438 protein-coding genes, 1 tRNA gene and 5 pseudogenes (1 of these 444 running past the window's edge) are annotated in these 461373 nt (G+C 43.4%); 279 read left to right on the forward strand and 165 right to left on the reverse strand.

All coding sequences use genetic code 11. From position 1 onward, the window contains the following. Positions 1 to 53: 53 nt before the first annotated feature. The gene (locus tag JCM16456_RS16990; RefSeq protein ID WP_068716723.1) at positions 54 to 767 is read left to right on the forward strand and encodes a glutamine amidotransferase; all 714 of its coding nucleotides are present in this window, start codon (positions 54 to 56) and stop codon (positions 765 to 767) included. 112 nt (positions 768 to 879) lie between these two features. Further along, positions 880 to 1716 carry a polysaccharide lyase gene (locus tag JCM16456_RS16995; protein WP_082712353.1) on the forward strand — a complete coding sequence of 279 codons (837 nt, stop codon included), beginning with the start codon at positions 880 to 882 and terminating at the stop codon, positions 1714 to 1716. A gap of 166 nt (positions 1717 to 1882) precedes the next feature. On the opposite strand, the gene JCM16456_RS17000 is transcribed toward JCM16456_RS16995, so the two are convergent. Both JCM16456_RS17000 and JCM16456_RS17005 read right to left on the reverse strand, forming a co-directional pair. Next, a complete protein-coding gene (locus tag JCM16456_RS17000) occupies positions 1883 to 2791 on the reverse strand; it encodes a LysR family transcriptional regulator (RefSeq protein WP_068716727.1) in 909 nt (302 codons plus the stop codon). 138 nt (positions 2792 to 2929) lie between these two features. Further along, complete coding sequence (locus JCM16456_RS17005; protein WP_082712354.1) at positions 2930 to 4693, reverse strand: tannase/feruloyl esterase family alpha/beta hydrolase; 1764 nt, start codon at positions 4691 to 4693, stop codon at positions 2930 to 2932. Positions 4694 to 4833: 140 nt separating this feature from the next. Between JCM16456_RS17005 and JCM16456_RS17010 the strand changes: the two genes are divergently transcribed. Further along, a complete protein-coding gene (locus tag JCM16456_RS17010) occupies positions 4834 to 5634 on the forward strand; it encodes a MerR family transcriptional regulator (protein WP_068716729.1) in 801 nt (266 codons plus the stop codon). A 27-nt stretch (positions 5635 to 5661) separates the two neighbouring features. On the opposite strand, the gene JCM16456_RS17015 is transcribed toward JCM16456_RS17010, so the two are convergent. Next, positions 5662 to 6570: a LysR family transcriptional regulator gene (locus JCM16456_RS17015; RefSeq protein ID WP_068716731.1), complete on the reverse strand. Its 909-nt coding sequence runs from the start codon at positions 6568 to 6570 to the stop codon at positions 5662 to 5664. A gap of 137 nt (positions 6571 to 6707) precedes the next feature. On the opposite strand from JCM16456_RS17015, the gene JCM16456_RS17020 reads away from it, so the two are divergent. Beyond that, positions 6708 to 8663 (forward strand): TonB-dependent receptor domain-containing protein, encoded by a 1956-nt coding sequence (locus JCM16456_RS17020; RefSeq protein WP_068716733.1) that lies wholly within the window; start codon positions 6708 to 6710, stop codon positions 8661 to 8663. 90 nt (positions 8664 to 8753) lie between these two features. After that, positions 8754 to 8921 carry a hypothetical protein gene (locus tag JCM16456_RS23815; protein ID WP_156430581.1) on the forward strand — a complete coding sequence of 56 codons (168 nt, stop codon included), beginning with the start codon at positions 8754 to 8756 and terminating at the stop codon, positions 8919 to 8921. 88 nt (positions 8922 to 9009) lie between these two features. On the opposite strand, the gene JCM16456_RS17025 is transcribed toward JCM16456_RS23815, so the two are convergent. Then, positions 9010 to 9465 carry a GNAT family N-acetyltransferase gene (locus JCM16456_RS17025; protein ID WP_068716735.1) on the reverse strand — a complete coding sequence of 152 codons (456 nt, stop codon included), beginning with the start codon at positions 9463 to 9465 and terminating at the stop codon, positions 9010 to 9012. Between the two features lie 444 nt (positions 9466 to 9909). Between JCM16456_RS17025 and JCM16456_RS17030 the strand changes: the two genes are divergently transcribed. The 3 genes from JCM16456_RS17030 (at position 9910) to JCM16456_RS17040 (ending at position 13480) form a co-directional block, all read left to right on the forward strand. Continuing rightward, positions 9910 to 10269, forward strand: coding sequence for a hypothetical protein (locus tag JCM16456_RS17030; RefSeq protein WP_068716737.1), 360 nt, complete (start codon positions 9910 to 9912; stop codon positions 10267 to 10269). Between the two features lie 197 nt (positions 10270 to 10466). After that, positions 10467 to 12470: a methyl-accepting chemotaxis protein gene (locus JCM16456_RS17035; RefSeq protein WP_162266554.1), complete on the forward strand. Its 2004-nt coding sequence runs from the start codon at positions 10467 to 10469 to the stop codon at positions 12468 to 12470. 236 nt (positions 12471 to 12706) lie between these two features. Next, positions 12707 to 13480 carry an ABC transporter substrate-binding protein gene (locus JCM16456_RS17040; protein WP_068716741.1) on the forward strand — a complete coding sequence of 258 codons (774 nt, stop codon included), beginning with the start codon at positions 12707 to 12709 and terminating at the stop codon, positions 13478 to 13480. 132 nt (positions 13481 to 13612) lie between these two features. Here JCM16456_RS17040 and JCM16456_RS17045 read toward each other — a convergent pair whose 3' ends face one another. After that, complete coding sequence (locus JCM16456_RS17045; RefSeq protein WP_068716744.1) at positions 13613 to 14038, reverse strand: MarR family winged helix-turn-helix transcriptional regulator; 426 nt, start codon at positions 14036 to 14038, stop codon at positions 13613 to 13615. Between the two features lie 67 nt (positions 14039 to 14105). On the opposite strand from JCM16456_RS17045, the gene JCM16456_RS17050 reads away from it, so the two are divergent. The 8 genes from JCM16456_RS17050 to JCM16456_RS23390 all read left to right on the forward strand — a co-directional run bounded on the left by JCM16456_RS17050 (position 14106) and on the right by JCM16456_RS23390 (position 21896). Next, on the forward strand, positions 14106 to 14552 hold the full coding sequence (locus tag JCM16456_RS17050; RefSeq protein WP_068716746.1) for a DUF2798 domain-containing protein: 447 nt from the start codon (positions 14106 to 14108) through the stop codon (positions 14550 to 14552). Between the two features lie 377 nt (positions 14553 to 14929). Next, positions 14930 to 16084 carry an FAD-dependent urate hydroxylase HpxO gene (gene hpxO, locus JCM16456_RS17055; protein WP_068716748.1) on the forward strand — a complete coding sequence of 385 codons (1155 nt, stop codon included), beginning with the start codon at positions 14930 to 14932 and terminating at the stop codon, positions 16082 to 16084. A 225-nt stretch (positions 16085 to 16309) separates the two neighbouring features. After that, complete coding sequence (locus tag JCM16456_RS17060; protein ID WP_068716750.1) at positions 16310 to 17272, forward strand: transposase; 963 nt, start codon at positions 16310 to 16312, stop codon at positions 17270 to 17272. Positions 17273 to 17504: 232 nt separating this feature from the next. After that, positions 17505 to 18209: an RHS repeat-associated core domain-containing protein gene (locus JCM16456_RS24235; protein WP_068716752.1), complete on the forward strand. Its 705-nt coding sequence runs from the start codon at positions 17505 to 17507 to the stop codon at positions 18207 to 18209. 5 nt (positions 18210 to 18214) lie between these two features. Beyond that, complete coding sequence (locus tag JCM16456_RS17070; RefSeq protein ID WP_068716754.1) at positions 18215 to 18889, forward strand: hypothetical protein; 675 nt, start codon at positions 18215 to 18217, stop codon at positions 18887 to 18889. A gap of 380 nt (positions 18890 to 19269) precedes the next feature. Continuing rightward, on the forward strand, positions 19270 to 20061 hold the full coding sequence (locus JCM16456_RS24240; protein ID WP_068716756.1) for an RHS repeat-associated core domain-containing protein: 792 nt from the start codon (positions 19270 to 19272) through the stop codon (positions 20059 to 20061). 11 nt (positions 20062 to 20072) lie between these two features. Then, positions 20073 to 20441, forward strand: coding sequence for a hypothetical protein (locus tag JCM16456_RS17080; RefSeq protein WP_068716758.1), 369 nt, complete (start codon positions 20073 to 20075; stop codon positions 20439 to 20441). A 298-nt stretch (positions 20442 to 20739) separates the two neighbouring features. After that, positions 20740 to 21896, forward strand: a protein-coding gene (locus JCM16456_RS23390; RefSeq protein WP_156430586.1) for an IS3 family transposase whose coding sequence is annotated in 2 segments (ribosomal slippage) — positions 20740 to 20995 and positions 20995 to 21896 — 1158 coding nt in all. Because the reading frame shifts where the segments join, the coding sequence is not laid out codon by codon here. Positions 21897 to 21899: 3 nt separating this feature from the next. Here JCM16456_RS23390 and JCM16456_RS24505 read toward each other — a convergent pair. Next, entirely contained in the window at positions 21900 to 22109 is a 210-nt protein-coding gene (locus JCM16456_RS24505) for a helix-turn-helix domain-containing protein (RefSeq protein ID WP_197655236.1), read from the reverse strand. 556 nt (positions 22110 to 22665) lie between these two features. Between JCM16456_RS24505 and JCM16456_RS17095 the strand changes: the two genes are divergently transcribed. Continuing rightward, on the forward strand, positions 22666 to 23463 hold the full coding sequence (locus JCM16456_RS17095; protein ID WP_068716764.1) for a PhzF family phenazine biosynthesis protein: 798 nt from the start codon (positions 22666 to 22668) through the stop codon (positions 23461 to 23463). A 24-nt stretch (positions 23464 to 23487) separates the two neighbouring features. After that, positions 23488 to 23934: a GNAT family N-acetyltransferase gene (locus tag JCM16456_RS17100; RefSeq protein ID WP_068716766.1), complete on the forward strand. Its 447-nt coding sequence runs from the start codon at positions 23488 to 23490 to the stop codon at positions 23932 to 23934. A gap of 5 nt (positions 23935 to 23939) precedes the next feature. Here JCM16456_RS17100 and JCM16456_RS17105 read toward each other — a convergent pair whose 3' ends face one another. Continuing rightward, entirely contained in the window at positions 23940 to 24623 is a 684-nt protein-coding gene (locus JCM16456_RS17105) for a response regulator (protein WP_068716769.1), read from the reverse strand. Further along, on the reverse strand, positions 24617 to 26029 hold the full coding sequence (locus tag JCM16456_RS17110) for an ATP-binding protein (RefSeq protein ID WP_408068392.1): 1413 nt from the start codon (positions 26027 to 26029) through the stop codon (positions 24617 to 24619). Before JCM16456_RS17110 ends, JCM16456_RS17105 begins: the two co-directional genes overlap by 7 nt. A gap of 128 nt (positions 26030 to 26157) precedes the next feature. Between JCM16456_RS17110 and JCM16456_RS17115 the strand changes: the two genes are divergently transcribed. The 15 genes from JCM16456_RS17115 to JCM16456_RS17185 all read left to right on the forward strand — a co-directional run bounded on the left by JCM16456_RS17115 (position 26158) and on the right by JCM16456_RS17185 (position 44456). Further along, a complete protein-coding gene (locus JCM16456_RS17115) occupies positions 26158 to 27372 on the forward strand; it encodes an efflux RND transporter periplasmic adaptor subunit (protein WP_068716772.1) in 1215 nt (404 codons plus the stop codon). Between the two features lie 9 nt (positions 27373 to 27381). Continuing rightward, a complete protein-coding gene (locus JCM16456_RS17120; protein ID WP_068716774.1) occupies positions 27382 to 30531 on the forward strand; it encodes an efflux RND transporter permease subunit in 3150 nt (1049 codons plus the stop codon). After that, positions 30528 to 31940, forward strand: coding sequence for an efflux transporter outer membrane subunit (locus JCM16456_RS17125; RefSeq protein WP_068716776.1), 1413 nt, complete (start codon positions 30528 to 30530; stop codon positions 31938 to 31940). The genes JCM16456_RS17120 and JCM16456_RS17125 overlap by 4 nt, the downstream gene beginning before the upstream one ends. 375 nt (positions 31941 to 32315) lie before the next feature. Next, complete coding sequence (locus JCM16456_RS17130; protein WP_068716778.1) at positions 32316 to 32786, forward strand: hypothetical protein; 471 nt, start codon at positions 32316 to 32318, stop codon at positions 32784 to 32786. 374 nt (positions 32787 to 33160) lie between these two features. Further along, positions 33161 to 33559 carry a SpoIIAA family protein gene (locus JCM16456_RS17135; RefSeq protein WP_068716780.1) on the forward strand — a complete coding sequence of 133 codons (399 nt, stop codon included), beginning with the start codon at positions 33161 to 33163 and terminating at the stop codon, positions 33557 to 33559. A 78-nt stretch (positions 33560 to 33637) separates the two neighbouring features. Further along, positions 33638 to 34150, forward strand: a complete 513-nt coding sequence (locus JCM16456_RS17140; RefSeq protein WP_068716782.1) for a GNAT family N-acetyltransferase — start codon at positions 33638 to 33640, stop codon at positions 34148 to 34150. 102 nt (positions 34151 to 34252) lie between these two features. Further along, the gene (locus tag JCM16456_RS17145) at positions 34253 to 35197 is read left to right on the forward strand and encodes a sugar-binding transcriptional regulator (protein ID WP_068716784.1); all 945 of its coding nucleotides are present in this window, start codon (positions 34253 to 34255) and stop codon (positions 35195 to 35197) included. Between the two features lie 237 nt (positions 35198 to 35434). Next, the gene (locus JCM16456_RS17150; protein ID WP_068716786.1) at positions 35435 to 36370 is read left to right on the forward strand and encodes a D-ribose ABC transporter substrate-binding protein; all 936 of its coding nucleotides are present in this window, start codon (positions 35435 to 35437) and stop codon (positions 36368 to 36370) included. Between the two features lie 75 nt (positions 36371 to 36445). Next, complete coding sequence (locus JCM16456_RS17155) at positions 36446 to 37036, forward strand: DUF2291 family protein (RefSeq protein ID WP_068716789.1); 591 nt, start codon at positions 36446 to 36448, stop codon at positions 37034 to 37036. Positions 37037 to 37038: 2 nt separating this feature from the next. Beyond that, positions 37039 to 38562, forward strand: a complete 1524-nt coding sequence (locus JCM16456_RS17160; protein ID WP_197655237.1) for a sugar ABC transporter ATP-binding protein — start codon at positions 37039 to 37041, stop codon at positions 38560 to 38562. Between the two features lie 2 nt (positions 38563 to 38564). Then, entirely contained in the window at positions 38565 to 39641 is a 1077-nt protein-coding gene (locus JCM16456_RS17165) for an ABC transporter permease (protein ID WP_068716792.1), read from the forward strand. A 128-nt stretch (positions 39642 to 39769) separates the two neighbouring features. After that, complete coding sequence (locus JCM16456_RS17170) at positions 39770 to 40600, forward strand: transketolase (protein ID WP_068716794.1); 831 nt, start codon at positions 39770 to 39772, stop codon at positions 40598 to 40600. Beyond that, on the forward strand, positions 40593 to 41537 hold the full coding sequence (locus JCM16456_RS17175; protein ID WP_068716797.1) for a transketolase family protein: 945 nt from the start codon (positions 40593 to 40595) through the stop codon (positions 41535 to 41537). Before JCM16456_RS17170 ends, JCM16456_RS17175 begins: the two co-directional genes overlap by 8 nt. A 1-nt stretch (position 41538) precedes the next feature. After that, positions 41539 to 43038, forward strand: coding sequence for an FGGY family carbohydrate kinase (locus JCM16456_RS17180; RefSeq protein ID WP_068716799.1), 1500 nt, complete (start codon positions 41539 to 41541; stop codon positions 43036 to 43038). Continuing rightward, a complete protein-coding gene (locus JCM16456_RS17185) occupies positions 43038 to 44456 on the forward strand; it encodes an L-fucose/L-arabinose isomerase family protein (RefSeq protein WP_068716801.1) in 1419 nt (472 codons plus the stop codon). The genes JCM16456_RS17180 and JCM16456_RS17185 overlap by 1 nt, the downstream gene beginning before the upstream one ends. Before the next feature lie 72 nt (positions 44457 to 44528). Here the strand turns inward: JCM16456_RS17185 and JCM16456_RS17190 are convergent, their stop codons facing one another. Further along, positions 44529 to 45422: a LysR family transcriptional regulator gene (locus JCM16456_RS17190; RefSeq protein WP_068716803.1), complete on the reverse strand. Its 894-nt coding sequence runs from the start codon at positions 45420 to 45422 to the stop codon at positions 44529 to 44531. A 125-nt stretch (positions 45423 to 45547) separates the two neighbouring features. On the opposite strand from JCM16456_RS17190, the gene JCM16456_RS17195 reads away from it, so the two are divergent. After that, positions 45548 to 46948 (forward strand): M20 family metallopeptidase, encoded by a 1401-nt coding sequence (locus JCM16456_RS17195; RefSeq protein WP_068716805.1) that lies wholly within the window; start codon positions 45548 to 45550, stop codon positions 46946 to 46948. 126 nt (positions 46949 to 47074) lie between these two features. Here the strand turns inward: JCM16456_RS17195 and JCM16456_RS17200 are convergent, their stop codons facing one another. The 4 genes from JCM16456_RS17200 to cspE (JCM16456_RS17210) all read right to left on the reverse strand — a co-directional run bounded on the left by JCM16456_RS17200 (position 47075) and on the right by cspE (JCM16456_RS17210) (position 51925). Then, on the reverse strand, positions 47075 to 48373 hold the full coding sequence (locus JCM16456_RS17200; RefSeq protein WP_068716807.1) for an MFS transporter: 1299 nt from the start codon (positions 48371 to 48373) through the stop codon (positions 47075 to 47077). A gap of 173 nt (positions 48374 to 48546) precedes the next feature. Further along, a complete protein-coding gene (locus JCM16456_RS17205; protein ID WP_068716809.1) occupies positions 48547 to 50961 on the reverse strand; it encodes a putative bifunctional diguanylate cyclase/phosphodiesterase in 2415 nt (804 codons plus the stop codon). 208 nt (positions 50962 to 51169) lie between these two features. Next, complete coding sequence (locus JCM16456_RS24060; protein WP_169795774.1) at positions 51170 to 51313, reverse strand: hypothetical protein; 144 nt, start codon at positions 51311 to 51313, stop codon at positions 51170 to 51172. A 399-nt stretch (positions 51314 to 51712) separates the two neighbouring features. Continuing rightward, entirely contained in the window at positions 51713 to 51925 is a 213-nt protein-coding gene (gene cspE / locus JCM16456_RS17210; protein ID WP_068719007.1) for a transcription antiterminator/RNA stability regulator CspE, read from the reverse strand. A 495-nt stretch (positions 51926 to 52420) separates the two neighbouring features. Between cspE (JCM16456_RS17210) and corA the strand changes: the two genes are divergently transcribed. Both corA and JCM16456_RS17220 read left to right on the forward strand, forming a co-directional pair. Next, positions 52421 to 53377, forward strand: coding sequence for a magnesium/cobalt transporter CorA (corA, locus tag JCM16456_RS17215; RefSeq protein WP_068716811.1), 957 nt, complete (start codon positions 52421 to 52423; stop codon positions 53375 to 53377). A gap of 274 nt (positions 53378 to 53651) precedes the next feature. Beyond that, the gene (locus tag JCM16456_RS17220; protein WP_068716813.1) at positions 53652 to 54320 is read left to right on the forward strand and encodes an OmpA family protein; all 669 of its coding nucleotides are present in this window, start codon (positions 53652 to 53654) and stop codon (positions 54318 to 54320) included. 50 nt (positions 54321 to 54370) lie between these two features. On the opposite strand, the gene JCM16456_RS17225 is transcribed toward JCM16456_RS17220, so the two are convergent. Beyond that, a complete protein-coding gene (locus JCM16456_RS17225; protein WP_068716816.1) occupies positions 54371 to 55270 on the reverse strand; it encodes a LysR family transcriptional regulator ArgP in 900 nt (299 codons plus the stop codon). 159 nt (positions 55271 to 55429) lie between these two features. Between JCM16456_RS17225 and JCM16456_RS17230 the strand changes: the two genes are divergently transcribed. From JCM16456_RS17230 to alsE, 7 genes are all read left to right on the forward strand, one after another. Continuing rightward, positions 55430 to 56056, forward strand: coding sequence for a LysE/ArgO family amino acid transporter (locus JCM16456_RS17230; RefSeq protein WP_068716818.1), 627 nt, complete (start codon positions 55430 to 55432; stop codon positions 56054 to 56056). Positions 56057 to 56396: 340 nt separating this feature from the next. Beyond that, entirely contained in the window at positions 56397 to 58151 is a 1755-nt protein-coding gene (locus tag JCM16456_RS17235; RefSeq protein ID WP_068716820.1) for an ABC-F family ATP-binding cassette domain-containing protein, read from the forward strand. Positions 58152 to 58571: 420 nt separating this feature from the next. Continuing rightward, a complete protein-coding gene (locus JCM16456_RS17240; RefSeq protein WP_068716823.1) occupies positions 58572 to 60137 on the forward strand; it encodes a BglG family transcription antiterminator in 1566 nt (521 codons plus the stop codon). A 23-nt stretch (positions 60138 to 60160) separates the two neighbouring features. Then, a complete protein-coding gene (locus JCM16456_RS17245; RefSeq protein ID WP_068716825.1) occupies positions 60161 to 60628 on the forward strand; it encodes a PTS sugar transporter subunit IIA in 468 nt (155 codons plus the stop codon). A gap of 72 nt (positions 60629 to 60700) precedes the next feature. Next, positions 60701 to 61012, forward strand: coding sequence for a PTS fructose transporter subunit IIB (locus tag JCM16456_RS17250; protein WP_068719009.1), 312 nt, complete (start codon positions 60701 to 60703; stop codon positions 61010 to 61012). A gap of 43 nt (positions 61013 to 61055) precedes the next feature. Further along, on the forward strand, positions 61056 to 62162 hold the full coding sequence (locus JCM16456_RS17255) for a PTS fructose transporter subunit IIC (protein ID WP_068716827.1): 1107 nt from the start codon (positions 61056 to 61058) through the stop codon (positions 62160 to 62162). A 168-nt stretch (positions 62163 to 62330) separates the two neighbouring features. Continuing rightward, the gene (gene alsE / locus JCM16456_RS17260) at positions 62331 to 63023 is read left to right on the forward strand and encodes a D-allulose 6-phosphate 3-epimerase (protein ID WP_068716829.1); all 693 of its coding nucleotides are present in this window, start codon (positions 62331 to 62333) and stop codon (positions 63021 to 63023) included. 98 nt (positions 63024 to 63121) lie between these two features. On the opposite strand, the gene JCM16456_RS17265 is transcribed toward alsE, so the two are convergent. The 3 genes from JCM16456_RS17265 to JCM16456_RS17275 are packed head-to-tail and all read right to left on the reverse strand — an operon-like array spanning position 63122 to position 66143. Continuing rightward, complete coding sequence (locus tag JCM16456_RS17265) at positions 63122 to 63877, reverse strand: DeoR/GlpR family DNA-binding transcription regulator (protein ID WP_068716831.1); 756 nt, start codon at positions 63875 to 63877, stop codon at positions 63122 to 63124. After that, positions 63874 to 64860 carry a 4-hydroxythreonine-4-phosphate dehydrogenase PdxA gene (gene pdxA / locus JCM16456_RS17270; protein WP_068716833.1) on the reverse strand — a complete coding sequence of 329 codons (987 nt, stop codon included), beginning with the start codon at positions 64858 to 64860 and terminating at the stop codon, positions 63874 to 63876. The genes JCM16456_RS17265 and pdxA overlap by 4 nt, the downstream gene beginning before the upstream one ends. Beyond that, positions 64857 to 66143: a four-carbon acid sugar kinase family protein gene (locus JCM16456_RS17275; protein ID WP_068716834.1), complete on the reverse strand. Its 1287-nt coding sequence runs from the start codon at positions 66141 to 66143 to the stop codon at positions 64857 to 64859. Before JCM16456_RS17275 ends, pdxA begins: the two co-directional genes overlap by 4 nt. 209 nt (positions 66144 to 66352) lie before the next feature. Between JCM16456_RS17275 and JCM16456_RS17280 the strand changes: the two genes are divergently transcribed. From JCM16456_RS17280 to JCM16456_RS17315, 8 genes are all read left to right on the forward strand, one after another. Continuing rightward, positions 66353 to 67489, forward strand: a complete 1137-nt coding sequence (locus tag JCM16456_RS17280) for an iron-containing alcohol dehydrogenase (RefSeq protein WP_068716837.1) — start codon at positions 66353 to 66355, stop codon at positions 67487 to 67489. 9 nt (positions 67490 to 67498) lie between these two features. Next, the gene (locus tag JCM16456_RS17285; protein ID WP_068716839.1) at positions 67499 to 68374 is read left to right on the forward strand and encodes a dihydrodipicolinate synthase family protein; all 876 of its coding nucleotides are present in this window, start codon (positions 67499 to 67501) and stop codon (positions 68372 to 68374) included. A 37-nt stretch (positions 68375 to 68411) separates the two neighbouring features. Further along, positions 68412 to 69410 carry a TAXI family TRAP transporter solute-binding subunit gene (locus tag JCM16456_RS17290; RefSeq protein WP_068716841.1) on the forward strand — a complete coding sequence of 333 codons (999 nt, stop codon included), beginning with the start codon at positions 68412 to 68414 and terminating at the stop codon, positions 69408 to 69410. Between the two features lie 107 nt (positions 69411 to 69517). Further along, positions 69518 to 71398: a TRAP transporter permease gene (locus JCM16456_RS17295; RefSeq protein ID WP_068716843.1), complete on the forward strand. Its 1881-nt coding sequence runs from the start codon at positions 69518 to 69520 to the stop codon at positions 71396 to 71398. 77 nt (positions 71399 to 71475) lie between these two features. After that, on the forward strand, positions 71476 to 72627 hold the full coding sequence (locus JCM16456_RS17300) for a sialidase family protein (RefSeq protein WP_068716845.1): 1152 nt from the start codon (positions 71476 to 71478) through the stop codon (positions 72625 to 72627). A 60-nt stretch (positions 72628 to 72687) separates the two neighbouring features. Then, the gene (locus JCM16456_RS17305; RefSeq protein ID WP_068716847.1) at positions 72688 to 73158 is read left to right on the forward strand and encodes a YhcH/YjgK/YiaL family protein; all 471 of its coding nucleotides are present in this window, start codon (positions 72688 to 72690) and stop codon (positions 73156 to 73158) included. A gap of 2 nt (positions 73159 to 73160) precedes the next feature. Next, complete coding sequence (locus JCM16456_RS17310; protein WP_068716850.1) at positions 73161 to 73838, forward strand: SDR family NAD(P)-dependent oxidoreductase; 678 nt, start codon at positions 73161 to 73163, stop codon at positions 73836 to 73838. A gap of 138 nt (positions 73839 to 73976) precedes the next feature. Beyond that, complete coding sequence (locus tag JCM16456_RS17315) at positions 73977 to 74636, forward strand: SGNH/GDSL hydrolase family protein (RefSeq protein ID WP_068716852.1); 660 nt, start codon at positions 73977 to 73979, stop codon at positions 74634 to 74636. Positions 74637 to 74799: 163 nt separating this feature from the next. Here JCM16456_RS17315 and JCM16456_RS17320 read toward each other — a convergent pair whose 3' ends face one another. Continuing rightward, positions 74800 to 76203 carry an aminotransferase-like domain-containing protein gene (locus JCM16456_RS17320; RefSeq protein ID WP_068719011.1) on the reverse strand — a complete coding sequence of 468 codons (1404 nt, stop codon included), beginning with the start codon at positions 76201 to 76203 and terminating at the stop codon, positions 74800 to 74802. A gap of 101 nt (positions 76204 to 76304) precedes the next feature. Here JCM16456_RS17320 and JCM16456_RS17325 point away from each other — a divergent pair, with 101 nt between their 5' ends. After that, positions 76305 to 77201: an EamA family transporter gene (locus JCM16456_RS17325; RefSeq protein WP_068716854.1), complete on the forward strand. Its 897-nt coding sequence runs from the start codon at positions 76305 to 76307 to the stop codon at positions 77199 to 77201. Here the strand turns inward: JCM16456_RS17325 and JCM16456_RS23820 are convergent. Beyond that, positions 77140 to 77685 carry a hypothetical protein gene (locus JCM16456_RS23820; RefSeq protein ID WP_156430587.1) on the reverse strand — a complete coding sequence of 182 codons (546 nt, stop codon included), beginning with the start codon at positions 77683 to 77685 and terminating at the stop codon, positions 77140 to 77142. The two genes, JCM16456_RS17325 and JCM16456_RS23820, sit on opposite strands and share 62 nt — an antisense overlap. A gap of 24 nt (positions 77686 to 77709) precedes the next feature. On the opposite strand from JCM16456_RS23820, the gene JCM16456_RS17330 reads away from it, so the two are divergent. Further along, entirely contained in the window at positions 77710 to 77988 is a 279-nt protein-coding gene (locus JCM16456_RS17330) for a hypothetical protein (protein ID WP_068716856.1), read from the forward strand. A 14-nt stretch (positions 77989 to 78002) separates the two neighbouring features. On the opposite strand, the gene JCM16456_RS17335 is transcribed toward JCM16456_RS17330, so the two are convergent. Next, positions 78003 to 78404, reverse strand: a complete 402-nt coding sequence (locus JCM16456_RS17335; protein ID WP_068716858.1) for an NUDIX hydrolase — start codon at positions 78402 to 78404, stop codon at positions 78003 to 78005. A gap of 349 nt (positions 78405 to 78753) precedes the next feature. On the opposite strand from JCM16456_RS17335, the gene JCM16456_RS17340 reads away from it, so the two are divergent. Then, positions 78754 to 80436: a rhamnogalacturonan lyase B N-terminal domain-containing protein gene (locus tag JCM16456_RS17340; RefSeq protein WP_082712434.1), complete on the forward strand. Its 1683-nt coding sequence runs from the start codon at positions 78754 to 78756 to the stop codon at positions 80434 to 80436. Between the two features lie 106 nt (positions 80437 to 80542). On the opposite strand, the gene JCM16456_RS17345 is transcribed toward JCM16456_RS17340, so the two are convergent. After that, a complete protein-coding gene (locus tag JCM16456_RS17345; protein ID WP_068716860.1) occupies positions 80543 to 81121 on the reverse strand; it encodes a hypothetical protein in 579 nt (192 codons plus the stop codon). 366 nt (positions 81122 to 81487) lie between these two features. Here JCM16456_RS17345 and JCM16456_RS24370 point away from each other — a divergent pair, with 366 nt between their 5' ends. Then, on the forward strand, positions 81488 to 82786 hold the full coding sequence (locus tag JCM16456_RS24370) for a methyl-accepting chemotaxis protein (protein ID WP_068716862.1): 1299 nt from the start codon (positions 81488 to 81490) through the stop codon (positions 82784 to 82786). 559 nt (positions 82787 to 83345) lie between these two features. Then, positions 83346 to 84722 (forward strand): MFS transporter, encoded by a 1377-nt coding sequence (locus JCM16456_RS17355; RefSeq protein WP_068716864.1) that lies wholly within the window; start codon positions 83346 to 83348, stop codon positions 84720 to 84722. A gap of 31 nt (positions 84723 to 84753) precedes the next feature. On the opposite strand, the gene JCM16456_RS17360 is transcribed toward JCM16456_RS17355, so the two are convergent. Both JCM16456_RS17360 and JCM16456_RS17365 read right to left on the reverse strand, forming a co-directional pair. Next, positions 84754 to 85317 (reverse strand): response regulator transcription factor, encoded by a 564-nt coding sequence (locus tag JCM16456_RS17360; protein WP_082712359.1) that lies wholly within the window; start codon positions 85315 to 85317, stop codon positions 84754 to 84756. Between the two features lie 5 nt (positions 85318 to 85322). Next, positions 85323 to 86918 (reverse strand): ATP-binding protein, encoded by a 1596-nt coding sequence (locus tag JCM16456_RS17365; protein WP_068716868.1) that lies wholly within the window; start codon positions 86916 to 86918, stop codon positions 85323 to 85325. A 177-nt stretch (positions 86919 to 87095) separates the two neighbouring features. Between JCM16456_RS17365 and JCM16456_RS17370 the strand changes: the two genes are divergently transcribed. Continuing rightward, on the forward strand, positions 87096 to 88475 hold the full coding sequence (locus JCM16456_RS17370; protein ID WP_068716870.1) for a hypothetical protein: 1380 nt from the start codon (positions 87096 to 87098) through the stop codon (positions 88473 to 88475). An 82-nt stretch (positions 88476 to 88557) separates the two neighbouring features. Here JCM16456_RS17370 and JCM16456_RS17375 read toward each other — a convergent pair whose 3' ends face one another. Both JCM16456_RS17375 and JCM16456_RS17380 read right to left on the reverse strand, forming a co-directional pair. After that, a complete protein-coding gene (locus tag JCM16456_RS17375; RefSeq protein WP_068716872.1) occupies positions 88558 to 89565 on the reverse strand; it encodes a LacI family DNA-binding transcriptional regulator in 1008 nt (335 codons plus the stop codon). Beyond that, positions 89558 to 90328, reverse strand: coding sequence for an MBL fold metallo-hydrolase (locus JCM16456_RS17380; RefSeq protein ID WP_068716874.1), 771 nt, complete (start codon positions 90326 to 90328; stop codon positions 89558 to 89560). Before JCM16456_RS17380 ends, JCM16456_RS17375 begins: the two co-directional genes overlap by 8 nt. A gap of 150 nt (positions 90329 to 90478) precedes the next feature. Between JCM16456_RS17380 and JCM16456_RS17385 the strand changes: the two genes are divergently transcribed. The 7 genes from JCM16456_RS17385 (at position 90479) to tnpC (ending at position 97056) form a co-directional block, all read left to right on the forward strand. Then, positions 90479 to 91522: an ABC transporter ATP-binding protein gene (locus JCM16456_RS17385; protein ID WP_068716876.1), complete on the forward strand. Its 1044-nt coding sequence runs from the start codon at positions 90479 to 90481 to the stop codon at positions 91520 to 91522. 36 nt (positions 91523 to 91558) lie between these two features. Further along, positions 91559 to 92707 carry an extracellular solute-binding protein gene (locus JCM16456_RS17390; protein ID WP_082712362.1) on the forward strand — a complete coding sequence of 383 codons (1149 nt, stop codon included), beginning with the start codon at positions 91559 to 91561 and terminating at the stop codon, positions 92705 to 92707. A gap of 74 nt (positions 92708 to 92781) precedes the next feature. Beyond that, a complete protein-coding gene (locus JCM16456_RS17395) occupies positions 92782 to 93612 on the forward strand; it encodes an ABC transporter permease (RefSeq protein WP_068716878.1) in 831 nt (276 codons plus the stop codon). Next, the gene (locus JCM16456_RS17400; RefSeq protein WP_197655238.1) at positions 93612 to 94478 is read left to right on the forward strand and encodes an ABC transporter permease; all 867 of its coding nucleotides are present in this window, start codon (positions 93612 to 93614) and stop codon (positions 94476 to 94478) included. Before JCM16456_RS17395 ends, JCM16456_RS17400 begins: the two co-directional genes overlap by 1 nt. A 294-nt stretch (positions 94479 to 94772) precedes the next feature. Beyond that, entirely contained in the window at positions 94773 to 95093 is a 321-nt protein-coding gene (tnpA, locus tag JCM16456_RS17405; protein ID WP_068712900.1) for an IS66 family insertion sequence element accessory protein TnpA, read from the forward strand. Beyond that, positions 95090 to 95443, forward strand: a complete 354-nt coding sequence (tnpB, locus tag JCM16456_RS17410; protein ID WP_068716880.1) for an IS66 family insertion sequence element accessory protein TnpB — start codon at positions 95090 to 95092, stop codon at positions 95441 to 95443. The genes tnpA and tnpB overlap by 4 nt, the downstream gene beginning before the upstream one ends. Before the next feature lie 59 nt (positions 95444 to 95502). Then, positions 95503 to 97056, forward strand: coding sequence for an IS66 family transposase (gene tnpC, locus JCM16456_RS17415; RefSeq protein WP_068716883.1), 1554 nt, complete (start codon positions 95503 to 95505; stop codon positions 97054 to 97056). 25 nt (positions 97057 to 97081) lie between these two features. Here tnpC and JCM16456_RS17420 read toward each other — a convergent pair whose 3' ends face one another. Further along, on the reverse strand, positions 97082 to 97537 hold the full coding sequence (locus tag JCM16456_RS17420) for an AAA family ATPase (protein WP_068716885.1): 456 nt from the start codon (positions 97535 to 97537) through the stop codon (positions 97082 to 97084). A gap of 172 nt (positions 97538 to 97709) precedes the next feature. Here JCM16456_RS17420 and JCM16456_RS17425 point away from each other — a divergent pair, with 172 nt between their 5' ends. Continuing rightward, entirely contained in the window at positions 97710 to 99464 is a 1755-nt protein-coding gene (locus JCM16456_RS17425; protein ID WP_068716887.1) for an alkaline phosphatase D family protein, read from the forward strand. Positions 99465 to 99513: 49 nt separating this feature from the next. Here the strand turns inward: JCM16456_RS17425 and JCM16456_RS17430 are convergent, their stop codons facing one another. Then, on the reverse strand, positions 99514 to 100131 hold the full coding sequence (locus JCM16456_RS17430) for an HAD family hydrolase (protein ID WP_068716889.1): 618 nt from the start codon (positions 100129 to 100131) through the stop codon (positions 99514 to 99516). A 608-nt stretch (positions 100132 to 100739) separates the two neighbouring features. Here JCM16456_RS17430 and JCM16456_RS17435 point away from each other — a divergent pair. From JCM16456_RS17435 to JCM16456_RS17470, 8 genes are all read left to right on the forward strand, one after another. After that, positions 100740 to 102440: a glycoside hydrolase family 3 protein gene (locus JCM16456_RS17435; protein WP_068716891.1), complete on the forward strand. Its 1701-nt coding sequence runs from the start codon at positions 100740 to 100742 to the stop codon at positions 102438 to 102440. A 2-nt stretch (positions 102441 to 102442) separates the two neighbouring features. Continuing rightward, positions 102443 to 103069: a beta-phosphoglucomutase gene (pgmB, locus tag JCM16456_RS17440; protein ID WP_068716893.1), complete on the forward strand. Its 627-nt coding sequence runs from the start codon at positions 102443 to 102445 to the stop codon at positions 103067 to 103069. Positions 103070 to 103107: 38 nt separating this feature from the next. Next, positions 103108 to 104406 (forward strand): hypothetical protein, encoded by a 1299-nt coding sequence (locus JCM16456_RS17445; RefSeq protein WP_156430588.1) that lies wholly within the window; start codon positions 103108 to 103110, stop codon positions 104404 to 104406. Between the two features lie 17 nt (positions 104407 to 104423). Beyond that, positions 104424 to 105659: a family 1 glycosylhydrolase gene (locus tag JCM16456_RS17450; RefSeq protein ID WP_068716896.1), complete on the forward strand. Its 1236-nt coding sequence runs from the start codon at positions 104424 to 104426 to the stop codon at positions 105657 to 105659. 174 nt (positions 105660 to 105833) lie between these two features. Next, complete coding sequence (locus JCM16456_RS17455; RefSeq protein WP_068716898.1) at positions 105834 to 106895, forward strand: helix-turn-helix domain-containing protein; 1062 nt, start codon at positions 105834 to 105836, stop codon at positions 106893 to 106895. A 172-nt stretch (positions 106896 to 107067) separates the two neighbouring features. Next, entirely contained in the window at positions 107068 to 108423 is a 1356-nt protein-coding gene (locus JCM16456_RS17460) for an MFS transporter (protein ID WP_068716900.1), read from the forward strand. A gap of 13 nt (positions 108424 to 108436) precedes the next feature. Then, complete coding sequence (locus tag JCM16456_RS17465) at positions 108437 to 111277, forward strand: alpha-L-rhamnosidase (protein WP_068716902.1); 2841 nt, start codon at positions 108437 to 108439, stop codon at positions 111275 to 111277. Between the two features lie 15 nt (positions 111278 to 111292). Then, positions 111293 to 111694: an ATP-binding protein gene (locus tag JCM16456_RS17470; RefSeq protein WP_068716904.1), complete on the forward strand. Its 402-nt coding sequence runs from the start codon at positions 111293 to 111295 to the stop codon at positions 111692 to 111694. Positions 111695 to 111774: 80 nt separating this feature from the next. Here JCM16456_RS17470 and JCM16456_RS17475 read toward each other — a convergent pair whose 3' ends face one another. After that, positions 111775 to 112719, reverse strand: a complete 945-nt coding sequence (locus tag JCM16456_RS17475; protein WP_068716906.1) for a nucleoside hydrolase — start codon at positions 112717 to 112719, stop codon at positions 111775 to 111777. Between the two features lie 234 nt (positions 112720 to 112953). Next, a complete protein-coding gene (locus JCM16456_RS17480; RefSeq protein ID WP_068719019.1) occupies positions 112954 to 113439 on the reverse strand; it encodes a peptide-methionine (S)-S-oxide reductase in 486 nt (161 codons plus the stop codon). A 251-nt stretch (positions 113440 to 113690) separates the two neighbouring features. Here JCM16456_RS17480 and JCM16456_RS17485 point away from each other — a divergent pair, with 251 nt between their 5' ends. Together JCM16456_RS17485 and JCM16456_RS17490 are read left to right on the forward strand one after the other, a co-directional pair. Beyond that, on the forward strand, positions 113691 to 116060 hold the full coding sequence (locus JCM16456_RS17485) for a glycyl radical protein (RefSeq protein WP_068716908.1): 2370 nt from the start codon (positions 113691 to 113693) through the stop codon (positions 116058 to 116060). Next, on the forward strand, positions 116060 to 116971 hold the full coding sequence (locus tag JCM16456_RS17490) for a glycyl-radical enzyme activating protein (RefSeq protein WP_068716910.1): 912 nt from the start codon (positions 116060 to 116062) through the stop codon (positions 116969 to 116971). The genes JCM16456_RS17485 and JCM16456_RS17490 overlap by 1 nt, the downstream gene beginning before the upstream one ends. Here the strand turns inward: JCM16456_RS17490 and JCM16456_RS17495 are convergent. Next, the gene (locus JCM16456_RS17495) at positions 116968 to 117840 is read right to left on the reverse strand and encodes a LysR family transcriptional regulator (RefSeq protein ID WP_068716912.1); all 873 of its coding nucleotides are present in this window, start codon (positions 117838 to 117840) and stop codon (positions 116968 to 116970) included. The genes JCM16456_RS17490 and JCM16456_RS17495 overlap by 4 nt on opposite strands. Positions 117841 to 117939: 99 nt before the next feature. Between JCM16456_RS17495 and JCM16456_RS17500 the strand changes: the two genes are divergently transcribed. Further along, a complete protein-coding gene (locus tag JCM16456_RS17500) occupies positions 117940 to 118563 on the forward strand; it encodes a LysE family translocator (RefSeq protein WP_068716913.1) in 624 nt (207 codons plus the stop codon). Positions 118564 to 118630: 67 nt separating this feature from the next. Here JCM16456_RS17500 and JCM16456_RS17505 read toward each other — a convergent pair whose 3' ends face one another. Then, positions 118631 to 119722 carry a hypothetical protein gene (locus tag JCM16456_RS17505; RefSeq protein ID WP_068716915.1) on the reverse strand — a complete coding sequence of 364 codons (1092 nt, stop codon included), beginning with the start codon at positions 119720 to 119722 and terminating at the stop codon, positions 118631 to 118633. 341 nt (positions 119723 to 120063) lie between these two features. Here JCM16456_RS17505 and JCM16456_RS17510 point away from each other — a divergent pair, with 341 nt between their 5' ends. The 3 genes from JCM16456_RS17510 (at position 120064) to JCM16456_RS17520 (ending at position 123641) form a co-directional block, all read left to right on the forward strand. Further along, positions 120064 to 120411, forward strand: coding sequence for a hypothetical protein (locus JCM16456_RS17510; protein ID WP_068716918.1), 348 nt, complete (start codon positions 120064 to 120066; stop codon positions 120409 to 120411). A gap of 214 nt (positions 120412 to 120625) precedes the next feature. Next, positions 120626 to 122488: a sensor domain-containing diguanylate cyclase gene (locus JCM16456_RS17515; RefSeq protein ID WP_068716920.1), complete on the forward strand. Its 1863-nt coding sequence runs from the start codon at positions 120626 to 120628 to the stop codon at positions 122486 to 122488. Between the two features lie 226 nt (positions 122489 to 122714). Further along, positions 122715 to 123641 (forward strand): DMT family transporter, encoded by a 927-nt coding sequence (locus JCM16456_RS17520; RefSeq protein WP_068716922.1) that lies wholly within the window; start codon positions 122715 to 122717, stop codon positions 123639 to 123641. Here JCM16456_RS17520 and JCM16456_RS17525 read toward each other — a convergent pair. After that, positions 123613 to 124191 (reverse strand): TetR/AcrR family transcriptional regulator, encoded by a 579-nt coding sequence (locus tag JCM16456_RS17525; RefSeq protein WP_068716924.1) that lies wholly within the window; start codon positions 124189 to 124191, stop codon positions 123613 to 123615. The genes JCM16456_RS17520 and JCM16456_RS17525 overlap by 29 nt on opposite strands. A gap of 114 nt (positions 124192 to 124305) precedes the next feature. Continuing rightward, a complete protein-coding gene (locus tag JCM16456_RS17530; RefSeq protein ID WP_068716926.1) occupies positions 124306 to 124851 on the reverse strand; it encodes a helix-turn-helix domain-containing protein in 546 nt (181 codons plus the stop codon). 545 nt (positions 124852 to 125396) lie between these two features. On the opposite strand from JCM16456_RS17530, the pseudogene JCM16456_RS17535 reads away from it, so the two are divergent. Further along, positions 125397 to 125684 (forward strand): annotated as a pseudogene (locus JCM16456_RS17535) (transposase); the annotation flags it as partial. Between the two features lie 37 nt (positions 125685 to 125721). Here JCM16456_RS17535 and JCM16456_RS17540 read toward each other — a convergent pair. Both JCM16456_RS17540 and JCM16456_RS17545 read right to left on the reverse strand, forming a co-directional pair. After that, complete coding sequence (locus JCM16456_RS17540) at positions 125722 to 126009, reverse strand: type II toxin-antitoxin system RelE/ParE family toxin (RefSeq protein WP_068716928.1); 288 nt, start codon at positions 126007 to 126009, stop codon at positions 125722 to 125724. After that, positions 126006 to 126287, reverse strand: coding sequence for a type II toxin-antitoxin system Phd/YefM family antitoxin (locus tag JCM16456_RS17545; protein WP_068716929.1), 282 nt, complete (start codon positions 126285 to 126287; stop codon positions 126006 to 126008). Before JCM16456_RS17545 ends, JCM16456_RS17540 begins: the two co-directional genes overlap by 4 nt. Positions 126288 to 126700: 413 nt before the next feature. On the opposite strand from JCM16456_RS17545, the gene JCM16456_RS17550 reads away from it, so the two are divergent. Together JCM16456_RS17550 and JCM16456_RS17555 are read left to right on the forward strand one after the other, a co-directional pair. Continuing rightward, complete coding sequence (locus JCM16456_RS17550) at positions 126701 to 127711, forward strand: S66 family peptidase (protein ID WP_068716930.1); 1011 nt, start codon at positions 126701 to 126703, stop codon at positions 127709 to 127711. Positions 127712 to 127774: 63 nt separating this feature from the next. Further along, on the forward strand, positions 127775 to 128932 hold the full coding sequence (locus tag JCM16456_RS17555) for an iron-containing alcohol dehydrogenase (protein WP_068716932.1): 1158 nt from the start codon (positions 127775 to 127777) through the stop codon (positions 128930 to 128932). A gap of 123 nt (positions 128933 to 129055) precedes the next feature. Here the strand turns inward: JCM16456_RS17555 and JCM16456_RS17560 are convergent, their stop codons facing one another. From JCM16456_RS17560 to JCM16456_RS17570, 3 genes are all read right to left on the reverse strand, one after another. Further along, positions 129056 to 130030 carry an MBL fold metallo-hydrolase gene (locus JCM16456_RS17560; RefSeq protein WP_068716934.1) on the reverse strand — a complete coding sequence of 325 codons (975 nt, stop codon included), beginning with the start codon at positions 130028 to 130030 and terminating at the stop codon, positions 129056 to 129058. Between the two features lie 149 nt (positions 130031 to 130179). Beyond that, positions 130180 to 131205 (reverse strand): Gfo/Idh/MocA family oxidoreductase, encoded by a 1026-nt coding sequence (locus tag JCM16456_RS17565; protein WP_068716937.1) that lies wholly within the window; start codon positions 131203 to 131205, stop codon positions 130180 to 130182. A 178-nt stretch (positions 131206 to 131383) separates the two neighbouring features. Continuing rightward, on the reverse strand, positions 131384 to 131902 hold the full coding sequence (locus JCM16456_RS17570; protein ID WP_068716938.1) for a cysteine hydrolase family protein: 519 nt from the start codon (positions 131900 to 131902) through the stop codon (positions 131384 to 131386). A 113-nt stretch (positions 131903 to 132015) separates the two neighbouring features. Here JCM16456_RS17570 and JCM16456_RS17575 point away from each other — a divergent pair, with 113 nt between their 5' ends. Further along, positions 132016 to 132930 (forward strand): GlxA family transcriptional regulator, encoded by a 915-nt coding sequence (locus JCM16456_RS17575; RefSeq protein WP_068716940.1) that lies wholly within the window; start codon positions 132016 to 132018, stop codon positions 132928 to 132930. A gap of 240 nt (positions 132931 to 133170) precedes the next feature. On the opposite strand, the gene groL is transcribed toward JCM16456_RS17575, so the two are convergent. Further along, positions 133171 to 134757 (reverse strand): chaperonin GroEL, encoded by a 1587-nt coding sequence (groL, locus tag JCM16456_RS17580; protein ID WP_068716942.1) that lies wholly within the window; start codon positions 134755 to 134757, stop codon positions 133171 to 133173. A gap of 46 nt (positions 134758 to 134803) precedes the next feature. After that, positions 134804 to 135094, reverse strand: a complete 291-nt coding sequence (locus JCM16456_RS17585; RefSeq protein WP_068716944.1) for a co-chaperone GroES — start codon at positions 135092 to 135094, stop codon at positions 134804 to 134806. A 404-nt stretch (positions 135095 to 135498) separates the two neighbouring features. Here JCM16456_RS17585 and JCM16456_RS17590 point away from each other — a divergent pair, with 404 nt between their 5' ends. The 9 genes from JCM16456_RS17590 (at position 135499) to JCM16456_RS17625 (ending at position 142497) form a co-directional block, all read left to right on the forward strand. Continuing rightward, entirely contained in the window at positions 135499 to 136518 is a 1020-nt protein-coding gene (locus tag JCM16456_RS17590) for a DMT family transporter (protein ID WP_082712365.1), read from the forward strand. Between the two features lie 373 nt (positions 136519 to 136891). Then, positions 136892 to 138262: an MFS transporter gene (locus JCM16456_RS17595; protein ID WP_068716946.1), complete on the forward strand. Its 1371-nt coding sequence runs from the start codon at positions 136892 to 136894 to the stop codon at positions 138260 to 138262. A 32-nt stretch (positions 138263 to 138294) separates the two neighbouring features. After that, the gene (locus JCM16456_RS17600; RefSeq protein ID WP_068716948.1) at positions 138295 to 139182 is read left to right on the forward strand and encodes an MBL fold metallo-hydrolase; all 888 of its coding nucleotides are present in this window, start codon (positions 138295 to 138297) and stop codon (positions 139180 to 139182) included. Between the two features lie 22 nt (positions 139183 to 139204). Next, entirely contained in the window at positions 139205 to 140146 is a 942-nt protein-coding gene (locus tag JCM16456_RS17605; protein ID WP_068716949.1) for an alpha/beta hydrolase, read from the forward strand. A 9-nt stretch (positions 140147 to 140155) separates the two neighbouring features. Beyond that, complete coding sequence (locus JCM16456_RS17610) at positions 140156 to 140614, forward strand: DUF3237 domain-containing protein (RefSeq protein WP_068716951.1); 459 nt, start codon at positions 140156 to 140158, stop codon at positions 140612 to 140614. A gap of 72 nt (positions 140615 to 140686) precedes the next feature. After that, the gene (locus JCM16456_RS17615; RefSeq protein WP_231894472.1) at positions 140687 to 141154 is read left to right on the forward strand and encodes a ribosome recycling factor family protein; all 468 of its coding nucleotides are present in this window, start codon (positions 140687 to 140689) and stop codon (positions 141152 to 141154) included. 351 nt (positions 141155 to 141505) lie between these two features. Beyond that, positions 141506 to 141718 (forward strand): transcription antiterminator/RNA stability regulator CspE, encoded by a 213-nt coding sequence (cspE, locus tag JCM16456_RS17620; protein WP_068716955.1) that lies wholly within the window; start codon positions 141506 to 141508, stop codon positions 141716 to 141718. A 417-nt stretch (positions 141719 to 142135) separates the two neighbouring features. Then, the gene (locus JCM16456_RS23825) at positions 142136 to 142285 is read left to right on the forward strand and encodes a hypothetical protein (protein ID WP_156430589.1); all 150 of its coding nucleotides are present in this window, start codon (positions 142136 to 142138) and stop codon (positions 142283 to 142285) included. Positions 142286 to 142296: 11 nt separating this feature from the next. Further along, the gene (locus JCM16456_RS17625) at positions 142297 to 142497 is read left to right on the forward strand and encodes a hypothetical protein (RefSeq protein WP_068716958.1); all 201 of its coding nucleotides are present in this window, start codon (positions 142297 to 142299) and stop codon (positions 142495 to 142497) included. Positions 142498 to 142729: 232 nt separating this feature from the next. On the opposite strand, the gene JCM16456_RS23830 is transcribed toward JCM16456_RS17625, so the two are convergent. After that, positions 142730 to 142897, reverse strand: coding sequence for a hypothetical protein (locus JCM16456_RS23830; protein WP_156430590.1), 168 nt, complete (start codon positions 142895 to 142897; stop codon positions 142730 to 142732). A 245-nt stretch (positions 142898 to 143142) separates the two neighbouring features. Here JCM16456_RS23830 and JCM16456_RS17630 point away from each other — a divergent pair, with 245 nt between their 5' ends. Then, the gene (locus JCM16456_RS17630) at positions 143143 to 143940 is read left to right on the forward strand and encodes a UDP-2,3-diacylglucosamine diphosphatase (protein ID WP_068716960.1); all 798 of its coding nucleotides are present in this window, start codon (positions 143143 to 143145) and stop codon (positions 143938 to 143940) included. 62 nt (positions 143941 to 144002) lie between these two features. Here the strand turns inward: JCM16456_RS17630 and JCM16456_RS17635 are convergent, their stop codons facing one another. Further along, positions 144003 to 144887, reverse strand: a complete 885-nt coding sequence (locus JCM16456_RS17635; RefSeq protein ID WP_068716962.1) for a DMT family transporter — start codon at positions 144885 to 144887, stop codon at positions 144003 to 144005. A 480-nt stretch (positions 144888 to 145367) separates the two neighbouring features. On the opposite strand from JCM16456_RS17635, the gene JCM16456_RS17640 reads away from it, so the two are divergent. The 3 genes from JCM16456_RS17640 to JCM16456_RS17650 all read left to right on the forward strand — a co-directional run bounded on the left by JCM16456_RS17640 (position 145368) and on the right by JCM16456_RS17650 (position 148714). Beyond that, positions 145368 to 145443: transfer RNA gene (locus JCM16456_RS17640), tRNA-Lys, on the forward strand. A gap of 407 nt (positions 145444 to 145850) precedes the next feature. After that, positions 145851 to 146897: an NAD(P)-dependent alcohol dehydrogenase gene (locus tag JCM16456_RS17645; RefSeq protein WP_068716964.1), complete on the forward strand. Its 1047-nt coding sequence runs from the start codon at positions 145851 to 145853 to the stop codon at positions 146895 to 146897. 302 nt (positions 146898 to 147199) lie between these two features. Further along, positions 147200 to 148714 carry a nucleoside hydrolase-like domain-containing protein gene (locus tag JCM16456_RS17650; RefSeq protein WP_068719021.1) on the forward strand — a complete coding sequence of 505 codons (1515 nt, stop codon included), beginning with the start codon at positions 147200 to 147202 and terminating at the stop codon, positions 148712 to 148714. Between the two features lie 165 nt (positions 148715 to 148879). Here the strand turns inward: JCM16456_RS17650 and JCM16456_RS17655 are convergent, their stop codons facing one another. The 9 genes from JCM16456_RS17655 to JCM16456_RS17695 form a co-directional block, all read right to left on the reverse strand. Beyond that, positions 148880 to 150049 (reverse strand): ROK family protein, encoded by a 1170-nt coding sequence (locus JCM16456_RS17655; protein ID WP_068716966.1) that lies wholly within the window; start codon positions 150047 to 150049, stop codon positions 148880 to 148882. A 331-nt stretch (positions 150050 to 150380) separates the two neighbouring features. Further along, on the reverse strand, positions 150381 to 151541 hold the full coding sequence (locus JCM16456_RS17660) for a pectate lyase family protein (RefSeq protein ID WP_068716968.1): 1161 nt from the start codon (positions 151539 to 151541) through the stop codon (positions 150381 to 150383). A gap of 17 nt (positions 151542 to 151558) precedes the next feature. After that, entirely contained in the window at positions 151559 to 152650 is a 1092-nt protein-coding gene (locus tag JCM16456_RS17665; RefSeq protein WP_068716970.1) for a pectinesterase family protein, read from the reverse strand. A 9-nt stretch (positions 152651 to 152659) separates the two neighbouring features. Continuing rightward, positions 152660 to 153409 (reverse strand): oligogalacturonate-specific porin KdgM family protein, encoded by a 750-nt coding sequence (locus tag JCM16456_RS17670; protein ID WP_068716972.1) that lies wholly within the window; start codon positions 153407 to 153409, stop codon positions 152660 to 152662. A gap of 13 nt (positions 153410 to 153422) precedes the next feature. After that, positions 153423 to 154259: a hypothetical protein gene (locus JCM16456_RS17675; protein ID WP_068716974.1), complete on the reverse strand. Its 837-nt coding sequence runs from the start codon at positions 154257 to 154259 to the stop codon at positions 153423 to 153425. A gap of 765 nt (positions 154260 to 155024) precedes the next feature. Beyond that, positions 155025 to 155987 (reverse strand): transposase, encoded by a 963-nt coding sequence (locus JCM16456_RS17680; protein ID WP_068716976.1) that lies wholly within the window; start codon positions 155985 to 155987, stop codon positions 155025 to 155027. A gap of 357 nt (positions 155988 to 156344) precedes the next feature. Then, on the reverse strand, positions 156345 to 157094 hold the full coding sequence (locus JCM16456_RS17685) for an oligogalacturonate-specific porin KdgM family protein (protein WP_068716978.1): 750 nt from the start codon (positions 157092 to 157094) through the stop codon (positions 156345 to 156347). A gap of 13 nt (positions 157095 to 157107) precedes the next feature. Further along, entirely contained in the window at positions 157108 to 157932 is an 825-nt protein-coding gene (locus tag JCM16456_RS17690; protein ID WP_068716980.1) for an oligogalacturonate-specific porin KdgM family protein, read from the reverse strand. Positions 157933 to 158451: 519 nt separating this feature from the next. After that, positions 158452 to 159399 (reverse strand): AEC family transporter, encoded by a 948-nt coding sequence (locus JCM16456_RS17695; RefSeq protein WP_068716982.1) that lies wholly within the window; start codon positions 159397 to 159399, stop codon positions 158452 to 158454. A gap of 315 nt (positions 159400 to 159714) precedes the next feature. Here JCM16456_RS17695 and nifH point away from each other — a divergent pair, with 315 nt between their 5' ends. The 16 genes from nifH to JCM16456_RS17775 all read left to right on the forward strand — a co-directional run bounded on the left by nifH (position 159715) and on the right by JCM16456_RS17775 (position 174229). After that, the gene (gene nifH / locus JCM16456_RS17700) at positions 159715 to 160593 is read left to right on the forward strand and encodes a nitrogenase iron protein (RefSeq protein ID WP_068716984.1); all 879 of its coding nucleotides are present in this window, start codon (positions 159715 to 159717) and stop codon (positions 160591 to 160593) included. 41 nt (positions 160594 to 160634) lie between these two features. Then, a complete protein-coding gene (nifD, locus tag JCM16456_RS17705) occupies positions 160635 to 162113 on the forward strand; it encodes a nitrogenase molybdenum-iron protein alpha chain (protein WP_068716986.1) in 1479 nt (492 codons plus the stop codon). A 77-nt stretch (positions 162114 to 162190) separates the two neighbouring features. Further along, positions 162191 to 163759, forward strand: a complete 1569-nt coding sequence (gene nifK, locus JCM16456_RS17710; RefSeq protein WP_068716988.1) for a nitrogenase molybdenum-iron protein subunit beta — start codon at positions 162191 to 162193, stop codon at positions 163757 to 163759. 86 nt (positions 163760 to 163845) lie between these two features. Continuing rightward, on the forward strand, positions 163846 to 164064 hold the full coding sequence (gene nifT / locus JCM16456_RS17715) for a putative nitrogen fixation protein NifT (protein ID WP_068716990.1): 219 nt from the start codon (positions 163846 to 163848) through the stop codon (positions 164062 to 164064). 13 nt (positions 164065 to 164077) lie between these two features. Continuing rightward, entirely contained in the window at positions 164078 to 164761 is a 684-nt protein-coding gene (locus JCM16456_RS17720) for a NifB/NifX family molybdenum-iron cluster-binding protein (RefSeq protein ID WP_068716992.1), read from the forward strand. Further along, positions 164761 to 165054, forward strand: a complete 294-nt coding sequence (locus tag JCM16456_RS17725; RefSeq protein ID WP_068716994.1) for a hypothetical protein — start codon at positions 164761 to 164763, stop codon at positions 165052 to 165054. The genes JCM16456_RS17720 and JCM16456_RS17725 overlap by 1 nt, the downstream gene beginning before the upstream one ends. Before the next feature lie 153 nt (positions 165055 to 165207). Further along, positions 165208 to 166638 carry a nitrogenase iron-molybdenum cofactor biosynthesis protein NifE gene (nifE, locus tag JCM16456_RS17730; protein WP_068716996.1) on the forward strand — a complete coding sequence of 477 codons (1431 nt, stop codon included), beginning with the start codon at positions 165208 to 165210 and terminating at the stop codon, positions 166636 to 166638. A gap of 10 nt (positions 166639 to 166648) precedes the next feature. After that, entirely contained in the window at positions 166649 to 168019 is a 1371-nt protein-coding gene (nifN, locus tag JCM16456_RS17735; protein ID WP_068716998.1) for a nitrogenase iron-molybdenum cofactor biosynthesis protein NifN, read from the forward strand. Further along, positions 168016 to 168507, forward strand: a complete 492-nt coding sequence (locus JCM16456_RS17740) for a NifB/NifX family molybdenum-iron cluster-binding protein (protein ID WP_068717000.1) — start codon at positions 168016 to 168018, stop codon at positions 168505 to 168507. The genes nifN and JCM16456_RS17740 overlap by 4 nt, the downstream gene beginning before the upstream one ends. A gap of 19 nt (positions 168508 to 168526) precedes the next feature. Then, positions 168527 to 168817: a ferredoxin III, nif-specific gene (gene fdxB, locus JCM16456_RS17745; RefSeq protein WP_197655239.1), complete on the forward strand. Its 291-nt coding sequence runs from the start codon at positions 168527 to 168529 to the stop codon at positions 168815 to 168817. Positions 168818 to 169239: 422 nt separating this feature from the next. Then, complete coding sequence (gene nifU, locus JCM16456_RS17750) at positions 169240 to 170169, forward strand: Fe-S cluster assembly protein NifU (protein ID WP_068717002.1); 930 nt, start codon at positions 169240 to 169242, stop codon at positions 170167 to 170169. Next, positions 170159 to 171388 carry a cysteine desulfurase NifS gene (gene nifS / locus JCM16456_RS17755; protein ID WP_068717004.1) on the forward strand — a complete coding sequence of 410 codons (1230 nt, stop codon included), beginning with the start codon at positions 170159 to 170161 and terminating at the stop codon, positions 171386 to 171388. The genes nifU and nifS overlap by 11 nt, the downstream gene beginning before the upstream one ends. Before the next feature lie 21 nt (positions 171389 to 171409). Then, positions 171410 to 172546, forward strand: a complete 1137-nt coding sequence (nifV, locus tag JCM16456_RS17760; protein WP_068719025.1) for a homocitrate synthase — start codon at positions 171410 to 171412, stop codon at positions 172544 to 172546. A gap of 9 nt (positions 172547 to 172555) precedes the next feature. Then, positions 172556 to 172873 (forward strand): nitrogenase-stabilizing/protective protein NifW, encoded by a 318-nt coding sequence (locus tag JCM16456_RS17765; RefSeq protein ID WP_068717006.1) that lies wholly within the window; start codon positions 172556 to 172558, stop codon positions 172871 to 172873. Then, on the forward strand, positions 172873 to 173322 hold the full coding sequence (locus JCM16456_RS17770) for a nitrogen fixation protein NifZ (RefSeq protein WP_068717008.1): 450 nt from the start codon (positions 172873 to 172875) through the stop codon (positions 173320 to 173322). The genes JCM16456_RS17765 and JCM16456_RS17770 overlap by 1 nt, the downstream gene beginning before the upstream one ends. A gap of 61 nt (positions 173323 to 173383) precedes the next feature. Next, complete coding sequence (locus tag JCM16456_RS17775) at positions 173384 to 174229, forward strand: peptidylprolyl isomerase (RefSeq protein ID WP_068717010.1); 846 nt, start codon at positions 173384 to 173386, stop codon at positions 174227 to 174229. Positions 174230 to 174352: 123 nt separating this feature from the next. Here JCM16456_RS17775 and JCM16456_RS17780 read toward each other — a convergent pair whose 3' ends face one another. After that, complete coding sequence (locus JCM16456_RS17780; RefSeq protein WP_068717011.1) at positions 174353 to 174811, reverse strand: Lrp/AsnC family transcriptional regulator; 459 nt, start codon at positions 174809 to 174811, stop codon at positions 174353 to 174355. A 127-nt stretch (positions 174812 to 174938) separates the two neighbouring features. Here JCM16456_RS17780 and JCM16456_RS17785 point away from each other — a divergent pair, with 127 nt between their 5' ends. Beyond that, positions 174939 to 175670: an AzlC family ABC transporter permease gene (locus JCM16456_RS17785; protein ID WP_068717013.1), complete on the forward strand. Its 732-nt coding sequence runs from the start codon at positions 174939 to 174941 to the stop codon at positions 175668 to 175670. After that, entirely contained in the window at positions 175663 to 175974 is a 312-nt protein-coding gene (locus JCM16456_RS17790; protein ID WP_068717015.1) for an AzlD family protein, read from the forward strand. Before JCM16456_RS17785 ends, JCM16456_RS17790 begins: the two co-directional genes overlap by 8 nt. 156 nt (positions 175975 to 176130) lie before the next feature. On the opposite strand, the gene JCM16456_RS17795 is transcribed toward JCM16456_RS17790, so the two are convergent. Next, a complete protein-coding gene (locus JCM16456_RS17795) occupies positions 176131 to 177024 on the reverse strand; it encodes a LysR family transcriptional regulator (protein ID WP_068717017.1) in 894 nt (297 codons plus the stop codon). Between the two features lie 194 nt (positions 177025 to 177218). Between JCM16456_RS17795 and JCM16456_RS17800 the strand changes: the two genes are divergently transcribed. Both JCM16456_RS17800 and panB read left to right on the forward strand, forming a co-directional pair. Continuing rightward, complete coding sequence (locus tag JCM16456_RS17800) at positions 177219 to 177602, forward strand: cupin domain-containing protein (protein ID WP_068717019.1); 384 nt, start codon at positions 177219 to 177221, stop codon at positions 177600 to 177602. 128 nt (positions 177603 to 177730) lie between these two features. Beyond that, positions 177731 to 178525: a 3-methyl-2-oxobutanoate hydroxymethyltransferase gene (gene panB, locus JCM16456_RS17805; protein ID WP_068717021.1), complete on the forward strand. Its 795-nt coding sequence runs from the start codon at positions 177731 to 177733 to the stop codon at positions 178523 to 178525. Between the two features lie 143 nt (positions 178526 to 178668). Here panB and JCM16456_RS17810 read toward each other — a convergent pair whose 3' ends face one another. The 5 genes from JCM16456_RS17810 to JCM16456_RS17830 all read right to left on the reverse strand — a co-directional run bounded on the left by JCM16456_RS17810 (position 178669) and on the right by JCM16456_RS17830 (position 183280). After that, positions 178669 to 179634, reverse strand: coding sequence for a LacI family DNA-binding transcriptional regulator (locus JCM16456_RS17810; protein ID WP_068717023.1), 966 nt, complete (start codon positions 179632 to 179634; stop codon positions 178669 to 178671). Between the two features lie 170 nt (positions 179635 to 179804). Continuing rightward, a complete protein-coding gene (gene chbA / locus JCM16456_RS17815; RefSeq protein WP_068717025.1) occupies positions 179805 to 180134 on the reverse strand; it encodes a PTS N,N'-diacetylchitobiose transporter subunit IIA in 330 nt (109 codons plus the stop codon). After that, positions 180125 to 181537, reverse strand: coding sequence for a glycoside hydrolase family 1 protein (locus tag JCM16456_RS17820; RefSeq protein ID WP_068717027.1), 1413 nt, complete (start codon positions 181535 to 181537; stop codon positions 180125 to 180127). Before JCM16456_RS17820 ends, chbA begins: the two co-directional genes overlap by 10 nt. Positions 181538 to 181596: 59 nt before the next feature. Then, the gene (locus tag JCM16456_RS17825) at positions 181597 to 182937 is read right to left on the reverse strand and encodes a PTS sugar transporter subunit IIC (RefSeq protein WP_068717029.1); all 1341 of its coding nucleotides are present in this window, start codon (positions 182935 to 182937) and stop codon (positions 181597 to 181599) included. Between the two features lie 28 nt (positions 182938 to 182965). Beyond that, positions 182966 to 183280 carry a PTS sugar transporter subunit IIB gene (locus JCM16456_RS17830; protein WP_068717031.1) on the reverse strand — a complete coding sequence of 105 codons (315 nt, stop codon included), beginning with the start codon at positions 183278 to 183280 and terminating at the stop codon, positions 182966 to 182968. A 302-nt stretch (positions 183281 to 183582) separates the two neighbouring features. On the opposite strand from JCM16456_RS17830, the gene JCM16456_RS17835 reads away from it, so the two are divergent. Next, positions 183583 to 184887 (forward strand): PTS sugar transporter subunit IIC, encoded by a 1305-nt coding sequence (locus tag JCM16456_RS17835; protein WP_068717033.1) that lies wholly within the window; start codon positions 183583 to 183585, stop codon positions 184885 to 184887. 116 nt (positions 184888 to 185003) lie between these two features. On the opposite strand, the gene JCM16456_RS17840 is transcribed toward JCM16456_RS17835, so the two are convergent. Next, positions 185004 to 186161, reverse strand: coding sequence for a hypothetical protein (locus tag JCM16456_RS17840; protein ID WP_068717035.1), 1158 nt, complete (start codon positions 186159 to 186161; stop codon positions 185004 to 185006). A gap of 353 nt (positions 186162 to 186514) precedes the next feature. Between JCM16456_RS17840 and JCM16456_RS17845 the strand changes: the two genes are divergently transcribed. Further along, positions 186515 to 186934 (forward strand): GNAT family acetyltransferase, encoded by a 420-nt coding sequence (locus tag JCM16456_RS17845; protein ID WP_068717037.1) that lies wholly within the window; start codon positions 186515 to 186517, stop codon positions 186932 to 186934. Positions 186935 to 186990: 56 nt separating this feature from the next. Here the strand turns inward: JCM16456_RS17845 and sufE are convergent, their stop codons facing one another. From sufE to JCM16456_RS17875, 6 genes are read right to left on the reverse strand one after another with little or no spacing between them, the layout of a single operon-like run. Further along, positions 186991 to 187404 carry a cysteine desulfuration protein SufE gene (sufE, locus tag JCM16456_RS17850; RefSeq protein ID WP_068717039.1) on the reverse strand — a complete coding sequence of 138 codons (414 nt, stop codon included), beginning with the start codon at positions 187402 to 187404 and terminating at the stop codon, positions 186991 to 186993. Then, positions 187401 to 188642: a SufS family cysteine desulfurase gene (locus JCM16456_RS17855; protein WP_068717041.1), complete on the reverse strand. Its 1242-nt coding sequence runs from the start codon at positions 188640 to 188642 to the stop codon at positions 187401 to 187403. The genes sufE and JCM16456_RS17855 overlap by 4 nt, the downstream gene beginning before the upstream one ends. Continuing rightward, positions 188635 to 189906, reverse strand: coding sequence for a SufD family Fe-S cluster assembly protein (locus JCM16456_RS17860; RefSeq protein ID WP_068717042.1), 1272 nt, complete (start codon positions 189904 to 189906; stop codon positions 188635 to 188637). The genes JCM16456_RS17855 and JCM16456_RS17860 overlap by 8 nt, the downstream gene beginning before the upstream one ends. Further along, positions 189881 to 190627, reverse strand: coding sequence for a Fe-S cluster assembly ATPase SufC (gene sufC, locus JCM16456_RS17865; protein WP_068717044.1), 747 nt, complete (start codon positions 190625 to 190627; stop codon positions 189881 to 189883). The genes JCM16456_RS17860 and sufC overlap by 26 nt, the downstream gene beginning before the upstream one ends. 5 nt (positions 190628 to 190632) lie before the next feature. After that, positions 190633 to 192096, reverse strand: a complete 1464-nt coding sequence (gene sufB / locus JCM16456_RS17870; protein WP_068717046.1) for a Fe-S cluster assembly protein SufB — start codon at positions 192094 to 192096, stop codon at positions 190633 to 190635. A gap of 2 nt (positions 192097 to 192098) precedes the next feature. Further along, positions 192099 to 192467 (reverse strand): iron-sulfur cluster assembly accessory protein, encoded by a 369-nt coding sequence (locus tag JCM16456_RS17875; RefSeq protein WP_068717048.1) that lies wholly within the window; start codon positions 192465 to 192467, stop codon positions 192099 to 192101. 169 nt (positions 192468 to 192636) lie between these two features. Here JCM16456_RS17875 and nrdH point away from each other — a divergent pair, with 169 nt between their 5' ends. From nrdH to nrdF, 4 genes are read left to right on the forward strand one after another with little or no spacing between them, the layout of a single operon-like run. Next, positions 192637 to 192861 carry a glutaredoxin-like protein NrdH gene (nrdH, locus tag JCM16456_RS17880; RefSeq protein ID WP_068717050.1) on the forward strand — a complete coding sequence of 75 codons (225 nt, stop codon included), beginning with the start codon at positions 192637 to 192639 and terminating at the stop codon, positions 192859 to 192861. A 13-nt stretch (positions 192862 to 192874) separates the two neighbouring features. Further along, positions 192875 to 193288: a class Ib ribonucleoside-diphosphate reductase assembly flavoprotein NrdI gene (gene nrdI, locus JCM16456_RS17885; protein ID WP_068717053.1), complete on the forward strand. Its 414-nt coding sequence runs from the start codon at positions 192875 to 192877 to the stop codon at positions 193286 to 193288. After that, positions 193266 to 195398, forward strand: coding sequence for a class 1b ribonucleoside-diphosphate reductase subunit alpha (gene nrdE, locus JCM16456_RS17890; protein ID WP_082712367.1), 2133 nt, complete (start codon positions 193266 to 193268; stop codon positions 195396 to 195398). Before nrdI ends, nrdE begins: the two co-directional genes overlap by 23 nt. Before the next feature lie 15 nt (positions 195399 to 195413). Further along, positions 195414 to 196388 carry a class 1b ribonucleoside-diphosphate reductase subunit beta gene (gene nrdF, locus JCM16456_RS17895; RefSeq protein WP_068717058.1) on the forward strand — a complete coding sequence of 325 codons (975 nt, stop codon included), beginning with the start codon at positions 195414 to 195416 and terminating at the stop codon, positions 196386 to 196388. Here nrdF and JCM16456_RS17900 read toward each other — a convergent pair. After that, positions 196385 to 196900: a DUF3299 domain-containing protein gene (locus JCM16456_RS17900; RefSeq protein WP_231894473.1), complete on the reverse strand. Its 516-nt coding sequence runs from the start codon at positions 196898 to 196900 to the stop codon at positions 196385 to 196387. The two genes, nrdF and JCM16456_RS17900, sit on opposite strands and share 4 nt — an antisense overlap. 150 nt (positions 196901 to 197050) lie before the next feature. Here JCM16456_RS17900 and JCM16456_RS17905 point away from each other — a divergent pair, with 150 nt between their 5' ends. Continuing rightward, positions 197051 to 198541, forward strand: coding sequence for an alkaline phosphatase (locus JCM16456_RS17905; RefSeq protein WP_225250417.1), 1491 nt, complete (start codon positions 197051 to 197053; stop codon positions 198539 to 198541). A 90-nt stretch (positions 198542 to 198631) separates the two neighbouring features. On the opposite strand, the gene JCM16456_RS17910 is transcribed toward JCM16456_RS17905, so the two are convergent. Further along, on the reverse strand, positions 198632 to 199483 hold the full coding sequence (locus tag JCM16456_RS17910) for an SDR family oxidoreductase (protein ID WP_068717060.1): 852 nt from the start codon (positions 199481 to 199483) through the stop codon (positions 198632 to 198634). A 456-nt stretch (positions 199484 to 199939) separates the two neighbouring features. Between JCM16456_RS17910 and JCM16456_RS17915 the strand changes: the two genes are divergently transcribed. The 6 genes from JCM16456_RS17915 to JCM16456_RS17940 all read left to right on the forward strand — a co-directional run bounded on the left by JCM16456_RS17915 (position 199940) and on the right by JCM16456_RS17940 (position 206713). Next, on the forward strand, positions 199940 to 200905 hold the full coding sequence (locus tag JCM16456_RS17915; RefSeq protein WP_068717062.1) for a hydroxyacid dehydrogenase: 966 nt from the start codon (positions 199940 to 199942) through the stop codon (positions 200903 to 200905). Beyond that, a complete protein-coding gene (locus tag JCM16456_RS17920; protein ID WP_068717064.1) occupies positions 200905 to 201603 on the forward strand; it encodes an RraA family protein in 699 nt (232 codons plus the stop codon). The genes JCM16456_RS17915 and JCM16456_RS17920 overlap by 1 nt, the downstream gene beginning before the upstream one ends. Before the next feature lie 65 nt (positions 201604 to 201668). Further along, positions 201669 to 203066, forward strand: coding sequence for a DASS family sodium-coupled anion symporter (locus tag JCM16456_RS17925; RefSeq protein ID WP_068717066.1), 1398 nt, complete (start codon positions 201669 to 201671; stop codon positions 203064 to 203066). An 8-nt stretch (positions 203067 to 203074) separates the two neighbouring features. After that, on the forward strand, positions 203075 to 204232 hold the full coding sequence (locus JCM16456_RS17930) for a metallo-dependent hydrolase (RefSeq protein ID WP_068717068.1): 1158 nt from the start codon (positions 203075 to 203077) through the stop codon (positions 204230 to 204232). A 145-nt stretch (positions 204233 to 204377) separates the two neighbouring features. Continuing rightward, positions 204378 to 206234 carry a sigma 54-interacting transcriptional regulator gene (locus tag JCM16456_RS17935; RefSeq protein WP_068717070.1) on the forward strand — a complete coding sequence of 619 codons (1857 nt, stop codon included), beginning with the start codon at positions 204378 to 204380 and terminating at the stop codon, positions 206232 to 206234. A gap of 152 nt (positions 206235 to 206386) precedes the next feature. After that, positions 206387 to 206713: a hypothetical protein gene (locus JCM16456_RS17940; RefSeq protein WP_068717072.1), complete on the forward strand. Its 327-nt coding sequence runs from the start codon at positions 206387 to 206389 to the stop codon at positions 206711 to 206713. Between the two features lie 86 nt (positions 206714 to 206799). On the opposite strand, the gene JCM16456_RS17945 is transcribed toward JCM16456_RS17940, so the two are convergent. Next, entirely contained in the window at positions 206800 to 208500 is a 1701-nt protein-coding gene (locus JCM16456_RS17945) for a sensor histidine kinase (protein ID WP_068717074.1), read from the reverse strand. A 69-nt stretch (positions 208501 to 208569) separates the two neighbouring features. On the opposite strand from JCM16456_RS17945, the gene JCM16456_RS17950 reads away from it, so the two are divergent. Beyond that, positions 208570 to 208986, forward strand: a complete 417-nt coding sequence (locus tag JCM16456_RS17950; protein WP_068717076.1) for a BLUF domain-containing protein — start codon at positions 208570 to 208572, stop codon at positions 208984 to 208986. A gap of 63 nt (positions 208987 to 209049) precedes the next feature. Here the strand turns inward: JCM16456_RS17950 and JCM16456_RS17955 are convergent, their stop codons facing one another. Next, positions 209050 to 209535: a GNAT family N-acetyltransferase gene (locus JCM16456_RS17955; RefSeq protein WP_068717078.1), complete on the reverse strand. Its 486-nt coding sequence runs from the start codon at positions 209533 to 209535 to the stop codon at positions 209050 to 209052. Between the two features lie 161 nt (positions 209536 to 209696). Here JCM16456_RS17955 and JCM16456_RS17960 point away from each other — a divergent pair, with 161 nt between their 5' ends. Continuing rightward, entirely contained in the window at positions 209697 to 210311 is a 615-nt protein-coding gene (locus JCM16456_RS17960; protein ID WP_068717080.1) for a class I SAM-dependent DNA methyltransferase, read from the forward strand. A gap of 103 nt (positions 210312 to 210414) precedes the next feature. On the opposite strand, the gene JCM16456_RS17965 is transcribed toward JCM16456_RS17960, so the two are convergent. The 3 genes from JCM16456_RS17965 to JCM16456_RS17975 all read right to left on the reverse strand — a co-directional run bounded on the left by JCM16456_RS17965 (position 210415) and on the right by JCM16456_RS17975 (position 215712). After that, entirely contained in the window at positions 210415 to 211386 is a 972-nt protein-coding gene (locus JCM16456_RS17965) for an alpha/beta hydrolase (RefSeq protein ID WP_082712368.1), read from the reverse strand. A 930-nt stretch (positions 211387 to 212316) separates the two neighbouring features. After that, on the reverse strand, positions 212317 to 214113 hold the full coding sequence (locus tag JCM16456_RS17970; RefSeq protein WP_068717084.1) for a M3 family oligoendopeptidase: 1797 nt from the start codon (positions 214111 to 214113) through the stop codon (positions 212317 to 212319). A gap of 348 nt (positions 214114 to 214461) precedes the next feature. Then, the gene (locus JCM16456_RS17975; protein WP_082712369.1) at positions 214462 to 215712 is read right to left on the reverse strand and encodes an MFS transporter; all 1251 of its coding nucleotides are present in this window, start codon (positions 215710 to 215712) and stop codon (positions 214462 to 214464) included. Positions 215713 to 216109: 397 nt separating this feature from the next. Here JCM16456_RS17975 and JCM16456_RS24075 point away from each other — a divergent pair, with 397 nt between their 5' ends. Beyond that, positions 216110 to 216490, forward strand: a complete 381-nt coding sequence (locus JCM16456_RS24075) for a hypothetical protein (RefSeq protein ID WP_068717089.1) — start codon at positions 216110 to 216112, stop codon at positions 216488 to 216490. Between the two features lie 65 nt (positions 216491 to 216555). Here the strand turns inward: JCM16456_RS24075 and JCM16456_RS17985 are convergent, their stop codons facing one another. Next, positions 216556 to 216882 (reverse strand): DUF6693 family protein, encoded by a 327-nt coding sequence (locus tag JCM16456_RS17985; protein WP_068717091.1) that lies wholly within the window; start codon positions 216880 to 216882, stop codon positions 216556 to 216558. Positions 216883 to 217788: 906 nt separating this feature from the next. Between JCM16456_RS17985 and kduI the strand changes: the two genes are divergently transcribed. The 7 genes from kduI to JCM16456_RS18020 all read left to right on the forward strand — a co-directional run bounded on the left by kduI (position 217789) and on the right by JCM16456_RS18020 (position 226132). Beyond that, positions 217789 to 218628, forward strand: a complete 840-nt coding sequence (gene kduI / locus JCM16456_RS17990) for a 5-dehydro-4-deoxy-D-glucuronate isomerase (RefSeq protein ID WP_068717093.1) — start codon at positions 217789 to 217791, stop codon at positions 218626 to 218628. A gap of 41 nt (positions 218629 to 218669) precedes the next feature. Next, positions 218670 to 219659 (forward strand): TRAP transporter substrate-binding protein, encoded by a 990-nt coding sequence (locus JCM16456_RS17995; protein WP_068717094.1) that lies wholly within the window; start codon positions 218670 to 218672, stop codon positions 219657 to 219659. A gap of 58 nt (positions 219660 to 219717) precedes the next feature. Next, positions 219718 to 220245 carry a TRAP transporter small permease gene (locus JCM16456_RS18000; RefSeq protein WP_068717096.1) on the forward strand — a complete coding sequence of 176 codons (528 nt, stop codon included), beginning with the start codon at positions 219718 to 219720 and terminating at the stop codon, positions 220243 to 220245. A gap of 9 nt (positions 220246 to 220254) precedes the next feature. Beyond that, positions 220255 to 221562 (forward strand): TRAP transporter large permease, encoded by a 1308-nt coding sequence (locus JCM16456_RS18005; RefSeq protein WP_068717098.1) that lies wholly within the window; start codon positions 220255 to 220257, stop codon positions 221560 to 221562. A 121-nt stretch (positions 221563 to 221683) separates the two neighbouring features. Next, positions 221684 to 222454, forward strand: coding sequence for an IclR family transcriptional regulator (locus JCM16456_RS18010; protein ID WP_068717100.1), 771 nt, complete (start codon positions 221684 to 221686; stop codon positions 222452 to 222454). Between the two features lie 502 nt (positions 222455 to 222956). Then, positions 222957 to 223841, forward strand: a complete 885-nt coding sequence (locus JCM16456_RS18015; protein ID WP_068717102.1) for an AraC family transcriptional regulator — start codon at positions 222957 to 222959, stop codon at positions 223839 to 223841. 188 nt (positions 223842 to 224029) lie between these two features. Next, the gene (locus tag JCM16456_RS18020; RefSeq protein ID WP_231894474.1) at positions 224030 to 226132 is read left to right on the forward strand and encodes a TonB-dependent siderophore receptor; all 2103 of its coding nucleotides are present in this window, start codon (positions 224030 to 224032) and stop codon (positions 226130 to 226132) included. A gap of 752 nt (positions 226133 to 226884) precedes the next feature. Here JCM16456_RS18020 and JCM16456_RS18025 read toward each other — a convergent pair. The 6 genes from JCM16456_RS18025 to JCM16456_RS18055 form a co-directional block, all read right to left on the reverse strand. Further along, positions 226885 to 227478, reverse strand: a complete 594-nt coding sequence (locus tag JCM16456_RS18025) for a class I SAM-dependent methyltransferase (RefSeq protein ID WP_068717106.1) — start codon at positions 227476 to 227478, stop codon at positions 226885 to 226887. A gap of 49 nt (positions 227479 to 227527) precedes the next feature. Next, positions 227528 to 228250 carry a hypothetical protein gene (locus tag JCM16456_RS18030; protein ID WP_068717108.1) on the reverse strand — a complete coding sequence of 241 codons (723 nt, stop codon included), beginning with the start codon at positions 228248 to 228250 and terminating at the stop codon, positions 227528 to 227530. Positions 228251 to 229198: 948 nt separating this feature from the next. Beyond that, positions 229199 to 230947 (reverse strand): ABC transporter permease subunit, encoded by a 1749-nt coding sequence (locus JCM16456_RS18040; protein ID WP_068717112.1) that lies wholly within the window; start codon positions 230945 to 230947, stop codon positions 229199 to 229201. A gap of 33 nt (positions 230948 to 230980) precedes the next feature. Continuing rightward, entirely contained in the window at positions 230981 to 232513 is a 1533-nt protein-coding gene (locus tag JCM16456_RS18045) for an ABC transporter substrate-binding protein (protein ID WP_068717114.1), read from the reverse strand. A gap of 33 nt (positions 232514 to 232546) precedes the next feature. Continuing rightward, entirely contained in the window at positions 232547 to 233332 is a 786-nt protein-coding gene (locus JCM16456_RS18050; protein WP_068717116.1) for an ABC transporter ATP-binding protein, read from the reverse strand. Then, positions 233329 to 234216, reverse strand: coding sequence for an ATP-binding cassette domain-containing protein (locus tag JCM16456_RS18055; RefSeq protein WP_156430591.1), 888 nt, complete (start codon positions 234214 to 234216; stop codon positions 233329 to 233331). The genes JCM16456_RS18050 and JCM16456_RS18055 overlap by 4 nt, the downstream gene beginning before the upstream one ends. A 343-nt stretch (positions 234217 to 234559) precedes the next feature. Here JCM16456_RS18055 and JCM16456_RS18060 point away from each other — a divergent pair, with 343 nt between their 5' ends. Next, entirely contained in the window at positions 234560 to 235174 is a 615-nt protein-coding gene (locus JCM16456_RS18060; protein WP_068719033.1) for a YagU family protein, read from the forward strand. Positions 235175 to 235448: 274 nt separating this feature from the next. On the opposite strand, the gene JCM16456_RS18065 is transcribed toward JCM16456_RS18060, so the two are convergent. The 5 genes from JCM16456_RS18065 to nifL all read right to left on the reverse strand — a co-directional run bounded on the left by JCM16456_RS18065 (position 235449) and on the right by nifL (position 240960). Next, on the reverse strand, positions 235449 to 235979 hold the full coding sequence (locus tag JCM16456_RS18065) for a nitrogen fixation protein NifQ (RefSeq protein WP_068717118.1): 531 nt from the start codon (positions 235977 to 235979) through the stop codon (positions 235449 to 235451). Then, complete coding sequence (locus tag JCM16456_RS18070; RefSeq protein WP_068717120.1) at positions 235976 to 236233, reverse strand: 4Fe-4S dicluster domain-containing protein; 258 nt, start codon at positions 236231 to 236233, stop codon at positions 235976 to 235978. Before JCM16456_RS18070 ends, JCM16456_RS18065 begins: the two co-directional genes overlap by 4 nt. Beyond that, a complete protein-coding gene (gene nifB / locus JCM16456_RS18075) occupies positions 236230 to 237630 on the reverse strand; it encodes a nitrogenase cofactor biosynthesis protein NifB (RefSeq protein ID WP_082712370.1) in 1401 nt (466 codons plus the stop codon). Before nifB ends, JCM16456_RS18070 begins: the two co-directional genes overlap by 4 nt. A gap of 195 nt (positions 237631 to 237825) precedes the next feature. After that, positions 237826 to 239424, reverse strand: coding sequence for a nif-specific transcriptional activator NifA (nifA, locus tag JCM16456_RS18080; RefSeq protein ID WP_068717121.1), 1599 nt, complete (start codon positions 239422 to 239424; stop codon positions 237826 to 237828). 6 nt (positions 239425 to 239430) lie between these two features. Continuing rightward, positions 239431 to 240960 (reverse strand): nitrogen fixation negative regulator NifL, encoded by a 1530-nt coding sequence (gene nifL / locus JCM16456_RS18085; RefSeq protein WP_068717123.1) that lies wholly within the window; start codon positions 240958 to 240960, stop codon positions 239431 to 239433. A gap of 313 nt (positions 240961 to 241273) precedes the next feature. Here nifL and rsxA point away from each other — a divergent pair, with 313 nt between their 5' ends. The 8 genes from rsxA to JCM16456_RS18125 all read left to right on the forward strand — a co-directional run bounded on the left by rsxA (position 241274) and on the right by JCM16456_RS18125 (position 247482). After that, on the forward strand, positions 241274 to 241849 hold the full coding sequence (gene rsxA / locus JCM16456_RS18090; RefSeq protein WP_068717125.1) for an electron transport complex subunit RsxA: 576 nt from the start codon (positions 241274 to 241276) through the stop codon (positions 241847 to 241849). 9 nt (positions 241850 to 241858) lie between these two features. Beyond that, a complete protein-coding gene (locus tag JCM16456_RS18095; RefSeq protein WP_068717127.1) occupies positions 241859 to 242392 on the forward strand; it encodes an RnfABCDGE type electron transport complex subunit B in 534 nt (177 codons plus the stop codon). A gap of 9 nt (positions 242393 to 242401) precedes the next feature. Beyond that, positions 242402 to 244180, forward strand: a complete 1779-nt coding sequence (gene rsxC, locus JCM16456_RS18100) for an electron transport complex subunit RsxC (RefSeq protein ID WP_082712371.1) — start codon at positions 242402 to 242404, stop codon at positions 244178 to 244180. Beyond that, positions 244177 to 245178: an RnfABCDGE type electron transport complex subunit D gene (locus JCM16456_RS18105; protein WP_068717129.1), complete on the forward strand. Its 1002-nt coding sequence runs from the start codon at positions 244177 to 244179 to the stop codon at positions 245176 to 245178. The genes rsxC and JCM16456_RS18105 overlap by 4 nt, the downstream gene beginning before the upstream one ends. Beyond that, positions 245175 to 245813 (forward strand): RnfABCDGE type electron transport complex subunit G, encoded by a 639-nt coding sequence (locus tag JCM16456_RS18110; RefSeq protein WP_068717131.1) that lies wholly within the window; start codon positions 245175 to 245177, stop codon positions 245811 to 245813. Before JCM16456_RS18105 ends, JCM16456_RS18110 begins: the two co-directional genes overlap by 4 nt. After that, the gene (locus tag JCM16456_RS18115) at positions 245806 to 246489 is read left to right on the forward strand and encodes an electron transport complex subunit E (RefSeq protein WP_068717133.1); all 684 of its coding nucleotides are present in this window, start codon (positions 245806 to 245808) and stop codon (positions 246487 to 246489) included. Before JCM16456_RS18110 ends, JCM16456_RS18115 begins: the two co-directional genes overlap by 8 nt. Further along, entirely contained in the window at positions 246489 to 246752 is a 264-nt protein-coding gene (locus JCM16456_RS18120) for an RnfH family protein (RefSeq protein ID WP_068717135.1), read from the forward strand. Before JCM16456_RS18115 ends, JCM16456_RS18120 begins: the two co-directional genes overlap by 1 nt. A 196-nt stretch (positions 246753 to 246948) precedes the next feature. Next, positions 246949 to 247482, forward strand: coding sequence for a flavodoxin (locus JCM16456_RS18125; protein ID WP_068717137.1), 534 nt, complete (start codon positions 246949 to 246951; stop codon positions 247480 to 247482). A 174-nt stretch (positions 247483 to 247656) separates the two neighbouring features. Here the strand turns inward: JCM16456_RS18125 and JCM16456_RS18130 are convergent, their stop codons facing one another. Further along, positions 247657 to 248433, reverse strand: coding sequence for a class I SAM-dependent methyltransferase (locus tag JCM16456_RS18130; RefSeq protein ID WP_068717139.1), 777 nt, complete (start codon positions 248431 to 248433; stop codon positions 247657 to 247659). 635 nt (positions 248434 to 249068) lie between these two features. On the opposite strand from JCM16456_RS18130, the gene JCM16456_RS23835 reads away from it, so the two are divergent. Continuing rightward, positions 249069 to 249236 (forward strand): hypothetical protein, encoded by a 168-nt coding sequence (locus JCM16456_RS23835; RefSeq protein ID WP_156430592.1) that lies wholly within the window; start codon positions 249069 to 249071, stop codon positions 249234 to 249236. Further along, positions 249199 to 249780, forward strand: a complete 582-nt coding sequence (locus tag JCM16456_RS18135) for a hypothetical protein (RefSeq protein WP_068717141.1) — start codon at positions 249199 to 249201, stop codon at positions 249778 to 249780. The genes JCM16456_RS23835 and JCM16456_RS18135 overlap by 38 nt, the downstream gene beginning before the upstream one ends. Before the next feature lie 286 nt (positions 249781 to 250066). Here JCM16456_RS18135 and JCM16456_RS18140 read toward each other — a convergent pair. Both JCM16456_RS18140 and JCM16456_RS18145 read right to left on the reverse strand, forming a co-directional pair. Then, positions 250067 to 251119 (reverse strand): annotated as a pseudogene (locus tag JCM16456_RS18140) (IS91 family transposase). Further along, positions 251116 to 252003 (reverse strand): tyrosine-type recombinase/integrase, encoded by an 888-nt coding sequence (locus JCM16456_RS18145; protein ID WP_068717143.1) that lies wholly within the window; start codon positions 252001 to 252003, stop codon positions 251116 to 251118. The pseudogene JCM16456_RS18140 and the gene JCM16456_RS18145 overlap by 4 nt, the downstream one beginning before the upstream one ends. A gap of 288 nt (positions 252004 to 252291) precedes the next feature. On the opposite strand from JCM16456_RS18145, the gene JCM16456_RS18150 reads away from it, so the two are divergent. The 4 genes from JCM16456_RS18150 (at position 252292) to JCM16456_RS18165 (ending at position 255751) form a co-directional block, all read left to right on the forward strand. After that, complete coding sequence (locus JCM16456_RS18150; protein ID WP_068717146.1) at positions 252292 to 252585, forward strand: hypothetical protein; 294 nt, start codon at positions 252292 to 252294, stop codon at positions 252583 to 252585. Positions 252586 to 252861: 276 nt separating this feature from the next. Beyond that, positions 252862 to 253422, forward strand: coding sequence for a DUF4145 domain-containing protein (locus JCM16456_RS18155; RefSeq protein WP_197655240.1), 561 nt, complete (start codon positions 252862 to 252864; stop codon positions 253420 to 253422). A gap of 534 nt (positions 253423 to 253956) precedes the next feature. Then, the gene (locus tag JCM16456_RS18160) at positions 253957 to 254874 is read left to right on the forward strand and encodes a DUF2971 domain-containing protein (protein ID WP_068717150.1); all 918 of its coding nucleotides are present in this window, start codon (positions 253957 to 253959) and stop codon (positions 254872 to 254874) included. A 127-nt stretch (positions 254875 to 255001) separates the two neighbouring features. Next, positions 255002 to 255751, forward strand: coding sequence for a hypothetical protein (locus JCM16456_RS18165; RefSeq protein ID WP_068717152.1), 750 nt, complete (start codon positions 255002 to 255004; stop codon positions 255749 to 255751). Positions 255752 to 255779: 28 nt separating this feature from the next. Here the strand turns inward: JCM16456_RS18165 and JCM16456_RS18170 are convergent, their stop codons facing one another. Then, a complete protein-coding gene (locus JCM16456_RS18170; RefSeq protein WP_068717154.1) occupies positions 255780 to 256730 on the reverse strand; it encodes an IS110 family RNA-guided transposase in 951 nt (316 codons plus the stop codon). Positions 256731 to 257073: 343 nt separating this feature from the next. Here JCM16456_RS18170 and JCM16456_RS18175 point away from each other — a divergent pair, with 343 nt between their 5' ends. After that, positions 257074 to 257568, forward strand: a complete 495-nt coding sequence (locus tag JCM16456_RS18175; RefSeq protein ID WP_068717156.1) for a hypothetical protein — start codon at positions 257074 to 257076, stop codon at positions 257566 to 257568. Between the two features lie 27 nt (positions 257569 to 257595). Here the strand turns inward: JCM16456_RS18175 and JCM16456_RS18180 are convergent. Further along, a pseudogene (locus tag JCM16456_RS18180) lies at positions 257596 to 257830 on the reverse strand (IS110 family transposase); the annotation flags it as partial. A gap of 192 nt (positions 257831 to 258022) precedes the next feature. On the opposite strand from JCM16456_RS18180, the gene JCM16456_RS18185 reads away from it, so the two are divergent. The 3 genes from JCM16456_RS18185 to JCM16456_RS23840 are packed head-to-tail and all read left to right on the forward strand — an operon-like array spanning position 258023 to position 259494. Then, positions 258023 to 258340 (forward strand): hypothetical protein, encoded by a 318-nt coding sequence (locus JCM16456_RS18185; protein ID WP_068717160.1) that lies wholly within the window; start codon positions 258023 to 258025, stop codon positions 258338 to 258340. A gap of 20 nt (positions 258341 to 258360) precedes the next feature. Then, positions 258361 to 259338 carry a hypothetical protein gene (locus JCM16456_RS18190; RefSeq protein WP_068717162.1) on the forward strand — a complete coding sequence of 326 codons (978 nt, stop codon included), beginning with the start codon at positions 258361 to 258363 and terminating at the stop codon, positions 259336 to 259338. Next, positions 259339 to 259494, forward strand: coding sequence for a hypothetical protein (locus JCM16456_RS23840; protein ID WP_156430593.1), 156 nt, complete (start codon positions 259339 to 259341; stop codon positions 259492 to 259494). It begins immediately after the preceding gene. Positions 259495 to 259721: 227 nt separating this feature from the next. Here the strand turns inward: JCM16456_RS23840 and JCM16456_RS18195 are convergent, their stop codons facing one another. After that, on the reverse strand, positions 259722 to 260240 hold the full coding sequence (locus JCM16456_RS18195; RefSeq protein WP_068717164.1) for a CueP family metal-binding protein: 519 nt from the start codon (positions 260238 to 260240) through the stop codon (positions 259722 to 259724). A gap of 335 nt (positions 260241 to 260575) precedes the next feature. On the opposite strand from JCM16456_RS18195, the gene JCM16456_RS23845 reads away from it, so the two are divergent. Beyond that, positions 260576 to 260746 carry a hypothetical protein gene (locus JCM16456_RS23845; RefSeq protein WP_156430594.1) on the forward strand — a complete coding sequence of 57 codons (171 nt, stop codon included), beginning with the start codon at positions 260576 to 260578 and terminating at the stop codon, positions 260744 to 260746. A 95-nt stretch (positions 260747 to 260841) separates the two neighbouring features. Here the strand turns inward: JCM16456_RS23845 and JCM16456_RS18200 are convergent, their stop codons facing one another. The 3 genes from JCM16456_RS18200 to yjeH form a co-directional block, all read right to left on the reverse strand. Beyond that, on the reverse strand, positions 260842 to 261486 hold the full coding sequence (locus tag JCM16456_RS18200) for a DVUA0089 family protein (RefSeq protein WP_231894489.1): 645 nt from the start codon (positions 261484 to 261486) through the stop codon (positions 260842 to 260844). A 346-nt stretch (positions 261487 to 261832) separates the two neighbouring features. Then, the gene (locus tag JCM16456_RS18205) at positions 261833 to 262471 is read right to left on the reverse strand and encodes a glutathione S-transferase family protein (protein WP_068717168.1); all 639 of its coding nucleotides are present in this window, start codon (positions 262469 to 262471) and stop codon (positions 261833 to 261835) included. After that, entirely contained in the window at positions 262471 to 263745 is a 1275-nt protein-coding gene (yjeH, locus tag JCM16456_RS18210; protein WP_068717170.1) for an L-methionine/branched-chain amino acid transporter, read from the reverse strand. Before yjeH ends, JCM16456_RS18205 begins: the two co-directional genes overlap by 1 nt. Before the next feature lie 549 nt (positions 263746 to 264294). On the opposite strand from yjeH, the gene JCM16456_RS18215 reads away from it, so the two are divergent. The 4 genes from JCM16456_RS18215 (at position 264295) to JCM16456_RS18230 (ending at position 267893) form a co-directional block, all read left to right on the forward strand. Next, positions 264295 to 265641 (forward strand): P-loop NTPase family protein, encoded by a 1347-nt coding sequence (locus JCM16456_RS18215; RefSeq protein ID WP_068717172.1) that lies wholly within the window; start codon positions 264295 to 264297, stop codon positions 265639 to 265641. A gap of 165 nt (positions 265642 to 265806) precedes the next feature. Next, on the forward strand, positions 265807 to 266154 hold the full coding sequence (locus tag JCM16456_RS18220) for a DUF3024 domain-containing protein (protein WP_068717174.1): 348 nt from the start codon (positions 265807 to 265809) through the stop codon (positions 266152 to 266154). A 300-nt stretch (positions 266155 to 266454) separates the two neighbouring features. Next, complete coding sequence (locus tag JCM16456_RS18225; RefSeq protein WP_068717176.1) at positions 266455 to 267120, forward strand: HAD-IA family hydrolase; 666 nt, start codon at positions 266455 to 266457, stop codon at positions 267118 to 267120. A gap of 158 nt (positions 267121 to 267278) precedes the next feature. After that, entirely contained in the window at positions 267279 to 267893 is a 615-nt protein-coding gene (locus JCM16456_RS18230; RefSeq protein ID WP_068717178.1) for a LysE family translocator, read from the forward strand. 171 nt (positions 267894 to 268064) lie between these two features. Here JCM16456_RS18230 and JCM16456_RS18235 read toward each other — a convergent pair whose 3' ends face one another. Further along, positions 268065 to 268286, reverse strand: coding sequence for a hypothetical protein (locus JCM16456_RS18235; protein WP_068717180.1), 222 nt, complete (start codon positions 268284 to 268286; stop codon positions 268065 to 268067). A gap of 419 nt (positions 268287 to 268705) precedes the next feature. Between JCM16456_RS18235 and hcp the strand changes: the two genes are divergently transcribed. From hcp to JCM16456_RS18255, 4 genes are all read left to right on the forward strand, one after another. Beyond that, complete coding sequence (gene hcp / locus JCM16456_RS18240; protein ID WP_068717182.1) at positions 268706 to 270367, forward strand: hydroxylamine reductase; 1662 nt, start codon at positions 268706 to 268708, stop codon at positions 270365 to 270367. A gap of 160 nt (positions 270368 to 270527) precedes the next feature. Continuing rightward, positions 270528 to 272162 carry a LytS/YhcK type 5TM receptor domain-containing protein gene (locus JCM16456_RS18245; protein ID WP_068717184.1) on the forward strand — a complete coding sequence of 545 codons (1635 nt, stop codon included), beginning with the start codon at positions 270528 to 270530 and terminating at the stop codon, positions 272160 to 272162. A gap of 3 nt (positions 272163 to 272165) precedes the next feature. Next, on the forward strand, positions 272166 to 272900 hold the full coding sequence (locus tag JCM16456_RS18250; RefSeq protein ID WP_068717186.1) for a LytR/AlgR family response regulator transcription factor: 735 nt from the start codon (positions 272166 to 272168) through the stop codon (positions 272898 to 272900). Between the two features lie 152 nt (positions 272901 to 273052). Then, positions 273053 to 274294 carry an L-lactate MFS transporter gene (locus JCM16456_RS18255; protein ID WP_068717188.1) on the forward strand — a complete coding sequence of 414 codons (1242 nt, stop codon included), beginning with the start codon at positions 273053 to 273055 and terminating at the stop codon, positions 274292 to 274294. 77 nt (positions 274295 to 274371) lie between these two features. Here the strand turns inward: JCM16456_RS18255 and JCM16456_RS18260 are convergent, their stop codons facing one another. Next, a complete protein-coding gene (locus JCM16456_RS18260; RefSeq protein ID WP_068717191.1) occupies positions 274372 to 275961 on the reverse strand; it encodes an EAL domain-containing protein in 1590 nt (529 codons plus the stop codon). A 315-nt stretch (positions 275962 to 276276) separates the two neighbouring features. Here JCM16456_RS18260 and JCM16456_RS24375 point away from each other — a divergent pair, with 315 nt between their 5' ends. Then, the gene (locus JCM16456_RS24375) at positions 276277 to 276405 is read left to right on the forward strand and encodes a hypothetical protein (protein WP_269450986.1); all 129 of its coding nucleotides are present in this window, start codon (positions 276277 to 276279) and stop codon (positions 276403 to 276405) included. Between the two features lie 184 nt (positions 276406 to 276589). Next, positions 276590 to 279280, forward strand: a complete 2691-nt coding sequence (locus JCM16456_RS18265) for a hybrid sensor histidine kinase/response regulator (protein ID WP_068717193.1) — start codon at positions 276590 to 276592, stop codon at positions 279278 to 279280. A 25-nt stretch (positions 279281 to 279305) separates the two neighbouring features. Here the strand turns inward: JCM16456_RS18265 and JCM16456_RS18270 are convergent, their stop codons facing one another. Both JCM16456_RS18270 and JCM16456_RS18275 read right to left on the reverse strand, forming a co-directional pair. Beyond that, on the reverse strand, positions 279306 to 281141 hold the full coding sequence (locus JCM16456_RS18270) for a putative bifunctional diguanylate cyclase/phosphodiesterase (RefSeq protein ID WP_068717194.1): 1836 nt from the start codon (positions 281139 to 281141) through the stop codon (positions 279306 to 279308). A 148-nt stretch (positions 281142 to 281289) separates the two neighbouring features. Beyond that, positions 281290 to 281763, reverse strand: a complete 474-nt coding sequence (locus tag JCM16456_RS18275; RefSeq protein ID WP_068717196.1) for a dCMP deaminase family protein — start codon at positions 281761 to 281763, stop codon at positions 281290 to 281292. 689 nt (positions 281764 to 282452) lie between these two features. Between JCM16456_RS18275 and JCM16456_RS23850 the strand changes: the two genes are divergently transcribed. The 5 genes from JCM16456_RS23850 (at position 282453) to yddG (ending at position 285715) form a co-directional block, all read left to right on the forward strand. After that, positions 282453 to 282620, forward strand: a complete 168-nt coding sequence (locus JCM16456_RS23850) for a hypothetical protein (protein ID WP_156430596.1) — start codon at positions 282453 to 282455, stop codon at positions 282618 to 282620. A 303-nt stretch (positions 282621 to 282923) separates the two neighbouring features. Further along, on the forward strand, positions 282924 to 283502 hold the full coding sequence (locus JCM16456_RS18280; RefSeq protein WP_225249668.1) for an exopolysaccharide biosynthesis protein: 579 nt from the start codon (positions 282924 to 282926) through the stop codon (positions 283500 to 283502). A gap of 29 nt (positions 283503 to 283531) precedes the next feature. Further along, positions 283532 to 283933: an OsmC family protein gene (locus JCM16456_RS18285; RefSeq protein ID WP_068717200.1), complete on the forward strand. Its 402-nt coding sequence runs from the start codon at positions 283532 to 283534 to the stop codon at positions 283931 to 283933. Between the two features lie 236 nt (positions 283934 to 284169). Beyond that, entirely contained in the window at positions 284170 to 284721 is a 552-nt protein-coding gene (locus JCM16456_RS18290; protein ID WP_068717202.1) for a sugar O-acetyltransferase, read from the forward strand. 73 nt (positions 284722 to 284794) lie between these two features. Then, a complete protein-coding gene (gene yddG / locus JCM16456_RS18295; protein WP_197655241.1) occupies positions 284795 to 285715 on the forward strand; it encodes an aromatic amino acid DMT transporter YddG in 921 nt (306 codons plus the stop codon). A gap of 74 nt (positions 285716 to 285789) precedes the next feature. Here the strand turns inward: yddG and JCM16456_RS18300 are convergent, their stop codons facing one another. Next, entirely contained in the window at positions 285790 to 286683 is an 894-nt protein-coding gene (locus JCM16456_RS18300) for a cation diffusion facilitator family transporter (RefSeq protein ID WP_068717206.1), read from the reverse strand. A gap of 177 nt (positions 286684 to 286860) precedes the next feature. Continuing rightward, the gene (locus tag JCM16456_RS18305) at positions 286861 to 287739 is read right to left on the reverse strand and encodes a LysR family transcriptional regulator (protein WP_068717208.1); all 879 of its coding nucleotides are present in this window, start codon (positions 287737 to 287739) and stop codon (positions 286861 to 286863) included. A gap of 196 nt (positions 287740 to 287935) precedes the next feature. On the opposite strand from JCM16456_RS18305, the gene JCM16456_RS18310 reads away from it, so the two are divergent. Continuing rightward, complete coding sequence (locus tag JCM16456_RS18310) at positions 287936 to 288517, forward strand: class I SAM-dependent DNA methyltransferase (protein ID WP_068717211.1); 582 nt, start codon at positions 287936 to 287938, stop codon at positions 288515 to 288517. A gap of 261 nt (positions 288518 to 288778) precedes the next feature. Here JCM16456_RS18310 and JCM16456_RS18315 read toward each other — a convergent pair whose 3' ends face one another. Both JCM16456_RS18315 and JCM16456_RS18320 read right to left on the reverse strand, forming a co-directional pair. Further along, positions 288779 to 289705 carry a LysR family transcriptional regulator gene (locus JCM16456_RS18315; protein ID WP_068717213.1) on the reverse strand — a complete coding sequence of 309 codons (927 nt, stop codon included), beginning with the start codon at positions 289703 to 289705 and terminating at the stop codon, positions 288779 to 288781. Positions 289706 to 289792: 87 nt separating this feature from the next. Then, a complete protein-coding gene (locus JCM16456_RS18320; RefSeq protein ID WP_068717216.1) occupies positions 289793 to 291778 on the reverse strand; it encodes an acetoacetate--CoA ligase in 1986 nt (661 codons plus the stop codon). Positions 291779 to 291990: 212 nt separating this feature from the next. Here JCM16456_RS18320 and phhA point away from each other — a divergent pair, with 212 nt between their 5' ends. The 6 genes from phhA to JCM16456_RS18350 all read left to right on the forward strand — a co-directional run bounded on the left by phhA (position 291991) and on the right by JCM16456_RS18350 (position 297528). Continuing rightward, positions 291991 to 292785, forward strand: coding sequence for a phenylalanine 4-monooxygenase (gene phhA, locus JCM16456_RS18325; protein WP_068717218.1), 795 nt, complete (start codon positions 291991 to 291993; stop codon positions 292783 to 292785). Next, entirely contained in the window at positions 292775 to 293119 is a 345-nt protein-coding gene (locus tag JCM16456_RS18330; RefSeq protein WP_068717220.1) for a 4a-hydroxytetrahydrobiopterin dehydratase, read from the forward strand. Before phhA ends, JCM16456_RS18330 begins: the two co-directional genes overlap by 11 nt. A 600-nt stretch (positions 293120 to 293719) precedes the next feature. Next, positions 293720 to 294265, forward strand: a complete 546-nt coding sequence (gene ectA / locus JCM16456_RS18335; RefSeq protein ID WP_179946813.1) for a diaminobutyrate acetyltransferase — start codon at positions 293720 to 293722, stop codon at positions 294263 to 294265. Positions 294266 to 294297: 32 nt separating this feature from the next. Further along, positions 294298 to 295563: a diaminobutyrate--2-oxoglutarate transaminase gene (gene ectB, locus JCM16456_RS18340; RefSeq protein WP_068717224.1), complete on the forward strand. Its 1266-nt coding sequence runs from the start codon at positions 294298 to 294300 to the stop codon at positions 295561 to 295563. 38 nt (positions 295564 to 295601) lie between these two features. After that, on the forward strand, positions 295602 to 295988 hold the full coding sequence (locus tag JCM16456_RS18345) for an ectoine synthase (protein WP_068717226.1): 387 nt from the start codon (positions 295602 to 295604) through the stop codon (positions 295986 to 295988). 118 nt (positions 295989 to 296106) lie between these two features. Beyond that, on the forward strand, positions 296107 to 297528 hold the full coding sequence (locus JCM16456_RS18350) for an aspartate kinase (protein WP_068717228.1): 1422 nt from the start codon (positions 296107 to 296109) through the stop codon (positions 297526 to 297528). A gap of 108 nt (positions 297529 to 297636) precedes the next feature. Here the strand turns inward: JCM16456_RS18350 and JCM16456_RS18355 are convergent, their stop codons facing one another. Then, on the reverse strand, positions 297637 to 298128 hold the full coding sequence (locus tag JCM16456_RS18355; protein ID WP_068717230.1) for a hypothetical protein: 492 nt from the start codon (positions 298126 to 298128) through the stop codon (positions 297637 to 297639). A 354-nt stretch (positions 298129 to 298482) separates the two neighbouring features. On the opposite strand from JCM16456_RS18355, the gene JCM16456_RS18360 reads away from it, so the two are divergent. Both JCM16456_RS18360 and JCM16456_RS18365 read left to right on the forward strand, forming a co-directional pair. Next, on the forward strand, positions 298483 to 299088 hold the full coding sequence (locus JCM16456_RS18360) for a GntR family transcriptional regulator (RefSeq protein ID WP_082712372.1): 606 nt from the start codon (positions 298483 to 298485) through the stop codon (positions 299086 to 299088). Further along, the gene (locus JCM16456_RS18365; protein WP_156430597.1) at positions 299085 to 299735 is read left to right on the forward strand and encodes a GntR family transcriptional regulator; all 651 of its coding nucleotides are present in this window, start codon (positions 299085 to 299087) and stop codon (positions 299733 to 299735) included. The genes JCM16456_RS18360 and JCM16456_RS18365 overlap by 4 nt, the downstream gene beginning before the upstream one ends. Before the next feature lie 109 nt (positions 299736 to 299844). Here JCM16456_RS18365 and JCM16456_RS18370 read toward each other — a convergent pair whose 3' ends face one another. Genes JCM16456_RS18370 through JCM16456_RS18395 form a run of 6 tightly spaced genes read right to left on the reverse strand, consistent with a single transcriptional unit; the run spans position 299845 to position 306107 of the window. Further along, positions 299845 to 301131, reverse strand: a complete 1287-nt coding sequence (locus JCM16456_RS18370; protein ID WP_408068380.1) for a sodium ion-translocating decarboxylase subunit beta — start codon at positions 301129 to 301131, stop codon at positions 299845 to 299847. 38 nt (positions 301132 to 301169) lie between these two features. Next, the gene (gene oadA / locus JCM16456_RS18375; protein ID WP_068717236.1) at positions 301170 to 302972 is read right to left on the reverse strand and encodes a sodium-extruding oxaloacetate decarboxylase subunit alpha; all 1803 of its coding nucleotides are present in this window, start codon (positions 302970 to 302972) and stop codon (positions 301170 to 301172) included. Positions 302973 to 302995: 23 nt separating this feature from the next. Continuing rightward, positions 302996 to 303277, reverse strand: a complete 282-nt coding sequence (locus tag JCM16456_RS18380) for an OadG family protein (protein ID WP_231894490.1) — start codon at positions 303275 to 303277, stop codon at positions 302996 to 302998. Positions 303278 to 303308: 31 nt separating this feature from the next. Continuing rightward, positions 303309 to 303923 (reverse strand): L(+)-tartrate dehydratase subunit beta, encoded by a 615-nt coding sequence (ttdB, locus tag JCM16456_RS18385; protein ID WP_068717240.1) that lies wholly within the window; start codon positions 303921 to 303923, stop codon positions 303309 to 303311. After that, positions 303920 to 304819 (reverse strand): L(+)-tartrate dehydratase subunit alpha, encoded by a 900-nt coding sequence (gene ttdA / locus JCM16456_RS18390; RefSeq protein WP_068717242.1) that lies wholly within the window; start codon positions 304817 to 304819, stop codon positions 303920 to 303922. The genes ttdB and ttdA overlap by 4 nt, the downstream gene beginning before the upstream one ends. A 22-nt stretch (positions 304820 to 304841) precedes the next feature. Further along, positions 304842 to 306107, reverse strand: coding sequence for an SLC13 family permease (locus tag JCM16456_RS18395; protein WP_197655242.1), 1266 nt, complete (start codon positions 306105 to 306107; stop codon positions 304842 to 304844). A gap of 519 nt (positions 306108 to 306626) precedes the next feature. On the opposite strand from JCM16456_RS18395, the gene JCM16456_RS18400 reads away from it, so the two are divergent. Beyond that, a complete protein-coding gene (locus JCM16456_RS18400; protein WP_068717246.1) occupies positions 306627 to 307058 on the forward strand; it encodes an SH3 domain-containing protein in 432 nt (143 codons plus the stop codon). Positions 307059 to 307396: 338 nt separating this feature from the next. Beyond that, entirely contained in the window at positions 307397 to 308587 is a 1191-nt protein-coding gene (locus JCM16456_RS18405; protein WP_068717248.1) for a GGDEF domain-containing protein, read from the forward strand. 90 nt (positions 308588 to 308677) lie between these two features. Here the strand turns inward: JCM16456_RS18405 and JCM16456_RS18410 are convergent, their stop codons facing one another. The 7 genes from JCM16456_RS18410 to proX (JCM16456_RS18440) all read right to left on the reverse strand — a co-directional run bounded on the left by JCM16456_RS18410 (position 308678) and on the right by proX (JCM16456_RS18440) (position 315940). Further along, the gene (locus JCM16456_RS18410; RefSeq protein WP_068717250.1) at positions 308678 to 308896 is read right to left on the reverse strand and encodes a hypothetical protein; all 219 of its coding nucleotides are present in this window, start codon (positions 308894 to 308896) and stop codon (positions 308678 to 308680) included. Between the two features lie 287 nt (positions 308897 to 309183). Next, complete coding sequence (locus tag JCM16456_RS18415) at positions 309184 to 310530, reverse strand: magnesium transporter (protein WP_068717252.1); 1347 nt, start codon at positions 310528 to 310530, stop codon at positions 309184 to 309186. A gap of 279 nt (positions 310531 to 310809) precedes the next feature. Further along, on the reverse strand, positions 310810 to 311262 hold the full coding sequence (locus tag JCM16456_RS18420) for a MarR family winged helix-turn-helix transcriptional regulator (RefSeq protein WP_068719035.1): 453 nt from the start codon (positions 311260 to 311262) through the stop codon (positions 310810 to 310812). A gap of 72 nt (positions 311263 to 311334) precedes the next feature. Continuing rightward, positions 311335 to 312336 carry a glycine betaine/L-proline ABC transporter substrate-binding protein ProX gene (gene proX, locus JCM16456_RS18425; RefSeq protein ID WP_068717254.1) on the reverse strand — a complete coding sequence of 334 codons (1002 nt, stop codon included), beginning with the start codon at positions 312334 to 312336 and terminating at the stop codon, positions 311335 to 311337. Continuing rightward, a complete protein-coding gene (gene proW / locus JCM16456_RS18430; RefSeq protein ID WP_068717257.1) occupies positions 312336 to 313460 on the reverse strand; it encodes a glycine betaine/L-proline ABC transporter permease ProW in 1125 nt (374 codons plus the stop codon). The genes proX (JCM16456_RS18425) and proW overlap by 1 nt, the downstream gene beginning before the upstream one ends. Continuing rightward, positions 313457 to 314650, reverse strand: coding sequence for a glycine betaine/L-proline ABC transporter ATP-binding protein ProV (gene proV / locus JCM16456_RS18435; protein ID WP_068717259.1), 1194 nt, complete (start codon positions 314648 to 314650; stop codon positions 313457 to 313459). The genes proW and proV overlap by 4 nt, the downstream gene beginning before the upstream one ends. A 276-nt stretch (positions 314651 to 314926) precedes the next feature. Continuing rightward, positions 314927 to 315940 carry a glycine betaine/L-proline ABC transporter substrate-binding protein ProX gene (gene proX, locus JCM16456_RS18440; protein WP_068717261.1) on the reverse strand — a complete coding sequence of 338 codons (1014 nt, stop codon included), beginning with the start codon at positions 315938 to 315940 and terminating at the stop codon, positions 314927 to 314929. Between the two features lie 434 nt (positions 315941 to 316374). Between proX (JCM16456_RS18440) and JCM16456_RS18445 the strand changes: the two genes are divergently transcribed. The 4 genes from JCM16456_RS18445 to JCM16456_RS18460 all read left to right on the forward strand — a co-directional run bounded on the left by JCM16456_RS18445 (position 316375) and on the right by JCM16456_RS18460 (position 320639). Then, positions 316375 to 317265 (forward strand): tetratricopeptide repeat protein, encoded by an 891-nt coding sequence (locus tag JCM16456_RS18445; protein ID WP_404819204.1) that lies wholly within the window; start codon positions 316375 to 316377, stop codon positions 317263 to 317265. A gap of 177 nt (positions 317266 to 317442) precedes the next feature. Continuing rightward, the gene (gene speA / locus JCM16456_RS18450; protein WP_068717263.1) at positions 317443 to 319353 is read left to right on the forward strand and encodes an arginine decarboxylase; all 1911 of its coding nucleotides are present in this window, start codon (positions 317443 to 317445) and stop codon (positions 319351 to 319353) included. Then, entirely contained in the window at positions 319354 to 320298 is a 945-nt protein-coding gene (speB, locus tag JCM16456_RS18455; RefSeq protein ID WP_068717265.1) for an agmatinase, read from the forward strand. A 95-nt stretch (positions 320299 to 320393) separates the two neighbouring features. Beyond that, entirely contained in the window at positions 320394 to 320639 is a 246-nt protein-coding gene (locus JCM16456_RS18460) for a hypothetical protein (RefSeq protein WP_068717267.1), read from the forward strand. A 2220-nt stretch (positions 320640 to 322859) separates the two neighbouring features. Here the strand turns inward: JCM16456_RS18460 and JCM16456_RS18465 are convergent. Continuing rightward, complete coding sequence (locus JCM16456_RS18465; RefSeq protein ID WP_068717268.1) at positions 322860 to 323327, reverse strand: Lrp/AsnC family transcriptional regulator; 468 nt, start codon at positions 323325 to 323327, stop codon at positions 322860 to 322862. 232 nt (positions 323328 to 323559) lie between these two features. Here JCM16456_RS18465 and JCM16456_RS18470 point away from each other — a divergent pair, with 232 nt between their 5' ends. The 5 genes from JCM16456_RS18470 (at position 323560) to JCM16456_RS18490 (ending at position 328068) form a co-directional block, all read left to right on the forward strand. After that, positions 323560 to 324771: a trans-sulfuration enzyme family protein gene (locus JCM16456_RS18470; protein ID WP_068717270.1), complete on the forward strand. Its 1212-nt coding sequence runs from the start codon at positions 323560 to 323562 to the stop codon at positions 324769 to 324771. A 200-nt stretch (positions 324772 to 324971) separates the two neighbouring features. Then, the gene (locus JCM16456_RS18475; protein ID WP_068717272.1) at positions 324972 to 325781 is read left to right on the forward strand and encodes a transporter substrate-binding domain-containing protein; all 810 of its coding nucleotides are present in this window, start codon (positions 324972 to 324974) and stop codon (positions 325779 to 325781) included. Between the two features lie 71 nt (positions 325782 to 325852). Next, positions 325853 to 326797 carry an amino acid ABC transporter permease gene (locus tag JCM16456_RS18480; RefSeq protein ID WP_068717274.1) on the forward strand — a complete coding sequence of 315 codons (945 nt, stop codon included), beginning with the start codon at positions 325853 to 325855 and terminating at the stop codon, positions 326795 to 326797. 19 nt (positions 326798 to 326816) lie between these two features. Next, positions 326817 to 327542: an amino acid ABC transporter ATP-binding protein gene (locus tag JCM16456_RS18485; RefSeq protein ID WP_068719039.1), complete on the forward strand. Its 726-nt coding sequence runs from the start codon at positions 326817 to 326819 to the stop codon at positions 327540 to 327542. Positions 327543 to 327720: 178 nt separating this feature from the next. Continuing rightward, a complete protein-coding gene (locus JCM16456_RS18490; RefSeq protein WP_068717276.1) occupies positions 327721 to 328068 on the forward strand; it encodes a helix-turn-helix domain-containing protein in 348 nt (115 codons plus the stop codon). A 95-nt stretch (positions 328069 to 328163) separates the two neighbouring features. Here JCM16456_RS18490 and JCM16456_RS18495 read toward each other — a convergent pair whose 3' ends face one another. Beyond that, on the reverse strand, positions 328164 to 328619 hold the full coding sequence (locus JCM16456_RS18495; protein WP_068717278.1) for an exoribonuclease R: 456 nt from the start codon (positions 328617 to 328619) through the stop codon (positions 328164 to 328166). A gap of 328 nt (positions 328620 to 328947) precedes the next feature. Here JCM16456_RS18495 and JCM16456_RS18500 point away from each other — a divergent pair, with 328 nt between their 5' ends. From JCM16456_RS18500 to JCM16456_RS18545, 10 genes are all read left to right on the forward strand, one after another. After that, a complete protein-coding gene (locus JCM16456_RS18500) occupies positions 328948 to 329667 on the forward strand; it encodes a carbonic anhydrase (RefSeq protein WP_068717280.1) in 720 nt (239 codons plus the stop codon). A gap of 538 nt (positions 329668 to 330205) precedes the next feature. After that, a complete protein-coding gene (locus tag JCM16456_RS18505; protein WP_068717283.1) occupies positions 330206 to 330604 on the forward strand; it encodes an ATP synthase subunit I in 399 nt (132 codons plus the stop codon). Beyond that, positions 330605 to 331375 carry a F0F1 ATP synthase subunit A gene (atpB, locus tag JCM16456_RS18510; RefSeq protein WP_068717285.1) on the forward strand — a complete coding sequence of 257 codons (771 nt, stop codon included), beginning with the start codon at positions 330605 to 330607 and terminating at the stop codon, positions 331373 to 331375. It abuts the gene before it with no gap. Between the two features lie 54 nt (positions 331376 to 331429). Continuing rightward, positions 331430 to 331666: a F0F1 ATP synthase subunit C gene (atpE, locus tag JCM16456_RS18515; RefSeq protein ID WP_068717287.1), complete on the forward strand. Its 237-nt coding sequence runs from the start codon at positions 331430 to 331432 to the stop codon at positions 331664 to 331666. 44 nt (positions 331667 to 331710) lie between these two features. Beyond that, positions 331711 to 332181, forward strand: coding sequence for a F0F1 ATP synthase subunit B (locus JCM16456_RS18520; RefSeq protein WP_068717289.1), 471 nt, complete (start codon positions 331711 to 331713; stop codon positions 332179 to 332181). Positions 332182 to 332190: 9 nt separating this feature from the next. Continuing rightward, on the forward strand, positions 332191 to 332733 hold the full coding sequence (locus tag JCM16456_RS18525) for a F0F1 ATP synthase subunit delta (protein ID WP_068717291.1): 543 nt from the start codon (positions 332191 to 332193) through the stop codon (positions 332731 to 332733). Positions 332734 to 332745: 12 nt separating this feature from the next. Further along, complete coding sequence (gene atpA / locus JCM16456_RS18530; protein WP_068717293.1) at positions 332746 to 334281, forward strand: F0F1 ATP synthase subunit alpha; 1536 nt, start codon at positions 332746 to 332748, stop codon at positions 334279 to 334281. Positions 334282 to 334311: 30 nt separating this feature from the next. Continuing rightward, complete coding sequence (atpG, locus tag JCM16456_RS18535; protein ID WP_068717295.1) at positions 334312 to 335172, forward strand: F0F1 ATP synthase subunit gamma; 861 nt, start codon at positions 334312 to 334314, stop codon at positions 335170 to 335172. Positions 335173 to 335194: 22 nt separating this feature from the next. Continuing rightward, positions 335195 to 336580 carry a F0F1 ATP synthase subunit beta gene (gene atpD / locus JCM16456_RS18540; RefSeq protein ID WP_068717297.1) on the forward strand — a complete coding sequence of 462 codons (1386 nt, stop codon included), beginning with the start codon at positions 335195 to 335197 and terminating at the stop codon, positions 336578 to 336580. Positions 336581 to 336598: 18 nt separating this feature from the next. Beyond that, entirely contained in the window at positions 336599 to 337048 is a 450-nt protein-coding gene (locus JCM16456_RS18545) for a F0F1 ATP synthase subunit epsilon (protein ID WP_068717299.1), read from the forward strand. A 142-nt stretch (positions 337049 to 337190) separates the two neighbouring features. Here the strand turns inward: JCM16456_RS18545 and JCM16456_RS18550 are convergent, their stop codons facing one another. Continuing rightward, the gene (locus tag JCM16456_RS18550) at positions 337191 to 339185 is read right to left on the reverse strand and encodes a methyl-accepting chemotaxis protein (protein WP_068717301.1); all 1995 of its coding nucleotides are present in this window, start codon (positions 339183 to 339185) and stop codon (positions 337191 to 337193) included. A 395-nt stretch (positions 339186 to 339580) separates the two neighbouring features. On the opposite strand from JCM16456_RS18550, the gene JCM16456_RS18555 reads away from it, so the two are divergent. Beyond that, positions 339581 to 339925 (forward strand): HopJ type III effector protein, encoded by a 345-nt coding sequence (locus tag JCM16456_RS18555; protein WP_068717303.1) that lies wholly within the window; start codon positions 339581 to 339583, stop codon positions 339923 to 339925. A gap of 120 nt (positions 339926 to 340045) precedes the next feature. On the opposite strand, the gene JCM16456_RS23410 is transcribed toward JCM16456_RS18555, so the two are convergent. Next, positions 340046 to 340351 (reverse strand): cysteine-rich CWC family protein, encoded by a 306-nt coding sequence (locus tag JCM16456_RS23410; protein WP_082712373.1) that lies wholly within the window; start codon positions 340349 to 340351, stop codon positions 340046 to 340048. A gap of 299 nt (positions 340352 to 340650) precedes the next feature. On the opposite strand from JCM16456_RS23410, the gene JCM16456_RS18565 reads away from it, so the two are divergent. From JCM16456_RS18565 to JCM16456_RS18600, 8 genes are all read left to right on the forward strand, one after another. Further along, positions 340651 to 340920: a hypothetical protein gene (locus JCM16456_RS18565; RefSeq protein WP_068717306.1), complete on the forward strand. Its 270-nt coding sequence runs from the start codon at positions 340651 to 340653 to the stop codon at positions 340918 to 340920. A gap of 280 nt (positions 340921 to 341200) precedes the next feature. Beyond that, positions 341201 to 342847, forward strand: coding sequence for a methyl-accepting chemotaxis protein (locus tag JCM16456_RS18570; protein ID WP_068717308.1), 1647 nt, complete (start codon positions 341201 to 341203; stop codon positions 342845 to 342847). A 263-nt stretch (positions 342848 to 343110) separates the two neighbouring features. Then, complete coding sequence (locus JCM16456_RS18575) at positions 343111 to 343887, forward strand: class II glutamine amidotransferase (RefSeq protein WP_068717310.1); 777 nt, start codon at positions 343111 to 343113, stop codon at positions 343885 to 343887. A gap of 367 nt (positions 343888 to 344254) precedes the next feature. After that, positions 344255 to 345166 (forward strand): siderophore ABC transporter substrate-binding protein, encoded by a 912-nt coding sequence (locus JCM16456_RS18580; RefSeq protein WP_068717312.1) that lies wholly within the window; start codon positions 344255 to 344257, stop codon positions 345164 to 345166. A gap of 76 nt (positions 345167 to 345242) precedes the next feature. Further along, complete coding sequence (gene vctD / locus JCM16456_RS18585; protein WP_068717313.1) at positions 345243 to 346181, forward strand: iron chelate uptake ABC transporter permease subunit VctD; 939 nt, start codon at positions 345243 to 345245, stop codon at positions 346179 to 346181. Continuing rightward, on the forward strand, positions 346171 to 347121 hold the full coding sequence (gene vctG, locus JCM16456_RS18590) for an iron chelate uptake ABC transporter permease subunit VctG (protein WP_068717316.1): 951 nt from the start codon (positions 346171 to 346173) through the stop codon (positions 347119 to 347121). The genes vctD and vctG overlap by 11 nt, the downstream gene beginning before the upstream one ends. A gap of 2 nt (positions 347122 to 347123) precedes the next feature. After that, on the forward strand, positions 347124 to 347882 hold the full coding sequence (vctC, locus tag JCM16456_RS18595; protein WP_068717318.1) for an iron chelate ABC transporter ATP-binding protein VctC: 759 nt from the start codon (positions 347124 to 347126) through the stop codon (positions 347880 to 347882). Between the two features lie 398 nt (positions 347883 to 348280). After that, positions 348281 to 349477 carry an acetate/propionate family kinase gene (locus tag JCM16456_RS18600; RefSeq protein ID WP_068717319.1) on the forward strand — a complete coding sequence of 399 codons (1197 nt, stop codon included), beginning with the start codon at positions 348281 to 348283 and terminating at the stop codon, positions 349475 to 349477. Positions 349478 to 349583: 106 nt separating this feature from the next. Here JCM16456_RS18600 and JCM16456_RS18605 read toward each other — a convergent pair whose 3' ends face one another. Next, entirely contained in the window at positions 349584 to 350270 is a 687-nt protein-coding gene (locus tag JCM16456_RS18605; protein ID WP_068717322.1) for a DNA-3-methyladenine glycosylase I, read from the reverse strand. A 277-nt stretch (positions 350271 to 350547) separates the two neighbouring features. Between JCM16456_RS18605 and JCM16456_RS18610 the strand changes: the two genes are divergently transcribed. Continuing rightward, positions 350548 to 352254, forward strand: a complete 1707-nt coding sequence (locus JCM16456_RS18610; protein ID WP_068717324.1) for a methyl-accepting chemotaxis protein — start codon at positions 350548 to 350550, stop codon at positions 352252 to 352254. Positions 352255 to 352442: 188 nt separating this feature from the next. Here the strand turns inward: JCM16456_RS18610 and JCM16456_RS18615 are convergent, their stop codons facing one another. Next, positions 352443 to 353174, reverse strand: a complete 732-nt coding sequence (locus JCM16456_RS18615; RefSeq protein ID WP_068717325.1) for an MBL fold metallo-hydrolase — start codon at positions 353172 to 353174, stop codon at positions 352443 to 352445. Between the two features lie 162 nt (positions 353175 to 353336). Between JCM16456_RS18615 and JCM16456_RS18620 the strand changes: the two genes are divergently transcribed. Next, a complete protein-coding gene (locus tag JCM16456_RS18620) occupies positions 353337 to 353828 on the forward strand; it encodes a GNAT family N-acetyltransferase (RefSeq protein ID WP_068717326.1) in 492 nt (163 codons plus the stop codon). 72 nt (positions 353829 to 353900) lie between these two features. On the opposite strand, the gene JCM16456_RS18625 is transcribed toward JCM16456_RS18620, so the two are convergent. Further along, entirely contained in the window at positions 353901 to 355337 is a 1437-nt protein-coding gene (locus JCM16456_RS18625; RefSeq protein ID WP_068717327.1) for an MFS transporter, read from the reverse strand. Positions 355338 to 355450: 113 nt separating this feature from the next. Here JCM16456_RS18625 and JCM16456_RS18630 point away from each other — a divergent pair, with 113 nt between their 5' ends. From JCM16456_RS18630 to JCM16456_RS18640, 3 genes are all read left to right on the forward strand, one after another. Then, positions 355451 to 356311 (forward strand): helix-turn-helix transcriptional regulator, encoded by an 861-nt coding sequence (locus JCM16456_RS18630; RefSeq protein WP_068717328.1) that lies wholly within the window; start codon positions 355451 to 355453, stop codon positions 356309 to 356311. 252 nt (positions 356312 to 356563) lie between these two features. After that, positions 356564 to 358690, forward strand: coding sequence for a methyl-accepting chemotaxis protein (locus JCM16456_RS18635; protein WP_068717329.1), 2127 nt, complete (start codon positions 356564 to 356566; stop codon positions 358688 to 358690). 483 nt (positions 358691 to 359173) lie between these two features. Further along, complete coding sequence (locus JCM16456_RS18640) at positions 359174 to 360592, forward strand: hypothetical protein (RefSeq protein WP_068717331.1); 1419 nt, start codon at positions 359174 to 359176, stop codon at positions 360590 to 360592. Positions 360593 to 360647: 55 nt separating this feature from the next. On the opposite strand, the gene JCM16456_RS18645 is transcribed toward JCM16456_RS18640, so the two are convergent. Continuing rightward, positions 360648 to 361598 carry an IS110 family RNA-guided transposase gene (locus JCM16456_RS18645; protein WP_068717334.1) on the reverse strand — a complete coding sequence of 317 codons (951 nt, stop codon included), beginning with the start codon at positions 361596 to 361598 and terminating at the stop codon, positions 360648 to 360650. Between the two features lie 309 nt (positions 361599 to 361907). On the opposite strand from JCM16456_RS18645, the gene JCM16456_RS18650 reads away from it, so the two are divergent. Beyond that, the gene (locus JCM16456_RS18650; protein WP_068717336.1) at positions 361908 to 362720 is read left to right on the forward strand and encodes a hypothetical protein; all 813 of its coding nucleotides are present in this window, start codon (positions 361908 to 361910) and stop codon (positions 362718 to 362720) included. 116 nt (positions 362721 to 362836) lie between these two features. Then, positions 362837 to 363397: a hypothetical protein gene (locus JCM16456_RS18655; protein WP_068717338.1), complete on the forward strand. Its 561-nt coding sequence runs from the start codon at positions 362837 to 362839 to the stop codon at positions 363395 to 363397. Here JCM16456_RS18655 and JCM16456_RS18660 read toward each other — a convergent pair. Further along, positions 363394 to 364928, reverse strand: a protein-coding gene (locus JCM16456_RS18660) for an IS3 family transposase (protein ID WP_408068385.1) whose coding sequence is annotated in 2 segments (ribosomal slippage) — positions 363394 to 364475 and positions 364475 to 364928 — 1536 coding nt in all. Because the reading frame shifts where the segments join, the coding sequence is not laid out codon by codon here. The two genes, JCM16456_RS18655 and JCM16456_RS18660, sit on opposite strands and share 4 nt — an antisense overlap. Positions 364929 to 364967: 39 nt before the next feature. Between JCM16456_RS18660 and JCM16456_RS18670 the strand changes: the two genes are divergently transcribed. The 9 genes from JCM16456_RS18670 to ltrA (JCM16456_RS18705) all read left to right on the forward strand — a co-directional run bounded on the left by JCM16456_RS18670 (position 364968) and on the right by ltrA (JCM16456_RS18705) (position 372339). Then, positions 364968 to 365258 carry a hypothetical protein gene (locus JCM16456_RS18670; RefSeq protein WP_068717344.1) on the forward strand — a complete coding sequence of 97 codons (291 nt, stop codon included), beginning with the start codon at positions 364968 to 364970 and terminating at the stop codon, positions 365256 to 365258. Positions 365259 to 365889: 631 nt separating this feature from the next. Then, complete coding sequence (gene ltrA, locus JCM16456_RS18675) at positions 365890 to 367209, forward strand: group II intron reverse transcriptase/maturase (protein WP_068717346.1); 1320 nt, start codon at positions 365890 to 365892, stop codon at positions 367207 to 367209. A 147-nt stretch (positions 367210 to 367356) separates the two neighbouring features. After that, a complete protein-coding gene (locus JCM16456_RS18680; protein ID WP_068717348.1) occupies positions 367357 to 367650 on the forward strand; it encodes a hypothetical protein in 294 nt (97 codons plus the stop codon). 1 nt (position 367651) lies between these two features. Further along, a complete protein-coding gene (locus JCM16456_RS18685) occupies positions 367652 to 367906 on the forward strand; it encodes a hypothetical protein (RefSeq protein WP_068717350.1) in 255 nt (84 codons plus the stop codon). Between the two features lies 1 nt (position 367907). Beyond that, a complete protein-coding gene (locus JCM16456_RS18690) occupies positions 367908 to 368342 on the forward strand; it encodes a hypothetical protein (protein ID WP_068717351.1) in 435 nt (144 codons plus the stop codon). A gap of 144 nt (positions 368343 to 368486) precedes the next feature. Further along, entirely contained in the window at positions 368487 to 369329 is an 843-nt protein-coding gene (locus JCM16456_RS18695; RefSeq protein WP_068717353.1) for a serine protease family protein, read from the forward strand. A gap of 601 nt (positions 369330 to 369930) precedes the next feature. After that, positions 369931 to 370398, forward strand: coding sequence for a hypothetical protein (locus JCM16456_RS18700; RefSeq protein WP_068717355.1), 468 nt, complete (start codon positions 369931 to 369933; stop codon positions 370396 to 370398). Beyond that, on the forward strand, positions 370382 to 370549 hold the full coding sequence (locus tag JCM16456_RS23855; protein ID WP_156430600.1) for a hypothetical protein: 168 nt from the start codon (positions 370382 to 370384) through the stop codon (positions 370547 to 370549). Before JCM16456_RS18700 ends, JCM16456_RS23855 begins: the two co-directional genes overlap by 17 nt. A gap of 470 nt (positions 370550 to 371019) precedes the next feature. Continuing rightward, the gene (gene ltrA / locus JCM16456_RS18705) at positions 371020 to 372339 is read left to right on the forward strand and encodes a group II intron reverse transcriptase/maturase (RefSeq protein ID WP_068717357.1); all 1320 of its coding nucleotides are present in this window, start codon (positions 371020 to 371022) and stop codon (positions 372337 to 372339) included. Positions 372340 to 372425: 86 nt separating this feature from the next. On the opposite strand, the gene JCM16456_RS18710 is transcribed toward ltrA (JCM16456_RS18705), so the two are convergent. The 6 genes from JCM16456_RS18710 to JCM16456_RS18735 all read right to left on the reverse strand — a co-directional run bounded on the left by JCM16456_RS18710 (position 372426) and on the right by JCM16456_RS18735 (position 374335). Beyond that, positions 372426 to 372716, reverse strand: a complete 291-nt coding sequence (locus JCM16456_RS18710) for a type II toxin-antitoxin system RelE family toxin (protein ID WP_068717358.1) — start codon at positions 372714 to 372716, stop codon at positions 372426 to 372428. Continuing rightward, on the reverse strand, positions 372706 to 372954 hold the full coding sequence (locus JCM16456_RS18715) for a type II toxin-antitoxin system Phd/YefM family antitoxin (protein ID WP_068717359.1): 249 nt from the start codon (positions 372952 to 372954) through the stop codon (positions 372706 to 372708). The genes JCM16456_RS18710 and JCM16456_RS18715 overlap by 11 nt, the downstream gene beginning before the upstream one ends. Positions 372955 to 373107: 153 nt before the next feature. Beyond that, positions 373108 to 373407, reverse strand: a complete 300-nt coding sequence (locus tag JCM16456_RS18720) for a type II toxin-antitoxin system RelE/ParE family toxin (protein ID WP_068717361.1) — start codon at positions 373405 to 373407, stop codon at positions 373108 to 373110. Next, on the reverse strand, positions 373404 to 373646 hold the full coding sequence (locus tag JCM16456_RS18725) for a type II toxin-antitoxin system ParD family antitoxin (RefSeq protein WP_068717363.1): 243 nt from the start codon (positions 373644 to 373646) through the stop codon (positions 373404 to 373406). The genes JCM16456_RS18720 and JCM16456_RS18725 overlap by 4 nt, the downstream gene beginning before the upstream one ends. Positions 373647 to 373806: 160 nt before the next feature. Beyond that, the gene (locus JCM16456_RS18730; protein WP_068717366.1) at positions 373807 to 374097 is read right to left on the reverse strand and encodes a type II toxin-antitoxin system RelE family toxin; all 291 of its coding nucleotides are present in this window, start codon (positions 374095 to 374097) and stop codon (positions 373807 to 373809) included. Next, complete coding sequence (locus tag JCM16456_RS18735; RefSeq protein ID WP_068717367.1) at positions 374087 to 374335, reverse strand: type II toxin-antitoxin system Phd/YefM family antitoxin; 249 nt, start codon at positions 374333 to 374335, stop codon at positions 374087 to 374089. Before JCM16456_RS18735 ends, JCM16456_RS18730 begins: the two co-directional genes overlap by 11 nt. Before the next feature lie 201 nt (positions 374336 to 374536). Here JCM16456_RS18735 and JCM16456_RS24255 point away from each other — a divergent pair, with 201 nt between their 5' ends. Beyond that, positions 374537 to 374755: a hypothetical protein gene (locus JCM16456_RS24255; protein WP_231894475.1), complete on the forward strand. Its 219-nt coding sequence runs from the start codon at positions 374537 to 374539 to the stop codon at positions 374753 to 374755. Further along, positions 374755 to 375045, forward strand: coding sequence for a hypothetical protein (locus JCM16456_RS24260; protein WP_231894492.1), 291 nt, complete (start codon positions 374755 to 374757; stop codon positions 375043 to 375045). The genes JCM16456_RS24255 and JCM16456_RS24260 overlap by 1 nt, the downstream gene beginning before the upstream one ends. A 110-nt stretch (positions 375046 to 375155) precedes the next feature. On the opposite strand, the gene JCM16456_RS18745 is transcribed toward JCM16456_RS24260, so the two are convergent. Both JCM16456_RS18745 and JCM16456_RS18750 read right to left on the reverse strand, forming a co-directional pair. After that, positions 375156 to 375446 carry a type II toxin-antitoxin system RelE/ParE family toxin gene (locus JCM16456_RS18745; RefSeq protein ID WP_068717369.1) on the reverse strand — a complete coding sequence of 97 codons (291 nt, stop codon included), beginning with the start codon at positions 375444 to 375446 and terminating at the stop codon, positions 375156 to 375158. Further along, positions 375439 to 375660, reverse strand: coding sequence for a TA system antitoxin ParD family protein (locus tag JCM16456_RS18750; RefSeq protein WP_068717371.1), 222 nt, complete (start codon positions 375658 to 375660; stop codon positions 375439 to 375441). Before JCM16456_RS18750 ends, JCM16456_RS18745 begins: the two co-directional genes overlap by 8 nt. Before the next feature lie 169 nt (positions 375661 to 375829). Between JCM16456_RS18750 and JCM16456_RS18755 the strand changes: the two genes are divergently transcribed. Then, on the forward strand, positions 375830 to 376342 hold the full coding sequence (locus JCM16456_RS18755; protein WP_231894476.1) for a GNAT family N-acetyltransferase: 513 nt from the start codon (positions 375830 to 375832) through the stop codon (positions 376340 to 376342). Positions 376343 to 376427: 85 nt separating this feature from the next. Next, entirely contained in the window at positions 376428 to 377090 is a 663-nt protein-coding gene (locus JCM16456_RS18760; protein ID WP_231894477.1) for a class I SAM-dependent methyltransferase, read from the forward strand. Between the two features lie 103 nt (positions 377091 to 377193). Here the strand turns inward: JCM16456_RS18760 and JCM16456_RS24265 are convergent. Further along, a pseudogene (locus tag JCM16456_RS24265) lies at positions 377194 to 377310 on the reverse strand (type II toxin-antitoxin system RelE/ParE family toxin); the annotation flags it as partial. Here JCM16456_RS24265 and JCM16456_RS24510 point away from each other — a divergent pair. From JCM16456_RS24510 to JCM16456_RS18785, 5 genes and pseudogenes are all read left to right on the forward strand, one after another. Beyond that, positions 377307 to 377429, forward strand: a pseudogene (locus tag JCM16456_RS24510) (aspartate racemase); the annotation flags it as partial. The pseudogenes JCM16456_RS24265 and JCM16456_RS24510 overlap by 4 nt on opposite strands. 617 nt (positions 377430 to 378046) lie before the next feature. Further along, a complete protein-coding gene (locus tag JCM16456_RS18770; RefSeq protein ID WP_068719045.1) occupies positions 378047 to 378397 on the forward strand; it encodes a hypothetical protein in 351 nt (116 codons plus the stop codon). A 143-nt stretch (positions 378398 to 378540) separates the two neighbouring features. Beyond that, a complete protein-coding gene (locus tag JCM16456_RS18775) occupies positions 378541 to 378879 on the forward strand; it encodes a cupin domain-containing protein (RefSeq protein WP_068717375.1) in 339 nt (112 codons plus the stop codon). Between the two features lie 78 nt (positions 378880 to 378957). Beyond that, positions 378958 to 379314, forward strand: a complete 357-nt coding sequence (locus JCM16456_RS18780) for an Mpo1-like protein (protein WP_068717377.1) — start codon at positions 378958 to 378960, stop codon at positions 379312 to 379314. Between the two features lie 47 nt (positions 379315 to 379361). Next, complete coding sequence (locus JCM16456_RS18785) at positions 379362 to 380246, forward strand: transglutaminase domain-containing protein (RefSeq protein WP_068717379.1); 885 nt, start codon at positions 379362 to 379364, stop codon at positions 380244 to 380246. Positions 380247 to 380400: 154 nt separating this feature from the next. Here JCM16456_RS18785 and JCM16456_RS18790 read toward each other — a convergent pair whose 3' ends face one another. From JCM16456_RS18790 to JCM16456_RS18810, 5 genes are read right to left on the reverse strand one after another with little or no spacing between them, the layout of a single operon-like run. Beyond that, entirely contained in the window at positions 380401 to 381225 is an 825-nt protein-coding gene (locus tag JCM16456_RS18790) for an ABC transporter ATP-binding protein (protein ID WP_082712376.1), read from the reverse strand. A 6-nt stretch (positions 381226 to 381231) separates the two neighbouring features. Continuing rightward, positions 381232 to 382095: an ABC transporter ATP-binding protein gene (locus JCM16456_RS18795; RefSeq protein ID WP_068717381.1), complete on the reverse strand. Its 864-nt coding sequence runs from the start codon at positions 382093 to 382095 to the stop codon at positions 381232 to 381234. After that, the gene (locus JCM16456_RS18800; RefSeq protein WP_156430601.1) at positions 382085 to 383965 is read right to left on the reverse strand and encodes an extracellular solute-binding protein; all 1881 of its coding nucleotides are present in this window, start codon (positions 383963 to 383965) and stop codon (positions 382085 to 382087) included. Before JCM16456_RS18800 ends, JCM16456_RS18795 begins: the two co-directional genes overlap by 11 nt. Positions 383966 to 383975: 10 nt before the next feature. Then, on the reverse strand, positions 383976 to 385016 hold the full coding sequence (locus JCM16456_RS18805) for an ABC transporter permease subunit (protein WP_068717386.1): 1041 nt from the start codon (positions 385014 to 385016) through the stop codon (positions 383976 to 383978). A 5-nt stretch (positions 385017 to 385021) separates the two neighbouring features. Then, on the reverse strand, positions 385022 to 386044 hold the full coding sequence (locus tag JCM16456_RS18810; protein ID WP_082712377.1) for an ABC transporter permease subunit: 1023 nt from the start codon (positions 386042 to 386044) through the stop codon (positions 385022 to 385024). 809 nt (positions 386045 to 386853) lie between these two features. On the opposite strand from JCM16456_RS18810, the gene JCM16456_RS18815 reads away from it, so the two are divergent. From JCM16456_RS18815 to JCM16456_RS18855, 9 genes are all read left to right on the forward strand, one after another. Then, on the forward strand, positions 386854 to 389334 hold the full coding sequence (locus JCM16456_RS18815; protein ID WP_068717390.1) for a TonB-dependent receptor: 2481 nt from the start codon (positions 386854 to 386856) through the stop codon (positions 389332 to 389334). A gap of 65 nt (positions 389335 to 389399) precedes the next feature. Then, positions 389400 to 390170 (forward strand): DUF3450 domain-containing protein, encoded by a 771-nt coding sequence (locus JCM16456_RS18820; RefSeq protein ID WP_068719046.1) that lies wholly within the window; start codon positions 389400 to 389402, stop codon positions 390168 to 390170. Then, positions 390167 to 391549, forward strand: a complete 1383-nt coding sequence (locus tag JCM16456_RS18825; protein WP_068717392.1) for a MotA/TolQ/ExbB proton channel family protein — start codon at positions 390167 to 390169, stop codon at positions 391547 to 391549. The genes JCM16456_RS18820 and JCM16456_RS18825 overlap by 4 nt, the downstream gene beginning before the upstream one ends. A gap of 9 nt (positions 391550 to 391558) precedes the next feature. Then, entirely contained in the window at positions 391559 to 392086 is a 528-nt protein-coding gene (locus JCM16456_RS18830; protein WP_068717394.1) for a MotA/TolQ/ExbB proton channel family protein, read from the forward strand. Positions 392087 to 392111: 25 nt separating this feature from the next. Continuing rightward, entirely contained in the window at positions 392112 to 392519 is a 408-nt protein-coding gene (locus tag JCM16456_RS18835; RefSeq protein ID WP_068717396.1) for an ExbD/TolR family protein, read from the forward strand. Positions 392520 to 392522: 3 nt separating this feature from the next. After that, complete coding sequence (locus tag JCM16456_RS18840) at positions 392523 to 393155, forward strand: energy transducer TonB (protein ID WP_068717398.1); 633 nt, start codon at positions 392523 to 392525, stop codon at positions 393153 to 393155. Between the two features lie 9 nt (positions 393156 to 393164). Beyond that, on the forward strand, positions 393165 to 394382 hold the full coding sequence (locus tag JCM16456_RS18845; RefSeq protein WP_068717400.1) for a tetratricopeptide repeat protein: 1218 nt from the start codon (positions 393165 to 393167) through the stop codon (positions 394380 to 394382). Between the two features lie 284 nt (positions 394383 to 394666). Continuing rightward, positions 394667 to 396913, forward strand: coding sequence for an EAL domain-containing protein (locus tag JCM16456_RS18850; RefSeq protein ID WP_068717402.1), 2247 nt, complete (start codon positions 394667 to 394669; stop codon positions 396911 to 396913). Between the two features lies 1 nt (position 396914). After that, positions 396915 to 398840 carry a sensor histidine kinase gene (locus JCM16456_RS18855; protein WP_068717404.1) on the forward strand — a complete coding sequence of 642 codons (1926 nt, stop codon included), beginning with the start codon at positions 396915 to 396917 and terminating at the stop codon, positions 398838 to 398840. Positions 398841 to 398941: 101 nt separating this feature from the next. Here the strand turns inward: JCM16456_RS18855 and JCM16456_RS18860 are convergent, their stop codons facing one another. The 8 genes from JCM16456_RS18860 to JCM16456_RS18890 all read right to left on the reverse strand — a co-directional run bounded on the left by JCM16456_RS18860 (position 398942) and on the right by JCM16456_RS18890 (position 406227). Beyond that, a complete protein-coding gene (locus tag JCM16456_RS18860) occupies positions 398942 to 399625 on the reverse strand; it encodes an ABC transporter ATP-binding protein (RefSeq protein WP_068717406.1) in 684 nt (227 codons plus the stop codon). Further along, positions 399612 to 400457, reverse strand: a complete 846-nt coding sequence (locus JCM16456_RS18865; RefSeq protein ID WP_068717408.1) for an ABC transporter ATP-binding protein — start codon at positions 400455 to 400457, stop codon at positions 399612 to 399614. The genes JCM16456_RS18860 and JCM16456_RS18865 overlap by 14 nt, the downstream gene beginning before the upstream one ends. Continuing rightward, positions 400447 to 401286, reverse strand: a complete 840-nt coding sequence (locus JCM16456_RS18870; RefSeq protein WP_068717410.1) for an ABC transporter permease — start codon at positions 401284 to 401286, stop codon at positions 400447 to 400449. Before JCM16456_RS18870 ends, JCM16456_RS18865 begins: the two co-directional genes overlap by 11 nt. Next, positions 401286 to 402251 (reverse strand): ABC transporter permease, encoded by a 966-nt coding sequence (locus JCM16456_RS18875; protein ID WP_197655243.1) that lies wholly within the window; start codon positions 402249 to 402251, stop codon positions 401286 to 401288. The genes JCM16456_RS18870 and JCM16456_RS18875 overlap by 1 nt, the downstream gene beginning before the upstream one ends. An 89-nt stretch (positions 402252 to 402340) precedes the next feature. Then, a complete protein-coding gene (locus JCM16456_RS18880) occupies positions 402341 to 403924 on the reverse strand; it encodes an ABC transporter substrate-binding protein (RefSeq protein ID WP_082712378.1) in 1584 nt (527 codons plus the stop codon). A 331-nt stretch (positions 403925 to 404255) separates the two neighbouring features. Then, complete coding sequence (locus tag JCM16456_RS18885) at positions 404256 to 404675, reverse strand: hypothetical protein (RefSeq protein ID WP_068717414.1); 420 nt, start codon at positions 404673 to 404675, stop codon at positions 404256 to 404258. A gap of 327 nt (positions 404676 to 405002) precedes the next feature. Further along, positions 405003 to 405152, reverse strand: a complete 150-nt coding sequence (locus JCM16456_RS23865; protein ID WP_156430602.1) for a ribosome modulation factor — start codon at positions 405150 to 405152, stop codon at positions 405003 to 405005. A 145-nt stretch (positions 405153 to 405297) separates the two neighbouring features. Next, on the reverse strand, positions 405298 to 406227 hold the full coding sequence (locus JCM16456_RS18890) for a LysR substrate-binding domain-containing protein (RefSeq protein ID WP_068717416.1): 930 nt from the start codon (positions 406225 to 406227) through the stop codon (positions 405298 to 405300). A gap of 214 nt (positions 406228 to 406441) precedes the next feature. On the opposite strand from JCM16456_RS18890, the gene JCM16456_RS18895 reads away from it, so the two are divergent. From JCM16456_RS18895 to JCM16456_RS18930, 8 genes are all read left to right on the forward strand, one after another. Beyond that, positions 406442 to 407980: an AbgT family transporter gene (locus JCM16456_RS18895; protein ID WP_197655244.1), complete on the forward strand. Its 1539-nt coding sequence runs from the start codon at positions 406442 to 406444 to the stop codon at positions 407978 to 407980. A 177-nt stretch (positions 407981 to 408157) separates the two neighbouring features. Beyond that, positions 408158 to 409474: an amidohydrolase gene (locus JCM16456_RS18900; protein ID WP_068717419.1), complete on the forward strand. Its 1317-nt coding sequence runs from the start codon at positions 408158 to 408160 to the stop codon at positions 409472 to 409474. 403 nt (positions 409475 to 409877) lie between these two features. After that, a complete protein-coding gene (locus tag JCM16456_RS18905; protein ID WP_082712379.1) occupies positions 409878 to 411011 on the forward strand; it encodes an HDOD domain-containing protein in 1134 nt (377 codons plus the stop codon). 25 nt (positions 411012 to 411036) lie between these two features. Next, entirely contained in the window at positions 411037 to 411402 is a 366-nt protein-coding gene (locus JCM16456_RS18910) for a response regulator (RefSeq protein WP_068717423.1), read from the forward strand. Further along, the gene (locus JCM16456_RS18915; RefSeq protein WP_068717425.1) at positions 411399 to 411980 is read left to right on the forward strand and encodes a chemotaxis protein CheC; all 582 of its coding nucleotides are present in this window, start codon (positions 411399 to 411401) and stop codon (positions 411978 to 411980) included. The genes JCM16456_RS18910 and JCM16456_RS18915 overlap by 4 nt, the downstream gene beginning before the upstream one ends. Positions 411981 to 411997: 17 nt before the next feature. Beyond that, positions 411998 to 413305: an ATP-binding protein gene (locus JCM16456_RS18920; protein ID WP_068717427.1), complete on the forward strand. Its 1308-nt coding sequence runs from the start codon at positions 411998 to 412000 to the stop codon at positions 413303 to 413305. Positions 413306 to 413322: 17 nt separating this feature from the next. Beyond that, positions 413323 to 414957, forward strand: coding sequence for an EAL domain-containing response regulator (locus tag JCM16456_RS18925; protein WP_068717429.1), 1635 nt, complete (start codon positions 413323 to 413325; stop codon positions 414955 to 414957). Next, a complete protein-coding gene (locus JCM16456_RS18930; RefSeq protein WP_068717431.1) occupies positions 414947 to 416263 on the forward strand; it encodes an HD domain-containing phosphohydrolase in 1317 nt (438 codons plus the stop codon). Before JCM16456_RS18925 ends, JCM16456_RS18930 begins: the two co-directional genes overlap by 11 nt. Before the next feature lie 126 nt (positions 416264 to 416389). Here the strand turns inward: JCM16456_RS18930 and JCM16456_RS18935 are convergent, their stop codons facing one another. The 7 genes from JCM16456_RS18935 to JCM16456_RS18965 all read right to left on the reverse strand — a co-directional run bounded on the left by JCM16456_RS18935 (position 416390) and on the right by JCM16456_RS18965 (position 424247). Continuing rightward, positions 416390 to 418003, reverse strand: a complete 1614-nt coding sequence (locus tag JCM16456_RS18935; protein WP_068717433.1) for a sensor histidine kinase — start codon at positions 418001 to 418003, stop codon at positions 416390 to 416392. A gap of 18 nt (positions 418004 to 418021) precedes the next feature. After that, positions 418022 to 418825, reverse strand: a complete 804-nt coding sequence (locus tag JCM16456_RS18940) for a phosphate/phosphite/phosphonate ABC transporter substrate-binding protein (RefSeq protein ID WP_068717435.1) — start codon at positions 418823 to 418825, stop codon at positions 418022 to 418024. Between the two features lie 353 nt (positions 418826 to 419178). Next, positions 419179 to 420549, reverse strand: a complete 1371-nt coding sequence (locus tag JCM16456_RS18945) for an ammonium transporter (protein ID WP_197655245.1) — start codon at positions 420547 to 420549, stop codon at positions 419179 to 419181. 500 nt (positions 420550 to 421049) lie between these two features. Next, positions 421050 to 421769 carry a DUF554 domain-containing protein gene (locus tag JCM16456_RS18950; RefSeq protein WP_068717439.1) on the reverse strand — a complete coding sequence of 240 codons (720 nt, stop codon included), beginning with the start codon at positions 421767 to 421769 and terminating at the stop codon, positions 421050 to 421052. Positions 421770 to 421784: 15 nt separating this feature from the next. Further along, positions 421785 to 423284: a UbiD family decarboxylase gene (locus JCM16456_RS18955; protein WP_068717441.1), complete on the reverse strand. Its 1500-nt coding sequence runs from the start codon at positions 423282 to 423284 to the stop codon at positions 421785 to 421787. A 10-nt stretch (positions 423285 to 423294) separates the two neighbouring features. Next, positions 423295 to 423678, reverse strand: coding sequence for a prenylated flavin chaperone LpdD (gene lpdD / locus JCM16456_RS18960; protein WP_068717443.1), 384 nt, complete (start codon positions 423676 to 423678; stop codon positions 423295 to 423297). After that, entirely contained in the window at positions 423675 to 424247 is a 573-nt protein-coding gene (locus JCM16456_RS18965; RefSeq protein WP_068717445.1) for a UbiX family flavin prenyltransferase, read from the reverse strand. Before JCM16456_RS18965 ends, lpdD begins: the two co-directional genes overlap by 4 nt. A gap of 98 nt (positions 424248 to 424345) precedes the next feature. On the opposite strand from JCM16456_RS18965, the gene JCM16456_RS18970 reads away from it, so the two are divergent. The 4 genes from JCM16456_RS18970 to JCM16456_RS18985 all read left to right on the forward strand — a co-directional run bounded on the left by JCM16456_RS18970 (position 424346) and on the right by JCM16456_RS18985 (position 428245). Continuing rightward, positions 424346 to 425284 (forward strand): LysR family transcriptional regulator, encoded by a 939-nt coding sequence (locus JCM16456_RS18970; protein ID WP_068717447.1) that lies wholly within the window; start codon positions 424346 to 424348, stop codon positions 425282 to 425284. A 115-nt stretch (positions 425285 to 425399) separates the two neighbouring features. After that, a complete protein-coding gene (locus JCM16456_RS18975; protein ID WP_068717449.1) occupies positions 425400 to 426215 on the forward strand; it encodes a Cof-type HAD-IIB family hydrolase in 816 nt (271 codons plus the stop codon). Positions 426216 to 427132: 917 nt separating this feature from the next. Continuing rightward, positions 427133 to 427684, forward strand: coding sequence for a phosphatase PAP2 family protein (locus tag JCM16456_RS18980; RefSeq protein WP_156430603.1), 552 nt, complete (start codon positions 427133 to 427135; stop codon positions 427682 to 427684). 72 nt (positions 427685 to 427756) lie between these two features. Beyond that, the gene (locus JCM16456_RS18985; RefSeq protein ID WP_068717451.1) at positions 427757 to 428245 is read left to right on the forward strand and encodes a porin; all 489 of its coding nucleotides are present in this window, start codon (positions 427757 to 427759) and stop codon (positions 428243 to 428245) included. Between the two features lie 77 nt (positions 428246 to 428322). On the opposite strand, the gene JCM16456_RS18990 is transcribed toward JCM16456_RS18985, so the two are convergent. Further along, positions 428323 to 429378, reverse strand: coding sequence for a nickel/cobalt transporter (locus tag JCM16456_RS18990; protein WP_068717453.1), 1056 nt, complete (start codon positions 429376 to 429378; stop codon positions 428323 to 428325). Positions 429379 to 429390: 12 nt separating this feature from the next. Then, complete coding sequence (locus tag JCM16456_RS18995) at positions 429391 to 430074, reverse strand: DUF1007 family protein (RefSeq protein WP_082712381.1); 684 nt, start codon at positions 430072 to 430074, stop codon at positions 429391 to 429393. A gap of 174 nt (positions 430075 to 430248) precedes the next feature. On the opposite strand from JCM16456_RS18995, the gene JCM16456_RS19000 reads away from it, so the two are divergent. Next, positions 430249 to 430674 carry a GNAT family N-acetyltransferase gene (locus tag JCM16456_RS19000; RefSeq protein ID WP_068717456.1) on the forward strand — a complete coding sequence of 142 codons (426 nt, stop codon included), beginning with the start codon at positions 430249 to 430251 and terminating at the stop codon, positions 430672 to 430674. Positions 430675 to 430742: 68 nt separating this feature from the next. Here the strand turns inward: JCM16456_RS19000 and JCM16456_RS19005 are convergent, their stop codons facing one another. Beyond that, complete coding sequence (locus JCM16456_RS19005; protein ID WP_068717457.1) at positions 430743 to 430982, reverse strand: RNA recognition motif domain-containing protein; 240 nt, start codon at positions 430980 to 430982, stop codon at positions 430743 to 430745. A 138-nt stretch (positions 430983 to 431120) separates the two neighbouring features. Between JCM16456_RS19005 and JCM16456_RS19010 the strand changes: the two genes are divergently transcribed. Further along, entirely contained in the window at positions 431121 to 431612 is a 492-nt protein-coding gene (locus tag JCM16456_RS19010) for a nucleotidyltransferase family protein (protein ID WP_068719054.1), read from the forward strand. A gap of 158 nt (positions 431613 to 431770) precedes the next feature. Here JCM16456_RS19010 and JCM16456_RS19015 read toward each other — a convergent pair whose 3' ends face one another. Beyond that, complete coding sequence (locus tag JCM16456_RS19015; RefSeq protein ID WP_068717459.1) at positions 431771 to 433099, reverse strand: enolase C-terminal domain-like protein; 1329 nt, start codon at positions 433097 to 433099, stop codon at positions 431771 to 431773. Positions 433100 to 433117: 18 nt separating this feature from the next. After that, on the reverse strand, positions 433118 to 434494 hold the full coding sequence (locus JCM16456_RS19020) for an MFS transporter (protein WP_068717461.1): 1377 nt from the start codon (positions 434492 to 434494) through the stop codon (positions 433118 to 433120). Positions 434495 to 435228: 734 nt separating this feature from the next. Here JCM16456_RS19020 and JCM16456_RS19025 point away from each other — a divergent pair. From JCM16456_RS19025 to def, 3 genes are all read left to right on the forward strand, one after another. Further along, complete coding sequence (locus tag JCM16456_RS19025) at positions 435229 to 435777, forward strand: DinB family protein (RefSeq protein WP_068717463.1); 549 nt, start codon at positions 435229 to 435231, stop codon at positions 435775 to 435777. A 171-nt stretch (positions 435778 to 435948) separates the two neighbouring features. Then, a complete protein-coding gene (locus JCM16456_RS19030; protein WP_068717465.1) occupies positions 435949 to 436413 on the forward strand; it encodes a GNAT family N-acetyltransferase in 465 nt (154 codons plus the stop codon). Between the two features lie 51 nt (positions 436414 to 436464). Further along, positions 436465 to 436980 carry a peptide deformylase gene (gene def, locus JCM16456_RS19035; RefSeq protein ID WP_068717467.1) on the forward strand — a complete coding sequence of 172 codons (516 nt, stop codon included), beginning with the start codon at positions 436465 to 436467 and terminating at the stop codon, positions 436978 to 436980. A 60-nt stretch (positions 436981 to 437040) separates the two neighbouring features. On the opposite strand, the gene JCM16456_RS19040 is transcribed toward def, so the two are convergent. Then, positions 437041 to 438807, reverse strand: coding sequence for a choline/carnitine O-acyltransferase (locus JCM16456_RS19040; RefSeq protein WP_068717468.1), 1767 nt, complete (start codon positions 438805 to 438807; stop codon positions 437041 to 437043). 296 nt (positions 438808 to 439103) lie between these two features. On the opposite strand from JCM16456_RS19040, the gene JCM16456_RS19045 reads away from it, so the two are divergent. From JCM16456_RS19045 to JCM16456_RS19075, 7 genes are all read left to right on the forward strand, one after another. Next, entirely contained in the window at positions 439104 to 439502 is a 399-nt protein-coding gene (locus tag JCM16456_RS19045) for a hypothetical protein (RefSeq protein WP_068717470.1), read from the forward strand. 26 nt (positions 439503 to 439528) lie between these two features. Next, the gene (locus JCM16456_RS19050; protein WP_408068393.1) at positions 439529 to 440098 is read left to right on the forward strand and encodes a hypothetical protein; all 570 of its coding nucleotides are present in this window, start codon (positions 439529 to 439531) and stop codon (positions 440096 to 440098) included. A gap of 162 nt (positions 440099 to 440260) precedes the next feature. Continuing rightward, the gene (locus tag JCM16456_RS19055; RefSeq protein ID WP_231894478.1) at positions 440261 to 440791 is read left to right on the forward strand and encodes a GNAT family N-acetyltransferase; all 531 of its coding nucleotides are present in this window, start codon (positions 440261 to 440263) and stop codon (positions 440789 to 440791) included. 71 nt (positions 440792 to 440862) lie between these two features. Continuing rightward, positions 440863 to 441378, forward strand: coding sequence for a DUF523 domain-containing protein (locus tag JCM16456_RS19060; RefSeq protein WP_068717474.1), 516 nt, complete (start codon positions 440863 to 440865; stop codon positions 441376 to 441378). A 103-nt stretch (positions 441379 to 441481) separates the two neighbouring features. Next, complete coding sequence (locus JCM16456_RS19065; RefSeq protein WP_331710538.1) at positions 441482 to 442072, forward strand: GNAT family N-acetyltransferase; 591 nt, start codon at positions 441482 to 441484, stop codon at positions 442070 to 442072. A gap of 259 nt (positions 442073 to 442331) precedes the next feature. Then, positions 442332 to 445943, forward strand: coding sequence for a family 78 glycoside hydrolase catalytic domain (locus JCM16456_RS19070; RefSeq protein ID WP_068717476.1), 3612 nt, complete (start codon positions 442332 to 442334; stop codon positions 445941 to 445943). A 151-nt stretch (positions 445944 to 446094) separates the two neighbouring features. After that, positions 446095 to 446589 carry a GNAT family N-acetyltransferase gene (locus tag JCM16456_RS19075; RefSeq protein ID WP_068717478.1) on the forward strand — a complete coding sequence of 165 codons (495 nt, stop codon included), beginning with the start codon at positions 446095 to 446097 and terminating at the stop codon, positions 446587 to 446589. Positions 446590 to 446715: 126 nt separating this feature from the next. Here the strand turns inward: JCM16456_RS19075 and JCM16456_RS19080 are convergent, their stop codons facing one another. Together JCM16456_RS19080 and JCM16456_RS19085 are read right to left on the reverse strand one after the other, a co-directional pair. Further along, entirely contained in the window at positions 446716 to 447678 is a 963-nt protein-coding gene (locus JCM16456_RS19080) for a LysR family transcriptional regulator (RefSeq protein WP_068717481.1), read from the reverse strand. 180 nt (positions 447679 to 447858) lie between these two features. Further along, complete coding sequence (locus tag JCM16456_RS19085; protein ID WP_068717483.1) at positions 447859 to 449814, reverse strand: TonB-dependent receptor domain-containing protein; 1956 nt, start codon at positions 449812 to 449814, stop codon at positions 447859 to 447861. A 255-nt stretch (positions 449815 to 450069) separates the two neighbouring features. Between JCM16456_RS19085 and JCM16456_RS19090 the strand changes: the two genes are divergently transcribed. Beyond that, a complete protein-coding gene (locus tag JCM16456_RS19090) occupies positions 450070 to 450711 on the forward strand; it encodes an adenosylcobinamide amidohydrolase (RefSeq protein ID WP_068717485.1) in 642 nt (213 codons plus the stop codon). A gap of 128 nt (positions 450712 to 450839) precedes the next feature. On the opposite strand, the gene JCM16456_RS19095 is transcribed toward JCM16456_RS19090, so the two are convergent. Then, the gene (locus JCM16456_RS19095) at positions 450840 to 451598 is read right to left on the reverse strand and encodes a class I SAM-dependent DNA methyltransferase (RefSeq protein WP_068717488.1); all 759 of its coding nucleotides are present in this window, start codon (positions 451596 to 451598) and stop codon (positions 450840 to 450842) included. Positions 451599 to 452100: 502 nt separating this feature from the next. Here JCM16456_RS19095 and JCM16456_RS19100 point away from each other — a divergent pair. Genes JCM16456_RS19100 through JCM16456_RS19110 form a run of 3 tightly spaced genes read left to right on the forward strand, consistent with a single transcriptional unit; the run spans position 452101 to position 453297 of the window. After that, complete coding sequence (locus JCM16456_RS19100) at positions 452101 to 452415, forward strand: ArsR/SmtB family transcription factor (protein ID WP_408068399.1); 315 nt, start codon at positions 452101 to 452103, stop codon at positions 452413 to 452415. Positions 452416 to 452422: 7 nt separating this feature from the next. Beyond that, positions 452423 to 452851, forward strand: a complete 429-nt coding sequence (locus JCM16456_RS19105) for a YeeE/YedE family protein (protein ID WP_068717492.1) — start codon at positions 452423 to 452425, stop codon at positions 452849 to 452851. After that, on the forward strand, positions 452848 to 453297 hold the full coding sequence (locus tag JCM16456_RS19110; protein WP_068717494.1) for a YeeE/YedE family protein: 450 nt from the start codon (positions 452848 to 452850) through the stop codon (positions 453295 to 453297). The genes JCM16456_RS19105 and JCM16456_RS19110 overlap by 4 nt, the downstream gene beginning before the upstream one ends. Here JCM16456_RS19110 and JCM16456_RS19115 read toward each other — a convergent pair. After that, a complete protein-coding gene (locus JCM16456_RS19115) occupies positions 453288 to 454127 on the reverse strand; it encodes an endonuclease/exonuclease/phosphatase family protein (RefSeq protein WP_162266556.1) in 840 nt (279 codons plus the stop codon). The genes JCM16456_RS19110 and JCM16456_RS19115 overlap by 10 nt on opposite strands. A 399-nt stretch (positions 454128 to 454526) precedes the next feature. On the opposite strand from JCM16456_RS19115, the gene nrdD reads away from it, so the two are divergent. The 4 genes from nrdD (at position 454527) to JCM16456_RS19135 (ending at position 459033) form a co-directional block, all read left to right on the forward strand. After that, the gene (gene nrdD / locus JCM16456_RS19120) at positions 454527 to 456647 is read left to right on the forward strand and encodes an anaerobic ribonucleoside-triphosphate reductase (protein WP_068717498.1); all 2121 of its coding nucleotides are present in this window, start codon (positions 454527 to 454529) and stop codon (positions 456645 to 456647) included. A 4-nt stretch (positions 456648 to 456651) separates the two neighbouring features. Beyond that, positions 456652 to 457119 carry an anaerobic ribonucleoside-triphosphate reductase-activating protein gene (gene nrdG, locus JCM16456_RS19125; RefSeq protein WP_068717500.1) on the forward strand — a complete coding sequence of 156 codons (468 nt, stop codon included), beginning with the start codon at positions 456652 to 456654 and terminating at the stop codon, positions 457117 to 457119. Between the two features lie 74 nt (positions 457120 to 457193). After that, a complete protein-coding gene (locus tag JCM16456_RS19130) occupies positions 457194 to 458375 on the forward strand; it encodes an amino acid aminotransferase (protein WP_068717502.1) in 1182 nt (393 codons plus the stop codon). A gap of 28 nt (positions 458376 to 458403) precedes the next feature. After that, positions 458404 to 459033 (forward strand): ATP-dependent zinc protease family protein, encoded by a 630-nt coding sequence (locus JCM16456_RS19135; protein WP_068717504.1) that lies wholly within the window; start codon positions 458404 to 458406, stop codon positions 459031 to 459033. 155 nt (positions 459034 to 459188) lie between these two features. Here JCM16456_RS19135 and fruA read toward each other — a convergent pair whose 3' ends face one another. Together fruA and pfkB are read right to left on the reverse strand one after the other, a co-directional pair. Further along, entirely contained in the window at positions 459189 to 460922 is a 1734-nt protein-coding gene (gene fruA / locus JCM16456_RS19140; RefSeq protein ID WP_068717506.1) for a PTS fructose transporter subunit IIBC, read from the reverse strand. Between the two features lie 17 nt (positions 460923 to 460939). After that, on the reverse strand, positions 460940 to 461373 hold the 3' end of the coding sequence (pfkB, locus tag JCM16456_RS19145; protein WP_068717508.1) for a 1-phosphofructokinase. The gene runs 520 nt beyond the window's last position; the window shows 434 of its 954 coding nt (coding positions 521-954); the start codon falls outside the window, past its right edge; it ends in the stop codon at positions 460940 to 460942.

Raw genomic sequence — 461373 nt, forward strand, 5'->3', positions numbered from 1 at the left:
TCGCTCGTGACAGCGAGTCATTGTTTTCGCCTTATGTTGAGAAGGATTTCGCAGTGAGTTATAAACCTCTAATTATTGAAACAGGGACCGCCCCAGAGGCAATAAGAGAACGGTTCTTAGATTTAGCCGATTGGTTTTATTTGGCATTGGATAAATTGGCATCGGAGGTTGAAATAGTTCGTCCTTATTTAAATGAACCATTACCAGCCCCAGATCCTCATCGTGTTACCATCATTACCGGTTCATGGGCAATGGTGACAGACCATGAACCTTGGAGTGAGCGTACTGCAGAGTGGATTCGTCAAGCCGTTGCTTGTGAGGCTTCAGTGTTGGGCGTGTGCTATGGGCACCAATTAATGGCTTATGCATTGGGTGGTGAAGTGGATTATTTTTCCGATCGTAAAGAGATCGGTTGTTTGCCCGTCACTTTAGTCAAAGAGGCACAGAGCGATTCTTTATTGCAAGGATTGCCGACCCAGTTTGATGCCTATTTAACTCACGCACAGCGCGTGACAAAAGTGCCTGATGGTGCGCAGGTGTTAGCAACGTCGGAGCGCGATGGACACCAGATTATTCGTTATTCATCGACTGCGATTTCTACCCAATTTCATCCTGAATTTACCGCGCCGTTGCTAAAGGCTGTTATTGATCTTAACTACGATAAACTCGTCGCGGAAGGTCAACCCGTCGAAGCGTTATTGGCTGGGTTAAAAAACGCGGCGGTTTCACGTTCAATATTGTGTAAATTTGTTGAACTATATCAATAGATTAGTTTTTATTTAGCTCGGTAGGCTGTGGTCTATTCCCCTTGCCTGCCGAGGTGAATACCTTAACGTCAAATCTCGCGCTAGCGCACTCTTTGCCAGATGATAGTTGCTTATGATAGCGCCATTATCAGAGCATAAGGGAGAGTTCACCGTGACACCACTGGCCGCCAAGCTGACCTTACTCAGCGGTTTACTATTGACCAGCGCGAGCACTAATGCACAAGAGTTGCTGCAATGTCCGGCGCGTACTTTCCCGGGGAAAACGAGCACTTCAATTTCGTTTGACCCCAGCCAATGGCCATTAAAAGGTTGGCTTATTCAGTCACCTAATCCGCGTGCCTTGCATTTATCCCGCGATCCGACCGATGCAGACAATTCGGTAGTGCGTTTTGAATTGCGCCAAGGTGAAACGCTTCAGACACGCACGGTAAATCGCCCCAGAGCCGAACTTTATGAGCAATATCGCGCGCCATTTCATCGTCCAATTGAATACCAATTTCGGGTTTTTATTCCTAACGAATGGCATAACGATAATGTTCGAGCGTTGATTGCTCAATGGCATGCAACACCTGATTTGCATCTAAATGAGGTTAGTCGCAGTCCTAATCTAGCGTTGGATATGCGTGGCGACCAACTATTGGTTAAATTGCAAACCTCATCAGTGGCGGTCCATCATGATAATCGCACCGCGATGGTACATGATGTGCTGTACCGCAGCGATCCTATAAAGAAAAATCAGTGGTACCAATTTAAGGTGCAAGTGAACTGGAGTTGGTCGGCAGATGGATATGTAAAACTGTGGATTCAAAATAAGCAGGTAGTCGATTACATTGGTCCTACCGCTTATCAAGATTGTTACGGACCCTACTTTAAGATGGGGATTTATCGGCAAGATTCGCCCAATACCTTCGTTATGTATGCCGATGATTACCAACGTAAATTGCTTTAATAACCATTCCTCAATGTGAGTCAATTAGGCGATTGTTGAACGTAGACTTACAACCCATCCATGAGGCTTAATTTTGACATCCTTGGCGAAGGGGGCCTGCTTATCAGCATCTGCCAGATTAGCACAAGAGCAGTATCAGCATCTTGAAGTGACTTGGCTATAAGAGCTAAATACGAGACTCACCATTATTTAAAATACCTTCAATCAGCGTGGCTATCACTTCATAACGAGCGGCCAGAGGACGATGACGTTTTTTGACCAAATAAAGAGGTTCAGTAACAGGCGACTTGGTTTTATATTCCACAAGCTTATCGCGTAAAGGGAATAATGTTAATGCTCGTTTAGGTAGCACGGTACATCCAATACCATTAGCAACCGGAAGTAAAATTTGATGAATTTGATTGATATAGCCGCGCGAAGGAATTTGATCTAAGCGGATATATTGCGATTCTTGCGTAGTTACATTCGTGACAAATTGAGCAAGATAATGTTTTAAGTCAGGATGATGGATCAACCCTAATTCGTTAAGTACCTCATTTAATGGGAGATGTTCCATTTTTGCTTCACGAGGTAAAATAAGTACGAGTGGCTCAGGTGTCAGGGGAATCGATTCAAATTGAATAGGGTTAGGCTCTTCGACAACAATCCCCAATTCCACGTCACTAGAAGTAATTTGCTCCAAGATGCGTTGGCTTGGTGCTGCTTCTAAATGAACAGATAGCTTTGGATGCTCTTTTTGAAATTGCAGAAGTTCTGGATAGATCTGCAGTGCTAGTGTCCCCGAGCAGGCCACACGACACTCTCCCTGATCCGCCTTGTCATTACTTAGATGATCCAACAGGCGTTTTTCACTCTCGGCTTGTTCTAATGCGTATTGATACAATAAGCGTCCTTGAGGTGTCGTTTCAAAGCGCTTTTTGTCACGCACTAACAAAGGGTGGCCACAGGCTTCTTCAAGCTTTTTGATGTGCTGACTAACCCCCGGTTGAGTCATATTCAATCGTTCAGCCGTTTGCGTAAAATGCCCAGTTTCAATCAAGGTGATGAAGGTGCGCATCCAAATTGGGTTTAACATGGTAATAATTCTTATTTATCGAAGTTGTGTATATTTATAATTTTTTGTTTGTTTTTGCAAGAGTGGTGTTTAACCCAGCGAAATATCATGGCTGATTAAGCTGTAACGGGACCGCTACATTGCGGCCCCTTATCGACGTTATAGCCCAGTTTCTTTCCTTGGTTGACATTGCAGTTGGTTGTTGACCGCTTGGCAAGTGAGCTGTTTGCCAGGTTGATAATATTCCTGACCCGCCCACGAGTAATTTGCCGTACCTTCTTCCCCTTTAACCGCATGGTAGTTGCTTGCCTGATTTTCATCGCCATTACCGTTGTATTGAGCAACATATGGGAATGGATAGACAGGACGAGAGCGCACGATACTCACGTTTTGTGGCTTGATAGGCATTTTCTTACTTTGCGATTTTTGTGGTGCTCCTGCTCCGTCAGCTTGAATGTTGTTCATCTGATTAGCCACAATCGCATTAGGTTTTTGACCTTGTTCAACCCAGCCCATCAGCGGAGTGAGCAGATCAAATGAACTTGGACCATCGCCGCCAAAGCAGTGATACATGCCCGGAATGAGGTAGAAGTTCATGAATTGATCCATTTGTGCTTCACCCATTTCCGCTTTCACTGCTTCAAAGTAAGCGATGCTGTTGATAGGAGAGATATGTTGATCAGACCAACCATGCCACAGAATCAATTTACCGCCATGTTGTTTGAACGCACGCAAGTTAGGATCAACCGCGCTATATAGACCATACAATGGACGCAGCTGGTCGAAAGTGGCCGAGTCAAAATGCAGATCAGATAAAGTAAAGTGGTCTGGGTTATGAGTAAACAGCACTTTTTGCAGAGCGCCTTCAGCAATCATTGTGCTGAAAATTTGGTTTGAGCCATCTTGTGGTACGAAAACGCCAATCCATGCTAATTCAGAGCCGGGAAGAGGTGCTCCGAGAGCAAGTGCTTCTCCTGTTTTTGCATCATGTGGGCCTGCATAAATTTTCTTCGCCGCATCGATTTGTGCTTGGCTCAAACACCCTTGGCTTTGGCCGGCTTTGCACAGGAGAACTTGTGGATTGAAGTGGCATTGACGAGGGTCGCGTAGCAAACCATCGGTTTGACCATCAAGCGCATCACATTGATCGAGCACCGCTTGATGCAAAATAGGCATCTGTGCTGCACGCAAAATAGGTTGACCGTTTTTGTCGGAGTTTGCCAAGGCTAACCAACCGTGATGCATTGAGTTTTGTACCGAAAAGTTCATCGCAGGTGCGCCAGCGATAATGCCGTTAAAGTCGGTAGGGTAGCGCTGTGCTTCCATCAAAGCTTCACGTCCGCCGTCTGAACAACCATTAAAATAGGCAAATTTTTCGGCTTGTCCGTAATAGGCTTTTATCAGTGCTTTTGTTGCAAGGGCGGTGACGTGTACCGAACGATACGCAAAGTCGATACGTTTTTGCGCGATGTCGCCAAAATCACTGGTGGGTCCTTGGTGGCCCATATCGGAGGCTGCCAGTACCATTGACGAATTTTGTACCATAGGGCATTGATCGGCTGCGCCTACGCGTAGGTCAATACGGCCACATAAGCCACCACAGCCAAGTTGCATGAAGCGTTGTCCCCAATTCTGGGTGGGCATTTGTACGGTAAAACCTATGGTTGGAGCAAGCATGCCGTGCACTTCACAGACGGTGGCTCCTTGTTGATTAACCATTTCGTTAGCCGATTTAATTTGGCTGCCTTTACCGCCGATAGCCGTCAGATCCACTTGGGTTAACGCTTGGCAATTGGTCACTGGGTTCACCAAAGCTAATGAGCTTGGATGGGATTCTACTGGGGCTGATTTTACAATAAGGTCACTGCAGCCTGCTAATAAAGCGATAGAACAGGAGAGCAGGACAAGGATCGATCTCTTCATTACGATGTCTCTCGTTTATAACATTGCTACCCAACTACTGGGTTTGCATGAAAATGGGTTTGCATAAAAGAACAGATGCATAGCGTAAAGGTTAGAGATACTCTAAGGTAAAGCGGTTTTTACCATAAGGTTAGTTGAGCGTGGCCAATCATTTCACCATTAAAGAGTTTGAGAAAATCACTGGGATTTCATCGCATACGTTGCGTTTTTTCGACAAGATTGATCTTCTCGTCCCGATACGTAGTGAGAATGGCTATCGGCAGTACTCTTTAGCGCAAGTTGCTCAGGCGCAGGTGATTATCTTGTTGCAAAAAGCGCGTTTTACCAATGCTGAAATTGCGGTGATGTTGCAAGAACATCTCTCGGAAAATACGGTCGCTAAGCTTAAAGTGAATCGCGCGGCACTGCGTAAAGAGATTACCCAACTCAACCGGGTTTATGACCGCTTGGGTGAAAGCATTGTGCGGCTAGAGGAGCTAGCGCAGGTGCGTAACAATCTCAATCAGCCATTTTGTGAATTACGTGAGGTGGTTAAGGTTGGGCTAGTTGAGCAATCAGAAGGAAATATTGTTGACCTATTTAGTACCATTCACCACAAAGTCGGCGATTACTCTTGGTCACATCTCAACATTCACGGTTTACGAGTGCCAACAGCGCAAGTTCAGCAAACGGACTATCCGGTGGTGGCGATGTACGCCTGTCAGCCCAAATTGCAATTGATGCATCCTTATCAGATTGAAGCGGGAGCGTATTTGTCTATGTACTGTGCGGGCAGTATGGAGAACAACCCCCATGTTGCTTATCTTATTGAATTAGCGAACCAATGGAATTATCACATTGGAGAGTATGTGTATATTCAGCAAGTGAGCGGTCCAAACATGGAACAGGAAAAGCAGGATTTTCTGGTGCAAATCCTGCTGCCTATTCATTGGAACAAATAATAACTCACCGTGGAGTGATTAGCTGGGTTAGGAAAGACGCTGATGCCAGTGTTTCGGTCTTGTCTCTCGCATACGGTTGACTAACGTTTGTACTTTGATTTGCTGCTTGTCGCGAGGTGTATAGCAGATGATCGGGCGTGGATCGCTATGCCAATCAGGTAAACAAGGCACTAGCTTACCATGGTGCATTTCATTAAATTTATGATAGACCCCCACAGGTAGTAGGCCAATACCACGTCCGGTTGTAATACCATCAAGCTGTAATGAAATATTGTCGCTATGAAAACGGCTTGGTAAGTGTTTGACCTGAAAAGTTTCCCCATCGGAGTTCGAAAGTTCAATGTTGTCGAGTTCTGCTGCAGCGTAATGTAACCAGCGATGTTCTTGAATATCATTCGGATGATGTAAAGAAGAGTGTTTTTCCATATAGGCTTTCGAAGCAAACACAGAATAGCACCAGTAGCCAATAATATCTTGGCGCCAGTTAATGTCTGGTAACTCTCCGAGCCAAATGATCAAATCGGGCTCTGCCTGTTGGTAGGCAGCTTGGTATTGACTAATGATATTTATATTGAGATTCGGGTTGTCATCCAAGTATTGATTAATCAGTTTATTAAACCAACCGCGAACTAAATTGGTGTGCACTATGATGGTTAATTCGCCACTAATTTCATTGGTGACTTTCTGCATCGCATCAATGCTTTGCTCGGTTAAAGCCAACATTTTTTTACAGTACTGATGGAAGACTTCTCCGGCTTGGGTAATCGCAAGACGATTGCCTTTGCGAATCATCAAGGATTGACCGACTTCATTCTCTAATGCGACTAAACGACGGCTCACCGTCGACTTTGGCTGCTTTAAGTGTTTGGCTGCCGCCGTCAGACTTTTCTTTTCACAAAGTGCATAAAAAGCCTTTATGGATGCTAGATCTTGCACTCATTTCCCCTTGCAAAATTGGATACGTTCCAACAATGGAACGCAGATTCCATGAAATGGACTCTATGCAAAACATTGTAAATCTAGATAATTTTAATGCAACTAATAACTATTATCATTTAAGGGAAAGGAATTTTATGTTTGCTTCTTCTAAGCCCGTTATTTCAGCAGTGGCGTTAGCTGTTCTAGGCGCGATACCAAGTGCTTACGCACAAGATTCAACGAATAGTGATGACAACACGGAAACCATGGTCGTGACAGCTGCGGGTTATGACCAAAAAGTGCAAAACGCGTCGGCCAGTGTGACAGTGATTACTCGAGAGGAGTTGGAATCGCGATACTATCGTGACATCGCCGATGCACTGTCTAGTGTTCCGGGCGTTGTAGTGACCGGTGGTGGCGACGCCAAAGATATTTCTATTCGCGGTATGGGTTCTGCTTACACGCTGATACTGGTCGATGGTAAACGAGTGTCAACTCGTCAAACTCGTCCTAACAGTGATGGCCCAGGGGTTGAAGATGGCTGGCTACCACCGCTGGAAGCGATTGAACGTATCGAAGTCATTAAAGGCCCAATGTCGACACTCTATGGTTCTGACGCGATTGGTGGGGTGATCAACGTGATTACCCGCAAAGACCAACAACGTTGGACGGGGAAAGTCTCATTGAGTTCTGTTTTGCAAGAAGACCGCGATTCTGGGGATGAGCAAAATGGCAATTTCTTCGTCACGGGGCCTTTGACAGACTCTCTTTCTCTGCAAGTTTATGGTCAAAATCAGCATCGTGATGAAGACAATATTATTAACGGCTACGCTGAAAATGACATGCGCAGTATTAATACTAAGCTGACTTATCAACTGAGTGATAATCATCAATTCAGTTTGGATGCCGGTATCAACGAGCAAGATAGTCGTGCCAATGCGGATAAATCTTATGAATCTACCAGCTATTATGCATTGTCATCCGATTACACCGAAGCAAAATACAGCCGTAAGACCGCAGCGATTTCTCACCAAGGAACCTGGGGAGGAAATACGAAGGAAAACTCATACGTACAATATGAGCGCTCTTATAGCTATTCTCGAGACATCACATTAAATAACACCGAGTACAAAACCACCGTCGTCATGCCATTTATGACCAACACCCTCTCTATGGGGCTGCAAGCTCAACACGAAAGCATGGACGATACCAGCACCAATACTGGTGGAACGATAACGCATTTGTCCAATACTGACTTTGCTCTATTTGTTGAAGATGAGTGGCGCGTGCTTGACCCACTGGCTTTAACTGGTGGTGTTCGTTACCAACATGACCAACGTTACGGTTCACACTTTAGCCCACGTGTTTACTCGGTGTGGAACATTGATGATGCATGGACATTAAAAGGTGGCGTTTCTACCGGATTCCGTGCACCAGATCTTCGTCAATCTAGCCCAGGCTGGGTGCAGGCAAGTCGCGGTGGTAACCGTTATGGTAATGCGGACTTGAAGCCTGAGAAATCGGTAACCGAAGAGATTAACCTAGCTTATCGTAGTGAGCAGGGGCTGCATGCAGAATTAGGGCTGTTTAATAACGATTTTAAAGATATGATCACCACCACAAGTTGTATGGCATCGACCTGTGACACCTTGACCAACTCATGGGGGAATACCAATAAACGTAACGTCAACGTTGATAAAGCGGTGACTCGTGGTGTTGAAGCGTCTATTGATACCCCAGTAACCGACACAATCGACTTTAAAACCAGCTATACCTACACCTACTCACGTCAGAAAACCGGGGATAACAAGGGTAATCCTTTAGAAAACTTGCCTAAACACTTGGTCTCTTCTGACTTGACTTGGCGTGCGACAGAAAAGCTGAATAGCTGGTTGAAATACACCTACCACGGAGTAGAACGAGCAGACAGCGGCGCTACTCCCGTGCCTTCTTATACCTTCTTTGATGCAGGTATCACTTATCAATTGGCTGATAACGTGAAAGTGAAGGGTGCTGTGTACAACCTATTTGACAAAACCGTGGACTACGACACCTATGGCTACACCGAAGATGGTCGTCGCTACTGGTTAGGTATGGATGTTGCCTTTTAATTAACTTTAGCTTGAGTATTGTTTTATTTAAGATTCACGTCTTTTGGGCCAAGATTTCTTGGCCCTTTTTTATACCCAAATGACCTCAAGATGCAGACTTCAGAGCTTCATCAACGAGCACAGGTCAAGCTCAATGACGGAAGGAATGGTTATTCCCTTTCAACGTCATTGGGCGCGGAAATGGGCTTGTTGATGAGCTCCCAAGGGGCGAGTTGTATTCGCTCCTATGCTGCGTTACTGATTTTCTACGTAGAATAACTATGTATTCAAATCAGTGCCTTGCCTATGAGCGAATACATTCTCGCTGAAACCGCATCTTGAGGTTACTTGGGTATATACGGATTTGTTACATAATGTCTGAACTATAGCAAAGCAGTTCGCTATTGGGTTGATAGTCTAACTTCGAGCAGAGTTGATGAACCCCTTCTTCTTCGCACTTATTGGAGAGTAAGACAACACGTTGTGCGTGAATGTCAGCAGCATGGTCTTTAACTCGCTGAAGCAGCGCCGTAGCGACACCTTGGCGTCTTGCATTAGGGCTTACATAAAGGTCACTTAACAAAAGGATTCGCCCTGCAGTAACGGAGGAATAAGTTGGGTAAAGTTGTACAAATCCTAATGGTTCTTTTGCCGGACTGGTCGCAAGAAACATAATGGACTCCTGTTTCATCAAGCGAGCCGTAAGATATTGCTCTGCTTGAGAAAGATCACTTTTTTGTTGGTGAAAAATACGATAGTCATTAAACAATGGTGCGACAGAGCTTGCCTGTGAAGGAACTACTTGAACAACAGAAAAAGTCATAAAATACCTATACTCCTTTGATTTCGGTATTCACGATATAAGTAAAGTGCTTAGGACACTTTGCTAACTTGCGAAGGAAGCAGAGAGTTGACTAATCACATCCCTAATGTATTCACGTTTTAAGTTTTATTTTTTGACAGAAACACTCACTAAAAACGACAGAGACAGATATTTAATCTTTGCATTAAAAAAACATTTTAATGCCTTTTAGTTATAAATGGTGTTTGCCAACCATGCAAGATTTATTTAGCCGTTTAGTTTGGCGTGTTTTATCCCTTATTAAAATGCTATATGTGCAAATGATAGCATATGGTGGGGATTTATCATTTTTTACGAATCATTGGGGAGCAAAGGTTCTAGCCACTAAGCATAGTCAGATAATTCGCTTTTGGGTATAGTGCGCGCTGACATTGACAAAGATTTGCATTAAAGAGGTGGTTTAGAGTGAAGTTCGCAAAAATACTGCAATGGGTGGTGACTTACAACATCATCGGGCTTGTGTTGTTGTTTGCCGAAGAAAAATGGCTTGATGTTTTTCATTTGGTGCATTGGGTTGATTATGCGTTCTTTGTAATGGTTGCGCTTTGGTGTTGTGCTGCTCTTATGGCGATGACTCGCGTTAGTGATCAAGGTAAGAAAGGCAAAATCAATTGGCTGCGTCGCGATCAAGTTATGGTGGCAAAAAAGACAGCAATAGAAAAAAGCAAGCAAAACAGCGCCATACACAAAAAGCCAGAATGGATGCTTTTTTTTGCTGGCTTACCCAGTGCTTTTTTTGTATTAACCTATCACTTTCTTTTTTAATCATTTTTCTGTAACCACAGAGTCATAGTTCTCTGGCAGTCTGCGTTAGTTATACCCTCCTTTTTATACTGTTTGGCTAAAAAGTAGCCATCACGTACACATAACCTTCATAACCGAATGGTATACAGGTGACATACATTGTTGTAGCGAGCCGTTTCATGCTCGTATCAGCATTATGCTCCCTAGTTCCGAGGTTAATGATGTATTTATCTCTTATACACCGGGTGATTGCAGGTTTTGCTGTAGTGATCCTTTTGGTTTTGGGTATTAGCGTTTCAGCTTATGTTTCCCAAGTGAAAATGGCGGACCAGTTAAAGTTGACTTCTTCAACCTTAACGGAATTGCTTGATGGGTCAAACACCTTGCTGCTTGATTTAGAAAACATTAATCGCATTACGTTGTTCCATGCGAATGAAAACGACCAAGCACAGCGCCAAAAGCTCGCAGAAGAATTTCGTGCCGCAGTCAATCAGTACCGCTCTAACCGAGATAAGCTTGCAAAGCGTTTGCAAGGCTATCCTGAGCTTAGTCAGCAGCTAGCTAAAGTTGATCAAGAGGCTGGAACCTTGATAAAAGGCGCAGAGCAACACTTAGACATTCAAGAACAACGGATTGCGGCTAAGAATGCCTCCACCGTCGAATTAGCTCAATTTGAATCAGGCTGGAAAAACCTCGAGCAAGACTTAACCGCGCTCAATTCAGAAGCGGAATGGAATAATTTGGAGCTGGTGGTGATTGATTTGGATATTGCCGAAGCTAAAGGAAAGAGCGTTGAAAACCTACTGCAAAAGGCACTCTTGGTTGAAAACGACCAAGCAATTCAGTCATTGACTAAACAAGTTAAAGAACATTTAGCGATATTTAGTGAGAAGCTGACCGCGGTAATTAAGGAGATGCCTGACAGTAAAAAGACATTGCAACGCTATGTTGATTTACTAACACGCACCGTTGTGCTACCCGAGGGCTTAATGAGCCAGCACTTGCAGGCCCTAGCTCTACAACGTCAAAGCAGTGCTAAACTCGCCAGACTAAGTCAGCAAGTTGATAAGATTATTAAGGATGCTGGTGAAATCACGAGCCAAGTCCGCCAAATGTCGAGTGATGCTCGCGCGGAAGCAGAGCAGCAAGCCTCTTACTCTATGATCACTAACGTCGTTCTTTCTCTTGTATCGATTATCGTGGCTGTCGTGGTTGCGGGTACGGTGGTGTATGCGATTAAGCGACCACTAAACGTGATTACCAAGGCGTTAAGTGAACTGGCAAATGGCAACCTTGCTTGGACCATTAAAGAAGAATTTCGTTCAGAAATGGGGATTGTGGTAAAAGATATCAATAAGTTAGGTAAGCAATTGCACCATTTAATTGGCAGTGTAAAGCAATCTGCCAATACGCTAACACAAGTTGCTGGCGATAGTTATTCCATGAGCGATAAGACGCACCGTGATTTAGCATTGCAACGTAAACAGACGGACTCTATTGCAACCGCGATTACTGAGATGGAAAGTGCTGTCGATGAAGTTGCTCACCATGCGAGCGATGCGAGTAACGAAGTTGAGAAAGTGACCGAGTTAGCAAACAGTAATATTGCCAATATGCAAAATAATTTGGCTTTTATTAGCTCACTTAAAACCTCGTTAGATGACGCTTCAGGGCTTATCCATCAGTTATCGAGTGAGACGCAAGAGATTGGTCACTTTATTGAGGTGATCCAAAACATCTCGGAGCAGACCAATTTATTGGCATTGAATGCTGCAATTGAAGCGGCACGCGCTGGTGAGAATGGTCGCGGGTTTGCTGTTGTTGCTGATGAAGTTCGCTCACTTGCTACCAATTCACGCCGTTCTGCCGATGAAATCAGTCAGAAAATCGATGGTCTACAGAAAATGGCTCAGCAAGCAGTCGGCATTATGGAAAGCAATTTATCAAATGCAGATAAGTCTGTTAGTCAGACAGAGAAAACCCATACTTCATTACGTGCCATGATCGCCCGTCTTAGTACCATTAATGAAATGAGCCGTTCAATTGCAACTGCTTGTGAGCAACAAAGTGTTGTGGCTAAAGAAGTTGCGGTGAATATCGTGACCATTTCTGACATGGCCTCCAGTATTACAGAAGATTCGGAAACCCTCGCGCACAACAGCGAATCGTTAAACACCTTGGCAGCAGAACAAAGCCAGCTTGTTGCAAGGTTTGCGCTATAACGGTGAGATTGTTTATTTGCCGGATACCAACGGAAGACCAGCCATAGGCTGGTCTTTTTTATGGAGTGTTTTTTGAATTTAAAACCATCCCGCTTGTATTTTAATGAATATTAAATCATTAAAATGGCTTGATTATTCATTTTGGATGTTGTAAAAATAGCACCACGCACTCAGGGTGCAACCAAACAACATTTGTAGACACAGCATAACAATAAACAACAAAAATAAGAGCCAGTATGAAAAAGACTATCGTTACCGTATTACTCACAGGAATCGCACTATCAACGTCAAGCTTTGCAGCAAACAAAGTGCGTCTAGGGGTTGAACCAGGCTATGCACCGTTCGAATTCAAAAAGCCAGATGGTTCACTGGCTGGATTCGATATCGATTTGGGTAAAGAGATCTGCCAACGTATTAAAGCAGACTGTACTTGGGTTGAAAGCGATTTTGATGGTCTTATCCCAGCTTTAAAAGCGAAAAAAATTGATGCAATTTTATCTTCCATGTCAATTACCCCTGCACGTGAGAAGCAGATCAGTTTTTCTGACAAACTGTATGGAACACCAGCTCGCCTTGTTACGGCTAACTCTGTGACTTTTCAGCCAACACCAGAATCGCTTAAAGGTAAGCGAGTCGGGGTTTATCAAGGTACTACGGCAGAGACTTATGCTAAGGAACAATGGGTACGCAAAGGGGTTGATGTCGTGACTTACCAAAGTCAAGATATCATCTATGCAGATATGGTTAATGGTCGTCTAGACGCCGCATTCCAAGATGCAGTAGCAGCAAATGATGGCTTCTTAAAGCGTCCTGTTGGTAAAGGTTTCCACTTCAGTGGCCCTGAAGTAAACGATGTGAAATATTTTGGCGTGGGAGCTGGTATTGGTATCCGTAAAGCAGATGTTGAGTTGAAAAACAGCATTAACAAAGCGTTAGCAGAGATGCACGCTGATGGCACTTACGACAAGATTGCAAAACAGTACTTCGATTTCGACATATACGGTAAATAAGGCTAATTAGCCAAGGAAGCCTGAGTTCTTCCTTTGCGATATTAGTGTTACTGTTTCCCGACAGCATACCGTATGTTTCCCCAAAGCAGCGCATTTTGCGCTGCTTTTTTTCGCCTTCATCTCTTTGTTAAATCAGCCTGCTAGATTATTTTCCATCAATTGAATCCAACGCAGCATTTCTTGCTGCTGATTTTGCGGGATTCCGCGAGTCATTTTTTCTGAGATTTTCTCGCGAACCGCTCTAATTTCCTCGAAGCATTCTTGTCCTGTCGCCGTCAAAGTAAGAAGCAGTTGACGTTTGTCTTTAGGGTTAGGAGCGCGGTCCAAGTAGCCTATTGCAATCAGATCATTAACCAAGCGAGTGATTTGTGCTTTATCTTTTTTAGTACTAACCACCACATCGTGTGCAGTACAGGGCGTTTTTTCTGCAATACGAAACAGCACTAGGCTCTGATAAAAAGTCAGTGTTATCTCTTTTTTTATCAACTCCTTAGATATTTTTTCTCTTAGGCTTTGCGTTAAGTTGGCAATTTGTTGTTCTAAACTATTACGATTCATATGGTTGATATAGTCAACTATTTTATATTATAGTTGACTATATCAACTAATTAAGCAAGATATCCTAATGAAGATCAAAAAAATGGCAATTACTCTGCCAGCCCCTCTATGCATTGTCGCTACGATCACACTTTTTATGACGTATCTGAATCATGGATTTAGTCATGATTTTATAAGCCAATGGTTGTGTGCATTTGCTTTCTCTGTGATCATTGTGCTGCCACTTGCAGGTGTATTGATTGTTAACGTGTCTAAGTGGGTCGAAACTAGCCTATTGCCAAATGCGAAACCGCTGTATCAAAAGCTAGTGCAGTGTGTTTTTATCGCTGTAGGCATTGAAAGTGTGATTAGCGTTGTAACAACATTAACGACAGTGCATGTCGCCAATGCTCAGGAATTTCTTTCTGTGTGGGCGATGACTTTAGTTCGTGCGTTACCGTTAGGTTATGTGATTGGCATGATGATGGTATTTGTTGTTAAACCTCGTATTTCACGTGCGTTAGCTCGTGCTTAGTTGCTCAATAGCTTTGCTACTGAATAGCGACCAACTTTGATGTTGGTCGCTTACTAGGGCCGTTTCGTAACGATCGATGCAAATAAAATTCGGTATGAAACGGTTGCACCTTTATTAATCATTTCTCTATATCGTGCACAATTTTAGGTCGAACTAGGAATCAATTGTTTTTCTTTCAACTCAATCGATGTGATTTTGTTTCTTTTTATCTAATTGATAATTAGAGACTTAACTGAGCTAAACGTTTGCTAAATTTGCCACGAAAAATTGGCATGGGATATGCCTAGATTGTATACAATGTTCAATATTGGAGTGTGCCTAACTCAACACTCGTAAAGTGAGTTATTGCGCAGTCCGGTCACTTAAGGAAGAGAGAGATGAAAGGAATCGTCATTGGCGCAGGTATGGGCGGCATGTCTGCTGCTGCCGCTCTTAAGAAACAAGGCATAGATTGTGAGGTTTTCGAAGCCGTTAAAGAGAACAAACCGGTCGGTGCCGCCATTTCGGTGTGGTCAAACGGCGTGAAATGCATGAACTACCTAGGAATGGGGGAGATCATGGATAAGCTGGGTGGGCCAATGCATTACATGGCCTACATGGAGGGGGCGACTGGACAAGTTATGACTCAATTCAGTTTGCAGCCATTAGTGGACGCCGTTGGTGAGCGCCCTTGTCCTGTTTCTCGCGCTGATCTTCAAGCGAGTATGATCGATTGGTGGGGCCGAGAATCGGTCCATTTTGGAAAAGTGATTGAAAGGGTAGAGCAGGATAAAGTAGGTATCACTGCCTTTTTTACTGATGGTTCGACCGAACAAGCTGACTTTTTGATTGCAGCAGACGGTACGCACTCTGTCATTCGTCCTTACGTACTCGGTTATCAACCAGAGCGTCGTTATGCGGGTTATGTGAACTGGAATGGCCTTGTAGATATTGATACCGATATTGCCCCTGACAATCAATGGACCACATTTGTTGGTGAGGGCAAACGAGTTTCTTTGATGCCCATTGCTGGCGGTCAATTTTACTACTTCTTTGATGTACCTTTAGCCAAAGGTTTGGCAGAAGACCGAAGCACCGCCAAGGCGGATTTAGCTCGCTATTTCGCGGGATGGTGTGAACCAGTGCAAAAGCTGATTGCTGCACTGGACGACAGCAAGATCAATCGAATAGAGGTGCATGATATTGAGCCGTTCCCCACCTTAGTGAAAGGGCGGGTCGCTTTATTGGGGGATGCTGGCCACAGCACCACTCCAGACATTGGTCAGGGTGGTTGCGCTGCATTTGAAGATGCCGTCGTACTTTCTACCGTACTGCAGCATTACGATGATATTGATTACGCACTACAAGAGTACCAACGCTTACGGGCTGAACGCGTAAAAGATTTAGTGCTCAAGGCGCGTAAGCGTTGTGATGTAACACATGGCAAGCATATGACAACCACAGAGCAGTGGTATAACGAATTAAAGCAGGAAAGCGGAGAACACATTATGGAAGGCTTAAAAGTCACCATCGCAGGTGGACCGCTCGGTTAATTTACTCGCACAACCATAACAACATCAGCTGGCAGCCCAAAGCACCTGTACATCAGGTGCTTTTTTAGAGGACACACACCTTTATTCAGTTCACATTTTGGTTTTAGCCATACAAAACATCCCCAGCCATTCTTTGAAGTATCTCGAGTAATTACTGGCTCATTCTTTTACTCTCTTCAGTTAATCGCCACGCTAAGGCTCTCTATTTTCTCGGAATCGCAATTTATGACGACCGCACGCTCACAGCTGATTTGCCCCGACATCACGCCTTATTATCACTGCGTGTCTCGCTGTGTGCGTCGGACCTATTTATGTGGTTTTGATAGTCTCACTGGAAAATCTTATGAGCATCGCCGCGATTGGATTGAGCAGCGCATTCTTAGCCTTGCCAATGTTTATCTGATTCAAATCTGCTCTTATGCGGTGATGAGCAATCATTACCATTTGGTTGTTCGTATTGATAAAGAGAGCGCTCTTGCTTTATCGGACTTAGAAGTAGTTGAACGCTGGCACGCGGAACATCAACTGCCACCAATTATTCAACGTTGGTTAGCAGGAGAGATTAAATCGGACGCAGAAAAAGAAGCGTGCAATCAATTCATTAAAGAGTGGCGAGAGCGACTTTATTCCCTCAGCTGGTTTATGAGAGAACTTAATTATGGCATTGCCGTTCAAGCCAACAAAGAGGACCAATGCACTGGTCGTTTTTGGGAAGGGCGATTTAAATCACAAGCGCTACTTGATGAAAAAGCCTTGCTGGCAGCGATGGCGTATGTCGATTTAAACCCAATTCGAGCAAAAATGGCCGACACGCCTGAGCAATCCGACTTTACCTCAATAAAAGCGAGACTCACGAGTTTAGAGAAAGGAAAAACTACCACACCATCGCTTGCCAATTTCATGGGCTACGAGCATCAAGATAAGACTCTAGGCATTCCTTTTAAGCTCAGCGACTACCTTGAGCTAGTAGATTGGGTTGGTCGACAAATAAGGCCAGATAAACCCGGCTATATCGCTGAGTCACAACCCCATATACTCGCAAGACTCTCGTTAACCCAATCTGACTGTTTAGCACTTTGTACTGAACTAGAGAAAAAGCCTCGAGTTTGGGTTGGTACCGCAGCACGTTTACACCATGCCAAAACAGCACTAAATAAGAAGCGGATGGTTGCACTGCATATCGCCTAAATCTTCAATCGGTATTATTTAAATTTAACCCACCAATACTTCCATTTCGATTAGACAACACTAACGAGCTGCCACCTATACAAAATCAGGCAGTTAGTGATTATTTCGATCCTGATTAGTTATTAAAAAACAGAACAACGACTGTTCAATCTCTGCTTTGACTTTGCTTTTTTGCAGGACACACGCTTTAAGTTTGTCTTTGTTCATGTTTTGGGATGGTGACTGTCCCTCTATGGACCATTCGCCGTACGGTGCGATATCCGGTGATGATTTATCCGTTCAGCCGTTTGGTATGTCGACTAAACGTGGTGATTTTGAAAGTGGTTTGGTGTACTTTGGGTTTCGCTTTTATGTGCCTCATTTAGGCCGTTGGCTAAACCGTGATCCATTGCAAGAGCAAGGTGGCATCAACCTTTATGGTTATGTGAATGGTGATCCGTTAGGGTATGTGGACCCGGATGGACGGTATGCTATTTGGGTTGCCAGAGGAGTTGCTGCAGCTGTCAGTGCTGGAAGTGATTATTTAATCCAAGCTGGGTTTTATTATGCCGCACATGGTTCCTGGATCCCTTGGGACTGTGTCGATGGCTATAGTATGCTTGAAAGTGCTGGATTGGGGGCTTTGGGAGTTACAAAGAGTGCAGGTAAATTACCTCTTTATGACGCTAGAACTTTAAAAAGAATGGGCGAGGATACCTTCCACAATTTCCCTGCATCTTTTGAAAAAATTATTCTTTCTCAGAAGCCTATAGTCAGGGCAAATGGTCGCTCTGAATATCTAAAACAGGGAACAATTAATGGAAAAGAAGGTGTTTTCCATATTACTACAGACAAAGGTGGAAAAATAATGCGACACAGAGCATTTATTCCAAAGAGTGATTGGGCGCGCTACTCAGACAGGTGGGAGCTTCCAAGTATTGAAAATGTAGCGAATTAAAAAACATGAATGATAATTTAAATTATAGCTTTTCCGGCGATGATTACGATCAGACACTGGATTTACAATCTTTCGGATTGAATGTGTTTAATGGTGTTGCAGACGATTTGGTTACGAGTGTTAATGGAGAGTTGCAAGTTCGACTTAATTTTAACGGCGATATTGGCTATTTGCATAACCTGAGAATTGCTAACGACGTCGTTGTATTCGTACCAGTAATTTCTGATATCGAAATTGAAGGATATCTTAGCAGTTCAAACTCTTTCATTCTGATTTGCTCTTTAAAAGAGTTGAAGGAATTTTGGTCAGCTTTAAGATACGAGCCTAGTGAGCTCGAAGAACTTCAACAAGCGACTCAGAATGACTTGTTTTTATTGTGGCTGATATCTAGTGGAACTAAGTCGTTAATGTCGCTTAGGATGGAATCGTTAGTGGATTCTTTATTAAAGAATATTATCGCTGAAAGTGCAGATGGCTCGCCATCTGTTCAAGAAGTCATACAAAGCATTTATACGGGGGATAAGACTCTTGAGCTCATTGATACTAGTAACTTTAGTTTTAAAGAAACGATAACCGTATTTATTGATGAAGATAACGGTGAAATTATCGAGTGGAACGCTTTAGATACTAAAAGAGTCCACTGTTTGCTAAACAGCAATTATTTGCTCAAGCTTACATAGATATTCCAAAGCCCTTCGGGGCTTTTTCTTTGCTCTCAAATCATTAATAAAACCGATATTTATTAGAAAGGTTAATAACCTGCCTGTTTTTTCGACTAAAAAATTGCGTTTGCTGTATTAGGATTTTTATAATCGCTTTTTTAAAGGAATTTTAAAAAATGACTAAAATTGAAGTTTTTTCTGGGCGGAAATTGAACGATTGTACGCTGGTCTTTTGTGTTCAAATCACTGTAGATGTTGTGAGTCCTGGGCTGTAGTAGTAATTGGTAATTATAATGAATAACAATAATATCAATAATTTGACTGTAACTATTTAGTAATCTAACTGGGACACACACCTTAAAAAAGCACGAAAAAGCGGTGATAATAAATATACCTACATGACCAATCATCTGGGGCATGTTTATGGGGTATTTGATCAAACCGGCACTCGGGTTGAAAGCCATGCGTATTCGCCATACGGTGCGATATCTGGTGATGATTTATCCGTTCAGCCGTTCGGAATGTCGACCAAGCGCAGTGATTTTGCCAGTGGTTTGGTGTACTTTGGTTATCGCTTTTATGTGCCTCATTTAGGTCGTTGGCTGAATCGTGACCCACTGCAAGAGCAAGGTGGCATCAACCTTTATGGCTATGTGCACGGTGATCCGTTAGGTTATGTGGATCCGGATGGGCGGTATGCTATTTGGGTTGCCAGAGGAGTTGCTGCAGCTGTTGGTGCTGGAAGTAATTATTTAATCCAAGCTGGGTTTTATTATGCCGCACATGGTTTCTGGAGCCCTTGGGACTGTGTCGATGGCTATAGTATGCTTGAAAGTGCCGGATTAGGGGCTTTGGGTGTAGGAAAAAGTGCTAAGGTTCCAAAGGGAGGGCGTGGGCAGCAAGTTGGAAGCATGATAAAAACTGATGGTTCAACCACGGCCAGCGCCATAAAAGCAAAAGCGGAGTCGGTAGGTTTTAAATCCACCCAAACAGCAAACGGTCCTTTGAAAATGGTTGATGAAAATGGAGTGGCTCGGGTAACGATTAAAGGCGGAAGTCAACGTGCACCGGGTAATGCTGGTCCTCATGTTGAGCTTAAAACTTCTAGTGGTCAAAGAGTAAATCCTGCTGGTAATCCAGTAACACGTAAGAGCCCTGAAAATCACACACCAATTGACTTTGATTTATAGGAGAATGTGTGATGAGTAGTTACTATGATTGGGAAGGGTTTGCTGATATTTATTTGGAAGATAGTTTTGTATTGGGTATTTGTGAATCTCCCAATGAAATTTCTTTTATTGTTGAAGCGGTCTTGACGGAAAATCACCCTTTGTATACGCCGCCTGAAAGTGATGAGCAATATTGTTATAAGAAAGGAAAGATTGTTTTTCAAGGCTTGAAGTGCGTTAGATGGATAAATAGAAACGAGGCTCCATTTACTGATGCTTCTGGTGAAGAAGACTATGGTAATATTGATGTTTTTGAATTATCGAATGATAAGTATGTTCTGTCAGGAGATTGGGGTGAGCTAGAAGTCACGTCAATACCTGTAAAGTGGATTTGTATTTAAGGTCAGAGCCATTCAAATTAAATGGGCTTTGGTTGAAATTAAAGAGGGAGGACACACACTATAATCAAAGATACAAAAGTAGCAGATTAGGATGCGTATCCTTTTATTTTAATTTATCATGAAAAGAACCTCACTATTTAGTGAGGTTCTTTGCTTTTTAAACCAGTCTCGTTAATTAAAGCATGCTTTCATCAATGTCCTTTTTAAATCATTAGCCAAATAACACATCTTTATAGTGGTTTAATGATCCCGGACACCTAATTAGGTGGTAAAATCTCCACCATAAATGAGGTGTTCAATGACAAAACAACGACGTACATTTTCTGCTGAGTTCAAAATGGAAGCAGCAAGTTTGGTTCTTGACGATGGCTATTCAGTACCTGCAGCTGCACGCTCCATTGGCGTGGGTGAAACTGCTTTACGGCGCTGGGTTGACCAACTCAAAATTGAACGCGGTGGGATAACGCCAACAACCAAAGCTCTCACTCCTGAGCAGCAAAAAATTCAGGAATTAGAAGCCAGAATCAATCGATTGGAACGAGAAAAGTCCATTCTAAAAAAGGCTACAGCTCTCTTAATGTCGGACGAACTCGAACATTCTCGTTAGTTGACCAGTTAAGAGAGCATGAATCAGTCAAGTGTCTTTGCAAGCTATTCGATGTTGCTCTTTCTAGTTATTACGAGTTCAAACAGAGAAAGCCTGACGTCAAACGTATTGAGCTGACAAGTCGAGTAAGAGAATTTTTCAATCTCAGTAGAGGTTCTGCTGGCAGTCGAACGATTGTTTCGATGCTTCGCGCAGAACATATAAACATTGGCCGTTTCAAGGTGCGCAAGATCATGCAAGAGTCTGGTTTAATGAGTAACCAGCCAGGTTCCCATCGATATAAACCCACTGCATCTGAACGACCTGATATCCCGAATTTGTTGAAACGTGAATTCTCCGTAGCGACTCCAAATCGAGTATGGTGCGGTGATATCACTTATATTTGGACTGGTTCGAAATGGAGTTACTTAGCTGTTGTCCTAGATTTGTTTAGTCGGAGAGTAGTTGGATGGGCACTATCAGACAAACCTGATGCAGAACTTGCAACCAAAGCTTTAGATATGGCTTGGGAACAACGAGGTCGCCCTAAAAACGTGACGTTTCATTCTGATCAAGGAAGTCAGTACGGTAGTCGCAAATTTCGTCAAAAGCTTTGGCGATATCGCATAACTCAAAGCATGGGCCGTCGAGGAAATTGCTGGGATAATGCACCAATGGAAAGGCTATTTAGAAGTTTGAAAACTGAATGGATACCCGCAACAGGCTATTCGACATTAGTTCAAGCAAAGAAAGATATCAGTTATTACTTGATGGAATACTACAATCGGCAACGGCCTCATCAGGCAAATGATGGGCTGTCGCCAGTAAATGCCGAAAATCGGCTTAAATATATGTCCGGAATTAGTTGACCACTATACTTTTAACTTGGTGGGGCGGTATGGGAATGCGCCTAAGTTGGAGGAGGCTGATCGCCAATCTTGATTGGACATGAATTTTTTTCGGTATTCCGATGGAGTGACGCCGCAATACGTTCTAAATGCTGCGATCATTCGGCGATGTTCATTGAATCCAACAGCGTGACTGATGTCAGTTATCGGGAGGTGGACTGTAGTGGTCGACAAATAAGGCCAGATAAGTCCGGCTATATAGCTGATTCACAACCGAATATACTCGCAAGACTCTCGCTAACCCAATCTGACTGTTTAGCACTTTGTACTGAACTATAGAAAAAGCCTCGAGTTTGGGTTGGTACCACAGCACGTTTACACCATGCCAAAACAGAACAACGACTGTTCAATCTCTGCTTTGACTGTGTATTGGAATGGTGACTGTCCCCCTATGTTAGTGAGTGTCCCCCTAAGGATGATGTTCTTGGAGGGTGAGTGTCCCCCCTATGGTCGATGACCTCTATGCTCAATAGACCATTCATCTCGAACAATGACAATATTCTGTCAAATAGCGTAAAAATACGTCGCCTAGACTCGAATTTCTTGTCATGTTTACGCACACTGATTACCGGATAACCCCAAATGACCTCAAGATGCAGAATTTAAAGCTTCATCACCGAGTAAGGTGCAAGCTTAATGAAAGCTTATAGCTAGTTTATGCGGGTCAAAGTAAGTGCTGCGATGGCAAGGCTAAGCGAACAACACTCTACCTTAGGAATAAGGACTAGTTATGGAATTAGATATCTATCAGGTAGATGCATTTACTACCGAAGCGTTTAAAGGGAACCCTGCTGGAGTGTGCATTTCTGATGAGGAGCTACGCGAAGGTCAGATGTTGTCAATTGCTCGAGAAATGGCTCTGTCAGAAACGGCTTTTTATGTCCGTAATACGCATAAGTTGCGCTGGTTTACCCCAGAAGTGGAAGTGGCGCTGTGTGGCCACGGAACCTTAGCGCTTGCCCATATTTTGCAAGAGAGCGGTGAAGCATCATTTGGGGATACCTTATGTTTTGAGACGATGTCAGGACCACTTAGCGCCACGATTGAAGAGAATTATATTGCCCTCAATTTCCCAGTGGCTGAATTGCAGGGAGCGGAGGTGGCTCGGGAAAAATTGGACTTATTGGGGATCGATGAAGACAGTGTTGTGAGCTATCTACAGTTTGATAGTAAAGAGCTTATTGAAATAGATAGTGAGCAGTTACTTATCTCACTCACCCCAAGTTTCGAGCGATTAAAGCAACTACCTGGACGAGGCATAGTGGTGACCTCGAAAGCTGGGTGCAATAAACTCGATTTCATTTCCCGTTATTTTGCTCCTTGGGTCGGTGTCAATGAAGACCCGGTAACAGGATCAGCCCATTGCGCTCTCGCTGCTTATTGGGGAGAAAAACTCAAGAAACATCAGCTTAATGGCTATCAAGCATCGCAACGTGGTGGTAACGTAGGTTGCACATTGCTCCCTAACCACCGAGTGGAACTTCGGGGGAAGGCAAAAACAATAGTGAAAGGTAAGTTATATTTATAGTATTCATTAGATAAGGGAAACGAGATGGATTTTACCTTAAGAAAAGCCTCTGCAACGGATATTCCATACCTGTTGGATTTGCGAGATATCACCATGCGCCGTTACTTAGAAGAAACCGGCTCTCCAACCAGTAAAAAAGCCTATTTGGAACGCATTATGCTGCATTTTGATGAGGCGAACATCATTGAAGTCGATGGGGAAAAAGCTGGTTTATTTAAGGCTAAGTTTTTGGCGGACACCCAGCAATGGTTTGTGGTGCAGATCCAAGTGCATCCCGATTATCAAAACCAACATATTGGAAGCCGACTATTAAGCGAGCTTATTGTGCGGGCAAAGCAGGAGCATGTTGCGGTGACATTAGGTGTGCTAAAAACCAATCCAGCGCGTGCTTTGTATGAACGCCTCGGTTTTCGTTCGGTTGGTGAAACGGAGTTTGAATACACCATGTTGCTGCCAGCAGAAGCCGCATAGTGTAATTAACTGTTGTCTTCAAAGCGATAACCCACTCCATAAATGGATTGAATCCAATCTTCACCTTGTTCACCAAGTTTTTTTCTTAAATTCTTGATATGGCTATCGATGGTGCGGTCAGTGACAATCCGATGGTCTGAGTACACCGCATCCATTAATTGATTCCGTGAAAAGACTCTTCCTGGTGCAAGAGAAAGTGTTTCGAGTAAACGAAATTCCACTTGAGTTAATTTGATGGGTACGCCATGCATGGTGACCTGAAAAGACTCATGGTCGATTTTTAAGCCGGTCAATAGTGGTGTTGTGAGCCGCATTTGCCGGCGCAGTGATGCTTTTACTCGCGCGACCACTTCTCTGGGGCTAAAGGGTTTACACACATAATCATCTGCCCCCACTTCAAGTCCCAAAATCCGGTCTATTTCATCCACCTTTGCGGTGACTATCATGATGGGGGCATCGGTTTCTTTGCGTAGTGCGCGGCAAAGTGTCAGGCCATCAACATTAGGTAACATGAGGTCGAGCAATATTAGGTCGGGCTGGACTAAACGAAACGTGTCCATAACTTTGGCACCATCGGCTACATGAGTGCATTGATAACCCGATGCGACAAGGTAGTCGTGCATGATAGACGCTAAGGACATTTCATCTTCAACAATAAGAATATGAGCAGGTTGTGGCTGATTTAACATGTGCTTACCGGTAGTGTTATGGTGATTTTTAACCCACCTAAAGAGGAGGTCGCTGCACTGATTTTGCCATGGTGGGCAGACACAATATTGCGACAAATGGCAAGTCCTAAACCGCTGCCACCACTTTTACGACTGCGAGAGGCGTCGCAACGATAAAAACGTTCGAAAAGATGCGGTATATGATGTGTATCCACGGCAGGAGCGCTGTCTTCAATCGTGATGTGGGCATGTTGTTCTACGTAGTTGCAGCGAATGACCAGCTTGCCGCCAGCATTGGTGTATTTTACTGAGTTACTTAATAAATTCGCAAAAAGTTGAATCAGTCTGACTTCGTCACCTTGCATCAATAGTGGGTGTGGGTAAGGGACGAAATCAAGTTTGAGCTCTGCCTTTATGGCCTGAGTAGCAATACCTTCGACCGTGGACTGCAATAGTGTGGTTAAGTCAACACAGTGGCTGCGCGAGGGGTTAATGCCATTATCGGTAACGGAGAGTTCATGTAGGTCATCGACTAACTTATTTAACTGTGCCATCTGTTGCGATAACGAGTTGAGAGAATGGGTATTCATCGGACGAATGCCATCTTCCATCGCTTCGATTTCAGCGCGCATTACTGCCAAAGGCGTCCGTAGCTCGTGTGAAATGTCGGTCATAAACTGACGCCGCTTTTGTTCGGTGTCGTCTAGTTCTTTGGCAAGTAAATTAAAATGACTGGCGAGCTGGTCCACTTCGTCACGGTCATTTTCCACTAATCGAACCGAGTAGTCGCCTTGGGCTAATTGTTGTGTTGCGTTTTTAACACGATGAACGCGACGCAATACCGTGCCGGAAATAAGCCAAGCAATTAAGGCCGCGAACACGATAGACGCTAACCCGATCATCCACCAATTTTTTAATTGCTGTTGGTAAAAATGGATCGCGCCGTAGGTCACCGCCTTTTGAAATGGAACCAAGGCAAACCACCCCACCACTTGGCTATTGACCCGAATAGGCAGCAATATTGAATGGGCGTCCGCCGATGAATTGCCAACAATCACTTGGTATTGCGTGTCTAACAGTGCCATACGAGGTACAGCGCCAATTTGGTCGGCGACCAATGGAGCACCGTGTTCTGACATGTAATTGTGGCGAGAAACACGCAGCAAATCGTACCAAGTGCGTTTGTTATGCTCTAGAAATTTCCAAGTGAATTGATTCTCTTGATAAGCAGACACCAATTCAGGCATTGCCATTTCCATACGATTCACCCCTTGTTGATTTAGGTAACCGAGGAAATTAGTTTTGAAAGCGAGACGCGAGGCAATACTGCTGACCAACAATACCGTGGTGCAGGAGGTAAGAATCACAATAAATAGCTTGCAGGTAATGCCAAGTTTGATGTTCAAACAGCGGTCCGATAGATCCATGATAATTGAGCGCACTGTATAGCAGACCTTATTAAAAATCTATGTTACTGCTAATAACTCCATAATATCTGCACATTTGTCGTTTAATTTGGACTGTGAATTTCATTTTTTCGTATTGGAGTCGATCGGTGTTTTTTATCAATCGCAAGAAAAGAGTGGTAACTACGAGCCTCGTCGCGTGTTTGACCACTGTGTTAATGACCGGTTGTTCTGAAGAAAAGCCCACAACGCCTAAAGCACCTTTTGATGTTGGCGTTTGGCAAGTGACAACGCAACCTTTCACTCTGCAACAAACGTTAGTTGGGCGCACTGTCGCTCATATGACTTCAGATGTTCGTCCTCAGGTAAGTGGTATTATCAAAAAACGTCTCTTTACAGAAGGCGAGATGGTGCAAGAAGGGCAGATTCTGTATCAAATCGATGATGCGGCATACATAGCCGCTTTCGATAATGCCAAGGGATCGCTTGCTGAAGCTCAGGCATCGGTGTTGTCTGCTAAGCCGAAAGTTGAACGGTATGAAAAGCTAATTAAAATTGATGCTATCAGTCAGCAAGAATTAGATGAAGCCGTGGCCACTTTGCGCCAAGACGAGGCGTCGGTGCTGATTGCTAAAGCAGCCCTTGAAACCGCCAAAATCAATTTAGGCTATACCCAGATTAAAGCGCCCATTTCAGGTCGCATAGGTCTTTCAGATTACACGCCTGGCGCTTTGGTTACCGCTAGCCAAAGTGATGCGTTAACCACCATTCAACAATACGACCCAATATATGTGGACCTAACACAAAGTAGTGCCCAGATGTTACAACTGCAGCGCATGCTAAAAAGTGGCGTATTAACCGCGCAAAAGGGCAATATTCCAGTGTATATCGAATTGGAAGACGGCTCTCTTTACCCACACATGGGCACGCTAAAATTTGTTGGCACATCGGTCGATACCACCACTGGTAATATCAAGTTGCGTGCGCTGATTCCAAACCATGAACAAATGCTGCTGCCGGGCATGTATGTTAAAGCCATTTTGCCAGTGGCAGTGAATAAAAACGCAATACTGGTCCCCCAAGAGTCGGTCACTTACAACACGAAAGGTGAAGCGACAGTCAAAGTGCTGGATGGTGAACATAAGGTACATCAACGTGTGGTGAAAATTAGTGATGCACGCGATAACCAATGGATTGTGACCTCGGGTTTGACTGTCGGAGAGCAATTGATCATTGAAGGAAATACTAAGGTAAACGATGGGCAAACCGTCACTTCTCATCTTGCTGCCAATCCTATTTCAACGACAGAAGAAGGCGACCAACTTTTGTCAGAAGCGCTGCCACTACCAAGTATAAAACAGTAAGGATACGGGATGTCACGATTTTTTATTGACCGCCCCGTATTCGCGTGGGTGATTGCGATTATGATCGCATTTGCTGGAGCTTTATCGATTATTCGTCTTTCAGTGGAACAATACCCCGATATTGCGCCGCCAACCATATCAATTAGGGCAACGTATACAGGGGCTTCTGCGCAAACCGTCGAAAATTCAGTCACTCAAGTCATTGAGCAAAAAATGACCGGGTTAGATAATTTGGTCTATATGGAATCTTCGAGTCAATCGAATGGTTCTGCTCGGATAAAGCTGACGTTTACTGCCGATACCGACCCTGATGTCGCGCAAATGCAAGTAGAAAATAAACTCCAAGAAGCAGAATCAAAATTGCCTGATTCGGTGCAAAGTTCTGGTTTACGGGTTTCTAAATCCAGTGCTGGAAGCTTTTTTATGATGCTGGCGTTTAGTTCAGAGGATGAATCGTTAAACCGAACCGACCTAGCTGACTTTATGGTGTCGATGATTCAAGACCCGGTCAGTCGCATTTCTGGGGTTGGTGATGTACGCATTATGGGATCTGAGTATGCGATGCGGATCTGGCTAGATCCCGCAAAATTGCGTCACTATTCCTTAATGCCTTCTGATATTACCGCCGCGATTAAAGCACAGAATACCGATGTGTCGGCAGGGCAAGTCGGGGCATTACCAGCAGTTAATAATCAAGCGCTTAATGCCACCATTACCAGTCGAAGCCGTTTAAAAAACCCCGATCAATTTCGTAATATCATTGTTAAATCTGATGCCAGTGGGGCTGTTGTGCGATTAACCGATGTTGCAACGGTTGAGTTGGGAAGCGAGGATTACACCAGTACCAGTATGTACAACGGTAAACCTGCAGCAAGTATGGGGGTGGAACTAGCCAGTGGCGCGAATGCCATGACGGTGGCGAAGGCGGTGGAACAAAAACTCAACGAGTTATCTCCTTATTTCCCACCGGGTGTCAAATTTTATACAGCATCGTCTACGACGCCTTTTGTGAAAGTATCCATCGAAGAGGTAGTGCAAACCATATTTGAAGCCGTGGTATTGGTCATTGCCATCATGTTCTTGTTTCTACAAAACTGGCGCGTAACGTTAATTCCTGCTATCGCAGTACCTGTCGTGTTGTTAGGTACATTCGGCGTGTTATCAATGATGGGATATTCCATTAACACCTTGACCATGTTCGCGATGGTGTTAGCGATTGGTTTGCTGGTGGATGATGCCATTGTGGTGGTCGAAAACGTAGAGCGGGTGATGTCGGAAGAGGGGTTATCACCAGCAGAAGCGACCAAAAAATCGATGGGGCAGATTTTTGGAGCCTTAATTGGGATTACTCTGGTGCTGTGTGCGGTGCTACTGCCGATGGCATTTTTTGCTGGATCAACTGGGGTAATTTATCGCCAGTTCTCGGTCACTATCATCTCTTCAATCATGTTATCGGTTCTTGTGGCGCTTACTCTAACTCCCGCGTTGTGTGCCACGATTCTCAAACCGATTGGAATTGGTGAGGCAACCTCTTCACCAGGCTTATTAAAAAGAGCATTTCGCAGTTTTAACACCGGTTTAAGCCTTGGTACGTTACGTTATCAACATGGGGTTAAGGTGTTTCTTAACCATCGCTGGTGGTTTATTGGCGTCTATGTATTGGTACTGGTTGGTATCGGAGTATTGTTCCGCTCTTTGCCTACCGCCTTTATGCCCGAAGAAGACCAAGGTTCATTAATGGTGTCGGTGAAATTGCCGATTGGTAGCACGTCGAATAAAACCGAGGCTGTGATGCAGCAGGTTTCTGCTTATGTTGAGCAGCAGCCCGAAGTGGCGAGTGTGCTGTCGATTCTCGGTTACAGTATGGGGTCGAGTGGGCAAAGTGCCGGTATGGCTTTTGTGCGCCTCACCAATTGGGACGATAGAGAAGCCAGTGCGACCGAAGTTGGAGACCGTATAACCAAAGCAATGAAAAAGAAATTTCCCTATGCCCAGATTTTTGCGTTTGGTCGTTCAGGTATTCCCGGAATGGGCGATGCAACTGGCTTTGAAATGCAACTAGAAGATCTCGGTGGGGCTGGGCATGAAGCGTTAGTCAATGCGCGTAAGCAGCTTATCGCGATGGCGGCACAAAGTCCGTTATTGACCAATGTTCGCTATTCTAGCCTTGATGATGCTCCGACCTTAAACGTCAATATCGATGATGCTAAAGCGGGTGCAATGGAATTAACCAGTAGCGACATTAACTCGACCTTGTCCACTGCGTTCGGTGGTAGCTATGTCAATGATTTTATAGATAAAGGTCGAATTAAGAAAGTGTATGTACAAGGTGAAGCGCAAGCGCGTATGTTACCGAGTGATGTTTATCGCTGGAGCGTAAAAAACAGTGATGGAGAGATGGTGCCATTTTCTGCTTTCGCAACCAGTTCTTGGAGCTATTCTCCTAGCTCACTATCGCGTTTTAACGGTACAGCAGCGATGGAAATCAAGGGCCAACCTGCCCCTGGAGTAAGTTCTGGGGTGGCGATGAAAGAGATGGAAAGGCTTATCACGCAGTTACCCCATGGGTTCGGCTACAGTTGGTCTGGGGTCTCTTATCAGGAACGACAAGCGGGAACGCAAGCGCCCATACTCTACCTGATCTCTGTGATCTTTGTGTTCTTGTGTTTAGCCGCTCTCTACGAAAGTTGGACTGTGCCACTTTCTGTCATGCTCTCAGTGCCGATTGGCGTGATTGGCGCACTGCTGTTTACTTACCTGCGTGGTTTTAACAATGACATTTATTTCCAAGTGGGCTTATTAGCCACGATGGGGCTTGCGGCGAAAAACGGTATTTTGATAGTCGAATTTGCTAAAGAGCTGGAAGAGCAGGGGATGGAATTAGTTGAAGCGACACTGGAAGCGGCAAAATTACGGTTACGACCGATTTTAATGACGTCGCTAGCGTTTTTACTGGGGGTATTCCCGTTAGTGATCAGTACCGGCGCTGGTGCTGGTGGTCGTACTTCAGTGGGAACCGGGGTATTTGGTGGGACGTTAATCTCAACCATGTTTGGTATTTTCTTTGTTCCACTGTTTTATGTCATTGTGCGTTCCTTATTTGGACGCAAGCTAAAAGTGAAAGGCGCAAAACAAGGTCAAGAAGAGGTGGGTCAATGAAGGTACAAAAGTTAACGAGTGTCCCGCTTATTACCTTGGCTGTTATGTTATCGGGCTGCTCATTAGTGCCTGAGTATCAGCGGCCGCAAGCACCAGTGCCCGCTCAGTTTGCAAACGCCAGTACCAACGCAAGCCAAAGTGGCAGTGCAGTGCTTGATTGGCAGGGCATTTTACGTGATCACCGTTTACAGCAAGTGGTGGCGATGGCTCTCAATAATAATCGTGATTTGCGTGTTGCTTTACTCAATATTGAAAAGGCGCGGGCGCAGTATCGAATTGAAGATTCTGCGCTCTATCCTTCTGTCACGGCTGGGGTAACCCACACAGCGAGTAAAACTAGTGGTTCTATTACTCGTACCGATGCCTTAAAGGTCGGCATCAGTAGTTGGGAAGTCGACCTGTTTGGTCGACTGGATAGTCTAAGCCAAGAAGCGATGGAAACCTATTTGGCCACACAAGAGACTCAACGCAGCACGCGTATGGCGCTGGTTTCAGAAGTGGCAGTCGATTGGCTGAATGTTTGGGCTTATCAGCAGCAATTAGCCTTGGCACAACAAACCTATCAAAGTCAGCTTAATACATTGCGTTTAACCCAAGAGATGCATCGTTTAGGTGCTGCTTCTGGTGTAGACTTGGCGTCAGTTCAGTCCAGTGTCTACAGTGCGCGTGGTGATGTGGCGTTATATCAAACTAACTTGGAACAAGCACGTAATGCACTCGAACTGGTGGTTGGCAAGGGCGTTCCTGAGGCGTTATTGCCAATTGAAGACAATATTGATCAAGCGATAGCGCTTGCGCCATTAACCGACAATTTATCATCAGACGTACTCTTACAACGCCCTGATGTTCTGTATGCAGAGCACAGCCTAAAAGCGGCTAATGCCAATATTGGGGCAGCGCGTGCGGCGTTCTTCCCTACCATTTCATTAACCGCTAACGCAGGGCGAAGCAGTGACCAACTCTCAGATCTGTTCTCCGCTGGGCATGGTACTTGGTCGTTTATTCCTTCGATTTCGATTCCCATTTTTAATGCTGGTGAACTGCGCGCGTCGTTAGATGTGGCGAAGATCGAAGAGAAAGTAGAAGTGGCGCAATATGAACAGGCAATTCAAACCGCCTTTTCTGAGGTGGCAAATGCTTTTGCAGTTCGTCGACGTATTGATGAGCGATTAGTTGCGAAAGAGGGGGAAGTGGCTGCTAACCGTAAAACCTATCAATTAACTGATGCGCTCTATCGCAACGGTGCTGAGAGTTACTTGAATACACTTACAGCGCAGCGTAGCTATTACAGTACTGAACAACAGTTGATCTCGCTGAAATTAGCCGAGTTAGGTAATCGTGTCACCCTCTATCAAGTGCTCGGTGGGGGAGCTGACGCGACGGTGGAATCCGTCACTCACACGCCATAATTCCACAAGCTCGGTCATTTTCTTGTGGCATTTTACTAGAACGCCTCTGGCTCTAAGCTGGGGGCGTTTGTCTTGCTAAAGTCAGAAAAAAATGAGGATTGTATTAGGTTTACTTAAATTTGTGATATTGATCACGCAAATAATTGAGTGCTAAGTAATTGATATTACTATTTTTTGCTCGACCTAACCGATTGAAAATACAGATAAGTTTCAAATATTATGCAAGATATTGCCTGTTGGGCAAATTTTTACCCAGTTATACACACCGCTATACTGAATCCAACAAAAAAACAAAATTGAAACAGTCGGTTACGGAATAAAAAGCTTGGTTAACCGAACCAGTTCTCAAATCCATGGTTCAGGAGTTTGACTCACATGCTTACAGCGTCGAAGGCTTATACGTATCTACCTCACAGCAAAGTGCTTATTGTTGCCTCAATGGTTAGCGTTTTATCTGGGTGTTTTAGCGACAGTAAAGCGGACCATATTCGAGATTATTTGCAACACAATATCGAGTTCACCCAAAACGGTTGGAAGATTACCGATGTGCATGAAGGCCGCCAAGGGTATTACGTATCGATTACCATGGGGCATAACGATGAGAACAGTTATAAGTTCCTATACAACATGGCGAAAAATCGACGCAATAAGAATAAATTTGTCGATAACTTAGATACAACATACCAGAGCCGACTCAAAGCTTTGTGCCCCAATTCACAATCAGAGCGTGGTGCTGATTTTTGGCAAGATATGGGGGAACAGAAGTTCTTTGATATGAGTATTACGATTAAAGATTTCGGTAAAGGCGTCGTCGCAGAATCGTATTGCCATCGTCCCGAAGCGTAAACAAAGAGAACTAAATTGCGTGGCTTCGACTGAGAAAGGGTAACTAGGTGCCCTTTTTCGTTAAGTTGTGATCTCATGTCTTTCTTTACCGCGATAACGCTAGCGCTTTCACATCCTTATGATTTCGACATTTCTATACTTGAAACATGGTGATACATGAGTGCAACACGCTGTTCACTTTCTCAATGCTTTGCCAAGAGCGAATACATTCGCGCTAAAAAAGCATCTTGAGGTAACTTGGGTATAGAGCTAGCGTTGTTGGTCAATCAACAGTTTTATTTGCCAAGACGGTCATGGAGGACGATGTTTACGATATTCATCAAGCGATAAGACTGCGCCTCAGTCCACCAAAGGTATGATTCCCGGAGGTAATTATGGGCTATTACAAACATGGTGTATCAATTGGGTTGCTGCAAATTAACAGCGAGTTTGTGTTGTCGGTTAAAGCGGTTGGCACGTTAACTCATGAAGATTATCAGCACCTTGTTCCGATGCTAGAAGCCGCTATCAATAAAATTGATGAACCCCAAGTGAAAGTGCTGTTTGATGCCACTGAGTTTACGGGGTGGGAAATGCGCGCTGCATGGGATGACTTACGTCTTGCTGTAAAATACGGTTCAGGTGATAAAAAAGTCGCGGTCTACGGTAATCATGATTGGGTCGGTTGGACGATGAGAGTCGGTCAATGGTTTATGGCAGAAGGTGAAGTCGAGTCGTTTGATACTTATGAACAGGCTGTAGATTGGTTATGCGAGCCGGAAATGGCGCTGTAAAATTCATAGCTAATCAAGAAGATATCTGCTAAACAGAGTACCATGTTGCCGCGCAGGTAAAAAGGCGTGGCTTAGAATATGCCTAAGCGCTTAACGCGCAAGGCGAACATGGACATCATGATGATCGACTTACTCACGGAAATGACCGCAGCAGAGTTTCTGCATTTTAAAGCAGAAACCACACAAGAATACGCAGAAGAAAATGTCACCTCGGGTCGCTGGCCAGCAGAAGGCGCATTGGCACGCTCAGAATCCGAAATGGAAATCATCCTCCCTGAAGGCCAACAGACACCGCATCACTATTTTTTCAATTTAACCCCCGACGAAATCGGCCAGCCTGTCGGTCACTTATGGCTTAACGTCACGCCGCTATTTCAAAGCGCCTTTGTCTACAGCATCAAAGTCGATGAAGCCTATCGCCGCCGCGGCTACGCCAAAAAAGCGCTGCAAGAAGCGGAGTACTACGTGCAAAAACTCGGTATTAAACAACTCGGGCTGCACGTATTTACGTATAACGAAGGCGCCGTCGCGCTTTACCAATCCCTCGGTTATCAAACCACCAGCATCAATATGACCAAGAAGTTGGGTTGATTGTTACTAGAGACAGCTTGAAGTCAATGCTGAAAAAATCGACTGTGAATAAAAATTCGCTTACGATACAATATGACACCACGATGTATTGAGAGGGATCATATGTCAAAGCAAGATGAACAACGATTGCTGGTTAAAATAGCAACTCTATACTATGTAGATGGTAAGAAACAGTCTGATATTGCGGGACTTTTGTCTTTATCTCAGTCTTTTGTTTCACGAGCTATCAACCGCTGTTTAAAAGAAGGGGTTGTTAAAATATCGGTTGTACAACCCGACAATATATTTCTTGGCCTTGAGAAAGGCATCGAAACTCAGTTTGGTATTAAACAGGCCATCATTGTTGATGTGGCTCCTGATGCGTCGGACAGCGAGCTGAAACGCGCCATCGGTTCTGCTGCTGCTCATTTTCTCGAAACTCGCATTCGTAAAACGGATCTTATAGGGATCTCTTCATGGAGTAGCACTATCCGCGCTATGGTGGATGAATTGCATACCCAAACGCTGAAGGCTCAAGGTGTAATTCAGTTGCTCGGTGGTGTGGGAGCCAATGGTAACGTTCAAGCCACAATATTGACGCAAAAGCTAGCAGAGTTGCTTGATTGTCAGGCTTGGTTGCTTCCATCACAAAGTATCGAACGTTCAGTTGAAGAACGAGACCGTTTACTCGCGACGCAAGATGTCTCTCAGGTTGTAAGCCAATTTGACGCTGTCGATTACGCCATCGTTGGCGTTGGTCAACTTGCTCCCTCTCAGCTTTTGATGAATTCCGGAAACTATTACGACGAAGCGACACTAAAGACGTTGGCCGATCGAGGCGCCGTTGGTGATCTCTGTCTGCACTATTTTGATGATCAAGGGAATGCTGTACTTAAAGAGAATGAAGATCCTGTCATTGGTATGGAGCTAGACAAATTACGTAACTGTCCCAATGTGGTTGCTTTGGCGGGAGGCGATAAAAAAGTATCTGCGATCAAAGGTGCCTTGCTGGGTGGTTATATAGATGTGTTGATCACAGATTATGAAACTGCTCGCTCATTGCTTTAGTTTTTGCTCATTATTTTTCTAAGTGGAATATTGGATATGTTAACTAACCATCTGATATTCCATTTCTTTTTTAGAAATTCCTCTTCTCATTTTCTCATTCCTTTTCAGATAGCTTAATGTTTACTCTGTGATGATGTTCAGAATTTGACCATTCTAAAGTGGTAGATTTGTGCTAACTTTATTACGATTGTCTTGAATAAATACCATAACGTGAATATATATTCAGAGGTAAAACCCATGAATAACAAACTAATAAGAAAAACACTCCTTGCTTTATCTGTCATGGTTTCTGGGATCGCGTACGCTGATAATGGTTTAATCGCCATTATTACGCCTTCCCATGACAATCCATTTTTCAAATCTGAAGCTCTCGGCGCAAAAGAGAGAGCAGAGGAATTGGGCTACACCACATTGGTTGCATCTCACGATGATGACGCCAACAAACAAGATCAGCTAGTTACCACTGCGATTGCCAGAAAAGCCAAAGCTATCATTCTTGATAATGCTGGCTCTGATGTAACGATCGGAGCGGTAGAAAAAGCCAAAAAAGCCGGTGTGCCGACTTTTCTGATTGATCGAGAAATTAATAAATCTGGCATAGCGATTTCACAAATCGTATCCAACAACTACCAAGGTGCTCAATTAGGGGCCGAAAAGTTTGTCGCCCTAATGGGGGAAAAGGGCAAATATGTTGAGCTATTAGGTCGAGAGTCTGACACCAATGCGCATGTTCGCTCACAAGGTTTTCATGATGTAATTGATGATTACAGCGAAATGGAAATGGTTGCGCAGCAAACGGCTAACTGGAGTCAAACAGAAGCCTTTACTCGCATGGAGTCTATTCTCCAAGCTAATCCTGACATCAAAGGTGTGTTGTCTGGCAACGATACTATGGCCTTAGGTGCTGAAGCCGCATTGAAAGCCGCCGGACGCACAGATATTTTTGTGGTCGGTTTTGATGGCAGTGATTATGTGCGTGATTCCATTTTGGCAAACAGCAACATCAAAGCGACTGTCCTACAACCGGCTTGGGTTCAAGCCCAAATGGCGGTCGACCAAGCTGATAGATACATCAAAACAGGCAGTACGGGCGTACAAGAGAAACAATTAGTGGATTGCATCCTTATTGATGGTACCAATGCGAAACGTTTAAACACGTTTGCTATGCATTAACGGTGAGAAGGTTCTGGGCAAGTGAGATGGTTTTTTGCTTGCTCAGAAAGGAAACAATAAATAAGGAAGAGCGATATGCTGAAAACTCATTCTCATTTAGGTTGGCTTGTTGGAATGATAGCGTGTGTCCTGTTATCTGCTTGCGATGTTGTTAAATTGGACAGTAACGGCAAGCCCATTATTCCAATGTCTGCTGCGGATGCCGCTTCAATTAAGAATATGTCACCAGAAGCTCTGGCTGATAAATTCTGGCCAGACATAGTACAAGAAGCCAATCAAAAAGCACTGACGTTAGATTCTCTGACGCAGCTGTCTGGTAAAGCGAACCGCTTTATTAAACTGTCCGGCACGGTAAAAGGCATCGATAGCGAGACCAAGACTGCCACTATGGTGGTGAGAGCCTCCTCGAGTGAAGTGACATTACAAATTGGACCTATCATTCGCGGTAATTCGATTCGTGATGCCGCGTCATTTATCGAGTTCGATCAATTTAAAAATCAAGTGCAGTTTGCCCGCCTTTCTAAACAACTAAATAAAAAGGCGATGGCAAGTTTTCCATATCCCGACACCAGTTGGACTGGCAAAAAAGTAGAAGTGATTGCGGCTGTTACCGTTAGTAATCACAAAATTACCGAAGCCATTCCCATTGAGATTACTCAGAGGTAAGCATGATGGAAGAGAAACTAAAACCAGAAGTGATCATGCGTGCTGAGAATATTTCTATGGTATTTCCGGGTACCAAAGCATTGGATAATGTTTCTTACAATGTTTATCGCGGTGCTGTTAATGTCATCATTGGTGAAAACGGAGCCGGTAAATCGACGTTAATGAAAATTCTCGCGGGTATTCAGCAGCCAACAGAAGGTGAGTTGTTACTCAATGGCCGGTCGGTGGTGATCGATAGTACTCGCAGTGCTGCTAAATTGGGGATTGGCATGGTTCATCAGGAGTTAAACCTCTCTGATAACTTGAGTATTGCCGAAAACATTTTTCTTGGGCGAGAGCTACAACACGGAGTTTCTCCCATTGATAACGCTCATCAAGCTCAATTGGCTCAAGAAGTTATGGAACGGCTTAAACAGACGTTAGATCCTAACGAATTAGTCGCCAATCTTAAAGTGGGCCAAAAGCAACTGGTAGAAATTGGGAAAGCCTTGGCTGGTGACATCGATATTTTGATTCTCGATGAACCGACTTCAGCGTTAAGTAAGGCAGAGGTTGAGATTCTATTTTCCGTGATTCGCGACCTCACGTCACAAGGGGTTTCCATCATTTATATTTCACACCGTTTAGAAGAACTGATGGAAATAGGCAACTACATTACGATTTTGCGCGATGGCAAATTTCAAGCTGAAGCAGCGGTGACGGAGATCGATGTTGGATGGATTGTACGGGAAATGCTGGGAAGTGATCCTGTCACTGACTTTTTACCCGACCAGCGTCAGTTTGGTATCAAGCTGCTTGAAGCGGAAGACATTACCTATGTGAACGAGTCGGAAACAGCAGTTGTTGACCATGTCTCCTTTGATGTTCGAGAAGGGGAGATTGTGGGCATCTATGGTTTGATGGGGGCGGGACGTACTGAGCTATTTGAATGCCTTGTTGGACAATCAAATTATACTGGTCGATTTTCTCTAAACGGTAAGATAATTCGCCCCAATACTTCTACGCCTGACCGGATAAAAATGGGGATTGGTTTAGTACCCGAAGATCGTAAAAAGTCAGGTATTTTCCCTGTCAGTTCTGTGGCAACTAACTTAACGATTTCAAGTTTATGGAAGCGTTTAAAAGGGCTGGCTATCTCCCCTAAAGCAGAGCAGGAGGCCGTTAATTCTGCAATCGATTCTTTATCGATTAAGGTCTCGACACCAGAAGTGGAAATTCAAGCTCTCAGCGGTGGTAACCAACAAAAGGTTGTGATTGGCCGCTCGCTGTTAACTGAACCTAAGGTGCTGCTCCTAGATGAGCCAACGCGAGGGATTGATATCGGTGCGAAAGCAGACGTGTTTGAAATGATGGTTAAGCTTTCGCAACAGGGTATTGGGATTCTTTTCTCTACTTCAGATCTTAAAGAGATTATGGCGGTTTCTGATCGAATCTTGGTGATGTCCAACGGTAAGTTGACCGCTGATGTAAGGCGAAAAGAGACCAATGAAGAACAGTTAGTGTTAGCCAGCGCGCAAGGATTTTAAATATGAAAACTCAAACATTATCAAGCGCCGAACTGCATGCGCATAAGTTCAACTCTGCCAATTTAGGTTTGTTATTGCTAAAGCTAAGAACCTTCATTGCGCTGTTTATTATCTTGGGATTTTTCTCATTTATGGTTGATGGGTTCCTCGAACCCGCCAGTTTGATCATCATGATTAAACACATTTCTATTAACGCTTTTCTTGCTCTAGGGATCACCTTTGTCATCATTACTGCAGGTATTGACCTTTCAGTCGGCGCGACTTTGGGCTTTTGTGGCATGGTGGCTGGCTACATGATTGCGAAAGGGATTGTCCTTCCTATGTTTGGTATCGCCATTTTCCCCAGCGTCTGGATCATTGTCCCTGTCGTGTTGGTGATTGGTGGTTTGATCGGTGCCGTGAATGGTTTAATTATTACGCGCTATAACGTTGCGCCATTTATCTGCACATTGGGCACCATGTACGTGATTCGCGGTGCGGCGATGTTACTTTCTGCAGGTGAAACTTTCCCTGGTTTGCAAGGTAATCCTCAGCTAGGCAATACCGGTTTTGACCTCATTGGTTCCGGTGATTTTCTGGCAATTCCCTACGCTATATGGCTGATGTTTATTGTCGCCGCAATTATTGCCTACATAGCGAAAAAGCTGCCTTTTGGACGCCATGTGTATGCCATTGGGGATAACGAACGGGCCGCTGAACTTTCTGGGGTGAAAGTCAATCGCGTTAAAATTTGGGTTTACACCATCTCAGGATTATGTGCCGCACTGGCCGGAATCGTTGTGACATCCCAATTGGTAGCAAGTCACCCTGCCACAGGTACCGCGTTTGAAATGAATGCGATTGCGGCTGTTGTTCTTGGTGGTACATCGTTGGCCGGAGGGCGGGGTACGATCAGTGGCACACTTATCGGTGCATTTGTTATCGGCATTTTGGCAGATGGCTTAGTCATGATGGGCGTGAGCGAATTTTGGCAAATGGTAATCAAAGGCTTAGTGATTATTATCGCTGTGATTATCGACCAAATGCAGAGCAAAATGCAGTATAAAGCGGCTATTACTTCCCAAAAATCAGTAAGTTAATAAAGGCCTGGTAAGCGAGGGAAGGTGGTGTGAGTGAATTTTATCTACTTTCGCCAAGTATCGTTAGGCCTGTATTTTTTATACATAGTGAATATATATTCCAATATGAATATATAAGGAGATTTAAAATGAATCCTTATCATTTATCTGTTGAAGAGTTAAAACGCAAAGCGACTAGTATTCGTAAACGTATTGTGGTTCTCAACTCAGAAAGTCCCGCTGGTGGTCACACTGGTGCAGATCTATCGCAAGTTGAAATTGTAACAGCGCTCTATTTTCGCATCTTGAATTGTGGCCCAGATCGACTTAACGACCCTGAACGCGATATCTATATCCAATCGAAAGGTCACGCTGCTGGTGGCTATTACTGCTGTTTGGCTGAGGCAGGCTATATTCCAACGGATTGGTTGCCTACTTATCAGCATCCTGATTCCAAGCTTCCTGGGCATCCGGTAAAACAGAAAACCCCAGGTGTTGAACTGAATACTGGAGCGCTAGGGCATGGTTTGCCTGTAGCGGTTGGCTTGGCTATTGCGGCCAAAAAGAGCGGTAGCCAGCGCAAAATCTATGTATTGACTGGTGATGGTGAATTAGCCGAAGGAAGTAACTGGGAAGCCGCATTAGTTGCTGCTCATTACAAGCTGGATAACTTAATTATCATCAATGATAAGAATAAGTTACAGCTCGCAGGCTTTACCAAAGACATCATGAATACCGACCCGCTCGATCAAAAGTGGCAAGCTTTTGGCCTCGATGTCACTCAGTGTGAAGGTAATGATATGGCATCAGTTGTGAGTGCTTTGGAAGGTCTTGTTGATGCAGGTAAACCACATGTCGTGATCGCCAACACAATTAAAGGGGCTGGCATATCGTTTATCGAAGGAAGACCCGAATGGCATCACAGAGTACCAAAAGGAGAAGAAGTAACATCAGCACTTGAGGAATTAGACAATGAATAACACAGAACATTTTGCAAACATTATGGTTGAGCGTTTCATTGCTGCAGTCAATCGTGGTATCGATTTAGTCCCAGTGGTTGCTGACTCAACATCTACCGCTAAGATTGCTCCTTTTATCAAAGAGTTTCCTGACAGATTAGTTAATGTGGGCATTGCTGAACAAGCTATGGTTGGCACGGCTGCTGGGTTGGCTCTTGGTGGTAAAGTTGCGGTGACTTGTAATGCCGCTCCTTTTCTTATTTCCCGCTCCAATGAGCAAGTAAAAGTCGATGTCTGTTACAACAACACAAATGTGAAGCTGTTTGGACTTAATTCTGGAGCAAGTTATGGGCCTTTGGGCAGCACTCACCACAGTATTGATGATATTAGTGTGATGCGCGGTTTTGGTCACATCGAAATCTATGCCCCAGCAACCCCTTGTCAATGTCGTCAAATCATCGATTATGCGCTCGAAAAACAAGGACCTGTTTATATCCGATTAGACGGCAAAGAGTTACCTGAACTTCTAAACGAAGATTATCACTTTGAACCGGGCAAGATTGACCTTGTTGCATCAGGCAACGATATCGCCATTGTCGGTTTGGGATCCGCTTTGTACGAAGCAGTGGAAGCGGCCAATCGTCTGACCTTACAGGGCATTTCAGCGAAAGTGCTTTCTGTTCCCTCTATTCGTCCCTGCAATACGCAACAGTTGGCGAACGAGCTGGCTCAAGTGAAATCGGTTATCACCGTGGAAGAGCATAATGTGAATGGTGGTCTTGGTGATTTGGTCTCAGAAGTCATTGCAGAACAAGGTCTTGCTGTGCGTTTAAAACGATTAGGTATTCCTGATGGGGAATATGCGCTTGCTGGAGACCGAAAGTCTTTGCGTGCTGCTCATGGGTTTGATGCAAAAGGTATTGAGGCGCAAGCCATCACTATGATAAGGGGGCATTAGTATGAAACAGCCCTTTATTCTAGCCATAGATGAAGGCACGACTAATGCGAAAGCCATTGCTGTTTCTAACCAAGGACAGGTATTGGCCAAAGGCAGTGTCTCTTTATCTATTCACTACCCAGAACCTGGATGGGTTGAACAAGATCCTGAGGAGATCTGGTCTGCTACGCTTGAGGCGATGGATCACTGTTTAGCAACATTGGATCGTCAGTTACTTCAAGGGGTTGCCATCAGCAATCAACGGGAATCGGTGCTGGCATGGGATAGAACTACAGGGCGAGCACTCTCTCCATTGATCAGTTGGCAATGCCGTCGCTCTGAAGCGATTTGCCAGCAAATTGCGCAAAAATCATTGGCGGCTGAAATACAAAGTCGCACCGGTGCGGTGATAGATCCTCTCTATCCCGCTTCCAAAATTAAGTGGTTATTGGCACATATCGATAATGGTCTTGAACGCGCTTCTTTGGGTGAAATTTGCGTTGGCACTGTGGATAGCTGGCTTGTCTGGAAACTCACCGGCGGCAAACAATTTGTGACAGATCATTCCAATGCTTCACGCTATCAACTGTTCAATATTAATGAGTTTCGCTGGGACCCGTTATTGCTGGATTTGTATGAAATCCCACAACAGTGTTTACCTCAAGTGCTGCCATCCAGTGATATTCGAGGTGTGACGATTGACCTGAAAAGAGTGGCGGCTGGAGTGCCGATTGTGGCTCAAGTTGGCGATTCTCATGCCGCACTGTTTGGGCAAGGGGGATTTGAATCTGGCGTGGTCAAGGCGACTTATGGCACAGGAAGTTCGTTGATGGTACGTGTTGAGCGTCGCCCCTTGCAAGATTTTGGGGTTTGCTCAACGGTTGCTTGGCACGATGGAAAGCCACGGCTTGCTCTAGAGGGAAATATCACTCATACAGGAGCGGCGCTGAAATTTGTCGCCAACCTGTTGGGAGTTAAAGATATTGAAACTCTAAGCCAGATGGCTTGGTCGGTAAACGATACGCAAGGTGTCTACTTCGTTCCTGCGCTAGCGGGATTGGGGGCGCCACACTGGGACCCAAATGCTCGTGGTCTTATTTGTGGTTTAACCGATGCAGCAACGCCTGCGCATATCGCCCGTGCTGCTTTTGAATCTGTCGCTTACCAAATTGCTGACTTATTGTTCGCGATGGAAAATGCGAGCGGTATGACACTGACGGCAATTTCAGTCGATGGTGGACCAACACGTAATCGTGATCTTATGCAGTTTCAAGCCGATGTATTACAGAAAAAAATTGTAAAACGCGATGTCGCTGAAGTGTCGGCGCTCGGTGCAGCGTTTCTTGGTGGTCGCGCATTAGGTTGGTGGCAAGACAATCAGAGCATATTGGCATTATTGCCGGCCTGCGAAGAAATTTTACCTACAGAACAAAGTGAAACAATAAAAACAACATATCAACACTGGAAACAAGCCATTCAAAGAGCCCGTTTCCAACCCTACAATGTCGAGGAAATACAATAATGAAACCTACAACAGAACAGACAACTCTAGCGGTCCTCTTTGGTAATCGAAATTTCTTTCCTAGCTATCTGTTGGACGAAGCTAGGCAAGCTGTCCAAAATCTTTTGGAACGCTTGGGAATTCGCTCAATTATGCTAAGCAGTACACAAACACCTTACGGTGGTGTCCAAACTTATCAAGATGCAAAAGTCGCTGCTGAACTGCTCAAATCACATCGAGATGAAATCGATGGGATCATTGTAGTACTGCCTAACTTTGGTGATGAGAAAGCCGTTGCCGACTCCATTCGACTCTCAGGTCTCTCTGTCCCTGTATTGATCCAAGCAGAAGCGGACTCTTTAGATAAAATGGGCCTAGAAACTCGCCGTGACAGTTTTTGTGGCAAAATTTCTCTGTGCAATAACTTACGTCAATACGGCATTCCTTTTTCTCTGACCAAACACCATGTTTGCCAAGTCAAAGGCGACGTGTTCGCTAATGATGTGATGAAATTTGAAAGTGTTTGTCGTGTTGTCAACAGTATTAAAGGCTGCCGTGTAGGCGCGATTGGTGCTCGTCCAGCGAGCTTTAATACGGTGCGCTATAGTGAAAAATTGTTGGAAAGGATGGGCGTTACAGTAGAAACCATCGACTTATCAGAAATTTTGAGTTCAGTTGAACGGCTAAAAGATGAAGATATCCGTATTAGCGAAAAACTGGCACTACTGAAAGATAACGCTAGTACTGATGGGATTCCTACTGAGAAGTTAGTTACCATGGCGAAACTGTTTGTTGTGATCAGTCAATGGATTACTGAGAACGACATTCAAACCACGGCTTTCCAATGTTGGACATCTTTACAGCAGTCACTGGGTGTCAACGTCTGCTCAATCATGAGTGTCATGTCGGGGCAATTAGTGCCAAGTGCTTGTGAAGTTGATGTGATGGGGGCTTTATCGATGTACGCGCTCTCAATGGCATCACAAAAACCAGCATCCATCGCCGACTGGAATAACAACTTTGGGGATGATGGTGATAAATGTGTTCTATTCCATTGCGGTAACTTCGCGACTAGTGAACTGATTGATCCTTTTATGAGTACAGCCGACATCATTGGTACTACCGTTGGTTGTGAAAATACCTGTGGTGCAATCAATGGGCGCATGAAAGCTGGTCCATTGAGTTATTTTCGAATATCTACCGATGAGTTTACGGGTGAAGTCAAAGCGTATGTCGGAGAAGGTAAATTTGTCGATGATGAACTAAACACCGTTGGTTGCCGCGCAGTCGTTGAGGTGAAACAACTCGAGTCGTTACTGAGCTATATCTGCAAAAACGGTTTTGAACATCATGTGGCGATGAACCATTCCAATTGCGCGGAAGCGTTATATGAAGCTTGTACGACCTATTTGGGCGTGCAGTGTTACCGTCACTCTTAGTATCGTTTGCTTATTGTTACTAATAAAACACCATTCTGGTCAGGGGGCTGGTCGGAATGGTGTTTTTGTTGATTATGCCACCAACTGCTCCATCAAATACTGCACAAACACTTGTACGCTTTCTGGATGTTGGCGGCCGGCCATCACTTGCAGCTGCAGGCTGCGTTGCACAAAGGTGGATTCAGTCATTGGGCGCAAAATAAGGCCATCTTTAGGGGCTTGGCGCTGGATGGATTGAGCGCCGAACAGTGCGACGGCTTGCGGCGTATCTTTGGTGAACGTGTAGATTGCGCCCATGGCATTACTGGTGAGGGCGGGGTAGACCTTAATTCCGGCTAAGTGGCAGGTAATTTCAAACAAATAGTTCAGCGTGGTGCCTGATTCCGACAATGCCAGTGGGTAAGCAGCGATATCCGATACGGTTAATTTCTCTTTGTTTGCCAATGGATGGTCCTGACTGAGCAGCGCAAATACGGGGGAAGGGACTTGCAGTGCCACTTGCACACCTTGCTCAGGTTGCAGGCTGAACGTTAGGGCGGCATCGACAACACCTTCTTTGACTAACTGAGTGGCCTTTGCAGAATCCACGACTTGCAGAGAAAACAGGGTTTGCGGATGGGTTTGGCGAAACTGAGTAATAATATGCGGCAGAAAGTCCCAAGCCATCCCTTCCGGGCAAGCCAGTGAGATCGATTGCTGCTGGCGATTGGTGACCCCTTGCATTTCGGTAATCACATTAGTCAGTTCTACATCGTTACGTAATGCGTAGGTATAAAGCAGCTCACCCGCAGGGGTTAGGGTCATACCACGGGCTTTGCGTTCAAAGAGAGTTAATTGCAACTGCTCTTCTAATTGACTGATTTGGCGACTGACGGCAGATACGGCAATATGCAGCTCTTCAGACGCAGCGGAAAGCGAGCCGGTTTTCGCTACCGAGTGAAAATACTTAAGATTGATGTCGTGCATTGTTTAGCTTTCTATTTAAGGCAAAACTTAGTTGCCTATTTAATAATTGTTGCAAACCTAAGCTCATCATAAGCTAAACCCTGTAACTAAATCGAGCCTTTGCGAGAGAAAAATAGGGAGATTAGATGAGTGAGTCACAAGCCTTTGGGCGTTCACATGCCATTACGTTGGCAACTCAGACCATGGAAAATGGGGAATTTATTCAAACATTAACCCGCCGGGTTGCGTTAATGACCGAGAGTCAAAATCCAGAGGCAACTGAGCATTTGTCCGCTTATCTTAGCGAAGAGATGACGCCATATTTGGCAGCGCTTGGTTTTCGCTGCGAGCAATTTGACAATCCCGTTGCTGGTAAGCCGCCACTGTTGGTCGCACAACGTATCGAAAGCTCTGATCTACCGACGTTATTGCTGTATGGGCATGGCGATGTGACCAACGGCCAAGAAGAGCTTTGGCAAGCGGGCACCCATCCTTGGCAGCTTAGCCAAATTGACGACAAAATTTTTGGTCGCGGCACAGCCGATAACAAAGGTCAGCACACGGTTAACTTTATCGCGTTAGAAGCCGCGCTTAAAGCGCGCGAAGGTCAGCTAGGCTATAACGTAAAAATCTTGTTTGAGATGAGCGAAGAGGTTGGTTCTACTGGCCTGGAAGCCTTCTGCCGTGAACACGCTCAAGAACTCGAATCGGATCTGTTTCTGGCATCTGATGGTCCGCGCCTTAATGCGCAAAGTCCAACCATCTTCTTGGGTTCTCGTGGGGTGTGTCAGTTCCGTTTGCGTTGTGAAACCGGCAATGGTGCAAGGCACTCTGGTAACTGGGGCGGCGTGATGACCAACCCGGCGATTCGTTTGCAGCATGCTCTGGCGACCTTAGTATCGGCTAATGGTAAGTTATTGGCTGAGTGTTTAAAAGCGCCCGCGCCGCAAGGTTTAACCGCCGAGATGATGCGAGAGCTGCCCGTTGGCGGCAATGCTGGCGACCCTGAACTCAATCCGAATTGGGGCGAGGCGCATCTCTCTGTGGGTGAACGTTTGTTTGGCTCTAACACCCTTGAAGTGATTGCCCTTGGTGCGGGGAATATCACCAAACCGATTGGCGCTATTCCCAATTCTGCCGAGGCAGTGTGTCACTTACGCCTTGTGCCAGGTACGGATCTAGATAACTTGGTGAGTAACCTGCTGGAGCATTTTGCGGCGCACGATTTTCTTGATATCGAAGTGATCTATGAAGGGGGATACAACGCAACTCGCCTTGATCCGACCCATCCATGGGTGGATTTTGTCAAAACATCGATGGAGCACTCGCTCAATCAACCGATTACCGTATTGCCAAACTTAGGTGGCACGATTCCTAATCACTGTTTTGCCGATGTATTAGGTTTGCCAACCGTATGGATGCCTCATTCGTACCCATCTTGTCAGCAGCATGCTCCAGATGAACACTTGCTGGCGAGTGTTGCCAAACAAGGCTTAGCCGCCGCAGCGGGTTTGTTTTGGGATTTAGGGGAACATTTTCCGCGCTAACACTGCGTTTCTTATCAACCCATTGACATGAACAGTTAAAGAGCACTTTGGTGCTCTTTTTGCGTTTGTGAGCAGAAATAAAAAAGGCTACCGAAGTAGCCTTATCTGATAACCGTTGGGGATGGTTTAGCGAATCTTAAAGTGCTTACGAATTGCAATCATCGAAACTAGGCTCACACAACAAGAGAAGATGAGGTAGTAACTTGGTGCCATTAAATCGCCCGTTGCACTGATAGACCAAACCAGTAGCGCCGGAGTGAAGCTACCAAATACCGTGGTGGCGATGTTGTAACTGAGCGCCATGCCGGTGGCGCGAACTTCGGTTGGGAAGAGTTCCGACATCAATGCCGGTAAGCCACCAAAGTACATCGCTTTTAGAATACTCAGCCAGAACAATACTGCAGCGAGCATCAGCAGCGTCGCATTGTGCGAGAGCAAGACAAACGCCGGGTAGACTGAACACAAGAACAAGCCACCGGCACTCATCATGAGGCGAGTTCGGCCAATTTTATCTGATAAGTTACCAATAAACGGTGTCAGTACCGTCAACACGGCGTAGCTAATAAGCGTGCCACCGTAACCAATCGAGCCGCTTAAGCCAAGAAACTTGGTCGCATAGGTTGGCATAAAGATGATTGAATAGGTCACTGAGGTAGAAAGCACCATGGCGCCAATGTTGTAGAAGATGCCTCGTTTGTGGTTTGCAAACAGTTCCACTAAGGGTACTTTGGTCTCTTTTTTCTCAGCAAATTCCTCGGGTTCTTCAATATGTCGGCGGATGTACAAACCGATTGGACCGATTAACAAGCCAAAAATAAACGGCACGCGCCAGCCCCAGTCGGAAAGCTGTTCAGGCGTTAACGTTGCACTGAGTACCAAGCCAAATCCTGCCCCCAGTAAGCCGCTAATACCTTGACTCGCAAACATAAAGCTAGAGATAAACCCTTTGCGATCTGGATATTGTTCTACCAACATAGCGGTCGCGCTGCCAAATTCGCCGCCAGCAGAGAAGCCTTGCAGTAAACGAGCAAGCAAAATACCAATGGGAGCCAGTAGCCCTATTGTTTCGTAAGTTGGCATGATAGCGATAAGTAGTGTTCCGGCCATCATCAACCAGATGGTCAGTAGCATGGCAGATTTTCGACCGGCTTTATCCGCATAGCTACCAATAACCACTGCGCCGAGTGGTCGAATTAGATAGGATAAGGCAAACGTGACCAGTGTCATCAATAATGACAACGTCTCGCTATCCGTTGGGAAAAAGAGTGTTGAAATGGTACGTGCAAAAAAGGCGTAAGCGATTAAGTCAAACCACTCCAGCGCGTTACCGATGGAAGAGGCTACGATCAATTTGTACAGTTTCTTGTCGCTCGGTTTACTTACCGCAAGCGACTCACTGCTTTGTGCCGCATAACTGTTATTCATACTGATTCCCTGTAAATAATACGTTCCTGTATTTATCTCGATACTAGGGAGTCGATCACAATTAAACAATTATCCATTTCTTAATCCTGCTTTGCCTTTTTTAGAAAGACGAATCGCTAGATAGGTATCTAAGTGCAAGCTATTCAATGAACGACGAGCACTTAGTGGCGCAATCACTGGCTGCTTTGCTCTTTCCTGATTCGTGTAATCAATGCCTCTGCGGCTAAGGGTGGAGCGTAGTAATAGCCTTGAATTAATTGACTATTACGCTGAGCAACAAAGGCGAGTTGTTCACGTGTTTCAACCCCTTCAACAACGATATCCAAATTGAGGTCATGGGCCATTTTGATGATGGTCGCCGTCAGTTTGCACTGCTCCTGATCATCAGGAAGGCCGATAATAAAGCTGCGATCGATTTTCAGCGTGTCCCACGGCATTTTGGATAAGTAGGAAAGTGATGAATAACCAGTACCAAAATCGTCGATGGCTAAACGAACGCCGAGCTGTTTCAATTGATGCAGTAACGGAAGAACTTCATTTTCTCGTTCGATATAAGCCGATTCTGTCAGTTCCAATTCCAGTAAACGGACGGGAAATTCGGTTTGCTTGAGCACATTGTTTAGCGTTGTTATAAACTGGCCAAAGCGCAGTTGATAAGCGGACACGTTAACCGACATTTTCAATTCGCATAAGCCCTGTGCAATCCATTTTGCTCCGTCTTCGCAGGCACGTTTAAGAACGAATTCGCCTAAAGGTTCGATTAATCCTGTCTCTTCTGCAATCGGGATAAACTCAGCGGGTGACACCCAGCCAAGTTCATCATCGTGCCAGCGTGCAAGGGCTTCAACCCCGACCAAACGTTCGGTTTTGGCACAGTATTGAGGCTGGTAATAGACCTGCACCTTGCCCTCTTGCAAGGTTTGCTTGAGCTTATTGCTTACGGTCAATTTGCGTTGACTTTCTAGAGTCAGCCGCTCTTCATATAGTCCATAACTGCCGCGGCGATTACGTTTTGCTTCATAAAGCCCAGCATCAGCCTCTTGTAGCAAATCCCGATTTTCTCCTTGCGCCTGGAAACTAGCCCCAATCGTAGCGGAAATGTACACCTCTACTTGATTATTAAGCGGTATCACTTGGGCAAGACGGTGTTGAATCGCATTGATCAATTGCGTCACTTTCAATAGCGGCAAATTGGCAATCAAAATCGCAAATTCATCTCCACCAGTTCGCGACAGACCGAGTACATCATCGGGAAATTCATCATTCAGTAAGCGCAGTCTATCTGCCTGAGTACGCAATACCGTATCGCCCGCTGCATGCCCATAACTATCGTTTACGTCTTTAAAATGATCCAAATCGACGACCAATAGCCCAAACGCCTTACCCTGTAGGCTCTCAATTACATCATCTAGGACACGACGGTTAGGTAACTGGGTAAGTTGATCATGGCGAGCGAGATGGTTAAGTTTGGCCTGAATCCTCTTTTGTTCGTCGATATTGACCAATGACAGTACAAAAGTTACAGGCTTGCTTGACTCGGACTCAACTTTGGTAACGGAGAGTAGCCCATGATGTTTATCGCCAAAGGTAATTTCACCACGCCAAGGAAGAGTGCGTAGTACCTGTAGCTCTAGGGAGCGCTGAGGATAAGTGAAGAGTGAAAAGATCGAATCTGTACGCGTTAATAGTGTGGATATCGGTAATGCTAATAATTCGCATAAGGCATGGTTTGCTCTTAGAACCTTACCTTGATTGTCCACAATCGCTAAGCCCTCGTCTGTGTGTTTAAATACCGTATCAGCTTGTTCACGATAAGTCTCTTGTTCCGACATTTCTTCTGTTAATTGAGTGCTGGTTTTAAGGAGCAATGTCCAACGAAAATCGTCCGTGCTTAAGTAACTAATGAACGACTTACGACGAATAAGGGTAAAGAGAATCAGCGGAAATGCGTATCCGCTAGCAGTTAGGATTTTGCCATCCAACGACCCAAATACAATATTGATGATCTCTTGGGAAAAGCCAAAGGCTAATAGTGGGAAGATAATACCATCAATACAGAGAACCGTTATGAACAGCAGAATATAACAAAAGCCGGTTACCACAGGGTTGAAATGGCATTTTTTCAGTTTTTCAAAACTATAGAGCAGCGTAAGCAACTCAAGAATAATCAGTACGCCACCCAAAATAATAAAAGGAGTGGAGATATCAAACAGCGCTGGCGAAGTATTATGGGGATTCATTATCCCTTGGTGTGACAAACTGCGCGCGGCCAAATCAGAAAATAGCGCATTAAATAAATCGACAAACAGCACTAAGCGCACCAAGTGGCGCAGAATGAATAGGTCACGCTCAACTAAAACAAATAATACCGACGACATCATAAAAGCGCCGTAGCAAATATTGCCACCGGATACAGTAATATCCGCGGTGACGGGGAGTGAATAAACGTTTCCAAAGAATCCACCGATCAATAGTACCAACGCAATGTAGATGTAATAAGAGACGCGACGCAGTGGTCCATCAAGTACAGTGAAATAGAGTGGGAATATCGAAAACAGAGCTATTTGCAGCAAAAAGAGTTCAAGCATAAATGAGGATCGTACGATTAATAGACGGAGTGAATTCTATACGAAGTTTTCTATATTAGTAGTGATTACTTTGCAAAAAGCGGCTGAAATGTTGGAAGTCTTAAATTTGAGGTGATTTAAGAAGCAGGTTCAAGAAGCATAAGAAAAGAATAACCTCTCTTTAGTTGGATGGGTGAGGGCCATCCAAAGAGTAACGGGTGAGGTAGAATTACAGTTCGAACAAACGGTCAAACTCACGCTGCGCCAAAATTTCTTCAATCTTTTTGCGAGTTTCATGTTCGCTCAGAGATTTTTTATTGAGGCTATCGTCTTGCTGCGGTTTGGCTTTCGTCGTTTTGGTCTTTTTTGACATAGAGTTTCATTCCTTTAAAAACCACAAGAGCATAATCATTAACAATAAAATGAAAAGTAATGTCTATGTATTATGAGATCTTGTGTGAATAAATAATAAAGTTTTATTGTGCATTATAATAATGAACATGCATTTACAGGTTAACCCAATTCAATATTGAAATGGATAATGTGTGCGAGATAGATAGGAATTAAATTTGATATTCTGATTGAGGAGTGTTTTGTTCTTTCAATTTTTTATCACGTAATAATTGATACCAATGACGCTGACGCGTAGTTCTTCGAGCCATATATTTCCTTCATGTAAATAGAGAAAAAAGAGGAGATTGTATCTAGTAGAGCGAGGGTAATAAAAGGGAGGGAATTGGCGCGATGGATAGCCATCACGCCAATAAATTCATTACAGCGCTGTAACGTTTGCTGCTTGAGGGCCTTTTTTACCCTGTTCAACGTCAAAGCTTACACGTTGACCTTCAGCAAGAGTTTTGAAACCTTCAGATACGATAGCGTTGAAGTGTACAAACACATCTTGACCACCGTTGTCTTGGCTGATGAAACCGAAACCTTTAGTTTCGTTGAACCATTTTACTGAACCAGTCGCTTTGTTAGACATAGATATTTCTTCTTTTTTACGATTAAAATTTAATGTTGAGCTTTTAACAAATTGGATTAAATGGATTTTCAGGAAGAGTTGTCGCAGGGCTAAACGAAATAGTTCGAAAGATGACTGAGAGGTAACTTGTACTAAAGGTTTCACTTAAAACTCATTTTGTTAGAGCTAGGCAGAGTATACACGTTGCTCAAATAATCACTAGCGTTATTTTTGATAAATTTACTTATCACAGAAATTTGCGAGGAGAATCAACCATCCTAGCAGAGAACGATTTATCGTGAGTTATTCTAATGCGGGATTCAACTGGTCAAACCGCCAGATTTTGAGTGTTTCCCTATTCTTCCTGTATACTCCGGCGACCGCAGGATGCGGCGCTCTACTTTTAGGATGGGTATATACCCAAGTAACCTCAAGATTCCGTTTCAGTGATTAAGAAACTGAAACATAAAAAAGATAGATTACGGGTCAACTCGTAACGATGGAGAGGAGTGTGCAATGCTGCGTTTTTTTAGAATAATAAATGGCGTAATTACAGCCATGCCAACCGACGAGAGCAGCGATCTTAGACAATGTGTTCAGCAGGCCGAATGGATTGATGCACATGAACCTACAGATGAAGAGCGTCAATTAATTAGTTCGTTATGGCGCATTGAACTGCCCGAATCAACCGATGTAGAGGAAATTGAAACATCGGCACGTTGCTTTATTGACTGTTCAGGGATTCACGTTCACTCACTATTTCTTTCTCCCACAGAAGGACGCCACAATTCGGTGACTGTCGCTTGTATTTTACAAAACGAACGATTGATCACCATTCGTGAAGGGGATGTGGCCGATTTTCGTTTATTACGATTACGTGCGCGACGTGGCCAGGTACATTGCAATAATGTAGACAGCCTATTGGTGACTTTGCTTGAGCAGAAAGTAGAAAATCATGCGGATATTCTGGAAGATATCCATCGCCAATTGGAAAAAGTGAGTCACGACGTACTTGAAAATGAAGACTCAGATTTGGAAGAGTGTATTAGCCGTTTAGCGCGTCTTGAAGACAGTAACGGTAAAGTTCGTTTGTGCCTAATGGATACTCAGCGCACGATTTCGTTTCTGCTTCGAAACTTAAAATCACGTAATGATCATCGAGAAACCTTAACTGAAGTTGGACACGACATTGAAGCGTTGATGTCTCACACCACGTTTTTGTTCGACAAAATCAACTTCTTAATGGATTCAACTCAAGGTTTTATTAATATCGAACAGAACCAGATCATTAAAATTTTCTCGATTGCTTCTGTGGTATTTTTACCGCCAACCGTTATCGCAAGTATTTATGGGATGAACTTTGATTTCATGCCAGAACTGCATTGGTTCGGTGGTTATCCGTTTGCGCTCGGATTGATGTTAGCCTCTGGCTTTGCCCCGTATGTGTACTTTAAACGCAAAGGGTGGCTCTAAAGGACAATTGTGATCCTAGCCCCAAATGAAGTCCTCACTGTTTACGCCGTGGGGACTTTTTTTACGCTAGCTTTTTCACAACTTAACGCCGAAATGAGTAACAGCGCTTTATTTGAGCGCCAAGTGTCACGCTGCTGATAAAATTCACACAAGGCTTACCTGTTCCCTTTCTTCTCTTTACATTCCTTTACGTTTTCTCTTTATCATCGCCAGCATTTATCAGTTAACCCATTGAGTTATCTGTTGAACACTTACCATGATAGTAGGAAATACAATGAAAAAAATATCGTGTTTATTGGCTGTGGTACTGGTACTTACGGGGTGTGAAGCAACACAAAGACAAAATGCGACAACCGGAGAACAGGAAACCAATTCTGCGACCAAAGGGGCCATGATTGGTGCTGTAGCCGGGGTATTAACCGGACTCGCAACTGGAAAGAGTGCTAAAGATCGCCGTAAACGCGCGTTGATTGGCGTCACGGGTGGGGCAGCTATCGGTGCTGGCGTTGGGTATTATTTTGACCGACAAGAAGCGGCGTTACGTAAAGAGCTGGTGGATTCGGGCGTTCAGGTCAAGCGTATTGGAGATGGTCAGTTGGTTCTTGTGATGCAAAATGGTATCGGTTTTCAATCTAACTCTTACAACCTTGATGCCAGCATTTATAAATCGCTCAATGGGGTGGCTCGTATCCTAGTGGAGTACCCTAAAACGCAACTTTTGATCACAGGACACACCGATAGCTCTGGTAGCGCCAGTTATAACCAGCAGCTTTCAGAGCAACGTGCCAGCTCGGTTCGTACTTATTTGATCGGTCAAAAGGTGGCATCAAATCGCATTCAAGTGCAAGGAGCGGGAGAGAGCCAACCTATTTGTTCCAACAATACTCAGTCAGGCCGTAAGTGTAACCGCCGCGTTGAAATTTCGATTTTGCCGCTCGAGTAAGACTTTTTAAGCCCCTGCGTTGCAGGGGCATTACTTCCGGACGAAATCCTCTACCTTACCAAAATCCCCTTTGAAGCTTGGAAAAAACCGTTGGTGATTTGTGTGAGTCCTTTCGAGTTAACTGCCGCATGCTGCCAATAGTGTGGTTCATTTAGCCACACCTCTGGGGCCAAATTGACCAATGAATTTGCCGCAATCGCCTCTTCAAACAGCCCATCCGCACTAACGCACCAACCCATATGGCGTTTGGCCGCTTCTACTAAACTCACTGAATCCGGTAGGTAGTGAATGTGATGTGGTGTGATGTGTGAACCAGTAATCTTTTGCATAAAACGCATTTGCAGCGGGTCTTTACGGTTATAAATCATCACTGGGGCGTTGAGAAAAGCCTCTTCAGTCAACCCTTGAGCAAAATAGCGCGCGGCAAATTGTGGCGAGGCGATGGCGCAGTAACGCATGTTACCTAAAAAATGCACCGCACATCCTTGTAAAGGAGTCTTCTCGCTGGTAATTGCCCCTAGAACATCGCCATTTTTCAGATGTTCGAGCGTGTATTCTTGGTCATCAACGCGAATATCAAATTTGTGACCATATTCTTGATGCAAATCGGTCAAGGCATTTAATAGCCAAGTGGAGAGCGAGTCTTCATTGACTGCAATAGGAAAGGGCTTGGCGTGCAATTGGCTATGCTGTTCGGGCAATAAGTCCGCCATCACTTCTGCTTCGAGTAGAGCCATTGATTTCACGCGACTCAGGAGCTGTTCTCCTGCTCGTGTTGGGCGACATGGGGTTTGCCTCACCACTAATAATTGCCCAATTCTATCTTCCAAAGTCCGCAGCCGCTGTGAGATAGCAGAAGGTGTCACGTTTAGCTTTTTGGCGGCTTTATCAAAACTCGCCTCTTCAATCACCGCAATAAACGCATCCACTTGGGGAGAGAGCAAACTCATGGCAATTCCATCATTAGAAATTCTTAATAAGCGTAAGATTATATCGATTTTCTAAACAACGCCAGCTCGGCATACTGACAGCAAATGAATTTTCTCCCTATTTATCTTTGTTAAAAGCTGGGGGAAATAACGACATAAATAACACGAAAAAGGTGATGTATGCTGGTCTCCTCACTTGCCACTGGTTTTACAACTGGAGCGGGTTTAATTGTTTGTATTGGCTCACAAAACGCGTTTGTGCTGCGCCAGGGGTTATTACGTAGTTATACCGCGATGGTGGCAACGGTCTGTATTGTAAGCGACGTATTTTTGATTTTTTGTGGGCTGTCTGGCTTGGGATTTATTGTCAAGCAGTGGCCAGGTGTCATTGATGTAGTACGTTACGCTGGAGCGGCTTTCTTGATGTTTAATGCTTATGGTGCAGCAAAACGAGCATGGCAGGGAAGTGGTGTGCTCGATCCAAGTGCCACTCAAGGTGGCTCTCTCAAACAAGTGCTGCTTACTTGCTTGGGGTACACTTGGCTGAATCCTCATGTCTATTTGGATACGGTGGTGATGCTCGGTAGTCTATCGTTGCATTACGACGGGGATGAAAAATGGCATTTCGGCGCCGGTGCAATGTTAGCCAGCGCGGTATGGTTTATCGCCATCACCTATGGCGCGAGGCTACTGCTGCCTTTGTTTCATAACCCCAATGCGTGGCGTATTTTAGATGGTTTGATTGCGCTGATGATGGCCTACCTTAGCGTGACGTTGTTGATGATGCCGTTGGCTGTAATAGCGTAAGATCAGATAAGAAAAATGATAGAGAATGGAAAGTAAAAGTTAAGTTATATATTGCTTTCCATTTCATTGAACTGGTTTTATGCAAAGGATTTGATAGAATACTTGAATAATTTCATCAGTTAGAACAAGGAGGTATTTATGATTTTGTGTGCATTGTTTTTTGCATACGTTTTTGCTTACCTAGCTCGCTCAAGTTTTCCAGCATCGTGCTGCGATAACCTAGCTTGAGCGAAGTCATCAAATTTATAGACTAACTAGAGTCTCTTCTCTCTAGCTTACACGGTTATTGTCAGCGATTTACTGACAAGGGCGTTGTTATGCCTAAAACTTGAGTAAGCCAATGAGCACTTTATTATCTGCACAATCTATTCATTTTCAAACGTCTTCGACAATTTTGTTTGAAGCACTTTCATTCACCCTCAGAAAAGGCGATCGCATCGGTCTTGTAGGCCATAATGGTTGCGGAAAAAGTACATTATTACAGTTACTCTACGGCAGTAAGATTCCCAGTTCTGGTGAGATCACGGTTGCTAAACAATGTTTGATGGAACGAGTCGAACAATCTCTGCCACAAGAATTAGAGAACGTCACCCTAATGAATGCTCTATTAGCGAAGCTACCGGAAGATGACCGAGAGCAAGAGCAATGGCGTGTTGAATTGCTTCTCGCTGAAATAGGGTTTTCAGAGCAAGATTGGGGGTTAAATGTTGGGAGTCTAAGTGGCGGTCAACACACGCGGCTGTTGTTATCGCGAGCGCTTATTTCACAACCTGATTTATTACTGCTTGATGAACCGAGCAACCATCTTGATCTACCGACCTTACTTTGGTTAGAGCATTTCCTTTTGCATTGGCAAGGCAGTTTTGTACTTGTATCTCATGACCGACGGTTATTGGACAAGGTGACGAACTGTACTTGGATACTGAGAGATAAAACCCTCAACTATTTTCAGTTGCCGTGTTCTGCTGCCTTAACGGAGCAGGAAAGAGTAGACGAAGCCGCGAGGTTGAGAAATCTTTCCGAACAAAAGGAAATTAACCGAGTAGAACAAAGTGCCAAGCGATTAGCAAACTGGGGGAGGGTTTATGATAACGAAGACTTGGCAAGAAAAGCCAAGACGATGGAGAGGCGGGTTGAACGACTAAAAGAATCACAAACCGAATTAACCAGTGGTACGCCATGGCAACTTAGCTTAAAAGGCGAGCGGCTAAACGCGAACCAATTAGTAACGATGAGTGATTTAGGTGTTGTACCTGCACGCCATGGACCACAACTGTTTTCTATTGAAGAACAAATGGTAAAAAGTGGTGATCGAATCGCCATCATTGGTCGCAATGGTTGTGGTAAATCGTCATTGCTGAAAATGTTATGGCAGCACTGCATTAAGGTAGTGGAATCTGAAGGCAACATAAGGTTTCATCCTCGTTGTCGCGTCGGTTTCTATGATCAGAGCCTGAAACAGTTGCACGATGATGACACCCTAATTGATGCACTCGATACGTTCACTAATGTCGGTGAGGAAGCCCGCAAAATAGCGTTAATCAGTGCTGGGTTTGAATACAGTAGACATTCGCAATTCGTCGGTGATTTGAGTGGTGGAGAACGTTCTAGATTACTTATGCTTGCTCTATCTCTCGCTCAGTATCACCTACTGATGTTGGATGAGCCGACAAACCATTTGGATCTCAATGATAAGGAGCAACTTGCCGCTACACTTAATCAATTTGATGGGGGGATACTAGTCGTTACCCATGATCGCGAACTGATTGAAAAAAGTTGTAACCGTTTCTGGCTTATCCAAGATGGGCTGTTAACGGAGTGGCACGATCTTGAAAAGCTCTATTCCGTTATAGATGGCAACTCGACCACTCGAACAGTTCGGATTGGTGATTCAAAAAGCCAATCGGTGGATGAACTTACCCAACAGAAAAGTGAGCAGATTTGTGAGGAAACCTTGTTAGAACAGCTTTGTCATTTGGAGACATTACTTGAGGAGGATTTGAAGCGAAAACCGAAGCATCAAAAGCCCAATCTACAACACCAGTGGCGCGAAGAGATTACGCGTATTTCACAGTTGCTGAGTCTTGAATTGTAAAAGAGTTCTTCATTTCTAATGTCATACTGCGCCAGTGGTTATACACTGGCGCATTTTGTTGAAGCTCTGAATTTTGCCTCTTGAGCTTATTTGGGTATATCTATAAAATAAAGTGTGATTTTTATCACGTAATTTTTATTTATTCACTTTATGTACTAATTATTTTTAGTTGTCGCGAACAACTTAGCAGTTTAAGAATTTCTTTTTCCATATAATAGAAAGTTTGTGCAGTTCTTAAAAATTGAATTAATGTCTCAGTGTTTGTTAGTTGTCCATAGTTAAGGACATAAAATAGTATTGTGACCTCATCAAATCCTCCCTATATTCATCATCATAGAATGTGCAATTAAATGGCCTATTAAATAGAAATATTAAGTGGCTAATCATATTTATTAATTTAATCTAAAAATAAAGATAACAATGAAAATGATTACCTCAAGACAGCATAAATTATTGCGTATATTATTACAGCAGCGTGAATATTCAACATTATTCTGTTTGGCTGAGCGGCTTGGTGTATCGAAGAAAACGATACAACGTGATTTAAATATAATTAATGAATATTTATCGGAGTCAAATATTCATGTCGACACTAAAGCTGGGGCGGGTGTATTACTAGTGGCGGGAAGCACTACCGACCTTTTGCAATTAGAACAACAGATCAACGGTGAAACAGACGAAGCGGATGGCGTAATGGGCCATACTCGACGGATAAAAATTGCATCTTGGCTACTCAGTGAAACGCCCAAAGAAACGTCGATCAACAAGCTTTCTGAACGTTATTTTATCAGTAATGCCTCTATTGTTAATGACTTAAGAATTATTGAGGATTGGATCACGCCGCTTGGATTACAGTTGATACGTAGCCAAAGTGGTACGCGCATCAAGGGCAATGAAAACAATGTCCGGCAAGCGATGGCGGCCTTAATTAATGGTCTGATGAACCATCAAGACCCTGGCACGGTCAACCATTCACGCTTAGATCAGGGTAGCTATAAAGGTTTGGTACAATATTTTGGTGTCGATGATGTGGCTTTCGTGCAAGTGTTATTGCAGGAGATGGAACAGGAATTATCCTACCCATTAGGCGAACCATACTACATTAATATATTTACTCATATTTTGATCATGATGCACCGTCGTACTCGGGGCAACTTATTGAGTAATCCAGACCACGTAGCTGCACAATCGCCTGAAGATTCAGCATTTATAGTTGCGAATAAAATGGTGGAGAAAATAGAACAGCATATTCATTTGTCGTTACCAGAAGATGAAGTATGGTTCATCTACCAATATATTATTTCCTCAGGTGTGCTGGTGGTAGAAAATCAAAGCCACAGTTTGCTCCATACGGAATTATTAAGTGATCAGGCAAGAGATATTACATTGCTGTTAGTAACTCGATTTTCGCAATTAATTAATATTGACCTTGTTAGTGATACCCAGTTATATGAAGGTTTGGTCGTACATATTAGGCCGCTTATAAATCGCCTCCACTATAAAATTGTGATTCGCAATCCGCTATTGGATGATATTAAAAATGAAATAGCCGATGTTTATCAATTAACACGAATTGCAGTGGAGAATATTTTTATTACCAATGCTCAACAGTCTGTTTCAGACGATGAGGTTGGTTATCTTGCTGTGCATTTTCAGGCAGCGATAGAACGGCAAATTACACATAAGCGCGTGTTGCTGGTGTGTTCTACCGGAGTTGGCACATCTCACTTACTGAAAAGTCGGATTTTACGTGCGTTTCCTGACTGGGAAATTGTAGCGGCTGTGCCATCTGATAGTTTGCCAAGTGTGAGCCAGCAACTGGCTCCAGACCTGGTGATTTCGACGGTTCATGTTCCTGAAATCGAAACGCCAGTGGTGTATGTCACGGCATTTCTTAATGATGCCGATCTCCAAAGGGTTACCGATAAACTGATAACAGAAAAGCTGCACCAAGCGTGCGATGCCTATGCTGTTACTCGATCTTAATTTTATGTAAGCGAAGGTTGTTTATGGACATCACGAAAATTCTCACAGTGAAACATGTAAAACTGAATATGGTTGCGACGACCAAAGCGGAAGCGATTGAAGAGCTAACCGATTTACTTTGGAAAGAGGGGGCGATTAGCAGTCGTGAAGATTTTATTAGCGACGTATGGAAGCGCGAAGAGCAAGGTTCCACCGGCTTTGAAAATCACATTGCTATTCCTCATGGTAAATCTTCAGCGGTGAATCATACCGCGCTTGTGATTGGACGCACTGACAACGACATTCCCTGGGAGAGCCTCGATGGCAGCGATATTCGTTGCATCATTTTGTTCGCCGTTCGTCTTGAAGATCAAAATACCACTCATATTCGCCTATTAACTCAAGTGGCCAGTGCTCTTGCGGATGAAGAGATTGTAGACCAGTTACTCAAAGAAAAAGATCCACAAAATATCGTTAATCTCTTTAGCCAATATGCTGAAGCAGAATGCTAATACCAACCTTTCATTATTTCTGTTTGCCAATATCGGCTGCAGAGATAATGGACCTAACTTTCGAGAATGATTATGAATATTGTAGGTGTTTCAGCGTGCACAGTCGGAATTGCACACACATATATCGCACAAAAGAAAATCGTCGATGCGGCTAAAAAAGCGGGGGACAATGTAAAAATTGAAACTCAAGGCACGATTGGTATCGAAAACACATTGACCGATGAAGACATTAGAAATGCAGACATTGTTATCTTAGCTTGTGACGTCAATATCTCCGGAGAACAACGCTTCGAAGGTAAGAAAGTCGTTAAAGTTCCCACCCAAACAGCGATTAAGTCTCCCAATAAACTGATTGAGAAATTGCACGAGCTGATTAATCAATAACCGATTAATAACCAAATAAGCAATAACAAATAGGGGTTTATTCATGACTATTAAAGAAATATGGAAAGCAGCAAATCCGAAAGGGCATTTGCTGACCGCTATCTCGTTTTTGATTCCAATTGTTTGTGGTGCAGGTTTTATTATTGCTATCGGTATGGCAATGGGTGGTACGGCGCAAGATTCCTTAGTGTCTGGGCAGTTTGACTTATGGCAGTCACTCGCCACTATGGGGGCAAAAGCACTCGGACTATTACCCGTCGTCATAGCCTGTGGGATCGCTGGTTCAATTGCAGGTAAGCCCGGTATTGCACCTGGATTTGTGGTGGGACTTGCGGCTAACGCTATCAGCGCTGGCTTTATCGGTGGCATGATCGGCGGTTATCTAGCAGGGTATATCGCACTTGGCATCATCAAAAATGTTAAAGTGCCCGACTGGGCGAAAGGTTTAATGCCAACCTTGATTGTGCCATTTTTTGCCTCACTCGCCAGCGGTCTTATCATGATTTACATCATTGGTACGCCAATTGGTATTTTCACCGATGGTTTGACCTCTTTCTTAAGAAGCATGGGGACATCTTCTAATTTAATTGTGGGTGCAGTGATCGGCGCGCTGTGTATTGTCGATTTTGGTGGCCCAATTAATAAAACGTGTTTTGCTTTTGTATTAACACTACAAGCGCAAGGTATTAATGAACCAATTACCGCATTACAATTAGTCAATACGGCAACCCCAATTGGTTTTGGTTTAGCGTATTGGATCAGTAGCTTAATGCGCAAAAATATTTATAACCATGAAGAAATTGAAACTTTAAAATCAGCAGTGCCAATGGGCGTAGTAAATATTGTTGAAGGTTCAATTCCGATTGTTATGAATGACATTATTCGCGGTATTGTAGCCGCTGCGATTGGTGGTGCTTGTGGCGGTGCAGTTACCATGGTGTATGGCGCGGATGCAACTGTCCCATTTGGCGGTGTGCTGATGATTCCTACCATGTCAAACCCAATGGCGGGTGTGATGGCATTAGTGGTTAACATCTTGGTTACCGGTATTGTCTATGCGATTATCAAAAAAGAAGTTCCTCGTGATGTGGTCATTAATAATGACGACCAAGAGGAAGAGATCGATCTAGACGATATTAAAATTAGTTAAGCGACTAATCAAATATTCAAAACTATTTTCTCATCAATAGGCATTACTATTAAATTATCGCCAGATAATGAAGTTGATGGGAACCGTCATATCACAAGTATATTAGTTGAAAGAGTGAAATAGCCTTTCAACTAATATCTATTTATCTTTGATAATGGATTTTAAAATATGAGTGAACATATTCATATATCTCCATCGCTAATGACGATGGATCTGGACCAATTTAAAGAGCAAATCACTTTCCTTAATGATCATGTCGATTCATTTCACATCGATATTATGGATGGGCATTTTGTACCGAATCTAAGTTTGTCACCTTGGTTTATTGAACAAACGCGTAAGCTCACTAATAAAGAGATGTCTGCGCATCTTATGGTCACCGACCCAACATTTTGGGTACAACAACTGATTGATATCAAATGTGAAGTTATCTGCATGCCTGCTGAAAACATTAACGGCATCGCGTTTCGTCTTATCGACCAAATCCATGCCGCTGGCTTAAAGGCAGGTGTGGTTCTTAACCCAGAAACCCCCGTGCGCGATATTCTGCCTTATATCGATATGCTCGATAAAATCACTATTATGACAGTGGATCCTGGCTTTGCTGGGCAGCGCTTCTTAGTGCGGATGTTAGATAAAATCACGGAACTTCGCGCACTACGTGAGGAGCATGGCTATCACTATCTGATTGAAATGGATGGTTCAACCAACAAAGCACACTGGAAAGTGATTCATGATTCTAAACCTGACATTTACGTGATTGGCCGCAGCGGATTGTTCAACTTGGCTAACAATATTCATAGCTCATGGGAAATGATGGTCACTGAATTTGAATCGGCAACCGGGCAGAAATTCGCATAGCTTTTGGTCGTGTTTAGCTGATGTTTAAATAACGAAGAGGCTTGGTGCCTCTTCGTTGTGTAAATTAATCGGGTTGTGTGCGGCTAACTTTACGAAGTCTACACTGCCTGCAAATCGATATTTTTTGCACGGATAAGTTCTTGGATCTCTTTATCCAAATGTGAATCGGTGATGATGCTAGTGGTTTCGCTTAAATCACACGCTTTGTAAAGAGAATAGGCACCGTATTTTGAACTGTCGGCGATGAGTATTTTTCTGTTCGCGTTTTGTATGATGTCTCGTTTAAGAAATGCTTTTTCTTCTGTTGGGGTGGTTATGCCTTTTTCAAGACTCCAACTGTTACAGGTCAAAAACGCGATATCGGGGTTGATGGAACGTAATAATTGGCGTCCGTGCTCTCCGATCGTTGATTGGCTGCTGTAGTCTACCGTACCACCAGTGACAATCACTTCAATTTGTTTAAATTCAGATAAAAATAGAGCAATGTGCAGATCAACGGTGATGACTTGAAGTGGTAGGTCGATAAGATTTTTTACCAGAGCCATTGATGTCGTTCCTGCATCAAGAACGATGGAATCTCCAGCCTTGACCATCGTCGCTGCACATTCTGCAATACGCTGTTTTTCGCGCATTGCACGCAGCATTTTCTCATTGGTTGTTGGTTGATTTGCGACGAAGCGGTTAAGCGATACACCACCATGAGTTCGAGTAATGACACCTTGTTCATCCAGTTTGATTAAATCTCGTCTGATCGTGGCAGGCGAGGCTGCCACAATTTTGACTAGATCATCAACGGTCACCAAATTATGGTGTTTTAAGTACTCAACTATCTGCTCAACTCGCTGATTCTTCATATTTTGCTCAATTTAACGGCTAACTCTACCGATTTAACCATGCTTTCGGGATTGGCTTTACCCGTCCAAGCGATGTCAAATGCGGTCCCATGGTCTGCTGAGGTGCGGAAAAATGGCAAACCCGCTGTGATGTTAACACCATCGTAAAAGCCCATCAATTTCAGAGGGATGTGTCCTTGGTCATGGTACATTGCAACCACAATATCGTATTGACCTTGAGAGGCTTGTAAGAAGACCGTGTCTGGGGGGCAAGGACCATAGACATCTACACCCTGTTCACGCATTTCAGAAATGCTTGGATTGAGAATTTCAAGTTCTTCATGACCAAACAATCCATTTTCACCTGCGTGGGGATTAACACCAGCGACTGCAATTCTAGGATTGGCAAATCCGGCTTTTCTCATGAACTTATCAGCAATGTCAATGACAGTATTAACGCGAGTTTTATTCAATGTTTGTAGAAACTTCAATAGCGCTATATGGGTTGTTACATGAATAACACGAAGAGTGTCAGTGTAGAGCACCATAGCGTAATCTTTTGTATCCGTTAACTTTGCCAGCAATTCGGTATGACCCGGATAATGATGCCCTGCTAAATGAAGTGCTTCTTTATTCAGTGGGGCAGTAGCGATGGCATTGATTTCGCCCTTCAAAGCCAATTCGGTAGCTTGTTTGATACAACGATAGGCAAGATCGCCAGCCTGAGCTTGTACTTTACCAATTTCAAAGTGCTCCATATCCTCAAGAGGAACGTCAATGACATTCACGATCCCCGGAGCAAATATAGCGTCGCTGATAGATGTAATGATTTTCAACTCTTGTGGAGAAGCGAGCTTTTTGTCGATAATCGATTTCAGTATTTCAACGCTACCAAAAACAACACAATTCGTACCCGAAAGTGAATCGGTATTAAGCGCTTTTAGGATGATTTCTGGACCAATACCCGCAGGATCGCCCATTGTGATACCAATGACACCTTTCATTGTCTGACCTCTTTATGTAATTGTTGAATAACTTGAGAAAACGTCGTCGGATCGCCAAATCCGCCAGCTTTAGTAAATGTTGGAAACGGTGTGTATTGGCTTTCAAGTTGCCCCCATGGTACACAACCTGCCACAATGCCCTTGATTTGATATTGTGTTGCGTTTAACCGTTTAGCTGTCGCCATGGCAACATCTCCGCCACATAGAATCAGCCCACCAATATGTTCATGAGCAGCTCTCACAATTTGGTAAGTCAGCTCAGCTAAACATTCACGGACATGTTCAGCTAATTGCATTTGAGTTAAACCATATTGAGTCGCTAAGTTTTTTAACTCATATCTAAGCTCTGGATTTTTGCAGCTTCGCACTACACAGTTGGCTCCTGACTTTAATCGGCTTATCGCATCAGCAGTTTGCTTGTTGATGTAAAGCCCGCTGTTATCAGAGAGAATATTATCTATTTCTAGATCAATAACTTCCGCAATTTTCTCGTCGACTAAATATTGTGATTGAGTCAAGGTCATTTCACTCATTGACCCAATCATGGCGAGTACAGGCTGTTTACTCTTTTTCAATGGCAGGTCAGCTGTTGCTTGTTGTTCGACGATAGCGTGCGTTAGTTCTCCAGTCGTCACGAAAACGGTAGGTATTTTTAGTTGGGTTGCTGCCTGGTAAAGCTGGTAAAGGTCATCATGAGTTTCGGTATCACATACGATAATTTCGCTACCAGTTTCATAAAAATGATCAAAACTTTGTCGTTGCAGCACATTATTTACTTCGTGAGAAAGATATTCCACGGTGACTCGCGTAGTTTGAGACTGAATAATCTCAGCAATGCGTGATGAGTGAATGGGGGACTTCGGGTCTGATGCAAACTCTGTCTCAGCAAGTGGTATGTCATTGACATAGCATAACCCGTTAACAGTTTTTCTACCGGCCGAAGGGGCGGCTATCGCAACAATAGCTAGGGAATAACCCGAAGAGAGTAAGGCGTCAATCTCACTACCGATGTTTCCTCTTAGTGTTGAATCGACTTTCTTAATCAGTAGAGGTTGTTGTTGTGCTAAATGGTAGTTTTGCGCGACCTTCTGTAGCGCTGATTTTGCATCTTGTTTATCTAGATCTCGTGAGTCAGTACAAATAACGCCGGTATCGATGACGCTGCTTTGCTTGTTTTGTGATGAGAGTAATACATGTGTTGCAATACCTGCTGAAGCGAGGGCAACGCCAACATCATTTGCGCCAGTAAAGTCATCAGCGAGGATATACCGGGGTCTACTCATTCCTTCCTTCATTTGATTTCTGAACTCCAAGATTTATCGATTGGTTTCATTGTAATCAAAAAATCATATTAATAAAGACATTTTTGATTAAATTTAATCATTATGATTATTTGTGAGCTAAATCTCGCAAAGTGAATCCATTTTTATTTATAAATATGACTAATTTGTAAACGATGTGATTGAAAATAATCAAACGGCCGAGGGAAGGTATGAACATATTTACAACAGTAATAAGTGGTGGGCTTGAGCAGTCATTGCAGATCTTATCGAAGGATGCTCATCTGCTGGTGATGACCGACGGCAATGTAATCAATTTGGATAAAGTTCAATCGCTAATATCCTCACTGGATAATCACGGTTATCACTACACTCTCATTAGCGATCTTCCTGCAGAACCAAATAATCATGATGTTGAACGTCTAATTGACGTTTTGCCTACTGATGTTGACGTTGTACTTGGTATTGGTGGCGGCAGTGTACTGGATATTTCTAAATTGATTTCTGTTCTTTACAGCGGTTCGTCTCCTTCTGTGGACTTTTTTAATCAATTATTGGCTGGTACAAAGCCAACGGCAAGAATTCCTCTAGTACTTATTCCTACCACGGCTGGAACTGGTGCAGAAGCAACGCCTAATTCGATTATCGCTTTACCCGAGAAGTCAACGAAAGTCGGCATTATTTCCCCACTCATGCTGCCTGATTATGTGGTTTTAGCTCCAGAACTGACGACATCAATGCCATCGCATATTACTGCGTCAACGGGCATTGATGCGCTTTGTCATCTGATTGAATGTTATACAGCAAGCGTTTCAAATCCAGTTGGCGACAATTACGCCATGATTGGGATGCAAAAGTTCTTTGCCAATATAGAGAAAGTGATTGAATCACCGAGTGATCTCACTGTTCGCCTTAATTTGTTGTGGGCGTCTTATTATGGTGGTGCTGCCATATCTCATTCAGGGACACATCTTGTCCATGCTCTTTCCTATCCTTTGGGGGGCAAATATAAGATTCCTCATGGATTAGCCAATTCCTTATTACTTGTTCCTGTGATGAAGCACATTTATCCGCACTGCGAAGAAAAGCTTGCCAACGTTTATCGCTTACTTCCACAAGCAGATATGTCTCTGTCTGACTCCGACATGGCATCTAAGTTAGTCGTTTATCTAGAGCACTTGGTCAAAATGCTCGGCTTGCCAACGACGCTAAATGAAATAGGTATTGAACGAGAACAACTCACCGAACTCGCAGCGGCAGCGATGCAAGTGACTCGTTTACTCAATCACTCACCGGTAAAAGTCACAGAACAAGAAGTTCTGAAACTTTATCAAAGTATCACCAATTAAGGATCTATTATGACTAGCCTGATTACTGGTCCACATGTTGCCATTGTTACACCTTTTAATGAACAAGGCGCCCTAGACGAAAAGGCACTGAGAGCGCAAGTTCGTCGGCAACTCACAAATGGCAATAAGATTTTTTGTAACGGAACGAACGGCGAATTCTTCGTATTAAGTGACGCAGAGAAACGTCGTGTGGCTGAAATTTGTCTTAACGAAGCCAATGATAATGATTTGGTGGTGACGCACATTGGTGAAACGTCACTTGCTCAGACTATTGCTCACGGTAAAGATGTTGCTGCGATGGGAATCAAAGCGGTCTCGGTTATTACTCCATGGTTTTCTGCTTTACGTCCCCATGAGTTGGTTCATTATTATCAACAAGTTGCGGATGCTGTACCCGTGCCGATTTACCTCTATAACATTCCCGCTCGTACTGGTAATACCATTACCCCTGATGTTGCTGCTGAACTGGCTAAACATCCCAATATTTATGGGATAAAGGACAGCGCTGGTTCGTTAGAAAGCCTGCAAGGTTTTCTTGCGGTAAGCCAAAATGCGGAAAACTTCGATGTGCTAACCGGACCTGACTCATTAATTTTGACTGGTTATCAACTCGGCTGTGTTGGTTGCATTTCTGGAATAGCCAATATTGTACCTGAACTAGTCAATCAAGTTTATCGTGGCTTCTTACAAGACAACATGGCCTTGGCTAACGAAGCCCAAAATAGGATTAATTATTTACGTTCAACACTTTATCCGATGGCTTTCGCTCCTGCTGTTGTGAAGAAAATGGTGAACTTATTGGGAGAAAACGTGGGTGAGAGTCGCTATCCCGTATATTTCTCGAAAGAAGAAAGAGAGAGAATGCTAGAGATTTTTAACGGATAAATAAAATTAGAAAATATAAAAATAAGGATACCCTACAATGTTTAATAAGCACATTCGATATGCTCTTAAGACAGCAGCATTATGTTCCATAGTTATAGCTGGAGTTGCACAAGCAACTGACACGGCGAGTATTATATCTCAACCACCAGGTAATGGCTGGTATACCTACGGTACAACCTTTTCTCAATTAATACCGAAAGCAACCCACGATGAATATAAAATTAAACTGATTCCTCGTGGAGGCGGTATGACTAACCCTGTTGTGGTGAATAATGGTAAAGCCGATTTTGGTTTCGCGACATCTAATGCTGCTGTTTGGGCACGTGATGGTCTAACTGATATCTATAAAGGTCGAACAAATAAAGACTTACGTATGGTTCTTGATGACGTGCAGCAAGCCTACACCATAACGGTTGCTCGTAAAGGTTGGGTTGAGCAAACCGGTAATGATACTTGGGAAAAAATCATCCATGCAGACAAAGTGATTATTGCGATGAAGCCAACTGGCTCTCAAGTGCCAATTATTGCTAACTATATTTTTGAATCTCTAGGTACCGATTTTGAGACACTCAAAAAAGAAGGGAAAATAGTCCAAATGGGGAGCGGTCAGGCTAGCCAAATGATGCGTGATAATGCAATCGATGTGTATATTGATAATGTTCCGGCAATGCATCCCAATCTCACTGAAATGACCCTGACGAGTGATGTTACTTATATTCCTTATTCTAAGAAAACACTAGAAGCCTTAGCAAAAGTTGGTCTGCCAACGGGTACTATGCCAGCAGGTACTTACAATGAACAAACTAAGGATTATGTCAATCCAGTTAGTGCTACGGTATTCCTAACTAACTCAAAAGTCAGTGACGATATTGTTTATAACGTCACCAAATCTCTAGTCGAAAATCAATCTGAAATCAAAAAGGTGCATTCACCATTAAAATTTTGGCATCCAGAAACCATTGGCTCACACCAAGAACTGGTTAAATTACATCCGGGAGCTCTAAAGTATTATCGCGAGCAAGGTTGGATTAAATAAGCGGATGTTTTGCTAGAGCTAGAGAGTGGTGTATCGATGCTTTGATACACCGTTCTTATCAAAGATCTTTAGGTCGTTCCTGTTGGTTCGATAAGTAGGATATCGTTATGAAATATCGTCATTTTATGAATGCCATAACCGCTGTTATTAGTATGGCCTATTTGGTGTTTCTATTACGCCAGTTCTTTTCCCCTGTGTCTCCACTGACTGCTGCAAGTATTCATGTGTACATGGCAACAACGCTAGTTTTGTGTTTTAAACCTTTGGAATTTAAAAATTCTTCTTTTCTATATTTATCAAGAATAGTAAATCTTATTTTTATTGGTTTAACACTGTCGGTTGTATTCCACTATTATACTGCTATTCCACGTTTGGAAACTCGTCTAGAAATGATCGATGACATTCTATTTTCCGATAAATACGCATTTTGTGTTGGCTTATTAATGCTGTTTGAAGCGGTTAGACGCTCAGTCGGTTTTTCATTGCTATCGGTTGTTATTGTATTTGTTCTCTATGGTTTTTTCGGTCCTCACTTCCCAGGGTGGACTGCATTCGATGGTTTTAGTCTCGATACCATGACAGAGCTAATCAGTATGCAAGCCGATGGCCTATTTGGTATTACGGCAAGTACAGCAATTAACTTTGTGTTTTTCTTTGTTATGTTCGGTTGTGTCTTTACCATGACTGGTGGCGGCAGTGTCTTTATTGACTTAGCGATGAAAGCGACAGCTTCCTTGACTGGCGGTGCAGCGAAAATGTCTCTTTTAGGATCGGCATTGTTTGGTATGGTCAGTGGTTCTGCGGTGGCGAATACCACATCTACAGGTGTGTTGACTATTCCAATTATGAAACGCTCAGGTTACACCAAAGAACAAGCTGCAGCGACAGAAGCCATTGCATCTACCGGTGGTCAGCTAATGCCTCCTATCATGGGCATAGCAGCCTTCGTTATGTCTGATATGTTGGGTATTCCATATGCCGACATTGCGGCTGCAGGGATCATTCCCGCGACGGCTTTTTACTTTGCTTTATTCGTTATTATTGATTTGAGAGCTCGTAAAACAGGGATTGGTAATATTGCCAAAGAAGATCTGCAATTTGAGCCAATTATGCCTCGTGTTCATTTACTCATTTCTCCAGTATTTCTTGTTATCGCACTAATTTCAGGCTATTCAGCGCCTTATGCAGCATTTGTTGGGACGGTATTTGCCCTTTTAGCACCACTATTACGTAAAAACACACGTTACACCTATAAAGTTGTCTACCCGATGATCATGGATATTGCGAAGCAGATGTCTTGGGTATCAGTACCATTAGCTTCAGTCGGTATTATTATGGTTCTTGCGACTCAATCTAACTTGGCCTTCAAGTTCGTCGAAATTTTGAGTTCAGTGGGGCAAGATAATCTGTATTTATCTCTTATTATGGTGATCTTGGGTTGCGTTATTATGGGGATGGGGCTGCCAACGGTAGCGGCTTATATTATTGGTTCAATTATCTTTGCTCCAGCACTTATTTCTATGGGGGTAGATACGCTCGCGGCCAATATGTTCATTATGTATTACTGCGTATTGTCAATGGTGACACCACCCGTCGCTTTGTGTGCTTATGCAGCTTCAGCGATAGGACATGCCGATTCATCTAAAACGGGCTTCATCGCTTTCTCGTATGCGTTGGTTATTTTCCTCGTTCCATTTAGCTTTATTACTGACCCTGTTGTTTTATGGAAAGGCAGTTGGTACCTAATTCTTATCGCTTTTCTGGGCATGTTAATGGCCACCTTCTGTTGGGCAGTATTTTTACAAGGATGGTTGAAAAAGAACCTCAATATTGTTGAAAGAATATTGTTTTTAGTGGCAAGTCTCGGAATTGTTCTGGATAACTCAGCGACAACGCTTTGGTTTTTCTTCATAGGACTATCGGCAGTGCTAATTGTGTGGTGTTGGAAGTCAACTCCTAGAACAGTGCCTAATGCAACGCTAGTGTAATCGTTCATTTTAATTAGCCCTCTGATCGAGGGCTAATCACCCAATTTAATGAAATACCCAAACATGGAGTAGATTCAATGAATCAAGAAGTTGTCACAGTCATTCGAGATGGAAAATTAACGAGTAACGATGATCGATTTTCCACAGCAATGTTGCCTTCTAATTATCCCCAAAATCATGCCTCAAATTTATTAGTCTTACCGAACGGTGACATCCTATGTACTTGGTTTGCGGGTACTCAAGAAGGGGTTTCTGATATTTCCATTTTGTGTTCTCGTCTGCGTAAAGGCAGTGATGTGTGGGAACTTGCGGTTAAACTATCAAATGATCCAGAGCGGTCGGAACAGAACCCTGTTTTATTTTTGGACCCAGATAATATTCTGTGGTTGCTTTGGACTGCACAACTTGCAGGCAATCAAGATACGGCAATTGTTCGCTGTCGAAAGTCTCAGGATTTTGGTGAAACTTGGTTAGATATTAATGTGCTGATCGATAAACCGGGCACCTTTATTCGTCAACCTATCGTGGTTCTAGAAAATGGTAATTGGTTGCTACCCATATTTAATTGCACGGTAAAACCAGGTGAAAAATGGGTCGGTAACTATGACACAAGTAGCGTTAAAATTTCTGAAGATAAAGGAAAAACGTGGCGTGATGTGAATGTTCCGAATAGCCTCGGTTGCGTGCATATGTCGATTGCACCGTTAAAAAATGGCTCTTTAATTGCGGTTTATCGCAGTCGTTGGGCAGACCATATTTATCAAAGCTATTCACATGATCATGGTGAAACATGGAGTGAACCTAAAGCAACCGAATTACCGAATAACAATTCATCGATTCAAATCACTGCACTTAATAACGGCGATTTAGCCATGGTATTCAATAACATGAGCGCGGCAGGTGCAATCTCACGTCGCAGTTCTTTGTATGATGAGATTGAGGATGACAGTGGAGCCAAAGAGCCGGAAATTATTGATGGCAAGAGTGCATTTTGGGGCGCTCCACGAGCACCAATGTCGTTGGCGATTTCAAAAAATAATGGGGAAACATGGTCGGTTATTGGCAACCTTGATGAAGGAGATGGCTTTTGTATGACCAATAACTCCCAAGAGAAGCTTAATCGAGAGTTTTCTTACCCAACCATTACTCAATCTCCGGATGGAGTAGTACACATCGCTTATACCTATTTCCGTCAAGCGATTAAATATGTGCGTATAAATCATTTGTAATCGAAATGTAGGTAACCCTATCCCTTCATTGGGTTACCTAATATTTAGGAGAGTATTGTCATGATATCTGGCAGTTTATTTTCGTTATCCACTGCAGGACTACTTGATCCATTTAAACAGATTCTATCGTACTCACAGTGTTCCTTTGCCGCATTATCTGAAGCAGATGACCAAAAAATGCAACTCTCAGATGCATCGTGGTTTTGCAATATTGGACCAACGGCAACCCAAGAACCTGAACTTCGTCATACAGAATTTCATAAACTTTATGCGGATATTCATGTGGTATTGGAAGGTGAAGAACGCATTAATTTTGGAGTGATCAATTGCATGGATGAGGTGTTTACTGAGAAAAAGCCGGATTTGTTGATTTTGCAGACGCCAAAACTTACACAATCTATGACGCTCAGGGTGGGAGACTTCGCTATATTTTTCCCCGGAGAACCTCATCAGGCTCTGTGTATGGTCTCTGAACCAAAACCCATTCGTAAAGCGGTTTTCAAGGTGCCGTTATCGATGATTGAGGAGTAATTATGAGTCGTATTGCGTTAGTGACAGGAGTGAGCTCTGGGATCGGTCAAGCTATCGCGGAGACACTGCTAAAAAATGACTGGCATGTTATAGGATTAAGCCGCACACAAGTGAGCCATGAACATCCTAATTTTGTTAGCTATTCTGTTGACCTCATGGATACTCAGAAATTGCTAAATTGTCTAGAACAATTGCCTAAGATTGATGCTGTTATCCATGCGGCAGGAAAAATGGTCGCAGCACCTTTAGGGAGCCTCAACCTTGAGGAAAGTCAGGCGATATGGCAACTGCATGTTGGGGTTGCTGAAATTTTGGCGAACTATTTTGCTGATAAGCTCAGTGAAGGAGGGCGTATCGTTATTATCGGAAGTCGAACATCAAAAGGTGTGGCTGGTCGTTCGCAATATGTTTCGACTAAATCTGCGTTATTTGGGATGGTACGTAGCTGGGCCGCAGAGCTTGCTCCAAAAGGCATTACCGCCAATATTATCGCTCCAGGAGCAACAGAAACGCCAATGCTAATGAATCCAAATAGAAAAGCGTCACCTCCTAAATTGCCCCCTATCGGTCGTTTCATTTCCCCTTATGAAGTTGCTCAATATGTCAATTTCATTGTATCTCCTCATGCTGGAGCTATTACTGGGCAAGAGCTAGTCATCTGTGGGGGCGCTTCGCTTTAGTATTGATTACCTGGTTCTTCTCAGAGTTAGCCACAAACGTTCTAACCCAACCGATACTTAGGCAAAGTGTGACTATCGCATTCGTGAATCGGTGGTTATAGTGGTTTATCGATGTGTTGAGAACAGGGCAGTAACTGGATGAGCAATATAAAGAACGTTTTATGTTTTGGTGACTCGTTAACATGGGGATGGATTCCGCAGCCGCACAGTGTGCCTTCGCAGCGTTATGCGCCTGATGTACGTTGGACAGGCGTGATGGCGAAGGTGCTGGGGGATGAGTTTCATGTGATAGAAGAAGGGCTGAATGCTCGTACTGTCAATGTTGATGACCCGCTTGATCCGCGTCTTAATGGTTCCGCTTATTTTCCGACAGCACTTGCCAGCCATTTGCCCTTGGATTTAGTCATCATCATGCTAGGGTCAAACAATACCAAAGCGGCGTTTAATCAGAGCGCACAAGAGATTGCTGAAGGAATGTCGTTGTTGGTTACTCAGGCGTACCGCTGTGCAGGTGGGGTGGGGGCTGCGTATTCGGCGCCGAAAATCTTGGTGGTGTCGCCACCGCCCTTAGGTGAGATGCCCGACCCATGGTTTCAAGTGATGTACGAAGGTGGTCATGAGAAAACCCTAGAGCTTCCTAAGTATTACCAGATGATGGCGAACTTTTTAAAAGTGAATTTCTTTGATGCGGGCTCAGTTATCAAAACCGATGGCTGCGATGGTTTGCATTTAACGCCTGAAAGTAATGGTATGCTTGGGCGAGCCTTGGCAGAGCATGTGCTAAAGATACTTAGTTAACAAAGCTACTCAGTTAATGAAGCCACGTAGTTAATTAAAGCTATTCGGTTAATGATGCGTTGAGCGTTAACCAAGAATAGATCATCTAAAGACTAAAAGGCAGAGCCGAGATAACCCGATTCTGCATTTGTGTTTTTGCAACAGCTTATCTTTAAGCTGTAACTTAGATATTAGACTCGTCCTGATGAGACGCGTTGGATCGACATCGGTCGATTAAGGTGAGTAACTGTTCGAGCAGTTGCGCTGTTTGGTGGTTGAGTGCATATCCCATATTGATGCGCAGACAGTCGTTATAGCGCTCAGATTCTGTGAAGATATCGCCGGTGCGAATATCCAAATTGGCATCGGCGGCCACTTTTTTAAGAAGAGCCGCTTGCAGATGAGGAACTTGAATCCACAGTACCAATCCGCCATCGGGTTGGGTGATGCGGCTACCTTGAGGTAAGCGCTGCGCAAGATAATACGTGTAGTCGCGACGATTATCTGCTAACTGATATTGCGCCCGTTTAAGGTGTTTGGCATAACCGCCATTGCGAATAAAGTCAGCAATCGCGGTTTGAATCAGCACTGGCACACCCTGATAGTGGCGCTGAAATTCCGCCAAATAACGACCGGGGCGACACCAACCCAAGCGATAACTGGGCGACAGCGTTTTGGAAATAGAGCTACACCAAATCACATAACCACTCACATCGTAGTAAGCGGTCGGCAAATGCAGAGTATCGGAGTGGTTGAGTTCAAAATAGACATCGTCTTCAATGATAGGCACCTGATACTCTCCGGCCAAATTGGTTAGACGCTGCTTTTGCGCAGGTGAGAGCGTGATGCCTTGCGGATTCATGTGCGTGGTGCAAAAGAGCCCCGCTTGAATCTGTGTCTGCTGCAGTAACGCTTCTAAGGTCTCTAAATCAATACCATCTTCGCGCGAAGGAATTTCAATCACATTCAATTCAAGTTGCGAAAGTAGGTCGAGCAGGCCATTAAAGCAGGGTGAACTCACCGCGACTGTGTCGCCTTTTTGGGTACACACCGTGAGTGCGGTTTTCACGCTGTCCATGCAGCCATGGGTAATTACCAATTCTTGACTGTTGAGCGCAAATCCCTGATCTCCGAAATGATCCGCCAGAGCTTGGCGCAGCATTGGTTCTCCCTGTTTATCGGGGTAGCGAGAAAACTGCCGCTGGCTACTGCTGATGGCTTTGCGCAGGCTTTTTTCGACCCCTTTTTGTGTTTGCACATCAAGGTCTAAACATGCCATACCCAGCGGCCCCTGAGCGACGACTTTAGGCTTCAGTGTCCGTATAGGTGTGGTGCGCTCGGTATCAAAGCGTGGCCAAGTAGGCGAAGGCAGAGATAGGGTATGAGCGTTAATGAAAAATCCCGCTTGCGGTCTAGCGCTGATCCAACCTTGCTTTTCCAGTTCTTCATAACAGCTAACCGCCGTAGACACACTAATACTGTGCTGCTGGGCAAATTGGCGTAGCGATAGCATTCGGTCGCCATCTTTGAGTCGCTGCGCTTGAATATCTTGGGCAACTTTATCGGCTAACTGTTTGTATTTCAGCATAATGAGAAAATTGTACTGGTTAAATTTTAAAAAATTGTATCTGTACTGTTTTCTCGACGCAAGGGATACTGCTGACATAATAAATTCACAAGGAATATCCAATGCAGGGACGAGATCTATTACTCATCATCACCGTGATGGTGATTTGGGGCATCAATTTTACCGCGATAAAAATGGGCGCTAGCGAGTTTGATCCCTTTGTCATTACCGCTATCCGCTTTTTTCTCGCGTCCTTTCCTTTGGTGTTCTTTATCAAACGTCCTCCCGTATCAGTGCGCTATTTTATTGCCTATGGCACGGTATTTGGTACTGGCGTATGGGGAATGGGCGCTTGTGCTATCGCGTTTGGACTCTCGGCTGGGATGGAAGCAATATTGATTCAGTTGGATGTGTTAACCAGCGTGTTAGTTGGCGCGTTGGTCTATAAAGAGACCATTACCAAACGTATGGGGGCAGGGATGATGATCGCCATGTTGGGGCTAACGGTTTCGATCATCTACACCAACGGCAATATTACTGCTGCAGGGCTGTTCTTTATTGCGATTTGTGCGATTTGCTGGCCGCTGGCAAGCATCCTTATTCGCCAATCGGGCACGACAACGCCCTTTGCGTTTACCGTGTGGGGAATGGCATTTGCTCCCATTCCCTTAATTGGGCTTAGCTTGCTGATGCACGGCACCCAAGGTTTGGTCTCTACTTTTACCCATTGGAATGGCAATGCGTGGTTCTCGGTTCTCTTTCAAGCTTATCCCACCACCATTTTCGGTTACTGGATCTGGAATAAGATGACCTTGAAATACCCGATGTCCATCTTAGCGCCTACTACTTTGATGACCACTGTATTCGCTTTGATTAGTGGTTATATTATCTATGGCGAGCAACTTTCATCGGTGCAGTGGGTTTCTTGTGCGCTGTTTCTCCTCGGGATTATCGTGGTTATCTATCCGAAAAAGCGCGCGACAGACCCCTTAACGTTGAAGCCAGAACAAGCGGTTTAATCTCACGAAGGTGACCTTTGATTTTGCTCGCGCCAGCGACCAGTGCTGCTTTTCTCGCACCTTCCCATTCGCCTAAGGCAATGTTTTCCCAATCTTCGCGACTGCGCCGTATTAGCGCGATTGCGTATGCAACATAAAGTAAGGTAATCCACTCATCTAGTGGTGCCGACCAAAAAGGCTGGACCAGCAAAGCAAGCACGACCACGCTTGGGCCAAGCCAATGCAGGCTGAGCACCTTGCGCCAGTTGTTCCTCTTGATAAAAAAGCAGCTCCATGCAGCAGCGGGAATGGTTGCCGCTAAGACGGGCTGTAAAAATCGGAGCCATGACCAATCAAGCGTCCATCTAAGGCCCACTGTGCCGGTAGTCAGCGAGCATAGCAGCAGAAAAGCACACGCCGCTTTTGCCTGCTGTGGGAGTCGAACATACAAGGTCACAGCCAGTAACAGCAGTAACAGAGACACCACAAAAGGAACCGCAATCACCAGCAGTGTGAGCTGCTAATTCCGGTGGCGGTGGGTAGTCGAGATGGCAACTCGATAGGTATCAGTGACACCGAGGGACTTAGCATTGCCGTGACCAGCGACAAGCTCAATCAAGCGTTGCAAAGTGGAGAGCGAGTGCTGAGTTCGAACTGGCAATTTGCCTACGGTGCACAGTCTCACCAAGTTGATGGTGTGGTACTTAATGGCGTGAACAAGAGTGAAACTTTTGTTCTTAATTCACGCCAACGTTGGGTGTCGTGGTTACTCGATGGTTCTGTGCAAGTACGTTGTCTAACTAAGTAGCCGATTTTAATGAGTTACTTGAGCAAAGGGAGCAGTTGATCTCGGGTGAGTGGTGCGATTGTCACGGTAGAAGCAAGCGCAGGGTCAAGCCAAATGACCTCTTCAATTTCTGCTGCGGGAGTCAATTCGCAGTGAGGAAGAGAGACTCGAAAAACCTCAGCAATCAATTCACACCCAGGTTCGTTAATCGCTCTATCGATAAAAGTGCCTACCGGAGTGAGACTTTGCTCGTCTAACGCTATATTAAGCTCTTCTTGTAATTCACGAATCAAAGCCTGAGCGGGCGTTTCTCCTGTTTCAGGCTTTCCTCCGGGTTGCATAAAGTAGGCGGAATTTCTCTTTCTAACTAACAAAGCGTGGTCACGTTGATCGGTGATCAGAGCGGCAGCGATACGAATGGTTTTTGATGGAGACATAGCAAATTAGCGGTATTAACAGGACATTCCCGTAGGATAGCGGTTTTGTTTGAACAAGAAAACCAAGTCGCCCATTTTCAATCTAATAAGCTGTTCTTACTGATTTTACTGCCAAGAATATCAAGACCACCTGTATAGCAAAAGTTGACTTGCCCCATGGGAATGTTGGACGGTGCGTAAACGTTTTCACAAATTTGGGAGTCAAGGTAACACTATGACACCTCAATGTTATGCATTTTGTGGCTTATTGTTCACAATGTCATCGCTTTTACGTAAATCTACCGTGCAGCTTTTTACGTTGTTTGACAAATGGCTTTGGCTGCCGGAGCGCATACAAAGAGAGGGAATTATGAACCTAAAAAGAAGGTTGCGGCCACTGCTTTTATCAGCAGCTGGTGCAATACTTACCTGCGTCGGCTTACCTGCCTATGCCAGTTTTTCATTAACATCTACCACTAATTACTACACTGTCGACACCAACGCCGGCGTCGTGTTTAGCATTCGCCGCACAGATAATGGCGTAAGCACACAATCGGCTGGGGATTTGGCTTCATTGAAAATTAATGGGACTGAATATCAAGATCAAAGCCGAGGTTCTCAGCTCAACTCTGGCTTTGATTGGTTATACAAAGATACCTCTTCTGTGACGGTTAGTGCACAAAAAATCAACAGCAATTACATTAAAATCACTGTAAAAGCAGGCGATCTTACTCACTACTATATGGCGCGTAATGGTTATCCGTATATTTATATGGCTACCTATTTCACTTCAGAGCCGAGCCAGCATGGACATGTTCGATATATCGCCCGCATCAAGCGAGCTCTATTGGATAATGGGCCTGAAGCGTCGGATATCTCTGATACCGTTTCCACCGTTGAATCGAGCGATATTTTTGCGCTGTCAAATGGCGAAACTCGTTCTAAACACTATTCGAATCAACGTGCTATCGATTGGAGTGCCATTGGTGCCACCGGTGACAATGTTGGTATTTGGATTGTCCGTGATAACCAAGAAGGCAGCTCTGGCGGGCCTTTCTACCGCAGTTTGCTGAATCAAGGTGGTTCGACTGACCAAGAAATCACTTACATTGTAAACTACGCAGAAGCGCAAACCGAAGATTACCGTACCGGCATTCTTAACCATTACACGCTGGTGGTTAATGATGGAGAAACTCCACCATCTGATAGTGATATTGATACCTCATGGTTTGCCAATATGGGGCTGACTGGATACGTTGCTGATAGCAATCGCGGTCGTGTTGCTGGGGTCGCTATCAACAATATGAATAGCGATTACACCTATACAGTCGGTTTTGCCAATAGCTCTGCTCAATATTGGGCAAGTGCGGATGCTTCAAGTGGTTATTTCAGTAGCGATAATATGTTACCTGGCACTTACACCATGACCATTTACAAAAATGAGTTAGCGGTTGAGAGCCAAAGCGTGACGGTATCTGCAGGCGATACGACCATTTTGAACACCATTACCATCAATGATGATCCTGGTAACGACAGCGTGATTTGGCGTATCGGCAAATGGGATGGTTCACCACAAGAGTTTCTTAATGGTGACCTATTGACCACGATGCATCCATCGGATCCAAGAATGGCGGAATGGGATACTGGCAACTTTATTGTTGGTACATCGAATACCAAATCTTTCCCAGCCTATATCTGGAAAGACATTAATAACAGTCACATCATTTACTTTAAACTAAGTGATGCGCAGCGCGCGTCTGCACATACCCTACGCATCGGTATCACTATTGCTTATGCGAATGGGCGTCCTAAAGTGTCGGTTAACGATTGGACATCATCCAATCCATCACCGTCGACTCAACCAAGTACGCGTTCGTTAACCGTTGGTACTTATCGTGGTAATAACACGACCTTTGAATACACGATTCCAGCCAGCGCTTGGGCGGATTCAGGGGAATGGAATACGCTAAAAGTCACTGTAATCAGTGGTTCAGGATTGAGTGATTACTTATCTGCAGGTGTTAGTATTGATAGTATTGATTTACTCAAGTAATCAGCACATCAATAAGTAAAATTCAGGGAGCACTAGGCTCCCTGCTAATCTCAGGTATGTTTGGTTAAAAAGGTGAGTTTAAAGGTAACCAACTCATGCCATAAGGTTATTTAAACGCACGAATAACTAAACCAATTTGACGAATCATGCCTCCTATTTTCACCATCATTTTTGCTTTTGGTGAAAGTAGCTGCGGTTGATAGTCATTAATCAATCGGTAAAGGTGGTAAATTGATACCTTACGTGCAATGCGCCAAACTGGACTCCAAGCATGGCGACATAAGGTCACACGCTCGAAGTCAACCAACCCCAAATTTCCATGGTTATCGACCACAATATCTCTGATCGGCAATGAATGACGTGCAACGCCCGCTGCCAACATTTGATACACAATCTTTGAGAGAATAACCACGTTATCCGCAGAGAGACTGCTTGCGGTTTTTCCCGGTAAGCGAGACATTCGAATCGTATGTTGATCGTCATTGGTATCAATCAATGTTGGTACCCCTTCAATATCGAGCATACGTTGTAACGACTCTTTTTCTCTGCCATAACGACGAGGACTACTTTTCTTCGGTTTGAATATTTTTACGACTTCACTGTCACCGATTCTCAGTAGCATTTTATTGGTTTCGTAAACACCATTAATGACGCGTTTTGTAAATTGATTTTCTTTGTTTTTCATTGTCATGGATTTCCATACTCGTAAAAAAAACGTTCCCCAACCAAGGGCGAGTAGATGACCATTCGGTCACTTAGTGAATAGACACCATGATGACTGACTGTTTCACAATTGAGCTTTACTCGATGTTGTACAGTGTTTTATTGTAACGATATGTTACTGCAAAATGTGACCTATATCCAATCAATAGATAGGATTCTTTGTGCTATCAATGCCATAGTTCGCATATGTTAATGATGTAGAACACATTATTGAGTGGTTCCAAGTGAAAATGTTCTGCTATAGTTATTTAACTCGTTAGTGGTAGTTATTGATTGGATGAATATTATCCAGCGACTCAAACGAAGTCGTATTTAGGGAGAAAGGGACGTGTTTTTTAAAAAGCCTGTAGATAATTCAACAGTCAACGATTCGTATCGACAAGCCTTTTGTGCATTAGAGTCAATGCGTAAGTTTGTTGCAATGATCGAGTTTGACCCGAAGGGGAACATTCTTGATGCCAATGAACTGTTTCTTTCTACTGTGGGTTACACGCTTGCTGAGTTAAAAGGGCTGCATCATAAGATCTTTTGTAGCCCCGAGGTGTTTAATAGTCCTGCTTATGCTAAGCACTGGCAAGATTTGGCGAATGGTAAAGAAATCGCTGGTGATTTCTTTCGTGTAAGAAAAGATGGAAGCCCACTGATAATGGAAGCGACCTATTTCCCTGTGATAGATAATGGGAAAGTGGTTCGTGTGATGAAGGTGGGGACTGATGTGACTAAAAAATTCACTTCAGCGATGAGTAAAGCGGATATGTATATCGCATTAAATAAAACTTATGCGGTTATAGAATTCGAACCCGATGGCACCATCATTAATGCCAATGATAATTTCCTGCAAGTGTTACGCTATCAACGAGAACAAGTGATTGGTAAACATCACCGAATATTCTGTTTTGATGACTACATCAAGGAAAACCCTAACTTTTGGCGAGATTTAAGCCAAGGTAAAGCCAACTCGGGTCGTTTTAAACGTCGTACCAGTTATGATGAAGAAGTTTGGATCGAAGCCTCTTATTGTCCAATTGTCGATGATAAAGGTAAGGTTTACAAAGTGGTTAAGTTTGCCGTTGATATTACAAGCCATGTGCAAAAAGGAGTTCAACTTCGCAAAGCGGCTCATGTCGCTCAGGATACATCGGTGGAAACAGCATCCGTTGCCGAAACAGGTAAAGCGGATTTGCGTGAATGTGTCGCCCTATCGGATAAGATGAACGATACCGTGAACTCTGCCATTAACCAGCTTAATCAGTTAGTGACACTCTCTTCTGATGTTTCCAATATCGTGAAAACCATAACCTCAATCGCTGATCAAACCAATTTGCTCGCACTCAATGCGGCGATAGAAGCTGCACGAGCGGGCGAGCATGGGCGCGGTTTTGCTGTTGTTGCTGACGAAGTTCGTCAGTTGGCGACTCGGACCTCTTCTTCAACGAATGAAATCAATGATGTGGTACAAAAAAACATCCATTTAACAAATGAGGTGGTAGAAACCATTAAAAGTACTTCAGTAGTTGCCGAGCAGACGAACGAACGCATTGAGGAAGTGTCGATGATCATGGATAAAATCCATGCTGGCGCGAATGAGGTGTCGGAGGCGATTGAAAATCTGGATTTAAATGATTAGTCGTTCACGTTATACCCAAGTAACTTCAAGATTATAAAAAATAAATGGCGCTACATGGGCGCCATTTATTTTATGAGGTTACTTGGGTATATAACATTCAAATATGGATAATCAGGCAATAAATTAAGAATATCGGACACGATATTTTTCCGTAAAAGTCTAAACTATCTCCTGTCTACTGGAATGAAAAAATACACTGTTTGGAATCGAATAATTCTTCAACATAGTGTTTTTCATCGCACTGACTTCTTAATCCACAATAGGATGGTGTTCTCTCTGTGAGGATTGGAACTCTACTGTGGTTGTGTCTCTGTTTGTTATTCTGTGTTTTAACCACACCTTAAGCAATCAGCCATGGATGTAAGTCTTGGCTTTTTAACCTACCGCTACTGCTTTAGTAGCGGATTTTTTTCTCGTCTTTTTACATTAAAAATCACCGACACCACTCTATCTCGTTCAATCTGAATTAAATTCATGTTGAAGATTAAAAATCCTCAGTTGTTCTCAAGTATTGGATATAAGAATATTTGGCCATCTAGATGGATGAAGGTAATATTTGATGACAACTCGAGTAACAGATCCTCGTGAAATGCTGGAAAATTCAGCAATGACATGGTTACAAAAAATCATTGTGGCTATCACAGTCGCTTTTAGTGCTGTTGATGGTTTTGATGTACTAGCTATCGCGGTTTCTGGTGCTGGGATCATGAATGAATTTGGTCTTAACCGTGCAGATTTAGGCGTAGTACTCTCTATGGAGCTACTGGGCATGGCGCTGGGATCCGTGCTGCTTGGCGGTGTCGCCGATAAAGTAGGGCGTCGGAAAATGTTATTAGGATGCTTAGTGGTAATGGCGCTAGGGATGGCAATGGTGGCACAAGTGACCAGCGTGAGTGCATTATGTGCATGGCGTGTCTTTACTGGCATAGGGATTGGTGGCTTACTTTCTACTAACAATGCTGTTGTTGCAGAGTTTACTAATCAACGTTCACGTGGCCTAAGTATTTCACTTATGGTGATTGGCTATCCGATGGGAGGAATCATTTGTGGTGCTGTGGGTCATGCTATTTTAGATGCCGGCGCTGCAAACTGGCGCGATATGTTTTTTGCTGGCGCAGTGATGTCGGCAGTGATGATTCCTATTACCTACTTTTTCGTCCCAGAATCAGTGCATTGGCTAAGCCGTATCCAGCCTAAGGATGCACTAGAGCGAATCAATGCAGCGCTTATAAAACTAGGTCACCGTAGTGTTCAGACATTACCGTTACCAACGCAACAGGAAAGTCGTACATCCATCTTTGATATCTTTTCGATGGGGGCAAAAGGGTTATTAGTATCAACCCTATTAATGACATTGGCCTATTTGTTCCAGATGATTACCTTCTATTACGTATTGAAATGGACACCGACCATTGTCGTGCAAATGGGGATTGGTGCTGCATCTGCCGCTGGTGTGTTGTTTTGGGTTAACGTCGGTGGCGTGTTGGGTGGCGCTTTGTTTGGTCTGCTTAGTAGCAAAGTCGGCTTAAAGCGTTTGACCGTTGGTGTGCTTGTCTTAACGTGTGGTGCCGTGACTCTCTTTGGTCAATCCCAAGCTGATCTAGCTCAGCTCAGTTTATTAGCGGCGGGCGCTGGATTTTTCGCTAACGCAGGCGTTTCTGGGATCTATACCCTAATTGCATATGTATTCCCAACTCACGTTCGCGCCACTGGTACTGGCTTTGTCATTGGTGTCGGCCGCGCTGGTGCGGTGATTGCTCCTTGGCTTTCCGGACTCTTAATGCAACAGGGATTAGACAAAGGCGACCCACTTTTAGATGTGCTTGCCTATGTGGCACTGCTCATGGGGTTGTGCTCGCTTGTTGCCGCGCTGGCGTTGTTTTTTCTGCGCGATGAAACCGAAACAGTGAAGCAAGTACAAACAGTAGAAAGTTAACTAACAAGGCGAGGGGAAACACTCGCCTTTGTTAAGCTTGCAGCATCAGATATTTGTATTCTTTTAAACTCATTTTTTGACGAATATTAGCACGATGAAATTCTACGGTTTTAATTGAGATATCAATGTGGCTCGATATCTCCTTAGTTGAAAACCCAAGGGTCAGATATTTAAGTACTTGCTGCTCACGATCAGTCAATTGTGCTGTCATGTTTTTTAACTGGGTCTTCAATTCGCTGTTTTTCATAGCGTTGTGAACAACCGAAAGTAATGCGTCAATATCAACCGGTTTTTGAAGAAATTCAAATGCTCCTTTTTTGATCATTTCGACAGCAGTATGCACTTCACCATGCCCCGTTAAGAATATGGTCGACCAATGTTCAACTTCATGCTGGATTTGAAGGTACAGCTCAACGCCTGAGACTTTTGGCATTCGTAAGTCAAGTACTAGGCAGGCTGGTTTGAGCTCAAAAGTCACTTCTGCCAAGAAAGTTTCGGTATCAAGATAACTGTTAACTCGATAACCTTCGTCTTCCATTAGAAGGGTAAGTGACCTAAGTAGAATCGGGTCATCGTCGATTATATAAACATCCATCGTTTTTAACTTGTTGCTGGTAAAGTGAATTGAAAATGTGTTCCATTGGAGGTGTTCTGCAAACGAATGTATCCACCACAGGATTCAACAATATTACGACAAATAGAAAGCCCTAAGCCCAGTCCATCTTGTTTGCCAGAAACAAAACTATTAAAAATAGATGGCTTCATTTCGGGATTGATTCCTCGACCATTATCTATGACATCGAAGTAAACGCTGTTTCCTTGCTTTGAGATGTTAATCGTAATTGCTGGATTGGATTTCTGTTCGTCACGTAACGCCTGATAGGCGTTTTTTATCAAGTTAATGTACACCTGAACTAAACAGGTATGATCCGCTTTAACTTTAATAGCGGAATATTCGGGCAAAGCAAAGGCGATATTGAGGTGTCCAATTTCATGTTTAAGTAAGGAGAGTGCTTCGTGTAGGCAAGCAAAGGGACAAATATCGGTAATCTCTTTCACTGACGAAGCTTTCACTAAAGAGCGTATTCGGGTTTGTATCGCTCCCATACGTTGTAAGGCTAGCTCTGCGTCTTGGTTATGAAGAGAAATCCGTTCGATATTAAGTGATTCTCCCGTTTTCATGCATCTTAGTGCCATTTGGACATTGAGCATTGCCGATTGGAGCGGTGTCGCGAGTTCATGAGTGATGGTACTACTTAATTCACCAAGTGATGCAAGATGTGACATTTTGTGAATGTTTTCTGATTGCTGCTTATTTTGCTTTTCCAAACGAACTCGTTCATCCCGTGATAACCCCATCATGAGAGCCAAAATCGAGGATACGGTGAACCCCATTTGCAACTGTGTTGGTGTATAAAGCGAAATGTGCGCCAAAGTATATGTTCCTGCCGCGAGCACATTGGTTACTAATGCATTTAATGCCCCTTTAAATGCGCCAAATTGAACAGAAAACCAACAAATTGGAATTAAGAATAAATAGGAGTAATACGAAATATCTTGGTAAAAACTAATGAATGCAAATATCAGCGTGCCGCATAATACGCTGCCGATAAAAAGAAGTTTTTCGTTCTTTCCAATATCACGTAATAGGTGTGAGAATTCTTTTGCAGAATTATTCATGAACCAAAAACTAAATGGTGCAACCATCATAATGCCGGCAAGATCGCCAGACATAAATGAAAAGAAAGCATCTCTTAGTGCAAACTTGGGGATAACATCGTATTCATTATATAGCGTGATAGCGGCGCATGCAGAAATGAAGGTCGTAATCAATGAACCCAAAATGAACTTTGAAAATAACGTGCTAGCCGAAAACGGGCTTTGCATCTTAAACCAGCGACGAAGCACCAGAGCAAAGCTACCGTATACCGCCACTTGCCTTAGGTTATTTATCCATACGTATTCTGCAAATTCCCAAGGTGTTTTCCCTGGAGATGAGGCGAGTACAGCTGCAATAAACACCAATGGTAAATAGCGCCATCCTTTGTAATAGATTAGAGCAATAGTCAGAGCTGGTGCAGGGTAAAAACAAGCGATGGCGGTATTGTTTGGATAAACCCTAAAAAGCGTTCCGGTTTGATAACATGCCCAGAACCAAAAAATAAAAATTAGAGAAGACTTTATTAATGATTTCATAATATACAAAAATTAGATAGCCGTTGATATTATACGTATTTACATTCTTTGAGCTAGTTTAAATTTATGTTAAAGGTATGGCATTAATAAATATTATTAGTCCAACCTAGGGTTTTACCCCAGTTAATAAAAATCATGATTAGATTATCATTAAATAAAAAACGAAAGGTAGTCTAAATGTTTTATAAAAATGTTATTGTGGCGAGTATGTTTCTTGCACTCGCTGGCTGTAATGGTTCTTCAAACGATTCATCAGATAATACTTCTACTGTTACAACAAAACAGTTCACGATTATTGACGGCTATTTAAAAGATGCCCAAGTCTACGTTGATCGAAACGCCAACCAAGTAGCAGATGAAAATGAACTGGTCGGCAGTACTGATGACAATGGTCAAATAACCATTAACAATGTGAGTGATGGACAAACGATTATCGCGGTTATTGATGCTGGCACAACAACGGATCAGGATTTTGGCAGCGTGGTGGGACACAGCTACCAGATGGCATCAAACAGTAGTTCTTCCGTAATAACGCCTTTTACTACACTAGCGGTAAAGCAGAACATCTCTTTGGCGGACGTTGCTTCGCTAGTGAATCTTCCTGAAAGTGTTGTCAGTGGTGACTATGTTAATGCGCAAAGTGAAGATGCTGATAGAGCACATCTTATTGCACGTAGTGCAACTCGGACGTTGTCTGATTTGAGCAGTAGTGACGATGATATGTTGGATAATTTTGCTGATTTTCGTGATAGCGCAGCAGAAGTGCCAGCTAGCCAACTTAATAGCGTCAATTTGGAAATTAACGATGGTAAAGTCACTCAGATAGCGGCTAAACCGACCCTAAAAGAATTTTTGCAATCTGGCTCGTTGACCTCATTTAGCCTAAATGAGTTTTGGCGTCATCTATGTGAAGACGAAGATATCGACAGTACCGCAGGAGAAAACTGCACTGGACTTGGTGATGGTTCAACACGATGGACATTTGACCTAAGTGATGCAACGAACCCAACGGTTATCGTTACCGATGCGAATCATTCTGAAACGAATCCATATCAGGTCAAATTCGATATTAATTTTGCCAAGGGTTTGAATGCCTTTTCTTTAGCTTGGGTTGAGAACGGACAGACCCAAAATTCAGAGATGAAAGATAACTTTATCTATACTGAAAACGGCTTAGCGATTGCCGTGTCTGTGGACAGCGACTTGCAACTCTACACAACGGCTAAGACGAACCAATCATTGACCGGTTTTTCCGCTATTACCTTGGATGAATCACAGTGGCAAGGCATAACATTGTATCATTTGAATGATACTAAACAGATTTCTCAGGATTATCCTTGGAAAGCTGAACCCCAAATGACGGCAGTGAAACCGACTGTTATTTCGACCAGTGGCTCTATTCATTTTGGTGACACTGAATACACCGTATTACAAGAAACGCCAGATTTGTATCTCATCAAAGATGCTAATAATCATCCTTCATTGCTAATTAAAGACAAAGCGATGGCAGAACGCTTGATGAGCGATTGGCAGAAGATGCCAACAGAACAAAATTAAATAATAACAACGTTAGGCTGGCTAGGCCTTTAGTGATACTAGATAAAAGGCGAGGGGAAACTCTCGCCTTTTTATCAGTGTATTAATACGTTCCGGTAGTTTTTCTCGCAACCAATGAGGTTGATATGAGCAGATCACACCTTTTCGCTTCGTGATTCGCGCCTCTGGTCAATAGGCACTGGATTGAGAGCTTAGCGATTTGCTCAACATTCTGATGAATAACGCTAAGAGAATAAGAGTCTTGTTGCGTCACGAAGGTATCATCAAAGCCAATTAATAAATAATCATCTGGTGCGATTAATCCCTGATGTTTCAACCCATCCAGTACCCCGCAGGCTAACTGAGAGTTTGCAGCGTAAATCAACTCACCTTTGCTAAGCGAATAGGTCAGGCCCCAGCGATAACCACACTCATAGTTGGCATCGGGAACAAGTGAGGTAGAAAACTTAAGTTCTGTATTATGGTTTTTATGGACATATGCCAACTGAATTCCTCTATCTAGCCCCGCCCATGTTGAAGAGTGGCCGTTAATCCAAGTAATGCCGCGTGACTGTTTCTTTAGTGCCATGTTAAGTACCAGTTCAGCTGCCATTTTATTGTCTGAGCAAACACTATCGATAGTGGGTAAGTTCACGCGGCGGTTGATGGTGACCACGGGAATATCGACTTCTGAACACTTTCTCGCAAGTTCGGTTGGTGGTTGTCCTGAGGTAATAACGACTCCTGAAACACGGTATTGAATGAACTGGGTAATGGTATTTTCCAATTGCTCCTTATCATGTACTTCCATAACCAAAGCTTGAAAGCCACATTGCTGAACTTCTAAAAGTAGGCCCTGCAATAACGCGGCTCGAAAAGGATCATCTAAGCGCGTCACTACAATGCCAATCAGTTGGGTGCGTTTACGGTTCAAACCTTGCGCAAGAAAGTTAACTTGATAACCCAGCTGCTCGGCAGCCTGCTGAACCTTGGTGCGTGTTTTAGGTGCAATGCTACCACTGTTACTTAATGCTCGAGATACCACAGCTCGAGAAACACCTGCTAGATCAGCAACATCTTGTGCTGTGATGGTTTTGTTTTGTTTAGTCAAGAAAACGCTCCAATTGAGGAGTGGTAGGCAGCGAGAGATCAATCATCAAACCATCTTGACTCACATAAACGCCATCTGTTTCAGCGCAAGTACGTTTGATCTGTGGGAGGTATTCATCCCAACAGTGGTAAACCAAGAGATTAGGGAGGTTTAACGCCTGTTTAAGCTCAATGCATTGTGGCAAATCGCCATGGGAATTATCGGAGGATAAAGCGGCAAAAGAGGCACATTCTTGAAACGCAATATCGACGTTGTGCATCAAAGCGGTTGTTGCTGCCGTTGGGCGTCCGTCGCCACTATAAAATACACTATGCGTACCATTGCTGATGCGCAGAGCGCGATTAGGGACTTCATGCTGCGTATCTGCTGTATCTACATTCCAATTGCCAATCGACATATGCTCTTGGGTTGTCATCCAGTGGATTGCAAAGCAAATATTCTTTTCTGGCCAGATAGATAAAGCCACTAAGTTTTCCAGAACCGTTTGTTGTTCTTGTTGGCAGATAATGATCAGGGGTTTGGTACGTCCAAAGCTTTTCCATTGATTGAGCAAAGCAGCCAATCCCGAACAGTGGTCGGGATGAATGTGGGTGAAGTAGATGACATCAACTGTGTTGATGTCGAGGTTTCTTTGCCACAATGCTCTGGGAATGGTTGGCCCACAGTCAATTAGCCAATTCTGATGTTCATCAGAAATAATGACTGCCGATGTATTGCGTTGTGTCGAAAATGCACTGCCTGATCCAATTACTTCAACTTTCATCCATAGCCTCAAATTTATTCTCAGTTTCATTAATCTGTCATAACGCTACGTCAGATTAAAAACATCAATTGATGATGATACACCGAGTTGTCATTTTTTTTACACCAAAATGAACACGTGTTCATTTTTTGCAGAAAGAGATTATATTTCATGGATAGGGCGCAGATGAGCCACCTAGTGATTAACGATTTATCGGTTTGTTACGGCAGCCAAACGGTATTAAAGGACATAAACATTGCTGTTGAGCATGGTGAAATGCTTGCGCTTCTTGGTCCTTCAGGTTGTGGTAAAACCACGTTATTGAATACGTTATGTGGCTTTACTGCCGCCAACTCAGGGAAAATTAGTGTCGCAGGTCGCGATATCACGCACTTGTCACCGGAAGCGCGAAATATCACCATGGTTTTTCAAAGCTATGCGTTATGGCCACATATGACCGTTGAGCAAAACATTGCTTTTGGTTTGTCGCTGCGTGGTTATGACAAAACACAATCGCGTAAACAAGTCATGAAAATGCTCGAAGCGGTCAATTTAAAAGAAGTTGAGCGCAAAAAAGTCACTGAATTATCTGGAGGGCAACGTCAACGTGTTGCACTTGCTCGTGCTCTAGCGGTTGAGCCGGATATATTGCTGTTAGATGAACCTCTTTCCAACTTAGACGCCAAAGTGCGCTTATCTGTCCGTGATGAAATAAAGCAGTTGCAACAACACCTTGGTTTTACATCGATCATCGTCACCCACGATCAGGAAGAAGCTCAGGTGATGGCAGATAGAATTGCTGTTCTTCACCAAGGGCATATTGAGCAAGTCGGTACGCCAGAAGAGATCTACTATCACCCTAATACCGCGTTTGTGGCCGATTTTATGGGGGCCGACAACCATCTTGATCCGGTTTCATTATCAAATATATCTGTCGATGTCAGAAAGGACGGACGTTCAATTCAGTTGCCAGTGCATTTACAACAGCTTTACTTTCGTAGCGAACACGCCGTGGTGATGCCATTGACCTCTGAGTTACCGGAACACGGTTTAGTGCTTAGTGGGGAAGTGACAAGAAGTGTCTTCCTCACCGGGCAGTATCAAACAGTAGTGAATGTAAACGGTTTCCTTTGCCATGCACGCTGTAAGGAAGAACTTAATTTAAACGAGAAGGTTCAAGTTCATGTTGAGCCTCGGTATCTTTTTTCATTTTAGTAAATTACAAACCCCAATCATATAGGGAGACAGGGTATGTCTTTAAAAAAACAGTGTCTTATCGCGTTAGCGTTAGGAAGTATCGCATTGCCGACATTGGCTGCTTCTGAGACGGTCTTAAACGTAGTGACCGCAGGCAGTCAAAATATGGTGGATTACGTAAAAACCTTTCTGGCGCCTAAATTTGAAGCAACTCATCCGGGTGTCACTATACATGTTGTAGGAACCGGTCCCGGTGATGCTGGCTCAAACAAGATCAATGAGAAATTAGAAGCGCAGCAACAAGCTGGATCAAAACAGTGGGACATTGATGTTGCTGTTGTACATGAAAAAGCAGGTGGGCAAATGGTGCAAAAAGGTTTGCTCGCGCGCTATACCGACGATGTTGAAACCAGCAAATTGGCAACTCGAGACAGTGCCAAATATGCCTTGGGTGCTAATGTTCAAGGTTACGTTATTCCGATGTTCCATAGCCAAACCGCGATTGCCTATAACAGCGACCTAATTGATACCCCACCATCGTCTTATGATGGCTTGATCAAATGGACCAAAGAACACCCAAAAGCTTTTGGATATAACGGGATTAAAAACGGCATGTCCGGCCTCGCATTTGTTACTGGATGGGTGTATGCCTACGGTGGTGGTTCCGATGCTCTTACTCAAGGTGAATACAACAAAGCCCAAGAAAAGTCGTGGTCACAAGCGTTCGAAAAGCTTAAACAATTCAACTCAAATGTAACCTTTACTCCGGGTAATGCTGGCACGTTAGATATGCTCAACCGCGGTGAAATTGCCATGGGACCTGTATGGGTTGATATGTTTTATAGCTGGAAAGCGGATGGCAAGCTGTCTCCAGCAATGAAACTGAAATTGATTGCTCCGGGCATGCCGGGTCAGCCAATGTATTATGTCGTTCCGGAAAAAGCAGCCAACAAAAAGCTTGCAGAAGAGTTTATTGCGTTGGCGACCAGCCCCGAAATCCAAGCGAATGGGATTGTGAAACAATTTAATTGGTATCCAGGTATTGATGCCAATTTTGTGCAGAGTCAGTTGGATAAAGCAACGTGGGCTAAATTGTTTAAAGAAATTACGCCAACGGATCTTAAAAACTATGGCAAAAGTTTCCCTACCGCCGCCTATTTTGATGACATCAAAGAAGGTTACGAGCGCCAAGTAGAAAATTAATCAAACTTACGTTTGATATGACGAGACATTGATGTCTTTGAGGCATCAATGTCTCTGATTGAATTGGATTTATCATGAATGAAAACAATCGTACACTGGCCTTATTAATCTTACCTGCATTGGTTGTTATTGGGTGCTTTTTTGTCTACCCATTGGGGTATTCAATTTATTCTGGATTAACCGATGTTAACGGCATGCTTACTGGGCAGCATCTTGTCAAGGCTATTGATTTTTATGGCAAAGATATGCTGTTTACCGCAATTATTGTTATCGTTTCAATCGCATGCATTTTAGTGCTGTCAGTCGGGATTAGCGCTTTAGTAACATTGTCACCTTTTCAAGGAATTACTAAATTGCTGGGGGCGTTATATCGCATTCCTTTATTTATTCCATTCATAGTCACCGCGCAAATGATGAGAACCTTCTTGGCAAAAAATGGATTAATGAATAATGGGCTCGTTGAGTTAGGTATATTAACTCCGTTTGAAACCGTTTCATTTTTGGGTTGGAAGGGCATCATTATTACGTTCATTTGGAAGCAACTTGCTTTTGCCACGTTACTTATTGCAGGAGCGATGGCAGCAATTGAAGCCGACCAGACTCGCGCAGCGCGTAATCTCGGGGCAAATCGGTGGCGTATTTTATGGCAGATATTATTGCCCCAAATCAAAACGACAATAGCGGTAGCTATGGTGCTGTCGTTGGTTTCTATTATGTCGGTTCTTTCGGTTCCCATGATGATTGGGACGGGAACGCCCACAATGTTGAGTGCTGATATGGCATTTCGGATCAATTCATACAGCGATTATCCAGTAGCTAATGCACTTGGTATTATCTCTTATTGTATGACAGGGCTTTTTAGCTGGTTTTATCTTCGACAAAGCACCAAGCAGGAGTCACGTTAATGAGCTCTTTTGTATTATCCTTGCCTCAACAATGTATGGCGCTTTCATCTCACTGCGTTAGACGTATCAAAGCTCACTTTTGGCTACAAGTTTTTTTCTTGGTGTTCTTTATGCTGGCTATCTTTGGCCCGCTTTGTAACCTCTTAATTTGGAGTGTCACCGAAAGTTGGTTTTTCCCTCACACCTTACCGAGCGAATGGGGATTGAAATATTGGCATAAAGTATTTAGTCCGTACAGTGATGTGTCGGGTTCGCTATTAACCAGCCTTTTCATTGCTGTGTCAGCGACCGCATTGGCCTTATTGATCTCCATACCTGCCGGCTACGCACTTTCAAAACCAAGTATGCCACTACGCTTACCGCTGATGATGCTGTTTCTCTTACCGCAAGCTTTCCCTAACCTTACGGTGTATATGAATATTGCTAAGTTGTTTTATCAGGTGGGGCTAAATGGCACTGTGATTGGCGTTATCTTAGTGCATACGGTTCATGGGCTGATGTATTCCGTTTGGATCACGGTTGCGGCTTTTTCTGCTCAAGATCCATTACTGATTCGTGCTGCTCGTAATATTGGTGCCGGTCCAGTCAAAGCCTTTTTTTCGGTGACATTACCTTTGGCTGCTCCCGGTATTGTGGCCAGTGGCATATTCGTTTTTTTAGAATCGATGGACGAATTTACTGGGACATTTTTTGTTGGCGCCCCCGAGGTCAATACGCTACCGCTATTGCTGTATACCGCCAGTATGGAAGGGAACTATCAGATTTCGTCGATCACGGCTCTCATATTACTCGTACCTTCGATTCTTTTTATGTTGATTATTCAGAAGTTCATGAAGCCAGAAATGATGTCGAAATTGGGTAAATAGTTTTTCTGATAATAGTAATAATTGAGTATTTATTATTGTATGAACCTTCTTATTCCTATTATCCCTGTCATTATCTGGAATCTAACTATAAAAATTATCCTTTAAGAGAAGATAATTGATTAATTACTTTATTAACCCGGTGTTCAATATCTAAACGATCTAATGTGATATATCTTAGTTTCCACGTTTGGAGTAGGTCTTGAATTTTATGATCGTAAGCGCACCACAAACCCCACATTCTAAACAGGCTTTGCCCACTCTATGATCACATCTCCAATCCAAAGGAGATGTGACATGAATAAACGACGCACCGACCAAGAATGGCTTTCGCTGATTGAGCAATGCCAAGCCAGTTCGCTCACACAACAAGCTTTTTGCCAAAAACACGACATTAGCGTATCGACGTTTTACGCTAAGCGGCAGCAGTTGAGTGTTAACCCATCCCCAACTCAGAGTGGCTTCGTTAAGGCCGAAATTATTGAAAAAACCACCTGTCGCAAGGTGACCCAGACGTCGGTAGCCAACATGACTTTGATGGTAAATAACGTCGAATTGAGTATTCCTCAAGGCACGCCACCACACTATCTTGCAGAGTTGATTGGAGCCTTGTCATGAAACGCATGATGACCGCGCCAGTGGTGTATTTATACCGTGAGTTTGTTGATTTCAGAAAGTCTATTAATGGTCTGGCGCTGTTGATTGAATCCGAAACCGACCTCGAACTGGGCTCAGGGGCATTGTTCCTCTTCACCAATAAACAACGCGATAAAATCAAAGCGTTGTATTGGGACCAAACGGGTTATGCGCTCTGGTATAAACGCCTCGAAAAAGCCAAGTTTAAATGGCCCACACAAGAGAAAAATGCCGTGTTTACCTTAACGCAATTTGACCTCGACAGACTGCTTTCTGGCTTCACAATAATCGGCCATAAACCAGTGAAAATCGACAGTTTTACAATGGGTTAATGGCAATAAAAGTCAAATAAACCAAGCCTTTTTTATCGGTATTAAGTACAATAACTACCATGAAAAAGACGACCCCCGACATCAATCCAGACAGCCAAAACATCGCGGAACTTCAAGCGATGGTGAAGGCGTTGATGTCTGAGCAAGCCGCTTGGCAGCAAAAAGAATCGCAGTGGCAACAAGAGCGCCAATCCTTAATTGAGCAGTTCAAACTGGCACTTGACCGTCAGTTCGCCAAACGCTCTGAAGCGTTAAAACCGTATAACGAAGCTCAGGGCGACTTCTTTAATGAAGTGGAATGCGAAGCGGAGAACGTCGAGGAAGAAGTGGTGACCACGACGACCACAACAAAGCGCCGTGGTAAACGCAAGCCATTACCGAAAGACTTACCTCGCGAAACCGTGGTGCTTGACCTGGATGAGCACGATAAAAATTGTCCTTGCTGCCAGCATTCTCTGCATCAAATCGGGGAAGACCGTAGCGAGAAACTGGAGTTCACGCCTGCAGTCCTCAAAGTTATCGAATACGTTCGTCCTAAATACGCGTGCCGTCATTGTGAGCAACACAGTGAGACTAACCCAGTTCACCAACAGCCAGCACCCGAGAGCATTATCCCGAAAAGCTTCGCCACAGAAAGCTTGCTGGCCAATATCATCTTGGGTAAATACCAGTACGCCTTGCCGCTTTATCGACAAGAAACCTTGTTCACGCAATCGGGCATCGACTTATCAAGAACCACCATGGCTCGCTGGGTTATCCAAGTCAGTGAGAAGTTCCAACCCTTGTACCAAGCCTTAAAAACGCACTTACTTGAACAAGTGGTGGTTCATGCCGATGAAACCCCATTGAATGTGCTGCAAGAAGAGAAGCGCAGTTACATGTGGCTTTACTGCTCAGGAGCTGACTCTCCGCAAGCTTGTTTACCGGAGATGAAAAACATCGTCTTGTACGACTATCAAAACAGTCGCGCGAGAGCGTGCCCAATGGACTTCTTGGGAGATTACTCGGGTTACCTGCAAACCGATGGTTATGCGGCGTACGATGGTCTCACTCAAGTGACAAACGTCGGTTGCTTCGCTCATGCTCGCCGTAAGTTCATGGAGGCAAAAAAGCTCCAGGGAAAAGGCAAGACTGGGAAAGTGGATATCGCGCTGGCGAAAATCCAAAAACTCTATGCGCTCGAAGCTCGCTTAAAACCGTCATCAGCTGAAGAGCGTTGGTCAGAAAGACAAACACACGCCAAACCAATATTGGACGACCTGTATCAATGGCTCACGACACAGAAAGTGTTCGAATCCAGCCCACTGGGTAAAGCGATTAAATACACCTTGGGTCAATGGCCAAAGTTGGTGCGTTATGTGGATGATGGGCACTTATCCATCGACAACAATCGAGCAGAACGTGCGATAAAATCAATGGTCATTGGCCGAAAAAATTGGCTCTTCGCCAACACATCAAAAGGTGCTGATGCTAGCGCATTACTCTATAGCATCATCGAGACGGCTAAAGCCAATGGGCTCATTCTCTACGATTACATGGTCAAGTGCATGAAAGAGCTGGCGAAAGCAGAGCCCGACATTGACTCACTTCTTCCGTGGAACTTCTCACATTAAAACGCCCCGTGTGTTCATGGGGTGCTTACTTATGATCCACTTTATAGTGGAACTCTATATCCTCGGAACGATACCCGTCCGACTGAAAAGGAACAATACCAAAAGGAAGGTAGATATGTAAGTCGTACTTTTGTGCGTGATAATAACATTTCTCGGTCAATTTGTTTTGCATAGAAGGGGGCATATCAAATGTATCTCTAACTCTCCAAAAAGCTTCTACATCGATAAAAGAACGTTCGGTCAGAAAGTTATACTGGTTATGCTCAATTTGTTGTTTGCGCTTGAAATAGGCTATCTGAAACTCTCTTAAACTGTCGCGTGACATGACATCAGTATGTCCATGTCCCATCTTATCAAGAATTGAACGAGCATCAGGTGTAATGAAATGACTAATGTAAGATCTGAATTTTTTGTTTTTCATTAGATGATTTGATAAAAATGTTTTACCGACGGAACTTGATCCTGTTAATGCAATTCTCAATTTAACAACCTTACTTTTAATCTTTACTCAGATAATAAATATATAGAAATCTGATTTCCACAATTATTTATGTGCCTAACTATTGAAATTAAACCTACTGTCATATTTTAATCACCTTTCTCATGGAAATTATAGGGAGATTAATTTACTGCAAGCAATATGAGAGGAATATATGTCAGAGGGATTGAGCCGCAGACGCTTTTTGGAATTGGCTGCAAAAGGATTTGGTGCAGTTGTTATATCTTATGGATTAATGGGATGTAATGATGAATCTCTAATTAGTGGGACTTTTGAGCATGGGGTAGCCAGTGGCGATCCGTTAAATGATTCAGTGATTTTATGGACCCGAGTGACGCCCGAAAAAGATGGTGATGTCACAGTCAACTGGGTAGTAGCTACAGACAGCAGTTTTACTAACATCGTCACTAACGGTAACTATGTAACAACTGCAGAGCGAGATTATACCGTTAAAGTTGATGCAATAGGGTTGAGTTCGAATACCACCTATTACTATCGTTTCTTTGTCGGTAATGAACAATCTACCGTTGGGGTAACAAAAACACTGCCCACTGGCGATGTGAGTGCAGTGAAGCTGGCTGTGGTGTCTTGCTCTAACTATCCTGCTGGCTTTTTTAACGTCTACGATATGATTGCTCAGAATTCAGACCTTGATGCGGTTTTACATCTTGGTGATTATATTTACGAGTATGGTCGTGGTGAATATGCCAGTGATAATGCTGAAGCGATCGGTCGTGAAGTTCTTCCGAGTAACGAGTTATTGACCTTATCTGATTACCGAACTCGTTATGCTCAATATCGAACTGACGAAAGACTACAAAAAATTCATGCACAGGTGCCGTTTATCACCATTTGGGATGACCACGAAGTAGCAAACGATGCCTGGAAAGACGGTGCTGAAAATCATAATGATGGCGAGGGTGACTACGACTCTCGTAAAGATTATGCCACTCAAGCTTACTTTGAATGGATTCCTATTCGACCTTGGTCATTAGGTGATCATGTTGATATCTATCGCAGCTTTAGTTTTGGCAATTTACTTGATTTGCATATGCTGGATACCAGACTTCTGGCGCGAGATGTACAACTCGACTATTCAGATTACATGAATGCCGACGGCAGTTTTGATGAAACCGCACTTGAAGCAGCACTCACTGATGATACTCGAACCATGATGGGTGAAACTCAGTTTGCGTGGCTGACTCAGCAGTTAACTGCCAGTTCGGCAACTTGGCAGGTGATCGGCCAACAAGTGCTAATGGGAAGAATGACACTGCCTGCAGCAGTGGCGTTACAAGAGATGTCGATTGGTGATTATGCGACTCTGGGGCCTTTAGCTTTATTGGCACAACGTGTGACTGCTGGTGACGAAACCTTAACCGCTGATGAAATTAGCTATGTTTCTGAAAATCAATCTCTCTTAACAGAAGAGGTGCTTGCATTGCTGGCGCTTCCTTCTGTGCCCTACAACTTAGATGCTTGGGATGGTTACGCTTATGAACGAGAAAGGCTATTTAGTCTTCTGAGTTCATTAGGTAAGAATACAGTAGTGGTGGCAGGGGATACCCACAATTCTTGGGCAAATAATTTACGTGATGAGGATGGTAATGCTGTTGCGGTGGAGTTTGCGACTAGCTCTGTAACATCACCAGGAATGGAATACTACCTTGATATTTCAGAGGATTTGGCGTCAACGTATGAGGCCGCAGTGACCGATCTTGTGGATGATTTACAATATACGAATTTGATCGATAGAGGATACTTGTTGCTTGAGATAACGGCTGAACGTGCAACCAGTACATGGTATTTTGTGGATACCATTTTATCTACAGACTACTCTGAAAAATCAGCTCGTAGAACAATCGGTTACATGGTGGCAGGCACTCCTGAAGTCATTATGGAAAGTTAGTTTTTCTTAGTGAATGCCACGAAATAGTGGCATTCACTGTATTAAGTGACTAGAAATCTAGGCCTAGTGCTTTTAACGCTTGTTCACCTTGGGCTGCATTTTTAAATTCTATTGCGGTAATGCCGACATCTTGCGCGCCTTTTACATTGTGCGGCATATCGTCGAGGAAAATGGTCTCTTCTGCTTTAATTTCAAACTGGTTAAGCAGGTGCTGGTAGATTTCTGCTTGAGGTTTAAGTATGCACACGTCAGCAGAAACAACAGTGCCTTCGAAGAGCTCCCAAAACGTGTAAGTGGACTTCAAATGAGCCACGATTTCATGGACATTGTCGGTCAAGGCAAACACACGGTAGCCTGCTTTTTTAACACGTTTGACGAGATCGACAGAGCCATAGATAAGGATCTGAGTTTGTCTTACATAGTAAAACAGACGTTCACATTCGACTTCAGACAACCCAAATAAAATTTGATGCTGCAACTTTGCTTCGTTCTCGGAAATCAATCCTTTGTTGAGGTTATACCAAATTTCTGAACGAAAAATGGATTCAGCCAAGCTCTCAATGTCATACGAATCGTCGAAGGTAAGTCGTGTTATCTCCACAGGATTCCAACGCACTAGTACATTACCGATATCGAATACAACATTTTTGAACGAGCTAGATGCCATGTTAATTTCCTCCATAGGACTAATATGAGCTGCGTTAAGACACAAAACTAAGCAGTGAATAGTTGACGAGCAGGGATGGGATAAGTGCTCTCAAGAATAATCAATTATGCCTGTAACGCTGGGGATTCTTTGTGCAGGGCTAGACGCTTTTACATTGCCTTATTATTAATTTTATAAAATAAAATGCAGATAAATTGGTGGTTGGAAATAAATAAGCTTTCACTGACGAGAGAAACAGCAATGTAGGCAATTTTCTACAATAGGCTTTGAAAAATATATTTAGCCGAATTCTATATCGAACTATGGCGAGGATTATTTGATACTAGCTGGTGGGGGTAAATTATTTGTTTTAAAGAAATATTAATAATATTTCCCTATGACTAAACTATCGATATCTATTGGTGTGTGTAGCTATCATGCTGATTTTAAACACTTATTAACGTTTTGTTGCATCGCTTGTGATTGGATTCACATAAAAGTCAACTGCGTTAAAAAAACAAAAATCTGAGCGAAAAAAAGAAAACAGCATCAACCTCTACGGATAAAGTAATAAACGTATTAACAATGAAGTAAGAATTAATTGTATATAGTTTTTTATTGGAGTCCTTATGGTTGATCTACGATCTTCACCATTTTATTTGTCTGATAATGACATTGCTTGGGTGACTGATAAGCTAGCTTGCATGTCACTTGATGAGAAAATCGGCCAATTATTTATGCCAGTAGGTTTAAGCTCAGATGAAGATGAGCTACGAAATACGATCGAGTCATTTAAACCCGCAGGAATGATGTTTCGCCCTGGCTTAGGCAAAGAGGTACAAAGTACTCACCGCTTTTTGCAATCCTGTAGTGATATACCATTACTGATTGCCTCAAATTTGGAAAGTGGAGGCACTGGCTCTGCGATCGATGGTACTGAATTTGGTTGCCAGATGCAGACTGCAGCCACTGACGACGTAGAAATGGTACGCGGCCTAGCGCGAATCAGTGCTATCGAAGGCAAAGCTCTTGGAGTGAATTGGACGTTCGGGCCGGTAGTTGATTTGGATATTAACCCCAATAACCCTATTACTAATGTTAGAACGTTTGGTAGCGATAAGAATAAGGTGAAATATTATTCAAGCGAATATATTAAAGAGGTACGTAAACAAGGGATGGCAACGGCGGCTAAACATTTCCCTGGTGACGGTATAGATGATCGCGACCAGCACATTGTGCCAACCTATAATTCGTTAACAAAAGAAGAGTGGGATACCAGTTATGGTGAAATATATCAGGAAGTTATCGCTGCTGATTCGCTATCAATTATGGTTGGACACATCTCTTTACCGAGTTATAGCCAATATCTAAAGCCTACTCTTGATTTTGAAGATGTCCTTCCTGCCAGTCTATCACCAGAGATTCTTCAAGGGTTGCTAAGAGGCAAACTTGGATTTAATGGTTTGATTGTTACTGATGCCAGTGCAATGGTCGGTTTTACGAGCGTAATGCTACGAAAATATTCGGTGCCAGCAGCGATTGCCGCTGGGTGCGACATTTTCTTGTTTAATAAGGATCTTGCAGAAGATTTTCAATACATGAAGCAAGGCATTGCTGAGGGGCGATTGAGTATGGAGCGCGTTGACGAAGCCATCACTCGAACTCTAGCAATGAAGGCAGCTCTAAAACTCCATCAAATAGATAAGGATGAATTGGTGCCCCAAGAGCAGGCGCTAGAACTAATTGGTAACCAAGCTCATAAAAATCTAGCAAATATGTGTGCGGAAAAATCGATTACTTTAGTTAAAGACCGTGATGATTTTCTTCCTATTGATCCGCATAAGCAGCCAAATGTATTGCTCTTTACATTGACTGATGATGGAGATTTTTTTGGCAATAAAACCAATGTATTTGCACCAGCTATTGAGCTGCTTGAAAGCAAAGGGTTTAAAGTAGATTTATTCGACCCATCTAACTTTAAGATGCGAGACGTTAAATTATCCGTTGAAGATATGCGGAAGAAATATGACTTCGCACTCTATTTTTCCAATATAAAACCAGCAAGTAATAAAACATCGCTGCGACTGAACTGGACAAGACCTATGGGAATTGATGCTCCATGGTTTTGTGCTGAACTATCAACTGTGTTTGTTTCATTTGGTAATCCATACCATCTCTACGATGTTCCTCGGGTCCAAACATACATAAATGCTTATACCGCGAATGTGGAAACCATCAGAGCAACAATTAACTGCTTATTGGGTAATAAGTCGTTCAGCGGAAAAAGCCCAGTAGACCCTTTCATGGGACGAATTGACATGCAGGTATAATCATGAAAGCATTTATTTTTGACCTAGATGGTGTATTGGTTGATACCGCAAAATACCATTATCTTGCTTGGAAAGAAGTCGCCGACTCATTAAATTTGAATTTTGATGAGTTGATGAATGAAAAATTAAAAGGAGTGAGTAGAGATAAATCTCTTAAAATAATAATAGAGGAGAATGGAAGGGATTTATCTGAGTTTGATTTGAGTAATATTTTAAAAATTAAAAATGAAATATACTTAAGTTACATCAATAAAATCGATAGAAATGAATTGCTTCCAGGAGCCGAGTCTTTATTGAAACAAAGTAAAGAAAACGGAATATATGTCTGTCTTGGTTCAGCTAGTAAAAACGCTAAATTGATATTACATAAAACAAAAATATATGATTTATTTGATTGCATTATAGATGGTAATGACGTTAGTAATGCAAAACCTAATCCAGAGGTATTCATTAAATCAAGTCGAATACTCGGTATAGAACATAATTTATGTACAGTATTTGAGGATTCACAAGCTGGTATTGATGCTGCAATAACAGCTGGAATGAATACAGTTGGAATTGGTGACAATAATGCGCTGAAAGGTGCGAATATAATTATAAAAAATCTAGCAGAATTTAATATAAATTAACTTGTATCATTTATTCCAATAAAATAAAAAGGTCTAATATGAAAAGAGCATTACTATTGCTTGCTGCGTGCCCTACACTCGCACATGCAAATTTTGATAGATTTATAGACGATTCAAAGATCACTACTACGTTTCGAATGGATTACATCGATCTTCACTCTGATGGCTTTGGTACAGAAGCATCTGGTTTCCCTGACTATGATATGGGAACCTGGGCGCAATCAGCTAAAGTAAGCTATCAGTCGGGCTACTTCAGTGAGCATTTTGGCATTGATGTTGAGGCCTATGCTGTAGATCCAATTGGTAATCAAGGTGAAGGATTTGCTACACGTGAAATTGTTCGGGCCAATAATGATGGAGATCCGGTTGGGTTTGTTAAACTACCTCAGTATTATTTAAAGCAGAAATTTTCAATAGGAGACACTTCAATTGAATTATTTCAAGGGCGCCGCGTTCTATTTGAATATGGTGGTACGAGCGTTGAAAATAATGCTGCTATGAGTTCTTATAACAGTCTTTCTTCAGAAATTAAAAATGACAATTGGTTTGTCAAATTGGCATATATTAAAGAGTATTCGGATAGTGATGAAATTGATAACGCCAAACTTACAACGGCTGAGGGAGATACAATAGATTATATCCTTACAGCTGATTTTAATTACACCAAAGGTAACAATGAATATCGCTATTATATAACTGAAAGTGAAGGTTATATGATCAAGCATCAAGTTCGATTGGCTAGAAAATTTGGCCCCAATTCTTACTTGCCTCCGAGCAAGATCACCGCTACAGCGACTTACGAGAAAGGCTATTCAAATTATAAAAACATGACGGCTAATAGTCGATATTTTGATGATTACGCCGCAATTTATGAAATTGGAGCTGAGTTTTTTCTTGATAAAGGGTATATGAAATTTGCCTATAACTATTCAGATTCCGATAAAGAAGAGGGATTAGGAAAATTTTCGCTGAATATGGCGAATAATGTACAAGGTAGCCAAGATTCTTTGACCAGTGGTAATGCATGGGATTATGCTAATAACAAAGAGCATGCGTTTATGATTGCCTATTTCAAAGATATCGGAGAGGATTTTACATTAGGAGTGGATGCGAGAGGCGGATTCTTCAAATACCAAGGAGACACTATAACTGAAGGAGAAGTATCTCTAGTATCACTTTGGCATCCGAAGAAAATGCCAAATCTATCCGTTTCTTTTGTCGTTGCGCGAGACCAATCTTTTAAACGTGACTATTTTAATACTCCTTATATGGTTGACGGCAAATTCAAAAGAAGTAATGGGCACGCTTATGTTTCAACTATTAAATATTCATTCTAAATGAGGGAGATACGATAATGCAGTTGCCTACAATTAGTTTACCCTTTCTTTGGGGGGCTGCGAGCGCGGGGCACCAGATTGAGGGGAATAATATCAATTCTGATATTTGGTTGATGGAGAATTTATCAACTACCGTTTTCAAAGAGCCATCAGGGGATGCCTGTAACAGCTTTGAACTCTGGGAACACGATTTGGACATCGCAAAAGAGATTGGACTAAATTGCTATCGGTTTTCATTGGAATGGGCAAGAATTGAGCCGACAGCAGGTACGTTTTCTAAGGCGATGATCGATCACTATCTGCGCATCGTTAAAGGTTGCGTTGATCGGGGACTAGAACCGATAGTCACAATAAATCATTTTTCAAACCCTGTTTGGTTTGCCGCGTTGGGTGGATGGACTAACCCTCAAGCTCCGGAGATATTTACAAGATATTGTGATGAAATAGGTAAGTATTTTGCTGACAAACTCTCCTATGTTTTGACGTTCAATGAGCCAAATATTCTGCGTACGCTCAACGTACTGGGTATGCCAGAACAGGTTTGGAATTTACAGAGTGAAATGCTCGAATTGGCCGCAAAAACAATGCATTGTAAGAAGTTCTCAGGGCTTAATGCATGCTTAAGATCTGATTTTGATACCATTCAGGAAAATTTGATCATTGGTCATCGACTGGCAAGAAACGTGCTAAAACAATACAACTCTGATCTGCAAGTCGGCTTTTCTCTTGCCTTGTTAGACGATTGCGCTTTGGGTGGTGATAGCGTACGAGATGCAAAACGTGAGGACAATTACGGCGGGTGGTTACGGGCCGCGTCTGAGGCAGATTTTGTTGGTGTGCAAAACTATGAGCGTGTGGTTTGGAATAGTGAGGGAGTGGCGCCAATTCCAGACGATGCCACAACAAACAAAATGGGAAGTTGGATTGATCCCACGTCTTTGGCCAATTGTGTCAAGTACATCAATAACGTAACAGGTAAACCGGTAATGGTCACGGAACATGGCATTGCAACAGATGATGATGGATTGAGATGCTGGTTTATTGAGTCGTCCTTAAAAGAGTTGGATATTCTCAGAACTCAGGGTATGCCATTATTAGGCTACATACACTGGACGCTCATCGATAACTATGAGTGGGTTCATGGCTATGACATTCATTTTGGTTTATGTGAAGTTGATCGTTCAACATTTAAGCGTACATATAAGCCGAGCGCCTATAAATACAAGAGTTTGATTGAAAGTCGCAGTCAATAGTGTATTAGTATGGCTGATATACTATTTGGAATTATAAAAATAAGAAATGATGGTTATTATTTAACCATCATTTTTCTCGTGTAATAGTAAGTCATTTTTGGGATGCGTATCACTAACAATTGATAGGCTTTATCAGTATATTGCTAGCTGGATGTAAGAGCTAGGCTAGCTAATATGGAAGATATAAATAAAAAATCTGTCTGCGCATCGTTAACTAATCAAATAATAAATAATTTATTAGAGATGGGTTACTCGTGGAAAGAAATTACAAAAACATCAGGAGTTTACCCAGAAGAAATAACTCAACCCAGTACTCGGATACCAGCTACTAAGCATTACCATTTGCTTAAAATGCTAGATGAAGGTGGCGGGGAAGGTTGGTTTTTAAAAAGAAAGAACTTTCGAGAAGAGTTCTTTTTTAATAGACAAAATATATCTTATCTATTTTCAGACCACGCGCCACATTTTGCGTTACTGTGTTTGAATTCTAGTTCGCTGAAAAATGCATTGGATAATTATATTCAATATCGTTCAATAATTGGTAATGTAGATACTATTGAAATAAGATATGCGGGAAACAAGGTTGAGATAGAATATTTTTATGAGTTTTCTGAATTGGATTACCAGTTCGTATCGATGATCAATTTCATTTTTATCTCCTTTTTAGTTAGTCACTACTTAGGCGAGAAAATAACATTCAAAGTACAGAGTAAAAGCCAAAGCAATAATATATTCCTCAATATTTTTAACTATTGGGATTGTGATGTTGAGTGGGAGTCATCCAGAAATATCATCTCATTTAGTACCGATAATCTGAATACTTATTACGCAAAATTTAATGATGCTATTTTTTTTATTTTGAAAAAAATAGTCGATTCAGAATACTCAGACCTTATCAATGTAGACAATGCAAAGAAAATACTTGAAACATCGATAAGGGAAATGATTAATAGCTGTGACTTCGATTTTAAAAGCAGCAAAGCATTAAATGAAATTTGTTTAAGATTAAATATCAGTAAAACGACATTGTCTCGTAGATTAAAAAGTTTAGATACATCATATAAAATTATAGAAAAGCAAGTAAAATTAGAAGAAGCGATAAAAATGCTAAATAATTCCGATCTTAGCATCGGAGATATATCTTATAAACTGGGCTTTGCAAGCCAGAGTGCTTTTAATAAATTTTTTAGCGATGCGACAAAGTCGACACCATTAAAATTTCGAAGAACAAATTAATTCCCAAAGGAAGATTTTTACGTAAATCTCATTGTGATTCTAATCACACTATATACCTATAGTTAACATTAATAAAAATGTGGCAAAAAATAGGAAAAAATAAAAACCAATATTGATAAATTTAAGTGGTCTGAAATTCAGCAATTGAATTTGTTAAAGAAGGTCACATATTATGAAAAAAACACCTTATAAACGCCTTGTACCTGCAGCAATGATTGGTGTCGGAACCTCTGTCGCACCACTTGTACTACTCATGTTTGGAATTATTCAATTTAATATCATTCGTCTTGTCGGCGAAAGTGAAGTTACAGCTATGTTTGGCATTTGTGCTGGCATTTCCAGTTTTGCTCTAGTTGTGTTGAGTCCACTAGGTGGATTTATTGCTGACCGTACGTATGTAAAATTTGGTCGCCGTCGCTTTTGGATTCTACTAGGAAGTTTAGGTGGCTGTATTTGCATGTATTTTTTTGCTAATGCAACGTCAATCTTCATGCTGGCGTGTACGTGGATATTCGCTCAGTTCTTTTATGGGATGGTCACTAACTCAAGCTATTCAATCGTGCCAGAACAAGTCGATCAGGAAAAATTCGGTCGAGTTTCTGGTTTTATTGGGGCATCTGCTCCAGCGTTTGTTATGCTCGGTAGTATGATTGTAATGGGGTATTTTTCGGCCGTTTCTGTGCAAGATAAGATATTGATGATCGCTTTCGGACAGCTAGTTGGGGGGCTAATAGCAACATTATTAATTATTGAACCAGCCAGTGTTAAGCCTGAAGTGGAAGTTTCCAATAAAGATGAAGTAAAGGGAAAAAATTACTTTTATCCGAGTTTTAAATTGTACCCTGAGTATACATGGGCACTCCTAACTAAGCTGCTTATCAACTTTACTAATGCCGGGTTGTCAATGACAACGCTGTTTTATATTGCTCGATTTGCTATGGACGAAAAGAGCATTTTTGAATTGAATGCGTTTACCTCTATGGGGATAGCGTTAATGGTGGGTTCCGGGTTATTAGGTGGATTTTTATCCGATAAGGTTCGTAAACAAAAACCGTTCGTTATTATGGCTGCAATGATTACAGGCGTTTGCATGATTGCCTTTGCCTTTTCCCATAATATAACACTAGTGATTATTTCAAATTTTATATTCAATTTGGGATTTGGAATGTATAACGCAGTAGATAACGCGTTGGTAAATAGAATATTACCTTCTAAAGATAATTATACTAAAGACATTTCCATAATGAATGTTACTACTCAACTAGCATCTTCGTTAGTGACTTTTGTTGCCCCAGTTATTATCGCGTTTGGTGCTGCAACATTTGGCGATGATGGGTATACCTTTTTCTTTTTGCTTCTTGCTGGCTTTTCAATTCTTTCTGCTGTTGTCGTCTTCCCCATTCCTGAAGTTGGTAAACCGTTGAAAAAAGATTTGATGGCTTCGTTAGAAAGCGGCGCTACAGAAGCAATATCTAGTGAATCACCACAACAAACCGATGCCAATTCAATGACAAAAGCACATAGCTAAAGGTTGTAATCTAATGAAAATTAATGAATTAAAGATCAATCATATTGAAAACCCCTTGGGATATGATTTTTCGACAGTCATTGCGACATTTGTGGCTGTGGATGATACGTATAGTGCTTTATCGCAAGAGGTGGCTCGTATAGAAGTTGCTTCTGATGACATGTTCAAATCGTGCATTTTTGACAGCGGTTGGAGTCCTGAAATTTCATCAACTGGTTATGAATTGAATTTATCTCTATCACCACGTACTCGGTATTTTTGGCGAGTATCTGTTGAAGCAAATAATGGTGATATTGCAACCAGTGGCGTGGCATGGTTTGAAACCGGCAAAATGGATGAAGCTTGGCAAGCAAAGTGGATCACATCACACGATGTCGAGATGTTATCGTCACTATTGAGAAAAAACTTCGATCTGGAAGATAAGCCAATAACTGAAGCAAGGCTTTACGTATCTGGTGTAGGGCTATATGAACTGTATTTAAATGCAGAAAAAGTGGGAACGGAATATCTCACCCCAGGATGCACGGTATACGATACTTGGATTCAGTATCAAACCTATGATGTCACCAATGCACTTCAGCAAGGGCATAATGAACTTGATGTTTGTTTGGGTAACGGATGGTACAAAGGACGATTTGGTTTTAATCATGGTGGAATGGAAAACCACTATGGACAAACTAACGAGATGATTTGCGAACTGGTGGTCACCTACCAAGACGGGTCTCATACGATTATTGGTAGCGATCAAACCTGGCAATCATCTAAGAGTCGGGTGCAAAAAAATGGTATCTATGATGGTGAGCATATTGATGCCCGCATAACGTATGATTTTCATTCGGCACTGTTAACCGATCAATCGCTCCACTCCCGCTTAGCCCCAAGATTGGGATTACCTATCATCATTCATGATCGTATTGCTCCTGTTAATACGATTTATTTAGAAAACGGTGATGTTATCCTTGATTTTGGTGCAAATATTGTTGGTTGGATAGAATTTGATAGCCATCTAAAGCAGGGTGAGTCTATTACATTACATTACTCAGAAGTAATGCAGGAGGGGGATATCTATACAGAAAATCTCCGTACTGCGGAGGCGACATTCTCGTATATTTCCAATGGAGAAGACTCGCATGTAAGACCACATTTTACCTATTTTGGTTTTCGTTATGTAAAATTGATTGGTAATGTTGATTCTATTTCTGATATTGAAGCCTGTTTCGTTTACTCAAAAATTGATCAGATATCATATTTAAAAACGGGATTACCTATTGTAAATCGTTTTATCGACAATGTATTACGCAGCCATAAAGATAATTTTTTAGATATTCCAACCGACTGTCCTCAACGAGACGAACGCATGGGGTGGACTGGTGATTTACAAGTTTTTTCATCCCCAGCCTGTATGAATATGGATGTGTATGCATTTTTGGTGAAATATCTGAAGGATTTGGCCATTGAACAAAAGAAATTAAATGGTGCAGTGCCATTTGTAGTTCCTATGTTCGATGTCAAAGAAGGCGGGAGCTGTGCTTGGGGTGATGCGGCGACAGTAGTTCCGTGGAATATGTGGCTACATTACGGTGATAATTCCGTTTTAAAACGTCAATATACCAGTATGAAAAACTGGGTTAATTATATTTATCATGAGGTGTCTAAGCAGACAAGTAACCATATTCTATGGGACAGTGGGTTTCACTTCGGTGATTGGTTAGCGCTTGATAATGAGCCTCATATTAAAACCTTTAAAGGTAAGACAGAAGACAAGTTTGTCGCCTCCATCTATTATTATTACTCTGCGCTAATTGTTGGGAAAATCGCTAAAATATTGGGCTTTCTAGAAGACTCTGAACGCTTTTTAAATATTGCTGAACAAGTTATAAATGAGTTAAGAAATGAGTACATTACGCATAACGGTAAGCTGGCTTTAGATACGCAAACGGCGTATATATTGGCCATACTATTTGACGTTTACCCCCAAGAGAGTTTACCTAGAGCTGCGAAAGACCTCTATGCAAAATTGTCTCGGGATCAGTTTAAAATAACGTCTGGTTTCGTTGGCACTCCATACTTTTGTCGAGCTTTAATGAAAGTAGGATTGAACGATGTTGCCTATCGTATGTTTCTTAGCGAAGAAAAACCAAGTTGGTTATACGCGGTAAAACAAGGAGCGACGACCATTTGGGAGCGCTGGGACTCAATGGATGAGCAAGGCAAGATGAATCCCGATAATAGTATGAATTCATTGAACCATTATGCATTTGGATCTGTGATTGACTGGCTCTATAAAGATGTATGTGGATTAGCACCGAGTGAAATGTCACCAGGGTTCAAATTGGCTTTCCTATCGCCTAAGCCCAATTACCGTTTGCGCCATGTTGATTTGGTGTCAAGAACTTCAGCTGGTATCTATCGAGTTTATTGGGAAGTTGAGCAAACAACCGGAGATTTGCTGTTTGAATTAGAAATCCCATTTGATGCTCGTGCGCATGTAGTGTTACCTGATATCTCAGATTTTGCGGAGATCAATTATCATGGTCGACACCCTAAAACGATTGAGCAAAGCAATGATGACTTGGTAATGATATTGGAATCCGGTAAATACAGTTTAAGTTATAAACCGAATAAAGAATACATACCAAGATACAATATTGATATGCCATTGAGAGAACTTTTAAATAATGAAAAAACGAAATCAGTTTTGAATAAGTTTGTTCCAGGATTAATATCATTGCCATTCATTTCTATGGTTGAAAATGAAACATTAATTGAATTGTCTGAAAAGCCGTTTTTCAATTACGATAATGATGTGTTAAATGATATTGAGAAAGAAATTTCTTGCCATGTGGTATGTTAGATTGTAGAGGTGAACATGAAGTGTTTATATATTATTCGTGGGCCATTTGGAACCGGGAAAACAGAGTTTGCTCGTACGCTATGCGATAATGTGGTTTCTTGCTGGGATTACTACGCACAGTATGGGGAAAATAAATGGAATGAAAAGTTAAAACCACATGCCGACGAATACTGCCGTACTCGCACTAAGAGATTAATTGAAGATGGGATAAATAAGATTGTTGTAACCAACTCATTTTCGAAAAATGAAGATCTTGATGAATACTATGAAATGGCTAAACAATATGAATACAAAGTATTTTGTATGATCATGGATAATAGAAATATTGAGGAATATAAAAGAGATGTTCCGAAAGATATAGTTGAACAACAAGTAATGCAACTGAAAAATAGTCTGCGCTTTTATCCTATATTATAGATATTAGGTTTTTCGGTTTGGCGCAATATGTATAGATTATCGGCGGCGTCTATTCATATTGCGCATTTTATTTGCGTGATTTATAACCCATAATGATATTTAATTTTACAGAATAGGTCTTCAAGTATTACACGACTATCAATACTATGATGAACACGAATCATCCTATTGTTAATCAGGTCGCCATACGTACCGTCTTTATTAATCGTACGAGCGTTGATTATTTCACTATTTTTTAATTGAGGGGTTATTAAGACTCCAACGGCTGGGTTATCTCCTAATGACCAACCTTCACCAGAGCGAATCAACATGGTTTTCGCGGCATGGCTGTAATTTTTGGCAAAAGGCATATCGTCAAAATTCAATTTGCACTCTATTTCGTTAACTCTTAATAAATTATTAAACAAGTAATCACCAATTTCTCCATGGGATTTTACGCGTTCAAATAGTTCATAAAAGCTTACTTCCATCATTGTGTAAGCAGATAGAGGTATTTGCCATAACTCGGTTGTGGAATGGAGTACAACGTTGGCCGCATTGATATCATTAGCAAGATTAAAATCTAGATGCCCATTTGGGTATGGGCCACCACCAATCCAGATGGCAAGCAGTCTATCTTGTATTTCTGGGTTGATCAGAATGGCTGATGCTAGGTTTGTAATTGCGCCAATATTTAGAACAAACAAAGGCCTATGATCTTGTTTTAGTGACTCTGCAACTATGCAGTGAACACCTTCTGAATCAATACCATTCTGTGTGTCATTTAAAGCTTGTTCAGCGCCGCGATACACTGGAATTGTTCCATCTAACCCCATGATTTTTAATATTTTGATTATTTCATCATAACTCGCATTCATGCTGTCTGGTTGACCGTAATGCTCCGCTATAATGCCGACAACATCAAATTTGGGTGTTAATAGTGCGTGGACGATAGCAAATTGGTCATCTCCCTCTGCGTTAGCATCGGTATCAATAATTACTCTTATTTTCTTGTTTTCAGGTACTTGATATACGTGTTTTTTCATTTTTAACTCATCTTCAACTTGCGATTAATCAAATGTAAATCACTATTACACACTGAGATTGAGTTGTGATTTTTCGAAATTAGGTCAGAAATTTATGATTTTTATCTTTTTGTTCCAAGTGTGATTGGTCCTACATCAATTGGAGAATGCACCTGGTATTTATCGCGTCGTTAGATAAATGTCTATTTATGCTTAAATTTAGTGTGCCGAGATAATATTGGTATGCTGGTATATTCAAGCTTTGGCTTTATAACGATGCAAAATATCCCATGGAATATGGCATAAGTGATGATCTTCAGGGTGATGCGTCAAGTGGTGCTGATGCTCATCATCGCTCGGTACAAAGTTAGTCAGTGGCAGTACTTCTACTGCGATTTTCGCCGCATCATCTCTTGCGGCGATGTACTGTTTGGCAATGGTTAAATGGTTAGGATTAGTGCTGTAAATGCCCGTGCGATATTTTAAGCCAATATCAACGCCTTGCTGATTAATGCTATAAGGATCAATGATCTCAAAAAGATGGTCGATGAGCGTCGCCACGCTGATTTGTTGCGGGTCAAACTCAATACGCACGCACTCGGCATAGCCATCATAGTCACTTTGTGTTGAATGCGTGGTGCCGTTAGCGCGCCCAGCCTCGGTACTGATTACCCCTGGTACGTATTTGATGAATTCTTGGACGCCCCACAGGCAACCGCCGGCTAATACAATCTCTTCCACGTATTTTCTCTTGAAGTTCAAAATCATTGATACGCCACCTTAGCAGCCTTAACTGGCGAAAGGTAGCTTATCGTGAACAATGATTCTGATTGTGACCAGTTAGGTTATCAACTTGTTCAATTATTTCGGCGCTTTATTGAGCTAGAACAAAATTTGACCTTTTTCATTCGTGTTAGATTAAATTTTGTTGTGCGTTATAGCATACAAGGAACATGAACCCCAAAAGGGGTAGGGAACAAGGAGCTGTTGCCATGTCAGTGAATGAAAGAATCGAACGATTAAGACAAAACTATGTTAATTCAAAACCTTCCATTTGTTACGAGCGTGCTCGTATTTACACCGAGTCACATAAGCGTACGGAAGGTCAGCCAGTAATAGTACGTCGCGCACAGGCGTTTTATGATTTTTGCGATCAATTTGATATTCAAATTTTTGCCGATGAATTGGTGGTAGGAACGGCAGGTAAATTTCGTCGTACAGGTATTTTAACGCCGGAGTTTTCTTGGCAATGGGTCGATAAGGAGATGGACAACTTTGATAAACGTCCACAAGACCCTTATCAAATGACTGACGAGCAACGTGATTTTGTTCGTACTCATGTTTTCCCATATTGGAAAGGACAATCCTTAGAAGAGCACTTTTTGGCGGCATTACCTGTTCGAACTGCTCAAATTGCCGTGGATACTGGCGTGGTCGATAACGACTCTAAATGGCGTCAGGCGGTGGGGGAAATTACACCGGATTATCAAGATGTGTTGTTTAAATACGGCTTTAAAGGCGTGATTGAAAAGCTGGAAGCTAAGATGGCGAGTTTGGATTATGCCAACAGTGCGGATATTGAAAAAATTCAGTTTTGCCAAGCGAGCATTTTAACCTCGCAAGGGATTATTCGTTTTGCGCAGCGCTATGCCGCATTAGCTGAAAGGTTGGCGCAGCAAGAAGCCGATCCGGCTCGACAAACAGAGTTACACAAGATTGCTAAAGTGTGTGTCCGCGTACCTGAGCTGCCACCACAATCTTTTCATGAAGCGATTCAGTTTGTCTGGTTTACCCAACTAGGCGGGATCATTTCTGAAAACCCATTGGCGCTGAATCCTGGTCGATTCGACCAATATATGTATCCGTATTATCAACAAGATATGGAAAATGGCATTATGACCAAAGATGATGCTAGAGAGCTTATTCAAGCGTTATGGCTTAAATTCTCAGAATGGGTGTGGACTATCTCAGCCAATACAGCGGGCTATTTTGCCGGTTATAACCAATTCCAAAACCTCACTGTGGGCGGCAAAAATCGCGATGGTTCCGATGCCACCAACGAACTGACTTACCTGTGCTTAGAAGCGACCGACGCGGTGAAAACTCACCAGCCGGGTTTAAGTGTGCGTATCCATTCCGATTGTCCGCCTGAATTTATGCAAGCTGTGACCGATTTGGTCAGTACCGGCACTGGATTCCCCGCGATTCATAATGACCAAGCGGGAACGCAAATGCTGCTGCAAGCGGGTTATGATGCGGAAGATGCTCGAGATTGGAGCAACTGTGGCTGTGTTGTTCCGCATTTTCGCAAAACAGGTCAATGGACGTCTGCGGTGAATGTGAACTTTGCAGCGGCGATGGAATACGCACTCAATAATGGTAAAAGCCGCTTAACTGGCGAGCAGTTGGGTGACGATGTGGTCAGTGAGTTTGCCAGCTACCAAGCGGTGGAAGATGGCACGTTGTCACAAATCGGCCATCTGATTCGTCACTCCGTGATTTCCACACTGGTAGCTCAGCGTCTGCATGAAGAGATGGTGCCACGTCCGTTCTTATCCGCTTGTATTGAAGATTGTATTGAAACCGCAACTGACCTTTCCAAAGGCGGTGCGAAATACAATATTGGACCTGTGTTAACTGGGATTGGTTTGGCGATTGTTGCTAACTCATTAGCTGTGATTAAGAAGCTGGTATTTGAAGATAAAGTCACCACGATGGTAGAGCTTAATGAAGCGTTAGATTCTAACTGGGAAGGCTTTGAAGCACTAAGAGCCAAAGCGTTGGATGTGCCAAAATACGGCAACGATGACGATTATGTGGATGGTATCGCACGCACTATTGCTAACTATTACTATCGTACCACCCGCGAATATCACGATATTTTGGGCTCGCGTTTTAACAGTGCCTTTATGGGGATTTCTAACTACATTCCAACCGGTCGAGTGGTGGGGGCAACTCCCTGTGGACGTTTGGCTCGTCAACCGATCACCGAAGGGGTTTCGCCATTTGCTGGCAGTGATGTGTGCAGCCCACTGGCCGCCATGCGCTCAAGTGCGAAGATGAACCACGATGTTCACACTGGTGGCACCTTGCTCAACTTACGTTTAAGCGAAGATGTGGTAAAAACAGCGAAAGGCCGCCGCGATTTAGGCAATATCATCCGTGCTTATTTCGCTTTAGGTGCTTTCCATGTGCAGTTCAATACGCTTTCTACTGAAACATTGCGTAAAGCGCAAAAAGACCCGGATCAATATCGCGACCTGTTGGTACGCGTGGCTGGGTACAGTACGCAGTTTGTGAACTTGTCACCTGAGATGCAAGAAGCGATTATTGCCCGTTCTGCACACGAAAGTTGTTGTTAATGAATGTGGACAACACAGCACCAGCCACACAAGGAATCGTCCTGCAGATGCAGGATTATTCCATCCATGATGGTGACGGTGTGCGTACCACTGTTTTCTTGGCGGGTTGCGCACTGCGTTGTCAGTGGTGTGCTAACCCGGAAACATGGACAGCTAAGCCTAAGCTGGCGTATTACGCACACAAATGCAAAGGCTGCCAAACCTGCGTTGGGCAATGTCCGCAACAGCTTGATCCCCGAGCGGTCACTCAGGTAACCAAAGCCTGTGATCACTGCGGCTTGTGTGTCAAAGCCTGCCCCTCAAAGGCACTTTCACTGGCATGTACACCTGCGTCGGTCGATGAGGTGGTGGCGAAAATCAAACGGGATGAACTCTTCTTTCGCTATACCGATGGCGGTGTGACGTTTTCGGGCGGCGAACCCTTTATGCAGCCCGATTTTATCCGTGCTGTTATTGAAAAGTGCGAACCATTAGGCATCAGTTTCTGGGCAGAGACCTGCGGCCATTTTAATTGGCGCAGCGCCGCTGATCTGTTTCCTCATTTTGAACATCTCTTCTTTGATCTCAAGGTAATGGATTCCGCCAAACATAAAGCGGTCACGGGGCTTGGCAACGAGCAAATCTTAAAGAACGTCAAACGTATTTACGCTCTCGGCGTGCCCATGACGATCCGTATTCCGTTTATCCCCGAAGTGAACGGTGATGAAGCCAACCTGCGTGCCACCGCGGAATTTATGCAGCAAAATTTAGCAGGGTGCGCCATCGAACTCTTGCCTTATCACGAACTCGGCAAAGCCAAATATACCGCTTTCAAAATGCTCGATGAGTTTCATTCTTACACCGTACCAAGCAGTGCAATGCTGGAATGGGCATATGGGATTTTTAGCTCCTATGGCATCAGCGTACGCTAATCTTCAATAGGGGTTGGTTTTAGTTGGGCTAACTCGAGCTGTAACCAATTCGCAAATGCTTGTTCATGTTGGTTCCAACTATCATGTTGACTTATCAACACATAATTATGTCCAGATTCGATAAAACCAAACGGGGCAATTAGGCGGCCACGTTTTATATCGTCGACCACCAAGGGATAGGATCCCATCGCGATTCCCAATCCGTCTGACGCAGCTTGCAAACAAAAATAAAAGTGCTCAAACGATTTTTCATTAGGTTTGGACCGGTGAGTTTTGGTCGCGGCGAGCCAATCAGACCAAGCGGTTGGACGAGTATTAGAATGAAGCAGAGTACAGCTTTCTAGAGTGTCTTTTATTTTGCTCCAATACTCTGGTGAGGTGACAGGGCCAACATACTCAGTGGTTAAAAGATGAGGCACGTAATCAGGGTTAAGCTCGAAGTCATCACGACGAATTGCCAGTGATATTCCATCTTTACTCAGTGTGACAGGACCACCTGCGGTGGAAAGGCGCACATCAATACCAGTTTGTTGATAAAAGCTAGCCAGTCTTGGCATAAGCCAGCGCATCGTTAACGTTGGTTCACAGGAGACATCTAAATGTACATTATCCTTTTTCGTTAGCGCAGTAACGCCGTTACGCAAAGCGCCAAAGGCTTTATCGGTATATTGCTTAAGTAACTGACCTTCTGTTGTAAGCAACATGTTCCGGCCTTTTTTATAAAACAGCGTTTGCGAGAGGTGCTGCTCTAGCAGTTTGATCTGCTTACTCACCGCCCCATGGGTGATGTGCAATTTCTCTGCAGCTTCACTATACGTCAGAGATTCAGCGGTAATGTGAAATACATAAAAGGCTTTTAAATGTCTCATCCGTGAATTTTTCTCACAGTTAGTGTCCGTTCTTTTCGATTATAACTCACTAAAAAATAGATACAATTTATCCAATGATTCTTGAAGGACAGTGAAAAAATGGAATGGTTTAGTTTTATGATTTTCGGGCTATTAATTGTGATTAGCCCTGGTGCAGATTTCGTTTTAGTATTCAAAAACAGTGTTCTTTTTGGCCGCAAGGCTGGGGCACTTACAGCCAGCGGCATTGGGATTGGTGTTTGTATCCATGTTACTTATTCAATCGTTGGGATTAGCCAGCTAGTGCTGCACAACGTTTGGTTGTTTTCCATGATCAAGTACGCTGGAGCGGGCTATCTCGTTTATTTAGGTATTAATGGATTACTTCATTCACAGTTTACGTTGCGGCAGCCAGAACCAAACTCTGTGGTGGACAAGCCAGATAGACATTCCAAATATTTGGTGCAAGGGTTCTTTTGCAACTTACTGAATCCTAAAACGATGCTGTTTTTCCTAAGTGTTTTTAGCCAATTAATCTCAATGGATCAGGGCAATCACTCACTTTTTGTGCTTGGGTATGGAGTGTATATTGCGTCATTACATGTGGTTTGGTTCGCTCTGGTAGCTTACATCATGACATCTAAGAGAGCATCGACAGTCATGAACAGATTTGGTCAGCGTATTAATCAATTGTGCGGTATGGGGTTAATCACTTTTGGTGCAGTGCTTTCGACCAATTCTTAATCACAACCAACAAAAAGACACGAACCACGCAGCCAGTGGCTTGTGTCTTTTTTCTAAATAGCTGACGCTACAGTGCGTCTGCGGTTTCAAATAGGTTGTCTTGTGGGTCTTTCGTGCTTCCACCATCGTATTGGACGAGATGATCGGTTGTTGCCATCCACAGTTTGACTTCATCGTTTGTTGTCGCAGCAGAAAGCCCCGCGAGGGTATTATCGGAAACGGTAGGGGTGGAATATGCTATCGACCAAAGGTAGAGCCAAATCGCAGCACTGTGTTTTTGTGACTGCTGTGTTTGATTAAAGAAACTGGTTTTTTCTTCCGCAAACGCTACAGAGTTTTGCAGCTCTTTATTTTCATCGCCAACAAAAATAGAAGAGGTCACAATAGAGGTACGATAAGAATCGATGGCGATATCTGCTGCTTTAAGGCGAGCGACAATTTCCCGCGCTTTTTCGCCAACCCAGGCTCCGTCTAAGTAGCTTTTGGCATAGTTGGAATAAAAGGGGTCGAGCAGAGAAACACGCTGTGGCACTTCATTGTTATTGATCGCACCATTTGCCGCGAGTGTTACTAGCTCATCGGTTAAACGCAGAGCCAATTGGTTACCCAAACTGTGCCCAGCCAGACGAATATCACTGCCTTGATAACCAGACATCGCGTCTTCATAGGCGGCAAGCAGAAGTTCAGTGACGGTTTGGTCTGGTCCATCATGGTAATTGCCGTCACTGTCTAGCCAACGCATCCCTTTATTGCCCTCAGTCGACCAAATTTTTGCTTCCGCATTTTTCACTTCGGATTCGTCGGCGAATTGGTCCCAATACAAAATACCAATATTGTAGCCTTCACTTATCCATAAGTTGGCAAAGTCCATATCTGGCCAACCGTTAGAATCATCTTCATAAAATGTTTGACGTTCTAGATCGACAATATGATCTTTTTGCCAGCCATGAATAAAGATTAATGTAGGTTTACTAGGGTCATAATAGGTGCTGCCATCTTTAGTGTCGGAAGAGGCTTTTTCATATTGGTTATTTGCGCCAAACCAATATAATCCATCGCTTAATTCATCAAAGTCACTTTGCGGGAAAACGTCGGTTCGTGCTTGTACACTAAAGCAGAGTGCAAAGCTCATCATTAATAAAACAATTCTTTTTACCATTCTTCATAATCCTTCAAATAATTAAGTGGTGAGTCTGGCTGCAAATAAATGAAATCTTATGCATATAGAGAGAAGTTTAACCAGTGTTCGTTAAGTGTTATGGAATGGGGATCGCCAGCAAAATACGTCGATAATTCGCTGAGAGATGAGACTTACACTGAGCCATAACCGTAATACTTTTGAAAGCTGGTTAGCCTGATTAGAAAGCGATCACACATTAGTGTAAAGGTGAGTATTGCTTGTTGGCATTGTGACGAAGGTTATGAAGCGAATAATTTAAATTATCTACAGTGAAGTTGGCAATGCGGTTTAGACGTTACACCTGACAAGAGGGCGTAAATATGATTAACCAAACCAATCAAAATCTACAAGTAAGTTATGAAAAAATAGAGGAATATTCAAAACTATTGAGTCGTTCCTCTTTTATTGCTTTTCTGGCAACTTATGCGTACATGGAATTTTTTTTGAACATGCGCAATAGCTTAGTAGACAGTCTACTGTTTGTCATCATGGGTACCATCCTGAATAACTTTTGTTTACTGCCTGCATTTGTCAATTTGCGCACTAAATGGCCACACCTTTCTGTGCTTTGGTCCATTTGTGATATTTCCATTACCGTGGTTGTTACTGCGGCGGTTTATTACTTGTGTTTTTCGGAAGAACTTAGCTTAATTAAATTGCTGATGTAGCCAAGCGGCTAAACAACCACAGCTCACGAAGGAAATAGTAATAGCCTTACTGAAAAATCTCGAAGTTAAGGGGGCGATTTTGCCGATCAACCCCTTAATTTTTATTCATTTTGCGTATATTTTTCGATGAGATAGTGTTCTTGTGCCAAAATTAAGCTAATTCGATTGGGTAATATAAATATCCAGTAAGACTTTTGGCTTGGTGAAGCGATAAATGGTGAAACAATCTGATTATTCAGCAATGTACGATAGAGCCCTTGAGCAATTAAAGCGTTCAACGGTTGATCGTATTCCAGAGCTGAATGCTTTGATAACGCTTACTTCGGAAACATTCCGTTGTCCCATGGTCGTGTTATCGCTCAACGATGACACCCAGAACAAGTCGCCACAATTGTTTATCTCATCCGTTGGTGTAGAAGAGACCTTTATTGATAGTCCAGACTCTTTTTGTCGCTATGTATACTCCAGTCAGTCAATACAAGTGATAGAGGACCCGCAAACGGATCCGCGCTCATGTAATAGTCCTATTATTATTGAAAAAAAGACCCAATTTTGTGCCGGTTGCCCAATCACTCTGGATGATAAAGAAGTGATTGGTTCGTTAAGTATTTTTGACGATAAGCACCGGAAATTTAGTGAGGGCGAAAAAAAACAGCTACAGGCATTTGCCCAAATTGTCGGCGGCTTGCTGCGTTCGAACTTAAATTGGCTACAAGCAAAGTTGGCTTTAGAAGAAGTGGAAGCTGCACGATTATTGTTAGAACGTAAGAGCGCTTTGTTTGATGAGCTTGCAAAAGCCTCAGGAGTTGGTGGGTGGGAATACGACATTGAAAATGATGACTTGGTCTGGACTCAGCAAACTCGTGAAATTGTGGGCGTGGATTCGGACTTTGTTCCCACTATGGAGAGTGGCTTTGCCTATTTTGCGCCAGAAGCGCGACATATTATTGAAGACACTGTGAATAAGGCGCTTGTTAGCGACGGTATTTGGGCGAGTGAATTACCTTTTATTAATGCACAAGGTAAGCACATGTGGGTAAAAACCACCGGTCAGGGGATGTACAAAGATGGCAAACTGTATCGTTTAATCGGTTCGTTCCAAGACGTTTCAGAACGTAAATTGCTCGAACAAAAAATGAGTGAAAATGAACGTTTAATGCAAGCGAAAAACGATGAATTGAGTGCGATTGTTAACCATATTCCTCAGGGGGTTGCAGTGTATGACGTTCGTGGTTTGCTTAAATATTGGAATAGTCAATATATTGATGTGTATAAGAAAAATACATCACAAGTGCGGATGAGGAATTCTTTTCGTGAGTTTTTGCGTACTCGATTTGAGCGTAAAGAAACCACAGAACAACCAGATGATGTACTCGAACAGATGTATGATGCGTTTGATGCTGGTTTGCCATTACGTAAAGTCTATCACTTAAATTCTGGTCAAATTGTGGAGGCTCTGTACAACCAGTTACCTGACCATGGATGGATTTGTACTTCAGAAGACATCACTGAACGAGAAAAAAGTCGTGAGAAAATCCAACATGCCGCTCACCATGACATTCTTACTGGGTTAGCTAATCGAACTCAATTTAATCATTATGTCGAAAAACTTCCTAAGCTTACTCAAGAGGCCGATGAGCACCATATGTTGATGCTGATCGACCTTGATTACTTTAAAGATGTAAATGACCACTACGGTCATGGCGCTGGTGATACGGTATTAAAAAACGTTGCTCTGCGACTAAAAAGCTCCGTGAGGGAAACCGATTTAGTGTGCCGTTTTGGTGGTGATGAATTTGCAATTTTGCTTATCAGTGGTCACAACCTTTATCAGGTTGCACAAGAAATGGCAGAGCGGATTGTCAATTCAATCAGTCAGCCGTTTGATATTGGCGGTAAAGAGGTTCACATCGGGGTCAGCATTGGTGTGAGTTGGATTGATGAAGAGGACAAAGAGTTGAATGAAGCGTTGAAACGAGCTGACCTTGCTCTGTATCAAACCAAAACGCACGGACGCAATGGGTTTAGGTTTTATCAAGACCACATGACAGAGGACAATTCATTTAAGGATGAGTAGGGTGCCACGCATGTGCTTTATATACCACTAAACAATCGTCAATATAATAATAGTCTGTTTTTATAGATATGTTTGATAGTGATACTATCTAGTACAGTTTTCTATATCAACGTGAAGGTATTTTCTCATGTTTTCCTTTACTGGCTATTAATTCATAGTTGATCACAAAACTCATTCGATACTAAGTAGTACAGTTTTGACATTGTCTTACTGATGTTGAATACCGATGCCTTATCTTTTACTTACTCTTGCGGCCATGTTCTGGGGCGGTAATTATGTTGTGGGCCATGTGCTCGTTGCTCATGCCGACCCTATTGTGATGACCCAAGCTCGCTGGTTGCTCACAGCACTCTTGCTCTCTTTGTTCTACTTTCAACAAGTAAAACAGCATTGGCGAGCGATTAAAGGTTCATTGAGTTCTATCTTCTTTCTCGCCATCTTTGGTCAAGTGCTCTTTCCATTGACCTTGTATATTGGGTTACAAACCACATCTTCCCTGAACGCTGCAATTTACATGTCCGCGACACCTGGCGTAGTGCTGTTGATTAACTTCCTGATTTTTCGCGATCATATTACAAGGAATAATGTCATTGGTGTGGTATTGAGCTCCTTTGGTGTGTTATTTCTCATAATGAAAGGGGATATAGGTAATGTGCAGTCACTTACACATCTTAATCATGGTGATGTATGGGCAATGGGGTCGGCTTTAAGTTGGGCGTTTTACTGTTCGTTTTTGCGGATTAAGGATAAAAGCATTTCGAGTAATGCGTTTGTTACCACGAGCTCGCTGATTGGTGCTACCGTGTTAATCCCAATTGTCACTTATTATGTATTAATACACCCACAGGTCGATTTGAGCTCATATGGGCAAATCTCGTTTTGGACAGGGCTAATATATCTTGTTGTATTCCCATCTTGGTTATCCTACGTATTTTGGAATAAGGGAATTGGTGAAATCGGTGCGACGCGAGGAGAAATTTATACTCACATCATACCGTTATCTGGCGGTGTTTTCAGTATCACTTTTCTTGATGTAGCAATTGAAAATTACCACTGGGTGAGCGCGCTTTTGATCGCATTGGGCATTTGGTTATGTTCAAAAAAAAGTAAGCAGTCTAGTGGGGTTAGAGTTGCCCACCCTCAGCATAAATAAGTGCTTTAACGGCTTGCCATGCGGTGGTTATTGGGGGGTATTCTTGCAATTCATGGTTATTAGACGCTTGCGCAATAATAGCACCGTCGATAAGCATTAAAATCGCGGTTGAGATTCGCTCTGCAGCTTCAGGTTTTAATACTGCTCGTAAAATTGCTTGTAGCTCACTAAGCATCTCAGTACGGAAAGCGCTATTCAACTGTTGGATTTTTGGATTGGTATTACCCGTTTCAAATAAGGCACGACTGAACATACAACCATTAAAGGTCTCTTGTTCAAACCACGCCTGATAATACTGAAAGATGCCCCACAGTTGCTCTTTGGCTGTAGGAGATGTTTTGGTTATCGCTTGAATGGCATCAATAAATTGTTGATGCTTTTTCGTTAACACTGCATCAATTAACTTATCCTTATCTTCGAAGTGACGATAAAAGGTCATTTTCGACACCTTTGCTGTTTCACAAATCTTATCAATGCTCGGAGAGTTATAACCATAGGCTGTGAACACCGTTGTGGCTGCATCAATAATTATGTCTGCTTTGGTAGTCAATGTGAGATTCCTTTTATCTTTGTGGAATATTGATTTTCAAGTCTATTTATCTGCAGTTAGCTTATGTCTTCAATCATTATTAATACAAACGAGCAGAGATTATTGTGTGAGAGTTTAAGTGTAATGCACCAAATTCTGAAACCTCACTTGCTCGGTTTTGGCTCGGTAGACATGGGGCTGATCGGCAAAAAAACGGGCGGTGTCATTGGGATTAAGTGTGTGCCATTCGTTATCGAAAAACAGCTCTAAGCTGCCTTCAATCACCCATACTGTTTCCATCACTCCAAGGGCGTGGGCAGTCGAGTGTTGCTCATGGTGAGCGAATAGGGAAATGTCGAACATTTCGAATTTTACTCGGGGATCGTAAGGCATTAACGTGGTCATTTGCATATTAGGATCCTCTGGAAACTCTGTTTCTTCCCGTTCATGCTCTTGCGATATCTGCCCAAGGAAAGCGGAAAAAGAGGTATCTAGACCACTGGCGATTTGCCATAACTTAGCAATGGTAGGGCTAGACTCTTCACGCTCGATTTGACCCAACATGGCTTTGGAAACGCCAGTCAATTTTGCCACCGCATCGAGGCTTAATTGACGTTCACTGCGAATCGCTTTTAGGTGCTGAGCAATATGCTGTTTCAAATGAGATTCTGCGTTGGTCATGACAATCCTTAATGCTTAACACGCCAAAGATTAAACATATCATAGAGTTAATGTAGTTGAAATTTACGAGGACACACGCCCTTATTCAACACATACTTTTGTCCATTCGTGGTGAACAAAGGCTATTGCTTCAAGACCGGTTTTTCATGGTATTAAAGGTGTGTGTCCTGCTTATTCTTTCAAGGTAAAACTCCAAAATGCACTCCAAGGAAATATTGTGATTAGCGGCATGCTTTGGAAGCCATTCACGATAATGAAATATCGATCTTCTAATTCTGGGGTGAGCTGAAACACTTCCTCTGTGCGAACTGGAACCTAAGAAATCTGAACAGGCTTACCTTTGTTTAGCCGAGCTAACGTATATAGTTCTTCGAATACAAATGCCCCATCAATACAGTTGCATCCACCAACAAACGAGTGGACAAAGTTGTGAGCCATTGATTTTATTAACTTATACTTCATGTTAACCCTGAGTTATAACGTGTAGCTCAATTGCAGACTGCTGGCGCTAATTTGGGGAACCAAAACTTGTGACAGTAGAAGGTCAATTGGAACGTTTGATTGGCGTCGCCCCCATGAATCGAGAAAGTGGTCGCTATAAAGGCAAACGGATTATTCAAGGCGGACGTGCTCAAGTACGCACAGTTCTGTATATGGCCATGATGTCTGCAATGCAATCTAACCCTGTTTTTAAGGCGACTTACCAACGGCTACTTGATGCAGGAAAACCAAAAAAAGTGGCGATAATTGCCTGCGTTAGAAAGATGGTAGTGATCCTTAATTCAATGCTCAGAGATGGTGCTATGTGGGACGAAAATATGGCGAAAAATTAGTTATTGACGCCATACTCGTTTGTTATAACACAACTGCTCAGACGTCATCTTTTGTTAAAATCTGCCGACAATTTCTTATTGTAAGTATTTGTATTTCAAGACCAATACTATAAATTATACGATAGTTACCAAAAATAATTTCCCGATAATTGGAATTATGCAATTCTGGAACTAACCGCCCCATTTCAGGCATTGTTCCTAATAATTCTGTTTTATCAAAAACGTCATTAACCCAATTTTCTGCTGCGACAGGATCGTCAAGTGAAATAAATTCAGCTGCATCCCCTAATTTTTCAAGTGCTAATGGAGACCAAACAACATTCATTTCTTAATGCGCCCCAGTACACTAGCTCGAGCGTCTTCATTTGAAATCCCCAGACCTGAAGCTAGTTGGGCTTCTGCTGTTCGCATTTCTTCAAGTAATTCAATCTTCTCTTGCATTGCTTCGTATTCTTCTACATCTAGAACAACAGCAACACCTTTTCCCCGTTGGGTAATGACTAATGGACGTCTAGTCTCATTGATTTGTTTGATAAATGAAGCCACACCTGAACGAAATTCAGATAACGGTCTGATATCTTGATCAAAACGGATACGGTTCATAGTAGAGCTCCTGTTGTACTAAATTACGTACAAATAATAGTTCAACTTAACGTAACAAGCAAGGTGGCTGATTTTGAGTTAGAACAAGTGCCTTTTCAGCAGACATTGTCTTTATAAAATGTTCAGAAAGTAAAGATACCATAGCAACAACATACTGCTACATCGGTCTTATCGTTCGTGAAAAATTTACTAAATTTACGAGGACACACGCCCTTATTCAACTCAAACTTTTGCCCATTCGTGGCGACCAAAGGCTATTGCTTCAAGACCGGTTTTTTTATGGTATTAAAGGTGAGTGTCCTGTTTATTCTGTTTATCGCTGTTTATTGATCGTTGTGATGCTGATCTTGTTTATCTTATTGTTTTTTATGGTATACGGTTAGGTATCTTCAAATAAAAGAGTCAATTCTGTTATGACAATTCGTTTAGCACCACGCCTTAAAGTGGGTGATACCATCGGCTTCTTTTCTCCCTCTTCTCCTGCGACCGTATTTGCCCCGAATCGTTTTGCTCGAGCCAAAACGTATTTGGAACAACAAGGTTTTAAACTCAAAGCGGGTTTGCTAACGGGTAAAGAGGATAACTATCGTTCTGGGTCAATACAGCAAAGGGCTGAAGAGCTTAACCAATTGATTCGCGACCCTGCAGTTCGCTGCATCATTTCAACCATTGGTGGCAGTAACAGTAACTCCATATTGCCTTACATTGATTACGCGGCACTGAAAAACGATCCGAAAATCATCATCGGTTATTCCGATGTCACAGCGCTGTTACTGGGTATTTACGCGCAAACGGGGTTAGTCACTTACTATGGTCCCGCCTTGGTTGCCTCTTTTGGTGAATTGCCGCCGCTGGTGGATCAAACCTTTGCTTCGTTTAAGGATTTGCTGTGTGATGTGCCTGCACTGCCATACGCTTATACCATGCCCAGGTACTGGACGGATGTTCGAGTTGGTTGGGAGAACCAAGTTGAAGAGAAGCCTGTCAGTGCTAACCATTGGGAATTTCGTGGCGAAGGTAAAATCTCGGGGCGATTGATTGGTGGCAACCTTAATACCATGGCGGGGATCTGGGGATCGCCTTACATGCCTGAGATTGAGCAGGGCGACATCTTGCTTATTGAAGACAGCCTCAAAGGCATTGAAACCGTCGAACGGTCGTTCGCTCACCTTAAATTGTGTGGCGTATTTGATAAGGTTGCCGCGGTTATTTTGGGTAAACACGAAGGGTTCGATCACCGAGAAACCTATCGTTCACCTTATGATGTGCTGCTTGAAGTGCTTAATGGGCAGCAAGTCCCTATCGTCAATGGTTTCGATAGCTGCCATACCCACCCGATGTTAACCACACCGATTGGCGCGCATGTCACGATTGATTTTGAAAAGCGTCAGGTACTCTTGGATAGGCCATGGATAGAAGGTTGAAATCGTTAGCGTAATTGGTAGCCTTACTCCAAAGACAACATGAAACCGAATAGGAACCCACACATGCTCAATTTCACCTATTTCAACCCGACCAAAGCGCATTTTGGTAAGGGACAAATTGCGGCGTTGAAACATGAAATTCCGCTCAATAGTCGCGTTCTCGTCACTTATGGTGGTGGCAGCATTAAGAAAAATGGCGTTTATGACCAAGTGATGACGGCATTGGCTGGCATGACTGTGATTGAATTTTGCGGTATTGAGCCGAATCCGCATTTCGAAACCTTGGTGAAAGCCGTTGACCTTGTTAGAGAACACCATATCGATTTGATCCTTGCCGTCGGGGGTGGTTCGGTGATTGATGGCAGTAAATTTATTGCAGCCGCCGCCTGTTATCAGGGCGATTATTGGGACATCATTACCACTGGCGGTAACTGTGTGACAAAAGCTCTTCCGTTGGGTTGTGTGGTGACATTACCGGCAACGGGGTCAGAAATGAACCGTAATAGCGTAGTTACACGCGCTGCAACGCAAGATAAATTGTCTTTTGGTTCGGATTATGTACGTCCGCAATTTGCGATTCTCGATCCTCAAACCACCTATACATTGCCTCCACGTCAAATCGCTAATGGTGTGGTCGATAGTTTCGTGCATATCATGGAACAGTACATGACCTATCCAGTGAACATGAAAGTCTCAGACCGTTTTGCCGAAAGCTTATTGCAAAACCTGTTTGAAGATGGCCCAACGGCACTCGAAATGCCAGAAGATTACGATGTGCGAGCCAACCTGATGTGGACAGCGACCATGGCGCTGAACGGAACTCTAAGAAATGGTGTACCAACCGATTGGGCAACTCACGCCATTGGTCATGAACTTACGGGGCTTTATGGGTTAGATCACGCGCAAACACTGGCTATTGTGATGCCTGCGCTATGGCGCTACAAAAAGGAACAAAAAAAAGGAAAGCTTCTGCAATACGCAGAGCGTGTGTTGGGTATCACTCAAGGCTGTGATGATGAAAAAGTAGAGCAGGCGATTGTGCAAACTGAGCGCTTTTTTGAAACGATGGGTAACCCAACTCGGCTTTCGTCTTATGAACTAAACGCTAGTGATATTGAGGCGGTAGCGGCTAAGCTCAAAGAGCATGGTCAAGTGGCGTTAGGTGAACACAAAGACATTACGCCAGATGATGCAGTAGCAATTTTAACGTTGGCGCTGTAGTCATTTTGTAGAGTAAAGAGCAAACCAATAACAAAGGGGCGAATCAATCGCCCCTTGCTGAATTAGATAGGTCAGAGCATCAAATTAAGATGTACTAAAACCACCTATCATAGTGCTCACTTGCTATTTATTTGCAGGAGTACGATTAACATAATCGACAGGCACCCAATCGTATCCTTTACCGTCAGCACGAATGTGTCCAATGCCCGGAAACGACAAATGGGGTGCTGCAATTAACTCTTTTTGCTTGGCAAAATCAGCAAAGGCATTCTTACGTACAGTTTTGGCTTTTGATTGATCTTGGTCGTAAATAATCGTCACGTTTGGATTAGCAAACTGAACGGCAGCAATATGAATGATATCTCCAACAAAGGTAATGCTTTCTCCTTTGCTGTCTAAGCGATAAAAGGCGGCACCAGGAGTGTGTCCCGGATGTACGGTCGCTGTGATTCCAGGCAGAATTTCTTGGCTACCGCTAAAGGTCTTCACTTTGTGCTCATCCAAATAGGGTTTAAGCGTAGAACGAGCTCCATCAAAGTAGCCTTGCCCATAAGGGGATTTTTTCATTTCTTCATCGCTAAAGAAGAAATCGATATCAGGCTTACCGACATACACGGTAGCATTGGTAAAGACAGGCTTACCATCTTTAATCAGACCTCCAGTGTGATCAGAGTGGGAGTGGGTGATCAAAATTTCTGTGATATCAGCCGGTTTGATACCTAATGCGTCTAAGTCTGCGACTACTTTGCCGCCAACATTTGGTCCATATACTTGACCCAAGCCAGTATCAACCAATACGTTATGCTGGGGTAATTGAATCAGAAATGCATTAATTGAACCTTCTACGGGGTTTGTCTGAAAATGGTGCGCGAGATCTTGGTCAATCTCTTTTTGGCTCACATTACGCAGCAATTTTTTGGCATCTTGAGGCACAGTGCCATCATTAAGAGCGGTGACACGAACTTGCCCCACTTGAACCGCATAGCCACCTGCTTGTTGAGTGACCAAATGGGATTCGGTGTTAGCGTAACTCAATGGTGCTTGGAATAACGTTGCTGCAACTAATGCAGTTATCAGTTTGCGCGACATCATTGACATAAAATAGCTCCTGAGAAAATAATTTTGTCACCATTGTGCTCTTAGTTGCATTTACATCAAAGTCACATCCGTTACTATCTAGAATACAAAAGCATAAGTGAGGTAGGCACATACAATAGCGCCTGCCTTTAATCTATTGAAAATTTCGACTAAGAAATTGTCTTAATCCCTTTTTCAAGCAAACGGATCTGCAGCAAGGTTTGCTGTGGTGTGACTTCCGGAACTTGACCATGGATAAGCGTGTCATATAGGGCCTGATAGTAGCGAGAGTAGTCACCAGCGACGGAAGGCACTTTCTCTTCATGATAGATACCTTGCTCGTCTATGTAAGTCAAAACACCGTAGTGCTCAGGCTTATCCAGACCAAAGTCAGCGTTATCGGGCATATAAAACTGTTTTAAATGCTCTTCTTGGCGATCTTTTGTCTCTTTGACAAACATACCTTTTTTACCATAAACGACAAAACTTGGCCGAGATTTAAGACGGAAGAAGCTCGATTTTACCGACACCTTGAACACGCCATAGTATAAGTCGATATCAAAGTAATCGTTCATTCGCCCCTTACCGAGCAGCTGTCGAACGTCGTAATGCACGCTATCAGGTTCACCAAACAGTGAGATCACTTGGTCCAACGTATGACAAGCATGACCATAGAGATAAGAGTTGATGCGGCTAAACGACGTCGTGTTTTCCGGAACTTCTGGGCGGAAATAGTCAAAATGCATTTCCAACTCGAGCAAGTCGCCCAGTTTGTCACTTTTAATCACCTCTTGAACGGTGAGAAAATCACTATCAAAACGACGGTTTTGATAACACTGCAACATCAAGCCCATTTCTTTGGCTAAGGCAAATAGCTCCTCGGCCTGAGCTGAGGTTTCGGTAAACGGTTTTTCTACTACACAGTTTTTACCCGCAATCAGCACCTGTTTCGCTAATTCATAGTGGTATTGGGATGGAGTCGTGATGACTACCACTTGAATGTCAGGATCGTTAAGTAATTCATAGAGATCCGTAGTGTAGTGAACTCCCTCTATCTGAGCCCAATCCATTTTGCCGCTCGGGGTGAAGATGGTCTTGACCTTGATTTTGTCACCCAATTTCAAAGCAAAGGGCAGATGATAACGGTTGGTACTTTTGCCATTACCGATGTAACCAATCGTTAGTTGTTTCGCCATGATTCCTATCCTTTTATGATCCTTAACGGTGTGATGGGTAAAGTGCGGACACATCTATCACGAACTTTCCGTTTATCTCTTTGACTACCATATCAAATTTTTAGCGCAGCGACATTTTCGAAAAGTCACAATTGTTAGCTTTATGGCGAGTTGGATAAGGAGTTACAGCGTTTTGTGTTTATAACAGTTCAGCTAAATCGACCAGTGGGATATGAACGCCTACTGCGTTTAATGCAATATTATGAATCATTTGATCTGTCGTGGTACAACAATCTTGAATGACCGTAACTTTGTAGTTTTCTGCCTGTTTAGACATTGCTGTGTGAGTGACACAATTTTGAGTCATCATTCCGCATATCAGTAATTCATCAATGGCAAGTTCAGATAGAACGCTACTCAAATTTGTTTCATGAAAACTATCAGCAAATTTCTTCTGAATAATTTTTGCATTAGTACAAATAGCTAATATGTCTGAATGTATATCAACCCCCTCACTTCCTTGTTCGAAAAATGGAGCCTTACCTTTTGGGGCTGAGGAAATATGTTGAACAAGCAAGATGGGCATTTGTTGCTTGTTAGCGTGATTAATTAGTGTTTTGACGTTATTCAATACTAATTCTGTATTCCATAATGGAAATTTACCATTGGGGAAGTAGTCGTTTTGCAAGTCTATGACGAGTAGAGCGGTTTGGCTCATATGTCGTTCCTTTTAAGTAATGAGTATGGAAGAATTATGAATGACTTGCTGCTTGATAGTTAGAGGGTAAAATGACATAAAAAAGGCAATAAACGACAAATGAGGGAAGAAAAGTGACCAAGATAAAAATAGGAATTTGTGAATATCCCTCAGTACTGAAATCTGCCGTGTATGGCTTTGAGGAGATGTTTTTACTGACAAATAGGTTGTGTCGAGAACTAAAGATAGATGTGGTGTTTGAGCCAAACATTGTTTCGCATCTTGAACAACCTAACGAAGATTACACAGTTATCCTTTTACCGCCAGCTTCGGTTGATGAGTATTATTCATCTCCTAATATGCAATTCATCCAATGGCTACAACAGAGATATTCAAGAGGAAATATTTTAGCTGCCGCTTGTGCTGGCGTATTCATTCTTGCTAGTACAGGATGTGTCAAAGAAAGAGAAATAACAACGCACTGGGCATTAGCAGACAAACTAACGAATCATTTCCCTGAGCTATCTGTGACCAGTGATAAAATTCTCATTGATCACGGTGATATGATTACCGCTGGTGGAATGATGTCATGGTTAGATCTTGGTTTTGAATTGGTTAACAAATATTCATCCAAGAGAGTGGTGCAGCGACTCGGGAAAACTTTAGTCATTGATACGGCCCATAGAGAACAAAGCTACTATCAACAGTTTAACCCCTCGTTTTCTCATGGTGATATTGCCATTACGGCTGCACAGCAATTTATGCATCAGAATTTTTTTAAAGCTATTTCCATTAAAGGGTTGGCTAAGCAAGTGAACTTGACAGAAAGAACACTTCAAAGACGTTTTTTGAAAGCAACTGGTCAAAACCCAAATCACTATTTACAGCGCTTAAGAATCCAAAAAGTGTGTGATTATTTAGAAAGCACACACCAGTCGTTTGAATGGATAGCGAATCAAGTTGGGTATGAAGACGTCAGTGCTTGCAGAAAAGTGTTTATCAACATTATAGGATTAACGCCTCGTGAGTTTAAGAAACGGTTTTGTTAAAGAAATAACATCATGCCTAAAGTGAAATCTGAAGAAACGACAGTTGAAAAGCGCGGCGCCATATTGATAGCCTGATAACACTGATTGGCAGTTTGGGTAAGTAAAATCAGCGAGATAAACACTTTAGCGGGCAAAAAATACTTCTAGTTACTGAATAAAGAAAGGCCACCTTCACCAAGAGTGTGAAAGTGGCCTTTAACCTAAGTAAGATAAGCTTTAACGAGTCATTAAGCCTTTAGGTTATTTCTCTGCAATGTGGTCAGTCACCATGGCTTCGGTGGTGATCATCAGGCCTGCGACAGAGGCTGCAAATTGCAGAGCAGAACGCGTCACTTTAGCTGGGTCGATGATGCCAAGTTCAATCATGTCACCATATTCGCCAGTAGCGGCGTTATACCCGTATTGCGCGTTGCCTTCTTTGACTTTGTTGGCGACAACAGAGCCTTCGTCACCAGCGTTAATCGCGATTTGGCGCAAAGGTTCTTCCATCGCGCGCAAAGCCACTCGAATACCAACGTTTTGTTCTTGGTTATCGCCAGTGAGGTCGCTTAGCTCTTGAGCGATTTTCGCCAATGCCACGCCGCCGCCAGGGATGATACCTTCTTCTACCGCAGCGCGAGTCGCGTTGAGCGCATCGTCAACACGGTCTTTTTTCTCTTTCATTTCCACTTCGGTCGCCGCACCGATTTTGATGACCGCAACGCCGCCGGAAAGTTTGGCAATACGTTGTTGTAACTTCTCTTTATCGTAACTTGAGGTGGTGTTTTCCAACTGGTTACGAATAGTGGCGACGCGATCGGCAATCGCTGATTGTGCTGCCGCACCATCGACAATCAAAGTGGTGTCTTTGCTGATGGTGACTTTCTTCGCACTACCTAAGTGTTCGAGAGTAGCTTTTTCCAGTTCAAGACCGATTTGCTCGTTAATCACAGTCGCATCGGTTATAACGGCGATGTCTTGCAGCATCTCTTTACGGTTGTCACCAAAGCCCGGGGCTTTAACAGCGGCCACTTTGACAATGCCTCGCATGTTGTTCACCACCAATGTTGCCAAGGCTTCGCCTTCGACATCTTCAGCAATGATCAAAAGTGGGCGACCAGCCTTCGCGACCGATTCAAGTACGGGTAGCAATTCACGGATATTGCTGACTTTTTTATCGACCAATAGCAGATAAGGGTTATCCAATTCCACCACACCAGAATCTGGGTTAGTGATGAAATAAGGGGAGAGATAACCACGGTCGAACTGCATACCTTCAACCACGGAAAGCTCGTTTTCTAGGCCTTGGCCTTCTTCGACGGTGATGACACCATCACGACCCACTTTTTCCATTGCTTCGGCGATGATTTCACCAATGGCTTGATCACTGTTGGCAGAAATGGTCGCAACTTGGGTGATGGACTGTTTATCGTTGCAAGGTTTTGCCAGTTCACGCAATTTAGCGACAGCTTCAGTCACGGCTTTATCGATACCGCGTTTAAGATCCATTGGATTTAAACCAGAGGCAACCGATTTAAGTCCTTCATTGATAAACGCTTGTGCAAGTACTGTCGCCGTTGTGGTACCGTCACCAGCTTCATCATTGGCTTTGGATGCGACTTGTTTCACCATTTGCGCACCCATGTTTTCAAATTTGTCTTCTAATTCAATTTCTTTGGCAACGGATACACCGTCTTTGGTGATAGTGGGTGCGCCATAGCTTTTATCCAAAACCACATTACGGCCTTTTGGCCCCAATGTGACCTTGACGGCATTAGCTAATACGTTGACACCAGTGAGCATTTTTTGACGTGCGTCGTTAGCAAATAGAACTTCTTTTGCTGCCATGATGATTTATCTCCTTACTTAAATACACGTAACACTTCAGTGAGTCTTATTCAGCAATCGCTAACACATCGGATTCAGAGAGGATGACGTATTCTTTACCGTCGATTTTCTCTTCTTTCACGCCGTAACCGTCGTTGAAGAGAATGGTATCGCCGACAGCGACATCCATCGGGACACGTTCACCGTTATTGAGAACTCGGCCTTTACCTACCGCGAGCACTTTGCCGAGGTTGGATTTTTTGACCGATTTTGAAGTTAGGACTATTCCGCCCTCTGATTTGTTTTCGACTTCTTGTCTTTCCACAATCAGCTTGTCATTTAAAGGACGAATGTTCATTGAAGTTGCCTCCTAAATAAAACGTTAGATAAAAGACATCGTCATTGATGCTGCGCTTTCTTGCGCTGACACCCCTTATATAAGAACGACCCCAACCGTCTTCAAGGTTTTTTTTGATAAAAAAAACTAATCAATACGTAAAACTATTTTTATGGTTTTTATGACATTTATAGCGTAAATGCCATAAGCAGCGAACTCTTATAGCTGACAGTTATGTTGTAATTTAGCCAACATCGATTAGATCAATGTTTATGTGATCTCCTTCATATATGCCTAGAGAAATCAGGATCACAGGGGTATGCTTTAACGGCTGAATAAGCAAAGCTGTCGCCCCGATAGATGGCTGAAATTTTGTCTGTGTATTGTTCGATCTATCCGTAAGAGGGGGCCGTAAAGGTTTAATAATGAACAAAGGTTATTTCTATATACTGTTTGCGACACTGTTCTTTAGTTCTATGGAGGTGGCATTAAAAATAGTGGCAGCAGACTTCAATCCGTTGGAGTTAAACTTTCTACGTTTCGTCATCGGCACCATAGTGTTGTGGCCAATGGCAGTGAAGAGTTTGAAAGAAAAAAACTTACAGGTGACAAAACAGCATTGGCCATTTTTTCTTTTGACTGGTTTTTTGTGTGTGGTTGTCAGCATGACATTTTTTCAACTTGCCATCATGTACGCGCACGCATCCATCGTTGCGATTTTGTTTAGCTGCAATGCGATTTTCGTGATTCCATTAGCGCATATCTTCCTTAATCAGAAAATGACTTGGGTAAGTGTTGGATCATTGGTATTAAGCGTGATTGGTATGCTGTTTATCGTGAATCCACAACATCTACCTAATATGGTTGGGGTAACACTCTCTTTGCTTGCAGCTGTGACCTTTGCCTTGTATGGAATTGTGGGGCAAATGGGGAATAGAAAATACGGTTTTACCGGTATCTCATTAACTTTCTTTAGCTTTATTGCTGGCTGTATCGAAATGTTTGTGTTGATGGCGTTAACTCATGTCCCAGCGATAGCTGATCTCTTTACGGGTATGGGGTTGAGCAACTTTGCATACATTCCATTTGTACAAGGCGTTAGCCTGCACACGTTGCCATCGTTGATTTACTTGGGAATTTTTGTCACAGGGTTTGGCTATGCCTTTTACTTTATGGCAATGGAAGAGACTTCGGCTGCTACAGCGTCGGTGATCTTCTATATCAAACCGGCCCTAGCTCCGATACTGGCTATGTTTATTCTCGGTGAAGTCATTCATGAAAATACGGTGATTGGTATTGTGTTTATCATTGCTGGCTCAGCCTTAACCTTTGCTGCCGCGGGTGTGGATCGCCGCATTATTCGCAATACTCGAGCCTATATGCGTCATTTGCGATTTCAACGCTATTTAAAACATCAGCATCATCACCAGCATTTATATCAATAAATTGGAAGTGATTCATTTAAAAAGTCTTTGCTTTTGCAAAGGCTTTTTATTTTTCTGTGAATTTAAAAATAAATTTTTTCAATTTAAATATTTAATAATCTCTGTTCTTATCTCTTAATTTTTTCCTTGTCTTTTAAATTTGTGATTTTATTCAAATTGCGTTGTGCATAGGAACAAAAATAATTTCGGTTTGCACAAGTTAAGAAATAACCATTTTAATTCAATTGGTTACCTTTGTTATTTTGGGTTTTTATTAACGGGGTGCTTTAAGAAAACATCAAATGTGACTTCGCTAAAATACTGCTATTTATTCGCTCGTTATAAATAAAATGCTTTTCAGCCATTAATTATTTATTTTATGTGGAGCTTATATATGGACCAAAAAAAACCTACAAGAGGTCGATTAGGGGTAGCCTTTGTTGTTTTAATGGTTTCGATCGTCATGTTCGCCGACCGAAACCTATTCCCTGTAATTGCCAGCCCTTTAATGAAAACGATGGATATATCACCTGCGATGATAGGGTGGCTATTTAGTACCTTCTCTATTGTGTATGTCGTGTGTCAGATCCCTGGGGGGCTATTACTCGACAAACTTGGGTCACGTGTCACCATTACTTCCTGTTTCGTGGGACTTGGTGTGATCAACCTTTTTCAGGGCCTTGCAACCACGTTCGACGGCGTGTTGGTGGTGATTGGGCTATTCATTTTTAGAGCACTCGTCGCTTTTATGGAAACACCCGCCATCCCATCCTTCACTCGCGTTATTACCACATGGTTCCCATTACGTGAAAAAGGGTTAGCTATTACAGCAACTGGGTCATCTCAGTATATTGCAGCTGTTGGTTTTGTACCGTTTTTCGCTTGGTATGCTGGAGCGATTAATTACCAGTCGCTATTTGTTCTGGTTGGTATCTTGGAAATCATCGCGGCATTTGTTTTTTACCGTGTGAGCCTGCCACCTGCACAGCACCCTTGGGTTAATAATGCGGAGTTGGACTATATCCGTGAAGGTGGCGCATTAGTTGATATTGATAAAAAACAACCGGAAAGCAAAAAGAAAAAAACGAGCGGTAATTCGAAACAAGTGAAAGCGTTTTTAACGCACCGTATTACTATCGGCGTCTTTTTAAGCCAATACTGTTTTAACTGTTTGTCGTTCTTCTTCCTATCATGGTTTCCAATGTATTTGATGACGGAACGCGGTATCGACATTAAAGCCACCGGGTTATTGGTAGCAATTCCTGCTTTTTGTGCGTTTTTAGGCAGTATTCTAGCGGGGGCATCTTCCGACTTTTTGATGCGTAAAACAAACTCACTCAATATTGCGCGTAAAATGCCGATTATTGTTGGCATGATTTGTTCGTTCTCCATCATATTTTGTAATTATGTCGACTCCATCTATTTAGTTATTGCGTTTATGTCGTTGTCTTATTTTGGCAAAGGCTGCTCAACGTTAGGCTGGGTGATTTTAAGTGATGTCGCCCCTAAAGAAATCATTGGTTCTGCTGGTGGCATCTTTAATGCCTTGGGTAATGTTTCTACGATCGTGACTCCTATTGTTATTGGTTACATTGTCACGTTAACGGGGAGTTTTACTTGGGCGCTGATTTTTGTTTCCGCTCATGCCGTGTTAGCCCTATTTAGCTACATCGTCATTGTTGGTCCTCTGAAACGTATTGAAGCCGCTTCCTCTGAGGAAGAGGAGCAAGCATTGGTGGAACAACCAGCCGTAAGTTCTAAATAACGTCACTCACCAGATTGTAGAGGAATTCAATTATGACGGTAAAATCCGATTACGAGCAGTTTGTCGCAACCCAACAAACACTTAAAGACAACCCAATGGGGCACTTCTTCTTTGAACAAGAACGACGCTACGTTAAGCCATTTACTCTCTATGGCAATCTTCATTATGTTGGGGATAACTGGGTGTGTGCCCATTTGCTTGATACAGGGGAAGGATTGGTTCTATTTGATGCCGGTAATATTGGCGCCACAGCCATGTTGGTTCAAGCCATTTGGGAGGCTGGCTTTAATCCAGCCGACGTTCGGTGGATGGTGTTATCTCATGCTCACGTCGACCATATTGGCGCGGCCCCGTTTTTCCAGACCATGTTTGGCACCCAAGTTTATTTAGGTGCTCCAGATGCAGATATGCTTGCAACGCGACCAGAATGGACGTTTTTGCATGATGCCCATGATGCCCATGATGTGCAGTACCAAGGTTTTGATGTTGATGTAGCGATTAATGATGGCGATGTCTTTACCTTCGGAAATACAGAAATTCAATTCTATTTAGTGCCTGGACATACCGAAGGCTGTATTGCTTGTTTCTTTGACGTACATGATGGCAATGAGACCAAACGAGTCGGCTATTACGGCGGCTTTGGTTTTAACACGTTGCAAAAAGGGCATCTCTGTGAATACGGGGATCTAGACTTCGCTATGCGTGAACGCTATTTGGCATCGTTAGAAAAAGTACGTCAGCAGCCGGTTGATATCTTCATGCCTAACCATACGAATAATGTCAATTTGTTAGAAAAACGCGACTTGTTGTTAGCAAATCCCAACCGTAATCCATTTGTTGACTCCGATGCGTGGGGTCGTTATCTCGATGAAAAACGCACTGCGTTACTGGCATTAATGAACGACCCAAAACAACACTAGTTTGAGAAAGGACATACGAGTAATGAAACATTATATTGACCCAGGTCGGGCGCGGCCGAGCATTAACTTTATCGACAACATTGTTTATTCACATTCTCACGATCTCGCAGGTCAGCCTTTAGAACTCAAGCTTTCTATCATGCTGCAAAATGGCAACAGTGAAATGAAATTGGCTGCCGGTAAAGACGACACACAACGCAATATAGAGAGAAAACCTGCCATCTTATGGATTCCGGGGGGCGGTTATCGTGGCGTTGATAAAAACCTGATGGTAGCGGAAGTGATGTATCTAGTTGAAGCGGGGTTTGTGGTTGCTTCTATGTATTATCGTGGTAGTCACCAAGCCCATTTTCCGGCGCAACTCATTGATGTTAAGACTGCAATTCGCTTTTTACGTGCTAATGCGGATCGTTATGAAATCGACCCAGATCGAATAGGTGTCATGGGGCGCTCTGCCGGTGGTCACTTGAGTGCGTTAGCGGCAATGAATATTGATGGATACGATAGTCAAGAGTGGGCCGGTGTCAGTTCAAATGTTCAAGCGGCATACGATCTTTTTGGCCCGGTGGACATGGTCGCGATGATAGATAAAGAAGCGCACGATGTACAGCAGCCTGGCTATCGTTGGGACAAACTTGAAGATACTCACCCTGGCGCGTTATTGGGGGGCGACCCTAATACGATGCGCGAACGGGCTAGGGAATCTTCCGTGGAATATTACATATCTTCGAACATGGCGCCGATTTTGATCATGCATGGTGATGCTGATCCTTTGGTTCCGCTGGCCGTGAGCGAGCGCTTTTATCAGCAGCTTTGTGCGGTGGGATTGGACGATAGAGCAGACTTATATGTGTTAAAAAATGGCGGCCATGGAACACCAGAGTTTTTCCAAGATACCACCAAAAAAATCGCGTTAGAGTTTTTCTGTAATCGCCTCAATCACACCGATATCACCAGCAAATAGGAGCAAAAAATGAGTTCAGAATTAACCAAATTAGACGCTCAGCATGTGATGCACTTGCAGGTGGCGTGTGCCGAACGTCCTGTAGTGGGCGGGAATGATTTTGGTTACCTCAAAGTTATTCAAATCAGTGGCGGTGAATTTCATGGTGAGCTGCTTTCTGGGGAAGTTGTCCCCGGCGGAGCCGATTGGAATATGGGCTATGGCGGTTTAACCGAAGAGGAAGTCACTTCCCGTTTTGTGTTCGCCAAATATCTTTTGAAAACCGACGACGATGTGTACATCGCCATCGAAAACGCCGGTTATAAATTGGCGACAGGGGATCGTCCACAAATCGCGACAACTCCGCGTTTCCATGCTCCAAAAGGCAAATATGATTGGTTGAACTATGGCGTGTTTGTCGGCAGCCTTGAACCCGCAGAGGTAAATGGTGTGCGCGGGGTGAATATCCATATCTATAAACTGCTGTGATCAAAAAGGCCCTAAGACAATTTTGCATTTCTTAGGGCTTATTGTTTCTTTAGTCTGTGATAGAGTGGCGTCTTGTTATGTTTTAGAAACGTTATTTTTCACGCCGTTATGCCAACTCGTTCGTCAGTTCCTTCATTATTACTCAATACGATGCCAATGCTTGTCATTGCGTTGCCCTCTTTAATCCACCGTATTGGTGGTGATAAGGCGCGTGAGTTAAAAACCGTGGCTAGTGAATATCAATGTGAACTAAAACGGATTAGGCGCTCGCGCAATTGGCAATTAACTGGCTCGCCTGAACAACTAGCGAAGGTGCAGGCGTGGTGTCAACACCATGGCGATGATGCTTTTGGGTTTGTGCTTAAAAAGCTCGTCCCCACGCTTAACCAACATCAACACTGGTTAGAACCATTATCGGAACGACTGTGCAAAGTCCTCCGTGCCAACCCACAAATGACATTAGCCGAGTTGATGTCATTAACCGATTGTTCATTAGTGGAAGCGCGTGAGGCGCGGGCCGCTGTAGAAGAGGAAGAGTGATATTCTAAGGTTTCACCTTTGCTAAAGGCATCGGGTATTGTGAGGTATTTTTGCGCACTATGCTCTGTATTACCTTGGTTTGATTGATAAGTGACGATTTAGTGACTGGGATTTTGAACAGTAACCATATGATTTATATATAATTAAAAATAAAAACAGAAAGTTATATCAATTATGAATAGATGGTGTATAGTGTCTCCAGCTCTTATAGCGAGCTATTGATAAATATTTAGTTCAAGATCTTCACAGTTTTTTTTCGATTCATTTCGTCATATCTATCCTGCGATACCTTTTTCTTCATTTCTTATTTAGTAGCTTCATTACAAATTTAACTAATCTATCGAGATAAATATGTCTAATAAAACAACTGGTTCAGTAAAATGGTTTAACGAAACTAAAGGTTTTGGCTTCATCACCCCAGACAACGGTGGTTCTGACCTATTCGTTCACTTCCGTTCAATCGAAAGCGACGGTTTCAAAACTTTAGCTGAAGGCCAAAAAGTATCTTTCGTTACTGAGCAAGGCGCTAAAGGCCCACAAGCAAGTAACGTTACTGTACTGTAATTTTATAGAATAAGATCTCTCATTATGAGGGATCTTATTTTTTGAGCGTATATACCCAAGTAACCTCAAGATGCGGTTTCAGCAAGAATGTATTCGCTCATAGTCAAGGCACCGATTTGAATACCTAGTTATTCTACGTAGAAAATCGGTTATAATAAGTAGTTAAACGAATTGGCACGCCAAGCGATGATGTCTTGGTGCTATATCTTGCTGGAAAAATAAATAATAAATTGGCAACGTGAGTTGCTCTGAGTTGAAAGTTCCTCGTTATAGTCAGGCCCGTAGGGTAGCTACGAAATTGTAAAATATTGATGTAAGCATTCATGTTATATAAAGATGCATTCGGGCATTTTATTTTTAAAATGTCATTTTATTAATGCCACTTTATAAATGTTCATCAACGAGAGAAATTTTAATTTGAATAAACAATTTGATTTTATTGATCCATGTTCTTATGACGAACCAAGTCAAGATAAAGAGAAAAACCAAGAGAAAGTTAGCGATACCAAGAAGAAAATGGAACATATCCTATCAGGCTATGATCAACAATTGCTATGGGATCTATAAGGTAAAACAATATGAGAAGACCGTATAAAAAATCGACTAATAGAGCAAGCAAAAACAACTTTGAAGAGCGTTTTTCTGCGATGGTAGCTGAATACCAACAAGCTAAAGATGTGTTGGATTCTATGGAAACTGGTACTCCAGAACACGCAAGCCAGAAAAAACTATGCGACAAGCTGTTTGCTAACGCTGAACGCTACATTAATAGAAATTAATAAAATCTTCCTACGTAATCTGATTTTTATCGCTACTCATAGCGATTATCGCACTCAGAAATCCCAGAGTTCCTTTTACTATCACAAGTAAAAAGCGTATTCAGTGACTGTCTAGCATAAATGAAAGATGCTCCAATGTTATGCTTGTTGTTCTTATACCCAAGTAACCTCAAGATGCGGTTTCAGCGAGAATGTATTCGCTCATAGGCAAGGCACTGATTTGAATACATAGTTATTCTACGTAGAAAATCGGTAACGCAGCATAGGAGCGAATACAACTCGCCCTTTGGGAGCTCATCAACAAGCCCATTTCAGCGCCCAATGACGTTGAAAGGGAATGACCATTCCTTCCGTCATTGAGCTTGACCTGTGCTTGTTGATGAAGCTCTGAAGTCTGCATCTTGAGGTCATTTGGGTATATGATGTTGAGAATCGTAGTGGTCAATTCAATTTGACCACGGGGTTCACCATTCTTCTTCTGCCATTAATCGAATCAAGCATGGCTGGATTGCTAGCCATTATTCCCCATTCTTCTCATGGTGTGTTCACCGCCTAAATGCTGTCACTGAATCATCAATGATACGTCACTTAAGTGTCAAACCAGCGAGCTAGCCTAACAAGGTTAATGTTTCACGAGGAGAGAACATGACCTCAGCTGATCGTCACTGCCGAGCTATCTGGTTATCGGATTTACATCTGGGTGAAAAGCACTGTCGTGCTAGATACTTACTCCATTTCTTACGTTACCACCACAGTGAATATCTGTTTTTGGTTGGGGATATTGTTGATATGCAAGCGCTTAAACGCCGCTGGCATTGGCCAGAAGAGCATCAACAGATCCTGCAACTGCTGCGGCGCAAAGCCAAGCAGGGCACAAAAGTTATCTACATCCCCGGCAATCACGATGATGCGCTACGTGATTGGGCTGGAAGTACCTTCGAACAGGTTGAAATTCATCGTGAATATGTCTATCACAGTCCAAGTCATGGCAAACTTTTAATGGTGCATGGTGATGAATTTGATCGCCAAATGTGCACCAGCCGTCTTGAAGGTGTGATGGGCGATTACGCCTATGATGTGGTATTGATGATTAACTCGCTGTGGAATGGCGTACGTCGTCTATTTGGCAAGCCATATCAATCGGTTGCGCGTACTCTAAAGCAGTGGTCTCCCGCGGCAGAGGCTGCGATGAGTCGTTACCGTTCTTTAGCCGTTGGTAAAATCAAAAACACCGATTTTGATGGCATTGTGTGTGGTCATATCCACAATCCTGAACTGTTGCCTGTGGAAGGTAAACTCTATATCAATACCGGCGATTGGTTAGAAAATTGCACCGCCGTTCTTGAGCACCATGATGGACGTTTGGAGTTAAGCCACTACTCAGAACAAACCCAAGAATTAAGTGCCGTGGCTGCGCCAGTCAATCAGCCACGTACGGCTTAATGGCTGATTTCGTGGTTTGTTGAATTTCCCAATCATCGCTATAACGCGATCTTAAGCGCTGGCTAAGCTTGGCTGGCTTTGCGCTTAAGTTGGCGACTTAGGGTAAAACGGTAGAAGAGTTGTGCCAATAAAATCAGGCCACAGCCGGCAAGTTTCGTTGCTGAGAGCTGCTCGCTATACCAAAACGCCGAAATCAATAGGGTAAATACCGGTTCCATAATCATGATAACGGCGGCGTTGGCAGGCGTTGTAGCCTTTTGTCCAACCAGCTGTAACCAAAAGCGCAAACTGGTCGCAATTACGACGCTGGCAACAAACCAACTCCAAGTTGCGGTTGAAAATGGCGTTGACCATGTTTCCCAAATTCCTGAAATAGTGAGCGAAATAAGGCCGGTCACGCCCAATTGCACGGTCGTCAGGGGTAATAGAGGCACTCGAGTCGAGAAATCACTATTGAAGCGGAAATAGATAGCTTGAGTGAATGCTGTTAACAGAAACCAACCTTGTGATGAGGTTGAACTGGAATGATTACCTAATGTCAGTAAAGCTAGCCCCAACACTGCGATAGGCAGCGATCGCCAGTAAGCACTGGATGGCGCTTTTCTTACCCAGAAAAGATCAAGTAGGGGCACCACCAACATCGATAAACTCATAATGAATGCACCATCACCGAGGGTAGGTGCGGTCACCACAGAGTACATCCATAAGTTGATCATAACCGCTAGTAATACACCGCTGGCAATCATGTCGCGCCATTGACTTTTGGTTACATGGCGGAAGGCACGGAAACACAGACATAAGATGATCAGGGCTGCGGCGCTGAATCGTAGTCCTATAAAGCCAAAAGTCGGCATCTCTGTTGTGGCTTCTTTGGAGAAGATCCAGCCCCATCCGGCAATCCAAGTCGTTAATAATAAAATCACTTCCGCGAAAAAAGGTCGGGCCATTTTGTTTTCTCAAAAAGACAAGCGTGCCTTCAACAAGGATCGCTCTAAGTACAGGTAAGGACGCCGATAATACACAGTTACTTGATACAATGCATCGGATAGAGTGACTATCACGAGAATTAACCCATTGTGCTCACGAAAGTTGTAAGTGAATATAGGTATCCTATTTGCGTTAAGCTATGTGTTGAGGTCAAACTGAATGCTTTCATTAGCGGCGGAAGAGGTAGGATAGGAATTAGACCGTTAGTCTTTTTAAAAATGTCATTAACAGCCCATCTATACGTGTTGTTTATTAATTTTCTCGTAAATTATTTTGCTCATAAATTAAGTAAATTAATATTAAGAAACAATTGGTTATTTTTTATTTTTGTTGTTGACACTGGCGTTGGTTAGATCTATTTTGTTGTCACAGCGTTAGGGGGTTCAGTGCAAGTAATTGTTATTGAAAGCTTTTAAAGTTGAATGGTGAAAAATAACAGTAGGTCGTTAACTCAGCTGGTAGAGTAGTTGACTCTTAATCAATCGGTCGCGGGTTCGAGCCCCGCACGGCCTACCATTTCACTCTCTTTATATTATTCTATCCAATTCTCTCAGTTCTATTCTTATCTTTTAGTTGCCTTTTATTTTCCTTCTATTTACGTTGTGTTTATTTCTTTATTCGTTTTTCAATATATAACGTTATTAGATAATATTTTGTAATTCATAATACAGCCAAAACAGCGATGTTTTCATCGGGCATTTAGTGAGACTCGCGGGCAAATTGGTCAATAGATCAAGATGGAATGAGAGCATTGTCTGATGGTTGTTTAGTTTGTGACGTTCTGTCCGCAAACAACATCGCGATAATTTTGTGCAGTCATCTTGGAAGATTAGGCAAGTTTTCTTGTGCCAAGATCGGTAGGATAGGTGGGTAAGTATCACTCGATACTTATCAATCAGGTTAACCAGTAAGGATATCCAAACATGAAAACAGTTGGTTACGCGGCACATTCAGCCGATTCAGAGCTTGTTCCTTATCACTTCGAACGTCGTGATTTACGTGCTAATGATGTTGCTATTGAAATCACCTACTGTGGCGTGTGCCACTCCGATTTGCACACAGTGAATGGTGACTGGGGTCCGCAGCCTTATCCATTGATTCCTGGTCATGAAATTGTGGGTGTGGTCACCGCGATTGGGGGTGATGTTCAACACTATAAAGTGGGCGATAAAGTTGCTGTTGGTTGTATGGTTGATAGTTGCCAAGAGTGTGACCAATGCCATAATCATGAAGAGCAATATTGTCGCAATGGGATGACACCCACATACGGTTCTCCAGATCGTATTAACGGGGTAATCACTCAAGGTGGTTATTCAAAACATATCGTGGTTCGCGAAGAGTTTGTCTTACGTATCCCTGAAGGAATGGATATGTCTCGTGCTGCGCCGATTCTATGTGCTGGTATTACGACTTTCTCTCCGCTGCGCACTTGGAATGTACAGAAAGGTTCGCGCGTTGGTGTGATTGGGCTTGGTGGTTTAGGCCACATGGCGGTGAAATTGGCGGTTGCGATGGGGGCTGAAGTAACGGCCATCAGTCGTTCTAACAAGAAAGAGGAAGAAGCCAAAGCACTAGGCGCGAAATCACTACTTGCTTCAAGCGATGCGGAAGCGATGGCAGAAGCCGCAAATTCATTCGATCTCATCATCGATACAGTACCGACTAAGCATGACTTAAATGTCTATACACCACTATTGGATATTGATGGTTCTTTAGTGATGGTTGGTCAGATAGGTCCTCTAGAGGAGCTCATGTCTATTCCACTAGTAATGGGTCGCCGCCGTGTTGCGGGCTCGCTTATCGGTGGTATCAAAGAAACGCAAGAAGTTCTTGATTTCTGTGCTGAGCACGATGTGTACCCAGAATGTGAAATGATCAAAATGGATCAGATTAACGATGCGTTTGCCCGCCTTGCACAAGGGGATTTGGCGCACCGTTTCGTGATTGATATGTCGTCATTAACGGCGTAATGTTTGTTTTCCAAAGGCACTTTTTAGTGCCTTTTTTCTTTCCCGCCTTAAGTTATACCAAGTAGCCCAGAATAAAATTACCCCATTATTTCACTTTGCCAAAGTTAGCAGCAGACTTTTATTAGTGTGAGCTAATTCTCTGATTTCTCATTTTATTTTTATATAATTCAAATGGTGAACTAAGTGGTCATATTATTTTAATAGCCAAATTTCTTCATTTATCACTATTTCTAATCTAAATCATAACGGGAATCTCTATGTTAAAGAGCGGACTTACGACGTCTGATGGTTGGCGTACAGGCATGAAAAAGACAGCAATCGCTGTCGCTAGCAGTTTCATTTTAGGTTTAGCAGTGCCGCAAGCAATGGCAGAAAATTACCAGCCTAATCAGATTGATAACTATGCTGGTCATGCACGTATCTTTGTGCTGACAGATATGGGAAATGAACCAGATGATCAAATGTCGATGGTTCGTCTGTTAACCTATTCAAATGAACTGAATATCGAAGGACTCGTTGCCACAACATCGGTTTGGCAACGAGCGAAACGGGAAAAAGACACCATCAACCACATTATTGATGCCTACGAGAAGGTTCGTCCTAACCTGCTATTGCACGCAAAAGGTTGGCCAACAGCGTCCTATTTAAAATCTGTAGTCAATACTGGGCAGCCGGGTTATGGAATGGAGGATGTAGGCCAAGGCAAAGCCTCACCTGGTGCTCAGGCGTTGATCGCTGCGGTGGATAAACCCGATAGCCGTCCTATTTGGATAACGGTGTGGGGGGGGGCGAACACCTTAGCGCAGGCGCTGTATGATGTAAAAGCCACACGTAGTGAGCAAGAAGTGGAGAAATTCGTTGCTAAATTACGGGTGTATTCTATTTCGGATCAAGATGATGCGGGTCCTTGGATTCGCCGTAATTTCCCATCGCTTTTTTATGTTGTGAAACCTTCTTCTCAAGATGGAGCTGAGTATGGATCAGCAACGTGGACTGGGATTGCCGGAGACGAATACTACAAAAATGGTGCCGGTGCTGATTTTAGTCATATCACCAATGAATGGTTGGAAAAAAACATTCGGAGTAAAGGACCACTGGGTAAACACTATCTTAAATACATGTTCATCATGGAAGGGGATACACCTGCCTTTTTGGGGTTGACCGATAATGGTTTAAATAGTTTCCGCAACCCAAGTTGGGGCGGCTGGGGTGGGCGATACATTTATCGTCAGCCTTATGGCGAAACGCATCCTATTTGGTCACAAGGTGGCGATTGGTTTGGTCGTATTACTTCTGCAGATACCGTGAAAGGGGTGGATGGTAAAGAATACACATCGGATCAAGCTACGATTTGGCGCTGGCGTAATGAGTTTCAAAATGACTTTGCAGCACGTATGGATTGGACGATTAAGCCTTATGCTAAGGCAAACCATCAACCGATTGCCGTGGTCAACGGTGATGAGTCACGGCAGGTGGTTTACATCAAAGCAGCACCGGGCGATCGCATTACTTTAGACGCATCACACAGCTCTGATCCCGATAACAATACGTTAAGTTATGAATGGATTCATTATAAAGAAGCGGGGTTTAGTGGCGTTGCTAATCAGCCGGGAATCGCGGATGTGACTGTCGCTCAGGCTGACCAGAGTAAAGCGGTTATTACGGTCAATAAAGCGTGTGCCGATGGCTGGATAGCCCTACCAGATGCACAATGTCCAAATGGTGGTGAGGCTCATATCATTTTGAAAGTGAAAGATAATGGTCAACCTCAACTGACATCTTATCGCCGAGTGATCATTCAGGTCGACGCTAAGTAAGTAGATAAGTAGATAAGTAGATAAGTAAGCGATTGCTTACCCAAGTGGCTTTGATGTCGCTGTGGTGACAACCAATAAAGGTCATCTTGTAGGATGACCTTTTTTCGTATCGATTGGCTTGGGAAGGGGAAACAAACGTTGTGTGTAATACCACACTGTGACGCGTTAGACTTGGTAAGCGCGGTTGGTTAGCTCGATCAAACCATAGTATGCGATGTTGTAGTCCCGTTCATGCCAAAATGAGATATTGGTGGAGCCAAAATTTAAGTCACTATTGTGCTGTAAATAATGTTCAATTTGCGGTTTAAGATAGTCGAATAAGATACTGACTTCGCCACTTAGAATCACATCGTGAATGTCCCATACCGTTATAAAATGAGAGATGATAAATCCCATTACTTTAGCGGCTTCATTTACCACTTCGATATAATCTGGCTGCTTTTTTTCAAGACAACTAACAATATGGTGCAGCTGCTCTTTGGCATCTTTGCCGGGCAGCGTATGTCCCACGCGTTTTTCGATTTCGGCGATGATAGCTCGATAGGTGATGTAGGTTTCACAGCAACCTTTCGCGCCACAATAGCAATCTCGGCCATTGAGATCGTAGGTCATGTGGCTAATTTCAGGTGAAGTGCCAGCAGGGCCGAGTGCGATTTTTTTATCTATCATGATCCCAAAACCGGCGCCATAGCCTAGCAGCAGCGTCATAAAGCTGTTGAGTTGACTGTGGGTAACGCGTAACTGGGCACTGCAACAGTGCGCAATGTTGAAAATTTTAGCAGTATGACCCGTGTGTTGTTCTATGCACTCAGCCAAGTTGAAATGACGTTCTTTTAGGATTTGGCTACAGTGAATAAGGCCACTATGTTGGGCTATCTTACCTTGTGTGGCGACCGTAATGACTTTGAGTTCAGAAAAGGTGATCCCTTCAATTCGACAAAGCTCATGGCCATGGTGTTGAATCATTTCAACAATTTGAGCTGCGCTAAAAATACGCTTCTCTTTCGGAAGATCCCAGCGAATCACTTGATGGCACAGAATCTTGTTCGTTTGATCAATTAAAATGGCTACGAAACTTTCAATTGAAATGTAACAGCACAGCGAAAAGTTTTTATGAGGAACAAGACGTAATGCTGTTTTAGGACGACCTTTTGTGCATTCTTGAGTTTGTTCAGAAGACGCCATCTCTTCAATGATGCCGTCATTTAAGAGTTGCTGAGTTATTTTTGTCAGAGAAGATTTTACCAAACCAGTTTGTTTTGCTAGATCGACGCGCGAAAGCGGTTTTCGCCTTAGCAAATTCACTACTTGGTTTTTCCCATTTAGTTCTATCATGACATCTATGCTTCTAACAATATGAAAATTATAAGTATTATGGGTAGTTACTATATCAGTTTTTGCTGCTATACACTATTTGATAAGTATACATTAGCAATGGATACACAAAGATGAGAGATAGATCGGTTCTTGTTTGTTGGGGGAGGGAAGTGACGAAATAAAAAAAAGGTGTAAAGAATAACGTAGCGTGACGACGTATATGCTTTACACCTTATGGCTTGGAGACAGTTTAACGATGCATTAAATAGATGTGCCATGACCCAAAACTGCCACAATACATTGGCAATTGGGTTTCACCCTTGTACCCAACGTTGTTGGCACATAGAGTCTAATTTAAAGCCAACTTACCCGCGCCAGCACTGTTTTTCAGTGTGATGAGTGAGTCGGTAGGTTGTAACTGATATTTGTATGGAACGCTGATGTTCTTAGCCTGCAACCCACAAGCTGTAAGGTTAAGCGGTTCTCCATTGACTTTCGAGCCATTATCGACCAATACACCGGGCTTGCCTTTACTCATTGCTTTAAATACACCACATTGAGTGTTTAGATGGTCAATATTAAACACGTTGTTTTCTGAGAGAACGGTGCCTTCTGTTCCAAGTCCAAATGAGTAGCCGTAGCGGTACTCTTCGTCATTGGCCTTGCTCCCGATAAACAGGTTGTTATACGCATGAATTTGGCCAAAACGAACGCGAGGCGTGCGCTGTACTAATTGGTTAAACACATTGTCGTTCAATGTGATACGCAATTTCCCTCGGTCTTGTGCTCCATTTTTATCGCTATGACCAATCAACATCACTTTGTCGTGTTTTTCGAACAGCGAGTTTGATATTGAGATATAGTCGCTGCCACGTTTTATGTCTAACTCTCCATCATGTTGAACGTATTTCCATCCGTCTTTCTGGCCATACATGTGATCAGTAAAAGAACCGTCGGTTAAGGTGACATGGTCGATCCATATATGTTCGGAACCAATGATGTTCATTCCATCCCACTCAGCATTCCAGCCGTCACCTTGTTCAAAATGGGGTGCAACGTCAATCGGTGTTTCAATATTGACGTTGCGAATGATGACATTCTTGACCTTCTTCAAGATAAGCGAACCATTAAAGAACCCCGCATCCGCTCCAACACCCAAAAGTGTCGTGTTAGAGGAGATGTGAATCTGCGAGCGTTTCTTCTGATCTGCAAAACTTTTAAAAGGAATGCCACCACTTAAATCAATTCGCTTTTCTACTAAAATTATTTTGGCCTGTTGACCACTTTTATGCAGTGCTGACTGTAGCTCATCTACGGTTGATACCCGATAGATATGTTGGGTACTGGCGCTGGCCCCGCCTTGTGTTCCCCCGGCCATTGCAGCCCAGCCATTGGCTGGTGCGACTTGGCGAACAATATCCATGTTGACATCTTGTGCGGCAACAGTAGCACTAAAAAGTAAACCGGTTAAAGCAGCGGCCAGTGACCGCTGTAAATACACTTTATTCACTGCTTTGACTCCTAAGATTAAGAACGATACCAATCGCCGCCAAGTACGTTTTCAACGGTCAGCTCTTTGGCTTGCTTGGTCGTCAACACATGTTTAGCTCCGGCCTTATTGGCACCTGGCCCTTGACTGTTGAATTCAAAGAAGCGAGCGTCTTCATCTGGGCTAAACCAAATGCGTTCTTTATCTTTACTCCATCCAGACATCTTATCCCAACCGTACAAATGGTCGTCTAGATAGCAGTTATAGTAGATTGTTGACCCAATTGCGTTTGGATCTGCGTAGCGTCCATCACTAAAGTTTCGGGTTGGGTGCCATGGACGCCCTAGGCCAAAACTATTTGCTGGAACATCTGCTTCCTTAGTAATTCGACTGTTGATAAACACAAGACCATAGTCTTTATGTATGTCGGTGCTAGGAGCGGTAATATATCCCATAGGAGTCGTGTGTTTACTTCTTGCTCTGGCCACAATATTACATTCATCAAATACCGCAGTACCACCACCAAAAATGAAATCGACGTTTCCTTTTACGGTGCAATTATGGAAGTAACTGCTGGAATCGTGACGCGCAAGCAGAGTGTCTTGATAGCCTTCGATAGTGACATCCAGTACTTTGGCACGTTCTGAGCCAGAGCCGATAGATAAGGCAACCGCTTGTGATGAGTTGATGCGGGTTGGATCATCTTTCGCCTTTACATCATTACTTGGGTAATCAAAACTATTACGCACGGTGAAATTGCGTAGAGTGACATCATCGGCTTTCACACGGATAACAAAGCTTTTCGATGTTCCCCAGTTTTTCCCTTGTGGGTTTTTCATTCCAGAAGCTGCGTTATATTCGATAATCGTTTTATCCCGACTTTCGCCTTCCAAAATCACTTTATCGACATTCACGTCGAATTTTTCATTATAAGTACCATTAGTGATGTAGATAACGTAATTGTCTTTGTGACTGGCTTTTGCCGCAGCAAGTGCTTGAGTTATCTTGCTAAATTGGTGCTCACCAGATGGATTCTCAGTGACCATTGCATCGTAAGTTGCAGGGGCCGCGAAGGCGAGTGAGCTTGCTACGCTCAATAGCGCAGCTGCATAGGTAGTTAGTTTCATCATTTTCTCTCGTTAGAAATAGAAATTAAATCCCGCGGTGACTTTGGCTTCGCGATGATCGCTGTCCGTTGCTACTGCGGTGTCATCAACCCCTAAATAAGGTTGCCAATCACGATTGACGCGGTAGTAAATAAAGGCGCTTTGTTCGTAATTGGATTGTTTGTTATCGAACAAGGTGTAGTCAGCATCTTGATATTGCGCGGTGTAGGCCAGTGTGATCGATTTGGATAGCTGGTAATTGGCGCCGACTTTGTACACTTGTCGACGATTGTTATCAGGTGAGGTATATCCTTTTTTGTGGGAGTATTTACGCCATTCGTATTGATAGCCAGTCCATAGATAAAGGTCGTCATTGAGGTCGTATCGCAGAGCTAAGCCAGGTATATAACGTGAGCCACTATCACCGTTATCTCCAATTTCGCCACTAAAGTCGTAGCTATCGCCTGCGCCAGTGTAAAATTTCAGGCGGATACTTGGGATAAGAGAAAGTGAATCGTTAATTTGATAGCGATAGCTGGTATCAAAATATTCACTGTAGTTGGTTGGGTCGTCAAAACTGTCGCGCTTTTTATTGATAAGGTTGGCTGCAATTTCAAAGCGTAAGCCATTATCGAATTGATAAGCTAAAGACACTTTGTCGCTATTAAAACGATTTTCTGTACGATAGTTATGCTCAAATGAGATATAACTGGTGTCTGCCATTGAGGTGATGGGTAATAATGCAGCAGCCGCAACTGGCAAAAGATATAGATAAGATTTCATATTTGATTCCTCGTTAGAAATACCAGTTAAAGCCTAACTTAAGACAAGCCTGTTCCTTATTTGATGTGCCAGAAACAGATTTTTGGTCGATTTCAAAATAAGGTATGGCGGCTTTGAACCCTGTATATTGAATTTTAAACTCATTATACAAATAGCCTTTTTTATTATCGAAAGATGCGTATTCTAAGGATGTGCAACTATGACTATCACAAGATTTTGGATTGTTTGTGTAATCGGCATAATCGTAGAGAAGAATATATTGGAAACGCCAGTTTTCAACACCGCGGTAGTCTATACCCGTTTCAAAACGGTGTGTGCCAATATTACCTTTTGCAAGATAGGTGACGGATTCTGTCCCATTTGCTGAATCTCCGTCAATATACATATTCCTTGTTTTATAACTATCGGTACTTGCATAATCACGGAATTGATACCGGTAACGAACATAACCGCCCCAGTTATCACTGAGTTTATGATATAACGTTGCTCCACTTAGATATTGCAAACTACCGCTTTGAAAATCGATTTCAAATTGAGGTGTTACATAGGTTTTCTTATCAAGAATGTAGCTTTTGGACAGAACAAAGCCAGCGCTACCACCATAGTAATTTTCGTAGGCAGTATCAATGGAATTAGGATAGATACCGAACTTAACTTCAAAGCCCCAACGGTCCGGGGTTTTGTGCACTAACTTAATAGAGTCGCCGTGCGCACGTTTCTCTGTTTGATAGTTATGTTCGTATTGCAGATAGGTTTTGCCTTTTACGGTATCATCGATGTCTTCAGCGGCATAGGCTTGGACCGAAGCTATTACCAATAAACTGGCAGCACTAATGGTTTTAAGATTCATATAATCACCAATTAAATATTTAAAATAAACTTAAAGATAAAGATTTATTTATGCATTCACACAAAGTGCAAATAATGGTTCCGATAAATATTTAAGGTAATAGAGCCCCATGAGTTTTAAACTCACCATAACAAAGCCAAAACAAGTTTTGTTGTGATTTTGCTAATATTTTAATCTATCCCTTGGAGTGGAATTGCCACTGTGAAATAGTATTCATTTAATTATGAAATGACGTTTTGTTTTATTTTGATTCTAGGTTTATGAATTGGTTTTACAATCGTAATGATGAGATATTGTGAAGTTAGATACGTTATTGATATTGATTGGATAAAAAATAAGATCTTAATCACTGGAGTAGCGGGTAATTTGTTTTTTGTAAAGTAATGTCAATGATTTTTTGTGACAAGTCTGTCTATTTTAATTAACGGAAATAACTTGATAGTGTAGTGTGAAGCTAATTCAAGTTAATTTTAACTAAATAAGATAACTGCGCAGTACATTACCATAAAATCAAGATAACTGAGCTTTACATCTAGCATTATCCTTTCGTGGTTAAGGTTAGGTTAAATTTCTTATTTAACAAGGATGGCATTTAACGAGGACACTCACTCTTCAAAGAACGGATCAAGTAATCATTAGAGACGGGTAGATTTGCTTATACTTTGCCCGATTTGGTTTGTTCTAACCAATCAACGGAGAGCAAATTCGATTTGTTTTTTGTGGTGAATTGTGAGGGAGTTGAGCTATATAAGATTAGTTCGAGACTTACGCAATATGCAGACCAACCATCCGCTTCTTATTTAGCTCGGTTTTAGCGTGGTGTAAACGTGCTGTAGTTCCAATCCAAACTCGAGGCTTTTTCTCTAGCTTTGTACAAAGTGCCAAACAGTCAGTTTGGTCTAACGAGAGCCTGGTCAGTATACTCGGTTGAGCATTGTTGATATAGCCAGGCTTATCTGGCCTTATTTGTCGGCCAAGCCAATCAACTAGTTCAAGGTAATCACTGAGTCTAAAGGGGATCCCTTGAGTCTTATCTTGATGCTCGTAGCCCATGAAATTGGCGAGCGATGGTGTGGTGATTTTTCCTTTCTCTAAACTCGTGAGTCTCGCTTTAATTGAGGTAAAGTCTGACTGCTCTGGTGTGTCGGCTATTTTGGCTCGAATTGGGTTTAAATCGACATACGCCATCGCTGCCAGCAAGGCTTTGTCATCGAGTAGTGCTTGTGATTTGAATCGTCCTTCCCAAAAACGTCCAGTACATTGATCCTCTTTATTGGCTTGAACGGCAATGCCATAATTAAGTTCTCTCATAAACCAACTGAGCGAATAAAGTCGCTCTCGCCACTCGTTAATAAATTGATTGCACGCTTCTTTTTCTGTGTCCGATTTTATCTCTCCCGCTAACCAACGTTGAATAATCAGTGGCAACTGGTGCTCCGCGTGCCAGCGTTCAACCACTTCCAAGTCAGATAAAGCAAGAGCGCTCTCTTTATCAATACGAACAACGAGATGGTAGTGATTACTCATCACTGCATAAGAGCAGATTTGAATTAGATAAACAGAGGCGAGAGAAAGAATGCGTTGCTCAATCCAATCTCGGCGATGCTCGTAAGATTTTCCGGTAAGACTATCAACACCACATAAATAGGTCCGACGCACACAGCGAGACACGCAGTGATAATAAGGCGTGATGTCTGGGCAAATCAGCTGTGAGCGAGCAGTGGTCATGCGTTGTGAGTCCAAGAAAATAGAGAGCCTTAGCGTGACGATTAACTGAAATGAGTAAAAGAGAGAGCAAGTGATTACTGGAGACACTTCAAAGAATGATTGAGGATGTTTTGCATGGCTTAAACCAAAATGTGAATTGAATAACGGTGTGTGTCCCCGTTGTGATTTCTTACTAAAAACAGCAAACAAAAGAGTGAGTACGAAATTTTTGTAACCACTCCTTTGCGTTCACTGCACAACATCTCCGTTATTTTGCTCTTGTTGAGCAACATTTGGAAAGAGGAATTGGGGTGTGTGTCCTCGTTATTAAGCGTGTGTCCTCGTTATTAGGGTGTGTGTCCTCGTTATTACTCGTTATTAAAAATAGAAATTAAATCCTGCGGTGACTTTGGCTTCGCGATGATCGCTGTCCGTTGCTACTGCGGTGTCATCAACCCCTAAATAAGGTTGCCAATCGCGATTGACGCGGTAGTAAATAAAGGCGCTTTGTTCGTAATTGGATTGTTTGTTATCGAACAAGGTGTAGTCGGCATCTTGATATTGCGCGGTGTAGGCCAGTGTGATCGATTTAGATAGCTGGTAATTGGCGCCGATTTTGTACACTTGTCGACGATTGTTATCGGCAGAGGTATATCCTTTTTTGTGAGAGTATTTACGCCATTCGTATTGATAGCCAGTCCATAGATAAAGGTCGTCATTGAGGTCGTATCGCAGAGCTAAGCCAGGTATATAACGTGAGCCACTATCGCCGTTGTCCCCGATTTCACCACTGAAATCGTAGTCATCGCCTGCGCCAGTGTAAAATTTCAAGCGGATACTTGGGATAAGAGAGAGTGAATCGTTGATTTGATAGCGATAACTGGTATCAAAATATTCACTGTAGTTGGTTGGGTCGTCCAAACTGTCGCGCTTTTTATTGATAAGGTTGGCTGCAATTTCAAAGCGTAAGCCATTATCGAATTGATAAGCTAAAGACACTTTGTCGCTATTAAAACGATTTTCTGTACGATAGTTATGTTCATATGAGATATAACTGGTGTCTGCCATTGAGGTGATGGGTAATAATGCAACTGCCGCAACTGGCAAAAGATATAGATAAGATTTCATATTTGATTCCTCGTTAGAAATACCAGTTAAAGCCTAATTTAAGGGCCGCTTGTTCCTTGTTGGATGTACTAGAAACAGATTTCTGATCGATTTCAAAATAGGGGATTACGGTCTTTATACCCTGATATTGTATTTTGAACTTGCTATACAAATACCCTTTTTTATTATTGAACTGAGCGTAATCAAGAGATGTGCATCCGTCTGAGTTACAAGATTTCGGGCTGTTGGTATAATCTGAGTAGTCGTAAAGAAGGATATACTGCAGTGTCCAGTTTTCGATGCCTCGATAAGATATTCCCGATTCCAGTCGGTGAGTGCCAATATTACCTTTTGCTAGATAGGTAACCGGTGTTGATGTTCCACCTATATCTACATTGGTTGTTTTATAACTATCGGTGCTCGCATAATCTCTAAATTGGTACCGGTAACGAAAATAAGTATTCCATTCTGGAGTCAGCTTGTAAGAGATCTTTGCGCCACCTAAATATTGAAGGCTATCGCTTTGAAAATCGATTTCAAACTGTGGTGTTAAACTGGCTTTCTTATTCAATTTGTAGGTTTTAGACAAAACGAAGCCCGCACTACCGCCATAATAGTTTTGGTATGCAGAATCAATGGCTTTTGGGTACATGCCAAATTTCACTTCAAAGCCCCACCGGTCTGGCGTTTTGTGTACTAATTTGATCGAATCGCCGTGGGAGCGCTTTTCTGTTTTATAGTTGTGTTCATACTGCAAGTAAGTTTTACCTTTTACGGTATCATCGACAACGTCTGTAGCGTACGCTTGGACTGATGTTAAGACCAATAAACTGGCAGCACTCATAATTTTGAATTTCATATAATCTCCAGTTGAATGTTATGTTTTCGATATGGTGACTGGGTGAGCTTATCTTTCTAACTTCCTAATTTTTAAATAAGTTACTTTATTTATCTGACCTTTCAGTTGGTTTTGTTATTGGTTGTTTAAATATAAAACAACAAATCGTTATAATTAAAATAATGTTTTAATTTTATTTTATGTTTCATTGTTCAGCTTTCAATTATGTTTTTTTTGTAGTGTGATGTTTGGGGTGTTATTGTGCCTAATAGGGGGTAAAACAAGATCGAAATCACTTGAATTAGATTGATTTTGATCTTTGAAAAAAGAAACTATTTTTGTGACAAACATACCTGTTTCGATGATAGGAAGTAATTTGATTGTATGGTGTGAAGTTAATTCAAGTTAATTTTAATTAAATAGGTTAGTAGTGACTTGATTTTTACATTCCAAATAATGCCAAGACTATAAAAGCGAGGTTAATCTTGCTATTTGCTGAGTTAAGAAATAGTTAACCCATAACTAAAACCAACAGCAATATCAAAATACCATTTGTGCGATGGTTATCATTACTGGAATTGTCACAACCGATAGCCCATTTGTTACTAATTGTGCTGTGGTACAAAAGGTTTGTCGCCCGTAAATGTCACCGATTACTGAATAGATGCTAAACATCGGCATCGCTGTGATGATAACTAAGGCCAATTTTAAATCATGAGCTTGATCTGGGAGCAACAGCGTTAACATCGCAATCGCCATTAGTGGGTGGATAATCAATTTACCTAAGGTCACCACTGTTAATTGGTCGCGGCGAGTATTGCGAATTTCAATAGCGGCAAGCGAGCCTCCGATCGCAAATAATGCTACGGCAACGGCTGAAGGGGCAAATAGGGCGAGGGTTTGATCAATAGCCTTTGGCAAAGTAATGTGCAGTACATTGCCCATGACTCCGATTAATATGGCAATCAATAATGGGTTTTTTACCACTTTAATTAACAGGGCTTTTAATTTTGTTTTCAGTGCATGCTGACTCTCTAACGCACCGTAGTCCATCAAGATAAAACAAATAGGCAGCACACACAGGTTTTCTACCAACAGTGCCATGGCGAACGCATTCACGGGTGGGTTATCCATCAATTGCAGAATAATCGGATAGCCAATAAAAGAGCTGTTAGGGACGACCATGCCAGTGACTGCGACAGCCGCATCCAAACCTCTAAGTTTTAACCATTGACGTAGCCCTATCATTGCCACCACGGTAATCGCCACCGAACTGACCGCATAAGCGAGTAGATAACGCACATTAAGAATCGCCTGAATATCAATATGTAGTACGGTTTTGATAATGACAGCGGGCAACGCAATGTAGATAACATAACGTCCCATCTCTGACATTGAACGCTGCGACAGTAAGTTGACCTTGGCTGCGATATAGCCGACAAGCATGACCAGAAATATAGGCAAAATCACTGAAAAGACAGTCAACATAGCAATCCTTAGCTGATAGGCGTTATGAAATAAAGCCAATGAAAAAGCATCAGCTTTAGTAAAGAAAGGGGAGCTGACGCACAGTATACCGCGCAATGTGTCAAGTTGCTTATTTTTGATGCTGCGAAATCTATAGGTGTTTTTGCGGCTAAAAACAAACGAACAATACCTTGTTACAAAACGGACATTGTTAGCTTATGACAATAACAAGGAGATTGGGTTTTTGTTCAACGTATTGAAAAATATAGAATAAATAATCTGGTACGAATTTCGCCATACAAAGCCTGAGTCTAAACAAATTAAGGAGATAGACCCATGGCAATTCGTCAATGTGCAATCTACGGTAAAGGTGGTATCGGTAAATCAACCACAACACAAAACCTTGTTGCAGCCCTCGCCGAACTCGGCAAAAAAGTCATGATCATAGGATGTGACCCCAAAGCAGACTCCACTCGTTTGATTCTGCACTCTAAAGCGCAAAACACCATCATGGAAATGGCCGCTCAAGCCGGCACGGTTGAAGACATCGAATTAGAAGATGTATTGAAAGTCGGTTTTGGCGATGTTCGCTGCGTTGAATCAGGCGGTCCAGAGCCTGGTGTGGGTTGTGCTGGTCGTGGTGTTATCACCGCCATCAACTTCCTTGAAGAAGAAGGTGCCTACGAAGACGATTTGGACTTCGTATTTTATGACGTACTAGGTGACGTTGTGTGTGGTGGTTTCGCCATGCCAATTCGTGAAAACAAAGCACAAGAAATCTACATCGTATGTTCTGGTGAAATGATGGCGATGTACGCGGCCAACAACATTTCTAAAGGGATTTGTAAATACGCAACCACCGGTAGTGTGCGTTTAGCTGGCCTTATCTGTAACTCTCGTAACACCGATCGTGAAGATGAATTGATCGAAGCGTTAGCCGCTAAGATCGGTACACAAATGATTCACTTTGTTCCCCGTGACAACATCGTACAACGCGCTGAAATCCGTCGTATGACAGTGATCGAATACGACACCAAATGCAAACAAGCGGATGAATACCGTACGTTGGCACAAAAGATCATTGATAACCAACTTTTCGTCGTGCCTAAGCCTGTCACGATGGATGAACTGGAAGAGCTGCTAATGGAATTCGGCATTATCGACGAGGAAGACGAATCCATCATCGGTAAGAAAGCGGACGAAGTCGCTGCCTAAATATGGAGCGTGGTAGTGCATTCAATAACAAGGAATTCATTATGGATATGAATAAAGAGCAAATGCAGTCGTTAGTCGATGAAGTGTTGGAAGTTTATCCTGAGGTTGCCAAGGCGGAACGTGCCAAACACATTGTCGTCAACGATGCTAGCCAAGACAGCAGTAAATGCATCAGCTCCAACCGCAAAGCGACACCTGGGGTAATGACTATTCGTGGTTGTGCTTATGCGGGCTCAAAAGGGGTGGTGTGGGGACCTGTGAAAGATATGATTCACATCTCCCATGGCCCTGTCGGTTGTGGTCAATATTCACGAGCTGGACGTCGTAACTACTACGTCGGGACCACAGGGGTTGATAGCTTTGGTACGATCGATTTTACCACTGACTTTCAAGAACGCGACATCGTGTTTGGTGGGGATAAAAAACTCTCTGCTGCGATTGATGAAATTGAAGCGTTATTTCCTTTATCTAAAGGGATTTCAGTCCAATCGGAATGTCCGGTGGGTTTGATTGGGGATGACATCGAAGCGGTAGCGAAAACTAAAAGTGCGGAGCTAGGCAAAAAAATTGTCCCGGTGCGCTGTGAAGGTTTCCGTGGGGTTTCTCAATCATTAGGCCACCACATTGCCAACGATACCATTCGTGATTACGTGCTTAATGATTCCGACGAAAAAGAGTTTGAAACCACAGATTATGATGTCGCCATCATTGGTGACTACAACATCGGTGGTGATGCTTGGTCTTCTCGTATCATTCTTGAAGATATGGGATTACGTGTTGTGGCTCAGTGGTCTGGTGACGGTACGCTGCCTGAAATGGAAAACACACCAAAAGTGAAATTGAATCTGGTGCATTGCTACCGTTCAATGAACTACATCGTGCGTTATATGGAAGAAAAACACGGTATTCCATGGGTGGAGTACAACCTGTTTGGTCCAACCAAAATTGCAGAGTCTATGCGCAAAATTGCAGCGTTCTTCGATGAAAAGATCCAAAAGCAGACCGAAGAAGTGATTGCTCGTTATACCGAACAATGGAACACGGTAATTGAAAAATACCGTCCACGTTTGGAAGGTAAAAAAGTGATGCTGTATGTCGGTGGTTTACGTCCTCGTCACGTCATTGGCGCATATGAAGATCTGGGTATGGATATTGTGGGTGCCGGTTATGAATTCGCGCACAACGATGACTATGTCAAAACCACACCCGTGATGAAAGACGCGGCGCTTATCTTCGATGATGCAGCTACTTACGAGCTGGAAGAGTTTGTCAAAGCCCTCAAACCAGACTTGATTGGTTCTGGGGTGAAAGAGAAATACGTGTTCCACAAGATGGGCTACCCCTTCCGCCAAATGCACAGTTGGGACTATTCCGGTCCTTATCATGGTGTGGATGGCTTCGCTATTTTTGCTCGCGACATGGATATGACGTTGAACAACCCTTGCTGGGCAAAAATGAAGGCACCTTGGGAAGAGCCTTCAGAGGTGAAAAGTGAAGAGAGCTTGGCTAAGTCTGCATAACGCCCGATTGGAAAGGAATTTCAATCGTTTAACCGAACCGGAGTCCACAGATTAGTGGCACGGTAGGAGAGAATTTTATGACTCAAAATGTTGAAGATATCAAAACAGGTTACCAGTTGTTTCAACAACCTGAATATCAGGACTTGATACACAGCAAACGCGGCGAATTTGAGCAGGCAGTTGATGCAGCCAAAGTGAAAGAAGTGTTTGAGTGGACCACAACGGAAGAATATCAAGAGATTAACTTCAATCGTAAACACATTACGATTGATCCGGCCAAAGCGTGTCAGCCTTTAGGTGCCGTGCTTTGTGCGCTTGGGTTTGAAAAAACCCTACCTTATGTCCACGGCTCACAGGGATGTGTTGCCTATTTCCGTACTTACTTTAACCGCCATTTCAAAGAGCCTGTTGCTTGCGTATCCGACTCTATGACGGAAGATGCAGCGGTGTTTGGTGGGCAAGAGAACATGTCACAAGGGTTGGAAAACGCCTTTGCTCTGTATAAACCAGAAGCGATTGCCGTCTCTACCACCTGTATGGCAGAAGTTATTGGTGATGACCTAAACGCGTTTATTAATAACGCCAAAGCAGGTGGTCATTTACCTGACTCAGTGCCAACCCCGAATGCGCATACGCCAAGTTTTGTTGGTAGTCACACTACAGGTTGGGACAACATGTTTGAAGGAATTTTGCGCTACTTCACCATCAACAAAGAGGGTTATGAACCCGGTAGCAGCAATAAGATCAACATTGTCCCCGGTTTTGAAACTTACTTGGGTAACTATCGCGTTATTCAGCGCATGCTCGATGAGATGGGCGTGGAATACAACTATCTGTGCGACCCATCCGAAGTGCTTGATACCCCTGCCGACGGTGAGTTTCGGATGTATGCAGGGGGAACTTCGTATGACAAAGTTCGCGAGGCGCCTAATGCAAAAGCGACGCTGTTATTGCAGGAAACACAACTGGCGAAAACCAAGAAATTTATTGATACGACATGGCATCAAGATGTACCGAAATTGTCGATACCAATGGGTCTTGAATGGACCGATAACTTCCTGATGAAAGTCTCTGAGTTAAGCGGTAAACCTATTCCACAATCACTCTCCACTGAGCGCGGGCGTTTGGTCGATATGATGACCGACTCCCACACATGGCTCCATGGTGTGACGGTGTCACTTTATGGCGATCCAGATTATCTATTGGGTATGTGTAAATTCCTCACTGAATTAGGCTGTGAAATTAAGCACGTTCTGTGTAACAACGGCGCTAAACGTTGGCGTAAACAGATGGAAGCGCAATTGGCTGAAACGCCTTACGGTGAAAAAGCCAAAGTGTATACCGGCAATGACCTATGGCATCTGCGCTCGCTGATGTTTACCGATAAGCCTGACCTGCTGATTGGTAACTCTTATGGCAAATTTATTCAACGCGATACCAAAGCCAAAGGTGAAGAATTTGAAGTGCCATTAGTGCGCATCGGCTTCCCAATCTTTGACCGTCACCATCTACATCGTCACACCACTTTGGGTTATGAAGGGGCGATGTACATTTTAACTACGTTAGTGAATGCGGTATTGGAGCAAATTGATAAAGAAACCATGGTATTAGGCAAAACTGACCTTGGCTTTGATTTGGTACGTTAACCCCTAAAAGGTCGGCCTTGTGCTGACCTTATTTTGGGCTTGCCCAAAGTAAGAATCACCCAGAAAGTACGACAAGGAAGAGCACTATGGCGAATGTGATGATTCAATACAACGAAGGCAATGAACTGTGCCTTTATATTGCAAAAAAAGATTTGGAAGTGGCGATCACTACAATGGAATTTGATACCGATGAAAAGTGGGGCGGTGAGATCCACTTAGCGAGCGGTGCCATCTATCATATTGATCCGGTGGCGAAACCCAAGTTACCTATTTCGGTGCGGGCCAAGCGGCTACAAGCAGCGTAGCAAGGAGGAAAGAATGGATTCTCTAACCGAACCGGCTGCCATTAGGGTAGCCATGGCAGTCAAAGCGCTGCCGAATGTCCCAGTGAGGGCCTTATTGGGATTACTGGTGCAACATTTAGGTGAGCCGCTAAGTGAGGACAAATTGCTTGGGTTATCACCGCAAGCGTTTCATTTGATGGTCAATTCATTAGGTGTTGAAACCACCAAAAAAGAGATTAAGAATGCGTTAGATGTACTAACTGAACCTATGGCGGGCAATGAGGTTCCCCACGTCACAACTCATACTCCTTTAGCTGGGCCAAAGTTGCGTGTGGCGCTCACTTCCAATCAAGGAGAAATGATTAACGGTCACTATGGTTCTTGCCTACGTGTGTTGATTTATGAAGTGAACAGTACCGAACATCAGCTGGTGGATGTGCGCGCTATCGATGCCGGATTAAAAGGGGAAGAGCGTGCGCTCTATCTATTGAGCAAAATTCGTGACTGCCAAATCCTTTTTACGCTCTCTATCGGTGGGCCCGCCGCCGCGCGCGTGACTCGTGCCAATGTACATCCGATCAAACGTGCCGTTCCTACGTCAGCTGAGGATACGTTAAACGAACTGTCCAACGTGATCCGCCAATCACCACCACCTTGGTTGCAAAAGTTCATGGGAATCTATCAACCCAAAGAGTGCTTTGATGAGGACGCCGCCTAATGGAATGTGTCAATTTGGCGACTTTGAGTGGGCAGGAGATTGAAGCCATCGGGGCGTCTCTTGCCGCTCAACCCACCATGAGTGATGCGGTAGTTGCCCGTTTTAAACAGCAATACCCAGGGGTGAGTTTCACGCTCTGCTTTGAATCCGATATGGGTAGCCATGACCCGTATGTTGAGTATAAGCAGTTCGACTTACATTTAGTGGCTCATTCTGCGCAAGGTGGTTGCAGTCGTGTCACCACTGACCTCAATGCCTGCTCTGGGCTGGTTATTGCGCTTCACGAAGAGTGAAGCGCTTTGTCATCTTTCCGACAATGTCTCTTTTAACTTCGAACAACTCCCTTTTTACCTCTATAAAATTCAACAGCTTACCTATGGTTCGTTTATTGCACCTTCCTTTTGAGTGATCAGGAAAGATCGACGTTTGTCAGGTCGGAGGGGCCAATGAAACAATCAGAAATCAAATTACTACAGGATGAGCCCGCTTGTGAGCATAACAAGGGGGAGAAAAGTGGTTGTAGTCGGCCAAAACCGGGAGCGACTGCGGGTGGCTGCTGCTTTGATGGGGCACAAATTAGCTTACTGCCGATTGCCGATGTTGGGCACATCATCCACGGTCCGATCGCCTGTGCGGGCAACAGTTGGGATAACCGCGGTACCAGAGCGGTGGGCAGTGACCTGTTTCGCTATGGTTTTACCACTGATCTAAACGAACAAGATGTGATCATGGGGCGGGCTGAAAAACGCTTACTGCATGCCATCAAGCAGTTGATCAGAGAACACAATCCACCCGCAGTGTTTGTCTACATGACCTGTGTTCCCTCTTTGGAAGGCAATGATATTCAAGCTATTTGCGATGTCGCCCAAGAACGTTGGGGCATTCCTGTGATTGCGGTGGATGCGGCGGGATTTTATGGCAACAAAAACCTAGGTAACCGCATCGCCGGGCACGTGATGGTCGAAAAAGTGGTGGGTACGGCAGAGCCACCAGCGAAACCCTTAATGAAACACGACCCAACTCGTCATGTGCATGACATTGTTCTTATCGGCGAATACAACATCGCGGGCGAATTTTGGTGTGTGTCCCGCTTATTTGAAGAGCTTGGTATTCGCATTTTGTGTTGTTTGGCGGGTGACACCTTATTTCATCAAATCCAAACTATGCATCGCGCCGACGCTTCTATGGTGGTTTGCGCACGGGCGCAGGTGAATGTGGCGCGTAGTTTAGAAGAAAAATGGGGCATTCCTTGGTTTGAGGGGAGTTTCTATGGCATTGAAGATACCTCTATCGCACTGCGCACCTTCGCTAAACTGCTTAACGACCCTAAGCTCACCGAAGAAACAGAGGCCTTAATTGCCCGTGAAGAAAAACGGCTTAGAGAGGCGTTAGCTCCGTATAAAGCACGTTTGGAAGGCAAGCGAGCATTGCTCTATACCGGCGGAGTGAAATCGTGGTCGGTTATTTCTGCGCTGAAAGATCTCGGTATTGAGTGTATTGCGACTGGGACGCGTAAATCGACTCAGTCGGACAAAAAACGCATCATCGACATTATGGGGCAAGATGCACTTATGCTCGATGAAGGTGGCGCAAGGCTGTTAATTGATACCTATCACCAGTTTCATGCTGATGTGATGATCGCGGGTGGACGTAATATGTACACCTCGTTGAAAGCGCGTTTACCTTTCTTGCATATCAACCAAGAGCGCGAACATGCCTATGCCGGATACGAGGGGATGATTCGCCTCGCGATCGAACTGTGCCGCACCTTGGAAGCGCCTATTTGGGATGTCGCACGTAGCAGTGCGCCGTGGTTGAGTGAAAGCGTGGCAGAAGAAGCGCCCGCGACTCATCTTGTTGTGAATCATCGTGGCTAAGGAGTAGCGCATGCCAAAAATCATCAAACAAAATACCCCTTTGGTTACCCAACCGCTGCGCACTAGCTCAGCAACGGGCGCGATTTTAGCAAGTTTCGGGATTCGCCGCACCGTGCCGCTGTTGCATGGCGCACAAGGGTGCAGTGCCTTTGCCAAAGTGTTCCTTATTGGTCATTTACGTGAGCCGATTCCATTACAAAACACCGCGATAGACCAAGTGTCGGCAGTGATGGGCGGTGACGACAATTTGTTCGAAGCGCTTTGTACGTTATGCGACAAAAACGCACCAGAGCTGATTACCGTGATGACCACAGGGCTGACCGAATTGCAAGGTACCGACCTGTTTCGCGTCGTCAGTCAGTTTCGCCGCGATAAACCGCAATACAACGCCACGCGGGTCGTCACCATGCACACCCCCGATTTTACCGGTTCAATGCAAAGTGGTTTTGCTTATGCGGTCAATTGCTTGGTTAAACAGCTAGTGAAAGAGCCCACTCGCCGACAAAAACAGCGCGTGCAAGTCAATGTGCTGAGCAGCGTCGGTATGACTGCCGCCGACATCGATACCATTAAGCAGTACCTAAGTGCGTTTGATATTGAAGGGATTTTTGTGCCGGATCTGTCGCTCTCCCTCGATGGTCATTTAGGTGACGACGATTTCTCACCGACCAGCATGGGGGGCACTTCGGTACTGGAAATTGAAATGATGTCGGAAAGCGATGCCACTTTGGTGTTTGGCGACTCGTTAACCGACACTGGGGTATGGTTGGAAAAACGCTTTGGGATACCTGCATTCAATTTTGGTATGGGCATGACCATCGAACAGGTAGACCGCTTTGTGATGAGCCTAGCTAAGCTCAGTGGTAAAGAAGTTCCTAGTTGGATCACTCGCGCCCGTCAGCGGCTGCAGGATGCAATGCTCGATAGCCATTTTGTGCTCACTCATGAAACCTATGCCATTGCCCTTGAGCCTGATCTGGCGAAAGGTTATGCCGGTTTAATTGCTGCGATGGGCGGACGTATCCATCAGGTGATCACCACCAGTCAAGATGCTGGGCTAGACAATCTTGCCTGTGACGAAGTGATCATTGGCGATCTCGCTCAGCTCGATAAATCCTATCCCGATTTGCGTTTGGTGGTGAGTAACAGCCATGCGGCGGTACTGTGTGAACCCACTATTCCAGTATTGCGCGCTGGTTATCCCGTGTCGGATCGCTACGGCAATATGGACGTACGCCAATTTGGTTATGAAGGAATGCGCGAGCGCTTATTTGCAATGGCCAACAGCATGATCATCACTGCAAAAGAGGAAGTGGAACCTCACATCAGCGCCTATCGTTTTACCGCGCAAGAGGTCAAACAAAACCGAGGTGCTGCATGAAAATTAGCGAACGTAAGTTAACTGTGGAGCCAAGTCGCAACTGGGAAGAGTTCTATTTGAAAGTCGCTTTTGCCACGCAAAGTCGGCAAAAAGTTGACCAGCACTTTGGCAGTGCGCGCGGTATGTTGATCTATGGTCTGCATCAAGAGGGGTGGAATTTGCTCGAAGCGATTGAATACACCGAATCATCAACCACTACGCACGACAAATTGCCCAAGCGCATCGGCGATTTAGAAGATTGCGCTGCAGTGTATTGCAACGCGTGTGGCGCTGCGGCCATTCGCCAATTGCTCGATAACCACATCCATCCAGTGAAAGTGATGGCGGGCACCGATATTCATGATTTGTTGTCGGGTCTGAAACAGGAACTCGATGGCGATCCGAAAGGGTGGTTGGCTCGGGCAATCAAACAGAATCAATTGCTGGTGGCACAAGCGAGCAGTTCAGAAGCTCAGCGCTATGAACAGTTAATGGATGAAGAATGGTAAATCAATAAGGAAAATAAGTGTGAGCAATATCGTGAGTTATACCCGTGGAGGCGCGCCTTGGGAGCCTCAATTTATATCAAGCATCAATCAAAATAGCTGCATCGGTTGTGGACGTTGTTATAAGGTCTGTTCGCGAGATGTATTTGATTTGGTTGAGAAAGAGGACGTAGATGAGGACGATGATTATTATGATGAAGATGAGGTCATGATGGTCATGAGTATCAAAAATGCTGAAGATTGCATTGGCTGTACCTCTTGCAACAAGGTTTGCCCGAAAAACTGTCAAACTTTTGCGCCAGCGGCTGCGTAATCTTGTGCCGTTGCATGAAGACCTTTGTGCTGGGGGATTATGCCAATGGCATAAATAATGGGACAGATATTCTGTCCCATTTTTCATCAATGATGGAATTTTATCTCATTGATTTTATGTGAATTGTTTTAATAATGACATGCTAATATTGTCGCGTTTGTTACCTTCATGCCATTCATTTGTCGTGTTTTTTGTCTTATAGCCAACAAATGTCGCTATTGGGTGACGCGCAAATAATAATAAAACATGACTCACTTCAAAAAAATAACTTTCGAATATTCAATCTCTTATCTCAATTATGTGGCATTAGATCGTGTCTGGGTCACACATTGCCATGCAACTTGCACCTTATAAGAAAGTTTCACAACAACAAACACACACGCAGGATGCGTAGGAAGCAAAGCAAACAGTAAGGAGCAGTTATGTGGGATTACTCTGAGAAAGTGAAAGAACATTTCTTCCATCCGAGAAATGCCAAGTTGGTAGACAATGCAAACGCTCGAGGCGATGTCGGCTCCATCAGTTGTGGTGATGCCTTAAGTTTAACGTTAAAAATCGATCCACAAACCGAGACCATCGAAGACGCTGGATTTCAAACCTTTGGTTGTGGCAGTGCCATCGCTTCATCTTCAGCGCTGACAGAAATGATCATTGGTAAATCTCTAAATGATGCGTTAGCGATTACCAATAAAGACATTGCCGATTTCCTTGACGGCCTACCACCAGAAAAGATGCACTGCTCTGTGATGGGAATGGAGGCATTACATGCTGCGGCGGCCAATTATCGTGGGGAAGAAGTGGATGATGACCACGAAGAAGGCGAACTGATTTGTAAATGCTTTGCGATTGACGATGTGATGATCAAACGAGTGGTCAAAGCCAATAACCTCTCAACGCTGGAAGAGGTGATCAACTACACCAAAGCGGGCGGTGCATGTGCGTCTTGCCATGAAAAGATCGAATGGGTATTGGAAGATTGTTTGGCGGAAATGCGCGTAGAAAACCCTGAGTTCGGTATGCGTATTGCCGTTAATAATATTGATAGCGATGGCTTAAGTTCGAATGCCAAATCCGTTCAGCAACAACAAATTTGGGATACCGTGAGTCAAATCATCGACGATGTGCGGCCTGGCGTGCAAATGGATGGCGGCGATATTCACTTGGTGGATATTGAAGAACACGTGGTGTTTGTCTCTATGGTGGGGGCGTGCAGTGGTTGTGGTTTGTCTGGTCTGACGCTTGCCAATGTTGAACATCAAATCAGCCAAACCTTGGGTGAAATGTACACCGTTTTTCCAGTGCAAGAACAAGCAGAGATGAACACGGCAAAGGAGGGGACTTATGATCACTAATCGCAGCAATGACGTACCTATGGTGTACCTCGACAACAGCGCAACCACTTGCATAGACCCGCGCGTGTTGGATACCATGATTCCTTATCTTGACCAGTTTTACGGTAATCCTTCTTCGATTCACCGCCTTGGCGCCCGAGTGGGACAAGCGATGGAAATTGCACGCGAACAAGTTCAACAGCTTGTTGGAGCACAGTACTCGAGTGAAATTGTGTTTACCTCTTGTGCGACCGAAGCCACCACCACCGCGATTTTGTCGGCCGTGGAAGCCTATCCGGATAAAAAAGAGATCATCACTACCCGTGTTGAACACCCAGCGACGCTCACTTTGTGTCAGAACCTCGAACGTAAAGGCTACACAGTGCATTGGATTGGTGTGGATAAGAAAGGGCGTTTGGATTTCAAAGCCTTTGAAGCGGCGCTCAATCGAAATGTTTGCCTAGTCACTATGATGTGGGCAAATAATGAAACCGGAACCATTTTCCCCATCGAACGCGTGGCTCATTTAGCCAAGTCGTATGGCGCTTTAGTTCATGTGGATGCGGTGCAGGCCGCTGGCAAAATTCCGATGGATGTCAAAACCTTGCATATCGATATGCTGTCGATTTCTGGGCATAAGTTTCATGCTCCGAAAGGGATTGGCGCGCTCTATCTGCGTCGCGGCACGCGTTTTCGTCCGCTGTTGCGTGGCGGTCACCAAGAACGTGGTCGTCGTGCAGGCACGGAAAACTCTGCCTCGATCATTGCGATGGGGATGGCAGCGCAACTGGCCTATAACGCGTTAGAAACCGAGGTTCCACGCATTGAACTGATGCGTGATCGCCTGGAACAAGGTTTACTTGCCCGTATTCCTAATAGCTTTGTCACTGGTAACCGTGCCCATCGCGTCCCCAATACCTGCAATATCGCGATTGAATACGTAGAAGGGGAAGCGCTCTTGCTGATGATGAACCAAGTGGGTATTGCGGCCTCATCTGGCTCTGCATGTACGTCAGGATCTTTAGAACCTTCTCACGTGATGAAGGCGATGCAGATCCCATTCACAGCAGCGCATGGCACGTTACGTTTTTCGCTGTCTCGCTTTAACAAAGAAGAGGATATTGATTACATCTTGGAGCAGTTACCTCCTATCGTATCTCGGTTACGTGAGCTGTCGCCTTACTGGAATAATGAAACCAATCAAGGGTCTGTAGACGCATTTGCGCCGGTGTATGCTTAGGAGGCCGCTATGGTGTATAGCATGAATATTCCCAGTAAAATCGTCATTAATGACACCACGTTGCGTGATGGTGAGCAGAGCCCAGGCGTTGCCTTTACCACTGAAGAGAAAATCCACATTGCTCTCCTGCTTGAAGGTGCAGGAGTCAATGAGCTGGAGATCGGCATTCCCGCCATGGGTAAAGCTGAGCGCAACACTATTGCTGCGGTCAATCAGGCGGTGACTCGCGCTCAGACGATGGCATGGTGTCGCATGTTGGAAGAGGATGTGCGTAATGCCTCTGGCTTAGGGCTAGATTGGCTCGATCTCTCTATTCCGGTGTCGGCTCAGCAGCTCAAAAGTAAGCTTAATATTCCCGTTAGTAATCTGTTTGCTCGTTGTGAAAAGGTCATTCGTATGGCGGTGGATATGGGGTTTAACGTTTGTGTGGGGATGGAAGATGCGTCACGCGCCGACCCCGATTTTCTGCTGCGTGTTGCCGAAGTGGCTGAACGCTGCGGCGCTCAACGTCTGCGCTTTGCCGATACCAATGGGATTTTGGACCCGTTTGTCACTTTTCAACGCATTGTGCAGTTGCGCACCAATACTCAACTGGATATCGAAATGCACGCCCATAATGATTTAGGTCTGGCGACAGCCAATACGCTTGCGGCAATTCAAGCGGGCGCTACCTCGGTGAATACCACCATTAATGGTTTGGGGGAAAGGGCAGGCAACGCTGCGCTAGAAGAGGTTGCTGTAGCGATCAGTGTGTTAAAGCAGTCGAGTTGTGACATCGACTTAACCCAACTTCAGGCATTGTGCCGTTATGTGTATGTTGCTTCCGGTCGCGTGTTATCACCGCAAAAAGCGATTACTGGCGATGTGGTGTTTACCCACGAATCTGGTGTTCACGTCGATGGATTACTCAAAGATATCAATAACTACCAAGGCTTTTCCCCTGCCTTGGTAGGACGTGAACATCAGCTTGTTTTAGGCAAGCACTCTGGCGTTAAAGCGATCAGTGAAGTGTATCGTCGCATGGGTATTGTGCTCGATGCGGGGCAGTGTGAAGCGCTGCGCGATGAATTGCGATGTTGGTCAGAACGTGAAAAATGCGTGCCATCGAATGATGATTTACTCGGCATTGCCATACATGTCATAACCCCTGCAGCATGAGGAAATTACATGGATGTGACTCAAGAAAACGACTTTTTGGATGAGTTGGAAGAGCTCAGCAGCGCGCAAGAGTTTTTGGCTTATTTTCATATTGACTATGATGCGGGCTTTGTGGAAAAAAAACATATCCAACTGCTGCGCCTTTATCAAAAACTGCTCTCAGCACAGCCTAACCGGCACGGTGATTTTGTCTTTTATCAGAGCACATTACGAATGGCATACAAGCAGTTGCTACTGGGGCGAGAGCTGGCTTTGAACACCCATGGCGGCTGCGATACGTGCCAAAGCGGTGATTGCCCAAGCTCGATGGTTGAGGAGGTGCGCTGATGGAAACGCTAAATGGCATTCGTTTTAAGATGGGCGACCGAGTCAGAGTGGTGCGTAATGTGCGTAACGACGGGACATTCGCGGGTTTTGATAAGGGCGAGCTGTTAGTGGAAGCAGGGCAGTACGGCGAAGTGCGCAGCTATGGTTACTTTTTGCAAACCCAAGTGATCTTTCAGGTTTTTTTCCCTGAAGTGAACCGCGTGATTGGTGTGCGCGATAACGAGGTCATCGATGCTGCACTTCCTTGGATTCCCTGTCAGTTTCATAGTCTGGACAAAGCGCGCCTTACCCGAAGCCTCTCGATGCAAGGTGAGCTGGTGGCCAGTAAAGGAGATGTCATCGAAGTGCAGCGTGCGCTGCGTAATTTGGATAATGGCCAAATGCAGTATGAAGTGGCCATTGGAGCGCATACGGTGCGCTTAGACTCTACAGTGCTCGAAACGGTTTAAACCAATTGAGTCAAGGAATTAGAGCAAGGCAGATGGGCTGTAACAGGATAAGGAGTACGACATGGAAGCCTACAAACGTCACTACCTGACCGCCAAAGTGGCGACAGAACTGTTCAAGATGAACCCGCAATACTTATCCAGTATGCAACGGGCCAAAGTGGATGCTCAAGTCGAGCAGCTCTATCGCATCCAAGATGCCATTTTGCATTCTCCCGAAGTGCAGTGGGTAAACTTAAGTGAAACCGAAGTTGATAGTGCCATGCAAACCTGCATAGAAGGTTATGAATCGTACTCGCTATTTCTTGCAGCGCTGGATAATCAACAGCTCGATGAGGTTGCGCTACGTAAGGCATTGAGCGAAGAACTCAAATGCGACAAAGTGTTAGAGATGGTCAGTAACAGTGTGCCACCGCTTAATCAAACGGATGCCAAAATTTATTACGAACAGCATTTGCTGGAGTTCTATCGCCCACAAACGTGGGAGATGAGCCAAATTTTAATCACCATTAACGACGCCTATCCAGAAAACCGCCGAGACCAAGTGTTGCAACGGATTTGGGCGCTTTATCATCAGTGTGACAATGGCCAATTTGATACGCTTGCTTTGCAACATTCCGAATGCCCAAGTGCGATGCAAAATGGGTATTTAGGTTGGTGTGATGCTGAAACACTCTATCCGCAAATCACCGAGCGTTTAGCGCTTACTGCTCCTAATCAGGTCAGCACGCCCATTGAAACCGAACTTGGGTTTCATCTAGTCAAATATCACCAAACCCGCCCAGCAGGCCAAGCCACTTTTGAACAAGCCTATCCTTTCCTGCGCGAAAAACACGAACAGCGCGCCCGCCAATATCTGCAACGCCAATGGATTGCGCAGTTGTTAAGTGCTTATGCGACTTTTAATTAAACATTAAGGTTTTTTATAGAACGAAAGATAAAAAGTGCAGCTTTATTTTTGTACCATACCTGATGTGCAAAGAGTCACCACCATATTAGTGTCGGTGGTGCGACTGTTTTAGCCATAGTTTACTTAAATCGGAAGTTCAGAAGTTAGTTTTATTTTCTGCATAGGGATTTCTGTTTTTACACTCTGAACACCTTTGATTCTGGTTAAATAATTGATTTGAAACTGTCGATATTCATCTAAATCTGCTGCTACGATTCTCAATAAAAAGTCACAATCACCAGCCATCAGGTGACATTCAACAACTTCCGGCAAATCTTTTATGATATCGGTGAAGTGATCTACTGTTTCGACGTCTTGTCCGGTTAACCATACTCGCGCAAATATAGTAAGTCCCTTGTTTACCTTGGCTGGATTTAGTACAGCAACATAGCGTTCAATTACACCTTCCTCTTCCAAAATTCGAACTCGTCTAAGACACGGTGAAGGCGAGAGATTAACAATATCGGCCAGCTCTACATTTTGCAGTTTGCCATTTCTTTGTAGTGCTTTAAGAATTTTAATATCAATCGAGTCGAGTTTCATTGGATTTCCCTATCATAAAATTGATTAATGTTGGCAGTCTATTGCAAAAAATAATCAAAAGTAAGCAATTTAGCAATCCGATTCTAATCAGTTTCATTGATAATATGTTTTTCGAATTGGAGGCGATATGAGTGATGTGATGACAGAGGTTTCTGTTTTATCTAGACAACAGTCTAAAACAGAATTTGGTCGGGGATTAAGAGCATCTTTACCTGTTATGTTTGGCTTTATTCCTTTTGCTCTGGTCCTTGGCGCACAGGCAAATCAAAAAGGTTTAAGTGTTATTGAGGTGCCATTATTGACGGGATTAAATTTTGCTGGTGGTTCGGAATTTACGGCTATTAGCTTATGGACGTCACCTCCGCATATCCTGTTAATTGTGGCCATGTCCATTTTGGTTAATAGCAGGCATTTATTAATGGGCGCTGCATTGACGCCTTACATTGCACATTTATCGAAAAAGAAAGCATTAGGAATGTTGTTTTTCATGTGTGATGAATGTTGGGCTATGGGGCTTGCTGATGCAAAGACCCGTCAATCTAAAAATCTCATTCTGCCATATTTTTTCGGCGTCTCTTTTGGCCTGTATTCTACTTGGGTTATTTTCACTACGATTGGTGCGATGTTGGGACCCATCATTGGCGATGTGGAAGTGTATGGTTTCGATATGGCGTTTACCGCCGTATTTCTAGTTTTGCTCAAAGGTATGTGGAAAGGGGCGGTGGCATGTCGACCTTGGTTTGTTAGCCTGATTGTTGCGTGTGTAACTTATTTGCTGATTCCTGGGGCGTGGTATGTCGCTGCTGGCGCAATTGCCGGTGTGTTGTCGTCGATTCTTTGGAGTAAGCGTTGTGATTGATTCGTTAACATTAGTGACTATCGTACTCATGGCAAGCAGTACATATTTGACCCGAATTACCGGGTATCTTGTTTTGAGAAACAGAACGTTAAATCCCAAAATGTTAGAGGTATTGGAAAATGTTCCCGGCTGTGTGTTGATCTCGGTGATAGCTCCTGCATTTGTATCGGATAAAGTGTCTGATCTGATAGCACTAGCTCTTACATTGTTCTTAGCTACTCGATTCTCTATTTTGCCTACGGTCGTTATCGGTGTTATAGCAACGGCTTTACTCAGACATTTTGTTGCCTTTTCGTTGATTTGATAGGCCTTTGATGTGCGATGCGTACTGGTGTTACTCATTTCTTAATTGAGCTTTACCAGTGCGCGTTAATGAAGCGCTGAATTTTGTACTTTGAGGTCATTTTCGGACAGTTAGAAATAGATATAGAGAAGGCCAAATACAGTATTCTCTATATTTTCAACGTGTTATTGGTCCAAATGTGTCCACGCAGTAGTCGATAAAGCTTCGCAGTTTGGGGGGCATACGGCGATCTTGTGCGTACATAATATGCATTGGGCGTGTAGGTACAGCATAGTCCGGGAGAATTTCGATAAGCGTTCCCTCGGTAAGGTGTTGAGCAACTGATTCGTAAGGTTGCAGAATAATACCGCCATCACATAGTGCTAGTTCAAGTAATGCTTCGCCATTGTCGATGGTAATTTGACTTGTGATAGGAACGGCGATCAACTTGCCATTTTCATTAAAGCTCCAAGTATTACGTAACTCTGTGTGGGCAAAACTAAGACATTGGTGGTGTATAAGCTCCATTGGATGACTAATTTTGGGATTGTGTTTTAGGTAGTTTGGGGATGCACATAACACCAAACGATAAGGTTGTAATGGGCGTGCGACCAATCCACTATCGGCAAGCTTTCCTACTCGAAAAACGGCATCATAACCTTCTTCTATCATGTCTATAAATCGGTTTGAAATGGTGAGTTCAATCGCCACTTTCGGATATTGTTCGGCATACGCTTTTAACGCTGGTGTTAATGCTTTTATCCCAAAGGTGACGGGGGCATTTATTTTTAGTGTCCCCATCGGTTCGATGCGTGTTTCCGCCGCTAATCCTTCCGCTTCTTCCATTTCTGCCAGTATAAACTTGGAACGTTCGTAAAAAAGCTCACCAATATCCGTTAAATGCTGGCTACGTGTTGTTTTATGAAGCAGCTTAACGCCGAGATGCTGCTCTAAAGCTCGCACATATTTTCCAACCAACTGCGGAGACATATTAAGTAAATCGGCTGCAGATGTTAAAGAACCTGCTTCTACGGTTTTTACAAACGCTTGCATACTAAGCAATCGATCCATTTGAAGTCCTGATTATGTAAGAGTTAATTCACTTATAGCATTGAAAAAATTCAGTTTCAAATCCTTTATTAGTCTTTACTATTAAAAACATTTTGTTGTTAATGTTTATACGTAGTCGCTCTTAATTAGGCAAGCTCAGAGACTTATTATGCTGATTGAGCAATGTCGTTAATACAATATAAAGAGGAAACCTAATGGCAAATTATTCTTTAGCAAACCTAGGCAAAATTTTAGAAATTCAGCGTGAAGTTTTACATGACAAATTGTCACTATCTGGTAGCGAATTATCAATAAATAACCTTCCAGCTGGAGTTGGTGTTCCTTTTGTTCACGCTCATAAGCTAAACGAAGAAGTTTACGTGATATTAAGTGGAGAGGGAGTATTTTATTTAGACGGTGATGAGATTGCGATAAAAGAAGGCGATGCACTAAAAGTAGCACCTCAAGCGGCTCGTTGTATTAAAGCCTCAGATTTCTGCGCGTTGTCGTTTATTTGCATTCAGACAAAAGCAGATAGCTTAGAAGGATTTACTGAAAATGATGGTTATCCAGTTGAAGTAAAAACAAGCTGGATGTAAACAGATTCGATACGAATTCGTTTTTTGTCGCTCAGACAAGGGAGACTCTGTTGAGTCTCCTTTTAGTATTTGTATAAAAATTAATTAAGATAAATCAGAATATTAGTTAAAGATTAAAAGGTTTTATAATGAAAAGAATCACCATTAATGATTTGATGAAGTGGAAACGCGAAGGCAAAAAATTTGCGAGTATCGCCACTTATGATGCCAGTTTTGCGCAGGTATTCGAGAGTCAGGAAATGCCGGTTTTGTTGGTTGGTGATTCGCTTGGTATGGTTCTTCAGGGAGAAAACGACACGTTAGCAGTGACCGTGGACGATATTGTTTATCATACACGCTGCGTGCGTAAAGGTAGTCCGAATTCATTACTAATGGCAGATATGCCTTTTATGAGTTATGTCACACCAGAAGAGGCTTGTGAGAATGCTGCACGTATCATGCGGTCCGGAGCAAACATGGTGAAAATAGAGGGAGGTGAATGGCTGGTCGATACAGTTAAGAAATTAACGGAACGATCTGTCCCAGTTTGTGTTCATTTAGGTTTGACTCCTCAAGCAGTCAACGTTTTGGGTGGGTATAAGATTCAAGGGCGAGAGCAGGACCAAGCGGAACAGTTACTTCGTACATCATTAGCTTTACAGTCGGCAGGAGCACAGTTGATTGTTCTGGAATGTGTTCCGGCAGCTTTAGCTGCAAAAATTACTGAATCAGTTGATATTCCAGTGATTGGTATTGGTGCTGGTAATCAAACCGATGGGCAAATTTTAGTTATGCACGATATATTCGGTATTTCTGCTAATTATATGCCTAAGTTTTCGAAAAACTTTTTAGAGGAAACTGGGAATATTCATAAAGCCGCTGCAAAATATATCGCAGATGTTTGTTCAGGTCATTTCCCTGATGAAAAGCACACGATAGCGTAAGCTAGTTAACGATCATAAATCAGCAGTATAAGCAATGAACGAAATACTGCTGATTTTTTATTTATTAAAGTATTGGGGGAATCTGAAAAACTATAGTGGCTAAGTTTCCATTAATGATTGTCATTTAAGTTCTTACACACCCCCTATTTACGATTAACCACCGAATCACGAGTGACTAAGTTACCTTGAATCAAAAGCGGTTCTTCGCTTGGTTGGTAGCTCATGAGGTGATCCAACTCTTGCATCGCGGCATTGACTAACTTTTCTGAGGGATAGCTGATGCAGGTGAGGGCTGGGCTGAGTTGGTTGGCAAGAAAGGAGTCTTCTAGGGACATGATAGAGACTTCTTGTGGTGTCGATAGATTAAAATCTTTAAGCATTTTCATCGCAATGGCGGCATGGCTATCACGCATAACGATAAGCGCAGTAAAAGGCGAATAGCTATTAAGCAGATTCATCGCAGCCAGCTCAGGACTTTCGGTCGCGTTGACGATCAGTTGGCGATTGATTGGCATGGCCAAGTTCTGCATGGCGGTTTTGTAGCCCTCTAATACTTGATCGGCGGCGTAACCACTGCCATCCAAGAGAATCGCGATAGAGGAGTGTCCTTTACTGGATAAATAACGGCAGGCGCTTTCACATGCAAACCGGTAATCATAGGAAATAGAACGATTTTTACCGTCAACACCACCATCAATGGTAATAATGTTATCCACATTGTGGGTCAGCGTGGCAGCTGTACCGCCCACCGCGATGATGGCATCACATAGGCCACTATCGAAGTCAGCGATGGTTCGGGCGAACTCAGCTTCGTTGTCAGCAAAACTCACTAGCATCTGTTTTTTTCGTTTTTTCAGAGCCTTAGATAGCATAGGAAGGTAAGTGGAAACTTGGCCTGCATCGGTAGAGGAAAGCACTACGCCGATATAATCGGAACGCTGTGTGGCTAAGCTTTGTGCCATGACATTGGGACGATAGTTCAGCGCTTCAGCGGCCTTTAATACCGCTTCTCTGCTCTCTTCTTTTACGCCCCGAGTGCCGCTAAGTACTCGAGATACGGTAGCTTTTGATACATTAGCAAGGCGGGAAACATCGTTGATAGTGGCCATGGCAATCCTATGTGGCGCTTTGCGCATTCAATCATAAACACGGTGGGAAAACGGTTCCCAACCGTTTCATTTTACCCCTAAACTGCCATTACACAAGCTGATAGATGGTCAAATATCGCGTGGCCCAGCAAACCTCACCTCCCCGAATTGGTCTGCTGGGGTGTTACACATTAAGCCGCTGATAGCTGTTTGTTTTTATCCAGCTCTCGATGAACTTCGACCAGCTCAGTAATCAGTTCTTTAGCCAACATTGAGGTCATGAGGTGATCTTGGGCGTGTACCATAATGAGTGTCATTGGCGTTTTCCCTTCGCCCTGATCTTCCTCAATCAGTTGGGTTTGCACTAGGTGTGCTTGGTTGGCAAAAGTGGTGGACTCTTTGAGTAATGTATCCGCTTTGGCAAAGTCCCCCTCTTTTGCGGCGCGCAGTGCTTCAAAACAGAGGCTGCGAGCTTGCCCTGCGTTTATGATGATGCCCATGACTTGATCTTCTAATTCCATGATTGTTCTCCTGTTTTTACATCAGTAAAACCATTGTGTTTGGCGATTTGTGCAAACCATTCGCCACTTTTTTTAAGTGAACGCTGTTGAGTAGCCAAATCGAGTCGATAAAAGCCATAACGATTTTTATAGGCATTACACCACGACCAGTTATCGATAAAGGTCCACATGTGGTAACCAAAACAGGTTGACCCTTCATCAATGGCTCGATGGATCCATTTCAAATGCTCGCGTACAAAATCAATACGGTAGTCATCTTGAATTTGTCCGTTGTGCATAAACTTCTCTTCACCTTCTACGCCCATGCCGTTTTCGGAAATGTAACAGGGGAGGTTATCGTAGTTATCACGCAGGTTGATCAAAATGTCGTACACGCCTTTTTCGTAGATTTCCCAGCCACGGTGAGGGTTCATCTTGCACCCGGGCATACGATATTCATCAAATAACCACTCTGGCATAAATGGGTTGGTACGATCGACTGAGTGTAATTTGGCTTGAACACGGCGGGGCTGATAGTAGTTGATGCCAAGCATATCCACTTTGCCTTGTTCGATGAGCCGGCAATCACCAATCTCAATTTCAGGTAGTTGATGATAGTGTTCCAGCAGTTCAATCAACTCACTTGGATAGGCTCCTTTAACCACGGGATCCAAAAAGCTTCGGTTGAACAAAAGGTCACAATGAAAAGAGGCGAGACGGTCGGCATCATTGTCTGAACGTGGATAAGAGGGGGTTAAATTCAGAATAATGCCGATGTTGCCATTGAGTGCCAGTTTTCGATATCGCTTAACGGCTTCGGCATGAGCCAGTACCGTATGATAAGCAACGGTCGCAGCGCGACGAAAGTCCACCACATTCGGATAGTGAAAATTATAGAGATAACCGCCTTCAACGGTCACAATGGGTTCATTAAAAGTAAACCAATGCTTAACTCGGTCACCAAAAAGCTTAAAGCAGGTTTCAGCGTAATTGGCGTAGGCCGCCACGACTTTTCGATTTTCAAATCCGCCCATGTTTTGCATTGCCAGAGGCATATCAAAGTGGAATAGACACAAAAATGGTTCAATATTGTGTTCAATCAGCTCATCAATGACCTTGTTGTAGAATTCCACTGCCTGCTGGTTGACTTCACCTATGCCGTTGGGAATCAAGCGCGACCAGGAAATTGAGGTTCGAAAGCTATTGAAATTTATCGCTTTCATCAGGCCAATATCGTCTTGATAGTGTTGGTAAAAGGTGGAGGCGTCTTGGGGAGAAACGCCTTGATAGAATCGATTCGGCTCGTGTTGATACCAATGATCCCAAATGTTGTCACCTTTGCCGAACATAGCGGCGGCGCCTTCTGTTTGTGTGGCGGAGGCGGCGCTGCCCCAATAAAAGTCGGGTGGAAATTGATAAAGCATAATCTGGTTCCTTACAGCGGATTATGCGCTCATAATCCGCTAGATTAAGTGTGAAACAATTAGTGACTTGATGCTGGGGTTCCGTGCATTTTGTGCTCTTTTTTCTCTTTTTCTTCTGCCGCCTCTTTTGCAAGTAATTGCTTTTCATAGGCTTTTAGGAATGGCAAATACATTAACGCCGCAGAACACATACAAAACAGTGACAGTACTACTGGACTCACGGCCCAATTTGCTGCCCAAGATGCCCCAATAGGACCTGGGGTGGTCCATGGTGTGAGAGAGACCACGCGAGCGACCAAGCCTAAGTCGACCGCAAACCATGCAAAGACTGCGTTGACCATAGGGACAAGAATAAATGGCAGGAAGAAGACCGGGTTCATGATAATGGGCGCACCAAACAAGATGGGTTCATTGATATTAAATAGCCCAGGGACGATGCCCATTTTGCCTATGGTTCTTAAGTGAACCGCTTTTGAGCGCATGAGTAGAATGGCAAGAGGTAAGGTTGAACCCACACCACCAATTAACAGGTAGTGATCCCAAAAGCCTTGTAAGAAAATATGAGGCATAGTGGTGGCGCCTGCGGCCATCGCCATTTGGTTGGCGGATAAGTTTGCCATCCAGAATGGATTCATGATCCCGGTGACGATAAGTGAACCGTGGATCCCTGCAAACCACAAAATCTGACAGATAAACACCGCAAGCAACACAGCGGGTAATGAATCTGATGCAGAAACAAGCGGTTGAATCAATGCCATGATCGCTTGCGGAATGATCATGCCCGTTTCCGCTTCAATAAAGAGGTTAAGCGGATGGAGTGTGAGAATGATGGCCAGCACAGGAATCAAGATTTCAAATGAACGAGCGACACCGGTTGGCACTTCTGGTGGCAGTTTTATGGTGATGTTTTTGCGTTTGAGTAAACCGTATACTTCCGTGGAATAAATCGCGGTAATGATGGCGGTGAAGATCCCTTGTCCTGATAGGTATTGCATTGAAATGGTGCCATCTTTTAGCGGCGCAGCAACCAACAAAAACGACATCAAAGACAATAAGCCAGTGGTAAGTGGGTCAAGGTTATGGTGACGAGCCAAACTTGCCGCTATCCCAACAGAGATGAACAGGGTCATAACCCCCATGCTCAAATTGAACGGTAACATCAACTGATCACGATACTTGGCTGATAGGTCAAGCCAACCACGGGCGAATGACCAAGTCGTATCCGCAGAAAATGGTGGAAAGACGAACACCAAGATAAATGAACCAACGATCATAAATGGCAAGGCAGCAATGAAACCATCACGAATTGCCATTACGTATTTTTGTTGTCCCATTTTGGCGGCAACGGGTGACACTTTCTGTTCGATAATGTCGACCATGTGATTGTATAGGGTACTCATATTATTATCCTGAAGTTAATGGATTCTGTTATGCATGTTCGTTTATCAGGTCGAGTGCAAAATGCAGAACTTTCTCTCCGTTTTGCATGCCGTAATCCATCATGTCGATGGGTTCTACGCTGATGCCGTAAGGGTCTGCAATCTTTTGTAAGTCAGGTTTCATGTACTTAACTTGAGGACCTATGAGTACCACTTCGTAATCGGCAACATGATTACTAAACTCCGAAGCACCAAAGGCATCAATTTGTACTTCTATCCCTTCTTGTTTCGCGGCGGCTTCCATTTTCTTTACCAGCATTGAAGTCGACATCCCTGCAGAGCAACACAGCATAATTTTGTTCATAATTCGTACTCCTTATCGATTTAACAATGTCACTATGCGCCTTTAGAAACCATTTGGAAACCGGTTTCCAAATGGTTTCTAAAAGAGTGTGAAAAGGATCATTAAATTGAGAACAGGGAAGAAACAAAATTTGATCTGATTAACAAATAACCGCTGCGCATCTGATTTTTTGGGAAAAATGTCCGCCTATTTGTTCTTATGAATGTGTGATCGGTTAATTATCAATTCCTTAATTAATGTGAAAAGATAGTCTAGTTGGATAAACGGTTTCCGAAAGTGAAAACCTTCAACAGGAGGTTGCTATGAAACATATTATCACTCGGCTATTAACGATTAATTTAGACCATTATGTCGCGCCAACGGCTCGTATGATCAGTTCTAGCGTTCATATCAGTGCACTTCGTGATGGATTTCAATTATCTATGCCGTTTATTTTTATCGGCTGTTTGTTTGTGCCATTTATGTTTCCATTGATGAATGTCCCAGACCAGATCATGAGTAGTTCTTTGTGGTGGGAAGATTTTTTGATCACGATTCGACCTATTATATTACCGACTTACAAATTAACGTTAGGTATGGTTGCGTTAATTGTCGCATTTGGTGTTGCCACGAGTTTAGCTAAGCAGTATCACCTTCCCGAGCGGTTATCGGGATTAACGGGCAGCATGGCATTTTTATTGTTATCTGGGGTTGCCGATAGTCAGAGTATTGATATTCGGTATTTAGGTGGTTCGGGGATATTTACAGCGCTGGTGGCCAGTTTATATGCAGTTGAAATCATTCATTTATGTATTCTTAAGGGCTGGTATATTCGTATGCCAGAAGATGTCCCGCGAATTACAGTACAAACCTTTAAGTTGCTTATTCCTATATTTATCGTATTTGTAAGTGTATCAGTATTTAATAGCTTACTAGAAAGCAAAGTCGGTATGCATTTACCCCAGGTAATCGAACAGCTATTTCGACCCTTGGTATTGGCTTCTGATAGTTTAATCGCAGTACTCATTTCCGTATTAGTTTGCCAACTACTTTGGTTTGTTGGTATACATGGTTCTATTGTGGTTACCGGTATAATGAATCCTTTTTGGATGACCAATTTATTGATAAATCAACAGGCTATGGAAAGTGGGAGTACATTACTACCACATATTTACACTGCGTCTTTTTGGGATTTTTTCTTGTTGATAGGTGGGGTCGGTTCAACGCTGCCATTGGTGTATCTCGCGATTAAAAGTCGATCGAATCAAATAAAATCAATCGGTAAAGTGGCGCTTATCCCTTCAATTTTTAATATCAACGAGCCAATTTTATTTGGTTTTCCCATTATTATGAATCCAGTATTTATTATTCCGTTTATCGGTGTGCCTCTGATTAATGCTACCTTAGTTTGGTACCTTACTTCAGTTGATATTCTTGATCGTGTGGTAATGATGTTGCCTTGGACACTACCCGCACCGATTGGTGCCGCATGGGCGGCTAATGGCAGCATTAACAACGCATTGATGACGATTATTGCCATCTTGATTTCTTACTTTTGTTACGTGCCGTTTTTTCGCACGCATGAACGGATGGTGCTTGAGCAGCAAGAGAAATTACATACAAAGTAATGTGAAGAGGCCGTTGCTATAGGTCAAATTACCGCAACCCCATTTAGTCAACGGTTTTGGCTAGGCTAAATGGGGTGCGTTTATGTAAGTAACTAACTATGTAAGTAACCAACGTCCTAAAAATGGAAATCGATTTGGGTTCGGAATAGATCGCGATAATGCGCTTCAGTTGCACGATTACGCTGTTGAACCGAGTAGAAGGTTTCCCAAATGACATTACGCATCAAGACATACTTCGCACCAAATATCCAACCTTTTGCATCACCTGGTAATGAACCCCATTCATCATCATGGGAGTAATCACCATAAGCCTCAAAATCAATATATCGTGTATATAAGCTATAACTTCCCACTTTTTCTAAATCGGTCTGTTTATAGTCAATCCGGTATTCTTGGCTGGTGTTGTAGTCATCTGCATCGGTCATAACAAAGGCGCCGCGCAGCAAAATATCGGAAGTTGCCTGCATTTGCAGTTCGAATGCCCCCATATTTTCCATCTTTTGGTCGTCATTATGATTGTCATTCGTGGCGTAGGTTAAGCTGGTTTGCAAATTGTCGAGAATGCTACCGGTAATATTAAGCCCGGCTATTTGCGTTTCTTGCCCATTAGGCATGGTGACCAAATCACCTTGACGTGGACGCAGCCAAAACACCTTCGCATTCCAATCGTCTACCACGTCATAATCAAGTTGAATACCATCGGCGGCGTGGCCAAATGGGACAGCTTGGAAACCATATCCCCACCATTTTGTACCGAGGGCTACCCCAATATTGGCAGGGCGTCCTTCCACCCAGATTCTTTGTAATGTCCCATCTTGGTCGCTACTGCCTTTATCTCCGTCACGCCAAGATTGATCAACGGTATATCCTTTGCGTGTTTCGATTTGAAAACGAGCATCCCAAATATCGGAGACTTTCATTTTTCCTTCCAAATCCATATAAAAATGTTTGTTATTGGCGCCTGAACCGGTTGGTTCTGGATCATCGTGATCATATTTGGCACGGAAAAAACCAAAGATAGAAATTCGGTCCATCAGTTCTTTTAGCGATTGATAGGTTGCACCATTTTCAGCTTGATCATTATTTTTATATTGTGCTTTTAGTGCTTCGAGCTCTTGAAGTTGAACTTCATATTGATTTTGTAACTGTTCTATTTTTTGGATCTGTTCATTGGTTATTGCAGTTGAGGAAGTTTCAGCCGCTAAGGCATTGAATGATATGCAACTTAGCACTGCAAAATAGATTGTGGTCAGTTTAGGTAGAGTATTTTTCATTATATTTGCCCTTTGTTTGATGTTATTGAATCAAGATTACCCTTTTGATTCTCGGGTACCTCGTTGCGGCAGTATATAAACCCCACCATACTTATTTTGTGTTTGGTACCACGTATTTTCCCAAAATAAGGAAAATCTGGAAACCGGTTTCCATTTTTTTAGGGTTGATCACTATTATTGAGCTAAAAAGTGATCTTGCGTATTTATTGCGAGATAAACGCCAATTAGCAAAAACGGCGTGATACGTAACGCAATATGTGAGCGTTTTATTCAAGATTGCTATTGCTTTGTCAGCAATGATCAAGTTAATTTGGTTCGTATTATCAGATGGTTAATCTAAGGAGAGATAAGCTGTGATCATTACGCCCTATCAGTCTGAACATCAGGCGGCTGTCATTGAACTATGGAACGCATGTGGATTAGTTAAGCCTTGGAATGACCCTTCAAAAGATATTGAGCGTAAGGTGGCGCACAGCCCTGAGCTCTTTCTGGTTGGTTTAGTTGATGGCAAAGTAGTGGGGACGGTGATGGGGGGATACGATGGTCATCGAGGTTGGATTAATTACCTTGCTGTTAACCCTGATGCGCAGCAAACAGGGTTAGGACGAGCGTTGATGCAGGCTGTTGAAAGGCTTCTCCTTGCGCAAGGGTGCCCTAAAATTAACTTGCAGGTGCGCAGCACTAATACGCAAGTTATCACTTTCTATGAGAAGTTAGGCTACCAAGATGACCAGGTGTTAGGTTTAGGTAAGCGACTGATTGACGATGAATAAAGAGCCTTTAGTCGCACCTTTGAATAGTCTGAAAATTTGAATAAGTGGCATAAAATCTACGATGTTATATGCAATGCCCTTGAAGCAAATCTTTGTATTTTATTCACCATGGCATAAAGGCCCTGTTGTCGACTGGGCGTGAGGTGACTAGTCAAACCAAGCTGTTCAAACCAGTTATCTATATCAAAATCAATGATCTGCAAAGGAGTTTTTTCGTTAAATGCAATGCGGATTAATGCAATAAGCCCTTTGACGATCAATGTATCGCTGGTTGCATCAAATACGATCTGATAGTCGTTTTCCTCAATCGCTAACCAGACTTTGCTTTGGCAACCTTCAACTAGGTGGCGTTCACTCATTTTATCGCTTGGGTAAGGGGGTAAACGTTGTCCTAGCTCGATGAGATACAAATAACGTTCTTCCCAGTCATTACATCGTGCAAAGTTTTTGACGAGTCGCTCTGGTGTCATGTGGGTTGTCCTAATAATTGATTAATACGTTTTAATCCTTGTACCAAAGCATCAATATCCGACGATTGAGTGTACAAACCTATCGATGCGCGACACACAGCATTTTGTCCCAAACGTTTAATAAGCGGCATAGCACAATGGTGTCCGGTTCGTATCGCAATACCGTACTGGTCTAAAAATGCGCCGACATCGAACGCATGCACGCCTTTTAAGTTAAACGCCACGACACTGCTATCTCTTTGCCGGTCACCGTAAATTTCAATGTTAGGTACCAGATTAAGCTCTTCCATCAAATAGGCCATGATTTGTCTTTCGTGGTTGGTGATATTTTCAAAGCCAATCGATTCAAGGTAATCTATGGCTGCTGAGAGACCTAAAATGCCAGCAATGTTGGGGGTGCCAGCTTCAAAACACCAAGGCGCTTTTGCGTAGGAGGTTCCCATCGGCAGTGTCACCTGATTTATCATCGAGCCGCCGCCTTCCCATGGTTTCATGTATTCGAGTCGAGTATTGGCAACGTACAAAGCCCCGATGCCCGTTGGGCCATAAAGCTTATGTCCGGAAAAGGCGTAAAAATCACACCCCAAGTCCTGAACGTCGACCTTTTGATGTAATACCGCCTGCGCTCCATCGACGAGCACCGGTATACGTTGTTTGCGGGCAAGCTGTGTGATCTCTTTTATGTGGTTAACGGTGCCCAAAACATTGGAAACATGGCAAACCGCAATAAGTCGGGTTTTGTTAGTGGTCAAGCTTTTTAGTTCGTTTAAGTCTAATGTCTGGTCTTGACTCAAAGGCCACACCTTAATGACTGCGCCACACATTTCAGCCAATAATTGCCAAGGCACTAAGTTAGCGTGATGCTCCATTTCCGTAACAATGATTTCATCGCCTTCAGCTAGCAACGCACGTAAATAACTGTTGGCTACTAGGTTAATTGCTTCTGTTGTACCTTTAGTAAAAATGATGTTGCGATCTGCTTCGGCATTTAAAAATGTCGCCACATTATGCCGAGCGTGCTCCATATCCTTAGTCGCTTTATTGCTCAGATAATAAGCACCACGGTGAACACTGGCGTAGTCTTGGCAATAGTATTGTGTGATGCGATCGATTACACAGGTTGGTGTGTGGGCCGTTGCCGCCGTATCCAAATACCGCAACGTTTTTTGATGAACTTGTGTTTTTAACGCAGGAAAATCTTCAACCCAAGGGCTTTCAATTGCCGTCAGTTCAATCATTTTGTTTCTCTCTCGCTAAGCGGTTTTCCAACGTGTCGCAAACATATTGCCGAACAAGCGGGTGTCGAATCTTAAGTGCCACATCTGAGGCAAATGCCAAAGTCAGCATCTGTATCGCTTTTGATTTAGAAATCCCCCTAGCTCGCATATAGTCAATTTGTAGCGGGTCGATTTGTCCCGTTGTCGCACCATGGCTGCATTTAACATCATCGGCATAGATTTCTAATTGCGGTTTACTGTTTATCTGAGCCTGCTTACTTAACAGCAGTCCATGACAATCCATTTGTCCATCCGTTTTGATGGCATCAGGAGTAACGTAAATCATGCCTTCAAAAACCCCGTTTGACTGCTCTGTTGCCAAGGTTTTATGTTGCTGTTCACTTCGGCAGTGAGAGGCTTGATGACAGGTGTAGGTCCTAGTATCAAAGGTTTGCTTATGCTCTGGAGTGGATAGGCTATTTATTTCGACCTGGCCATTTTCCCCCATCAGATGGCTACTTGTTTGATGGCGACACAATAAGCCTGAGAGCAAAAATGTATTGGAAAACGCACAAGCATCACGAGATATCGCCAAGTCGTTATGGGAAAAGTGATGCTGTGTTGAAGACTCTTCAATCAATTTAGTATGATAAAAGCGTGCGCCATCACCCACATCGCAGGTTAGCCGAGAAAACGTTACTCCTCCGCCTTGCTCAAGAGAAATATGATGCTCAATCACTTCACATTCTGAGAGGTGACCAAGATTCACATGATGACGATAACTGCACACTTCTCCTCTAATACCGCTACTAATGTGCAATAAATAGATAGGTTTATTAATGACGTTGTTTGGCTCCACATCTAACCAAACGCCTGAAGTGGCTGTGGCATCACTCAAATAAGTAAAAGCATCTGGTTTTATTCCTTTTCTTAAACCGTGACGTTCAATATCACTGAGCTTTGACAAGGGGGTTACATCCACTTTAGGAATCCAGTCTGAGCAGCGAATCAGTAAGCGACCATCCAAAAAGACTAATCGATAACTATCGAGATTGAGGCTCAGGCTTTCATACGAAATGGTATCGTCTGAACGACAAGCGGCTGTTTGAAGGGGTAACTGCTCAAACTCTACTAATGATGTGTACTTCCATGCATCATCTTTAGGTCCAGGCAACCCTAATTGCACCATCTTTTGCCATTGCTTTTGCTGCCAGAGTTCAGATTGAACTAGGGAATGTAAGCGTTGAAGTGATGGAGTATCAGCATTCGTTAGTAAGCCAACCATAGCCACGTTCCTCTAGTTGTTTTGCTAACGTATGATCGCCAGATTTGATGATCTTGCCTTGGTATAACACATGAACAAAGTCGGGCTTGATGTAGTCCAAAATGCGTTGATAGTGCGTAACCATAATAAACGAACGCTGTCCGTCTCGTAGGGCATTAACGCCAGCAGAGACCGCTTTTAATGCGTCAATATCTAAGCCTGAATCGGTTTCATCCAAAATACACAGTTGTGGAGAAAGGACCGCCATTTGTAGGATGTCATTACGTTTTTTTTCACCACCTGAGAAACCTTCATTGACGGCGCGTTGTAATAAATCCATCGGCATCTTGAGAAGTTCGGCCTTTTCTTCGAGCAAATCTTCAAAATCAAAGCGGTCGATATTCTCTTGACCTCGATATTGACGAATCCCATTCAGGGCCGTGTTTAAAAACAGTTTGTTACTTACGCCGGGGATTTCAACCGGGTATTGAAACGCTAAGAAAATACCTTCTCCTGCACGTTCTTCTGGGGCTAATTCGGCGAGGTCTTTACCATTAAAAAGACATTGCCCCTGTGTAACTTGATACTCATCTCTGCCCGCTAATGCGGAAGATAGGGTACTTTTGCCCGAGCCATTTGGACCCATGATGGCATGCACTTCTCCGGGCTTTACGCTTAAGTTAATGCCTTGAAGGATGTGTTTATCCTCGACACTGACATGTAAATCTTTAATTTCCAGCATTTGGTTTATCCCACACTATGTTCAAGGCTGATAGAAAGAAGTTTTTGCGCTTCAACTGCAAACTCCAGAGGTAATTCAGAAAAAACGTCTTTACAAAATCCGTTTACAATCATGGAGATGGCGTCGTCTTCACTAATGCCCCTTTGTACACAATAAAACAATTGGTCTTCACCAATTCTTGATGTGGTCGCTTCATGTTCCACTTGGGCGGTTGGATTTTTCACTTCAACATAAGGAAAAGTATGCGCACCACACTGTGTCCCTATGAGCATGGAATCACACTGTGTAAAGTTTCGCGCTCCGGTGGCGCTAGGTAGAATTTTAACTAACCCGCGGTAACTGTTTTGACTTTTACCTGCGGAAATCCCTTTGGAAATAATCGTCGAGCGCGTGTTTTTACCAATATGGATCATTTTGGTGCCCGTATCCGCTTGCTGAGCACCACTTGTCAGCGCCACAGAAAAGAACTCTCCAACTGAGTTATCGCCTTTTAAAATAACACTTGGGTATTTCCATGTTATTGCTGAACCAGTCTCTGACTGAGTCCAAGACATTTTGCTAAAATCGCCTTCACATACCGCGCGTTTGGTTACAAAGTTTAAAATGCCTGCTTGCGATGTTTCTTCACCTGAGAACCAGTTTTGAACTGTCGAATACTTCACTTCTGCATGCTTGTGTATCACCACTTCTACCACGGCGGCGTGCAATTGATAGCTATCTCGCGTTGGCGCAGAGCAACCTTCGATATAGCTAACATAAGCTCCTTCATCCGCCACTAAAATGGTGCGCTCAAATTGTCCGGTCTTCGCTTGGTTGATCCGAAAATAGGTCGATAGTTCTCTTGGGCAGCGAACCCCTTTGGGAATATAAACAAAGGTACCGTCAGAGGCGACAGCGGCATTCAAAGCCGCAAAAAAATTGTCATCGGCAGGAACGACGGTACCAAGGTATTGTTTGACTAACTCTGGGTAGGCTTGAATGGCCTCACTAAAAGAGCAAAAAATAATACCCAGCTTTTTCAATTCGTTTTGATAGGTTGTGGCAACAGATACAGAATCAAAAATAGCATCAACAGCAATTTCAGCCCCTTCACGGACGGGCACGCCAAGTTGTTTGAACGCTTCTTCTACATCCTGTGTTAAGAATTCGTTTGATCCATCGTCTTGAGCTAGTGGATCACACTGGTCACAAGAGGGCGCTGAGTAATAGCTGAACTGTTGATAATCAAGGTTAGGGTATTGCGCTTTTAGCCAATGAGGTTCGTGCATTTTTTGCCATTTTCGAAAAGCATCAAGTCGGAATTCCAACATCCATTCAGGCTCATTACGCTTGGCGGAAATCGCCCTAACTACCTGCTCATTCAAGCCGACGGACAAAGTATCCGTCGACATATCTGTATAAAAACCTTCTTTGTATTGCGAGCGGGTGAGCATCGCTTCGACTTCTGATTGCGTTTCAACTGCGGGCATCATTAAACTCCGAAACTTTCGCCACAACCGCAGACGTTTTTCACGTTCGGGTTGTTGTACACAAAGCTGCTATTGAGACCTTGACGGACATAATCAATTTCGGTTCCGTCGACCATTGGCATGGCATTTAGTGCCACTAGAAACTCAACATTTTGCGAACAAAATTTAAGATCCGTCGACGCTGGTGAGTCTATTAGTGTTATTTCATACGCAAATCCGGTGCAGCCAGAAGGTCGTACACTCAAATGAAACCACTGTCCTTGCTCTGAAAGTTGCGCGATACGCTGTGCTGCAGGCTGACTTAACTCTAGGCCTTTCCAATCCATATCATGAATGGATATTTGATTTGACTCTGAACTATGAACGCTCATCTGGCATTCCTTATTCTGCATAAAACATGATAATGATATTTATTATCAACAAAATATCAACCATGGATTTTTTGCGGATTTAAATGTGATTCACTACATGTTGACATTGATAAGCCTATGGCTACTATATATAGATATCAAATGATAATCATTAACATTAAGGATAGGCATGGAAATCATCGTTTACTCAAAGTCTCAATGTGTTCAGTGCGCGGCAACGGTTAAATCCCTTGAAGCAAAAGGCATAAAACATCAGGTTATCGATTTAACTGAAAATCATGAGGCAATGAAAACTGTACAAGCAATGGGCTATAGGCAAGTACCGGTTGTTGTAGCGGGGAGTGAGCATTGGTGTGGCTTTCGCCCTGACATGATTAGCCGTATTTTTTCGTGAGTGTCACTGACGGATGATCGTTTATTACTCAAGTGCTTCCGGTAATACCGAGCGGTTTGTTGAAAAGCTAAACATGCCCGCTATTCGCTTACCGCAGACACGAACCCAAGACATACCGACTATTACACAGCCGTTTGTGTTGATATGCCCAACCTACGCCGATGGAGAAGGAAAGGGGGCCGTTCCTAAGCCTGTTATTCATCTCCTTAATCAAACTGCTATCCGCACATTATTGGTCGGTGTTATTGCATCGGGAAATCGCAACTTTGGAGAGTTTTTTGCTTTTGCGGGTTCAATTATCTCTCGCAAATGCAACGTTCCTTTGTTGTATCAATTTGAATTGGCTGGAACCCCACAAGACGTAAAAAACGTACGTCACGGACTGGAAAAATTTTGGAATCATCATGGACAAAACGTTCAACCATGAGCACTTGGATTACCATGCGCTCAACGCAATGCTTAACCTGCTAGACGAGCACGGCCACATTCAATTTAACGCCGATAAAGAAGCTACCCGGCAGTTTTTCTTACAGCACGTTAATCAAAATACCGTCTTTTTCCACCACCTAAGTGAGAAGCTCGACTATTTGATAAGTGAAGGGTATTACGAAGCAGAAATACTGACTCAATACCGCAATGAATTTATTGAACATATTTGGCAGCGTGCTTACCAAGTGAAATTTCGCTTTCGTACGTTTCTTGGTGCTTACAAATTCTTCACGTCTTATGCCTTAAAAACCCGTGATGGTAAGCGCTACCTTGAACGGTTTGAAGATCGCGTAGTGATGACCGCTCTAACTTTGGCGCGCGGAGACGAAGATTTCGCTATTTCTTTGATGGATGAAATCATTCATCAACGTTTCCAACCTGCAACCCCAACCTTTATCAACGCAGGGAAAGCCAGCCGCGGTGAGTTAATTTCCTGCTTTTTACTGCGAATAGAAGACAATATGGAGAGTATAGGTCGAGCGATCAACTCCTCATTACAACTCTCTCGACGCGGCGGAGGCGTGGCGCTATTACTCAGTAATTTGCGTGAACAGGGAGCCCCCATTAAAGGGATATTAAATCAAAGTTCTGGGGTTATCCCAGTGATGAAGCTACTTGAAGATAGTTTCTCTTATGCAAATCAATTGGGAGCAAGACAAGGTGCGGGCGCAGTTTATCTTAATGTTCATCATCCTGATATTCTGCAATTTTTAGATACTAAACGAGAAAATGCAGATGAAAAAATACGTATTAAGACATTGAGTCTTGGTGTGGTTATTCCCGATATTACCTTAGAGCTGGCCAAGCAGAATAAAGATATGTATTTGTTTTCGCCATACGATGTTGAACGAGTGTATGGTCTGCCTTTTTCTGAAATCAGTGTGAGCGAAAAATATTATGAAATGGTCGACGACTCGCGAATTCAAAAACGTAAGATAAGCGCGCGTGGATTGTTTCAAACACTGGCGGAAATACAGTTTGAATCGGGCTATCCCTATATTATGTTTGAAGATACTGTGAATCGCGCCAATCCGATTGAAGGTCGGATCAATATGTCGAATTTGTGTTCCGAAATTCTGCAAGTGAATGAAGCATCGAACTTTAATGATGATTTAAGTTACCAGAAACTGGGGCGTGATATTTCCTGTAATTTAGGGTCGATCAACATTGCGAAAGCCCTTGATGGCGGTAACCTTGAACGTACCGTGGATGTAGCTATTCAAGCGCTGACAGCGGTATCAGAAATGAGTGCCATCGACAGCGTTCCATCGATTCGTAAAGGAAACGATGAGAGTCACGCTATTGGGCTTGGGCAAATGAATCTTCATGGCTTTTTGGCGCGAGAGAAAATTCATTATGATAGTCAAGAAGCTATCGATTTTACGCAGGCCTATTTTGCCACCATTTTGTATTACTGTCTTACCGCGTCCAGTCGACTTGCACAGCAAAAAAAGACCACGTTTGATGGGTTTGCACAATCGACGTATGCCAGTGGCGCTTTTTTTGACAAGTACATAAAGGAAGATTTTCAGCCTCGCACGAGTACAGTCTGTGAGCTGTTTGAAAAGCTTGGCGTATCATCACCTAGCCGATCGGATTGGGCTGCACTCAAAGATCAAGTCATGAAACATGGCCTGTACAACTGTAATCTTCAAGCCATTCCACCCACAGGATCAATCAGTTACATCAATGATGCAACGGCTTCTATTCATCCAGTTACCGCCAAAATTGAAATTCGTAAAGAGGGTAAGATTGGACGAGTGTATTTCCCTGCGCCTTATCTTGATAACAATAACCTCGAATTTTATCGTGATGCTTATGATACTGGTCCAAAAGCGATTATCGATGTGTATGCCGCTGCCACACAGCATGTGGATCAAGGCTTATCCTTGACTCTATTTTTCAACGATAACGTGACAACGCGTGACATTAATAAAGCCCAAATTTACGCATGGAAAAACAACATCAAAACGTTGTATTACATTCGAATGCGTCAAAAAGCGATCGAAGGTACTCAGGTTGACGGTTGCGTCTCTTGCTCGCTCTAATTAAAGGACATTACTATGACTACAACGACAGACGTCAAAAGCATAAAAGCCATCAACTGGAATCGCGTGCAAGATGACAAAGACTTAGAGATTTGGAACCGTTTAACGGTTAATTTCTGGTTGCCAGAAAAAGTGCCTTTGTCCAACGATATTCAGACATGGAAACAACTCACCGAGCAAGAGCAAACCTTAACGATTCGCGTATTTACCGGGTTAACATTGCTCGACACAATACAAAATAGTGTGGGGGCACCGGCATTAATGGCTGATGCTCAAACCCCACATGAAGAAGCGGTGCTATCAAATATCGCTTTTATGGAAGCGGTGCATGCGCGCAGTTACTCTTCTGTATTTTCGACTTTGTGTACCACACCGCAAATTGATGAGGCATTTCGTTGGGCTGAAGAGAACACGCTGTTGCAGCGTAAAGCCAGTATGATTCTCGAAGATTACCAAGCTGAACAGAATCCTTTGAAAAAGAAAGTGGCTAGTGTCTTTTTAGAGAGCTTTTTATTTTACTCCGGCTTCTATTTGCCAATGCATTGGTCTAGTCGAGCCAAACTGACCAATACCGCCGATTTAATCCGCCTAATCATTCGCGATGAAGCCATTCACGGTTATTATATTGGATATAAATTTCAGCAAGCGTTCAAAAAACTCAGTCTAGAAGAACAAGCAAAGATGAAAGATGATGCTTTCGCACTTATGTTCTCCCTATATGAGTTAGAAAATCAGTATACCGAATCGCTTTATGATGAAGTTGGTTTGACTGAAGATGTAAAACACTTTCTCCATTACAATGCCAACAAAGCGCTAATGAACCTTGGCTTTGAATCGCTATTCCCTGATGAGGTATGTCAGGTTAACCCAGCTATCATGGCGGCGCTGTCGCCTAATGCAGACGAAAATCATGACTTCTTCTCAGGGTCAGGCTCCTCATATGTGATAGGTAAAGCGGTGGCAACCGAAGATGAAGACTGGGATTTTTAAGGCGCTTCTGTATAAGCGGTGACTTTTATCCCATCTAGCAGATAACCCGCTTGAGCAAACTCCGATTCAGTGGTTTGTACCGATAGCGTACCTTCAATATAAACGGTGTCCCACAAACCTTGCAGCGGTGCACCTTGTTTAAACTTCACATAAACAATTTGGTTAGCTGGTGGTGGCGGAACATGAATACAAGCGCCGTAGTAGGGCACTAATAACAGCTCTGTCACCACTTTATCATCCCCCTCTAAAGGAATAACAAAACCGGGAATCTTTACCCGTTTCCCATCGAGATCTGTTCGGTATGCCACATCTGTTTTTTGTGGTGCACGTTCGCCATTATGATTCACAATAGCTGAGTTAGTTGGTGTTGAAAGAGCCGTTTGCTTAGGAATTAATGCATCCCAATCGATCGTTTGTGCGTTGGTTTTTGCCTGAGCAGAAACGCAAAATAGGCATGTGAGTAGGTAAGTGAATGACAGTAATTTGTGCTGCATATTTGTTGGCTTAATCATTTAAGAGATGATTCATCCTAATGTCGTTGCAACAGCAAATACAAGTGGGGCAATAGAAGCTTCATCAAGATGTCACGAATCCGTAATGTAAATCATCGTTTAATAACAGCTACTTGTTAGTCTAATTAAATCTAGAAAACGGAGTATTTCGTGATTAATACAAAAATAATTGCCCTTAGCAGTCTATTCGCAACGTTAGTTGGCTGTAGCGCAACGCAAAGCCATGTTCAAGTAACCAATCCACAGCAAAACGACGTGTGGTATCAACAGGCTCAAAGCGATATTGCTAAGGCTAAAGCAAATCGACCTATCGACAAGAAAGCAAAAAATGTGATTCTTTTCGTGGGTGATGGTATGAGTATCGGTACTATTACCGCAGCGCGTATTTACGCGGGTCAATTGCAAGGTCTACAAGGTGAAGAGTACCGTTTGGCAATGGAAAAAATGCCGAACATGGCGCTTTCGAAAACCTATAATACCGATGCACAAACTCCAGATTCTGCCGGTACAGCATCGGCAATGGTTACTGGCGTAAAAACCAAACAAGGTGTTATCAGCATTGATGATAACGTTCAACGCGGTTTTTGTAGCACCGCACGTGGTCACGAAGCAAAAAGTGCTTGGGAAATGGCGGCAGAAAAAGGGTTAGCTGTGGGGGTGGTGTCGACTGCTCGTATTACCCATGCAACACCTTCTACGACGTATGCACACTCTGCTGACCGCGATTGGGAAAACGATGCCGCAATGCCAAATATAGCCAAAAACCAAGGTTGTAAAGACATTGCTCAGCAACTGTTAACCTTTAACGGTGGCAAAGGCATGGACGTGGTATTTGGTGGTGGTCGTCGTGAATTCTTACCTAACACTGTCGTAGATGAAGAGGGCAGTAAAGGTAAGCGTAAAGATGGTCGTAACTTGATCACTGAGTGGGAAGCGTCTCATCCGCAAGGCCAATATGTCTATGACAAGAAAGGTTTTGACCAAATCGCAGCAAATGGTCAACCGGTATTTGGTTTGTTTGAGCCAAGCCATATGAAATACGATATTGAGCGTAAGGATGAAGAGCCTTCACTTGCCGATATGACCACAAAAGCGATTGACTTACTTTCGCAAAAGAAACAGGGTTATATCCTCATGGTTGAAGCAGGCCGTATTGACCACGCGCATCACGATGGTAATGCCGCGCGCGCTCTCTCTGAAACCGTGGCTTATGATAATGCGATTAAAGCGGCTTTAGCCAAAACTAATCCTGAAGACACTTTAGTGATTGTCACGGCTGACCACGCACATACATTGATTTCAAATGGTTATGCTGACCGTGGTAACCCAATTTTAGGTTTGTCTAAGAAAAATGGTCGTTATAATCTCGATGATTACGGTAAACGTTATACCACATTGATGTACGGTAATGGCCCTGGTGCGGTTGCGACGGCAGGGGCTAAGCGTCCAAATCCAACCGAAAAAGAAGTGTTAGACGTTAACTACCATCAACAATCACTGCTGAAACTGGCATCCGAAACTCACTCTGGTGAAGATGTAGCGATTTTTGCTCGTGGCCCACAAGCATACTTGTTCCAAGGCGCCGTAGAACAAAACTACATTTTCCATGTGATGAACGAAGCATTACAACTGACTGAATAATCGAGTTCATTACGTTCTTAGAAGAAAGCCAGACTCTGAGTCTGGCTTTTGTCTTTTCATCAACGTTGCTAGGACAATAACCGACTGAAATTACAATGCTGCTTTTACGAGTGGGCGTAATGCTGTGGTTGGTCGACCAATCAATTTACTCAGTACATGGCTATCATCAAAAAGTGCACCCTGTGAGGCACCAGCATCAGAGTCTGCCAGAATTGCAGCAAATGGAGCTGGTATCCCTGCGCTTTCTAATGCTTTCGCATAGTCCTCTTCAGGCATGTTAACGTAAGGAATCGCATTACCAGATTCTTCGCTCAAAATCGCACAGAGATCCGCCAGGGTGTAACTCTCATCCCCCGATAGTTCATAAACCTTACCGACTTGTGGTTCGCTACTTGTTAGTACTACTGCGGCAGCTTGAGCGAAGTCGTTACGAGTCGCGGAGCTTATTCTTCCGTTACCAGCGGCACCAATGAATGCCTGATTTTCAAGAGCTGGAGCAACGCTTGCTAGGTAATTTTCAGTATACCAACCATTTCGCAGTACGACGTAAGGTACATCTGCTTCGCGTAAATAAGTTTCGGTTGCGACGTGTTCTTTCGCTAGAGCTAAAGGCGATGTATCGGCATGTAAAATACTGGTGTAAGCCAGCAGTTGTACGCCCGCGGCTTTTGCTGCATCAATAACATTTTGATGCTGAGTCGCACGTTGACCTACTTCGCTAGAAGAGACTAACAGCAGCTTATCTAATCCAGAAAAAGCACTAGGGAGTGTGTCTGGTTTTGCATAATCAGCTTCACGAACCTCTACCCCTAATTCTTTTAATGCATTGGCTTTTTGTGGGTTGCGCACCAGTGCCACAATTTGATTTGCCGCAGTGGTTTTTAGAAGATGTTCAATCACTAAATGGCCTAATTGACCTGTTGCACCTGTTACACCAATCATAATGTCCTCCAAGGAACGGTTATCGTTAATTCGTTGGAATCTAGCTTGCCACTAACGCTTACAAAATGTAAGTACGTACTTTTTTGTTAGTGTTGTTTGGTCAGTATTGGGGAACGAAATGTTGTCACAGTAACATCTGGTTATTCATTGATATGGCGTAGTTGTCACCCCAGATAGTACGAGTCAAAAAAATCATTTGATGAACAGTTAGTTTGAATATATGAAGGTATTTTGTGATATTTATTTATTTTCTCTTTCATATTGAAATTCTGCATTTCATTATGAAATTTGTTTTAGAAGTATAAAAAATCATTTGCGATCTTTATCACTTATGTGCTTTATGCTGATTTTTTAAAAAAGTATTAAAATCATAATCTTATATTTTTTTACTCATGATTTTTTTCTTTGGCACATTAGCTGCTCCTATATACATGTCTGAAAAATAAGGAGCAAAAAATGAGTTATAAAATTCTTCTTCCTCAAGAAATTATGAAAGAAGGTCGTGAATATCTTGAAAGTCGTGGCTATGAGCTAATTAATGGCTCTGGTATGGAAGAGCAAGATATTATTCGTGATATTCCTGATTGTGATGGAATTATCGTAAGACTTTCCAAAATGACCGATGCAGTCTTCACTGCAGCCAAAAACCTAAAAGTAGTAGCTCGTCACGGTGCTGGGTATGACACCGTGGATTTGGAATCAGCCAAACGTCATGGTGTGGTTGTCCTGAATGCTCCGGTGGCTAACAGTATGTCGGTTGCTGAACTCGCAATGTTCTACATGCTGTACTGCTCACGTAACTTTAAACGTGTAGAAAACTACATGTTGGAAGATTACTACTACGCCAAACTGAAAACCCCCAAAGTGGAACTCGATGGCAAAACCTTAGGCATTATTGGGGTTGGTAATATCGGCTCTCGTGTTGCCAAAAAAGCGCTTCATGGCTTTAACATGAAAGTTATCGCTTACGATCCTTATAAAACTCAAGCAGATATGCCTGAAGGTGTGGAACTCACTTCCGATTTTGATCATATCTTTGAAGCCAGTGACTTTGTCACACTGCACTGCCCTGCAACACCTGAAACCATGGACTTTGTTGGCAAACGCCAATTCTCTCTTATGAAAAAAAACGCGTATTTCATTAATACGGCCCGTGGCAAAGTGGTGGATGAACCTGCCTTATATGAAGCGCTCTCTGACCATTTAATCGCTGGTGCTGGAGTGGATGTGCTTAAAGAAGAACCGTTCAATTCGAAAAATCCTATCTTCGCTTTAGACAATATTGTGATTGGTCCACACATTGGGGCCGCCACTAAAGAAGCGACCGATCGTGCTTCGCTACATTCTGCTATCGGGATTGATGAAGTGCTGTCAGGCAAAAAACCAAGCTGGCCAGTTCCTGGATTTGAAGGAGAAGAATAATGTCAATTGGAAACCGAATTTTCAAGAGTCGTCAAGAACTTAAACTGAATTTGTTGCCTGAGTATGAACAACTGCCTGTGGCGAACGTGGCTGACAAAATGAACCGCATCGCGGTACTTGGACAAGATATTCGTCTTATCTCCAAACCGTCTAAACCAATCATGGCAGGTTTCGCCATTACCGTTAAAGTGCGCGCAGGGGATAACCTCATGCTGCATGCAGCACTGGAAATGGCAGGACCTAATGATGTGATTGTGGTGTCCAATGAAGGCGATCGTTCACGCGCCATCATGGGTGAAATTATGGTTACTTACGCCAAATACGACCGCAAAATCGCTGGCATTGTGTTGGATGCCCCTATTCGTGATATTGACGCTCTATCGCAAATGGATTTTCCTCTTTTTACCACTGGCTCAAATCCTGCTGGTCCGTTTAAAGAAGGCCCTGGTGAAGTGAATACACCGATTGCTGTTGGTGGGGTCGCGGTTTGTCCCGGTGATCTCATTTTGGGTGACGCGGACGGTGTAATAGCGATTCCTCTAAAAGATGCGGAAACCTTACTGAGTGCGGCCAAAGAGTATTCCAAATTTGACGCAAGCAAAGTCGAAGCTGCTCGTTTAGGAAAAGCCGATAAGAGCTGGGTTATGCGTTCGTTAGAGTCTAAAGGTACCGAGTTTATCGACGGTTCCTATCAATAATTATTCCAATAATAGCAGCCTGAGGCGAATGACGACCTCAGGCTCGACGTGAAACTAGGTGAACTATGAATATTCATAAATTATTACCTGTGGTGATCATCGCAGGGCTATTTTGGGTAATACCCAATCCTGAGGCGTTACAAGTCAGTACTTGGCATATGGTTGGTATCTATTTGGCTATGTTATATGGCTTGGTATTCCGACCCTATACCGATTCCGTAATGATGTTGATCATTGCGGGTTTTGCCTCATTGTTCGTTGATTCCAATGTTCTATTTGCTGGTTTTGGTCACCCTTTGGTGTGGTTCATTATCAGTGCCTTTATTATCTGCCGAGCGTTTGTGATTACCGGTTTGGGGAAACGTATTGCTTATTTGTTGTTACGTCGTTTTGGTAATAATACGCTTACGTTGGGTTATATGATGATGTTTACCGATACATTGTTAGCCCCTGCGACTGGGTCCAACATGTCTCGTTCTGGTGGTATAACCTATCCCATCTTTAGAAATATTGCGGAAAGTTTAGGTTCTTCTCCTGACCATAACCCAAGAAAATTAGGGGCTTACCTTACTATTTTGATGTACGTTGTATCGATGGGGACCTCCTCTTTGTTCATGACGGGTATGGCAACGAACTCCATTATCGTCTCTTTAGCTAATGAAATTCTGCATATCCATCTGGAATGGATGCAGTGGCTTAAAGCATCGATTGTACCGGCCGGTATTGTCCTACTTGGTGCACCATACATCATGTATAAAATTTACGCGCCAGAGTTAAAAGCAATTGATAATGTGAAAGAAATTGCTCAAAAAGGTCTGGAAGAGTTGGGCGTGATTAGCCGTGAAGAAAAACTATTGATTGTCTTTTTCGTCCTAGGTGTTTTGGGATGGATGACCGGGTCAATCACTGGCGTAAAATACGTCTCTGTCGGTTTGGCATTTTTGGCGTGTTTGTTGCTCTTTAAAGTACTGACTTGGGAAGATGTCGTGAGTGAAAAATCGGCATGGCAAACTTTCGTTTGGTACGGTGCGTTTTATGGTGTTGCTACAGCGCTGTCGAAAGGGGGATTTTACACCTATTTAGTTGATGTCATTCAAAGTTACGTCGACTTATCGGGCTACAGCCAATTTACTGCGATTTTTGTCTTGGTGATCTTTAGCTTAGCTGTACGTTACTTCTTTGTTTCAAACAGTGCTTTCGTCGTCTCGTTCTATCCAGTGCTCTTTACCTTGGGATTAACCACCAACGCTGATCCGCTATATATCGGTTTGTCTCTAGCGTTTTCAGCAGGTTACGGTGCACTGTTAACCCACTATGGTAATGGTGCGGGGGTGATTACTTTCTCAAGCGGTTATGTACCTCAGAAAACATTCTGGAAAATAGGTACTTTCTTCGTGCTGATTAACATCATTGCATATGTCTTTATTGGTATTCCTTACTGGAATCTTATTGGTATGCATTAGGAGATGATATGAAAATTGATATTCTGATCAAAAATGGAACCACCTACGATTCCGATAGAAATGATTTTACTCAGACTGATATTGGTATCGTTGGCGATAAGATTGTCGATATTAAAGATAAGTTCGTCGATGCAGATACCGTCATTGATGCGCAAGGTTGTTACGTTGTTCCGGGTCTTATCGATTTCCACGCCCATATTTATGAAGATGGTACTGCGATTGGTGTGAACCCTGATGTCATCTGTTTACCCAATGGGGTGACGAGTGTGGTCGATGCCGGTAGCTGTGGATGGGTGAATTTCCCTGCATTTTATAAACATGTCGTCACACCAGCGATGGTGAAAATTCGTAGTTATCTTAATGTTGTTAATGTCGGATTATCGACATTAGGTGGTGGGCCTACTGGTTATTTGGAAAATACCAATCCAGCTAATTACAATATTGATAAAATTAGCGCATTAGTGAAGAGTAATGACAATATTCTTGGCTTGAAGTTGCGTTATAGTAAGGATATTACGATTAATAAAGGTTTTGAAAAAGATCCTTTAGAAGTGACGGCTCACTTGGCCAAAGAATTGAATACTCATTTCTGTGTTCATGTGACTGATTCAACTCGACCACTCTATGAAGCTATTGAGTATTTTGGTCAAGATGACGTACTAGCACATTGTTATCATGGTGTGGGTAATACGATTATTGATGATAATGGTAAGGTTTATCCTGAAATAAAAGATGCGCAAAAACGTGGAGTCATATTTGATTGTTCCAATGGCGTCGCTCATTTTGATTTTAAGGTTGCCAAAGCAGCAATTGATGATGGTTTCTATCCTGACATTATCAGTACTGATTTGACGCAGAAAAACTCACTAAGAACGGAAAAAGTATTTAGCTTATTGTATGTTATGTCGAAATATCTTAATTTGGGCGTTCCACTCAATAATGTGATTAAGGCGGTGACAAGTACACCCGCAAGATTAATGCACATGCAAGGGGAAATAGGTACGTTGTCGCCGGGTGCATTTGCTGATATTTCTCTATTAAAGAAAGAAATGTCCTCGGTTGAATTTGAAGATACAAATGGAGTTAAAATTCATGGTGATCATTATTTAGACAATGTGGCAACGGTGTGTGATGGGAAGCTTGTATATCGGCGAGTCAGTTTTTAAATATTAAATTACGTGGTTATAAATATAACACATGAGAGTTAGATCTATATCTCATGTGTTTTTTTAAAAGTATTACCTAACTCAAGTTTATTTAATTTTGAGTTGGGTATACTTATTTAAACACATCGAAGTATGATTGGTATCTATGTTGGATTATCACGAAATTGCTATATTTTCTGTATCTAGAGTTATATCTGAACGGATATCAACATTATTGATAGAGAAAGATATTGATATCCTTATTTATGAGCTTGAGCATTATGATGCAATTGATAAAGCCCGTGAATTAATCAATGAAGGGGTAAAGGTTATCATAAGTCGTGGTGGGACGGCAAATGTATTAAGACGAAATCTTGATATTCCAGTTATTGAAATTCCACACGATTTTTTTGGTATTTATAAAACAGTTGAAGAAGCTAAGTTGCGTGGTAAGAAGCTTGCTGCAGTAGGTTTTCCTCAATATTGTAATATGCTAAATCATTTCCAGACAATGACCAATGAGCAGTTCCAAGTTTGTCGAGTTTATAATCATAAAGATATTGAGCATGTGATGATTAAACTGAAACAGGACGGGTATGATGTGGTCATTGGAGGTTTATCTGTATCGAAATATGCGAAGATAAATAATCTAGAAGTAGTCATGGGGGATACCGATAATTTATCTATAGAAATGGCGATAAATCAATCTATCAATATTTTAAAATATATAAAAGATCAGTTTTTTAGGTATGATATCGTTGATTCATTATGTAATAATGTGAGAGATTCGATTCTAGCATTTAATAATAAAGGTGTTATTCTTGAATTAAATAGTGAAGCTAAACGACAATTTTCATGTAAGAAAGGTGATAATATTCTTAGATTGCAAGTATTCAAAGAACTCTACGAATATATCATCAGCGAGCAAGAGGTTAAGTCTTATTACTTGTCATGTCAGCAAAAGTATTTTGATGTTTCAATTACTAATGTTCATGTTAAAGAAACACCATTTACGATATTAAGAGCAATTTCTATTACCAATAAAATGATAGAGAGGGAAAGTTTTAGAAAAAGTAAGTTTCCCGCTAAATATACATTTTCAGATATTATTGGCGAGTCAGCTGAAGTCTTAGCGTGTATAGAGTTTGCTCAACGTTACGCAACTAACGATCTCCCCGTATATATTGAAGGTCCAACCGGTACAGGGAAAGAATTATTTGCTCAAAGTATTCACAATGCGAGCATGAGAAAAAACCAACCATTTATTGCGGTTAACTGCTCTGCAATACCAGAAACTTTATTAGAAAGTGAATTATTTGGTTACGAAGAAGGGGTATTTACTGGGGCGAAAAAAGGCGGAAAACTTGGTATTTTTGACATGGTAGATGGCGGTACATTATTTCTTGATGAAGTCAGCGAAATATCGTCTCTCGTCCAGTTAAAGCTTCTGCGCGTATTACAAGAAAAAAACTTTTCCCGAGTGGGGGGCTCGTCATTAATCTCGACGAACTTTCGACTTATTACCGCCAGTAATAAATCGTTGAAGCGATTAGTTGAACAAAATAAATTTAGAATTGATTTTTATTACCGCCTCAATATTTTGAAATTGTCGATTCCGAGTTTACAAGATCGTGGACACGATATTTTGTTGTTAGCCAATAACATATTGGCAATGAATGATATAAAGCTGAATTTTACGGATGAGGCAATAGACTATATGCTGCAATATCAGTGGCCGGGGAATATAAGGGAGTTACAAGCATTGATCTATCGCCTGATGGTGCTGTGTGATTCTAATCAAATTTCGGTCAGAGATATCATCACCAATAGCGAAGAAGCGAATTTTTCTCCCTCAATCGACAGCGATAACGATGTTGAAATGTCTTTGGAAAAAAGCGAGAGGGAACTGATCAGTCAGGTGCTTGCGAAAACCAACGGCGATCGCACGAAAGCGTCTACGATACTCGGGATGAGTTCAACCACATTATGGCGGCGGATCAAAAAGTATCAATTGGAATGCTAGTGATATAACCAGCAAAGTGATCGTTGGTTTCAAGGATGATTAATTTGAAAAGGAAGATTTGTGTAAAAAATTTACCTTATGAAAAAAAACGTTTCTGTACTTAACAATTCGTAGGAAAAATACTTTATCGTCTTACCAAATGGAGTGTAAATATGACTTTTACAATTATTCAAGAAGGTAATGCCCATATTGCACCTGAGGTGCATGATGCTGTCTTAGGTACCCCGTGCTGGTCTGGTATGAATGATGTTTGCTTTGATGAACCCATGAAGGAAGCTCTGCGTAAGTTTATTTCCAATCAGGCCGCTAACATTGCTTATATGGATGCGATTTGTGGACGCGATATGTTACCATTACCTTTGTTTGATGTTTCATTTTTAGATGGATGGCCCCATTTATTCTGGAATGCGGTTTATGAAAACACATTCAATAATGCTAAAGAGTCACATGATTCGGTGTGCATTACTCAAATTGAGTAATGATCATCACGTTGCAGACTGTGATTTTGAGAGCGAATCTATCATAGCTTAGAACCAAACTATATATAATGTTGTTACTTACATAATCAATTCTGTTCAACTTTAGTAAAAACAAGCGTAACCGTTGTACCCATATTCACCTCACTTTTTATCGATATCTTCGCGTTTAACTTTTCAAGTAGATGATAGGTAACAGATAGGCCCAAACCACGCCCTTCTTTAAGGCCTTTGGTTGAATAGAAAGGATCAAACACATGCTTCAGGGTGTCTTGTGGTATTCCCGGTCCGTTATCGTGGATTGTTAGATGTAATCCTTGCGTATCTTGAGTTCCATTTATCTCAATGTGGCCATCATCTCGTTCTGCTAATGCTTCAATTGCGTTTTCTACCACATGGTTAATGGCTTGAGAAACTTGATTTCTTTCACTCGTCAATTGAATGTCTTTAGGAACAAAGTTGTCGATCTTGAGCTTATGTCCATTTGAATAATGGTACAGTTTTATGACATCTTGGCATGCGTCGAACAGGCTGAATGATGCCAAATCGTCGCTGTTTTGAGTAGTAAATGAACTAAGGTCTGCAACAATATTTTTAACTCGTACTAAACTGGCTTTTGAATCTTCGATCACTGCAGAAAGGTCATCACAAATAAACTGAACATCGTTATCTTGCTTAAATTGAGACAGCTTGCCGGTATCAGGCAGAGCGTCTTGTTGATTCAGTGAGCCGATAATATCATCGTGCATTTTTATCAGTGAAAGCATTGAATCGACGTAATGATTGAGCGGTGTAAAGTTACCTAGAGCAATACTTAAAGGGTTATTAATTTCATGGGCAATACCGGCAGCTAGGCGTCCGACAGAGGCCATTTTTTCTGAGTGAACAAGGTGTTCTTTGGTTTTTTGTAACTCTGACAGCGTGGTTTTTAGGCGTGAATAGTGAAACTTCATGCGCCGTTGAGCTTCCAGACTTTCTAAGCTGATACGCAGTTGCGATGCAGCTTCTTCAATGATTTTCACTCGTGATACCGAAAGGTGGTCGGCATGGTTGCTGTCAACAAGACAAATCACAGTACAAAAGCGCTCGCCAAAAATCATGATTGGGAAAACTAGCGCAGTTTGATTTTGCGTTTCGTCTGGAAAGACAATATTGGGTAGGTCACTGTTTTGTATTTTATCGAGCATTGCTTTTAATGCTGGTGGGTTTGGGATAATGGCCAGCTTTTCTTTGCTTTCTGTTAATGAATATACCTTGGGTTCATCTTGATTCTTTGTTGGTTTGACGACGTACGTTTGAGTTGACTGACAAAATACGTCTAAGGATTCGACGAATTCGGTGAGTGAAGCTTGTACCACCAAATCTCGGCGATTAAATTGGTTTACCTTGGAGATTAACGCAACATTAAGCTGTTGCTCTTGAAGTAACTGCTGACTTGAGAACTGGCGGTTAAGTTCGTTTTGAATCGCGGCACTAAATGAAGGATGCGAGATTTCGTTGATACGAACGATCCGGTCTGGCCATAGTGTGTCGTCATCCACTTCAAACACATCACTTTGATCGCAAACTAGCCACAGACCAATACGAGGGTTTCTAAGCATGGTGCGTGTATAACGAATGATATCGGATGTCATTTTATGACCACAGGTGGCAAAATCAATCAGCACCAACCCGTAGGCATTATCCCGTATCCATTTTTTGATCTTGGCGAGTTTAACTTCTTTATGAGGTTGAAAATGCGCCAAGGGTTGCAAATCTTCTTGAGTACTGATTAATAAAAAATTGATCACAAACTTTCCCCTTTAGGATTTACTCGGCTACTTTTTAAAATAGTGCATAACTGGTCAAAAGGTGGAGTAATGAAACTGATTCGTTTGCTTTATTACAGCCAAGCAACTCGTGAAATGTCGCTAGCAGACATGAAAGCCATTTTGGAAAAAGCGCGCGCTAATAATCACGCGCAAGACATTTGTGGGATGCTTTGCTATGACAACAACTATTTCCTTCAGATCTTAGAAGGGGATGCTGCTGAAGTTACTGAGTTATTTTTAACGATTGCTGCGGATGAGCGTCATCACTCTGTGGTGATCGTTGGAGTACAAGGTATTGAAAGTAAAGTCTTTCCTCAGTGGGACATGGGCTATGCCGGTAGTAGTGACACGTTAGCCAAATTGATGAAAGAGATCGGGTGTGATGAATTTGACCCAGAAGCTCTTAACTTTAAACAGGCAGCGACTTTACTGTATGAGTTATCTAAAGAACAAACCCAAGTGTAGTGGGGAGAAGTCTCGCTTATTGCCTGAAAGGAGTGCACGTTGCACTCCTTTCTCGTTCGTTGTTTACTTAATTTCCTTTTGCCAAAACTCAGCCTTACCCATTTTCGGGTCAAGCTCGTAACCAGCGAATCCGAATTTGCGGTAGCTGCGTTGAGCGGGTTCGTTTCCAGACAAGACTTCTAAGGTGATTTTGCAACAGCCCATTTGACGCGCTTGCTCTTCTACCTTTTCCAACAAACCTTGGCTTAAATTCAATCCACGATAGTTTCTTGAAACCATAAAATCATGGATATTGAGCAGCGGTTTACACTTAAAGGTAGAAAAGCCGGGTATGCAGTTAGCGAGCGCCGCTGCATTGCCATCCACATAGCACAGGATGCTCATGGCGTTTGGTAACTCTGCCAAAGCCGCTACTAAATGGCTTTTGACATAATCTGATAATGGCTCAGCCCCGCCCATTGGATCTTGGGCGTATTCATCCATTAATGCACAAATATCTTTACCGTGTTGAGCGTTGGCATAATCTGCCACGACAAATTCTATTTCCACAATACTTTCTCCTTTATTGTTGTAGTTCTCTCACGTGGTATCGTGATTTCGCTTTGGTCGTGATTTTAGGTAATCACTGCGATACATTATGCATATAGGTGGTTCTTTATAACGGAGATGAATCATTGCGTCTACTAAAGGAATGGAAAAGGAGCTATTAGATGAGTAATTACTTTGATTCAGTGGCGGAGTCGTGGGATAACAACCCTGCCAAAATAGAGCGAGCCACTGCAACGGCTCAGCAAATTAAACAATTGCGCTTAGCAAGTTATGAAAGCGTGATTGATTTTGGCGCGGGTACCGGTTTATTAGGCGTGCAACTGCGTGATCTTTTTGAGCACGTTCATCTCGCCGATGCATCAAATAACATGCTCGAGATCGCTCATCATAAAATAACGCAAGCTCAATTTACGAATGTGCATACTCATTTTGTTGAAAGTTTGACGGATATTTCTGGTAGTCATTCAGCGATTGTGACCTTGATGGCCCTTCACCATATTCACAATGTTGGCGAGTTCTTTGCCGCTGCTTATCAAAAATTGCAAGCGCAAGGTATGCTAGTGATAGCCGATCTCTATGCCGAAGATGGTTCATTCCATAAACACAATCCTGACTTTGATGGTCATAACGGTTTCGATCTAGATGAACTGTGCCAAAAGGCGAAACAAGCCGGATTCACCATAACCAAAGCGGAACCATTCTATGAAATCCGCCAAGAGAGTGGCGATGGAATCGAGCTTGTCTACCCACTGTTTTTATTAGCAGTGATGAAATAGGTAATGGCATCAGAATGGAGAAAGAATAACGCAATCATTATCTTGTTGATGGCGTTATACGCCCCTGATATGTGATGAAGAAATAATCAGGGGCTGTCTCTACTTATCCAGCAAACTGGTTTTGTTCTAGCCATTGGGTAAATAGTGGTAGCCACTCTTTTGCGGTGCCTTTGGCGTTACGAATACCAAAACCGTGGCCACTTTTTTGGAAGATATGCATTTCTACGGGAACATTATTTTCATGTAATGCTTCGTAAAAGCGGATGCTGTTCATCTGGTTGACCGATTTATCATCATTGGCTAAACCAATAAAGGCAGGTGGCGTATTTTCGGTTACCCACTTTTCAGCTGAGTGCTGCTGAATTTGTTGTTTACTGGGGGATTCACCCAATAATACTTTGCGAGTGCCATTGTGGGTATATTTCTTTTCCATAGTGATAACTGGATACATTAAGCCGACAAAATCGGGTCGGGCTGAAAGAGTGTCTGCACTATCAATAGGTGTATATACCGAGCGGTCAAATTGAGAGGCTAAACTTGAGGCTAATTGACCACCGGCTGAAAAACCTAAAATACCGACACACTGGTTGTTTATTTGCCATTCTTTTGCATGAGCACGAATAAAACGGACAGCACGCTGTGCATCTTCCAGCGGTTGCCATTCTCGGTCGGACGCTTGAGCGTTTGGAAGACGATATTTTAGGATAAATACATTCAACCCATGTTCGTTTAGAGCTGGGACAATATCAAGCCCCTCTTTATCGAACACCACGCGCTGGTAGCCACCACCTGGAGCTAGAACAATACTGCAGTTACTGGGCTTATTTGTTGGGAAGGTAAGCAATTCACTCTGTGTAATGTTAATCCAAGCTCTATCGCGTATAGCTGCGACTTTACTGCGTTCGATCACCGTTTCCTTTGGTGATGGATTGTTATTTTCGACAGTATTTGGCCAAATAGGGAAGCTTTGCTCTGCGGTTAACGGTGCGGCTGATACTGGCGCTAAGCTTGCAAATAATACAAACGCCACGCTTAATCCCAAACCGCGAATTCTTTGGTTGGTTATCATGCTCATTTACCTAGGTCATTATAAAAATAATACGTTAACAAAGCGCTAAAATTTTATGTGTTATATGTGCTTACTTTTTAAGACGATATAGAGCATGGAGTGTGATGAAGTTCTCCTTAATTCTCTTAATAATATTATTTTGATGCAAATATAAATATTCTTTAAGTAAATAGCATCGCAGAATAACATTTAACGTTTAATTAAGCCTTATGGTGAGTCCGGGCTTAACTACACGGTCATATTACCCTTTCTTAATTTTGGAATATACAATAATCTAAAGGGGTAATTGATTAAATTATATTTATTTCAATGTGTTATGTCGGATTTTTTGACTCCTGCGCATGATCCCCCCTCTAACTCCCCCCTTAAAACCAAGGGGGGAGGACCAGATCGAGAACGTTGTAATATATTAGTTTTATTTATTTTTTCTGTTCTGGCTTTAGTAACAGTTCAATTGCGTTTTGGTGCAACGATCTGGAACGGGTTAATGCTTCTTTAGTCGGACGACTGGGGCGAGCTGGTGTAATTTCTTCGCTTTATATCAGCATTCACTAGTGTTGGCTTGATCGTGTTTTTGATAGCGATCTCGATCTGGCTCCCTCCTTCTTTAGAGGGAGGGCTGGGGAGGGAGTATCACGCGCTCGAAAGTTAATGTAATATTCTGTTTTTATTGGTTTTTATTCTTTATTTTTTTTAATTCATTAATAATAACTCTGTTACTACTAACTTGTTTACTCGCGGCTTTTCTGAATCTCATTTCTTAATTTCTTACGAGGACACACACCGTTAAAAGCACCATTCACCATGACATAAAGGTGTGTGTCCTCGTTAATTTGCTCGTTAATTTGAGACTTGTCATCTATTCGTATATCCGTTGCGGGCTATAAAAAATGCCAAGTGAAATCACTTGGCATTGGAATAAACGTAAAGTCGAGCTTAATTTTGGTTAAGTAACTGCTCAAACAAATCGATTTTTTGTTTAACTCGATCGATACTCTGTTGCCAGAAATCTGCTTGGCTCAAATCCATACCAAGGTGTTTTTGCACCACCTCTTCGGCCATCATCGAACCGGTATCACGCAGCAAGCTGATATAACCTGGGTAGAAATCCGCGCCTTTTTCTTCGCGCTGAGCATAGACTCCTAAGCTAAACAAATAGCCAAACAAATATGGGTAGTTGTAGAAACTCACTTCAGAAATACTAAAGTGCAGTTTGCTGGCCCAGAAATACGGGTCAGCTCTGTCCATCGATTCGCCATACCAAGTTTTCCAAGCACTGCTCATCAATTCGCAAAGCTCGGTTGCCGATAGTTCGCCATTTTGACGCTGCTCATAAAACGTTTTTTCGAACTCAAAACGTACCGGAATATTCACCATCAGTGCGTAGCACGACGATAACTCTTCCCACAGCATTTCAAGCTTTTCTTCGCGAGTTTGCGCTTTGTTGAGCAAGTAGTCGCGAACGATGGTTTCAGCGAAAATTGAGGCGGTTTCGGCCAATGTCATTGGATAGCGAGTTGCACACAGCGGCATGTCGCGCATCACCCAGTTATGGAATGCGTGACCAAGTTCGTGTGCCAAGGTCATAAGATCGGAACGACTGCCACCCCAAGTCATAAACACCAGCGGTGAGCGCGTAGCCGCAAATTTGGTGCAGTAAGCGCCAAGGCGGCGGTTGCTACTTGGTGCAGCGTCAATCCAGCCATTTTCGATCATGGTATCGACAAACCCCGCCATTTCGGGCGAGACATCGACAAAGGCGGCTTTAATGAGCGCTATGGCATCGTCAAAGCTGTAAAGCTCTGGCGCTTGGTCGGTTAAGCTCGGCATGCCGGCCAGGTGATTCCAAGGTTTCATAGAGTCTAAACCGTGCACTTTGGCCATCAATTGTCCTGCTTTATGACCAACTTCTCGGTTGGCTTTGGCGCAATCCATCATGGCGTCCAGTGTTGATAATTGAATGCGGCTTTGATGCAAACTTGGGTCAAGGAAATGCACTTTCTGCTTAGTTGAACGTTTCTGGTATTCAGTCAAACGCCAACCCGATAACGCGTTCAAAATGGCAGCAAAACTTTCTTGATGGGTTTTCATCGACGCTTGGATTGCACGCCATGCCAGCGGCTGGCGTTTAAAATCCGTGCCGTACAAAATACTGGCCGCTTGAGAAAACCCCATCACTTCTTGAGTGCCATCCTCGTGTTGCAGTGTCACTTGAAGTGAACCAGTCAAATTATCGTAAAGGCGTCCCCACCCATCGCGGCCATCGACCTGCATGGCAGAAAGCAGCTGCTCTTGTTCAACACTTAGCTGGGTTTGCGCCTGCTTGCGAAGGCAGGCGATCAAAAAGCCTTGTCCCGCTACATCGCCACTTTCATGATCTAACACTTGCTCGATAAAGCTTTGATCTGCAGTGGCAAGCACGTCTTGATACGGTGTATAAGCCTGAGCCAATTCAGAGCTGAGTTTGGCGATGCGACCAGATAGTGCTTTGGCGCGAGTGTGGGTCGCATCCACTGACGAGTGGCATGACGCAAACGTGCTGATGGTTGATAATAGCGTGCTTGCCGCTTCGCGCGTCTGAATCGCATTTTGCATCACTTTGAATGACTGGCGCTCAGCAACATGCTGATTTAGCACGTCAATGCATTGGCTGATGAGGGTGATGTCTTGTTCAATTTTGCCATCATCCAGTCCTTGATAAGCGACAGAGAGATTCCAACTCGGTGCGTTCATCCTTAATCCTTTTGTGTTAGCTGTGTATTGGTTTGATTATATTACGAATATCGATAATTTCACTTAGCGAATTACCATTTCTTACAGGGACACACACCGCTAAAGGCACCAATTACCATGACATAAGGGTGAGTGTCCTCGTTAATTTCTCAGGTATAGTGGTGTAATTTCTTCGCTTTATATCAGCATTCACTAGTGTTGGCTCGATCGTGTTTTTGATAGCGATCTCGATCTGGCTCCCTCCTTCTTTAGAGGGAGGGCTGGGGAGGGAGCATCACGCGCTCGAAACTTCAAGTAATTTGTTTATTTTACAATTAGTTAAAAGTGTATGTCATTGTTGATTTTCGTCTACAAAAACGCCCTTGGATAGCGCGTGGTGTAATAGTTTTCAAGCTGTGTATCTTGAGCCGTTAACGCTTCAATGCAATCTCTAGTTTGGGTAATAAACGCCAGCGAGAGAATGATCAAACCGCCCATGGTCATGATGAGTGTATCAATGTTAAAGAGATTGATATCAATCGCATAGCTAAATGCCATGCTACCAAGCGGGATGGTTAACACGCAAAGGGCAAAAATCGCAGATTCAATCCGCGCTTTATGGCTAACCGGAACGGCATGACCGCGTAGCGAACTAAACTGAATCCCTTTGATCGTTAACCCCATTCCTGAGAGAAAAAGTGCGATAGCTTTGATAGCGGCGGTATGAGTGTACGCAAAGGCCATCACGCCTAAACCAATCAATAAACCGCCGAGCAATACTTGCTGATAACGGTTGAACCAACGATTCATCTTCACCGAGAGCGTACCGCCAACCAGCATACCAATGGCGATAGAAGATTCGAACAGCACCACATAACTGATGTCGTTATTGAGGGTTCGCTGCACGTAAATTGGAACGACAACGGAAATGAGGGGAGTGAGAATAAAGTTACCGACCATGGCGGAGTAGCAGAACATCAGCTCCGGTTTAAGCTGTTTTAGGCTGCGAAAACCTTGGGTGATTTGCAGCGCTTTGCTCTCAGCTGAAGGAGCGGGCTTTACACCAGAAGGCAAACGCACAAAGTTGAACAAGAGCAATGAAATCAGGTACAAAACAAAGGTGGCCAGCAGAGAATTAACTATCCCTACGGCATAAATTACTCCGCCACCAACCACCACACCAATGATCACTTGCAGTGAGTTTAAGGTCGAGGAGATACCAATGGCATTCGTGAGGTTCTCTTTACTCACCAGCAGTGGAATTAGGGTGTTAGGGGCCGTAGAAATGGCGCTGTTTAAAATCGACAAAAGCGAAATAAGGATCAAGCAGCTGATAAAACTTTGGTAAGAAAATAATAAGATAAACGCCAATAACACCGAGGCAATACTGCAAAATAGCACCACGGTTTTCTTTGCATAGCGATCGAGCAAATAGCCTGATATCGGTAAAAACAGAATATTGGCAACCCACATTACCGCGACTAACACACCTACACTTTCAGCGTGACCAAATAGTTGCACTAATGCCCAAATAATTACCACCGATGCACTGCGAAATGCCACGATGGAACAGAGATGAGAGAAAATGTATCCATAATAGCTCATTGAATTTCTGCTCATTTTTTCTCTGTCCTTATGAATTTAATGGCGAACCTCAGTCCTTGAGGTGGAGATAATAAAGGGAATTTATGTAATAAAATTGTTGCATAAAGGTACCGTACCGACAAATCACAGTAACCGCAACTTATTTGTCTTTTTTAGTACAAGTGATTATTTCTATGAATATGTGTATTCGGTTGCATACAAATTACTAAGTCATCACGAAGTCGTATTTTGGTGAAGCTGTCTTTGCTCTAATCACCAATGTTAGCCGGGATTGGTACTAGACTAACTGCATAAAAGGTGATGTCGTTTGACCTAATAATTAGAAAGTTAAGCGTGTTTCTTGCACCGCAATAGTGAGGAATGTGGATGGATTGGTGCGAAGAACATAACGATGTTATGAAAGGAGACAAAAATGTATCCATGGCTAAATTCCAATTTTAACTTTCCCTTAAGCGGGAGCGTAAACCAAGATATCTCACCAGAGTTCTTCTTCAATTCAATAAAAAGAGGAAATGGTGATATCGAGAAGGCAATATTTACCAGTGGCGCTTCGTACGGTCGCCAACTTGGCATGATTAGCGGTATTTTGCTGGAAGTTATTGAGGCTTTGAATTTGTCTGATGATGTTGCAGAAGTGAAGAAGTTTAAAGAGCTACAGAAAACAATCCACCAAATCAAAGAACTTGAACACCACAGCTTAGAAACGCATGCTGTTGAAACATTAACGAATTTACAAAGCCAAGATAAAAGGTCATTTGAAAGAGTGATGAGGCAGTTTAGTACCGAAAAATAGATTGGTTACCCACCTTGTCAAAAGCTGCTCTTTTAAAAAGAGCAGCTTTTTTAATGGGTTAAGAGTCATTCTGACTCTAACTCTATAGTAGAGTTATTTAGCGCATAGTTCCAAATTCGGTAGACATAGAAAATGTAGCCGATGCCAAATGTCACTAGCGAAATTAAGAACCAAATAAACACATGAAGGAGATTGCCAAAAAGGTTGATCTCACAACTCATTTTACGTTCACGCTGCTGTTCATCGATCAAAGAAGTTCTATTGATAATGAACTTCGAAAATGAGTAGGGGAAGAACATCAGGGCAATACCAAACGTAATTAGGCTTAATACCGCCCAAATTACGAGGTGAAGAATAATGTCCAAAATGCCAACGTCTGCTTTTAATCTCAAGAGAGTTACCTTTTATTATGGTTAATTTTCTAAGTGACATTCATTTTGGCGATTTATTCGCCTTGCCACCGAACTACATCAAATAACCAGCGTCATTTGTTGAAGCTAATCATAATGTTAGTTCTGATAGTTGTGGTTTTTGTAAGCTTATAAAAATCGCAGATGAACGAACTCGTCTCTCTTGTTATCAGTAGTGTTATTAGCAGGACACACACCGTTAAAGGAGATTGTTTTTCTTACGGGGATACACACAGCTAAACGGTAAATCATGTTTTAAAAACGACGCTTTCATACTGCGGAATAAACAAATAACCCAAAGGGATGATTGATTAAATGTTGTTTTATTTCAATGGGTTATGGAAATTAACTTGACTCCTGCGCATGATCCCCCCTCTAACTCCCCCCTTAAAACCAAGGGGGGAGGACCGGATCGAGTACGCTGTAATATATTCATTTCTTGCGGGGACACACACCGCTAAACGCACCACTTACCATGACATAAAGATGTGTGTCCTCGTTAATTTTGCAAACCATCCTTGAAGGTTATTTGCTTGCCAAGTCTCAAGATTTTTGAGATGTGATCAAGAGACTGCTCTAACTCCCCCCTTAAAACCAAGGGGGGAGGACCGGATCGAGCACGTTGTAATATATTCATTTCTTACGGGGACACACACCGCTAGACGCACCACTTACCATGACATAAAGGTGAGTGTCCTCGTTAATTTCGATGACATAAAGATGTGTGTCCTCGTAATTTTTTCCTCGTAATTTTTGTATCTGATCAAAAAACTAAACGGTGTTTCATAAAAATTAACACCATTGATCACAAAATTGTTTATGCATATATAAATGATATTGCTCAAATATGAATGAGTGTTAGGCTAGCTCCAAAATTAGGAGGTGCCTATGCACACGAATTACAACAGCAATCCATTGGATGCTAAAGCGTACGATACTGATCGCTTGCGCTCTGAATTCCTTACCGAAGACTTATTTAAAAGTGACGAAATTACCTTGGTTTATAGTCATATCGACCGGATCGTTGTCATGGGCGTGAGTCCGGTTACTTCAACACTTAAACTCAATGAATTTGTCGATACCAAAGCGTTTGGCGTGGAGTATTTTCTTCAGCGTCGAGAGCTAGGAGTGGTCAATCTGGGTGGCTCTGCCAAGGTGAAAACGGCGGTTCAGGAATACACTTTGAACCATTTAGATGCGTTGTATCTGGGCTTGGGTGAGCAGGACGTTGAGTTTACGTCACTCGATCAATCAGACCCTGCGCTTCTTTATTGTTTAAGTGCGCCAGCTCATCACTGTTATCCATCACGGATTATAACTCGCGAACAATCTCGTCATATTGAGCTGGGCAGCACTGAAAATGCCAATGCACGAACCATCACCCAATATCTTCATCCTGAAGTGTTGCCAACTTGTCAGCTTTGCCTTGGGGTGACACATCTCAAACCGGGCAGTGTGTGGAATACCATGCCAGCCCATACCCATGAACGTCGCATGGAAGCTTATCTCTATTTTAACGTTGCACCTAATCAGGTGGTGTTCCATTTCATGGGTGAACCACAGGAAACTCGCCATATTGTGGTGCGCGACAAACAGTTAGTTTTGTCGCCAAGTTGGTCTATTCACTCGGGGTGTGGCACGCAAAACTACAGTTTTGTGTGGGGCATGCTGGGAGAAAATCAAACCTTTGATGATATGGATTTTGTGGATATGCAAGCGATTCGCTAACTCAAGATAACAATAACTGTACCTTACATGGAGTCACTAATATGTTGCTGAATAAACCGCTAAAAATGTTAACCGTTGCCGCTCTCGTCGGCAGCAGCCTAAGTTTTTCAACCTTTGCTCTTGGGACCACAGAAATTAAGGCCGCGTTTAATCAATCGGATAAACATCCTCAATATGAAGCGCTAAAAGAGTTTGGGGAGAAGTTAACCAAAGAAACTGAGGGTCGATATAAATTAACGATTTATCCGAACGAACTATTAGGTGACCAACGTGCAGCATTGGAGTTAGTGCAAAACGGTGCCATTCAAATGGCCGTTGTCGCCAACCCACTGGTGGAAAACTACGACAAGACCTTTCGTATGATCGGTATGCCTTATGTTTATAGTGGCCCTGAACATCAAGAAAAAGTGTTTACATCTGGTGTGTTAAACGATTTGTTCAAATCGACTCAACGTTATGGATTTGAAGTATTAACGGCATATACCGCTGGTGCTCGAAGCATGTATACCAAGGATGCTCCGACTGAAACCATTTCTGATATGAAAGGTAAAAAAATCCGTGTGATGCAGTCAGACACCATGATCAAAATGCTCTCTTGCATGGGTGGAACTGGTGTACCGATGAGCCAAGGTGAAGTGTATACCGCAGTGCAGCAGGGCGTTCTGGATGGTGCAGAAAACAATGAAATTACCTATGCGGATCTAAAACAGTATGAAGTGGCGCCTTATTTCACGGAAACTCGCCATTTAATGGTGCCGGATTTGGTGGTCATCAGCAGTTACTTTATCAACGGCATGTCAAAAGAAGACCAAGCGACCATTCGTCGTTTAGCCAAAGAAAGCACGCCAAATGAGTTCAAATTGTGGAATGCACAGATTGAGCGCGCTAAAGCTCTGGTTATCGCCAAAGGCGCCACTTTTACGGAAGTCGACACCAAGCCATTTCAAGATAACTGTAAGCCTTTGCAAAATGCGCTGGCTGAAACTCCAGCACAGCAAACGCTGCTGAAAAAAATTGCAGCACTTCAGTAAAAAGTCTCCATTTAAATCAGGGTCGACCATGGTGTCGACCCTTTCAAGGTAAATGATTATGTCAGATCCGCAACAACTCGGCGTAGTAGCGAAAGTCGATACCTTAAAACGATGGGTAGACAAACTGCTGTCGGGGATTTGTATCGCTATTGTCGCATCAATGACTCTATTGGTGACGTATCAAGTGGTGGTTCGTTATCTTTTTAATAGCCCCAGTGCGGTCAGTGAGGTGTTATCGCGCTACCTATTTATTTGGCTGGTGCTTTTTGGCTCAGCTTATGTTTTTGGTTTAAAAGAACATATGGCCATCAATTTCTTAAAGCAGAAGTTTTCTGAAAAGACACAGCTCGTGCTTGATATGTTTATTGAGTTTGTCACCGTTGTATTTGCTCTGTCGATTATGATCATTGGCGGTTATAGCAGCTCGGTTCGTCAAATGTGGCAAATGGATTCGGCTTTGCAAATTCCGATGGGAACCATCTATGCCGCCATTCCCATTAGTGGTGCATTGATGGTGTTTTATTTCTTCTATAACGAAATGCACCTTTCAATCCGATTCAAACAACTTGTTGGTAATCAGCAGTAGGAGCAGACAATGGATTTAGCACTTACCGCCTCGCTCATTATGTTTTGTGGGGTGATCTTCTTTTTGGTGATTGGGGCGCCTATCGCAATTAGCGTCGGAATATCATCATTTGCTGCCATGTTAACCATTCTACCGGGACAAGGTGCAATGGTAACGTCTGCACAGCGCATGTTTGTTGGTTTAGATTCCTTTGCTTTATTGGCGATCCCGTTTTTTATTCTGGCTGGGAACATCATGAACAATGGTGGGATAGCAATACGGCTGATTAATTTCTCCAAAATTGCCAGTGGCTTCTTTCCCGGTTCTTTAGCGCAAACGAACGTAGTTTCGAACATGTTGTTTGGTTCGATTAGCGGCTCCGGTGTTGCGTCCGCTGCGGCGGTAGGCGGAATCATGTCACCTATCGAAAAGAAAGAAGGGTACGACACGGCATTTAGTACCGCTGTGAACATCGCATCAGCACCGACAGGCATGTTAATTCCACCAAGCAACACATTGATTGTGTACGCAACGGTGGCGGGTAGTGTCTCGGTGTCGGCCTTGTTTATGGGGGGCTATATCCCAGGTATTTTGTGGGGTGTAGGGGTCATGATTGTGGCTGGTTTCATGGCAAAACGTCGTGGTTATATCGTTAAAAATAGTATGACATTGAAAGATTGTGTCAAAGTAACCTTAGATGCCATACCAAGTCTTTCTCTGATTATTGTTGTTATCGGTGGCATCCTCGGTGGAGTTTTTACCGCAACTGAAGCATCGGCCATCGCGGTGGTCTATTCACTGATATTGAGTTTTTGCTATCGGGCATTGGATATTCGTAAGCTTCCCGAGATCTTTCTTAACACGGCTAAAATGTCGGCCATTGTGATTTTCATGCTGGCGACCTCGTCTATCATGTCATGGGTAATGGCGTTTACACAGATCCCAAGCATGATTGCTGAAGTGCTAATGTCGCTGACCTCTAATCCGGTGATCATTTTGTTGATTATCAATTTGGTTTTATTGTTTGTGGGAACATTTATGGACCCAACGCCAGCCGTATTGATATTTACACCTATTTTCCTGCCGATTTGCACCAGTTTAGGCATGGACCCAGTACAGTTTGGGATTTTGTTAGTGTTTAACCTTTCATTAGGAACCATCACTCCGCCTGTTGGCCCAATTCTATTTACTGGATGTAAGGTGAGTGGCATTAGTATCGATGGCGTCATTAAAACGTTACTGCCATTCTTCTTCGTGATTGTATTGGTATTAGGCTTAGTCACTTATGTTCCTGCTGTTTCAATGACATTACCGCAATTGATGGGGTTAATTAAATAATTCAATGTAGATTATTGAACACTTATTTCTCTTTACTCACTGTGTAAACAAGCGCGGCATGAATAGATGCCGCGTTTGCCTTGTAGTACTCTTAGGCGGTTCGTGTTAAGTAAGAAACTCTATGGAAAGTAATAAAAAAACAGAATATCGCGCACCGGCGTTAGAGAAAGGGCTAGAAATCCTCGAATTGTTGGCAGAACAGTCAGAACCTTTATCGAAAAAGCAGATCGCTGAAAAGCTCAATCGCAGCATTAATGAAATATTTCGTATGCTCTCTGTGTTGATGGAAAAACAATACATTGAGTGTGATAGTGAAACCTCATGCTACTCACTGACGTTAAAAATGTTCGCGCTTTCAAACCAGCATCCACCCATTGCTCAGTTGCTTAAACGGGCTAATCCGTTAATGGAAGAGCTGTGCCATAAAGTGAATCAGTCGTGCCATTTATGCAGTTATAAAAATGGTGAGCTTTTGGTGATTGCACGCCAAGAGAGTCCTTACAAAATGGGATTTAGCTTACGTCTAGGCTCTAAAATCGATATCTGTTCATCTGGCTCTGGCATTGTGCTGTTGAGCTTTAGTGAGGAGAAACAACGCAAAGAGATCTTGAAAAAATCTCGCTCTACCGTCGAAGAAGTTGCTCATGCCACAAGTCATATAGCCAAAACGATTGAGCAGGGCTACTACATTGGTGAAAGTCCACAAATATCAGGTGTAACCAATATTACCGCCCCAATATTTGGCGTGCTAGGAGATGTGATGGCGGTAATTACTGTCCCATATATGACCTTGAATTCGAATACGGTGCATCACCATATTGCCGATATCGAACACACCAAGACGCAGCTTTTGCAAGTCGCCAAACAGCTCAGTCAAAATTTAGCGCTCTAACGCCTAGTCACGATTTGAGCGAGCGGTAATTTATTGGCTTTATTTGATTTTTCAGTGAGCTTTAATATCGGCTTGGGCGTAATGGTCGTAGCGCTCTCGATCTGGCCCCTTTGTTCTTTAGAGGGACGACCGGATTGAGCGCGGTAATTTATTGGCTTTATTTGATTTTTCAGTGAGCTTTAATATCGGCTTGGGCGTAATGGTCGTAGCGATCTCGGTCTGGCCCCCTCCTTCTTTAGAGGGAGGGCTGGGAGGGAGCTAGCGCGCACGGTGTCTATTTAATATATTGTTTTTAATGGTTTTTATTTAGGTTTTGAACATTTAGCTGGCTACACTAATTGTAATGACACAAAGGCGTGACACAAAGGCGTGTGTCCTCGTTAAATCTGTTAAGTGAGTCGTCACATTACGGCGTGATAAATTTATATTATTAATGATAACACTTCTCGTTTACTTATGTTTTGTGCGAAAATACCCACTGTTAATCGTTAAGAATTTACCAATGCCATCACTTACTCGAATCTGTCAATTACTGGAATATATTCATCGCAATATTCAAGAGCCTTTATCTCTTGAGCTTTTGGCTGAGAAAAGTTGTTGGTCACGTTGGCAATTACAACGAGTATTTCAACACGAAACCGGATTTACTGTTGCGAGTTATATTCGCCAACTTAAGCTTAGTCAGGCGGCTCAATTGCTGCTTAATAGTCGAGAGCGGATAATCGATATAGCTTTAGCCACAGGTTTTAATTCTGAGATTTCTTTTACACGTGCATTTAAGCAGCACTTTTCCGTGACGCCTAAGGTATATCGACAGAAAGGAGCACTTACCGGAGTGCTCCAACCTCTGGTGTTGGTGCAGTCTAACCATACTATTTCCAAACGCTTCAAACTAAAGGATGTTCGAATTGAAACACTGCCCACCTTTAACGCGTTTGGCGTGCAAGGCGAGATCAATGGGTTGCTATCAGAACAGCCCGATTTTGCTCATGTTGTTCCTAGTTTGTGGCAAACGTTAGATGACCTCGGAGGTTTTGATAAATCTTGCAACAATATGGGGCTTATTGATGTTAGGGCAAGTGGTGGCGAAGGAAATAATCTGCATTACTGGGCAATGGCAAGTGGGCAGAGGCATGAAGAGGATGAAATTTTTGATTTCCCTGAAGGCTTTAGTCATATTCAAGTGCCTAAGCAAACTTATGCTGTTTTGAAACACGAAGGACCGATTTCTGATTTATCACTGAGTGTTGAGTGGTTTATTTTCGATTGGCTGCCGCAATCGGGGTATCGGGGAGTGGATGGGATCGAACTGGAGCGTTATCCAGCAGATTTTGAACCGACAGCAGGTGATGCGGTAATGGAATATTGGTTACCGATTCAATGGTAACTTTTTGTTGGAAATAGAATACCTAGCCGTAGCGTTGAAGGAACCAGGGCTGTTTAACAGGGAAAGATGCACCAAATTGTTAGTTTTGCCTTTCGATAACTCGATAAAATTAAATGAGATTCGTTCTCATTATTAAAAGGGCAATAATGTTACACTCATATCAATTCAGAATGTTACCTAGAGTTTGTATGGTTACTGCTTTTGCTGGCTTACCATTTTTTACTGTACAAGCATCAGAGCAACCACAAGAGACAATGACCGTTCTTGGTCAGAATTACCGTAACACAGCAACAAAAACATCGTTAGCTCCGGATGAAACACCACAAGCTATCTCGGTTCTTACGGGAAAGTCTATTGAAGCAAGGGGTGCAACGTCTCTTGGTCAAGCGCTTCGTTACGCACCTGGGGTCGTTACTGAAACGAAAGGTGGCTCGGTAACTATGTATGATAACTTCTACATTAGAGGTTTTCAGGTTGACCAAAGTTATTATGATGGCTTGGTGCTGCAATATCTAAAAGGCTGGAATTTACAGCCTCAGATTGACCCTATTATGATACAACAGGTGGAAGTGTTTAAAGGCCCAACTTCTGTCTTATATGGGGCGATGCCTCCTGGTGGTATGGTTAATATCATCGCGAAAAAACCACAAAAAGATCATCATACACAGGTTAAGGTGAGTGGAGGTTCGCGCAATTTGCGTCAAGCGTCGATAGACACAACAGGACAGTGGGCAGATAGCCCTGTTGATTATCGCGTCATTGCTTTAGCTCGTAAGCAAGATGGTCAGGTCGATAATACAGAAGAAGAACGTTATTTAATCGCTCCTTCTATCGATTGGCATTTAGGTGAGGCAACCAATCTCAACTTGAATCTCTATTATCAACGTGACCCTAACATGGGAATGAACTCTGCCATGCCCGCATCAGGCACGGTTTATCACTCCTCGGCTGGTGGAACCTCTCCATCAACGTCGGTCGGCGACAAAAATTGGAGTCAGTTTAAGCGCAATGTGTTTATGGCGGGTTACCAATTTGACCACGATTTTGGTAATGATTGGCAATTTTTACAGAACTTCCGTTTTATGAAGGCGAGCTTAAATCAAAAGAACACTTACCATACCGCTAGTGGCTTTGATGCATCGACAGGTACTCTAAATCGTAACGTTTACAGTACAGATGAGGATTCAAAAGGGTATACGGTCGACAACCAACTTTCATTGGTTACTAATTGGGGCAAAGCAGAACACAATGTTTTATTTGGCTTGGACTACCAGCATCTTTCTGGCGAGTCGGATTATCGTGAATACAGCGGTATGAGTTCAGCCTTTTCTGCCTTTAACCTATTTAGCCCCAACAATAACTTATTGAACACAAGTGACCTAGCAGTTGCTTCTGAGTATGACTATCAGATAAAAGTTAAGCAGTTAGGCGGATACTGGCAAGACCAAATGCTGTGGAATGACTGGGTGTTTATTGCCGGCTTACGCTGGGACCATTATCAAAGTAGCAGTGAAGTGAGTGGTTATGAGACCGAAGCTGATAGTCATGCTATTTCTTACCGTATAGGAGCTTTATATCAATTTGATAATGGGATTTCGCCATTCGTTAACTACGCGACCAGTTTTTCTCCTGTCGCTGGGGTGGATTCGAAATTTGGTGAGCCTTTTGATCCAGAAAAGGGCAACCAAGTAGAAGTAGGCGTTAAATATCAGTCGGTTTCTGGTGAGTTTAGCGGAACGGTATCTGGGTATCGCATCATTAAAAGTAACGTCGTGGTCACGGACCCTTCTTCTGCTAATTATCAAGATGATATTCAAGTGGGCGAAGTTCGCTCTCAAGGGATTGAGACACAAGCTAATTGGAACGTAACACCTGAATTGCAACTTGATGGTAGTTATACCTACTCTGATGTTGAGGTAACAAAAGACAGCGACAATGGGCTGAAAGGGACAACGCCGATTTACGTACCAAAGCACAGCGCAACCTTGTGGGCTCATTTTCAGCTCAACCAACTGGGATTATCAGGTGCGCAAGTCGGATTGGGTGGGCGTTATGTCGGCTCGATGTTCATGAATGCTAACAACGATCAAGGTAAAGTACCAAGTTACACCTTGATGGATATGATGGCTCGTTACGAGTTAGGTGAACTGAGTAGCAACTGGAAAGGCATGTCGGTAGAGGTTAGTGCCACTAACTTAACTAACGAGGAATACTATTCCTGTTACGATAATGCCAACTGCTGGTATGGCGCAGAGCGTACTATGCGTATTCAATTCGGTTACGATTTTTAAAGGTTAAAGCCGCTGTACAAGCGGCTTTGTATAAGCCCGTGTTCTTCCAAAAGTAGAATAAAGTAATTAAATTCAATTGGTTATGTGTGAATTTTGACTTCAGCGCAGTGATCCCCCCTCTAACTCCCCCCTTAAAGCCAAGGGGGGAGGACCGTATCGAGCGCGCAGCAATTTATAGGCTCTATTTGATTTTTCAGTTAGCTTTAATATCGGCTTGGGCGTAATGGTCGTAGCGATCTCGATCTAGCCCCCTTGGTTTTTTAGAGGGAGGACTGGATCGAGCGCGCAGCAATTTATTGGCTTTATTTCATTTTTCAGTGAGCTTTAATATCGGCTCGGGCGCAATGGTCGTAGCGATCTCGATCTGGCCCCCTTGTTCTTTAGAGGGAGGACCGTATCGAGCGCGCGGCAATTTATTGGCTTTATTTTATTTTTCAGTGAGCTTTATTCTCGGCTTGGGCGTAATGGTCGTAGCGATCTCGAGCTGGCTCCCTTGTTCTTTAGAGGGAGGACCGTATCGAGTGCGCAGTAATTTATTGGCTTTATTTGCTTTTTCAGTGAGCTTTATTCTCGGCTCGGGCGTAATGGTCGTAGCGATCTCGATCTGGCCCCCTCCTTCTTTAGAGGGAGGGCTGGGGAGGGAGCTCGCGCGCACGGAAGTTATTTAATATATTGTTTTTATTGATTTTTATTTTAATCTTAAAAAATCTGGCGAACTACGTTATTTGTAATATCAACAAGCTCTTTGTCATTTATGATTTTACCGCCACGACGGAAAAAGTATGCCAGTGTTTATTGTTCCCTAGCGCAGTCACACCCGGTTCATCACGCTCGACAAAACGAATGATGTCAAAATCGACAAACAGTGCTCTTACTTGCGCTTCGCTGAGTGGAGTTGTGGGGCAGTGATGACCGTTCGCCCAACTGTCTTTGCTTCCCATAAAATCTCCAACGAATACACCGCCAACATCCAGTGCTGCAACGATTTTTTGCCATGTTTGGGAAAATTCCTCGGGATTGGTAAAATAGAGCGAGCTATTCGCCATCAAGATTCCGCATCGTGGATAATCGTAGTTTTCGAAAGTGTCCTGCGAAACTTCTACCAACGAACAATTTTCAAAACGTTGGCGACATATCTCTACCGCGTCTGGGTGAGTGTCAAATCCATAGACTTGATAGGCTTGCTGGTGTAAATAGTCCATATCACTTCCCGTGCCACAACCACAATCAATCGCCACTTTGGTTGGTGATTGATTGAGTTTCACCGCAAACTCGGTGCGCTTTAGGTGCGGGGTGGCTAACGCTTTCGCGTAATACTGTTGCCAGATGTCAGTATTGTTTGCCATAGGGTTGATTATTCCTTTAATCAAAGAACGGTATACGCTAGAGATTGATTCAAAACCGATTTAACGTGAACTGATAGTCACTGCCAAGTTTTAGACGTTTGACCATATGTTGTTGAGCAGGGCTATATCGTCGCCAATCCCATTCTTTATCGAGTAATACGATGTTGGTTAGCCCAAAGCGCTGCATGTCTGCCAAAGAATAGTCGTATCCTTGGAGTTGATTATCGGTGAAATCCTTTGGGTGTTTCTGCCGCTCAAGTTGGCCATAAACCGTGATGAGGTTATCGACTTTAATACGAGCAAAGAAGGCGGATTCCTTTTTTCGCAACGCGCTAATGGACTGGTTGAATGATTCTTGTAAGTCATCGTCCACCTCCCAATGCTGCTGCCATGCACTGCCGTGCCATAGAAGGATGGAATCTTTGTGAAGATATTTGTGATTGCCAGTGGTCAGAACATAATCAGCGCAAGAAGAAGCACAGAGACGCAGCACTTCTACATCCATCTTGTTTTTTTGAATCCAATTCCCAAGCTCCAGACCGGCTTCAACATCACCACCAAGGCTTGAAACAACCAGTCTGTTGGGCTTATCGCTAACATTATTAAATGCTTCAAATAAAGCCTTGTTATGTTTTTGAGAAATATTTCCAAGGTAAAGCAGTTGGCCGTTTTCCATTCCGACAAAATCACGTGACCATGGTTCATTACTATGATTGGACAAATGACTGCACCCTGCTAGCAGACCTAGGGAAATTATCGAGAATAACTTCATGGTACCTCCTTGACAATGAGCATAAACGAAATGAATACATTAACTGAATTTATACCAAATGTAGAATAGAATAGCGATACCAAAGCCTTTTTAAGTTATTGATTATTAAGTTAGTTATGGTGAATGGGTACACACGATTAAATGCTGTTTTTACAACAAAATAAAAACGTGTGTCCTTTTTAAAATTCTCTCTCTTAAATTAGAATAAAGTAATTAAATTCAATTGGTTATGTGTGAATTTTGACTTCAGCGCAGTGATCCCCCCTCTAACTCCCCCCTTAAAACCAAGGGGGGAGGACCGGCTCGAGCGCGCAGTAATTTATTGGCTCTATTTCATTTTTTAGTGAGCTTTAATATCGGTTTGGGCGTAATGGTCGTAGCGATCTCGATCTGGCCCCCTCCTTCTTTAGAGGGAGGGCTGGGGAGGGAGCTAGCGCGCGCGTAAGTTAATGTATTCGCTGTGTTTTTCTCAATTTTACTTGGCAATTTTTACATTTTTAGGCTTGGACGCTAAACCACTATAAAAAACACCGGAAAGTTATTTGGTGAGACTGGAAATAGACCAAAGTGATTTAGATAAATTTCCTTTAATTCAGTTGGTTATGGTGGGAATGCGGGCTCCTGCGCATGATCCCCCCTCTAACTCCCCCCTTAAAACCAAGGGGGGAGGACCGGATCGAGCGCGCGGAAATTTATTGGCTCTATTTCATTTTTCAGTGAGCTTTAATATCGGCTCGGGCGCAATGGTCGTAGCGATCTCGATCTGGCCCCCTTGTTCTTTAGAGGGAGGACCGGCTCGAGCGCGCAGTAATTTATTGGCTTTATTTGATTTTTCAGTGAGCTTTATTCTCGGCTCGGGCGTAATGGTCGTAGCGATCTCGATCTGGCCCCCTTGTTCTTTAGAGGGAGGACCGGATCGAGCGTGAAAAACTGGATCGAGTATTTCACTTACCGCTCGCTGCTCCAAACGCTGCTGGCGCTGACGGCGAGAATCGATAGCAGGATCAATGATGATGCCGGTGCTAGCACTACCCAATAGCTGCGTTCTATGTAGGGCATACCTTCGGAAAGGATGCGGCCCCATTCTGGGCTAGGTGGCATGGCTCCTAAACCAAGGAAACCGAGTGAAGCGAGGGCAAGGGCAATGCCCGGTACACGTAACATGGCGTGGCGTAGTAGTGGCTTAAATACCGCTGGAAGTAAGTAGAACAGATTACGTCTCACTGGGCCGACCCCAATCAGCGGGAGCATCTGCATGTAAGTGCGTGCTTTTACTTCTGTGGTTAGAGAGGCAGCGTGCGCGGCGATGGGCGCCCAACTCACCAAAACCACCGCCAAACTTGCGCCCCAGATTCCGGCACCATAAATTGCCACAATCAATAACCCAGTGATCACCGGCGGCAGCGCATTGGCAATCTCAATTGGTCCCGCCATAAGGCGAGGGAACTGGCCGACAACAAAACCAATCACCAAACAAATTAGAGCGATTAATATAGCGAGAAAACAGGTATAAAAACTGCCATGAGCGACACGCGCGAGAATGTCGCGTCCCATAGAATCGGCACCAAACGGCAGTGCAAATGAGGGAGGGGCCAGGCGCATATGTTCGATGGCAAAAGGGTCGCGCGGTAAACCAAACACAATTATCACCACCAGTAACCCAAGACAAAACCAAGGAATGTATCGTGCTGCGCCGGTCACTTGGATGCTACTTTCCTTCGGTTGCGGCAATGCCCCTTGGCGCAGTGCACGACCTAGAATCAGCGCTTTAATGATGTTAACTAGAATACCGACGCCAAAGGCGAGTGACAAAATCAGCAAAATACCCAATTGTAATGTCGGTACATCTTTAGCAATGGCGGCGCCAAGGGTGGCTCGGCCAATGCCAGGAATAGCAAACACTTTTTCTACCGCAATCGCGCCACCAGTAAGTGACACCACCACTAAACCAACCAAAGGAAGAATGGTGGCGAGTGCTCGTTTAAGCACGGCAAAAGTAATGTGGCGGCGACTAATACCAGCCACGCTCCAAGTCGCAACCCAAGATTCAGTGAACACTTGCGCAATGGTATCGGAGAGTAAGCGACCTAAATAACCACCAGCCGGAATCGCCATCGACAGCGCAGGTAACACCGCATAGTGAAATCCTTTCCAACCAAATGGCGGAAACCAACGTAACCATACTGCACCGATAAGCAGCAATACCGAAGCAAGCAAAAACTCGGGTAGTGCTGTGAACATGACCGCAACTACCCCTTGGCTACGGTGTGCTTGACCGCGCAGCCCATAACGAATGGTCGGAAGTGCAAGTGTTAGTGCAATAATCACCGCGCCACAAAAAGCAAGTCCCATCAGTGTCAGAGAGACACTGGCAGCATTGAGCATGCCGTCCAAAACGGGGCGACCAGACACCCAAGAAATGCCGGGGTCTCCGTGCAGTAAACCGTGTAACCACTGCGTCATTAACGCCCAAGGCCCTTGATCCAATCCTAATGAGGCACGAATGGCATTGAGTGTCTCTTCACTTGGGTTTTGCTCCGCTGAGCGAGCACGGAGCAAAGCAAGCGCGGGATCTTGTCCTGATAGCCAAGGTAGAAGGGCAACTAACATGACCACTCCAACCATGGTCGCGATGCGCGACCCGAGTGAAATTAGGCTAGACCAAGCGGCGATTGGGCGTATAAAAAGTCGTTTCATGGTTACACGGTTCTTACTGCTGTTTATTGGCGGTTATAGCGATGGCTCGCCGCTTTTGATATAGGTATGGCTATCAATCAAGGTACGTTCACGAGGGTCGCGAATTGCGCCAACGACTCGTTTTGATTCACCTTGGATAACACGCTCGTGCAACATTGGAATCGCTGCATCGCTCGCCAAAATTAGGTTCTCTGCAGCCATGATCGCTTTTTGACGTTCAAGCCCAGCAGGTAAACTGCCTGCCACTTGCAGCGCTTGGTCAATTTCAGGTTGGCAAAGCTGAGCAATATTAAACGAACCTTTACAGCTAAAGTCGCTGTACATGTACGCGACTGGGTCACCAGAATCCAACACGGTTGCACGAGACAAAATAAACGCATCGAATTTGCCTGCTAACGCATCAGATTCGATTTGTGAATATTCACGTACATCTTGTTTTACGGTAAAGCCCGCTTTGGTTAACTGCTGCGCGAGGTAAACGGCCACTTCTGGCAGTTCAGTGCGGTCGGTAAAGGTCGCAAGTGTAATCGTGATGCCTTTTGGATCAGCTGGTGCGATGGTGTGCTCAACCGGTTGGCGCAACTTCGCCGCCCAAGGTAGTGCTGGACCTAATAGACCTTGCGCAATATCCGCACGTTTCTCATAGACGTTATTAACGATTTGTTCACGATTAATTGCTTGGCGGACGGCGGCACGCACGGCCGGATCTTTCATTACACCGTAACGAGTGTTGAGATAAAGCGTATTGGTACGTGGCATTGGCACTTCATGCACCAAAGAAGGATCAAGCAGCGGTGCTTGTGATACTGGGATTGCTTCGACAATGTCGGCGCTATCGGTACGCAGTGCTGCTGCGCGAGCAATACCATCCGGTACAAAGCTCACATCAATACCAGAGGCTTGCGCTTTTTCACCCCAGTAATCGTTAAAGCGGTTTAACGTTGCAGAGCTGGTGCCGTTCACTGCGGTTAACACAAACGGACCGGTACCCGCTGTGATTGGGTTAATCACGCCGTTCTCTTGGTAGGCGTTTGGCGACAAAATCGATAATTGTGGGCTAGTTAAACGCTGCGCTAACAGAGGATCGGGTTTTGAGCTGGTCACGATAACCGCGTATTCGCCATCGGCTTTGATGGTCAGGTTCATGCCATCAAGAATACGTGGTTTTGGGGTCGCTTTTGAGGCCACTTGCAGTGAGTTCACCACAGCTTGGGCATTAAATGGGCTGTGATCATGAAATTGCACATTCGAGCGCAGTTCAAAACGCCATTCAGTTGGTGACAGCTGTTCCCATTTTGTAGCAAGTGCAGGGGCCAGATTACCTGCTTGGTCTAAGATCACCAAGGTTTCGGCTGTGCTCCAACGTGATAACTTGAATGCATCATCGCTGAGCGGCGTTAACCCCGAGCGCGGTGGCAATAGCATCGCCAGTTTAATGCGATCTTGCGTCGCTTCTACTGTGCTTGCTTGAGTGGCTGGTTTGTCACTGCTTGAGTCAAAACAGCCCGACAATAAAGAGGCAGAGATGGCTACGCTGAGCAATGGCCACTGCTTGAATCGTTTCATTGATACTTCATCCTATAAGGTTACAAATTACGCTTAGCGCTTCCAGAAATGAGAGGGTTCCAGCTCAATGCTGGGCACCGCCTCTAATAATTGTTGAGTGTATGGATGCTGGGGGGAGGCCAGCACTTCTTGGGTTGGGCGATCTTCAACAATCTCGCCCTCGTTCATTACCAAAAGACGCTCACATAACCCTGATACAATCGACATGTCATGGGTGACGAGCAAAAGTCCCATGTGATTTTGTTGGCACACATCGAGTAGCAGGGTTTTAATCTGCTCTCGCAGGGGCAAATCCAAACCACTGGTTGGTTCATCGGCCAGCAAAAATGCGGGTTTCACCATTAAGGCGCGAGCTAGCGCAACTCGTTGGGCTTGACCGCCAGATAGTTCACCCGCTTTTTTATGTAGAGTCTCTTCTGTTAGCCCCACCTGCTTTAGGGCATGACTGAGTTCGGCTAATGTAACGTCACGTTTTTTTAGGCGTTTTACCGGTTCAGCTAACACCATTGCCACGCTTTGGCTCGGCGGTAGGGCATTGTGCGGATCTTGCGGTATGTATTGCACCTGCTCACGATACCAATTTAACGAGCGCCAAAAGCGTTTTCGAATGGGTTCGCCTTGGCAGGTGAGTTGCCCGCCGTTGGGGTGATTAACACCCAGAATCAATTTAAGCAACGTTGATTTACCACTACCCGAGGCGCCAACAAGTCCAACACGTTCATGTTGCGTCAATGCCAGCGTAAGGTCGCTAATAATGGCTTGTTGGTTAGGTGTAAAACTGACGTTTTGTAATGCTAAAAAAGGCGCGCTTGTGCTCATGCTTGCGCCCTCATGGCTGCAGTGGTCACTGTCGTATCCAATGTTTGATTTTCTACTGTGTGTTGAGCGTTCTTCAGTGTCGTCAAACGACTGCTCTTGACCGCTTGAACCAAGCTTTGGGTGTAGGGGTGCTGAGGTTGTTGAAGCAGTTGTTGCATTGGTGCCTGTTCAACAATTTTGCCCTGATAAATGACGATAGCGCGATCGCACAGTTCTGCGGCCACGTTGATATCGTGGGTAATAAACAGCAAAGAGAGTGGGCTGCCGTGCAAATGCTCATCGTGAGCGCAAAGATGCTGTAGACCGCAACACTGCTTTAGCAGATCAATCACCTGTTTTTGACTCAAAACATCAAGCGCCGTGGTCGGCTCATCCGCCACCAATACATTGGCACCACTTAACAAGGCTAAAGCGATACAAAGGCGTTGACGCTGCCCGCCAGACAATTCAGAAGGCAATCTTGCTAATAAATCCGATGTGGGATCAATGTGCATTTGGGTCAGTACGTCATGTAGCTCGTGACTGGAGCGGTTATGCGTACTGAGAGCGAGCTGTTTTCCAACACTCATTAATGGGTTTAGAGCACTGAACGTGTCTTGAAAAATGGTCGCGACTCGGCCGTCTGCTGGGCGAGCCAACACGGGCTGACCTGCCACATCTAAGCCATTCACTTTAATCGAGCCAGAAACCTTGCAGTAAGGGGGAAGAGTGCCGTTAATGGCCTGCGCGGTTATTGATTTCCCCGACCCAGATGCTCCAAGAAGACACACTCGTTCGCCTTGGGATAACGAAAGGTGAATGCTGTCAACGAGGGTTTGTCCTTGAATGGATATGGATAGGTTATCAAGGGTCAGTATTGAACGGCTTGAATCAATTGGCTGCACAGGGATTCATACTTCTTAATTATGTTAAAGATGTTATAACATAACAAAAAAAGAGGATCGAATAAATATGGTGTAGCATTCTGTTACAATTAGAATGCAGTATGATTTAGATATGTGACAATGCTAAAAAAGTATTTGCTTATACAAGCTGCTAAGTTCAGTAATAAAGTTAGTCTTTTTAACTAAAATCAGAAACTTGTTTACTTTTTGCTCAATGTTTATATTTATTATCATCCATTAATAATTTATACACATCTGTTTTGATCTAAATCGTATTTTATGCAACTGAATGTGTTAGGATTCTCATTACCGTTTTTATAAACACTTTTTAATGGGTATAACCATGAATCTTTTTGAACAATCTAACCCAGCGCGTCGTCGCTACGGTTTAGCAGCGTTTATTGGTTTAATCGCTGGTATCGTTTCTGCTTTCGTTAAATGGGGTGGCGAAGTTCCACTACCACCACGTAGCCCAGTTGACATGTTCAACGCAGCATGTGGTCCTGAAACTCTAATTCGTGCGGCTAGCCAAATCGACTGTTCACGTAACTTCTTGAACCCTCCATACATTTTCCTACGTGACTACATTGGTCTTGCTGATCCAAACGCAGCAGTATACACCTTTGCTGGCCACGTATTTAACTGGGTTGGCGTAACTCACATCATCTTCTCTATCGTGTTCGCGGTAGGTTACTGTGTGGTTGCTGAAGTGTTCCCTAAAATCAAATTGTGGCAAGGTCTGCTAGCTGGTTTCCTAGCTCAAGTGTTTGTTCACTGGATCTCTTTCACTCTTATGGGTCTAACTCCACCCCTATTCGACCTACCTTGGTACGAAAACGTATCTGAAATCTTTGGTCACCTAGTATGGTTCTGGTCAATCGAAATTATTCGTCGTGACCTACGTAACCGTATTACGAAAGAACCAGATCCAGAAGTGGATCTACAAGCTGCGCGTTAATCCCTACTTAACGAATGCTTGATAAGAAAAAGGTCGCCGCGGCGACCTTTTTCATTTTTAGCTCTTTTATTGTTTTGTTTTTCTATCTACCTATCTACCTATCTACCTATCTACCTATCTACCTATCTACCTATCTACTTTTCTACCTTTTCGGTATTTTCCTGTCATAAACTGTCACTATTTGCCTTCATTATTAAAAATTAACTAATTAATTCAGATTATTACTGTTAATGGATTAATTCAGTCATGATTGTGACAAATGGTGATTGCGACACTATCTCTCTTCACCAAAACACTCTTCGTAGCTGGTGCACGTTTCACAACTTGGTGAGCGGCACACGTAATCACCACCGCTTTCGCAAAGTTGCTTATACAAAAAACGTTTCCAGCGCATATTGTGATGATTAAGTGCGTGCAAAGTGGGAAAATAATCATGAAACAACTGGCTAAGGCGTGGTCGCTCGGGCATACCTAAATCGCGCCACAAGTGCTGGCTGCCCATGCTGGCATTCGCGAGTACGTTTGCCATTTGCTGAGCGTAAGGTTGGTGGTGGTCGAGATGTTCGGTAAGGAGTTCTGTTAGTTCGCTTAGTTCATCATCGCGCATGCCAATCAACTCGTGGCGCAGCTGCAGTGCAGCGTATTGCGGTAGATCGTGAGTCGCGATAGGTACCAATCCTACCAATTCGGTGATTTGATGATAGTCATCTGAGCTTATTCCCAAATGGGCTGGTAATGCTGATTTTCCTTGATGAAATGCCGTAATGATTGGATACCAATACTGAGTAAAAACATCACTCATCATTCACTCCTTATCCCTTGTGGTTGCAAGCTGCCTAAGGGATTTAACGGTAATTGCGCAGCATCAATGATGGCTTCTTCAATTGGGCAGATGCTCGCACACTGAGGATCATCAAAGTGATTGGCGCATTCATCACAGCGCCGTGAGTGAATGCGAAATTGGCGCGTCACATCTGGGTCGCGATACACCGCTTTATTAGGACACACAATTAAACAGGCATGACAGCCAACACACTTTTCGGTAATCGAAAAACTCATTGGGCACTCCTCCATGTTTTTTCTGTAGTGTTCATATTGGTGATGTTGTTACGGTTACTCGCTAATGAGGCATCGGCTTGCTGCAGCGCGATGGTTTTGAGCGCTTCAGCTATGGGTTGAAAGGCGAAATCCACATTGGGTATCACGCCGCGTTTTTCCAACTCGCGCCATGGGGTAATGCCAATTCGTGCGCAAAGCAAGAGACGACAATCACTGACCACATCTAAAATGGCGTTCTTTTCCTCTTCTTCAGGACAATCGGTTTTGCCATGACAATAGAGCGCCACTTCGCGAGTTTCTTTGAACAAAAACTGCTGCTGGCGCGGTTCAAACTGGTAAATTTCAAAAGCGGCAGCATGACCAAAGTGGGTTTGAATGTGCTCGCTGCCATTGCTGGCGATCGCCAATAAAAAAGACGCGTCATTGAGCGGCTGCTCGGTATTATCGCTGCTGTGACAGGGGCTGGATTCACCTTCTTGACCTGAGCCGCAGTGACTTTCACCGTCACCAAGCATGCCGACAGCATCAGCGCGACATTGTTGGCAGTGGGTCATTTGCGGCATAAAACCACCGGATGCTTCGCGAGCCAGTTGCAGCTCTTCAGCGGTGGGGCCGCGTTGTCCGGATAAGCCAAAATAGGTGCCGTGCGCGGGATCTGAGATCAAAGGCATGATGTTGTGCAGCAAGGCTCCATGCTGTTTTACCGCCTCTGAGACATCAACGATATGCTGATCGTTAACGCCGGGAATGAGCACCGTGTTGACCTTCACTAGCAGCCCAGCTTGCGCTGCTTTTTTTAGGCCAGCAAATTGGCGTTCAATTAATAAAGTGGCGGCTTCGCGACCTTTATAACGGCGATGTTGGTGGAAGATCCAAGGGTAGATCTTGGCGCCAATATCTGGGTCGGTGCAGTTGATGGTGATGGTTAAATGGTGGACGCCTAACTCCACCAAGGTATCGACATGTTCTTCAAGGGCCAAGCCATTGGTAGAAATACAGAGTTGCGCACTGGGGTCTTGGCGTTTTATCAGTTTGAGAGTGGCGAAAGTTACTTGGGGATTGGCCAGTGCATCACCCGGCCCAGCAATGCCCACCACACTGAGGTTAGGGGCGCGTCGTTTTATCGCGCTAAATTGGCGCAGCGCTTGTGCGGTGTCCATCACTTGTGACACGACTCCGGGGCGTGATTCGTTGCTGCAATCGTATTTGCGGTTACAGTAGTTACACTGAATGTTACACGCAGGGGCGACCGGTAAATGCATGCGCGCATATTGATGTGCTTGCTGAGAATAGCAAGGATGCTGCGCGATTTGGTCTTGAACCTCTTTGCTAAAAAAATGACGAATATTGTCATTGGCAATGGGCTGTGAACCCGTTGATGAAGAAGGACTTTCCATGTCGACCTCTGTCCAGTGAAGTAATGGATAAAGGACTGCAATCTTTGTACCTTATCTAATTTATTGATTTATCGTGATTTTGTTGGGTTTTGATTGCGGAGAAACGAACAATTGTCGTAAATAGAACAAACGGCCCGCAGGCCGTTTTGTCGTATCTACTTCATTTTTAATCCGCTTTATTTCCATGCTCTTGAGTCACATCTGTTTCATTTCGATGTTCATGATTTGGATACGATAGGCGATTTGCCGTGGTGTCATGTTCAGCAGCCGAGCCGCTTTGGCTTTCACCCAACCGGAACGCTCAAGGGCATCAATCACCATTTCCCGCTCATCCATGTCATCTTTGTTCACTCCCGATGAGTGTCCATTATGAGCTGGGCAGGCTGGTGATGGCTTAGATATTTCGGCAGTGCTTTGAGGCATCACTTTATGCGGCGTTGGCGTATCCATATGGGAAAAGGTGATCAGTTCTGGCTCTATCACTCCGTTTTCCGATAGCACCGAAGCGCGCTCAAGAGTATTTTCCATTTCGCGCACATTACCCGGCCAGTGATAACCCATCATGAGGCGAATGGCAGGATCGGTGAGGGCCAATTTACGTTGCTGAGTTTTGCTAAGGCGTTTGATCATATGGTCGGCCAACTCAGGAATATCTTGGATGCGATCGCGTAGGGGCGGCAAATACATGGGCATGACGTTAAGGCGATAGTAAAGATCTTCCCGAAACTCACCGTTGGCAACGTCTTCTTCTAAGTTACGGTTGGTCGCGGCGACAATACGCACGTTAACGGCGAGAGTGGACGTGCCGCCAACCCGTTCGAACTCTTTTTCTTGCAGTACGCGCAGCAATTTGGCTTGAAAGGCTGGGCTGGTTTCCCCAATCTCATCGAGAAAAATGGTGCCATTGTCTGCCAATTCAAATCGACCTTTACGCTGTTTCACTGCACCGGTAAAAGCGCCTTTTTCATGGCCAAACAATTCCGATTCAAGCAAGTTATCGGGCAGGGCGGCGCAATTGAGCTTAATAAAGGGGTTATTAGCGCGGGGCGAATTGTAATGAATCGCGTTGGCGACCAACTCTTTGCCCGTTCCAGATTCGCCGCGCAGCAGTACCGTGGAGTCCCAACGAGAGACGAGGCGAATCTGCTCAAATATTTGGCGCATTACTTTGGTGTGCCCCACCAAATTACGAAAACTGTAATTGTTCCGCACTTGACGGCGCAAGCCATCTCGCTCATCGACCAGTTGCTTTTGTTTGCTCTCAACTTGAAATGCCAATTGGACGTTTTGCGCGACCAGGTTCGCGATCATCTCTAAAAATTTGGTGAGTAAGGTGAGTGTTTGATCGTCCACATTGGGCGGCTGGGCCGACAGCGCACCAATCACGGTGGCGCGGCTGTTTTTGAGCGGCACACAAATAAACGGTTTTTCGTAGTCGTAGAGCGCGAGCTTATCGGCAAAGCGTAAGTCGCTGCCTAAGTTACGAATCACGATTGAGCTGCCTTGGCGCAGCACTTCACCAACAATGCCTTCGCCCACTTTATAATGCACCCGTTTTTGTTCGGTAGCATCATTGGGCATTGGCGAGTGAACCGCTTTGATGGTGAGTGATTGTTGATCGGGGTCGAGTAGCGTGAGCAGCCCACATTTGAGGCGACAATCATCGTGTAGTAGTTTCAGCACTTTGTCGGCCGACTCTACGTAGTTTAGGCTGTTGTTCAGTACACTGGCAATCCGGTACATGGCGGCCAGTAACTGACGTTCTAAATCCATAAGGGATAGTTCTTCAGTCATAGCAAATCACCATTCAGAGCAAGGAAATGTCAAACAGATCAAGGCACCTTTTAGTTGAACACTCTGGTCGATGGAAATCGTGGCTGAGTGCTCATTGAGTACCTGTTGTACGATCGACAACCCAATACCACGACAGCCCGTTTGGTGTTTGGGTTTGGTGCTAAAAAATGGCTGAAACACCTTGAGGCGCAAATTCGGCACAATGCCACCGCCGCTGTCTTCCACCAAAATATTGATTTCCCCATTCTCTTCAAAAGTGGTGAGGCGAATAGTTCGTTCATTACGCTTGGCGGCTTGAATGGCATCGATAGCGTTATCAATTAACTGTTTAAGCGCCAAAATAAGCCGATGGGGCATACCGTTAATGGAACCTAAACGCGGCGACAAAATCAGTTCAAGCTTAGTCGATGAGAGCAGCAACTCATCGGTACAGATCGCTGTGGCATCGCGGATCACTTGGTTGATATTGACCGGTTGAAACGCTTCGCTGTTGCGCTCGGGGATCGCTTGTTTGATATCTTGCATGGCGTGCAGCGCGGTTTCCATCGCTTCATCCATGGCAATCAGTCCAGGGCATGAAGGGCTGGTGCGTTTAAGAATGTTCATCGCGGAATCAATCATATTAAACGGCCCTTGCAGCTGATGCAGCGTTGCCATTAACGCCTCTTGCATTGCATGAACGTATTTGTTGTCGCGCGTCATTAGCTTTACGGAGTTGATGCGGCGTTCTTCAACTAGCAGTTTTTCCCGCGTTCGCTCAGTAATGGCAATCACGGTATAAAACGCATCTTGCGGCTGAAAGTAGGTGTCGGCGGTGGTGTCGGAAACCGGAATGCGTACTAAAGCGAAATCGAACCAGCGTTCGCGCACCGCGCCAGAATTTTCAATGTGCACCCCTTTATAGCGGTGGTCTTTTTGCGCCATAAAATCGGATAGGGTGTTGATGCCATAATCTTCATTTAGGCTATCGACTAACGCCTGCATCGGTGGCTGGCCAATGCTTTGTCCAATTTTGTCGTATTTGGCGTTACTGAACAGTAATTGGTGATTGTTATCCACCATGGCGATGGCAATTGGAGTCGCGTTGAGCACCGCTTCAAACATCACTGACTGATTTTTTAAGTCGGTCAGCAGTTGGTGTTTCTCGGTTATGTCTTTATGAATGGCGTAAAAGCAGTGCTGACCTTGGGTATCTCGAAACCGAGAGATGGAGATTTCGGCAATATAGGGTTCGCCGCTTTTTTTGCGATTAACCAGTTGCCCTTGCCAATGCTGCCCTGAGTTAATGGTGTGCCAGAGGTTTTCGTACACTTGTTTTGGCGTAGCTTTATAAGAAAGCAGTGAGGAATTTCGTCCAATTAGCTCCTCGGGGCAATAGCCTGTGATATCTGAAAACATTTGGTTGACGTATAAAATGGTGCCGTTGTCGTCGGTAATGCTGATCGCTATTGGCGCATTAGAGACGATTTGGGAAAATGCCTGCGGCTCAAACATCGGCGGCATTGAATCTTGCAATCGCGTTTCGACTTGTCCCATAAGTGCCTTCCTTAGCAATAGAAACGGTATAAGAAACAAGTGTCATGCATTTCTTATTCCACAACAAAACTATTGTTTTTATTGGGCTGGTGGAAAAGAACAAAATTTAACGCTTGTTTGATATGAGACAAATTCCACTTTTTCTTTTCAGTTTGTCGGCTTTGTAACAAAGGTCGATGTGTGTCCTTTTTCCGTTTCTAAATCATCAAATCTAGGAGCCATAAGGGGTTAAGGCCTCATGGTGGTGCACTATGAGGAGCGTGGCATAGGCTATGCACCAAGGTTGGGAAACGGATTTTTTAGGGACAGAGTTATGTCAGATGGATTGATTATTTTGCTCAGCGCCGCCTTTGTGAACAACGTGGTTCTGGCAAAGTTTCTTGGGTTATGCCCTTTTATGGGAGTCTCTAGCAAGATCAGTAGCGCGGTTGGTATGGGGGTCGCGACCACCTTTGTCTTAACCTTAGCGACACTTTCTACATGGATGATCGAGTTCGCTATTTTGCGCCCATTAGGGTTGGAATTCATGCGCATTATTGCGTTTATCTTGGTGATTGCCGCGGTGGTGCAATTTACCGAGTTGTACGTTAAAAAAGCCTTTCCTGCGTTATATCAGGCTCTTGGGGTCTACTTACCGCTGATCACCACTAACTGCGCCGTGTTTGGCGTGGCACTGCTTGCGGTGCAAGACAATCTCAGCTTTATCGACACCTTGATGTTCAGTGTTGGCTCTGCCACCGGTTTTCTGATTGTGATTACGCTGTTTGCTGGGCTGCGAAGTCAGTTGGCGTTGAGTGACATTCCCGCTGCATTTAAAGGCTCCCCCATTGCGTTTATCACTGCGGGTTTCCTATCAATGGCCTTTATGGGCTTTTCCGGAATGGCGTAGGAGTTGGCTATGTTGATGTCTGCATTGTTGTTTTTCGTCATTTTAGGCGCAGCCCTTGGGGCATTATTGGGGATGGCGGCAACCTTCTTCAAGGTAGAAAGTAACCCGCTGGTGGATCAAATCGAGGGCTTACTGCCTGGTGGGCAATGTGGCCAATGTGGTGAAGCGGGGTGTCGGCAAGCGGCAGAAAAAATCGTGAGTGGTGAACTGCATCCCGATTGTTGCCCTCCTGGTGGCTCAGTGCTTGCTGCCACTATGGCAGACATTTTGGGCGTGGCGATTGAGATCAGTGATGAGCAAAAAGAGCTAGTGGCGGTGATTGAAGAGGCACAGTGTTCAGGCTGTCATCGCTGCGTAAAAGCGTGTCCGTTTGATGCGATTGTTGGTGCGCCTAAGCAGTTGCACACCGTGATCAAAGATGTGTGCACGGGGTGTCAGTTGTGCAGTGAAAGTTGTCCGCAACATTGTTTGACGATGGAAGAGCTGATTCCAGATGCCAAACATTGGTATTGGCCAAAACCCACATCGAGCGTAGCGGCATAGGAGAGGGATATGTTTAAGCTGTTTTCTCATGGATTTTCGGGTGGGGTACATCCAAAGACGTTTAAATCGTTAACCACGGATAAACCGATTGATCGCCATTTTTGGCCCAGCCATGTTTACCTGCCATTGCAACAGCGTGATGGTGTGGCATTGACACCGTTAGTTAAGGTGGGTGAACGAGTGGTTCGCGGTCAGTTGCTCGCTAAAGGTCGCAGTGACCGCATCGCGCCTATTCATTCCCCAGTGAATGGGATAGTGATCAATATCGTGCCCCATATTACCGCGCATCCAGCCAAAATTATCGCCGATACCATAGTGATAAGGGCCAATGAAGATCGCCGTTGGGGCACGCCAGCGCCAATGGGTGCATTTCACCAGTTAGATCCAGAGGTGATTATTGAGCGTATTCAAGCGGCTGGCATTGTTGGTTTAGGTGGGGCGGGCTTTCCTACCGCCCAAAAACTCAAATCGGCCCTGATGGCAAAAGTGGACACTTTGATCATCAATGGCGGTGAGTGCGAACCTTACCTAACCAGTGATGATGTCACTATGCAGTCGCACGCCGCTGAGGTGATTGGTGGCATTAAATTAATGCAACAAGCCAGTGGTGCCAGCAAGGTGATAGTGGGGATTGAAGACAACAAACCACAGGCTTATTACGAAATGGCAGATGCAGCCAGTGAAGAACCAAGTATTGAGATTCGCCGTGTGCCGAGCATCTATCCGATGGGTTCTGCCAAACAGCTTATTAAGACGTTAATTGGTAAAGAAGTACCGCTCGGCAGGCGTTCGTCGCACATTGGTGTGGTAGTGAATAACATCGCCACGGCTCGCTCGGTCTATCACGCTGTGCGTTTTCAACGCCCCTTAGTGAGCCGTATTGTCACGGTATCAGGTAAGGGCATTGGTGAACCACGCAATGTGGAAGTGCCATTAGGAACTCGGGTACAAGATTTGCTCAACTATTGTGGCGGCGTCAGTGAAAGCACTGAACGTTTGGTTCTAGGTGGGCCAATGATGGGGCAGATTGTCTCTTCGTTAGAAGTACCACTCGACAAAATGGTGGGTGGTTTACTGGCGCTCACCGAAGAAGAGATCATCAGTGAATATCAACACCAGCAGTGCATTCGTTGCGGCCAATGTGTGCGGGCGTGCCCGATGAGTTTGATGCCATTTCAAATGGCAGCGTATACCAAAGTCTCTGATTTTAAGAGGGCAGAAGAGCTTGGTGTGCGTAACTGCCTTTCATGTGGCGCGTGTAGTTATGTGTGTCCTTCTTCCATTCCCTTGGTGCAGTATTTTATGCACGCTAAAGGGGTGATTAGCTCCAATTGGCAAAAAGAGCGCAAATCGCAACAAGCGAAACGCTTAACCGAAGCCAAACGTGAGCGTATGGAGCAAGAGGCATTGGCGAAATTGGCACAAAAACAAGCCAAACGGCCGGCAAGAGCCTCAGCCAAAGCCGATACAAGCGCCGCAGCTAAAACCGATGCGACAGGCGCGAGTGGTAAGCCTGCGCGTCCGGCTCGCCCCGGCAGGCCCGCTCGCCAAAGTGCTGCTGCTTTATCCATGGATACCAAGGCTAACGAAGCGAAAGTACAAGTTAAACATACCGCGCAAGTCAAAGATACCGCGCAAACCAAAGATACCGCGCAAACCAAAGATACCGCAAAAACTGAGGCAACCAGCCGCCCGTCAAGGCCTGCTCGGCCAGCAAGACCGGCTCGCCCAGTTCGTCAGCCTGTGGCTAAAAAGGAAACCAGCCTCTCTGAGGAGAATCAAGGATGATTAAATACGACGTAGTATTGGGGCCATTTGCGCACAACGCTAATTCCAGTGTTCGTATCATGTATACCGTACTACTAACACTGTTACCCGCCATGCTGTTTGGCGTGTATCAATTTGGCCTTAACAGTTTGTATGTGCTGCTGATCAGTGCGTTAGCTGCAGTGTTAAGTGAATGGGTTTGCTTACGGCTGATGAAAAAATCGTCCATCGCGTGTATGGATGGTTCGGCGCTATTAACGGGCGTGTTGTTAGCCATGAGTTTGCCGCCTTCATTTCCGCTCGGTTTGACTGTGGTCGGGGCAATTTTCGCAGTGGTGTTAGGCAAACAAATCTACGGTGGTTTAGGACAAAACTTGTTTAATCCTGCCATGTTAGCAAGGGTGATGCTGCTTATCTGCTTCCCAGTAGAAATGACACAGTGGGCTGATCCAACGCCAATTCAGTTCACTTCAGGCATGGTAGACGTACCGGCTAATTGGTTGCATTTTGATGGCATTACGTCTGCCACTGCGCTCAGTAGTGAACGTCAATTACCCATTGAGCTGTGGAATACATTTTTTGGTCAACAAGGGGGCAGTTTAGGGGAAACCAGTGCGTTATTCATTCTGATAGGCGGGTTGTATTTACTCTATCGGCGCATTATTCACTGGGCTATCCCCCTTTCCTTCTTTCTCGGGTTAGGTGTTCCAGCGCTCATTGCTCACACCTTTGATTCTGTGCGTTATCTGCCTTTTTGGACCGAATGGTTTAGTGGCGGTGCGATGTTAGGGGCTTTTTATATCGCCACCGACTTGGTTACCTCGCCGACCAGTGTGCGCGGCCAGTTGGTTTACGGCGCAGGCTGTGGGCTTTTGGTGTGGCTGATTCGTACCTATGGCAGCTATCCCGAAGGCGTCGCTTTTGCGGTGTTAATGATGAATGCCGCCAGCCCTCTGATTGACCATTATATGCGCCCCGCGGTGTATGGCAGCCGTAGTTTGAAGGAGAAAAAATCATGATGGCGCAACTGGATCAGTGGAAGGACAAAGTGAGCTACCAAAGTGGTTTGTTGGCGGCAACCTGTGCATTAGCCACGCTGCTTCTGGTTGGCGCAGAAATTGTGACCAAGCCGGTCATTGAGCAACGCATTCGAGAAGATCAAAACACCTTGTTGCAGCAGGTACTTGGTAGCGTGCAATACGCTAATGATGTGTTTGCCGATGGCCACAGCGTTGAGTATCAAAACCAAACCTATCAACTCTTTCCTGTTAAAGACCAGACAGGCAAGGTGATCGATTGGGTGGTGCAGGGCAGTGAAGATGGGTACAGCGGCCCAATTCAATATTTAATGGGCGTGAACATGCACGGTGAAATCATTGGTGTGCGCATTGTTAGCCACACCGAAACTCCGGGGCTGGGAGACAAGATTGAGCTGGCGAAAAGTCAGTGGGTATTGGGGTTTGACCATCATTCATTAGCGAATACGCCAAAATGGGGCGTAAAAAAAGATGGTGGTACATTTGATCAATTCAGTGGCGCTACGATTACGCCGCGCGCGGTGGTGAAAGGGATTCACCTTGCGCTGCTCGCGCTACAGCAAGACCAACAAGCAGCACAAGCGGCACAAGCGGCGCAGGAGGCGAACAATGAGTGAACCAAGCTATTCATCCATCATGAAAAATGGGTTGTGGGATAACAATATCGTGCTCAAGCAGTCGCTGGCACTTTGTCCATTACTGGCAGTTACCAGCAGTGCGACCAATGGCTTGGGGCTGGGCTTAGCAACCATGGTGGTGATGGTTGCGTCTAACGTGATTAACTCGTTAGCGAAAGGCATCATCAGTAAAGCAGTGCGTATTCCGGTGAATGTCATCATTATTGCAACTTTAGTCACCCTCACCGATGCCCTACTCAACGCCTATTTGCATCAACTGCACAAAGTTTTGGGGCTTTTTGTGCCTCTTATTGTGACCAACTGTGCCATCTTGGGCCGAGTGGAATCTTTTGCGAGCCGTTCTAAGGTAATTCCCTCTATCGCTGATGGTGTGTTTATGGGCGTTGGGTTTACGTGGGTGTTGATGGTGCTGGGTGGAGTGCGCGAAATCATCGGCAGCGGAACGCTTTTCACCAACGCTAGTTTACTACTAGGGCCACATTTTTCGTTTCTCGAAACCACCATTATTCCTGATTATCGAGGGTTGTTATTGATCATTTTGCCTCCGGGTGGATTCCTTATGCTGGGGCTGGGGTTAGCTCTAAAACAGAAACTGGAAGCGGTGAGGCAAGCCAGCCTCACGCGACAATCTGGCTTGGCAAAAGGAGAGGCGTGATGAAAGTATCGGTTGTGTATGCCTTACCCAAAGAGCAAGTGTGGTTGCCTGTTGACGTGGACGATGACGCTACGGCTCTCAGTGCCATACACCTTTCCAATATCTTAGACGTATTTCCAGATATCAATTTACAACAGCAAAAAGTAGGTGTGTTCGGCAAAGTATCTAGCCTTGATGCAGCGCTTAAAGAAGGCGACCGAGTTGAGATTTATCGTCCGTTAATTTGGCGTCCCGACGAGGACGATGACGACGATGACGACTGATGTCGTGAAACGAACAATTTGTTGGTTTTAATGATGGAGTAAATTTAAAAAATCATATTTTACATAAGTTTATGAATTGGTATGGCACTTGCTCTTATTATAGAAAGGACAACAAGAGCATTCATAAAAGGTCGCGAGCATACAAAGCGTTAGCGATTTTAGGTAAGCAACGGACAAAATTCAAAGGAGTGACCCTATGGCACAAGTAGGCATTTTTTTCGGGACAGATACAGGCAGTACTCGCAAAATCGCAAAACAGATTCAAAAGCAGCTTGGCGATTTGGCCGATAAGCCGAAAAACATTAACCGCACCACAGTGGAAGAGATTTTGGCGTACGACTTTTTGATTTTTGGTACTCCCACACTAGGTGAAGGAAAACTGCCTGGCTTAGCGTGCGATTGCGAAGACGAAAGTTGGGATGAATTTGTCCCTAATTTCAATGATATGGATTTATCAGGCAAGACAGTGGCACTGTTTGGGTTAGGTGACCAAGTGGGATATGCCAATGAGTTTGTCGATGGGCTAGGAGAACTGTACGACTATGTGGCCAACACAGGCGCTGCCATGGTGGGATTTTGGCCCTTAGAAGGGTACGACTTTGTTTCTTCAAATGCCGTGGATGGCGATGAATTTGTGGGATTGGTGATCGATAAAGATAACCAATCTTCAATGACCGACCAACGCGTCAGTGGATGGGTGGAACAAATCAAAGCAGAAATGGGGCTGTAAGCCTGTGATTTACGACATACAGGCTCAGGCTTTTGAAAAGTTCACTTGTAGGTGAAAGTAGAGCAATGTTAATAAGTTAAAATGCAAAACAGGTAATATCAGTTGCCATCCAGCGCAGGGACTTGCTGCCTTGGGTGGCTTTTTTCTATCTCACTCTCTATCTCACATTGAGACTCAACGCTGTGGTAAATCTGCTACATTCAGCGCTGGTTTATGTGCTCGAAAACGCAGGCGCACGTAATCAGCAACCCAACCGTTTTCTTCACTGTAGAGCGCCTTTTTAACGCGTTCTTCCACTTGAGAGAGAAAGCTCTCTTTTTGTTCAGCGGTTAGCTGCGCTGTTGCGTGCTCGGCAAAAATGCGTAACCACTCACTAATGCCAGCGTTTAAAGGTGTTGGACGATCAATCAGTTCAATTTGTTCAACCACAAAACCATGTTGTTCTAGTAATGCACGATATTCACTATCGCTTGGGAAGAACCAAGGAGATGTGTATTGGCCCCAACTAGGGTTTTCGGAAAATACAGAACCAATAGCATCGGTAATGCAGCGAATGTTCCCAAAGCCACCCATCTCAGCAACAAAGCGCCCGCCATCGCGTAAAGCGCGATAAACGCCCTCTAACACTGGATGATAGTTGGTCATCCAATGCAGTGCGGCATTACTAAATACCGCATCAAATTGCGCTTCGAATTGCAGAGCATCGCCGCTTACGCATTGCGCTGCTACCCCTTTGGCTTTCGCCGCTGCGACCATATCGGCACTGGAATCGACTCCTGTCACTTGGCAATCTAACGCCATGAGCTTTTGTGCCAATGAACCTTCGCCACAACCGAGATCCAAAATTGCTTCACCAGCTTGCGGATCGAGTAACGTCACTACTGGCAAACCCAGTTCAGAGACGAACGCCGCATTTTGGGCGTAACGGGCAGAGTTCCATTGTTGGCTCATGATGATCTCCTTCTAACAACGAGCACAGCGAGTATGCCGAAAGTGGCATATTGAGTAATTTTTATACCGTTGTAACACACATTCTGCCCTACAGGGAGCGAAACCTGACGATATTTCAATAAATTACATTTCCAGCTGTAGAGAAAGTCATCACTAAGCATAAATACAGCGTTATACCTGACTACATATTGCAACCTGTTTACTTGGTTATTTTACGAACGTCAAAAACCGAGTAATAACCCGTGCAAGCTACCACTTTTGGGTGGTCGGGACCTCGCTCCTTTGGTATAACCATTATGCAATTGGTGTTTGTAAAACTATGTGAATTTCTGTAAAGAAAGGGCGGTAGCGTAGTGAATTTAAAAAGACTGTATATACATACAGCTTTCAGAAAAACGCCCTGTGGATAGATTAAAAAGACAATGTCGGTATTTTCTGAGGTATGACCAGAAGTTAACAATTTGTTTTGTTAGCAAATCGTGGTTTTTCTGAAACAAAATATTAGTTCTATAAAGACAAGAAAATCCAGACGTTGTCTTTATAATATCTGTTATGTGTACGGTATTGATAGCACAGTGGATTTTCAACTAAAGCTAGATTAAACTATCTGATAATAGAGCTTAATGGAGGTCTATATGATGTTTTTTAATAAAAACAATCAGAAAATGGATTTTTCTGAAAGGGTTCTAAAACGGGCTCAAAACAATGAACCTATGTCTGACAAGGTCAAAGGGATGTTTAAAAATGAGACAAAGGCATCTTTGAATGAACGCTTTAAAAAAGCTAAGCAAACTTTATCCTAAACGTGAAACTTCCATTCCAAAGAAGACATATAATACAGTCTATGAAAAGTTAGTTGATGATGAGTATGATTTGGTAGGTCAAATCGCTTACTGTATGTATAAGTTAAACAAGCAAAAATACATACGTGCCTATGAGCAAGAGCATCAACAAAAACCATCAGATAAAGAAATGCAAGTTTATGTTTCGTGCTCTGAACTACCCAAACTCAAACTTTATCAAGAACAAGCAGAAAAACTAGTTTCAACTGTCTTGGAACAGGCAGTATCTGAGCGTGAAGCTGAGCTTAGTAAAGAGTTTGAAAAAAAATTGAAAAAGTTTGTTTATGACTATGAACCAGCTGGCTTTCTTGAAAGAAATTTTTTTACTCAAGCCAAAGGCGCTTTTAGTGGTTTGCTCGGAAATATGCTAACTACTGTAGTTATTGTTGCATTTCTATACGCCATTGCTCCTTCTAGTGCTGAAAAGGAATTTGTAATTGGAGCTTCAAAAAGTTTAATCGCGGCTCTCGCGACTTTCCTCGGTGTAGATGTGTCTATCAAATAGAACAAATAATCTCCCTCATTGAATGTACTCATAACAAACAAGGATAAGTGTCGCGCAGCCGACACTTTATCTGGGTGTTGAACAAGCCCGAGCCACTTATATAGTAAATTGTAGATTCGATGTTTATGGTAGATACGGAGTAGACCGTATTTTCAAGGCGAGCAAAGCCACGGCGTGACGATGTTAATTCATCACGTCGATAACCCTCTAACATTTCAGTGTTTTTTTCAGTGTATCTCCTATTAATAAAGTTGCGGCCATTATCCTTATTCGGGTTACCTTTCGGCTAGCTCGGTCGGCTTACCCCGACACAAGCCATCTCGTGGTCACAACAGGGACAAGCTCGCACTGCTTTGCTTCTAACCGGTTGCTCTTTATGCGGAGTACAGTAAAACAAAGCAAGTAGCAGCAACTGGATCCTAACGCGTGTCTGTTTGGCATTTCCTCGCAAGAAGCCATAGTCTCTGACACGTTGCATTCCTTTGGGCAGGACATGCTGCAGGATAAGCCATAAGAACTTCAGTACGGGCAGAGTCCGGGTTTGATGCGTGTTAGTTTGGCTGTCTAGATAGCGGAAGGTGACCTCGGTATCAGTGACTTTAATGATGTCTTTGTCTGGCAGTACGCCCCGGTAAAGATAACGGGAGAGATATTGAAGAGCGGGCAGTCCGAAGCCAACACATCGGCAGTCAACCACCCACTTGTTTGGTACGTTTTTAGGTAAGGACATGACGTCATCCTGAACGATGGCATCGAGCAGTCTTGCCCGCCAGACTTTCGCGAGAGCGAAGGCATTAAACAAGTACCGTTTATTGCCCTTGTGTCATTGTTGCCGGGAAGCGTCATACCGGCCGCCAGCGACGATAACGTGGAGATGCGGATGCAGGTTTCTTTGTCGACTGTGAGTGTGTAACACGATGGTAAAGCCCAGTTCGCCTTTATGTTCTCTTTGGGCGAAGTCTTTTAATACGCTTGAAGCGACGGTGAACATTGCCTGATAGAGTGCTTTGGGGTGCTGACGAGCTAGGCTCCTTAATTCATAAGGTAAAGTGAAGGTCGCCATGTAGTAATGAACGGGCAAGAGTTTTTGTTTTTGGCGCTCTTGCCAGTCTGATGTGGTGCGGTGTTGGCACTGAGGACAGTGTCGGTGACCACACGAGAGTGGCAATCGGTCATCATGATGGCAATGAGAACAAAACCATTGAGAGCGTCCTTGTTGCTCGGTTTGGCAACGTAACATGGCGGCCATGGCTTGGCGGATGTCATCGGTGATGAGAGAGGCATAATGCTGCTCAAGTTCATCACGATACTGGCGAAGCAGTTCGATAAAAACGCTCATGCGTCCTCCCATCTTAACGTGAGGCGGTCAGCCAGTTGATTCAACGCTATTGCCATGTTGTATTGTTTGGGTTGAGTTAATTGGGTATAGCGAGCAGTGGTATTTAAACTGCCATGACCGAGCAGAGTTTGCAGTGAACGTAGGTCAAGTCCTTGTTCAAGCAGGTGAGTGGCAAAGCAGTGGCGTAAGGAATGCGGGCTAATAGCGGAGCTGAGATGACACTCTTTGAGCACCTGTTTCATGGCTTTTTGTATTCCGCCTCTGTCCATGGGTGTGTTTTGTTGATCATTATTGCCAGGGAATATAAGAGTAGGATGTCGATGGGTAAGCCAGTGAGAGCGAAGCGCATTCAGTGTTCTCTGTGGTAAGGGAATGAGTCTGTCCTTTCCGCCTTTACCTTCACGAATATGCACTTGCATAGCGCTACTGTTGATGTCTTGAGTGGTTAAGTTGAGTCCTTCGCCGAGGCGTAATCCCATGGAGTACAGGGTAAGGAAGAACACTTGATAGTGGCGCTTTCTGGTGGTGCTTATCAGTAATGCCACTTGCTCAGGAGTTAGAATATCCGGCAGACGCTTCACTTGCGGTGGTTTGACGATATTTAACCATTCCCACTGCTGATTGAGGGTGTAGCGATAGAAAAACTGCAAGCCGTTACGGTCGAGTTTGACGGTGCTCCATGAGTGAGATTGGATAAGGCTCGCAAAGTAAGTGCGAAGTTCAGCGGTGGTCAACGTGTCAGGTGAACGGTTAAAAAACTCACTAATACGACGAACAGCACGAGAGTAGGCATCAATAGTGGCTGGTCTTTTGCCTTGCAACTTTAGATTGGTAAGATGTTGTTGGTAAAGAAAATTGAAGTGTTCTTGTTCATGAGGGGTCATAATCATTTCTCCAGTGGGCACAGTCGGAATGACAGTGTTACTGAAGAGTATGGACAAGAGGCTATTGACTCTGCCGCGCAGCGGCTTCTTTCAACAAATTGCTTAAGGGTGACAACTAACCTTTGGCATTTTTGGTTCGATTGGCTTCAGTGTTTAAGTGGCTTTGCTTAATTTCAGTGGTCGGTTAGCTGCACCTTAGCAAAGCGTTATGTTTTTCTCTGCTTCATCGAAATAAAAAATACGTAAATATACTTGATGGATATTTAAAATTCCTTTTGGGAGGAGCTTATGGGTCACAACGATTGGCATGAAGATGATGGTTTTTCCGATTTTCTTGGTCAGCTTATAGATATGGGACATCTTGAAGGAGCTGCACTGGGAATTACTAAACAGGTTATGGATCAAGGTGTTGATAGCCTATCAGCGAAGCAAACATTTGTTTTTAATAAAGAAGTGTTGGAACCGTTTTCCCGAAGTTGTAAACGTTGTGGTGCCAGTATTCCGTGGTCTGAAATGTATGATGCCGTATTCGAACATGGTTTATGCAATTGGTGTTGGCACATGACAACTAAAGATGATTAAAAACATAACAAATTACTGCACCGGAAAAATAACTCGCTGGCGCTCGTCATTTTCCGGTGAGTAAGGCGTTATGTGCTTTTCCAGTATACGGAGTGATTAATGATACCTGAGTATGGAAATAAGAAATTTCAGTGTCCGCACTGTAACACCGTTGCCAGCCAAGAGTGGTTTACAGCGAATAACGCTGGAAGCACAGCAACGGGTATAATTCACCACCTGTATTTGAATTACAGGCCAAGTATTAGAGACTATGCCCAAGAACACATAGTCAGTTTCTTGAAAGAAATAGATGGTGGGTTTCAAAAGAATTTTTATAATTATGTTCCTAAAGGTTTTTCAGTAGCAACTTGTTCTTCCTGTGGCGATTTTACGCTGTGGGTAAATAAAGAAATTGTTTACCCCAAGAAAACGACGCTACCACCGCCGAATGAAGATTTAAACGAAGATATCAAAGTACTATATCTTGAAGCTTCGTCAATTCTCGTTGATTCACCAAAGGGTGCGACGGCTCTCTTGCGTTTGGCTCTTCAAAAATTATTGGAGCAAGTAGGCAAGAGCGGAAAGAATATTAACAATGATATAAAGTCATTGGTGGCTGAGGGCTTGAGCCCAAAAATACAGCAGGCTTTGGATTTGCTAAGGGTAATAGGAAACAATGCCGTTCATCCTGGGCAAATAAACTTGGACGATAATACCGAAATTGCTCAAAAGTTATTTGGCATCTTAAATTTTATTGCTGAAGAACTCATTACCAAGCCAAGAGAGCTAGAGGATCTTTACGCTGATTTGATTCCATCTGACACGCAAGATCATATTAAACAGCGAGATGGCACATAACAAAGTGCTGCTAGGGACAAACCTACGCTGCGCTTCGGTTTGCCCCAGAGCACGGCGTTAAAAAGCTGCAAAAGGGCAAAGCTAATTTAATAGGTTTGGTTCTGTATTCGCTTCAATATCCGAGTCAGTTTTTACAGCCGTTCTGTTGTTGATTTCTGCTTTCTTTGGTGAAAGCCGTTTGGATTCAGCGCAAGGCTAATATCGCCATTCCACAGGTTCGCCAACTTTGTATCATCAAGTGGCAATTAGCTGTTCGTTACTTCGGTGGGCGGCTGGTTCATCAACTTCTGAATGGTTTAGTGGTGTTGCAGGTTTGTCGGTGGAAACATATCGGGTTGCAGCGCTCGTTGGAGCTGCCGAGAATGCGGCAACGTTCGTGCTTGCTTCTGTGGTCAGTGGTTACAAAAGATATCTTTTTTTAACCAGGCGCAGCAGCAGACACATTTTACTTGGGCGCTTGCGGTTTGAAGTAAATTATTTGTTGGTACAACTGCGCGTGTGCTGCTGTGCTAATCGTTATACGTACGGAGGAGTATGAAGAAAATATACAAATATATGCCTTTCAGATCTGAGTTTTTTAATAATTATTGCTTACGTGCGAGTCAGCGTGGTGTATTAAATGATCCTTTTGAACTTAGTCCTGCACAAGATTTAATTGATCATATATTACGAGATGGTCTTGGTGAGGATTTTTTCGAGCAAGTGGAGCAATTTTCTTCTGACGGCAACTTTAATGAGGTTGGAGTAATTTCCTTTACTGAAAATTATAATAATTTGTTAATGTGGTCTCATTATGCGAATGAGCATAAGGGAATTGTTGTTGAATTTGATTATGAAAAACTAAATTACTATTTCAATTATAAACTTTCAATGACAGACACAATAGAACGAGTTTTATATAACCGTGAGCGTTATTCGCCCTTGCAAAAAGATGTATGTGTAAAAGATTTATTGCTTACAAAAAGTGATGACTGGATTTATGAAAAAGAACACCGAATCTTACCTAAATTGAGGTTCGCTGATTATGTTCGAGTTGATCGGAAGATTTTTGAGCAACTTCATGATTTTTATGATGATTTATATGTCGATTTGTTTGATGTTTTATATGAAGATGATAATTCGATTACTTTCCAAGTAAATCCTGAAGAATACGAACATTTTGACAATCAAGAGTGGGACGGAAATTCGACAGATGATAATGAAGAAATGAAGTTTAGTCCTAGCGAAATAATTTTAAATGAAATATACGGTTCATTAGCTGTTCTTCCGTCGTCAATATTCTTGTTTAAGCTACCGGCAGACTGTATATCTGCTGTATTTATTGGTTGTAGAGCATCTGCAAAAGATATTGATGCAATTGCATCATTGGTTGGACCCAAAAAGATTCCAATTTTTAAAGCAGATTTAAGTAAAACTCATTTCACATTAGGGTTTGAGGAATTGTACGTATAACAATCCAATGCAATTGACGCAGTCAACCTTCGTGGTTGCGTTTCAAAGTTTTTCAAACGCTTTAGTCACCGCGCAATGCGCAATTGATTGGGGCGTTAGGCTTCAATCTGATTTTAGTAGGTAGATTGTGAAAAAAATAATTGGCGACATAGTAAGCAAAGTTAAGTCCGGAATGAATCAAGCATATGCTGACACTCTAAATTTCACTGATGACCCTGCTGCAAGATTCGGGGCTGAATACTTATTTACGGTTAATGTAGCTAAGGAGATTGGCAGATTAAATGGACCTGACGCAGATCCTTATCAAATATATATTGAAGCTAGCGTTAAGAAAGTTGCTAAAGATTGCCTTCCTTTAATTAAACGGGGCAATCCAATGGTTAGAGGGTCATCTATTATCCGAAAAGGTTCTCCTTTTATGGAACGTGAAGGTCGTGTAGATATTGCTGTTTATACAGATGTAATGCCATATAAGGGCAATGGAAATACTCCCTTTTGTATTATCGAGCTTAAAAGCTTTAATCCCGCTAGAAAGTTAGTAATAAAAGACTTAAAGCGAAACTTAGAATTTTTAACTTTATCCGGACCAACAGGTAAGTCTTTTGTTGAAGTGGGTTTATTCTCTGCTGTCCACACTGTAGCCCCTACAAATGATTCAGCACAACTAGATAAACAAGTGAAAAAAATTAAAGATGACTATAGTAACTGGTTGTCTGAAGTCGGAAATTTAGCTGGTATTGACACCGATATCCAAATTTTCACACTTAGCAAAGATGTAGAAGGTCGAATAATGGATGATATAGATGGGTACTATGTCGACACAGATTCTAAACATCACTTTATTGGTGTTATCGTGATCTTTATGAACAAAGCCTAACAAGAGACTATGGTGTCAATAATTAAATTTAGGCCAATTTGGGATCCCATTTGGCACCATCTCTTAGCATCGAATTTAGGATAACAACCATCTTTCTTATGCACGCAATAATGGCAACTTTCTTTGGTTTCCCAACAGCCAGAAGGTGCTGATAAGTAGCTTTGATAACCGGATTTGATTGCAAGGCTGACATCATAGCCATGTATAAAACGGTTCGAACTTGTGAGTGCCCACCCTGTATAAAACGTTTGCCTTTGTACAAACCACTCTCACGGTTCATTGGTGCTACACCGATTAAAGAAGCAGCTTGTTTATTATTAATAAAACCAAGTTCAGGGACGTTACTGATGATTGATGCAGCACAGATTTTTCCGATTCCGGGAACGCTTTGTAATAGGTCACTTTTCTCTTTATACGCAGGTACGTTTTCAATGAGTAGTGAGATGAGCGTTTCTATCTTTTCGATCTGTTCTTCGAAGATGTTAAGTATTGGAGTGATGGTTGATGCTAATGATTTTGGCATCTGCTGAATGCGATTTTTCTCCATGGTTTGCATTGACATGATTTGATGTCGTCTAGTGACTAACTCACTCATAAATCGCATGATTTCAGGTCTTAGCTTTGTCAATTTTGGCTGAACAGCCTCACCAAAATAGGCAATTAAATGGGCATCGAGTTTATCTGTTTTAGCCCTTCTACCGATGGCTCCAGCAAACCTTTTGATATGAACTGGATTCGCTATAACAAACGGTAAGTTGGCTTTTGAACAGGCCAAAATAAATGGCATTTCTAGTCGTCCAGTTGCTTCAACAATAATACGATCTGGATGGTATTTTTTAATGGTCTGGACAGCTTCTTGAATGCCTTTTTCATCGTTTGAAACGGTAAAGAAGATGTCGAGAGGACGGATGTAAATATCAAGTTTTGTTTTGCCGGTATCAACACCGACATTAATGTTTTGATGTGAGTGTGTATTCATAATAAGCTAACTCTTGCTTGCATAATACGGGTTCGAGGCCCAGAAGACTATTCGAGTGTGGTGCTTGGAGATCTATGTAGCGTTCTTTCTTGTTATCGGTCTCTCAATTGAGGATCCATCGAAGCATCGAACTACTACATAGAGAGCTTTAGTTGCTGCTAAAGCCTGGGTCTCACTTTACCCTAATTTGAGTAGTTATTATCCATACAAAAATTTCAATGGATGCATATAACGTCTGGCATTCTTGGTTTGAAGTTACTTGTTTGTTGTAATAATGGTGTCCATGCACCATTGGATTAGACGTTAGGTCAATGAGTGCAATTCCAAGAAAGGGAGAGCTAGGATGAAGTTGAATGACTACTTGGAGTCTTTAAATGAGCTTGTATTTTTCAAAGGCCCTGAGATAAAGGGAAGCTTTGAGTATAACTTGCAATGGTATGAGAATCGGCACCCCAGACACCGCTTGTGCTTTTATATTTCGGGACTATTAATGTCTGTATCTCTAGTCATATTGTATGGTCTCAATAGCTCATCGGAACTTGGGAAGACTGTTTCCATATTGCTTCTTTTCGTAAGTTCCATTTCATCATTGTTTGCTTTTAAGCGTTCTTGGTCGGGTTATTACCTAGCCAGTCAAAATTTACTCGCATTGAAAAATATCTATGATGAGTCTTTGTTGCGAGCAAAACTTATTAATGACGAAGATGAAGTTCAGGCGTTAAAAATAGTAATCGCGTCTACCACACAATTTATGACGGCAGCCAATAAAGTCGTAAACAACGAAACTGTAGATTATTTTTCAGCAGTAAAGTTACCAAGCCTTCCGTCTAAAAATTGACCTAACAAGAGACCATGGTGTCAATAATTAAATATAGGCCAATTGGGGATCCCATTTTACACCATCCCTTAGCATCGAATTTAAGATAATAACCATCTTTCTTATGCAAGCAATAATGGCAATTTTCTTTGGTTTTCCGACAGTCAAAAGGTGCTGATAAGTAGCTTTGATAACCGGATTTGATTGCAAGGCTGACATTATCGCCATGTATAAAACGGTTGCCTTTGTACTAACCACTTTCAAGATTCATTGGTGCTACACCAGGGGCTCCGCATGAAGCGAACTAAATCACATTATCCTTTATCATTAGCTCCCAAATTCAGGTTTCGCTGGTTGAATAATGAGCGTTTGGGCTCAAAAGTGTGATCTAAATTCTTTCGTCTGGTTGCCGTGGTAATGGGGCGCTCTATCGCGATTGTGTATTATAATTTGTACTTATTTGTCTTGGGGATATATGTTTTTACGAGAAAAATTGTTTATATTCACATTTTTTATGTTTATTTATGGTTGTTCTTACAGATATATTGCTACCTACGATGGAGATTTATACATAGGAGCTTTTAAGAGTAATACTGTGTCAGATATTGGTTGTAAATACTCATATATTGAAGGTGGTGGATTAAAACTTGGGGTTGTTAACTTCGGAATAGGGTATTTTAGTAATAAAAGAATGGAAATGGATTACAAGAAAACGGACTACTGTAACAGTGTAATAGGTGAAGTCTTTGTAGTTGATGATAATGTATCAAAAGGGAATATCACCTTCAAATAGGATAATATTTAGGGGGTTATATGAGATTTAAATTATCAGTTATTTTGCTATCTGCAGTATTAACTAGTTGTGCCTCAAATGATCATTTGGTTTTTTTTACTAACACCACAATAGGCTTAGAGGTAGGGTCAGAGCCTAGTTCCGGAAATCCAGCAAAATTCGTATTAGGATATAAGCGGCAAGAGGGAGTTATTGACCCGTTGATACCTGATTATGAATTTCATAGTTACAATGGTTCAGAAACAATAGCTGAGCCAAGAAATGGAAATACAAATGTTATTTTAACGCCAGCAGGTGTCGCTTCTCCTAAAGGCTCTATCACTAACGCTCATTCAGTTCTTGCTAAAATGAATTTCGGTGCTACTGGTGGTGGAACAGGAGCATCAGCCGCACAGTGGTTCGCTACTGGTAGGGCTGCTGAATTAATAGCTCAGTCTTCTGGTGTATCTGGAGCTCTATCTGGTGACCCAGAAAATAATATTTCTCCTAGTATCGCCATAGATAAAAGTACAGGTAATCTTTCCACTTATGCTTATTTAGGTGATGTGTATAATATCTTGAAGAAAGCTGCAGAAGAAGGAAATGTTGTAGCAGTAGAATTAAAATCTAAGGTTGATTTGATTGATAATGGTAAGTTTAAATATAGTTTTGATTTTTATAGTTGGGATGACGAGGAAGAAACAAAATTAGTAATAAGTGCGTATGATACTAAAAATAATGAACATTATTTTCCTAATGTTATTCAATATTTGACAACATTAAACTTATCTACAGTCGTATCAGAAACAGCATTGACAAAGAGTAGTATAACTGTATCGGGTTTGGCTATATCTGAGGAACAAAGAAATAATTTATTAGATGTGGTGAAAAACTATCCGCAAAGATATAAAGAGGGTGTGGATGAACTCTCTGATAATGAAACTATTATTGAAATGATTAATTATGTTCACAAGAGTATACTGTTTAATGACACCTTAAAATCAAATGAGGATTCATAAATGTTTATTAAAGATGACAAAAAATATTCATCGGATGAAAGTATAAATAGAAGGCTGTCAGAGATATTAACTACCATTTTAAGAGACAAAAAAATTATATCTATCGAACGTAAAACAACACCAAACTCTGGATGGAAATTCAATATTGAAGAGTAAAATTACACACCTAACAAACAAGGATAAGTGTCGCGCAGCCGACACTTTATCTGGGTGTTGAACAAGTCCGAGCCACTTATATAGCAAATCCACGGCGTGACGATGTTATTCATCACGTCGGTAACCTTCTAACATTTCAGCGCGCCTCACAAGAACACACACCTCAATCTGCTTAAAAGAAAAAGCTCAGGTTTATGCCTGAGCTTTTTTATTGCTCGCTATACCCGTTAAATTAGCTGCATAGTGGTGATGCAGGTTGGGGCGTTGTTTTGCGTTGAAACGTCAGCTATGGCTGTTTTCCCTTGGTATTGAATATTGATTTTATATTGGTTAGCTGATTTTGGGAGCCAGATATCTGCGAATCCGTTTTTTCCTGTTGTTACCTCTTTATCGAAGACCAACTTATCCGAATTAACATGACGAACGGTGATGTGGAGTGATACGTTGCGTAACTCTCCAGTACACCCAGTCGGAACATGAAATGTACAAGGATGCGTGTGCTTTAGATAAGGCGCAATGGAAATGAGATGTTTGCTCGTAATAGGAATCGAGACCTCATTTTGCGGGAATTTACCCACAATTTTATCCGGGAATACCTGTACACTTGCTTTATTTGTGCCGTACCATTCGTTCGCCTTAATTAGGGCCTGCTCTGGCGACAGAGTTGCAAACTCTTCGGCATCATTGGCATAAGTTGATGTGCTAGCAAAAAGAAAGAGGGCGGTTAGCCAGTAAAATGACTTCATGATGAGTCCTTTTTTTAAATAGTAGATGAAAGTAATCGAAAACGTATGCTCGCTCTGCCATTCACTTGTCAGTTGACGAGTGAGGAGAAGCTAACAGTGACGGTACTGAAGATTAAAAAGACTAACCTAGTATCGGGGGGCGCAAATAAGGAGTGTGCGTCAGTGTTTTTAATACTGCCGGTTGCGCCTCATATTGCTGACTTGTTGGGTGGATAATGGCGAAGGATGAAAGCTCAAAATGAAGGTAAATTCCTAAACAGCTGCTAAAACAGCTCGATGGGTTAGCATGGCATGAATCTACCTGAGATTTCGATTGGATGGTTATTTGAGAGTGTGTGGGAAACACAGAAGGTTCTGCTTTGGCAGGAAAAGTGGCGAACGTCATCACTGACAGCAACAATATGACTGCCCAACTCAATGATACTTCTACAATACGAGAATACATTACCACGTTACCTCAAAACATCAGCCTTATGCCATGTCCGTATCTCATCCCAAAGTCATAGTAACGTCGGATGTAGGTGGCTGCAAGCATATCCACAAGATTCATAGCATAAATGCGTGGCTATGAATCTTGTGGTAGTTGTTAAATGCTCTTACGTTAAGCTCGCCACTTTAGTTTATTTCTTACTTGGTAAAGCCCCAGTAAGCCAATCAAAAATAGCGACAGGGTAGGCGGCTCTGGTACATCGGTGTGACCCGTATCGTCACTGTTATCTCCAGCATCGTCGTCACTAAAACCAACATTCTCGCTCCATGTTAGCGCGTAGTTTGCATAGGTTTGAAAGTTCGGTAAATTGTCGCCAATATTTATCCCAGTTAAAATATCGAAGTCAGTTAGGTACTCGTTTATATTGTAATCACTAACCAGAAGCACATAAGCACCTGCGGTTAGGTAAGTTGATAGGTACGAGTCCTGAGAGATGGTGCTGCCATCGCTGTAGGCGTCGTTATTACGAGAACGACTAGAATCGTCATTGGTGGCAATGCGGTCAGAGGCGTTAAGGTTCCCATCGTAAGAATAGAGATTAAATACGGAATCTAATGCGACTGTGCTGCGCCAAAACCACCCTGAATTATTGAAACTTCTTAAATTGATGGTAACAACGTCATCTGATTCAAGATAAAAATACCAATAGTCAATGGTTGTACCGACAGCGGTTTGGTGTAGAGTACCTGTTGTGATATAGCTTGCTTGGGCTAGGCTGGATATAAAACAGATACAAACCAGAATTAAACGAATCACTGCTTTCAATCGAATGGCTCCTATGTAGTTATTAGACTTATGTTTCACTTTTACGTGATATTAGTTCCAATACTGCATTGGTCGTGCCATAACGATAAATCAATGACTTACAATGGTTTTACAGAGCAAACTGTAATATTTTCTGACAGTGAATACCTATAAAATAAGGTTATTGTTTAATTTGTTATTTAAATAACATGAAAACAAAGAAGTTTTCAAAAATCCTATCTGTAAAGTTTTTAATCTGCATCTCTATTATTATCTCACCACCATTTTTTGTTGGTGATCACAAACATTAATAACGAAATTCTTGGTGGTCATTTAGAGTGTGAGCTTTGCGAAGTATTTACTTTAGTTCGTCACACGCCAAATCAAATTGTTCAATTTCATTTGTCGCAACGATGCTAGGGTGTTGAGCCATCAATCGGAGATAGCGGTGCAAATTGGGGTAATTTGGCAGTGGGTTAGGTAACGCTAAAGACCAATAGCCAAGCAGGAAAAGAAAAAAGTCACATGCTGTAAGAGCGTTTCCCACAAGATAGCTATGTTGACTCAGTTCACGGTCGATGAGTGCGAGAATCTCGTCTAACCGTATTGCTTGTGCCTGTTTTATCGCATCAATTCCATGTGGGTCGTTAGTGTGCGGATAAAAATAAATCATCAACTCATTTTGCAATGTATTGGTTAAGTACATCATCCATTGCCAAAAGTGAGTTCGGTCATTTTGGTCTATGGTTGGCATGTACATCTTCTGTGGGTGGCGTTCGCACAAGGTCACTAAAATAGCAGCGGTTTCTGTTAATGGCTTACCGTCGATCAAAAGAGTAGGAATTCTCCCTGATGGATTAAGCTCTAAATACTCGGCGGATTTATGTTGTTGCTGCTTACGATCTATTCGAATTAATTCATAAGGAACATCGAGAGCGTGCAGTAACCAGTGCACTGCAGCACTGGCGTTACGAGGTGAATAATATAGCTGGTACATTAATGGCTCTCATCCGCAGTGGGAAGTGTTCTATTTATCGTGGACGCTCGCTTCCAAGGCTGCATAAAAATCAGCAGTATCATGAGGGCATAAAGCATTGCCCAGCCCAAACAGACGAACACCAATACACACAGTAATAATGCGATGTAAGCCAATGCCTTGCCTTTGCCGTGAAGAAGTCGCGTTGCCGATAGCATCGCCAAAAGATAAATCATGACGAAAACACTGTTGGCTAGGGTAAGGAACACGGGCAGTTCCATGTTGGTCAGTTCGCCTAACCAGCAAGACGCGAGTAGCACGCCAAACACCAATAACGTCGCGCGTTTTGGTACGCCTCGCTCACTGAGTGTCGCCAAGGGGGAATTTGGACGATGTTGTCTCGCCTGTGCCCACACCATGCGCGCCAAGCTTTGGGTGTAAAGGTTGATACTGGCGAAGCAGGCGAAAAAGCCAATTAAACTGATGACCGAGGCAAGGCGAGGGCCAAACAGTTGCGCACTTAGCCACGGTATCGACCCGCTATCAAAGCTTTCGCTGCCATAAGCATGGAATTTTAATACCACGACGGTGCAGGCAAAGTAGGTAGCGCCAGCCACAAAGCAGCCAACCAAAATAGCGATAGGAAAATCGCGTTGCGGGTTTTTAAACTCTTCGCCCATATGAGCAAAGGCTTCTATTCCAACAAAGCACCAAAACATCACTCCTAATGCCAACGAAATAGGCAACCATTGTTCGCTTTGCATTAATGGCATTTGGGTATCTTGCCAACCGATATTGCCCTTCCACAGAAAAGCCCCTATTAACGCAAAGATGCTAATTGCGATAACAGTTTGAATTCGACCCGATGATTTGCTGCCGGAAAGGTTCACCGCCAGTAATAGAGCAAGGGTAAATGTTTGTGCAAATAAAGGCGAATTGATTGCATCTGGCAGTAGAGGCTGCAAAAAGCCACTCGCCAGTTTTACAGCCGGAGGGATTCCAACCGGTATAATGCTAACAAATAACCATGCGACAGCATTTTCCATCCGGCTATTAAATGCTTGGCGTACAAAGTAAGCTGTACCTCCCGCGCTGGGATAGTGCTTTCCTAGGGTGGCAAAAGTCAGCGCTATTGGGCAAATAGCGATAAACAGGGCAATCCACGCCCATAAGGTATAATTGCCCGCAATCCCTGCCGCCACGGCAGGGATCATAAACAGCCCTGTTCCCATTAGGGTAGTGGAAAGCTGCCCCACGCCAGAGAGTAGGGTGATCTCTTTCTTTAGTTGGTTCACTTTCTCGTTCTCAAATGCAATATGATGTTAGCGGGAGAGAAGACAAACAATGTTCTCTCCTTTTTATTTTATGTATACCTCATTACGTTGAAAGGAAACGACCATTTCTACCGTAATTGAGTTTGACCTGCACTGATTGATGAAGCTTAGAATTGTGTATCTTGAGGTCATTTGTGTATCCGAGAAAAGCATACCGGACGTTCAACGTTTTGCATAGCGGATTGAGCCGTTAATTAAAGACCTTTACGGATGACAATACCCCATGTGATTAGCGTGAGATATTCTCTTTAGTTATTGAACTCTATAAGTTTTATGAATGGAGAAGCGTTCTTCTTTTTCGTTGTTTACTTGTTGAGCGAATTATGCTCCACTGATGGCATAATTTGATACCACTCTTAGAAGGTGATTTACTTTGTTAGATTAAACCTCAACGAATTTAGTAGCGGTTTTATTACTCAATAAAACATGGCTTACATAGCGATATTTTTGCTGTCTATGCAAATTTTTGTATAGATGGTTTCGACTATTAAATTCTAGGTTTGACTTACAATGGAATTTCGAAATTCAAAAGAGATAGCGTTTGATCTTTTCAACGCTAACTCGCTCATAGCTGTACTTTTGATTCTAGTGCATCAATCTCTGATTGCCTTTTCTGTTTATTCATCGGTTCAAATCGTTTATGCATTAGACCATTATGGCTTCGATAGCGCAGAGTTCCGGCTATGGCTGCTATCTTACGTTTCCTGTATGACGCTTCCTCATGGGATTGCCTATTTTTCTGACGTTTATGAAGAGCGTTGGTTGTGCTCTTGTTTCGACCTATTCTGGGATTCTGCGGCGAAAAAGTACCAGCAATGCACAGAGCGAACTCAACGTGACAAGGTGCTTGGAGCGTTCGTCACTCAGGGTAAAGAATCGATAACGAGTTATGTGAGATATTGTCTTGAAAGTTGGGCAACGTTTTTGAACTTCTTTTTAAGCCTGCTTGTTATCAGCTTTAAGCTGGATTATCGCTTTATATTTACGGTCATGATCAGCATGTTGTTGGTAGGTATTGTTCAGCATTGGGTTTCTCGAACAATGGAACACTTAGCAATAGAGCGCACGCAAGCTGGGGCGAATGTGACGAATGAGTTAGCGAGCATTCATGACAATGTTCACAACGGTTCACCTGTTAATTACCAAAGCTTTTTATCTACTAAGAGGGTAAAGGTTACAAGGTATTTAACAGCGAGAATGTCTGAAGCCAAATATAAATACAAAGTCTATTTTATTATCTCCATGTGTTCTTTGCTTCCCACCATTAGTTTTATGGTGTGGATGCTAGCGAATCATGAAGTGAGTGATTCAATAAAGTTTGCCTTGGTTATCAATCTAACGAGAATTTTTTATTTGTTGAACTCTGCAACGGGCCTAATCACAATTGTGATTTCTTTCCCCAATATGAAAGGGCAAATAAAGTTGTTAGAGGTATTTTCGCGACCTGTAGAGAAACACTTGTTTGAGCATAGCCGGGTTTCAATTATTGACGAAAGCGTTGCTCAGGTAGAGAGCCAAGAAAAGTTACTTCATGCCAATCACGGGCTTTATTCTGTTCGGGGGCCGAATGGGTCGGGAAAAACCACATTTCTTATGTCGCTTCGAGAACAAACGGGAGCCTATTATTTTAATCCTAGATACCGTTTATCTTGGCCTTGGGGGGGAGATGAACAGCAAGCCGACCTGTCGGATGGCCAATATTCACAAGCGTGTTTAGAGTGGCTTATCAACGAAACTACCGATAATTTGCTGTTAGATGAATGGGATGCGTTTTTAGATTCTACCAATACCAACTACATTGAGAGCTTGATTAAGCATAGCCAGCATCAGAGAAAAATAGTGCAAGTACGGCAATAAGCCGATTTGAGGTGAGGTTAAGCCTCGCCTTAATCTGCGGCTTGCTCAGCCGAAACTAATTAAAACTGCTTACAAAGACAAGCGGGAATAGCTACCAAGGCTTTTGTACATTTCAGTTCAATAATTCGTTAGACTAACGATAAATGATTTTAAACTGAGGTTGTTATGGCATTTTCCGAATTCGAACAAAAGCGTTATGAGAAAATAGTGGGTCAATATATTGATGCAAGAAGACCTGAACCGAGTGCCAGAAAGGATTTCGACCTTGGCTTTAGGATCTCTGGTCAAAGTGTAGAAATTTTCGAGATTCGCCCTCACTTTCAAGACCGTTCTAACATCATCGAAACTCCAGTAGCAAAAGCAACATACGTTAGGACAAAGGATACATGGAGTATTTTCTGGATGAGAGCAGATTTAAAGTGGCATAGCTACGAGCCAGATTCGTCGGTTAAAACGCTGGATGATGTGATTAAGGTGATCGATAAAGACGAATTCTGCTGTTTTTGGGGGTAGTGATTATCCTATTGCGAAAAGCCGCTGATTGCAGCGGCGCTTGTTCGTTAAAGGGGTCACTATATCAGCCAATCTGCCGTTTTTTTGTTAAAAAATAACGAGTTTTTATTAAAATTCGTCACGACTTTACTAGGGCTATCTGAACCCAGATATTGGGCAATCATACTCGGTATAGTGCGCTTATCTGTCCAACGGGATCCCCACACATAAGTTCAAAAAAGAGTGGATGATATCAAGTTCATTTTTGGTTGAAACTTGCCATTTCCAGCGTAGTATGGGAAGAAAAATCAGGAACATATAATGACAACCACTCTACGCTTTAAAGCTGGCCTATTTGATTTAGACGGCACACTTATTGATTCAATGGGCGCAGTGAAACGTTCTTGGACGTTACTGGCTAAGCGCAATGGCTTAGATGCCGAGCATGTTATGTCGGTGATCCACGGGCGACCTGCACGGGAATCGTTATCACTCCTGATGCCGGATAAAGACGAGGCATATCTTGATAGTGAGATGGCGTGGTTAGAAGATCTTGAATCGCGTGATACCGAAGGAACCGTTGCACTTGATGGTTCTGTGGCGTTTTTAGAACAGCTGAATGCGCTGGGTGTACCATGGGGCATTGTGACCTCCGGTACGTATCCTGTGGCATCGGCACGTATTCGTGCGGCAGGAATCCCTATGCCGGAGCTGCTGATTACTGCGGAAAAAATCACCTGTGGGAAACCAGACCCAGAACCCTATTTACTAGGGGCAAGCAGCTTGGGTATTGCGATAGAAGATTGCATCGTATTTGAAGATGCACCCGCTGGTGTGCAATCTGGCGTGGCCTCTAAAGCGCAAGTATTGGCGATATTAAGTCACTATGGATTAGCGGAATTAGGTGTTACTCATGGCGTTGATTGTTTGGCAAAAGCAGACGTTGGCGCAAGTGATATTGAAGGGGAATTCGTTCTTCATTATTGAATAAACCTATCCCCAAAAAACTCGTATCGCGAGGTTATTTGGGGTTAGAACAGGGAGGCCAGAATACTGGCTATTGTTACGTTGATGTTCCTTTTTCGCTTTTCAACTCACGGTGAGAGAAGAACAAGGGATGAGGCTGATTTTCAGAACGAATAAGCATGACATTTACTACTTGGTTATCTCTTTTTGCTGTTGCCCTGTTAGGGGCGATGTCTCCTGGGCCTAGTTTAGCAATGGTGGTGAAACACACCTTAGCGGGTGGGCGATCAAATGGGTTGTGTACCGCATGGGCGCATGCGTGTGGTATCGCGATGTACGCCTTTATTACCATGATTGGTTTGGCAGTGGTTCTTCACAATATGCCCGTGGTATTTGATGCCATTAGTTATGCTGGTGCGCTCTATCTTGCGTATCTTGGTGTGATGGCGCTGCGCTCAAAAGGCGGCGTTGCGGCGCGGATGGAAAGTGGTGAGCGAGTTAGTAATTTGCAGTCTGCGAAAGAAGGCATTTTGATTTCAGTGCTGAACCCGAAAATCACCCTGTTTTTTATTGCGCTGTTTAGCCAATTTGTCAGCATCGGCCATACAGTTGGCGCAAAAGCGACCATTGTCATGACACCATTTATCGTCGATGGCATGTGGTATACGTTAATCGTCTTGTTACTTTCAAACGCCGCGGTGTTGGATAGGCTAAGAGCGAAAGCAGCATGGATTGACCGAGTCTCCGGGTGTGTGCTGTTAGCACTTGCTCTACGCGTGGTGGTCAGCATCTAATATTGGCAGTTCACGACAAACTGCAATGCGTAAATACGCAAAAAAGGGAAAGCCGATAAACGAGTCATACGTTTATCGGCTTTGTTCTGTTTATCGAATCTAGGTTTAACGAGCTTCGTTTTTTAAGTTAGGTCTATCGATAAGTGCCAGTGGTTATCGTCGGGGTCGCTTCTATTTACGAGACACTTCTTCGAACTCACCATCAATTACGCGGTCTTGGCGATCTGCCCGCTCGTTTTGTGGTTGATGAAACGAGTTGCGGCGAATTTGTTGATTCAGTTTTTTACCTGTAATCAAGGCAATGATGGTCAATGGAATGGCGACCAGCACGCTAAAAATCAGAGCAAATAGGCCGGTGGCAACCGCCAATGCGGCAACAATAAATCGGCTCATAAAATTACCTCTCTCTGTTAATGTCCGGCTACTGTAACAAAGCTTAGATGAATAGGGTATGAATATCCGCTTTCAATGTGCGTTAATCCTCATGTCGTTTGTAACAAAATGCAGTTAATTCGTTTTGGATGCGAGATGAGTGCTTTGGATTCAGGCGGTTAAGTTTGTTTATGTGTCAAATTGACATGAAAAAGTTAATTTGAAGTCTGGTTGTTAGGTTAATTTGACCATTTTAATGGTAGGGTTATATATAAATTATAATACTTTCAATGAGTTAAATTTTGGCATGCATTGTGCCATAGGTTCTCCATCATCGGTAGTTCGTTTGCGGTTTTAATAGACAAAACAAGCAGATGGATTATGTGACTACCGACCCTGTATCAAATGCGCCATAGAGCGTGATTAACTGGAGAGCTAATATGTTTTGTATCCAATGTGAACAAACCGTCCAAACCCCAACTGGCAAAGGGTGTTCATACACACGTGGTGTGTGTGGGAAAACCGCAGAAGTATCGGATTTGCAAGATGTCTTAGTGTATTCCTTACAAGGGGTTTCCTACTGGGCGGATCAAGCACGCTTGTTAGGTTTAACGACAGAACAAGTCGACCATTGGGCACCACAAGCGTTTTTCGCGACACTGACAAACGTGAACTTTGATCCTTTGCGCATTATGGAACTCGCAGCTGAGGCAGAGCACTTTAAACAAACGTTGGCCTCGTTGGTAAAAAGTGCAGCGATGACCCAAGACGTAGAGCTTACTCATATTCCGCTAGCCGCAACCATGGTATTACCGACCGACTATGACGAGCTTCTTGAGTTTGCGCCTCAAGCGGCAGTGAACCGAGGCAAAGATAAGGTGCACGAAGATGTGATTGGCCTACGTTTGCTGTGTTTATACGGTCTAAAAGGTGCGGCGGCTTATCTGGAACACGCACGAGTATTAGGCCAAACCAACGCTGAGGTGTACGGTCAATATCACGAGCTTATGGCATGGCTTGCCGCAGAGCCTGAAGATCTTGGCGCTCTGTTAGATACGTCAATGCAAATTGGCTTAATGAACTATCGCATCATGCAGATGCTCGATGAAGGCGAAACCACAACCTTTGGTCACCCTGAACCGACCCAAGTGAATGTAAAACCGGTTAAAGGCAAATGCATTTTGGTGTCAGGTCATGACCTGCATGATCTAGAGAAGATCCTACAGCAGACGGAAGGCAAAGGCATCAATGTGTATACCAATGGTGAAATGCTGCCTGCACATGCGTATCCACAATTGAAAAAATACCCTCATTTAGTGGGTAACTACGGTAGTGCATGGCAAAACCAGCAAAAAGAGTTCGCCAATTTCCCGGGGGCGATTGTCATGACATCTAACTGTCTGCTTAACCCAGAAGTTGGCCAGTACGCGGATCGCATTTTTACCCGTTCTATTGTGGGATGGCCGGGTGTTGCGCATATAGAAGGGGATGATTTTTCTGCTGCTATTGAATGCGCGCTGGCTTTGCCGGGGTTCCAATACGATGAAATTGAACATTGGATTACAGTTGGCTTTGGTCGTAACGCGTTGATGGCTGCCGCTCCTGCGGTGATTGACCAAATCAAACAAGGCAATATCAGTCACTTCTTCCTTGTAGGGGGATGTGATGGCTATCGTCCAGAGCGTCACTACTACACCGATTTTGTCGAACAAGCACCAAAAGACAGCCTAATTTTAACCTTGGCGTGTGGCAAATACCGCTTTAATACCAAAGATCTTGGTGACATTAATGGTATTCCACGTCTGCTCGATGTGGGCCAATGTAATGATGCGTATTCTGCCATTCAGCTTGCCTTGGCACTGAGTAATGAATTTGATTGTGGCGTAAACGACCTACCGTTGACATTAGTGTTGTCTTGGTTTGAACAAAAAGCGATTGTGATTCTGCTAACCTTATTTGCATTGGGCATTAAGGGCATTTACGCAGGGCCGACTGTGCCACCATTCCTAACGGATAATTTGCTGGCGATCATTCAAGAGAAGTTTGATTTGCGTGCGATCAGCACACCAGAGCAAGACCTCAATACCATCCTTGCTGCGTAAGCACTTCTATCAATAGGTGAATAGCTCGTTTTAACTGCAACGAGCTATTCATAATTTGACATCTCTTTGATACACCTCATGAAGTGGATCACATTTTACTTTTAGTATACAGTCACTTTTTGTCCCAAGGCCTGAGGTCAAGGTGTATATCGAACAACTTATGATGTTGCTAGCGGTGTTTGAACGAGCAGCCCTAATGCTCATGACACTGTTTTTGCTAACACGTACTCATCTATTCCAATCCATTGTTATTAAACGTCACCGTCGCCCTTTTGAAACCGCCATTGTGTCTGGGTTGTTTATCTTTTTTGCGGTGTTTAGTACTTACACTGGGTTGAATGTGTCTGGTTCCCTGGTCAATGTGCGCATTATCGCGATATTGTCTGGCGGCATTCTCTTTGGCCCTTGGGTTGGTATTCCCGCTGGTTTAGTATCTGGCGTGCACCGCTACTTAATTGATATGAACGGCCCAACCTCGCAAGCCTGTTTAATCACCAGTATCATGGCCGGTCTTTTAGCAACGTGGATTCACGCTCGTTGTCCTAAGGGGCAGTACGCTAAGTGGGGGATTGCTGCCGGGATGTTCTGTGAAGCGATCACCATGGCGCTTATCTTGCTGCTAAATGATGACGTTGCACTGGCACAATCCATCGTGCGCGAAATCGCAATGCCGATGATCATTGGCGCGGTGTGTATTGGTCTTATTATTATCTTGGTTCAAGATCTCGATGAAGAAAAAGATAAAGTGGCAGCGCTGCAAGCGAAATTGGCGCTTAACATTGCGAATAAAACCTTACCGCATTTTCGTAAAGCCGATCGCGACTCGCTAACCAAAGTGTGTGCGATTATTCGCAAAGAAACTGAGGCAGATGCGGTGGCGATTACCGACACCCAAGATGTTAAAGCTTATGTAGGTATCGGTCAGGAGAATTTCCTCGATGCCCACCACAAAATCAGTTACATGACGCAGCAAGCGGTGAACTTGGGAAAACAGATCATCAGTAACGATTTGAATGTGCATGATTTCCACTCATTGCTGATCATTCCTTTATGGGAAAATGGCCAAGTTACGGGCACGCTGAAAATTTTCTATTGTCAGCCACACCGTATTCGCCAAGCGTTAAGGGAAATGGCGATTGGTTTATCACAACTGATTTCAACACAAATCGAAGTGTCCAAAATCGACCAGCTTAAAACCATGGCGAGTAAAGCTGAATTCTCAGCATTACAAAATAAAATTAACCCGCATTTTTTGTTTAATGCGCTAAATGCTATTTCGACGCTGGTGCGAATTCAGCCCGATAAAGCGCGTCAGTTGATTGCTAACTTGGCGGACTTTTTGCGCTTTAATTTGGAAAAGGGCGACGATTTAATTGATATCCAAGAAGAGCTGCAACAGGTGCGAGACTATGTTGCGATAGAGCAAGCGCGGTTTGGTAACAAACTGGAAGTGATCTTTGATGTGGATCCCATCCATTTTGCGATTCCGCCATTATTGATTCAACCGCTGGTGGAGAATGCGATTCAGCACGGAGTCGTGCCGCTGGGGGCTCCCGCGCAAGTGACCATTTCGGTCAAACGAGACGGCGAGCGTGCTCAAGTGATGATTAAAGACTCTGGTGTGGGTATTCGCCAAGAAGTGATCAATAAAGTCTACAAAGGCACCATGGATAGCCATCGTATCGGATTGGTGAATGTTCACCAACGCGTGGCTTTACTTTATGGGCAAGGGTTGACGATTGAGCGCCTGAATCCTGGTACAGAAATTTCTTTTTACGTTAATAACATCGGGTAAATTATGCTAAAAGCGTTAATTGTCGAAGATGAATATCTTGCTCGCGAAGAGCTGACTTATCTGGTTCAAACTTATAGTCAAATTGAAGTGGTGGCCGCATTTGATGATGGCCTTGAAGCGTTTAAATATCTGCAGCAAAACAAGGTTGATGTGGTGTTTTTGGATATCAACATTCCATCCATTGATGGGATGTTATTGGCGCGCAATATCCATCAATTTTCCCAAAAACCGCATATTGTCTTTACGACCGCGTATAAAGAATTTGCAGTGGATGCATTTGAACTTGAAGCGTTTGATTATCTGCTCAAGCCACTAAACGAAGAGCGAGTAAAGCGGCTGTTAAGCAAGCTTGAAAGCGTGGCATTGGCCAATGAGCCTGTGATGGTTGAAGAGGCGATAGAAAGTCGCCCAGACACAATTAACTTGATGAAAGACAACCGCATATGTGTCACTCCCGTAGAAGAGGTTCGGTATGCAGAGGCGCAGGAAAAAATCACCTTGGTCTTTACTGCAGACGGGGAGTTTTCGGTGCCGTATAGCATCAGTGAATTGATGGAAAAATTACCTGAAAATCAGTTTTTCCGTTGTCATCGTTCCTACTGTGTAAACTTAAAATGCATTGCAGAAATCATCCCTTGGATGAACAGCACCTATATGCTTAAGCTTCACGACATCAAAGAAAAAGTGCCAGTCAGTCGCGGTAACATAAAAGCCTTCCGTGAAATGATGCACCTGTAATTCATGCCTAAATAATGCAATTCATTCCCGTGAATTGCATTTCATTTTATACTTTCGCCAACCTATTGTATCCCGTTTAGCGCTTTGTATTCTGTAAGCAAATGAGGTGGTTTTGGTCCACTGAATATCTTCTCTACTCTTGGAGTTTTGCTATGAATACACAGCTTTCAAACAGTAAAAGAATGCTGACTTTGGCCGGCACAGTGCTGACACAATTTGCCTTAGGCTCTGTTTATACTTGGAGTCTATTCAACTCTCCTTTATCTGAAAAACTGGGTGATCCAATCAGCCAAGTGGCGTTCTCTTTTGGTATCTTAAGTCTAGCTCTGGCGGTTGCTTCATCGCTTTCAGGTAAGCTGCAAGAGCGTTTCGGTGTTCGTAACGTGACCATTGGTGCAGGCCTACTTTTGGGTGTTAGCCTTGTATTGACTGCCCATGCATCAAACCTATTCATGCTTTACCTATTTGCAGGGCTGTTGGTTGGTTTTGCTGATGGTACCGGCTACCTAATGACACTAACTAACTGCGTTAAGTTCTTCCCAGAACGTAAAGGCCTTGCTTCTGCATGTGCTATCGGTGCATACGGTCTTGGCAGCTTGGGCTTTAAATTCATTAATATGTACTTACTAGAGCATTTTGGTCTAGCGCAAACCTTCAACCTATGGGGTGGTTTGGCTATGGTAATGGTGATTATCGGTGGTTTGATGATGACCGATGCGCCTAAACAGACAGCGAAAGCTGCTGATGCTGAAGATACAGCCGAAGTAACGCATGACTTCACGCTTGCGGAAGCGATTAAAACGTCTCAATTTTGGATGTTGGCTGTGATGTTCCTAACCGTGTGTATGTCTGGTCTATACGTTATCGGTGTTGCAAAAGATGTCGGCCAAAACTACGTTCACCTAGATGGTTCGACAGCTGCCTCTGCAGTAGCGGTTATCGCAGTAGCTAACCTAATGGGTCGCCTAGTGCTGGGTATCATGTCCGACCGCGTTGCTCGTATCCGTGTTATTGCATTAGCCTTAGTGGTTTGTCTGGTTGGTGTAAGTTCACTGCTGTTCCTTCACCTAAACAGCCTAAGCTTCTTCTTTGCTGTTGCGTGTATCGCGTTTAGCTTCGGTGGCACGATTACCGTTTACCCTTCATTAGTGAGCGACTTCTTTGGTCTGAACAACGTAACGAAAAACTACGGTTTGATTTACCTAGGCTTCGGTGTGGGCAGTTTCGCAGGTTCAATCATCGCTTCACTGTTTGGTGGTTTCGTAGCAACGTTTTACGTGATGCTAGCTCTATTGGTGGTGTCTCTTGTAATGGCTATCACCATTAAAATGCCTGGTACACCTAAATCTGACCACGCAAATGCATCACGCTCAATTCCAGTTCAACAAAACTAATATTGGCTCCTCTCATTGATGCCAAACAGCCGACCATTGTGGTCGGCTGTTTTTTTATGGGCTTTAAAACGATATATTTAGCAACCAGAGGTGTTGAGAGGTATGAGCGGCTGCGCATGACGTTCATTGAAATAAGCAATTAAATCATCAGCAGGTAGGGCTTTAGAGAAGTAAAATCCCTGAATATAAGAAACCCGCATTTGCTTGAGTATCATCAATTGTTCATGGGTTTCAACACCTTCGACAATGGCCTTCATGTTGAGGGAATCAGAGATTTGCAACATCGATTCTAGTAACATTGTAAGGTGCGGCTCATGACCTAAGTTTTTAATGAATACCTTGTCTATTTTCATGGTATGAAACGCAAATTGACGCACAAAATCTAACCCAGAATAGCCGGTGCCAAAGTCGTCCACGAAAAGACGGATTTTTAATGCATGTAAACGAGCAATATTTTTTGACACTATAGCCAGTTCTTGGGCTGAGAAATTACCATTTTCGGTTATTTCAAAAGCGAACCAATCACTAAACTTAGGGTGTGATAAAACCAATTCACCAATATATTGAGTGAACGATTCCGTTAATAACAACTCGCGATCAATATTGATGCTTACGTATTTGTTTTGCATCGTTTCTGGATAGTGTTGATGCATTAAAATGCACTGTTCTATCACTAATTCGGTTAACTCCCGAATATGACCAGTGCGTTGTATTAGAGGAATAAAAACATCCGGTGGAATATTTCCTTGCGTGGGGTGGTTCCAGCGAGTTAATGCTTCGCAGCCGATGGGAAGTTCCGTTTGTGTATCAATGATGGGTTGGAAGTAAGTGTTTAACTCTCTGTTTTTAATGGCATTTACAACTGCATATTCTAAGCTTAGTTTTTCTGCGTTTAAGCGACGTTTATGAAGATGGTTAATCAGTATGATGAGATAAAGAACGAGGAAAAGCCAGCTATAGGTAAATAGATAATGAGCATAAGTATAAAATGAAAGGTGGAGTTCAACTTGAACAGGGAAGAGCTTTGACTCAAACATCATTTGGCGCAGTATGTTATGGTTGTTATTACCTGACGATACTTTATGTTTATTAATAAACATCGCAAAATTCAAATTATGTGGTAATAGCCTCATTTGAATATCACGTACCAAATATCTAGGCGGAATACTAATACTTAAACCATAACGTTCTTGATTAGCAAATAAATATAAAATGGTATATTCCCTAGTGAGAGCTCCTCGAGTGAAGGAAAGCGTTTCATGATTGGGAGCGTTATTCAGTCGTTCTGTAATACTTCGAAATAATTTGATATCTGCTTCGTTATTATTGTTGGTGCAGAAAATAATGCCTTTAGGGTCAAATATCCCAATTTCTTTGGCGTAGTTTGAGTTAAACGTCGCTGTGCGTAATTGTCCTATAGTTTCTTCGCATGTTTTATCTTGATAATTATCTAAAATAAAACGTGTTTGCTGTTGGGTTGTTATCAATATGTTATTGATGTAGTCAATAGATTGATGCCCTACGTGATTAAAATAGGTATTACTGAAGGCTATCGCAAAGTAAACATAAATAACTAAAGAAGAGAAACAGAGAGCCAAATGAGTTGACACGGGGGCAAGATTAAACAATGAAAATGAACGGGCTAGAGAGCGAAATGACCACTGCATAGAGAATAGAGTCCGTACTATTGCTTGGGATACAAAAAAAATATATGCCAATGACCATATTGCTGTAATGGTTTATAAGTTAACATCATCAATCCTTTGTAAACGTTTAACTGTTAGTCCATATTCATATATTGAAACAAGTATGTCAATTAACTCAAACTGTTAAAATGATATTTCTAGTCTAAATGCTCAATCTGACATCATCATGTTGATTTTAAATAACCGAATCATAAATTTAAGAAGAATAATTTTATTGGGATCATGTTTTTGAAATATATATCCCAATGAACTTAAGATGCAAAATTCAGCTTGTTGATGAGCTCCCAAGGGGAGAGTTGTATTCGCGCCTATGCAGCGTTACCGATTTTCTACGTAGTATCACTAGGTATTCCAATCGGAGCCTTGCCTATAAGCGAATACCTTCTCGCTGAAACCGCAGCTTGAGGTTACTTGGGTATAGAGATTAAAACGTAAAAATCACACATTCCGCGGGCTAGAGATTTCATTCGTGCCAATAGTGTCTATTCTTTTTATAGGAAACTTATACCCAAATGACCTTCTCGCTGAAACCGCATCTTGAGGTTACTTGGGTATATCACAAACGTTACTCATAGAACGGATTTTTGCCATGCTCAGAGCATCACGCTTTTCAGTTAAAGTGAGATTATTGTTACTCTGTTGCCTGCCTATCACAGTGATTACGGTTGCGACGGTTGGTTATTATCAACAATTAAAACATCAGCAAGCGGCTTATCAATGGGCGGCTCAGCAGAGTAGTGCCTTGTCTTTAACGACTAACGTATCTGGACAAATTTTTCATTTGCTCAATCCACGTATAGATAGCAAGAGCTTTAGTGATAATTTAATCCAAATTGGTCAGCTATTTTTTCGTCTTGAAGATGTGGTATCTCAGATGGAGTCTCACATTGATGATCTGGCGGATTCGCAACTTATTTTCAGTGATATTAACCGCTTGCGTCAACTGACCCAAGTGGCCACATTTGATAATTATCAGAGTCTGTATGAAGACACATTAGAAGGTTTTTCATTGGTTCAGAGTTTGATGACTCGATTTCAATACGATCTGTTCCCCTACGATAACCAAGGTCAACTTGATCCAACGTTGCAATGGATGCAGAAATGGCATGTATTGTTTGGCCAATTTTTGTTTTATCGGGATAAGCAAGCATGGTTACTGAGCGACATACCTAGCGATGCCGCTCAGTATGATAATTGGCTTAGCCGATACCAAACTGTTTCCGGTCGTAAAGCGTATTTATGGTCGCAGTTACTCGCCATTCGCAGTTGGGGGGAGACGCCAACATGGGGCTCGGAACTTCATTTACTCAATACCGAAGCGGGCATTTCTGAAGAGAGATTACCGAGCGAATTTATGCGGACTAAGCCGACCGAAGAAGACCTTAGGGCTTTTTACAGTATCTGGCTCAACAACAATAGCAAGCTATATGCTCTCTTCCATGAGGTAGGTGAGAGGGTTGCCGCTCGTGCCAATGAACGTATTGAACTTATTCAAGAGCGCATTATGTTTGTTGTAAGTAGTGTTGCTGTGCTCAATATGTTGATATTGGTGTTAGGGTTTGGCACGTTTTCTAGGATTAGCGCCAAGCTCAACCGAATTTTGTATGCGATGCGGCGTTTGGGTGACGGTCATGATGAGGTTGAAGCGATTCCAGTAGAAGGTAATGACGAATTATCTGACTTCGCTCGTGATCTCAATAAGTTTGTTAAAGAGCTTCAACAGCGAGAACAAGAACTTGTTGATGCTAAAGAAACGGCAGTGTCGGCTAACCGAGCAAAAAGTGCCTTTTTGGCGAATATGTCCCATGAAATTCGTACTCCATTGAATGGCATTATCGGAATGGTCGAGATTTTTTCTGCCACGACGTTGAATACCAGTCAGCGTGAAATTTTGCTCGATATTGATAGTTCATCCCACTCTTTGTTGGTGTTAATTAACGATATTCTTGACTTATCAAAAATCGAATCAGGCAACTTATCACTGACTCATCATGCTTTTAATATGGCAGAATTGGTCTTTGATTCGGTCAATATGATTAATTCAAAAGCCGTGAGTCAACATATTGAACTCAATGTGGATATTGACCCCACGTTACCGCGTTGCGTGGTATCGGATGAGTTTCGAGTTAAGCAAATTTTAATGAACTTGCTCTCTAACTCGGTGAAGTTTACCCAAGATGGCTATGTGACCACCAAACTCACTTATTTTGGTGGTGATGCGCCTAAAATCCATGTTAGCGTTTCTGATACAGGCAAAGGCATTGATAACAGTAAGCTTGCTACCATTTTTGAACCCTTTACCCAAGAAGATGGCAGTATTACGCGCCGTTATGGTGGTACTGGTTTAGGTTTGGCTATTTGTAAGCAGTTACTGGACCTGATGCATGGAGAAATTCATGTAACGTCAGAAGTCGGTAAGGGGAGCACATTTGAGTTTTCTATACCGGTCGATTTACAGCTTAGCCAACCTTATCCCATGTTTGCGCCATTAACCGGCAGTGCACTGCTAATTCATAATGGGTCTAACTATCGAACCTTGGTGGTGCGTGAATGCCAACGTTTAGGGCTTCGACTCTATCAAGCGAACAGTGTGGATCAACTCCCCGAGTTACCCAAAGATGTTATGTATGTGCTTTATTGTCAGAATCTCACCCGCAGTGTTCGATCTGATAATGAAGTGTTAGTGCGTACCTTTGCCGATGCTCAGCGTATTTTGTTACAGCATCACCTTTTTGTGAATAGAGAGTTTTCCATTCCGTTCCATAGCCAGATTACGCTACCTTTGATGGGGCAGCGTTTCGAGCGGGCTTTAAGAGCACTTGTGCCCAATAGTGATACGACTTCGGCGCTAGGGGCGCTCAATGGTGATGATGTTAATTTGAAAGTAGGGCATTTGAATCGAATATTGATCGTAGAAGACAATCTTATGAACCAAAAGATTGCCAGTTTCTTTCTCGAAAAAGCTGGGTTGGATTATGTGATTGTCAGCAACGGTCAGGAGGCTGTCGATATTATTACCCAAGGCGGTGTATTTTGTGCTGTTTTAATGGATTGTATGATGCCTGTGATGGATGGCCTTTCTGCGACGCGCAAAATTCGCCAATGGGAAAAAATCGAGAAACAACGGCGCTTGCCGATCATCGCATTGACTGCCAGCGTATTGGATGAAGATATTGCTAACTGTTTTGATGCGGGGATGGATGCTTATCTACCCAAACCGTACAAATCTCAGCAACTCTTTGATGTTCTAAATGAACTGAATGTATTTGAACAGAGCTAATGGCAAAAGCAAATCGAGAGCTGAGTTACGCTGTCTTCTTATCAAGCGGGTATTGATGCACTAATTGGTAAAAGCTATCGGCGGGCAGCGGTGGAGAGCATAAATAACCTTGGTATAGATCGCACTGCTCTTGATGTAGTAAGGCAAGCTGTGCTTGTGAGTTGACGCCTTCAGCGATCACTTTTTTGTCTAAGTTGTGACCTAGCTGAATGATGGTGCGTAATATCATGTGGCTGTCTTTGTCGTGTACGCACTCATCGATAAATGACTTATCAATTTTGATCATGTCGATGGGCAACTGCTTGAGGTAGTTCAATGAGGAGTAGGCGGTCCCAAAATCATCGATCGCAATTTGTACGCCCATTGCACGTAATTTCTGACAGGTATCTGTTACACGCGACAGTTCCGTCATTAACGTGGTTTCTGTAATCTCTAGCTGTAATAGTTGTGGCGGCAATTGGTACGTTTTTAATGCATTGGTAACCACATCAATGATGTCATCATAGAGAAACTGGATGGTCGAAACATTGACTGCAATGCACACTTGACGCCCTTCCTCAAACCAGGCCTTCGCTTGTTGACAGGCGGTATAAATCACCCAACGTCCAATCGGAATGATTTGCTGGCTTTTTTCTGCCACATTAACGAACTCATCGGGCGTGATCATGCCTAATTGTGGGTGCAACCAGCGGATCAATGCCTCAGCGTGTTCAATACGATTGGTTTTTATGTCCACTTTCGGTTGGTAATAAAGCGATAGCTGCTTTTTGTTGAGTACAAAAGCGAGTTCTTGCTCGATTTTATGATGGCGAATCATCTCTTCATCGAGCCGTTGATCGTACCATTGAATACGGTTTTTCCCTTTCAGTTTGGCGCGGTACATTGCCACGTCGGCATTTCGATACCAAAGGTCAACCTGCTGGCCAGCATCGCTATACAGGGCAATGCCAATGCTGACTGTGGTGAAATAGCTACCGTTTGCAACGCGATACTCTTGCTGACAGTGTGTGACCATCTCTTGTACCAGTGGTAACAGTTGGGCACGATTAAGGTCATCACCATGGAGGACTAACGCAAATTCATCACCGCTAAGACGATAAACATCGCTTGGGCTATTGTTGCTCTTGTTCGTATTGTTCTTAAGAGAAAATTGTTTTAAACGACAAGTGAGCTTAGTTAATAGTTGATCACCAGCAACATGGCCTAAGCTGTCGTTAATGCGCTTAAAGTTATCAATATCTAACACCAATAAGGCGTAATCTCCGCGCAGGTTTTGATCTGTATCGATATTTTCTAGTAGCTCAGTAAAGGCTTTACGATTGCCAACGCCCGTCAAAAAGTCGGTCATACTTTCTCGACGAAACTTTTCAATTTGGGCATACAGGCGGTGGCGATAGGAGAGACTCAACGTGGCAAACGAAGTAATGATGATCAATTCTAATGCATCTTCCCAAAATGGCCGTGTTGATAATGTAACGCTTTGAGGAAAACAGGCCGTCAAAACGGCTAATGAACTGACGATTGGCCATGCAAAGCCGCGTAGCAAAAGAAGATAACAAAGTGGCACAAGAAAATAGGTATCGGAGATAGGTAGATGTTGATTGGGATGTGCTAGAGGACTAACGATTAAGACACAAAGTGATACAAAAGCACATGCTTGACGCAATCGGTGACGCTGAGTTAGCCAGCCCAATGTCATTAACAGCCCAAACGTTAAACTAAAATAGGCTAATCGTTGATGTCCTAATTGAAGATGATCAACGAATAAGGAATGCGTAATGAGAGACAAACCCAGCAAGTAGAGGATAGGCGTAATTGCCTTGAGCAAAATAGGGTGGCGATGCTGGGGAAAGAGGGCCATGTAACATCCTAACGGGTAAAGGAGGCGTAAACAGCACGCCTCTTGTTTAAACCCCAGTCTAGACGTTATGAACTGAAAAAAAGAGCCCTTGTTGATGAATAACTCGGCATAAGGGCGTTCTTTTTAACAGGATCTCACAAATAAGACGCTATTCGCCGACAGAAGGGACATTAGTGAAGGCAACTAGCTCTGATGGTGGTAGCCAGTTAACTTTCACTCCTGCCTGTAAAAACATCTCTTGGCTTACTTTGATTTTGTCTCCCCAACGAGATAAAAATTCTTCATTCTGTTCGGGGCAGTGCACTGCTGCAATCCCAGTTTGAATGATTTTTGCAGCGCAGTTAGGACAAGGAAAGTGAGTGACATAAATTTCACAGCCATCTAAATCACGTTTAGCAAACAGGATGGCATTTTCCTCAGCATGCAATGTTTTGAGGTATTTCATATCACGGTCGTCTGTATTGGCACTGTCTGAAATGCCATGTGGATAACCGTTGAAGCCCACTGAAACAATGCGGTTTTGTTTGACAATGACAGCGCCAACTTGTGTCGATGGATCTTTACTCCAAGAGCTAACAAGTTCTGCCATTTGGTAAAAGCGTTGTGCCCATTTTGAAATCATATTTTGGTTCCTTAACAAATGTCGCAGTGAGTGTGGTTAACTCATTTATACAACATCACCAGCCAAAGCGGTTTCTGTCATGTTTTCTATTTAATAGAAGCGTAGACGTTACTTTATCAGTAAGTCACGCCTGTATTTGGTTTCTTAACGATAAGCGCTTCGCCATTCGTTGTGAAATTATTCTTTATATAACCTAGGAAAACCAGCATTTTTATGCTGTTAGGCCCTCTATAAAGCACATTTGGTGGGTTTTTACGCACAATGTCAGGTCAAAATTGCACTAGTTTGGTGAAAAATGGCAATTTGTCCATGGTTCGTGTAAGAGATCTCTTACAAGGTGCGTAGGAAAATGAGTTATTTTACGCGTGATATGTGCCGATGAAGAAATCTAATATATTGTTTTATCGTAATTAATTGCCTTTGCTTTGTCTTGGTGCAGTGAGGTTTTTGTTTGTCTGGGTTGTGTCATAATACTTATGGGGTATTCTGTATTCATCGGCAGGACGCTGATACGGAACAGGAAAGACCCAGGGATTGGTCATCTTCAGGAAGAAGATTCGGCATTTCAGGATGAAAGGTCGGCAAGGAACGCAAATACACAGTCGAACACGTTTAGCCAGAATGGTTATTACTTTTTGAGATTGTGGACTTTTAAGGATAAAAGGCGCGTCTGCTAGGATGGCAGAGACATGGACACCGCTAGGATGGCGATGAAATGGAATGCGCTGAAGGATTCAGCAAACTATCAGGGATTGGATGCAGGGAGCACCTTTCGTAGCGGGATTGCTGCAAGTAAGAACTACCCCCACCAAGTGTCAGCTTGGTGGGGTTTTTCTTGTCTGCGTGTTTGTTATTAAAGCAACAAGAACGTGTGTTATACCAACTGTGGTCATTTATTTACCATTCGTGCTCGCTAATGTGGTGATCACCGCGCAATAGTTTTTTCATTCGAATAAATAGTGAAAGCTAAGCTACTCCTTGTTTTGATTGCTTTTTCTATCAAATTTTAATCCGATAATGGGTTAGAAGGGCCTTCGATGGTTACACGCTGTTACTACTTTATGGTTACACCTGTTGCCAGCTACCATGACTCTTGTTAATGTGCTGGCATTCTGTCTGCTGTCATCTGTGACAGAGCCTTTCATCCTATCGGTGGTTATGTGGAAAAAACATCTTATTTTTTGATTCGGATTTTGAAGGAATTCCCAGAATCAGAAATTTCTATTGGCTCATTGCTTGAGCTGCTTAAGCGCCGCTCTTATGGCGCCTTACTTATTCTGCTGAGCTTGATAGGTTTGATTCCAGGTATCTCTTTTCTTGCTGGGTTCGCCATTTTTTGGCTAGGCCTGCAAATGGCCCTGGGTTTTACCGCGCCTCGTTTGCCTGCGTTTGCTCGTAAGCGTTACTTAGATCAGCAAAAAACACTGCATTTTATTGAAGAGCTTCAACCTTGGTTACAGCGATTAGAAAAATACGTTAAGCCGCGTTGGGAGCCATTATGCGGTTCAATGATTCGCCGTATGATCGGCGGACTCATTTGTGTGTTGGCGTTAGTATCGGTATTACCTCTGCCTTTTGTGAACTTCGCCCCTAACTTTGCTGTGATTTGTTTGTCACTTGGCATTATTGAAAAAGATGGCGTGTGTATATTAGCCGGTACGGTAATGAGCGCGATTGCCATTTGGATTGGGTATCTATTGGTACGTGTGGCGTTCCACTCGTTAATGTTGGTATTATGATGTTTTCACACTTATCAGAGAGTTAAATAATGGAAGCTCAAGTCAAATGGGTTGAGGGATTTAAATTCCTTGGCCACTCAAATTCAGGTCACTCTGTCGTTATGGACGGTAGTGGCGGTGCCACAGCGCCAAGCCCAATGGAAATGGTGATGATGGCTGCTGGTGGTTGTAGCTCTGTTGATGTGGTGGATGGCTTGAAAAGCGCGAATCAAAAAGTCACGTCATGTAATGCTCGTATTACAGCAGAGCGTCGTGAAGCTGCACCTCGTTTGTTTACTAAAATCAACATTCACTTTGAAGTGGCTGGTGAAAATCTAGATCAAGACGTTGTAGCAAAAGTTACCGCTGATTCGTTAGAAAAGTACTGCTCAGTTTGTCTTATGCTAGGCAAAGGGGTGGAAATGACCCACAGTTGGGAAATCATCGCTTAGTTATTGATACGTTATGAATCTTAAAACCGAGCTATTATGCTCGGTTTTTTTACGGTTAATATTCTGCATTTTTATGTGTTAAGTTGCTTAAATAATCAAACGCTAAATCAAGCTGAGTCATTGCTTCCAAATCTCTTATCACTGTATTCGTAAGCGTGAAATAGCCCACTTTTTCCTGAGAAAAAACTCAGTAGCCTGTCCCAAATAGGGTGAATTGAGCAGTAGAAGGCGAACGAATGAGTGAGTTAGAGAAAATGTTACGTGGTGAAGAGTTTGATGGATCTTCACCGGAGATAGAGCAACTGCGAATCGATACTGCCGCATTGAAGTTGGAGATGAATCAATCGATCGATTCCGATCAACGTTACGCATTGCAGCAGCGTCTTTTCCATGCCATAGGCGAATCGAGTATGGTGCAACCGCCTTTTCACTGTGAATTTGGTCAAACCATTTCTATAGGTCATCATACCTTCCTCAACATGAACGTTACCATGCTAGATGGCGCACCAATTACCATTGGTAATCATGTGTTGGTGGGGCCTAACTGTCAGTTTTATACACCCACACATTCGTTGGACTATCGTGAACGAAAGCATTGGGAAGTGGTATGCCAACCGATCACGGTGGAAGATGACGTGTGGATTGGTGGCAGTGTGGTGATTACCCAAGGCGTTACCATTGGGGCACGCTCTGTGATTGCCGCAAACTCGGTGGTTACCAGTGATGTGCCTAGTGATTGCCTATATGCCGGTAGCCCAGCACGCTTTATTAAATCGTTGAACGATTAGATAAGCTCTTCTTTCTTGTAACAAATTGGTTTAGATTACTTTCTTTCCCATGAGTTCGGGTAGGGGTTCTAGGTTGCAACATACTGGCTTAAAGAATAAATACACTTGGTTTGGCGTCGCTGCCATTATGCTGTGGGCGTGTTCTGTTGGATTAACTCGCAGCGTCACAGAATTGCTTTCTCCGATTGGTGGCGCGGCCATGATGTATTCTGTGAGTACGTTGTTTTTGTGGTTAGTGTTTGGTTTTCCGCGTATTAGTTTGAAATCGCTACGTTATTTTGTCATCGGTGGCATTTTGTTTGCCGCGTACGAGATATGCATTTCTTTAGCCGTTGGGTTATCCCATTCTCGCCATCAGGCCATGGAAATGGCGGTAGTGAATTATTTGTGGCCAGCACTCACGGTGTTGCTGACGGTTTTTGTTCAGCGCAAAAGAAACAGCGTTTGGCTTTATGTCGGGGTACTTATTGCATTTAGCGGCGTGGTTTGGTGCCTGTTTAATGGTGAAGCTTGGTCGCTAGAGGTGCTTTCCGCCAATGTCGCAGATAACCCCCTTACATATGGATTGGCGTTGTTTGGGGCGGTTATTTGGGCGCTGTATTGCACATTAACGCAGAGTTGGTCTGATGGTGAAAATGGTATTACGCTTTTTTTTGCTCTCACAGCACTGACATTGTGGGGACAATATGGCTTAAGCGATGAACCAGCTCTGGCGTTTTCTTACACTAGCATCGGTTATTTATTGGCTTCGGCTGCGGTGATGGGCAGTGGCTACGGTTTGTGGAACTTAGCGATTTTACGCGGCGACATGATGTTGCTTGCTACGTTATCCTATTTTACCCCAGTGTTTGCGACGCTATTTTCGTCTCTTATTTTAGGCATTGTGCTTGATTGGTCATTCTGGCAAGGCGTTGCTATGGTGAGTCTGGGCTCTTTAATTTGCTGGTGGGTGACTCGAGATAAGCCTCAGTCTCTCGCTACTGTATCGACATGATGATTGAAAACAAAAAAGGATGCATGGTTGAGATATGCATCCTTTCATTTAGGCTTGCGCTTCATGGGTCAAAATCATGCCACATTAAGGGTAAGCTGAAGTTCAAAAGGCAGTTTAGAGAGCCTTTTCTGTAACATCTTACGCGTAGTTTCAATATCGTTCATGGCGATCACATCATGATCATCAGCGACAATATCGATATCAACCCACAGTTCACGGCCAATTTTTGTTACACCAGCCAACTCTAACACTTGTTCTGATTCACGATTGGCTGCCAAAATGCCTTGGTCTACGCTTTTACAAATCTCTTTGTCCGGAGCCATTAGTAGGATTTCGCGCATTGAAGATTTAAGCATAGTTAGGGGTACTTTAACAAAGTAGAACCCCATCATGAGCATTAAACTTGAATCCACGTAAACGGCGTAATGGGCATAAGGTGTTAAAGTCATTAACCAAGCAATTACGAATGCGACTGTGATAACCATACTCAGCATGGTATCCATTTGCCATTGCTTGACCTCGGCGACGATCAGGCCTGATGAATATTTGCGGTTCATACGGCTTATCTGCCACCAAGCATAACCACAACCTAAGACGTTAATCACACCGAATATGGTGGCAATCGAGGCATCGACAGCATGACCACCGTTGAATAAATCAACGACTGATGAGTACAGTGAATACCCAACCACCATCAAGATCACAAGACCTTTAATCGCGATAACCAGAGGTTCAAGTACAGCTCGACCAAATGGAAAACGGTGGTCCGATGGTTTTTCTAAATATTTCGCTACAGTCAGCGACAATAATGTTAACAGTAAACTGACTGAAGAGTAGATACCGTCAAAGGCAATAACGAGTGACCCTACCAGTAGACCGACGACCAGTCCTCCACCAGCAAAGGCTGATGAAATGATGGCTGATATGGTCAGAACTCGCTTTTCGTTACGACTGGTTTGAGTACACATGGAAGTTTACCTAGTAAAAAGATACTTCCAATTTTGGCTGCAATAGAAAGTTTTACAATCTAAAAATGAAACGTCAATTGGCTAATAAATAGACAGCGTAAGTAATGTCTATATTTATCATATGGTTAAATATCAATCTTAGCGCCAATAAAGTTGGCGCTGAGTGATGTTGTTTGTCTAGAAATCAAATAAATAATCGCTTAGTTTGTCTGCAACGAGAGACATGGCTGGTGATTCATTAATGCCTGCGGGGCTAAATACACAATAATCTTCTTGAGTGAGACCATACGTGTGTTTGATTACGGTGAGGTCTTGTTCGCGCAGATACTGGCGAATAAGTGGTTCTGGTAGCACACCCCAAGCGTTATCGGTCAAAATGGTATTGAGAATATATTCGAAGCTGGAGAAGCCGATATAACGGCGAGAAAAGGGCTCTAGGCTAGGGTTGTCTTTATCGGTTAGATAGACCATGACGGCTTGCTTGGCTTTGCGCAGCTCTTCATCAGAAACCCGTTTCGATTTTGCTAATGGATGTGACGAACGACAGACCGACATCATGCGGATCTTACCCAAGGGTTGATACGTGATACGAGGGTCATCAAGTCGTTCATAATCGACGCCAAACGCGAAGTCCACTTGTGCTGTGGCGACCAAGTTCGCCAAGTCACCACTGGAAGCCAGCACCAAATTAAACGAGGTATTGGGGAAGAGAGTATTCAACTGGTGCGCCATCTCATGCCATAAGGTATCTGGCAAGGAGTCGTCTCGAGCGATCCACACTTCTGCGGCAAATTCGGCAGACACTTCAGAACAGGTATGTTTGACACGCCGTGCCGTGATCATGATGTTCTCACAATCTTTATATATTGCTTTGCCAGCTTCGGAAAGAGAGACTTGATTTCCCGTACGGGTAAATAGTTCAACACCTAACTCTTTTTCTAACGCTTTCAACGCCATACTGAGTTTAGTTCGGTTAGCTTCAAGTTGGCGTGCAGCTTCCGAGACGGAGCCGGTATTCGCGATGGCACAGAAGGCTTCTATTTGGGCTAAGTTCATGCGGCAATCACACAGTTATACATTGGCAAATCATAAACAATTTTACTCAGTTTGACTATTTGCTGTAATTATCGCCAATCGAGAGAAAATTGCTTAATTGGCTTCAAGAAACGCTCGTAACTCGGTGAACTTTCTTTCATTTTGGTTTACTCTTGGCACTATTGTCCGAATACAAAGAAGTAAGACGGAGGCCATAATGGCGCAGAACTGGGATGAATACGCAGCAGACTGGGAGAAAGATGAATCGACCACTGCTTTTGCTCATAATGTGTTTCAACAGCTACGAGCATTTACGGACTTAACTGACAAGCACATCTTAGACTTTGGCTGTGGTACAGGCTTGCTCACCCAATTGATGTCACCATTGGCAAAAGACATTGTCGCCCTAGATAGCTCTGAGGCTATGATTGAAGAACTCGATAAAAAAGAGTTGGATAATGTCGAACCCGTGGTGGATGCGTTAACTCGAGGTTTAGTGGCACAACATCCAGCGTTTCGTAAGCAGTTTGATGTGGTTGTTGCTTCTTCAGTGTGTGCGTACGTGAGCGATTTACAACAATCGTTGGACATCGTGTATAGCGTATTAGATGTTGGTGGCGTATTTGTACATTGGGATTGGTTAGCGCAGAACAGCGATAGTGAATCTGGACTTACTCGTGATGAAATCACCAATGCACTAACGAAAGCTGGGTTTGATTTTGTGGAAGCAAAAGAGGTCTTCTCTATTCAAACGTCTAATGGGCTTATCCCTGTCATTATGGGGATTGGTCGTAAGTAATCACGCGTCTTACTTCATTTTTAGAATTAATTGCTTAAGCATTTCCATACTGTAAATTGAGTGTTTACATAATTTCACTGTTGAGTATGGGGGAGTTCACTTATACTCCTCGCGTCAACAGAATGAATGTGGTCAATTGGATTTGACGTTAAATTCATCACTAACAACTGGTTAGAAAACGGCTTTATAAAAACTATAAGTAAAACAAAAAGGGTTAGCATGAGCTAACCCTTTTTGTATTCTGAGGGAGTATAGGAATACTTAGTAAGTCACCAAATCTTGATTCGATAATTGGCTGGATAGCCATTTTATCGCTTGGTTGTTCATATTCGAGGTATTCCAAACCAAACTGTACGCGACCGTGCCATAGTCAAAAGGGAGTGGTTTTCTGATCAGTCCTTGGGTTTTGCTCGATGCGTCAGCCCAGAGTTCTGAACAGGTAAACAATAAGTCGGTGTGATGGCAAAGGTCGGCCGCAGAGCCAAAATCGCTGGTAATGACTTTGATCGTGCGCGAGGTATGGTGTTGAGTGAGATATTTTTCGAAATAGGGATCGCTCAATTCATGATCGGAAATATCAATGTGAGCGTATTGAAGATAATTGTCGACCGTTAACTCCTTATCTGCTAAAGGATGATTTGGGCGCATCAAACATATCATTTTGTCGTAATCAATGACTTGCCATCCTAAGTCGAGCGCTGAAGTGTGTGGTTGACTGATGTCGTGAGGCAGTATGACAAAGTCGACCGCTCCATTGAGTAATGAATCGAAACCATGCCGCTCTTTCGCATGAACAGTTAGTACCATGTCATCAGCACATTGTTCAATGATATGAGCGAGACGTTTTGAGTAAAGTTCGAACGTACTTTCTCGCATCGATATTTGGTAATTCCCCCGATATTCTTTGGGGTCGAACCCAGCTTGATGAATCAGACCATTCATACTCGATAAAATATGGTGGATTGTGGGAGAGATTTGTAAGGCGAATGCGGTTGGAATCAGTTGGTTACCATCACGAAAGAACAGTTCATCAGCTAATAGTTCACGTAGCTGTGCTAAAATTTTACTGATATTCGATGGGCTTACGCATAGTCGCTTGGCGGTTTGAGTCACACTACGGGTACTTAACATGACGTGAAGTGCGGTTAAGTGTTTGAGGCTAAATCGGGAAAGCTGAACGTAATCCATAAAACCTGCTTTATTGAATAGAGAAACCAGAATATAACATTAGGTTCATAAACTTGACCATCTTAAAAACTGTTTTCTCATTAAAATCTAGTTTAATTGAGTGAAAAGTCGCACTTTAGCCTCTTCAATGCTTTGTGGATTAGCAATCGCATGCAAATTGCTGATGGTTTTTTGGTGTAACGCTTGCTTTAGCGCTTTTTCAACCAACTTACCTGAGTGAGTTCTGGGAATGTCATCAACAGCGATAATGTAGGCAGGGACATGACGAGGAGAGCAGTGGGTTTTAAGGTGTTTCCTAATCTCTGCTTGAAATTCGCTGGTTAACGAGGCGTCGTTAGCTAACTGAATAAATAGGACAATGGATTCGTCGTTATTTTGCTGGTAGCCAACCGCAATCGAATCAAGTACGCCAGGCAATGAATTTACGTGCCGATAGATTTCTGCCGTGCCGATTCTTACTCCTCCCGGATTGAGCATGGTATCGCTACGACCAAGGAAACGCCAACCTTGGTGAGGTGTTGCTTCAATTTCATCACCGTGATGCCAAACGCCCGCAAATTTGTGCCAATAAGCAGAATAGTACTGTGTACCATCGTCTTGCCAAAAGCCGAGAGGTTGGTTGGGAAAACTATTGCAACACACCAACTCGCCAGATTGCGCAGTGGTTGCTTGACCTTGCTCATTAAATGCCGCGATTTCCATTCCTAACGCACTGCTTTGACATTCGCCGCGATACACTGGCAGGGTTGGTACACCCAACACAAAGCAGCCGCATATATCAGTACCACCGGAGATAGAGGCCAGATGCACATCGCTTTTAATGTGTTGATAGACAAAGTCGAACTGTTCGGCATAGAGGGGCGAACCGGTTGAGCAAAGCGTGTTTAAATGTTTCAGCGTGTAGTAGTCAGAAGGAGAAAAATGGCGATTTTCTAGTTCAGCTAAATATCGAGCAGAGGTGCCAAATAAGGTGGTTTGCGTCTCTTCTGCCAATTGCCAAAGCACTTGTGGCTGCGGGTAAAAAGGGTGGCCATCGTAAATGATCAATGTTGCTCCACTGGCTAAAGCAGAAACATGCCAGTTCCACATCATCCAGCCGCAAGTCGTGAAATAAAAGACCCTGTCTTTAGGGTGTATATCACAATGTAGCTGATGTTCTTTTAAGTGGTTTAGTAAAGTGCCACCAACCGAATGAACAATGCACTTGGGTTGACCAGTTGTGCCAGATGAATACAAAATGAAAAGTGGGTCGTTGAATGCAACGCGACAATATTCAACTCCCCGAGCTTGGTAGCTTTTTAGTATGGCTTGCCAGTCGGAGAAAGAGTCGTTAAACGCATCACTAGTATTACGTTGTTGTAAATACTCAATTTGGCAGGTGTTAGTCAGTTGCGGTAATTTCGCTGCAATAGCTGCATTATTCGCTTCTAATCTGTGGGTTTTCCCGTTAAATGTGTAGCCGTTACAGCAGAATAGGATTTTAGGTGATACTTGACTAAAACGTTCCAGAACACTGTCGATGCCAAAATCGGGAGAAATGGAGGTCCAAATGGCACCTAAGCTGGTGGTTGCGAGCATGGCGACCACAGACTCTGCAATATAAGGTAAGTAACCCGCCACTACATCCCCGGCACCAACTCCATTTTGTTCTAGCCATTGTTGCACGATGGATACTTGATCTGACAATTGTTGCCACGTCAGTTTTTTGGTATGCCCGTTTTCATTACGGCACCATAGCGCGACTCCTTCTGGATTTTGATACGCATAGGAGAGGCAGTTCTCTGCATAATTGAGCTCTGCTTGTGGAAACCATTTCGTGTCGGCGGCAGCATAGAAAGGTCTACCTGAAACAATCCCTTCGCCTGTAACACATTGCCCCTGTGAGCCTATTACATCGCAGTAGTTCCATAACTCTATCCAAAAGGAGCGGCTTTCATCGATAGACCAACGATGAAGTTCTTCATAAGTAGCGAAAAATTTATTTTGGCGAGCTAGGTGATCTGTAAAGCCAGAGATGAGTGAAGTACTGATGCGCTCTTGGCTTGGATGCCAAATAGGACCAAAGTCTGCCATAGCTTTCCTTGCGATGTGTAAAAACCAATAGGTAAAGTGTTGTTGGCACAGTAACCGTTGTCAAACAGCACTGTTCTACTTCGTGTGCTGGTTAAGAATCTTTGCTTGTAACATTATTTTTACAACAGAACGCAGTGTGAAATTACTAATAAAGATGTTAATAGCAAGCATGCAGATTATGGTTAAATGAGTGGGCCAGAAGGAGACACGCGATGAGCGAATACCATTCAAAACCGCTTGATGCCTTTGGTAACTTAGCGTGGGATGACGACGAACACGATGTTTGGCAACGTTTAATCGAACGCCAGTCACATTGCGTTGAAGGGCGTGCCTGTAAGGCATACTTACAGGGATTAGAAAGGCTTGGATTGTCGCACCAATATGCACCTCAACTTAGTGATATTAACCCAGTGCTACAGGAAACAACGGGTTGGCAAGTCACACCTGTACCTGCACTGATTAACTTCGAGCGTTTTTTTACGCTACTGGCACATAAACAGTTTCCTATTGCGACATTCTTACGTCGCAAGGAAGATCTCGATTACTTGCAAGAACCCGACTTTTTTCATGAGGTGTTCGGCCATTGCGCTATGCTCACCAATCCTAAATTTGCACAGCTAACGCATTTGTTTGGTCAGTTAGGTTTAGCGATGCCAGAATCAGATCGAGTTTATCTCGCTAGGCTATACTGGTTTACGGTGGAGTTCGGTTTGATAAAAGAAGAAGATGAATTTCGGATTTTTGGCGGCGGCATTCTTTCTTCCCCAGGTGAAACACTACGGGCTCTGGAAAGTGCTGAAGTACGTCGTGAGCCATTCCATCTACTCAACGTACTGAGAACATCCTATCGAATTGATGAGATGCAACCTTTGTATTACTACCTCAATGATTTTTCACAATTATTTCGACTGTTGAGTGACGATTTGTCATCCAATATAGAGCAAGCAAAATCACTGGGTATGTTGACAGTGAGTGACTTAATCAAGGAGAACGAAAATGTTACATGAGCTCAGATGTGAGGCCTGTCGAGCTGGTGCAGCAGGCGCGTTAACAACTCAAGAGCAGCAAGAACTGTTGCTTGAACTCGATGATTGGAAAGTAGTGACCCGTGATTCGGTTGAGCAATTGGAGAAATCCTTTCTGTTTTCTAATTTCAAAAAAGCGTGGACGTTTAGCGAACAGGTCGCCAACCTAGCGGATCAACAAAATCATCACCCTTCCATTTTGGCTGAGTGGGGGAAAGTGACTGTCACGTGGTGGACACACTCCGTTCATGGTTTGCATAAAAACGACTTTATCTGTGCGGCAAAATGTGACCATATCTTTGATGGGGCTGAGTAAGGTAGCGAGAGATGCTTACCAAGCAGCGCACAGTGGTAGATTGCTGTTGGCGTGGTTTGATTGAGTAGCAAGGTGACGAACAAATACAGCAGATAAAAAAAGAGCCAATCGTAATCGCACGATTGGCTTATATTTTGTGTGAACAATTCTATTCACTAACAACGTCAGTTGGCTAGGTGACCCTCGGCTTAAGAAGGGTCGATTTATATAATGCAGATAGCGTGCCAACTTTTTTTATGTGTTTTTGGTTCTAAAATGGCATTTTTTGACCAAAAATTGACCTAAACTTAAAAACGCTTTGCATTATGCAAATGCATTTTGCAATTTTTGCTAAAATGCTAGTGATACCTGTCTCAATGAAATTAATTGCATTTTGGCCTTCATGATCCAATTTTTCACCCAATCTCCGGGTAAAATAGTTACATTTCAAACTATTTTTTTATCATCTCAATGTCAGGTTTATTCCATGTTTATCACTTGTCTTTGCTAATTAGAGACCGTTTATGGCGGTTTTATGACATTTTTATGGGTTGAAATCTTATTTTGGTTTGCTATGGTAATAAAGAATTAATTAGAGTTCAAAACATAATGGAGATGGCTATGATGACAAGTGCGCCTTGGGTGGCGTTTCCAAACCAAACTGATAAGGATATGTCATGGGTATTACGAAAACCTACGCGATCAGACGGGCAAAGTGTTCACGATTTAGTCGCAAAGTGTGCTCCTTTGGACGAAAATTCCGAATATTGTAATTTTTTGCAGTCGATACATTTTCGCAATACTTGTGTTATGGCAGAAGAACAAGGCGAATGTGTTGGCTTTATCTCTGCGTATCAAAAGCCTGATAGTGAAAACGAACTGTTTATTTGGCAAGTGGCTGTTCATCCTAATCAGCGTGGTCGTGGCCTCGCTTTCCATATGTTACAAACGCTGTTAAGTCGTCAAAATCTAGCCAATATCGATGTTGTTGAAACCACGATTACCCAAACCAATCAAGGTTCGTGGGCATTGTTTAAGAAGCTTGATCGTCAACATGGAACCCAAGGTGAAGTGTCAATCTTTCTTGATGAGACACGTCATTTCGATGGTGAACACGACAGTGAATATCTCTATCGAATTCCCCTTTCTTATCACACAAATTCGTAAACTCACCAAACCAACAAAGGCTTTTTATTAGCATGAATATTTTTCGAGACAAAGAATCGAATGTGCAGTCGTATGCTCGTCATTTTCCGGTCGTTTTTTCTAGTGCAAAAGGGTCGTGGTTGTACACCCAAGATGGACAAGCCTACCTCGACTTTCTCGCTGGTGCGGGCGCGCTCAATTATGGTCATAACAATCCAGTCTTAAAACAAGCATTGCTTGAATATATTGAAAAAGACGGTTTAACGCATGGGCTTGATATGTACTCAGAAGCAAAAGCTGAGTTTCTTGATGTGCTACAACGTTACATTCTTGGTCCAAGAGAACTCGATTATCGAGTGCAATTTACAGGGCCAACAGGCACTAATGCAGTTGAAGCAGCGATTAAATTGGCTCGTAAAGTGACCGGACGCAGCAATGTGGTGGCATTCACTAATGGCTTTCATGGTTGCTCGCTGGGAGCGCTTGCGTTAACGGGTAACCAACATCACCGCGGAGGTGCGGGTATCGGTTTGAATGGTGTGACACGACTCCCTTATGACGGTTATGCCAATGTCGATGGTTTGGCTCTGTTCGAAGCGATGCTGGAAGATAATTCAGCGGGTATGGATAAACCAGCAGCAGTGATTCTTGAAGTGGTGCAGGGCGAAGGTGGGCTAAATGTTGCCTCTAATACTTGGTTACGTGCGCTTGCTTCGGTTTGTCGTCGACATGATGTATTGCTTATCGTGGATGATATTCAGGCCGGATGCGGACGAACGGGAAGCTTTTTCAGTTTCGAAGCTGCAGGAATCAAACCAGACATAGTCACTCTATCAAAATCCATTGGTGGTTACGGCCTGCCTATGGCGCTTGTTTTGTATAAGCCGCAATACGACGTGTGGTTACCGGGAGAGCATAATGGCACTTTCCGTGGTAATAACCATGCTTTTGTTACTGCGGCGAAAGCGATTACGACTTATTGGAGTGATGAGCAATTCTCACACCACATTATGGAAAGGGCGAAAGAGCTTAAGTATGCATTAAGCCAACATGTCGAGCGCTATCCTACCTTGTTTGCCAAGGTAAAAGGGCGAGGGTTAATGCAAGGTATTGCTTGTCAAAATGGCGCGATTGCTGAACGGATTGCCAGAGAATGTTTTGCGTTAGAAATGGTGATCGAGACTGCTGGCCCTGAAGATGAGGTGGTTAAGTTTTTCTGTCCGTTAACCATTAGCAAAGAAGAACTGGCTACAGGATTAGAGCGCTTCGAACAAGCGATAGAAAATTTGGCGCCCAAACTACTGGCAAAAGCGTCATAACAGCGTATTGGAATCAATGAACCAAAGAAGGAGACATTATGATTGTTAGAACCCTGAAAGAGTGTGAGCAAAGTGAACGTCGCGTTGTTGCTGAAAACTGGGAAAGTACCCGGATGATTTTAAAAGAAGATCAAATGGGCTTTTCATTTCACATTACTACCATCTATAAGGGAACAGACACTCATATTCACTATCAAAACCATCTTGAATCAGTGTATTGCATTTCTGGAGAAGGAGAGATCGAAGTTGTTGGTGGTGAAGTGTATCCAATCCAACCGGGAACGCTTTATGTGCTGGATAAGCACGATGAACATTACCTACGTGCCTATAAAAAAGGCGATATGGTAATGGCTTGTGTCTTTAACCCACCATTGACTGGTCAAGAAACTCACGATAGTAACGGCGTTTACCCATTGATTGAGTGATATACACCCAAATGACCTCAAGATGCTGAATTTGACCCTTTATCCGCGAGTACAGGTCTCGCGCAACGGCTCAATTCCTTCTAACGTCAGGTATCTCATTAAATAAAAAGGAGACATCATGTCTTACACCGTAGAAAAAATCGGTGGCACCTCCATGACTGCATTTGATGCGGTTTTGGAAAATATAATTTTAAAACCTAACGATCCCTATCATCGTGTGTTTGTCGTATCGGCCTATGGCGGTATGACTGACGCGCTCTTAGAGTGCAAGCGCACGGGGAAGCCTGGGGTGTATCAGAAAATAGCTCAGGGATCGTCGGATTGGCCTGAAGCGCTAAAAGCGTTGGAGCAACGAATGTTGCTGGTTAACGAACAGTGGTTTGCCGATCCTATGGTGCGATTGCAAGCCGATGAGTTTATTCAAACTCGTTTAAATCAGGCTAAAAGCTGTATTGAATCCATCTTGAAAGCGTGTGAGTTTGGCCAGTTTTCCCGCGCGGATTATTTGCAGGATCTTCGTGAGTTTTTGGCGTCGATAGGAGAGGCGCATAGTGCATTTAATACCGCACTTAAACTGACTTCCCTTGGGATTAATGCAAGTTTTGTTGACCTGTCTGGTTGGAACACCGCTGAACCGTTGCCACTTGATGAGGTAATTGATAAGGCTTTTGCTCATCGAGATATTTCAAAAGAGCTACCGATTGTGACTGGTTATGCTTACTGCAAAGAAGGTCTAATGAATACGTATGACCGAGGTTACAGTGAAATGACCTTTAGCCGTATTGCGGTAAGAACGGGCGCTAAATCGGCTGTTATTCATAAAGAGTACCATTTGAGTAGTGCTGACCCGCGAATTGTGGGCCCAGAGCGTGTCCGTCCTATGGGACAAACGAATTATGATGTCGCTGCTGAACTGGCTCGTCTTGGAATGGAAGCGATTCATCCTAATGCTGCCGCGGGGCTAAAGGAACATGGTATTACCCTGTATGTAAAAAATACGTTTGAGCCCGAACATGAGGGCAGTTGTATTACCAATAGAGAGGCTTCAGAGAAGGCTCGCGTTGAAATCGTCGCAGGTAAAGAAAAGGCGTTTGCTCTTCATATTACAGATGTTACTCAAAATCACCAGCTTGCCCAACGGTTGGACAAATTACTTGCAAAAATGCGGATTCGTTGCATGGGGCAGGAGAGTAACGGATTAGGGTTAACGGCTTATCTTTATGGTAAAAGCGGTCAAATTAATCAATTGGTGGATGAGTTACAGCAGGAATTATCAACGGATAACATCACTTTGCGCACGGTGGCTTTAGTTTCAGCAATTGGAGCGCATATCGATTGTGCTGATGTGGTGAGTCGTGGTGTAAAAGCATTGGCTGATAACGATATTGAAGTACTGTCGGTGCAATCGGGTTTGCATCAAGTCTCGGTGCAGTACGCTATTGCAGAGCAAGATTACTCAGCAGCAGTGTGTACATTACATCGAGCCCTTATTTCTGCCAAACCGAATCAGGTAACGCAAAGCGTTAACCGAGCCGCTTAGTAAAAAGAGTAAATGAGTAAGTTAACAGACATAAAAAAGGCGGGACATGACATCATCCCGCCTTTTTATATCGTTTTATGCAGCGATATTGATTAAATCAATCCGTTATTAAACGCCAGCGCGTTTCAATAAGCTTGCCATTAGTGGTGAACTGGTTTTCACCATTTTTGATTTTTTCTGAAGTTCACTAGCAAGGGCATTATCACCGATGTTGTTAGCTATATGCACCATTGAGTGGTAGAAGTTGCCAGCAGCATTGTTTCCAGAATTTGCTTTTTGTAATGGTAACAAAAGCTTAGACATTTCTGAGCCGTTCATGCCTTGTTTTACTGCGTACTGCTCAACAGCATCTAATAGACGGTCAAGATCCGCCATTGCTTCGTTGCTTTCAGCACCTTGTTTTTTCATTTCTTTCAGGTTGCGGCGACGGATTTGCTTAATTACAAAGTGAGGTGTGTTGAGCTTCTTCAGTCCAAAATAGCCGAGTGCGACGACCAGAATAATGCCACCAATTGAATACCCCCAGCCAGAGTTAAGAGTGTCCAAAACAGTTTGCATCACTGGCGCGGTATTAGTTACGTTTGTCGATACTTCTGACATGTGTCATTCCAGCCTTATCATTGCTTGATCAAAATTCTATAGATAAAGTACATGGCAAAGCGCCTTTGTACTTTGCGGTAAGTCAGCATTTAGTGAGTTGTCATTTACCGTATCCCCTATTTTTTGGGGCATATCTATAAAAAACAATCTCTAAAGTAGATTTATTTGTGTTTGGATAGCGAAAATGGGCGTTAGATCAGGAATTTTTCGCAGTGGTGATGGATATTTGAGCGGTTGTGGTGGTTTATTTAGCTACCTTTGCTTTTTCTGTTGCATTGAAACAACTCGCTATGCTGTTTGATTTTTTTAGATTGGATACGCTAATATGCAGCAAATAGTAGAGCATTAGAGCCGATGATGAATAGTATAAAAATTGCCAATACCAAGGATGAAGTATCAGAAATAATTAAACGTGAAATTATCCTAGGAAATTTGAAAGCTAATCAAACGGTGACACAGAACGATATCGCTGAACAGTTTGGCTTGTCTCGTATGCCGATTCGAGAAGCATTTAATGAATTGGTATCACAAGGCTTTTTAATCAAATTGCGTAGTCGAAAGCTAGTGGTTGCTAATATTTCATCGTTAACTGTTATAAATTATAATGAAGCTCTTTGTTCACTGGAATTATCTCTATTTGATAATATTGATGTGCCTAAATATATTGATGATTTAAAGTTGATATTAATAGCCAATGATTTTCCCCCTAAAGATAAGATCTTAAGATTCCATCAGTATATATCAGAGATTATAGCTGATCATTTTATTATAACCATGCATTATAATATGCTTAATTCATTTATTATTCCGTGTGTTAAATATTTTGATTTTCACACAAAAAGTGCCGTTGATGAACTAAAATTAGCAGTGGATAGCTTAGGAAAAAATGACATGATTTCATTTAAAAACAAGCTAAAAAAATCGAATGAAATTATTTTGGATAAATTGATAAACCAATGATGAATATCAAGCCCATAAAATTACTTCCCGCTCGAGAGCAGGTCGCTGCAGAACTTAGAAAAGCGATACTTTCCAACAAGTACAAACAAGGTGATACGATCGCGCTCGATGAGGTTTCTAAATCGTTGGGTGTTTCTGTCACCCCCGTACGAGAAGCCTTACAACTACTAAGTGCGGATGGATTGATCGCTCTTCGGCCCAATAAAGGGGCGATGGTACTTGGGATCACTGAGCAATATATAAAGGAGCATTTCGAACTTAGATTAATATTAGAGGGAGAGATGATTCGTAAAGTATGTAATAGTCAATCAGTCGACATCAGTGAAATTATTTCTGCATTTTCTGCTGCAGAAGTTGATCTAGAAGAAAATGATGCAAGAAATTATTCTCATTTGAATCAGGCGTTCCACATGGCAATATGGAATGCTGCTGGAAATCAAAGAATCGCTACCTTACTTAGCACGCTTTGGAATGGCTTATCTATAGGTTTAAATACCACAGAAAAAGAGTATGCCATTAAATCTATTATCGAACATAGAGAATTACTAAGTGCGATTAAAAATAAAGACGCAGATAGAGCTTGTAACTTAATGAAGGAGCATATCGAACGTAGTATGCGAGATATGCTGACGAACTTAGGCAATTAATCGGGTTCCCCATCTACCTAAATGACTCACCTTTAAGTACCATTTTTAGCATAATTTGATTGGGGTCTAAAACCCCAATCAAATTTATAAAATGCTCAAAAAAGGCAGATCATCCAAGCACATATTTGATCATCACGCCTGCGGCTACCGCAGAGCCGATCACACCAGCAACGTTTGGACCCATCGCATGCATCAGGAGGAAGTTTTGGTTATTGGCTTCCAAACCGATTTTGTTGGATACACGTGCCGCCATTGGTACGGCAGAGACCCCAGCAGAACCAATGAGTGGGTTAATCGGATCTTTAGAGAAGCGGTTAAGCAATTTCGCCATAAGCACACCGGCTGCAGTACCGACACAGAAGGCCAAAATACCTAAGCAGAGAATGCCGATGGTTTGTGGTTGCAAGAATTTATCCGCCATCAGTTTTGAGCCAACAGAGAGACCTAGGAAAATAGTCACAATGTTGATCAATCCATTTTGCGCTGTATCAGAGAGACGTTCTACCACACCACATTCACGCATTAAGTTACCAAAGCAGAACATGCCCAGTAGCGGGGTTGCTGATGGCAATAGCATCGCAATCAACACCAACAGCAGTAGCGGGAAGCAGATCTTTTCTAGCTTGTGCACTTGGCGAAGCTGACTCATCTGGATCTTACGTTCTGCATCGCTAGTTAAAGCACGCATAATCGGTGGTTGGATCATCGGCACCAATGCCATGTACGAGTAGGCAGCCACCGCGATAGCACCTAATAGCTCTGGTGCCAGCAAGCTGGATACGTAAATAGCGGTTGGGCCGTCAGCGCCACCGATAATACCGATAGCGGCTGCTTGAGATACGCTAAAGTCCATCACACCCAGTTGGCTAAGGCCTAATGCACCCAATACGGTGGTAAAGATACCGAATTGAGCTGCCGCGCCAAGAAGCAATGTTTTTGGGTTAGCCAGCAGTGGACCAAAGTCGGTCATTGCGCCTACACCCATAAAGATCACGAGTGGAGCCGCCCCTGACGCAATTGCCACATGATAGAACTGATACAGCATGCCATCAGTGTAAGTGTATTGCTCAGCCAGTAAGTTAAGAGACGCTAACTGGGTTGGTGTTGCGCTATGAATCGCCTCTTTAATGGCTTCTGCACCTGCCCCCGCACTCATGTGCAATACGTTAGCAAACGCCGCCATGACATCCGGTTTCGCTGCGTAAATCGCATTTTCGATTGCCGACATGGCCAAACCTGCGTCTGGCAAGTTAGACAAAATGCCACCAAAACCAATTGGAACCAAAAGAAGAGGTTCGAATTGTTTGACAATCGCCAAATAGAGCAATACCAGCCCGATGACGATCATCACGGCTTGTCCCCACTGTAAGTGGAAAAAGCCAAAGTCATTCACCATTGCGATGATGTTATCCATCATGGTTACACCTCACTCGATTATGCCAATACCAGTAGGGCATCACCCATTTGTACGGCATCACCTTCACTCACATCAATACTGCTTACGACACCATCATGAGGTGCACGAATTTCAGTTTCCATTTTCATTGCTTCAAGCGTGAGCAATACGTCACCTTCTTGCACTTGCTCGCCCGCTTTGGCGTTGATTTTCCAGATGTTACCTGCAAGAGGGGCATTCATGGTTTCGCCTGTTGCGGCAGCGACTGGTGCTGGAGCAGATTCTGCAACGGGAGCTGCAGGCGCGGTAGAGACTTGTGTAATGTCGCCACCTTCAGCCACTTTCACCACATAGTTTTGGTTGTTGACTGTGATGGTGTAGATACCAGCATCGGCTTTTTGGGTTGAATTTGCAGCGGTCACTTTTTTCTCTTCCTTCGTTGGTGCTTGAGGTGCAGGTTCAAATGCATCAGGGTTATTACGGTTAGCTAGGAATTTCCAAGCTACTTGGTCAAATAGAGCGACCATCAATACGTCATCAACGGCGTTTTCACTTAAGGTGATGCCTTTCTCTTTGGCTTGTTGAACAACAGATTGTTGCAGCTCCACCATTTCTGGCGCGATGTTATCTGCTGGACGACATGTGATGGCTTGTGCGCCATCTAACACGCGTTGTTGTAGCTCAGTGTTGACTGGCGCGGGAGTGCGGCCATATTCGCCTTTTAGGATACCGGCCGTTTCTTTGGTGATGCTCTTGTAGCGTTCACCCATCAAGACGTTGATAACCGATTGAGTACCCACAATTTGCGATGTTGGGGTAACCAGTGGGATAGAACCAAGGTCTTCACGAACGCGTGGGATTTCTTCCAATACTTGGTCAAGTTTGTCTAACGCATTTTGCTGTTTGAGCTGGTTTTCCATGTTGGTCAACATGCCGCCAGGCACTTGAGCAATCAGAATGCGTGAGTCAGAGCCTTTCATCATGCCTTCAAACGCATGGTATTTCTTACGTACTTCACGGAAGTATGCAGAAATTTTCTCTAGCTTGTGTAGGTCAAGACCCGTGTCGTAACCGGTGTTTTGCAATGTGGCTACGAGAGATTCTGTGGCAGGGTGGCCGTAAGTACCACTCATGCTTGAAATAGCGGTATCAACGCGGTCAACACCCGCTTCAATCGCTTTAAGCAGGGTCATGTCAGCCATGCCAGTGGTGGAGTGGCAGTGCAAGTGCAGTTCAACGTCGACTTGTTTTTTCAAGGTTTGAACCAACTCAGCAGCTTGGAAAGGCGTTAAAATGCCAGACATGTCTTTAATGGCAATTGAATCGACACCTTCTTCTGCCAATTGCTGCGCTACATCAACCCAAGTTTGTAGGTTGTGTGCCGGGCTGGTGGTGTAGCTTAGAGTGCCTTGCGCATGCGCGCCCTGTTTTTTCACAGCACGAATCGCTTGTTGCATGTTGCGCGGGTCGTTCATCGCATCAAACACGCGGAATACGTCCATACCATTTTTCACTGCACGCTCAACAAACGTATCAACCACGTCGTCAGCATAGTGGCGGTAGCCCAGTAGGTTTTGACCACGCAGCAGCATTTGCAGCGGCGTTTTAGGCATGGCTTTTTTTAGAGTGCGCAAGCGTTCCCATGGGTCTTCACCTAAGAAACGAATGCAACTATCAAATGTTGCGCCGCCCCAACACTCAAGAGACCAGTAACCGATGTCGTCAAGTTGTGCAGCAATAGGCAACATGTCGTCTAAACGTAGACGAGTTGCAAAAAGAGATTGGTGGGCGTCACGAAGCACTACGTCGGTAATACCAACGCGTTTAGTAGCCTGAGTCATCTCGAAGTTCTCCTTTATTATGATTATGAGTTTTGCTGTTGTTGAGCTCGATGGTGATGAACTGCAGCAGTTAAAACGGCGATTAATTGATCATCTTGTGCAGGTTTTGGAGCTACAACAGGTTTGGTTTTAGCTTTAGCTTTTGGTGCGACGGGAGGAGGCGCAAAGCGGGTAATGACGCGAGACATTCCCGTTGTTGCATAGACCAAAAAGATAAGGAAGATAAAGACAAATCCCATACCCAAAGTGAGTAGGTTAATGCCCTCCATAAAGAGCGATGTTTCTTGCATAGCAATCTTTCCAATAGGGCAGCATCATTGATGCTGCCCTGTATTGTTATTTGATGAATTTTACGTGTTGACAAATCTCTTCGTAGACCTGCTCTTTTCGTTGGTTGTAAATTACTTTCTTCTCTTCAAACAGGTTGCGCCCATGGGTATCAATCGAAACAATCAGTGGTCCAAATTCTTTTACTTTGCATACCCACAAAGTTTCAGGCATACCAAGGTCTTTCCAGTGTGCATCGACAATTTCTTCTACTTGAGTAGCAGCGCGTACGGCACAACCTGCCGGATACACGACATGTAAGGCTTTGTATTTCTCGCAGCCTTCTTGAGTACCCGCTCCCATGCCACCTTTACCGACGATCAGTTTTACACCGGTTTGCTCGATAAATTCTTTTTCAAATTTTTCCATGCGCATACTGGTTGTTGGGCCGATGGAGACCATCTCGTATTTATCATTATCTAGAGGGCGAATGATGGGGCCGGCATGAAATATCGCAAGGCCATTAATATCCACTGGTAGCTCGCGTTTTTCTTCGATAAGACGACGATGCGCTACATCGCGACAAGTGACTAAATATCCTGTTAGATAGATGACATCACCCACATTGATATCTTCAAGATCGCTAGAGGAAATAGGGGTGGTTAGGATCTTCTTGTCGCTCATAGTTCTACTCCTGAGTGTGATGTGATGGTGTAATTTAATTCATGATCAAAGACGATATGACCGCGACGATGTGACCAGCAGCCTGTGCTGACAGCAACACCGATAGTAGATGGATGGCGGGCACTATTTTCAATATGGACACCCATCACCGACTTGTTGCCAGACATACCTTGTGGGCCTAAACCAATTTTATTGATGCCGTCTTCTAAGAGCTGCTCCATCTTCGCGGCGCGTTCATTTTCATTGTGGCTACCAATCGGGCGCATGAGTGCTTTTTTGGACAATAGGGCGGCCGTTTCTACTGAGGTTGCCACACCGACACCAACCAACAGAGGAGGGCAAGCGTTTAGGCCATAGCTGGTCATGATATCGAGAACAAACTCGGTCACACCTTCATAGCCCATGCCGGGCATGAGCACGCCAGCTTTGCCGGGTAAGGTGCAGCCGCCGCCTGCCATGTAGGCATCAATTTCTAATGTGTCGCTATCTGGAATCATTTCCCAGAAAATAGAGGGCGTACCTTTACCAATATTTTTGCCAGTATTATATTCGTCGAATGTTTGTACACTGTTGTGTCTTAACGGAGCGTTTTCTGTGGCATACAAAACAGACTCGGTTAGCACTTTCTCTAACTTTCCGATATAAGGAAAGTTCTCACCACATTTTAAGAAAAATTGAATTACACCCGTATCTTGGCAACTTGGTCTATTTAATTCTCTTGCCAAATTTTGGTTCTCAAACATGGTGCTGTATATGGCAGTCGCCAATCGAGAATCTTCTTGGGTACGTAATTCAGTTAATTTGTTCATTACATCATCAGGTAATATTTTACCTATCAGAGAAACGAACTTTCCCATCGTGATCGTCATTTCTTCAATTTTGGATTGATTATTCACATTGATTCTCCAGTAGTAATAATTAATGAAAGAATGGATATAAAATAGGGAGCAAAATCATGCTGACAATCGTCGATACGACAATCAGCGGTAACCCTGATTTCATATAATCACTGAATTTGAAACCGCCAGGGCCTAATACCATCGCGTTGGCTGGCATGCCGATTGGTGTGGCGTAGGCGAGTGAGCCACCGATAACGACCGCCATCATGACAGCACGAGGATCCGCGCCAATGCTCATTGATATGGACATGCCGATAGGGACCAGTAAAGCCGTTGTCGCGGTATTGGACATAAAATTGGTGAGCACAACCGCGAGCATGAAAATGACAAACATAATAAGGAACATTGAGGCATGACTTCCTAAGGAATTTAATACCGATGTGGCAATTTGTTCACCAGCCCCTGTCTTTTGCATCGCCTGTGCAAGCCCTAACGTTCCGCCGAATAAAAATATCGTTTTCATGTCGATTGAACGATAAACCTGTTGTTCATTTATAACGCCAACAATAGGAAGAATTAACGCACCAATAGCACCAGAAATATGAAGTGGAATACCAATCTGTTTCTCAAAAACCATGGCTAGAATAGTAATGGTTAATACAACAAGAGATGTATATTTCTTCCAGTTTGGAATGTGGCTATAGTCGATTTCATCTTCTTCATGCTTATTACTGGCGTTTGTATTCGGCAAATATTTATAACCAAAAGTAGCAATAAATAGGGTACCGATGATTAACATTGGTAAGCCAACATAGGCATATTCAAAAAAGCTGAATCCTAGATTTACTTCCTCTAAAGCTGATTGGGCGATCATGTTGCCTGGGGCGCCAATGAGACTCAAATTGCCGCCCATCGCTGCCGCAAAGACCACTGGCATCAGCAATTTGGAGCGTGAAAATCCTGATTTTGCCGCTAACCCAACCACGACAGGGATTAAAACGGCCGCGGTGCCGGTATTGGAGAGAAGGCCGGACATGAGTCCGGTGATGGTCATAGTTGCGACCACCAATTGTTTTTCTGTCTTAGCAAATTTGGTAACGATACCGCCAATTTGCTTCGCCATTCCCGTTTCAAAAAGAGCGGCACCGATAATGAACATGTCCACAAATAGAACGACATTCTTATTGATGAAACCGGAAAATGCTTCGTGTGCGTCAAGTACTCCGGTCAAAACTAAAGCAACGCACACTAACATCGAGGTAAGCGCTAGTGGGATTCGCTCCCAAACGAACATCACTACTGCAAAGAGCAGAATGATCAGTGTAATGGATGTAGGGGCCATCATGTCTCCTTAATATTTTATATTTGATAATGGATCCATTGAGGTGAACATTAAGCCAATATTGAGGTTTTGTCTTGATCATTTTTAAGGATCATTCATGAATCTTTGATGGAGTGCGCAATAATGCTATACAACGTGACGTATATCACCTTTGAGTCTGTGCTAATAAATTGATTTAAATCAATTTTTAAGGGTATTGATGCAGAATAAATCTAACCAAATAAGCTGCCTTGGTATGAGAAGTTATCCATAATGAGCTGTTAACAACACATTATGAGAGCGATTCCTAAAACCTATTGTATCTTTCTTTTCAAACTCGGCTGAATAAAGTGTTTGTGATAGGCATGTCACCTAAAAAAGCAACTAGGTGGGCTGACTGTTAAATATATCACAGAGGTAGGTGTTTGATTTGATGGACGTTGTTTAGGCATGATAGGGTGATATTTAAGCAATTTGTTTCATCGATCGTTAGGGATAATTCGGTTTTGATCTGCATTCGTGGAGTAGTATTAGGAGAAGAACGTGCGTAAATCAATGTTATTAGTAGCTCTAACTGCACTATTAGGTAGTGCGGCGGCGCAAGCTGAAACGTGTCCTGCAGGGAAAGTGTGCGCGCCTAAGGCTGCACACCAATCTGCTTCCCCAAAACAGCCGCAAGCACACAAGATGCCGCAAGCGGCAGCAACAAAAGAGAACATGGTCAATTCCCCTAAGCATGTTGCGAAGCAACCTGAAAGGGCAACTCAAATACCTAAATCACATCATGCACCAGGTTTGTATGTGGTGGCAGCGAAAAAACTCAATGTCCGTGCCACTCCTCAATTACGCTCGCCGATTGTAGGTACGTTACCTCGAGGTGAAAAAGTGAACGTTATTGAAATTGATAGTGGCTGGGCAAAAATCGTCTATCGGGGGAGAGTTAACTGGGTTAGTGCTACTTATTTGCATCGCTAATACCCTTTCGATTTGTATCTATCCCTCATCAAAGCACTTGTCATGATTCGCCGCCTTTAGCTCTAGCTGAAGGCGGTATTTTGTAACCGTCTCATTTATAGAACATTATATTGTTTATGGTTATTTATTCGCAAAAAAGCCAGTTGTGTCTCAAAATCGGACACTTTTGCAGGTGGGTTTCATCTATACTACGCGGCCTCAAGAGTTTTGGTTATTCTTTACCCTCTGTTCACCTAAAGGGCAAGTCGAAGTGGTCGCATTATCGCGAAAAAAGACTTACGTGAGAGCAGTGGTGAAGTGTAAAGCTGACAGTCCTTTATGGTGAGAATTAGTTATTTGTGAATATTTATCAGCTAACCAGTACGGCAAATATTGTTAACGTACTTGGTACGTCAGCCATTGCGTGTTTTTTCTTACATCAAGTAAGTATGAATATTACCGGGGAAAAGAAACAAGCTGCGAATCGTTTTTTCGTCGGGTTCTTTTTGCTTGGATTTGCTTTCATTTCTTTTTCATTTTCGTTTGATTCTTGGGCGCACCAAGCTTGGTCAACTCTGTTTAACAATATGCTGTATGTCGCAGCTTGTTACTCATTGCTCATCGGTGTGATCAGTTGGTATCAATACACCATTTCTAGACGCCATATCATATTAATGCATCTGCATATTATATTGTTTGGTTTAGTTCAAGTTGCTATTTATTTGTATGTAGCGAATTCCGAGTACCTGAGAATCGCTTTGTGCGTTGGTACTGTAGCTTGTATTCTGTTTTGTGCTTTTGTTTTTGCTTGGCGCCATCGCCGTCCAGAACATCAGGGCGAGAAATACATATGTCTAGCCATGTTGGTATGCTTCGCTGCGTCACTGATACCGTTTTTACTATTGATGAAAACGGAAAGCTTTGAAATTTACGGCTTAAGCATTGTTGTGACTCAAATTTTAGCGTCAGATTTTCTACTCGGCGCCTTAATGTCGCTGTTTCTATTTGACCAAATCAATTGGCACTATCGACGTTCGATTCGAGATGAGCTAACCGGTTTGTATAATCGCCGCTATTTCCGAGACCAGTTAGCTGAGCACGTTTCTGTGCATGGACAGCGCGGTATCGTTGCAATGATCGATATTGACCATTTTAAAAAGGTCAATGATGCTTATGGGCATGATGTGGGTGATAAGGTCATGATCAATGTTGCCGACGTATTACAAGAGCACATACCAATGAAAGGTGTGTTAGCTCGATACGGTGGTGAAGAATTTGTTATGTATGCACCTTGGCCAAACTTAGGAGTAGCTCGTACCCATCTTGACGAGATACGTAAGGCAATAGAGAAACAAATATTTTATGGAGATGGTTATCGTTTTGGTATCACCATTTCAATTGGTTGTGCGCAATTATCTGCGGATATTGATGTCGTCGAAAGTGTGAAATGTGCCGACCACGCTTTATATCAATCAAAAGTCCAAGGTCGCAACCAAGTAACGGTGATGGAAAGTCGTAATGCGACAGGTTTACATCACCGTCCTGCGTAAGTGAAAGCCTAAAATAGACGCGAACCCTCAGTAATCTCTGTTTCGCAAGTCAATAGCCAAGTAATGGATGCGACGAAAGGTGCTGTGAACTCAATGCATCGTCGGATTAAATAAATCGGCTAGTTGTTGTAAGTTTAAACGTGAAAACCATTGGTGTTCTGGCTGTTGCAGTGCTTTTGGCATAGGGACAGTAAAAATGGGATCGTTATGGCGTACGGGGAAGCCAAAGCTGTCTGGCCAGTGTGATGTGCCTTGTGGGTGTTGCGCGCTCTCTTCGATATGCAGTTGCCAGTGTGGATAATGATTCATATTTTCCCTCTTTGTGATCAAGATGAAAAAACAGCATTCATTGGGGGCATGTTATTGCCCTAAATATTGTGAAATGCATAAAGTTAAGTGATATGTGCTTTGGTGTGGTGAAATTTGACTCAACGTTCAATATGAAAATTCGCCAACTACGGACTTAACCCTATATTACCTATATGGTTATAACTGGCTCAAATTCAAGTGGATTACCATATTATGCTGAGTTTTTAGCAATAAAAAAGGATTCCTCTGTAAGAAGAATCCTTTTCTGATGTAATCGCTAGTGGATATTAGAGCATGACTAAGCTTGCCGTGCCCAAAAATGCAAAAAAGCCAATCACATCTGTTACCGTGGTTAAAATGACAGAACCTGCCAGTGCGGGATCGAGCTTAAATTTATCGAGCAAAATGGGAATAATTACCCCAAAGAACGCGGCGATGGCCATATTCACCACAATAGCAAGCGCGATGGTGTAGCCCAAAACGGGAGACTGAAACCAAAGGCCTGCGATACCGCCGATAATCACCGCCCAGATAACGCCATTGATAGATCCAATACTCAATTCATTTTTAAGAAGGGCAAGCCGGTTACCAATGGTGACCTGATTAAGCGCCATACCTCGGACCATGAGCGTTAGAGTTTGGCTACCAGCAATACCGCCCATAGACGCAACGATTGGCATCAGTACCGCAAGTGCAACGACTTGAGAGATGACATCTTCAAATAAGCCTATGGTTACCGATGCTAAAATAGCCGTGAGAAGATTAATCCCTAACCAAACACCACGCTTTTGGGTACCTTTGAGAATGGGAGTAAAGAGATCGTCTCCTTCATCCATACCCGTACCAGCCATCAAACGGGCTTCGTAAATTTCTCGCTGGGTGCTTAGGGCAAATTGCCAATCAACATGGCCGACTAATGCATCATGATCGTCAGTCACAGGTACAACAGGAAAATCAGAATGTTCAATGGCATCAATGGCATCATTTAAGGATTGATGGGAATTTAAGGTAACTAAGTGCTCCTGAGCTAACGTTTTTAGTTGAGTGGTATCGTCTGCTTGCAGAATGTCACTGTAAAGCACCATGCCTCGAAACGTTTTATTACGGTTAATCAGATAGACGTATTTCGGTGTTTCAAACTGGTTTTTTTCCAGTAAACCACGGGCTCGTTTTACACTAATAGAAAAAGGCAGGGTAAACACTTTTTGTTCTACCCAGCGACCAATTTCTTCATCGTCATAGACTTTCGCGCGGTCGTATAGCTCTAATTCGTCGCGGCTGATTAACCGCATCGCATCAGCAATGAGCTCATCAGGTAAGGAATCTGACCATTCAATTAAGGATAAGTTATCCAATTTAGCTAGAGTGAGTTTCAGCTCGGTCTCAGAAAGGGCATTAATAATGGAAATACGAGCTTCGGCGCGCATCTCTGTTAGCACAGAAATGTGCAATTCCAGAGGAAGGTTACGCCACATCCTAACACGTTGGTCGATAGGAAAAGCTTCTAAAAGCAGCGCAATAGACCCTTCATCAAGGTCGTTATCGACCATCTCATTAAGTTGAACAATTTGTTGCTGTTCGTCGGCTTGTGCCAGTCGCTCAATCAGCAAGGAAACGTCTTGGTATTCGTTCAACGTTATACTCCCGTTAAATAGGTGGTCTTATTTGTCATATCGTCGCTAATTCAATGATTACTATAGAACAATTATCATGGAACGAGAGGGCGCTAAAGTGCATGAGATTGACGAAAAATACAACCCCAAATTACAAATATCCGTTAGCATTTAGTTTATGAGCTAGGGCTAAATTTTGCCAAACAAAGCTCGTAATAAAATTAATGTACTAATCTAGCTCTCATTTTTACAACGGGGACGAAATGGAAAGTCATGTTGACTGAAAGTGGTTAAAAGAAGCTAAGAATGAGGGAGGGTGGGTTGATCATCTTGCGTATTCATCATCTGTGATAAACGCTGTAGCGATGACAGTAATAAGGTTTGTTCCCATGGCGCTAATGATTCGAGTTGCTCTATCACGTCTTGATGCAATAACTGTGGCGCTTGAGCGAGCAGAATTTTGCCTTGCTCAGTTAGCTTTGCGTGCACTTTGCGTTTATCTACGATATCTCGAGTTCGTACGATTAGTCCACGGGCTTCTAAACGATCCAGAATACTCGTCGCTGTTGCTTGACTCATATTGGCTTGTTTTGACAACTGGCGAATGGTTTGTTTACCAGATTCATCAACTGACCTTAGCAGTAATAGCTGCGGACTGGTTAAGCCAAAATCCCGATTAAGCTTTTTTGACCGTAAGTCAATTGCTCGAATGATCTGTCGAATTGAGATCAACACTTCTTCATGCAGTTCCAACATTCACTCCTTGGGGTTGAACTAATGGCAATGTAGGCAGGCACGTTGGCCTGCCTAATAATTAGATCATGGTTATTTGGCCGCTTGCTTAGCAGCTTTAATCCATGAATCGAATAAGGCTTGGTGAGCCTTAATCCAACCGTTAGCATGAGATTCAATATCGCGTGGTGAATTGTGACCACGACTCATCATCATGTTTTCGGCGTTAATATCGTTAATGCTTAGCTTCATTTCTGCGAATAGCTTCGCTGCAGCTGGGTTTTGCTCAGCAAACTTCTTATTAGCAACAATGTGTTCGCTGTTCATTGGGAAGCCGTAATCTTTACCGTTTGGCAATTTGGTTGATGCATTTGGTTTGCCCGGAACCGCAGAAAATGGGACCTCAAGCCAAATCACATCTTTACCTGGGACCAATACACCACTTACCCAATAAGGTGTCCATGTGTAATAGAAAATAGGCTGACCTTTCTTATAACGGGTAATGGTATCGGCCATGATAGTGGCGTACTGACCTTGATTATGCTCAACAGTACCACGCAATTTATAAGCATCTAACTGATGTTCAATTGCCTCTTCACAACCCCAACCTGGGTTACAACCAGACAGATCGGCTTTACCATCACCGTCAGCATCAAAGAGCTTGGCAATTTTTGGATCGTGGAATTGCTTCAAATTGGTGATGTGGTATTTTTCAGCGGTTTTTTTATCAATCAAATACCCTTGAGCTGCACCTGTAACGTATTCACCTGCGCGGTAAAATTTATCATCACCACCTGCTTTAGCGTACTTGTTGTCATGCAGTGGTTTCCAGTTTGTCGTCATATAAGTGGCATCACCTTCAGCAATTGAGGTATAAGCCACGTTATAGTCCACTTCTTTGGTTGGTAATACGTTATAGCCAAGTGCTTCCATCGCTTTGTTAACGATTAAGGTTTGGAAAGTTTCTTCAGCAATGGTCGATTGGACCGGTTGTACCGTAATTCCGTCACCAGGCAATGATTCAGCATAAGCAGTACTGGTTACAGCAGTGATAGATAGTCCCGTCAGGAGTACGGTTTTCCATGCGTGTTTCATTACGCTTCTCCTAGATTTTTCTTGGTTGTTTGTGAATTTGATGTCTCGTGTTTTTTACGTCTAAAAAAGATGGAAATTGGGCCTGTCTCATACCAACGGGTGCGTTGGTCACGGTTTTGCTCACCTACGCTTTGCGTGATGCGGTCAAGCAAAATAGCCAGAATAACTATGCCTAAACCACCCACAGCAGCAAGCCCCATATCAAGACGACCGATACCGCGTAAGACCATTTGTCCTAAACCGCCAACAGCGATCATCGACGCAATAACGACCATAGAAAGTGATAGCATCAGTGTTTGGTTAACCCCGGCCATAATGGTAGGCATCGCCAGCGGCAATTGAATGCGATATAACATTTGCTTTGGACTTGCCCCAAATGAGTGTCCCGCTTCGATAAGCTCTTCAGGTACGTGTTGAATCCCTAAGATAGTTAAACGCACAATAGGAGGCAGAGCGAAGATGATGGTGACCACCACGCCTGGCACATTACCGATACCAAACAGCATAACGATAGGTACTAAGTACACGAATGCGGGCGTGGTTTGCATGGCATCAAGCATTGGGCGAACAATTTTGGCTGCTTTCGGGCTTCTTGCTAGCCAGATCCCCATGGGTAATCCGATCAGCAAACAGAAAAAGACCGATGTCATCACCAGAGCTAAGGTGACCATTGCTTGTTCCCAGGCACCAATTAACCCAATGACAATCAGAGAAATAAAAGAAGCAACCCCAAGTTTTCGTCCTGCAAATTGCCAAGCGAGGAGACCTAAAATGATTAACATGATAGGTGCGGGCGTCGCGACTAACGCGGTTTGAAACGACGTTAAAATAAAATCAATCGGTACGCGAATAGCTTGGAAAACCGGACGACCATGGAATACTAACCAATTAAGCGCGGTTTCTACCCAATGATCGAACGGGATCACTGCATCGTTAAATGGGTGTAACCAGTCAAATGGAGGCTCAGTTGGTGTCGCGTTTAACCAATCGGCAGACGCTTGAGCGGTCGTTGTGGCAGCTCCCCATGGATCACTACTTGAAGCTGTCTGCGCTGCGCTAGCCCATGGATCCGCTGCTTGTGCGGCACTGGTTGCTGTGTCTACAGTCGTTGTCTCGATACTCATAGTGACTCCCTATCTAAAGTTTGTAGCAATCGTGATTTAGTAATAACGCCATAATAGTTGCCTTGCTCATCAACTACAGGTACCGCGTAACTTACGCTGGCAACTTGACTGATGAGTTCGCCAACGGCGACATCCGGGTCAATCGTGATGGTGTCGGAAAGTAGAGCACTAGTGAGAGAACGTTTTTCTCGTTTCGCTTCTTCTAACGAATCAACTGAAACGATGCCTGAATATTTGTTGGATTTGTCCACGACAATGCCGTAGTCGCGGTCTCCATCAAGTAGCAATTGCATCGCTGCTGCGGGGCCATCATTGTCGTGTTTCTTAAATAGAGTACCAGGACGTTTTCGAGCAATGTCTTTTGCACTGTATACGGAAGCCACATTGACACCTTTAAAGAAGGATTCAACGTAATCGTTAGCTGGATTATGCAGAATTTCATCTGGTGTACCTACTTGCACGACAACACCATCTTGCATAATCGCGATACGGTCACCAATACGCATGGCTTCATCTAAGTCGTGGGAAATAAACACGATAGTGCGTTGGTCATCATTTTGTAGACGAATGAGTTCGTCTTGCATTTCGGTACGAATGAGTGGGTCAAGTGCTGAAAATGCTTCATCCATTAGTAGGATGTCTGGGTCATTTGCTAAAGCGCGGGCAAGACCTACGCGTTGTTTCATCCCCCCTGATAGTTCGTCTGGATAAGAATCAATATAAGCATCAAGGCCAACGCGTTCCAATGCTTCTTGCGCTGTTTGGTGACGAGTCGCTTCATCAATTCCAGCTAGCTCTAATCCGAAGGCCGCGTTTTCAATCACGGTCATGTGTGGCATGAGGGCGAAGTTTTGAAACACCATTGCGATGTTTTTACGACGTACTGCTCGTAATTGTTCGTCACTCATTTGGGCAATATCATCACCTTTGAGTCTTACTTCTCCTCGAGTTGGCTCGATGAGCCGATTAAGGAGACGAACTAGCGTTGATTTACCAGACCCTGAAAGGCCCATGATCACGAAGATTTCCCCTTCGTTGATCTTGAGTGACACGTCTTTGACCCCTACAGTGAGCCCAGTCTTTTCGAAAATTTGGTCCTTGTTCAGGCCTTTTTCTAAGAGAGGGAACGCCTCCTTAGGGGATTCTCCGAATACCTTGTAGAGGTTGTTCACTTCTAAGATGGTAGACATATAAATATCCTTTGTTGTCTTTATTGTGAAGTGCATCTAGCAACAAAACTGTATAGTACCCTAAACATTATTTTAGGATTTTTCAAGCGTAAGTGTCAGAAAATTGTGAGGCTTAATTTGTAATATTATGTTTTTATTGGTATTTATCTCGTTATTAAATTTTTATAATAGTTTGTTGTGAAATGTTTTGAGTTGAATTTATTGGCGTGAGGGAGGTGAAAAAACACCCAGAGATTTCGCTCTGGGTGTGATTAAAATACAACCTATTTGAGAAGGTTAAGAAGAATGTTTAGCGGCTTGTTTGGCAATCGCTATCCATTGATCAAATTGTTTTTGATGGGTCTTAATCCAAGCATCAGCGTGTGCTTCAATATCACGAGCTGAACCACGGCCTTGTGCCATCATTTGGTTTTCTGCACTGATGTCATTAATATCGATTTTCATGATTGAGAATAACTTAGCGGCGGCAGGGTTGTTTTCGGCGAACTCTTTATTCGCTGCAATTTTCTCCGAGTTCATCTGAAAGCCAAAGTTTTTACCATTCGGTAATGTTGTGTCAGTGTTTTTACGTGAGCCTGGCAGGGACGAAAAAGGCACTTCTAACCAAACGACATCTTTTCCTGGTACGAGAACGCCACTTACCCAATACGGTGTCCAAGTGTAATACAGGATAGGTTTGCCTTTTTTGTAGAGAGAAATCGTGTTGGCGATGATGGCGGAATACTTACCTTGGTCATGTGTGACAGTGTCACGTAGGTGGTAGGCGTCAAGTTGGTGCTCGATAACCGATTCACATCCCCACCCAGGATTGCAGCCAGTTAAATTGGCTTTGCCATCCCCATCAGTATCAAAGAGCTGAGCTAGTTTGGGGTCTCTTAATTGCTCGATATTGGTGATGTGGTACTTGTCCGCGGTTTTCTTATCAATCAAATAACCTTGCGCCGCGCCAGTAACTAAGTCGCCTTTGCGATAAAAACGTTTATCGCCGCCGGCTTTTTGATACTTGTCGTTATGCAATGGGGCCCAGTTAACCGCCATGTAAGTCGCATCGCCTGCCGCAATAGAGGTGTAGGCAACGTTATAATCTACTTCTTTTGTTGGCAGCACATTGTAGCCGAGCGCTTGCATCGCTTTGTTTACGATGAGAGTTTGAAAGGTTTCTTCGGGTGTGGTGGATTGCAGTGGTTGTACGGTGATCCCTTCGCCAGGTAGAGGCGCTGCTATTACACAAGTGCTTATCGCACCAAGACCCATAGTGGCTGTGAGTGTGATTTTCCGTATCAATGACATTGTGTCCTCCTGAGACATTGTTTTAAATTCAAATTCATTTTTCACCTACTCAATTTCGATAGTTGAAAACTGAGGTACTTCTTCTCCTTTAGTGAGGTTATTTCACATTTTATTAAAATATGAATTCTGTTATTAACCAAATAAATTATTAGAGTTCAAATGTATTTTTGTTGATATAGAATGATTTACCTCGTGGTATTTAATGGATGTTTTGACTTTTTATAACAAAATCATCAAACAATATGTTAGAGTTCTAAATATATTAATACGATATCCTAGCTTTATTTACAACCCTGTTGGGTAGATGTGCGTTGTAACATCTGTTTTACTTTACATGAGTGAAGGTTGAAAAAAGTTTCGTCATGTGCGAAATGAAAAGAGTAGGTCGTCATCAACAAATCGTTTAATTAGAAACTAACAATCGAGGAGTTCCTGTGATAGGACGTGTGCTTCCCTTACTATTGGCAACCGCTGCTTTGTTTTCTGTGGTAAGTGCTAATGCTGATGAGAAAAAAGAGCCCGATAATCAAACCCCTACGTATTCGCAAACGGATATGCTCGACCGACCTTTGATGGAGCGATATATCCTAGATGAACTCAAATCACTTCGCCAAGATCAGCAAGATCTCGAACGCCGACTCACGGTGCAGATTACAGATAGAGAATTGGCTGTGGCCGATAAATCAATGAACTATGCCAATGTTACGGTGACGTACTTTTTCTATATCATCGCTGGCGTTGCATCGTTAATTGCCCTGATTGGTTGGCATTCCTTACGCGAAGTGAAAGTCAATACAACGGAAATGGCCGATAAGCGTTTGAATAAAATTGCACAAGAGTATGAAAAGAAATTTTTGGCACTTGAACGAGATTTGAAACGTAAAACGCGCATTATTTCTGACAACAACCGTGAAATTGAAATCATTAATGAGATACATAACTTGTGGCTGAGAGCACAAAGTATGCAAACTGCGGATCAGCGTATTGAAGTGTATGACGAAATTCTAAAAATTAGACCGGGAGACCTTGAAGCGCTGACTTATAAAGCCGATGCAGTTATGGCAATAAAAGAGTATCACTGGGCGATGAGCCTATGTAATCGCGTACTTGAGCTGGATGAAAATAATGGGCCAGCACTCTATCAACGTGCATGTGCGTATGCCCGTTTAGGGGCCGAAGAGCAGGCGATTGAAGATTTGCAACGTGCGGTTGAAACAAGCCCATCCCTTAAGGAAGCAGCAGCAGAAGAGGATGATTTGGAATCCTTGTATGGCAACAAAAAATTTGAGGCTTGGCTGCAAGGTGATCCAGAGAAAACTGACTAATTATCAAGGAATATATGTGCAATTATTCATAACAAACTATTATTGTCTTAACGATTAATTTTTATCATTAGACACGTTAGTTGTTTTTCTCCATAAAGCACATGGCAGTTGACCTGCAGGGTGCTTCATTCGCTCAAATGGCGTGCCTTATATCCATCGTTTTAGTGAGAGATAAGTGTGGAAAAAGAATCCAAATTAGACCGTGTTCGTGCTGACTACAATGTTCAATATTGGAGCCAGGGTTTCTTTGCAATTGATGATAATGGCGAAATGGTCGTGTCGGCAAGACAAGATCAACAACAAGGTACACCTTTAAGTCGCATTGTCGAACAGCTTCAAGACCAAGGCTTGAACGTACCGGTGTTGGTTCGTTTTCCACAAATTCTGCACCAACGCGTGCACGGTATTTGTGAAGCATTTAATCAAGCGATAAAGGATTATGATTATCCCAATCGTTATTTATTGGTTTACCCAATTAAAGTAAACCAACAAAAAGAAGTGGTGGATGAGATCCTCGCAAGCCAAGCTCGTCTAGAGCACAAGCAATTAGGCTTAGAAGCGGGTAGTAAACCTGAGCTATTAGCTGTACTTGCGATGGCACAACAGGCGAGCTCAGTGATCGTATGTAATGGTTACAAAGACCGAGAGTACATTCGTCTTGCTTTGATTGGAGAAAAGCTAGGGCACAAAGTCTTTATCGTTTTAGAAAAAATGTCTGAGCTTGATATTGTGCTTAGCGAAGCGAAAAGTCTTGGTGTAAAGCCGCGTCTAGGTTTGCGTATTCGTCTCGCTTCACAAGGCGCTGGTAAATGGCAATCCAGTGGTGGTGATAAATCTAAGTTTGGTTTGTCGGCATCTCAAGTGCTTAACGTTATTGAACGCTTGAAAAAAGAAGATCAACTTGAAACGTTGCAATTGGTTCATTTCCATTTGGGATCGCAAATGGCCAATATTCGCGATGTACGTAATGGTGTGAATGAATCAGCACGTTTCTACTGTGAATTACGTGCCCTTGGTGCGTCGATAGCTTATTTCGATGTGGGTGGTGGTTTGGCCGTTGACTACGATGGTACGCGTAGTCAATCTTCTAACTCAATGAATTACGGTTTGTTTGAATATGCCCGTAATGTCGTTAGTACGGTTGGTGATGTGTGTAAACTATACGATCAGCCGATGCCAACCATTATTTCTGAGTCGGGACGTTCTATCACCGCTCATCATGCGGTTTTGATCACAAACGTCATTGGTGCAGAAGCGTATTCTCCAGAGCCAGTGTCCGAATTGGACAATGAAGAATCTTTGTTGCTGCAAAATATGTGGCGCAGTTGGGAAAACTTGCACGAAGGTTCTGATGCCCGTGCTTTGATTGAAATATACAACGATACACAAGCGGATTTAGCTGAAGTACACAGTCAATTTGCTACTGGTGTGCTCAATCTGGAACAGCGTGCTTGGGCTGAACGTCTAGCACAGCGTATTTATCATGAGCTTAGTCGGCGCATGAACAATAAAAATCGCTTCCACCGTCCAATTTTGGATGAGCTGCAAGAACGCTTGGCGGATAAGTTCTTTGTTAACTTCTCTTTATTCCAGTCGTTACCGGATGCTTGGGGGATTGACCAAGTGTTCCCAGTGTTACCGATTTCTGGTTTAGATCAGTTAGAAGATCGCCGCGCCGTGATGTTAGACATCACCTGCGATTCTGATGGTATTGTGGAGCACTATGTTGAGGGACAGGGAATTGAGAGTACGTTACCTGTTCCACAGTGGCAGCAAGATAAACCTTACCTAATGGGATTTTTCCTAGTAGGCGCATATCAAGAAATTCTGGGTGATATGCATAATCTGTTTGGTGATACCCACAGTGTGGTCGTCAACATTACAGAGCAAGGTGAGCCAGAAATTACGTTTATCAACCAAGGCGATACCGTCGAAGATATGATGCGTTATGTACATATAGACGTCGATATGATTCGAGCCAACTATCAACAACTGTTAGAACAGCGTGTTGAGGAAAGCGAGCGTGAAGCGATTCTGCAAGAACTTGAGCAGGGTCTTTGTGGCTACACTTATTTAGAGGATTTTTAAATGAATGATTTGTTTACGAAAACTGATTATTCACTTTATTCAAATGCAATGACCTTTGTGCGTCGTCCTTACGTGAGAGATCCGATTGACGTTGAAGCCGATGTAGTCGTGCTGGGTGTGCCATTAGATATGGCCACTTCAGGCCGTCCCGGTGCACGCATGGGGCCCGATGCCATTCGTAAAGCATCGGTTAATCTTGCTTGGGAAAGTAAAAAATTCCCTTGGGATTTCAGTTTGTTTGATCGTATTGATGTGATCGACAGCGGTGACTTAGTGTTCGATTGTGGTGACGCAGAAGATTTTACTTACCGCTTGGAAGCGGCTGCGGGTGAAATCATAAAGTCGGGTAAAACCCTATTGGCTTTAGGTGGCGATCACTTTATTACGTTACCGATTTTGCGTGCTCATGCGAAGCATTTTGGTGAAATGGCATTGGTGCATTTTGATGCTCATACCGATACTTACCCTAGTGGCAGTGCGTATGACCACGGCACGATGTTTTATCATGCGCCAAAAGAAGGTTTGATTTCGGCAAAACATTCGATTCAAATCGGTATTCGTACTGAATACAAAGCGGAAAATCATGGTTTTAATGTGATTAATGCGATGGAAGCGAACGATTTGACCGCTGAAGAGATTGTGGCGCAGATCAAAGCGGTAGTCGGGGAGCGTCCGGTCTATTTCACCTTTGATATTGACTGTCTCGACCCGGCTTTTGCACCGGGAACGGGTACACCAGTCTGTGGCGGTATGACATCGGATAAAGTGTTGAAAATCATTCGTCAACTGCAAGACATCAATATCGTTGGTATGGATGTAGTTGAAGTGTCTCCACCTTACGATCAAAGTGAAGTGACCGCACTAGCAGGGGCCACGATTGCACTTGAACTGCTCTATGCTTGGGCAGCAAATCGCCCAGAAAAAGACGCTGAACAAGGCGCATAAGCCTCACTTCGTAAAAATAAATAATCGGCCTCATATACTAATGAGGCCGATTTTTTTATGTCTAAGCCTACGAGGTCCGGTTGTCGGACATGAGGGTGATCGCCGAAAATCACAGCGTGCTCGATCTGGTCTACGGGCTGACGATGGTCACTCAAAATCACAGCGTGCTCGGTCTGGTTCACGGGCTGACGATGGTCACTCAAAATCACAGCGTGATCGGTCTGGTCCACGGGCTGATGATGGTCACTCAAAATCACAGCGTGTTCGATCTGGTTCACGGGCTGATGATGGTCACCCAAAATCGCAGCGTGTTCGATCTGGTCCTCCCCCCTTGGTTTTAAGGGGGGAGTTAGAGGGGGGATCATGCGCATGAGCCTGCGTTTTTCTCCTAACTAAATGAATTTACTACAAATTTATCTATATGGGTTTGGTCTGGCTCCAGCCTATCCAAATCATTTGTCGCTGTTTTTTTACAGGGCTGGGTAGTTTTGCGCACAAGCCTGAAAATATTGAAAATTGCCAGATTAAAATGCTAAAAATTCATTTAATACAATGAGTTAATCGCGCTCTGGCTCCCTCCCCAGCCCTCCCTCTAAAGAAGGAGGGGGCCAGATCGAGCTTGTTGATACCAATGCGCTCGAGCCGGTGGTTGTATTTTATTGTTGAAAATTAGTGGATTATGAAAAAATCACGGCGAACTCGATTAAAGAAGCAGGGGCCAGATCGAGCTTGTTGGTACCAATGCGCTTGAGCCCGTGGTGATGCGTTTTTGAACAAATTAATGGATTACCACCAAAAATCACAGCGAAGTCGGTCTGATTCTCGGACTAACGATGGTCACCCAAAATCGCAGCGTGTTCGATCTGGTCCTCCCCCCTTGGTTTTAAGGGGGGAGTTAGAGGGGGGATCATGCGCATGAGCCTGCGTTTTTCTCCTAACTAAATGAATTTACTACAAATTTATCTATATGGGTTTGGTCTGGCTCCAGCCTATCCAAATCATTTGTCGCTGTTTTTTTACAGGGCTGGGTAGTTTTGCGCACAAGCCTGAAAATATTGAAAATTGCCAGATTAAAATGCTAAAAATTCATTTAATACAATGAGTTAATCGCGCTCTGGCTCCCTCCCCAGCCCTCCCTCTAAAGAAGGAGGGGGCCAGATCGAGCTTGTTGATACCAATGCGCTCGAGCCGGTGGTTGTATTTTATTGTTGAAAATTAGTGGATTATGAAAAAATCACGGCGAACTCGATTAAAGAAGCAGGGGCCAGATCGAGCTTGTTGGTACCAATGCGCTTGAGCCCGTGGTGATGCGTTTTTGAACAAATTAATGGATTACCACCAAAAATCACAGCGAAGTCGGTCTGATTCTCGGACTAACGATGGTCACCCAAAATCGCAGCGTGCTCGGTCTGGTCCTCTCCCCTTGGTTTTAAGGGGGGAGTTAGAGGGGGGATCATGCGCAGGAGCCTGCGTTTTCCTCCTAACTAAATGAATTTACTACAAATTTATCTATATGGGTTTGGTCTGGCTCCAGCCTATCCAAATCATTTGTCGCTGTTTTTTTACAGGGCTGGGTAGTTTTGCGCACAAGCCTGAAAATATTGAAAATTGCCAGATTAAAATGCTAAAAATTCATTTAATACAATGAGTTAATCGCGCGCTAGCTCCCTCCCCAGCCCTCCCTCTAAAGAAGGAGGGGGCCAGATCGAGCTTGCTGGTACCAATGCGCTCGAGCCGATGGTTATATTTTATTGCTGAGAATTAGTGGGTGATGAAAAAATCACGGCGAACTCGATTAAAGAAGCAGGGGCCAGATCGAGCTTGTTGGTACTAATGCGCTTGAGCCCGTGGTAATGTTTTTTTGAACAAATTAATGGATTACCACCAAAAATCACAGTGAAGTCGGTCTTATTCTCGGACTAACGATGGTCACCCAAAATCGCAGCGTGCTCGGTCTGGTCCTCCCCCCTTGGTTTTAAGGGGGGAGTTAGAGGGGGGATAATGCGCAGGAGCCTGCGTTTTTCTCGTAATCCAATGAATTTAATGAAAATTAATGGATTACCACCAAAAATCACGACGAACTCGGTCTGGTTCGCGGACTAACGATGGTCACCCAAATTCACGGCGTGCTCGGTCTGGTCCTCCCCCCTTGGTTTTAAGGGGGGAGTTAGAGGGGGGATCATGCGCAGGAGTCTGCGTTTTTCTCCTAATTCACTGAATTAAATAAAAATTTATCTAAATGGCTTTGGTTTATCTCCAGCTTGACCAAATCATTTACCGGTGTTTTTTTACAGGGCTGGGTAGTTTTGCGCACAAGCCTGAAAATATTGAAAATTGACAAGTAAAATGAGAAAAAATCAGTGAATACAATAAGTTAATCGCGCGCTGGCTCCCTCCCCAGCCCTCCCTCTAAAGAAGGAGGGGGCCAGATCGAGCTTGTTGATACCAATGCGCTCGAGCCGGTGGTTGTATTTTATTGTTGAAAATTAGTGGATTATGAAAAAATCACGGCGAACTCGATTAAAGAAGCAGGGGCCAGATCGAGCTTACTGATATTAATGCTACTCCCGTGTTGGAATGCTTAGGCTTTTGATGGGTTGGTCTATGACGACATTGGTTGTCACTCGTTTTATTTGGGGGAACTGGTCCATCAAAGATTGGATAAAGCCATCGTACGCTTTGGTTGTTTTTGCGGTAACTACCAACATCACGTCAATATTGCCTGTGACATAAAAGAGTTGCTGAACACAGGTTTGCTCATTAGCCCAACGAGTTAATTCTTTTAAAACCGTGTAGTTATCTCGCTCGATTTCAAGGCTGGCGAGAAATGACATCGGGTGTATGCTCGCTTCATGGGCGACGATGGTAACTTCTTGCTCAATGATATTCTCATCGCGTAACCGCTTTATTCGTCGTTGTACCGCAGATGACGACAAACCAACTTGCTCTGCTATAGATTCACTAGATAGTCGGCAATGCTGCTGAAGTAATTCAAGTATATGGCGATCAAACGCATCCAATGGGATCATAAGTTCCTTTTTCTTATCAATACAGGTGTAAATACCGCCGCAATATAACGACTCATGGAGCACTATCTTGGTGATTTGTGCGTTAAAGTGGTGCAGTGCTGAATTTTATGCACCGCAAAGGAATAAACGCCGCAAAATAGGCAACGCCAGACGGTAGGTTGCAGGGTTTTATCCTAAGGCATAACGCACACTAGACGCTGAACATACTAAGCTTTTTTGTTGAGGACAAGAGATGTCAGCGAAATCCAATCGTTATACGCCCGAAACAGCGGCAGTTCGTGCTTTTGTGGACCCTGAAATGGGAACACAGGCGATATCACCTTCGATGGTGATGTCGGTTAATCACTGTTTCGACCCACAGCAAGGGGCGTTTTCGGCGCAAGGGTTAGAAGATTTATCAGAAGCGCCATACCTGTATGCAGGGTGGAGCAATCCAACGGTTGACCAACTAGAGCAGCGCCTTGCTCATTTAGAAGGAGCAGAAGCGTGCTTGACTACAGCGACTGGCATGGCTGCCATTGCGGGGCTTTTTCTCTCTTTGCTCAAGCAGGGAGACCACCTCATCATTAGTGATGTTTGCTATGCGGGCGTGTATGAATTTGCCACGCAAGTTTTACCCGATTACGGGATAGATGTAACGGCAGTCGATACCAGTGACATAACCCAAGTGCTCAGCGAAGTGCGAAAAAACACCAAATTGGTGCATATTGAAACGCCAAGCAACCCATTATTAACCCTTACCGATATAAAAGCACTCGCCAGCGAGCTTAAAAAGAATGGCACACTATTAAGTGTGGATGCCACATTCTCAACTCCGGTGATCACAAAACCACTGGTATTAGGTGCCGATTTTGTCGTCCACTCTTTAACCAAATTTATTAACGGTCATGGCGACGTTTTGGGCGGTGCAATATTGGGGAGTAAATCACATTTAAACCAAGTGAGAGCAAGGGCCGGAGTTTATCTAGGTGCGACACTTTCTGCCCAAAGTGCGTGGCTAATTATGCGCGGAATGGAAACACTTTACCCGCGTATGAAAACACTGTGCAGTAGCGCTTTGTCCCTCGCAACATGGCTAGAACATCATCCACGAGTAAAGCGTGTTTTGTATCCTGGGCTTGCGTCACATCACCAATTTGAACTTGCACAGCAACAGATGGCAATTTTTGGCGGCATTATTGCATTCCAAGTAGATGACATAGATTTGATTCAACAGCGTTTTGTTAATGAATCACACGTTTTTTACTACGCGTTCTCAATTGGACATCAACGTAGCTTGGCTGTAGCGATGAAAACCGACGAGTTAGATCAGTCCACTTATCATTTCACCGAAGAAAAACGCGCCGCATTTCGAGCATTTGCTGGAGATGGGGTGATTCGCCTTTCTATTGGTTTAGAGGCTACGGAAGATTTACAGCAGGAACTTGAACACTTATTACGCTAATATGTGTGTTTATTTGCATATGATGAGCTAGAAATAAAGCACTAATGCAAACAAAGTGTTGAAAAACGATGATAAATTCGCGCATTATCTGTAGTGCGCCTGTGTCTGGCGTTTATCACTTGATAAACGTCATTCCATCGCGTTTCGTGATAGGAAGAACGATAGCAATAAAATGCAAAACAAAATAAATAAGGGATAATATGAAAAAGTTTGTTAAGTCGACTGTAGCGAGTCTGGTTTTTGCTTGTGCTGCATTAAGTACCACTCAAGCTTCTGCTGCCACTTCAACTCTTGAAAGCGTGTTGAATGCGGGTGAACTAAAAGTGTGTTTTGATGCAGGTTATATGCCTTTCGAAATGAAATCAAAAGACGGTCGTTTTATTGGTTTTGATATCGATTTGGCAAAACACATGGCACGTTCCATCGGTGTGAAATATGAGCCAGTTAACACGGCGTGGGATGGTATCATTCCAGCTTTGCAGACAGGCAAATGTGACATCATCATGGCCGGTATGACCATCACTCCAGAACGTAACCTTAAGGTGAATTTTGCCCAACCTTATATCGTGATTGGTCAATCAATCATTCTATCGAAAAAGCTAGAAGGCAAAATTAAAAGCTACAAAGACTTAAATGATCCAAAATACACCATCGCAACAAAACTAGGTACTACGGGCGCAGAAGCGACTAAGAAATACCTACCTAAGGCGAAGTTAGACCTTTACGACACAGAAGTAGACTCAGTGCTACAGGTAACTAACGGTAAAGCGGACGCTTTCATCTACGACTTCCCTTATAACGCCATCTATGCCGCACAGCACAAAGGTCAAATTGAACACCTAAGTAAGCCGTTTACTTATGAACCTTTAGGTTGGGCTGTTCGTCAAGACGATCCTAATTTCCTTAACTTCTTGAATAACTATTTACGCCAAATTCAAGGGGATGGCACTTATGACCGTCTGTATGACAAATGGTTTAAATCAGACAGTTGGTTGAAAAACGTTCAGTAAGAACTTCGCTTCGATCATTAGGGCAAGCAAGCTTGCCCTATTTTACCCAAAATAAGAAAGAGAACAGAGTGATGCAGTCAAAATCCTCACGTTGGGTTGGACATGGAATTTATGTCCTTATCATGATTATGATGATCGGTGCCATTTATGGCGCAGGTAAAAGCATCAATTACAATTGGCATTGGGACAGACTTTGGCCCTATGTGATCAACACCGATATGCAAGATATTCGAGCAGAGGGTGATGGCACTGCCTTTTTGAAAGACAACAAACTGATTATCCAGTTTGATCAGTCAGATACGCCACAGGTCATTCAAAACTATTCAAGATTAACGGTGAGTGACGGCGATACCATCTATTTAGGTGATACGGTTGCACAGGTCAGCCAATGGCGATTTGGGCCGATAGCGACTGGTTTGTGGGTCACCATCAAAATCTCTTTTATTTCCCTCTTCTTTGCTATTTTTCTTGGTTTGCTCTTTGGGTTAATGCGGATATCTAAGAACCACACCGCTAGAGATTTATCATTAACCTATGTCGAGTTAATTCGTGGTACGCCACTCCTAGTGCAAATCTTTATTGTCTATTTCTTTATCGGGACAGTACTGGATTTTGATCGTTTTACCGCCGGTGTTGTTGCCTTGTCGGTATTTACCGGGGCATATGTGGCTGAAATTATTCGTGCAGGAATACAAGCCATTCCAACCGGGCAGATGGAAGCGGCGCGCTCGTTAGGGATGAACTATGCGCAGGCGATGATTTACATTATTTTGCCGCAGGCGATGAAGAAAACGTTGCCACCTCTTGCGGGTCAGTTTATCAACTTGATCAAAGATTCATCATTGGTCTCTGTCATTTCGATTACCGATTTAACCAAAGCAGGTCGTGAAGTGGTCAGTGGCAGTTTTGCACCATTTGAGGTGTGGTTTACCGTTGCAGCTCTGTATTTGGTAGTAACAGGCAGCCTATCTTGGGCTATTCAACGTTTAGAGAAGAGGTTGTCAGCAAGTGACTAATCAATATAAAGGTGATGACATTGTCGTCGCAGCCAATGTCGATAAATACTATTCCAATGGTTGCCATGCGCTAAAAGATGTTTCAGCGACCATCAAACGTGGTGAAGTTGTGGTGATCATTGGGCCATCTGGTTCAGGAAAGTCGACCTTCTTACGCACATTAAACCAATTGGAAGAGATCTCTTCTGGCACCATTCATATCGATGGTATGGATATGTACGCCAAATCGACCGATATCAACCAACTGCGTCAAAACGTAGGCATGGTGTTCCAAAGCTTTAACCTTTTTCCGCACAAGACCGCATTAGAGAATGTGATGCTGGCTCCGCTCAAAGTGGCAAAACGCCCACAAGAGGAAGTGGAAGAAGACGCCAAACACCTTATTGAACGTGTCGGTTTGTCGGACCGGATGAATAACTACCCATCGCATCTTTCTGGTGGTCAACAGCAGCGCGTTGCCATTGCACGTGCACTGGCAATGAAGCCAGACTTAATGTTGTTCGATGAGCCGACATCCGCCCTTGACCCTGAAATGGTCGGTGAAGTACTGGACGTTATCAAAGGGCTTGCTGCCGAAGGGATGACCATGGTTATCGTAACCCATGAAATGGGCTTTGCTCGTGAAGTGGCGGACCGAGTCCTCTTTATGGAAGAAGGCGCGCTTTTGGTGGACGATACGCCGACATCTGTGTTTGATGGTACACCTCACCCTCGTTTACAACAGTTTCTGGCTAAAGTGCTTTAGCTATTCTCTGTGCTCAGTGTTAGTTGAAAGCCCCTTAAGGGGCTTTTTCTTTTTTGACCTTATGCTCACCTAATCAGCCGCTTGTAATAATCTTAGAGAGAATCTCACTCCTCACTGACATTAGGTTTATCGCTTTTTGTCATTTTGTTCGCCTTAGAAAAAGGCTAGGGGAGATAAAATGCAACTGAATGAAAATGACCGAACTGCGCTTTATGACGTGTGGATGTCACAAAAAGCAAAAATGCAAATCACGCAAATGGAAATGACTAAGCGTTTAGGCGTGAGCCAGATGGAGTTCTCCCAATTGCTAAGAGGTAGTGCACCGCTAACGATGTCATTTGTCAGCAAGTTTTGTCAACAACTGCATGTTGAGCCTTACAATGTACTGCCTACGCTAAAACGTCAGTATGCGGGTGGTGATGTTGTCGTGCATTTGCAAAGTCGGATCAGTGTGGATGGGGAGATTCAAAATATCCATGTAGAAGGTAATCAAGTGATTATTGATTACACTCACCAAGCAAAATAACGCCGAGCTAATGCTCGGCATTTTCGTTGGGTATTAAATCGTTTTGTTTAGGCGAACAACATAGCGCCAATCCATTAACGACTCGTTACTACGCACTAGCCGTAAACGTGGGCTTGGTTCACTTCAGAATAGCGGTACAACAGCTGAGTTAATGCGGTTGACCATTCCAAGGCATCGTTTGGGCGAGTAGAAACACGTTGTTCAGCTTCTTCACAATGGGTTTCTAAAGGTATAACACGATCAAGTTGGAACCCAATCGCATAAAAGTGCCACAGAATCAGACGACACATACGCTCAATGTTTTGTTCCGCATTTTGAGATTGGGAAAATTGCGCTGGGATTTCACCTAATGCAACAGCATGTAAACGTAAAGTTGCGTCAAAGTACGCTTCTTGCTGCCGTTCGTCTGTTGCGGTTTCTTGTTCTTCAAAGTGGAAAATCTCGCGTACAACCGGTTCAGGAACTAAACGGTGTAACATTCGCATAGCAAGTTCGGTCAGTTCTTCTTTGCTGGTTTGAGCTAAACAGTCGTAACGGTAGTCTTGTTGCATAAGTTTTTGATCTTTTGATGGTCTGAGGTGGATTTTACGTTTTTAAATGGCTGTCGTCACTCTTTATGTGCCATAACCGCACTGAAGTTGTAGTAGATCAACTTAAATGTAAATAAATATAGCTTTTCAATATCCACATGAATAATCAATTAGTTATCTAAATCATATAGTTAATATGAATGTATTGAGGGTGAGAAATCATTTCATTGTTACATTTCATCATATTTTGTAGTTCAACTGGACAGCAAAAATTGGATATGATGCCAATCGATGACAGGAGAATGTCATTAACTTACTCATTTTAATAAAATTTACTTAGAGGTTGCGTATGAAGAAGTTGAGTATAGTGGTGGCAATGGGTGCACTGTTTTCGAGTGCAACGATGGCTTCAGAATGGAGCTATGAAGGTGAGTCCGGCCCTCAACACTGGGGTAAGGTGTCACAAACCTGCCAAACGGGTAAAAATCAGAGCCCAATCAATATCGAGCACACAACAGAAGCCAAATTAAAAGGGGTGGATGTTGATTATCAGGGGGTTGTAACCAGCTTAGTAAACAATGGTCATACGCTGCAGGCGAGTGTTTCTGGCAACAATACGGTACGTATTGATGGTAAAGTATTCACGCTCAAGCAGTTTCACTTCCACACGCCATCCGAAAATCTTATAAAAAGTCGTCAATACCCTTTAGAAGCGCATTTTGTGAATGCCGATGAACAAGGGAACCTAGCGGTCATTGCTGTAATGTATGAAGTAGGTAAGGTTAACCCGCAATTAACCACCTTGGGTAAAACACTCCCAACCAAAGGGAATTCTGTTTCTATCACTGAAACATTACCTGTTGCAAAACTGCTGCCAAACACAGATAACTACTATCGCTTTAACGGTTCATTAACCACTCCACCATGTAGTGAAGGTGTACGTTGGATTGTGCTCAAAGAATCTAAAATGATATCAGGCGATCAGAAAGTAACCTGGAATAAAATGATGGGGAATAATAACCGACCTATTCAAGCATATAATGCAAGAATGGTATTAGATAAAGAATAAATAATCTTCAACATTAACCTAATATTAACCATCCCTGCTGCTAAATACAGCGGGGATTTTTATTTATAAAATTTAGGCAAAAAAAAACACTCTAAGCAAAAAGGCGCTTAGAGTGATATTCTGGTAATAAAATATAATTTGCTTTTATTGAGGCGCTATATTTACGCCAACAACCCTTTAACATGGAGCTGACCATATTACTGAGTCTGGTCTGCAATGCTGTTACAAACTTGCTTTTTAAAATATACGTCAAAATTGAAAAAAACAAACAAAATTGACTTTCAAAAATGAAATGATAATTTTCATGTTTTAGGGCTTATGTTTTTGGAATTTATCGGTGTATATTTTTTCGGGAAGGGAATAACGGATTATTTCCTAAAAATTATTTATTCTGTGAATTTTGTTTATCAGGAGAAATGTTTTTTGGTTAAGTTTATTTATCAGGGTGAATATTAATTGAGTAAATTGGATAATTCTGTGAATTTTATTTATCAGAAATAAAATTATCAGATTACTAAATGAACTTAATGGGTGATTTATGGAAGCTAATAGTACCAGCAAAGCGATTATGTTGGCTGGACGAAGAATACTTTTCGCTCAAGCTGCCTTGGGAGTGTTATTTGTGATCGGGGCATTCCTATTTGCTGGGCAGTTGAGTGGAACATCGGCGTTTACAGGAGTGCTTATCGCTATTTTCCCTTCTTTTTTGGGAATGGGGTTAGCGGCCATTAAATCGAGGTCTAAACCTTCGGAGAGCTTAAGGAACTTAATGAATTTAAGCCGCAATACTAAAATGATATACACCATCATTATGTTTGTATTGACCTTTAGATTGCTAGCTCTGCGTAACATCGTCGTTTTAGTTGCATTCAGTGTGGCAATGCTTGGGCATTTTATCACCCCACTGTTTACCGACCAAAACGAAGGGAAGGCATAGATGGCAAAAGTGGAAACCGCTCATGAGTATATTGAGCACCACCTAACATTCCTGACCCAAGGGGAAGGATTTTGGGGTATCAATATCGACTCCATGTTTATGGTTTGGTTACTAGGTCTCGTATTCATACTTTCGTTTCGCTATGCAATTAGTAAAAGTACGAAAGGAGTACCAAGCCGTTTTCAATGTCTAATTGAGTTAATATTTGAGTTTGTTGAAAACCTTTGTAGCGAAATATTTCAGTCTAAAGACCGATTAATTGGTCCACTGTCATTAACGATTTTCGTATGGGTTTTATTGATGAATGCGATCGACTTATTACCAGTTGATTTGATTCCTCAGTTAACACAAGCAATGGGCATTGGTCATTTCCGTGCACTACCATCAGCAGATATAAATATTACTATGTCGATGGCATTGAGTGTATTTGTCTTAGTTCTAGGTTATACATTTAAAAGTAAAGGGCTATCTGGGTTTATCAAAGAATTAACAACTCAGCCATTTACTTCACCAGTGTTATACCCAGTTAACTTTGTATTGGAATTGATAACGTTAATATCCAAACCAATTTCATTAGGTTTGCGATTGTTTGGCAATATGTATGCAGGTGAAATGATATTTATCCTAATTGCATTAATGCCTTGGTGGATTCAATGGTTACTTAGTGTGCCATGGGCTCTGTTTCATATATTAATTGTTGTACTTCAGGCCTTTATTTTCATGGTATTGACCATTGTTTATTTAGCTATGGCCAACGAAGAAAGCCATTAATAAAATTTATTTTTAATTACTTATTCAATATTTGATTCAATTCTAGGAGTTGTTATGGATATCGTTAGCGCAGTTCTTTATGTAGCAGGTGCACTACTGATTGGTTTAGGTGCAGCAGGTGCTGCATCTGGTATCGGTAACCTGGCAGGTAAATATCTGGAAGGTGTAGCTCGTCAACCTGATTTGACCCCAATGCTTCGTACTCAGTTCTTCATGATGATGGGTCTGGTCGATGCGGTTCCTATGATCGGTGTTGGTATCGGTTTGTACATCATCTTCGCAGTAGCGTAATTCAGACTAACCGAAACTAATAACGTTATAGATGTGAGGGTGCTATGAACATTAATGCAACAATGCTTGGCCAAGTGATTTCCTTCGTGATTTTCGCGTGGCTGTGCATGAAATACGTATGGCCACCACTCGTCAAACTGTTGGATGAACGCCGCGCAGAAATCGCTAAAGGTCTGGAACATGCAGATGATGCTGCAAAAGAGCTTGAATTAGCAAAGGCTAACGGCGCCACCTTGGTTGCAGAAGCTCGTGATAAAGCCAAATCAATCGTTGCTCAAGGCAAACAGCGTCAAGAGAAAATGATTGAAGAAGCGGTTGAGCTGGCCAGCAAAGAGAAGGACCGCATTATCGCGGAAGGCAGAGCGGAAATTGAAGTTGAACGTAACCGCCTGCGTCAGGAGCTGCAAGCTGAAATGGCCGATATGGTCATTGAAAGTGCAAGCAAACTGATCAGCCGTAATCTTGACAGCGAAGCGAATCGTGACTTGGTTAATCGATTCATTAAAGAGCTTTAGGGGGAGTGTATGTCTGAATTGACAGAAATCGCTCAACCTTATGCGAAAGCCGCCTATGACTACGCAAAAGAAAACAATGCGTTGGAACAGTGGCAGCAAATGTTCGACATCTTGGACATGATTCTCGCGCAACCTGTAGTTGAACAAGCAGTCGCATCGTTAGATGGGGAAGGGAGTGAAGAATCTGAAATCGCACTTCTTCTTCATGCTGGTGGTGAGCTATTTGACCAATACTTCCAGAACTTTCTGAAAATCATGGCAGAAAGCCGCCGTTTGAGTGCGTTAGTGGAAGTGAGCAGTCAATTTCGCGAGTTAAAAGCGGAACTTGAAAAAACTATGCAGGTAACCGTGTGTGTATCTGAATTGCTTGATGACGAGCAGGTTGTACAAATCACACAAGCGTTGAGTGCCAAATTGGGCAAATCCATCGTACTGGAACAACAACTTGATCCATCCCTAGTAGGTGGTGTGGTGATTAAAGCTGATCAAATGGTCATTGATGGCAGTGTCATCTCAAATATCGGCCGCCTCTCGACCAACCTACATGCGTAATGGGGTAAAGAAATGCAATTAAATTCAAATGAAATCAGTGAACTGATCAAAGGGCGTATCGCTAGTTTTGATCTGGTCACTGAAGCAAAAAACGAAGGGACAATTGTCTCTGTGAGCGATGGTATCATCACAATTCACGGTCTTTCTGACGTGATGCAAGGTGAAATGATCGAACTCCCTGATAATCGCTTTGCGTTGGCACTTAACCTTGAACGTCACTCAGTGGGCGCCGTGGTTATGGGTCCATACGCTGACCTTTCTGAAGGTATGAAAGTGAAAGGGACTGGCCGTATCCTAGAAGTACCGGTTGGTACTGAATTGCTAGGTCGTGTGGTGAATACACTAGGTCAGCCAATTGATGGTAAAGGTTCAATTGATGCGAAACAGTTTAAACCTGTTGAAGTGATTGCCCCTGGGGTTATCGAACGTAAATCGGTAGACCAACCTATTCAAACGGGTTACAAATCGGTTGATGCCATGATTCCAATCGGCCGTGGTCAACGTGAATTGATCATCGGTGACCGTCAAACGGGTAAAACTGCGATGGCGATCGATGCGATCATCAACCAAAAATCGCTCGGCGTTAAATGTATTTACGTAGCGATTGGCCAAAAAGCGTCAACTATTGCTAACGTAGTTCGTAAACTTGAAGAGCATGATGCGCTATCCAACACTATCGTGGTTGTGGCATCGGCTTCTGAAGCGGCTGCACTGCAATACCTAGCGCCTTACTCTGGCTGTACCATGGGGGAATACTTCCGTGACCGCGGTGAAGATGCGCTTATCGTATACGATGATTTGTCAAAACAAGCGGTTGCTTACCGTCAAATTTCATTGCTACTAAAACGTCCACCAGGCCGTGAAGCATTCCCTGGCGACGTATTCTACTTGCACTCTCGTCTACTAGAACGTGCAGCGCGTGTTAACGCAGAATACGTAGAGCGCATGACTAATGGTGAAGTGAAAGGTAAAACCGGTTCATTAACTGCGCTACCAATCATTGAAACTCAAGCGGGTGACGTATCAGCGTTCGTACCAACCAACGTAATTTCGATCACCGATGGTCAAATCTTCCTACAAACTGAACTGTTCAACTCAGGCCTACGTCCAGCGGTTGACCCAGGTATCTCAGTATCTCGTGTAGGTGGTGCGGCGCAAACTAAGATCATGAAAAAACTGTCTGGTGGTATTCGTACTGCATTGGCTCAATACCGTGAATTGGCAGCGTTTGCTCAGTTCTCATCTGACCTAGATGAAGCGACTCGTCGCCAACTTGACCACGGTGAAAAAGTGACTGAGCTGATGAAACAGAAACAGTACTCGCCAATGACAGTTGCTGAACAGGCCCTGGTGATCTTCTCTGCTGAGAAAGGTTTCTTAAACGATGTTGCGTTAGCCGATGTTACTCAGTACGAAGAAAACCTATTGGCATACGCGCACAATAATCACGCTGATTTCATGAAACACATCGATGAAACAGGTGCTTACGGTGACGAAGAAGAGAAACAGCTGTTCAGTTTGATGGAATCGTTCACTGCCCAGCAATAACGGTTAAGCGTAATTAACTAGGAGGCCGTTATGGCAAATTCTAAAGAGATTCGCACCAAGATTGCTAGTGTTCAGAGTACCCAAAAAATCACCAGTGCGATGCAAATGGTTGCTGCAAGCAAAATGCGCAAAGTACAAGAAAACATGGAGTCTTCTCGTCCATACGCGAAGAACATGCGTAAGGTGATTGGTCACGTTTCCGCTGGGACGTTGGAATATAACCACCCATTCCTAGAAGAGCGAGAAGTGAAGCGCGTAGCGTATATCATCATCTCCTCAGACCGAGGTTTATGTGGTGGTTTGAACGCGAACTTGTTTAAGAGCGTTCTAACCGACATGCAGCAGTGGCAAGAGAAAGGGGTTGAAGTCGATACCACTTTGATTGGCTCAAAAGCGATCAGCTTTTTCCAATCAATGAGTAACGTGATTGCCCAAACCTCTGGTCTGGGTGATACGCCAAAACTGGAAGACTTGCTTGGTACGGTGAATGCCATGCTGGAGCATTACTCTGAGGGTAAGATTGACCGTCTCTACTTGGTGTTCAACCAGTTTGTGAACACCATGGTGCAAAAGCCACGTGTATTGCAAATGCTGCCGTTCCCTAAAGAGGACATTAAACGCAATCAAGACGCTCGTTGGGACTACATCTACGAACAAGATCCTCGCGATATTTTGAATCATTTGATTCACCGTTACGTGGAATCTTTGGTTTATCAAGGGGTAGTAGAAGGCATCGCTTGTGAGCAAGCGGCGCGAATGATGGCGATGCAATCAGCGACCGATAACGCAGGTCAATTGATTGATGACTTACAACTGGCGTACAACAAAGCACGTCAATCTGCCATCACGAACGAGTTGACGGAAATCATTTCCGGCGCGGCTGCGGTTTAGAGAGAAATTTGAGGTTTTTATTATGAGTATTGGCAAAATCGTCAAAGTCATTGGCGCGGTTGTCGACGTTGAGTTCGAACAGAACCAAGGTCCTCGCGTGTACGATGCGCTGAAAGTCCTCAGCGGTGAAAACTCATCGTTGATGCTTGAAGTACAGCAACAGTTAGGTGGCGGTGTCGTTCGTTGTATCGCAATGGGTACATCTGATGGTCTAAAGCGTGGTATCCAATGTGAAACCACTGGTGGTCCAATTGAAGTGCCAGTAGGTGTGCAAACTCTTGGTCGTATTATGAATGTTCTCGGTGAACCTATCGATGAATGTGGTGCGATTGGCGAAGAAGTAAAATACGGCATTCACCGCGAAGCACCAAGCTACGAAGAACAATCAAACACCACAGAGTTACTTGAAACAGGTATCAAAGTGATCGACTTGATTTGTCCATTCGCTAAGGGTGGTAAAATCGGTCTGTTTGGTGGTGCAGGTGTTGGTAAAACCGTTAACATGATGGAACTTATCAACAACATCGCCAAAGCGCACTCCGGTCTATCCGTGTTTACTGGTGTGGGTGAACGTACCCGTGAAGGTAATGACTTCTACTACGAAATGAAAGAAGCGGGCGTACTTGATAAAGTAGCGATGGTTTACGGTCAGATGAACGAGCCACCGGGTAACCGTCTACGCGTTGCGTTGACTGGTTTGACTATCGCAGAACGTTTCCGTGATGAAGGTCGTGACGTATTGTTATTCGTCGATAACATCTATCGTTACACCTTGGCAGGGACAGAGGTATCGGCATTACTTGGTCGTATGCCATCAGCGGTAGGTTACCAACCAACACTGGCGGAAGAGATGGGTGTTCTACAAGAACGTATTACCTCAACTCGTCAAGGTTCTATTACTTCCATCCAAGCGGTATACGTACCAGCGGATGACTTGACCGACCCTTCACCAGCAACCACGTTTGCTCACTTGGATGCAACCATCGTATTGTCTCGTAACATTGCGGCTCTTGGCTTGTACCCAGCGGTTGACCCATTGGATTCCACTTCACGTCAACTTGACCCGCAAATTGTCGGTAAAGAGCACTATGATGTTGCTCAACGTGTACAGATGACTCTGCAACGTTATAAAGAGCTAAAAGACATCATTGCTATCTTAGGTATGGATGAGTTATCTGAAGAAGATAAACGTTTGGTGTCTCGTGCACGTAAGATTGAACGTTTCCTTACTCAGCCTTATCACGTAGCGGAAGTGTTTACCGGTCAATCTGGTAAGTTTGTATCACTAAAAGATACCATTGCTGGGTTTAAAGCTTTACTAGATGGTCAATACGATGACATCCCAGAACAAGCATTCTTGTACTGCGGTACCATTGATGACGTTCTGGAAAAAGCGAAAACGCTATAACAACTATCAGGAGGCATTATGGCTATAGGTGTAACGCAAAATACGTTTCAACTGAACGTGGTAAGCGCTGAACGTACGCTGTTTTCTGGTTCTGCGCACGCGTTAGCTATTGCCGGTGCTGACGGTGAGCTGGGCATCCGCCCAGGTCACTCACCATTGATCAGTAAAATCAAACCGGGTGTGGCTCGTATTGCGGGCGATCTTAACGAACCAGAAGAGATTCTTTATATCTCTGGTGGTTTAGTCGAAGTACAACCTGATAGTGTGACGGTATTGGCAGATACCGCGCTACACGGTAGCGAAATTGACAAAGCTCGTGCAGAAGCTGCGCGTAAAGCAGCTGAAGAACACATTCGTCAATCGGGAGACGATGTGAACTTTACTCAAGCTCATGTAGAGCTAACCAAAGCGTTGGCTCAACTGCGTGCGGTTGAACTGACCAGCAAAACGTCAAGAAAGGCGCGTTAAGCGTGAGTAAAGCTTAACGTTAGTTAAGCAATTACCAACGCAGTGTTGTGGAGCACCAAAAAGGCACGTGTTAACGTGCCTTTTTCTCGTTATTTTCCTGAAAACAGGACGCTAATTATTTATCAATAATGGCTCATTCGAGTTATAACGTAAATTCCTTCAATTGCCCTTCAACTTGTGCCACTTCTGTTGAATATTGTGTTACCACTGTGTTCATTGATGTTGCCAGCTCTCCAGTGTGGTCGGCAATTTGAGCAAGGGTATCAATATCTTGGTTTACATCTTCACTGGCTTTTGATTGCTCGGTTGTGGCATCGGCAATGCTATTAATGTGGGAGTTGACCTGTTCAATAACGTGCTCAAGCTCGGCAATACTGTCGTTGACGGTAGACACCGACTCAAAGGTTTTCCCGGTAGCATCGCGGCTTTTGGCCATGTTGTTCACAGCGGTGGTGGTGTTATTTGTAATGTTACCAAGTAACTCACTAATGTGCTCTGTTGCCTCTTTACTGCGTTGGGCCAGATCGCGGACTTCTGTCGACACAACCGCAAATCCACGCCCATGTTCTCCAGCGCGTGCGGCTTCGATAGCGGCGTTAAGAGCGAGCAGGTTCGTTTGCTCGGAGATAGAATTAATGGTTTCGACAATTTTACCCACACTCTCGGCATCTTTTTCCAATTCCGAAATACAGGATTGGGTGTGTTCAATTTGTTCAACCAATCCTTCAACCACTTTAAAAGAATCGCGGCTTTGGTTTTGACAAGCCACAATCTGGTTTGTCATCACCTTGGTTTCTTCGAGAGCGCGCTCCGAAGAGTGAGCAATTTCGGTGCTCGATTGCGAGAGCTCCGTCATGGCTGCAGCGATGCTGGCACATTTACCAGAGGTATTTTGACTTGATTTACCTAAATCGACAGAACTTTGGACAATTTGGTTGAGACGATCTTTACTATGATCGTTGGTAGTGATGACACTAACTAACAAGTTGCGTACGTTTTGCACTAACATATTGACGCTGGCGGCGACTTGCGAGGTTTCATCTCGTCCCTCACTCTCTAGTGTGTGTGTCAAATTACGTTGCTTCGCCATTGAAGATAAACTGCTATTCAAAATACCGACGCGTTGTTTCAAGTCGATAATCGAGCTCACTAACATGATAAGTAACAGTAAAGTAAGCACGCCACCGACACCTATAAGGGTGTATTGATGATTTTGAGCAGCGTTTGAACGTTTAAGCGCGAGGGTGGACATGCTTTTTTGCAGTTGATTACGCAGCCCATTAATTAATTTGATCCGGTCGGTAGCCAAAGCAAACCAATCTCCAGGTTTAGGACCTGCAAGATCAGAGAGGGAGGCTTTTTGTGCCAAATAAGCCTCTTGAATCTCAATGACTTCTTTCCATGTGCCACTTGTAACGATGTCGTCGAACTGGGTTTTAAATTGGGCTGGCATTGAAATATTGGCCAAACGTTGTGCGTAATTTCCGGCAGAAATATACCCTTCAATCGCCGCATATTGGCCTATATCCGAGGTTTTTCTTGCAAATGCGCCGTTAAGTGCCCCTCGAACTTGTCCGGCTCGCTCTTTCATTTCAATAATGGACACAAGACTTTTACCTACCGGGGATATTTCAACATCGGAAATATTTGCCAGTAGGGCATTAATATTGTCTATCGCAAGTTGATTGACGTTAGAGTAAAAAGAAAAAGGTGACAACGTAATATTTAAACTATCGACTTGGCTACGAACCTTGGACAGTTGAGTTAAAGCACTGATGACATCTTGGCGCAGTTGTTCCGCTATACCAGTATTAATGTGTTGCGGCTGATAGCTAACAAGAGCTTGAATTTGGGCATCGGATATTTTGCGCTGTTCTTTTAACGCTTGAACTTGCGGGCCTTGCCCCTTAGCCCCCACAACTCCTGCCGTTAAACCACGCTCAAGTGCTAAATTATGTGCAACGTTATCGTATAGCAACATTATGTGCACTGTTTCGAGGTCTTTTTGCTCCATCACGGCATAGCGATGCAATGTCGATATTTGACTCAAAAGCAAACCGATGCAAAAAAGAATAGGCACTCCTGAAATAAACGCCACTAATTGATATAAAGGAAATAATTTGAATAGTGCTTTCATTGTGATCCTGACGCCTCTTGGCTACTTACCTTAGTTTTTACCAATCTGAGGTAACCATTCTCAAGAGCATTCTCCGCTGCCCAAGGGTGGTTAAACTAGATATGATTCATCCGTGTTTTGTTTAGGGGCAAGCAAATCGACAACTAGACCTTCGCTAAGACCATTTTTGTATTAGTGCAAATGAACTCATACCCCATAAGTGTAGCTAAGGATAGAAAAACACCAAACGGTAAAAAGGGAAAATTTAACAAATGAAACGGTTGGGGCTAAATTCACCTTGCGAGACTGGGTTGAACACGTTAATGGTGTGTAACACGTAGTTAGTGCGGTACTTTTTTCTTCATCAAAAACTGGTTACACTGGCAGGCCATTAAATAAAAAACGATAAGGATATTATGGAACTCGACACTCTTATTCAGCAGTTGGCAATGAAACCAGAACAAATAGATTTTCAGACTGTGATCGCCACAATTGATGACAATTATGTGTTTACCCCAACCGGCTTTAGCAATGGAGAGCAGGTCAATGCCGCTGACCAAAATAATGGTTCATGCAAAATTTTCTCTTTTGCCGCTTTGCAAAAACTGAGTGTGGAAGCCACGTTGGCTTGTTTCGGCTCATTTTACCGAGACGATGTCCTTGGTGATCCGAAAGGGGATAGCCACCAAAATATACGTCAATTTATGATTCATGGTTGGGATGGTATTCGCTTTGATGGCCAAGCGTTGAAAATTCGTTAAGTGTTACGTGATAGACAAATAAAGCGAAATGTCTTCAAGATGGAGAAGTCAGATCTTCACCAGCGATACAGGTCAACCCCAATTACGGAAGGAATGGTCACTTATGCAGTGGCCATTTTTTTACGCCAAAGGCTGTTTTTCAAGACAAGCTCGACATAAGCAAAGATCGGTATTGGTTTCTGTTGCCTCGCGCTCTTCCAAAGCGAAGCACCAGCAAGAGGATTTTCCTGCGGCAATATCGCACTGTGCCGGTTGTTGGCATGATGGGCAAAGGTGTGTTGATGTTATCCCAGCTAAGGTATCCATGATGTGATGTCGCGTTTCTTCATCTGCATCACGCCAATTCATGATTTCAGGAATGGTTCGTAGGCATCCAGAACAGATACCACCATTATTTTTACACGCAGCTTTACAAGGCGTTTTCAATTTACAATCTCTTCTTACGTTACTGGTTTAAGCAATCGTCACTATACCGGATGCGCCAAGAAAGGGCGATATTAAAGCAGACTTTGCACTGTCTCTTTCAACATTTCAGCCTACGCCGGACGATTAGAGCTTGAGCATAATCGGCGACGGTTATTTAGTTGCACTTACCATCGTTGCCCTTAACAAGGTGGCTAACACCCGATGTCCTATATGTAATGATAATTGTTTTCACTACCTTGCATTAATAGTAGGGGAACGTTATCATTATGATAATGAGAATTACTATCAATTGGGGCGTTATGTTACCACTTATTATTACAGTGTTGTTCGCCGTAGCACTTGGGTTGAAACTGAAGTTAACTCCTCGTTGGATCGCAGCCGCTGTGGCGATGTTGATTGTGGCTTTTCTTTTTCAGCCCCAAAACGCGTTACCAGCATTAGTTACACTTTTTGTTTTGGCGCCACTGTTCAATTATTTAAAGCATCATTTACGTATTGAAAGGGCTTTTATGGGCAGTATCGCGGCAATTTGCTTAGTTATAACTGTGATGAATGGCTCAATTTTATAAAATAGAATTTATGTTAATTAATTGTTATAGCGCTATGATTTTAATGTTTTTTATGTGGTTAACTAATACTTATTGAGTAAATGAACAGAGGTGAGTGAAATCGATGGTTTTTATTGTAACTAATTAATTTTACGAATTTTTTATTTCATCGACTTTCGCTAATAAAAAGAGATTCTGATCGCAAATAATTTGCATTGTTTGATTGTTGCTATAGCCCTAGGTGCTTATAATCAGAAGCAATAAAAAAACAATAATTATTTGGAACAACAAGGATTTCTGCATGTTCATTAATCATTTGACGCTACGAACTCGACTTATCATTGCAGTTGCGATTCCCTGTATCGCTTCTGTTTGTGTTGCGGTCGCAAGCCTAGTCACCATGTCATCGATGCAATCTCGCGCGCAAGAGCTCTACCTCAACACTGCTGCCCCTATGCGAGCAGTTGCTGAGGCGGCATCTCGTATACCTCGTATGCGAGTGGGTATCGATATGATGTTGCTACAAGAAACTTCACTAAAAGATGCCAAAGGTGTTTTAACGCGTGTTAAAGAAACGCGCACTGAAGATATACCTGAGATGCGTCAAGCAATGGAAAGTGCGGTGGCTGCGCAAGTTGACCCCAAACTTAAGGCGCGAGCCGAGGGGATTCTTAACCAGTTTGAAGACATGGTGCGCGATGAATTAACGCCGATGTTGGCGGCTTTTGAAAACAACGACATCGACACGGCTAAGACGATTTATCGTGATAAATACGCAAAAACCTATGGTGTTATGCGTAAAGCCTCTGCCCAGTTACTCAACGATTTGCTTAGTCAAGCCGGACAGCAAAACAAACGCAGTAACGAAGAATACCTCTCTGGCCGAACTCAGCAGATTATCATTATTGTTATTGGTCTTATCATTTCTATCATCACGTCTTGGGTGATTGTGGCGAACTTACGTCATCGTGTTAATGTTCTTAAAAACACCATGGGTGAAGCGGCGAAAACTCTATCGCTAAGCTCACGAGTTGATTTGGCTGGCAGCGATGAGCTGACAGATATCGGTGCAAGCTTTAACGAATTCATCAAAAAGGTACACAGCTCGATAGATCAAGTTGCTGCCAACTCGAGAGAGTTAGCAACTATGGCATCGGATGTGGCGGATAGAGCGCGTCATACACAGAAAAACTGTACTGCACAGCGCGATCGTACTGTGCAAGTGGCGACTGCGATTCATGAATTGGGCGCAACAGTAAGCGAGATTGCCGGCAATGCTGCACAAGCGGCTGATTTGGCAAAAGAGGCAACGCAACGTTCAGGAGATGGCCGAGATGTGGTGATCTCTGCGCGTGTACAAATAGAAGATCTGTCGAACGACTTGGTTGAAACGAACAGTGTTGTCGATTCGCTAGCGTCTCAAGTGAATGTGATCAGTTCGACCTTAGATACCATTCGTAGCATTTCAGAACAAACCAACTTATTGGCATTGAACGCGGCTATTGAAGCTGCACGCGCTGGTGAGCAAGGTCGTGGTTTTGCTGTTGTTGCCGACGAAGTTCGTACGTTAGCAAGCCGCTCAGCTCAGTCTACTGAAGAGATCCAACAAGTGATTGATAAGTTGCAAGTGGAATCTCAACGTGCGGTAAGTGCAATGGAAAATGGACGTAAACAGAGTCAGCTAGTCGTTGATATGGCGGATAAAGCGGCTGAGTCTCTTGATCTGATTAATAATAATATTAACCAGATCAGTGATCAGAATATCCAAGTAGCGACCGCGACAGAAGAACAGTCGACAGTGGTAGAAGACATCAACCGCAACGTGGAAGATATTAACCAATTAACAACAGAAACAACGGATATTGCGGAACAATTGAATACCGCAAGTGACAGTTTACGTCACGTTTCTGGCGAATTAGACAAACTCGTTGGTAACTTCCGTTTATAAAGCACTGCCCATTTGGGTAAAAAGCTGGGTTTTCATACCCAGCTTTTTTGTGGGCGGAATAGATGTTATTTAGATGGAAATACTGCGGTTGGTGCTATTCTGACTGTCAATCTGGTGACTTATGGTTAAGTGAGGTAAGTCTTTAAATTTAATCCATATTTCCTAAAGTCATATCATATAAATAAATTGCGTGTTTGATATTGCTACTCCTTATTAAACGTGCTTTATTGTCAATAGTTGTCGTTATTTTTGGGAAACTTATCATGTGCCGTTGGCTTGCCTATCAGGGCATTCCTATTTATTTAGATCAGCTCATTTATGAGCCTGAACATTCATTGGTCCATCAGAGCTTGGAAGCACGTAAAGCGGTTACGCGTGTCAATGCCGATGGTTTTGGGTTGGGTTGGTATAATGATGGGCGTGAAACGCCAGGGCAGTTTCATGAGGTATTGCCGGCTTGGAGCGACGATAACTTACGTTCTTTAGCCCATCACATAAAATCACATCGTTTTATGGCGCATGTGCGTTCTTCGACTGGTACACAAGTGTCGCGTTCTAATTGCCATCCATTTATTGATGAGCAGTGGATGTTTTTGCATAACGGTCAAATCGGTGAATTTGAAAAGGTGAAGTGCTTGTTGGAGCGACAACTGCCTGAAGATTTGTACGTTAAGCGGATTGGTACCACCGATAGCGAACTCATCTTTTTGATGATGTTAAAGAACGGGTTACGGGATAACCCACTAAGCGCTATTCAAGCTACGCTCGGTGAAATAGAACAGGCAATGGCAGCTAGGGGTGTGCTAGAGCCTTTTAAGGCGTCGATGTGTATATCCGATGGGCAGTGCTTTTGGGTTGTTCGTTACAGCAGTGATGCCGAGCCACCAACCGTATTCACCAAGTGCTGCGAGCGGGGCATGATTATGGCGTCTGAGCCATTAGAAAATTGCAGTGGCTGGAACTTGGTTGAGCCACAGTCGATTATTCATGTGCAAGGCTGCCAGCTCACTCGTTACCCAATAGAGCTGGGTCGCCCGTGATGAGTCATGGTGAAAGTGAAAAGTTGTGTTTAAACAGGCCAGCCATGCTGGCCTGTTCCATATTTGGAAACTTGGCTTGTTAACCGCAACTATTTCATCCTGATGTAAGATGAAATCCCTCCTGAATGACGTAAAAAATGTGCTGTTACTGCCATTAATGCCTTATTTGTTCAAAGGTTGTTATGTGGTTGTTCCACTTATGGAACGTTGTGGCTGTTTTCCATCCAATTGAATAGTAGAAGCTTATGAATCCTGTTGCGACAGGGCATAGTGGCGGGTATAGTACCCAGACAAATGAGAATAAGTATCAGAATCTATTTTATTTGACTTAGGTAACTATCTGCACCATTTAATCAGGGGAATTTGTATGAAAGTGTCTACTAGTGCTGCCATTTTGGGCTTGCTTGCTTCTTTTTCTAGTTACGGAGCGACGGTTACCGTGTCGCATCAACTGGGCAAAACCACGCTAGAACAGAGTCCGAAACGCGTTGTAGTCATTGGTATTGGCGCACTAGATGCAGTGGATGCTTTTGGAATTAATCCGGTGGCGGTGTCTAAAGTAGGCTACATGCCTGATTTCTTGCAAAAATACAAAGGCGATCAATATGGTGAAGCAGGTTCACTGTTTGAACCTGATTTTGAAGCGATTTATAACCAGCAACCAGATTTGATCATCGTTGGTCCGCGCGCAGCTAAATCTTATGATGAACTCTCAAAAATTGCGCCGACCGTTGTGTTTGGTAACCCAGAAACCACCGACTATTGGAAAAATACGCAAGAGCAATGGCGCAATCTTGGTAAGATTTTCAATATCGAACCGAAAGTCGATGCCGAAATCGCTAAGCTGGATGGTCAATTCAAAGCGATTGCTCAGTACAACAAGGCTCATCATGTGAATGCGATGACGGTATTAACCTCCGGTGGTAACTTAAGCACTTTTGGTGACAAATCTCGCTTCTCTTCTATTTATGAAGACTTTGGCTTTAGCGAAACCGTACCAGTAAAAGCAAATAACCGTCATGGTGATTTGATTTCATACGAGTTTATTCGTGAACATAATCCACAAACCCTGTTTATTATTGACCGCGATAAATTGGTGAACAAAGGGGTAAGTCACACCCACGAAGAGTTTGAAAACGACTTAGTGAAAGCGACTCAAGCCTATAAGCAAAATCGCATGACTTACCTCGACCTTAATGCTTGGTATTTAGGTATCTCAGGGGTAAAAGCCACTGAGCAGATGATTGCAGATATGCAAAAAGTCTCGAAAGTTCAGTAAGTGGAACGACCGGAGCTGAAGTATCTGCTCCGGTTATCTTCATTTCGAATATGGGTTCTGATGTTTTGAGGCTTATGTGAAAAAGTTATTGACGGCACTGATATTGGTGAGTGTCGCTTCTCTCTTTGTTGGGGTTGGGCAGGTTTCTGTTACGAGCCTTTTTGATGCCGATGCAATGGCTTGGCAACTGTTCTTTACCAGTCGTGTTCCGCGGTTGATTGCGATTTTATTAGCTGGTGCAGGGTTAAGTATTGCTGGTCTTATCATGCAGCAATTAAGTCAAAACCGATTTGCTGCTCCTTCCACCTCGGGCACGATTGAATGTGCCATGTTTGGTTACGTTTTAAGCTTAGTGTTTTTTGGCGATGGCAATAATCTCTGGGTTATCTTTGCCACCTCAATGGCTGGCACTTGGGTCTTTGTGCAACTGATTAACCGCATTCAATTTAAAAACGCCATTTTGGTACCGCTTATCGGGATCATTTTTGGTAATGTCATTTCCTCTGCGGCTACTTTCCTGGCGTACAAATACGATGCTGTACAGAACCTCATGGGGTGGGGCGAAGCGAATTTCTCAAATTTGCTTAAAGGGGATTACGAACTGCTGTATATCGCATTGCCGATAGCTCTCTTTAGTTACTTATATGCGGCACGCATCTCAGCGGTCGGTATGGGGAAAGATTTTGCGGTTAACCTTGGCCTTAATTACCAACAAGTGCTGATTATTGGCGTTTCATTAGTTTCGATGACATCAGCCACGGTGGTGATGATCGTCGGGCAGTTGCCGTTTTTAGGGCTAATCGTTCCCAACCTGGTCAGCAGTTTTTGTGGTGATAATTTACGGCGCAATATTCCTATCACTGCCGTATGTGGAGCATTGCTGGTGTTGCTTTGCGACCTTATCGGGCGAGTGATTATCTATCCGTATGAAATGCCTATTTCAATGATCATCAGTATCTTTGGCGGTATTACGTTTGTGATGTTAATTTTGCGAGGGCAGCGTCATGCAGGATAGAAGTAAACTGATTCTGTTAGTGATGGTATCGCTGCTGTTTGCTGCTTTGTTTATTTGTATCGGTTTGAATGCGCACAACTACGCGTATTTTTTATCGCGTAGAGTACCTAAAGTGTTAGCGATGACACTGGCGGGGGTTGCAATTGCCCAATCTTCCATGGCGTTTCAAACCATAACCAATAACAGAATTTTAACGCCAAGTATTATGGGGTTTGATTCCCTTTATATGCTCACGCAAACCTTAGTGGTGGCGATTTTTGGTGGCATGAGTTTTTACTCGGTGAATGCGTACGCCAACTTTTCTATTTCTGTGATTGCTATGCTCAGCTTCTCGCTGTTTTTGTTCTCTTTCTATTTTCGAGGCAAATCGCGCAACTTGATGGTGTTGCTGCTGCTGGGGGTTATTTTGGGCGCGCTGTTTGGCAACATGTCTTCCTTTATTACCATGCTAATGGATCCGAACGACTTTGCGACGCTACAGAGCAACATGTTCGCCAGCTTCAATAATGTGAATATTGATCTGGTGTACATCACCACGCCGTTATTGATAGGGGTCGCGATTGTGCTGTTTCGTATGCATCGAGTGCTTGACGTATTTTGGCTCGATCAAGATAACGCCATCAGCCTTGGGGTAGATGTGCACCGTGAAACTCGTAATGTGCTGCTTTTGAGCGCCGTATTGATTTCAATTTCCACGGCGTTAGTTGGCCCGGTGATGTTCTTTGGCTTATTGGTAACTAACTTAACCCGTGAATGGTTTCATACCTATCGTCATCGTACGCTGCTCATCGCTTGTTCTGCGATGTCGGTATGTGCATTGCTTTCTGGGCAATGGGTGATCGAGAAAGTATTCAATTTCGGTACGACCTTGAGCGTCGTGATCAATTTTATCGGTGGGGCGTATTTCTTATCCTTGCTGATTCGTAACAAAGTGGCTTAATTATGATCAAACTCGATAAACTGACCAAACTGTTCGGCCAAAAGAAAGTCGTTCATCAGGCAAGCGCCGAATTTGAAAAAGGCAAGGTAACCTCCATTATCGGCCCAAACGGGGCTGGGAAGAGTACGTTATTGTCGATGGCGAGCCGTTTGATTAGCCGTGATGAAGGCCAAGTGTGGATTGACAGCAAAGAGCTGGTGGATTGGGATACCAAAGCTTTAGCTAAACGCCTTTCCGTATTGCGCCAAGCGAATAACATCACGATGCGTTTTACCATTCGTGAATTGGTTTGTTTTGGCCGTTTTCCCCATTCACAAGGTAAGCTGACCGCAGAAGATCACAAAGTGGTAGACCAAGCCTTAGAATACCTCGGTATTAAAGGGATTGAGCATCAATATCTGGATGAACTCAGTGGTGGTCAGCGCCAGATGGCTTTTATAGCCATGGTGATGGCGCAAGACACTGATTACATCTTTTTAGATGAGCCGCTGAACAATTTAGACATTAAGCACTCGTTAAAAATTATGGCGACCATTCAGCGTTTGGCTCACGAGCTGCAAAAAGCGGTGGTGATCGTTATTCACGATATTAACTTTGCGTCGTGTTACTCCGACACCATTATCGCGTTAAAGCGCGGTGAAGTGGTAGCCACAGGTCCTGTACATGAAGTGATTGATGAAGCGGTGTTGGCAGATATATACGAAACTCCATTTAAAGTGATTGAACAAGACGGCAAGAGAATGTGTTTGTATTACACCTAATGGTGCATCATGTCACAAAATTGAACATGTGATAAATCCATCCTTGGCGATACACTGTTTTCATAAAAACCATAAAAGGGCTCTATTTGAGCCCTTTTATTTATGTTTTTTATCGATGTTTATTTATGTTCTTTATCGATTTTATAGTTTGAAAAGCCACACAAAACTTCATTATCAATGACGATTTTGTGTGAGTTTTTATGCACTGCGTAGACTATAAATTGAATTATTTCACCCTCAAAAAAATTTGAATACTTGTCGGAGATCAAGAAAAAACTGTTTGTTTTGTAGAAAAAATAAAAACAAAGTTGAAAGATTCAAAAATTATTGAATAATGGTAGACTACAAAACGGAGAAGCACTCGCTTCAAACCATACTCAGAAACAGGATATAGCACCATGTCGAATTCTTATGTGTTGGTCATCAACTCTGGTAGCTCCTCGCTAAAATTTGCAGTCATCGATCCAGAAACCGGTGATGCAGTAGTCAGTGGTCTTGGTGAATGCTTTGGTCTACCAGAAGCTGAAATTAGCTGGAAATACCAAGGTGAGAAAACTGCAGAAGCGATCCCAGCAGGTGGCGACCACCATCAGTATGCGTTTGAACGCATTGTTAAACTTCTTGATACTCTTGGTCTAAGCGAGAAATTCGTTGCTGTTGGTCACCGCGTTGTTGCTGGTGGTGAAGCATTTAAAGGCACAGTTCGCGTAAACGAAGAAGTGGTTGCTGAAATCGAACGTCTAGCTGAGCTTGCTCCACTACACAACAAAGCAAACGCTGATGGTATTCGTGCTGCGATGGAAGTGTTCCCATCTCTACCTCAGTTCGCGATTTTTGATACTGCATTCCACCAAACTATGCCTGCTAAAGCGTTTATGTACGCTCTACCACACGAAATCTACGACGAATACAAAGTTCGCCGTTACGGTGCTCACGGTACTAGCCACTATTTCGTAAGCCGTGAAGCAGCAAAAGCTCTTGGTAAATCAGCGACAGATTGCAATGTAATTACCGTTCACTTGGGTAACGGCGCTTCTATCACTGCAGTGAAAAATGGTGAAAGCGTTGACACATCAATGGGCCTAACTCCTCTTGCGGGCGTGATGATGGGTACTCGTTGTGGTGACTTAGACCCAAGCGTTATCGAATTCCTAATGCGTAAAGGTTGGGATCAAGAAAAAATCTTTACGACATTGAACAAAAAATCTGGTTTCCTTGGTCTGTCTGGTAAAACCAGCGATGCTCGCGGCATTCAAGAAGCGATGGAAGCTGGTGATGAACGTGCGAAATTGGCGTTCGACGTATTTAACTACCGTGTTGCAAAATACATTGCGTCATACATGGTATCTGTAGGTGAAGGTTTAGATGCTATCGTGTTTACTGGTGGTATCGGTGAAAACTCTCTACCAGTACGTCATGAAGTATTGAATTATCTCAAAGTGTTTGGTTTCGTTGAAGATGAAAAAGGCAACGAAGCAGCACGCTTTGGTCAGTCAGGCATCATTGCTAAATCTGAAGTGATGGGTGCTGTAGCGATGGTTATTCCAACTAACGAAGAATTGGTTATTGCTCAAGACTGTGTAAGTTTACTGTAATTGCTCCACAACTCCAGTAAAACCTTAACCCCCTTTTCTCTACCCCGATGGAGATTAGGGGGTTTTTATTTACCCCCTTGCTCAGGTATTTTGGCTATGTAACGTGTTAAGCGTAATTGTCGCCAGTAGAGTAGGCGATGATTTGGCTTATCTCTGCCAACGAGCGACCTGAATCGGCGTGCCATTGTGCGAAAGCATCGTTGGTGGCATATAGCGCGCGTTTACTGGTTTTACCGCCCTCGAGCACTTTAGTGGCTCTTAGATAAGCTTCCACATCTTGCGTAAATAAAAACGTGTCTACCCCTAGCTGACGTAATGCGTATGGCCCGGTGTTACCACCAAGTCGCTGACCATGGTTTTTGAGATGAAGCCAAAGATCAACAATTCGTTCTTTGGGAAACTGCGCGACCCAAGCACCAAACGAACCATGTTCTAAGCGGATATCAAAAATCATCTGTGCGTTGGCGGGAATGGTCATTACTTTCGGCAGATAGCGAATGATACCAGGATTGGCAGCTTTCTCTTCCCACGCTTCATCAGGCTGCATCAACAGTGGCTCAATACGAAATTGAAAAAACAATTCCTCAAAGTTAGGCCATTTATCTCGAACCACTTTCCACTGAATACCGCATTGGAACACTTTCATGGTGAAGGCGGCTAACCAGCGATCATCGGGAATGTTAGCCACTTGCACGGAGCTTAAAGCTGGGTGTAACAGTGCTTCTAAAGACGCTACACCTCCCTTTCGTTCTACTGCCCGTTGATAAATAGAATCAAATTTTTCTACGGTCATACTCTTATCTTTTGATTTTTTTGAGGAAAATGAATCGTTAGTTTAACAAATTTCTACCTCAAAAGGAGTAACTTAACGTATTTACAATCAATTGCTAAATTAGCTGCTAATGTTAATGAAATTGGTGAATGCGATGTGAAAGCAGTTTCGTGATGACGTCGTCGATTTCATTGTAACAGTGTAATGGGGCGATGAGGCTGCAGACTGAGCATCACCGAAAAGGGCAGATATTATCAACTATGCTTTAGCAAGTTGCAGGATTTCTAAGGATTGAGACATGCAATGGTTCAAACAGTTCTCTATCACGCAAAAATTGGTTGGATTAGTGTTGTTATTGCTGGCATTACTGATAGGTGTTGTCGGTTATGCTGTGTTTAAAATGCAGCGAGTGGCAACAGAAATAGAAGTGATTGCCAATGAGAATATCCCATTGGTGAAATTAACCACTGAGATAACCACAAAGCAGTTACAAGGAGCGGTGTTACTTGAGCGAGCCTTGCGCATAAGTGGCATACCTTCTGAAGATGATGCTGCCTTACTTAACGAGTTTGATAAGACCATTCGCGAATCGGCTCTCTATTTTGATGAAAAAGTGGTGGTCGCTAGTGAGCTATTGAGAAAAGCGGTGGAACACGCGTTTACCGATAAGATGCGCGTGCGTTTACAGCAACTGGACAGCGAGCTACAAACGGTGATTGTTCATCACAAAGATTACGAGCGCGCCCTGTTTAATGTGTTAGATGAACTCAAATCCAATAAAGATGTAACTCGGTTAGCGAAGGCCGCCCATGAGGTAGAAGTACAACAAGACAGATTGGATGAGGAACTATCCGCTTTTTTATTTCGTCTTGAAGAAGCAACCGAGCGAGCCGTGGAGATAACTGAGCAAGAAGAGCATGAAGCATTGACCAATATGATCATCATCTCGAGTGCTTCGATTGCGTTTGGACTGATTTTTGGACTATTTTTCAGTCGAACCATCGTGAAAGGGGTCAATAAAGCAGCGTCTGTCGCTGATGAAATGGCCAAAGGTAACTTTGATCAGCACGTTGAAGTGACCTCTAATGATGAGGTCGGCAAACTTCTTAATTCAATGAATATTGTATGTGACTCGCTTAGCCAGTTAGTGGGCGATGTCATGGGCAGAGCCGATAATATCGCAACCACTGTTATAGAGTTATCTGAAGTTGCTGAAGTGAATCGAAAGGCGATGACCACGCAGCAACAAAATACCGAAATGGTTGCCTCTGCCATGACCCAGATGGCGACCACCATTACCGAGGTTGCAACGAATGCAGAAGGGGCTGCTACAACAACCGATAAAGTGGATCACAGTGCCAAACAAGGCTGCGAGACTGTTGAAGAGACACAGGTGTTATCTCTAAAGTTAATAGAGCAAGGCAAACGCTGCCAAGAGATGGTGACTGCGCTGCAAGACAGTACACAAAAGATTCAAAATTTTGTGCAAGTGGTGGATGGCATTTCAGAACAAACTAATTTGTTAGCGCTAAATGCATCAATAGAAGCGGCGCGTGCGGGCGAACAAGGGCGTGGATTTGCTGTAGTTGCCGATGAAGTCCGTGCGTTAGCCTCTCGCAGCCAGCAAGCGACCCATGAGATTGTTGATCTCATCAATATGTTAGTCCAAAACACCCAAACAGCAGCGCAAACCATTGATATGAGTGACTCGGTTATTAACCAAACCTCGTCTCACATTGAAACCGCCAAAATGCAGTTTAATGAGATTGCCTCTGCAATTGGGCTATTGGCGGAAGCCAATATTCAAGTGGCAGCGGCAAGTGAACAACAATCGGTTGCTTCTAATGCCATCAGTCATAGCTTAGAGGGCATTCGCGAATCGGGAGAGCATGTCTTGCACAGTACCCGTGAAACGGCACAAGCGAGTGAAGACTTAGCGATTCAAGCGAACGCACTGCGTGAATTAATGCATAAATTCAAGGTCAATGATCGTTTGGTAATTTAACCGGTTTGTGGCTGTAACGTGTTGTTTTGTAGCGATATTAGCGAATTTTTATTCGCCAAAAAAGGATCGTTTTACATTGTAAATCGATCCTTTTTTTATTGTTTTATTGTCGCCAAAGTTGGCCTTGATAGCACTGAGACTGTGTTTAGTCATCGCTGATATCGCCATGAGGCTGAGTGTCAAACTGGTTAGATTTCCAATACCAAGCCGTCGTCACTAACATGTAGGTGGCTTTCCTTGTCAGCTGCGCGTTGAATCATAGGCCGATACTCATCCCAACAGTGATATAAATACATGCTTTTATTACCCAGAATACGATAAAGCGCTACGGATTGTTGGTAATCACCATGGGACGCATCACTTGGTAGGGCATCGTAACAGGCACACTCTTGAAAAATGATCTCTGCTTTGTGCATGAGCGCGATCGATTGATGCGTAGGCCGGCCATCACCGCTGTAAAATAGACGCTGTTTGCCTGTATCTATCAACAGAGCACGATTGGGTACTTCATGTTGGGTTGCAGCGCTTTCAAGCTGCCAATTTTCATGCTGAAATTGGTCTTCAATGGTGCCCCAAGTGATGGTAAATGACCACGCTTTATCTGGCCAACTGGCGAGGCCAACCAGTTGTTCAAGGCTTGCTTGTTGGGGCTTTTGACAGTATATGGTTAATGGAGCGCTACGTTTAAAGGTATTCCATTGACCGAGCAGGGCAGGTAAGCCTGCGCAGTGATCTGGGTGAATGTGGGTAAAATAGATGACTTTAATTTGGTTAATGTCCAAATTACGTTGCCATAACGCGCGTGGAATCGTGGGGCCACAGTCGATAAGCCAGCATTGGGTTTGGTCACTCACCATGATGGCGGATGTATTTAAGTCGGTACTTAATGCACTGCCACACCCTATCACATCAATTTTCATTTATATGTCCTTAACACCATTACGCTTGCAGTGAAGCATACCCGATTACCATTGGAATGCCTACGATTCACCACAGGGGAGAGTTGGTAGTTCAATACTTGTACTTTTTATATCAAATCAGTAGGATAACTGCTCATTCCTGCTTGCTATGGATAAGGAAACATGGAGCCGGTTACCACTTATTATCTTGAAATGACCAAGATAACTCAGCTAAAAATAAAACCTCGCCCTGAGAATTTGCAGATTAACGAAGTCGAAATCAAAAACTATCGTTTTAACCGATTTCTCTATCAGTTGGTTGGTGAGCCGTGGCAATGGACGGACAAACTCAGTCATACGCCCGAGCAGTGGCAAGCCTATGCTCATGCAGATAATTTGCGAACTTGGGTCGCGTACAGTAAAGGCAGTATCGCAGGATACTTTGAGTTGCAAAAACAGTCGGATAATAGCGTTGAGATCGTTTATTTTGGATTAGCGCCAGATTTTATCGGGCAAGGTTTTGGCGGCTATGTACTGTCGCATGCTTTAGAAGCAGCATGGGCTTGGGGGGAGGTATCTCGAGTTTGGGTTCATACTTGTAGTCTTGATCACCCTTATGCGTTAGCAAACTATCAAGGGCGCGGCATGACCATTTACCGCGAAGAACAAGAGTAGGTATCGCCCCAGCGCGTTATAACATCGCGTTAGTAAAGCGACTGGGGCAGTGTTTAGCAATAGAACCTAGCTTTAACCCTGTGTGGTTTTGCCACGTTGACGCACGATACGCACCGAACAGACGATATGAATCACGGATAGTAACGCGATAAATACAGCAACAACGGCGAGTCCTGCTTGTAATCCACCAATATGCTGCACATCATCTTGTGAAAGATTTTGGATGTAGAATGCAGCGCAGATAGCCGTACCGAGGGCAATCGCGCTTTGTTGTAACGTGGTCATAAAGGCGCTGCCTATGCCAGCAAACTTGGCGGGAATATCGGCAAGCCCGATGCGCAGCGAGCTATTAACCGCAAAGGCGTTACCCACCCCGATAATCAACATTGGTATTAGCAAAGTCCAAGGTGTTAAGTCGTTGATGTGCTGCTTAAAGAGATGAATAAGTAATGCGTAGCCAATTAAGTTCATCAGCGACCCACAGACGATAACGCCGCTAAACTGAACGCGTGCAAACCACTTGGCCAGTTTTCCCGCATACAGTGAGCCGATAAAATAGGCAATACCCAAACCGATAAACGCATTCCCCGAATTCATGGACGATAGGTGAAAACCTGATTGTAGTGTTAGCGCCACCACAAACATATAACCGCCATAAGATGCCACTTGGAGCATTAAACTTACGCAGCCCAATATCACTTTAGGTCGTTTTAGGAGAGACGGCGGCATTAATGGCGCTTGTTGCCTGGCTTCTTTGGTGCCTTCTACTTTCCATAGCCAGAGCATCAATGGAATTGTGGCGATCAGCATACCCCAAATCACTGCGTTCCAACCCCATTCAGGCCCTGCCGAAATAGAGCTCAATAGCAAGGTTACAATCACGGCCAATAATCCAGTACCAAACCAGTCTAGCCCTAAGCTAGTGACTTCTTTTGTCTCTGGAATCCATTTGTTACCGTAGTACAGGATCACTGCGCAGATAGGTAAGTTAATATAGAACACGCTACGCCAACCTAAGCCAAAGAGATCGGCAGAGACTAACCAGCCCCCTAAAATTTGGCCAATGATGAAAGACAAGCCGCCTACTGAGCCATAGATGCCGATCGCTTTGGAGTGGCGTTCACCATGGAGAGTAACGTGAATAGTTGCAAGAATTTGGGGCATCAACATTGCCGCAGCGACACCTTGCAGAACTCGCGCTGCAATCAAAAGGTATATGGTGGGAGCAAGGCCACACACAAAAGACGCGAAAGCGAAGCTGGCAATTCCGAATAAAAAGAGCTTTTTACGGCCATAACGATCGCCTAAGCGGCCGCTCATCGCAAGGCTTACGGCAAAAGCAAGGCCATAAAGCGAGACGATTAATCCGAGTTGCGTTTTGTTGGCATCGAGCGAGACGCTGATCGCATCAAGAGCCACATTGACGATGGAAAAATCCATTTGTGGCATTAATTGACCAGCAACGAGCAAGATAAGCCCAGCGGCAGATAAAGAGTTATTTTTTGACATTGTGACTTCCATTTAAAACACCACAGATTAAAACGAGATGCTATTATGTAACTCAATTTAAAGGTGTACTAGAAACTGCTCAGACACGTACTGGGAGTATCAGGATAGAGTGTATGAAAACAAATGTAATGACGCAAAGTGAGCGACTTGGCGACTTTCTACGCCTCAAACGTAACAGCATTGCGCCTGAAACACTAGGAATGATTAAACCTTATCGTTCGCGTACGCCTGGTTTGCGTCGTGAAGATGTTGCCGAGCTTGCTAATATCAGTACCGTTTGGTATTCGAAACTTGAGCGCGGCAAGGCTGAGCGAGTATCGCACACGGTGATAAGCAACATCGCGAAAGCGCTGCAATGCGACCCAAGTGAAACCCGTTATTTGTTGCAGCTTTCAGGGCATATTGACCTTGCTGAGCGGGAGCTCTTGACCCAGAGCCTTTCACCGGAACTGGAAACAATGCTTGCTGCAGTCAATCCATTGCCGGCACTGCTCACCAACGATTTTCGTGACATTTTGCGTGCCAACGATGCCTTTTGCCAAATGGTCGGTTTTGATGTTAACGCACTCGATATCAAACAGCGTAATACAGTCAGTTTGATGACGAATAATGAACAATGGCGTGAATGGCTTGGTGCAATTGATGATGATGCGCTGATGCAATGCATGCAAAATTCGGCAGCACTTGTGCGCGCAGCGATGGCGTCGCGAGTCTCTGACCGAGAGTGGCAAACGCGTTTAGCTGAGCTTATCAGCAGCAGCGAACTTTTTGCAAAGGTGTGGGAAAGCCATACGGTACGAGCCAAACAAGAGATGGTACGTGAATACCACCATGCGATATTAGGAAGAATTGAGCTACGCCAGCAGTACTGGAGTAACTGCTCCGGTGGGGCAGTTGGGCAGTTGCTAGTTTATATTCCTACCGATCCCAAGTGTGCCCAAAAGATGGGAATCTCCACCCCAAGTCGGGTTTAAATAGACTGTGATTGTTACTAGCGTTAAGCTCCAATGCCTTTTATTGGTGCTTATGTGCACCAATATGGCGCGTTGGTGTTAATTAAGTGCATGAAATGCCTTAGGTTAGTAGTCGATTATGCTCTTATTGGTGTTTAACATAGGAAATGATTTTTTAGAGCAGTAATAAACCAACATGTTGATTGTTTTAGTAATATCTGGAATAGGTATTGCAATACTAGTTGCATAAAAATAAACAGGAACTGAGAAAAAATGCAACTAACGGAACAAGAAATGAGTTGGCTCCCTTGGCTGGGTGCGACCGGTAAGCTCAAGATGTATAAAGCGTGTTATCTTAATCGTGCTCGAGTGCCGATGATAAAGAAAACCTTCACCAACATCGCCCAAACACGCGTTTCATTGCTCACCGATTGGACCAATAATCTTTGGTCGTTTTTAACCGATACCGCTTTATATCTCGATAGTAAATCAAGCAAAGAATTCGATGCGTCGTTAACCAACTTGGTGCAACGAAACAAAGACGTTGCAGAGCTGTTTGTGGTTAACACGCAGGGCAGTGTGATGGGGTCAAGTTTTGCCCGTCATCGTGGCCAAAGACATGAACAATCAGCGGCACTCGCCAAAGGACTCGCAAAACCTTTTTTGCATGGTCCTTATTGCGATGCGTGGACGCTGGAAGTCGGCCCCTCCAGCTCCGAATTTCATGACGAAGTAACCTTAATGTTCTATCAACCTTTTACTTGTCATGAAACAGGGGATTCACTCGCTTTGTGTGCTCGAGTACCTAATGATGTACTGGGGGATTTAATTCAGCGCGAAGCCGGACATATCTATAGTGAATCGGGCGATAACTACCTGTTTATGGTGCAATCTGAAATGGACAAAAGCATCAAGCCGGGAGTGGCACTATCGCGTTCACGATTTGAAGATAACCGCTTTTCCCACGGTGAAAACTTAAAAAGTGGTGTGCATACCCAGTGGGGCACGGTCAAAGTAAAAGCGCATACTGAATTTGAAATTGTCTTTAATGATCCAGCGACTGGCAACTTGCACCCGGGGGTGCGAGAAACCATCAAACAGGGGCATAACCTCTATGTGGAATACCCGGGGTATTCCGATTACCGGCATATCCCGGTGATTGGAAAAGGTGTCACGTTTCAGTTGCCGGGATCGCCTGACCATTGGGGCATGATGTGTGAGGCCGACCTTGAGGAGGTTTACCGCCATCGTTCACTAGGTCAATCCTTAACTCAGAAGTTTGCTTTTACTATGGCATTGGCGCTGCTATTGCCATTTTGCGTTAGCTACGTTTGGCCACTACCGGAATGGCAACTGCTGTTACTTTCGCTGGTGGTGGCGGTACCGAGCATTACTCTGTTTCATTTTCGTACAGCCAAAGCCGTTGCGAACCAGTTGCAAAGTATGACGTCTGTGATGCAGATGTTGGCCGAAGGGGATGGTAACCTCAAAAAACGCCTTAATGTGGACCAACTAAAAGAAGATGAAACCGGTGATTTGGCCCGTTGGACCAATAGTTTTATTGATAATCTCGAACAAGTGATTAGTGACCTTGTTACGGCGAGCGAAGAGGTCAATAACGTTTCTCACTCCATGTTTAAACGCAGTGAACGTTTGCTTTCAACCAGCGATACCACCGCTCATTCAATTCATGACATGCTGAAATTGGCTGGTGAACAAAGCCAAGAGATTGTGCACGCCAACGATACCGCAATGGAAATGAACGAGCTGATGCATGCGACGGCACAAGCCGCGGAACTGGAATACCAACAAGCGGCACAAAGTGCGCAAACCATTAAAGAGATCGTCAAAGTCTCCGCCACGAAAGTGGAAGAGGTGAATCAAGAGATGCAAAAAATCGGCGATATTGTTGAGTTGATTGGTGAGATCACCGCGCAAACCAACTTATTGGCACTCAACGCCGCGATAGAAGCCGCACGCGCTGGCGAACATGGTCGGGGCTTTGCCGTTGTGGCCGATGAAGTGCGTAACCTTGCCAGTAAAACATCGCAGGCGGCTAATAACATTGGTGATTTGATGGATGCGCTCAGCCGCCAATCGGCTTTGGCCGTGGAAGCCATGCAGCAGGGAATCACCAACGTAGAAAGTAACACACGCTTGGTGGACGAACCACATCAAAACGAAGCGCTGCAACACTCTGTCAGCGGACTTTTTTCGTTAATTCAAGAGATTGCCCGCAACACTGAAGAGCACCGCCAAACCGCTGATTCAGCGCAACATACAGTTGTGCAACTGCAAGAAGCTTCAATGCAGCTCTCACGTCGCACCCGCCTGATGCATAACGCTCTCCAACGGTTAGAGCAACTGACCGGACGTTTTGCTGTATCTAAAGCCAGTTAAGCGTCGTACCTGCCTTGCAGCCTAAAGCCTGCAAGGCAGACCTCCCAACACCTTCAGCAAAATTCACTGCTGTGGCACAAATAGTTTATCGACCTCAAACAACCTCATACAAATCAGGGAAAATAACACTTTAGAGTAGTCAGGATGTCGCACCTTTGGTATAACCCCATATGCAATCGGTATATGTAAAAGTGTGTGAATTTCTGTCAAGAAAGGGCGGTAGCGTGGAAAAAAACAAACTACTGTTTATTTATACAGTTTTAACAAAAAACCGCTTGTGGATAGATTAAAAAGACAATGTCGGTATTTTCTAAGGTTTGATCAGATGGTAATTGATTGTTTTACCGCGATTTTTGGTTTTGTATGGGACAAAATCTTAGTTCTATAAAGACAAGAAAATCCAGACGTTGTCTTTATAATATCTGTTATGTAACCTCAGTTCAGTGTTAATAATATAATTTGAGTAGATAGGAGAAATAAATAATGGCAAAAATTATGAATCCTTTGCTGTTTTCAAAACATTTCGGTATCGATGAAATAGAATTAGAAAAGGATGGGTTAATTGACCCATTTTTGAATGTAGATACTCAATTATTTATTGATCCTGTTCTTTTACAAAAATCTTCATCCGAAGAGATAAGTGTCGAAGCATATAAACAATTTTGTGACCATTTCACGAATTATATTCGCTTATTGTCTATCTCTGAACGTGAAGGTGATGTTGCATGGAAGGGCGCCAGAAAACTTTTGGATTTAAGGGAGCCAGCTCAAACGGGTTTAGGCTATGGTGGTAGTAGTCGAAGCGGTAGTTCTAGACCTGATGAAATACGTGAAGTCATGATGAGGACTGCAAAAGAAATTGTTGATTTAGGTGCAAAAGATCCTGAAATGGTTTCGCTAATGGGATTTTTTGAAGAAAATGTTGGTCCTGATACTATCAGTGATTTTACAACAAGAGTGATTATTGAAAGCTTAGCTATTGTAACGAGCAACTTTTGTGTAGCTCATAAAATTCCAGTAGAAAAATCTGATTTGGAGAGTGGTTGCGAGTTACCTGTTTATGATGGTTCATCAGTGTTATTGGTACCAAAAGATATTGTCCGTGATCTTCCAATAGCAAATGATTGGTCAGATATAGAAGTTGCCGCTCTTCAAAATCAAGAAATCCGTGAACGAGTTAGTCGATATTTAGGTGATATTGCGAGACCTACTGTTGCACAACGGAAAGCTGCTTTGCGAGATGCAGCGCTGGGTTCATCCTCTTCATTTAAACATTTTCTCGATTCGGTTAAAGAATATGCGGATAACTATGATCCGAATGAAGATGCCCTTGGTTATTACAAAATAAGAGAAATTCTTAGAAGTGATCTAACACAATATAAACAGCAAAATTTACCAGATATACATAAAGGACCTGAAGAGTTAAGAGAGCTTGTATTAACCACAATTAATCAATTTCAACAGCATGTAGAAAACGGTAACCTTTGGGAAGAATTATGGGTTGGAGATAAGCCAAAAAAAGAAAGAGCCGCTCAACTTATTTATTTCGCTATTGCTGATTGTTTTTGCTCCGCAAACAATATAGATATATCTCCTGAGGCAAATATGGGAGGCGGTCCTATCGACTTTAAATTTTCTGATGGTTACTCAGCTCGTGTATTAGTTGAAATGAAGCGTTCTAACGGTTCAGTTAAGCATGGGTATGAAAAACAATTAGAAATTTACAAAGAAGCATCACAAACAAACTTTGGCATTTTTGTCGTAATGGATTTCGGTGACTTAGGGCAGAAGCTTAAACAAATAAATGAAATTAGAGAAAAACGTTTAAAACGTGGTGAGCAGGCTTCGGATATCGTTGTGATTGATGCGACAAAGAAAGAATCTGCAAGTAAGAGAAAATAAACTCGAAGAAATGTAACGGTTACATAACAAGAGACTATGGTGTCAATAATTAAATTTAGGCCAATTTTGGATCCCATTTGGCACCATCTCTTAGCATCGAATTTAGGATAACAACCATCTTTCTTATGCACGCAATAATGGCAACTTTCTTTGGTTTCCCAACAGCCAGAAGGTGCTGATAAGTAGCTTTGATAACCGGATTTGATTGCAAGGCTGACATCATAGCCATGTATAAAACGGTTCGAACTTGTGAACGTCCACCCTGTATAAAACGTTTGCCTTTGTACAAACCACTTTCACGGTTCATTGGTGCTACACCGATTAAAGAAGCAGCTTGTTTATTATTAATAAAACCAAGTTCAGGGACGTTACTGATGATTGATGCAGCACAGATTTTTCCGATTCCGGGAACGCTTTGTAATAGGTCACTTTTCTCTTTATACGCAGGTACGTTTTCAATGAGTAGTGAGATGAGCGTTTCTATCTTTTCGATCTGTTCTTCGAAGATGTTAAGTATTGGAGTGATGGTTGATGCTAATGATTTTGGCATCTGCTGAATGCGATTTTTCTCCATGGTTTGCATTGACATGATTTGATGTCGTCTAGTGACTAACTCACTCATAAATCGCATGATTTCAGGTCTTAGCTTTGTCAATTTTGGCTGAACAGCCTCACCAAAATAGGCAATTAAATGGGCATCGAGTTTATCTGTTTTAGCCCTTCTACCGATGGCTCCAGCAAACCTTTTGATATGAACTGGATTCGCGATAACAAACGGTAAATTGGCTTTTGAACAGGCCAAAATAAATGGCATTTCTAGCCGTCCAGTTGCTTCAACAATAATACGATCTGGATGGTATTTTTTAATGGTCTGGACAGCTTCTTGAATGCCTTTTTCATCGTTTGAAACGGTAAAGAAGATGTCGAGAGGACGGATGTAAATATCAAGTTTTGTTTTGCCGGTATCAACACCGACATTAATGTTTTGATGTGAGTGTGTATTCATAATAAGCTAACTCTTGCTTGCATAATACGGGTTCGAGGCCCAGAAGACTATTCGAGTGTGGTGCTTGGAGATCTATGTAGCGTTCTTTCTTGTTATCGGTCTCTCAATTGAGGATCCATCGAAGCATCGAACTACTACATAGAGAGCTTTAGTTGCTGCTAAAGCCTGGGTCTCACTTTACCCTAATTGAATATTTATTATCCATACAAGGCGAAGTAATTGACAAAATACATGTCACAAATTTTGCTTCGCAAAATGTAGTGCCAAGTATTTTGCAACTGTTCTTAGCGTCAGTAATCAGGAGATATAATGGCAATTTGTATATATTGTGGTCAAAATAAAACTTTAACGCGAGAGCATATTATGCCCGCTTTTGTTTATACATATCAATATAGTATAAGTAATAGTAAATGTATTGGTTGGAGAGAAAAAGCACAAAAATTATTACAACAAGAAGCTAAAATCAGAGATGTTTGTGCTCACTGTAATAATGTAGTTCTGGGGGCGATTGATGCTCACGCTAAGTCTGCTCTAGAAAAATCAGGAGCATTTACTCCAAATTTTAATAAGAATGCGGTAGATTTCGAGTATGATTTTAATCAGTATGCACGTTGGTTGCTTAAAGTTGCATTCAATTCATCTCGGGCTAGTGGTAAACAATTAGGTGTTTTTGATCAATATAAAGATTTAATTCTTGATAAAAGTAGTGATTATTCTGGTTTTTTCATTACTGGTGGTTTACTAAAACCCTATAAATTAACACCCCAACAAATAAGTGATGTTGGTCAATCGTTATTTGCCGATTCTTCAGGTTATGTCAACCCATTTTTCTCCCGAATTTCTTGGGCTCAAAATCTACCAAATGATATTTCTGTGAAGCAAATAGTTATCGGTGCTTTTGTGTTTCACGTTGTTAGCTATGGACAAAATATTTCAAGAGTTAGGAAAAGAGAACTTCAAAAAGAATACCTTAAAATGTGTAAAGGTATGGCTATTCTCAATAAAGGTAGCTGTAGAACTAAGCTATCACAGATACCACTAACGTTTGTAGATTCCATGGGACCTCATATGCTGAGAGAAGAGGTTAAGCCGCACATGGACAAATTGCTAACAAACGAGTAAGCAGTGATTCGTAACGCTTGGCATTTCATTTTGTAGTGAATTTTGTGTTTACAGCGCAATGTGGCGACTTATGCGATGCTCGCACGTTAATTGGGCGTTAGGTGAAAGGAGTCATTATGCCGACTATTAATGGATTAGATGTAAGAACAACGCTTCTGGAAGTAGTAGAAGGTAAAAGCCCGAAAAATCCAGAATCCAATATTCAAGCACCAGCAATTCTAAGAGAAGCCAAAACTAGATTAAAGATCGGTAGAGACAATATTCAAGAGCGTATAGTGCTTACTGAATGGTATGAATTATTTCGGATTGGGCTTATGTCTTGGGGATTTAATTTTGATAATCCAAATCCTCCTTTTTGCCATGTAACATCACGAGGGCAACAGGCTCTAGAGCTTTTGACCCGAGATCCATTTAATCCTACAGGTTATATGACCCATATAGCATCATTAGGGAAACTGAATAACGTAGCTGCATCGTATTTAGAAGAAGGTGTTAATTGTTTCGCTAGTAACTTTCACAAATCGGCCTCTGTGATGGTTGGCGCTGCATCAGAAGCGATTATCTTAGAGTTAAGGGATAAAGTAATTGAAAAATTAAACGCAAAGGCTGTTCCTTTACCAAAAGGTATTGATGACGGTGTTTTTCAAGATAGTTGTCATCATTTGCTTATTTATTAAGCTGCTTCTTTTTCTGGATTTAAGTAAACCTCTCCAACGGGTTTACAGTTCCTAATATCTCGCGACCAGCGCTCTGGATGCCGCTGTTTTGCAGCAAGTAACACTTCAGCCCTGTGCGCTAAGATAGCTTTATCCTTCCCATTGTGTCTCTGCGAAGGTGTCACGTAATTTAATTGACTGTGTTTGTGCTCGGTGTTGTACCAACTCACGAACGTTTCAACCCAACTACGGCTCGACTTCAGATGCTCAAAGCCCTTTGTTGGCCATGTCGGTACGTATTTCACCGTTCTAAACAGGGACTCAATGTAGGGATTATCGTCACTGACCCTTGGGCGACTATACGATGATATAATCCCTAGCTCCTCCATTTTGGCTTTGAAGGTCAGTGACTTCATCGGTGCCCCATTGTCTGAGTGAAGAACGATAGGCTGATTAAAGCACTGCTCTCGTATCAGAGTTCTTTGTAATAGCTGTGACGCTAATTCACCACACTCTCGCTCGTACACGTCGTAACCAACGATTTTTCGACTGTAGATGTCTTCGATAACATACAAGTAATAATGCTGTCCTTTTACCTTTGACGGTAAATAGGTAATGTCCCATGTATACACTTGATTTGGACCTGTTGCTTTATAGCTTCTAGGCTTAGCATGCGGCTGCCTTCTTCGCTGACGACCTCGGTGATGCAGTTGGTCATGGGCGTTGAGAACTCGATAAAAACTCGACTCTGAAGCAATATATTCGCCCTTATCCAGCAAGCTCGGAACAATTTGAGTCGGCGGTAAGCTCGCGTACTCAGGGCGATTACAAACATCAATAATCGCTTCATGTTCTTGCTGCGATAATTGATTAGCGGGCCGTGGTCGAGCGCAGGTTTTCCTTTTGTCGGATTGAACCTCGCCTTGTTGATACCAACGACGATACGTCCGTAAATCAATAAGAGCTTCATGGCAGGCCGGGACTAAACGACTACCATTTTGCTGCGCTTCATGAATGAGCTCGATTAAGCATTGCCTTTCTTCGGTCGAGGTCAATCGTCCTCTGGCTCTTCCCCGTAAAAGGCTCTCAGCTTTTTTCGAAGAACCAACAAGGCAGCGGTTTCGGCTAAGGCTTTCTCTTTGATTCGTAGTTCTTTCTTTAGTGCTTTGATTTCATTTTTGTCGGCTTTAGCTTGTTTTTTAATGTCCGCTTCACGCTCTTTATTCGACATAAAACCGTGCATGCACTCGCAGCGCCAAGCTTCGACTTGTTCGGGGTAAAGCCCTTTTTCTCGACAATAGTTGCTAAGTTCATTTTCTGTCATCGAGTACGTTTCAGCAACGATAGCAAGCTTGGTTTGAGCAGACCACTGCTCTGATGATGTATGGCTATTAGGCACGGCGGCTCCTGATTCTCTGAGTTGTTGACGCCAATAATACAGGGTTGCCGTGCTAATGCCTTCCTCTTTTGCCAATTGGCTGACAGACATGGAATAAGGTGGCAGTAACTTTTTTAATATGGCTTCTTTTCTTTCAACAGAAATACGAGACAAAATACACTCTTTAACGCCCAAACTGGTTAAATTTTAACAGTGACAACTATCCTGCCAGAGGGGGATGATTGGAGAGTTAAGACTATAACAAATGCTTTGAGAAGCTTTTTTGAACAGAAAAAAAGAGCGTTTAAAAATAATCTAAAAGAAGAATACGAAGCTTATTGGCCTGCATTTACTCAACAAATAAGAGCTGTACGAAATAATGCTGGGCATCCAACAGATATTAGTCCAATAAGTGCGGATACTGTTCACGCATCATTTTTAATATTTCCTGAACTTTTTGTATTGGCTAATAAACTAGCAGATTGGTTAGATACAGAGTTCTAAAAATCACCTAACAAGACACACCAGCAGACACACTTTAGTTGGGCGCTTGTGGTTTAAAGTTATCAGTGTGCTGGAGTAATGGTGAGTGAGCTGCTGTGCTAGTCGTTAGTGCGTCAAGCGAAGCTTGATGCCTCTTACAGGGTGCAAGTCCCTGTCGGGTAAGGTTTAGCTAACCACCCGTATCGAGTGTTGCGCCTGTGGCGGAACTCGTTTTTTTTTCGAGCGAACAAGACAGGTGAAGCGTACACAGAGAATTATGTAGGCCATAGGGGCTATCGTGGCCCTGAAGTGCTGGTATCGCTTCGACAAAGTCCATCCGATTGACGAGGTTTGTAACGTGATCGAAGTCCAAGCAAAGCAACCGTAAATAGCAAGGTTGCGGAGAGTCGGCGGAGTTATCAAGCCGTGGCATGCATAAAGAGAGACATCAGGAACTTGAGAGAGCCAAAGTTGTTCCATAAGGAAAGTGGTAGTGAAGCTAAGCGAACCGCAAGGCCAACGAAGACACTTTGGCAGTCAGACCAGCTCATAGTAGTCCGAGACGGTAAAACCGATCACATGGCGAAGGGGCTGGCAGTTATATCCCGTGTTTAGCAGATACATAGGCCGGACATGTAGGGCTGGAATCACTATGACAACCGAACTAAACGCGATCACATTTAAAGCACAATCCTGTCCTAAGCACAGATTTCAGAACCTTTATGGATTAATGAGGGAAGATCTTCTGTACCGAAGCTGGGGACAGCTCAATAAGCATTCGAAACCGGGTATTGATGGTGTCATGCCGAATCAATACAAACAGCAGTTGGTTAAGAATGTGGCTCAGTTGGCCGAAGCCCTAAAGCAGAAGCGCTACCGAGCCAACGACATAAAACGTGTTTTCATCCCGAAAGCCAATGGCAAACAACGCCCACTCGGTCTACCGACCATAGAGGACAAGTTGGTGCAACAAAGCGTGAGCCAGATACTGCAAAGTATTTGGGAAGCGGATTTCTTGCGCAATAGCTATGGCTACCGCCCGAATAAAAGTGCGCACCAAGCCGCTCACAGCTTAACGCTCAACCTTCAAAACAGTGGTTATGGGTACATTGTGGAAGCGGATATTAAAGGCTTCTTCAATAATCTCGACCACGATTGGTTGATGAGAATGCTGAAAGAACGGATTGATGATAAAGCGATGTTAAGCCTTATCAATCAATGGCTGAAAGCGCGGATTAAAACGCCCGAAGGGATATTCGAGAAACCAGAAAGTGGCTCACCACAAGGTGGGATCATTAGCCCAATGCTAGCGAATATCTATCTTCATTACGCCTTAGATTTATGGTTTGAAAAGAAAGTAAAACCGAAGATGAAAGGGCGAGCGATGTTGATCCGTTACGCAGATGACTTTGTGTGTGCGTTTCAGTATGCCAACGATGCGGAGCGCTTTTATAAGGTGCTGCCGAAAAGACTGGCGAAATTCAATTTAGATGTTGCGCCAGAGAAAACTGCGCTGCTGCGTTTTAGTCGGTTTCACCCTGGTCGAAAACGGCAGTTTGCGTTCTTAGGCTTCGCCTTTTACTGGGCAAAGGATAAGAAAGGCAAAGCTCATCTCAGACGAGTCACGAGTGCGAAGAAGCAACAAGCGAGTCTGAAAGCGATGCTTATTTATATCAAGAAGAAACGATTCGAAAAGCTCAACTGTTGGGCATTCGAACTGAGACGCAAACTGAGGGGACATCACAATTACTTTGGTCTGCCCGATAACAGTCGAGCATGTGGTTACTTTTATCATCTGCTCGTACACAGCTTGTTTAAATGGCTGAATCGTCGAAGTGGAAGAAAGAGCTATAACTGGAGTAATTTCAAGAAGATGTTAACGTATTATGGATTAGAGCGACCACGAGTGAGTAAGCGATTTATTCATGTAGACTGGTATCAGGAACGTGTGTTTACACGAGTGAATGTATAACTGAAGAGCCGGATGCGGTAATTCCGCACGTCCGGATCTGTGCGGGGTCGTCTCAGTAATGGGGCGCTCTACCGCGATTGCTAAATCTCTGATAGGGCGCTCGTCCTGTATATGTTAGAATAGACCTTATTTTTAGAGGGAATTAACATGGCTAATTTGAAAAAAATTGTTGTTGTAACTGACGGAGTTGAAGAAGAGTTAACTCTTTCAGAAATTGGTTACCGTGTACAAGAAGATCAAGTAACTAGGTTACTTAAGCGTTTTGAAAATTTTTCAACTGTCGAAATGACTGACTTAAGGGGGCGTCCATTGAAACTTCCACTTAAAAGAGGTCAAGATGGTGGTATTGACGTGATTTTTCGAATTACGTCTTCTAGTCATCGTGGTCAAGCGAGTGTTTATGGCAAGGTTAAAAAAATCTTAGTTACAAACGATTACTAAAATGAGAAAAATAGCTCTTGAATTCAAATATCGTGAAACTCGTCTTTCTAGACCAGATGTGGATACGATAGTCGGCAATGCTATTAGAAATAGCATTGTAAAAGTTGACGACCCATCATCTGGATGCGTCATTATAAAATGCCATAGTGTTGCTTCAACAGCGTATAAAGCCGCAGAAGAGTGGGGTCAAAAAGGAATAGAAGTCATTATTGACCCGTGTCTAACATTTTATGACGCTCAGTATAAAGGGAAATGAAATGTCTTGTGTTTATCTCACTAAAACAAAAAAAAATGATCTAGTCTTCCTGTATTCCCCTGAACATGAAAGATATGATATCAAAAGCACTATCAACAACGATTTGATTCTTAGCCTCTCTAGTTCATTATTCAGTAGTAGAAAGCTTAAAGAGTTTGAAAATGAAAGAGATACAATTGACATAGTATCTCTCCGAGTTGATTCAGAAAACTATGATATTTTCCTGAAAAAATTAATGTCTTCGATAAAAGAAAGAATAGATAGCACTAATACTGAAACATGGCTTGACCTTGAAAATGAGGATGCAATTGATGAATCAGAATCATTGCGAGAGTTGTTATCAATAAGTTCATTCCTAAGACGTTATTATGGTTTTTCAAAAGACAAAAAGTACAAAGATTATACTTTCTATATTATCCCTCCAGCGAACATTTAGCATAACAAACAATTGAAGAGTGATTCACCACGCTTGGCATTTTGGGTTTGGGTCTAGTTCAGTGTTTACGACGCTCAATTTAGGTTTAGTGATAGCGTGGTTCACACCTTAATTGGGCGTTAGATTTTAGTTGGATATATTGAAATGAATGAAGATGTTCAAGTCTTGGCTGAGGCTAGAAAAGAAGAAATACTCAAAGAAATCTGCCAAGCGATAGAAAAAGTTAAGGGCTACAATTTTCCTATTTTAATTGTAAATAGTCGTTGTGAACCGGAATTGATTGGTTCGTGCATATTTTTAATTATTGATGACCGGAAGTTTCTAGCTACAGCTGGGCATGTAGTAAATGAGTTCGATAATTCTTCAATACTTGTTGGGTATAATTCTGAACTTGTTGGTTTTAGCGGTGATGTTATGAAAACCGAAGGAACAAGTACAGATAAAGTAGATATAGCGATACTGGAACTAATTGGAGATGAATTTGAAAAAATTAAAAATGATGATTGTGTACCATTCGAAATGATAGCACCGAGCAACACAACCGCAGAGAAAAAAATATATTCTTTTATTGGCTATCCTGCAACCAAGTCTAAAATTGATCGTAACAAGTTTAATACTGTTAAATCGAAAATGTACACGTACTTTAATACAACATGTGAAAAAAAAGTGTATGAAGATATGTCATTAAACCCTAATACTCATATATTGGTTAATTTCAATGCTAAAAATTGCAAAAATGAATCTGGAGAGTTAGTTACATTTCCTAGACCTAATGGTTTAAGTGGTGGTGGTGTGTGGTTGCATAAAAATCTAACAGCGATCGGAGAGGAAACAACTCAATATCTATCCGGACTAGCTATTGAATATCATGCTGATAGAAAATGTTTGGTAGGTATAAGTATTGAAGCTGTTATCGAAGTTTTGAAGCAAGAGTTCAATGTTAGTTCCTTAAGTGGTCAAAATACATATTTCAACATCGATGATTAAATCTAACAAGCGCTTGCAGGCTGACACCAAACCTTCCGCGTTTTTGTGTAACTCGCTACGCTCAAACATTAACACAAAAGCGCTCTAGTTTTGGTGCAGCTGAAGCGGGCGTTAAAAAGCTGCAAAAGGGCAAAGCTAATTTAATAGGTTTGGTTCTGTAATCGCTGCGATATTTGAGTCAGTTTTTGGCAGCCGTTCTGTTGTTGGTTTCTGCTTTCTTTGGTGAAAGCCGTTTGCATTCAGCGCAGGGCTAATATCGCCATTCAACATGATTGCTAACTCAGCATCATCAAGTGGCAATTAGCTGTTCGTTACTTCAGTGGGCGGCTGGTTCATCAACCTCTGATCGGTTTGGTGGTGTTGCCGGTTCGTAGTTGGAAACATATCGGGTTGCAGCGCTTGTTGAAGCTGCTGAGAATGTCGAAGCTTTTGTGGTCGCTTCTTCGTTAAGTGGTTACAAAAGATATCTTTTTTTAACCAGGCGCAGCAGCAGACACATTTTACTTGGGCGCTTGCGGTTTAAAGTAATCAATTTGTTGGTATAGCTGCGCGTGTGCTGCTGTGCTAATCGTTATGCTGCCACACAATCAGGTGATCACAATTGATTCTAGAAGTACACAATACGATAAAGATTGATAACGATAAATTTCCAACAATAGAGGAGTATTATGGCTTTTCTGTTGATGAATCGATTAAATCAATTATTCGTAATTTTAATGGTCGAGTTGTAAATCAAAACGGAAAATCTCCGTTGTTGTCATATAAACTTGATGATGGTAGTGAGATAAATGATGTTATTGAAGCCGTTTTTGATGAAAATGAAATAATTGAGCAACTTGAATACATAAGTTATTTGGAACAGTTTAAAGAACATTTTGAACTCGATGATTCTTACGTTGAATACAATACATTATTGCCACTAATGGAATTAGGTAGTGGGGTTTTATATATATCGATAAGTGGTGACAATAAGGGAGTTTTATATGCTGTTGATAATGGTGATTTTGGTATAACTAAGTTGCCAATTTTACTTAATCAAATAAGCTTTCGAGTTGTCAAAACAGCATAACAAAGCAAATCAATGGACGCTTAACGCTTCGGCGTTTGTTGTTTTAGGTTTTAAATGTGCTGCAGCATTTGTGAAAGCGCCACTGTTTGCGGCGTTAGTGCGTCAAGCGAAGCTTGATGCCTCTTACAGGGTGCAAGTCCCTGTCGGGTAAGGTTTAGCTAACCACCCGTATCGAGTGTTGCGCCTGTGGCGGAACTCGTTTTTTTTTTCGAGCGAACAAGACAGGTGAAGCGTACACAGAGAATTATGTAGGCCATAGGGGCTATCGTGGCCCTGAAGTGCTGGTATCGCTTCGACAAAGTCCATCCGATTGACGAGGTTTGTAACGTGATCGAAGTCCAAGCAAAGCAACCGTAAATAGCAAGGTTGCGGAGAGTCGGCGGAGTTATCAAGCCGTGGCATGCATAAAGAGAGACATCAGGAACTTGAGAGAGCCAAAGTCGTTCCATAAGGAAAGTGGTAGTGAAGCTAAGCGAACCGCAAGGCCAACGAAGACACTTTGGCAGTCAGACCAGCTCATAGTAGTCCGAGACGGTAAAGCCGATCACATGGCGAAGGGGCTGGCAGTTATATCCCGTGTTTAGCAGATACATAGGCCGGACATGTAGGGCTGGAATCACTATGACAACCGAACTAAACGCGATCACATTTAAAGCACAATCCTGTCCTAAGCACAGATTTCAGAACCTTTATGGATTAATGAGGGAAGATCTTCTGTACCGAAGCTGGGGACAGCTCAATAAGCATTCGAAACCGGGTATTGATGGTGTCATGCCGAATCAATACAAACAGCAGTTGGTTAAGAATGTGGCTCAGTTGGCCGAAGCCCTAAAGCAGAAGCGCTACCGAGCCAACGACATAAAACGTGTTTTCATCCCGAAAGCCAATGGCAAACAACGCCCACTCGGTCTACCGACCATAGAGGACAAGTTGGTGCAACAAAGCGTGAGCCAGATACTGCAAAGTATTTGGGAAGCGGATTTCTTGCGCAATAGCTATGGTTACCGCCCGAATAAAAGTGCGCATCAAGCCGTTCACAGCTTAACGCTCAACCTTCAAAACAGTGGTTATGGGTACATTGTGGAAGCGGATATTAAAGGCTTCTTCAATAATCTCGACCACGATTGGTTGATGAGAATGCTGAAAGAACGGATTGATGATAAAGCGATGCTAAGCCTTATCAATCAATGGCTGAAAGCGCGGATTAAAACGCCCGAAGGGATATTCGAGAAACCAGAAAGTGGCTCACCACAAGGTGGGATCATTAGCCCAGTGCTAGCGAATATCTATCTTCACTACGCCTTAGATTTATGGTTTGAAAAGAAAGTAAAACCGAAGATGAAAGGGCGAGCGATGTTGATCCGTTACGCAGATGACTTTGTGTGTGCGTTTCAGTATGCCAACGATGCGGAGCGCTTTTATAAGGTGCTGCCGAAAAGACTGGCGAAATTCAATTTAGATGTTGCGCCAGAGAAAACTGCGCTGCTGCGTTTTAGTCGGTTTCACCCTGGTCGAAAACGGCAGTTTGCGTTCTTAGGCTTCGCCTTTTACTGGGCAAAGGATAAGAAAGGCAAAGCTCATCTCAGACGAGTCACGAGTGCGAAGAAGCAACAAGCGAGTCTGAAAGCGATGCTTATTTATATCAAGAAGAAGCGATTCGAAAAGCTCAACTGTTGGGCATTCGAACTGAGACGCAAACTGAGGGGACATCACAATTACTTTGGTCTGCCCGATAACAGTCGAGCATGTGGTTACTTTTATCATCTGCTCGTACACAGCTTGTTTAAATGGCTGAATCGTCGAAGTGGAAGAAAGAGCTATAACTGGAGTAATTTCAAGAAGATGTTAACGTATTATGGATTAGAGCGACCACGAGTGAGTAAGCGATTTATTCATGTAGACTGGTATCAGGAACGTGTGTTTACACGAGTGAATGTATAACTGAAGAGCCGGATGCGGTAATTCCGCACGTCCGGATCTGTGCGGGGTCGTCTCAGTAATGGGGCGCTCTACCGCGATTACCGCGGTCAATCATCCAAGCGTTTCATTGCTTTATGATAAACATCGCTTCGTTCACGTTTTCCAACTGCTAAAACGGTGACTACGATGATGTCATCTTCGACTTTGTAAACTAAACGGTAACCTGATTGGCGGAGTTTAATTTTATACATATTGTCAGCTCCAGATAGTTTTGAATCTGGTACATGAGGGTTAGTTAACCTTTCCGCCAGCTTTTTCTTAAAATGCTCCTGTAAGGTAGAACTGAGTTTCTTCCATTCTTTAAGGGCAGATTTTTTAAAATTTAGCTTATAAATCATCAAGGTTTACCGAGATGCTTTCTTCATATTCGCGTTCTTTTGCAATGGATAGTAGTTCTAGATCTTCTAGTTTATCCATCATCATTTCGTAAGCTTCAGCAGGAACGCAATAAAAAGCAGGTTCATTGCGGTTAAGAATAGCGACAGGTTGACCATAAGCACTGGTAGCAACTTTCATTGGATTAGCTTTTAATTCTGTAATGCTTGCAGCAACATCAGCTAAGATTCTAGTGGTCATTTCAAAGGTCCTTTAAATGGTCTTTAATGTGGTCATTTTAGCTTAGGTGAAACGGCATAAAAAGGCGAATCAGCAGATACTGTTTAGCTGGGCGGGCGCGGTCTAGAGTCAAATATTCGCTGGTACAATGGCTAGGTGCTGCTGTGCTATGCGTTATCCGCCAAAGATCGGATGAACATCCATGCTTTTGTGCAATATCCTGATAATTTGAATGTTTTGACTGCCAATTTGTTGATAAAAAATAACGTGACTTCCTTGAGGAAATTTCCGGTATCCTTTTCTGATATCGTCACATGCTTTACCAATATCGGGATTTTCAGCAAGTAGCCAAAAAGATTCGTCAAATTGTTTAAGATAAACGTTACGCTGTTCTCTGCCCCAGCGTCGAGAAGTAAAGAGGGCTATGTCTTTTAAATCGGACTTCGCCTTATTGGTGAGTTGGAATGGTTTCATTTTCTTTCTTCGTTATCGAGTTCATTGATAAACGAATCAAGGTCATAGTCGGCCATGCCACTTTCTTCGCCTTCAACCAGAAGTTGGCGTAGTGTATTCATTTTTGTTTCTTGGGTTTCAAGCAAGCGCAAAGCAGAACGAATTACTTCACTTGCAGAACCGTAGCGCCCACTTTTGATTTGGTTCGCAATGAAACCATCGAAGTGTTCGCCTAAAGTAATACTAGTATTTTTAGCCATCACAGCCTCCTTAGTACCAAATAATACCTAATTATGGTATCAAAAGAACTTCGGCGCAAGTGGCGGCGCATAACAACAACACGCCCTGAGATGGACAACAAGTAATTTGTTAGCTTCACTTCCCGCGTTGTGCGCAATTGAGTGGGGCGTTATACCGCGGTCAATCATCCAAGCGTTTCATTGCTTTATGATAAACATCGCTTCGTTCACGTTTTCCAACTGCTAAAACGGTGACTACGATGATGTCATCTTCGACTTTGTAAACTAAACGGTAACCTGATTGGCGGAGTTTAATTTTATACATGTTATCAGCTCCAGATAATTTTGAAGCTGGTACATGAGGGGTAGTTAACCTTTCGGCTAATTTTTTCTTAAATTGCTCCTGCAAGGTAGAACCGAGTTTCTTCCATTCCTTAAGGGCGGATTTTTTAAAATTTAGCTTATAAATCATCAAGGTTTACCGAGATGCTTTCTTCAGATTCGCGTTCTTTTGCAATGGATAGTAGTTCTAGATCTTCAAGTTTATCCATCATCATTTCGTAAGCTTCAGCAGGGACGCAATAAAAAGCAGGTTCATTTCGGTTAAGAACAGCGACAGGTTGACCATAAGCACTGGTAGCAACTTTCATTGGATTAGCTTTTAATTCAGTAATGCTTGCAGCAACATCAGCTAAGATTCTAGTGGTCATTTTAAAGGTCCTTTAAATGGTCTTTTATGTGGTCATTTTAGCTTAGGTGAAACGGTATAACAAGGCGCATCAGTAGACACTGTTTAGCTGGGCGGGCGCTGTCTAGAGTCAAATATTCGCTGGTACAATGGCTAGGTGCTGATGTGCTAGTCGTTAAGTGGTTAAGTTGACCATTGCATTTTAGATAAGAGTAATAACAAGATGAATACATTTAGTCAGTTTATTAGAGGACTATTTTCACATGATTTATTGGTTGAATTGAGTGAAAAGAAAATAGTTATTCGGATGATGGGCAAGGTGGGTAAAGAGTTCATATTAGAGTATGAGCCATATTTAGCCATTGAAACCATTGGTAAAAAAGTATCGTCAAATGTGTTGGTACTGAAGCAAAACATCAATCAGGGAAGTACATTGACGTAATTAACCCATTTTGTCATCCACGTTCTTTTGTCGCTGATTTCTATGTGGCGGAAAAGTTGTTACAACATGGCTTGAATCAACTACAGACATCCAAGTTTTTCAAACCAGCACCTCGAATTATTATGCATCAATTAGAAAAAACCGAAGGTGGTTTAACAAATATAGAAGAAAGAGTATTGAGAGAGTTAGCCTTAGGCAGTGGCGCTAGAGATGTTGTCATTTATGTGGGAGCGAAGCTGGATTCCGAGAAGGAAACGTTTGATGAACTGAAGCGTAAAATCGCCGCTTAACAAGGCGCATCAGCAGATACTGTTTAGCTGGTCGGGCGCGGTCTAGAGTCAAATATTCGCTGGTACAATGGCTAGGTGCTGCTGTGCTATGCGTTAAGATTCATGTAAGCTCAGAAGATATTTTTCATGTCGCGATAAAAATTTTCATGAGAACCTAAAGCCATAAGTTCAAGAGTAACGGTGTCATCTTCGTAACTATAACCAAGTAATGTAAGTTGTTTCACCATTTTAAATTTGTATACGCGAAGGAAGGATAAATCGCCTTTCTTTTGCTGTCCTAGAAGCGGATCTTCAATCAATTCTTTGATCGCGTTATCTAGATCCGCTTTTTGGTTTTTGTGTAGTTTTTTGACAGCCTTTTTAAATGTAGGTGTTTGAAGAACTTGAGTAATCTTAGCCAAAGTTGTATTCCTCAAGTTTTCCGGCTTCTTTTTCGGCTTTGGCAATAATTGCTTGTTTTACGAATTCATAAGGTAAATCGGGATTATCTTCCATCATTTCACCGATTTTAGCCCAGTGTTCAATTTGTTTGGGTGTCGTGCGGTTTAGAGCTTTAGCCATAATAGCCGCTTTATCAACCAAATCTTGGTCAAGTCGAATACTTGCAGTAGACATAATAAAATCTCCTTAGTGTGGTATAAGGATTGTAGCGGATTGCTACATTAGTGGCAATATGAAGCATGACAACACGTTCCAATTGACCTTCTACTGTCACGAATTTTGGTTCCCAAAATTAGCGCCAGCAGTAGGCAATTGAACTACACGTTAGGCAGATAAGGAAATCATGAAGTTTAGAGTTAGAAAAGCATTACTAGATGATGTCGATAGAATCGCAAATATACACGCTAGTTCATGGGCATATGCGTACAATGGGCTGATGCCTCAGAGCTTTATCGAAAGCTATACATTAGAAAAGCGTCAAAAATTGTGGTCGAACATCATTGAGCGAAATTTGGCGGAAGTTCTCGTCGCGGATTGTGATGACGGATTGGTTGGTTTTCTGTGCTTTGGGCAGCCTAAAACTTTGAAAGGCACTGAAGTGTATGAACTGAGCTCGATTTACATTGCCCCTGATAAGATTGGGACTGGTATTGGTCAAGCGCTTTATAATGAGTGCGAGAGATTGCTCCGCGTATTGAAGGCTCAAAAGGTTTCGTTGTGGGCACTTGATAGTAATGAACGTGCATTGAATTTTTATACAAAGCAGGGCCTTACTCCAACAGGTGAGATCAGTAAAGAGCGTACTAATGACGTTGTTTTGAATGATGTAGAGTTAGCTAAGGAGCTATCTGCCTAACAAACAAGGATAAGTGTCGCGCAGCCGACACTTTAACTGGGTGTTGAACAAGCCCGAGCCACTTATATAGTAAATTGCAGATTCGATGTTTATGGTAGGTACGCAGGGCAAACGCATGAAACCAAATTATCAAGTTCATGAAGACATGTATGTTGAAGCTCGCCAAGCTGGCTGGGAAGGTTGGGGGGGCAATGAGCGAATGTCTAAAGCAGTTTTAGTGGATCGTTTTCTAGAGATATGTGAACGACCCCAAAAAGGTAAACTGCTCGAATTAGGTTGCGGTGAAGGGCATCATTGCCGAGCTTTCCAGAAGTTGGGTTTTTCGGTAACAGGTATAGATATCTCACCAACCGCAATTGCATGGGCAAAAGAAAAAGCTAGAGTAACAGGAACTGAGGGTAATTATTATACTGCTGACCTAACAGCAGAGTCTCTTGAACTTCCAGAACGTTATGATGTTGTGATTGACGGTAATTGCTTACATTGTATTATCGGCGCAGATCGAGCCATATTCTTGGGTAATGTTTATCGTTCACTATCTGAAAATGGAGCGTTTTTCGTCAGTAGCTTGTGTTCTAAAGATGAAAATAGCTATGAAACATATAGGAACAACACTCCATATCGTCATGTTACCTCTCAAAGTGGTCTAATCGTTGAACTAGAGCAAGCTGGGTTTCAAGTGCTTTATGTCAGTGTCTATGAACGTGAAACTTCAAACCACATAACGGTATATGCAATAAAAGCATAATTTGAGTCGTTATTATCCATACAAGAGCGTGCCAATTAACCTCCTACTGCCACGAATGTTGGTTCCCAAAATTAGCACCGGTAGTCGGCAGTTGTACTTCACGTTATCCGCCAAAGATCGGATGAACATCCATGCTTTTGTGCAATATTCTGATAATTTGAATATTCTGACTGCCAATTTGTTGATAAAAAATAACGAGACTTCCTTGAGGGAATTTCCGTTATCCTAGGTTGTACAGAAATAGCGCTTTTAGTGAAGCAGGCGCATACTGACGTAAGGCTTTATGACACAACGGCTATTCATGCTGAAGAAGCTGTTTTGTTCTCATTAGAGGAATAGTCAGGCAGTCTAGAGCTTACGGAGTAATGCTGGGTTGTGATAGTGAAGCGTTGCTCGCAAAGTTAATTGAGCGTTATAGCGCTCTGGTAGTCCGCAGGTGAGTGAATATCTAAGACTTATTTATAAGGAAAAAATTTGAATAGAAATGGTTTAATCATTTATTGGTTGGGTTGTCTTTATGTTGTGACATATTTTCTAAGAGATAACTTTGTGTTGTTTTACGATCAATTTTCTTTAGTTTGTACATTTGTTCCCGCTATTTGTTCGTTACTTATACGAAAAGATGAGTCGACTAATAATAAACTACTCAGATTTTTTAAAGTTAGCTGGGTAAGCGCGGGCCTAACGACAATGTATGGCACTATTTTAGTAATGAGTCAGATACCCTTAGAAGCAGGAAGCTTGGTTGTGGGTTTTAGTGTTGCAATATTGCCAATATTTTACGCATTTTTATTGAGTTTGGTGATTGTTCCTTTTGTAATAGATAAACGCTGATAGTTAGCAGGCAACAACAGATGATGTATACATCAGCCACTAGTGGTTGAACACTATCAGTTTACTAAGGCAATAAGCAAAGTGACGATGTGGTAGGTGGTATACACAGTGGAGATGTTTGTGTGATAGATCTGATAAAGAAAGTAATTATTATTAATTTGATAGCTGCTCTTATTGTATTCGTGTTATCCAGATATGTTCAGTTTTTCAAAGCAGTGTCATATTCAGATTTCTTGTTTTTTGTCGTTATCGTGATTTGGGCGTTAGCAAGACTACTTTGGGAAGGTGGTGTTGATATGAAGGCTTCACGGTATGATGATCCGTTAACCGACAAAGTGTACGGTATGGTTAAGGATTTTGATTTTTCTAAAGATGAACAAAATCGAAAAAAGCAAAACTATCATACGGGTTTAGTACTTTTTATTGCAGGCTTGCCAGCATTTCTAGCGCTTATAGTAACGCAATTGCTTTAGCTACGGTAACGTGATTACATGTGATTACATTGTTGATGTTATCACTTAAGCGCTAATTTAATTAGCAAATGCTATATAATGTCAGGTATGTGCTTTTTATATCATTAAGTTATAAATAACATCAGTTAATGAAAGGAGGAAGTATGATAATTGCTTGTAAAAGAGAAGATATTAGATGGTCAAAAACTCCATTCATTGGTGTTGAATTTTGTTGGCTATCTGAAAAAAATGAAAATGGTAGAACTGCAATACTAAAATTTGATGAACATGCTGAATTGCCGTTACATAATCACCCTGGTTGGGAACAAATATATGTTATTGAAGGTCGTTTAAAGATAAACTCGGAAATTTATGAAAAGAATGATTTTGCTTTTATAGAAGAACAAACCGAACACTCTATATTAGCATTGGAGTCGAGTAAATATATTACTATTTCACAAATGGAAGGCGTTAATATGATTGCTGAATCGTTAATAAGTTAATGATTCAGTAATAATAAATGATTTATCATAAGAAGGTGTTGTGCTAAATCTATCACTCATAGTGGTTAAGGTTTCAATATGGACATAAAAGAGACAATTAAGTGGCAATGGGAAGGATATTTAAATTACCATCAATCACGAGAAAACCTTTTTATTCACATCGTTTTTGTGCCTATTTTTATTGTTAGCTTTGTATGTTTGGTACTGTCTATAGTGTGGTTTAATTTGGTTTTTGCGTCGATTTTTCTGTTCGCAATGATGTTATCGTTTGGTTTTCAAGGAGTTGGTCATAGTAAAGAAACCAACCCTTCAGAACCGTTCACCGGTGTGAAAAATGCCATGGTACGTATATTGGCCGAACAGTTTTATACATTTCCAAAGTTCGTATTGTCTGGTAAGTGGTATCAAGCATTACGAAAATTAGAGCAAAAATAACCAACGCCTCTTCCCCATATTACTTTGATAATTTAAATGAGTAAAAAATGGACCTTTCTATTTATGCTACGGCGAGCGCTGAAACAGAACTTGGCGTGTATCGCCAAGATATTAGATTGTTACCAAATGACATTGGTTCGCTCTGTCGTTTTGTACAAAATCTTCTCGTTCATGCTTATTGGTTAGACAGGTATTCTTTACACGATGACGAAACTGATAAATGGCGTGAAATGCAAGCTCGGTCGGTTATTAATATATTGGATTTGGCGGTATTTAAATCCAACACGAATATTCGTGAACTTAGGAAGCCTAAAGATAAAGTGGTGAGTATCTGTCGCGATTTTTCGTTACTGCTTTGTGCGGTGCTGCGCGAGAAACAGGTTCCGGCACGCGTGCGATGTGGGTTTGCCACTTATCTTGGGTCTGATCACTTTGAAGATCATTGGGTTTGTGAATATTGGGATGTTAAGTTATCTCGTTGGGTATTGGTCGACGCGCAGCTTGATGAGATACATCGACGTGTTTTACAATTTAATTTCAATGCGTTGGATGTCCCTAAGTCAGCGTTTCTGTATGCTGGTGAAGCATGGTGTTTGTGTCGTACAGGGAAACTGTCGGCAGATAGATTTGGTATTTTTGATTTATCTGGGCTTGCGTTTATTAAAGGAAATCTCATCAGAGATTTATTTGCTCTTGCAACTATCGAGCTTATGGCGTGGGACACCGGTTGGGGGTTATTAAAAGATTACATCACACCAATTGATTCAGCAGAAGAATTTGAGTTACTTGATGATTTGGCTGTATTCAGCCAAACCTCCAATATTGAAAAGGCTATTACGGCTGTGAAGACTCAGCCAGGTATTCAACTTCCCTCAAATTGGTCTTTTAGCGATTTTCCCACCATTGAAGTGCTGTATTCAAAACTCAATTGAGAGTTTTAAATGTAGCATTCAGATGAGCCATTAATGAGCGCTATCTTTATCAAAAGACCAAAAGAGCTCTGTCGGGCGAATAATTACATAGGTTTAGTGCTCTTTATTGCCGCTCTCAAGGCTTTCGTTACATGCTTTGTTTCTTATTTCAATGTCAACATGGCAAAGTGCTGCGTTTTTTCTTACGTTGACTCGGGTGAGTAATCGGAATAGCCGAAAGCAAAACCTTGGTGTACTCATCTTGGGGGTGGTTGTATATCGTTAAAGTGTCGCCGGTTTCAACAATTTTGCCTTTGTTCATAACCGCAACTCGGTCGGATATATGACGCACAACCGATAAATCGTGAGAAATAAAAATGATAGCAAGCTCTAATTCTTGCTGTAGTTTTATCAATAAATTAATAATTTGCGCCTGTACCGACACATCTAAAGCCGAAACCGATTCATCGCAAATTAGCAGTTTCGGTTTCAATGCTATCGCTCTAGCAATCCCAATTCGTTGCCGTTGACCGCCAGAAAACTCGTGCGGGTAGCGGTTAACACACTCCTCTGGTAGCCCCACTTTTACCAGCAGTTCTTTTACCCATTGTTTTCGCTCTTCTTTGGTGCCGATATTGTGGATATCAAACGGCTCTTGAATGATCATTCCTATTGAATGACGAGCATTTAGCGATTCAAGCGGGTCTTGAAAAACAATCTGCATTTCCTTTCTTAGTGGCTGCATCTGTTTGCGCGATAACGACGTAATGTCTTGTCCTTCAAACCAAATTTTCCCCGATGACGGTTCTAACAATTTTAGAATGGTTCGACCTAACGTGCTTTTCCCACACCCAGATTCACCCACTAGCCCGAGGGTTTCGCCTTTGGCAAGAGAAAGTGATACGCCATCGACCGCTTTGAGCACATAGCCTTTGGAGAAGAGTTTGCGGTTGCTGGCAAAATACTGAGTGATATTTTCGATTCTTAATAACTCTGACATACGGGGTTACTCTACTTCGGTAAGAACGTCGCTTGGTAATTCATCAATTGGAATGAACTGCTTTGGAATGCTATTTATGTTCGGCATGAGCTTGAGCAGTTTTTTTGTGTAGGGGTGCTGCGCGTGATCAAAGAGGGTAAAGACATCGGCATATTCTACAATCTCCCCTTGGTACATCACGGCCACATCGTCACACACTTCCGCGACGACCCCCAAATCGTGAGTGATGAAAATCATCCCCATGCCTGTTTCTTGCTGCAATTCGTTCATGAGTTCCAATATCGACGCTTGTACGGTGACATCAAGCGCTGTAGTGGGTTCATCGCAGATCAGAATGTCCGGTTTGCATGCCAGTGCCATGGCGATCATCACGCGCTGCCTCATCCCGCCAGATAAGTTATGAGGGTATTCATCTAAACGCTGCTTGGCGCGGGGTATGCGCACTTTTTCTAGCATTTCCAAAGCGGTACTATGGCGCTGCTTAGCACTGAGTTCGGGGCGGTGCAGCGTTAACACTTCAACCAATTGATGACGAATGGTGTGAACCGGGTTTAATGCTGTCATGGGATCTTGAAAAATAATAGAGATTCGATTGCCACGAATCGACCACAGCTCTTTAGTGGGCAAAGATAAAATAGGTTTGTCGCGGTAGATGATATCCCCTTGTGTGACCTTGCCTTGAGGGTAGGGAAGTAGCCCGAGTATGGTCATGGCAGTGACACTTTTGCCACTGCCAGACTCACCAACGAGACCAAGGGTTCTACCTGCGTACACATTCAGGTCAACGCCCTTTAAGATCTCCGTTATTCCTTCATCATTCTCAAAACTCACATGAAGATCCCGCACGGTGAGGATTGGGCTATTGGTCATCCTTGGCTCCCAGTTTAAAACGTGTATCTATGATGGTTACTGGTGGGAACACTTTGTGCTCCTTACGGGCTGCGAGTGTCTCTTTCTTCACATCTTCATCGATCCAAAAATTGGCCACATCCATGGGGGACGTTAAGCTCAGGGTTTGCTTGGTCATGCCATTTTTCGGGAACTTAATCCAACGCCAAAATCCTTCACGGGTATAAGGCACCATGTAGCCGGGCACAATTAAATACTCGTCGGCGACCTTTTGAATAATTTGGTGAGAAATGGCCACTTTGTCCTTTTTAAGAAAGGTGTGACGGTAAGCCGTAATCAATTTATCCATCTCTGGATTTTTGTAATTGGTGAAGTTGTTAGTTTGGTTCGCCGCGGTTTCGGAACTTAGGTATTCCCAGTAAGAGGGGATTTCGCCAGCGCCCATGTGTAAGAAGGCAATTTGGTGTTTCTTTTCAAGCATAAATTTGAATGCCGAAGAGCCATCGATCAAGTTTAGCGTTAATTCTAGGCCTGCTTTTTTAGCTTGTTCTTTTAAGTAGGCGATGCGCCGAGTGTGTGGTGCAAAGCTATAGGTGACAGCAAAAGAGAGCCGTTGGCCTGCAGCATTGCTGCGAATGCCATCCGCATCGATGTGTGTAAAGCCGGCTTTATTGAAATAGTTAATTGCTTTTTGTGGATCAAACTTAGGCGCCGTTTGATTGGCAATATCATAGTCGCCGTGGCCGTAACCCATACCACTTGGTAAGCGCATGTAATCACCACGCAATACATGCAAAAGCATGCCATCAAAATCCATCGCATAGGTAATGCCCGCGCGAACGTTAACATCATTGAGCATTGGCATTGCCGTGTTCATCCACAAGCCGCCGGCACCTTGTGGCAGTTGGTTATAGCCCCAGAACTTTTGGATATAGCCATCTTTGTATGGTTCGGTATCGGATTTTTCATGCCATAACGAGGGAAGGACTAAACCGTAAGTATCGATATCGCCTCTTTCAAAGTGTTTTCGAGCGATGTCGTTATCTCGAATGACCTTCATACTGATTTTATTTACGTTATAGCGGTTTTGATAATAACGATTAGAGTAGCCCCACCAATCGTTAACGTGCTTAAACACCAGCTTTTTGCCGCGTTCGATCTTATCTAGCACATAGGGACCCACCGTTGGTTCAACTTTAAAGTTATAGCGACGGACAAAATCATCTGGCATACCATCACCATTTTTGTCCTTTTTGAGCTTGGCAAAAAAGTGTTTTGGTCTTGGCTGCAAGCCGTTACTTGGCATGTTGATTTGGGTCATCAACTCATCATTGCTCATTTTTGTTCCAGACTTGATGGCAATGGTGTAGTCATCGTACTTGATCACATCGGTAATGGCGTTGGTGAAAAAGTCGTTATACCAAGGATCTACAATGTCTTTAGAACGGTTGTAAGTGAGCATAAACAGGTAGTCGTCGGCAGTTACCTTAGTGTTATCCGACCAACGTGCATTTGGGTCGAGTTTAAAATAAACCGTTTGATTATCAGCAGAAAACGCCCAAGCCGTTGCGAGTTGTGGAATCCATTTTCCGGTATTTGGGTGACGACCTGCTAATTTGGGTGTGCCATCCATCAAATAGCCGCGAATGCCAGAGTTGGCATCAGGACCCACACTGCGTAATGTCTGTGGGAAGCTGTTCATATACGTGTAGAACGTCCCCCCTTGTTTGGCTTCTTTTGAAGCGAATAGGGGTTCTTGATTATGCTCTATCCAGTTCACTTTTTCTGGCAGTGTTGCACCAATAGCAACTTGGGTTGAGCTAGCCAAAAGGGCAAAAGTAACCAATGCGAGTTTGTTCATCACGACAGTCCTTGTCATCTGCTTTGTCATAACAGAAAAATTAGTTGTAACGGGTAAAATGTTTAGGGTCGAAGGCGGTGCGAATGGCTTCACCAATAAATGTGACCATCACCAAGACACTGACAATGGCCGTCACTACTGAAGTGACAATCCAAGGAGAGTCTAAGTTGGATTTTCCTTGTTGAAGTAATTCTCCCCATGAGGGTGTTGGCGGCATTAGCCCCAGCCCTAAATAATCTAATGCGGTTAGAGCGGTGATATTGGCAGCGATAGTAAAGGGAGCCAAAGTCACTATCATCACCATGGTGTTGGGCAATATGTGCCTAAAAATGATTCTGGTGGTGGAAGCGCCTAATGCCCGAGCAGAGACCACATAATCACGTGCGGCTTCTTTGTAGGTCATGGTTCGCATATACCAGGTGATGCCAATCCAACCAAACAGTACGTTAATGGCAACAAAGAGCGTAAATGTGGGTTGAATAATCGATACCAGTATCATGATCACGTAGAGAAATGGCACCATCGACCACACTTCAATTAAACGCTGAACAAACAGATCAAACTTCCCGCCAATAAATCCCATCAAACAGCCTACTGTCACGCCAATCGCGTAGGATGCCGCCATAGTGAGTAACGCAAAACCAATGGCGGTGCGAAACCCGTAAACCAAGCGCGCTAATATATCTCGGCCCACAACATCAGTGCCCAAGTAGTGTTGCTGCTCAGCATTAGGCGGGGTTGGGGGATAACTACCGTTAAAATCTTGTTCGTAAGGATTCCAAGGGATGAGCGGCATCAACACATAGTTGTCCCCGCCTTGTTGTTGAAACTGAGCTTGGAGTTGACGGTAATTGGTTTCTCCCGGGGTTTTCTGGCCAAAAAACTGGCCTTGATACACGTCGCTAAATACGGGGAAGTAATAGTGATGATTATAATGTACCACCAGTGCTCGGCTATTTATGATGAGTTCGGCAATTAATGACAATAAAATAAGTAATGAGAGAATGATAAACGAGTAATAACCCCGTTTTATCTTTTTAAAATTGCGTATTTTGTTTAATGTTATTGGGCTAAGCGACATCTTTACTACCCTTCAAATTTGACACGAGGATCAACCAGAGCGACAGCAATATCCGAAAGAATATTTCCTACCATCAAAAGAATGGCATTGATGGCGACAATGCCCATAACTACTGGATAGTCACGTTCAACAATAGACTCATAGCCAAGCAATCCGATGCCATCAATATTAAAGATAACTTCGATAAGAAAGGAACCTGTCATAAAAAAGAGCAGAGAGTTACCAAAATGACTAGCTATCGGGATTAAACTATTGCGCAGTGCGTGCTTTCTGATCGCCGTTTTAAATGGCAAACCTTTAGCAATAGCAGTACGTATATAATCAGAAGAAAGCTGTTCCATTAAATTGTTTTTCATAGTCATGGTTAATGTGGCGAAATCACCAATCAGATAACAAATAAGGGGTAATACCGCATGCCATAAGATATCTTTCACCCTTTCATAATTGGAACCAAGATCATCGTAATTATCGCTAGTAAATCCTCCCATCGGAAACCACTCTAATTGATAACCAAAGAGCGTAATAAGCAAAATACCAACGATATAACCGGGAAGTGCGTAGCCAATAAAAATGGAGATCGATGAACCTGAATCAAACCAAGACCCATGTTTTAATGCTTTCCAATAGCCGAGTGGAATTGATATTAAGTAGCTAATAAAAAACGTCATCGCGCCGTAAAAGAGGGATATGGGTAATCGCTCCATGATCATATCCGTCACAGGTTCGTAGTAACGTGTTGATTCTCCGAGGTCTAAATGAACGAGTTTGGTTAGCCAATTAAGGTAGGCAGAGGGAATTGGCTCATTAAGCCCATAGAATTCATTGAGTTCGTTGAGTTGGTCTGCAGACAACGCATTAGAATGACTTACTTGGGCTGAACGAGCGCCGTCACCATGAAATTGCATCTTGGAGATCATGCGTTCTACAGGGCCACCCGGTACAAAGCGAGTAATGGAAAATATGAGAATCGTGATACCTAAGAAGGTAGGTATAATAAGGCAAAGTCGCCTTATAAAATAAGACAGCATAATAAAAGTAACACTCCAAATTTACTACTTTGTATCACTAACCCTACGGTTGGATATATTGACTTATCAGTTAATAATAAATGGATAAGTCCTGCCTTTAAGTAGTTCATTTAATTCTTTACGCACCATAATGGCTAGATTGCACCATTTTAATGCTTAGAAAATAATGATTAATATAATCATCCCTGACTATTCGAAGTTATAACGAAATAAAATTGAATGCAATTTATTCATTTTTTGGTGCAGTGTACGGTTAAAAAGTATTTTAATCTGAATTGTTTTATTATTTGGAGTTTAATTCTAAAAGATTTCAAACTGGTGATCTTTTTGTCATTTGCTGTTTAAGTGATTATTTATTCATAAACCTAATGTCTGGCTGTAATGACCATGAAAAACTTGTGCCTATTAATAGGGTTCATAATAAAAATTGGTTTAATTGATTTGGGTGGGTGTTTTGTAATCAAAATGGAATAATGTTCTGATTTTTAAGTCGAGAAGGAAAATAGGATTATTTTAGGCGCAAAAACTTATGCAATCGATTGTAAAGGAATGTAAGTCTGCTGTTTACATAAACTTACGGATGAAAATGGCATACTTTTATCATTTATTAGTTTATTCATCTTATTTTCTTTTGGTTTCCTGTGATTTGACAACAAAAATAGGTGGGTGTAATAAATATTTTTTAATGGAGCTATTACTTTAAAAATATTTTTAGAGAGTTTAATTTCGGCGAACGAATTAAATATTAATTAAATTCTGGCTCCGTTAAAAACGTTGTTAACCACAAATGGAATTTAATAGGAATACGGATGTTATATAAACGAAGCAATTTATCGCTAGCGATAGGCTTGGTTATTGGTACTGTTGTGTTTACTACTGCGACCAATGCTGCTGAGCAAGTTGAAAAACTGCAAAAAGTGAAAGTGACGGGTTCTCATATCGCAACCACCGATATCGAAGGTCCAAACCCTGTTGATGTTTATACAGCGCAAGATATAAAAGATATGGGCGCAAGCGATGTTGGCGATGTTTTGCGTGGTCTAACGCAAAATGGCGGGGGTAGTTATGGTAGTTCGTTTACTAATGGTTTCGCGCCTGGTTCGGCTGGTGTGTCAATGCGCGGTTTAGGTCAAGCTCGCACCCTAGTGTTACTGAATGGGCGCCGCGTGGCGAACTACGCTTTTGCGCAAAACTCGAATGAAACCTTTGTCGATTTAAACTCTATCCCTCTTTCAGCCGTTGAACGCATTGACGTTTTAAAAGATGGTGCATCGGCTATTTATGGTTCGGATGCCATCGGCGGCGTAATTAACCTGATCACCAAAAAAGATTACGACGGTTTTGACTTTGATCTGAAGGGGGGCCAAACCTCCCGTGGTGATGGTGAAAATGTGGATATGACGGTGACGGCGGGCAAAAACTTTAATGATGGTAAAACCAACATTATGGTGTCGACCAACTATGTGCACAAAAGTCAAATTAAGGCGAAAGACCGTTCTAACACAAAATCCGCCAACGCTACTTCGCGTGGTGGTGATGACTGGCGAAGTTCCTTTGCGCCGGGGGGCCGTGTTTACGCTAATGATGATGGTGAGGATTTAGGTTGCGCAAACGGGGCTTCAGAGTGTTTATATGACTTTGCCGAATACGCGCAAATCGAGCCAGAAACAGAACACTTCAGCATATTAAGTTCTCTTAACCATCAAATAACCGATGACGTTACCCTTACCACTGAATTGGCCTATAACCGTGTGAACACCAAGACTACCGCGGCACCAACGCCTAACAGTGAATTAACGGTAATTGATGCCTCCAATCCAAATAATACCTACGGTGAAGATGTCTTCATTCGTAACCGTATTATGGAAGCTGGTCCACGCAAAAATGAAATTACAACCGACTCAATTCGTTTTGTTACGGGACTTGAAGGGTATGCGAATGTATTTGATACCGATGTAGACTGGACGGTTAGTGCTGGGTATCACTACACCGAAACCAAATCAGAAGGCAGTAACTATCTCACGGTTGATGGTTACGAAGCTGCGGTTGCTAGTGGTGCGTACAACCCATTCTCGTCAAGCAACTCACGCAGTTCGTTGGCTGGTGCGTTAACGGACACTCTGCGCAAAGGTAAATCCAAACTGGGCTTTATTAATGCGGATGCGTCATTCCCGATTGTTGCCCTACCTGCCGGTGATTTACAAATGGCCTTAGGGACGGAATTTCGATACGAAGCCGGGGAAGATGTGCCAGATGCGCAAAGCGCAGCCGGAAATATCATTGGCTCAGGTGCGACAGGATCGGATGGTCACCGTACCGTAGTGGCGGCTTACAGCGAACTACAAATTCCAGTGCATGACACGGTAGAGGCGCAGTTGGCGTTACGTGGTGAACATTACAGCGACTTTGGTAATGCAGTGAGTCCTAAAATCGGCTTACGTTACCAGCCATCCGACATAATCATGTTTAGAACGTCCTACAGTGAAGGATTTAAAGCGCCAACCCTACCTGAAGTGAACTCAGGGGTAACACGCGCTTATGAAACGGTGGATGATGGGACAAATGGCCGTACGGAAGTTGAAGTGCGCCAAGGGGGCAATAAAGATCTAGAAGCGGAGCATTCGTATTCATTTAACTTCGGCACAGTGATTAACCCGATTGAGAACCTCACGTTAAAAGTCGATTACTTTAAGATCACTAATACGGGAATGATCGATACACGTGATACTCAAGCGATTGTTGACGGTAACGGTAGTGGTGTTCACCGCAATGTGGATGGCACCATAGATTATGTCGATAACCAATATGTGAACTTGAATAAACAGATGGTTCGCGGTGTGGATACCGAAATTGGTTATCTACTACCTACAGCAAGTGCCGGTGAATTCAAATTTAAAGTTCAAGGCACTTACACCATCGACCACAAAATTACCGACCCAGATACAGGCACATTTGATCAATATATTGGCACTTACTATGCCGGTCCACGCTTTAAAGGCAAAGCCTCATTAGTGTGGAGTGTTTCTGATTACAAACTGGTGAATACGGTTAACTACACCGGGTCGTACGGGCAGTTATATGAGACAGATTCAGTTAAAGATGTCGATTCTTGGACCACTTGGGATACACAACTTTCCTATTCTGGATTTAAAAATCTCGTCCTGACGGTTGGTGTGGATAACGTGTTGGATGAATTAGCACCTTTCTATAACTACTCAAATCTCTATAACTTTGAATTCTCAGACAATATTGGCCGTTACTACTACGCCGGTTTGAGCTATTCCATTTAAGAGTGATATCCCCAAGGCGTGAAGTGGATTCACGCCTCATTTTGCTTATTTCAGAAGAGGATTATATGAAGAGTAAGCACTTTACACTTGGAACGTTGGCGTTAGCGTGTCTGCTTTGCGGGCCTACTGCATCTGCAACTGATTCATCTGATGCTATGAATCAACAAGCGAAAATGAACCAAAACGCTCAGTTGTCGCAAAAGAAGGTGGATCAATACTCGGAGAAAACACAGCAGATGTTTGCCCAGTATAAAAGTACCTTAAGACAGCTTGAAAGCATGCGTGTGTACAATAATCAAATCGCTAGAATGATTGACAAACAAACCCAAGAACTTGTGTCGTTAGAACGTCAAATCACGCAAATTGATCAAACCGCGATGGATGTTACGCCATTGATGCTCGATATGGTGGATGCATTAGAGCAGTTCATTACGTTGGATATTCCTTTTCAAACTAAAGAGCGCCGTAATCGTGTGCAAGAGTTGGCGGCATTAATGGATAGCCCAGATGTCACTACCTCTGAAAAATACCGCAAGGTAATGGAAGCCTATCAAATCGAAAATAGCTTCTCGACCACGATTGAATCATACAAAGACAGTTTAACGCTCGATGGCAAAACCATGACCTATAACTTTTTAAGAGTGGGTCGTCTTGCCCTGTTGTATCAATCGCCAGATGGGGCTGATACCGGCATGTGGAACCAAAAAACGCATACCTGGCAACCTCTTGATGAAAGCTATCGTACATCAGTACAAGAGGGCATTCGTATTGCTAAGAAGCAAGCGCCACCAGCTCTGATCAAACTACCAGTATTTACAGGGGAGGCTTCACTATGAATGGTTTTAGACTTGGTGTTGCAGCGATCATTTCATCCATTTGTCTTTCTCACGGAGCATTGGCCAATGATTCAACCAGCAGTGCGGCCAGCAATCAAAAAACGCTCAACGATTTGTTAACGCACATCCAATCTCAAAGTGTCCTTGAATCAAAAAGTAACCAGCAACGGGAACACGCCTTTTTGGCAGATGAACGCGCTCAAGCGCAGTTACTCAAACAGGCGAAAAGTGATTTAAGTTCAGAAAAAACAAGAGGTGATGAGCTTAAAGCAACGTTTGATGCCAATGATAAGAAATTAACGCAGCTTAGCGAGACGTTACGCCAGCGTTCTGGTTCGTTGGGCGAAATGTTTGGCGTGGTTCGCCAATACGCGGGTGAATTTAAAGGTATTTATCATGCTTCGCAAAGTGATGTGCTTTTTCCTGAACGTGGAGCGTTATTGAGTAAACTAGCCTCGAGTAAAGAGCTGCCTTCAAGTTCCGAATTGGAAGCCTTTTGGCATACTGTGCTAGAGCAGTTGGTGACTTCTGGTCAAACTAAGTCTGTACCCGCAACCGTTGTGTATGGTCAAGGTGAGCAGAAGAAAACGATTGTGACCTTGGTGGGTGAATTCAATGCCTTCTCTAATGGACAGTATGTTACCTATGTACCCGAAACAGGCAAATTTGAGCAGTTGTCGCGTCAGCCATCAAGTTCTATGACCGACCTATTACCAACGTTTGCGAGTAAAAAAGGTGAGTATCAACCGATTTATCTCGACCCTTCCCGTGGTGCTATTTTATCGTTAATGGTGCAAAGCCCAACGGCAAGTGAGCGCATTAATCAAGGCGGCGTAGTGGGTTATGTAATTTTGGCGCTAGGTGCGATTGGCGCATGTGTGGCATTACTTTGTTACTTACGTCTATCCATTATTGACCGCAAGATGAAACAACAAGCCAAGAGCGAAGAGGTCATTGAAGGCAATCCTCTTGGGGAAGTGATCGCAGCCTATCGTGGTCATGTTGGGAATAACCTTGAAGATCTTGAATCGAAACTGGATGAAATTATCCTGCGCCATGCCCCTCAAATTCAAAAATTCATCAGCTCTATCAAGCTGGTAGCATCGGTCGCTCCGCTGCTTGGTTTGCTGGGCACTGTGATGGGGATGATAGGCACATTTCAATCAATCACACTCTTTGGTACGGGGGATCCTAAGTTAATGGCTGGTGGGATTTCAGAAGCCTTGGTCACCACGATGCTGGGTCTTGTTGTGGCAATTCCATTACTGTTTTTGTACTCATTGGTACAAAGCAAAGGCAAACGCATGGTTCAAATCTTGGAAGAACAAAGCGCAGGTTTCATTGCTCGATACCAAGAAAAATTGGTGGCGAAGGCGTAAGGAGGCGTTATGTGGTGGCTATATGAACAGTACGATCATATTGAGCGCTTTTTGGGCCTTGGTGGGAACGTGCTTGTTGCGATCTTCTTTCTCACGATTTTGCTCTGGGCCGTCATGTTGGAGAGATGGCTCTACTTTGCAACCGTTGTACCTAAAGTGTCTAAAACCGCAGTAGAGGTATGGCAGGGTAGAGCTGATAAGCTCAGTTGGAACGCCAAGGCGATACGCAACGAACTGGTGTCGATACAGGACATAGAAAATAGGCGTGGTTTAGCTGTGATTAAAGTGCTGATCGCGATGTGTCCATTATTAGGGTTATTAGGCACGGTGGTGGGCATGATTCATGTGTTCGACATCTTGGCTGTCACCGGTACGGGTAGCCCTAGGGCGATGGCATCTGGGATATCGAAGGCCACAATTCCAACCTTAGCGGGCATGGTTGCCTCGCTATCTGGGTTATTTATTAGCTCTCGGCTCGACCATTTAGCCAAAGTGACGACCAAAAAGCTAAATGACCAATTAACACATATGGCCTGAACAAAGGATTGAGAGGGATACATTCATGAAACGTCGATATAGTGCGGAGATTGAGGAAGAGGCGGGCATTGATATGACGCCAATGCTAGACATTGTCTTTATTATGTTGATCTTCTTCATTGTGACAACGTCATTTGTTAAAGAAGCCGGCATTGAGGTTAACCGCCCAAGTGCTAGCACGGCACACACTGTAGCGAAAGGCAATATTATGGTTGCAGTAGGTAAAGCCGGTGATGTTTGGATGGATAAGCGTCGCATTGATGTTGATGCGGTGCGCGCCAATATTGAACGGATGCGTGCTGAAAGCCCTGAAGGGGCGGTGGTAATACAAGCCGACCAAGATGCGGCAGCAGGAGTCGTGGTGAAAGTGATGGATCAGATACGTATGGCTGGCGTACAGAATATTTCCATCGCGGCTACGAATAAGGGGTAAATCATGCGCTATTTAGCTTCGTTAGCTTTGGCGTTAGTGGTTTCTTTAAGTATTTTCTGGGGGATGGACCGCTTGGTGAACAAAGAGCACCAAGAACTGAAATCCTCCGACGATACCAGCTTTGTCGATTTTGTTCGGGTAAAACGAGAAGACAAAGTAGAAGAGAAAAAGCGGGAATTACCTAAGCCAAAACAACCGAAACGTCCGCCACCACCACCTGAGTTAAAAGTAGCATCTACGGTCAAACCGACCATGGACAAAATGCCGATGAATGTGCCGAGTTTAGATCTACCCGTCAATATCACAGGTGGTGCAGTACTCGCAAACTTTGGGCAAGGTGGGGGCGGAACCATTAAAGCCAATAATGGCCCGACACCTTTAGCGACTTTCTTGCCGCAAATGCCTCGAAAAGCAGCGCGAGCCGGGTTGAAAAAAGGCATTGTTGAGCTTGAGTTTACAGTCAATGAGCGCGGTTCGGTAGAAAACGTCACTGTAATTAAAGAAGAGCCTCGTCATTTAGGCTTGGGTCGTGTGGCAAGAAGAACCGTATCTAAATGGACTTTTAAACCCAAAATGGATGAAGGTAAAGCCATTGCGGCTCGTATTTCGCAAGAAATAGAGTTTGTGGTTAAGTAGGAGGGCAGGATGCACCTTAGATATATAAAACAGTGTCTGGGTATATTGAGTGTCATCATCATAATGGGTGTTAGCGAAGGTGCGATAGCTAAGATACAGCCTCAGTTATCGGACCACACCTACAAGGTGGTTAACAGTGTGCAACGCCTCGTCGCATTGAAAAACTATGATGATGCTTTAGAAAAGCTTGGTGATGCACGTGAAAGCACGAGTCGGAAATACGACCAAGCGGTATTGCTGCAGCAAACGGGCTATATCTACTCAATGTTGTCGAATTATAAGCAGGCAATACATTATTTCGACCTTTCTTTAAAAACGGATGGTTTACCTGTGTCCGTTGCGCAGCAAGTTCGATATGGGCTTGGCCAGCTTTATCTTGCTGAAGAGCAGTATCGTCAGTCGATTAAAACGCTTGAACAATGGTTCAAAGTGAACCAATCGACAGACGAGCCGCCACAAGCGACTGTTTATGTCACGTTAGCCAGTGCCTATGCGCAAATTGAAGATTACAAGCATGTCATTAAGCCAATGAAAACGGCCATCAGTATGACTAAAGAGCCAAATGAAAATTGGTATTTGTTACTGATGGCTTCGTATCATGAGCTAAAACAGTATCGCAATATGATTGGGGTATTAGAAACGCTAACGCAAAAATACCCCAATAAGAAACAGTATTGGATGCAGCTATCGGGCGCTTATATGGAAATTGGTAAAGAAAAAGATGCGTTATCTGCGTTAGAAATGCCCTATCAATTGGGAATGCTGACCAAAGCACCTGAGATTATGCGGTTAGTTAATTTTGAAGCGTATATGGGCATTCCCTACCGGGCAGCATCGATATTAGATAAAGCGCTACAAGAGAACAACGTCGAACGCAGTGTGGAGACATTGGACACTCTGGCAAATTTTTATCATCAAGCCAAGGATTTACACAAAGCAATTCAAGTCTATGAGGCCTCTTATCGGTTAAAACCATCAGTGGATAAGCAAAGTAAAATTAGTAAGTTAATGTTGCAAGATAAAGACTATGTCGAGCTCATTAAATTTACTTCTCAGCCTGCTAAAGACGCCGATTTTAATGACAAAGCGGAGCTCTCCTATTTACGAGGAATGGCCTACTTTGAATTAAAGCAGCATAAACAGGCGTTACAAGCGATGCAGTCTGCCGCTAAATCTAATGAGGTCAAGTCAATGGCGGTTGCATGGATTCAGTACCTTAAGGGATGATATTTCTCTTTGTTGTAATCCAATCATCAAAAGGCTAACCGTAAGGTTGGCCTTTTAAGTTTCCTACCAATACTCACCACCATATCTGCAGTCCGGTGTTTTTCAAGATAGTTGTCATCATTTGTTACTTTGACCTGCCTTACATCCCATTAATTTGACATCGTTTCTTTGTGTTTTGTTAGCAAGCGCAACCATTTGCATTTGTAGTGCTCGTTTTATAACTATACTAATTGGGTATTGAGCGTAAGCAGATCGTTATTCGACTTTTGCAAGGAATAGAATCTATGGGTGATGAGAAGTTTATCTTTAAGGAAGAGCCGAAAGCGGCTTCTCTGACGGCAGTCAAGCAGTCAAAAACTAAAGCGAAAGGTAAGCTCCTATCCGTTGATGATGACGAGAGTTATCAGCAATCACTGCTCTACAGTTTGAATGATTTTGTCGCAAATGGAGAAGTGGACGAAATACTAACGGCAAATTCTGCGACAGAGGCTGCGGCATTAATTGCGACTAATGAGGAAATTGCCGTCATCTTATTAGATGTGGTGATGGAAGAAGACGATGCTGGTTTACGGTTAGTGGAAACCATTCGTAATGTGCAAGGTAACTCATTGGTTCGCATTGTGTTGCTGACCGGGCAGCCAGGTGCCGCTCCGCGTAAGGATGTGATGGAGCAATATGATATCGATGAGTATTGGAATAAATCCGAAATTGATTACGATATTTTAAAAGCGGTTGTTGGTTCAAACTTACGTTCCTGGCGATCCATGTATCAACTTGAGCAGGCGAGACTCGGCCTGCAATTAGTGATCGATGCTTCGCGAAAATTAGCCAGCAAATATGATAAAGAGTCGTTTATTCAAGTTGTCCTTAACGAAGTCGCTTCACTAATTGGTGTTGGTAAAAATGTTCCGACGCTTTGTGTTACGACGCAGTCGCCGGAAGATACCTTTGATAAGTCATATGTGCTTGCCTATACAGGAAGTGATCATGTTCAAGTGGGTGAGCCGTTACCGAATCATCTTTTTGATAAGTTCACCGATTTGTATGAGCAGGCCATCATTGATCATCGGCATAAATTCAATGGTAATTTATCTGTTCTTTGTTTCCCCTATGATCATGAGGAATCGGGTTATTACTTTATTTTGGCAGAAGGTTTGGAGCAGCTTAGCGAATACAGTATTCATTTGCTGCAGGTGTTTGGAGAAAACATCAGCTCTGGATTTATGAAAATCGCTTTGATTAATCAATTGTCCAACTTGGCCTATTTAGACGCCGAACTTCTTATTTATAATCAGAATTGGTTATTACGTGAATTACAGACGATGAATCATGCAGATCGAACAAATACTCAGTTGGTGGTGATCTCGATCGATAATTTTGATTCACAAACGCTTACATTCAGCGAGCGGGCGATGGTGCAAGTGATTAACAACACGTATGAAAAGATAGCCAATTTGTATCACGAGGTACTGGGTATCAGCCGCATTGAAGCAAGCACGTTTGCCATCTTATGTAATAGTAATGAAGCGATAGATGATGATGTTCTGGTGCAGTTTACCAATCAGATTAATGAGTTTGATGGGGAAATGAGGAATTACTCGTTAACGATTGTTAAAGTTGAACTAGCCGATATGCTAACGTCTACCCCGATGCAAATACTGTATCTGTCCAAAAGCCTGCTCTATTCCGCACGACAAAAAGGGCGAGATTTTGTGACGTATAATCCCGCATATCAAGAACGTTTATTAACGGATTATCAGCTTCTTAATGATTTGAAAAATGCCATCGTAGAGCACGAATTTTATTTGGTATTACAACCTAAAGTGGACTTACGTACGGGACAACCTGTTGGACTTGAGGCATTGTTGCGCTGGAAAAAGAACGATGAAGTTATCCCGCCTAATGTTTTTATACCCATTGCAGAAAACTCCGGCATCATTACCAAGTTGGACCTTATTGCCCTTGAGTTAACGATTGAAGCGATTAAAGCACTTAAACAAAGAGGGTATCAGTTACCCATATCATTTAACGCAACGGTTAAAGATTTATATGAATCGTCCTACCTTGCACTAATAGAAAACGCTATCGGTATTGAGCATATCTCTCCTGAACTACTCGACCTTGAAATTACGGAAACGCAGGCAATGGATTCATACGATAAAGTGAATCCAATATTAGAGCATTTACATGACTTACATGTTCATATCAGTATTGATGATTTTGGGACGGGCTACTCTTCGCTAGCCCATATTTCTAAACTTGCCGCTGATACCATTAAAATTGATAAGACGTTTATTACCAATTTACGTGACGATGAAGCGAATCAGCAAGTGGTTGAGTTGGTTTTAAATTTAGCCCATTTGTGTGGTTTTTCTGTGGTCGCCGAGGGTATAGAGACCGAAGAAGAAAGAGATGCATTGTTAAGCAAGGGGTGCAATATTGGCCAAGGATACCTTTATGCTAAACCCATGCGGTTAGATGAACTGATGGAATGGCTAAAAAACCATCAGCCACAAGCGGTGACTGATTAGCATGATGCGTGAAGAAGATTTGTCATTAAAGACTTATACCTTAAAATACACCTTACTGCTGTTCGTTTTGGGGATAGTGGTAAGCGCCATGCTGGGCTGGATGATTTATAAGGTCAATATCAATAAGTATTTTGACAGTATCATTCAGGCTCAACAGAAGGATCTAACGCAATCTTTAGTCATCTTTAGCCAAGAAATAAAAGGGATGGAAAATACCATCAAGTTGCTGCACGATACACCATCCATGCAGTTGGCTTTAGCTGATAATACGCCGTTGGATAGAAAGCGAGCCGAGCAGACCTTTGTTTCTTTTATCAGCACCTTTGAACCATTAATGCAGGTGAGATGGTTAGATGAAAAGGGTGAAGAGCGGGTTCGGGTGGACGGTAAAGACGGATCGTATGTTGTTATTCCTAAGCACGAGTTGCAGAACAAGCAACACCGTTATTATTTTTCTGAGGGAATACAATCCCCTAAAGGAGAGGTTTACCTGTCTGCTCTCGATTTGAATATCGAACATGGCCAAATAGAGCTGCCGTATCGGCCCACCATTCGTGTTACTTACCGAACCGATTCTGATGATAATTTGAAACCCGGGCTGTTTATTCTTAACTACGATGTGGGGGCGTTACTGACTTCTCTACGCAGTTTCAATAACGATAAAGTTCAGCTTGAAATCGTCGATCGGCGGGGCTTTTGGATTATGCATCCCGAGCAATCTTATGAATGGGGATATGACCTTGACCGTAAAGAGCACAACATCAAATCGGTAAACCCAGATATATGGGAAAAACTCGAAGCGAATGATAGCGGTACAAGCGATAATATCCATTTTGGTGAAGCGAAATCTGGGCTATTTACTTACAAATGTACCAATGTGGCTCAAGGCTTTACCTATAACCCGAAAAGCCAAAACGCGAATCTTTGCTTTATTGCTAAGACTCCAAGCGATGTAATTGCTGATCAGAAACGAATTGTTGCGATTCCTGCAATCGTAGTGACTGTACTGCTTTTTTTGAGTTTAAGTTGGATTATCTATCGTGAGCGACAAATGGGGTTAACCTTGATTAAAGTAAATCAAAGGTTGGCTAACGATAAGGTGATTTTGGAGCAATCGGAACGAGAAACTCGTCGGTTGTTAAAACAACAGCAGCGGCTTCAGGAAGATTTAGTCGAATCGGGTAAATTGTCGGCCTTAGGTATGATGGTTGCTGGGGTGGCTCATGAATTAAATACCCCGCTTGGAGCAGCTATTATGGCTGCGTCTACCATACGAAAGGAACACGACCTGCTTACCGACTCATTTGTTAACGGGTTGACGAAAGATGCGCTGCAAAGGTATCTCCACTCAACCGAAATGGGCTTAGATTTAGTGGAAAACAACCAGCAACGAGCAGCGCAGCTGGTGCGAAGTTTCAAGCGTTTGGCAATTGATAGGGCAACAGAAGATATTGTGTCATTTATGCTTGATCAGGTAATAGATGACTTAATGAAAACGCTCCATCACCGCCTGAAAACAGCGCGTGTTGATGTTGAGGTGCATGTCGATAGTATTGATATGCTTGGCATTCCCGGCATTCTCTCTCAAGTGCTGCAAAATTTGATCATCAATGCTCTTAACCATGCATTTTCACCAGAAATGGGCGGTAAATTGGTTATTAGTGCAGCAGCATTGGAGGGCAACGTTATTCTGAAAGTGGCCGACAATGGTAAAGGCATTGATTCAAATATGGTTAGTAAGATCTTTGAACCTTTTGTCACCAGTAAAAGGTCAAATGGCAATACAGGGCTTGGGTTGCATTTTGTCCACCAGTGGGTGACTCGCTCACTGCATGGCACGATTAATGTTGAAACGGAACTTAACCGGGGAACCACTTTTATCATTCGTTTACCGCAAACGCTCGCAGTGAACTTGCCCACAGACTAGTGCAAGAATAAAAAGGGAAATAGGTCAAAAGTCACAAGGGCGACCAGCACATATCACCTTCGCTGGTCGCCTTTGTTAGCGCTGTTTAGCGTGATTGGCTGTTAATAACGACGGTATTGATCAATACGGCCAGCTTTCATCATCACTGCCGCATCACACATGTAATCCACCGTATTCGGATCGTGGCTGACTAAAATCATGGTTAACTGATGTTGGCGTTTTAACTCATTAAGCAAGTTGAGAATTTCTGCCTGTACTGACATATCAAGTGCGGAAGTTGGCTCATCGAGCAGCAACAACTTAGGCTCAAGCAGTAGGGCACGCACAATTGCTACACGTTGACGTTGACCACCAGAAAGTTGGTGCGGATAACGGTCAATCATAGCTGAGGTTAATCCCACCTGTTTAAAGCCTTCCTCAATGCGGTCATCAATGTCGCTCATACCAAACTTTTTCAAAGGCTCAGCCAGTGTACGACGTAGGCGATGCTTTGGATGCAAAGAGGCATAAGGGTCTTGAAACACCATTTGCACTTCGCGGCGTAGGTCGCCTTTAAAGGTTTGCCCTGGTTTAAGTTGTTGATCAAGCATGGTGATTTGACCTTCCCAGTTGGGGTTAAGGCCGGCGAGAACCCAAAGCAGTGATGACTTACCACAGCCGGACGGTCCTACGAGACCAAAACATTCCCCTTGGTTGACGCTTAAATCAACGTTATGTACCACAGTATTGCGCTGGTGGCCCTGCACATGGGTCACCGATACCTGATTAAGTTCAAGAATCGCCATGAGGTTCCTCCAAAGCTTCGCGATCGAGCACCGGGAGCGGTGCGCCACGTTTGTCCCTATGTGGCTGACATGACCACAAGGTTTGGGTGTAAGGGTGGGTGGATGTTGCCAGCTCGCTCGCTGGTAGCTCATCGAGTAATTTGCCTTGATACATTACCAACACACGCTCGCTAAATTGTGCCACTTGCTGCAAATCATGACTGATCAGCAGTAAGCCCATGTCGCGCTCTTCTACCAAGTTGTAGATAAGCTCTAACACTTGGTCACGCATGGCGTGGTCAAGGGCTGAGGTCGGTTCGTCGGCAATCAATAGTTTTGGGTTGTTGATCAATGCCATTGCGAGCATCACGCGTTGACCCATGCCGCCAGAGAGCTGATGCGGATACCAGCGACGCAGTGTTGATGGGTTTGGAAGACCAACGGCGTTAAACATCTCTTCTACTTTTTCAATGCGCTCTTTGCGGCCCATTTTCTGATGCAATTTCAGCGGCTCTTCCACCTGCATACCCAAAGTGCGCGCAGGGTTTAACGCGTATTTAGGATCTTGCAGCACCATCGCCACATCTTGCCCGCGCAGTTGACACCACTGTGATGAGCTCAGTTCTAACACCGGTTGCCCCAGCAGCTCTAAACGTTCTGCTGAAGGAATACACGCACTGGGTAACAAGCCCATTAGGGTGCGAGCGGTTAAGGATTTACCCGAACCGGATTCGCCCACTAATGCCACGCGCTCACGACCCATGTTAAAGCTCAAGTCTTTGACCAAGCGCGTGCCGTTATCAAGTTCGATATTGAGTTTTTGAATATCGATTAGGGTTTCTTTATTTGGCATGACGTGGGTCCATCTTATCTCGTAAACCATCGCCTAGCAGGTTGAATGCTAAGCTTGCGAACAGAATGGCAAAGCCCGGTACTGCCGCGACCCACCATTGGTCGAAAATAACGCGGCTACCGCTGGCAACCATTGAACCCCATTCTGCAGCGGGCGGTTGAATACCCATACCAAGGAAGCCAAGGCCTGCTGCCGACAAAATGATACCACCAAGGTTAAGGGCGGCGCGCACGATGGCACTCGGTAAACACAAGGGTAAAATATGGCCAACGATCAAGCCCCAGCCACCAATGCCTTGCATTTTTGCAGCAGCAAGATAATCACTGCGACGCAGAGCTAGGGTTTCAGTACGAGCTTGGCGCGCGAAAGAGGGCCAACTGGTAAAGGCCAATGCCAGTGCGCCATTCATTAGGCCAGGGCCTAAAATGGAGACCAATGCCAAGGCGATAACCAAGCTTGGTAGTGACATGACAATGTCGGTTAAACGCATCAAAATACGTTCCGTCCAACCGCCAAAGTAGCCTGCACAAATACCGACTAATAGACCGATGGGCACCGTAATGATGATCACTAATGAGACCAAAATCAGCGTTGGGCGCGCACCGTAAAGCACGCGTGCATATAAGTCTCGGCCAAAACGGTCGGTGCCAAAAAGGTGATCGGCACTCGGTGCAGCAAGGCGGTCGGCAATGTTTTGTACATTCGGATCAAAGTGGGTAAGTAGTGGAGCGCACACCGCAACCAACACCAATAAAGCCACTAAGAACAGCCCGATATTAAAAGTGTTAAGCCATTTCGGCCAAATAGATTTTTTTAATCTCATGGTCATTAACGTGTCCTCGGGTCGACCCAGCGCGTCAACGCGTCGGCAATGGCGTTAAGGGTCACAAAACAGGTACCAATCAATAGGGTTGAACCCAATACTGCTGCGGTATCTGAGGCAAATAGGGCGCTGGTTAAGTAGCGACCTAAGCCGGGCCATGCAAACACCGTTTCGGTTAACACTGCGCCTTCCAGCAAGCTTGCGTAGGAGAGTGCCAAGATGGTGATTAAGGTGCCAAGGACGTTAGGGAAAATATGGGAAAACAGAATACGCGCACGGGTTGCGCCTTTGGCTTGAGCCAAAATAACGTACTCTTTGTTGCTCTCTTCAAGCATCACTGCGCGCAGCAGGCGAGTGATCGATGCCATAGAAAGCAGCGCTAATACAGCAACCGGCAGCCAAAGGTGGCCAATCGCGTTGAGCATGATTTCTGGATCGCCTGTGCGCAAGGCATCAAACAGTACAAAGCCACTGTTGTATTCCATGGTGTAGGTGTAGATGTCGTCTAAACGACCAGGACCTGCCGACCAGTGGAGTGTTGCGTAAAACAGCAAGAGTCCAAGAAGACCAAGCCAAAACACCGGAACAGAATAACCGAGCAGAGAAATCAAACGCGCGCCGTGATCGAGAATACTGCCCTGTTTATACACCGCGAGTGAGGCGAGCAAAATACCAAACAGCGCGCCAAAGAACATGGCTACGGTTGCCAGCTCAATCGTGGCCGGAAAGGCGGTTGCAAGATCGTTCACCACAGGTTGTTGGGTGATTTGCGAAACGCCTAAATCACCGTGTAGCATCTGGTTGACGTAATTAAGAAATTGCATCGGTAGCGGCTGATCCAGCCCCAACTGATGGCGTGCTTGTTGGTAAGTCGCTTCACTGGCGTGGTCGCCAACCAACTGCAAGGCTGGGTCGATGGGCGCAGCGCGCGACAAAATGAAGGTGAACACCAACAAGCCAAACAGAGTCATTAGAAAGGACAAAAAGCCGCTCAGCCAAGGCTGAAGGCGGCTTGTCCAAAACCGGCGCAATGCGCCGGATGATGGGTTAGATTGTGTCATTATTCAGATTTAGATACGTTTTTGTAGAAGACCATTTCTGGTGTGATACCTTGCACGTAGCCTTGGATATCATCACGCAGAGCAACCAATTTTTTGTTCTGTAGACCGATCACAAAAGGTGATGATTCACGAACGTCACGTTGTAACTCTTGGTAGATCTTAGTACGTTTTGCGCCATCGGTTTCTGCACGAGCTTCAAGAGTCAGCTTGTTCAGTGCTGGAATGTGCCAGTTAGCACGCCAAGCGACTGTTTTACTGCCATTTTCTGGGTTGTAAGCAAATGCAGAAGCGTTAGTGTGTGGGTCAAAGTAGTCTGGGCCCCAAGAGGTCACGGTCGCTTCGTATTTGTGAGATTTTACATCGGTTGCGATCTGGCTACTTACGCCTGGGATCAATTCCACATCGATGCCTGCTTTAGCAAAGCTAGCTTGCAGTGCTTGCGCGATATCTAGGTAAGGGGGTTGGTTTGATACAACCAACTTAAAGTGCGGGTTTTTAATGCCGGCATCTTTTAGAATTTTCGCTGCTTTTTGTGGATTGTAAGTAAACGGTTGATCGGTTAATGCGCCGTTAAAGCCCACAGGCAGGAAGTTTTGCTGTACAGCGAATTGACCATGCATTAGGTCATCGGCAATGCCTTTGTAGTCAAATGCGTAACGAGCCGCTTGCCAGAATTCTGGTTTACCTAGATCTGGGTTACTTGCGTTTTCTGCGTTAAACATCAAGTAGTATAGTGACGCATAAGGCAGGTTAAGGGTTTTCACGCCTTTTTTACCTTGTAGCGAGAAGTATTGGTCAGTGCCTAGGTTACGAACTAGGTCAGCATCGCCTTGCTCAAGCAGCAATTGACGTGTTGCCGCATCTGGTACGTTTTTCAGCAGCACATATTTTAGTTTTGGCGCGCCAGCAGGGGATGAAGCATTGGCTTCCATCATCAGAATTTGGTGCGGAACGTATTTCTTAATTTTGAATGGGCCGCTGCCAGCAGAGTTTGCGTTTAGCCACGCGTGACCAAGGTCGTCGTCTTTTTCATTCGCCATCACGCTTTTTTCGTCAACAATAGACGCAGCAGGGGCTGAAAGTAGGCTTAGTACGAATGAAGGACCGACATCCGCATCCCATGACACTTTCACTTGGTCTTTACTCACTTTAGTGATGTAAGTATCGACATTGTTTTTGTCCCAACCCAACTGAGTCAGAATGAAAGAAGGCGCAAGATTCAATTTCACAACACGGCCAAGACTGAAAATCACATCTTCAGGGCGAACTGGATTGCCGCTAGCAAATTCAGCACCTGATTTAAGAGTAAAGGTGAGGCTGTGTTGTTCTGCTTTCCAAGAAGCCGCTAGAGTCGGTTGCAACTCGGTTGGGTTGTTGGGATTAGATTGCACCAAACGTTGGTATAAGTTATTGAAACTTTGCACTGAAGAAAGCTCAAAACCTTGAGCAGGGTCGAGGCTAGTAATATCATCTAAAGATTGCGCAACGACAAGAGTGTTATTTGGGGTTTTTGCATATGATGGAAGTGCAAAACCCAGGCTGAGCATAAGGCTGGCTGCCAATAGAGTTGTTTTGGTTTTCATTATCATTCCATTAAACTGTTTAGAATTCGTTCCTACGGGGGCGTTATTCCCTAGGGTTATAAAAAGAAAGTAACCCATTCACTTTGTGATAACAAGCACACTAATATGTAATCAATATTACAATTACATCTGACTTGTATCAGAAAAGAATAACGTTGGTCAATTATCATTCTTTATGGATGATAATTCATCAATTCATGCTGAATATTATGTAACTAGGCACTTATTGTCAGTGAATTTGCCGAATTTTACAAACTTCGATGAGATCATATACTCACGCGATTTTGGTGGCTCATGCAAGCTTGTGGCATCCGAAGTTACCTATGTACCGTTATTTTGTTCCTGGTGTCGACGAATGTTGTGCGCGCGAATGTTGCAGCTTGTTTAGCGAGGTTTGAGCTATTAATGCTGAGGCGGATGGGAGTTCTTGGTCGGGTAAGATGGATTCTTGTGTCGAGGTCAGTTTGGCTTGAGGTTTGGAGGTCATCGCTTTTTCTGGTCCACAGCGTGGGGTCGTAAATGCTGGTGGTGTGAGTCCGTTTCCTAAGTGAGCGTGAAGCGAACGACATTCTTGTTCAATGGCTTGACGCAGTTGTTGATATTGGCCAATCAGAGCCAATCCGTTGAGCATGCTTTGGGTGTAGGTATTGAGCAGTTTCGCGGCATAGGTGACATCGTAACTTCCTTTCTTAACATCGTGGTGACGTTCATTGGCGTAGTGACGAAGTGAGTCGATAAGTAAATTTAACATAGATGTTCCCCCTAAAACCGGTGTTACCGCTGTACTTAGCTGAAAATCATGCCACTTAGGTGACTGTTCATAACAAAATAAAGCAAAGAGTGTTCCATTTTCTGCTGTCAACCTATGTAGCTTCTCTAACCTTCTGTTTATTTGGGGTATTTATCTTTTTCTCTTGAGCGGGATAGCAGTCGATAAGGTTCATGATGAATACGTTGTGCGCCGGTAACCGTAGCCACCGCTTATGTCAGCGCTATTGAGGGGATAAGACTTGCCGCTTAATCGTCAGTGCAGAGATTAAGCGAGCAAGCGAGCACTTTATGTAGAAGATTTTGCTGATTAGTTTGCAAAATCTTCTTGTGCTTGAAACCAACCATCACGCCAAGTTTGGCTTAGTTGCGTTGTTTTATATGGGTTAGCGGTATCTGTCATACCTGCGCCAAAGGCTAGGTAACCTTCATTAAAAGCGTGTTCTTGTTCAGTGTTCATGGAAGACCTGTAATGCAGTTGTAAATGTAACCAAGGCGCGCATTGTACCCAGCAACGGCTTTAGGAATGCTGATCTTGATCAGAATGTGACCAAGATCGCGTAATCTCTTTTCACTATTGACTCTATTCTGACTTAGTCACAGGGCTAACTCTCAGCTAATGCTGGATTGACTCCGGTGAATAAGGGTCTGGCTTGATAGAGAAACAGCTCCGCCAGATAGTTAGCGATAGGGGTGAGTGGTGTCGCCTTCCGACACAGCAGGTAATAGGTCGCCCAAGGTAGGGGCGTGTCTAACTCAATCTCTTTTAACTGATGAGAAAAGGTATAGTGTTTGATTGCTGCATCGGATACTAAGCCTATGCAATCGGTACGGGTAATGATTGCAAGGGTGGAAAGATACGATTCACAGGTTATCGCATGCTTTAAACATCCGCCATGTTGCGACAAGATATCGTATATCGTGTTCAGATAACTGCTGCGAGTGGTCGGCATTACCCAATCGCATTCTTGGAGTTCGGCTAGTGTTGTTGCATTCAGTTTTGGGTGTCCTTTGCGAGCAATAATTTTAAACGGCATTTCCATCACCTTATGTTTGGTGAATTCATGGTACTCCAAATCCGATTGCAAAGTATTAATCACAAAATCGAGCTTCCCTTGCCGTAATTGTTCAATATGTGCTTCAAGCTGCCCCTCTTGTATTTTTACGTTTACTTTGGGGTATTGACGGCGAAACTTGTAAATGACTTCAGGCATGAGTTCACAAGCAATACTGGCTCCAAGACCTAGGTTTACCGTGCCCATTTCATTACCTAAGCATTGCTTTACCGATTCTTCTGCGAGCAATAGTTCTCGTAAAATTAAATTGGTATGAGAAAGCAAATGTTCACCGGCTTTAGTTAAGGTAATCCCTTGGTTGCCGCGGATAACAACTTGGCTGCCGAGAGAGGCTTCCAAGTCACGCAGGGCCTTGGTGACCGCGGGTTGTGATAACCCCAAAGCGCGGCTGGCAGCGTGGATACTTCCGCATTCGGCTATTTCAGCAAATGCTCTTAACTGGTTGAGTTTTAATGACATAATTTCCCTATTATTTATCCGTGGCGCGCTTAAATCCTTACATATTGTGCGTGTTAATCCGAGCTAAATGATAACTTTTGGTTATTCCCCGAAAATATTGGTTATCTTGTGCAAGCGAACGCCTGCTCATAGATTACTGGAAAGCGTCCAATCAAATCATCCTTTTTATTGGTGAATGATTGGGAAGGATTACATTGAAAAAGGATTTTCGAGTATGATGCCGTCACCTACTACACGAGTGGAGACGCCTTCGCGACCTTCGCTCTCCGTTCGTCTATTCAGTAAAATTGAAGCGATGGGGAACAAACTACCTGAGCCAATCGTGCTGTTTTTTGTTCTCGCCATCGTGGTTATTGTTGCGTCCGTCATTGCTGCCGCGCAAGGGGCTTCCGTGATTCACCCTGCAACTGGTAAAGATCTGCCAATTCGTAGTTTGCTTTCCCGTGAAGGGATAGTCTTTATCTTCACTAATATGCTGAAAAACTTCACTGGTTTTGCGCCGTTAGGGTTAGTACTGGCAATGTTAATTGGTGTTGGGTTAGCTGAGCGTGTTGGCCTTTTGGAAAGCGTAGTAAAGCGCACCATTTTAAATGCGCCTAAACCGCTGATTACCACAGCCGTCGTGTTTGCTGGGATCATGATGAATATCGCTTCGGACGCATCAATGGTGGTGCTACCGCCATTGGCTGCCTTGGTATTTATGTCGGTTGGACGTAACCCTATTGCTGGATTAATGGCTGGTTTTGCAAGCGCCGGTGCCGGTTTTACGGCCAATTTGGTGATAGCCGGAACCGATGCATTACTTTCTGGAATTACCAGTGAAGCGGCTAAAGCAGTATCAACGACTATTGAAGTAACGCCAGTGGATAACTGGTATTTCAATATTGTGTCTGTGTTTGTGCTGACCGTTGTTGGTGTTGTGATCACGGAAAAAGTGGTCGAGCCACGCCTTGGTAAATATGAAGGCAAAACCAAATCCATGACTCACCACGAGCCAGCATTAGAAAGTCGGGCACTGCGTAATGCGGGTATTACGGCCATTATTTATCTTGCCGCGATTGTGACCTTTGTACTGTGGCCTAATTCACCGCTACAAAATGCGAACGGTGGACTGATTCCTTCACCATTTTTAAAAGGGATTATCCCCATTATCCTGTTTTTCTTTGTTGCCGTCGGGATGGCGTATGGGGTGACTTTAGGTTTAATCAAAAACAGTAAAGATCTCACTAAATACATGTCAGAAGCGATTTCCGATATGTCTGGTTATATCGTTTTGATTTTCTTTTGTTCTCAATTTATTGCGTACTTCAACTGGAGCCATTTAGGGACATGGATTGCGGTTAATGGTGCGGACTTATTGCGTGATATCCATTTTGATGGTTTGGCGGTTATCTTGGGGTATTGTGTCTTTACCGCCTTGTTGAATTTTCTCATCCCTAGTGGTTCGGCAAAATGGGCATTAGAAGCCCCAGTATTTGTCCCTATGTTTATGCAGCTTGGCTACCACCCAGCCTTTATCCAAGTAGCGTATCGTGTCGCAGATTCTTCCACCAACATTGTTACTCCGCTAAGCCCATACTTTGTCGTGATTCTTTCGATGATGAAGGAGTACGACAAGAACGCCGGAATGGGGACCATGATTGCATTACTGTTGCCTTATACGTTGGCATTTTTGGGTTCTTGGCTAGTTCTATTGGCAATTTTCTTTAGTTTCGGCTTGCCAATTGGACCGGGTGTTTACCCAATGATGTAATCAATTGAAATTTCGAATATTCATGCAGATGTGCGCAAAGCCATCTGACTAAAAATGTGACCCGACAAGTGTTCAACGTTACTTAATAATAAGAGTAAGTCTGAACGACATAACAGAAATTAGCGAGGAGATCGGGTCACGCTTTATACGCAGGCGTTTAAAAAATTGGAGAAGAGTATGTCTACACCACTGAATGAAGACCAAATAGCCCAACTGAGTAACCAAATGGTCGAATGGCGACGTGACCTACACAAGCATGCTGAATCGGGTTGGGTGGAATTTCGCACCTCAACCATCGTGGCGGATAAGCTCGATAAACTCGGATATGAATTGGCGCTTGGTCGTGATGTCATTAAAGAAGAGTCGCGGATGGGCGTACCGAGTGCAGATATCCTAGCTGCGCAGGAACAACGCGCGTTGGAACAAGGCGCTATTGCTAAATGGATGCCTCATTTTTCTGGCGGATTTACCGGTATTGTTGCCACTCTTGATTCGGGAAAAGCCGGACCAACGGTGGGAGTACGTGTCGATATGGATGCGCTTGATCTGCAAGAATCGCACGCCTGTGGTCATGTTCCTGCTGAGTGTGGCTTTGAGTCGGTCAATACGAATATGACTCACGCCTGTGGTCACGATGGCCATACGTCGATTGGCTTAGGGTTAGCTCATTACTTAATGCAAAACCGTGCCCAACTTACTGGCAAAGTAAAGCTGATTTTTCAACCGGCAGAGGAGGGCACTCGCGGCGCTCGTTCAATGGCGGATGCGGGAGTTGTCGATGATGTTGATCTGTTTGCTGCGATTCATATAGGTACAGGAGTGCCTGCAGGCGAGGTGGTGTGTGGTAGTGAAAACTTTCTTGCGACTACGAAATTCAATGTAGAGTTTCATGGCCGACCATCTCATGCCGGAGGTAATCCTGAAGAGGGCAAAAGTGCCATTCTTGCTGCAGCGCAAGCCACTTTAGGCTTACATAGTATTAGCCGCCATAGTAGTGGAGCTTCACGCATTAATGTTGGTGTAATTAATGCGGGCACCGGACGTAACGTTATTGCGCAGCATGCACATTTAGAAGTTGAGTGCCGCGGTGAAAATAATGATATTAATGACTTCATGTTTCGTCGTAGCCAATCTGTTATTGCAGGTGCCGCTGCAATGTATGAAGTGGAATATCATCTTGATGTGGTGGGGGCTGCCAAACAGAGTGTTCCGTCTGCGCAATGGGTACAATTTATCACCCAAAAAGCAACCGAGTTAAGCTGCTTCAATCAAGTACACGAAGGGCTAGGTGGTGCTGCCGGCTCAGAAGATGCAACCTACTTTATGGAGCGTGTTAAGCAGAATGGTGGTCAGGCGACCTACATGATTTTTGGTACTGAGCTGGCTGCAGGTCACCACAATGACCGTTTCGACTTTAATGAAAATGTGATGCAAAATGCGCTGCGTTTATTGGCCTCGTTAGCTATGAATGCCAGCGAATTTAATCAAAGATAGCGTCGTTAATCTAACTTAAGCCACATCAGTTTCGATAATAGGGGCAGCTTTTTTTGCTGCCTCTTTCTCTTTTCTTCCTATCTATGTCGCTTCGCCTCAAGACTGCCCTACATAAAATTTAACACGGAGGTGTGAGCGTATTCACAAATGTCGGTATTAAAATGGAGCTGTTGCGCCAAATGTGCAACACCAATGGATTGGGTGATAACTAATTCATTGAATATTAAGACCATTATCAGTTAGTTGGCGGAAGAGATCTACGTCAATTAAACCGCATCAAACCCTTTATCATGCAAAAAAGCGACTATGCTTACTTGTAATAGAGGATCGACATTACGTGGAATAACAAAACCCTAGTGTTAGATCTGTCGTTATTTTATGAAAAGATATTGGGAGCGCGAGCATGACGAAATTGCATGTCATATATGTTGATGATGATCAGCTCATGCTAAAGGCAACCGCAAGGATGTTTCGAAGGATACGTCCCCAATGGACCATGACTTTGGTCGATGACCCATTAAAGTGGGAAGAGAACCTTTCGACTGAACCATCACTTATCATCTCCGATTTGTTAATGCCAAGACTGAATGGCGACAAATTACTCGGGCAGGTTAGGCAGCGCTATCCTTACGCGATTCGATGCCTAATTACGGGCAACACGAATCAAGATGTACCGGACACCATTAGTAATTATGCTCATTTCATCTTACCAAAACCGTTCACCGAAGGTGATTTTTCAGCCATTTTAGACAGTGCTGAACGCTTACATTTGCCACCGTTTAATGCGGATTGTCTCGCCAAGATTAGCGATACCTGCGAGCACATTCCGGTGTTACCTAAGGTGGTAAAGAAAATTCAATCTATTACACGAAATAAAGATTCCGATTTGAAATCGCTTGCCGATGTGGTGCGCGAAGAACCCGCACTGGCCGCGCGCGTTATTCAGTTAGCCAATTCTGCTTACTTGGGATTTCAATCATCAACCGTGTTTTTGGAAGTGGCTATCAGTCGCCTTGGTAGCGTTATTGTCGAGGCTGTTGCGGTGTGTATGCTCGGACATAAGAGCTTTATTAAAATTGGTGTGAAAGAGCATGACCATGTTGTGGAAGAGTTTTTGTCGATTGCCAAAAGTGCTAAGTCATTAGCCAAAAAGGCTGGGCTTGACTCCGAGGAGCAAGAGTCCGTATTTATCATGACACTGCTTATCTCTATCGGGGCGTTAACATTAAGTGAAGCCGGTAGTGGAAATGGACTCTGTTTTGGTCAGCAGAACCTGTGTGAGTCGTACGATGACGTGATCATCATTACCGTCTATGTACTAACACTTTGGGGATATTCGAAAAAAATCACCGATAGCATGTTAAATATCAGCTTTTCTTTTACTAATCTTAATCAAGACGAAATTACAAACAGTGTGTCCCTTGCTTTGGCAATGCACATCGCCAAAGCCGGGGGAGAAGAGGAATTCAACAAATTCTTAGAGTCGATTCCAAAACAATATAACGACTCCGTTAAAGAAGTTTTAACTTTGAATTAGCTGAGCAATTTGCAAGGAGATCTGCATGGCAATAACGGTAACCGTCTGCGACGACTCAAAACTCTCACGAAAGGCAGTAATGAGAGCGCTACCAGAGAGCTGGGATATTGAATTATTCGAAGCAACGAATGGCCAAGAAGCGATTGAGCGATACCATGCTGGACAGGCTGATGTGATGTTTTTGGACTTAACTATGCCAGTTATGGATGGCTTCGAAGTTCTTTCTGTTTTGAAAGAGGAGAATGCGCGCAATTTTGTTTTTGTGATCAGTGCGGATATCCAGCCAGAATCACAACGCATGGTAAATGAACTGGGTGCGGTGAAATTCCTTAAAAAGCCACTCGATACCAACTTATTAAAAACAGTACTGCATGAGGTGGGCTTACTATGATGGTTGAATTGAACGCAGATTATCAAGATACCTTAAAAGAGTTGCTCAACATCTCTATGGGGCAAGCGGCAGATAAACTCGCTCGGTTACTCGATCTTCACGTTACCTTGACGGTACCTGACATTAAGATTGCCTCGAAAGAAGAACTGGACAAATTGGAGCATCTTGAATCCGAGTATTATTTCACTCGCCAATCCTTTTACGGTGGTATGTCGGGTGAGTTGGTCACCTTGCTATCGAAAAAAGGGGGCAAACAAATAGCATCGGATATGACACACGATAAGATTGATGAAATTAATAATGTCTTTATCGATGACTGCTTACTCGATATTTCTAACATCTTAAGCGGAGCAAGCCTTAAAGGTTTATGCCAACAAATTGAGTTAAACATTAAAATTCAACCGCCGGTTCTGTTTCGGCCATCGCTTCAAACGCGGCCACTATCAGAATGGAAAACCTCTATTTTGATGGAAGTTGCTTTTATTATTGAAGCGGCTGAATTTGATACGAAGACCATTATTTTCTTCGCCAACAATGGCTTGGATCAGGTATTAGTCCAGCTAGATGATTTGCTGTAGTCAGCCTAGGGAGTGATATGAAAGCGAAATTGATGCTGTCTGATTTGTTGAACCAACTCTCTTTTGCGCTGTGTATCGTCAGGCGTGATTACAAGATTATGACGGCGAATGAATATTTCCAAACTCGCGCCAAAGTCGAATGCGATAATTTTGTGGGTAAGAACATTTTGGATTTATTTCCTGATTCTGCCCACTTTTTGAAACGTAAAATCGACACGGCTTTTGTTATCGAGTCATCCAGTTTCTCCTCTTGGGAACAGCAGCCTCACTTTTTGCCTTTCAAAAGTTCTCGTCCAGTATCTGGCCAAGAAGATGATATGTATCAGGATGTGGAAGTGATACCAATCCACAGCGATGATGGGTCTTTAGAGCACGTCTGTGTATGTGTCTACGACGTGACAGCGCAGGCATCCCAGCAAAAAGAATTGATTTCAATGTCTACGTTGTTGGAGACCAATAATAAAAGTCTTAATGATGCATTAAAGCAGTTAAAAGATGCGCAAGTGCAGTTGTTGCAATCGGAAAAATTGGCCTCTATCGGTCAGCTCTCCGCCGGTATTGCACATGAAATCAATAACCCGATTGGGTTTATCACCTCGAATGTACAAACCCTTAAAGATTACTTTGAAAAGATCACCAGCTACTTTGAAGAAACGCAAAAGATTTTAGGTGAATGCCACGATGAAGAAGCGTTGAAATTAGTGAAAGCTTCAAAATCTAAATACCAATTGGATTTTATTATCGATGATGTTGACGATTTGATTAAAGAGTCGCTTGAAGGCGCATCTCGCGTGGTTGCTATTGTGAAGAACTTGAAGGAATTCTCTCACGTTGATAACTCCGAATGGAGTAATGGCAACCTGATAAACGGAATGGAATCAACGCTTAAAATCATCAATAACGAAATTAAGTACAGCATTGAAGTCGTTAAAGATTACGATTATGACTTACCTGAAATTTATTGTCAGCCGATGCAGCTTAATCAAGTGTTTTTGAATATTTTGGTCAATGCTAGCCAAGCCATTGATGGCGAGGGAAAAATCTACATCACCATTAGGCAGGTAGATGAATGGGCAGAAGTGGTTATTCGAGATACTGGTTGTGGTATCGACCAAGATAAAATTAATCGCATTTTTGAACCTTTCTTTACGACTAAACCAGTAGGGTCGGGTACAGGTTTAGGTCTTTCGGTGTCTTATGGGATCATCAATGCCCATGATGGAACTATTGATGTTCAAAGTGAAATTGGTGTGGGTACTACTTTCACGATCCGAATTCCAATGAAACGCACCGATGAAAAAGCAACAACGGGTAACGACGATTAGTGTAAACGAGGCACATTATGCATTTTGACAAAATACTGCTCGTGGATGACGAGCTGCCGATCCTCAAATCTTTAATTCGTACGTTACGTATGGAATTTCCAGAGCTTTATAGCACCACTTGTGTTGATGAAGCACTGGAGATTGTGCAAAGAGAACGCATTGGTGTGGTCATATCTGATTTTCGAATGCCGAAAATGAATGGGGTTGATCTCCTGATTAAGATTAAGACTATTGACCCGAATATTTCGACCATTATGCTCTCTGGCCAAGCTGAACTTAGTGACGTTACCCGTGCGCTCAATGTCGGTGCACTGCATAAATTTATTAGTAAACCGTGGGATTCGGTTGAGCTGGTGGAGGAAATTCGCCACGCGATAAGTAAGCAAGGAGAGTTTGCGCACGTTGATATTCTGACCAAATGTAAGCCCATTCGTAAGCTTAATGAACTTGCTATTGAAGTAAATAATAACGGTAATGATGTTAGTAAATTGGTTTTGATTGCTGATTTGCAAGAAACCAATACATTGAATACCACGTACGGTGTGCCGAAAGTCAACAGTATGCTGGAAGAGCTAGGCGATTACTTGCGTAATGCCTTAAATCTTGATGTGTATCGTGACCAAGATAAATTCTTTGTGGTGGTCGATTGCTCAGCAGAAAGTACCTCCCTATTAAGCGAAACCATCGATAGTATGATGGCGTTCCCTCATGCCGATCCTGAGCAACCAGAGTTTAAATTACGCTTACTTATCAGTGAAATCAGTTCTTGGGAGGAGATTTCCGCACAAGAAGTTAATGACCGTAAATGCTACATGGAACAACTGGGAAAACGCCAACTATTTTGGCTTGGTGATGAAGGCGAAGAGCTGGATGAATTAAAGCAGCTAGTTCGTTTTTTGTTGGAAAATGGGGCAGATAACTTCGAGGCTTTCTTTCAACCACAAGTTAATGTGGAAACAGGAAGAGTGGATGGATGCGAGGCGTTAGTACGGCGCCGGTTAGAAAATGGGCGATACGAACTTCCTACTAAGTTTGTCCCTATGCTTACCAAATACAACTTTATTGATGATTTAACCAAATCGGTGGTGAAACAGGCAATGACGTTATTGCCTGAATTGTTAGAAAAAAATATTGATATTCGTATTGCGATCAACACGACTGCAACACAGCTTGAAAAAGGGATTTTACGCCAACTCTTTAAAGATGAAAGCAGTGCAGTGGCACACGTTGATAAGTTGGACATTGAAGTAACTGAAACGCAACACATCAATGATTATTCGGTCGCTCGTAATGAAATGGAAGAGCTTAAAACATTGGGTGTTCGTTTAGCGATTGATGATTTCGGCACGGGATATTCTGGGTTCGAAACCATTTGTGAGCTCCCGTTTGATGTGTTGAAAATAGATGGTCGCTTTATCAAAGCTTTAGGTAGATCTCATGCTGATGATGCTATTTTGAATTCTATTACAGATAGTGCTAAATCATTACATATGGAGATAGTCGCAGAGTGGGTTGAAGATGCACGGCAACTGGATGTATTACGTAAACAAGGTTGTAAATATGTGCAGGGGTATCTGTTTAGCCCACCGTTAGAACGTGACGAATTTGTCCGTTACGTGATTGACAAAAATGGGGTGCGCGATGATGACTGACGAAGTGGAAGTAAGAGATGAATCTGTCACAGAAGAGCCAGAAAAGCTAACCTTGTTATTATTGGATGATGAAGCTGACATTATCAAAACGCTCACGCGCGTTCTGAGAATGGAATACAACGTCGTTTCTTTTAATGAAGGTGAAGAGGCGATTGCCTATCTAAAAGAGAATGATGCGGCGATCATTATTTCGGATATGCGGATGCCACAAATGGATGGGGCGAAGTTTCTTTCGATTGCTAAGCAATTGCGTCCAGCATCGGTGAGGCTTTTGCTAACCGGTTATAGCGATATGGAGTCTACGGTTCGAGCCGTAAATGAAGGTGGTATCCATACATACTTGGCAAAGCCTTGGGACAATGAAGGGTTAAAATTAGTTGTTGCCAAAGCAGCAGAGTTTTATCGCTTAACCCAAGAGCGTGATTTGTTAACCAAAACGCTTGAACAAAAAAATAAAGAGCTTGCCGACTTTAATCAGCAGCTTGAAACTAAAGTATTGCAACGAACAAAGGCACTCCGTGAAGCGAATGTGTCGTTGGAAAAACTACTTAAAGCGCGTAATCAAACGTTCAATGATATTTTGGCGACGCTTAAAGCGATTATCCAATACAGTACGGGAGTACCAGCAGACCATTCAGACCGGGTTGCAGAGCAATCAAAAGCGGTGGCGACACTGCTAAAACTTTCTGATCAAGAAATTAACCAAGTGTATCTGTGCGGTCTGTTACACGAGATTGGTTTAGCCGCTCGTAAAGGAGACAAACCTGAACTGGTAAAACGTACTCAGGGGGTCCCATCTACACCGGAAGCGAATGCGACGTTAGGGGCAGAAATTATTGGCCAAATTAAGCGTTTTGCACCTTTGGTGAATATCATTCGCCATCAAGATGAGAACTTTAATGGTACGGGAGGACCTTCACACCTTCGAGAGGATGAGATTCCGATGGGGGCTCGTATTATTCGCGTTGTGAAAAACTATGATTATTTCGTAGCGTCCGATAACAACCGCAATCGTATGACTGCGAAAAGTGCACAGAATTTCTTAAAAGAATATAGCGATGTTTTGTATGATCCCGCTATTGTCGAAGCCTTTTTGAAAGTGATTGGTAAGGTTGACCAGAAAGACGGTATTGAGCGCTGCGTCAGTATCGGTGATGTGCAGGTTGGTACGGTAGTGAAACGAGATATTTTCTTGCCGAATGGTAGTTTGATGTTAACCGCAGGACAGGAAATCAACAGTAACCTATTAGAAAAACTTAAAAAAATCGAAAAAGAAAATCAATTTCCGATCGCGATTTTTATCTAGTTTATCTAAATTCCATATTACTGAGTGAGATATTCAAAACGGGCCTTATGGTCCGTTTTTGATTGTGGAGAAGCAAATTAATTGCTTTAGTTTACGCCTATTGTTGCCAGGAAACAGCTAACGACATCAAATCAGCGGCAGTGTGATAATGACTTCAACACCATTCACACTATTGTTTATCTCAATATTGCCTCCAACATGGCGCACGATATCATAAACGTACGTGAGGCCAAGTCCCATGCCTTTGCCAACGGGAAGCGTTGTATAGAAAGGGTCAAAAACGTGTTTTAGGTCTTTTTCGCGAATGCCCAAACCATTGTCTTTGATTTTTAGAATGATCGATTCGTCGGTGTAGTCACCGATAATACTGACGTGTTTATCTGAGCGTTCACTACTGATACAAGACTGAATCGCATTTTTTAGTACTTCTTTACAGAGCCTATCTATTTCGCGAGGAATACCGAGTATGCGCGGTAGATTCTGCAGATTTGGTGACATGGTGATCTTTACGGATTTGTCTGAATAGACCTGATTTAATGCGCGGTTGATCGAAGGGAAAAGGTCCACTGGAATCAAGGTTTCCCGAGCGTCATTGCGATCGGTAGAATAGTGTTGAAGTGCCTGAACGATATCGTGAATGCGCTCAATGCATTTTATGGCATCATGGATGCTATCTGGAAAATCTTGGTCAATAAAAGCAATGTCATTGAGTTGAGACCATTTATTGATCTCCTCTCGTTGTTCTTCACTCAAGTGTTCTTTAAGTAAGGTGTGCTGACGGCCGATAAGTTCCTTATAGAGATCGACATAATTTAGGCAGACGGTCAAATTGCCACTAATTACGCCAGCAGGGTTATTGATTTCATGAGCGAACCCCGCCGCCATGATGCCAAGAGAGGCCATTTTTTCTGTTTCAACTAACTTATGCTGTGTTTCTTGTAGCGCTTCGTTGGTTTGGGAAAGGCGGCTATTTACCGCAAGTAATTCACTCGTGCGTTTGTTTACTTTTTCTTCAAGGGAGTTGTTAATGTCTTCTAACTGTTTTTGGTAAGTTAAATTTGTATGTTTACTCGCTTGCAATTGAGTAATCATATGATTAAACGCGTTTGAAAGAGAGGAGACTTCATCCGACCCCTCTATCGTCAGCGACACATCTAAGTTTCCCTGTGCAATTTCTGTGGCGGCATAATTTAAACGGGCTAAACGCTTGGTGAGTAAATTACCCAAGATATAAGAGAACACCGCCACGAGAAGTATTTCACCAATAATGATGGCTAAGCTTAGGTTTTTAGCTTGTTTGATTTTGGCATTGAGGGCATTCATATTAAAGCCCATCCAAATGGTGCCATAATAGATGCCAGCGTCCTTCAATGGGCGTGATATATCATAGACACTGTCGTTCACTTCGGTAACACTGGATTCGAGCATTGAACGGGTAAAACTTTTTGGATAGTTGCCAGCCGTTGCTAAAATCAGACCGTTTTTATTGAGTACCGCAACATATTCAATGTCTTTATTTTGCATGAGCGTTTCAGTGTAATCATTGAGTGTTGCCAGATCATAGCTTAGTACCGGATTTTTGATGGCACTGCGGTATAAATTAATGGTGGATTCAACACGCTGTTCCAAACCTTGATAGTTCGTGTCAGTCAAATAACGCAGGGTTAAAGTCAACAGTATGCTCAATGAAATCAATTCTATTAAAGCAATACCAATGATTGTTTTAAACCGTAATGACATTCTCAACAATTCCACTCGCTACAAATTATTTAAGGCATTGATATTCAGTGCTCGGATTTCATCCCAATCGCTGTCTTTTGCTGTAACTAATGGACTCATCCCTAAGTTACCTAGCAGCGATCTACCTTGTTCTGTTTTCATCAAATTTACCAGAGCTTCTTGTATTTTTATTACGGCGGTGTGAGACAATACACTGCGATAAGCAAACGCATGAGGGGTATACCCTTTACTTACCCAGAGCACTCTGAGTTGACTACGAACCTCTTCCGGGGTGTTATTGAAGGTGCGCATTACGCCACCGCCAGCGACAAAAAAGCCTTTTGCGACGTTAAGATAAACGGAATCGTGAGACGATACGTATTGGGGGGTAAAGGCGATATTATCCATTCGAAGTTCGGCACCAGTTACGACAGTCGCCGCAAACGCGGCCGGAGATGGAAAAGCAATCGTACTGTTATCAAGTTCAGCGATGGATTGTATTGGGTTATCCTTTTTGACCACCAAAATACCTTTGAGTTTTTTCTTTCCTTCACGGACTAAAGGCATGTATCCGGCTTTATCATGAAAAACCACGTAGTGATAAGGGTTCATGTACGCGATATCAAACTCCCCTCGAGCAAGGCGATGTTCAAATTCAGGAATGTCCTTTGCTGTGCGAAATTGAATGTCATAGCCGGTTTTTTCACTTAAATATGAAAGGAGTGGCCCCCAGTTCTTTGCAAGTTCAATGGCAGACTGTTGTGGCACAATGCCAAAAGTGATGTATTGCGCCAATACTGAAGGGGTAAACAGAAAGCATATAATGCACCACAGTAATTTCATTTTTTTCCCAGCCTTTTAGTTAACTACTATCAAGCCTAGTGCAGAAATAGACAAACTTCCCTAGTTCTATAGCCAAGTTAAGATGTATTTTGCGATGTGGAGCTCAAATGCATCTTATTCATTTCGTTAAAAAAACATTTAAAGTGTAGGCAATAATAGTGAATAAAAAGGCGATGGGCGTCAAACAACTTTAGGTCGGTTATGGTGAAAGGATAGTTTAGAAATAGCTAATCAAAGTTTATATACCCAAGTAACCTCAAATAGGCCAACAGCATAGCTCTTGGCCCGAGGTTTTATCGTTAACGTACGTACGAATGAAAGGATGATTCAATCAAGCACTATTCGCTACGTGACTAAATGTGGATGGTGTTATCTTTACTCACTGTAGCCGCCGATTCTGAAGGGGCTTTTTTGCTGCCAGTTAAACCATTGTAGTCTGAAGCTACGCTGATGGTTTGGAAATCTGGATAAGAGTTTGCACCATGTTCAGAGAAGTCTAGACCTGTCATCTCTTCTTCTTTTGTTACACGCATACCGATGGTGAGATCGATACATTTAAACAGAATCAAACCTGTACCAAATGCCCAGATAAAACAAGCTACGATGCCGGTCACTTGTACACCGATTGTTCCCCAAGAGAAGCCTGCTTGGTCAAAGATACCTGCTGCCAATGTGCCCCAAGCGCCGCATACACCATGGGCAGATACTGCGCCGACAGGATCGTCGATTTTTAGGCGGTCAAGGAACAGAACAGAGAGCACGACGAGCACACCAGCAATCGCACCAATGATAACAGCAGAAAGTGGTGTAACGTTCGCACAGCCCGCTGTGATCCCAACGAGACCTGCCAGCGCGCCGTTTAAGGTCATACCCACATCGCTTTTACCGTATTTCATTAGGGTGAAGAGCATAGCTGCGACAGAACCAGCCGCTGCAGCGAGCGTAGTCGTTACGGCGATTGACGCGATAGAGGTATCACCTGTGGTGGTTGAACCTGGGTTAAATCCATACCATCCGAACCACAATAGGAAAACACCCAGAGCCGCAAGCGGTATGTTGTGGCCAGGGAGTGGTCGAACTTTACCATCTTTGGTGTATTTACCGATACGAGGACCAACCACAATAGCACCTGCCAGCGCTAACCAACCGCCCATAGAGTGAACGACAGTTGAGCCCGCAAAATCAATGAAGCCTAAATCTTCTAACCAGCCGCCGCCATGGTACAAACTTCCCCATGCCCAGCTACCGAAAATGGGATATATCAGTGCAGAAACGAAAACGGAGTAGATAAGGTAAGCACTGAATTTGGTGCGTTCAGCAACCGCACCTGAGATGATGGTTGCAGCGGTTGCACAGAACACCACTTGGAACATCCAGAAAGCGAAGTTCCATGGTGCATCGTCACCGGTTGCACCGCTAAAGAAGAAGTCAGTGGTGCCGAAATAACCGTTACTCACACCAAACATTAGGCCAAAGCCAATTGCCCAAAAAGCTAGGGAACCGATACAAAAGTCCATCATGTTTTTCATCATAATGTTGGCTGCGTTTTTCGCTCGGGTGAGTCCTGTCTCAACCATCGCGAAACCCGCTTGCATCAAGAACACGAGGAAGCCTGCAATCAGTGTCCATACAAAGTTAAGGTTATTCTGTACTGTGTCGGCGGTTAGCGGATCATCCGCAGCCATAGCAACCGCTGGCAGACAGAGCAGGCTTGCAATTAACATCCTGTTAAAAACGATTTTCATAGTTCATAGCCTCTCTAATTCATAAAGAAAAAAAGTCGTTCGTTTGATAGGTGTTAGATCGGCATGCATAGTTGATTCCCAACTCGTGCCAAATGAAAAAATTCTTTTGCGTGTTGGGAGGTTTTGATAGTTAACGGTATTTAACCTGTTAAATAGTAAAGATATTATCCTCTGCTCCATTTTGATGAAAAGGGACGTAATAGTGTGTTTTATGGGAGGAAAATCACTTTTAAAACGGTCTTAAAATGGGGTTTTGCACAAATGGTGTGCGTATTTGCATCACTGTGAGCCAAGTTGGGGCGAGGGTAAAATGTGTGAAATTACTGAAAGATAGCGATAAGGCCTGCGTTATGTTGGCGCAGTGTTGTGGAAGGCTTGAACAAAAAAGAGACGATAATTTACGGCAAGTGTACCGTAGACGATCGTCTCTTGAATTCAGTGCGTAGTGTTTATTTGTTGCTTAGCCGCTTAAACGTAACTTAGTGGCCGACGATGGCTACCCAGTAGTGAGAAATAGGCATCGCAATAAAGAGTGCTGGCAACATGTTGGCGATAGCAAAGGATTTAATCCCTGCGATACGAAAACCGGTCGCAAACATAATTAAGCCACCCACAGCAGAAAAGTCTGCAATCATCATTGGCGTTGTTAATGGCATGATGGAGGCCGCAGCGAAGTATAAGATCGCTTGGATGATAAATTGTGGAATCGCGAGCACTGCAACGGGTAAACCCAGCGAAATCGCGAAGATACCCGCAGTACACAAATCCAAGAACGCTTTGATGATCAGCATGGTTGGATCGCCGGTCATCCCTTCATTCATTGAACCAAAGACACCTGTACCACTTGCACACAGCAGTACCAAAATGGCGATGAATTTTTCCATGTACTGTTCTTGAGTTAGGTTATGGCCAGCAGGGCTGCCAAAGCGACCCATAAAGTTTTTCACCTTACCAGCGACCGTCTGGATGTGGCTTTCCAGATTGATCACTTCGCCAAAAATAGAACCGATAAGAACAGAGAGGATAACAGCCGATAAGTTTTGTACACGTCCGGTCATTGCCAAGCCTAGCCCCATAGAGGCTAGACCGAAAATCAAAGGCAATCCATTACGTACACGTTCACTGACTTTACTGCCAAGAAAGCTACCACCAGCACCACCGATAATCACTGCCGCGCCGTTAATAAATGGACCAATCATGGAGATACCCTTAAATTAGTTTTTTGGAAGGAAGCGTTGGTAATCGACTTCCATAAATTGTGAACGTTGGAAACGCGTGTCTTTTAGCTCAAAAGGAACAGTACAGTCGTAAATGGTTTTACAAGAGATACCGCGGCCTTTAATAGAAGGGCTCATGTCAGGCATTTGTGATGGATCCAATACGTGCGTACTTGCCCCAGGAATCACGATGGTATCAACATCGGATTGGTGGCGGGTGTTTAGTGCCCACATCACATCATTACTATCAAAGATATCGACATCTTCGCCAACGATGATGAGGTTTTTCAGTTCAGGGAAGGCACCAAACGCGACTAAAGCGGCTTGACGTTGACGACCTTCATCTTTAGGGGACAGCTTTTTAAATTGCATTACTGCCATCAATTTACCGCCGCCTGAAGAGTGCGCATAAACGTTTTGCACGCGACCTGGCATAGCACGCTCTGTCATTGAAAGAATGCTGGCTTCAGTACAGATACCCGCAAGGCTTACGTGCTCTTCACTACAACCGATACAGGTTTGGGTGATTGGGTTAGTGCGAGTGGTAACGGATTTCACTTTAATCACAGGAAGGCTAGGGTTTGCACCACCTGTGTATCCTGGGAATTCAGGCATCGCTTTGCCGGTGTGGCTGTTTTGGTCTTCCACCACGCGGTAATCAGGTAGAATTTCTCCTTCAATCACGATTTCTGCGTGGGCTATGGCTTTCGTGTTCACGCTTTTCGCTTGAACCAATTCCACTGGACGGTTGCGGAATGCACCCGCAATTTCCAATTCGTTAAAGCCAAGTGGTGTTACTGGTGGCTCAAAACAAGCTGAGACATACACTGCTGGATCAAGACCGATGTTCACGGTAATTGGCAGTGCTTTACCAGCAGCTTCCGCTTTTTGGCGGAACACATCAATGTGACGACCAGGAGAGAAGAAGATAGACACTTCATCGCGCGCTTGGAAACATTGACGGTGAATGGTGACATCACTTTCGCCGGTTTCTGGGTCTTCTGCGTAAACCAAACCCAGTGTTACGTATGGGCCTGCATCTTCAACCGTGTTGGTTGGCGCTGGAATGATTTTACGAATATCGAAATCGGGATCATCGGCGTAGTAAACCACTTCTTGGCAAGGTGCTTCTTCTACCAAAACCGGTTTTACTGGGTTGTTGGCGGCTTTCATCATGGCGTGACCAAGATATTCAGGTTCATGACCAAGCAGCAGTGCAGTACGAGAGCGGCTAGCGAGAACGCCGATCGCAACCGGTTTGTTATCAAAGCCTTTGACGTTGTTAAACATCATCATTGGGCCTTCTTTGGTAGGACGCATGGTGGTACCTGCCGCACCAATGTGACGGTATACACCAGAGAGTTCACCAACGGGATCGACTTCTACATCTGTTTCAAGCACTTGACCTTCGTATTTGGATAAGAACTTGATCGCAGAGCGAAGATCAACAATCTCTTCTCGTGCTTGGGCATAATCTTGTTCAGTATATTTTTTCATAGGATTTCCTTTATAAGTTGGAATCTTTTTCTTGTTCGGCAAACAGATCTTCAATCAGATCCGTTACCAATTCTTGAATCACCTTAATTTGCGTAGGGAAGGCGTCATCAATATGGATACCGCAATTGACACTCACTACGCTGTTCAACCGTGACGCCAGCTCTTGTGCGACATGATGAGCCAGCAAATCTTCTTTATGACCAAGCACGCACATCACTGACGTGCTGGCGCTGATTTTGCCACCTTGTTGCAAACTGGGTCTGGGTTGAGCAAGCGCGCTCGCACCGATGTGGGGTTTATCACCCCCAGAGAGAATGACGCTGTAGTCATCACCGATGGGAATCATATCGAGTCGAACTTGGATTCCTTGGCGCGCTTTGATTAAGGAGATCATTTGTCTTCACACCACCGCTTGTAATGGGTTGCTTCAATACCAAATTCATGAAGAATCTTACCGACGACATGGGTCTCCATATCTTCAATCGATTCTGGGCGGTTGTAGTAAGTGAGCATTGGCGGCATGATGACCGCGCCATATTCCGTTGCGGTGAGCATATTTTTTAGATGCAGGCGGCTTAATGGCGTTTCACGGGCGACCAAGACCAATTTACGACGTTCTTTGATGTTTACGTCGGCGGCTCGCAGTAGCAGATTATCGGAATAGCCGTGCGCAATCCCTGCTAAGGTTTTCATGCTGCAGGGAACCACCACCATGCCTTCGATGCGAAACGTTCCGCTGGCAATACTGGCGCCGGTATTTTCGTTGTCATGCACCACATCAGCGAGACAATTGAGTTCTAATATGTCGTGATCGGTTTCCATTTCGATCGTGCGTTCACTACCACCGGAAACCACTAAGTGCGTTTCAATCTCTGGGTGATTACGTAATTCTTTGAGTAGTCGAAAAGCAAGTTGCACGCCGCTGGCGCCGCTCACTCCCACCACTATTCTGCGCGTAGTCATGTGTTACCCCTAGTTAGAACAGGGTTTCTAGTATAGAGATTGAGCTTGGCTAATCTATAACGTAATATGAATACCAAATATTACATTTTGGAATGTTCATGAAGTCAGTAAAACCGTTAAACAATATAAATATGAATCTGTTACTGCCGCTGAACGCCCTTTTGGAATACAGAAGTGTGACCGCTGCCGCAGATTCACTAGGCATCGCTCAACCGACCATGAGTAAGCATCTGGCAGCGCTAAGAACAGTCCTTAACGATCAGTTGCTTGTGCGTGTTGGTAGCCGAATGCAACTGACGCCGGCCGCATCAGAAATCCAAGCGACCCTCTCTTTGGTACTTAATGGCCTTACTGATATTTTTTCCGCCAATTACGATCCGTTAAAAGATAAGCGTGAGTTTATTATCGCTTGCCCAGACTACGTCAGCGTCTACATTCTGCCGGATGTCATTCAGCCATATATGAATGATGATTCTGCCGTGTCGTTTAGTGTGATTAACTGGGACCGCCAAGCCCGCAGTTTGCTGCTTGAGGGGTTGATTGATTTTGTGATTACCATTGATGAGGATTTTGCGCCGAACTTTATTCGTAAAGTGGTGGACAAAGATGACTGGGTGATGGTGATGCGTGAAGGGCATCCTCTAAGTGTGCAAGAAAAAGTGACGACCGAAGAGATGCTCTCATACCCCTACGCTCAAACCATTACCGGGGGAGGAAGCGCTAAACAGATCGACCGCTATTTCCATAATCACAAGCTTAAACGCAACATTAAGCTGTCTGTACAGGGCTATATCTCTATGTATTGTGCGATTCGCAATAGTGATATGGTGTCGATAGTTCCTTTGCATCAAGCCGCCAATATGACCAAAGATTTCGGTTTAACCTACCGCAAATTGCCGTTTAGAATGGCGCAATCGCAGCACTCAGTCTATTGGCATGAAAAGTTCAATAACGACAGTTCACATCGGTGGTTTAGAGAACATATTATTAACGAAATCGTTAATCATCCTCGCCATCGCGTGAATACAGAAATCTAAGTTAAACGTTTACACTTTTGTCGCTACTTCATGCTATTCTGAGCCCACAATTATAAGCCTCAGCCAGTCTATCTGTATTGAGGAACAAATTCGTAATGAAATAGGAGTGAATTGAATGTCCGTTAGAGCAATCGCGGTGGATATGGATGGTACTTTCCTTGATCCGAACCAGCATTATGACAAAGCTCGTTTTCTCGCTTTGTATCAACAATTAAAAGATCAAGATATCGAATTTATTGTCGCCAGTGGTAACCAGTATTACCAGCTCGTCTCTTACTTCCCTGAAGTCGCTAATGAAATTTCTTTTGTGGCCGAAAATGGCGCACTACTGTACTTACATGGTGAAGAGATTTTCCATGGTGTAATGACTGAAGATGCTCTCGATAAAGTCTATACCATTCTCGATGCTGACCCATCAATTGATTATGTTGCGTGTGGCCTCAATGGTGCTTACATGCTGCCACATATTAGCCAAGAATTTGCTGACATTGCTTCGCACCATTATGCCCGTTTAGAAAAAGTAGCAAGCATTCGTGCAATTGATGATGTGATGTTTAAGTTTTCAATCAAGACCACGGTAGACCATGCTGATACCTTAATTGCTGAACTTGCTGAGCAGCTTGGTGATGTGGTTCATACGGTTTCAAGTGGTTTCGGTTTTATTGACTTGATCATTCCGGGCCTGCACAAAGCAAATGGCCTGAAGAAAGTCTTGGCTCGTTTTGACATCGACCCATCTGAATGTGTCGCCATTGGTGATAGCCTCAATGATAAAGAGATGCTGGAACTGGTTGGTTACTCATTTGCTATGGGCAACGCGGCCGACAAAGTCAAAGCCGTAGCTCGTTATCACACCGAGACCAACGAACAAGCTGGCGCATTAAACGTTATTGAAAAAGTGGTATCAGGCCAAGCGCCTTTTAATGCTTGATTGTTCTTGCGGTGCGCTATCCTCTAGCAAGGCTAAATCACTGTTCCTAAATGTAGGTCATTTAGGCAAATACTGAACGCAGACCCTCTTTGTCATCCTTGGCAAAGAGGGTCTGCTTATCAGCATCCGCCTTATGCGTAAAACTGAACATAACTAGGAACAGTTGTTTAGAGGATAGCCTCTCAAACCATCCCTAAGGGGCGAGTTGTATTCGCTCCTATGCTGCGTTACCGATTTGCTACGTAGAATCACTATATATTCAAATCGGTGTCTTGCCTATGAGCGAATACATTCTCGCTGAAACCGCATCTTGAGGTTACTTGGGTGTATATGCATTCTTCTGATGTTCATAATTGGAAAATGTTTATTTTTATACATTTCATCATTATTTAGTGGTAACTCTTAATATTCCACTTTATACCTCTTTAGAATAGTTATTCACTATATTCTCAAAATTACCCTCTTATTTTTGTGCATTTTAATGAAACCAGTCTACTATGATTCTATCAAAGCTAGAAAAGAAAAGTGGTTACAGTGTTTGCGTTTAAACTATTGATTAATAATGGTTAAAATTTTGATCTGTCGCTGTTTTTAGTGATGTTTTGGATGATCGGATTTTAATGTAGGGTTGTTGTCGATTTGGGTTAATTAGTGAATCTAGCTTGAATTTATTTAATTTTAATATCGATGCTTATTTTTAAGTAATTGATATTTTTTATATCGAATAATCAAATGGTTATTTATTTTAGTTAAATGTTGTGTGCGTTTTGCTAGTGATTATATTTGTCTCTAACTTTTTATTGATTTTTTTGTAATTTATTGGGGCGAAATGTCGTAATCAGCAACGTTTTGTCTAATTCCGTTCAATTTGTAAAGCAACAAGGCAACCTATTGAACTCAATTTAGGTGAAATCTCTATGAAGATGGTGGGTAAATCGTTGGTATCTGGGCTGCTACTGTCGTTTTTGTGTGTTTCAAGTGCTGTGCATGCAAAGAGCGAAACGTTAGAGCAGACCGGGGATTTTCTGCAATGGGGTATTCCAACGGGGGCTGCTTTTATTTCTGCGGCAAAACTTGACGGAGAGGGCTTTGGTCAGCTGATGGAAGGGGCCTTTTGGACGTCGTTTTCTACACACATGTTGAAGATTACTATTAACGCTGAACGTCCTAATGGACGTGACTATAGTTTCCCTTCGGGTCATACATCCGCTGCAGCTCAGGGGGCTGCTTACCTACAATTTCGCTACGGTTGGCAATATGGTTTACCTGCTTATATGCTTACAGGTGTAGTTGGTTACTCCAGAGTGGAAAATAAATATCATTATTGGCGCGACGTTGCTGCCGGCGCTGCTTTGGCGACAGGCATCCAATACGCTATTAGTGAAGCAGGATGGAGCGTGACTAATTTAGCGCTTGTACCAACGTTTGATGGTGACAGTGTAGGGCTTTTCGCATCACTTAAATATTGATGATGGTGGTAACTTTTCTGCTCTGCCCGTTAGTGAGAATGTTTAACGTACAAATAGAACCAAAGGGACATTATGAAAAAATTATTGTTGAGCATGTTGGTGCTGTTGACCTCCAGCCCTGTCTTAGCTGACTCATTGGTTTATGGCGGCGTATCGGTGGGGTCATCCGAGTATGATTCTGATAATTCCATTGCACACTCTTTATTTGTCGGTACCGGTATTATGCCATGGGTGGGGTTAGAAGCAGGTTACACTGGGTTTGGTAAATTTGACCTCGGTGGAGGGAAAGTAGATGGTGAGTCGGTATATGGTGTGATTAAACCTAACTTGAATTTCGGTCCAGTGCAGGTGTATGCCAAGTTGGGGCTCAACTCATGGGTGTTAGAAGGCGATGATGACACCAGCATTGCCGATGATGATGGTTTAGATGCAATGTGGGCCATTGGCGCTGATTACACTTTTTTAGGTCCTATAGCGTTGGGGGTTGAGTATGCGACCTACTCATTGGACAAAAAAGACATTAGTACGATCAGTATGACAGCGACCATCTACATGTTCTAACCGCTCTGTAGAAAAGCGATGTAAAAAAAGACTGGATTTGAAGTGACCAGTCTTTTTTTGTATTTAAAATATAGCAGTTAACGTACGTTAAACACTGGTGATACGCCAAAGCCGCTTTGGTGAGCCAGTAAATAGCTAACGATGATAAGCGCAAGTCCACAAAAAATCCGTACTAGTGGCCATACCCAAGGGAAAGAGGATTGAGAATTTGCCGTTAGATAGTGCTGTACTACTTTTCGGCCCGATACAGTGAGCAGAGCAATAGTTGATGTGGTAAAAGCCGTGCCTACGGCCATCAATATTGCACTGGCAACACCTAACCAATATACATTAGCTAGGTTAGCAAAAAGCAGCACCAAAATAGCTCCAGTACATGGCCGAATTCCAATACTCGCGATAATAGCCGCATACTCTTTTAATGTGGATGCATGGTTTAGCTCTTGGGGGCTTGCACTGTGTTTATGACCGCACGAACAAGTTCCGTCATTGCTGTGTTGATGGTGATGCGCTTGACTCGAATGAGAGTGAGAATGATGCTGTTCATGTTTATGGGAATGCTCGCCATGTTGCTTTCTTTGAGCCAATCGCTGCCAAAAATAGCGTGCGCCTTGATAAAAAATCACTGCGCCAATCAATAACACACCGAGGTAACTGACGTTAAAGATCTGCTCTACAAATTGGTTTACATGATGCATGGTTAAATGCATGACAAACAAAAACACAGAAACAATGGCAATCGCCACTAAGGCTTGTACCAGTGCAGAAATCACCGTAATCCATAACGCGGTATTTATTTTGGCAGGATTAGTTGCAAGGTAAGAGCTAACAATTAACTTGCCATGGCCAGGCCCAATCGAGTGAAAAATGCCGTAGAGAAAGCTGATTTCCACCAGCGACCACATTGCTGAAGGGTCTTGTGTCGCCGAATAAATTAAATCGCTAATTTGTTCTACGCTGCTGCGTTGCCATTGAATGCTGATCATCAATAGATGCGGCCACCACTGGTATATCAAATGCACAATGACGGCTAATGAGAGCACAACAGTGGTTAAAGTTACCAGTCTGGCTGGTGTGAGGTAACGAGCTGAAAGGGCAGATTTATCCGGGGAATGGTGGGCGTGATGCTGGGCCATAAAAACTCCCTGTTAAGGCTGAGTGGTCGGTTGACAGGTTAGTACTAACGATTGGGTGAAAAGCTGGCCTAATGTGTCGTCTGGGTCGGCATCTGCTGGTAGGTCAGTTGCGTAAGCGACCTCTTTTGCTGTTGGGTGTGGTTCCACAATCTCGAATTGGCATTGTTTAGCTAAAGCAGAACTTAGCTCAATACTACTGCGATTTTTCCACGACATATCAACGTAGTAAGTTGGATCGAAAATCAGCAATTTGAGAGGGTCTTGAGTCAGAGGATAAGGTTTAGCCAGTGGTAAATCGAAGGTAAATGTGGCCTTTCCCCGCTCGGTTGTTAATACTGGTGACTCACCTGTCTTGTACTTAATTGGTGTTTTGTCATGGTAAAAGTACGTGAAATAGTGCGTAGATAGCATGTTGTTGAGGATGGATTTTGCCAATTTATCAAGAGTTTCTTGCTTATGTTTTGGCGACATATCTTCACCATCAAACAGGTAAGCAGTGGTCATAGGGTCAAATTGCCAAATCATGTGGAACCCAGTAATGGCTTTATCTGTTCCTTGGATTTGGGTCGTCATATTGATCCAAGAATGGGGATGCGCATTGGCATTGAATGAAAGCGACAATAGGCTACATACAGTAAGGCATGTGATTGATACGCGACTTATCGCGCGGTGAAAAGCTGAGAACGACACGGTCATATCATCAATTAAATTAAGATTGCTATGTTATAACATATTTTCCTAATGGGAAAAGTCAAAGTTGCGTCAGTGGCGATGGTTTTATAGTGTAACTGATTCTTTTCTAAACATTAGTTAGGCATGATAAGCTAGCTGGTGTCATACTGATGACAGTCAGGATCAGGAGGAAGTGCAGTGACAACACAATATTGTGAAGCGCAAGATAAAGCTTATGCTCGACAGATAACTCAAACGAATATGGCGGAGTATTACCGAACTCACGGCATTAATTGGGATGATGAAATGTTTGATGATTCATGGGAGCATTTCGAAAATTTCGACATCGTGGTGGACGATGTGCGCGTTGGTGTGATTCGTTTTTCTCGCTCAACTGAGGCGCTTTATATCCGTGATTTGCAGGTTGAGCCGCAATATCAAAATGGTGGTGTAGGGACACAAGCAATCAAGTGGGCTAAAGAGTATGCAAGTCAGTTGGGTATGACACAGCTGCGTTTGCGTGTTTTTCCTGAAAACCCTGCGAAGTCGTTGTATATGAGGTTAGGCTTTGCAGTATCACACCAAATGGAAGTGGTAGAAGAGATGGTGTTTGATTTGGCTTAACGTCCTGTTTTACATGGGCATTAAAAAGCCAGCGATACGCTGGCTTGATACGCACTTGGCAAGGTCAATTAGTTTTGAGCTGGTTTAACTCTAATTTTGCTTTTTGCCACTTGGCTCAGGTTCAATTGAGAGATAGCGTTATTCGCTTCTTCTGCATTTGGCATTTCCACAAAACCAAATCCTTTAGATGCCCCAGTTTCTTGGTCAAGAACGAGGTTGCAGGTAGTGACTGTGCCGTGAGCTTGGAAAAGAACGCGAAGGTCGTGTTCGGTTGTAGTGCGCGCTAAATTGCGAACGAGAAGTTTCATACTTAACCCTGTGGGTTGATAAATTGCGGCGCGATTATCGCACTGTCGTTATATAAAACCAAGCGAAGATTTAAGGAGATAGGCTTGCAAGCGGAGCTGAAAACGCTACAAATTTGGATCGAACAAGACGCCGTTCGTATGGAAATCCTCAAAACGTTACAGTCGTTAGCCATACCGGATGCATGGATTGCTGCTGGCTTTGTTCGCAATTTGGTGTGGGATCGTCTGCACGGCTATCAACACAATACGGTACTGCATGATGTGGATGTGATCTATTTTGCTAAAGATGGCACTGAATCTGAGCAAATAAAGCTCGAAAAGAGATTAAGCCAATTGCTGCCAACCGTGAATTGGCAAGTGAAGAACCAAGCATTGATGTATGAGCGTAATGGGGATTTGCCTTATGTGGATTGCCAAGATGCAATGAGTTATTGGCCAGAGTGTGAAACGGCAGTCGCGGTGCGTCTACATAACGACAAATTGGAATTTCTAGCGGCATTTGGTTGGGAATCACTGTTTGCACTGCAGATTACTTACAATCCTAAGCGCAGTTGGTCAACGTTTATCCAACGTGTCGAAGGTAAAAAGTGGCAAACGCTGTGGCCAAAGTTGCAACTGCAAAAGAGCTAAGTGCCACATAGCTAAAGGGGTCTTAACTGACTTACTTAGACAAACGGTCCACTCAGTGAGTGGACCATTTATTATTTATCAACTTTTGCCAGAATTCAGATAATAACTGCGACACTTAGTTCTCTAACAACGTCGATGTCTTTTGCGTGAAATTGATGTTAGCGAACTAACGCAGGGCGTTTACGATCGAATGTCCAGCCGGGAATTAAGAATTGCATGGCGCGGGCATCGTCACGTCGGCCTGTCGCAAGTTGCTTATAAAGCTCATGGGCTTTATTTAGCTGCTCGCGATCCAGTTCAATACCCAGTCCTGGGCGATCTGGTACGGCGATTTGCCCATTTTTGATCTGCAAAGGATCTTTGGTGAGATGTTGACCCTCTTGCCAAATCCAGTGTGTATCAATCGCGGTTGGATTTCCTGGAACGGCTGCGCCAACTTGGGTGAACATCGCCAATGAAATATCAAAGTGGTTATTTGAGTGGCAGCCCCAAGTGAGTCCCCAATCATTACACAGTGAAGCAACACGTACTGCACCGGAAAGTGTCCAGAAATGCGGGTCAGCCAAAGGTATATCAATCGCATCCAGTACGATAGCACTTTGCAGTTCGCGCCAGTTGGTGGCGATCATGTTGGTGGCAACAGGCAAACCTGTTGCGCGGCGAAATGCGGCTAAGATTTCACGGCCACTAAAGCCTTGCTCTGCACCACATGGGTCTTCTGCATAGGCCAACACATTGCGAAGCGGTTTACACAGACGAATCGCTTCGTTTAATGACCAAGCGCCGTTCGGGTCAATGGTAATGCGCGCATCAGGGAACTCACTGGCGAGAGCTTCGACCGAAAGCACTTCCTCTTCACCAGGCAGGACACCACCTTTGAGTTTAAAGTCTTTAAAGCCATAGCGATCTTTGGCTGCTGCAGCTTGTTCAACAATCGCGCCGGGGGTCATGGCTTCGCGGCGACGGATTGAATACCAAGGATGCCCACCTTCTTCGGCGGGATAGGGCATATCAGTTTTGCGGCTGTCGCCAACGAAGAACAGATAACCCAGCACAGTGACAGCGTCACGCTGTTTGCCGGGGCCAAGTAACTCAGCGACAGGAACTTCTAAGATTTGTCCCATCAAATCAAGCAGCGCTGCTTCCATTGCCGCAACGGCGTTAACACGCAGTTCAAAGGTCCATGCGCCATTACCAAAGGTTTCGTAATCATCATCTTGTTGGGCAAAGTGCGCACGATGAATCAATTTGTTAAGGTGAACAATTGGTTCACCAATAAGGCGTTCGCCAATAGAACGCAGAGTTTGTTCAATCACTTCGCCGCCCGGGGCTTCTCCCAGCCCTTGATGTCCAGCACTGTCGTGCACAATGACCACATTGCGGGTGAATAGGGCGCCATGGGCGCCCCCAATGTTGAGTAACATGCTGTCGAAGCCAGCCACGGGCACAACTTCAACACGAGTGATTGTAGGGTATTGAGAACTCATGAACTTTCCTTATCCGTACTAGGCATCAAATTGTTTTGATAGGTTAAGACGTTCGATTTTTCCAACGATGACTAAGTAAGCAAATACTGCGATGAGCGCGTGCACGCCAACATAGACTAATGCACCATTAAATGAACCAGTCGCAGCGATGATATAGCCGATAGCGATGGGGGTTACGATGCCAGACAGGTTACCCACGGTATTGAAGATACCGCCGCTTAGCCCTGCCACTTCTTTTGGCGCAGTATCAGACATCACTGCCCAACCTAAGGCGCCAACACCTTTGCCGAAGAAGGCTAAAGCCATAAAGGCAACCACGAGCCATTCTGTATCGATGTAGTTACACGCTACCATTGACGTTGAAAGTAGCATCCCACCAATAATTGGGATCTTACGTGACCACGTTAAAGACACGCCGCGCGACAGTAAGAAGTCGGAAATGACCCCTCCAGAAATGCCGCCTAAGAAACCGCATATAGCCGGAATGGCTGCGATAAAACCAGCTTCCAGAATCGACATATGGCGAGCTTGGACTAGATAAACAGGGAACCAAGTAATAAAGAAGTACGTTAATGCATTGATACAGTACTGACCAAGATAAATACCTAACATCATTCGTGAAGCAAGTAGGTCTTTAATGGCCGCTTTTTTTGAAATGACTGGCGCTGAGGTTGTTTTTTTACCTTTGGTGTCGGTTTCTTCGGGGGCATCAAGATTGGTTAATGCACCGCCGGCTTCCATGTATTCCAATTCTTGTTGGGACAAGGTTGGGTGACGTTTTGGTGGGTAAATCACTTTTTGCCATAGCACTGCTGCGACAAAACCAACACCACCCATAAAGAAGAAGACGTGAGTCCAACCTACAGCGTGGGTTAACCAGCCCATGATAGGCGCAAAAATAACTGTTGCGAAATATTGTGCTGAGTTAAAAATGGCCGATGCGGTGCCCCTTTCTTGTGCTGGGAACCAAGCTGCGACGATACGACTGTTGCCCGGGAATGCAGGAGATTCGCATAGCCCAACCAAAAAGCGCAAAAGAAACAGTACAGCAACGACCGAGCCGCCTGGGAATATGTCAATAAACCCTTGTACAAACGTAAACAGAGACCAAGTGATAATAGAGCAGAGGTAAACGCGTTTTGAGCCAAAGCGGTCAAGCAATAAGCCGCCTGGTATTTGACCGATGACGTAGGCCCAAGAGAATCCAGAAAAGATGTAGCCCATCGCGATAGAGTCTAATCCCAAGGCTTGTGACATGGGCGAGCCCACGATGGATAAGGTGGCCCGATCACCATAGTTTACCGAGGTGATCAGGAATAGCATGGCTACTATCCAATAACGAGTGTGCGTTGACTGTTTAGTCGCGGACACAGTTCTATCTTTGAGTTGTTCCATAGGGGTGTGCCTCATGTTATTGATTTTATGAGTTTTTTATTTTTGTGTAGATAGTGTTTATTGTGAATTGCTTAGCAATGGATTGCATTGGACTGCAGACCAAAGATGCTTGTGTTTGTGAGTGGGTTTATTTGTAAGAAGTACAAATGGCGTTCCATGGCTCACATAAATAGGTTAATAATTGAACAGGGTCACATTTGGTTACAGCGAGCTATTAAAAAGTAGGTACTGAATAAGGTGGAATTGAATGGGAGTTACCACACTTTGGTGATGATTAGGGGGATTAGTGAATGAATTCAGAGGGTAAGATATTGGTAATGTGAGCTAGCTTCATTTATGAACTGTAGAATATGATGTCGCCATGTTGATTATCTAAGGGAAATATGAGTAACTATTACTCATTGTTTAGTAAGGATATTTGATGTTTCATCACGGGTGAACGATAAAAATTGCTCATTTTTATTACGGAACTCGATATGGCATTAACATCGATTGTTTTTCTTACCACCAATATTAGACAGCTACGTTTATATACATAAATTCATTAATTAACCAGAGAAATTAGCGAGTTTTTTCGTTAGCTATCGACTCGTTTGGGTTAAGTTGGGTGGTGTTACATGCTGGTGGTATTGATGCGCTGCAACAGCTTGGCTGCGTGTCATTTGGATGACATCCATAAACAATAAGCTGGCAAAGTTTTTTATTGGGTTAATGCCCTGATAAAGTGAGGCGAAATGGATTTAGCGTCAAATTTTGTAATGATGGCTCGTTACAATCAACGAATGAATGTGCAGTTATTAGCGGCCTGTCGCCATCTTTCTAGTGCGCAGTTACAACGTAATACGCGTTCGTATTTTGTGAGTGTGTTGGATTATTGGAATCACTTACTTCAGTCTGATATCACTATGCTAAATTGTTTGGTGCAGCATCAACTGGTTATCAGTGAAAAGGATCTGCAAGGGGTAACGTTTGACTGGGATGATCAGCGGTTTCTTGATGATCTTAATGCCATTATTGAGAAACGAGAAGAAGTTGACCATTTGATTGTCAATATGACGCACCATCTTTCCAACGATTTGTGTCATCAGAGAGTGCATTATGTTGGTGAAGATGCTGTAGAAATGGACATGGACCTCAATGCGTTTTTGTTACATCTATTTAATCATCAAACTCATCATCGAGGGCAATTAGCCTGTATTTTAAGTCAATTCGGTCTTGATGTTGGGGTGACTGATTTGCCCCATGTGGTACCAGAATTGCTCGAACGTACCCCTTCTAATTAAACAAATCTGAGCCATGTTAAGATGCTCGTTGATGAAGCTTCAAATTCTACATTTTGAGGTCATTTGGATATCAATAATACCCATATTAGCCATTTCGTTTTGTGGGTGAATGTGCCAAACTCTTCCCCCTAATTTCATCATCACAACGAATCGTTACTCAAAGTAAATTGTATGCAAATCGTCGCCGTGACATCAAAAAACAGACAAATCTATCATAATCTGGCTCAAGCTTATGAAGCTGAATTTTCCCGCATCATGAGTAAAAAACCGGATGAAAACGGAATTTTCCCCCTTGATACCGAGTTAGGTGGACCTATTATTGGTTATTTGTGTTATGTTGACGGCATCCCGGCAGGGCATGCTGCGATAGAATATGGGCCTAACGAACATTTTGAAATTTGTGACTTTTATGTCATTCCTTATTTTCGGGGGCAGCAAGTAGGACGTCAGTTTGCTTCTTCCTTATTTGAGCAACTGCGGGGCACTTGGGAAATAAAACAAGTGCAAGGTGCAGCGCACGCCTCGGTATTTTGGCGCAGCGTAGTCAACGAGTATACTGCAGGGCATTTTATCGATGATGAGTATCAGTGCCCACGTTGGGGCTGGGTAACTCGCCAGCGATTTCAACATGGCTAACGGCCGGTTGCATTTAATAAACATAATATAAAGAAAGAGTGAGGAACTATTATGGCGGTACGTGAAATCATTACTATCCCAGATCCGAGATTAAAATTGGTCGCAAAACCTATTACTGATTTTGATGCAGTGCAGCCTGTGATTGATGATCTACTCGATACCCTCTACGCAACCAGTAATGGTATTGGTTTAGCAGCGCCTCAAATTGCAGAGCAACTTGCTATTGTGGTTATCGACCTATCAAAAGAGCGTAACGAACCATTGATTTTAGTGAATCCAGAAGTGGTTAGCGGTGAGAATAAAGAGCTAGGTGAAGAAGGCTGTTTGTCGGTGCCTGATTATTACGCTGAAGTAGAGCGTTACCATTCTGTTGTTGTCAAAGCGCAAGATCGTCATGGCAACCCAATTACCATTGAAAGTGATGAGTTTTTAGCTATTGCAATGCAACATGAAATTGATCACCTAAAAGGCAATTTGTTTATCGACTATTTGTCGCCTCTCAAACGTAATATGGCGATGAAGAAAGTGAAAAAATACCAGCGTGAAGCGAAAAAGCATTCAGCGTAATGTTGCCTTAAATGATACAGAAAAAAAGAGAAGCTGAGCTTCTCTTTTTTTATCTTGGTCTTATTCAGCTATCAAGCGATACATATCATGTAAGGTCTGTTCTAGGGTGCGAAGATAACGCTCCATTTGCGGATAAGTTTTCGTCTGACATGTGGCGATAAACGTTAGCTCATTTGCACGTTTGAAATAGCGTAATCCATACCCTCCATCGACCACAGGGCCATAGCCTGCGAGCAGCACACCATAATAGCTGGTGGTACTGGTACAAATAATGGTGTGCATTAATTTTTGATAGGCTGGGCATTGAAACAGTTCTGGACGTTCTTTTTCCGAATGGTAGGCGTTGAGATGCTCATAACTGTACTCTAACGCCAGTAAGTGAGTCGCGATGCCTGACCCTTTTTGACACTCTTTCGCGCGACCAATATGCGCTGTTGCTGCGTCTCTTAGAGCGTTCGCTATTTCGGCTTGGGGACGATGTTCTGCAAAGGCGCGAATAAAGTGTTGCGCTTCAGGGGTTACAGTGTAAAGCACATCGATTCGACCTTGGTCAAATGTTCTTGTCATGATGGCTTCATAAGCGCTGTGGTTAGAGCCTTGACTGCGAAACTCTGCTAATTGCAAGGCTAATTGCACAAAGGCATCCGGGCTGATTTTGCGTTGTTTTATCGCTTCTTGACCAAAGGCATTAAAGTGGATGACTTGGGTTTGATAACCATTGCAGTGACGGGCAAACTCTTCCTCAGCGTGCGAGATTGCCTGCTCAATGGTGGAATCGATGGTCCATGTTAAAGGGGATGGCGTAGACGCTAGTGGCATCGCTTTTTGGGTATCATCAATTGCCAGAGGAACAGTATCGTAAAGGTGGCGGATTAAGCGCAGCATGACGGAACCATCAATGCCCGTGTGCTCGTAATTGATTCCCGATTTACCATTGTTAAAGACAATAAACTGTAACACCTTATCAAAATAACGATTGTCACCTTTGCCATGCAGCAATTTTTGTGCAATGTCGTTATCCAGTTCTGGAGCGTCTTCGTCGAGGCAGAGCACAAATGCAGCATGTTCGATTTGCTCAAAACACGTCTGATTTTGTGTTGAATGTTGTTTTATATATTCTCGTTTTTTTGCCCACCAAGCGCGATTTGCGCCGGTCATGATCCCTATGTTAACCGCCTCATCAATCGCGCTATTTTTAATGGCGTCTAATTCGGCACTGAGATCCATGTAGTGACGAATATTTCCCTCTGCATCAAACAATCTTACAGGGAAGAATTGCTGTTTTACCATGACCATCATGTGGTCTGCTTTAGGGTGAATTAAAATACGGTCTCTTAATTCGCCGGGTATTCTTGTTGCTCCGAATAACTGCTGATATTGATCCATACACAGCGGTGCTTTGCCCTGAAAATCTTGACTCAATGTCCCGCGCTGGATTTCAAGCATAAACTCAGTAGCGCTTATCGCTAAAGCCGCTGCTATTTCGACTGGTGAGAACTCATGGAGATGCAACTGAGATTCGAGGTAATAAAAAACATTACTGTGAATGGCAAGAGAGTCTCTATGTCGAAGATAGTGGTCTTGCCATGCCTTTCCGCTCCAATAACGACCTTCTGCTTGTAATAATGCCTGCTGTAATTGTTCGCCAGAACCTTTCGTTTCGCAAAATGTCATGACAGCGTCTAATGATGCCTGATATTCGTCGTTATCCAGTAAAGGTTTGGCCCATTCAAGCAGCTTATAACTGGTTGCTTCAATGCTTGGGAGTGGTTGTGGTGGGAGGGCTATTTGGGTAGTATCGTAATCGTTTTTTAAATTAAAACTCAAATCTCATTTCCTTTCAATTGGTTATATAAGAATGAGTATTATCGATTTTAGTTATAAGAGTTTTGATGCTTATCAATGACAAGAGAAGTAAATGCTATTTGGGCTGAATTATGTTAAAGAGCGCAGGTAAAAGCGCTGGGTTTAGCAATGTGTCTCAAATCTAATTGGCGTTATTAGCTATTGAGTTTTCGCTAAACTGTAGTTCTGACCAAACTCTGTCTTAGTTTTGTTTCGTTACTGACCAGAAGTGTGAAATATTTATGAATATAAGATGACGTTCATAAAGGAGGCATTTGATGAGTAAGCAAAATCTAATTATGAAAGCATCGATGGCATTGTGGCTCGGGGTGGCGATAATGCCGATATCAAGTTATGCCGATGTGATTAACGATTCAGACCAAACAATTTACGTTAAGCCAGAAAGCAGCACTAAGCCAGTAGAAGTCAAGAAAGGTGAGGAATACAAAGGTCCTCAAGATGGTGTTGCGGCCAACGGCAAGGTGTTTAAGAACATTGATGGCAGTGACGTAGAAGTGGATAAGCACGGTACGGCGAAAGTCATTCAGAAAAACCCAGTGCGACTACTCGCTGAGGAAGTTCGTGGTGGTTATTTAGAAAAGAGCCCTGATAAAGGCTGGGATCCGGTGTTTAGCAAGGCAGAACAACAAGCAAAAAAGAAGCTGTCAAACGGTTAAACTAGCGAGTCATTAAGGATATGTTTTTGATTAAGGATAATTTACATTTGCCCCATTTACCGTTACAAGCCGCGTTAATTGATTCTGTGTGTCAATCACTTGTTCGTGAGAAAGACGTACTTGCTGCCGTATTAGTAGGCTCTTTAGCCGGAAAACGAGGTGATCGTATTTCTGATGCTGATATCATCATTTTTACTACTAATGGCTTCCACAAAAAAATCGCTTCAACAGAATATAGAATAGAATTTGGCAAAGATATTTTTTATACCATTGACGGATTTCATACGCCATTAGCCTATTTTGAAAAACATATTTTTTATGATTTAACTAGCATAGAAATTCACTATTTGGATTTAACTGAGCCGTTCCACATATCTAATCCATATCAAGTATTATTTGATAAGCAGTCGATAACTCCAAGTCGTTTAACAGAAGAACCAGCTCCCCAGCATGAAGATTTTGAGGTTTATACGGCAGGAGATGATGGGTTAATTTGGGATCTGTTTGATTGTATTAAATGGCTGAGCCGAAATGATACTGAACTGGCCAAGCAGTATCTGAAAAAGCTAGCCAATAAGCTGGAATCGGAAACATAACAAATTGGCTAAGGTTTTTACTAAGGATAACTACCCCTCTTCGCACTCACGTATCGGTTATCCTTAGACCCTATTTGATGCCATTTCCCTATAAAAAATAACCAGTTGGTATCGGTTCTTGGTACAATGACCCTTTGCGTATGCCAAGGAAAGGTCATTTTAATGGACACCACTACCAGCACTGATTCCGATTTATCTTCTCGCGTGAGATTGAAGCAGAGTACTGGTGATAAGGATTGGCAAGTCGCCCAGAACTGCTTACTACAAGCGGTCGCACGCTGCCATCGTCAGCAGATTCCATTATGGACTGAAGAGCAAGTGCGGCTCGAAGTGCTTCAGCAATCCTATTCAAATGAGCAGCTCTATCTTATCGACTACCAAGGTCAAGCGATTGGTTGCGTGTTTATTTGCTTTGATAGCGATCCTTTTTGGCCAGATCTTGATACCCGCAACAGTCTATTTTTTCATAAGTTTGCTATTGCAGATTCGCATCATTCGCGTGGTTTAGGGCAAGATGTGATTAAGGCCATCGTGGTATTAGCGAAGCAGCATCATTGCCAGTGGGTACGATGTGATTGTCATGGTGATAGACCGACTTTACGTCGGTTTTATGAAAATTGTGGTTTCAACTTGGTTGATAGACAAGAACGTTTAGGCTTTGATTCTGCTCGTTATCAAATTTGGATCGGTTGAACAGTTATTCAAAAAATCGAAGTTTTGGAAATACCCTATTAACTACAAAGCAAATAAATAAGGATTCAAGTTTGGAAAAACTGCTCATCAGTGCCTGTCTTGCCGGTGAAAAAGTAAGATACAACGGACAAGCTTTGCCCATCTCAGAACAACTAGAAGCAGAGTTAAGCTCACATTTTGAGTTAGTTCGGTGTTGCCCTGAAGTGGCGTCTGGAATGCCTATTCCCAGAGCCAGCGCAGAGATTATTGATGGTCCAGCTAGTTTGGTACTCGAGCAAAAAGCGAAAGTAAAAGATAACCAAGGTCATGATGTGACAGATGCGTTTGTTCGTGGGGCCAATATGGCATTACAGCTCTGTTTATCAAACAATATTCGTTTTGCGTTACTTGCTGAAGGCAGTCCATCATGTGGGAGTTTTCTGGTTTATGATGGTACGTTTTCAGGTGTCAAAATGCAGGGGCGCGGCGTAACGGCTGAGTTACTCACACAGCATGGTATTACGGTATTTAACGTTAATACAATCCAAGAATTCATAGGCTCGCGCTGTATGCAGATGGTCGTAAATGAAATTGTCGCTTCCCATTAGGTATCAAAATTAATTACAAACAATGATTGAGTCCAAAGTTAAGTCGGTTTAGTGTGGTTATTATATTTAACCCTATGATTTTTAGATATATAAGGATGGAGTTTTGACCGACAGACAACTTGAAACAGACCGCCTACGTTTGATGCCGCCTTCTCTTGAGGACTTGCCAATTATGCTTGCAGTCTTGCAAAGCAATAAAGAGCATCTAGCGCCTTTTTTGCCTTGGTTACCTCATGTACTTAGTGAAGAGCAATTAAAGCAAAGTATTGTCGAGGCGATGGACTCTTTTGAGAAGTTTGAAGGTGAGCAACGCTATTCTTTATTTAATAAAGAGAATGGGGTTTTAGTTGGTGTTATTGGTCTTATCGTTCGCGACCAATCTGTCCCTTATTTTGAAATCGGTTATTGGCTTGCCCAAGACTATGTCGGGCAGGGTTATATTTCAGAGGCGGTTTTAGCGTTAGAACATTACGCATTTACTGAGTTAAAAGCACAGCGAATCGAAATTAAAGCGGCACAAACCAATCTCCGAAGTCGCGCAGTCCCAGAACGTAATGGCTACCAATTAGAAGGAGTGTTACAAAACGCACGCAGGTTACCTTGTGGAACGTTGGATAACACGGTTATTTACGCCAAAACTCGGCCTACTCGCCACGTTGTCATTGAGGATTTAATCGTTAAATCAGCGAGATAACATACCCCCGAAAAAGCTAAGGAGGGTATTGTTTTTCTTTGTCTAAACTGTCACAGTTTTATATTCAAGCCATTGCGCATTAATGGCGACATCTTTAGGGTAAAAATCAATATAGAAAGTCACTAAACTTATCTAAGGATTGTTACTGCTGAGCGCAGGCAAAACCTGACATTGTTCGAGGCCATATTGGTTCGAAAGGTGTCAGGTTTTTTTTATTGAGCCAGCGGGGCAAAGCTCTGTTCAAAGGAGAACGCTCTACATGAAATTGAATTTGATGGTGTCACATTTCCCTTGGCGTAAATGCACTCATCCCGTCCGTAATCTCGCATTAACGGTGTTAGCTGCGATTTCAGTGCCCGCATACGCGGTCAATCAACTGTCCCATTTAACCGTCGATTATCTTTCCAATCCTGTTGGGTTAGACAGTACACATCCGCGTTTTGGCTGGCAAATGACCTCCGATCAATTTAATGTCAAACAACAGGCCTATCGGATTCAAGTTTTTGATGAACAACAGCAACCCGTTTGGGATAGCGGCAAGGTGACATCAGACGATTCACTTGGCATTGTGTATGGAGCGCAGAGCTTAAAACCTTCGCACACTTATCGTTGGCAACTCGACGTTTGGGATAACAATGGCAATCATTTAACCAATGGCGCTCAGTTTCAAACCAGCCTATTAAGTCATAAGCGTGATGCGTGGGGCGATGCTAAATGGATTGGTTTAGCGCCGAATAAATTGCCGCTATTTTCTGACTATTTGCCTATTTTTCGGTTATCGACCGATGTTGCGTTGGATAAGGAAAGCCGTGCAACTAAGGTTGGCGTTGTTTTTGGTGCAAATGATCCGCGTTTGATGGATAGCAATAAAAACCTTAATCATTTAAACAATAGTGAAAATGCTGCCTACGTTAAAGTTGAGTTAGATACGTCGGGATTGGACCATGGCAAAATGTCCCAAATAAACGTTTATCGAGTGGGGTATACCAAAGCCGATAGTGCCGACAAACCACTGTATCAATTTGATGTGCCGCAAACGGTCATTAATCAGAAAAACCGCTATCAATCTCATACGATAAACATTTCTAGTGTCTATGGCATGGTTGATATCCACCTTGATGGCGATCAATATCAAATTCCTAAACCGCCGTTGGCCTCGCCATTTTTGGTGCCTGGGGTGAATATAAATCCAATGGGGGTTGGTTCAGATTACATTGCTTTTCCGATGTTAAGTGATGTTGGTTTTGCGCTCGATGCTGGGCAAAAGGCCCATGTTCATTCGTTAATGATTAGCCATTATCGTGAACCAGCAAATGCGATTGTGAAAGCGGAATTTAATCAAGATTATCGCGGGGGATTTCGTCATTGGGCTAACAGTACTGATGCGCAATTTAGCGCAAATGGTCTGACATTAACCGCTGCCAATGGCGCGCTGATACTCACTCATAACCCAAGCCAACATTCGATGCCTATGCTACGCACTGAATTTGCCTTAGATAAACCGGTTGAGAAAGCCCAGCTCTATATTACCGCTCGGGGTATTTATGATGCGTATCTTAATGGAAAACGTTTATCAGAAAGTTATTTTCAGCCTGGTTTCACCGAATACGACAAATCACAGCCTTATCAGGTGGTGGATGTCACCTCCAAATTAGCTTTTGGCGAAAATGCTATAGGCGTTCAATTGGCTGAAGGTTGGTGGAGTGGCGCGGTTGGATTTGTTGGGGAGGCATGGAACTACTTTGGTGATCGCCAATCATTACTTGCCAAACTGGTTATTACCTATAAAGACGGCACGGTTGAAACGATCAATAGTGACCCACAACATTGGAAAGGGTTTGCCGAAGGGCCTTTAGTTTACGCAAGCTTATTCCAAGGCCAAGTTGTGGATCAAAGTAAAGCGCAGCCGGGGTGGACTAAACCAGGCTTTGATGACAGCGCTTGGCAAAAGGCAAGTGAAATCAAAGCGCATGGCACGACTTTCCCATCGAATAAGCAGGTTTATAGCAACAAAATTGCAGAAACATTGATTCATTCACCATGGCCTGAGCTGGCTCCTTGGGAGCAAGCACAGTATGTGAGCTTACTGGGCAGTGATGTGAGCGTACACCAAACCTTGCAAGCACAATCGGTTGAGGAAATTCATCCCGGGGTGTTTGTCTACGATATGGGGCAGAACACAGCAGCCGTGCCCAAAATCACCATAAACAATGCCGTTGCAGGCCAACAAGTGACGTTAAGATACGGTGAAATGACCTATCCAAGTGGTCATTCTGCACCAGAAAATGCCGGGATGTTGATGTTAGAGAATATCCGGGGCGCCAATGCCACAGATACGTTTACGCTAAAGCAAGGTAAACAAGTCTTGTCGCCACGCTTTACCTATCATGGCTATCGTTATCTTGAAATAACCGGTATTGATAAAGCGTTACCGCTGGATCAAGTCGAAAGTTTGGCTTTAAGTTCCGTCCCGCATTTGGCGTCATCGTTAACCACGTCTAGCGCTAAGGTAAATCAGCTTTGGCGTAACATCAGTTGGTCGATGAAAAGTAATTTTCTTTCTATTCCAACCGATACTCCAGCCCGTAACGAACGCATGGGGTGGAATGGGGATATTCAGGTCTTTTCGCCTGCTGCGGTGTACTTTGCCAATATGCCGCAGTTTTTCCGCAAACATGAACTGAACATGCGCGATACGCAAGATAACCAAGGCCGTTTTAGCGCAGTATCGCCGATGTCGGCCTTTGGTGGCATGCTGTGGGGCAGTGCTGGTTTGATTGTTCCATGGGAAGCGTATTTGCAATACGGTGATGTTGATGCGCTGCGACAGCACTATCCAGCAATGAAACATTATATGGATTATTTGGCCTCTACGACACCAGAAAAAGCGGGTTTTCTCGGTGATTGGTTGAGCCCCGAAGGTGCCGTTGCGGGACCAAGTACCGTTAACGATATGATCTGGCGAGCTTACTATGGCTACGACCTCAATATCATGGCAAAAATCACTAAAGTGCTTGGCAAGCATCAAGAAAGCCAAGACTATCAATCTCAATATCAGCAAGTTAAAACGTTATTTAACCAGCGTTATCTCGATCCAAAAACGTTTCAAAGTGAAGATAATACCACTGGAGAGAAAATCAATACTCAAGCCAGTTATGCTATTCCACTGGGGATTGGGTTAATTGAAAAAGGCAGCAAAGGCGCATTTGCGCAAAACCTGGTCGCGCATCTAAAGGGAGAAGTTAAAGATGATCAAGGGGTAAAACGTCCTCCTTATTCATTGATGACTGGCTTTATTGGTACCCGCTGGATATTAAATGCACTATCAGAAAATGGTCATCAAGATGTGGCCTATAAAATGCTGCTTAATCAACACTATCCATCATGGCTCTATTCAGTGGATCAAGGTGCAACGACGATTTGGGAACGTCTCAATTCCTATACCAAAGAAAATGGATTCTCTGGTAACAACAGCATGAACTCTTTTAACCATTATTCGTTTGGGTCGGTAGCGGCTTGGATGTATCGACATATGTTGGGGATTCAAAGTGACGAGAAAACACCGGGTTACCAACATTTTGTGCTGGCGCCACAGCCTGATCCTAATATGGGGATCACCTATACTAAAGGCGAGTATCAATCCATGTATGGCACGATCCGTAGCCACTGGCAGGTGAAAAATGGCGAGTTTGACTATCGCTTTACGATACCAGCCAATACCAGCGCAACAGTGGTTCTACCAGCGGCGACGTTAAGTTCGGCGTGTTTAAATGGCAAGCCGTTGGCGACGCAATCGAGTCAATTTGCCCACCAAACCGTACGCTTTGAGCTGGGTTCGGGTGAGTATCGTTATCAAGCGCAGTATCGATAACGTAAGCACAGAAGAGTAACCCTCGGTGTTAGCGGTGGTTAACCCCATTATTTAGCAAGGCTGGATAGTGGGGTTATTTTTATCAATTGATTGATTTACAGTTACTTTTTTAAAGTGCTATGCTGCAAAAAACTCAATTAAGGACAATAACATGGATATAACAGTGAGACGAGCAGAGCCAAGTGATGCGGCTGCGGTGAAAGCGGTATATGAAGGTGTGGTGGCGTATTCCGGCACCTTACAATTGCCGAATCCATCACTCGACCTTTGGACCAAACGTCTCGCTAATATTCCTGATAATGTCTATTCCTATGTGGCGGAAGTAGATGGTGAGATCGTGGGAAACTTGGGATTTGTGGTCGAAGCCAACCCGCGGCGGCGCCATGTAGCGACCTTTGGTGTGGGGGTGAAAGATGCAATGCAAGGAAAAGGCGTTGGCTCTGCTCTTATCAATACAGTGTTGGATTTAGCGGATAATTGGCTCAATATACGACGTATTGAGCTGACAGTGTACTCCGATAATGAAGCCGCGGTAGCACTGTATAAAAAAATGGGTTTTGTTATTGAAGGTGAGGGCAAAGATTTTGCTTTTCGTAATGGGCGCTATGTTGATGCCTATTATATGGCACGTATTCGTCAGTCTTAATTAATGGCTAACGATGCCTTCCATTCTGCATAGCACATTAAATAGCCGAATCACTGTGATTGGGCTATTTTGCATTTTATTCTCTTAAATAGCTTGTCGCTGAGTTACTTGGGTATAACTCGGTGTTTATGCGCAAGCAACTGGCACTAAGTGTGTATGGCTCACCAAATTATCTGCACTATTCCATTCTTTAAATAGCGAGCGAACCCAAGTGCACATAGCGTCGTTGTGGTAGCGTTTGTGCCAATACAAATAAATACATTCGTTTGGATATACCAGTGAGTCGGGCACTGCTTTGAGCGTTAATTGCTGTTTGTTGCTCGAGCGTTGAGCAAGCTCTTTTGGTACATGAAATACAATATCGGTTTTTTCCGCTATAGCAGCGGCAGAGGTGAAGTCGGACAACTGAATAAACGGAGGCGTGGCCTGTATTTGATGAGACCCTAAACGCGCAATTTGGGTATCAAGAGGCAGTAGGGGTTGACCGTTCATTGCAATTTGTCCTGATGGGAAATTAGCAAGGTTCTGCTCGGTTATGTTGACGCTAGCCAGTGGGTGATCGCGACGCATGAGCAGGCAGTGCTGCCAATCGAGTAATTTGAGTCGATGGATCTCTCCCTCACCAGAGGTTGGCGTATGCGTCGAAATTGCAAAATGAATATCGCCATTGAGCAGTGCATCAAAATGGTTTGGGTGGTTAGAATCGAGTTCTATCCGCATTTTGGGGGCAGTACGACTGATGTGAGCAATGACATCAGGGAAAATGACATTTGCCACTGAGGCTGGACAGAAAAATCGAATACACTCATTACTCTGTTCGGGGTGAAATTCATCGCTTTGAAACAGTTTATCCAGGTTGTAGAGCACATGAGAAAGCGAACCTTTTAGGCTCTGTGCTTTAGGTGTGAGTTCATAACCTGTGATAGTTCGGATTAATAGCTCATCGTCAAAAATGGTGCGTAGTTTCTGTAAAGATCGACTGACTTTAGACTGGCTCAGGTTCAAACAAAAGGCGGTATTTGATACGTGCTTCTCTTCTAATAGAGTGTTTAGGACAACTAACAGGTTGATATCTAACTGGTTAATCATATTTATTGTTGTAGTTTTATGTACTGCGATTGAATATTTACAGCATTTTACATTTGTTCCTCTCATAATAAAAGATAATGGATATGATAATTATTAGTATTTATAAGAATGCTGTATATAAAAAAGATGGTGTTTCCACCATCTTTTTTATTCAGCATTTATCACGTTGAATCACGGACATCAGAACATGTAAGCCACAGACAGTTTGATGTTACGGCCCGGTTCGTAGTCTTTGATCGTGCCAGAAGTGAACGAAGCTTGTGAGTAATACAGCTCGTTAAAGATGTTCTCAACGCCTGCTGTCACCGTTAGACGATCATACTGTTCTGGCATCCACGTCACTGAGATATCGTGAACGTCGTAGCCTTTCTTGTCCGTATCGTTATCGGTATCTGCATGCAGATCCAGCGCAACCATAGTCGTCCAGTTCAAGGTTAGATCCATTGACGGGATTTGGTAGTTCACACCTAAACCGATGCTGTCACCCACTTCATAACGCAGTGCGTCGCCTGTGTCATCGTTACGAGAATCTGAGTGAGAGTAGGTTAGACGCGCTGCCAGATCACCTTTCACAGCAGACATTTCAGACTCGAAACCTTTAATTGTGTAATCACCTTCGTTGGTGTAAGTTCCTTTACCACTGCCCCAGTTATCAATGTAGTTTTTGATGTGAGTACGGAACACATTGGTTGAGAAGCCGAAGCTATCAAGACCAATAAACTCTTTATCTTGGAACGCAAAGCCCGCTTCGTTGTTGACGCCAGTTTCCGCTTTTAGGTTTTGATCGAATGAAGAATTCGATTTCACAAAGCTTTCGCGCAATTCTGGGCCTTTAAACAGTTGAGTGCTACTTGCTTTTAGTGTCCATTGGTCATTTAGCAAGTAGCGCCCTGCTAGACCATAGGTGAAGTCGGTAAATGTTTTGTCCAAATCGTTTGATGCAGAGCTGTTACCATACATATTAATGGAGTAGTAGTTGTAGCGTACACCTGGGGTGAGGAATAGACTATCCATCACTTGAACTTCATCTTCTGCATACACAGCAAAGGTGTTGGCTTTATCATCTTTGGTGTTAGATGAAGCGCTGTCTTTTTTCGATACTTGGTGGTTGCCTTGCAAGCCGTAACGCAAGGTGTGATTCATTTCAGCCAATTCGAGTTTCGATTGTGCTAAAGATTTGAAACCAGTGTGTTCAGAGATACCTTTTGATGTACTTGATGGTGCGTACTCAAGCTTGTTGTTATACACCGTAGAGTGAACCGTTAATGCATCGCCCTTATTGATGTCATAACCAAGAGAGATAGTTTCGCGTGTGTATTCAACGTGTTGTGTCGCTTGGTCGGAATCGACATTCCACCCACTACCGAAGTTAGAACGCAGGTAATAATCGCCAGCGTCTTTGTACTTGTCGTAAGTCAGTTCGATACGGTGTTCTTCATTGATATCCCAACCAAATTTTACGATGCCATCTTTGATTTCACCATCATTACCTTTATTGGCATCACCGTCACCGTTTTTGGGATTGTGTTTGTCGGTCAGCGTGAAGTAAGCCAAGCCATCAACTGTTTCGTTTAACTGTGAATACAAGGTCGCTGAAGAGGCAAAGTAGTCATTGCTACCATAGTTGGCGTGCAGGCGTGCGCCAAATTTTTCACCAGGGCGTAGTAGGTCTTTTGCGTCTTTGGTTTCAAACTGCACGCCACCTGACAGGCCACTGTTTAATACCGAGTTGGTACCTAACTTGATGTCTACGGATTTAAGGATGTCGGCGTTTATCAGTAGGTTACCAGTATGGTGGAACATGTTGTTCGCTTGAGTGACACCGTCGATACTGATATCTAGATCGGTTTCATCTAAACCACGAATGTTAATGGATTGCACCGTTGAGTGTGAACCGCCCACATCAATACCCGGTTGATCGCGCAGCAAATCACTCAGGTGGTCTGCTTGTTTGGCGTCGATATCATCAGAAAGCAGTGATGAGTCATTATTGATTTGTGTTGCCCATACCTTAATGACTTCTGGCTGAGAAGTTTGTTTGGCTTCGTCGGCATGAGCATTGACGGCTACTGTTGCCAATAATGAGCTAATTGCGATAGTTAAAGGTTTCAGAATAAAAGGAGATTTCGCGTGCATGTTTAATCCGTACAAATTGATTATAAGAATAATTCTCAATTGCATTAGGCGCGAACAAGACTTAAAACTCAACAAATAGTTCATTCATAAAGTGCATGACCGATATGCAGTTTATGAATTGACTTGTAAAACGTTCGTTTAATTGACGACTAATGCGGCAAAATCAATCGCTCAAATGTCTCGTGGTGAATGACCTAGAAGAAGGTTGCGTATATGATGAATTTCCTACAAAAAGTACAATAAAAGGCAAATAAAATGAAAGTAATTGAGCATGCAGATTACATGGTGTTTTTACCTCAACAAAGTTGCCGAAGTATCAGTTCAGCGGTTCTAAATGGCGGAATAAGTGATACCGAAGCGGTGCTCAATTTGCGCGTTGATAAAGATACTCCGCCACCATGGTTACCACCAGAACAGACGTTAATGGAAAAAGCTGTTTCGCTTGGGCTTTCATTTCCTGTCACGGGGATGATGACGGCGGCGTCGATGCGCTCTCTTTCTCAAGTTGCCAAAAGCCGTGGTGAACTGATGGTGCATGTTTGGGTAACTGCAGGGCTAAGTAATACCCGCCGAGTAGGCGATGTAGCGGATGAGATGCCCAAGGTGGGCACTATCAATATTGGTGTGTTTATTAATCAGCCACTCACTGATACTGCTTTGGTCGAAGCGTTGATGATACTGACTGAGGCTAAGGTCACGGCGATTCGTGATTTGGACATTGCCAGCCCGGTTTCCGGCTTACCTGCCAGTGGTACAGGTACTGACAGTCATGCAGTGCTTTGCCCTAAAGGTAAAGCGGCCCACCATTATTGTGGTAAACATACCGTCGTTGGAGAATTGATTGGTAGTGCAGTACTAGAGGCGTGTTTGCAGAGTTTAGATAAGTGCCTCGCCTAACGGGTTAATGTTTCAACTTGGCTTAAATGTGGTTTGGCTTGAAAGAGCCCCCCAATAAATGGTGTCCAACTATTGGGGGGCTGTTTACTGAGATGGGACTTTCGGATAACCTATTTCGTTATGAGCGATTAGCGTTTTACACAGGTAAAAATCGCGTTTCCTGACTTTGGACTCAGTGGCAAAATCTTCTCGTAATCGTGCTCAAATTGATGCACTTCAAAGTAAGGGGCAAGTAGCTCTGCCATTTCATCAAAACTGACCGCCACCATTGGGTGCTCATCGTTCCAGATGTGTTTTTCATCAGCTGAACTCTTTTCAATGCTTAGCAGCAATGATTGTCTTTCGCCTTCACCTTTGTAATGCCAACCTGATTGAAAGGTAAATAGGTGGTCGTCTTGCTCGGCAGTATGCTTAACCGACAGTTTGTTGTCGATTTTGGTTTTATCGACCACGTTAAAGCAGAACACGCCATTCGGCTTGAGGGCTTTATGCACGTTAGCGATGCACTCTTTCAGTTTTTCAATCCCATCGTTGTAATGAATCGAATAGAGAAAACAGGTGATCAAGTCGAGCGGCTCTTCAACGCTGAATTCACTCATGTTTTGTTGAGTAAATTGGGCTTCTGGGCAGCGAGTCGCAGCAATATCCAACATTGGCTGATTAAGGTCTAACCCTTGGCTATAAAAGCCAAAATCAATAAAGTGGCGTACGTGCGGGCCAGTACCACAAGCCAGATCAAGGTGAGTATTTCCCTCGTTACCAAACATTTGGTGCATGCGACGAATACAGTGGCTTTGGGCCTGATAGTCGATGTCGACACACATCAGATCGTAGTAACCAGAGAGATCGGTATACAGTGCATTGGAGGACTGTGTGTTAACAGACATAGTAGCTTGGTCTTTTAGCTCATCAATTTGGGCTGCGCATAGTATATGAAGAATACGATTTTGCGAAGTAATTCCTTCTGGTTATATTAAAAAATCGCTTTATAGCGAAAGGAAATAAAAATTCCCTCAGGCGATGTTTTTATTATCGCCAGAGGGAGTAAATAAAAAGCAGTGATATATTAGGTGGTTACGCTTTTGCGAATGCGTAGGTGCGATACCTGCTAAGCAAATTGCGTGCACGGTGGCCATGATTGACCAACAATGCTTCCATCATCTCAAGGCCAATAAATCCTCTGCCCACCATAAAGGATCATCGACCCAGCTAAACTCTGTATTCATGTTGTTACTCCAACCATGTTCATCATGTGATTCACTATAGGTATTTTAATTAGAAATATCTAATGTTAATTAATCTAAAGTCGATATAGCTAAATAAGTTTTGACTAATTTAAAGTAAACGGTATCCTTTCCATAGTGTTAAGAGGAGAACAATATGGATTTGATGAGTGTGGACGTTGCAACAATGCGCCGTAACGCAGATGAAGTGGCAGAAATGTTGCGTATTATGGCGCATCCAGAGCGTTTAATGGTGTTGTGCCAGTTGACGCAAGGTGAGGTCGGTGTTGGCGAGCTAGCGCAGCATTCTGAATTGAGCCAATCTGCGTTTTCTCAGCACCTGACAGTATTGCGTAAACATAAGATCATTACGGCCCGCAAAGTTTCCCAGCAAGTTTTCTACTCCTTGGCTGATGGTCGTGTAAGCGTTTTGATCAAACAACTGCACGACCTCTTTTGTCAAAGTTCAGATAAGGAGTAATCCAGACATGGACATTCTGTGGTATTCGCTGTTTGGTGGTCTTTTATTAGGTATTTCTGCCACATTGCTGATGTTGTTTAACGGTAAGGTTGCCGGTATCAGTGGCATAGTGACCTACGCAATTTCTGCGACCAAAGGCGATGTACTTTGGCGCTACTTATTTTTGGCGGGTTTGGTCTGCGGGGGCTGGTTAGGTGCGCAGAGCACTTGGTCTGAAATGCCTTCCTCCTTTTCTGGTCATTCAAGTTTTTACTACGCAATTGCTGGACTATTAGTTGGCATTGGTACTCGTTTAGGCAATGGTTGTACGAGTGGTCATGGGATTTGCGGTATCGGGCGGTTATCCCCTCGATCCATCATTGCAACCATAACGTTTATGCTGGTGGCTGGCATCACGGTGTTTTTTACTGTGCATGTATTGGGAATGACAAGATGAAAAACATGACTTTTGCATTAGTTGCGGCGTTTTCTGGTGTGTTGTTTGGTATTGGTATGGCGATTTCAGGAATGGCTAACCCACAGAAAGTAATTGGATTTCTTGATATTTTTGGAGCGTGGGATCCCAGCTTATTATTTGTGATGGGAGGCGCACTCGCCATCTTTATGCCCAGCTATCGTTGGTTGATAAAGCCAAGAAAGGCCCCCGTAAGTAGTGAACGCTTCAGCTTGCCAAACAATCAGCAAATTGATCGTCGGTTGATCTTAGGTGCGGCTATTTTTGGTTTAGGTTGGGGGCTTGCTGGTATTTGTCCAGGACCTGCACTTGCGAGTCTTACCATGGGCAACGGTGATGTATGGATTTTTGTCATTGCGATGGTGGTTGGTCTTACATTATCGCACAGAGTGTTGTTGGTTTTGGACTCCCTTCGTTCTCAACGTTGAACGTCTGGACTATCCCGCATAAGTCTTGCTTCAATTGGACAGTGATCACTGAGCTGGAAACGTTTTATATCATCAAGAGCATAAATACGCTGGGCTGTTTTATCCAGCGTAATATCGGAGCTAGTAATGAAGTGGTCAAGTAAGTGCCAATGACGGACGACACGCTTAGCACTGCGCTTACTGCGTACTTGGCAGTGAGTTTTTAATTCCTTGGTCGCCAGTATTATATTTCTTGGATCGCTTGCGCTGAGTTGACGCCAAACCGGGTTGCCTTGTTTCGCGAGTGGATAGTTGAAATCGCCGCCGATAATAAAACGTTGCTTTTGCTTGGCGCGTTGCTCTATCCAGCCAGCTAAATGAGCCACTTGTGAGCGAAGTTCTCGGCATGCTTTGGTTTTTCTAAATGTCTTCGATGGAGTGCAACCTGATTTGAGATGCACGGAGAGCAAATGAATAGGTGTCCCATTTTTTGGGTACACGATGATATAGGTTGCCCAACGCAGTTTACTGTAATAGTTGGTACTTTTGTTTTTTGTTGCTGGCAGTGGCAAATCTGGTGGATTATCAAAACGAATCCCCGGAGCGAGAGCAATACCAGTATATTGATTGACATCGCTAAATTGATGGAAATGCATGCTGGGTAAGGCTCGGTCTGAAAAGAGTAGGGTGTAGTTAGCCGGTACAATCCGGCGAAGGGCGTTGTCACTATCTACTTCTTGAAAAAATAGGATGTCAGCTGAGGATTGATGGAAAATAGATCGAAGTGCCAGCCAATCACGCTCTTGGCGTATAGGGCCTAAGTGTGTGTACTTTGTGCTTAACCATTGCATGTTCCACGACTGTATCAATATAAGGTCAGCATAAGCGGTAGTAGATTTCAAGAAAAAATAAAGTGGCAAAATCAGTAAACTTGTGTGCTTTTTAATCATTCTATCAATTCGTCTAACTTCACTATCAGTGTGAGCCTAAACCCTATCAGGGGTGCGTAAAAATCAATAGATTCAAAAAAAAATTTTGCGAGTTACACAGTTGTTTTGGGTTTTGAGACCTAAGTGTAAATATCGTTTCTTCCTTATGCAGCAAGTCCCATTGTTTGATCTAAATCAAAACATCCTAATGGGGTGCAGAGTCTAATACAGCCACTAGATGTAGTGTATAAAATAAAAACAAAGGCCCATATGGTGTATTTGTGGATAAGTCTGTGAGTATGCTGGGTAAGGAGAAAAAAGGTGAAACCTATCGTAATCAAACGTGATGGCTCAAAGGCTCCATTTGCTAGGGATAGAATTCAAGCTGCGGTGGAAAGTGCAGCCGACCATTTAACGAATGATATTGCTATCTATGCGTTAAATGTGGCACTCGCGGTAGAAGAAAAATGCAAAGATTACGATGAGGTCGCGATCGCTGACATTCAGACCATGGTAGAAAATGAGTTGATGCAAGGCCCATACAAGACCTTAGCTCGTTCATACATCGAATATCGCCATGATCGTGATATCGCCCGTGAAAAGCAGAGTGCGTTGACCAAAGAGATCGAAGGGTTGATCCAAGAAAGTAACGCGGATCTACTTAACGAGAATGCCAATAAAGATGGTAAAGTGATTCCGACTCAGCGTGACTTATTGGCGGGCATTGTGGCAAAACACTATGCGAAGACGCACATTTTGCCTCGTGATGTAGTACAAGCTCATGAAGCTGGGGATATTCACTACCACGACCTAGATTACGCACCTTTTTTCCCGATGTTTAACTGCATGTTAATCGATCTTAAGGGCATGTTGACCGGCGGCTTCAAAATGGGTAATGCCGAAATTGAAACGCCAAAATCTATCTCAACAGCGACTGCTGTGACTGCACAAATAATTGCTCAAGTGGCGAGCCATATTTATGGTGGTACTACCATCAACCGTATCGATGAGATTCTAGCTCCTTACGTGGCTGCTAGCTACGAAAAACACCTGAAAGTGGCTCGTGAATGGGATATCCATGACCCGAAAGAATTCGCTCAAGCACGTACCGAAAAAGAGTGTTACGACGCATTCCAATCGTTGGAATATGAAGTAAACACTTTGCATACTGCAAATGGTCAAACGCCATTTGTCACGTTAGGCTTCGGTTTGGGAACCTCGTGGGAGTCTCGCTTAATTCAACAATCGATTCTGAAAAACCGTATTGCTGGTTTAGGTAAGAACCATAAAACTGCCGTATTCCCTAAATTGGTTTTCGCGATTAAAGCGGAATTGAACCAAAAACCGGGCGAACCCAACTACGACATCAAACAGCTTGCTCTTGATTGTGCAAGTAAACGTATGTACCCAGACATTTTGAACTACGATCGCGTGGTTGAAGTGACCGGTTCATTTAAAACCCCAATGGGATGCCGCAGCTTCCTAAATACCTATGAAGAAAATGGCGAACTGATTCACGATGGCCGTAATAACCTAGGTGTGGTGAGTATTAACCTGCCACGTATCGCGCTTAAAGCGAAAGGCGATCTCAAAAAATTCTATACCTTGCTCAATGAAACATTGAAAGTGTCTCGTCGCGCATTGGATACCCGTATTGCGCGTTTGGAAAATGTGAAAGCACGTGTTGCTCCAATTCTATACATGGAAGGTGCGTGTGGCGTACGTTTGAAAGCTGACCAGCCGGTAGCGGAAATCTTCAAACATGGCCGCGCTTCCATTTCATTGGGTTACATTGGTATTCACGAAACCATTAATGCATTGTTTGGTAGCAACCAACATATCTACGACCATGATGAACTACGCCAAGTGGGTGTGGACATTGTACAGCGCCTACGCGATGCAGTGGATGCTTGGAAAGAAGAAACTGGTTATGGCTTTAGCTTGTATGCAACGCCAAGTGAAAACCTATGTAATCGTTTCTGTCGTATCGATGCAAAAGAATTTGGCGTGGTTGAAGGAGTAACGGACAAAGGCTATTACACTAACAGCTTCCACCTTGACGTAGAAAAAGAGGCTAACCCTTACGACAAGATAGACTTTGAAATGCCATATCCACACATGTCGAACGGTGGTTTCATCTGTTATGGTGAATTCCCTAACATGCAGCGTAATATTGAAGCGCTAGAAAACGTGTGGGATTACAGTTACGAGCGTGTACCTTATTACGGCACCAACACACCAATCGATGAGTGTTATGAATGTGGCTACACCGGTGAGTTTGACTGTACCAGTAAAGGCTTTGTATGTCCTAAGTGTGGTAACCATGACTCAGAAAAAGTGTCGGTTATTCGCCGAGTATGTGGTTATTTAGGTAGCCCTGATGCTCGCCCATTCAACGTGGGTAAACAGGAAGAAGTGAAACGTCGAGTTAAACACTTATAAGCGTATGAATTACCACAAATACTATCCGATTGATGTGGTAAACGGACCGGGGACAAGGTGTACACTCTTTGTCGCCGGTTGTGAACATCAATGTCGCGGCTGTTACAACCAATCGACTTGGCGGGTTGATTCGGGTTTTCCGTTCACCCAAGAGTTAGAAGACCATATCATTGAAAATCTTAATGATACTCGCATTAAACGTCGCGGCTTGTCTCTTTCGGGAGGCGATCCTTTGCATCCGCAAAACCTCGATGCCGTGCTTAAATTGGTGAAAAGGGTGAAAAGCGAATGTGACGGGAAAGACATTTGGATTTGGACAGGCTACGTACTGAGTGAACTATCTGCCAAGCAGCAAGAGGTGGTTTCTTATGCTGATGCATTGGTTGACGGTAAGTATGTTGAAGAGCTACGCGACCCGGCCTTGACGTGGCGGGGCAGCAGTAACCAAATTATTCATCAATTCAAACTGTAAAATCTCTTTTGGTTTTACACCAAGCGATGTTAACGTGTGGGTCACTATCGTTTTATCACAAGGTTGTGACCTACATGTTTTCTCATTTACCGACACCCACACTCGATTCAATTATTTCCCTTTCTGCCGCATTTCGCGAAGATACTCGTTCGCAAAAAGTCGATTTAGGTATCGGTGTCTACAAAAATAGTGACGGTGTCACTCCAATTATGCAGGCTGTTAAGCAAGCACAAGACATTGTCGTTGCAGAGCAAAAGACCAAAGCGTATGTTGGCTTAGCAGGCTGTGAAATTTTCAACCAAAGTATGGTGGATTTACTGCTGACAGGCACCTCTGCTTACGACCGCGTTGCAACGATTCAAACGCCAGGAGCCAGTGGTGGGCTGCGCATGTTCGCAGACCTGATTCAATTTGCACAACCAGATACCACGGTTTGGTTGACCAATCCCAGTTATGTGAACCATGCCCCGATCATGCAGGCGGCAGGGTTAAAAGTGAGATACTATGCTTACTTTAATCCGCAAACCAAAACCGTCGATACCGAAGCGATGCTGACGGATCTTGCTCAAGCGGGCAAGCATGATGTCGTGCTATTTCATGGCTGTTGCCATAACCCAACGGGTGCCGACATGGATTTTGCTGCTTGGCAAGCAGTCACAGCATTAGCGATCAAAAATGGCTTTACGCCTTTTGTGGATGCTGCGTATCTTGGTTTTGGTGATGGTTACGAACAAGACGCACAAGGATTGCGCTACATGGCCAGCCACGTAGAGGAAATGTTATTGACCGTGTCGTGCTCTAAAAACTTCGGTTTGTACCGAGAGCGCACGGGAGCGGCGATGGTGATTGGTAAAAATGCACATGAAGCAGCAAATGCAAAAGGCAAATTACTTAATTTAGCTCGCGCTTCCTATACCATGCCGCCAGACCACGGTGCTGCACTTGTCAGAACCGTGTTACATGACGACAAACTTAGTGCAATTTGGAAGCAAGAATTGAGTGAAATGCAACAACGTTTGTTAAGCCTTCGTCAAACCTTGTGTAAAGAGTTGAGAAATAAATACAATACTTCACAATTTGATTTTATCGAGCAGCACAAAGGGATGTTTACCGTACTCGGATTTACCGCAGAGCAAATGACGCGTTTACGTGAGGAGTTTGCGATTTATGGTGTAACCGATGGTCGTATCAACATTGCAGGCTTAACGGAAAAAGACATTCCTTACGTCGCTGAATCGATTATCAAAGTGAGTTAAGTGTTTGGCAGTCTGATTAGGTGAATGAATGAAACAACAATGGAAATTTCTGGTACCACTAATGTTAAGTGGTGGCTTGATGGCGTGTACAACGACTTCAGGTCCAGTCCAGCAAGAAAAACCGGTAAACGTTGATCAAAAAAAATCACAACCCGCAGAAACAACAAAAAAAGCGGCGCCAGCAGAGAACTCGAAATCTGTATTAAAACCTAAGGAAGAAGGTAAAAAACTCAGTGATGGAAAACTGATTCTTGGTTCAAAAGAGTGGGTTTACGTCCCTAGTTTAAAAGATAACTTCAACACTCGTATCGATACTGGAGCGACTACATCGTCTATCAGTGCTGTTGATGTCACACCCTTTGAGCGTGATGGCAAAGATTGGGTCAAGTTTAAGATTGAACATGATGGCGTAAACAGTGAAGAAGTAAGCTTACCTGTTGAACGCTGGGTGCGTATTCGTCAAGCCAGTGATGAGAAAGGTCAACGTCGTCCAGTGGTTATGATGTGGGTTGAAGTGGGCGATCTGAAAGAGCAAACCGAATTTACCCTTGCTGACCGTACGCACTTGACTTACCCATTGCTCCTTGGTCGTAGCTTCTTTAAAGATATTGCAGTGGTCGACGTAAGTCGCACTTATATTCAAGGTAAGCACGATTAAGAAAGACTGAACAAACACCGTCAAAATGAGAAAACCGGCCTAGGCCGGTTTTTTATTGTACAGAAAAAAACCAGTGGAGGGCATCCACTGGTAAAAGTCTCGGGGACTGATTTAGGGAGCCAAAGATCGGGATTGGCTCCAAACTCTACGTTAACTTACGCTTTTGTTGCTACTGCAGTCGGTTTGATTACAGAGTAGATTGCCGCTGTAACAACAGTACCGATAACGATTGAAAGTAGGTACAACAATGCGTGAGAGATAGCGCCAGGAATAGCCAGTACAAATAGACCGCCGTGTGGTGCCATCAGTTTAATGTTGAAGAACATTGAAAGAGCACCAGTGATAGCACCACCAATCATACAAGATGGGATAACACGGATTGGGTCTTTCGCTGCAAATGGGATAGCACCTTCAGAGATAAAGCATAGACCAAGTACGAATGCTGCTTTACCACCTTCACGTTCACTCGCTTCGAATTTCTTACGAGCGATGAATGTTGCTAGACCCATAGCAAGTGGTGGAACCATACCTGCTGCCATAATTGCTGCCATTGGTAGGTATTGGCTAGAAGCCAACAGACCAACACCAAAGGTGTATGCTGCTTTGTTTACTGGACCACCAAGGTCGAAACACATCATTGCACCTAGGATAATACCTAGTAATACAGCGTTAGCATCGCCCATGTTGTTTAGGAACTCAGTCATTGCATTCATGATGCCAGCTACCGGAGTACCGATAACGTAAATCATGATTAGGCCTGTGACTAAGCTTGCAACAAACGGAATGATCAGAATAGGTTTCAGAGCTTCCATAGATTGAGGCAACTTAACATAGTCGGCCAGAGCTTTCGCCGCATAACCTGCGATGAAACCAGCAATGATACCGCCAATAAAGCCAGAACCTAGTGAGCTTGCTAACATACCACCGATAAGACCAGGAGCAAGCCCCGGACGGTCTGCAATGGAGAATGCGATGTAACCTGCAAGTACAGGGATCATTAGAGCAAACGCGGAACCACCACCGATTTTCATCAGAGCAGCTGGAAGAGTGCCTTCTTGCTCAAACGCTTTGATACCAAATACAAAAGAAAGTGCGATGATCAAACCACCAGCAACCACAACTGGAAGCATGTGTGATACACCGGTCATTAGGTGTTTATAAACGCCTTTTTTCTCTTCTTTTGCTGGTTCAGAAGAAGATGCACCAGCTTGGCTGTAAGGGGTTGCAGTAGCGAAGGCTTTAGCAATCTCTTGCTCAGTTTTCTTCAGAGCTAGGCCAGTGCTGGTTTTGTACAGTTTTTTACCAACGAAACGATCTAGAGGAACGTCGATATCACATGCAATGATAACCAAGTCGGCTTCTTTGATCTCTTCAGCAGTCAATTGGTTTTTCGCACCTACTGAACCGCGAGTTTCCACTTTGATTTGGTGACCTTGACGTTTTGCTTCATCTTCCAGTGCTTCAGCCGCCATGAAAGTGTGAGCAACGCCAGTAGGGCATGCTGTAATTGCAACGATTTTTTTCGTTGCAGAAGTTTCTGCTGAAACGCTTGGTGCTGCAGCAACTACTTTATCTGCAGTCAGTTCAGTTGCGGCTTCAACCGCTGCTTTTAGGTAAGCAGCAGCGTCTGCAGTGCACGCTGAAATATCACTTTGGTAAACTTTTTTACCAACAAAACGAGCCGTATCTACTGGAGTGTTTGCAGCAATCACGACTACGTCTGCAGCAGCAATGTCTGCATCAGAAAGTGTTGATGGTGCAATCACAGAAGAGTGGCATTCCACTTTTGCTGACCAGTTTAAAGATTTGGCTGCCTTTTCAAGCAATCCTGCAGCTATGATGCTGTTTGCGATGCCACTTGGGCATGCAGTAATAATGGCAATATTCATAGTGACGACCTTTGTCCTTAGTTATCAGTAATTTCACTCACTGGTTGTAATTGGATTTCTTTTTGTAGGGCGGCTAGCTCGCTAGCACTTGTCACACCCACACCTACTTGTGTGACTGCTAACGCAGATAATGCGGTAGCAAAGGTGATCAATTGTTGTTTTTCCATCTCTTGCATATGGCCCCAGCACATACCGGCCACAAGTGTGTCACCTGCGCCAACCGTACTGACAACGCTCATGCGAGGTGGTTTAGCATGTTGCCATTGACCTTGGTTAAGCCACATGGTGCCGTTAGCGCCCATGGAGACAACCACGTTCTCAATGCCTTTGTCAGCTAATTGCTGTGCTGCTGCGCGGCATTCTGCAGGCGTTTCTAACTCACGACCAACGAACTCAGATAGCTCTTCGTCGTTTGGCTTAATGAGCCATGGATGAGCATCTAATCCAGCAG

Origin of the sequence: Vibrio tritonius (genome assembly GCF_001547935.1) — a bacterium.
In the GTDB taxonomy this organism is placed as follows: Bacteria; Pseudomonadota; Gammaproteobacteria; order Enterobacterales; family Vibrionaceae; genus Vibrio; species Vibrio tritonius.

Bases quoted from the DNA above. Each gene is read 5' to 3' on its own strand.
- JCM16456_RS16995 (WP_082712353.1), top strand. From the start codon at position 880: ATGATAGCGCCATTATCAGAGCATAAGGGAGAGTTCACCGTGACACCA.
- JCM16456_RS17000 (WP_068716727.1), bottom strand. From the start codon at position 2,791: ATGTTAAACCCAATTTGGATGCGCACCTTCATCACCTTGATTGAAACT.
- JCM16456_RS17005 (WP_082712354.1), bottom strand. From the start codon at position 4,693: ATGAAGAGATCGATCCTTGTCCTGCTCTCCTGTTCTATCGCTTTATTA.
- JCM16456_RS17020 (WP_068716733.1), top strand. From the start codon at position 6,708: ATGTTTGCTTCTTCTAAGCCCGTTATTTCAGCAGTGGCGTTAGCTGTT.
- JCM16456_RS23815 (WP_156430581.1), top strand. From the start codon at position 8,754: ATGCAGACTTCAGAGCTTCATCAACGAGCACAGGTCAAGCTCAATGAC.
- JCM16456_RS17025 (WP_068716735.1), bottom strand. From the start codon at position 9,465: ATGACTTTTTCTGTTGTTCAAGTAGTTCCTTCACAGGCAAGCTCTGTC.
- JCM16456_RS17035 (WP_162266554.1), top strand. From the start codon at position 10,467: ATGATGTATTTATCTCTTATACACCGGGTGATTGCAGGTTTTGCTGTA.
- JCM16456_RS17040 (WP_068716741.1), top strand. From the start codon at position 12,707: ATGAAAAAGACTATCGTTACCGTATTACTCACAGGAATCGCACTATCA.
- JCM16456_RS17045 (WP_068716744.1), bottom strand. From the start codon at position 14,038: ATGAATCGTAATAGTTTAGAACAACAAATTGCCAACTTAACGCAAAGC.
- JCM16456_RS17050 (WP_068716746.1), top strand. From the start codon at position 14,106: ATGAAGATCAAAAAAATGGCAATTACTCTGCCAGCCCCTCTATGCATT.
- hpxO (WP_068716748.1), top strand. From the start codon at position 14,930: ATGAAAGGAATCGTCATTGGCGCAGGTATGGGCGGCATGTCTGCTGCT.
- JCM16456_RS17060 (WP_068716750.1), top strand. From the start codon at position 16,310: ATGACGACCGCACGCTCACAGCTGATTTGCCCCGACATCACGCCTTAT.
- JCM16456_RS24235 (WP_068716752.1), top strand. From the start codon at position 17,505: ATGGACCATTCGCCGTACGGTGCGATATCCGGTGATGATTTATCCGTT.
- JCM16456_RS17070 (WP_068716754.1), top strand. From the start codon at position 18,215: ATGAATGATAATTTAAATTATAGCTTTTCCGGCGATGATTACGATCAG.
- JCM16456_RS24240 (WP_068716756.1), top strand. From the start codon at position 19,270: ATGACCAATCATCTGGGGCATGTTTATGGGGTATTTGATCAAACCGGC.
- JCM16456_RS17080 (WP_068716758.1), top strand. From the start codon at position 20,073: ATGAGTAGTTACTATGATTGGGAAGGGTTTGCTGATATTTATTTGGAA.
- JCM16456_RS17095 (WP_068716764.1), top strand. From the start codon at position 22,666: ATGGAATTAGATATCTATCAGGTAGATGCATTTACTACCGAAGCGTTT.
- JCM16456_RS17100 (WP_068716766.1), top strand. From the start codon at position 23,488: ATGGATTTTACCTTAAGAAAAGCCTCTGCAACGGATATTCCATACCTG.
- JCM16456_RS17105 (WP_068716769.1), bottom strand. From the start codon at position 24,623: ATGTTAAATCAGCCACAACCTGCTCATATTCTTATTGTTGAAGATGAA.
- JCM16456_RS17110 (WP_408068392.1), bottom strand. From the start codon at position 26,029: ATGGATCTATCGGACCGCTGTTTGAACATCAAACTTGGCATTACCTGC.
- JCM16456_RS17120 (WP_068716774.1), top strand. From the start codon at position 27,382: ATGTCACGATTTTTTATTGACCGCCCCGTATTCGCGTGGGTGATTGCG.
- JCM16456_RS17125 (WP_068716776.1), top strand. From the start codon at position 30,528: ATGAAGGTACAAAAGTTAACGAGTGTCCCGCTTATTACCTTGGCTGTT.
- JCM16456_RS17130 (WP_068716778.1), top strand. From the start codon at position 32,316: ATGCTTACAGCGTCGAAGGCTTATACGTATCTACCTCACAGCAAAGTG.
- JCM16456_RS17135 (WP_068716780.1), top strand. From the start codon at position 33,161: ATGGGCTATTACAAACATGGTGTATCAATTGGGTTGCTGCAAATTAAC.
- JCM16456_RS17140 (WP_068716782.1), top strand. From the start codon at position 33,638: ATGCCTAAGCGCTTAACGCGCAAGGCGAACATGGACATCATGATGATC.
- JCM16456_RS17145 (WP_068716784.1), top strand. From the start codon at position 34,253: ATGTCAAAGCAAGATGAACAACGATTGCTGGTTAAAATAGCAACTCTA.
- JCM16456_RS17150 (WP_068716786.1), top strand. From the start codon at position 35,435: ATGAATAACAAACTAATAAGAAAAACACTCCTTGCTTTATCTGTCATG.
- JCM16456_RS17155 (WP_068716789.1), top strand. From the start codon at position 36,446: ATGCTGAAAACTCATTCTCATTTAGGTTGGCTTGTTGGAATGATAGCG.
- JCM16456_RS17160 (WP_197655237.1), top strand. From the start codon at position 37,039: ATGATGGAAGAGAAACTAAAACCAGAAGTGATCATGCGTGCTGAGAAT.
- JCM16456_RS17165 (WP_068716792.1), top strand. From the start codon at position 38,565: ATGAAAACTCAAACATTATCAAGCGCCGAACTGCATGCGCATAAGTTC.
- JCM16456_RS17170 (WP_068716794.1), top strand. From the start codon at position 39,770: ATGAATCCTTATCATTTATCTGTTGAAGAGTTAAAACGCAAAGCGACT.
- JCM16456_RS17175 (WP_068716797.1), top strand. From the start codon at position 40,593: ATGAATAACACAGAACATTTTGCAAACATTATGGTTGAGCGTTTCATT.
- JCM16456_RS17180 (WP_068716799.1), top strand. From the start codon at position 41,539: ATGAAACAGCCCTTTATTCTAGCCATAGATGAAGGCACGACTAATGCG.
- JCM16456_RS17185 (WP_068716801.1), top strand. From the start codon at position 43,038: ATGAAACCTACAACAGAACAGACAACTCTAGCGGTCCTCTTTGGTAAT.
- JCM16456_RS17190 (WP_068716803.1), bottom strand. From the start codon at position 45,422: ATGCACGACATCAATCTTAAGTATTTTCACTCGGTAGCGAAAACCGGC.
- JCM16456_RS17195 (WP_068716805.1), top strand. From the start codon at position 45,548: ATGAGTGAGTCACAAGCCTTTGGGCGTTCACATGCCATTACGTTGGCA.
- JCM16456_RS17200 (WP_068716807.1), bottom strand. From the start codon at position 48,373: ATGAATAACAGTTATGCGGCACAAAGCAGTGAGTCGCTTGCGGTAAGT.
- JCM16456_RS17205 (WP_068716809.1), bottom strand. From the start codon at position 50,961: ATGCTTGAACTCTTTTTGCTGCAAATAGCTCTGTTTTCGATATTCCCA.
- JCM16456_RS24060 (WP_169795774.1), bottom strand. From the start codon at position 51,313: ATGTCAAAAAAGACCAAAACGACGAAAGCCAAACCGCAGCAAGACGAT.
- cspE (WP_068719007.1), bottom strand. From the start codon at position 51,925: ATGTCTAACAAAGCGACTGGTTCAGTAAAATGGTTCAACGAAACTAAA.
- corA (WP_068716811.1), top strand. From the start codon at position 52,421: ATGCTGCGTTTTTTTAGAATAATAAATGGCGTAATTACAGCCATGCCA.
- JCM16456_RS17220 (WP_068716813.1), top strand. From the start codon at position 53,652: ATGAAAAAAATATCGTGTTTATTGGCTGTGGTACTGGTACTTACGGGG.
- JCM16456_RS17225 (WP_068716816.1), bottom strand. From the start codon at position 55,270: ATGAGTTTGCTCTCTCCCCAAGTGGATGCGTTTATTGCGGTGATTGAA.
- JCM16456_RS17230 (WP_068716818.1), top strand. From the start codon at position 55,430: ATGCTGGTCTCCTCACTTGCCACTGGTTTTACAACTGGAGCGGGTTTA.
- JCM16456_RS17235 (WP_068716820.1), top strand. From the start codon at position 56,397: ATGAGCACTTTATTATCTGCACAATCTATTCATTTTCAAACGTCTTCG.
- JCM16456_RS17240 (WP_068716823.1), top strand. From the start codon at position 58,572: ATGAAAATGATTACCTCAAGACAGCATAAATTATTGCGTATATTATTA.
- JCM16456_RS17245 (WP_068716825.1), top strand. From the start codon at position 60,161: ATGGACATCACGAAAATTCTCACAGTGAAACATGTAAAACTGAATATG.
- JCM16456_RS17250 (WP_068719009.1), top strand. From the start codon at position 60,701: ATGAATATTGTAGGTGTTTCAGCGTGCACAGTCGGAATTGCACACACA.
- JCM16456_RS17255 (WP_068716827.1), top strand. From the start codon at position 61,056: ATGACTATTAAAGAAATATGGAAAGCAGCAAATCCGAAAGGGCATTTG.
- alsE (WP_068716829.1), top strand. From the start codon at position 62,331: ATGAGTGAACATATTCATATATCTCCATCGCTAATGACGATGGATCTG.
- JCM16456_RS17265 (WP_068716831.1), bottom strand. From the start codon at position 63,877: ATGAAGAATCAGCGAGTTGAGCAGATAGTTGAGTACTTAAAACACCAT.
- pdxA (WP_068716833.1), bottom strand. From the start codon at position 64,860: ATGAAAGGTGTCATTGGTATCACAATGGGCGATCCTGCGGGTATTGGT.
- JCM16456_RS17275 (WP_068716834.1), bottom strand. From the start codon at position 66,143: ATGAGTAGACCCCGGTATATCCTCGCTGATGACTTTACTGGCGCAAAT.
- JCM16456_RS17280 (WP_068716837.1), top strand. From the start codon at position 66,353: ATGAACATATTTACAACAGTAATAAGTGGTGGGCTTGAGCAGTCATTG.
- JCM16456_RS17285 (WP_068716839.1), top strand. From the start codon at position 67,499: ATGACTAGCCTGATTACTGGTCCACATGTTGCCATTGTTACACCTTTT.
- JCM16456_RS17290 (WP_068716841.1), top strand. From the start codon at position 68,412: ATGTTTAATAAGCACATTCGATATGCTCTTAAGACAGCAGCATTATGT.
- JCM16456_RS17295 (WP_068716843.1), top strand. From the start codon at position 69,518: ATGAAATATCGTCATTTTATGAATGCCATAACCGCTGTTATTAGTATG.
- JCM16456_RS17300 (WP_068716845.1), top strand. From the start codon at position 71,476: ATGAATCAAGAAGTTGTCACAGTCATTCGAGATGGAAAATTAACGAGT.
- JCM16456_RS17305 (WP_068716847.1), top strand. From the start codon at position 72,688: ATGATATCTGGCAGTTTATTTTCGTTATCCACTGCAGGACTACTTGAT.
- JCM16456_RS17310 (WP_068716850.1), top strand. From the start codon at position 73,161: ATGAGTCGTATTGCGTTAGTGACAGGAGTGAGCTCTGGGATCGGTCAA.
- JCM16456_RS17315 (WP_068716852.1), top strand. From the start codon at position 73,977: ATGAGCAATATAAAGAACGTTTTATGTTTTGGTGACTCGTTAACATGG.
- JCM16456_RS17320 (WP_068719011.1), bottom strand. From the start codon at position 76,203: ATGCTGAAATACAAACAGTTAGCCGATAAAGTTGCCCAAGATATTCAA.
- JCM16456_RS17325 (WP_068716854.1), top strand. From the start codon at position 76,305: ATGCAGGGACGAGATCTATTACTCATCATCACCGTGATGGTGATTTGG.
- JCM16456_RS17335 (WP_068716858.1), bottom strand. From the start codon at position 78,404: ATGTCTCCATCAAAAACCATTCGTATCGCTGCCGCTCTGATCACCGAT.
- JCM16456_RS17340 (WP_082712434.1), top strand. From the start codon at position 78,754: ATGAACCTAAAAAGAAGGTTGCGGCCACTGCTTTTATCAGCAGCTGGT.
- JCM16456_RS17345 (WP_068716860.1), bottom strand. From the start codon at position 81,121: ATGAAAAACAAAGAAAATCAATTTACAAAACGCGTCATTAATGGTGTT.
- JCM16456_RS17355 (WP_068716864.1), top strand. From the start codon at position 83,346: ATGACAACTCGAGTAACAGATCCTCGTGAAATGCTGGAAAATTCAGCA.
- JCM16456_RS17360 (WP_082712359.1), bottom strand. From the start codon at position 85,317: ATGGATGTTTATATAATCGACGATGACCCGATTCTACTTAGGTCACTT.
- JCM16456_RS17365 (WP_068716868.1), bottom strand. From the start codon at position 86,918: ATGAAATCATTAATAAAGTCTTCTCTAATTTTTATTTTTTGGTTCTGG.
- JCM16456_RS17370 (WP_068716870.1), top strand. From the start codon at position 87,096: ATGTTTTATAAAAATGTTATTGTGGCGAGTATGTTTCTTGCACTCGCT.
- JCM16456_RS17380 (WP_068716874.1), bottom strand. From the start codon at position 90,328: ATGAAAGTTGAAGTAATTGGATCAGGCAGTGCATTTTCGACACAACGC.
- JCM16456_RS17385 (WP_068716876.1), top strand. From the start codon at position 90,479: ATGGATAGGGCGCAGATGAGCCACCTAGTGATTAACGATTTATCGGTT.
- JCM16456_RS17390 (WP_082712362.1), top strand. From the start codon at position 91,559: ATGTCTTTAAAAAAACAGTGTCTTATCGCGTTAGCGTTAGGAAGTATC.
- JCM16456_RS17395 (WP_068716878.1), top strand. From the start codon at position 92,782: ATGAATGAAAACAATCGTACACTGGCCTTATTAATCTTACCTGCATTG.
- JCM16456_RS17400 (WP_197655238.1), top strand. From the start codon at position 93,612: ATGAGCTCTTTTGTATTATCCTTGCCTCAACAATGTATGGCGCTTTCA.
- tnpA (WP_068712900.1), top strand. From the start codon at position 94,773: ATGAATAAACGACGCACCGACCAAGAATGGCTTTCGCTGATTGAGCAA.
- tnpB (WP_068716880.1), top strand. From the start codon at position 95,090: ATGAAACGCATGATGACCGCGCCAGTGGTGTATTTATACCGTGAGTTT.
- tnpC (WP_068716883.1), top strand. From the start codon at position 95,503: ATGAAAAAGACGACCCCCGACATCAATCCAGACAGCCAAAACATCGCG.
- JCM16456_RS17425 (WP_068716887.1), top strand. From the start codon at position 97,710: ATGTCAGAGGGATTGAGCCGCAGACGCTTTTTGGAATTGGCTGCAAAA.
- JCM16456_RS17430 (WP_068716889.1), bottom strand. From the start codon at position 100,131: ATGGCATCTAGCTCGTTCAAAAATGTTGTATTCGATATCGGTAATGTA.
- JCM16456_RS17435 (WP_068716891.1), top strand. From the start codon at position 100,740: ATGGTTGATCTACGATCTTCACCATTTTATTTGTCTGATAATGACATT.
- pgmB (WP_068716893.1), top strand. From the start codon at position 102,443: ATGAAAGCATTTATTTTTGACCTAGATGGTGTATTGGTTGATACCGCA.
- JCM16456_RS17445 (WP_156430588.1), top strand. From the start codon at position 103,108: ATGAAAAGAGCATTACTATTGCTTGCTGCGTGCCCTACACTCGCACAT.
- JCM16456_RS17450 (WP_068716896.1), top strand. From the start codon at position 104,424: ATGCAGTTGCCTACAATTAGTTTACCCTTTCTTTGGGGGGCTGCGAGC.
- JCM16456_RS17455 (WP_068716898.1), top strand. From the start codon at position 105,834: ATGGAAGATATAAATAAAAAATCTGTCTGCGCATCGTTAACTAATCAA.
- JCM16456_RS17460 (WP_068716900.1), top strand. From the start codon at position 107,068: ATGAAAAAAACACCTTATAAACGCCTTGTACCTGCAGCAATGATTGGT.
- JCM16456_RS17465 (WP_068716902.1), top strand. From the start codon at position 108,437: ATGAAAATTAATGAATTAAAGATCAATCATATTGAAAACCCCTTGGGA.
- JCM16456_RS17470 (WP_068716904.1), top strand. From the start codon at position 111,293: ATGAAGTGTTTATATATTATTCGTGGGCCATTTGGAACCGGGAAAACA.
- JCM16456_RS17475 (WP_068716906.1), bottom strand. From the start codon at position 112,719: ATGAAAAAACACGTATATCAAGTACCTGAAAACAAGAAAATAAGAGTA.
- JCM16456_RS17485 (WP_068716908.1), top strand. From the start codon at position 113,691: ATGTCAGTGAATGAAAGAATCGAACGATTAAGACAAAACTATGTTAAT.
- JCM16456_RS17490 (WP_068716910.1), top strand. From the start codon at position 116,060: ATGAATGTGGACAACACAGCACCAGCCACACAAGGAATCGTCCTGCAG.
- JCM16456_RS17495 (WP_068716912.1), bottom strand. From the start codon at position 117,840: ATGAGACATTTAAAAGCCTTTTATGTATTTCACATTACCGCTGAATCT.
- JCM16456_RS17500 (WP_068716913.1), top strand. From the start codon at position 117,940: ATGGAATGGTTTAGTTTTATGATTTTCGGGCTATTAATTGTGATTAGC.
- JCM16456_RS17505 (WP_068716915.1), bottom strand. From the start codon at position 119,722: ATGGTAAAAAGAATTGTTTTATTAATGATGAGCTTTGCACTCTGCTTT.
- JCM16456_RS17510 (WP_068716918.1), top strand. From the start codon at position 120,064: ATGATTAACCAAACCAATCAAAATCTACAAGTAAGTTATGAAAAAATA.
- JCM16456_RS17515 (WP_068716920.1), top strand. From the start codon at position 120,626: ATGGTGAAACAATCTGATTATTCAGCAATGTACGATAGAGCCCTTGAG.
- JCM16456_RS17520 (WP_068716922.1), top strand. From the start codon at position 122,715: ATGCCTTATCTTTTACTTACTCTTGCGGCCATGTTCTGGGGCGGTAAT.
- JCM16456_RS17530 (WP_068716926.1), bottom strand. From the start codon at position 124,851: ATGACCAACGCAGAATCTCATTTGAAACAGCATATTGCTCAGCACCTA.
- JCM16456_RS17540 (WP_068716928.1), bottom strand. From the start codon at position 126,009: ATGAATGTTGTTTGGTCTCCATTAGCACTTGAAAAATTAGGGGATGCA.
- JCM16456_RS17545 (WP_068716929.1), bottom strand. From the start codon at position 126,287: ATGAACCGTATCCGTTTTGATCAAGATATCAGACCGTTATCTGAATTT.
- JCM16456_RS17550 (WP_068716930.1), top strand. From the start codon at position 126,701: ATGACAATTCGTTTAGCACCACGCCTTAAAGTGGGTGATACCATCGGC.
- JCM16456_RS17555 (WP_068716932.1), top strand. From the start codon at position 127,775: ATGCTCAATTTCACCTATTTCAACCCGACCAAAGCGCATTTTGGTAAG.
- JCM16456_RS17560 (WP_068716934.1), bottom strand. From the start codon at position 130,030: ATGTCAATGATGTCGCGCAAACTGATAACTGCATTAGTTGCAGCAACG.
- JCM16456_RS17565 (WP_068716937.1), bottom strand. From the start codon at position 131,205: ATGGCGAAACAACTAACGATTGGTTACATCGGTAATGGCAAAAGTACC.
- JCM16456_RS17570 (WP_068716938.1), bottom strand. From the start codon at position 131,902: ATGAGCCAAACCGCTCTACTCGTCATAGACTTGCAAAACGACTACTTC.
- groL (WP_068716942.1), bottom strand. From the start codon at position 134,757: ATGGCAGCAAAAGAAGTTCTATTTGCTAACGACGCACGTCAAAAAATG.
- JCM16456_RS17585 (WP_068716944.1), bottom strand. From the start codon at position 135,094: ATGAACATTCGTCCTTTAAATGACAAGCTGATTGTGGAAAGACAAGAA.
- JCM16456_RS17590 (WP_082712365.1), top strand. From the start codon at position 135,499: ATGAACAAAGGTTATTTCTATATACTGTTTGCGACACTGTTCTTTAGT.
- JCM16456_RS17595 (WP_068716946.1), top strand. From the start codon at position 136,892: ATGGACCAAAAAAAACCTACAAGAGGTCGATTAGGGGTAGCCTTTGTT.
- JCM16456_RS17600 (WP_068716948.1), top strand. From the start codon at position 138,295: ATGACGGTAAAATCCGATTACGAGCAGTTTGTCGCAACCCAACAAACA.
- JCM16456_RS17605 (WP_068716949.1), top strand. From the start codon at position 139,205: ATGAAACATTATATTGACCCAGGTCGGGCGCGGCCGAGCATTAACTTT.
- JCM16456_RS17610 (WP_068716951.1), top strand. From the start codon at position 140,156: ATGAGTTCAGAATTAACCAAATTAGACGCTCAGCATGTGATGCACTTG.
- cspE (WP_068716955.1), top strand. From the start codon at position 141,506: ATGTCTAATAAAACAACTGGTTCAGTAAAATGGTTTAACGAAACTAAA.
- JCM16456_RS17625 (WP_068716958.1), top strand. From the start codon at position 142,297: ATGAGAAGACCGTATAAAAAATCGACTAATAGAGCAAGCAAAAACAAC.
- JCM16456_RS23830 (WP_156430590.1), bottom strand. From the start codon at position 142,897: ATGCAGACTTCAGAGCTTCATCAACAAGCACAGGTCAAGCTCAATGAC.
- JCM16456_RS17630 (WP_068716960.1), top strand. From the start codon at position 143,143: ATGACCTCAGCTGATCGTCACTGCCGAGCTATCTGGTTATCGGATTTA.
- JCM16456_RS17635 (WP_068716962.1), bottom strand. From the start codon at position 144,887: ATGGCCCGACCTTTTTTCGCGGAAGTGATTTTATTATTAACGACTTGG.
- JCM16456_RS17645 (WP_068716964.1), top strand. From the start codon at position 145,851: ATGAAAACAGTTGGTTACGCGGCACATTCAGCCGATTCAGAGCTTGTT.
- JCM16456_RS17650 (WP_068719021.1), top strand. From the start codon at position 147,200: ATGAAAAAGACAGCAATCGCTGTCGCTAGCAGTTTCATTTTAGGTTTA.
- JCM16456_RS17655 (WP_068716966.1), bottom strand. From the start codon at position 150,049: ATGATAGAACTAAATGGGAAAAACCAAGTAGTGAATTTGCTAAGGCGA.
- JCM16456_RS17665 (WP_068716970.1), bottom strand. From the start codon at position 152,650: ATGATGAAACTAACTACCTATGCAGCTGCGCTATTGAGCGTAGCAAGC.
- JCM16456_RS17670 (WP_068716972.1), bottom strand. From the start codon at position 153,409: ATGAAATCTTATCTATATCTTTTGCCAGTTGCGGCTGCTGCATTATTA.
- JCM16456_RS17675 (WP_068716974.1), bottom strand. From the start codon at position 154,259: ATGAATCTTAAAACCATTAGTGCTGCCAGTTTATTGGTAATAGCTTCG.
- JCM16456_RS17680 (WP_068716976.1), bottom strand. From the start codon at position 155,987: ATGACCACTGCTCGCTCACAGCTGATTTGCCCAGACATCACGCCTTAT.
- JCM16456_RS17685 (WP_068716978.1), bottom strand. From the start codon at position 157,094: ATGAAATCTTATCTATATCTTTTGCCAGTTGCGGCAGTTGCATTATTA.
- JCM16456_RS17690 (WP_068716980.1), bottom strand. From the start codon at position 157,932: ATGAAATTCAAAATTATGAGTGCTGCCAGTTTATTGGTCTTAACATCA.
- JCM16456_RS17695 (WP_068716982.1), bottom strand. From the start codon at position 159,399: ATGTTGACTGTCTTTTCAGTGATTTTGCCTATATTTCTGGTCATGCTT.
- nifH (WP_068716984.1), top strand. From the start codon at position 159,715: ATGGCAATTCGTCAATGTGCAATCTACGGTAAAGGTGGTATCGGTAAA.
- nifD (WP_068716986.1), top strand. From the start codon at position 160,635: ATGGATATGAATAAAGAGCAAATGCAGTCGTTAGTCGATGAAGTGTTG.
- nifK (WP_068716988.1), top strand. From the start codon at position 162,191: ATGACTCAAAATGTTGAAGATATCAAAACAGGTTACCAGTTGTTTCAA.
- nifT (WP_068716990.1), top strand. From the start codon at position 163,846: ATGGCGAATGTGATGATTCAATACAACGAAGGCAATGAACTGTGCCTT.
- JCM16456_RS17720 (WP_068716992.1), top strand. From the start codon at position 164,078: ATGGATTCTCTAACCGAACCGGCTGCCATTAGGGTAGCCATGGCAGTC.
- JCM16456_RS17725 (WP_068716994.1), top strand. From the start codon at position 164,761: ATGGAATGTGTCAATTTGGCGACTTTGAGTGGGCAGGAGATTGAAGCC.
- nifE (WP_068716996.1), top strand. From the start codon at position 165,208: ATGAAACAATCAGAAATCAAATTACTACAGGATGAGCCCGCTTGTGAG.
- nifN (WP_068716998.1), top strand. From the start codon at position 166,649: ATGCCAAAAATCATCAAACAAAATACCCCTTTGGTTACCCAACCGCTG.
- JCM16456_RS17740 (WP_068717000.1), top strand. From the start codon at position 168,016: ATGAAAATTAGCGAACGTAAGTTAACTGTGGAGCCAAGTCGCAACTGG.
- nifU (WP_068717002.1), top strand. From the start codon at position 169,240: ATGTGGGATTACTCTGAGAAAGTGAAAGAACATTTCTTCCATCCGAGA.
- nifS (WP_068717004.1), top strand. From the start codon at position 170,159: ATGATCACTAATCGCAGCAATGACGTACCTATGGTGTACCTCGACAAC.
- nifV (WP_068719025.1), top strand. From the start codon at position 171,410: ATGAATATTCCCAGTAAAATCGTCATTAATGACACCACGTTGCGTGAT.
- JCM16456_RS17765 (WP_068717006.1), top strand. From the start codon at position 172,556: ATGGATGTGACTCAAGAAAACGACTTTTTGGATGAGTTGGAAGAGCTC.
- JCM16456_RS17770 (WP_068717008.1), top strand. From the start codon at position 172,873: ATGGAAACGCTAAATGGCATTCGTTTTAAGATGGGCGACCGAGTCAGA.
- JCM16456_RS17775 (WP_068717010.1), top strand. From the start codon at position 173,384: ATGGAAGCCTACAAACGTCACTACCTGACCGCCAAAGTGGCGACAGAA.
- JCM16456_RS17780 (WP_068717011.1), bottom strand. From the start codon at position 174,811: ATGAAACTCGACTCGATTGATATTAAAATTCTTAAAGCACTACAAAGA.
- JCM16456_RS17785 (WP_068717013.1), top strand. From the start codon at position 174,939: ATGAGTGATGTGATGACAGAGGTTTCTGTTTTATCTAGACAACAGTCT.
- JCM16456_RS17795 (WP_068717017.1), bottom strand. From the start codon at position 177,024: ATGGATCGATTGCTTAGTATGCAAGCGTTTGTAAAAACCGTAGAAGCA.
- JCM16456_RS17800 (WP_068717019.1), top strand. From the start codon at position 177,219: ATGGCAAATTATTCTTTAGCAAACCTAGGCAAAATTTTAGAAATTCAG.
- panB (WP_068717021.1), top strand. From the start codon at position 177,731: ATGAAAAGAATCACCATTAATGATTTGATGAAGTGGAAACGCGAAGGC.
- JCM16456_RS17810 (WP_068717023.1), bottom strand. From the start codon at position 179,634: ATGGCCACTATCAACGATGTTTCCCGCCTTGCTAATGTATCAAAAGCT.
- chbA (WP_068717025.1), bottom strand. From the start codon at position 180,134: ATGGAATTAGAAGATCAAGTCATGGGCATCATCATAAACGCAGGGCAA.
- JCM16456_RS17820 (WP_068717027.1), bottom strand. From the start codon at position 181,537: ATGCTTTATCAATTTCCACCCGACTTTTATTGGGGCAGCGCCGCCTCC.
- JCM16456_RS17825 (WP_068717029.1), bottom strand. From the start codon at position 182,937: ATGAGTACCCTATACAATCACATGGTCGACATTATCGAACAGAAAGTG.
- JCM16456_RS17830 (WP_068717031.1), bottom strand. From the start codon at position 183,280: ATGAACAAAATTATGCTGTGTTGCTCTGCAGGGATGTCGACTTCAATG.
- JCM16456_RS17835 (WP_068717033.1), top strand. From the start codon at position 183,583: ATGAAACATATTATCACTCGGCTATTAACGATTAATTTAGACCATTAT.
- JCM16456_RS17840 (WP_068717035.1), bottom strand. From the start codon at position 186,161: ATGAAAAATACTCTACCTAAACTGACCACAATCTATTTTGCAGTGCTA.
- sufE (WP_068717039.1), bottom strand. From the start codon at position 187,404: ATGACACCAGAGCGACTCGTCAAAAACTTTGCACGATGTAATGACTGG.
- JCM16456_RS17855 (WP_068717041.1), bottom strand. From the start codon at position 188,642: ATGATTGAACTGACGGCAATTGAAAGCCCTTGGGTTGAAGATTTTCCT.
- JCM16456_RS17860 (WP_068717042.1), bottom strand. From the start codon at position 189,906: ATGGTTGGCTTACTAACGAATGCTGATACTCCATCACTTCAACGCTTA.
- sufC (WP_068717044.1), bottom strand. From the start codon at position 190,627: ATGCTGGAAATTAAAGATTTACATGTCAGTGTCGAGGATAAACACATC.
- sufB (WP_068717046.1), bottom strand. From the start codon at position 192,096: ATGCCCGCAGTTGAAACGCAATCAGAAGTCGAAGCGATGCTCACCCGC.
- JCM16456_RS17875 (WP_068717048.1), bottom strand. From the start codon at position 192,467: ATGAGCGTTCATAGTTCAGAGTCAAATCAAATATCCATTCATGATATG.
- nrdH (WP_068717050.1), top strand. From the start codon at position 192,637: ATGGAAATCATCGTTTACTCAAAGTCTCAATGTGTTCAGTGCGCGGCA.
- nrdI (WP_068717053.1), top strand. From the start codon at position 192,875: ATGATCGTTTATTACTCAAGTGCTTCCGGTAATACCGAGCGGTTTGTT.
- nrdE (WP_082712367.1), top strand. From the start codon at position 193,266: ATGGACAAAACGTTCAACCATGAGCACTTGGATTACCATGCGCTCAAC.
- nrdF (WP_068717058.1), top strand. From the start codon at position 195,414: ATGACTACAACGACAGACGTCAAAAGCATAAAAGCCATCAACTGGAAT.
- JCM16456_RS17900 (WP_231894473.1), bottom strand. From the start codon at position 196,900: ATGATTAAGCCAACAAATATGCAGCACAAATTACTGTCATTCACTTAC.
- JCM16456_RS17910 (WP_068717060.1), bottom strand. From the start codon at position 199,483: ATGATTGGTGTAACAGGTGCAACAGGTCAATTAGGCCATTTAGTGATT.
- JCM16456_RS17915 (WP_068717062.1), top strand. From the start codon at position 199,940: ATGAGTTATAAAATTCTTCTTCCTCAAGAAATTATGAAAGAAGGTCGT.
- JCM16456_RS17920 (WP_068717064.1), top strand. From the start codon at position 200,905: ATGTCAATTGGAAACCGAATTTTCAAGAGTCGTCAAGAACTTAAACTG.
- JCM16456_RS17925 (WP_068717066.1), top strand. From the start codon at position 201,669: ATGAATATTCATAAATTATTACCTGTGGTGATCATCGCAGGGCTATTT.
- JCM16456_RS17930 (WP_068717068.1), top strand. From the start codon at position 203,075: ATGAAAATTGATATTCTGATCAAAAATGGAACCACCTACGATTCCGAT.
- JCM16456_RS17935 (WP_068717070.1), top strand. From the start codon at position 204,378: ATGTTGGATTATCACGAAATTGCTATATTTTCTGTATCTAGAGTTATA.
- JCM16456_RS17940 (WP_068717072.1), top strand. From the start codon at position 206,387: ATGACTTTTACAATTATTCAAGAAGGTAATGCCCATATTGCACCTGAG.
- JCM16456_RS17950 (WP_068717076.1), top strand. From the start codon at position 208,570: ATGAAACTGATTCGTTTGCTTTATTACAGCCAAGCAACTCGTGAAATG.
- JCM16456_RS17960 (WP_068717080.1), top strand. From the start codon at position 209,697: ATGAGTAATTACTTTGATTCAGTGGCGGAGTCGTGGGATAACAACCCT.
- JCM16456_RS17965 (WP_082712368.1), bottom strand. From the start codon at position 211,386: ATGAGCATGATAACCAACCAAAGAATTCGCGGTTTGGGATTAAGCGTG.
- JCM16456_RS17970 (WP_068717084.1), bottom strand. From the start codon at position 214,113: ATGAACGCACCGAGTTGGAATCTCTCTGTCGCTTATCAAGGACTGGAT.
- JCM16456_RS17975 (WP_082712369.1), bottom strand. From the start codon at position 215,712: ATGAGCAGAAATTCAATGAGCTATTATGGATACATTTTCTCTCATCTC.
- JCM16456_RS24075 (WP_068717089.1), top strand. From the start codon at position 216,110: ATGTATCCATGGCTAAATTCCAATTTTAACTTTCCCTTAAGCGGGAGC.
- kduI (WP_068717093.1), top strand. From the start codon at position 217,789: ATGCACACGAATTACAACAGCAATCCATTGGATGCTAAAGCGTACGAT.
- JCM16456_RS17995 (WP_068717094.1), top strand. From the start codon at position 218,670: ATGTTGCTGAATAAACCGCTAAAAATGTTAACCGTTGCCGCTCTCGTC.
- JCM16456_RS18000 (WP_068717096.1), top strand. From the start codon at position 219,718: ATGTCAGATCCGCAACAACTCGGCGTAGTAGCGAAAGTCGATACCTTA.
- JCM16456_RS18005 (WP_068717098.1), top strand. From the start codon at position 220,255: ATGGATTTAGCACTTACCGCCTCGCTCATTATGTTTTGTGGGGTGATC.
- JCM16456_RS18010 (WP_068717100.1), top strand. From the start codon at position 221,684: ATGGAAAGTAATAAAAAAACAGAATATCGCGCACCGGCGTTAGAGAAA.
- JCM16456_RS18015 (WP_068717102.1), top strand. From the start codon at position 222,957: ATGCCATCACTTACTCGAATCTGTCAATTACTGGAATATATTCATCGC.
- JCM16456_RS18020 (WP_231894474.1), top strand. From the start codon at position 224,030: ATGGTTACTGCTTTTGCTGGCTTACCATTTTTTACTGTACAAGCATCA.
- JCM16456_RS18025 (WP_068717106.1), bottom strand. From the start codon at position 227,478: ATGGCAAACAATACTGACATCTGGCAACAGTATTACGCGAAAGCGTTA.
- JCM16456_RS18030 (WP_068717108.1), bottom strand. From the start codon at position 228,250: ATGAAGTTATTCTCGATAATTTCCCTAGGTCTGCTAGCAGGGTGCAGT.
- JCM16456_RS18040 (WP_068717112.1), bottom strand. From the start codon at position 230,947: ATGAAACGACTTTTTATACGCCCAATCGCCGCTTGGTCTAGCCTAATT.
- JCM16456_RS18045 (WP_068717114.1), bottom strand. From the start codon at position 232,513: ATGAAACGATTCAAGCAGTGGCCATTGCTCAGCGTAGCCATCTCTGCC.
- JCM16456_RS18050 (WP_068717116.1), bottom strand. From the start codon at position 233,332: ATGAGCACAAGCGCGCCTTTTTTAGCATTACAAAACGTCAGTTTTACA.
- JCM16456_RS18060 (WP_068719033.1), top strand. From the start codon at position 234,560: ATGAATCTTTTTGAACAATCTAACCCAGCGCGTCGTCGCTACGGTTTA.
- JCM16456_RS18065 (WP_068717118.1), bottom strand. From the start codon at position 235,979: ATGATGAGTGATGTTTTTACTCAGTATTGGTATCCAATCATTACGGCA.
- JCM16456_RS18070 (WP_068717120.1), bottom strand. From the start codon at position 236,233: ATGAGTTTTTCGATTACCGAAAAGTGTGTTGGCTGTCATGCCTGTTTA.
- nifB (WP_082712370.1), bottom strand. From the start codon at position 237,630: ATGGAAAGTCCTTCTTCATCAACGGGTTCACAGCCCATTGCCAATGAC.
- nifA (WP_068717121.1), bottom strand. From the start codon at position 239,424: ATGACTGAAGAACTATCCCTTATGGATTTAGAACGTCAGTTACTGGCC.
- nifL (WP_068717123.1), bottom strand. From the start codon at position 240,960: ATGGGACAAGTCGAAACGCGATTGCAAGATTCAATGCCGCCGATGTTT.
- rsxA (WP_068717125.1), top strand. From the start codon at position 241,274: ATGTCAGATGGATTGATTATTTTGCTCAGCGCCGCCTTTGTGAACAAC.
- JCM16456_RS18095 (WP_068717127.1), top strand. From the start codon at position 241,859: ATGTTGATGTCTGCATTGTTGTTTTTCGTCATTTTAGGCGCAGCCCTT.
- rsxC (WP_082712371.1), top strand. From the start codon at position 242,402: ATGTTTAAGCTGTTTTCTCATGGATTTTCGGGTGGGGTACATCCAAAG.
- JCM16456_RS18105 (WP_068717129.1), top strand. From the start codon at position 244,177: ATGATTAAATACGACGTAGTATTGGGGCCATTTGCGCACAACGCTAAT.
- JCM16456_RS18110 (WP_068717131.1), top strand. From the start codon at position 245,175: ATGATGGCGCAACTGGATCAGTGGAAGGACAAAGTGAGCTACCAAAGT.
- JCM16456_RS18115 (WP_068717133.1), top strand. From the start codon at position 245,806: ATGAGTGAACCAAGCTATTCATCCATCATGAAAAATGGGTTGTGGGAT.
- JCM16456_RS18120 (WP_068717135.1), top strand. From the start codon at position 246,489: ATGAAAGTATCGGTTGTGTATGCCTTACCCAAAGAGCAAGTGTGGTTG.
- JCM16456_RS18125 (WP_068717137.1), top strand. From the start codon at position 246,949: ATGGCACAAGTAGGCATTTTTTTCGGGACAGATACAGGCAGTACTCGC.
- JCM16456_RS18130 (WP_068717139.1), bottom strand. From the start codon at position 248,433: ATGAGCCAACAATGGAACTCTGCCCGTTACGCCCAAAATGCGGCGTTC.
- JCM16456_RS23835 (WP_156430592.1), top strand. From the start codon at position 249,069: ATGATGTTTTTTAATAAAAACAATCAGAAAATGGATTTTTCTGAAAGG.
- JCM16456_RS18135 (WP_068717141.1), top strand. From the start codon at position 249,199: ATGAACGCTTTAAAAAAGCTAAGCAAACTTTATCCTAAACGTGAAACT.
- JCM16456_RS18145 (WP_068717143.1), bottom strand. From the start codon at position 252,003: ATGACCCCTCATGAACAAGAACACTTCAATTTTCTTTACCAACAACAT.
- JCM16456_RS18150 (WP_068717146.1), top strand. From the start codon at position 252,292: ATGGGTCACAACGATTGGCATGAAGATGATGGTTTTTCCGATTTTCTT.
- JCM16456_RS18160 (WP_068717150.1), top strand. From the start codon at position 253,957: ATGAAGAAAATATACAAATATATGCCTTTCAGATCTGAGTTTTTTAAT.
- JCM16456_RS18170 (WP_068717154.1), bottom strand. From the start codon at position 256,730: ATGAATACACACTCACATCAAAACATTAATGTCGGTGTTGATACCGGC.
- JCM16456_RS18175 (WP_068717156.1), top strand. From the start codon at position 257,074: ATGAAGTTGAATGACTACTTGGAGTCTTTAAATGAGCTTGTATTTTTC.
- JCM16456_RS18185 (WP_068717160.1), top strand. From the start codon at position 258,023: ATGTTTTTACGAGAAAAATTGTTTATATTCACATTTTTTATGTTTATT.
- JCM16456_RS18190 (WP_068717162.1), top strand. From the start codon at position 258,361: ATGAGATTTAAATTATCAGTTATTTTGCTATCTGCAGTATTAACTAGT.
- JCM16456_RS23840 (WP_156430593.1), top strand. From the start codon at position 259,339: ATGTTTATTAAAGATGACAAAAAATATTCATCGGATGAAAGTATAAAT.
- JCM16456_RS18195 (WP_068717164.1), bottom strand. From the start codon at position 260,240: ATGAAGTCATTTTACTGGCTAACCGCCCTCTTTCTTTTTGCTAGCACA.
- JCM16456_RS18205 (WP_068717168.1), bottom strand. From the start codon at position 262,471: ATGTACCAGCTATATTATTCACCTCGTAACGCCAGTGCTGCAGTGCAC.
- JCM16456_RS18215 (WP_068717172.1), top strand. From the start codon at position 264,295: ATGGAATTTCGAAATTCAAAAGAGATAGCGTTTGATCTTTTCAACGCT.
- JCM16456_RS18220 (WP_068717174.1), top strand. From the start codon at position 265,807: ATGGCATTTTCCGAATTCGAACAAAAGCGTTATGAGAAAATAGTGGGT.
- JCM16456_RS18225 (WP_068717176.1), top strand. From the start codon at position 266,455: ATGACAACCACTCTACGCTTTAAAGCTGGCCTATTTGATTTAGACGGC.
- JCM16456_RS18230 (WP_068717178.1), top strand. From the start codon at position 267,279: ATGACATTTACTACTTGGTTATCTCTTTTTGCTGTTGCCCTGTTAGGG.
- JCM16456_RS18235 (WP_068717180.1), bottom strand. From the start codon at position 268,286: ATGAGCCGATTTATTGTTGCCGCATTGGCGGTTGCCACCGGCCTATTT.
- hcp (WP_068717182.1), top strand. From the start codon at position 268,706: ATGTTTTGTATCCAATGTGAACAAACCGTCCAAACCCCAACTGGCAAA.
- JCM16456_RS18245 (WP_068717184.1), top strand. From the start codon at position 270,528: ATGATGTTGCTAGCGGTGTTTGAACGAGCAGCCCTAATGCTCATGACA.
- JCM16456_RS18250 (WP_068717186.1), top strand. From the start codon at position 272,166: ATGCTAAAAGCGTTAATTGTCGAAGATGAATATCTTGCTCGCGAAGAG.
- JCM16456_RS18255 (WP_068717188.1), top strand. From the start codon at position 273,053: ATGAATACACAGCTTTCAAACAGTAAAAGAATGCTGACTTTGGCCGGC.
- JCM16456_RS18260 (WP_068717191.1), bottom strand. From the start codon at position 275,961: ATGCAGTGGTCATTTCGCTCTCTAGCCCGTTCATTTTCATTGTTTAAT.
- JCM16456_RS24375 (WP_269450986.1), top strand. From the start codon at position 276,277: ATGAGCTCCCAAGGGGAGAGTTGTATTCGCGCCTATGCAGCGTTACCG.
- JCM16456_RS18265 (WP_068717193.1), top strand. From the start codon at position 276,590: ATGCTCAGAGCATCACGCTTTTCAGTTAAAGTGAGATTATTGTTACTC.
- JCM16456_RS18270 (WP_068717194.1), bottom strand. From the start codon at position 281,141: ATGGCCCTCTTTCCCCAGCATCGCCACCCTATTTTGCTCAAGGCAATT.
- JCM16456_RS18275 (WP_068717196.1), bottom strand. From the start codon at position 281,763: ATGATTTCAAAATGGGCACAACGCTTTTACCAAATGGCAGAACTTGTT.
- JCM16456_RS23850 (WP_156430596.1), top strand. From the start codon at position 282,453: ATGGACACCGCTAGGATGGCGATGAAATGGAATGCGCTGAAGGATTCA.
- JCM16456_RS18285 (WP_068717200.1), top strand. From the start codon at position 283,532: ATGGAAGCTCAAGTCAAATGGGTTGAGGGATTTAAATTCCTTGGCCAC.
- JCM16456_RS18290 (WP_068717202.1), top strand. From the start codon at position 284,170: ATGAGTGAGTTAGAGAAAATGTTACGTGGTGAAGAGTTTGATGGATCT.
- JCM16456_RS18300 (WP_068717206.1), bottom strand. From the start codon at position 286,683: ATGTGTACTCAAACCAGTCGTAACGAAAAGCGAGTTCTGACCATATCA.
- JCM16456_RS18305 (WP_068717208.1), bottom strand. From the start codon at position 287,739: ATGAACTTAGCCCAAATAGAAGCCTTCTGTGCCATCGCGAATACCGGC.
- JCM16456_RS18310 (WP_068717211.1), top strand. From the start codon at position 287,936: ATGGCGCAGAACTGGGATGAATACGCAGCAGACTGGGAGAAAGATGAA.
- JCM16456_RS18315 (WP_068717213.1), bottom strand. From the start codon at position 289,705: ATGGATTACGTTCAGCTTTCCCGATTTAGCCTCAAACACTTAACCGCA.
- JCM16456_RS18320 (WP_068717216.1), bottom strand. From the start codon at position 291,778: ATGGCAGACTTTGGTCCTATTTGGCATCCAAGCCAAGAGCGCATCAGT.
- phhA (WP_068717218.1), top strand. From the start codon at position 291,991: ATGAGCGAATACCATTCAAAACCGCTTGATGCCTTTGGTAACTTAGCG.
- JCM16456_RS18330 (WP_068717220.1), top strand. From the start codon at position 292,775: ATGTTACATGAGCTCAGATGTGAGGCCTGTCGAGCTGGTGCAGCAGGC.
- ectA (WP_179946813.1), top strand. From the start codon at position 293,720: ATGATGACAAGTGCGCCTTGGGTGGCGTTTCCAAACCAAACTGATAAG.
- ectB (WP_068717224.1), top strand. From the start codon at position 294,298: ATGAATATTTTTCGAGACAAAGAATCGAATGTGCAGTCGTATGCTCGT.
- JCM16456_RS18345 (WP_068717226.1), top strand. From the start codon at position 295,602: ATGATTGTTAGAACCCTGAAAGAGTGTGAGCAAAGTGAACGTCGCGTT.
- JCM16456_RS18350 (WP_068717228.1), top strand. From the start codon at position 296,107: ATGTCTTACACCGTAGAAAAAATCGGTGGCACCTCCATGACTGCATTT.
- JCM16456_RS18355 (WP_068717230.1), bottom strand. From the start codon at position 298,128: ATGTCAGAAGTATCGACAAACGTAACTAATACCGCGCCAGTGATGCAA.
- JCM16456_RS18360 (WP_082712372.1), top strand. From the start codon at position 298,483: ATGATGAATAGTATAAAAATTGCCAATACCAAGGATGAAGTATCAGAA.
- JCM16456_RS18365 (WP_156430597.1), top strand. From the start codon at position 299,085: ATGATGAATATCAAGCCCATAAAATTACTTCCCGCTCGAGAGCAGGTC.
- JCM16456_RS18370 (WP_408068380.1), bottom strand. From the start codon at position 301,131: ATGGTGAATGACTTTGGCTTTTTCCACTTACAGTGGGGACAAGCCGTG.
- oadA (WP_068717236.1), bottom strand. From the start codon at position 302,972: ATGACTCAGGCTACTAAACGCGTTGGTATTACCGACGTAGTGCTTCGT.
- ttdB (WP_068717240.1), bottom strand. From the start codon at position 303,923: ATGAGCGACAAGAAGATCCTAACCACCCCTATTTCCTCTAGCGATCTT.
- JCM16456_RS18395 (WP_197655242.1), bottom strand. From the start codon at position 306,107: ATGATGGCCCCTACATCCATTACACTGATCATTCTGCTCTTTGCAGTA.
- JCM16456_RS18410 (WP_068717250.1), bottom strand. From the start codon at position 308,896: ATGAATCATTATCCACACTGGCAACTGCATATCGAAGAGAGCGCGCAA.
- proX (WP_068717254.1), bottom strand. From the start codon at position 312,336: ATGAAACACGCATGGAAAACCGTACTCCTGACGGGACTATCTATCACT.
- proW (WP_068717257.1), bottom strand. From the start codon at position 313,460: ATGAGTATCGAGACAACGACTGTAGACACAGCAACCAGTGCCGCACAA.
- proV (WP_068717259.1), bottom strand. From the start codon at position 314,650: ATGTCTACCATCTTAGAAGTGAACAACCTCTACAAGGTATTCGGAGAA.
- proX (WP_068717261.1), bottom strand. From the start codon at position 315,940: ATGTCATTGATACGGAAAATCACACTCACAGCCACTATGGGTCTTGGT.
- speB (WP_068717265.1), top strand. From the start codon at position 319,354: ATGAATGATTTGTTTACGAAAACTGATTATTCACTTTATTCAAATGCA.
- JCM16456_RS18465 (WP_068717268.1), bottom strand. From the start codon at position 323,327: ATGATCCCATTGGATGCGTTTGATCGCCATATACTTGAATTACTTCAG.
- JCM16456_RS18470 (WP_068717270.1), top strand. From the start codon at position 323,560: ATGTCAGCGAAATCCAATCGTTATACGCCCGAAACAGCGGCAGTTCGT.
- JCM16456_RS18475 (WP_068717272.1), top strand. From the start codon at position 324,972: ATGAAAAAGTTTGTTAAGTCGACTGTAGCGAGTCTGGTTTTTGCTTGT.
- JCM16456_RS18480 (WP_068717274.1), top strand. From the start codon at position 325,853: ATGCAGTCAAAATCCTCACGTTGGGTTGGACATGGAATTTATGTCCTT.
- JCM16456_RS18490 (WP_068717276.1), top strand. From the start codon at position 327,721: ATGCAACTGAATGAAAATGACCGAACTGCGCTTTATGACGTGTGGATG.
- JCM16456_RS18495 (WP_068717278.1), bottom strand. From the start codon at position 328,619: ATGCAACAAGACTACCGTTACGACTGTTTAGCTCAAACCAGCAAAGAA.
- JCM16456_RS18500 (WP_068717280.1), top strand. From the start codon at position 328,948: ATGAAGAAGTTGAGTATAGTGGTGGCAATGGGTGCACTGTTTTCGAGT.
- JCM16456_RS18505 (WP_068717283.1), top strand. From the start codon at position 330,206: ATGGAAGCTAATAGTACCAGCAAAGCGATTATGTTGGCTGGACGAAGA.
- atpB (WP_068717285.1), top strand. From the start codon at position 330,605: ATGGCAAAAGTGGAAACCGCTCATGAGTATATTGAGCACCACCTAACA.
- atpE (WP_068717287.1), top strand. From the start codon at position 331,430: ATGGATATCGTTAGCGCAGTTCTTTATGTAGCAGGTGCACTACTGATT.
- JCM16456_RS18520 (WP_068717289.1), top strand. From the start codon at position 331,711: ATGAACATTAATGCAACAATGCTTGGCCAAGTGATTTCCTTCGTGATT.
- JCM16456_RS18525 (WP_068717291.1), top strand. From the start codon at position 332,191: ATGTCTGAATTGACAGAAATCGCTCAACCTTATGCGAAAGCCGCCTAT.
- atpA (WP_068717293.1), top strand. From the start codon at position 332,746: ATGCAATTAAATTCAAATGAAATCAGTGAACTGATCAAAGGGCGTATC.
- atpG (WP_068717295.1), top strand. From the start codon at position 334,312: ATGGCAAATTCTAAAGAGATTCGCACCAAGATTGCTAGTGTTCAGAGT.
- atpD (WP_068717297.1), top strand. From the start codon at position 335,195: ATGAGTATTGGCAAAATCGTCAAAGTCATTGGCGCGGTTGTCGACGTT.
- JCM16456_RS18545 (WP_068717299.1), top strand. From the start codon at position 336,599: ATGGCTATAGGTGTAACGCAAAATACGTTTCAACTGAACGTGGTAAGC.
- JCM16456_RS18550 (WP_068717301.1), bottom strand. From the start codon at position 339,185: ATGAAAGCACTATTCAAATTATTTCCTTTATATCAATTAGTGGCGTTT.
- JCM16456_RS18555 (WP_068717303.1), top strand. From the start codon at position 339,581: ATGGAACTCGACACTCTTATTCAGCAGTTGGCAATGAAACCAGAACAA.
- JCM16456_RS18565 (WP_068717306.1), top strand. From the start codon at position 340,651: ATGTTACCACTTATTATTACAGTGTTGTTCGCCGTAGCACTTGGGTTG.
- JCM16456_RS18570 (WP_068717308.1), top strand. From the start codon at position 341,201: ATGTTCATTAATCATTTGACGCTACGAACTCGACTTATCATTGCAGTT.
- JCM16456_RS18575 (WP_068717310.1), top strand. From the start codon at position 343,111: ATGTGCCGTTGGCTTGCCTATCAGGGCATTCCTATTTATTTAGATCAG.
- JCM16456_RS18580 (WP_068717312.1), top strand. From the start codon at position 344,255: ATGAAAGTGTCTACTAGTGCTGCCATTTTGGGCTTGCTTGCTTCTTTT.
- vctG (WP_068717316.1), top strand. From the start codon at position 346,171: ATGCAGGATAGAAGTAAACTGATTCTGTTAGTGATGGTATCGCTGCTG.
- vctC (WP_068717318.1), top strand. From the start codon at position 347,124: ATGATCAAACTCGATAAACTGACCAAACTGTTCGGCCAAAAGAAAGTC.
- JCM16456_RS18600 (WP_068717319.1), top strand. From the start codon at position 348,281: ATGTCGAATTCTTATGTGTTGGTCATCAACTCTGGTAGCTCCTCGCTA.
- JCM16456_RS18605 (WP_068717322.1), bottom strand. From the start codon at position 350,270: ATGACCGTAGAAAAATTTGATTCTATTTATCAACGGGCAGTAGAACGA.
- JCM16456_RS18610 (WP_068717324.1), top strand. From the start codon at position 350,548: ATGCAATGGTTCAAACAGTTCTCTATCACGCAAAAATTGGTTGGATTA.
- JCM16456_RS18615 (WP_068717325.1), bottom strand. From the start codon at position 353,174: ATGAAAATTGATGTGATAGGGTGTGGCAGTGCATTAAGTACCGACTTA.
- JCM16456_RS18620 (WP_068717326.1), top strand. From the start codon at position 353,337: ATGGAGCCGGTTACCACTTATTATCTTGAAATGACCAAGATAACTCAG.
- JCM16456_RS18625 (WP_068717327.1), bottom strand. From the start codon at position 355,337: ATGTCAAAAAATAACTCTTTATCTGCCGCTGGGCTTATCTTGCTCGTT.
- JCM16456_RS18630 (WP_068717328.1), top strand. From the start codon at position 355,451: ATGAAAACAAATGTAATGACGCAAAGTGAGCGACTTGGCGACTTTCTA.
- JCM16456_RS18635 (WP_068717329.1), top strand. From the start codon at position 356,564: ATGCAACTAACGGAACAAGAAATGAGTTGGCTCCCTTGGCTGGGTGCG.
- JCM16456_RS18640 (WP_068717331.1), top strand. From the start codon at position 359,174: ATGGCAAAAATTATGAATCCTTTGCTGTTTTCAAAACATTTCGGTATC.
- JCM16456_RS18645 (WP_068717334.1), bottom strand. From the start codon at position 361,598: ATGAATACACACTCACATCAAAACATTAATGTCGGTGTTGATACCGGC.
- JCM16456_RS18650 (WP_068717336.1), top strand. From the start codon at position 361,908: ATGGCAATTTGTATATATTGTGGTCAAAATAAAACTTTAACGCGAGAG.
- JCM16456_RS18655 (WP_068717338.1), top strand. From the start codon at position 362,837: ATGCCGACTATTAATGGATTAGATGTAAGAACAACGCTTCTGGAAGTA.
- ltrA (WP_068717346.1), top strand. From the start codon at position 365,890: ATGACAACCGAACTAAACGCGATCACATTTAAAGCACAATCCTGTCCT.
- JCM16456_RS18680 (WP_068717348.1), top strand. From the start codon at position 367,357: ATGGCTAATTTGAAAAAAATTGTTGTTGTAACTGACGGAGTTGAAGAA.
- JCM16456_RS18685 (WP_068717350.1), top strand. From the start codon at position 367,652: ATGAGAAAAATAGCTCTTGAATTCAAATATCGTGAAACTCGTCTTTCT.
- JCM16456_RS18690 (WP_068717351.1), top strand. From the start codon at position 367,908: ATGTCTTGTGTTTATCTCACTAAAACAAAAAAAAATGATCTAGTCTTC.
- JCM16456_RS18695 (WP_068717353.1), top strand. From the start codon at position 368,487: ATGAATGAAGATGTTCAAGTCTTGGCTGAGGCTAGAAAAGAAGAAATA.
- ltrA (WP_068717357.1), top strand. From the start codon at position 371,020: ATGACAACCGAACTAAACGCGATCACATTTAAAGCACAATCCTGTCCT.
- JCM16456_RS18710 (WP_068717358.1), bottom strand. From the start codon at position 372,716: ATGATTTATAAGCTAAATTTTAAAAAATCTGCCCTTAAAGAATGGAAG.
- JCM16456_RS18715 (WP_068717359.1), bottom strand. From the start codon at position 372,954: ATGACCACTAGAATCTTAGCTGATGTTGCTGCAAGCATTACAGAATTA.
- JCM16456_RS18720 (WP_068717361.1), bottom strand. From the start codon at position 373,407: ATGAAACCATTCCAACTCACCAATAAGGCGAAGTCCGATTTAAAAGAC.
- JCM16456_RS18725 (WP_068717363.1), bottom strand. From the start codon at position 373,646: ATGGCTAAAAATACTAGTATTACTTTAGGCGAACACTTCGATGGTTTC.
- JCM16456_RS18730 (WP_068717366.1), bottom strand. From the start codon at position 374,097: ATGATTTATAAGCTAAATTTTAAAAAATCCGCCCTTAAGGAATGGAAG.
- JCM16456_RS18735 (WP_068717367.1), bottom strand. From the start codon at position 374,335: ATGACCACTAGAATCTTAGCTGATGTTGCTGCAAGCATTACTGAATTA.
- JCM16456_RS24255 (WP_231894475.1), top strand. From the start codon at position 374,537: ATGAATACATTTAGTCAGTTTATTAGAGGACTATTTTCACATGATTTA.
- JCM16456_RS18750 (WP_068717371.1), bottom strand. From the start codon at position 375,660: ATGTCTACTGCAAGTATTCGACTTGACCAAGATTTGGTTGATAAAGCG.
- JCM16456_RS18755 (WP_231894476.1), top strand. From the start codon at position 375,830: ATGAAGTTTAGAGTTAGAAAAGCATTACTAGATGATGTCGATAGAATC.
- JCM16456_RS18760 (WP_231894477.1), top strand. From the start codon at position 376,428: ATGTTTATGGTAGGTACGCAGGGCAAACGCATGAAACCAAATTATCAA.
- JCM16456_RS18775 (WP_068717375.1), top strand. From the start codon at position 378,541: ATGATAATTGCTTGTAAAAGAGAAGATATTAGATGGTCAAAAACTCCA.
- JCM16456_RS18780 (WP_068717377.1), top strand. From the start codon at position 378,958: ATGGACATAAAAGAGACAATTAAGTGGCAATGGGAAGGATATTTAAAT.
- JCM16456_RS18785 (WP_068717379.1), top strand. From the start codon at position 379,362: ATGGACCTTTCTATTTATGCTACGGCGAGCGCTGAAACAGAACTTGGC.
- JCM16456_RS18790 (WP_082712376.1), bottom strand. From the start codon at position 381,225: ATGTCAGAGTTATTAAGAATCGAAAATATCACTCAGTATTTTGCCAGC.
- JCM16456_RS18795 (WP_068717381.1), bottom strand. From the start codon at position 382,095: ATGACCAATAGCCCAATCCTCACCGTGCGGGATCTTCATGTGAGTTTT.
- JCM16456_RS18800 (WP_156430601.1), bottom strand. From the start codon at position 383,965: ATGACAAAGCAGATGACAAGGACTGTCGTGATGAACAAACTCGCATTG.
- JCM16456_RS18805 (WP_068717386.1), bottom strand. From the start codon at position 385,016: ATGTCGCTTAGCCCAATAACATTAAACAAAATACGCAATTTTAAAAAG.
- JCM16456_RS18810 (WP_082712377.1), bottom strand. From the start codon at position 386,044: ATGCTGTCTTATTTTATAAGGCGACTTTGCCTTATTATACCTACCTTC.
- JCM16456_RS18815 (WP_068717390.1), top strand. From the start codon at position 386,854: ATGTTATATAAACGAAGCAATTTATCGCTAGCGATAGGCTTGGTTATT.
- JCM16456_RS18820 (WP_068719046.1), top strand. From the start codon at position 389,400: ATGAAGAGTAAGCACTTTACACTTGGAACGTTGGCGTTAGCGTGTCTG.
- JCM16456_RS18825 (WP_068717392.1), top strand. From the start codon at position 390,167: ATGAATGGTTTTAGACTTGGTGTTGCAGCGATCATTTCATCCATTTGT.
- JCM16456_RS18830 (WP_068717394.1), top strand. From the start codon at position 391,559: ATGTGGTGGCTATATGAACAGTACGATCATATTGAGCGCTTTTTGGGC.
- JCM16456_RS18835 (WP_068717396.1), top strand. From the start codon at position 392,112: ATGAAACGTCGATATAGTGCGGAGATTGAGGAAGAGGCGGGCATTGAT.
- JCM16456_RS18840 (WP_068717398.1), top strand. From the start codon at position 392,523: ATGCGCTATTTAGCTTCGTTAGCTTTGGCGTTAGTGGTTTCTTTAAGT.
- JCM16456_RS18845 (WP_068717400.1), top strand. From the start codon at position 393,165: ATGCACCTTAGATATATAAAACAGTGTCTGGGTATATTGAGTGTCATC.
- JCM16456_RS18850 (WP_068717402.1), top strand. From the start codon at position 394,667: ATGGGTGATGAGAAGTTTATCTTTAAGGAAGAGCCGAAAGCGGCTTCT.
- JCM16456_RS18855 (WP_068717404.1), top strand. From the start codon at position 396,915: ATGATGCGTGAAGAAGATTTGTCATTAAAGACTTATACCTTAAAATAC.
- JCM16456_RS18860 (WP_068717406.1), bottom strand. From the start codon at position 399,625: ATGGCGATTCTTGAACTTAATCAGGTATCGGTGACCCATGTGCAGGGC.
- JCM16456_RS18865 (WP_068717408.1), bottom strand. From the start codon at position 400,457: ATGCCAAATAAAGAAACCCTAATCGATATTCAAAAACTCAATATCGAA.
- JCM16456_RS18870 (WP_068717410.1), bottom strand. From the start codon at position 401,286: ATGACCATGAGATTAAAAAAATCTATTTGGCCGAAATGGCTTAACACT.
- JCM16456_RS18875 (WP_197655243.1), bottom strand. From the start codon at position 402,251: ATGACTCTGTTTGGCTTGTTGGTGTTCACCTTCATTTTGTCGCGCGCT.
- JCM16456_RS18880 (WP_082712378.1), bottom strand. From the start codon at position 403,924: ATGAAAACCAAAACAACTCTATTGGCAGCCAGCCTTATGCTCAGCCTG.
- JCM16456_RS18885 (WP_068717414.1), bottom strand. From the start codon at position 404,675: ATGTTAAATTTACTTATCGACTCACTTCGTCACTACGCCAATGAACGT.
- JCM16456_RS23865 (WP_156430602.1), bottom strand. From the start codon at position 405,152: ATGAACACTGAACAAGAACACGCTTTTAATGAAGGTTACCTAGCCTTT.
- JCM16456_RS18890 (WP_068717416.1), bottom strand. From the start codon at position 406,227: ATGTCATTAAAACTCAACCAGTTAAGAGCATTTGCTGAAATAGCCGAA.
- JCM16456_RS18895 (WP_197655244.1), top strand. From the start codon at position 406,442: ATGATGCCGTCACCTACTACACGAGTGGAGACGCCTTCGCGACCTTCG.
- JCM16456_RS18900 (WP_068717419.1), top strand. From the start codon at position 408,158: ATGTCTACACCACTGAATGAAGACCAAATAGCCCAACTGAGTAACCAA.
- JCM16456_RS18905 (WP_082712379.1), top strand. From the start codon at position 409,878: ATGACGAAATTGCATGTCATATATGTTGATGATGATCAGCTCATGCTA.
- JCM16456_RS18910 (WP_068717423.1), top strand. From the start codon at position 411,037: ATGGCAATAACGGTAACCGTCTGCGACGACTCAAAACTCTCACGAAAG.
- JCM16456_RS18915 (WP_068717425.1), top strand. From the start codon at position 411,399: ATGATGGTTGAATTGAACGCAGATTATCAAGATACCTTAAAAGAGTTG.
- JCM16456_RS18920 (WP_068717427.1), top strand. From the start codon at position 411,998: ATGAAAGCGAAATTGATGCTGTCTGATTTGTTGAACCAACTCTCTTTT.
- JCM16456_RS18925 (WP_068717429.1), top strand. From the start codon at position 413,323: ATGCATTTTGACAAAATACTGCTCGTGGATGACGAGCTGCCGATCCTC.
- JCM16456_RS18930 (WP_068717431.1), top strand. From the start codon at position 414,947: ATGATGACTGACGAAGTGGAAGTAAGAGATGAATCTGTCACAGAAGAG.
- JCM16456_RS18935 (WP_068717433.1), bottom strand. From the start codon at position 418,003: ATGTCATTACGGTTTAAAACAATCATTGGTATTGCTTTAATAGAATTG.
- JCM16456_RS18940 (WP_068717435.1), bottom strand. From the start codon at position 418,825: ATGAAATTACTGTGGTGCATTATATGCTTTCTGTTTACCCCTTCAGTA.
- JCM16456_RS18945 (WP_197655245.1), bottom strand. From the start codon at position 420,549: ATGTTAATTGCAAGCCTGCTCTGTCTGCCAGCGGTTGCTATGGCTGCG.
- JCM16456_RS18950 (WP_068717439.1), bottom strand. From the start codon at position 421,769: ATGATTGGTCCATTTATTAACGGCGCGGCAGTGATTATCGGTGGTGCT.
- JCM16456_RS18955 (WP_068717441.1), bottom strand. From the start codon at position 423,284: ATGAAAAAATATACTGAACAAGATTATGCCCAAGCACGAGAAGAGATT.
- lpdD (WP_068717443.1), bottom strand. From the start codon at position 423,678: ATGATCTCCTTAATCAAAGCGCGCCAAGGAATCCAAGTTCGACTCGAT.
- JCM16456_RS18965 (WP_068717445.1), bottom strand. From the start codon at position 424,247: ATGACTACGCGCAGAATAGTGGTGGGAGTGAGCGGCGCCAGCGGCGTG.
- JCM16456_RS18970 (WP_068717447.1), top strand. From the start codon at position 424,346: ATGAAGTCAGTAAAACCGTTAAACAATATAAATATGAATCTGTTACTG.
- JCM16456_RS18975 (WP_068717449.1), top strand. From the start codon at position 425,400: ATGTCCGTTAGAGCAATCGCGGTGGATATGGATGGTACTTTCCTTGAT.
- JCM16456_RS18980 (WP_156430603.1), top strand. From the start codon at position 427,133: ATGAAGATGGTGGGTAAATCGTTGGTATCTGGGCTGCTACTGTCGTTT.
- JCM16456_RS18985 (WP_068717451.1), top strand. From the start codon at position 427,757: ATGAAAAAATTATTGTTGAGCATGTTGGTGCTGTTGACCTCCAGCCCT.
- JCM16456_RS18990 (WP_068717453.1), bottom strand. From the start codon at position 429,378: ATGGCCCAGCATCACGCCCACCATTCCCCGGATAAATCTGCCCTTTCA.
- JCM16456_RS18995 (WP_082712381.1), bottom strand. From the start codon at position 430,074: ATGACCGTGTCGTTCTCAGCTTTTCACCGCGCGATAAGTCGCGTATCA.
- JCM16456_RS19005 (WP_068717457.1), bottom strand. From the start codon at position 430,982: ATGAAACTTCTCGTTCGCAATTTAGCGCGCACTACAACCGAACACGAC.
- JCM16456_RS19010 (WP_068719054.1), top strand. From the start codon at position 431,121: ATGGAAATCCTCAAAACGTTACAGTCGTTAGCCATACCGGATGCATGG.
- JCM16456_RS19015 (WP_068717459.1), bottom strand. From the start codon at position 433,099: ATGAGTTCTCAATACCCTACAATCACTCGTGTTGAAGTTGTGCCCGTG.
- JCM16456_RS19020 (WP_068717461.1), bottom strand. From the start codon at position 434,494: ATGGAACAACTCAAAGATAGAACTGTGTCCGCGACTAAACAGTCAACG.
- JCM16456_RS19025 (WP_068717463.1), top strand. From the start codon at position 435,229: ATGGATTTAGCGTCAAATTTTGTAATGATGGCTCGTTACAATCAACGA.
- JCM16456_RS19030 (WP_068717465.1), top strand. From the start codon at position 435,949: ATGCAAATCGTCGCCGTGACATCAAAAAACAGACAAATCTATCATAAT.
- def (WP_068717467.1), top strand. From the start codon at position 436,465: ATGGCGGTACGTGAAATCATTACTATCCCAGATCCGAGATTAAAATTG.
- JCM16456_RS19045 (WP_068717470.1), top strand. From the start codon at position 439,104: ATGAGTAAGCAAAATCTAATTATGAAAGCATCGATGGCATTGTGGCTC.
- JCM16456_RS19055 (WP_231894478.1), top strand. From the start codon at position 440,261: ATGGACACCACTACCAGCACTGATTCCGATTTATCTTCTCGCGTGAGA.
- JCM16456_RS19070 (WP_068717476.1), top strand. From the start codon at position 442,332: ATGAAATTGAATTTGATGGTGTCACATTTCCCTTGGCGTAAATGCACT.
- JCM16456_RS19075 (WP_068717478.1), top strand. From the start codon at position 446,095: ATGGATATAACAGTGAGACGAGCAGAGCCAAGTGATGCGGCTGCGGTG.
- JCM16456_RS19080 (WP_068717481.1), bottom strand. From the start codon at position 447,678: ATGATTAACCAGTTAGATATCAACCTGTTAGTTGTCCTAAACACTCTA.
- JCM16456_RS19085 (WP_068717483.1), bottom strand. From the start codon at position 449,814: ATGCACGCGAAATCTCCTTTTATTCTGAAACCTTTAACTATCGCAATT.
- JCM16456_RS19090 (WP_068717485.1), top strand. From the start codon at position 450,070: ATGAAAGTAATTGAGCATGCAGATTACATGGTGTTTTTACCTCAACAA.
- JCM16456_RS19095 (WP_068717488.1), bottom strand. From the start codon at position 451,598: ATGTCTGTTAACACACAGTCCTCCAATGCACTGTATACCGATCTCTCT.
- JCM16456_RS19100 (WP_408068399.1), top strand. From the start codon at position 452,101: ATGAGTGTGGACGTTGCAACAATGCGCCGTAACGCAGATGAAGTGGCA.
- JCM16456_RS19105 (WP_068717492.1), top strand. From the start codon at position 452,423: ATGGACATTCTGTGGTATTCGCTGTTTGGTGGTCTTTTATTAGGTATT.
- JCM16456_RS19110 (WP_068717494.1), top strand. From the start codon at position 452,848: ATGAAAAACATGACTTTTGCATTAGTTGCGGCGTTTTCTGGTGTGTTG.
- JCM16456_RS19115 (WP_162266556.1), bottom strand. From the start codon at position 454,127: ATGCAATGGTTAAGCACAAAGTACACACACTTAGGCCCTATACGCCAA.
- nrdG (WP_068717500.1), top strand. From the start codon at position 456,652: ATGAATTACCACAAATACTATCCGATTGATGTGGTAAACGGACCGGGG.
- JCM16456_RS19130 (WP_068717502.1), top strand. From the start codon at position 457,194: ATGTTTTCTCATTTACCGACACCCACACTCGATTCAATTATTTCCCTT.
- JCM16456_RS19135 (WP_068717504.1), top strand. From the start codon at position 458,404: ATGAAACAACAATGGAAATTTCTGGTACCACTAATGTTAAGTGGTGGC.
- fruA (WP_068717506.1), bottom strand. From the start codon at position 460,922: ATGAATATTGCCATTATTACTGCATGCCCAAGTGGCATCGCAAACAGC.